358 protein-coding genes, 4 tRNA genes, 1 other RNA gene and 3 pseudogenes (2 of these 366 cut by a window edge) are annotated in these 461,373 nt (G+C 63.3%); 172 read left to right on the plus strand and 194 right to left on the minus strand.

Annotation, left to right across the window (positions count from 1 at the left end; genetic code table 11):
* The 4 genes from HRU71_02810 to HRU71_02825 form a co-directional block, all read right to left on the minus strand.
* A protein-coding gene (locus HRU71_02810) for a type IV pilus twitching motility protein PilT (GenBank protein ID QOJ02478.1) crosses the window boundary here: on the minus strand, positions 1-668 show its 5' portion. 475 nt of this gene lie to the left of the window's left edge; 668 of the gene's 1,143 nt are visible here — the first part of the coding sequence; it begins with the start codon at positions 666-668; the stop codon falls past the left edge of the window.
* 55 nt (positions 669-723) lie between these two features.
* Complete coding sequence (gene tadA / locus HRU71_02815) at positions 724-2,448, minus strand: Flp pilus assembly complex ATPase component TadA (protein QOJ02479.1); 1,725 nt, start codon at positions 2,446-2,448, stop codon at positions 724-726.
* A gap of 262 nt (positions 2,449-2,710) precedes the next feature.
* Positions 2,711-3,727 (minus strand): tRNA (adenosine(37)-N6)-threonylcarbamoyltransferase complex transferase subunit TsaD, encoded by a 1,017-nt coding sequence (tsaD, locus tag HRU71_02820; GenBank protein QOJ02480.1) that lies wholly within the window; start codon positions 3,725-3,727, stop codon positions 2,711-2,713.
* A gap of 24 nt (positions 3,728-3,751) precedes the next feature.
* Positions 3,752-5,155: a S41 family peptidase gene (locus HRU71_02825; GenBank protein ID QOJ02481.1), complete on the minus strand. Its 1,404-nt coding sequence runs from the start codon at positions 5,153-5,155 to the stop codon at positions 3,752-3,754.
* Positions 5,156-5,394: 239 nt separating this feature from the next.
* Between HRU71_02825 and HRU71_02830 the strand changes: the two genes are divergently transcribed.
* The 4 genes from HRU71_02830 to HRU71_02845 all read left to right on the plus strand — a co-directional run bounded on the left by HRU71_02830 (position 5,395) and on the right by HRU71_02845 (position 10,376).
* Positions 5,395-6,150, plus strand: a complete 756-nt coding sequence (locus HRU71_02830) for a hypothetical protein (GenBank protein ID QOJ02482.1) — start codon at positions 5,395-5,397, stop codon at positions 6,148-6,150.
* Positions 6,151-6,220: 70 nt separating this feature from the next.
* Positions 6,221-7,954, plus strand: a complete 1,734-nt coding sequence (locus tag HRU71_02835) for a glycosyltransferase family 39 protein (protein QOJ02483.1) — start codon at positions 6,221-6,223, stop codon at positions 7,952-7,954.
* 333 nt (positions 7,955-8,287) lie between these two features.
* Entirely contained in the window at positions 8,288-9,784 is a 1,497-nt protein-coding gene (locus HRU71_02840; protein ID QOJ02484.1) for a hypothetical protein, read from the plus strand.
* 295 nt (positions 9,785-10,079) lie between these two features.
* On the plus strand, positions 10,080-10,376 hold the full coding sequence (locus HRU71_02845) for an HU family DNA-binding protein (GenBank protein QOJ02485.1): 297 nt from the start codon (positions 10,080-10,082) through the stop codon (positions 10,374-10,376).
* Between the two features lie 134 nt (positions 10,377-10,510).
* Here the strand turns inward: HRU71_02845 and HRU71_02850 are convergent, their stop codons facing one another.
* The 7 genes from HRU71_02850 to HRU71_02880 form a co-directional block, all read right to left on the minus strand.
* Positions 10,511-11,098: a leucyl/phenylalanyl-tRNA--protein transferase gene (locus HRU71_02850; GenBank protein QOJ02486.1), complete on the minus strand. Its 588-nt coding sequence runs from the start codon at positions 11,096-11,098 to the stop codon at positions 10,511-10,513.
* A gap of 74 nt (positions 11,099-11,172) precedes the next feature.
* Positions 11,173-11,754, minus strand: coding sequence for a DinB family protein (locus HRU71_02855; protein QOJ04903.1), 582 nt, complete (start codon positions 11,752-11,754; stop codon positions 11,173-11,175).
* Between the two features lie 111 nt (positions 11,755-11,865).
* A complete protein-coding gene (locus tag HRU71_02860; GenBank protein QOJ02487.1) occupies positions 11,866-13,200 on the minus strand; it encodes a DNA polymerase in 1,335 nt (444 codons plus the stop codon).
* Between the two features lie 479 nt (positions 13,201-13,679).
* Entirely contained in the window at positions 13,680-14,489 is an 810-nt protein-coding gene (locus tag HRU71_02865; GenBank protein ID QOJ02488.1) for a class I SAM-dependent methyltransferase, read from the minus strand.
* 17 nt (positions 14,490-14,506) lie between these two features.
* Entirely contained in the window at positions 14,507-15,004 is a 498-nt protein-coding gene (locus tag HRU71_02870) for a DinB family protein (protein QOJ02489.1), read from the minus strand.
* Positions 15,001-16,053 (minus strand): DinB family protein, encoded by a 1,053-nt coding sequence (locus HRU71_02875; GenBank protein ID QOJ02490.1) that lies wholly within the window; start codon positions 16,051-16,053, stop codon positions 15,001-15,003. Before HRU71_02875 ends, HRU71_02870 begins: the two co-directional genes overlap by 4 nt.
* A gap of 127 nt (positions 16,054-16,180) precedes the next feature.
* Positions 16,181-17,983, minus strand: a complete 1,803-nt coding sequence (locus HRU71_02880; GenBank protein ID QOJ02491.1) for a glycosyltransferase family 39 protein — start codon at positions 17,981-17,983, stop codon at positions 16,181-16,183.
* A 133-nt stretch (positions 17,984-18,116) separates the two neighbouring features.
* Between HRU71_02880 and HRU71_02885 the strand changes: the two genes are divergently transcribed.
* The 9 genes from HRU71_02885 (at position 18,117) to HRU71_02925 (ending at position 29,099) form a co-directional block, all read left to right on the plus strand.
* Positions 18,117-20,975 (plus strand): hypothetical protein, encoded by a 2,859-nt coding sequence (locus tag HRU71_02885; protein ID QOJ02492.1) that lies wholly within the window; start codon positions 18,117-18,119, stop codon positions 20,973-20,975.
* 272 nt (positions 20,976-21,247) lie between these two features.
* Positions 21,248-22,612 carry a PQQ-binding-like beta-propeller repeat protein gene (locus HRU71_02890; protein ID QOJ02493.1) on the plus strand — a complete coding sequence of 455 codons (1,365 nt, stop codon included), beginning with the start codon at positions 21,248-21,250 and terminating at the stop codon, positions 22,610-22,612.
* 267 nt (positions 22,613-22,879) lie between these two features.
* Entirely contained in the window at positions 22,880-23,470 is a 591-nt protein-coding gene (locus HRU71_02895) for a hypothetical protein (protein ID QOJ02494.1), read from the plus strand.
* Complete coding sequence (locus HRU71_02900) at positions 23,467-25,809, plus strand: response regulator (GenBank protein ID QOJ02495.1); 2,343 nt, start codon at positions 23,467-23,469, stop codon at positions 25,807-25,809. The genes HRU71_02895 and HRU71_02900 overlap by 4 nt, the downstream gene beginning before the upstream one ends.
* 36 nt (positions 25,810-25,845) lie before the next feature.
* Positions 25,846-26,922 carry a tetratricopeptide repeat protein gene (locus tag HRU71_02905; GenBank protein ID QOJ02496.1) on the plus strand — a complete coding sequence of 359 codons (1,077 nt, stop codon included), beginning with the start codon at positions 25,846-25,848 and terminating at the stop codon, positions 26,920-26,922.
* Between the two features lie 52 nt (positions 26,923-26,974).
* Complete coding sequence (gene ndk, locus HRU71_02910; protein QOJ02497.1) at positions 26,975-27,445, plus strand: nucleoside-diphosphate kinase; 471 nt, start codon at positions 26,975-26,977, stop codon at positions 27,443-27,445.
* A gap of 6 nt (positions 27,446-27,451) precedes the next feature.
* Positions 27,452-27,652, plus strand: a complete 201-nt coding sequence (locus HRU71_02915; protein ID QOJ02498.1) for a hypothetical protein — start codon at positions 27,452-27,454, stop codon at positions 27,650-27,652.
* Positions 27,653-27,693: 41 nt separating this feature from the next.
* Complete coding sequence (gene sucD / locus HRU71_02920) at positions 27,694-28,587, plus strand: succinate--CoA ligase subunit alpha (protein ID QOJ02499.1); 894 nt, start codon at positions 27,694-27,696, stop codon at positions 28,585-28,587.
* Positions 28,588-28,652: 65 nt separating this feature from the next.
* Positions 28,653-29,099 carry a hypothetical protein gene (locus tag HRU71_02925; GenBank protein ID QOJ02500.1) on the plus strand — a complete coding sequence of 149 codons (447 nt, stop codon included), beginning with the start codon at positions 28,653-28,655 and terminating at the stop codon, positions 29,097-29,099.
* Between the two features lie 281 nt (positions 29,100-29,380).
* Here the strand turns inward: HRU71_02925 and HRU71_02930 are convergent, their stop codons facing one another.
* A complete protein-coding gene (locus tag HRU71_02930; GenBank protein ID QOJ02501.1) occupies positions 29,381-30,334 on the minus strand; it encodes a transporter in 954 nt (317 codons plus the stop codon).
* 72 nt (positions 30,335-30,406) lie between these two features.
* Here HRU71_02930 and HRU71_02935 point away from each other — a divergent pair, with 72 nt between their 5' ends.
* The 5 genes and pseudogenes from HRU71_02935 to HRU71_02955 all read left to right on the plus strand — a co-directional run bounded on the left by HRU71_02935 (position 30,407) and on the right by HRU71_02955 (position 35,928).
* Complete coding sequence (locus HRU71_02935; protein ID QOJ02502.1) at positions 30,407-31,888, plus strand: DUF2029 domain-containing protein; 1,482 nt, start codon at positions 30,407-30,409, stop codon at positions 31,886-31,888.
* A gap of 230 nt (positions 31,889-32,118) precedes the next feature.
* A pseudogene (locus HRU71_02940) lies at positions 32,119-32,789 on the plus strand (transposase).
* A gap of 192 nt (positions 32,790-32,981) precedes the next feature.
* Positions 32,982-34,133: a DNA adenine methylase gene (locus HRU71_02945; GenBank protein QOJ02503.1), complete on the plus strand. Its 1,152-nt coding sequence runs from the start codon at positions 32,982-32,984 to the stop codon at positions 34,131-34,133.
* Positions 34,134-34,163: 30 nt separating this feature from the next.
* On the plus strand, positions 34,164-34,844 hold the full coding sequence (locus tag HRU71_02950; GenBank protein ID QOJ02504.1) for a hypothetical protein: 681 nt from the start codon (positions 34,164-34,166) through the stop codon (positions 34,842-34,844).
* Between the two features lie 462 nt (positions 34,845-35,306).
* A pseudogene (locus HRU71_02955) lies at positions 35,307-35,928 on the plus strand (transposase).
* Positions 35,929-35,955: 27 nt separating this feature from the next.
* Here the strand turns inward: HRU71_02955 and HRU71_02960 are convergent.
* From HRU71_02960 to HRU71_03010, 11 genes are all read right to left on the minus strand, one after another.
* Complete coding sequence (locus tag HRU71_02960; GenBank protein ID QOJ02505.1) at positions 35,956-37,113, minus strand: hypothetical protein; 1,158 nt, start codon at positions 37,111-37,113, stop codon at positions 35,956-35,958.
* Positions 37,106-38,095: a site-specific DNA-methyltransferase gene (locus HRU71_02965; GenBank protein QOJ02506.1), complete on the minus strand. Its 990-nt coding sequence runs from the start codon at positions 38,093-38,095 to the stop codon at positions 37,106-37,108. The genes HRU71_02960 and HRU71_02965 overlap by 8 nt, the downstream gene beginning before the upstream one ends.
* Before the next feature lie 138 nt (positions 38,096-38,233).
* A complete protein-coding gene (locus tag HRU71_02970; protein QOJ02507.1) occupies positions 38,234-39,205 on the minus strand; it encodes a transposase in 972 nt (323 codons plus the stop codon).
* Positions 39,196-39,504 carry a helix-turn-helix domain-containing protein gene (locus HRU71_02975; protein QOJ02508.1) on the minus strand — a complete coding sequence of 103 codons (309 nt, stop codon included), beginning with the start codon at positions 39,502-39,504 and terminating at the stop codon, positions 39,196-39,198. Before HRU71_02975 ends, HRU71_02970 begins: the two co-directional genes overlap by 10 nt.
* A 147-nt stretch (positions 39,505-39,651) precedes the next feature.
* Positions 39,652-40,923 carry a hypothetical protein gene (locus tag HRU71_02980; protein ID QOJ02509.1) on the minus strand — a complete coding sequence of 424 codons (1,272 nt, stop codon included), beginning with the start codon at positions 40,921-40,923 and terminating at the stop codon, positions 39,652-39,654.
* 109 nt (positions 40,924-41,032) lie between these two features.
* A complete protein-coding gene (locus HRU71_02985; GenBank protein ID QOJ02510.1) occupies positions 41,033-41,617 on the minus strand; it encodes an IS3 family transposase in 585 nt (194 codons plus the stop codon).
* A 21-nt stretch (positions 41,618-41,638) separates the two neighbouring features.
* Positions 41,639-41,857: a hypothetical protein gene (locus tag HRU71_02990; protein ID QOJ02511.1), complete on the minus strand. Its 219-nt coding sequence runs from the start codon at positions 41,855-41,857 to the stop codon at positions 41,639-41,641.
* A gap of 1,417 nt (positions 41,858-43,274) precedes the next feature.
* Positions 43,275-43,811: a ParB N-terminal domain-containing protein gene (locus HRU71_02995; GenBank protein ID QOJ04904.1), complete on the minus strand. Its 537-nt coding sequence runs from the start codon at positions 43,809-43,811 to the stop codon at positions 43,275-43,277.
* 371 nt (positions 43,812-44,182) lie between these two features.
* A complete protein-coding gene (locus tag HRU71_03000; GenBank protein QOJ02512.1) occupies positions 44,183-44,845 on the minus strand; it encodes a PEP-CTERM sorting domain-containing protein in 663 nt (220 codons plus the stop codon).
* A 612-nt stretch (positions 44,846-45,457) separates the two neighbouring features.
* Positions 45,458-46,024 (minus strand): hypothetical protein, encoded by a 567-nt coding sequence (locus tag HRU71_03005; protein ID QOJ02513.1) that lies wholly within the window; start codon positions 46,022-46,024, stop codon positions 45,458-45,460.
* Positions 46,025-46,030: 6 nt separating this feature from the next.
* Positions 46,031-47,077 carry a hypothetical protein gene (locus HRU71_03010; protein QOJ02514.1) on the minus strand — a complete coding sequence of 349 codons (1,047 nt, stop codon included), beginning with the start codon at positions 47,075-47,077 and terminating at the stop codon, positions 46,031-46,033.
* Between the two features lie 764 nt (positions 47,078-47,841).
* On the opposite strand from HRU71_03010, the gene lexA reads away from it, so the two are divergent.
* Positions 47,842-48,519 carry a transcriptional repressor LexA gene (gene lexA / locus HRU71_03015; protein ID QOJ02515.1) on the plus strand — a complete coding sequence of 226 codons (678 nt, stop codon included), beginning with the start codon at positions 47,842-47,844 and terminating at the stop codon, positions 48,517-48,519.
* A gap of 88 nt (positions 48,520-48,607) precedes the next feature.
* Here lexA and HRU71_03020 read toward each other — a convergent pair whose 3' ends face one another.
* A complete protein-coding gene (locus tag HRU71_03020; protein ID QOJ02516.1) occupies positions 48,608-48,877 on the minus strand; it encodes a hypothetical protein in 270 nt (89 codons plus the stop codon).
* A 36-nt stretch (positions 48,878-48,913) separates the two neighbouring features.
* Entirely contained in the window at positions 48,914-49,477 is a 564-nt protein-coding gene (locus HRU71_03025) for a hydrolase (protein ID QOJ02517.1), read from the minus strand.
* Positions 49,478-49,698: 221 nt separating this feature from the next.
* On the opposite strand from HRU71_03025, the gene HRU71_03030 reads away from it, so the two are divergent.
* Positions 49,699-50,649, plus strand: coding sequence for a polysaccharide deacetylase family protein (locus HRU71_03030; protein QOJ02518.1), 951 nt, complete (start codon positions 49,699-49,701; stop codon positions 50,647-50,649).
* Here the strand turns inward: HRU71_03030 and HRU71_03035 are convergent.
* Positions 50,639-52,174: an NCS1 family nucleobase:cation symporter-1 gene (locus tag HRU71_03035; GenBank protein QOJ02519.1), complete on the minus strand. Its 1,536-nt coding sequence runs from the start codon at positions 52,172-52,174 to the stop codon at positions 50,639-50,641. The genes HRU71_03030 and HRU71_03035 overlap by 11 nt on opposite strands.
* A 55-nt stretch (positions 52,175-52,229) precedes the next feature.
* Entirely contained in the window at positions 52,230-53,351 is a 1,122-nt protein-coding gene (locus HRU71_03040) for a UDP-N-acetylglucosamine--N-acetylmuramyl-(pentapeptide) pyrophosphoryl-undecaprenol N-acetylglucosamine transferase (protein ID QOJ02520.1), read from the minus strand.
* A 427-nt stretch (positions 53,352-53,778) separates the two neighbouring features.
* Between HRU71_03040 and HRU71_03045 the strand changes: the two genes are divergently transcribed.
* Both HRU71_03045 and HRU71_03050 read left to right on the plus strand, forming a co-directional pair.
* Complete coding sequence (locus tag HRU71_03045; protein QOJ02521.1) at positions 53,779-54,084, plus strand: helix-turn-helix domain-containing protein; 306 nt, start codon at positions 53,779-53,781, stop codon at positions 54,082-54,084.
* Positions 54,075-55,046: a transposase gene (locus HRU71_03050; GenBank protein ID QOJ02522.1), complete on the plus strand. Its 972-nt coding sequence runs from the start codon at positions 54,075-54,077 to the stop codon at positions 55,044-55,046. The genes HRU71_03045 and HRU71_03050 overlap by 10 nt, the downstream gene beginning before the upstream one ends.
* Before the next feature lie 194 nt (positions 55,047-55,240).
* Here HRU71_03050 and HRU71_03055 read toward each other — a convergent pair whose 3' ends face one another.
* From HRU71_03055 to HRU71_03100, 10 genes are all read right to left on the minus strand, one after another.
* Positions 55,241-56,455 carry a cell division protein FtsW gene (locus tag HRU71_03055; GenBank protein QOJ02523.1) on the minus strand — a complete coding sequence of 405 codons (1,215 nt, stop codon included), beginning with the start codon at positions 56,453-56,455 and terminating at the stop codon, positions 55,241-55,243.
* Between the two features lie 90 nt (positions 56,456-56,545).
* Positions 56,546-57,676 (minus strand): phospho-N-acetylmuramoyl-pentapeptide-transferase, encoded by a 1,131-nt coding sequence (locus HRU71_03060; GenBank protein QOJ02524.1) that lies wholly within the window; start codon positions 57,674-57,676, stop codon positions 56,546-56,548.
* A gap of 96 nt (positions 57,677-57,772) precedes the next feature.
* Positions 57,773-59,173 carry a UDP-N-acetylmuramoyl-tripeptide--D-alanyl-D-alanine ligase gene (locus HRU71_03065; protein QOJ02525.1) on the minus strand — a complete coding sequence of 467 codons (1,401 nt, stop codon included), beginning with the start codon at positions 59,171-59,173 and terminating at the stop codon, positions 57,773-57,775.
* Positions 59,161-60,663, minus strand: a complete 1,503-nt coding sequence (locus tag HRU71_03070; GenBank protein ID QOJ02526.1) for a UDP-N-acetylmuramoyl-L-alanyl-D-glutamate--2,6-diaminopimelate ligase — start codon at positions 60,661-60,663, stop codon at positions 59,161-59,163. The genes HRU71_03065 and HRU71_03070 overlap by 13 nt, the downstream gene beginning before the upstream one ends.
* A gap of 177 nt (positions 60,664-60,840) precedes the next feature.
* Positions 60,841-62,595 carry a penicillin-binding protein 2 gene (locus HRU71_03075; GenBank protein ID QOJ02527.1) on the minus strand — a complete coding sequence of 585 codons (1,755 nt, stop codon included), beginning with the start codon at positions 62,593-62,595 and terminating at the stop codon, positions 60,841-60,843.
* Positions 62,596-62,663: 68 nt separating this feature from the next.
* Complete coding sequence (locus HRU71_03080) at positions 62,664-62,954, minus strand: hypothetical protein (GenBank protein QOJ02528.1); 291 nt, start codon at positions 62,952-62,954, stop codon at positions 62,664-62,666.
* A 52-nt stretch (positions 62,955-63,006) separates the two neighbouring features.
* Positions 63,007-64,257, minus strand: coding sequence for a LysM peptidoglycan-binding domain-containing protein (locus HRU71_03085; protein ID QOJ02529.1), 1,251 nt, complete (start codon positions 64,255-64,257; stop codon positions 63,007-63,009).
* Between the two features lie 116 nt (positions 64,258-64,373).
* Entirely contained in the window at positions 64,374-65,297 is a 924-nt protein-coding gene (gene rsmH / locus HRU71_03090; protein ID QOJ02530.1) for a 16S rRNA (cytosine(1402)-N(4))-methyltransferase RsmH, read from the minus strand.
* Entirely contained in the window at positions 65,294-66,910 is a 1,617-nt protein-coding gene (locus HRU71_03095) for a hypothetical protein (protein ID QOJ02531.1), read from the minus strand. The genes rsmH and HRU71_03095 overlap by 4 nt, the downstream gene beginning before the upstream one ends.
* Positions 66,911-66,930: 20 nt before the next feature.
* Positions 66,931-67,665: a glycosyltransferase family 2 protein gene (locus HRU71_03100; protein QOJ02532.1), complete on the minus strand. Its 735-nt coding sequence runs from the start codon at positions 67,663-67,665 to the stop codon at positions 66,931-66,933.
* A 228-nt stretch (positions 67,666-67,893) separates the two neighbouring features.
* Between HRU71_03100 and HRU71_03105 the strand changes: the two genes are divergently transcribed.
* Positions 67,894-68,763 (plus strand): tetratricopeptide repeat protein, encoded by an 870-nt coding sequence (locus HRU71_03105; protein ID QOJ02533.1) that lies wholly within the window; start codon positions 67,894-67,896, stop codon positions 68,761-68,763.
* Between the two features lie 41 nt (positions 68,764-68,804).
* Here the strand turns inward: HRU71_03105 and HRU71_03110 are convergent, their stop codons facing one another.
* The 3 genes from HRU71_03110 to HRU71_03120 form a co-directional block, all read right to left on the minus strand.
* Positions 68,805-70,223, minus strand: coding sequence for a hypothetical protein (locus HRU71_03110; GenBank protein QOJ02534.1), 1,419 nt, complete (start codon positions 70,221-70,223; stop codon positions 68,805-68,807).
* Between the two features lie 85 nt (positions 70,224-70,308).
* A complete protein-coding gene (locus HRU71_03115; GenBank protein ID QOJ04905.1) occupies positions 70,309-71,610 on the minus strand; it encodes a Glu/Leu/Phe/Val dehydrogenase in 1,302 nt (433 codons plus the stop codon).
* Between the two features lie 200 nt (positions 71,611-71,810).
* Complete coding sequence (locus HRU71_03120) at positions 71,811-73,115, minus strand: class I SAM-dependent rRNA methyltransferase (GenBank protein ID QOJ02535.1); 1,305 nt, start codon at positions 73,113-73,115, stop codon at positions 71,811-71,813.
* Between the two features lie 428 nt (positions 73,116-73,543).
* Here HRU71_03120 and HRU71_03125 point away from each other — a divergent pair, with 428 nt between their 5' ends.
* Positions 73,544-74,827 (plus strand): matrixin family metalloprotease, encoded by a 1,284-nt coding sequence (locus HRU71_03125; protein ID QOJ02536.1) that lies wholly within the window; start codon positions 73,544-73,546, stop codon positions 74,825-74,827.
* A gap of 37 nt (positions 74,828-74,864) precedes the next feature.
* Here HRU71_03125 and HRU71_03130 read toward each other — a convergent pair whose 3' ends face one another.
* Positions 74,865-75,734 carry a DUF554 domain-containing protein gene (locus tag HRU71_03130; GenBank protein ID QOJ02537.1) on the minus strand — a complete coding sequence of 290 codons (870 nt, stop codon included), beginning with the start codon at positions 75,732-75,734 and terminating at the stop codon, positions 74,865-74,867.
* 93 nt (positions 75,735-75,827) lie between these two features.
* On the opposite strand from HRU71_03130, the gene mutM reads away from it, so the two are divergent.
* A complete protein-coding gene (mutM, locus tag HRU71_03135) occupies positions 75,828-76,724 on the plus strand; it encodes a bifunctional DNA-formamidopyrimidine glycosylase/DNA-(apurinic or apyrimidinic site) lyase (GenBank protein QOJ02538.1) in 897 nt (298 codons plus the stop codon).
* A 163-nt stretch (positions 76,725-76,887) separates the two neighbouring features.
* On the opposite strand, the gene HRU71_03140 is transcribed toward mutM, so the two are convergent.
* Complete coding sequence (locus HRU71_03140; GenBank protein QOJ02539.1) at positions 76,888-77,826, minus strand: type II secretion system protein; 939 nt, start codon at positions 77,824-77,826, stop codon at positions 76,888-76,890.
* Positions 77,827-78,033: 207 nt separating this feature from the next.
* Complete coding sequence (locus HRU71_03145; GenBank protein ID QOJ02540.1) at positions 78,034-78,969, minus strand: type II secretion system protein; 936 nt, start codon at positions 78,967-78,969, stop codon at positions 78,034-78,036.
* A 479-nt stretch (positions 78,970-79,448) separates the two neighbouring features.
* Between HRU71_03145 and HRU71_03150 the strand changes: the two genes are divergently transcribed.
* Together HRU71_03150 and HRU71_03155 are read left to right on the plus strand one after the other, a co-directional pair.
* Positions 79,449-80,048 carry a hypothetical protein gene (locus HRU71_03150; GenBank protein QOJ02541.1) on the plus strand — a complete coding sequence of 200 codons (600 nt, stop codon included), beginning with the start codon at positions 79,449-79,451 and terminating at the stop codon, positions 80,046-80,048.
* 29 nt (positions 80,049-80,077) lie between these two features.
* Positions 80,078-82,126, plus strand: coding sequence for a glycogen debranching enzyme N-terminal domain-containing protein (locus HRU71_03155; protein ID QOJ02542.1), 2,049 nt, complete (start codon positions 80,078-80,080; stop codon positions 82,124-82,126).
* A gap of 39 nt (positions 82,127-82,165) precedes the next feature.
* Here the strand turns inward: HRU71_03155 and HRU71_03160 are convergent, their stop codons facing one another.
* Both HRU71_03160 and HRU71_03165 read right to left on the minus strand, forming a co-directional pair.
* Positions 82,166-83,737, minus strand: coding sequence for a DUF4139 domain-containing protein (locus HRU71_03160; protein QOJ02543.1), 1,572 nt, complete (start codon positions 83,735-83,737; stop codon positions 82,166-82,168).
* Positions 83,738-83,935: 198 nt separating this feature from the next.
* On the minus strand, positions 83,936-84,679 hold the full coding sequence (locus tag HRU71_03165) for a methyltransferase domain-containing protein (GenBank protein QOJ02544.1): 744 nt from the start codon (positions 84,677-84,679) through the stop codon (positions 83,936-83,938).
* Between the two features lie 211 nt (positions 84,680-84,890).
* Between HRU71_03165 and HRU71_03170 the strand changes: the two genes are divergently transcribed.
* On the plus strand, positions 84,891-85,073 hold the full coding sequence (locus HRU71_03170; GenBank protein ID QOJ02545.1) for a hypothetical protein: 183 nt from the start codon (positions 84,891-84,893) through the stop codon (positions 85,071-85,073).
* Here the strand turns inward: HRU71_03170 and HRU71_03175 are convergent.
* A complete protein-coding gene (locus HRU71_03175; GenBank protein QOJ02546.1) occupies positions 85,060-85,983 on the minus strand; it encodes a hypothetical protein in 924 nt (307 codons plus the stop codon). The genes HRU71_03170 and HRU71_03175 overlap by 14 nt on opposite strands.
* Before the next feature lie 657 nt (positions 85,984-86,640).
* Between HRU71_03175 and HRU71_03180 the strand changes: the two genes are divergently transcribed.
* The 4 genes from HRU71_03180 (at position 86,641) to HRU71_03195 (ending at position 90,248) form a co-directional block, all read left to right on the plus strand.
* Positions 86,641-87,510, plus strand: coding sequence for an isochorismatase family protein (locus tag HRU71_03180; protein QOJ02547.1), 870 nt, complete (start codon positions 86,641-86,643; stop codon positions 87,508-87,510).
* Positions 87,511-87,655: 145 nt separating this feature from the next.
* The gene (locus HRU71_03185; GenBank protein QOJ02548.1) at positions 87,656-87,949 is read left to right on the plus strand and encodes a 4Fe-4S dicluster domain-containing protein; all 294 of its coding nucleotides are present in this window, start codon (positions 87,656-87,658) and stop codon (positions 87,947-87,949) included.
* A gap of 113 nt (positions 87,950-88,062) precedes the next feature.
* Positions 88,063-88,368, plus strand: coding sequence for an antibiotic biosynthesis monooxygenase (locus HRU71_03190; GenBank protein ID QOJ02549.1), 306 nt, complete (start codon positions 88,063-88,065; stop codon positions 88,366-88,368).
* Between the two features lie 56 nt (positions 88,369-88,424).
* Positions 88,425-90,248 carry a carbon starvation protein A gene (locus HRU71_03195; protein QOJ02550.1) on the plus strand — a complete coding sequence of 608 codons (1,824 nt, stop codon included), beginning with the start codon at positions 88,425-88,427 and terminating at the stop codon, positions 90,246-90,248.
* An 8-nt stretch (positions 90,249-90,256) separates the two neighbouring features.
* Here the strand turns inward: HRU71_03195 and HRU71_03200 are convergent, their stop codons facing one another.
* Positions 90,257-92,632, minus strand: coding sequence for a right-handed parallel beta-helix repeat-containing protein (locus HRU71_03200; GenBank protein QOJ02551.1), 2,376 nt, complete (start codon positions 92,630-92,632; stop codon positions 90,257-90,259).
* Between the two features lie 103 nt (positions 92,633-92,735).
* On the opposite strand from HRU71_03200, the gene wecB (HRU71_03205) reads away from it, so the two are divergent.
* Together wecB (HRU71_03205) and HRU71_03210 are read left to right on the plus strand one after the other, a co-directional pair.
* Positions 92,736-93,848 carry a UDP-N-acetylglucosamine 2-epimerase (non-hydrolyzing) gene (gene wecB, locus HRU71_03205; GenBank protein ID QOJ02552.1) on the plus strand — a complete coding sequence of 371 codons (1,113 nt, stop codon included), beginning with the start codon at positions 92,736-92,738 and terminating at the stop codon, positions 93,846-93,848.
* A 15-nt stretch (positions 93,849-93,863) separates the two neighbouring features.
* Positions 93,864-94,946 (plus strand): glycosyltransferase family 4 protein, encoded by a 1,083-nt coding sequence (locus HRU71_03210; protein ID QOJ02553.1) that lies wholly within the window; start codon positions 93,864-93,866, stop codon positions 94,944-94,946.
* On the opposite strand, the gene wecB (HRU71_03215) is transcribed toward HRU71_03210, so the two are convergent.
* Both wecB (HRU71_03215) and HRU71_03220 read right to left on the minus strand, forming a co-directional pair.
* Positions 94,912-96,018 carry a UDP-N-acetylglucosamine 2-epimerase (non-hydrolyzing) gene (gene wecB, locus HRU71_03215; protein ID QOJ02554.1) on the minus strand — a complete coding sequence of 369 codons (1,107 nt, stop codon included), beginning with the start codon at positions 96,016-96,018 and terminating at the stop codon, positions 94,912-94,914. The genes HRU71_03210 and wecB (HRU71_03215) overlap by 35 nt on opposite strands.
* On the minus strand, positions 96,015-97,643 hold the full coding sequence (locus HRU71_03220) for a Gfo/Idh/MocA family oxidoreductase (GenBank protein QOJ02555.1): 1,629 nt from the start codon (positions 97,641-97,643) through the stop codon (positions 96,015-96,017). Before HRU71_03220 ends, wecB (HRU71_03215) begins: the two co-directional genes overlap by 4 nt.
* Positions 97,644-97,753: 110 nt before the next feature.
* Between HRU71_03220 and HRU71_03225 the strand changes: the two genes are divergently transcribed.
* The 24 genes from HRU71_03225 (at position 97,754) to HRU71_03340 (ending at position 126,395) form a co-directional block, all read left to right on the plus strand.
* Positions 97,754-98,518, plus strand: a complete 765-nt coding sequence (locus tag HRU71_03225) for an NTP transferase domain-containing protein (GenBank protein QOJ02556.1) — start codon at positions 97,754-97,756, stop codon at positions 98,516-98,518.
* Positions 98,519-98,602: 84 nt separating this feature from the next.
* Positions 98,603-99,427 (plus strand): ABC transporter permease, encoded by an 825-nt coding sequence (locus HRU71_03230; protein QOJ02557.1) that lies wholly within the window; start codon positions 98,603-98,605, stop codon positions 99,425-99,427.
* Between the two features lie 12 nt (positions 99,428-99,439).
* On the plus strand, positions 99,440-100,147 hold the full coding sequence (locus HRU71_03235) for a methyltransferase (GenBank protein QOJ02558.1): 708 nt from the start codon (positions 99,440-99,442) through the stop codon (positions 100,145-100,147).
* Positions 100,148-100,154: 7 nt separating this feature from the next.
* Positions 100,155-101,642, plus strand: a complete 1,488-nt coding sequence (locus tag HRU71_03240; protein ID QOJ02559.1) for an ABC transporter ATP-binding protein — start codon at positions 100,155-100,157, stop codon at positions 101,640-101,642.
* Positions 101,643-101,693: 51 nt separating this feature from the next.
* Complete coding sequence (locus tag HRU71_03245) at positions 101,694-102,269, plus strand: SIS domain-containing protein (protein QOJ02560.1); 576 nt, start codon at positions 101,694-101,696, stop codon at positions 102,267-102,269.
* Between the two features lie 2 nt (positions 102,270-102,271).
* Entirely contained in the window at positions 102,272-102,832 is a 561-nt protein-coding gene (locus tag HRU71_03250) for an HAD family hydrolase (GenBank protein QOJ02561.1), read from the plus strand.
* A gap of 212 nt (positions 102,833-103,044) precedes the next feature.
* On the plus strand, positions 103,045-103,848 hold the full coding sequence (locus tag HRU71_03255; GenBank protein ID QOJ02562.1) for a glycosyltransferase family 2 protein: 804 nt from the start codon (positions 103,045-103,047) through the stop codon (positions 103,846-103,848).
* A complete protein-coding gene (locus HRU71_03260) occupies positions 103,845-106,145 on the plus strand; it encodes a hypothetical protein (GenBank protein QOJ02563.1) in 2,301 nt (766 codons plus the stop codon). Before HRU71_03255 ends, HRU71_03260 begins: the two co-directional genes overlap by 4 nt.
* 4 nt (positions 106,146-106,149) lie before the next feature.
* Positions 106,150-106,950: a (Fe-S)-binding protein gene (locus tag HRU71_03265; GenBank protein QOJ02564.1), complete on the plus strand. Its 801-nt coding sequence runs from the start codon at positions 106,150-106,152 to the stop codon at positions 106,948-106,950.
* On the plus strand, positions 106,947-108,356 hold the full coding sequence (locus tag HRU71_03270) for a lactate utilization protein (protein QOJ02565.1): 1,410 nt from the start codon (positions 106,947-106,949) through the stop codon (positions 108,354-108,356). The genes HRU71_03265 and HRU71_03270 overlap by 4 nt, the downstream gene beginning before the upstream one ends.
* Complete coding sequence (locus HRU71_03275) at positions 108,346-108,993, plus strand: LUD domain-containing protein (protein QOJ02566.1); 648 nt, start codon at positions 108,346-108,348, stop codon at positions 108,991-108,993. Before HRU71_03270 ends, HRU71_03275 begins: the two co-directional genes overlap by 11 nt.
* Before the next feature lie 161 nt (positions 108,994-109,154).
* Entirely contained in the window at positions 109,155-109,994 is an 840-nt protein-coding gene (locus tag HRU71_03280; protein ID QOJ02567.1) for a glycosyltransferase, read from the plus strand.
* Positions 109,995-109,997: 3 nt separating this feature from the next.
* A complete protein-coding gene (locus HRU71_03285; protein QOJ02568.1) occupies positions 109,998-110,933 on the plus strand; it encodes an NAD(P)-dependent oxidoreductase in 936 nt (311 codons plus the stop codon).
* 36 nt (positions 110,934-110,969) lie between these two features.
* Positions 110,970-112,916 (plus strand): hypothetical protein, encoded by a 1,947-nt coding sequence (locus HRU71_03290; protein QOJ02569.1) that lies wholly within the window; start codon positions 110,970-110,972, stop codon positions 112,914-112,916.
* Positions 112,913-114,031, plus strand: a complete 1,119-nt coding sequence (locus HRU71_03295; GenBank protein QOJ02570.1) for a glycosyltransferase — start codon at positions 112,913-112,915, stop codon at positions 114,029-114,031. The genes HRU71_03290 and HRU71_03295 overlap by 4 nt, the downstream gene beginning before the upstream one ends.
* An 87-nt stretch (positions 114,032-114,118) precedes the next feature.
* The gene (locus HRU71_03300) at positions 114,119-115,015 is read left to right on the plus strand and encodes an NAD-dependent epimerase/dehydratase family protein (protein ID QOJ04906.1); all 897 of its coding nucleotides are present in this window, start codon (positions 114,119-114,121) and stop codon (positions 115,013-115,015) included.
* 41 nt (positions 115,016-115,056) lie between these two features.
* A complete protein-coding gene (locus HRU71_03305) occupies positions 115,057-115,839 on the plus strand; it encodes an NAD(P)-dependent oxidoreductase (protein QOJ02571.1) in 783 nt (260 codons plus the stop codon).
* 35 nt (positions 115,840-115,874) lie between these two features.
* A complete protein-coding gene (locus tag HRU71_03310; GenBank protein ID QOJ02572.1) occupies positions 115,875-116,858 on the plus strand; it encodes a GHMP kinase in 984 nt (327 codons plus the stop codon).
* The gene (locus HRU71_03315; GenBank protein QOJ02573.1) at positions 116,855-118,012 is read left to right on the plus strand and encodes a glycosyltransferase; all 1,158 of its coding nucleotides are present in this window, start codon (positions 116,855-116,857) and stop codon (positions 118,010-118,012) included. The genes HRU71_03310 and HRU71_03315 overlap by 4 nt, the downstream gene beginning before the upstream one ends.
* A complete protein-coding gene (locus HRU71_03320) occupies positions 118,009-118,917 on the plus strand; it encodes a UbiA family prenyltransferase (protein QOJ02574.1) in 909 nt (302 codons plus the stop codon). The genes HRU71_03315 and HRU71_03320 overlap by 4 nt, the downstream gene beginning before the upstream one ends.
* A gap of 706 nt (positions 118,918-119,623) precedes the next feature.
* The gene (locus HRU71_03325) at positions 119,624-120,184 is read left to right on the plus strand and encodes a PEP-CTERM sorting domain-containing protein (GenBank protein ID QOJ02575.1); all 561 of its coding nucleotides are present in this window, start codon (positions 119,624-119,626) and stop codon (positions 120,182-120,184) included.
* A 10-nt stretch (positions 120,185-120,194) separates the two neighbouring features.
* Positions 120,195-120,689, plus strand: coding sequence for a hypothetical protein (locus HRU71_03330; GenBank protein ID QOJ02576.1), 495 nt, complete (start codon positions 120,195-120,197; stop codon positions 120,687-120,689).
* A gap of 217 nt (positions 120,690-120,906) precedes the next feature.
* A complete protein-coding gene (gene secD / locus HRU71_03335; protein QOJ02577.1) occupies positions 120,907-125,070 on the plus strand; it encodes a protein translocase subunit SecD in 4,164 nt (1,387 codons plus the stop codon).
* A 116-nt stretch (positions 125,071-125,186) separates the two neighbouring features.
* A complete protein-coding gene (locus HRU71_03340) occupies positions 125,187-126,395 on the plus strand; it encodes a LysM peptidoglycan-binding domain-containing protein (protein ID QOJ02578.1) in 1,209 nt (402 codons plus the stop codon).
* Here HRU71_03340 and HRU71_03345 read toward each other — a convergent pair.
* Together HRU71_03345 and HRU71_03350 are read right to left on the minus strand one after the other, a co-directional pair.
* Complete coding sequence (locus HRU71_03345; GenBank protein QOJ02579.1) at positions 126,383-127,789, minus strand: hypothetical protein; 1,407 nt, start codon at positions 127,787-127,789, stop codon at positions 126,383-126,385. The genes HRU71_03340 and HRU71_03345 overlap by 13 nt on opposite strands.
* On the minus strand, positions 127,765-129,081 hold the full coding sequence (locus HRU71_03350) for a YkgJ family cysteine cluster protein (GenBank protein QOJ02580.1): 1,317 nt from the start codon (positions 129,079-129,081) through the stop codon (positions 127,765-127,767). Before HRU71_03350 ends, HRU71_03345 begins: the two co-directional genes overlap by 25 nt.
* Positions 129,082-129,369: 288 nt before the next feature.
* On the opposite strand from HRU71_03350, the gene murC reads away from it, so the two are divergent.
* From murC to HRU71_03375, 5 genes are all read left to right on the plus strand, one after another.
* Complete coding sequence (murC, locus tag HRU71_03355) at positions 129,370-130,854, plus strand: UDP-N-acetylmuramate--L-alanine ligase (protein QOJ02581.1); 1,485 nt, start codon at positions 129,370-129,372, stop codon at positions 130,852-130,854.
* Positions 130,829-131,794: a UDP-N-acetylmuramate dehydrogenase gene (gene murB / locus HRU71_03360; protein QOJ02582.1), complete on the plus strand. Its 966-nt coding sequence runs from the start codon at positions 130,829-130,831 to the stop codon at positions 131,792-131,794. Before murC ends, murB begins: the two co-directional genes overlap by 26 nt.
* 45 nt (positions 131,795-131,839) lie before the next feature.
* Complete coding sequence (locus HRU71_03365) at positions 131,840-132,820, plus strand: D-alanine--D-alanine ligase (protein ID QOJ02583.1); 981 nt, start codon at positions 131,840-131,842, stop codon at positions 132,818-132,820.
* 86 nt (positions 132,821-132,906) lie between these two features.
* Positions 132,907-133,899 carry a hypothetical protein gene (locus HRU71_03370; protein ID QOJ02584.1) on the plus strand — a complete coding sequence of 331 codons (993 nt, stop codon included), beginning with the start codon at positions 132,907-132,909 and terminating at the stop codon, positions 133,897-133,899.
* 123 nt (positions 133,900-134,022) lie between these two features.
* Entirely contained in the window at positions 134,023-134,892 is an 870-nt protein-coding gene (locus HRU71_03375) for a hypothetical protein (GenBank protein ID QOJ02585.1), read from the plus strand.
* A 26-nt stretch (positions 134,893-134,918) separates the two neighbouring features.
* Here the strand turns inward: HRU71_03375 and HRU71_03380 are convergent, their stop codons facing one another.
* On the minus strand, positions 134,919-138,521 hold the full coding sequence (locus HRU71_03380; GenBank protein QOJ02586.1) for a DNA polymerase III subunit alpha: 3,603 nt from the start codon (positions 138,519-138,521) through the stop codon (positions 134,919-134,921).
* A gap of 115 nt (positions 138,522-138,636) precedes the next feature.
* Positions 138,637-139,149, minus strand: a complete 513-nt coding sequence (locus tag HRU71_03385; GenBank protein QOJ02587.1) for an FxsA family protein — start codon at positions 139,147-139,149, stop codon at positions 138,637-138,639.
* Positions 139,150-139,495: 346 nt separating this feature from the next.
* On the opposite strand from HRU71_03385, the gene bamA reads away from it, so the two are divergent.
* The gene (gene bamA, locus HRU71_03390) at positions 139,496-141,877 is read left to right on the plus strand and encodes an outer membrane protein assembly factor BamA (GenBank protein ID QOJ02588.1); all 2,382 of its coding nucleotides are present in this window, start codon (positions 139,496-139,498) and stop codon (positions 141,875-141,877) included.
* Here bamA and HRU71_03395 read toward each other — a convergent pair.
* Positions 141,874-142,950 (minus strand): amidohydrolase family protein, encoded by a 1,077-nt coding sequence (locus HRU71_03395; GenBank protein QOJ02589.1) that lies wholly within the window; start codon positions 142,948-142,950, stop codon positions 141,874-141,876. The two genes, bamA and HRU71_03395, sit on opposite strands and share 4 nt — an antisense overlap.
* A 60-nt stretch (positions 142,951-143,010) precedes the next feature.
* Here HRU71_03395 and HRU71_03400 point away from each other — a divergent pair, with 60 nt between their 5' ends.
* Genes HRU71_03400 through HRU71_03410 form a run of 3 tightly spaced genes read left to right on the plus strand, consistent with a single transcriptional unit; the run spans position 143,011 to position 145,918 of the window.
* Positions 143,011-144,462: a GMC family oxidoreductase gene (locus HRU71_03400; GenBank protein ID QOJ02590.1), complete on the plus strand. Its 1,452-nt coding sequence runs from the start codon at positions 143,011-143,013 to the stop codon at positions 144,460-144,462.
* Positions 144,459-145,595 carry a pyridoxal-phosphate dependent enzyme gene (locus tag HRU71_03405; GenBank protein QOJ02591.1) on the plus strand — a complete coding sequence of 379 codons (1,137 nt, stop codon included), beginning with the start codon at positions 144,459-144,461 and terminating at the stop codon, positions 145,593-145,595. Before HRU71_03400 ends, HRU71_03405 begins: the two co-directional genes overlap by 4 nt.
* Before the next feature lie 5 nt (positions 145,596-145,600).
* Complete coding sequence (locus HRU71_03410) at positions 145,601-145,918, plus strand: cytoplasmic protein (protein QOJ02592.1); 318 nt, start codon at positions 145,601-145,603, stop codon at positions 145,916-145,918.
* A gap of 138 nt (positions 145,919-146,056) precedes the next feature.
* Here the strand turns inward: HRU71_03410 and HRU71_03415 are convergent, their stop codons facing one another.
* Positions 146,057-146,989: a hypothetical protein gene (locus HRU71_03415; protein ID QOJ02593.1), complete on the minus strand. Its 933-nt coding sequence runs from the start codon at positions 146,987-146,989 to the stop codon at positions 146,057-146,059.
* A gap of 473 nt (positions 146,990-147,462) precedes the next feature.
* On the opposite strand from HRU71_03415, the gene HRU71_03420 reads away from it, so the two are divergent.
* Positions 147,463-147,786 carry an HPF/RaiA family ribosome-associated protein gene (locus tag HRU71_03420; GenBank protein QOJ02594.1) on the plus strand — a complete coding sequence of 108 codons (324 nt, stop codon included), beginning with the start codon at positions 147,463-147,465 and terminating at the stop codon, positions 147,784-147,786.
* Between the two features lie 72 nt (positions 147,787-147,858).
* Here HRU71_03420 and HRU71_03425 read toward each other — a convergent pair whose 3' ends face one another.
* Positions 147,859-148,761, minus strand: a complete 903-nt coding sequence (locus HRU71_03425; GenBank protein QOJ02595.1) for a hypothetical protein — start codon at positions 148,759-148,761, stop codon at positions 147,859-147,861.
* Positions 148,762-148,818: 57 nt separating this feature from the next.
* Between HRU71_03425 and HRU71_03430 the strand changes: the two genes are divergently transcribed.
* Positions 148,819-148,980: a hypothetical protein gene (locus HRU71_03430; GenBank protein ID QOJ02596.1), complete on the plus strand. Its 162-nt coding sequence runs from the start codon at positions 148,819-148,821 to the stop codon at positions 148,978-148,980.
* Between the two features lie 51 nt (positions 148,981-149,031).
* Here the strand turns inward: HRU71_03430 and HRU71_03435 are convergent, their stop codons facing one another.
* Positions 149,032-149,349: a hypothetical protein gene (locus HRU71_03435; protein ID QOJ02597.1), complete on the minus strand. Its 318-nt coding sequence runs from the start codon at positions 149,347-149,349 to the stop codon at positions 149,032-149,034.
* An 800-nt stretch (positions 149,350-150,149) separates the two neighbouring features.
* On the opposite strand from HRU71_03435, the gene HRU71_03440 reads away from it, so the two are divergent.
* The gene (locus HRU71_03440; protein ID QOJ02598.1) at positions 150,150-150,989 is read left to right on the plus strand and encodes an enoyl-CoA hydratase/isomerase family protein; all 840 of its coding nucleotides are present in this window, start codon (positions 150,150-150,152) and stop codon (positions 150,987-150,989) included.
* Between the two features lie 50 nt (positions 150,990-151,039).
* Positions 151,040-152,425, plus strand: a complete 1,386-nt coding sequence (locus HRU71_03445) for a dipeptidase (protein QOJ02599.1) — start codon at positions 151,040-151,042, stop codon at positions 152,423-152,425.
* Here the strand turns inward: HRU71_03445 and HRU71_03450 are convergent, their stop codons facing one another.
* Positions 152,426-152,659, minus strand: a complete 234-nt coding sequence (locus HRU71_03450; protein QOJ02600.1) for a hypothetical protein — start codon at positions 152,657-152,659, stop codon at positions 152,426-152,428.
* On the opposite strand from HRU71_03450, the gene HRU71_03455 reads away from it, so the two are divergent.
* The 3 genes from HRU71_03455 (at position 152,658) to cls (ending at position 156,775) form a co-directional block, all read left to right on the plus strand.
* Complete coding sequence (locus HRU71_03455; protein QOJ02601.1) at positions 152,658-153,776, plus strand: hypothetical protein; 1,119 nt, start codon at positions 152,658-152,660, stop codon at positions 153,774-153,776. The genes HRU71_03450 and HRU71_03455 overlap by 2 nt on opposite strands.
* A 344-nt stretch (positions 153,777-154,120) precedes the next feature.
* Positions 154,121-155,248 carry an aminotransferase class V-fold PLP-dependent enzyme gene (locus HRU71_03460; protein ID QOJ02602.1) on the plus strand — a complete coding sequence of 376 codons (1,128 nt, stop codon included), beginning with the start codon at positions 154,121-154,123 and terminating at the stop codon, positions 155,246-155,248.
* Positions 155,249-155,326: 78 nt separating this feature from the next.
* Entirely contained in the window at positions 155,327-156,775 is a 1,449-nt protein-coding gene (cls, locus tag HRU71_03465; protein QOJ02603.1) for a cardiolipin synthase, read from the plus strand.
* A 119-nt stretch (positions 156,776-156,894) separates the two neighbouring features.
* On the opposite strand, the gene HRU71_03470 is transcribed toward cls, so the two are convergent.
* On the minus strand, positions 156,895-158,298 hold the full coding sequence (locus HRU71_03470; GenBank protein ID QOJ02604.1) for a PEP-CTERM sorting domain-containing protein: 1,404 nt from the start codon (positions 158,296-158,298) through the stop codon (positions 156,895-156,897).
* A gap of 324 nt (positions 158,299-158,622) precedes the next feature.
* Here HRU71_03470 and HRU71_03475 point away from each other — a divergent pair, with 324 nt between their 5' ends.
* Positions 158,623-160,389 (plus strand): acyl--CoA ligase, encoded by a 1,767-nt coding sequence (locus HRU71_03475; protein QOJ02605.1) that lies wholly within the window; start codon positions 158,623-158,625, stop codon positions 160,387-160,389.
* Positions 160,390-160,417: 28 nt separating this feature from the next.
* Positions 160,418-161,368, plus strand: a complete 951-nt coding sequence (locus HRU71_03480) for a fumarylacetoacetate hydrolase family protein (GenBank protein QOJ02606.1) — start codon at positions 160,418-160,420, stop codon at positions 161,366-161,368.
* A 10-nt stretch (positions 161,369-161,378) separates the two neighbouring features.
* Here HRU71_03480 and HRU71_03485 read toward each other — a convergent pair whose 3' ends face one another.
* From HRU71_03485 to gcvT, 16 genes are all read right to left on the minus strand, one after another.
* Positions 161,379-161,837: an N-acetyltransferase family protein gene (locus tag HRU71_03485; GenBank protein QOJ02607.1), complete on the minus strand. Its 459-nt coding sequence runs from the start codon at positions 161,835-161,837 to the stop codon at positions 161,379-161,381.
* Between the two features lie 112 nt (positions 161,838-161,949).
* On the minus strand, positions 161,950-164,148 hold the full coding sequence (locus HRU71_03490; GenBank protein QOJ02608.1) for a GreA/GreB family elongation factor: 2,199 nt from the start codon (positions 164,146-164,148) through the stop codon (positions 161,950-161,952).
* A 622-nt stretch (positions 164,149-164,770) separates the two neighbouring features.
* Positions 164,771-165,265 (minus strand): hypothetical protein, encoded by a 495-nt coding sequence (locus HRU71_03495; GenBank protein QOJ02609.1) that lies wholly within the window; start codon positions 165,263-165,265, stop codon positions 164,771-164,773.
* Positions 165,266-165,458: 193 nt separating this feature from the next.
* Positions 165,459-166,550: a glycosyltransferase family 4 protein gene (locus HRU71_03500; GenBank protein QOJ02610.1), complete on the minus strand. Its 1,092-nt coding sequence runs from the start codon at positions 166,548-166,550 to the stop codon at positions 165,459-165,461.
* Between the two features lie 76 nt (positions 166,551-166,626).
* Positions 166,627-173,415, minus strand: coding sequence for a hypothetical protein (locus tag HRU71_03505; protein QOJ02611.1), 6,789 nt, complete (start codon positions 173,413-173,415; stop codon positions 166,627-166,629).
* 173 nt (positions 173,416-173,588) lie between these two features.
* Positions 173,589-176,030: an FHA domain-containing protein gene (locus HRU71_03510; GenBank protein QOJ02612.1), complete on the minus strand. Its 2,442-nt coding sequence runs from the start codon at positions 176,028-176,030 to the stop codon at positions 173,589-173,591.
* A gap of 16 nt (positions 176,031-176,046) precedes the next feature.
* Entirely contained in the window at positions 176,047-176,295 is a 249-nt protein-coding gene (locus HRU71_03515) for a hypothetical protein (protein QOJ02613.1), read from the minus strand.
* A 168-nt stretch (positions 176,296-176,463) separates the two neighbouring features.
* Positions 176,464-177,165 carry a hypothetical protein gene (locus HRU71_03520; protein QOJ02614.1) on the minus strand — a complete coding sequence of 234 codons (702 nt, stop codon included), beginning with the start codon at positions 177,163-177,165 and terminating at the stop codon, positions 176,464-176,466.
* A gap of 139 nt (positions 177,166-177,304) precedes the next feature.
* A complete protein-coding gene (locus HRU71_03525) occupies positions 177,305-177,934 on the minus strand; it encodes an ATP-dependent Clp protease proteolytic subunit (GenBank protein ID QOJ04907.1) in 630 nt (209 codons plus the stop codon).
* Positions 177,935-177,981: 47 nt separating this feature from the next.
* Positions 177,982-178,605: an ATP-dependent Clp protease proteolytic subunit gene (locus HRU71_03530; protein ID QOJ04908.1), complete on the minus strand. Its 624-nt coding sequence runs from the start codon at positions 178,603-178,605 to the stop codon at positions 177,982-177,984.
* Between the two features lie 99 nt (positions 178,606-178,704).
* Positions 178,705-180,369: a trigger factor gene (tig, locus tag HRU71_03535; GenBank protein ID QOJ02615.1), complete on the minus strand. Its 1,665-nt coding sequence runs from the start codon at positions 180,367-180,369 to the stop codon at positions 178,705-178,707.
* 223 nt (positions 180,370-180,592) lie between these two features.
* Positions 180,593-180,664: transfer RNA gene (locus HRU71_03540), tRNA-Gly, on the minus strand.
* A 199-nt stretch (positions 180,665-180,863) separates the two neighbouring features.
* On the minus strand, positions 180,864-181,763 hold the full coding sequence (locus HRU71_03545; protein ID QOJ02616.1) for a PEP-CTERM sorting domain-containing protein: 900 nt from the start codon (positions 181,761-181,763) through the stop codon (positions 180,864-180,866).
* Positions 181,764-181,994: 231 nt separating this feature from the next.
* On the minus strand, positions 181,995-184,955 hold the full coding sequence (gcvP, locus tag HRU71_03550; GenBank protein QOJ02617.1) for an aminomethyl-transferring glycine dehydrogenase: 2,961 nt from the start codon (positions 184,953-184,955) through the stop codon (positions 181,995-181,997).
* Positions 184,956-185,111: 156 nt separating this feature from the next.
* The gene (gene gcvH, locus HRU71_03555; GenBank protein ID QOJ02618.1) at positions 185,112-185,489 is read right to left on the minus strand and encodes a glycine cleavage system protein GcvH; all 378 of its coding nucleotides are present in this window, start codon (positions 185,487-185,489) and stop codon (positions 185,112-185,114) included.
* A gap of 24 nt (positions 185,490-185,513) precedes the next feature.
* Complete coding sequence (gcvT, locus tag HRU71_03560; GenBank protein QOJ02619.1) at positions 185,514-186,602, minus strand: glycine cleavage system aminomethyltransferase GcvT; 1,089 nt, start codon at positions 186,600-186,602, stop codon at positions 185,514-185,516.
* Between the two features lie 159 nt (positions 186,603-186,761).
* Between gcvT and HRU71_03565 the strand changes: the two genes are divergently transcribed.
* Complete coding sequence (locus HRU71_03565) at positions 186,762-189,737, plus strand: class I SAM-dependent DNA methyltransferase (protein QOJ02620.1); 2,976 nt, start codon at positions 186,762-186,764, stop codon at positions 189,735-189,737.
* A 326-nt stretch (positions 189,738-190,063) separates the two neighbouring features.
* Here HRU71_03565 and HRU71_03570 read toward each other — a convergent pair whose 3' ends face one another.
* Entirely contained in the window at positions 190,064-190,444 is a 381-nt protein-coding gene (locus tag HRU71_03570) for an RNA-binding protein (protein QOJ02621.1), read from the minus strand.
* A gap of 365 nt (positions 190,445-190,809) precedes the next feature.
* On the opposite strand from HRU71_03570, the gene HRU71_03575 reads away from it, so the two are divergent.
* The 9 genes from HRU71_03575 to HRU71_03615 all read left to right on the plus strand — a co-directional run bounded on the left by HRU71_03575 (position 190,810) and on the right by HRU71_03615 (position 200,270).
* Positions 190,810-192,024, plus strand: coding sequence for a tetratricopeptide repeat protein (locus HRU71_03575; protein ID QOJ02622.1), 1,215 nt, complete (start codon positions 190,810-190,812; stop codon positions 192,022-192,024).
* 92 nt (positions 192,025-192,116) lie between these two features.
* Positions 192,117-192,305: a hypothetical protein gene (locus tag HRU71_03580; GenBank protein ID QOJ02623.1), complete on the plus strand. Its 189-nt coding sequence runs from the start codon at positions 192,117-192,119 to the stop codon at positions 192,303-192,305.
* Between the two features lie 36 nt (positions 192,306-192,341).
* Positions 192,342-192,620, plus strand: a complete 279-nt coding sequence (locus HRU71_03585; GenBank protein QOJ02624.1) for a TlpA family protein disulfide reductase — start codon at positions 192,342-192,344, stop codon at positions 192,618-192,620.
* Positions 192,621-192,727: 107 nt separating this feature from the next.
* Positions 192,728-193,591 (plus strand): pantoate--beta-alanine ligase, encoded by an 864-nt coding sequence (locus tag HRU71_03590; protein ID QOJ02625.1) that lies wholly within the window; start codon positions 192,728-192,730, stop codon positions 193,589-193,591.
* 47 nt (positions 193,592-193,638) lie between these two features.
* Positions 193,639-194,868 (plus strand): prolipoprotein diacylglyceryl transferase, encoded by a 1,230-nt coding sequence (locus HRU71_03595; protein QOJ02626.1) that lies wholly within the window; start codon positions 193,639-193,641, stop codon positions 194,866-194,868.
* 88 nt (positions 194,869-194,956) lie between these two features.
* Entirely contained in the window at positions 194,957-196,642 is a 1,686-nt protein-coding gene (locus HRU71_03600; protein ID QOJ02627.1) for a HEAT repeat domain-containing protein, read from the plus strand.
* A gap of 81 nt (positions 196,643-196,723) precedes the next feature.
* Positions 196,724-196,930, plus strand: a complete 207-nt coding sequence (locus HRU71_03605; GenBank protein ID QOJ02628.1) for a hypothetical protein — start codon at positions 196,724-196,726, stop codon at positions 196,928-196,930.
* Between the two features lie 50 nt (positions 196,931-196,980).
* Positions 196,981-198,573: a hypothetical protein gene (locus tag HRU71_03610; protein ID QOJ02629.1), complete on the plus strand. Its 1,593-nt coding sequence runs from the start codon at positions 196,981-196,983 to the stop codon at positions 198,571-198,573.
* Entirely contained in the window at positions 198,573-200,270 is a 1,698-nt protein-coding gene (locus HRU71_03615) for a hypothetical protein (protein ID QOJ02630.1), read from the plus strand. The genes HRU71_03610 and HRU71_03615 overlap by 1 nt, the downstream gene beginning before the upstream one ends.
* 199 nt (positions 200,271-200,469) lie before the next feature.
* Here the strand turns inward: HRU71_03615 and HRU71_03620 are convergent, their stop codons facing one another.
* Complete coding sequence (locus HRU71_03620; protein QOJ02631.1) at positions 200,470-201,129, minus strand: methyltransferase domain-containing protein; 660 nt, start codon at positions 201,127-201,129, stop codon at positions 200,470-200,472.
* A 253-nt stretch (positions 201,130-201,382) separates the two neighbouring features.
* Positions 201,383-201,456, minus strand: a tRNA-Val gene (locus HRU71_03625).
* A 168-nt stretch (positions 201,457-201,624) separates the two neighbouring features.
* Here HRU71_03625 and HRU71_03630 point away from each other — a divergent pair.
* The 6 genes from HRU71_03630 (at position 201,625) to HRU71_03655 (ending at position 206,841) form a co-directional block, all read left to right on the plus strand.
* Positions 201,625-201,697, plus strand: a tRNA-Lys gene (locus tag HRU71_03630).
* A 27-nt stretch (positions 201,698-201,724) separates the two neighbouring features.
* Entirely contained in the window at positions 201,725-202,909 is a 1,185-nt protein-coding gene (locus tag HRU71_03635) for an inositol-3-phosphate synthase (GenBank protein ID QOJ02632.1), read from the plus strand.
* A complete protein-coding gene (locus tag HRU71_03640) occupies positions 202,906-203,763 on the plus strand; it encodes a sugar phosphate isomerase/epimerase (GenBank protein ID QOJ02633.1) in 858 nt (285 codons plus the stop codon). Before HRU71_03635 ends, HRU71_03640 begins: the two co-directional genes overlap by 4 nt.
* Complete coding sequence (locus HRU71_03645) at positions 203,760-204,638, plus strand: UbiA family prenyltransferase (protein ID QOJ02634.1); 879 nt, start codon at positions 203,760-203,762, stop codon at positions 204,636-204,638. The genes HRU71_03640 and HRU71_03645 overlap by 4 nt, the downstream gene beginning before the upstream one ends.
* A 29-nt stretch (positions 204,639-204,667) precedes the next feature.
* Positions 204,668-205,519 (plus strand): sugar phosphate isomerase/epimerase, encoded by an 852-nt coding sequence (locus HRU71_03650; protein QOJ02635.1) that lies wholly within the window; start codon positions 204,668-204,670, stop codon positions 205,517-205,519.
* Positions 205,520-205,539: 20 nt separating this feature from the next.
* Positions 205,540-206,841, plus strand: a complete 1,302-nt coding sequence (locus HRU71_03655) for an alkaline phosphatase family protein (protein ID QOJ02636.1) — start codon at positions 205,540-205,542, stop codon at positions 206,839-206,841.
* Here the strand turns inward: HRU71_03655 and HRU71_03660 are convergent.
* Both HRU71_03660 and HRU71_03665 read right to left on the minus strand, forming a co-directional pair.
* Positions 206,838-207,638: a TatD family hydrolase gene (locus HRU71_03660; protein QOJ02637.1), complete on the minus strand. Its 801-nt coding sequence runs from the start codon at positions 207,636-207,638 to the stop codon at positions 206,838-206,840. The genes HRU71_03655 and HRU71_03660 overlap by 4 nt on opposite strands.
* Before the next feature lie 3 nt (positions 207,639-207,641).
* Positions 207,642-207,896 (minus strand): hypothetical protein, encoded by a 255-nt coding sequence (locus HRU71_03665; protein QOJ02638.1) that lies wholly within the window; start codon positions 207,894-207,896, stop codon positions 207,642-207,644.
* A gap of 102 nt (positions 207,897-207,998) precedes the next feature.
* Between HRU71_03665 and HRU71_03670 the strand changes: the two genes are divergently transcribed.
* Together HRU71_03670 and HRU71_03675 are read left to right on the plus strand one after the other, a co-directional pair.
* A complete protein-coding gene (locus HRU71_03670) occupies positions 207,999-209,384 on the plus strand; it encodes a cystathionine beta-synthase (protein QOJ02639.1) in 1,386 nt (461 codons plus the stop codon).
* A 105-nt stretch (positions 209,385-209,489) separates the two neighbouring features.
* Positions 209,490-210,662: a cystathionine gamma-synthase gene (locus tag HRU71_03675; GenBank protein ID QOJ02640.1), complete on the plus strand. Its 1,173-nt coding sequence runs from the start codon at positions 209,490-209,492 to the stop codon at positions 210,660-210,662.
* 141 nt (positions 210,663-210,803) lie between these two features.
* On the opposite strand, the gene HRU71_03680 is transcribed toward HRU71_03675, so the two are convergent.
* The 14 genes from HRU71_03680 to HRU71_03745 all read right to left on the minus strand — a co-directional run bounded on the left by HRU71_03680 (position 210,804) and on the right by HRU71_03745 (position 228,438).
* A complete protein-coding gene (locus HRU71_03680; protein ID QOJ02641.1) occupies positions 210,804-212,144 on the minus strand; it encodes a hypothetical protein in 1,341 nt (446 codons plus the stop codon).
* Positions 212,145-212,153: 9 nt separating this feature from the next.
* A complete protein-coding gene (locus HRU71_03685; GenBank protein QOJ04909.1) occupies positions 212,154-213,005 on the minus strand; it encodes an ATP-binding cassette domain-containing protein in 852 nt (283 codons plus the stop codon).
* A gap of 148 nt (positions 213,006-213,153) precedes the next feature.
* Positions 213,154-214,785 (minus strand): hypothetical protein, encoded by a 1,632-nt coding sequence (locus HRU71_03690; GenBank protein ID QOJ02642.1) that lies wholly within the window; start codon positions 214,783-214,785, stop codon positions 213,154-213,156.
* 125 nt (positions 214,786-214,910) lie between these two features.
* The gene (locus HRU71_03695; protein ID QOJ02643.1) at positions 214,911-215,861 is read right to left on the minus strand and encodes a type II secretion system F family protein; all 951 of its coding nucleotides are present in this window, start codon (positions 215,859-215,861) and stop codon (positions 214,911-214,913) included.
* A gap of 18 nt (positions 215,862-215,879) precedes the next feature.
* Entirely contained in the window at positions 215,880-216,893 is a 1,014-nt protein-coding gene (locus tag HRU71_03700) for a type II secretion system F family protein (protein ID QOJ02644.1), read from the minus strand.
* Positions 216,894-216,907: 14 nt separating this feature from the next.
* Positions 216,908-218,419 carry a CpaF family protein gene (locus HRU71_03705; GenBank protein QOJ02645.1) on the minus strand — a complete coding sequence of 504 codons (1,512 nt, stop codon included), beginning with the start codon at positions 218,417-218,419 and terminating at the stop codon, positions 216,908-216,910.
* A 224-nt stretch (positions 218,420-218,643) separates the two neighbouring features.
* Entirely contained in the window at positions 218,644-219,909 is a 1,266-nt protein-coding gene (locus HRU71_03710) for a response regulator (GenBank protein QOJ02646.1), read from the minus strand.
* A 270-nt stretch (positions 219,910-220,179) separates the two neighbouring features.
* Positions 220,180-222,192 (minus strand): VWA domain-containing protein, encoded by a 2,013-nt coding sequence (locus HRU71_03715; protein ID QOJ02647.1) that lies wholly within the window; start codon positions 222,190-222,192, stop codon positions 220,180-220,182.
* A gap of 246 nt (positions 222,193-222,438) precedes the next feature.
* Positions 222,439-224,217 carry a type II and III secretion system protein family protein gene (locus HRU71_03720; GenBank protein ID QOJ02648.1) on the minus strand — a complete coding sequence of 593 codons (1,779 nt, stop codon included), beginning with the start codon at positions 224,215-224,217 and terminating at the stop codon, positions 222,439-222,441.
* Positions 224,214-225,071, minus strand: coding sequence for a Flp pilus assembly protein CpaB (cpaB, locus tag HRU71_03725; protein ID QOJ02649.1), 858 nt, complete (start codon positions 225,069-225,071; stop codon positions 224,214-224,216). The genes HRU71_03720 and cpaB overlap by 4 nt, the downstream gene beginning before the upstream one ends.
* 226 nt (positions 225,072-225,297) lie before the next feature.
* A complete protein-coding gene (locus tag HRU71_03730) occupies positions 225,298-225,789 on the minus strand; it encodes a pilus assembly protein (GenBank protein QOJ02650.1) in 492 nt (163 codons plus the stop codon).
* Positions 225,786-226,340, minus strand: coding sequence for a prepilin peptidase (locus HRU71_03735; GenBank protein QOJ02651.1), 555 nt, complete (start codon positions 226,338-226,340; stop codon positions 225,786-225,788). The genes HRU71_03730 and HRU71_03735 overlap by 4 nt, the downstream gene beginning before the upstream one ends.
* Positions 226,341-226,547: 207 nt before the next feature.
* Positions 226,548-226,721 carry a Flp family type IVb pilin gene (locus HRU71_03740; GenBank protein QOJ02652.1) on the minus strand — a complete coding sequence of 58 codons (174 nt, stop codon included), beginning with the start codon at positions 226,719-226,721 and terminating at the stop codon, positions 226,548-226,550.
* A gap of 691 nt (positions 226,722-227,412) precedes the next feature.
* On the minus strand, positions 227,413-228,438 hold the full coding sequence (locus HRU71_03745) for a hypothetical protein (GenBank protein QOJ02653.1): 1,026 nt from the start codon (positions 228,436-228,438) through the stop codon (positions 227,413-227,415).
* Positions 228,439-229,201: 763 nt separating this feature from the next.
* Here HRU71_03745 and HRU71_03750 point away from each other — a divergent pair.
* From HRU71_03750 to HRU71_03760, 3 genes are all read left to right on the plus strand, one after another.
* Positions 229,202-229,645: a hypothetical protein gene (locus HRU71_03750; GenBank protein QOJ02654.1), complete on the plus strand. Its 444-nt coding sequence runs from the start codon at positions 229,202-229,204 to the stop codon at positions 229,643-229,645.
* A gap of 3 nt (positions 229,646-229,648) precedes the next feature.
* On the plus strand, positions 229,649-230,509 hold the full coding sequence (locus HRU71_03755; protein ID QOJ02655.1) for a tetratricopeptide repeat protein: 861 nt from the start codon (positions 229,649-229,651) through the stop codon (positions 230,507-230,509).
* Positions 230,510-230,577: 68 nt separating this feature from the next.
* The gene (locus tag HRU71_03760; GenBank protein QOJ02656.1) at positions 230,578-231,588 is read left to right on the plus strand and encodes a hypothetical protein; all 1,011 of its coding nucleotides are present in this window, start codon (positions 230,578-230,580) and stop codon (positions 231,586-231,588) included.
* A gap of 32 nt (positions 231,589-231,620) precedes the next feature.
* On the opposite strand, the gene HRU71_03765 is transcribed toward HRU71_03760, so the two are convergent.
* The gene (locus tag HRU71_03765) at positions 231,621-232,079 is read right to left on the minus strand and encodes a hypothetical protein (protein QOJ02657.1); all 459 of its coding nucleotides are present in this window, start codon (positions 232,077-232,079) and stop codon (positions 231,621-231,623) included.
* A 264-nt stretch (positions 232,080-232,343) separates the two neighbouring features.
* Here HRU71_03765 and nadB point away from each other — a divergent pair, with 264 nt between their 5' ends.
* Positions 232,344-233,999 carry an L-aspartate oxidase gene (gene nadB / locus HRU71_03770; protein QOJ02658.1) on the plus strand — a complete coding sequence of 552 codons (1,656 nt, stop codon included), beginning with the start codon at positions 232,344-232,346 and terminating at the stop codon, positions 233,997-233,999.
* Between the two features lie 206 nt (positions 234,000-234,205).
* Complete coding sequence (locus tag HRU71_03775) at positions 234,206-235,039, plus strand: MotA/TolQ/ExbB proton channel family protein (GenBank protein ID QOJ02659.1); 834 nt, start codon at positions 234,206-234,208, stop codon at positions 235,037-235,039.
* Here HRU71_03775 and HRU71_03780 read toward each other — a convergent pair.
* A complete protein-coding gene (locus HRU71_03780) occupies positions 235,036-235,851 on the minus strand; it encodes a zinc-dependent peptidase (GenBank protein ID QOJ02660.1) in 816 nt (271 codons plus the stop codon). The two genes, HRU71_03775 and HRU71_03780, sit on opposite strands and share 4 nt — an antisense overlap.
* A gap of 45 nt (positions 235,852-235,896) precedes the next feature.
* Between HRU71_03780 and HRU71_03785 the strand changes: the two genes are divergently transcribed.
* The 4 genes from HRU71_03785 (at position 235,897) to HRU71_03800 (ending at position 240,527) form a co-directional block, all read left to right on the plus strand.
* Positions 235,897-236,328, plus strand: a complete 432-nt coding sequence (locus HRU71_03785) for a MaoC family dehydratase (GenBank protein QOJ02661.1) — start codon at positions 235,897-235,899, stop codon at positions 236,326-236,328.
* Positions 236,329-236,753: 425 nt separating this feature from the next.
* Positions 236,754-238,436 carry an LTA synthase family protein gene (locus tag HRU71_03790; GenBank protein ID QOJ02662.1) on the plus strand — a complete coding sequence of 561 codons (1,683 nt, stop codon included), beginning with the start codon at positions 236,754-236,756 and terminating at the stop codon, positions 238,434-238,436.
* Positions 238,437-238,536: 100 nt separating this feature from the next.
* Positions 238,537-239,751 (plus strand): efflux RND transporter periplasmic adaptor subunit, encoded by a 1,215-nt coding sequence (locus HRU71_03795; GenBank protein QOJ02663.1) that lies wholly within the window; start codon positions 238,537-238,539, stop codon positions 239,749-239,751.
* Positions 239,752-239,753: 2 nt separating this feature from the next.
* Positions 239,754-240,527 carry an ABC transporter ATP-binding protein gene (locus HRU71_03800; GenBank protein ID QOJ02664.1) on the plus strand — a complete coding sequence of 258 codons (774 nt, stop codon included), beginning with the start codon at positions 239,754-239,756 and terminating at the stop codon, positions 240,525-240,527.
* A gap of 21 nt (positions 240,528-240,548) precedes the next feature.
* On the opposite strand, the gene HRU71_03805 is transcribed toward HRU71_03800, so the two are convergent.
* The 3 genes from HRU71_03805 to HRU71_03815 form a co-directional block, all read right to left on the minus strand.
* The gene (locus HRU71_03805) at positions 240,549-241,484 is read right to left on the minus strand and encodes a trypsin-like peptidase domain-containing protein (GenBank protein ID QOJ02665.1); all 936 of its coding nucleotides are present in this window, start codon (positions 241,482-241,484) and stop codon (positions 240,549-240,551) included.
* A 2-nt stretch (positions 241,485-241,486) separates the two neighbouring features.
* The gene (locus tag HRU71_03810) at positions 241,487-243,652 is read right to left on the minus strand and encodes a PDZ domain-containing protein (protein ID QOJ02666.1); all 2,166 of its coding nucleotides are present in this window, start codon (positions 243,650-243,652) and stop codon (positions 241,487-241,489) included.
* Between the two features lie 139 nt (positions 243,653-243,791).
* Positions 243,792-244,451, minus strand: a complete 660-nt coding sequence (locus HRU71_03815; protein QOJ02667.1) for a protein-L-isoaspartate(D-aspartate) O-methyltransferase — start codon at positions 244,449-244,451, stop codon at positions 243,792-243,794.
* A gap of 357 nt (positions 244,452-244,808) precedes the next feature.
* Here HRU71_03815 and HRU71_03820 point away from each other — a divergent pair, with 357 nt between their 5' ends.
* Entirely contained in the window at positions 244,809-245,462 is a 654-nt protein-coding gene (locus tag HRU71_03820) for a CAP domain-containing protein (protein ID QOJ02668.1), read from the plus strand.
* Positions 245,463-245,484: 22 nt separating this feature from the next.
* Here HRU71_03820 and HRU71_03825 read toward each other — a convergent pair whose 3' ends face one another.
* Positions 245,485-245,661 (minus strand): hypothetical protein, encoded by a 177-nt coding sequence (locus HRU71_03825; protein ID QOJ02669.1) that lies wholly within the window; start codon positions 245,659-245,661, stop codon positions 245,485-245,487.
* Between the two features lie 1,358 nt (positions 245,662-247,019).
* Here HRU71_03825 and HRU71_03830 point away from each other — a divergent pair.
* Positions 247,020-247,265 (plus strand): annotated as a pseudogene (locus tag HRU71_03830) (TIGR03016 family PEP-CTERM system-associated outer membrane protein).
* A gap of 196 nt (positions 247,266-247,461) precedes the next feature.
* On the opposite strand, the gene HRU71_03835 reads toward HRU71_03830, so the two are convergent.
* Positions 247,462-247,947, minus strand: a complete 486-nt coding sequence (locus tag HRU71_03835; protein ID QOJ02670.1) for a DUF1569 domain-containing protein — start codon at positions 247,945-247,947, stop codon at positions 247,462-247,464.
* Between the two features lie 239 nt (positions 247,948-248,186).
* Here HRU71_03835 and HRU71_03840 point away from each other — a divergent pair, with 239 nt between their 5' ends.
* A complete protein-coding gene (locus HRU71_03840; GenBank protein QOJ02671.1) occupies positions 248,187-248,975 on the plus strand; it encodes a PEP-CTERM sorting domain-containing protein in 789 nt (262 codons plus the stop codon).
* Positions 248,976-249,208: 233 nt separating this feature from the next.
* Here the strand turns inward: HRU71_03840 and HRU71_03845 are convergent, their stop codons facing one another.
* Both HRU71_03845 and HRU71_03850 read right to left on the minus strand, forming a co-directional pair.
* Complete coding sequence (locus HRU71_03845) at positions 249,209-249,886, minus strand: SdpI family protein (protein ID QOJ02672.1); 678 nt, start codon at positions 249,884-249,886, stop codon at positions 249,209-249,211.
* Positions 249,883-250,293, minus strand: a complete 411-nt coding sequence (locus HRU71_03850; GenBank protein QOJ02673.1) for a winged helix-turn-helix transcriptional regulator — start codon at positions 250,291-250,293, stop codon at positions 249,883-249,885. The genes HRU71_03845 and HRU71_03850 overlap by 4 nt, the downstream gene beginning before the upstream one ends.
* A 398-nt stretch (positions 250,294-250,691) precedes the next feature.
* Between HRU71_03850 and HRU71_03855 the strand changes: the two genes are divergently transcribed.
* Together HRU71_03855 and HRU71_03860 are read left to right on the plus strand one after the other, a co-directional pair.
* Positions 250,692-252,479, plus strand: coding sequence for a 30S ribosomal protein S1 (locus HRU71_03855; protein QOJ04910.1), 1,788 nt, complete (start codon positions 250,692-250,694; stop codon positions 252,477-252,479).
* Between the two features lie 286 nt (positions 252,480-252,765).
* The gene (locus HRU71_03860; protein QOJ02674.1) at positions 252,766-253,692 is read left to right on the plus strand and encodes a sigma-70 family RNA polymerase sigma factor; all 927 of its coding nucleotides are present in this window, start codon (positions 252,766-252,768) and stop codon (positions 253,690-253,692) included.
* A 24-nt stretch (positions 253,693-253,716) separates the two neighbouring features.
* On the opposite strand, the gene HRU71_03865 is transcribed toward HRU71_03860, so the two are convergent.
* From HRU71_03865 to HRU71_03915, 11 genes are all read right to left on the minus strand, one after another.
* A complete protein-coding gene (locus HRU71_03865) occupies positions 253,717-254,454 on the minus strand; it encodes an RluA family pseudouridine synthase (GenBank protein ID QOJ02675.1) in 738 nt (245 codons plus the stop codon).
* A gap of 107 nt (positions 254,455-254,561) precedes the next feature.
* The gene (locus tag HRU71_03870) at positions 254,562-255,983 is read right to left on the minus strand and encodes an O-antigen ligase family protein (protein QOJ02676.1); all 1,422 of its coding nucleotides are present in this window, start codon (positions 255,981-255,983) and stop codon (positions 254,562-254,564) included.
* A 10-nt stretch (positions 255,984-255,993) separates the two neighbouring features.
* A complete protein-coding gene (locus HRU71_03875; GenBank protein ID QOJ02677.1) occupies positions 255,994-257,346 on the minus strand; it encodes a glycosyltransferase family 4 protein in 1,353 nt (450 codons plus the stop codon).
* Between the two features lie 14 nt (positions 257,347-257,360).
* Complete coding sequence (locus tag HRU71_03880; protein QOJ02678.1) at positions 257,361-258,830, minus strand: glycosyltransferase; 1,470 nt, start codon at positions 258,828-258,830, stop codon at positions 257,361-257,363.
* Positions 258,827-259,915: a hypothetical protein gene (locus HRU71_03885; GenBank protein QOJ02679.1), complete on the minus strand. Its 1,089-nt coding sequence runs from the start codon at positions 259,913-259,915 to the stop codon at positions 258,827-258,829. The genes HRU71_03880 and HRU71_03885 overlap by 4 nt, the downstream gene beginning before the upstream one ends.
* Positions 259,915-260,919 (minus strand): polysaccharide deacetylase family protein, encoded by a 1,005-nt coding sequence (locus HRU71_03890; protein QOJ02680.1) that lies wholly within the window; start codon positions 260,917-260,919, stop codon positions 259,915-259,917. The genes HRU71_03885 and HRU71_03890 overlap by 1 nt, the downstream gene beginning before the upstream one ends.
* A 3-nt stretch (positions 260,920-260,922) precedes the next feature.
* Positions 260,923-262,434 carry a hypothetical protein gene (locus HRU71_03895; protein ID QOJ02681.1) on the minus strand — a complete coding sequence of 504 codons (1,512 nt, stop codon included), beginning with the start codon at positions 262,432-262,434 and terminating at the stop codon, positions 260,923-260,925.
* Between the two features lie 110 nt (positions 262,435-262,544).
* Positions 262,545-263,870, minus strand: a complete 1,326-nt coding sequence (locus HRU71_03900; protein QOJ02682.1) for a glycosyltransferase — start codon at positions 263,868-263,870, stop codon at positions 262,545-262,547.
* Between the two features lie 5 nt (positions 263,871-263,875).
* Positions 263,876-265,123 carry a FemAB family PEP-CTERM system-associated protein gene (locus tag HRU71_03905; protein QOJ02683.1) on the minus strand — a complete coding sequence of 416 codons (1,248 nt, stop codon included), beginning with the start codon at positions 265,121-265,123 and terminating at the stop codon, positions 263,876-263,878.
* Positions 265,124-265,851: 728 nt separating this feature from the next.
* Positions 265,852-267,549, minus strand: a complete 1,698-nt coding sequence (locus tag HRU71_03910; GenBank protein ID QOJ02684.1) for a hypothetical protein — start codon at positions 267,547-267,549, stop codon at positions 265,852-265,854.
* 71 nt (positions 267,550-267,620) lie between these two features.
* Complete coding sequence (locus HRU71_03915) at positions 267,621-268,439, minus strand: polysaccharide biosynthesis/export family protein (protein ID QOJ02685.1); 819 nt, start codon at positions 268,437-268,439, stop codon at positions 267,621-267,623.
* Positions 268,440-268,758: 319 nt separating this feature from the next.
* Between HRU71_03915 and HRU71_03920 the strand changes: the two genes are divergently transcribed.
* On the plus strand, positions 268,759-271,647 hold the full coding sequence (locus HRU71_03920) for an AAA family ATPase (GenBank protein QOJ02686.1): 2,889 nt from the start codon (positions 268,759-268,761) through the stop codon (positions 271,645-271,647).
* Positions 271,648-271,654: 7 nt separating this feature from the next.
* On the opposite strand, the gene HRU71_03925 is transcribed toward HRU71_03920, so the two are convergent.
* From HRU71_03925 to HRU71_03955, 7 genes are all read right to left on the minus strand, one after another.
* Positions 271,655-273,430 (minus strand): hypothetical protein, encoded by a 1,776-nt coding sequence (locus tag HRU71_03925; GenBank protein QOJ02687.1) that lies wholly within the window; start codon positions 273,428-273,430, stop codon positions 271,655-271,657.
* A gap of 152 nt (positions 273,431-273,582) precedes the next feature.
* Complete coding sequence (locus HRU71_03930; protein QOJ02688.1) at positions 273,583-274,005, minus strand: hypothetical protein; 423 nt, start codon at positions 274,003-274,005, stop codon at positions 273,583-273,585.
* A 200-nt stretch (positions 274,006-274,205) separates the two neighbouring features.
* Positions 274,206-274,778, minus strand: coding sequence for a response regulator (locus tag HRU71_03935; protein QOJ02689.1), 573 nt, complete (start codon positions 274,776-274,778; stop codon positions 274,206-274,208).
* Positions 274,779-275,065: 287 nt separating this feature from the next.
* The gene (locus tag HRU71_03940) at positions 275,066-277,297 is read right to left on the minus strand and encodes an HDOD domain-containing protein (protein QOJ02690.1); all 2,232 of its coding nucleotides are present in this window, start codon (positions 277,295-277,297) and stop codon (positions 275,066-275,068) included.
* A 23-nt stretch (positions 277,298-277,320) separates the two neighbouring features.
* A complete protein-coding gene (locus HRU71_03945) occupies positions 277,321-277,884 on the minus strand; it encodes a response regulator (protein ID QOJ04911.1) in 564 nt (187 codons plus the stop codon).
* 428 nt (positions 277,885-278,312) lie between these two features.
* A complete protein-coding gene (mnmG, locus tag HRU71_03950) occupies positions 278,313-280,340 on the minus strand; it encodes a tRNA uridine-5-carboxymethylaminomethyl(34) synthesis enzyme MnmG (GenBank protein ID QOJ02691.1) in 2,028 nt (675 codons plus the stop codon).
* Between the two features lie 258 nt (positions 280,341-280,598).
* Complete coding sequence (locus HRU71_03955) at positions 280,599-283,799, minus strand: FG-GAP repeat protein (protein QOJ02692.1); 3,201 nt, start codon at positions 283,797-283,799, stop codon at positions 280,599-280,601.
* Positions 283,800-284,299: 500 nt separating this feature from the next.
* On the opposite strand from HRU71_03955, the gene HRU71_03960 reads away from it, so the two are divergent.
* The gene (locus tag HRU71_03960) at positions 284,300-286,126 is read left to right on the plus strand and encodes a TIGR03960 family B12-binding radical SAM protein (protein ID QOJ02693.1); all 1,827 of its coding nucleotides are present in this window, start codon (positions 284,300-284,302) and stop codon (positions 286,124-286,126) included.
* Between the two features lie 3 nt (positions 286,127-286,129).
* Here the strand turns inward: HRU71_03960 and HRU71_03965 are convergent, their stop codons facing one another.
* Both HRU71_03965 and murA read right to left on the minus strand, forming a co-directional pair.
* Positions 286,130-286,984, minus strand: a complete 855-nt coding sequence (locus HRU71_03965) for a hypothetical protein (protein ID QOJ02694.1) — start codon at positions 286,982-286,984, stop codon at positions 286,130-286,132.
* Positions 286,981-288,246, minus strand: coding sequence for a UDP-N-acetylglucosamine 1-carboxyvinyltransferase (gene murA, locus HRU71_03970; GenBank protein ID QOJ02695.1), 1,266 nt, complete (start codon positions 288,244-288,246; stop codon positions 286,981-286,983). Before murA ends, HRU71_03965 begins: the two co-directional genes overlap by 4 nt.
* A gap of 233 nt (positions 288,247-288,479) precedes the next feature.
* Between murA and HRU71_03975 the strand changes: the two genes are divergently transcribed.
* The 3 genes from HRU71_03975 to HRU71_03985 all read left to right on the plus strand — a co-directional run bounded on the left by HRU71_03975 (position 288,480) and on the right by HRU71_03985 (position 292,499).
* On the plus strand, positions 288,480-290,429 hold the full coding sequence (locus tag HRU71_03975; GenBank protein QOJ02696.1) for a transketolase: 1,950 nt from the start codon (positions 288,480-288,482) through the stop codon (positions 290,427-290,429).
* A 63-nt stretch (positions 290,430-290,492) separates the two neighbouring features.
* A complete protein-coding gene (locus HRU71_03980; GenBank protein QOJ02697.1) occupies positions 290,493-291,062 on the plus strand; it encodes a hypothetical protein in 570 nt (189 codons plus the stop codon).
* Positions 291,063-291,311: 249 nt separating this feature from the next.
* Positions 291,312-292,499 carry a thrombospondin type 3 repeat-containing protein gene (locus HRU71_03985; protein ID QOJ02698.1) on the plus strand — a complete coding sequence of 396 codons (1,188 nt, stop codon included), beginning with the start codon at positions 291,312-291,314 and terminating at the stop codon, positions 292,497-292,499.
* Positions 292,500-292,562: 63 nt separating this feature from the next.
* On the opposite strand, the gene HRU71_03990 is transcribed toward HRU71_03985, so the two are convergent.
* The 4 genes from HRU71_03990 to wecB (HRU71_04005) all read right to left on the minus strand — a co-directional run bounded on the left by HRU71_03990 (position 292,563) and on the right by wecB (HRU71_04005) (position 298,174).
* A complete protein-coding gene (locus HRU71_03990) occupies positions 292,563-294,053 on the minus strand; it encodes a DUF1501 domain-containing protein (GenBank protein QOJ02699.1) in 1,491 nt (496 codons plus the stop codon).
* Positions 294,054-294,096: 43 nt separating this feature from the next.
* The gene (locus tag HRU71_03995; GenBank protein QOJ02700.1) at positions 294,097-295,662 is read right to left on the minus strand and encodes a DUF1800 domain-containing protein; all 1,566 of its coding nucleotides are present in this window, start codon (positions 295,660-295,662) and stop codon (positions 294,097-294,099) included.
* A 296-nt stretch (positions 295,663-295,958) separates the two neighbouring features.
* Positions 295,959-296,981: a GDP-mannose 4,6-dehydratase gene (gene gmd / locus HRU71_04000; protein ID QOJ02701.1), complete on the minus strand. Its 1,023-nt coding sequence runs from the start codon at positions 296,979-296,981 to the stop codon at positions 295,959-295,961.
* A 71-nt stretch (positions 296,982-297,052) separates the two neighbouring features.
* Positions 297,053-298,174: a UDP-N-acetylglucosamine 2-epimerase (non-hydrolyzing) gene (gene wecB / locus HRU71_04005; protein ID QOJ02702.1), complete on the minus strand. Its 1,122-nt coding sequence runs from the start codon at positions 298,172-298,174 to the stop codon at positions 297,053-297,055.
* A gap of 485 nt (positions 298,175-298,659) precedes the next feature.
* Between wecB (HRU71_04005) and HRU71_04010 the strand changes: the two genes are divergently transcribed.
* Both HRU71_04010 and HRU71_04015 read left to right on the plus strand, forming a co-directional pair.
* Positions 298,660-299,607, plus strand: a complete 948-nt coding sequence (locus HRU71_04010) for an exo-alpha-sialidase (GenBank protein QOJ02703.1) — start codon at positions 298,660-298,662, stop codon at positions 299,605-299,607.
* Positions 299,608-300,129: 522 nt separating this feature from the next.
* Positions 300,130-300,741 carry an HAD family hydrolase gene (locus tag HRU71_04015; GenBank protein ID QOJ02704.1) on the plus strand — a complete coding sequence of 204 codons (612 nt, stop codon included), beginning with the start codon at positions 300,130-300,132 and terminating at the stop codon, positions 300,739-300,741.
* 42 nt (positions 300,742-300,783) lie between these two features.
* On the opposite strand, the gene HRU71_04020 is transcribed toward HRU71_04015, so the two are convergent.
* Entirely contained in the window at positions 300,784-301,677 is an 894-nt protein-coding gene (locus tag HRU71_04020) for a dihydroorotate dehydrogenase electron transfer subunit (GenBank protein QOJ02705.1), read from the minus strand.
* Between the two features lie 562 nt (positions 301,678-302,239).
* Between HRU71_04020 and ffh the strand changes: the two genes are divergently transcribed.
* The 5 genes from ffh to aroA all read left to right on the plus strand — a co-directional run bounded on the left by ffh (position 302,240) and on the right by aroA (position 308,820).
* Positions 302,240-303,682 carry a signal recognition particle protein gene (ffh, locus tag HRU71_04025; protein QOJ02706.1) on the plus strand — a complete coding sequence of 481 codons (1,443 nt, stop codon included), beginning with the start codon at positions 302,240-302,242 and terminating at the stop codon, positions 303,680-303,682.
* A gap of 549 nt (positions 303,683-304,231) precedes the next feature.
* Positions 304,232-305,527, plus strand: coding sequence for a hypothetical protein (locus tag HRU71_04030; GenBank protein ID QOJ02707.1), 1,296 nt, complete (start codon positions 304,232-304,234; stop codon positions 305,525-305,527).
* Between the two features lie 132 nt (positions 305,528-305,659).
* Positions 305,660-306,922 (plus strand): hypothetical protein, encoded by a 1,263-nt coding sequence (locus HRU71_04035; protein QOJ02708.1) that lies wholly within the window; start codon positions 305,660-305,662, stop codon positions 306,920-306,922.
* Positions 306,923-306,926: 4 nt separating this feature from the next.
* The gene (locus HRU71_04040) at positions 306,927-307,457 is read left to right on the plus strand and encodes a hypothetical protein (protein ID QOJ02709.1); all 531 of its coding nucleotides are present in this window, start codon (positions 306,927-306,929) and stop codon (positions 307,455-307,457) included.
* Positions 307,458-307,512: 55 nt separating this feature from the next.
* Complete coding sequence (gene aroA / locus HRU71_04045; GenBank protein QOJ04912.1) at positions 307,513-308,820, plus strand: 3-phosphoshikimate 1-carboxyvinyltransferase; 1,308 nt, start codon at positions 307,513-307,515, stop codon at positions 308,818-308,820.
* A 254-nt stretch (positions 308,821-309,074) separates the two neighbouring features.
* On the opposite strand, the gene HRU71_04050 is transcribed toward aroA, so the two are convergent.
* Complete coding sequence (locus HRU71_04050) at positions 309,075-311,639, minus strand: HEAT repeat domain-containing protein (GenBank protein QOJ02710.1); 2,565 nt, start codon at positions 311,637-311,639, stop codon at positions 309,075-309,077.
* Between the two features lie 513 nt (positions 311,640-312,152).
* On the opposite strand from HRU71_04050, the gene HRU71_04055 reads away from it, so the two are divergent.
* Positions 312,153-313,415 (plus strand): hypothetical protein, encoded by a 1,263-nt coding sequence (locus HRU71_04055; GenBank protein QOJ02711.1) that lies wholly within the window; start codon positions 312,153-312,155, stop codon positions 313,413-313,415.
* Positions 313,416-313,431: 16 nt separating this feature from the next.
* Here the strand turns inward: HRU71_04055 and HRU71_04060 are convergent, their stop codons facing one another.
* The 4 genes from HRU71_04060 to HRU71_04075 all read right to left on the minus strand — a co-directional run bounded on the left by HRU71_04060 (position 313,432) and on the right by HRU71_04075 (position 316,181).
* Positions 313,432-314,457 carry a HupE/UreJ family protein gene (locus HRU71_04060; protein QOJ04913.1) on the minus strand — a complete coding sequence of 342 codons (1,026 nt, stop codon included), beginning with the start codon at positions 314,455-314,457 and terminating at the stop codon, positions 313,432-313,434.
* A 199-nt stretch (positions 314,458-314,656) separates the two neighbouring features.
* Positions 314,657-314,730 (minus strand) — tRNA-Arg (locus HRU71_04065).
* A gap of 101 nt (positions 314,731-314,831) precedes the next feature.
* Positions 314,832-315,473, minus strand: a complete 642-nt coding sequence (locus HRU71_04070; protein QOJ02712.1) for a hypothetical protein — start codon at positions 315,471-315,473, stop codon at positions 314,832-314,834.
* Between the two features lie 24 nt (positions 315,474-315,497).
* Positions 315,498-316,181: a hypothetical protein gene (locus HRU71_04075; GenBank protein ID QOJ02713.1), complete on the minus strand. Its 684-nt coding sequence runs from the start codon at positions 316,179-316,181 to the stop codon at positions 315,498-315,500.
* A gap of 576 nt (positions 316,182-316,757) precedes the next feature.
* On the opposite strand from HRU71_04075, the gene glmS reads away from it, so the two are divergent.
* Positions 316,758-318,584 (plus strand): glutamine--fructose-6-phosphate transaminase (isomerizing), encoded by a 1,827-nt coding sequence (glmS, locus tag HRU71_04080; protein ID QOJ02714.1) that lies wholly within the window; start codon positions 316,758-316,760, stop codon positions 318,582-318,584.
* 12 nt (positions 318,585-318,596) lie between these two features.
* Here the strand turns inward: glmS and HRU71_04085 are convergent, their stop codons facing one another.
* On the minus strand, positions 318,597-321,134 hold the full coding sequence (locus HRU71_04085; protein QOJ02715.1) for an FAD-dependent oxidoreductase: 2,538 nt from the start codon (positions 321,132-321,134) through the stop codon (positions 318,597-318,599).
* Between the two features lie 150 nt (positions 321,135-321,284).
* Positions 321,285-321,560 carry a winged helix-turn-helix transcriptional regulator gene (locus HRU71_04090; GenBank protein ID QOJ02716.1) on the minus strand — a complete coding sequence of 92 codons (276 nt, stop codon included), beginning with the start codon at positions 321,558-321,560 and terminating at the stop codon, positions 321,285-321,287.
* 271 nt (positions 321,561-321,831) lie between these two features.
* Between HRU71_04090 and HRU71_04095 the strand changes: the two genes are divergently transcribed.
* Both HRU71_04095 and thpR read left to right on the plus strand, forming a co-directional pair.
* Complete coding sequence (locus HRU71_04095; GenBank protein ID QOJ02717.1) at positions 321,832-322,737, plus strand: sugar kinase; 906 nt, start codon at positions 321,832-321,834, stop codon at positions 322,735-322,737.
* 61 nt (positions 322,738-322,798) lie between these two features.
* Positions 322,799-323,374 (plus strand): RNA 2',3'-cyclic phosphodiesterase, encoded by a 576-nt coding sequence (gene thpR, locus HRU71_04100; protein ID QOJ02718.1) that lies wholly within the window; start codon positions 322,799-322,801, stop codon positions 323,372-323,374.
* A gap of 106 nt (positions 323,375-323,480) precedes the next feature.
* On the opposite strand, the gene HRU71_04105 is transcribed toward thpR, so the two are convergent.
* From HRU71_04105 to ald, 8 genes are all read right to left on the minus strand, one after another.
* Positions 323,481-325,142 carry an RDD family protein gene (locus HRU71_04105; protein QOJ02719.1) on the minus strand — a complete coding sequence of 554 codons (1,662 nt, stop codon included), beginning with the start codon at positions 325,140-325,142 and terminating at the stop codon, positions 323,481-323,483.
* A gap of 69 nt (positions 325,143-325,211) precedes the next feature.
* Positions 325,212-326,126, minus strand: coding sequence for a hypothetical protein (locus tag HRU71_04110; protein ID QOJ02720.1), 915 nt, complete (start codon positions 326,124-326,126; stop codon positions 325,212-325,214).
* Positions 326,127-326,194: 68 nt separating this feature from the next.
* Complete coding sequence (locus HRU71_04115; GenBank protein ID QOJ02721.1) at positions 326,195-326,770, minus strand: hypothetical protein; 576 nt, start codon at positions 326,768-326,770, stop codon at positions 326,195-326,197.
* Complete coding sequence (coaD, locus tag HRU71_04120) at positions 326,767-327,297, minus strand: pantetheine-phosphate adenylyltransferase (GenBank protein ID QOJ02722.1); 531 nt, start codon at positions 327,295-327,297, stop codon at positions 326,767-326,769. Before coaD ends, HRU71_04115 begins: the two co-directional genes overlap by 4 nt.
* A gap of 152 nt (positions 327,298-327,449) precedes the next feature.
* Entirely contained in the window at positions 327,450-328,679 is a 1,230-nt protein-coding gene (locus tag HRU71_04125; protein ID QOJ02723.1) for an ABC transporter permease, read from the minus strand.
* A 6-nt stretch (positions 328,680-328,685) separates the two neighbouring features.
* The gene (locus HRU71_04130) at positions 328,686-329,438 is read right to left on the minus strand and encodes an ABC transporter ATP-binding protein (protein ID QOJ04914.1); all 753 of its coding nucleotides are present in this window, start codon (positions 329,436-329,438) and stop codon (positions 328,686-328,688) included.
* Between the two features lie 21 nt (positions 329,439-329,459).
* A complete protein-coding gene (locus HRU71_04135; GenBank protein QOJ02724.1) occupies positions 329,460-330,863 on the minus strand; it encodes a biotin/lipoyl-binding protein in 1,404 nt (467 codons plus the stop codon).
* Between the two features lie 109 nt (positions 330,864-330,972).
* On the minus strand, positions 330,973-332,079 hold the full coding sequence (gene ald / locus HRU71_04140) for an alanine dehydrogenase (GenBank protein QOJ02725.1): 1,107 nt from the start codon (positions 332,077-332,079) through the stop codon (positions 330,973-330,975).
* Between the two features lie 345 nt (positions 332,080-332,424).
* Between ald and HRU71_04145 the strand changes: the two genes are divergently transcribed.
* From HRU71_04145 to HRU71_04160, 4 genes are all read left to right on the plus strand, one after another.
* Positions 332,425-333,585: a PAS domain-containing protein gene (locus HRU71_04145; GenBank protein QOJ02726.1), complete on the plus strand. Its 1,161-nt coding sequence runs from the start codon at positions 332,425-332,427 to the stop codon at positions 333,583-333,585.
* A gap of 89 nt (positions 333,586-333,674) precedes the next feature.
* A complete protein-coding gene (locus HRU71_04150; protein ID QOJ02727.1) occupies positions 333,675-335,201 on the plus strand; it encodes a sigma-54-dependent Fis family transcriptional regulator in 1,527 nt (508 codons plus the stop codon).
* A 168-nt stretch (positions 335,202-335,369) separates the two neighbouring features.
* The gene (locus HRU71_04155; GenBank protein ID QOJ02728.1) at positions 335,370-335,951 is read left to right on the plus strand and encodes a FliM/FliN family flagellar motor switch protein; all 582 of its coding nucleotides are present in this window, start codon (positions 335,370-335,372) and stop codon (positions 335,949-335,951) included.
* A 65-nt stretch (positions 335,952-336,016) separates the two neighbouring features.
* Positions 336,017-336,964: a GDP-mannose 4,6-dehydratase gene (locus HRU71_04160; protein QOJ02729.1), complete on the plus strand. Its 948-nt coding sequence runs from the start codon at positions 336,017-336,019 to the stop codon at positions 336,962-336,964.
* On the opposite strand, the gene HRU71_04165 is transcribed toward HRU71_04160, so the two are convergent.
* Together HRU71_04165 and HRU71_04170 are read right to left on the minus strand one after the other, a co-directional pair.
* Entirely contained in the window at positions 336,931-339,945 is a 3,015-nt protein-coding gene (locus HRU71_04165) for an FAD-binding protein (GenBank protein QOJ02730.1), read from the minus strand. The genes HRU71_04160 and HRU71_04165 overlap by 34 nt on opposite strands.
* On the minus strand, positions 339,942-340,823 hold the full coding sequence (locus HRU71_04170; protein ID QOJ02731.1) for a class I SAM-dependent methyltransferase: 882 nt from the start codon (positions 340,821-340,823) through the stop codon (positions 339,942-339,944). Before HRU71_04170 ends, HRU71_04165 begins: the two co-directional genes overlap by 4 nt.
* Positions 340,824-340,964: 141 nt before the next feature.
* Here HRU71_04170 and HRU71_04175 point away from each other — a divergent pair, with 141 nt between their 5' ends.
* Positions 340,965-341,771, plus strand: a complete 807-nt coding sequence (locus HRU71_04175) for a polysaccharide deacetylase family protein (GenBank protein ID QOJ02732.1) — start codon at positions 340,965-340,967, stop codon at positions 341,769-341,771.
* Between the two features lie 66 nt (positions 341,772-341,837).
* Here the strand turns inward: HRU71_04175 and HRU71_04180 are convergent, their stop codons facing one another.
* Positions 341,838-342,719, minus strand: coding sequence for a PEP-CTERM sorting domain-containing protein (locus HRU71_04180; GenBank protein QOJ02733.1), 882 nt, complete (start codon positions 342,717-342,719; stop codon positions 341,838-341,840).
* A gap of 170 nt (positions 342,720-342,889) precedes the next feature.
* Positions 342,890-344,821: a tetratricopeptide repeat protein gene (locus HRU71_04185; protein QOJ02734.1), complete on the minus strand. Its 1,932-nt coding sequence runs from the start codon at positions 344,819-344,821 to the stop codon at positions 342,890-342,892.
* 143 nt (positions 344,822-344,964) lie between these two features.
* Between HRU71_04185 and uvrB the strand changes: the two genes are divergently transcribed.
* The 3 genes from uvrB (at position 344,965) to HRU71_04200 (ending at position 348,243) form a co-directional block, all read left to right on the plus strand.
* On the plus strand, positions 344,965-346,959 hold the full coding sequence (gene uvrB, locus HRU71_04190) for an excinuclease ABC subunit UvrB (GenBank protein ID QOJ02735.1): 1,995 nt from the start codon (positions 344,965-344,967) through the stop codon (positions 346,957-346,959).
* Between the two features lie 318 nt (positions 346,960-347,277).
* Positions 347,278-347,478, plus strand: coding sequence for a hypothetical protein (locus HRU71_04195; GenBank protein ID QOJ01966.1), 201 nt, complete (start codon positions 347,278-347,280; stop codon positions 347,476-347,478).
* Positions 347,479-347,544: 66 nt separating this feature from the next.
* Positions 347,545-348,243, plus strand: coding sequence for a biliverdin-producing heme oxygenase (locus tag HRU71_04200; protein QOJ02736.1), 699 nt, complete (start codon positions 347,545-347,547; stop codon positions 348,241-348,243).
* Positions 348,244-348,258: 15 nt separating this feature from the next.
* Here HRU71_04200 and proC read toward each other — a convergent pair whose 3' ends face one another.
* From proC to HRU71_04215, 3 genes are all read right to left on the minus strand, one after another.
* Positions 348,259-349,092 (minus strand): pyrroline-5-carboxylate reductase, encoded by an 834-nt coding sequence (gene proC / locus HRU71_04205; protein QOJ02737.1) that lies wholly within the window; start codon positions 349,090-349,092, stop codon positions 348,259-348,261.
* Between the two features lie 2 nt (positions 349,093-349,094).
* On the minus strand, positions 349,095-351,713 hold the full coding sequence (gene lon / locus HRU71_04210; GenBank protein ID QOJ02738.1) for an endopeptidase La: 2,619 nt from the start codon (positions 351,711-351,713) through the stop codon (positions 349,095-349,097).
* A 196-nt stretch (positions 351,714-351,909) separates the two neighbouring features.
* Positions 351,910-352,704 (minus strand): hypothetical protein, encoded by a 795-nt coding sequence (locus HRU71_04215; GenBank protein QOJ02739.1) that lies wholly within the window; start codon positions 352,702-352,704, stop codon positions 351,910-351,912.
* Positions 352,705-353,337: 633 nt separating this feature from the next.
* Here HRU71_04215 and ffs point away from each other — a divergent pair.
* From ffs to recR, 4 genes are all read left to right on the plus strand, one after another.
* Positions 353,338-353,436: signal recognition particle sRNA small type (gene ffs / locus HRU71_04220), an RNA gene on the plus strand.
* Between the two features lie 65 nt (positions 353,437-353,501).
* On the plus strand, positions 353,502-355,001 hold the full coding sequence (dnaX, locus tag HRU71_04225) for a DNA polymerase III subunit gamma/tau (GenBank protein ID QOJ02740.1): 1,500 nt from the start codon (positions 353,502-353,504) through the stop codon (positions 354,999-355,001).
* A gap of 30 nt (positions 355,002-355,031) precedes the next feature.
* Entirely contained in the window at positions 355,032-355,373 is a 342-nt protein-coding gene (locus tag HRU71_04230; protein ID QOJ02741.1) for a YbaB/EbfC family nucleoid-associated protein, read from the plus strand.
* Positions 355,351-355,995 carry a recombination protein RecR gene (gene recR, locus HRU71_04235; GenBank protein QOJ02742.1) on the plus strand — a complete coding sequence of 215 codons (645 nt, stop codon included), beginning with the start codon at positions 355,351-355,353 and terminating at the stop codon, positions 355,993-355,995. The genes HRU71_04230 and recR overlap by 23 nt, the downstream gene beginning before the upstream one ends.
* A gap of 9 nt (positions 355,996-356,004) precedes the next feature.
* Here recR and HRU71_04240 read toward each other — a convergent pair whose 3' ends face one another.
* Together HRU71_04240 and HRU71_04245 are read right to left on the minus strand one after the other, a co-directional pair.
* Positions 356,005-358,035, minus strand: a complete 2,031-nt coding sequence (locus tag HRU71_04240; protein QOJ02743.1) for a VWA domain-containing protein — start codon at positions 358,033-358,035, stop codon at positions 356,005-356,007.
* Positions 358,032-358,952 carry a DUF58 domain-containing protein gene (locus HRU71_04245; protein ID QOJ02744.1) on the minus strand — a complete coding sequence of 307 codons (921 nt, stop codon included), beginning with the start codon at positions 358,950-358,952 and terminating at the stop codon, positions 358,032-358,034. Before HRU71_04245 ends, HRU71_04240 begins: the two co-directional genes overlap by 4 nt.
* Before the next feature lie 243 nt (positions 358,953-359,195).
* Between HRU71_04245 and HRU71_04250 the strand changes: the two genes are divergently transcribed.
* Entirely contained in the window at positions 359,196-359,492 is a 297-nt protein-coding gene (locus HRU71_04250; GenBank protein QOJ02745.1) for an ATP-dependent Clp protease adaptor ClpS, read from the plus strand.
* Between the two features lie 10 nt (positions 359,493-359,502).
* Here the strand turns inward: HRU71_04250 and HRU71_04255 are convergent, their stop codons facing one another.
* The gene (locus tag HRU71_04255) at positions 359,503-360,963 is read right to left on the minus strand and encodes a PQQ-like beta-propeller repeat protein (protein ID QOJ02746.1); all 1,461 of its coding nucleotides are present in this window, start codon (positions 360,961-360,963) and stop codon (positions 359,503-359,505) included.
* A 219-nt stretch (positions 360,964-361,182) separates the two neighbouring features.
* Here HRU71_04255 and HRU71_04260 point away from each other — a divergent pair, with 219 nt between their 5' ends.
* Positions 361,183-361,437 carry a hypothetical protein gene (locus HRU71_04260; GenBank protein QOJ02747.1) on the plus strand — a complete coding sequence of 85 codons (255 nt, stop codon included), beginning with the start codon at positions 361,183-361,185 and terminating at the stop codon, positions 361,435-361,437.
* 125 nt (positions 361,438-361,562) lie between these two features.
* Here HRU71_04260 and HRU71_04265 read toward each other — a convergent pair whose 3' ends face one another.
* Together HRU71_04265 and HRU71_04270 are read right to left on the minus strand one after the other, a co-directional pair.
* The gene (locus HRU71_04265) at positions 361,563-362,135 is read right to left on the minus strand and encodes a hypothetical protein (GenBank protein ID QOJ02748.1); all 573 of its coding nucleotides are present in this window, start codon (positions 362,133-362,135) and stop codon (positions 361,563-361,565) included.
* A gap of 208 nt (positions 362,136-362,343) precedes the next feature.
* A complete protein-coding gene (locus tag HRU71_04270; GenBank protein ID QOJ02749.1) occupies positions 362,344-363,066 on the minus strand; it encodes a hypothetical protein in 723 nt (240 codons plus the stop codon).
* A gap of 188 nt (positions 363,067-363,254) precedes the next feature.
* Here HRU71_04270 and HRU71_04275 point away from each other — a divergent pair, with 188 nt between their 5' ends.
* Together HRU71_04275 and HRU71_04280 are read left to right on the plus strand one after the other, a co-directional pair.
* Positions 363,255-365,243 (plus strand): S9 family peptidase, encoded by a 1,989-nt coding sequence (locus HRU71_04275; GenBank protein ID QOJ02750.1) that lies wholly within the window; start codon positions 363,255-363,257, stop codon positions 365,241-365,243.
* A gap of 202 nt (positions 365,244-365,445) precedes the next feature.
* A complete protein-coding gene (locus HRU71_04280; protein QOJ02751.1) occupies positions 365,446-365,970 on the plus strand; it encodes a DUF1801 domain-containing protein in 525 nt (174 codons plus the stop codon).
* Positions 365,971-365,978: 8 nt separating this feature from the next.
* Here the strand turns inward: HRU71_04280 and HRU71_04285 are convergent, their stop codons facing one another.
* The 4 genes from HRU71_04285 to HRU71_04300 all read right to left on the minus strand — a co-directional run bounded on the left by HRU71_04285 (position 365,979) and on the right by HRU71_04300 (position 370,171).
* Positions 365,979-367,460 (minus strand): hypothetical protein, encoded by a 1,482-nt coding sequence (locus HRU71_04285; GenBank protein ID QOJ02752.1) that lies wholly within the window; start codon positions 367,458-367,460, stop codon positions 365,979-365,981.
* Positions 367,366-368,679, minus strand: a complete 1,314-nt coding sequence (locus HRU71_04290; protein ID QOJ02753.1) for an argininosuccinate synthase — start codon at positions 368,677-368,679, stop codon at positions 367,366-367,368. The genes HRU71_04285 and HRU71_04290 overlap by 95 nt, the downstream gene beginning before the upstream one ends.
* Positions 368,666-369,154 (minus strand): hypothetical protein, encoded by a 489-nt coding sequence (locus HRU71_04295; protein QOJ02754.1) that lies wholly within the window; start codon positions 369,152-369,154, stop codon positions 368,666-368,668. The genes HRU71_04290 and HRU71_04295 overlap by 14 nt, the downstream gene beginning before the upstream one ends.
* Positions 369,155-369,391: 237 nt before the next feature.
* On the minus strand, positions 369,392-370,171 hold the full coding sequence (locus tag HRU71_04300) for an MBL fold metallo-hydrolase (protein QOJ02755.1): 780 nt from the start codon (positions 370,169-370,171) through the stop codon (positions 369,392-369,394).
* A 99-nt stretch (positions 370,172-370,270) separates the two neighbouring features.
* Here HRU71_04300 and HRU71_04305 point away from each other — a divergent pair, with 99 nt between their 5' ends.
* The 3 genes from HRU71_04305 to HRU71_04315 all read left to right on the plus strand — a co-directional run bounded on the left by HRU71_04305 (position 370,271) and on the right by HRU71_04315 (position 374,792).
* Positions 370,271-371,299 carry a murein L,D-transpeptidase gene (locus HRU71_04305; protein QOJ02756.1) on the plus strand — a complete coding sequence of 343 codons (1,029 nt, stop codon included), beginning with the start codon at positions 370,271-370,273 and terminating at the stop codon, positions 371,297-371,299.
* A 12-nt stretch (positions 371,300-371,311) separates the two neighbouring features.
* Complete coding sequence (locus tag HRU71_04310; protein QOJ02757.1) at positions 371,312-372,943, plus strand: hypothetical protein; 1,632 nt, start codon at positions 371,312-371,314, stop codon at positions 372,941-372,943.
* A gap of 136 nt (positions 372,944-373,079) precedes the next feature.
* Positions 373,080-374,792: a VCBS repeat-containing protein gene (locus HRU71_04315; protein QOJ02758.1), complete on the plus strand. Its 1,713-nt coding sequence runs from the start codon at positions 373,080-373,082 to the stop codon at positions 374,790-374,792.
* Here the strand turns inward: HRU71_04315 and pip are convergent.
* The 11 genes from pip to HRU71_04370 all read right to left on the minus strand — a co-directional run bounded on the left by pip (position 374,769) and on the right by HRU71_04370 (position 389,476).
* Positions 374,769-375,800, minus strand: coding sequence for a prolyl aminopeptidase (gene pip / locus HRU71_04320; protein QOJ04915.1), 1,032 nt, complete (start codon positions 375,798-375,800; stop codon positions 374,769-374,771). The two genes, HRU71_04315 and pip, sit on opposite strands and share 24 nt — an antisense overlap.
* Positions 375,801-376,010: 210 nt before the next feature.
* Positions 376,011-376,721, minus strand: a complete 711-nt coding sequence (locus HRU71_04325) for a sugar transferase (protein ID QOJ02759.1) — start codon at positions 376,719-376,721, stop codon at positions 376,011-376,013.
* Positions 376,722-376,830: 109 nt separating this feature from the next.
* Complete coding sequence (locus HRU71_04330) at positions 376,831-377,643, minus strand: WecB/TagA/CpsF family glycosyltransferase (GenBank protein ID QOJ02760.1); 813 nt, start codon at positions 377,641-377,643, stop codon at positions 376,831-376,833.
* Entirely contained in the window at positions 377,618-378,829 is a 1,212-nt protein-coding gene (locus tag HRU71_04335) for a glycosyltransferase (GenBank protein QOJ02761.1), read from the minus strand. Before HRU71_04335 ends, HRU71_04330 begins: the two co-directional genes overlap by 26 nt.
* Before the next feature lie 187 nt (positions 378,830-379,016).
* Positions 379,017-381,227, minus strand: a complete 2,211-nt coding sequence (locus HRU71_04340; protein ID QOJ02762.1) for a glycosyltransferase — start codon at positions 381,225-381,227, stop codon at positions 379,017-379,019.
* A 34-nt stretch (positions 381,228-381,261) separates the two neighbouring features.
* Positions 381,262-383,004, minus strand: a complete 1,743-nt coding sequence (locus HRU71_04345) for a lipopolysaccharide biosynthesis protein (protein ID QOJ02763.1) — start codon at positions 383,002-383,004, stop codon at positions 381,262-381,264.
* Positions 383,001-384,572: an O-antigen ligase family protein gene (locus HRU71_04350; GenBank protein QOJ02764.1), complete on the minus strand. Its 1,572-nt coding sequence runs from the start codon at positions 384,570-384,572 to the stop codon at positions 383,001-383,003. The genes HRU71_04345 and HRU71_04350 overlap by 4 nt, the downstream gene beginning before the upstream one ends.
* A gap of 105 nt (positions 384,573-384,677) precedes the next feature.
* Positions 384,678-385,691 (minus strand): CpsD/CapB family tyrosine-protein kinase, encoded by a 1,014-nt coding sequence (locus HRU71_04355; GenBank protein QOJ02765.1) that lies wholly within the window; start codon positions 385,689-385,691, stop codon positions 384,678-384,680.
* Positions 385,692-385,825: 134 nt separating this feature from the next.
* Complete coding sequence (locus HRU71_04360) at positions 385,826-387,451, minus strand: hypothetical protein (protein ID QOJ02766.1); 1,626 nt, start codon at positions 387,449-387,451, stop codon at positions 385,826-385,828.
* Between the two features lie 93 nt (positions 387,452-387,544).
* Positions 387,545-388,675, minus strand: coding sequence for a polysaccharide biosynthesis/export family protein (locus tag HRU71_04365; protein QOJ02767.1), 1,131 nt, complete (start codon positions 388,673-388,675; stop codon positions 387,545-387,547).
* A gap of 84 nt (positions 388,676-388,759) precedes the next feature.
* Positions 388,760-389,476: an SPOR domain-containing protein gene (locus HRU71_04370; protein ID QOJ02768.1), complete on the minus strand. Its 717-nt coding sequence runs from the start codon at positions 389,474-389,476 to the stop codon at positions 388,760-388,762.
* Positions 389,477-389,996: 520 nt separating this feature from the next.
* Here HRU71_04370 and lptD point away from each other — a divergent pair.
* Positions 389,997-392,972 carry an LPS assembly protein LptD gene (gene lptD / locus HRU71_04375; GenBank protein QOJ02769.1) on the plus strand — a complete coding sequence of 992 codons (2,976 nt, stop codon included), beginning with the start codon at positions 389,997-389,999 and terminating at the stop codon, positions 392,970-392,972.
* Between the two features lie 271 nt (positions 392,973-393,243).
* Here the strand turns inward: lptD and HRU71_04380 are convergent, their stop codons facing one another.
* A complete protein-coding gene (locus HRU71_04380) occupies positions 393,244-394,095 on the minus strand; it encodes a DUF1460 domain-containing protein (protein QOJ02770.1) in 852 nt (283 codons plus the stop codon).
* Between the two features lie 204 nt (positions 394,096-394,299).
* On the opposite strand from HRU71_04380, the gene HRU71_04385 reads away from it, so the two are divergent.
* Positions 394,300-394,704: a hypothetical protein gene (locus HRU71_04385; GenBank protein ID QOJ02771.1), complete on the plus strand. Its 405-nt coding sequence runs from the start codon at positions 394,300-394,302 to the stop codon at positions 394,702-394,704.
* A 129-nt stretch (positions 394,705-394,833) separates the two neighbouring features.
* On the opposite strand, the gene ychF is transcribed toward HRU71_04385, so the two are convergent.
* Together ychF and HRU71_04395 are read right to left on the minus strand one after the other, a co-directional pair.
* Complete coding sequence (gene ychF, locus HRU71_04390) at positions 394,834-395,898, minus strand: redox-regulated ATPase YchF (protein ID QOJ02772.1); 1,065 nt, start codon at positions 395,896-395,898, stop codon at positions 394,834-394,836.
* A gap of 26 nt (positions 395,899-395,924) precedes the next feature.
* Positions 395,925-396,446, minus strand: a complete 522-nt coding sequence (locus HRU71_04395) for a hypothetical protein (protein QOJ02773.1) — start codon at positions 396,444-396,446, stop codon at positions 395,925-395,927.
* 143 nt (positions 396,447-396,589) lie between these two features.
* On the opposite strand from HRU71_04395, the gene selB reads away from it, so the two are divergent.
* The 6 genes from selB (at position 396,590) to HRU71_04425 (ending at position 405,071) form a co-directional block, all read left to right on the plus strand.
* Positions 396,590-398,557, plus strand: a complete 1,968-nt coding sequence (gene selB, locus HRU71_04400) for a selenocysteine-specific translation elongation factor (protein QOJ02774.1) — start codon at positions 396,590-396,592, stop codon at positions 398,555-398,557.
* Entirely contained in the window at positions 398,554-400,005 is a 1,452-nt protein-coding gene (locus tag HRU71_04405) for an L-seryl-tRNA(Sec) selenium transferase (protein ID QOJ02775.1), read from the plus strand. The genes selB and HRU71_04405 overlap by 4 nt, the downstream gene beginning before the upstream one ends.
* A gap of 2 nt (positions 400,006-400,007) precedes the next feature.
* On the plus strand, positions 400,008-401,201 hold the full coding sequence (locus HRU71_04410) for a cofactor-independent phosphoglycerate mutase (protein QOJ04916.1): 1,194 nt from the start codon (positions 400,008-400,010) through the stop codon (positions 401,199-401,201).
* A gap of 142 nt (positions 401,202-401,343) precedes the next feature.
* Entirely contained in the window at positions 401,344-402,828 is a 1,485-nt protein-coding gene (gene pyk, locus HRU71_04415) for a pyruvate kinase (protein ID QOJ02776.1), read from the plus strand.
* A gap of 189 nt (positions 402,829-403,017) precedes the next feature.
* The gene (locus HRU71_04420) at positions 403,018-404,214 is read left to right on the plus strand and encodes a glycosyltransferase family 4 protein (GenBank protein ID QOJ02777.1); all 1,197 of its coding nucleotides are present in this window, start codon (positions 403,018-403,020) and stop codon (positions 404,212-404,214) included.
* Entirely contained in the window at positions 404,211-405,071 is an 861-nt protein-coding gene (locus HRU71_04425) for an ABC transporter permease (protein ID QOJ02778.1), read from the plus strand. The genes HRU71_04420 and HRU71_04425 overlap by 4 nt, the downstream gene beginning before the upstream one ends.
* Before the next feature lie 204 nt (positions 405,072-405,275).
* On the opposite strand, the gene HRU71_04430 is transcribed toward HRU71_04425, so the two are convergent.
* Complete coding sequence (locus HRU71_04430; GenBank protein ID QOJ02779.1) at positions 405,276-406,019, minus strand: hypothetical protein; 744 nt, start codon at positions 406,017-406,019, stop codon at positions 405,276-405,278.
* Positions 406,020-406,038: 19 nt separating this feature from the next.
* Positions 406,039-407,712 carry a hypothetical protein gene (locus tag HRU71_04435; GenBank protein ID QOJ02780.1) on the minus strand — a complete coding sequence of 558 codons (1,674 nt, stop codon included), beginning with the start codon at positions 407,710-407,712 and terminating at the stop codon, positions 406,039-406,041.
* Between the two features lie 641 nt (positions 407,713-408,353).
* Here HRU71_04435 and HRU71_04440 point away from each other — a divergent pair.
* Genes HRU71_04440 through HRU71_04450 form a run of 3 tightly spaced genes read left to right on the plus strand, consistent with a single transcriptional unit; the run spans position 408,354 to position 411,400 of the window.
* Entirely contained in the window at positions 408,354-409,421 is a 1,068-nt protein-coding gene (locus HRU71_04440; protein QOJ02781.1) for a PA0069 family radical SAM protein, read from the plus strand.
* A gap of 33 nt (positions 409,422-409,454) precedes the next feature.
* The gene (locus tag HRU71_04445) at positions 409,455-410,942 is read left to right on the plus strand and encodes a carboxypeptidase M32 (GenBank protein ID QOJ02782.1); all 1,488 of its coding nucleotides are present in this window, start codon (positions 409,455-409,457) and stop codon (positions 410,940-410,942) included.
* A gap of 5 nt (positions 410,943-410,947) precedes the next feature.
* Positions 410,948-411,400, plus strand: coding sequence for a ClbS/DfsB family four-helix bundle protein (locus HRU71_04450; GenBank protein ID QOJ02783.1), 453 nt, complete (start codon positions 410,948-410,950; stop codon positions 411,398-411,400).
* An 18-nt stretch (positions 411,401-411,418) separates the two neighbouring features.
* On the opposite strand, the gene HRU71_04455 is transcribed toward HRU71_04450, so the two are convergent.
* Entirely contained in the window at positions 411,419-411,976 is a 558-nt protein-coding gene (locus HRU71_04455) for an SRPBCC family protein (GenBank protein ID QOJ02784.1), read from the minus strand.
* Positions 411,977-412,169: 193 nt separating this feature from the next.
* Here HRU71_04455 and mgtE point away from each other — a divergent pair, with 193 nt between their 5' ends.
* A complete protein-coding gene (gene mgtE, locus HRU71_04460) occupies positions 412,170-413,549 on the plus strand; it encodes a magnesium transporter (GenBank protein QOJ02785.1) in 1,380 nt (459 codons plus the stop codon).
* Between the two features lie 23 nt (positions 413,550-413,572).
* Here mgtE and HRU71_04465 read toward each other — a convergent pair whose 3' ends face one another.
* From HRU71_04465 to HRU71_04475, 3 genes are all read right to left on the minus strand, one after another.
* Entirely contained in the window at positions 413,573-414,139 is a 567-nt protein-coding gene (locus HRU71_04465; protein ID QOJ04917.1) for a DedA family protein, read from the minus strand.
* Positions 414,140-414,274: 135 nt separating this feature from the next.
* Complete coding sequence (locus HRU71_04470) at positions 414,275-414,523, minus strand: hypothetical protein (GenBank protein ID QOJ02786.1); 249 nt, start codon at positions 414,521-414,523, stop codon at positions 414,275-414,277.
* A gap of 14 nt (positions 414,524-414,537) precedes the next feature.
* Positions 414,538-415,107 (minus strand): 5-formyltetrahydrofolate cyclo-ligase, encoded by a 570-nt coding sequence (locus tag HRU71_04475; GenBank protein QOJ02787.1) that lies wholly within the window; start codon positions 415,105-415,107, stop codon positions 414,538-414,540.
* 154 nt (positions 415,108-415,261) lie between these two features.
* Between HRU71_04475 and HRU71_04480 the strand changes: the two genes are divergently transcribed.
* The 8 genes from HRU71_04480 to HRU71_04515 all read left to right on the plus strand — a co-directional run bounded on the left by HRU71_04480 (position 415,262) and on the right by HRU71_04515 (position 425,682).
* Positions 415,262-416,326: an undecaprenyl/decaprenyl-phosphate alpha-N-acetylglucosaminyl 1-phosphate transferase gene (locus HRU71_04480; protein ID QOJ02788.1), complete on the plus strand. Its 1,065-nt coding sequence runs from the start codon at positions 415,262-415,264 to the stop codon at positions 416,324-416,326.
* 4 nt (positions 416,327-416,330) lie between these two features.
* Entirely contained in the window at positions 416,331-418,706 is a 2,376-nt protein-coding gene (locus HRU71_04485) for an O-antigen ligase family protein (protein ID QOJ02789.1), read from the plus strand.
* A gap of 111 nt (positions 418,707-418,817) precedes the next feature.
* The gene (locus tag HRU71_04490; protein QOJ02790.1) at positions 418,818-420,314 is read left to right on the plus strand and encodes a hypothetical protein; all 1,497 of its coding nucleotides are present in this window, start codon (positions 418,818-418,820) and stop codon (positions 420,312-420,314) included.
* A 97-nt stretch (positions 420,315-420,411) separates the two neighbouring features.
* On the plus strand, positions 420,412-421,545 hold the full coding sequence (locus HRU71_04495) for an acyl-CoA/acyl-ACP dehydrogenase (protein ID QOJ02791.1): 1,134 nt from the start codon (positions 420,412-420,414) through the stop codon (positions 421,543-421,545).
* 31 nt (positions 421,546-421,576) lie between these two features.
* Positions 421,577-422,350: a two-component sensor histidine kinase gene (locus tag HRU71_04500; protein QOJ02792.1), complete on the plus strand. Its 774-nt coding sequence runs from the start codon at positions 421,577-421,579 to the stop codon at positions 422,348-422,350.
* Positions 422,351-422,366: 16 nt separating this feature from the next.
* Positions 422,367-423,143, plus strand: coding sequence for a TIGR00730 family Rossman fold protein (locus tag HRU71_04505; protein QOJ02793.1), 777 nt, complete (start codon positions 422,367-422,369; stop codon positions 423,141-423,143).
* Between the two features lie 109 nt (positions 423,144-423,252).
* Positions 423,253-425,049, plus strand: coding sequence for a serine/threonine protein kinase (locus tag HRU71_04510; protein QOJ02794.1), 1,797 nt, complete (start codon positions 423,253-423,255; stop codon positions 425,047-425,049).
* Positions 425,050-425,142: 93 nt separating this feature from the next.
* Entirely contained in the window at positions 425,143-425,682 is a 540-nt protein-coding gene (locus HRU71_04515) for a sigma-70 family RNA polymerase sigma factor (protein QOJ02795.1), read from the plus strand.
* Positions 425,683-425,836: 154 nt separating this feature from the next.
* Here the strand turns inward: HRU71_04515 and HRU71_04520 are convergent, their stop codons facing one another.
* Positions 425,837-427,456 carry a methylmalonyl-CoA mutase gene (locus tag HRU71_04520; GenBank protein ID QOJ02796.1) on the minus strand — a complete coding sequence of 540 codons (1,620 nt, stop codon included), beginning with the start codon at positions 427,454-427,456 and terminating at the stop codon, positions 425,837-425,839.
* 570 nt (positions 427,457-428,026) lie between these two features.
* Between HRU71_04520 and smc the strand changes: the two genes are divergently transcribed.
* Together smc and HRU71_04530 are read left to right on the plus strand one after the other, a co-directional pair.
* Positions 428,027-431,605, plus strand: coding sequence for a chromosome segregation protein SMC (gene smc, locus HRU71_04525; GenBank protein QOJ02797.1), 3,579 nt, complete (start codon positions 428,027-428,029; stop codon positions 431,603-431,605).
* 53 nt (positions 431,606-431,658) lie between these two features.
* Complete coding sequence (locus tag HRU71_04530) at positions 431,659-433,785, plus strand: chloride channel protein (GenBank protein ID QOJ02798.1); 2,127 nt, start codon at positions 431,659-431,661, stop codon at positions 433,783-433,785.
* 50 nt (positions 433,786-433,835) lie between these two features.
* Here HRU71_04530 and HRU71_04535 read toward each other — a convergent pair whose 3' ends face one another.
* Complete coding sequence (locus tag HRU71_04535; GenBank protein QOJ02799.1) at positions 433,836-435,896, minus strand: polysaccharide biosynthesis protein; 2,061 nt, start codon at positions 435,894-435,896, stop codon at positions 433,836-433,838.
* Positions 435,897-436,084: 188 nt separating this feature from the next.
* Positions 436,085-437,254, minus strand: a complete 1,170-nt coding sequence (locus HRU71_04540) for a hypothetical protein (GenBank protein QOJ02800.1) — start codon at positions 437,252-437,254, stop codon at positions 436,085-436,087.
* A gap of 148 nt (positions 437,255-437,402) precedes the next feature.
* Here HRU71_04540 and HRU71_04545 point away from each other — a divergent pair, with 148 nt between their 5' ends.
* Positions 437,403-438,989 carry a HAMP domain-containing histidine kinase gene (locus HRU71_04545; GenBank protein QOJ02801.1) on the plus strand — a complete coding sequence of 529 codons (1,587 nt, stop codon included), beginning with the start codon at positions 437,403-437,405 and terminating at the stop codon, positions 438,987-438,989.
* A 179-nt stretch (positions 438,990-439,168) separates the two neighbouring features.
* Here HRU71_04545 and HRU71_04550 read toward each other — a convergent pair whose 3' ends face one another.
* The 6 genes from HRU71_04550 to HRU71_04575 form a co-directional block, all read right to left on the minus strand.
* Positions 439,169-439,801, minus strand: a complete 633-nt coding sequence (locus HRU71_04550; protein ID QOJ02802.1) for a UbiX family flavin prenyltransferase — start codon at positions 439,799-439,801, stop codon at positions 439,169-439,171.
* A 52-nt stretch (positions 439,802-439,853) separates the two neighbouring features.
* Positions 439,854-441,761: an outer membrane protein assembly factor BamD gene (bamD, locus tag HRU71_04555; protein ID QOJ02803.1), complete on the minus strand. Its 1,908-nt coding sequence runs from the start codon at positions 441,759-441,761 to the stop codon at positions 439,854-439,856.
* A gap of 1 nt (position 441,762) precedes the next feature.
* Entirely contained in the window at positions 441,763-442,512 is a 750-nt protein-coding gene (gene ubiE / locus HRU71_04560; protein QOJ02804.1) for a bifunctional demethylmenaquinone methyltransferase/2-methoxy-6-polyprenyl-1,4-benzoquinol methylase UbiE, read from the minus strand.
* A gap of 73 nt (positions 442,513-442,585) precedes the next feature.
* The gene (locus HRU71_04565) at positions 442,586-443,224 is read right to left on the minus strand and encodes a hypothetical protein (protein QOJ02805.1); all 639 of its coding nucleotides are present in this window, start codon (positions 443,222-443,224) and stop codon (positions 442,586-442,588) included.
* A 19-nt stretch (positions 443,225-443,243) separates the two neighbouring features.
* Positions 443,244-444,836 carry a UbiD family decarboxylase gene (locus tag HRU71_04570; protein ID QOJ02806.1) on the minus strand — a complete coding sequence of 531 codons (1,593 nt, stop codon included), beginning with the start codon at positions 444,834-444,836 and terminating at the stop codon, positions 443,244-443,246.
* Positions 444,837-444,864: 28 nt separating this feature from the next.
* On the minus strand, positions 444,865-446,172 hold the full coding sequence (locus HRU71_04575) for a DEAD/DEAH box helicase (GenBank protein ID QOJ02807.1): 1,308 nt from the start codon (positions 446,170-446,172) through the stop codon (positions 444,865-444,867).
* Between the two features lie 203 nt (positions 446,173-446,375).
* On the opposite strand from HRU71_04575, the gene HRU71_04580 reads away from it, so the two are divergent.
* The 3 genes from HRU71_04580 to HRU71_04590 are packed head-to-tail and all read left to right on the plus strand — an operon-like array spanning position 446,376 to position 448,894.
* A complete protein-coding gene (locus tag HRU71_04580) occupies positions 446,376-446,759 on the plus strand; it encodes a hypothetical protein (protein ID QOJ02808.1) in 384 nt (127 codons plus the stop codon).
* Between the two features lie 30 nt (positions 446,760-446,789).
* Positions 446,790-447,407, plus strand: coding sequence for a hypothetical protein (locus HRU71_04585; GenBank protein QOJ02809.1), 618 nt, complete (start codon positions 446,790-446,792; stop codon positions 447,405-447,407).
* 29 nt (positions 447,408-447,436) lie between these two features.
* Positions 447,437-448,894 carry a hypothetical protein gene (locus HRU71_04590; GenBank protein ID QOJ02810.1) on the plus strand — a complete coding sequence of 486 codons (1,458 nt, stop codon included), beginning with the start codon at positions 447,437-447,439 and terminating at the stop codon, positions 448,892-448,894.
* 158 nt (positions 448,895-449,052) lie between these two features.
* On the opposite strand, the gene HRU71_04595 is transcribed toward HRU71_04590, so the two are convergent.
* The 6 genes from HRU71_04595 to HRU71_04620 all read right to left on the minus strand — a co-directional run bounded on the left by HRU71_04595 (position 449,053) and on the right by HRU71_04620 (position 457,345).
* Positions 449,053-450,045 (minus strand): alpha/beta hydrolase, encoded by a 993-nt coding sequence (locus HRU71_04595; protein QOJ02811.1) that lies wholly within the window; start codon positions 450,043-450,045, stop codon positions 449,053-449,055.
* Between the two features lie 87 nt (positions 450,046-450,132).
* Entirely contained in the window at positions 450,133-450,954 is an 822-nt protein-coding gene (locus HRU71_04600) for a deoxyribonuclease IV (protein QOJ04918.1), read from the minus strand.
* Between the two features lie 62 nt (positions 450,955-451,016).
* Positions 451,017-452,111, minus strand: coding sequence for a glutamine-hydrolyzing carbamoyl-phosphate synthase small subunit (gene carA, locus HRU71_04605; protein ID QOJ02812.1), 1,095 nt, complete (start codon positions 452,109-452,111; stop codon positions 451,017-451,019).
* 102 nt (positions 452,112-452,213) lie between these two features.
* Positions 452,214-452,693, minus strand: a complete 480-nt coding sequence (locus tag HRU71_04610; protein ID QOJ02813.1) for a nucleotidyltransferase — start codon at positions 452,691-452,693, stop codon at positions 452,214-452,216.
* Between the two features lie 198 nt (positions 452,694-452,891).
* Positions 452,892-456,470 (minus strand): carbamoyl-phosphate synthase large subunit, encoded by a 3,579-nt coding sequence (gene carB / locus HRU71_04615; protein ID QOJ02814.1) that lies wholly within the window; start codon positions 456,468-456,470, stop codon positions 452,892-452,894.
* Between the two features lie 224 nt (positions 456,471-456,694).
* On the minus strand, positions 456,695-457,345 hold the full coding sequence (locus HRU71_04620; GenBank protein ID QOJ02815.1) for a YdcF family protein: 651 nt from the start codon (positions 457,343-457,345) through the stop codon (positions 456,695-456,697).
* Between the two features lie 377 nt (positions 457,346-457,722).
* Here HRU71_04620 and HRU71_04625 point away from each other — a divergent pair, with 377 nt between their 5' ends.
* The 3 genes in view from HRU71_04625 to HRU71_04635 are tightly spaced (each overlapping or abutting the next) and all read left to right on the plus strand, a layout consistent with a single transcriptional unit that may run on beyond the window.
* Positions 457,723-458,751 carry a DUF3473 domain-containing protein gene (locus HRU71_04625; protein ID QOJ02816.1) on the plus strand — a complete coding sequence of 343 codons (1,029 nt, stop codon included), beginning with the start codon at positions 457,723-457,725 and terminating at the stop codon, positions 458,749-458,751.
* Positions 458,748-460,724, plus strand: coding sequence for a hypothetical protein (locus HRU71_04630; GenBank protein ID QOJ02817.1), 1,977 nt, complete (start codon positions 458,748-458,750; stop codon positions 460,722-460,724). Before HRU71_04625 ends, HRU71_04630 begins: the two co-directional genes overlap by 4 nt.
* A protein-coding gene (locus tag HRU71_04635; GenBank protein ID QOJ02818.1) for an HAD-IIIC family phosphatase crosses the window boundary here: on the plus strand, positions 460,714-461,373 show its 5' end (the start). 1,248 nt of this gene lie beyond the right edge of the window; only the first 660 of its 1,908 coding nucleotides appear in the window; its start codon is at positions 460,714-460,716; the stop codon falls past the right edge of the window. The genes HRU71_04630 and HRU71_04635 overlap by 11 nt, the downstream gene beginning before the upstream one ends.

Consider the following 461,373-nt stretch of genomic DNA (forward strand, 5'->3'; position numbering starts at 1 on the left):
GTTTCGGCGGCGAGGATGGCGTTGGAGATTGTTTCCAGATCGCGCATTTCACCGACGAGGATGACGTCCGGGTCCTGTCGCAGCACGCGGCGGAGCGCCTCGGCGAAGCTTGGCACGTCGTTCCCGACTTCGCGCTGGTTGATCAGGCTCTTCTTGTGCTGGTGGTAATACTCGATCGGGTCTTCAACCGTCACGATGTGGCGGTCCATTTCGTTGTTGATGTAATTCAACATGGACGCCAGCGTGGTCGTCTTGCCCGAACCCGTCGGACCGGTGACCAGAAACAGCCCGCGCGGCCGACGGCAGAGAGCGCGGCAGATGGGCGGCAGGCCGATTTCCTCAAACGACAGAAACCGGCTGGGGATCAGCCGCAGAACGATGGAGATGTTGCCTTTTTGCCGAAAGACCGCAACGCGGAAGCGGCCCGCATCGCCGAAGGCAAAGCCGAAGTCCGTCCCGCCCTCTTCCTGCAATTCCTGTTGATTGCGGTCGGGCGTGATGGACTTCATCAGGGCGACGCAGTCCTCCGGCTCCAGCACTTTCGTCTCAAGCTGGCGCAGGCGGCCGTGCAGACGGATCACCGGCGGTCGCCCGACGGAAATGTGAATGTCCGACCCGCCCTTTTTGATGCAGGTCTCCAACAAACGGTCAATGTGAATCGTTGCCATGGATGCCTACCGGGTCCGTCACCCGCGTTGATGCCTGTTTGCTAACTCAACCCTGTCAGACGCCACCGACTTCGTCCTGTGCGATGCGCAGAATTTCCTCGATGGAGGTCGCGCCGGCGAGAATCTTCCGCTGGCCGTCTTCCAGCAGCGTGCGCATGCCCGTGGCCTTGGCCGCGCGGCGTACCTGTGTGACCGAGGCCCGATTGAACGCCAGCTCACGCAGCTCGCTGTTCATGATGAGCATTTCAAAGATGCCGCGCCGGCCGCGGTAACCCGTGTTGTTGCATGCCGAGCAGCCGCCGGGACGATAGATCGTCTTGCCTTCAAGCTGCTCGGGCTTGAAGCCGCAGAGTTTGAGCTGAATGGGGTCCGGATTCGTATCGGGCTGGCGGCACTCTTTGCACAGAATGCGAACCAGGCGCTGGGCCATGATCGCCTGCACGCTGCTTGCGATCAGGAAGGGCTTGATGCCCATGTCGATCAGACGCGTCAGAGCGCTGGGCGCGTCGTTGGTGTGCAGCGTTGAGAACACGAGGTGTCCGGTCAGGGCCGCCTGCACGGCGATCTCACCGACCGACAGATCGCGGATTTCTCCGACCAGGATGATGTTCGGCGCCTGGCGCAGCATGGAGCGCAGAATCTTGTCGAAACCCAGCCCGATGTCCTCGCGCACCTGGCACTGGTTCATGCCGGGGAACACATACTCGACCGGATCCTCGGCGGTGATGATTTTCTTGTCGGGCCGGTTCAATTCCTGCAACGCGGCGTACAGCGTGGTCGTCTTGCCCGAACCCGTCGGACCGGTGACCAGGAACATGCCGTTGGGCCGGGAGATGATCTTCGTGAAACGCTCGTAGTCGTCGGCCTCAAAACCCAATTGCTGCACACCGACCGCGGCGGAATCGGGCCGCAGGATACGAAGCACGATCGACTCGCCGTGGACCGCCGGGCAGCAGCTCACGCGAAAGTCGATGTCCTTTCCGCCGATGCGCATCTTGATGCGTCCGTCCTGCGGCACGCGCTTCTCGGCAATATCGACACCGGCCATGATCTTCAAGCGGGTCGTCACGGCGTTTTGCAGGCGCTTCGGCACGTTCTCGCGCTCAAGACATACCCCGTCGATACGATAGCGCACGCGCACGCGATCACTCATCGGCTCGACGTGAATATCGCTCGCCCGGGTGCGCACCGCCTCGCTGATCATCATGTTGATGAGCTTGATGATCGGTGCGTCCGGGTCTTCCTCGGTCGCCGTCGACTTCTTGACGCCGCGCGCGTCCTGATCGAGCGAGGCATCGACCGAGGCGTCCATGCTGCGCGACAACTCATCCAGCGAACGCTCCGCGCCGGAGAGGTACTTTTCGATGTACGCCTTGATACGCGATTTGGGCGAGATGACCGGGATCACTTCGCTCACGCCCAGCCGAAACCGAAGCATGTCCAACGTGTCAAGATCGAGCGGATCGTGAATGATCACCTTCATGTGACCGTTCTCGCTCGCCAACGGCAGGATCAGGTTGTGCTTGCAGATCTTGTCCGGCACCAGGGCCAGCACTTCGGGCGGGATCAGTCCCTTGGTGATTTCGACGTACTCCAGGCCATGCTGGGTCGCGAGGGCTTTGTAAACGTCATCCTCGGAGGCGATTTCCAATTCGATCATCGCCTCGCCGATGCGCTTCTGGTTGTTGCTCGCGTACAGGGCGGCACGATCGGCGTCGTCGCGCGACACCAACCCCTGTTCCTGGAGAATCTCACCGAGCTTCTTGCGCTTCTTGGCCATGCGATTGTTTGCGCCGCATGCGGTCTGATTCGTCTTCCCTGACGCGGGGCAGCGTCCGCCCGCCGCGCTCATCCACCCATGAGCAACCTGCTTACGCCGCTCATTGTTGCGTCCGCTGGTTCCATGCTACCGGACAACGGACTGCCTCGCACCCCGGCCGCCCCGTGTCCCACTGGAAGGTCTTCGCCGCAGCCTCATTCGATTGTACGTTACCTCTTCCGTCGGATCAACCGCTTACACCGCTTGGCCGCCGCGCTTGCTGTCAGTCGCGGCGTGCCGACGCGGTCAGGCGGAAGTCGTCCCGTCGTCCGCGTTTCAGGAGCCGATGTCCCAGCGCCGCAATCATCGCCGCGTTGTCGGTGCAGTACGCCGGCGGCGTCACATGGAGCGTCACGCCGCGCTCCCGGCATCGCTGCTCCAGCCGGACACGAAGCATCGAATTCGCCGCCACGCCGCCGCCCACGAGCAGCGTACGCAGGCCAGTCCGCTCCAGGGCCTGCATCGAACGATCCACGAGCACGTCCACCGCCGCCGCCGAGAACGCCGCGCAAACGTCATTCACGTCCTGTTCGCTAATCCGCTCCAGCCCACCGAAGGTGCGGCCCGGGCCGTGGACGTGATACAAGACCGCCGTCTTCAAACCGCTGAACGAGAAATCCAGCCCGTCTCCCGGCATGGACCGCGGAAACCGCACGCGCTCCGGATCACCCAGCCGCGCTCGCCGATCCACCACCGGCCCGCCGGGATACCCCAGCTTGAGGATGCTCGCCACCTTGTCGAACGCCTCGCCCGCCGCATCATCCACCGTCGCGCCCAGCAGCGTGATGCGTTCCACGTCCTCCACCCGAAACAACGACGTATGTCCGCCCGATACGACCAACGAGACCGCCGGCCACGGATCGTGATCCGGCAAGATCGCCGCGCTGGTCGCATGCGCTTCGAGGTGGTCCACCCCGATGAGCGGCTTGCCCCAGGCCCACGCCAGCGCCTTGGCCGCCGTCACGCCGATCAACAGGCAGCCGATCAGCCCCGGTCGCGCCGTCACCGCGATGCCGTCGAGATCGGCCGGCGTCACGCCCGCCGCCGCAAGGGCTTCGCGAATCAAGGCGTCGAGTTGTTCAAGGTGGGCGCGCGACGCCAGCTCCGGCACGACGCCGCCATACTTGGCGTGGAGATCGTATTGCGTGGCGATCAGGTTTGATCGAACCTCGCGCCCGTCCGCCACGACGGCGGCGGCCGTTTCATCGCACGATGTTTCAATCCCCAGAATCATGCCCATCTCGGCGCGGCGCCCTCAATTGCGTCAGTTCGCTCCGGGCTGCGTCGTCGCGGGGCTTTCAGCCGGCACGCCGGAGGCCAGTCGCTCCAGCAACAATTCGTAACCCTTCTTCAATTGGAGGTCGGCTTCGAGCAGCCGCTTGCTCGCGGCAGCCGCGTCAACGGTTTCGGAGGTTGGCTGGGTCGCGGGCTGCGAGGCGGGCGGCACCAGTTCGCGCGTGACTTCGCGCCAGGCATCGACGCACTTCTTCCGCTGGCGATCCGACAGCACGACTTCCACGGTCGGCATCACGCCCCAGGCATCCTTCGAACCGGAGCGAAACGTGCGATCGATGCACTGCCCGCTCGGGAGAAAATAGTACGATGTCGTCAACTTGATCGCGCCGCAGTTGTTGTCCAGCTCCACGACCTCCTGCACGCTGCCCTTGCCGTAACTGCGCTCGCCGACCACGAGCGCTCGCCGATGATCACGCAGCGCCCCCGCCACGATCTCGGCCGCGCTCGCCGTCGAACCATTGATCAACACCACCATCGGAAAGGCCGGGTACGTCCCGTCGCGCATCGCGAACCACTGCTTGTCGTCCACGCGGCGGCCGCCGGTGCGCACGATCAGCCCCGCGTCCAGGAATCGGTCCGCCGTCTCGCGCGCGCTGTCCAGCAAGCCGCCCGTGTTATCACGCAAATCGAGAATCAGCCCACGCAACCCCTGCTGAAGCAGGCCCGCCATCACGCTGTCCAGCCGCTCGTCGACATCCTGCGTGAACTTGGTCAACCGAACATACGCTACGCGCTCAACCGGATCCAGTACGTAATTCCACCCCCCCGCACCCTGTCGGAGCCATCCGCGGATCGAATCCACATGAATCTCGGTGCGGCGAACCTTCATCACATGCGGCGGCTTCGCCACCGAGTCCGTCGGGCGAACGATTGTCAACTCCGCCTCCGTATCGGGCGGTCCGTTGAGCAGGTTGTTCACCGCATCCACCAGCGTCAACGCGTTGGCGGCATGGCCGTCGATGTGCGTGATGATGTCGCCCGGCAGAATGCCCGCCTGGGCCGCGGGCGAATTCGGGTCCCGGCTCAACACTTCCAGGCCCGCCGGCGTCAACCAGACATCGACGCCGATGCCGCCGAACACGCCGTCGGTCCGGCTGCGAAAGCGCTCGTATTCGGATTGGCTCAAGTAGATGGCGTGGGAATCATGAAGCTGCGCGACCATCGCGCGGAGGCCCGCATCGACCGCGGCGCGCACCAGTTCGTCGTCATCCGTCACGTTGACGTGGCGCTTGTGAATCTGCGCCCGCGCGTCGGCCAGCGGGCCGAACGCGCGATAGATCACGTCACGCTCGGCGATCTTCTGGGGAAGCTGCCACATCAGCAGCGTGATGACCGCAATCACCAGAATCCACGCGACATTTCGTTTGGGCATAGGTGTTCACGCCGGGCGGGCCTGCATCAAACCCGGCCAGTCATTCACGCAACGCACGCCGACCCGATTGGAACCGCCACGCCATTGTTCCACTGGTCAGACGGATCGTCAAGAAACAGGGTTCACGCGGGCACACCGAGGCGGCGTGTCCGCCACATGCGGCCCAGGTTGCCCGTGAGCAACCACGCCGGCATAATGGAAGCGTCTATGGGCGGCCCGCCGCTCGGGAGGATGGAGCCATGAGCGCAGCGTTCGGTGCCAATTGCGACGATTTTCATATCGCTTCGCGATTATTCCTCAAACTCGATCTGGCCCTGGAGCGCGAAACCGTGCTCCATTTTTTTGACAGCGTCAAGCGCGAGTTCCCCACGCTGCGCAAATTGCGCCGCCGGGAGGACGGCACCTTGCTGCTCGAAGAAGACGAATCCGTCGACGGCGCGCGACGCTGGCTGCGGCTCGACGAGTCCGCGCTGCGCCTGGGGCAGTTTAATCCCAACACGACCCACGACGCCGAGCACTTCGGGCAAGTCGTCCTGAAAATGGCCCCGTATCATCTGACCCTCGGCGAACTTGACTACGATCATCTCGAGGTCGTCTACGGCTTCGATCTGGAATTTCGCGGCAATCATGATCAGTTGATCGCCGACACCTTCTTCTCCGAAGGACCGCTCGCAGGTCTCGTCACCCAGGACGCCGCGGCGCAGGTGATCGACGCCCAGCCCTTTCTCGGCATCGCCATCAGCGAGAATTGCGATACGCAAGTCTACTTGGAAATCAAAAGTCGTACCTCGACCTACGAGGTGCGCACGCAGCAGTTCGAGCAGCAGCCACTGGGCGTCTTCCTCACCGTGCGAAAATACTGGGGGTTCACCGAGGGCGAATCGCTGCTTGACGTTCATCGACAGCTGACCCTGCGCGCCGAGGAATGGGTCAGCGAGAAAATCGTGCCGCTCGTGGTCAACCCCCTGGCCCAGGCCATTGCTTCGCAACCCTAGCCGTTTCCGGGTGACGATGGCGGACGCTCCTTCCCGTCGAACGTGCCTGATCTACGCTGCGATCGTCGCGATGGCTGCGATGCTGCTCGCGCGATCCTCCGCCGTCCGACTCGAAACCCTCTGGGATGAACAGGTCGATCACGACATCGCCGTCGCCTTGCGCGACGAACCGCTCCGCGGCGAATCCCCCGCGCTCGACGCCTCACAGACCCGCCTCCCGATGTACCTCTGCGCCGCGGCCATGAAGCTCACCGGCCGCTCGGATTTACAACTCTGTCGCGATGTCAGCCTCGTCCTCGGCGGCCTCACCATCGTCCTCTCGGCCGCGCTGGCGCATCTGCTCTTCGGCGGCTGGACCGCCCTGCTCGCGGCGACGTTGCTCGCAGCCTCGCCCTACTTTCTCTCCTTTTCGCGGATCGCCATGACCGAGGGAGACATCGCCTTTTCCTGCGCGGTGGTCGCCGCGCTGCTCGCCTACCTACACGACCTTCGCCATCCGACACCATCACGCTGGCTCCTCGCCGGTGTCCTGCTTGGACTTGCAATTGGCGCGAAGCTTTTCGCGATCTTTCTCGTCCCCGTCTTCGTCGTCCTGGCGACTTCCACCCGCGCACCCCGGCAATCATCGCCAAACCCCGGCGATTCCGCCTCGCCACGCACAATGGATCCCTGGCTGGCTGGATCCCTCGCGGCCGGCCTCGCCGCCTCGCTCTGTGCAGCCTTTCTCGCCGTGGGTTCGCGCGATCGAGCGGTCGCCGCCTGGAGCGTCGCCGCCGCCGCATGGCTGCTCGTTGCTGCAAATGCCTTATTTCGACGTCCGATGCTGCCGACGGCTCCGCTTGTCCGCCTCGTTGCGGCGATCATGCTTGCCGGGCTGACCTTTGGTGCGGTCATGCCCGTCCACCTGACCTCGCACGAAATCCTCCGTGAAATCGCCCGCAGAACACTTCGATGGGACAACACCGTCCCGCTGGCGCTCTGGAGCGATCACCTGCGACTTTACACCGGTATTGTCCTCATCAAGCTCTCCATCCCCTTCGGGCTGCTGACGGCGATCGCCCTGCCCTACGCAGCCTTTGTCGAGCGTTCCGACGGCCGCTGGCGCCCCTGCATCATCGCCATCATTTTCTACATCGTCTTGATCTGCTTCCTACCGCTGCGGCAGACGTTCTACCTCATGGGCGTATACCCGATGATGGTCGTTCTCACGGCCGCCTTCGCCGTCGAGCTGGTCCGCCGACTTAGGCAGCGCAGCACGACGGCATCGGCCCTTGCGGTGACCCTGTTCGGCGTGTGCCTCGTTCATCTTGGCTTCCGCGTCGCGACGGCTTATCCATACTTTCATCTGTATGGCTACGACCGCGTCGGAGATCGTTGGATGGGCCGCGAGGCACGCGGCTATCGCAATCTCATCCAGACGCCCAGCGACGGCGTGGAAGAACTGCTTCAATGGTGCGCCACGAATAACGCCGTTCGACCCACCGACCGCGTCGTAAGCTTCCTCTGGGAAGATCGCATCGTGCGAAAAACTCTCGAATCGCTGCCCCGATCAATTCAACTCACGCCCCGCGGGCTGACCGAAGAATCCGACAAGCTGCCCCCGCAACCCGATGTCCAGCACGCCGATTGGATCCTCCTGCACATTAACAATCGGCTGGGCTACGGCGATCGTCCACCTGACTGGCCCCCCGCCGCGCTGCTCGAAGCTCAATTCACGGTTGCCCATGCGGTTCGGCGCGGGCCGATCGAAGTGGCCTGGGTGTACGGTCGCCGGGATAAGCTTGAAAACACCCAAAAACCTTAGATGCGCACTGCGTAATTTCTAACAGACCCTTGATGGCCCTCTACGGTGCTGCGTGCAAAGGCTCGGAGCGGATCTCGGCCGGCTGCCCCCATTTCGGCTGATTCGGGCCGGTGCAGCCATGCACCGAAGCTCCCCCTTCGACGTGGCGGGCAGGCATATTTTCGGCCTTGCCGCGTAGACATGGACCTGCGATTCGTGGTATCCTTAACAATGCAAACCTCGTGGATCCCGCTGGAGGTGGGTGTTCCATTTAACCCGGGTAGCACGCGGACACATGGTCGTGCCCGCGAACATGGAGAGCGGCCCTTCAGCGCCGCCTGAGGGAGTGTCATTATGCAGTCATGTTGTAAACAGATGTGGGGTGGGCTGGTCGCCGTTGCGATCACGGTTTTGATTCTGACGCCTGACGATGTCTTCGCCCAGGGCTGCCCCGGATCGGGCCAGCAGTCCAACGGTCCGGATGTCATCGTCGGCACGCTCGGCCAGATTCAGAGCGGCCAGGAAATTACCAATTACACCGCCGACGGAACATACGATGCGCTGTCCGTCGGAACGACCTCCTGCAACCTGGGTAACGCACAGCTACGCTGGGATGCATCGCCCGCATTAACCCACCCCGTCATCGGGCAGAACCTGTTTCGTCTGAAAGCATTCAACGGCGCCTATCGCTTCGAGCAGATCGGCCAGAGCTGGCTCAAGCACGGTTTCGCTGCGCTTCAGCAAACCGCCTGCTGCTCGAACTGCCAACCATCCGGCACCAGCTCGCGGCTCGGGATCGGCTGCTCCGATCCGTACACCGCCAGCCGAAACGGCGGACAGAGCAGTGCCGGCCCCAAGTGGGCGGTCAACGCCACCACCGGCGCCCACACGCATCCGTCCAACGCGCCGGGTTTCTCCGGAAATGTGGCTCGACGACTGCGCGTCCGGCTTTCTGATCTCGAGGTCGCGACCGATCAGCTCGGACCGGTTCGCTTTTATGTTGAAGGGCAGTATGTCTCTCCGGATGATGCCGAGGCCGGCAACAAGAACAACAACGCCTCCTATCGCCAAGTCTCATACAACGGTAGTACGTTCGGTTATTTCGGATCAAACCCCAACACCGAAACCCAGCGCCAGCAGCCGGCCATCATGGCCTGGAAAGCGTTTGATCCCACCGTCACGATCACGAACGTGACGACGCCCGAAGACGCCAACGCCGACCCGGATCTGACCGTCGCGCGCGTCATCATCGGCGCACAGGCCACCGATCTGGGCGGCGGCATCTGGCACTACGAGTACGCGGTACACAACCTCAACTCCGATCGCTCGGTTTACTCGTTCAGCATCCCCGTCGATCCGGGCACGACCGTCACCAACATCGGCTTCCACGATGTCGAGTACAACGACGGCGACGGCGAAAGCTGGGTCAACCGCGACGGAACCGACTGGACTGGCGTCTTTTCCGGCGGATCGGTGACGTGGGCCTGTGCGCACACCTACGCCCAGAACCCCAACGCCAACGCCCTCCGCTGGGGCACGCTCTACAACTTCCGGTTCGACGCCAACGTCGCTCCGACTTCCGGCAACGCCACGCTGGTTCAGTTCAAGCCCGGTGCCCAGACGCTTCAGGCGTCCACCGTCGTGCCCAGCGTGCCGAGCTGTGCCTGCCCCGGTGACGTCAACGGCGATAGCAAGGTTGACGGCGGTGACATCGCCGATTTCACGCAAATGTACATCGGCGCGATGGGGGTCGGCTCCTGTGCGCAAACGGCCCCGCCAATCAGCGGCGCGCTGAACAGCGACGACGTTGATGAATTCGTCAATCTGCTGCTGGCCGGCAACGGCTGCTAAGGCAGATTCGCTTGCCGTGCTGAATCGGCGGCCCAGGGCCGGACGGATTCCGCGGCGGATCAACCCTGTGACGTTCAACCCAGGCCCGTGGTCTTCATCGACCGCGGGCCTTTTTTTGCGCCGGTCACGGTTGCCGACCAAGTCAATCGCAACGCCGCGCCGGACCGGGCTGAAGGGGTCGCGTCAATTTCTGCTATTTTTGCTTGTGAATTCCCCTGTTCGGGTTTAGGCTTGCGCCCACAGGGCCGCATGGTCGCGGCCTTTGACACCGCATTGCTACGTAAAAGGAGTCACGATGGCAAACGCAAAAAGCATGAGCAAGTCAGCCCTGATCAGCCACCTCGCCGAGAAGAACGAGATGACGCGCAAGCAGGTCATCGCCTTCATGGATTCGCTGGTGGACACGGCCTACAAGCAGGCCAAGAACAGCTTCACCCTGCCGGGCATCGGCAAGCTTGTCCTGGTCAACCGCAAGGCGCGGATGGGTCGCAACCCGGCCACCGGCGAGGCGATCAAGATCCCCGCTAAGAAAGTTGTCAAGTTTCGCGTGGCCAAGGCCGCCAAGGAAGCCATCCTCACCGGCAAGAAGTAACCGCCGATCGCACTCGGCGGCCTGCGCTCCGCGCGACAAACCCGCGCGCATCGCTCCGGCCGCACGAACGAATGAGATACGCCCGTCGAGATGCGATCCGCACCGGCGGGCGTTTTCCATGCGCGAGTGATCTTTCAATCCGTGAAACGTGCCGACGCGCGCAACGCTGCGCGCAGCAATTCCATGAACCGCGCGTGCGGAATCTCCACCGCCCCGAAACGCTCCAGGTGCGGCGTCAGATACTGAATGTCCAGCAACGTGAACCCCCGCGCCTTCATCCGATCCACCAGCGCCACCAGCGCCGCCTTGCTCGCGTCCCGCGCCCGATGAAACATGCTCTCGCCGAAGAACACGCCCCCCAACGCCACGCCATACAACCCGCCGCACAATTGCCCCTCGCGCCAGGCTTCCACGCTGTGCCCGTAGCCGCGATCAAACAGCTCGCAGTAGACCTCGACTATCCGCGGATTGATCCAGCTCCCCTCCTCGCGGGCCGCGCAACCGCGCATCACCTCTTCGAACGCCGTGTCAATGCGAATCTCATACCGACCGCTGCGAACCGTCTGCATTAGCGACTTCGACGGCCGAAACCGCTCCAACGGCAGGATCGCCCGCGGATCGGGACAGAACCACCCAATCCGCCCGCCCACGCCCATTGGGAAGATCCCCTGCGCATAGGTGGTCAGCAACAGATCCGCCGTTAGTTTCGGCCCGCGCGACATGTTGGCTCCATCATACCCTCATCGCCGATTTGCATGCAGAGACGTAAAGGTCCGTCGCACGCACCCCATGGTCCTCACTCCCCCCGCGCCGCCTTCGCCCGCCTTTGGCCATCGTCGTCCATCGCCGTCACCGGTGTCTGTAGGATCGTCAGGTATTGCCGCCACGGGCCAACTGCCGCGACGTATTGCGTCGCCATGCACTTGGCGATCTGGGCCATGTGATTCAGATCGTGCGCCACCCACGTCGCCAGCAGGTTTTCGAGCGTCACGCTGCCCAGCCGCGGGTGCGTGCCGCGCGCGGCAAGCTGCTCGGCCGTCGGCGCCATCGCCCGCAGCGCCGCGATGTTTTCCTTCCGCAATCGCTCAAACTCGTCCAGCAGTTGCGATAGCGACTTGCCGCGCGATTCCTCGAACTGGGCATATCGATCGTACGCATCGAACGGTCGCGCGGGGCCGTGCTCGAGAAGGATCCTCGCGCGGACGATCCAGTCGGTCCGCTCCCCGTGAATGAGATGGCCGATGACATCGTACGGCGTGAACGTGCCCTCGCCGTAGTTTGTGTGCGTCCACTCGCGACTCAAGCCGTCGAGCCAGGCGCGCAGGACGCGCGGAGTGCGCTGGAGGATTTCGAGGGCGTGGGAGAGGTCGTAGTTCATGGGCATGGCAAAAGCGCTCACCTGTGGTCAATGCCGATTGGGCTTGAATGGATTCCTGTTCTACCCCCTGGTGCACGTCTCACACTCTGTTCTCCGATGCGTCGTGTCCAATCAAATCTCAACGGACACGTCCGATCCGTTCCCTTCCTCCGCCTCCGGTTCATACCGCGCCGGCGGCGGGGGCGTCCAGACCGGAGCGGTGCGCCACGGATCGCCGTCATCACGATCCCAGTTCATCGCGTCGTGGATGTCCGGCACATTGGAAAATGCGATGCGCGTCGGCGCGGTATCGAGAAACTCGTGAATCGTCGCCATGTGCACCGCGTCGCGCCCGTACCGTCCGTTGATGCGATCCATCACATGCGAGAGCGCCACCCGCCGCTGCTGCTCCGCGAACAACGGCTGCGTCGCCGATCGATTCGACATCAGATCGCTCAAGGTCAACCCCACCTTGAACGGCTGACCGACCAACCGCCGCCGCGCCCACAGCGATAGGAACGCATCCAGCATCGAGCTGGTATCCTGGCACTGGTTCAGGTGCGTCCACCGATGCCAGCCGCCGCCGTGACGAAACGACACATGCACATCCAGCCGGCCCGCCCAGTATCCCAGCCGCCGCAGGCGCGCCGCGGCCTTGCACAGCAGGCGCATCAGCACACCCTGCGCGCCGAGCTCGGTGCGCAGCTTGGGCGGCAGCACATGAGAGTGGCCGACCGTTCGGCGTCGCGTCGGCGGCTCGGGAACATCGTGCCCGTGCAACGCGAGCCAGAAATTTCGCCCGACGATTCCGCCCCAGATGCGTTCTAGGTCATCGCTTGACAGAGCGCAGAGCTGCTGAACCGTCGTGATGCCGCGCCGGAGAAATCGGGGGAGCATCCGGCGGCCGATCCCGGGGAAATCCGACAACGCCAACGGGTAAAGTTTATACGGCAGATCGTGCGAGTCGATGAGCGTGAGGCCGTCCGGTTTTTTCATATCGCCGGCGACCTTGGCGAGAAACGCGTTCGGCGCGATGCCGATCGAACATCGCAGGAAATCGCCGGCCCGCTGACGAATGGCCTCCTTGATCTGTAAGCCCTTCTGCGTGGCGCGATCGGCGGAACGATCGGTGCTCGACAGATGACAGGCCATCTCGTCGATGGAAAGCACGCGATGAATCGGCACGCAGGAATCCACGGCGCCGAGAATGGCGAGATGAACATGGACATACAACTCGTGACGCGCCTCCACGAACACGATGCCGGGGCACATCCGCCGCGCCTCGAACACCGCCGTGCCGGTCTTCACCCCGAACGCCTTGGCTTCGTAGCTCGCGGCGATGCAGAACGTCGTCTCGGCGCGCAGCGGCACGACCGCGACGGGCCGGCCGCGCAACTCCGGCCGATACTGCTGCTCGACGGACGCGAAGTACGCGTTCATATCCACAAACAGAACTTTCAGTGACATGCCTGGCCTTTGTGTCCGGAGGGTCCGAATGACCGCCGCATGATACCCTAACATATACCTAACTTCAAGCGCAGGCAAAGCCTTCTCGCTTAATCCATGCGGCCCAAGCGCTTACAACGGTTCCAGCCGGCACGGGATCCGAGAAAGGCTCAAGGCTTCTCGCCCAGACCGCGACGAGTTGCTCAAGTCAATGCAACGATCTCAACCAATATATCCATTCCGAATAAACAGCCGGTTGTAATAGACAAGCCGGATTGAACGTCAACGACCGGATCGATTTCGAACCGGGGAGCACAAGGCCGCCTGGTCTTCGTCGATGCAGGGCGTGAGTTCATTCGGCGAAATGAAAGCAAGGCAATAAAAGCAGCCGGCCGCTTCGCATTCCCGTAGCAACGCCCGATGGGACGTGCACGGTTTGCGAGCGCCTTCCTTTTCGGCATTGAAACGATGAGTGACGCAGAAACGGCGCCTGGTAGAAATCAAACACGCCCAACGCGCAGATAAATCGGCGACCACACCGTGCGGCGCGCCGCGGCATTGCCCCATGCACGCGAAAGCTCATGGCGAACCAACTCCAACGGATCACTCCCCCGGTCCCGGCGGTACTTCTGCACGGCGGACCAGGATTCGATGTACGCGAGATACTCCATCAGCGTCCAATCGCTGCGACAGGCGAAAGGCGAATGCACACCATGACGATCGCAGATCGGATGGTCGCGTGGCGAGCTGCGTATCTCCGTAAACGGAAACGGAATCTTCTCCAGTCGGTCTTCCACGTATTGCCGGCGAGACTCCCAGCAGGACCCCACCACGTCGTAGCAGAACCGGTCAATGAGTTGATCGACTCGCCCATCGACCCGCGGCAGCGTGTAGCACCAGGCCGCAATGATGCCGCCGGGCCGGACCGCTCGGCGCACGTTGGCGTAGAACGCATCGAAGTTCATCCAGTGAATGGCCTGCGCGATCGTCACCAGATCGACGCTCGCGGGCTGGACCTTTCCGTTCGCAGCGACGAGGGCCGGGTCTTCGGCCGTCGCGACGTGATACATCACGCGCGGGTGCGGCGCGGCGTGCCTAAGCTGCTCGGCGCTGGCATCGGTGGCGATCACTCGCTCGAAGTGCGCCGCCAGCGCGACGGCCGCCTGCCCGTTGCCCGTGCCGACATCCCATGCGAGCGACCGCGCGGCGCACAGGCCCGCGAGATAGTCGAACAACTCCGGCGGATAGTGCGGCCGAGCCTGCGCATACAGCGCGGCGTGATGGGAGAACAGGTCGATGAATTCGGGCATTGAAGCAATGGCTCCGGTCACGAGACCGCCTTGCGCACGTGCGTCATGTAATCCAGCTCCACCAGGCCCGCGCCGAGGCGGCGGAGCATGTTGACCGCCTGTGCGCGATGATGCGTCGAATGCACGAAGCCCTGGATCAGCATGTCGCCGAACGTGGCGGAGAAGAGGCTGCCCTTCGAGTCGCGATAGCGCTGCTCGCGCGAAAGATCGGTGTCCGCGAGCGACGCAAGGAACGCACCGCGCGCTGCGCTGGTCGCGGCGAAGCCATCGCGCAGCGCCGCAACCGTGATCGTCGTTTCGTATGGCGGCCACGGCGTTTCCACCTCGCCCTTCCATCGCGCCAGCCAGACCGACTCGCCATCGAGAATGTGCTTGAGCGTCTTTCGCAGCGTGCCCATGCCGAGGTCGAACGGGGTATCGAGCTGCGCGGCGGTCAGCGGCTCACTTGCCCGGAGCAGCGCGGCATTGGCGAAATCGGAGTATTCAAACAACGGGGCAAACAAATCGACCGTCATGACCGGGCTCCTTCACCCGAGGACCGCTTCTCCATCAGCCACTTGATCACGTCCACTTCCGGCAGCGTTGCGCCGACGTGACGCAGCATGTTCACCAGCTGCGCTCGATGGTGCGCTCCGTGGTGCCATAATTGCAGCATCGACGGCCCCAGCGGGAAGGCAAACTCCTTGCCCGGCGCGGGCTGCGTGTGAACCATTCGATTCAAGTCGCCGTCGCCGAGCGAGGACAGGTACGCGTTCCGTGCGGCCGCGTGTTCGGCGTGCCGGCGCGGAAGGTCTGCGATGGCCAGGCTCGCGTCGAACTCCTTGAACTCGGGCTTCGTCCTGCCGATCCAATTCTCCAGCCACCATGTCTCCGCATAGAGTACGTGCAAGAGCGTCGCGCGGATGGTCTTCAGTCCCATGTCGAACTCGCGATCCAGCGCCGCGGCCGGGAGCTTGCAGGCCACCGCCAGCACGCGCTGCTGCGCCCAGTCGCCGTTGTCGAACAACTCGCGGATCATGGGCAGGCTCAAGCGCGGGCGATCGGCCTCGGACGGGTCGGCCTTGAGCGCCTTCATTTTCATGAACAGGTAGTCGATGCCGCGCGGGGGGAGTGTCGCGCCGACCCGCTTGAGCATGTTCAGCACTTGCGCCCGGTGGTGCACCCCATGGTGACAAACGTGCAGCATGAGTGGCGCGAGCGGCAACGTGTACGTCGTGTTGTCGCGGATGGTGGTGAACGTGATCTCGCGCGGCAGATCAGCGTCGCAGAGCGCCGCCAGAAACGCCTCGCGCTGGGCGCGCGTCTCGCGGCGCAGCGCCGTCAATTCGCCGATCGACCTCGCCGGGTCGAACTCGGCAAACGGCGGCTTGCCCCCCTGCCGCCAGCGGTCGAGCCAGACTTTCTCCGCGGCCCAGATATGGTGCAGCGTTTTGCGGATCGTGCCGCTGCCCATTTCGAAGACCTGATCGAGTTTCGCATCAGGCAACTCCGCCGCCGGCGCTGCGACGGCGTCCCACGCCCAGTCGTTGTACGCGAACAATTCGCGAAATGTTCCCAGTGACACAGTTTGCCCTCCTGGCGACTCGCCGCCGCGATCTTACGCCGGCCATTATGGCCCGGTTCGATCCGCGCAACAACCGGCCGCGGCGCACGCCGAGGGCGGCGCCCCGGTTGAAATAGGACGTGCGTCGTTATCGAAAGACCAATTCAATACGCAAAGGCTCATGCGACTCGAACGCGCCACGGCCCCATTGTGGCGCGGAAACAGCGTCACCGATCACGTCGTAGTCAATTCGCCGGCCCGCCTGATTCATCAGCAGCAATCCGATCGACGCGCCCAGCGCCGTCAGCTTCAGCCGACCCGGCCACCCCACAAACCATTTCGCCACATGCCGCAGCAGCAGCGTATCCAGCGCTGCGGCGACCAAGACGTAAAGCACCGGAAGGATCGATACGGCCTGACGGGCGTAGCCGAAGAACGCGGCCGCAATGACCAGCTTGTAGACGACAACCAATATCCAAACGCCGCCGCGCCGGCGCAGCAGGCAGATGCCCGCGCCGACCATCCCCAGACCCAGCACCGCCGTGCTCCAACCAGGCGGGATGTTGTCGGCGGCGAACTGATCGACTGGCCGCCGCGTGCCGACCAGACCCGCCGGCCAGTTCGTGAGCATCAGCCCATGCGTCCAGCCGGCAGCGAACAGCGATAGTTTGCTTGTTATCAGCCGCCGCGCCTCGCCCGGGCGCGTGAGGTTTTCCCACCCAACGCGATAGCCGTCCTGCACGAGGCGCAAATGGCGCGGATCGGCGAAGTTCAACGTGTCGGCCCCGCCCAGCGGCTCGGTGGAGAAGCCGCCGTCGCCGCCCGGGCGATTGGCCAGGGCAAAGGCCAGCGGCCCTTGCGCGCTGATAAAAACATACGGCGACAACGGCCGCGGCACGTAGCGCATTTGCTCCGAGAAGAACGCTTGCACAAACGGTTTGTCCACTTCCTCGCGCGACGCGGCACGGGCCTGTTCGCTGATGACGCGAAAACACGGTTCTCGCACAAACGCCGGCAAGTCTTCCAGGTACGCTTGTGCATCGGGGCGCCAGGCGACCGGCGCGCCGGGGTAATCGATTGGACCGGCGGTGGTTTCATTGAACCGCTGGATCGCGCGATACGCCCGCACATTCCACGGCAGCGGCGCAATCACAAAGATCGCGCCCATCAACGCCAATCGGTTGACAACGATCCAAGGCCCGACCCGCGCGCCGCTCGCTCTGTTCTCGCTCCGTGCGCTCACGACGCCGCGGCTTTGTGCCCCGGCCGCTTGGCTCGTTCCATCGCTTCTCCAGTGCCATGCCAGCCACGCACCCCAAAGAACCACCAACAACGTATGCTCGGCTCGAACAAGCGCCGCCAAGGCGTTCATCACCGCCCACACAACCAGGCGCCATCGGTTCGGTCTCGCGGCCACCGACCCGGTAAGGCCAACCAGGAAGATGAGCAGCAGCGTGTACGGCGCTTCATTGTTCAAGCTGGTCGATTGGATCGTCAGCGCAAACGACAGCGCCGACAGCAGCGCGGCGACGACTGCGATCCGCGCGTTGAACATGTCCCGCGCGACGAGGAACAGTCCTCCGCAAGACGCCGCACCCATCGCGCACCAAACCACCTTGAGCGCGATAAATCCCTGCCCGGTTGCCGGTCCCTCAAGCGAGCCCGGCCATAGAAAAGCCAGCGCGTAAGCCAGCCCTGGCGCGTGAATAGGCAGGTTCAGCTCAAACGGTTTGCCCGCCCGAATCGCCTGGGCATAGCGAATCCACAGCGGGGCATCGCCCTCGTAAAGAACGCTCTGCGGCCAGCTTCGGTCGGGTGTTGCGTACAGAAACGCGGCTCGTACCGCCAGCGCGACCAGGAAAATCGCTATGGACGCGGCAATTACGCCCCTTTGAGCGGCGTTCAGTTCACCTGGCGGATGTTCCGCGCTTTTATTTTTTTGGGCGTCCAAAGCTGCCCTCGTGCTGGTCTTCAGGCCCGAAAAACGGTACTATAGAGCCAAGGTGGAGTGGTTTGAAAAGCATTTGCGGCAACCCGATCCCGACGGCCGTCCGGTCGTCCTGACCCTCATTTGGAGTGGACTGATGATTTCTCGCAAACTCGCCGTCTTTGGATTGGCTTTCACACTGGGCTTGTGCGCGACGCACGTCGCCGCCGCACCGACCCTCGACGCCTTGAAGGCCGAAGCCGAAATCCGCAAGCTCGAGGCCAAGTCCCGGCTGGAGGTTGACCGTCCCGGTGTGGCGTTCTATGAAATGGAGCAGAAGGTCACGACGGCCTACGGCACGGCGATGAGCGAAGGCGCAGACGCCTTTCAATCCGCGGATCAGTTCGTGAACCGCTACGCCGGCCTGTTCGGCGTGGAGGCCGAGACGATCGTTGCCAAGAGCCTCGAAGAGGGCGGTCCGACGTTTGTGCCGCTGATGTACGACAAGGCCACGGACTCGTACAAGTTCACACTCGTGACCTACGAGCAGCAACGCGACGGCGTTCCGGTCTTTCACAGCGATTTCCGCGTTCTGGTGCGCAATGAGCCGGGGTTCCCGGTGGTGCTGGCGCGCTCGAGCATGCACCCGCTCGGCGACTTTGCCGTCCAGCGGGCCGGCGCGAATCCCGATCTGGCGCGCGAGTCGGCGCGCCGGAAATCGGCGCGGCTGACCAAGTTCAGCGACATGGAAGAAGTGATCTTCGCCGGCGAGGAAGAGCGCGACGCCGTCCCGACGCTGGCATACAGGTTCACGGCCGAGAGCGACGATCCGTTCAGCCCGCAGGGGTATGAGCGACATCTGTTCGTGGCCGATGCGATGACCGGCGTGATTCTCTATGAGGAGAACTGGGTCATCACCGAGGACGTTTCCGGCCAGGTGCAGGGCATCGCCACGGACCTCGTTGGTGCCGACATCTGCCTGCCGGAGAACCCGCAAGGGCTTCCCTACGCTCGCGTCAACATCACGCCCGGCGGTGCGAACGTCTACGCCGATGCGAACGGCAACTTCACAATTCCCAACGGCGGCGTCACGCCCGTCACCGTCGAATCCGGCGTACGCGGCCGGCGGTTCATCGTCACCGATCAGGCCGCCTCGACGCCGATCCTGTCGACCAACGTCACGCCGCCCGGCCCGGCCAACTTCCTGCACAATGCCGCCAACACCAACGAGTTCACTCGCGCCTCGGTCAACGCCTACCTTCAGGCCAACGTTGTGCGCGACATGGTACTCACCTACAACCCGGCCTACCCCACGATCGCCAACCAGGTCGACTTCCCAATCAACACAAACATCAACACGACCTGCAACGCTTTTTACAGCCCGCTGACCTCGATCAACTTTTACCGCTCCGGGGGCGGCTGCGCCAACACGGCCTTTGGCGACGTCGTCCATCACGAGTACGGTCACCACGTGGTCCAGACCGGCGGCAGCGGCCAAGGGGCCTACGGCGAGGGCATGGGCGATTGCATGGGTGTGATCATCACCGATCAGCCCGCCCTGGGCATCGGTTTTCAGAACAATTGCTCGACCGGCATTCGCAACGCCAACAACAACTGCAACTACCAAACAACCGGCTGCTCCAGTTGCGGCAGCGCCATTCACACTTGTGGACAGCTGATCTCCGGCTGCGTCTGGAACACGCGAAACGAACTGGCGATCACCAACCCCGGCACGTATCGCGACATCATCGGCTCGCTGACCATCAACAGTGTCCCGCTGCACACCGGCACAAGCATCACGCCGCAGATCACCATTGACTTCCTCACGCTCGACGACAATGACGCGAACCTGAACAACGGCACCCCGCACTACAACGAAATCGCCGCCGGTTTCGGTTCGCACAACATGCCGGCGCCCGTCCTGCCGGCGCTCTCCTTCAATTACCCGAATGGCCGCCCCACGCTCGTGCCACCGAACACGCCATATGTGATTGATGTCGTGGTACAACCGCTCACCGGCACGCCCCAACCGGGCACCGGAAAGCTCTTCTACCGAATCGGCGGCAGCGGCCCGTTCACCGAAGTCGCCATGACCCAGCACGCGCCCAACGAGTACGACGCCACGCTGCCGGCGACGCCTTGCCCGCAACTGATTCAGTACTACGTCTCGGCACAATCCACGACCCTGCAAACCGTCACCGACCCCTTCAACGCCCCGACCGGCGTCTATAGTGCCACATCGGCGTCATCTATCCAGAACGTCGTCGCTTACAATTTTGAGACCAACCCCGGCTGGACGGTCTCCTCCACCGCCACCGACGGCCAGTGGGACGCCGCACCCGGCATTCCGGTCAACTGCAATCGCGGCGATCCCCCCAGCGACTTTGACGGCTCCGGCCGATGCTGGCTGACGGACAACAGCGCCGCCAACTCCTGCAATTCCGACGTCGACGGCGGCGCCACGACGCTCACGTCGCAGAACTTCGACTTGAGCACGCTGTCCAGCCCGGTCGTCCGCTACGCCCGCTGGTATTCCAACCACACGGGTGGCGCCCCGCAGGCCGACACCTTCAACGTCGAGGTCTCCGACAACGGCGGCGGCAGCTGGTCCACGCTGGAGATCGTCGGGCCCTCCACCGCGTCGCCCAATCCCGAAGTCACCGGCGGCTGGTTCCTCAAGGAGTTCCGCCTCGCTGACCTCGCAAGCTTCAACGAAACCACGACCCAATTCCGTATCCGTTTCGTCGCGTCCGACGTCGGTACCGGAAGCGTCGTCGAAGCCGCCATCGACGCTTTCGCCATTGATGACTTCGTCTGCACCGTGCCCTGCGGCGCGGCCACGGGCGATCTCAACGGCGATACCTCGATCGACGGCCAGGACGTCTCGTCGTTTACGACCGCCCTGCTCGGTTCGCCGTCGCCCGCGCAAATCTGCGCCGGCGATTTCAACACCAGCAGCGCCCTCGACATTGGCGACATCGACGGCTTTGTGACCGCGCTGCTCACGCAGCCATAACACATCGCAACGTGTGCCGGGTCTGCTGTGCGGACCTGGTTCATGTGCGACGCTGGGCCAGCCCGACTGCCAACTCCTTTACAAAGGGAGAGTCGGGGTCAGGGCCAGCGCTCGGAGGAAAGCGATTCATAAAGCCTCGCCGCTCACACCCGGCGAGGCTTTTTTATGCAGATCGGACGAACGCACGCGAAAGACGGGCTGCGGGGCCTCGATTAGCATGATGCCCAGCCCGCGGTTGGATCGCGCGCCCGTTAACCCGGAGACCCGTCGCCATGTTCAGGTTGTTTCGATCCGTGCCGCTCGTGCTGGTGTTCATCGCATTCATGCAGGGGTTTGTGCAGGCCACAGAGAAGGACGCCGCGCGGTGGCCGCAGTTTCGCGGGCCGCTGGCGTGCGGCGTGGGCGAGGGGCAGACGACGCCGATCACCTGGGACGTGGCCCAGGGGACGAACATCGCGTGGAAAACGCCGATCGCCGGGCTGGGCTACTCCTCGCCGGTCATCTGGGACGACCGTCTGTTCATCACGACAGCCGTCAACACGGAGCTGGACAAGGTCGAAGTGAAGGTCGGCCTGTACGGCAACATTGAGTCACTGGACGAGCCGGAGTCGCACAGTTTTCGCGTGTTGTGTCTGGATCGCAGGACGGGCAAAGTTCTGTGGGACCAGGAGGCGTGCAAGGGCGTGCCCAGGATCAAGCGTCACGCCAAGAGCAGCCATGCGAATTCGACGCCGGCGACCGACGGGAAGCACGTCGTCGCGTTCTTCGGCAGCGAGGGGCTGTATTGCTACGACACGCGGGGCAAGCTGCTTTGGAAAAAGGACCTGGGACTGCTCGACTCGGGCTTTTACATGGTGCCCGATGCGCAATGGGGCTTCGCCAGCTCGCCGATCATCCATGACGGCCGCGTGATCGTTCAGTGCGACGTGCAGAAGAACTCGTTCCTCGCGGCACTGGACATCAAGACGGGTGACGAAGTGTGGATCACGCCGCGGAACGACGTGCCAACGTGGAGCACGCCGACGGTGGACGCGAGCGAAGGCCGCACGCAGATCATCGTGAACGGCTTCAAGCACATCGGCGGATACGATTTCACGACGGGCAAGGAGCTATGGCGGTTGCGCGGCGGCGGAGACATCCCCGTTCCGACGCCCGTGGTGTCGAACGGATTGGTATATATCACCAATGCACACGGGAGCATGGCGCCGGTGTACGCGATCAAGACGAGCGCGTCGGGGCGGATCCGGTTGGCCGCGTCGGGCACGAAGGACAAGCACGTCGCGTGGTGGAGCGATCGCACGGGCAATTACATGCAGACGCCTGTCGTCTATAACGGGCTGCTTTATTGCTGCCGCGACAACGGGGTGCTGACGTGTTTTGATGCCGCAACAGGAGAACAAAAGTACCGCGAGCGTCTGGAGAGCGGAACGGGCTTCACCGCGTCGGGCGTCGCGGCCGACGGCAAACTGTACTTCACCAGTGAAGAGGGCGAAGTCTTCGTCGTTCGAGCGGGGCCGACCTTCGAGCGCCTGGCGAAGAATGAGCTGGGCGAAGTCTGCATGGCGACCCCCGCCATCGCGGACCACACACTCTATTTCCGCACGAACGGGCACGTCCTCGCCGTGCGCGAGAAATGACCCATAAGGCCGCCGCGCGGTAACCCTCATATGGATTTCCTGCCACGTTTGCGACGCACAACGTCGAAAACCCGGCCATCGCGATGGGAAACCGCCCGCTTTTCGGACGCCCCATCCCTCCATTCTGTTACGTCAAAACGACCATTCGCCTAGCCGATATCGGCACATTGACGCATCGCGCCGCCGGGCCTCCGACGGCGACGGCATGCCTCTTGTCGCAACAGCGTCACTTGCGCAGCGGTCGCTCCTCGCACGGCCGAGGCAACCATGAAATCGTTCAGCCTGATATCCCTCTGGATCATCGCGATTGCCGCGGGGTACTTCGCGCTCGTGAACTACTCCACGACGCCCAAGCCGGAGCACGCGGCGTGCAAGCGTTGGCCGGCCGATACGCCATTGAGCCTCGATCCTCATCGCCCGACCCTGGTCATGTTCATTCACCCCAAATGCCCGTGCAGCATCGCCAGCCTCCGGATGTATGAACAGGCCGTGGGTGACCGCCCCGATGGGATGCGGGCTTGGTTCGTCTTCACGAAGCCTGCCAACGAGCCGGATTCGTGGTGCCATGGCGCAACGTGGGACATGGCGGCCGAGATTCCGCTATCCAAGCGATGGGTGGATGTTGACGGCCAACTCGCCGCGCTGTTCGGAGCGATCTGCTCGGGTGAGATTTACATCTACGGGTCCGAGGGTCGCTTGCTTTTCCACGGCGGCGCGACCGGCTCGCGCGGGCACGAAGGCGACTGCATCGGCACAGAGGCCATTCACGCCATCGCGCGAGGCCGACTGCCGAAACAGGATAACTCGCCCGTGTTCGGATGCCGACTCGTCCTTCCCCATGAGGTGATCCGCTCATGAACGTACCGATGACCTTGCCGATGACGAATGAAACAATTCGAGCGCGCGCCGCCGAATTGCACAAATCGTACCTGCATCGGACCTACGTACAGACCGACCGGCTTTTCATCGTTCTGATGGTTCTGCAATACGTCGCCAGCATCGTGCTGGCCTTCTCGGTCACGCCCCTCACGTGGGACGGCGCCACCAGCCGCCTGCATCCGCATGTGTTGGCGGCTCTGATCCTGGGGACGATTGTCGTCATCCCGCCGGTCTGGCTGGCTGCCACGCGGCCGGGCGAAACGCTGACGCGCCACATGATCGCAGCAACCCAGTTGATTCAATCCGGCCTGCTGATCCAATTCACCGGCGGACGAATCGAGACGCATTTCCACGTCTTCGGCTCGCTGGCGTTTCTGGCGTTTTATCGTGATTGGCGCGTGATCGTCACGGCATCAGTCGTCACCGCGCTGGATCACGTCATTCGCGGGTTCTGGTGGCCCTACTCGGTCTACGGCACAGCGGTCGCAGCGCCGTGGCGATCGCTCGAACACGCGTGGTGGGTCTTGTTCGCCGATGTTTTCTCGATCCGCCTGTGCCTGCGCAGCGTTCGGAACATGGCGCAAACGGCCTTGAGCACGGCCCAGTTGGAGTACGCCCACGGCGAGTTGCAAAGACTGCTGAAGGTGCGGACGGCACAACTCGCCAAGAGTGAGAACACGATTCGCGACCTCTGGCAGCAGGCGGCCGACGGGCTGGTCCTGGTTGACGCGTCCAATCGCATCGTGCACGTCAATCCGGCCGGTCTGCGCATCGTGGGTTACGCGTACGAGCAGTTGGTGGGGCAGTCGCTGGACGTGATCCTCGGAGCGTCGGAAGCGCGGCGCATCACGCAGCTCATCCGCTCCCTGGAAGAATCAAGCGCCCGGCAATCGTTTTCGGTCATTGAAGTCGCGCTGGTTCGCCGGGATTCGACAAGCCTGGATGTGGACATCAGTGGCGGACCGATTCACCTCGGTGACCAAACCATGATCGCATTGACGATGCGTGACATCACGCAGCGCAAGAAAGCCGAACGGGCCATGGCGGAACAGGCGCAGCAACTAAGACAGCTGAATGATGAATTAAAAGCCGCACAGCAGCAGGCCGACGCCGCCAATCGCGCCAAATCCGAATTCCTCGCCAACATGAGTCACGAAATCCGCACACCGATGACCGCCATTCTCGGTTTCGCGGATGAACTCGCCCAACCGGGGTTGACGCGAACCGAGCAGCTCGACACGATCCAGACGATCCGGCGTAACGGCGAACACCTGCTCGCGGTGATCAATGATATTCTGGACCTCTCAAAGATCGAACAGGACAGCCTGCCGATCGAGTACGGACGGCACAGCCCGGTGGAGCTGTTGAGCGAAGTCTCGTCCATGCTGCGCGTGCGCTTCGATGCCAAAGGTCTGGCACTCGACGCCGAGTTCATCGGGGAGATTCCCGAGACGATTGAGACGGACGCCATGCGGCTGCGACAGATTCTGATTAATCTCATCGGCAACGCCCTGAAGTTCACGGATTCCGGCGGGGTCCGCGTCGTCACAAAATGGCAGCGCAAGCCGGAGAACTTCATCCAGTTTGACATCATCGACTCGGGCATCGGCATGACCGAGCAGCAGATACGCGAACTGTTCAAGCCCTTCACCCAGGCCGACGCCTCCATCGCTCGCCGGTTCGGCGGGACCGGCCTCGGGCTATACATCGCGCGCAAACTGGCGAACCTGCTCGGTGGTGACGTGTACGTTGCATACAGCACGCCCGGCGTGGGAACGTGCATCCGTGCTTATGTTCGTTGCGGTTCGCTCGAGGGCGTCCCGATTCGCTCGGGGCACGAGCTGTGTGTGAATGTGGTTAAACCGTCCACCGAGGAGGTGGCGACCGCTCCGGAGAAACTTGATTGCAACATCCTGCTCGCGGAAGACGGTGAGGACAACCAGCGATTGATCCGCCACATCCTCGAACGAGCCGGCGCGACCGTCACCATCGTCGAAGATGGAAAAGCCGCCGTCCACAGCGCTCTGGCCGCCCGGCACCTTGGCAAACCATTTGATGTCATTCTCATGGACATGCAGATGCCGCTTATGGATGGCGCGTCCGCCGTGCGCCATCTGCGTCGTCAGCAATACACCGGTCCCGTCATTGCCCTCACCGCGCACGTCATGACCGGCGAGCGCGAACGCTGCCTGGCAGCCGGATGCGACGACTACGTCTCCAAGCCGATCCACCGACCGTCGCTCTTCAAGGCGATTCGCAAGGCCCTCGCGCGCCGACAGGCCGCGGTTTCGCCGGTTGAAGCGAGGAGTACCGCCTGAATTGACACGCCGCGGCCTGCGTTCGAGCATATCGGGGTGACCACGCGATGGATCATCCCGATTTCGCTTGCGGTTTTTGCCGTCATCTCCAGCGCCCTTTGGGTGTGGCTTTCCCTGACTCAACGACATGTTCTCGTTGAGCGCGTGATCCTCGATGAGCTGGACGCGCTGCACGCGCCGAGTCGAGCAGCCCCTCCAATCACCGCGGCAGCGCCGCCCGCGCCGTCGAAGGCCGATCGGATCCGGCCAACAGGATTGCGCGGTTCCTCGCCGCGACGCGCTGCCACGCCTTCGGTGAACTGGGGGGCACTGGCCGACCGAATGGACGAGCAATCGGTTCGTATGCGCCACCTCGCGCGCGATACATCCTACGCGCGGGCCGCGGCAGGATGGGCGCATCTCGACGCCGATCGGCCAGTGGCCGCACTCGCGGAATTTGATCGAGTCCTCGCCCGGCACACGGATGACGCCGGCGCGCTGAAGGGCCGCGCCGAAGCGCTTGCGCGACTTCGGAGATATGACGAAGCCGTCGCCTCGCTCCTGCGTGTCACGCGGTTGCAACCCAGCGACGCGGACGCGCGATACAACTGCGGCGCACTGCTCTATCGCCTTTCGCGGTTCATCGAGGCCTCGGAGCAGTTTCGAGACGTGGTCGCGCTGCGCCCCCATGACGCGCGCGCCTGGTTCAATCTCGCCGGGCTGGCCCAGCGCGACGGGCGGCTGACCGAAGCCCGCGACGCATGGATACGATTCACGACCTTGCAACCTGATGTTGCCGAAGGCTGGTTCAATCTCGGCCTCGTGCGCTTCGATCTGGACGATCCCATCGGGGCGCTGTTTGATTTCACCTGTGCGGCCGCGCTCGATCCGAGTGATCCCGACATGCGTCTGAATATAGCCGCGGCGTGGGAAACGCTGGGCGACCCCCAGGCCGCCCACGAATGGCTGGCCGGGCTCCGCGCCCTCCACCCGTGTGATCCGGTGATCGAGCAAGCCCTGAACGATCTCGAAAGGTCGCTTCTGCACGCGCCGGACGACGCCGCGATCGCGTCCCCGCCGATCGTGTTGCCCCAAAGGACCGCCGCCCTTCCCACCGATGGCACGCAGCCTTAGAATCCGAGCCTGTGAAAGTTGTAACAATCACCCCCAACGAGGTTAACGCACGGTGGAGAAAACACTTATCATCCTCAAGCCCGACGCCATCCAGCGCGGGCTGGCCGGACGGATCATCACGCGCTTCGAAGAAAAGGGCCTGCAAATCGCTGCGATGAAGGCGATGAAGGTTTCCAAGGATCTGGCGGAGAAACACTACGCCGTCCACAAGGGCAAGCCGTTCTATGATCGGCTGGTGCAATACATCACCAGCAGCCCGGTGATTGTCATGGTGTTGCAGGGCGTGAACGCCATCGCGATCAGTCGCAAGATGATGGGCGCGACGTTCGGCTCGAAGGCCGAACCGGGAACCATTCGCGGCGATTTCGGCGTCTCGAACAGTTTCAACATGATCCACGGATCGGACTCGCCGGAAGCAGCGGCGTTCGAGATCGGTCTGTACTTCAAGCCCGAAGACCTGTTGAGCTACGAGCGCGCGTCGGAGAAGTGGATTTACGACGTATCGGGCGGCGCGCCGGAGTAAGACCTCATGCAAGTACGATTCACCTGCCCGGCCTGCAAGCATTCGCACGTGCTCGACATGCCGGAGACGACGATTCACATGACTTGTTCGCGCACCGGCAAGGCCCTCGAGTTGGTCCTGGGATTGGGCGGCGAGGTCAAGTCGAAGATCATCGGCGCGACGGCTGAAACAGGCGCCGCCGCGGAAAGTCAAGCGGCTGAAGAATAGCCCGGCCCCGACTCGAAGGATTTCAACCCGGACACCCCACCATGAGCATCCTGGTCGATAAAAACACACGCGTCATCACGCACGGCATCACCGGCAAAGCCGGCGCCTTCCATACGAAGCAGTGCCTTGAATACGGCACGAAGATGGTCGGCGGCGTCACGCCCGGCAAGGGTGGCACCAAGAGCGAGCACGGCCTGCCGATCTTCGACACGGTGGAGAAGGCCGTGCGTGAGACCGGCGCGAACTGCTCGATGATCTTTGTCCCGCCGCCTGGCGCGGCCGACAGCGCCATGGAGGCGGCGGCCGCCGGCATCAAGCTGATCGTCCTGATCACCGAGGGCATTCCGGTGCAGGACATGATTCGCGCGCGCAAATTCATCGACGAATGCGGCGCGCGGCTGATCGGCCCCAACTGCCCCGGAATCATCACGCCGGGCCAGGCCAAGATCGGCATCATGCCGGGCTACATCCACAAACCCGCCGGCGACAGCGGCAAGGCCATCGGCCTCATCTCGCGCAGCGGCACGTTGACCTATGAGGCCGTCTGGCAATGCACGACGCGAAACATCGCGCAGACCACCTGCGTCGGCATCGGCGGCGACCCGGTCAAGGGGCTGAACTTCATCGAACTGCTTGAGTTGTTCGAGAAGGATGCCCGCACCGACGCGATCATCATGATCGGCGAGATCGGCGGCAACGACGAAGAAAACGCCGCCGCCTACATCAAGAAAAACGTCAAGAAGCCCGTGATTTCCTTCATCGCCGGTCGAACCGCTCCACCCGGCCGCCGTATGGGTCATGCCGGCGCGATTATCTCCGGCGGCCAGGGCACGGCCGATTCCAAAATCGCCGCACTCAAGGCCGCGGGCATTCACGTGGCGGATTCACCGGCCGACATCGGCGCCGTCACTGCGACCGCGCTGGGCCTGGCCTAAAGAGCCGATTGCGCAAGCGATCGAATTCTCCATCGCGGCGCATCGCCGCCAGCGAGCAACGCACCATGTCAGAGCAATTGGTCGGCAAAGTCCTCGCCATCGCCCTTCGGGACGCTGACAAGACCGTCATGCACGAAGTCGCCGACGCAACCGCTATCGAGAACGGCGGCCTCGTGGGCGACCCGCCATCCAGCCCGGACCGCGGCGTCACGCTCCTCGCCTCGGGCCAGTGGAAACTGGTCACCGATCAACTCGGCGCCAACCTGCCCTGGTGGACGCGGCGGGCAAACGTGTTGGTGGAAGCGGACTCGCTGGCGCATCTGATCGGCCGTCGCGTACAGATCGGCAACGTGGAATTGCTGGTCATCGCCGAGACGAAGCCGTGCGGACTAATGGACAAGCTGCACAACGGCTTGCGCGCCGCGCTCGCGCCGGACGTCCGAGCCGGAGTCTACGGCCGCGTCGTCAAGGCGGGGTCGTTCCGAATCGGCGATGCCGTGACGCTCGTCTGATCGCCCCGATCCATCGCTTCCCAAAGATCCGATCGTGCCGGCGATCGAGGACCAACGTGTGCCGTCGGACTGGTTCGATTGCTCGCGCAATCGGCTCCTTGCCGCTACGCCGCCGGGACGAAGATCGCCGTCAGGATGGCGGTGAGGATATCGAGTGGCACCTGAAAGATCGCCGTGAAAACGTTGACGAAAATTCCCTGAAACGACGTAAAGATCAGATCCAGTGCAAAGTTCATTCTTTGTCCTCGCTCATACCAAAGCGCCCTGCGCTTTGCTTCGTGTCAGAATCGAAACGACAATCCCACGCCCGTGAAAAAGTCATCGGCCTCGTGGTTCAGTCCGACGCCGCTGCGGATATCCAGCTGCACGTCGTCGGTGATCAGGAACGTAAACCCGCCGTTCGCGTAGTGCGCCGCATCGGTCCCGCGATCATTCGGATACAACCCGAAGTACTCCACGTACATCCCGACGCCTTCCGCCAGCGCGTAGCCTAGCGTGAGCGATGCCGCCGGCTGCACGAATCGCCCTCGCTCGCTCATCAGCACGGCCAGGTTCAGGTTGCCCGCCAGCGAAAGCCGCTCCGTCAGTTCGTACGCCCAGAGAAGCTTAACGCCCGGTTCCACGTCGCCCGCGGTCTTGTTGTCGCTGCCGGTCGGCACACCGAGTTCGGCGATCACGCTCAAGTCCGGGATCAGCCCGTCGGCATCGGTGATGTGATACTTCGTGCCGATTGACAGGTCCATCTCGCCATCCTGATGATCGATGGAGCGCACGCGCCGGCCGGCATCGTTCACCTCACCGAACATGCTCTCGGTCAGCGACATGCCCAGCCAAACCAAGCGCAGTTCGACATCCTTCACAACACCAACGCGCAGCAGATACTCCGGGAAGAGATGATCCGCCGATCGCACGCCATCGTCGTCGTTCGCCGTGAAGGTGTAGCCGCTTTCCAACTGCACGCGCCCGCGCGGCACTACGGCCGTCGCCTCGGTGAAATCCGGCCGGTCCGTCACGATCGGCCCATCGAACGGATCGGCTTCCAGCCCGAGGAAATTTCGCGACGGCGTCGCGGCTTGCTGCTCCGCCTGTTCGCGGCTGGACGCCCGCTCGGCCGGCGGCGCGGCGACCGGGCCGTCCGTTGCATCCTGCGCCGCCGCGCATACAGTGACGCAGAAGCTTGCCAGCGCGGCAAGGCCGAAAGCTCGAAACGTTCGCCGAAAAGTATCCGTTGCCATAATATGTAGCCAAGGCTACATCGGTGACCGGCGCCTGTCAAGCCTGCCCGTCACCGCCGGGAACCCCGTCCTATGCTGACCTCCGCTGACTACGCTCCGCTGCCGCCCCAGTCCGACCCCTATCAGAAAACGCTCCTGGGCCGATTCGACCGGCGATTTCTCGGCCTGCCGTACGTGCGCGTTGCCCTCGCGATCGGCCTGTTGGCCGCCCTGTTTATCCCCACGGTCCAGTTCTGCAAACGCATCCAGGAGATTGATACGAGCCTGTTCCGGGCGGAAGGCTCGCGCCATCGCACCGCCCTGGGGCGCTGGCTCCCCACGATGGAACTCGTCTTCCAGGGCAAGGACGCCGCAAATCCCTACGGCTACGGCCACTGGTTCCCGACGCCGCCGCCCGTGCTGCTGGCCGCCGCGCCGCTGGCCAAGCTCGGCTACTTCGGCGCGGGCGTCGTCTGGTCCATCGCGAAGCTCGTCGGGTTCTTCGGCGCGATGGCTTATTTCGTGACGGGTTTTCGCGTGACCGGCCGCACCGTGCCCGTCGGCGTGCTGCTGGTCGCCGCGGCATTCTCCATTCGGCCGGTCATCTCCGACATCCAGCACGGCAATCTCAATCTCTTCATGCTGATTTGGCTGGCCCTGGCATGGAGCTGCTTCGTGCGCGGGCGCGACGTGGCCGCGGGCGTGTTCGTCGCGCTGGCGATCGTGACGAAAGTCACACCAGGATTACTACTCGTCTATTTTCTCTACAAGCGGCAATGGCGGATCGTCGCAGCGACGCTCGTCGCGCTCGCCGTGCTGCTCCTGCTCCTGCCCGGCCTCGCGATTGGTTTCGATACGAACATCGAGTGGCTGCGCACCTGGTTCGACATGCTGGCCCGGCCATACGCGCTGGAAGGCTTCGCCACGATCGAGATCGCCAACCAGTCGCTCTACGGCACTCTCTTGCGCACCCTCGGCAATGCAGGAATCCTCTCCCTTGAACACATGCCCGCGCAGCGCGCGTTGCAAGCCGGCATGGAAGACATGGCTCGCCCCGCCACCGCCCTGGGCCGACTCCTTCGCCCGGCGATTTCGCTAAGCATCCTGCTCGCACTCGCGTGGCTCTGCCGGGCGAAACAAATGGCGACTTCCGGCTGCATCGATACGCCATCGCCCTCCAAGGGAGAGGGTTGGAATGAGGGTAAATCGTCTCACGCTTCTTCGCCAACCCGCGCACGCTCCAACCCGGCCCTGTGGCTGGAATTCGCCATCGTCCTCGTCGCCATGCTGCTCATGAGCGAGCGAACATGGAAGCATCACGCGACGACGCTCCCGCTTGTGTTTATCGCCGTCTGGTACGTTCTCGTCACCATCGATTGGACCAACCGATTCCGGGCCTGGTTCGTCGGCGGCCTGGTGGCACAGCTCTTCCTGCTCGTCGTCGGCAGCGAAGGGCTTCTCGGCGACGACGTCGCCGAAAAACTCCTCGACGGCGGCTTGTTCTGCTGGGGCCTCGTCCTGTGCGGCGTGCAGACGGGGATTCTGCTGCATCAGCTTCGATTGCGATGCGGATAGGAGGTTCGCCCACGCCACCCACGCTGCGATCTTGCCAAGCTGCGGGCGTGTCCGGGTCGCAGTCGCCTGCGTGCCATTGCTTGAAGCAGTGGCACCTACTCGCAGCTACCCTCGCGGTGGAAATTAAAAGGGATTAAAAGGGACATTCTGAATTATTGACGGGGGCTGAGGGATTAAAAGGGACATTCTGAATTATTGACGGGGGCTGGCTCTTCCGCTACAGTGCCTTCATGCCTCGAACTGCTCGCGCCTCGGTCGGCGGTGTTTGTTATCACGTGATCAATCGCGGCAACGGCCGCGCCCGTGTCTTTCACAAGGATCGGGATTTTCAGGCGTTTGTCGAGTTGTTCGCCCCGGCCTGCGAGCGGCTGCCGATGCGAATCTTGGCGTATTGTCTCCTTCCGAATCATTTTCACTGGTGCTCTGGCCGCGCCACGACGGCGATTTGTCGCGCTGGATGCAATGGCTGATGACCGCGCGCAGGTCCCGGCGCTATCACCAGAGCCACCACAGCAGCGGCCACGTCTGGCAGGGGCGATTCAAGGCGTTTCCGATTCAGCAGGACGGCCACTTGCTCGCGGTGCTGCGATACGTCGAGCGGAATCCGCTGCGGGCCGGATTGGTTCGCGCGGCGGAGAAGTGGCCGTGGTCGAGTTTAGCGGTTAGACTCAATAACATGGGGCCGGCGTGGCTGCATCGCGGGCCGGTCGATCGCCCGCGCGACTGGCTGGCGCGCGTGAATCGCCCGGAGTCGGCGGCGGAGTTGGAGGCGTTGCGACGGTGCATCCGGCGCGGATCGCCGTTCGGCGGCACGACCTGGACACAGCGCACCGCGTCGCGGCTGGGCCTGGAATCCAGCCTTCGCCCCCGCGGCCGCCCCAGAACGGAGACGGAAAAGTAGAATGTCCCCTTTAAAGCCAGCACGCGCTCTCCGGCGGTAGCGAAGTATGGCGGAAAAGATGCGGGCAAGATGGCCCACTACATGGTAAGATGGCTCAGCCGCCGGGGAGAGCCCGGTCCCTGGAGCGAAACGGCCAGCGCGACGGTGGGGGCGTAGAACGCCATCTTTCAGGTGCATGGAGACGAGCGAGCGATGAAGAGCCTTTCAGACCGGACGCTTTGGGACGACCTTGGAACGGGCGGGCCGATTGCGGAAAATGACCGGTTCCTCAAAGAACAACTCATTACGTACATTGGGAACAAACGCCGCCTTCTCCACACCATTGAACGGGCACTTCGGCGGGTGCGCAAGCGGCTCGGTAAAGACAAACTGCGTATTCTAGACGGGTTCGCCGGTTCTGGGGTCGTCTCCAGATTCTTCAAACAGTATGCCGATCTGCTGGTATCAAATGATCTGGAGCATTACGCGAAGGTCATTGCCGATTGCTACCTCGCCAACCGAAGCGCAATCGACTTCGACGCCCTGCGTGACCATCACCGTTTCGTCGCGCAAGCCGCCGAGACGCTCCCCGTGCGCGACGGCTTCATCCGGCGTTTGTACGCCCCGAAGCGCGATGACGCCATTGAACCCGGCGATCGGGTGTTCTACACCACCGACAACGCGATGCGGATTGACTCCATGCGGCATCGGCTCGATTCGGTCCCAGAGGAATACCGCGTGTTCCTACTCGCGCCGCTGCTGGCCGAAGCGTCGGTGCACAGCAACACGTCCGGCGTGTTCAAGGGATTCTACAAGAACGCGAACGGTGTCGGACAGTTTGGCGGAACCAATCGGGACGCCTTGACTCGCATTCTCGGAAAAATCGAATTGCCGTTCCCGATTTTCAGTCGGTTTGAATGCGACGTGGATGTGCGACAGGAAGATGCGAACAAGGTCGTTCGGGTGCTGCCTGAACTGGACGTGGCGTATTTCGATCCGCCCTACAACCAGCATCCGTACGGTTCAAACTACTTCATGCTGAATCTGATCGTCACCAATCAGGAACCATCCGAGGTCAGTCGGGTTTCTGGCATCGCACAGGGCTGGCAACGATCAAATTACAATAAAAGGTCAGAAGCCTTCAAAGCCCTTGCAGACCTCGTCGAGCACACGCTGGCGTCGCATCTATTGATCTCATACAATAGCGAAGGCTTCATCTCACGTGAGCAACTTGACTTGCTGTTGCGCAAGCATGGGCGTGTCGAGGTCATCGAGACGGTTTACAATGCATTCCGAGGCAGTCGAAACTTGAACGGCCGCTCCATCCACGTCAAGGAGCAGTTGTTCCTCGTCGAACGGCACTAACGCATGGCCAAGAAGGACCAACTTCGCGGATTGCGCACCGGCACGGTGATCAACGTCACCTCGAAAGCCCAGGAGAAGGACATTGAGCGCGCGCTGAAAAAAGTCGTCGAACGACTGCACAAGTTCGCACCGATCGCGCTGACCCACGACAAGGAATGGAAACTCGACGCGATTTGCTCACACTTAAGAAAGCACTTCCCTGACGTGGATTTCCATTGCCACTTCGACAGTAGCGCGATCCGCCCCGATGGCGGCATTCTCAGAATTGTCGCCAACGATGGCGAGCAGTTTCCGCTGCTGATTGCGGAGGTCAAGAACCAAGGGACGAACGATCTGCGGGCCAAGGAAGGTCTCCCGAAGCAGGCAAAGGGCAACGCCATTGAACGGCTCGGAAAGAACGTGATCGGTCTCCGAACCGCCTTGCGGAGTGAGACTATTTTTCCATTCGTCTGCTTCGGCTATGGCTGCGACTTCGCCGACGATTCGTCGATTCTTGATCGCGTCAGCACCATTGCCATGTTCGGCGAATTGAACAGGACCTACCTGCACGCGCTTGGCCCGAACGGAATCTTTGATCGTGGCAGTTTCTATTTCCGCGAGGGCGAATGGACCGTGGATGAGATGGCAGAGATTCTGTTCGATGTCGCCAAGCGAAGCGCGCAATACTACTTCTCGAAATACGGCGAGGAACGTTTTCTGCCCGAGAAGTGAAGGACTCTGGCGGCCGGCTCCTCGCGTCGCAGCAGCGACAGCACGGCCTCGGTTCGCTGCTCCACCGTCAGATTCGATTGTCTTCCCATCGTGTTCGTCCTGTCCCGTCCTGCCTCACGTCCGACCCAGCATTTTCCACCCCCCGGCCGCCCCTCACCCAAACGGGCGGTTGGGGGGTGGAAAATCCTCCAAAGTCTATCACGACCAGATTCCAAGGAACTGCGAACGATACACTGACAACATCATGGATCCAGCACTTGAATTTGAAAAACTTCCACCTGGCCGCCACCAAATCAATGATCCGTCCAACCCGAAACGTCAGCGAATCGTAGTCGTACCAGAAATTAGAAATCGAGGGAAATTAAAAGGGACATTCTGAATTATTGACGGGGGCTGGCTCTTCCGCTACAGTGCCTTCATGCCTCGAACTGCTCGCGCTCGGTCGGCGGTGTTTGTTATCACGTGATCAATCGCGGCAACGGCCGCGCCCGTGTCTTTCACAAGGATCGGGATTTTCAGGCGTTTGTCGAGTTGTTCGCCCCGGCCTGCGAGCGGCTGCCGATGCGAATCTTGGCGTATTGTCCTTCCGAATCATTTTCACCGGTGCTCTGGCCGCGCCACGACTGGCGATTTGTCGCGCTGGATGCAATGGCTGATGACCGCGCAGGTCCGGCGCTATCACCAGAGCCACCACAGCAGCGGCCACGTCTGGCAGGGGCGATTCAAGGCGTTTCCGATTCAGCAGGACGGCCACTTGCTCGCGGTGCTGCGATACGTCGAGCGGAATCCGCTGCGGGCCGGATTGGTTCGCGCGGCGGAGAAGTGGCCGTGGTCGAGTTTAGCGGTTAGACTCAATAACATGGGGCCGGCGTGGCTGCATCGCGGGCCGGTCGATCGCCCGCGCGACTGGCTGGCGCGCGTGAATCGCCCGGAGTCGGCGGCGGAGTTGGAGGCGTTGCGACGGTGCATCCGGCGCGGATCGCCGTTCGGCGGCACGACCTGGACACAGCGCACCGCGTCGCGGCTGGGCCTGGAATCCAGCCTTCGCCCCCGCGGCCGCCCCAGAACGGAGACGGAAAAGTAGAATGTCCCCTTTAAAGCCCAATTGACTTTAGATCCCGATCACTCGTCGTAGAAACTGCAACGCTTCTCCCTCATTGATTGCAGAATCGGGGCGGAGGATCAGCTCATTGATGGCCTCGCCTTCAAACTGCGTAACGCCGCGTGAATTCCTTCCGGACCAGTGCTTGAGCACAATCGTAGATTGCAGGAGCCGGTTCTGGAACATCGAGACCAATACAGTGTTCACGATCTTTCCCGGATCGACCCCTACAAAATAGAACATGAAGACTGAACGAGGGGTTGCCAAGAACGCGAGCATTTTGTCGAGGTTGTACGCCTTTGGATTCGAATTGAGGATCATGATCTTTGTTTTCACATCCGTTTCGGTATCAAATCCAGTGAAGGATCGGCGATAGTCACCAAGTGAGTTGTCCGTCTTGAAAGCAGGGATGCCCTTATCGCCTGCCCTCAATGCAATAACGAGCTTCTGCCGCATCGATTCGTCCTCGCCGGCGATGAGGTATTCGATGATCCTCCCCCGTACGTTGACATTCTCGATGAGCGCCGCAACTAATATTTCGGTCTTGAACTTTTCTACTTGAGCATCCAATTCGGCTTTGAGGGCTGCGCAATGATCTGACGCGATGAATAGCGCGGCGCGTCGTGGCGCGGCGAGAATCGTCGAAGTCGAGGCCTCGTTCACGCTGAACTTGCTTCCTGTTGGCGTGATATTGTTCGTTGCCTCGACTAGGCGAGCAAGATTCCCTTCGAATCCGATCGCTGAGTGTATGTCAAACAATCGACTGATATTCTCGGCAGAATTGCTGATTCCTTCGAATTCTCTGGCGATGTCTGATCCGTTGAAGCTACCCCTGATGTTATTTTCTCGGAGCTCTTGCGAGCTGTGGCTGATTTTCTTGAGGAAGGTTGTGTTGGCGAGCATGCAGTAATTTGTGGTCGGCGTAACCAAGCAGACGACAAATGGACGATCGTCATACTTCTGAAGCGCCGAGAGCGACAACACGGTGTTCCCGAAATTCGGGCCGCGCGATGAACTGAACCGAACGGCAAAGTCAGCACAGTAATAGACTGACCGATCTCTGGTTAGGTGAAACGCGTCGGCGACGGTGCGAGTCAGCCGTGCTTTGTCATTGATCCCATCCTTGGCCCTGATTAGGCCTACTAGCTTCTGGAGGCCGTCACTCATTGAAGAGTCCCTGTAGGCTTTCCGAGCACAATCTGTGGGCCTCGTTTAGTCGCTGCTCACCGGCCGTGTTTCTCTCCCAGAAGACTCCGTCAGAATACCCTTGAATACTTGGGGCAGTTTCTGCAAGCATGAGTCGTTTCAACGCCCAGCAGCAATAAGTCTTGTCAAGTTCAATGCCACAGAACCGACGACCGAGCTTCTTGGCGACGACGGCTGTTGTGCCACTTCCAAGAAATGGATCGAGTACAAAGTCTCCTGGCCGGGAGCTTGCTAGGATCAACTTTGCGATCAGCTTTTCGGGTTTTTGAGTGGGATGATCCGTATTCTCCGGCATGGACCAAAACGGAACTGTGATGTCGGACCAAATGTTTGAAGGATGGGTAAGCCGATAGTTGCCGCTCAATGTCTCTTCCCAATCCTTCGGTTCACCGTTTTCGGTGCGATAGGGCGCGATCACGCGCCTTTTCAGCTTCACGGAATCGACATCAAAATGATACTGTTCGCCGAGTGTGCAGAACCAAATGTCTTCGGTGTTGTTCTTCCAGTTTGCCTTGGCTCCGCGCCCTTTTTCTCTCTCCCACGTAATGCGATTCCGCACATGGAAGTGCTTGTCCAAGACGGGAAATAGGAGTGTAGAAGTTTGCCAATCGCTGCAAGCATAGACGGTCGCGGTTGGCTGAAGCATCGGCAGGATGGACGATACGATCTTGTCAAACCAGCGAGTGTATTCCTCGGATTCCTTTGATCGGAAAACGTGACCATTGTAGTTTTTGGTCAGATTGTATGGCGGATCAAGAATCACAAGGTCCGCAAAGGCCGCCGGGAGGAATTCGCAGGCCTCTTGAAAATCCTGATTGAGGACGCGATTGGTGATCGAATCAGTTTGGACGAAACTGGCAAGACGGAGTAGGTGAGGCGAAAGCTCGGCCAACTCGGCATCGCTACATGTGAGCGTTCGGTTTCGTGGCGCCCTGTCGTTCATGTGGCCGCTTCGCCTCCCACAACGATCTGTCCAAAGCCCCGGCTCCGCGGCTGGGGGAATCGACGGTGATTGTATCTGTCTTGGCTCACAGTTCAACTGGAATCTCGGGACGGTATTTTGTGAGAGACTTCGCGGCCGCTACGCCGCGGCTTGAGTCAGCTTGTCCAGCTTCTCCTTGGCGGCGCGGGCCCAGCCCTGCCAGCGTGGCAGGTGGGGCCTGACTTGGCCGGTGTACACCTCTTCCGGCGTCACCGGGTCGCCGCCCGGCTCGGGGATCAACGCCCAGTGCGGCCGGAGACGGTTGTAACGCTCGCGGAACTCGGCCAGGCACGATCGGGCGTGGGCCGGGTTGTCATACAGCCGCCAGTACACTTCCTCCTCCTTCAGGGTGCGGTGGAACCGCTCCAACAATCCCAGTTGCGTCGGTGTGCGATAGCGGATCCGCACCTGCCGGTAATCGTGCTTCGTGAACGCCACGAACCGCCGGGCGATGAAGCTCGAGCCATTGTCGGTCACCAGGAAGGGCGGCCTCTTCAGCGGTCCGCACAACCGCTCGGCCTCGGCCCGGGCGATGGCCAGCGCCTCGGTCGCGGACATCGCGCTGTAACTTGAGGTCAGATGCGCCGCCAGCAGATAGCGACTGTAGTAGTCGATCACGGTCACGGCATACCACCAGCCGAAGCCGGGAAGGTGCACGTAAGTCACGTCCATCTGCCACAACTCGTTCGGCCCGGCCGGCAGCAGCTCGAACAGCTTGGCCGCCTGGTACAGCTCCGCCGCACGCGCCTTGCGCTTCTGCAGCAGGCCGTGTGCTTTCATCAGCCGGTAACACTGTCGATTCGTGATAGTCAGGCCGGTGCGACGGCACATGACGGCGATCCGCTTGTAGCCGTACCAGGGGTTGGTCGTGGCCATGGCCACGACACCGCTTTCGATCGACGCCGGGATAGATCGGGCCGGCGGACCGGGACGCTTTCGCTCGGCCGCCGGCCGGTGATACCAGCTGGATGCTTGAATGCTCAACCATTGCAGCACGCTCGTCCGGCGTGACCGGGAGTGCTCCTGGAGTCCCTGATCCACCAGGTCGCGGGTCTCTTGCTTCAGGGGCACTGGCCCGAAAGCTTTTTTAAAATGCGGTTGGCGATGGTGATCTCGCCGATCACCTGGTCACGCTGTTCCAATTGCTTCTTCAACTCCGCCACCTCGCGCCGCGCCGGATCGGCCGGACCGCTGCCGCTGGTCAGGCCGGCCTTGCCGGCTTCCAGGAACAGGTCGCGGTAGCGATAGAGCGTTGGCTCGGCGATGCCGTAGCGCCGCGCGATCTTGGCGGCCGGCTCCTCCCGCCGCAGCAGCAGCGACAGCACGGCCTCGGTTCGCTGCTCCACCGTCAATCCCGATTGCCTTCCCATCGTGTTCGTCCTGTCCCGTCCTGCCTCACGTCCGACCCAGCATTTTCCACCCCCCGGCCGCCCCTCACCCAAACGGGCGGTTGGGGGGTGGAAAATCCTCCAAAGTCTATCACGACCAGATTCCAAGGAACTGCGAACGATACAAACTCACTGACGGTGTGGCGCTTCTGGCAACTCGTGCCGCAAGACAATGGTCGATGGAACGACAGGGTAATCGAGAACACAGCGGTACACGTCGAAGCGCCCCGCGTCCCAACCCAATTCATTGAGGACGTGTCCCACCAGTTTGGGGTACTTCGGAACTCTAGGCACATGCAATACCGAAGTGCCTCGTCCAAGATACGATGTTGGTTCACAAATGTCCAACTGGTCTCGCACTCTATTGGGCGATGGATAGAATGTCCGGCGGAGATTTTCGCCGTACACAATCGATTCAAAGTTGATTTCCCCAAACGTATCCTCACGGATCAACATATCGATGATGACGCTCTCCGTTGGAATGCAGATGTTTGCGCAATTCTCACCATAGTGATTGTGCATGTCGCGATAGCGCGCTGCCAAGCCTCGTACGGCATATGCCTCCACGAAGTCAATTGCAGCTGTGTCGCCGACACCGGATCCTGACAATTCGTAGTTGAGGAACCCTCGATCAGATTCGAGCATCTCGATTGATGGTATTGGATGAGTGCAAAACGATTCGAGGAGGAACAGGCCGTTGCAGGAATGTGAACTTGGTGATACAGCTTCGTAGGTAAAAATACGACGACCCTCCGTATCGTACTCGGAGCTCATCATCCGTGCGATGGTAAGCCGCCCACTGTCACAAAGCTTTCGCAAGCTCTTGAAAGCGTGAACAGAGACAAGATCAAGTTTGTTGGGGTCGTGGTTGCATGGTTGCACGATGCCACACTTGATGTAGGTGCGCACTTGAACCCCCCAAATGAAGCTGTTGCCGCGATAAGCCATGCGCCGATGCACCAAATCAACCGTTCGTCGGTCCGTTTTGGCGCACGCGGTCAACATCATCTCAAGCGACGTGCGGTCCCCCGCGTGAACTCGGACCAGCGTTTCAAAACCGCTGAAAGCATCAAGGGCACTTTCGATTGCCGATACAGGCGCGCCTACACCTTGCGCTGCACTCAGAAACATCTTGAACGCAGCCGCCCCCGGAACATACTGGGTCGCCGCAAAGGGATCAGTGCTTTGAACGACTTTCACGATACGCCAAGCCAGCTTTTTATCGATGTGTAGCTGGCGTGCCAGGGAAAAAGCTCGCCCATCATGTTCATGAATCGCATCAAGCACTTCCCCCAGTGACCCTTGGAGTTGCCGTAACGTGGCCTCGGCATCCTGAATAAACTTATTCATGGTTTCGGGCGATTTTACAGGGCTTAATACTGCATCGCTACGTTCGTCCACCCGTTGAGAAACCTCGCCGACCGGAGAAGCCTACAAAGAAGCATTCGGAATCCCGATCGGCACTACCGTAAAGTTCCCCACGTATAGTAGACACCGTGGTTAAGAGATTCTATGCCGCGGCTTCGTAGTCGGCCAGGCTTCGACAGCCCAGGCTCGAGTGCAGCCGCTGGCGATTGTAGAACGCCTCGATCGATCCAAAGATGGCCTGCCTGTGCGTGTCCGCACGCAGACAGGCCTTCCTGGCGTCACCCCGCGTGGCATACCGTGCCTCGTGGACCAGTTCTCGTTTGAGTGTTGCAGAGAAGCTCTCCATGACCGCATTGTCATAGACTTCGCCCCTGCGGCTCATGCTGCACACCATGCCATGTGCCGAGAGCATCAGCTGAAAGACCCCGCTGGCGTACTGGCTGCCACGATCCGAATGATGTATCAGCCCCTTCGGCGGGTTCCGCTGCGCAATCCCCATCGCCAACGCATCGATCACCAGATCGCGGGTCATCCGCTCACGAATCGACCAGCCCACGATGCGTCGCGAATACCGATCCAGCGTCGTGGCCAGATACAGCCAGCCTTTATCCGTGGGGATGTAGGTGATGTCGCTGACCCACACCTGGTTGGGCGCACTGCGCTCGAACTCGCGAGCCAACTTGTTCTCGGCCACGGGCAGGCCGTGCGATGAATCCGTCGTTTTCACCTTGTACTGGCTGCGACGGGGTCATGCTTTCAGGCCGTCCTGACGCATGATTTTCGCCACCGTGTTCACACAGCAGTTCACTCCGTTGGCCTTGATCGCCGCGTACCTGCCTGTGCGCTGCACGCAGACAGGGCGGTAGAGGGCGTTGACCGGAATGTCCAGGTCGGCCGCCACCTCGGGAACCGTCATCCCCGGCTGGGCGGCCAACTCAACGGCCTGTGACTTTGAAATCCTTGACATACCGTCTGCGGGCCTTTTCCTGACTCACGGAACACCTCCTGCGAGTTCCATTGTCTCGCTTCTGGGTGTCCACTAACAGTGGGGAACCTCAAAAAAACGAAGATTATGGGACATCACCCATCACCCTTCTGGCACGCATAAAGCTCAAATAATACTCGGTGCTTGACCCACTAATCATTGGACTCGACGTGCAGGAATAGTTCCAGAAAAATTGCTTGACATTCATCTCGGAATTTTGTTATGCTGGCAGCTGTCCTGTAGGTAGGGATTCCGACTTGCGGAGGGGTGCTTCGGTGAAACGGCGTCTTCATTCTTTGCTTTGTGGCAGGATTGAGTTCGCACCCGTGCCGTTTTGCCAAACTTGGAACAAGGAGCGATGAGATGTCCAAAACAATGGGCAATGGTCAAAGCGGGTCGGCGATGATCCGTTTGTGGGCTGTCGGGCTTGCATTCGCGAGTACAAGCGTGCCGGCGCACGCCGGGATATGGACCTTCACACATCTGACCGCACCTAATGCCACTCAATCTCAGGTTCGGGGTGTGTCCCCAGGCGTCGGGCAGCAGAGTGGGTACGTTCGCATCGGCAGCAACTGGAGAGCCAGCACATGGAACGGGTCCACCGCCACTTGGACTGACCTCCACCCCGCTGGTGCGACCCACTCCTTCGCCCACAAGACCGACGGCATCCAGCAGGTTGGCGACTTCTCCGCTACTGGAATTGTCGCGCACGCAGCGCTGTGGAGCGGCACTGCCGCGTCGTTTGTCGATCTGAATCCGGCCGGGGCGACCACTTCTTTCGCCTCGGATGTCGAGAACGGTATTCAGGTTGGACGGGCCAACGTCGGTGGCGTGTTCCAGGCAAGCGTGTGGAGCGGGTCGGCGGCGTCCTGGACCAGCCTGCACCCGAGCGGTGCAACCCGTTCGGCCTTGTTCACCATGGACAACGGGCAGTTCGCAGGCTTTGCTGAGTTCGGCGGACCTGGGCGAGCCAGCCTGTGGACCAGTGCGTCCCCGAGCTCGTTCGTCAATCTCGACCCAGGCATCGACCCAAGCTGGATCTCCGAAGTCTGGGGCATGCAGGGCGGGCAGCAGGTGGGTGACTACGGACCGTTGATCAACGGTTTTAGCGCGGCGTTGTGGACCGGTTCCGCGGCCTCGTACGTGAATTTGATGCCCGCCGGCGGCTTGGAGTCCAGCGCGTTCGCCGTTCACTCTGGATATCAGGTTGGCTATACGAACTTCGGTAGTGGAGCGGTCGCGGGCATTTGGAACGGGACTGCGGCGAGCTGGGAAGACCTGAGCGTCAATTTCCCGAGCTCATTTGGAATCCACGTCAGGTCCTTCGCACGCGATGTATGGACAGACGGGAACACGCTCTACGTGGCGGGGTACGGAGAGTTCTTCGACCTAAGTACGTTCACACAGACGCAGCAGGGATTCCTGATGACGCGGCCCATCCCCGAGCCGGGATCTGCCTTGATGATGGCGATCGCGGGAATCGCCGCGATCCCTCGTCGTCGCCGCGATCGCCGAGCAGCCACAGGTCGCCGGGCTGGGTGACCGCCGCATCCGGCGGCTCGGGTACGTCGTCGGGGTCGGTCAGCCCCGGCTTCACGCCGGGGTAGAGCAGCATGGCCAGCTCGTCGGCGTCGAATCCGAGCAGCGACCAGGTGATGCCGGCGTCCTTCAGCTCGGCCAGCTCGATCGGCAGCAGCTCCAGGTTCCACTCCGCCAGTTCGGCGGTCTTGTTGTCGGCGATGCGGTACGCGCGGACCTGATCCGGCGTCAGGTCCGTGGCGACGTGGACTGGAACCTCGGTCAACCCGAGCTTCTGCGCCGCCCGCCAGCGCGTGTGCCCGCAGACGATGACGCCGGCGGCGTCGACCACGATGGGCTGCCTGAACCCGAAGCGCCGAATCGACTCGGCGACGGCGTCGACCGCCGCGTCATTGATGCGGGGAGAATTAAAGGGGACATTCTACTTTTCTATCTCCCTGGGGCGGCCGGGGGCGAAGGCTGGAGTCAGGTCCAGCCGCGATGCGGAGCGGTGTCCAACTCGGGCCACCGACCGCGACGCGAGCAGTTCGTGGCAAGAAGTTACTTTTGCGGAGGTGACTTGACCCATCAATAATTCAGAATGTCCCCTTTAATCTCCGGCGGCGGGGGTATCACCGGAACGGGAAATGGGCGCGCACGAATGACCCATTGCAGATGCACGGGTGGGGCGTGCCTGACTCATAAGGTGCATGAGGAGAGAGTCGCGTGCGGGCGGCGCGGCGCAGCCGCGCCACCCGCAGGCATCGTTTGCGATCGTGCGTGTGGAGACTAGCGCCGACGCCGCAATCCCGCCATCAACCCGGCGGCCAGCAAGGTAAGCGTCGCTGGCTCGGGTATGATATTGAATTCCACGGCGTCCACGTAAGCCCGTTCGTTATCGGGAAGCTCTGCGTTTCTATAACCGACCTGCACGACAATCCAGCGCGTCCCCACAGGGATCGGATCAGTCGCGCTGATCAGTTGCCAAGTTTCCGCGTTGGGGTCCACGTCGTAGAGCCAATTCGTCGAGTTGATGGGGCTTCCCCAACCATTGGGGCCGTCAAAGTAAAACAGTGCGGGCCAAAAGATCTGGCCAGACAGGTAGGTGTTCACCCACGCCGACAAATCTGCCACGGCGCCGCCCGAATCGATCAGGGTCGCGAAGCTGCTCACGTCGACCGCCTGAAACGCCTGCGTGACGACCCCACCCTCGTCCTCCATGTACAGCATGTGCTGTAAATGAAACGGCGTCACACCCCGCTCGGCCGTGACTTCGCCGCCCCTTTCCGCGCCCCAGAACCCGGAGCTGAACGGCGGCCCGACTACGGCACCCAGACTGGGAAGCGGATCGATGCCGTTCTCGAAACTCCAGTCGGACAGCGGAGTGGCCCGCGCCGACGCGACGGAAAGAACAGCGAAGATCGAGCATGCGATCACGGACCACAACTTCACTTGCCTCATTTTCATTGTGACATTTCTCCCTGCGAATTGGTGGCGATCCTCCTCTCTCAAACGGCCCCGGCAGCGCCACCGCCTGCCGGGTCGCCTACCCGAAACACACCGGTGCCGGCACAACCGACCGGCGGCCGATCCTGAAGTGGGCGTGGTACTACCCAATGCGGAACATCGCAAGACCTTCTTTCTCCTCCGCAGAGTTGAAGACCGCGTATCAGAACCCCCGCGCCAAGCGGGGGGGGCAAAGGCCCGCTGTCAGACGCAACGGGTTCTGATGAAGCGAAAATATAACCTAGGGCCGTGTGCGAAGTCAAGACAATTTTCCGGAAATTAAAGGGAGCATTCCGAATTATTGACGGGAAATTAAAAGGAAATTAAAGGGGACATTCCGGGAAATTAAAGGGGACATTCCGAATTATTGATGGGGGCTGGCTATTCCGCCAGAGTGCCTTCATGCCTCGAACTGCTCGCACCTCGGTCGGCGGTGTTTGTTATCACGTGATCAATCGCGGCAACGGCCGCATCCCCGGCGCGTCGTGATACCAGGACACCTGCGCGGCATCCATCGAACCCATCTCCGTTCATTCCCAGTTCGCTGCTCCGACGGCCTCACCCCGTTCCATCGCGCGGTTTGCGGCGGATCGCGCCGGCTTTGAAAGGCTCGTCGGCCTGCGGCAGTTTGCGCTGGAGCTTCCATCGCTCGATGAACCAGTGCGGATCGCGGCGGTATTCGTCGATCACGCGCCAGGTGTAATGCTCGCCACACTCCGGGCATCGACGATTGTCTTGCAACCCCGTCAGGTTATAGCCGCAGTGAATGCAGAACGGCTCCTTGCGAGCCTTGATCGCCTTGCGGACGACGAAGCCCCCCAGCGACAGCAGAATCGCCCCGGCGAACAGCAACCCCTTCGCCCCCAGCACCAACAGCAGGCTGGCCATCGGCGGATAGAAAAACGCCCCTGCGATCACCAGCAGCATCACCGCCATCGGCACGGCCAGCACCCACCGCCAGCCGACGAAATGCAGCCCATCGCGCCAGCTCGGCCGCCACCATTGCACCGATTCCGGCGCCGCGCGCACGTCGCTGGGCGTCCCGACGACGGCCGGGGGCACCTGCGCCTCGAGCGGGCGAGCGTCCTCGAGGTCCGATTCATCGGGCGGCGATGTGTCAGGCATGTTAATTCAGTCCCTGCTTGGCCGCGGGGCGCCGCGCAGCGCCTCGGCAATGCACCGGGCGACGGCCTCATGCCCGCGCGGCGAAAGATGCGTCACGTCCAGGTGCGAATCACCCACTGCCATTAATGCAGCGTTCACGTCGATGATTTGCAGTCCCGACGCGCGAGCCAGCGCCATCGCCGTGCGGCCCATTTCACTGTGCTGGCGATCGGAGGGATCCATTTCATACCGCACCGGAATATAGACAAAATAGATTTTCGCGCCCAGCCGTATCGCGCATTGCGCGAGACCCGCCAGTTGCCGACCCAGCCACGCGTGTTCCGGCGACGTCTTATCCGCCACGGCGATCAGGCACCGCTCGTGCGACCGCGACCGGCGGCCGTACGCGAACGGCTCCAGGCACAAATTGACCAGCGCCGAGCGCTTTTGAAACTTGAGCATCAGGCCCGACAGGCCGCCCGGTTCCGCGCTGTGGGCACTGGGTCCGAAATGACGCTTGAGCACGTCAGCGTGGTAGGCCGGATTGGGGATCGAATCGGGCGGGAACTCCGGCAGCTTCTGATCGACTTGGATCGCGAACTGCTCCAGCGGCTCGTCCACGTCGTTCGGGCAGTAGCAGACAATGACGTCATCGGGTTGATACGTCGCGCCGCGCGTCTCAAGCCAGATGCGCTCGCTGTAAGTGTTGTACCCCCCCACGCCGGTGTTCATCACCTCGCATCCAGGCAGCATCGTCTCCAGCTTCGACGAGAAAACATCCTCAATGGGCACACCCAAACCAAACAAGACCGAGTCGCCGAGGCACAGAATGCGGCGGACGCCCGCTGGTTTGGGCCGCGCATGAATTCGATCACTTCGCATTCCTTCGGAATTGATGCGATACTCGGCGGGAGGCCCGCGATAAGTAAATGTGACGCTGGATGACGGCTTCAATTCATAAATGAGCGGGCCGCCGTCGGAAACAGGCTGCTGAATCGTCCGTAATCGAGCGAGCCAGTCCGGCTGGAGGCGGAGCGGACCGAATCCGGCGAGTCGGGCGGTTAGCTCCGCCAAGCCGGCCGCGAACAAACAGGCCAACGCGAAGGCCAGGAGCTTTGTTCGCCGGCGCACTCGCCGGTGTGGCGTCCGGGTGGTTTCAGTCTGCACGGATTAGGCCTCCGGCTCGGCTTCGAGCGTAAGTGCCGCAGGATCAGAACGATCCGATTCTACCATCCGCCATGCCGAACGCCCTCCCAATTTTGAGGCAAAAATTGATTTGGTTCCGGCCACAGAGTGCGACCGGAACCGCGTGAGAAAAAAACTTTCAATTCGGCTCGCGTTAGGGTTGACGTTCGGCCGAAGTTAGGATATGGTCACTCATACATTCGTCGGTCGCAAAGAATCGGAAGGCCAGCGCTGGCTACGTCGCCGAACGGCAGAGCTGGTGGATCGGCTGTTCAACCTGTTTTCGGCGGAGGCAGCCGCTGGGAACGCACGTGACGCGGTCGCGGTCGATACGCCGGCGTGCTGTTTTGGGCCGGGCGGTGATTTCCGCCGTACGTATAGCCCGCGGTTGCGCGTGGTGTCGGCGTCGGCTGGATCGGAGCAATCTGGCGAAGCGGCCATTGAGCAGGAGCGGCCGTTGACTCGACCCGGTCCGCATCCAGCTCGCTCGGTTGCGGCGCTGCGGTTACTGGCCGATCTCGACGCTGCGGCCGGCGCGGATGACGCGGCAGCGGAAGAGTTGCCGATTGCCGAGGCGGCTATCCTGCCGCCGGTACTGCTCGGCCCAGAAGGACTCAACGGTACGCCGTGGCCACGACGTACGGAGAAAGTAAATGCCCTCACGGACAAAAAAGAAACCCTCGGCAAGATCGACCGGCGGCGCAGCGCGTCGCGGTCGCTCCAAGCCAACCCGCCCCGCGACCCCTCGGCAGGCCGAAATCCTGACCTTCGTCCGGGACTTCACCCACAGGAATGGTTATTCCCCGACCTACGACGAGATCGCCGCCAAGTTCGGAATCTCAAAAGTCACCGTCTTCGAACACCTCACCGTCCTCGAAGAGCGCGGCCTGCTTCGACGGGAGCGCCACAAGGCTCGCTCTTTGGAATTGGCGGACCATCTGCAACTGCCGGATGAGCGGCCGAGTTGTCTAAAATTGCTGGGCCGCATCGCCGCCGGTTCTCCGATCGAGGCGATTGAAGACCCCGAGGTTATCGATCTCGAGCAGATGTTCTCGTCCGACCACGAGGTCTACGCACTCCAGGTTCGTGGCGACAGCATGATCGACGATCAAATCGCCGACGGGGACTACGTGGTCGTCGAGCGGCGAACCACGCCCTACAACGGCGAGATCGTCGTCGCTGTGACGTCCGATGGCGAGGCCACGCTCAAGCGTTTCTATCGTGAAAAAGGGCGCATCCGCCTTCAACCTGCCAACGAAAAGTACGAGCCGATTTTCGTCACCGACGTGGACATCCGCGGCGTGGTCATCGGCGTGATTCGCAAAACGTAACGATGCACGGCGCGCTGCCAAGGACAAGGAGCCGATTGCGCGCGCAATCGAAGCTGTGTCGCTGCGCCGGGCTGCTGAATCCCGCGACTCACCTCAATACCCAAACATAGGACAGCGCCGCCGCAACGGCCAGCACGATCGCCGGCCAGACGTACCGCCGCAGGCTGCGCTCACTCGAATAAACCGGCGTCACCCACCGGCCGCAGTGCGGGCATTTCACGGCGTCGGCAACCATCGCCCCGCCGCAGGCCGGGCACGCCGCTACGTCGAGATCATCGACCGTGTCGTCGTCGTCCATGTCCGCCGATTGCGGCTCGTCGCGGTCGTCGTCTTCGTCGTCAAGGTCGCGGTGAGTCATGATCGAATTGCCGGTGCGTCGGGTTTCCTGCGATGCTTACTTGACAAGCTTCAGGAACTCTTTGAACCGCGGATGGTCGCACCGCTCGATCAATTCGAACATGAGCGATTCCACGGTAGAGACGACGACCCCTGCGCTGCGCATCCGATCCAGCGCCATCTGATAGTCCACCAGTCGCCGCGAGCCGACGGCGTCCGTCGGAACGAACGGCACGTAATCCACGCGCAGAAGATCCAGCGCCGTTTGTTGAATACAGACGTGCGTCTCAACCCCACACAGAATCACGTGCTCCCGCTCGGTGGCCTGCAATGCCGCGCGAAAGCCCTCGTCCCGCCAGCAACTGCACGTCGACTTCTCCAGCGGTCCGGTCGCACCCGCCAGCGTCTCGGCCAGGCCTGCGTCGGTCGACCCCAGGCCGCGCGGGTACTGCTCGGTGAAGATCACGGGCACGTCCAGCAGCCGCGCCGTCTTCACCAGCACCGCCATGCGGGCGATCAGCGCGTCCGGCGGACTCGACGAAATCGCCGAGAGCATTTTCTCCTGCACATCGATCACAACGAGCACGGCCAGATCGGCTTCCAGCAGGTTGGCATGGGGCATCGTCGCATCCCTCCGGTCCGCGATTGTAGCGTCCCGCCGCTTGCCCGCGACCCGCCTGTCATGAGAAGATACCGGCAATCGTTGCGGCGCCGATGGTCGGATTTCAAGGAGATCGAGACCTGCCAGACTCACCCCGACTGACTCGGCGCCGGTATTGGCTCTTCGCCATTTCGGGCATCGCGTGCGCCGCACTAGCCGTACCGTGGGTGGCGCGCGTCTGGATGGAGTCGCGCGCGGCCGATGTCCCTCGCGCGGCCTGCCTTCTTTACCACCGGCTCGTCGACGAATCCGAGTTCGCGTCCCTCCCGCGCGATGAGCGGCTGTACTCCATCACGCCGCAACAATTCGAAACACAAATCGATGCGCTCCGGCGCGACGGCTGGCAGATCGCATCACTTCATGACGTGCTCGGCTTCGCGGTGCGGCCCGTCATTGTCCCCGACGTCGCCTCGCCCGAGAAGCGATTGCTCATCACCTTTGACGACGGGTGCGAATCCATCGCCACGCTGTTGCAGCCGATCCTGCGACGCCGCGGATGGCGCGCGACCCTCTTCATCACAACCGACCCGCTCGCGGAAGTCTTCCGCAATGGACTCGCCGCGCAACCGCGCATGAGCGATGCACAAATCCGCGATCTGGATCCAAACCTCTTCGACCTCGGCTCGCACGGTCGCACACATCGGCCGCTCAATCAACTCGATGACGCCGAACTGGATGCTGAATTGTGTGCGTCGCGGGCCGCCCTGGCCGCCTTGACCGGTCGCGCAATCACGTCGCTGGCGATCCCCGGCAATTGGTATGATGCTCGCGTGCTGGAACATGCCCGGCGCGCGGGCTACCAGGCGGTCTTCACGTCCGACGCCGGGACGATTCACGCGGGAGACGATTTGATTGGTTTACCGCGGCTCAACGTTCCTGGGTATTTTGCACCCGAGCAACTCGTGTCGCGCCTTTCGCCGAGTGCGATCGTGCAGCGGCGCATGATCGGCAAATGCCGCAGGGCCTTGGCTCCGATGTTTGCGGAGGAATGGGCCGAGAAGACTGCTTACATAATATGGCAGGCCGGCGGCTGGCCGGAGACGCTCGTCCCGCTGCTCGCGCACATCGGAATTGGAGCATTTGAGTTACAGCGCCATCGACGTCGCAGCGAGTCGATCACCGTTAAGCTCTAACGGAGTCACGCGTAAGAATCATAATCAGGCCATACACCGCGAACGATATGCCGAAGCTGATGAACCACGCATAGTGGTACAGGTCCATCCAGATCGGCGCGACCTTCAACGTGGTGACCGTCCCAACAAATCCCGGAATACACGGGGCGATTCCAGCGACGAGCGCGAGCAGTGCGACCGGATTGAATCCGCCGGCATACCAATAGGGGCCGGCGCGGTCATACAGCCCCTTCACATCGAGCTTCGCGCGGCGAATGAGATAATAATCCGCGATCAGCACGCCCCCCACCGCGCCCAACAGCGCCGAGTACGCAACCAGCCACTTGAAAATGTACCCCGTCGGATCGGCCACCAGCTTCCACGGCTGCATCACGATTCCAATGATGCCCGTAATCAGCCCGCCGGTACGGAACGAGATGCGCCGCGGCAACAGGTGCGCGAAATCATTGGCCGGGCTGACGACGTTCGCGGCGATGTTCGTCGCCAGCGTCGCGAGGCAGAGCGCGAACATGGCAATCACCAGCACGACGGGATTCCTGAACTTCGTCATCAGGACGACCGGGTCCCAGATCGCCTGATCGTGCGGCAGGTTGTAAATCACGAGCGTCGCGGACGTAACCGCCACGCCAATGAACGAATACAGCGCCATGGTCGGCGGCAGGCCGATCGCCTGGCCCACAACCTGGTCCCGCTGCGAGTAAGCGTAACGCGAGAAATCGGGAATATTCAGCGAAAGCGTCGCCCAGAAGCCGACGTTGGCGGTCAGCGCCGGAAAGAAGAACGTCCAAAACGCGCCTTCCTTTGGCTGCCCCGGCGCAAAGGCCGACGGTTCCGACAGCATCGGTCCGAACCCGCCCGCCTGTCGATAGGCCCACGCGAGCAGAATCAACCCCAGCACGATCAGCAACGGCGCCTTGATGTTCAGCAGGATGCGGATCGACTCGATCCCCCGGTAGATCACCCACATGTTGATCAGCCAGAAAAATAGAAAGCACGCGAGTTGTGCCGCGTTTATGTCAATCCCGGGCAGCCTGGCCAGATCGCTCCAACTCGTGAACCGCACCGCGAGAATCTGATAAATCGCCCAGCCGCCGATCCACGTCTGAATCCCGAACCAGCCGCACGCCACCAGCGCTCGCAGCAGCGCCGGCACGTTCGCACCGAGAATGCCGAACGACGGGCGGCAATACACCGGGAACGGAATGCCGTACTTCGTCCCCGCGTGCGCGTTGAGAATCATCGGGATCAACACGATCACATTCGCGAGGAAAATCGTCCCGACCGCCTGCCACCAGTTCATCCCCTCCGCGATCAGGCTCGACGCCAGCATGTACGTCGGCACACACGCCGCCATGGAGATCCACAGCGCCGCGATGTCCTTCGTGCCCCATTTGCGCTGCGCGACCGTCGTCGGCGCCAAGTCGGCCGAGTAATACGGCGAACGCAACAGGCTGCTCTGGTCGGCATATTCGACCAGCCCGCCGGTCGTCACGCGAACTTCCGCATCGCTGATGCTTTCTCGCATGGCGTCTCCAACTTGCGGCTTGTTCCCAAACGGCGAAAAGCTCGCCGGCCAAATGTCACGCTTCGCGGCCAGCCATCTCGAACAAGTACATCGCCATCGACTCGGCCGCGTCCTCGCGCGCCAGCGCCCGCGCCGCCTGCGCCATGCGCTTGCGACGATGCTCGGACTTCATCAAATCGCGGAGCACCGGGAGCAGGCGCTTTGCGTTGTCTTTCGGGTCGTTCGTGTCATCGATCATTTCCGCGGCCTTCGCATCCACCAGCACCCGGGCGTTGGCCGTCTGATGCTTGTGGCGATCGAACGGATAAGGCATGAGCACGCTGGGCAGACCCATCGCCGTGATTTCGGCCAGCGTTGACGCCCCCGCACGCGAGATGACCAGGTCGCACGCGGCCATGCACTCCGGCATGTGCTCGGTGAACACCAGCACCCGCGCATCGACGCCAGCCTGCTTGTACGCCTGCTTGCACGCTTCCAGATCGGCGCTGCCCGTCAGGTGAATCACCTGCCAGTTGTTCGCGACGGTCCAAAGCTCCATCAACTCCAGCGCCGCCATGTTCACCGAGTGCGCCCCCTGCGACGCCCCCGTGATCAAGATCGCCGGCCGCTCCGAATCCAGCTTGAGCGCGCGGCATCCCGCCTGCCGAGATATCTTCCCAAACCCCGGCCGGATCGGGCAGCCCGTCACCACCACCTCGCGCGCCTTGGGAAAGCGATCCTTGCTGTCCTCCCATTGCACAAACACCTTGTCCACCAGGCCCGACAACTTCTGATTCGCACGGCCCGGCACTGCGTCAGGATTGAAAATCGCCGTCGGCACGCCGAGCTTCGCCGCCGCTACGACCGCCGGTCCGGCGGCATAACCCCCCAGCCCCAGCACCATCGACGGCATTCGTTCTTCAAACCGCGCCCGCGCCGCGCGAACCGACTTGCGCCATGCCAGCAGGAACCCCGGCCATTTCAGCGGATTGCTCGGCCACGGCCGCACGACTTGCTTGACCAGTTCATAACCGCGCGACTTGGCCAGCTTGTGATCAATCTCGCGCGTCGTGCCGAAGATCGTCACGTCGAAGTTGGGTTGAAGCGTCTTGATGGCCTGCGCAACGGCCAGCCCGGGGTAGAGATGCCCACCGGTTCCCCCGCCGGCGATGACAAACCAGGGCTGTGACGTGCTCATGCCCGTAGTTTACGGTACAGAGCGGTGTTAGCTACACCCTCGTGAGCCCTATAGGGAATCCAAAAACCAGGTGCGATTAGGCTCGTGCTGGCTACACTGGTACTCAAGTGCAAGTCGCCGAGTCTTTCCGGGTTGCGCGATCAGTCCCTTGGTTTTGTCTCTCGATTTCTAATTTCTGGTACGACTACGATTCGCTGACGTTTCGGGTTGGACGGATCATTGATTTGGTGGCGGCCAGGTGGAAGTTTTTCAAATTCAAGTGCTGGATCCATGATGTTGTCAGTGTATCGTTCGCAGTTCCTTGGAATCTGGTTGTGATAGACTTTGGAGGATTTTCCACCCCCCAACCGCCCGTTTGGGTGAGGGGCGGCCGGGGGGTGGAAAATGCTGGGTCGGACGTGAGGCAGGACGGGACAGGACGAACACGATGGGAAGACAATCGAATCTGACGGTGGAGCAGCGAACCGAGGCCGTGCTGTCGCTGCTGCGACGCGAGGAGCCGGCCGCCAAGATCGCGCGGCGCTACGGCATCGCCGAGCCAACGCTCTATCGCTACCGCGACCTGTTCCTGGAAGCCGGCAAGGCCGGCCTGACCAGCGGCAGCGGTCCGGCCGATCCGGCGCGGCGCGAGGTGGCGGAGTTGAAGAAGCAATTGGAACAGCGTGACCAGGTGATCGGCGAGATCACCATCGCCAACCGCATTTTAAAAAAGCTTTCGGGCCAGTGCCCCTGAAGCAAGAGACCCGCGACCTGGTGGATCAGGGACTCCAGGAGCACTCCCGGTCACGCCGGACGAGCGTGCTGCAATGGTTGAGCATTCAAGCATCCAGCTGGTATCACCGGCCGGCGGCCGAGCGAAAGCGTCCCGGTCCGCCGGCCCGATCTATCCCGGCGTCGATCGAAAGCGGTGTCGTGACCATGGCCACGACCAACCCTTGGTACGGCTACAAGCGGATCGCCGTCATGTGCCGTCGCACCGGCCTGACTATCACGAATCGACAGTGTTACCGGCTGATGAAAGCACACGGCCTGCTGCAGAAGCGCAAGGCGCGTGCGGCGGAGCTGTACCAGGCGGCCAAGCTGTTCGAGCTGCTGCCGGCCGGGCCGAACGAGTTGTGGCAGATGGACGTGACTTACGTGCACCTTCCCGGCTTCGGCTGGTGGTATGCCGTGACCGTGATCGACTACTACAGTCGCTATCTGCTGGCGGCGCATCTGACCTCAAGTTACAGCGCGATGTCCGCGACCGAGGCGCTGGCCATCGCCCGGGCCGAGGCCGAGCGGTTGTGCGGACCGCTGAAGAGGCCGCCCTTCCTGGTGACCGACAATGGCTCGAGCTTCATCGCCCGGCGGTTCGTGGCGTTCACGAAGCACGATTACCGGCAGGTGCGGATCCGCTATCGCACACCGACGCAACTGGGATTGTTGGAGCGGTTCCACCGCACCCTGAAGGAGGAGGAAGTGTACTGGCGGCTGTATGACAACCCGGCCCACGCCCGATCGTGCCTGGCCGAGTTCCGCGAGCGTTACAACCGTCTCCGGCCGCACTGGGCGTTGATCCCCGAGCCGGGCGGCGACCCGGTGACGCCGGAAGAGGTGTACACCGGCCAAGTCAGGCCCCACCTGCCACGCTGGCAGGGCTGGGCCCGCGCCGCCAAGGAGAAGCTGGATCAATGGACCCAGACCGCGGCGTAGCGGTCTGAATGACTCTCACAAAAAACCGTCCGCAGATTCCAGTTGAACTGTGAGACAAGACAACACCTATTATACATCCACCGCAATTTGCGTAATCTAACAAGGGGGGGCACGTCAATAGGCAGAATCCCCGAATTGGAAATTTACATGACACGAAAATACTAAATCTAGACTTTTGAGTGCGCCGATTTGATTTACACTGCGGATGCCACTTCTGGAAAACCCGCATCTGATTTCAACCGCATGTCGAAACTGGACTTAAGGGAAGGGTTGCGATACCTCGCCGTGTTCGCCATGAGTCCAAGCAAGAAGCTGTAAAACAACACGCCGCTGCCCCCTGCCGACACGAGCGGCAGGCCAATCCCCTTGGTCGGCATCGACACCGTCACGACCGCGACATTCATCGCCGCCTGGAGGCCGATCAGAATCGTCACGCCGAACGCGATCAGCCGGCCGAAGGGCGTCGGGGCGATGGACACAGCCTTGCGCCCCTGCCAGATGAGCACGGCGAACAGGCCGATGACCGCCAGCCCGCCGATGATGCCCAGTTCTTCGCAAATCACCGAGAAGATGAAATCGCTTCGACCTTCGGGCAGGTAGCCGTATTTCTGAACGCCGCCTCCCAGGCCCAGCCCCCACCAGCCGCCCGACGCGATCGTGATCAGCGACTGCATCGGCTGATAGCTCTTGCCCTGCGCGTCCAGTTCGGGATTGCGAAACGCCAGCAGACGATCCATGCGATACTGCTCGGCCGTGAGAAGGTAAACCAGCCCGGCGACAATCGGAATCGCCAGCAGCCCGAGGTGCCACCATCGTGCCCCGGCCGCGAGGAGGATGCACCCGCCGACCGCGACGACGAGCGCCGCCGTGCCGAGGTCTTCCTTGCCGATGAGCGCGCCGACGATGGCGACGATAAAGAGCAGCGGCAGCAAACCAGTCCAGAACTTGCGAACGCGATCACCCATGCTGGCGCAGACACCCGACAGGAAAATGATGATGCCCACCTTGGCGACTTCCGAAGGCTGGAACCCCAGCCCAAGCGTGGATGGCCCGAGCGACAGCCACCGCCGCGCGCCGTTGCGCTCCTCACCGATGCCGGGAATCAACACCGCCACGAGAAGCCCAATCACGGCAACCAACAGAAACACCGATGGTTGCCACCACGTTCCGCGGCGAATCCGCCACGCTTCGTAGGGGCACAGACTGACCAGAAGCAGCGTGACCATGCCGATTCCGCTGAAGGCCGCCTGGCGAACCGCGGAGTTCTTGAGCGGGTCCTGCAAGATCGGCGGCGCGGTGAGGCTCGCCGACGCCGAAAAGACCATGACCATGCCGAGGGAAAGGAGCGCCGCGCCAACGATCGTGATCGTCGCGCTGCACGACGTGGGCTTGCTGTCGAGATTGAGCATGTGGGCATCCCTGCCGCGGGGCACGATTTACAATCGCCCCGATATGCAATCACACTGACGACGCTATCCTACCGCCGCCGGTCTGTCATGTCACCGCAACTTGGTCGTGGCCAGTGCGAAGGCCGCGAACAAAGCCGCCAGGAGCCAGAATCGCGTGACGACCTGCGTTTCCTTCCATCCGCCGAGTTGAAAATGATGGTGAATCGGGGCGACGCGGAAGATGCGTTTGCCGCCGGACAGCTTGAAGTATCCCACTTGAAGCATGACCGACAGCGCCTCGATCACAAACACACCGCCGACAATGAACAGCATCACTTCCTGACGAATCACGATCGCCACAAAACCGATCAGCCCGCCCAGCGGCAGCGAACCGGTGTCGCCCATGAACACCTGCGCCGGGTGGCAGTTGTACCAGAGGAACCCCAGGCACGCTCCCATCATCGCGCCGCACAGCACGGCCAACTCGCCCGCCTGCGGAATAAACGGAAACAGCAGATACTCCGCCACGCGTTCGTCCCCGACCGCCCACGATAGCAGCATGAACACGCAGCAGCACAGTGCGACGCAGCCGCTGGCGAGACCATCCATGCCGTCCGTCAAGTTGACGGCGTTGGACGTTCCCGCGACGACCAGCACCGTCATCGCGAGAAACGCCCACGACGGAAGAAGAAATCCGTATTCATATTCGCCCTTGAAGAAGGGCAGCGTGAGAATCCGATAGTGCTCGACTTCAAATTCGGCAAACGTCGCGCGACCGCGATCATAGATGAAGTACCCCAGCATCACGCCGAGGCCCACCTGAAAGAGAATCTTCTGGTAAAACTTCAACCCGTCGCGCGAGCCGCCCCGGGCCTTGTCACGCAGCTTGATCCAGTCGTCGATGAACCCCAGCGCCGTCAGCCAGACCAGGCAGATGAACGCCATGTGTATGTAGAATACTGTCAAATTAGCAAGCAGCGCCGTGCTCAATCCGACGGCTCCCACGATCAGCACGCCCCCCATCGTCGGCACGTTCTGCTTGTCCTTGGTCAGTTCGTTCAGCCCCGTGTGGTCAAAATCGGGGATGTCTCCGACCTTCAACCGAACCAGTTGCCGAATCACCCACGGCCCGACCAGCCAGACGATGAAGAACCCCACGAGAACCGCGCAAATACCCCGGAAAAGCGAATTCTGATACCCATAGTTGCCAGGGAAAAAGTAATTGAGAAGATGGTAAATCACGCGCGAAGGTCTCTCAATTGAATCCGTCTATATCGGCAGAAACCGCCTGCCGACTGCCGCCTTTCGCGCCAATTGCCCTCGCCATCGCTCGTGACGCTACGCCACCCCCGTCTTGGCCGCAGAACGCTTGTCCAGCCCCTCCAGCAGCCGCTCCATCCGCATGCCACGCGACCCCTTCAGCAGCACAATATCACCCGGCTCCAGCAGTTCGCGCAGCCGGCCTGACAACGCTTCAACCGTCGGAAAGGCATAGATCCGTTTGCTGGTTCCGGCGGACTTCGTTGCTCCATCCACCACCGCCCGCGCAAAGCCACCGACCGCAATGATCACCTTGGCGCTCGAACGCCCCGCCTCCAGACCCACCGACGCGTGACAGCGCTCCGATTCATCCCCCAGTTCTCGCATGTCGCCCAACACAAACACCCGCCGCCCAGCCGCAGGCCATTCATCCACCGCTTCAAACGCCGCCTTCATGCTCGTCGGGTTGGCGTTGTAAGCATCGTTGATGATGGTCAACTCACCCACTTGCATCGGCTCCAGCCGCATCTTCGCGGGCCGAACGGTTTCCAGCGCCGCCGCGATCTCCGCGTGCGTCATTTTCAAACGCAAACCGATCGCCACGGCCGCCAACGCGTTCACCACGTTGTGTCGACCGATCAGCGGCAGGCGATAGCCAAACTTCCCATTGACGCGAAAACGCATTCCTGCGCGATCCGCCGATAGCTCCGTCGCGCGAAGATCGGCCGATTCGGCGAAGCCGTATACCACGTGCGTACAGCGCTCCGGCAATTTGCTCGGCGCGAACGCCGCGGACTGTTCGCTCATGGCCAAGAACGCCCGGCCGCCCAGGTTCGCGACGATTGAGAATTCCTCGCTCGCCACGGCGTCCAGCGTTCCGAAAAACTCGAGATGTTCCTCGCCGATGCTCGTCACGACGGCGAGGTCGGGCTGCGCCATGCGCCCCAGCGCGGTGACCTCGCCCGGATGGTTCGTGCCGATTTCCACGACGACGTATTGATCCGCCGGTTCGACCGAGAGCAGCGTCAGCGGAACGCCGATCTGATTGTTGAAACTTCCCTGCGCCGCCTTGCCGCGGAGCTTGCTGCCCAGCACCGTTGCGATCAGATCTTTCGTCGTGGTTTTTCCATTGCTGCCGACGACCGCGATGACCTGCGCGGCGAATTGGCGACGATACCATGCGGCAAGCTTCCCCAGCGCCGCCGTCACATCCGGAACCTGAATGACGCGACCGCCGCGATGAAACTGGTCCGCCACGGCCGATAAGTCGCTCACCACCGCACAAGCCGCGCCGCGCGCCAGGACATTGTTCACAAACGCGTGACCGTCGTGGTTCTCGCCGCGCAGGGCGAAGAACAACCCGCCGATCACGTCGTGCCGTGAATCGGTCACGATCCGATGAACCGCCGGCACGGTCAAGTCGCCGAGCAGTCGCCCCGCCATGGCCGTGCAGATTTCCGGGATCGTCAATGCGCGCATGCCGCCATACGCCTCCGTGCCACCGCCTCGCGCGCCACTTCCACGTCGTCGAAGTGAATCTTCTGCGTGCCGAGGATCTGGTAATTCTCGTGCCCCTTGCCGGCGATGATCAACGCGTCGCCCGGCTCCAGTCGATTCACCGCATGATGAATGGCATCGCGCCGGTCGGCAATCGTCGTCCCGCGCTCGCGATCGGTGTTCGCGACGCCGCGCTCGATATCATGGAGTATCTTCAACGGGTCTTCCGTCCGTGGATTGTCGCTTGTTATCACATAACGATCCGCGCCCTGCGTGACCGCACGCGCCATGAGCGGCCGTTTGTACGGGTCGCGGTCGCCGCCACAACCAAAAACGCACCACAATCGCCCGCGCGTCAGCGGTCGAACCGCGCTTAGCACGTTTCGCAACGCGTCGTCGGTGTGGGCATAATCCACAAAAATCTCAAACCCCAACTCGCCCGTGTCCACGCGCTCCAGACGCCCCGGCACATTGCTCAACCGCGCGATGCCGTCAGCGATGACGTCCAACTCGAGGCCGAGCGAAAGCCCCGCGGCCGCGGCCGCCAGCGCGTTGAGAATGTTGTGCCGGCCGACCATCGGCGTGCGCACCGTCACCTGCCGCTCTTCGTACTCCAGCACAAACGTGCCACCGCTGATGTCCGCCTGCAAGACCCCGCCCCGCACGTCGGCGCGGCTGTCCAGCCCGAAGCGTAGCACGCGCCCCTTGCACGCCGCCGCCATGTGATCGCAGTTCGGATCGTGCGCGTTCAGCACCGCCGTCGCGTCGCGGTCCAGCAGCTCAAATAAACGCCGCTTGGCGTCGCGATAGTTCTCCAGCGTGCCGTGATAATCCAGGTGATCCTGCGTGAGGTTGGTAAAGACTGCTGTCGAGAACCGAATGCCGTCCGTCCGCCGCTGATCCAGCGCGTGGCTCGAGACCTCCATCACCGCGCTGTCGGCCCCGTGCCGCGCCGCCTCCACGAGATGTTGCGTCAGCGTGACGGCGTCCGGGGTGGTCAGCGCCGCGTCCAGTTTGCGCCCGACGAGATCGTACTCAATCGTCCCAAGCATCGCCGGGCGCCGCCCCGCACGCTGCAAGAGCGCGCGCACCATGAACGCAAACGTGCTCTTGCCGTTCGTGCCCGTTACCCCCACCACCGGAAACCGCCCCTGACCCTGAAGACGCCCCAGTCCGTAGAATCCCCGCGCCAACCGCGCCACGGCCAAACGCGCGTCCGGCACGCGAATGACCGGTACCGACAAAGGCCCCACGTCGGAATCGCGATCCGCGACCACCGCAACGGCGCCGCGTTTCACCGCGTCGGTCGCGTAGGCCGCGCCGTCTGACCTGGAACCGGACAACGCCACGAACACATGACCGGGTTGTGCCGAACGGCTGTCACTACAAACGCCCGTGATCCCAACCGATCCGAGACCATCCGGGCAGGCGCCGGCTCCGAGTTCTTCCGTGATCAGCGTCGCGAGGTTCATCCAGCGCCCCTTCAAAATCGCCGCCCAGGCTCGTGCTTCGTGCGGATGAACATTGTACCGTGCCCACGCGCCGCACAACTCACCGCAACCGGTTCGCCTAACCGCTGATGCGGCCACTGGTTGGACGAGAATCCCCCCGGCGGCAGTTCACGGACGCGCCGACCCGTCGCTCGAAATTCAGTCCCCGCCGACGCCGTCCGTCTCGGCAGACGCTACCGTCCGTCCGTCGGGACGATCCGGTGCGATCTGAAGATACGCCAGGGCATGCGCCAGAATCTCCCGCACAACCGGCGCGGCGACCGTGCCGCCGTAATATGCGATCGACTTCTTTGGCCGCGTCACCGCGACCATCACCACCAGTTGCGGGTCCTTCGTCGGCGCGCCGGCGATGAAGGAGCTGACGTACGCATCCGGCTCGTAACCCCCGCCGCCGCGCCGCGCGATCTGCGCCGTGCCGGTCTTGCCGAACACCGAATACTGCGCCAGTTTCGACTTCGTCCCCGTGCCGATCTCCACAACCTGGCAGAGGATTTTCTCCCGCATCGTCTTCGCCACGGATTCGCTCAACACGCGACGCTCCGGCGGCGGGTTTGAAAAGTCATTCAGCACACGCCCATCCGGCGCCAGCACCGCGCGAATCACATGCGGCTGAACCAGCATGCCGCCGTTGGCAAACACGCAGAACGCCCGCGCCAGTTGCAGCGGCGTCGTCCCGATCTCCTGCCCCATCGGAATGCTTGTTGTCGTAAAACTGTTCCACCGATTGAACGGCTGAAGGATGCCCGGGTCTTCGCCGACCAGATCAATGCCCGATTTGCTGCCGAAACCGTACGCGCGCATGTAACGATACAGCCGGTCATTGCCCAGCCGCTTGCCGATCTTGGCCATGCCGATGTTGCTCGACTTGATCAGCACCTCTTCGAACGACAACGCGCCGTAGGGGTGGTGATCGTGCAGCACGCGCGCGCCGTCCTGCCAGGTGCCGTTCTCACAATCGAACACTTCACCCAGCCGAACGATTTTCTCCTCCATCGCGGCCGCCGCGACGAACGGCTTGAACGTGCTGCCCGGCTCGTAAGGGTCGGTGATCGCGCGATTGCGATAGCGCACCGGTCCGTAGTCCAGGTAATGATTCGGGTCGAACCCCGGCGACGTCGCCATCGCGAGTATCGCTCCCGACTGCGCATGCATGACGATGCCGACGGCGCTTTCGGCCTTGTACTGCTCAATGCACCTGGCCAGCTCGCGCTCGGTCGTCGCCTGAATCTCCGCGTCGATCGTCAGCACGACGTGGAACCCGTCACGAGCCGGGCGGTAGCCGCCATCGGCCAGCCAGAACGCCTTGCGCCGCGCATCTCTTACAATTGTCTTCAAACCATCCTCCCCGCGCAGCCACGATTCGCACTGGTACTCCAGACCGCTTACCCCGACGCCGTCCGGCGAGACGAACCCCACCAGCGCCGCGGCCAATTGATTCATGGGGTACACGCGATACGGCTCGTCGAACAGACCAATCCCGTAGATGTTTGCATCGCGGATCATCTGCGCCTGCTCGTCGTCCACCCCGCGGCGGATCACCATGAAGCGATTACCTTCCCCCGCGTTCAGATCCGGCGCGATCTCCTCGGGCGAAACGCCGAGAATCTCCGCCACCGTCCGCGCCGCCGCGTCTTTGTCCTCGATCACTTTCGGATCCGCGAAGACGCTCTTTCGCAACATGGTGCCGGCGATCATGCGACCGCGACAATCAACGACCAGCCCTCGGCGGTGCTTCAGCGGAATGATGGATTGTTGCTGGCGCTCGGCCCGAGCCAGAAGCGCCGGGCCTTGATAGGCGTTGATGTAGACAAGTCGCCCGCCCAGCACGACGAATAAGACCAGCACGCCACCCAGCAGAATCTGCGAAACCGGATTGTTGGATTTCGACCGCAAGGCATCCGTTCCTTACCGGGTCTGATCCGGCGACACCACGTCCGATCCATCGTCGTGCGGGACGCGATCTAATCGCGCGGCGCGGGCAGTCCCCGATTGGCATCCTTCGCCGCGGCATCGGTCCGCGGCGGCAGCAAATTCAAACCGAGGTCCTTCGTCCGACGGCGGATCTCCTCCGGCCCTCGAAGCCGCGCCAGGTCCATCTCCTGGGACCAGAGCACATGTTCCAGCTCCGTCTGCTTCTGATGCAGCCGCTGAACGCGATTCGACGCCTTGGCGGTCTCGCCGCGGATCACCACGATCGCGATCCCCGTGGAGACCATCATCAGCAGAATCAACAACGACCGGCCGGTTGTCATCGCTCATGCACCCCGCGCGATCAGCTTGGTCACGCGGCTCCGAAGCCCTCGACTACGGCTCGTCGTCGCCGTGACCCCGGGCCGATTGGACGTTCAGCTCCGTCGAACCCGCCACCTTCGCCGGCACGCGAATCTTCATGCCCACCTTCAGCGAATGGCGGTTCTTCAGCAGATCCTGGTTGATATCCATCAACGTCTTAACGTATCGCTCCGCACCCAGCTCACGCCGCGCAATGCGGCTTAGCGTGTCGTTCTTCTGCACCTCGTACCAGCGATACGCCATCGGCTTGGACGTGCGCTCACCGCTCGTCTTCGCATCGGTTGCACGATCTTCTTTCCGGCGATCCGCCGATTCAACTGGCGGCCGCGACGACGCCAACTGAATCGACTCAATCTGACCGCGCTCACGGATCGGGACAGGAATGCGAAGCACCGAGTCCGGCGAAGCCGGCGCGGCGCGCGGCGTCGAGGGCGCTGCGCCGGCCACGGTGGTGCGCGGGGATTGCGCTGGTTCCGTTCCGCCGGATTTGACCGGCGCGGCGTCTTTGGTCAACACAAACTCCGGCGCCGGTTCAAACCCCTCGCCCAAATCAGGAATTTTTAAGGATGTCTTCGCTTTGACGCTTGCCCGGTCCTTCAAAACGTCCCGATTCGCCTCAAAAATCGCATCGACCCGCGCCGGGGTGGAGCGGCCGTAATACTTCGCCGCGATCTTGCCAAGACTCTCGCCCGGTTGAACTTCGTGATGCGTGCGAACTCGGATGCCGACTTGTTTCGCGATGCGATCCAGTTCATCCCTGGACGCCGTCGTCGAGGACGAACCCGCGGTCGGCGAAGCAGCGGAGTTCCCCGCCGCGATCGCGGGCGAGGCGACCGGCGGCGTCGCCGCCCCGTCGTTCCGCGCGATCCGCGTCGCCGTATCGACGAGCGTCTCCTGCACCATTGGATCGACCACGCGCGGCAGATTGAGACTGTTGACGAGTTCCGCCGGAAGCGCCTCCAGCGGTTCGTCGTCGCGCGGCGTCGCCTGCACAACCCGCTCTTCCTGAATCGGCGACATCACTGGAACGCGCGTCGTGCTCGGGCGCACGATCGGCGGCAACTGCGACTCCACCGGAACCCGACCCATGTCGCCCAGCGGATGGTCCGACGTGACGTTCGAGGACTTCTTGGATTGATCCATGAATGCGAACGCTGGCGCCTTGCTGTCGCGATGCGCCGTGCCGCGCTCGGATAAGATGATGGCGAACAAAACGATGAACGCCAAACCGACCAACAGGCCGATCTTGGTCTCTTTGGTCATGGAGCGCACCTCCGTGTGCAATGACTTCCGTAGCGAGCAGTCTAGTCCTTTACGTCCCGATTCTCAAGCCTCGTTCGCGCTCCTCCTCCACCCTCCCAACCGGCGGGTTGGCAACGTCACGATGGTCCGCCGCCTTCCACCCGCATGGCCACCCGCAGCTTCGCCGACCGGCTTCGAGGGTTGGCGGCCTGCTCCGCATCCGCAGCAGTCAACGGCTTCTTCGTCAGCACCTCATAACAACCAGCCGCCGACAGCGCCTTGAAGTTCTCCTTCACGGCCCGGTCTTCCATGCTGTGAAAACTAATCACAGCGATTCGTCCGCCAATCGCCAGGCACCTCGGCGCCGCGTCCAGCAACCGCCCCAGCGCCTGCATCTCACCATTCACGGCCATGCGCAACGCCATGAACGTCCGAGTCGCCGGGTGGATCCGGCTGCGATGCGAATCCGGGTCCTCCCCCACGGCCGAGGCAACCAACCGAGCGAGCTGGACCGTGCTGTTCAGCCGAATTTGCCGACGAACCTGACAAATCCGCTTTGCAATTCTTCGGCTGTGCCGTTCCTGCGCCTGCAAGTAAATTAGATCGGACAGCTCCCCCTCACCGAGTGTATTCACGAGATCGGCGGCGGTGGTCTTCTGTCGCCGGTCCAGCCGCATGTCCAGCGGCCCATCCAGGTCGAAACTCAACCCCCGCATCGGGTCGGAAATCTGGTTACTGCTGACCCCCAGATCAGCGAGAATCCCCACGACCGGCGCGAGCGATCTTCCTCCTTCTGACAAAACCGCCCCCAAATCGCCGAAATTGGCCTGAATCGACCGAAACCGATCACCGAATTCCGCCAGCCGCTCCCTCGCCGTGGTCAGGTTCGCCTCGTCCACGTCCAACCCAAGCACGCTTATCCGAGGGTTAGCGCGCAGGAGCAGGCCGGCATGGCCCCCCAGGCCGAGCGTGCAGTCCACAATCCAGCCGTCGGGCTGGTCATGAAAGAACCGCACGACTTCGTCGGCGAGAACCGGAACATGTCCTGGAGCATTGCTCATTTCCGTTGCGCCATTTCCACCGCGCGCGCCGCCAGCGCCCTCAACCGGTCAATCGTGTGCAAACCGACGAACCACTCACGATTCTGCGCGACGCGGTTGCTTTCGAGTTCTCGTTTCAGGCGATTCAAGGTCTGCGCCCCGAGGCCGTGCGCGCCGGAACCATCGACTTGACTGGATTTCATCAGCCCCAGGGCGCGGACCAACTCCTCATTCGTGCGATGGATGGCCTCGTATTGCGCGCGACGTTCGCTGCGCCGGCGCGGCGACTCGTCGCGAAGCCGAATCGAGGCATCAATCGCCCGTTGTCGCTCGTCAAGCAGGGCCGCTACCACGCGGGAGTTCGCGGAGAAATCATTCGACGCCCATCGCTGTGGATTGAATCGCCGATCGCGCCCTTCGCGATGGACGCGATCCAGATCAAGCGGGCTGACGTCAAACCGCGGCAACGGCAATCGAAGCGTCGCCGTCACGCAGCTGTAGCCCGGCGGTTCAATGCCGAACAATCGCCGAATCACATCGTCGGTGATCTGATCGTATTTCGCCCCGCCGATCCCGTGAATGAACACGTCGCACGCCAGGAGCCGCAAATACATCGTCAGTGCCAGCGCCCGCGGGCGCAAACGCCACCCCGCCGCCAGGTCACACAATGCCGCGCCGGGCTGCGTTCGCAACCGCCCGATTGGCACAGTGCCCAGTCGAAGCCCGTCGGCCCAAAGTGTGAGATCCCCTCCGGACGAGATGGAAACATACACGCGTTGCCGGGGCTGATCATCACCCACCGCCCACAACGGTGCCTCGACGCGCGATCCTTCAATCAACAAATCGGGAATCGGATGCTGCGTGCCCGCGATGCCGCGCCGGGCGCGATAGGCCGCCAGCGCCGCGTTGTATGCCTGCGCCGTCTGCGCCGCATGGCCGACCAGATGCCCGACGAAGCATGCGCCGCGCAGCGACGCCGACGCGCTGCATACGTTGAACTCATCGCTCACCAGTCGATAACTCGGCGAGTCGATGCCGGCGACCGCATCCATCGCCTCGATCCCGGCCCGCCAGCGCCGCGCATACGCCACCGGTCCGGACCCAATCGCTTCAAAGGACTTGATCCAACTCGAAAAGGCCGTTGCTTCGACCGCCCGCCAGGGCGCGGGGACGCGGTCGTGAAACGCCGTCCACGCCGTCGCGTCGTGCGCCGGCAGCGACTCGAATGCCCAGCTTGCCTGCGAATCCGCGAACGGCGCGATCGATCGCACCGAGACGAATCCCTCGTCCACCACCGGCCAGGCCAGCGCCGTGCGATGAACCGCATCGCTGTCAACCACCCAATATTCCGCTCGCCCGCCGAGGCGCGCAGCCAGCGCCGAAACCGCCGCGCTCTTGACCCAAACGCCGGGATGGATGAACCCGGGCTGGTGACCCGCCGCGACGATCAGCGGCCCCGATACATCGACTCCCGGCAGCTCGCTCGCCGGGATATCAAGTAATTTGTATGAAATCTTCGCCCGCGCGTCTCGATTGCGTGCCGCCACGTCCGTCAGGGCCTTGCCATCCGGCCAGACGAATACGTCGCCATCGCCGGCGGGTGCGGCCAGTGCGTCCATCTCGGTGGCAGTCATTCTGAAATGATAGGCGAAGGTCAGCGGCGCCGTCGGGCAGCGCAGGGCGTCTGTGGTGGAAACGGGCGGGCCATCTCCGCCTCGAACACTTCGAGATAATGCTGCAATCGCGCTTCCGGGTCATCGAGCAGACCGCCGAAATGCCGCGTCGGATCGTGATAAATCAGCGGCACCGGCAATTCACAAATCCGCAGACCGCGCCGCACCGCCTGCACCCAGAACTGAAGCGGAAACGCATACCCCGGTACGGTCAGGTCCAGGCTCGCCATCGCACAGACGCGATACGCCTTGAACCCGCAGAAGGCATCGGTCAGATTCAGGTCCAGCCGCTCGTTCAGAATCCGCGTGATCCGCCGGTTGATCGCTCGGCGGTCTTCCGGCGCGACCGTGTTACCCGCCATGTCGGCCAGATAGCGCGAACCGGAGACGATGTCCACGTCGTCCGCTGCCGCGCGACGGATAAACTCCGGAATCCCGGCCGGCTCGTGCTGCTCGTCGCAGTCGATGGTGATGATCCAGTCGTATCCGCGGCAGTCGGCAAACCGAAACGCGTCGATCAGGCTCTGGCCATACCCGCGATTCTCCGGGTGGCGGATGACCTGAATCCCCTCAAAACCGGCAAGAACTGCCGAGGTGCCGTCGGTGGAACCGTCATCGACGACCAGCACGTCGGTCGCGTACCGGCGAACTTCCTCCAGCACACCCGCGACGTATTCGGCTTCGTTATAGACGGGGATGGCGACGAGCGTTTGCATTCATGCCTCTTTCCAATGCTCGGTGCCGAGCATGGAAATGATAATTCACGCCGGAGCGAAGTCAAAACAAATGCGGGACCTCACAAGGAGGGTAATCGCCCTATCTCTCGGCGTATTCTCGGTTTGCACGTTTCGTTTGCCGATAATAACGAAGATCGCGCCGCCTCGATGACCGCGCACGCCTGCGCGCCGTCTGCCGCGCGATTCATGATACGGGCTGCTTCCGCGATGATCCTTGCCCTGATTCGATTGGCCCCCCATCGGCTCATCACGTTGCCGGCAATTGCCGGGTTACTCGTCGGCTGCGCAGCGACCAATCAGCGTCTGATGGAGCCGATTCATAAATCGACCGCATCCTGGGAACTCAAACGCGCCGAGGATCACGCTCAACGCGGACGCGACGACAGCGCGGCCGACGCGTTCCAGCGGGCGATCCGCCATGATCCGCGCTGCGCCGCCGCGCATGCCGGTCTGGCGCGCCTTCGCCTGCGACAGGGGGCGTTTGACCTTGCCGCCATGAGTTTCCGATCCGCCGTCAAGTACGATCCGCAACGCTTCGAGTACGCGATGGAACTGGCCGATTGCCTGCGTGCCGGCGCGGCGCAGCACGCCGACCCCCGCGCGCAACTGGCGGACGCCATCCGCGCGTACCAATACGCCGAATCGCTGGATCGCACGAGCTACGAGCCGTTGTTTGGCATCGGTGTTTGCTATCGGCTCCTGGGAGACGTCGATCGCGCACTGGACCATCTCCGCCGCGCAATCGCGCTGAATCCGGCAGCCATCGCGCCGCACATCGAAAAGGCGGCGGCGCACTTCGCGCGGAGCGAGTATCGCAACGCGCTGGCCGAGTATCGCCGTGTGCTGGAGATGGATCCGAACCATGTGGCGGCGCACAACGGCGCCGGGCGCGTGAATGCCGTGCTGGCCCGGGCGCGCGGCCCGCGCGGCGCGCTGGCCCGCGAACGTGCGGTCGCGCACTTTCGCCGATCGCTGGAACTCAAAACCGAGCAGGCCGAAATCCGCAACGCGCTGGCGGAGTTGGAGATGTACCGCTATCCCGGCGTGCAGGTCGTCCGCGAAGATCCGGAAGATTAATCGGCACGCTGGTGGACCGTGCCCGCTTTATGGCTCGCCCGTCACTGCCGAGCCCATCGCCTTCGGGCATTTCTGCGACGCAGACCGAGCAATCCCAGCGCCGTCACCGGTGCCATGCTTCCGCCCATTGTTCCACAGAGGCCGGCACCGCAATCGGCCGCTCCTCCGTCGCCGTTATCGTTGCCGTTGTCATTCCCGTTGTTGTTGTTATTGCCGTTCTCGTTTCCGTTGTTGTTCCCATTGTTGTTGCCGTTGTCCGGCGCGGGATTGTATCGCAATGCTCGCTCATTGAACCGATCGCCGGCATACAGCGCGCCGTTCGGCCCGCATGCAACGCCGCCGACGTCGAACAAGGTGCTCGCGCTGACGCCGCCGGGGTTGTTGGTGTTCCCGGAGAAATCAGCCTGACCGAATACGCGATCGGCCGTGCTGTCGTTCGCCGGATCGGTGAACTCCAGGATTCGATCGTTGATCGAATCGGCGACGTACAGATTGCCGCTCACCGGATCAACCGCCACGCTCACCGGTGTGTTCATCTTGGTCGCGCTGGTTCCGGAGGAGTCTGTCGCAAAATCCGGCTGCCCGTAGACGCGCGTCGCGTTCATGTTGGTCGTGATCGGCGGCACATAGCGCACAACGCGGTTGTTGCCCTGATCCGCCACGTACACGACGCCGTTCTCGTCAACCGTGACGCCTTCCGGGTTGTTCAGCGTGTTCGCCGCGGGCACCGGGTTGGCGTCATTCTGATTCCGCTCCTTGGATGTGAAATTCGGCTGGCCCAGCACGATGTCGGCCGTGGTGTCCGTCGTCGCCGGCGAGTTGTATACCAGCACCCGATGCAAATTCAGGTCGGCGAGATAAAGATTGTCGTTCGGATCGATGCCGACGCCGTCCGGATTGCCGAGGTTGTCGGCCGTCGGATTGACCGCCTGATCCTTCTTGGTGAAGTCGCCGCCTTGTCCGAAGACCTGCACCGCCGGCTCATTCGTCGCCAGGAACGGCGGGTCGTAGCGGAGGATGCGCTTGTTGCCCGAATCGGCGACGTACAGCCGACCGGCGGAATCCACGACCGCGCTGCGCGGACCGGAAAGCGTCAGCTCCGAAGGGTTCGCGTTGCCGCGATTCTCGTCGACGCTCGCGAAGTCCGGCTGGCCCAGCACGATGTCGGCCGCCTGGCCGTTCGTGAACGCCGCGGCATCGGGCCACGACAACACGCGATTGTTGCCCGTATCGCACACCCACAGCCGACCGCTGTTCTGATCCACCGTCAGGCCGCGGACGCCATTGAGCGTCGACGCAGACGGCGTGCCGCCCTGATTGCTCTGATTGCTGGTGAAGTTGTTCTGCCCGAGAACCGCGTCGGCAACGGTGTCTTCCGGCGCGGCGGCGGCGGAACCTGCCCACACGCAGAGGGTCAACGCGGACACACAGAGGGAACCAAACACAGTCCTGAATCGCATGAGAGGAACTCCTTGAAAGCGACGTTGCCGCGAGGTTGTTGTTTGACGCAGCGGCGGGGATGCAACGCTCGCCGGTGCCGGGAATTCAGGGGAAGATACCACGCTCTTTGTAAACCGTCTCCAGCGCTTGCAGCGCCACGACGTAGGCCGCCGTCCGCCAGTCGGTGTGGTGCTTCTTCGCCGTGTCGCGCACGCGGCGATAGGATCCGACAATCTTCTTCTTGAGCTTGCCGTCCACCTCCTCCAGATCCCAGAACTCGCTGCGTTTGTTCTGGAGCCACTCGAAGTAACTCACGATCACGCCGCCGCTGTTGCACAGAATATCCGGAATGATCTGAATCCCACGCTTCTGGAGAATCTCATCCCCGTCCGGATCGGTCGGCCCGTTCGCCCCCTCGGCCACCAGCTTGCAATCCAGCAGCCCGGCCGTCTCGCCGGTGATCTGATTCTCCATCGCGGCCGGAATAAAGATGTCGGTCTTGGTCCGCAGGAAGCCCTCGTGATCGATCACTTCGCCGCGCGCATACCCCCGCACGCCGCCGTTGGATCGCACGTAATCGGCGAGGTCTTCGACATCGAACCCGTTGCTGTTGGCGATCGCGCCGGTGTGGTCCTCCACGGCGACCAGTTTCGATTCGTGCGCCGCGAGCAGCCGCGCCGTCCACGAGCCGACGTTGCCGAAGCCCTGGACCGTGAACGTCGCACGCGAAAGCGGCAGATGATGATCCTTCGCCCATTCCTCAATGATGTAGACGACGCCTTGACCCGTCGCCTTGTCGCGACCCACGCTGCCGCCCGAAACGATCGGCTTGCCGGTGACCACGTGCGTGCAACGCTGACGCTCGTGCGGCGCGACCGTTGACAAATACGTATCGAGAAACCACGCCATGATCTGCGAATTGGTGTTCACATCGGGCGCGGGGATGTCGTACTCCGGACCGACGTTATCGCCCAGCGCATACACAAACCGCCGCGTGATGCGCTCGATTTCCGCCTGGCTGTAGCCCTTCGGGTCAAATGCGATGCCGCCCTTCGCGCCGCCATAGGGCAGATCCGATATCGCCGTCTTCCACGTCATCCACGCCGCCAGCGCTCGAACCTCGTCAATCTCCACCGACGGGTGATATCGCAAGCCGCCCTTGAACGGACCGCGCGCGTTGTTGTGCTGCACGCGATAACCCGTGAACACCTCGATGCTCCCGTTGTCCATGCGAACGGGAAAATGAACGATGATCTCGTTCGTGGACGTGGACAGAATCTTCCGGATATTCGCGTCCAGCTTCATCAAGTCCGCCGCCTTGTTGAACTGCTGGATCACCGTCGCATACAGGCCCGACGCCTTGCGCGCTTGGCCGTTTGTCGGTTTGGCCGGCGCGGCGGCCTGCATGGGTTTGTCTGTCACGCTGGTCCCCGTCTTGACCGTAGTCATCCACGAAACTCCGATGAGCATCCGCTTTCAACCGCCGGTACACCGGACGGCGAACGGAAGCGTAGCATTCTACCAGACTTCCGACCGCCGCAAAAACGCCGTACTTTCCTGGGAAAATCGGGTCAGGCCGACGACCTTCCCCCTTGGACCGCCCCGAACTAAAGCACCCGTACCCACGCCGCCTTCAGATACGCCGATTCGGGGCAGTTCGGCATCACCGGGTGATCCGCTCCCGGGCCGCTCCAATCCAGCCATTGAATCGACCGCTTCGCCGGCCGCGCCGCCCGCTCCACCGTCTCGCGGAACGTCGGCCGATCCACCAGCCCGCTGCAACTGCACGTCAGCAGGATGCCGCCGGGCGCGACGACCTGCATCGACAGGCCGTTCAGGTCGTAGTACTTGCGCAGGGCGTCGTCCAACTCCTCTCGCGAACGGGCCAGTTTCGGCGGATCGCATACAACAACGTCAAACTTTTTCCCATTGGCGATCAACTGACGCAGGTAGATGAACGCGTCGCTGTGGACGAGGTTAACCCGCGCGCTGTTGAGGTTCACGTTCTCCTTCGCGACGGCCAGCGCCGCTTCGTCGAGATCGACGCTCGTCACGTCGCGCGCGCCGCCCAGCACCCTGGCACACAATCCGAATGCCGCCGTGTAGCAGCAGAGGTCCAGCACGTTCGCATCGCGGCACAGCCGGGACAATTTAAGACGATTGTCGCGTTGATCGCAGAAGAACCCCGTCTTGTGCCCGCCTGTCATGTCCACGCGGTAGCGCACCCCGTGCTCGCGGATGATCGCGCTTGACCCGCCGCGCGACTCGCCCGTTGTCGCCGCCAGCGGCTTCAACTCGCCGCCGACCACTTCCACCGCCCGCGGCTCACCGACGCGGAAATCCTCCGCCATTTCCACGCCGCTGTCCGCCCGAAACACCACGCGCCACGATGCTCCCGCTCGACCCGGCCGATCCAGGCTCGCCGGCGCGCCCAGCGCCGCCGACAGCTCCCGCGCCAGCATCTCACGCTGCGCGTACATCCCACGTGAGAAAAACTCAAACACCAGCCAATCGGCATACCGCTCGGCGATCAGCCCGCTCAACCCGTCGCCCTCGGCATGGATCACACGATACGCGTCCGTCACGTCGTCCAGATTCAGCCGACGCCGCAAATCGACCGCTCGCGCAATCGCCCCCCGCCAGAATGCCTCGTCCGCCCGCTCCGCCCCGTACGTCAGCATCCGCAACGCGATCTGCGACCGCGGGTTGTACAACGCCTGGCCGAACAGCATGCCCGACTTGTCGTACACGTGCACGACCTCCCCCGGTCGCGCCCCCTCGTCCGCCGAGCGAATCATTCGCTTGAAAATGAACGGATGCCGCGTCACCGAGCGCAGCAACACCCACGGCCGCAGCATGGTCGCGGGCGACGGGACGACGGTTTTTTTTCGCGCGTCAAAGGAACCGGCCATCTCGTGACGCAGTTTAACACCAAACGACGCTTGCAGCGCTTCGGCGGAGTGCCCCATTCTCGCGAAGCAAAGACAGGGATTGACGGAAGCGAAAAAAGCGGTCCTTCGCGGCAGCGCAGGTTCTGGTGAGCTTGCAGGATGCTCCCTCGCAGAGTAGAACCGGTATCAGAGCTACTCCCCCTTGGGGGAGAGGTCGAGGGTGAGGGGGAAATGTGGTTCAAACGAAATGACTCACCCTCATCCCAACCCTCTCCCTGGAAGGGAGCGAGAGTTTTGAAACAGCTTGTAGTCTCATGGGGGCTCCTTCGTTGGCTGTCCAATCAAGGCAAAAAAAGAACGCACGTAAAGGGAACCGGATGAACACGTCATGGACTCGCGGCGGCGTCGTTTTCTCGATCATTCTGGCATGCGGTGGGACGGGATGTCCGATGACGATGCCGACAACCCCCGGACGCGATCCGCTTCCGCCGACCAGGGCTGCGGGCCTGCCCGAATCCGCCGCGCGGTGGCAGAAAACAAATCTGACTTTCTTCATTGCCAATTTCACCTCCAAGATTTCTCAAGACAAGCAGGTGCAGTTCACGACGGACGCCTTCGGCCGATGGAGCGCGGTGACGCCGCTCAATTTCACGCGGACCATGACGCGAGCCGGGGCCGACTTCATCGTCGGTTACGGCACGGGCGGGCATTGCGAGCTTTATGTTGAAAGCAGCCTGACGTGTTCGATGGACGCCGCGTTCGAGTCGACCACGCTTGGGCATGCATATTTCCCGGAAGGCCCCAATTCCGGGCACTGTCACATGAACGATGCGTTTGACTGGTCGGACGAGCGCTTGCTTTTCAGCACCCTGGTACATGAACTGGGACATGCGATCGGATTGCCCCATCTGCCGGAAAACAACGCGGTCATGTTCGCCAGCGATAACGGGCAAACCGGCAATCTCATGCAGGCCGACATCACGGCCGTGCAACAGCTCTACGGTTCGCGCGATGGAACCGTCAAACCGGCTCCGCGTACGCCACCGCCTGGCAACGACGCGAGCGCGAATCGCACGGCGCCGATTCCGACGCAACTCGATACGGACGGAGACGGGATCGACGACGCGACGGAACTGTACGTCTATGGAACCAATCCCCACATGACGGATTCCGACAACGACGGCGTCGACGATGGAATCGAGTGCGTCAACCGGCTTGACCCGACCAACAGCGATACGGATGGAGACGGCGCCAGCGACGGGGACGAGTTCAACGGGGACGGCAATGCGTTTCTGCCTGACCACGGCCTGTCGGGCGACGTCACGGCATTGGTCGGGAAGTATGCCGGCACGGACAGCGTGGGTTCACCCATCGAGTTCACGATTGCTGCGGACGGCGCTGTGACCGGGAAACTCTCGCTGACGCAATACGGATTCGATGAAGATTATGAGTTGATCGGCGCCGCAGGCAGCAGCGGCATGGTGATCCTGGTTTCTTACGACTATTTCTTCGAATACAAGGGAACCATCGTCGCAGCGGCGGTCAACAATGGAACGTTCAACACGGACCCCGGGGCCAACGGAACATGGACCGCAGCCAAGGTGCCGGGCAAACTCAAGCTGCCGGATATCGGCGCGAAGGCCTTCGACCAGGTCGAAGACGGATTCGGCGGCTACACCCTGAAGCCTCTTCGGCGGCCGGATATCGCGCTGTATGTGCCGGATCGGAATTGAGCATCGGCTCAATTCGCTATGAATCCCGTTGATGGCCTCACGGCCGCACCAGCAGCCCCGGCCCGAGCCGTTCAACAATCGCAATCACCACGGGCGGCAGGAAAATCGCCGGCAACATGTTGGCGACCGGGATGCGCCGAATTTCCAGCAGCATCAGCGCGGTCGCCAGCAGCAGCACGCCGCCGGTCACGTTCATCATCTGCATCGACAGCTCGTTCAGCCCGCCGGCCGTCACGCGGGCCAGCAGCGACAGGCCGCCCTGGAACACCAGCACGGTCACGACGCTCGCGGCCACGCCCGCCCCCAGCGATGCCGCCAGCGCCATCGAGCAGAACCCGTCGAGGAACGCCTTGATGTACAACAGGCTCGGATTGCCCTGCGCGCCGTTGGCGAGGCAGCCCAGCAGCGTCAGCGGGCCGACGCAGAAGATCACGCTGGCCGACAGAAACCCCTCTGCAAAGCGTGCCGCGCTTGTGTCACTTGAACCCTCTGCCGCGACATCCGTGCCCGGACCCGTCGCCACGCTTGGCGTGGTCGACGACCGCGCCGCCGATCCATCGCGCCGGCGATTGAAAAACCGCTCGTGAATCGCGCGGCCCAGCCCTTCGATTCGCTCCTGCAAGCGCAGGGCCGTCCCGAGAATCGACCCGACGATCAGCGAGCCGACCATCACCATGCCCAGCCGCGCGCCGTACGTCGGCACCCCCACACCATACCGCGACACGAGCTGCCCCATTCCCAGCACGGCCGCGTCGATACCCAGCGTCACGGTCACGAGGCCGAGGCAGTCGAGGATGATCCGCTGATAGCGCTCGGGAATCCGCGTTGAGAACGTCAGCCCGATGCCGCTGCCGACGGCAACGGTCACCGCGTTCACGATCGTCCCGCTGGTCGCTTCCCAAATCATGGCGGCAAACGCTAGCTGGCGGCCCGGCGGCGGTCAAATCGGCGCAAGCGGCATGGGGCTGTCGCGTCCGCCAGGACCTACAATGCACCCGCCATGCCCGAGCTTCCTGAAGTCGAAACGATCGTGCGCGATCTCGCCCGGCCCCTGACCGGCGCGACGATTGACCGGTTCGACCTGCGGCGACGCGACATGCTCCGCGCGGGGGAAAATCTACTGCGATCGCTGACCCGTGCACGCATCCTGCGCATCCTGCGTCAGGGCAAGCGGATTGTGATCGAGACGGTGCCCGCCGATTCGACGGACGCGAATCGACCGCTCGGGCCGTGCAGCGCAACGCGAATCGTGATTCACCTCGGCATGAGCGGGCGATTGAGCATGTCGCCGTCAGCCGCGCCGCTGGAGCCGCATACGCATGTGCGCGTGAGCCTGGGCGGACGAGAAGATGAACTGCGTTTTCGCGATCCGCGGCGATTTGGCGGCGTCTGGCTGTTCGGTGCGAAGGATGCGAAAGGCGCCGCGCCGGACGTCGGCGCGCTCGGGCCGGACGCGCTCACGATTTCGACGCCGAACCTAAAGGCGATCCTGCATACGCGCCGCCAGGTCAAAGCCGTGCTGCTCGACCAGCGGCGCATCGCCGGACTGGGCAACATCTATGCCGACGAGGCGCTCTTTCGCGCCGGCATCCACCCGCTCACGCCCGCGTCGCACCTGGACCCCGCGAAGATCGCGGAACTGGCCCGCGCGATTCGCGCCGTGTTGCAAGCAGCGCTAAGATTTGGCGGCACGACGCTGATCGACTATCGCCGGCCAGACGGGCAGGCAGGCTCCTACGCCGCGCACCACCGTGTTTACGGCCGCGAAGGGAAACCTTGCATGCGATGCGGTTCACGGATTGTGCGGATCGTCGCCGCGGGGCGATCGAGCCACGTGTGCCCGAAATGCCAGCCCCTTGTTCGCATGAACCGCCGCGCGGTACGGACTCGCAGTTGATGAGCTGCTCGCCATGCGCCCCGCTCGCGAGGACGTACCGAAGTAGAAGCGGTACGAGCCGTCCTATCAGGTGGCCGGAAAGAAAAAGGGCGTGCCGCCATGCGACACGCCCTTATTGATAAACATCAGGAGGGTTGTAACGGCATCGCCGTCGAGGCCGACCTTACGGCGTTGTCAGATTGCGATCCGTCGGCTTGATGTTCGGCTGCCAGATCGTGCCATCCAAACCGAACACAAAGCGCGTGTCGTAACGCCCGTACATGGCGTGCCCATCGGCAAATCCGGCAGAATAGGAGGAGAACTTGCGATGCCAGCCAAAGGTCGGAGGAGGCGAGTTGGATGAGATCGGTTCACCTTGAGGTCGGGCGCCGTAGGTTCGAGCGTACATGCCCTGCTCCTCCCACATGATGAATCGAGCCGCCCCGCCACCCACGAGGTGCTTGGCGATTCGGCCGGAAGCCGCGGCAAAATCCTCTGCCGTGTTCAAGATGCCGCTCCAATTCTCACCGTAATAGCCCTGCTTCCACCGCGTGTTGAAGGTGTAGCTGTTTCCGTTGGCCTGCCACGAACGATTCTGCTGCTCAAACTCGATATCCGAAGAGTCCGTGCCCACAATGGCTACGTCGTTACTGCGATCACTCGGGCACTGATAGGACTTGATAATGTCGCGGCCACGGTCGTTGGCGTTCATCAGGTCCGCCGTCGCGGTTCGATCCACGAACTTGTTCAGCGGTCGAATCTGCGCAGGATAGACCGATGCGTCCGACACGTCTCCGGGCTGGCCGGCCACCGTCGCGCGGAAGCCGCCGAAGACCCAGGGCGTCACCACGTTGAACGGCGGCGAGGGATTGTGCGTCGGGATTTGGTACCATGGATAACGACGATCATCCGTACTATCGTTATCGTACATGCTCATCGCCTTCAGAATTTCCCGCAGATTGGACAGACACTGCGCTTTGGCGCCTTCATTCTTCGCTTGGTTCAGCGCCGGAAGGATAATAGAGACCAACAGCGCAATGATCGCAATGACCACCAGAAGTTCAATCAGGGTGAACCCACACCGAGGACGAACCTTTCCCGAAATGACTACGGCTTGTGTCATGTGATTTCCTCCACAGAGATCAACCCGTTCAACGCGTACACCGTTATAGAACCGTTCCCTCGCGCCAGCACAGCGACTCGATCATTCGGTTTCGCGACGTTCGCCGATCGAATTTTCGTTCATTAAACAGAAAAAACGGGGACGAGCGGCCCGGGGCCATTCGTCCCCGTTTGAATATCAGGCGAATGAAGCCATTCCCGAACCTCCTTACGGAGTAGTCAGATTGCGATCCGTCGGCTTGATGTTCGGCTGCCAGATCGTGCCATCCAGGCCGTACACATAGCGCGTGTCAAAGAAGCCGTAGTTTGCGTGGCCATCCGCGAAGCCTGCCGAGTAGGAAGCAAACTTGCGGTGCCATCCGAACGACGGCGGCGGGTTCGCGGAAGATCGGGGTTCGCCCTGCGGCTTGGCGCCGTAGGTGCGAGCGTACATGCCCTGCTCGTTCCACATGATGAACCGGGCGGCCCCGCCACCTACGAGGTGCTTGGCGATGCGCGCGGCGGCGGCGGCGAAGTCTTCCGCCGTGTTGATGACGCCGTTCCAGTTCTCGCCGTAGTAGCCCTGCTTCCAGCGGGTGTTGAACGCGTAGCTGCTGCCGTTCACCTGCCAGGACGAAAACGACTGGTCGAACTCCGTGTCCGCCGCGTCGCCACCCGAGCCGACGGTCGCAACGTCGAAGCTGCGATCGCTCGGGCAAATGTAGCCCTTGATGATATCACGGCCGCGGTCATTCGCGTTCATCAGGTCGGCCGTCGCCGTGCGATCCATGAACTTGTTTAAGGGTCGAATCTGGGCGGGGTAAATCTGGCAATCCCAGGTGGCCGACGGGCCGGGATAAACGATCGGCGTCCGGAAGCCGCCGAACGTCCACGGCGTGATGCCGATCCCGCCGCCGGTAATCGGTGGATTGTGATAGGGGAATTGATACCACGGATAACGACGATCGTCGCCATTGTCGCCGTCGTACATCGTGATCGCCTTCAGAATTTCGCGAAGGTTGGCCATGCATTTGGCCTTGGAGCCTTCGTTCTTCGCTGATTGCAGCGCGGGCAGGAGAATCGAAACCATGAGCGCGATGATCGCAATGACGACCAGCAGCTCAATCAATGTAAAACCACCACGAGTTCGCAAGCGCTTGAACATGCGCCATTCCTCCAAGTTTTCAATCCATTGAACCCTCGGCGCGGACGCGCCGGCGGCTCCACCCAAGGGCAGGTCTACCATACCCTCTAACAAATACGATGCGCTATCCTAACAAATGCCGGTTCTAATTCTAAACAGAATTTTCACAGCTTGCCGCCTCTACTCACCCCTTTTCTGGTTTTGTCGAACGAACTTGGCCAATTCGGACTCTTCATCCAAACTGCAAACTGCGACCAAAAAGCCATAATATAATGTAAAATAAGCAGTTATGGCCATCGACGGCCTCTTCTGCTCGCGGTCCTCATATTGCGGTACCCCAGCGCGTCGTCTCGGGGGAATTTACGGCAGCCTTGCAGGAAACCGCCTGCCGCGCGCAAATCAGGTCGGACAAAGGCATCGGCAGAGGTTGTCTCGCCTCGTGCCGCGGGACATGCTTCGTCCCGAGCGACCTTGATACGATGTCCGATTCGACTTGTTCAATGCGTTTCACTTTCGCCTGCATCCGCTGCGGCTGCCTGCTCGAGGCACACGCCGGCATGTGCGGTGAGCAGGCGAGATGCCCGACCTGCGGAGGAGATTTCATCATTCCGCAGGTTGATCCACGCACCGGGATCGCCCTGGGAAGCGCCGCCCCCGCGGACGACGGGCAACTTCCAACGCCCATGCACGCTTACGCCGCGGCAGGTACGCGTGCGCCGAAGATAGAGCGCGACGAGACAGGTGAACCATACATCGTCTGCCCGCGGTGCCAACGGCACATGCCGATCGAAGCGAACCTCTGCACGATCTGCGGCATTCCTTTCACGATCGAGGGCGCCGCCACCGTCACCAAGACGACCTCGCCCCTCCAAATAATCTCGACCTGGGCGCTGACCACAGGAGTGCTTGCCCTCTTGAGTTCCTGCGTTCCCGCACTGGGCTTGCTTTCCATCGGTCTTGGATGCCTTGCCATCCGCCGAGCGCGGCGGCGATCCATTCCGGCTGCCGCAGCCGGCCTCCCGAAGGCGTGGGCGGGAATCATCCTCGGTAGTGTCTCGCTGGCGCTTTTTGCGTTATTCTGGTCGGGCTGGGTGTGGTAACCCATCACGCACTGCTCCAGGAGCCGGCCTTGTTCAGCGAATCAGCCATCGAGATTGATACCGCGACCTGTGGCAACCTCGCCGAATCGCGCCGGCTGGAATGGTTGGCGACGAATGGCTGCGGCGGCTATGCCATGGCCAGCGTCTGTCAGATGCTGACGCGCCGCTACCACGGACTGCTCGTTGCCGCGGTGGAGCCGCCGGTTGAACGGTTTGTGCTGCTGGCAAAACTCGATGCCACCGTCTCGATCGACGGCCTCACGTATGAATTGGCGACCAATGATTACCCCGAGGCCGTCGTGCCGCAGGGATTCAAACTCATGGAATCCTTCACGGCGAGTCCGTTTCCAAAATGGTGCTGGCGAGCGGGTAAAGCATTGATTGAGCAAACGCTGTGCATGGTCGAGGGCGAGGACACGACTTTTATTCGATACCGCCTGGTCGACGGCCCCCCCGCCATCACGCTCACGCTTCGCCCGCTCTGCACCAGCCGACACTTTCATAAACTCGCCCATCTGTCAGAATTGGGCTGGGCCACGGTCGAAGAAGAGCCGGATCGGCTTGTTTTTCACTGGGGCAACGGCCGGCCGGATTGGCAATTGTCCCACAACGGGACGTTCAAATCGCGCGCCGACTGGTATTACCAGTTCGTGCTGGATGAGGAGCGCGCGCGCGGCTACGACTGCACGCAAGACCTCTTCATGCCCGGCACGATCACGGCAACGTTGCGCCGTGGAGATGACACCGGCGTCGTTGTTTGCGCATCCACCCAGGATCGGCCGTGGCGACATGCACCGCGCGCGTTCGAACGCGCCGCCGCCCGGGATGCGGCGATTCAGGCAAACAGCCCGGACGATCCGCTGGCCCGCGCGCTGGCCCGGTCGGCGGCGGATTTCATTGTCGCGCGGGATGGCGATCTCAAGACGGTCATCGCGGGCTATCCGTGGTTCGGCGACTGGGGCCGCGATACGTTCATCTCGCTGCCCGGACTGTGCCTCGTCACCGGTCGCCATGCCGACGCCCGGGGCATTCTCGAAGCCTTCGCCCGATACGTTGATCAGGGCATGATCCCCAATCGCTTTCCCGATTTCGGTGAGCCACCGGCCTACAACACGGCCGACGCGTCGCTCTGGTACATCGCGGCCATCGAGCGGTATCTCTTGTACACCGGCGATTGGTCATTCGTAAAAGACCATTTGTTGCCGGTCATCGGCGCGATTCTCGAAGCGCACGAACGCGGCACGCGCCACGGCATCCGACTCGCGCAGGACGGCCTCCTTGCGGCGGGTGAACCCGGCTACGCGCTGACCTGGATGGACGCCAAGCTGCCCGATCGGGCGGTGACCCCGCGCATCGGCAAACCGGTCGAGATCAACGCGCTTTGGTTCAACGCGCTGGAAGCGGCCGCAGGCCTGTTCGAACGCGCGGGGCAGGCCAATCGCGCCGAATACTGGCGACGGCTGGCAAGCCAAGCGCGCGGTTCGTTTGCGACGCGATTCTGGAACGAGTCAAAGGGATACCTGAACGACGTGGTTGACCTCAACGGCAGCCCCGAGACGTTCGACGACGCGCTGCGGCCGAATCAATTGCTGGCCATCAGCCTGCCGCATCCGATCCTCGATCCGAACCGCTGGGCGGCTGTCGTTGACGTATGCGAAAAACAGTTGTGGACGCCAATGGGAATGCGGACGCTGGCGCCGGGCAGTTCCGGCTATCGGCCGCGGTACGAAGGCGATGTCGTCTCGCGCGACGAAGCCTACCACCAGGGCACCGCGTGGCCGTGGCTGCTGGGGCCGTTTGTTACGGCCTACATGCGAGCAAACGCCAGCCGGCCCGGCGCCGCGACCGATGCGCGCCGATTCCTCTCCGGCCTGGAAAGTCACCTTTCACAAGCCGGCATCGGCAGCATCAGCGAAGTAGCCGACGCCGAACCGCCCCATCGCCCCGGCGGCTGCCCGTGGCAGGCGTGGAGCGTGGCCGAACCGCTGCGGGCGCTGTGTGAGGACATTCTCAAGACGCACCCGCCCAGGACGCCCACCGGCAGCAGCGCCGCCAAGTCGCCGATAACCGTGCCATAAAATCGGCACGATCCCCCGGTTCGGCGCGGCGGGGCTTTCTCACCAGACGTACTTTACGCTGTACCTCACCGTCTTCTCGCCGTTCGCCGGCACCATCACCTCGAAGTGAATCGTTCGCGCGTCGATCTTCTCGAACGGGTCGCTCTTTTCGGTGATCTCCCATTCGCTCCAGCGGTAGAGCGTTTCCTTGATGATGACCTTCTGGGCTTCGGGCTTGTGATTGCGCAATTGAATCTTGAAACTCTCGTGCATCACCTTGCGGTCGGTGTTGATGCGGAAATCCGTCTGCGTCCGCTCGCCGACCACATCGAACGATTGGCCGAGCTTGACCAGCACCTTCTCATCCTTCGGCGTGTGATCGATCAGGTCTTCGCCGATGAACTCCAGCGTGCCGTCGGCGTCGTCCTGCTTGTACACACGCACCTTGCCGCGCGGCAGCGGCATGCCCAGGCGGCTCTTTTCGTCGTTGCGGAATCTCAAATAGACATCGACCTTCTTGTTGCTCTGGTTGCCAAACTGGCGATCCTGCTGTGGCGCCCCGAAATAGCCCCAGTGCGCCGCCTCGGGCAGACCATAATACACCAGCAGCTTCTCGATCGGCACGCCGCGGGCCGACGGGAAGAGCGTGATCTGCTGCGTGCCGTTCTGCGGGATATCCGTCATCCGCGGAAGCGTATACAGGTGATACTCAAAGAACGCCTTCTCCTCGAAGCCGGCTTCCTTCATCGACAAATCCACACTCACGCTCCTGGCCATCGCGTAGCGCATCTGATTCTGCGGCTGCACGCGCTGCACGTCGCCGGCGATCAGCTTGAGCTTCGCGTTCTTGTAGCCCGCGCCCGACACGTTGAGCAGCGAAACCCACGCCGCGAGATCCGCCAGCTTCTCGTTCGCGTCGATCACGAGGTTGTAATCCGCCCGCCACGTCATGCCGCTGGTCTGGTAAGTCGTGCGCACCGTTCGCTTGCCGCCGTTTTGCGAGCGCACCTTCCAGACAAGCGTCGGGCGCGAGATCAACCCGCCGGGCAATTCGCCAAGTTGAATCTGCTGCCCGCGGCCGGAAATCACGCGAAGTCCCGCGGGCGTGTTGAGCAACAGGCCGCCGCCCGCCGTCGAAAGCAGGGTGCCCGTCACGGTCTCTGTCTTATCACCCTGTGCCATGACGACGGCAATCTCGCGGTCGATGTACTTGTCCAGCACCTTGTCGGGGCTGGCCAGATCGAACTCGAAGTTCTGCTCGAGCACCGTCGCCGGATCCTGTGCGGACAGATCGGTGAAGCTCACCGTGGTCGGATCGATGAACTGCGCCACGTCGGTGAAGCGCAGCGCCGCCAGCCCCGCGGCAAGGTCCACCTCGCGCACTTCCTTCACCACGCCAAAGCCCGGCACCTGCGAGGCGAACTGCGCGTCGTACCCCGCGCGCTGCTGGCCGATGAACTGCTGCGGATCGAATCCCGCCGGATCGGCCGACGAGTACACCGTCACCGAGACCCCCGTCGGCACGTCCTCGGTGCCGAAGGCGGGGCGTCCGACGCTGACAAGAACGAGGCACATGATGATTGAGAAAGACGCGGAACGGTACGGTTGCGCGAGTCGATCAAATCGAGTCATGATGGATTCTCCCTGGGGTTCGTGTGCGGCATTGTAGCCGCCCGCACCCTTAGACGCGGCGGGATTGAAAGCGGTTCCCATGAATAAGGCGGTTCCCATGAATCCTGATAAAAAAAGCCCCGATCGCGCGAGCGATCGAGAAAGGAGCTACATCCTTCGATTGCTTGCGCAATCGGCCCTTGGGGATCGACCAGGAACTCACGCCACGCCGCAGGTGAGAAAGATGGGCACGAGCACGCCGGTCTTGCGCTGCTCGATCTCGTGGAACCCGGCGTCCTCAAAGTACTTCCGCATGAGGCTCCAGGGCGCGTGAAACACGCGAGCCTCCGGCGTGCTCTCGCCGCGCGTGATGAACACGTCGAACAACACCCAACCCACGATGTTGTCGCGAAACCCGTCCACGAGCATCAGCCGCCCGCCGGGCCGAAGCACCCGGCGCATCTCCCTGATCGCCGCGGCCTGGTGCGGGTAATGATGAAACGAATTGCTGCACGTCAGCACGTCGAACGACCCGTCCTCGAACGGCAAATGTTCCGCATCCCCGCGCACAAATTGCAGGCGGCTGTCGCCAACGGCCTCGGCCTTCTGTTGCGCCATGCGGCACATCGCCGAGGCGTAGTCCAGCCCGATGAGCCGCCGCGCAGGCAGGTCGCATCCGGCGATCATGGCGATCCACGTTCCGGTGCCACAGCCGATGTCCAGCACGTCGAAGGGGCGCGGGTCGTCGCGCCGCCAGCGCCACAGCTCCTGCATGAACATCCGATAAGAGGGCTGGAACAGCAATCGCTGCACAATGGACCGGTCGTACGAATGCGCCCAGGAATCAAACTGACTTCGCGCGCGATCTTTCACCGCGTGGCGCACGGTCGCTCCGTTGGCGGACTTCGGCGTTTGCGGCGGGGCTTCCGGCGGCGGCATCCGTTCCTCCAGATCGCGTCGCACCGAACCGGTGCTTCGCGCGCATTATGCCGTGCGATCGCGCGGAAGGATAGTCGCCGTCCGCGCGGCGCGATGATGGATTCGCACGAGACCCGATGGAGTTAAAGTCTCCCGTCGGCGCAGACCGATACGACTTTGCGGCTGAAAGCATCCGCCGCACGGAACGACCGAATTACTTCTCGCCGAAGTCCTTCGCACCCGGAGTTCACGGATCATGTCCAAGCGTGAACTGATCGAACGCATCATGCAGATCAATCACACGGCTCGGCGGGAGTTCCTCCTGGGCTTCACCGAGAACGAACTGGCTGATTACCTCCACCAGATCGAATCGCTTGGCGATCATCCGCTCGGCATCATCGAACCGGAGCCGGTCGGCGCCGCCGTCAACGCTTGCTGAATTTATCGAGATTCAGCTCGGCCCGGCGGACCACCTGCGACCGCTCGCCCGTTTCTCCGAACTCGCGCAAGATCGATTCCCACGCGCTCGTCGCCGCGTCCGTACGCCCTCCCATGAGGTGCGCGTCGGCCAGCCACCACAACGCCGTCATCCGCTCGAGGGAGCCGCTCTCGGCCCGACCCAGCGCCGCTTCGCACGCATCGCGAGACCCCGCATAGTCGTACCGTTGTTCCGCCAGCACCCGCGCTCGCCAGATATCGCAGGCCCACCGCTGCGACGCATCGCATTCCACCGACGACGAGGCCAGCGTCAACTGACGCAGGCACGAGTCGACGGTTTCCGCCGGAGCGACCGGCCCGGCCTCCAGCACGCGCAACATCGACGACACCGCGTCGCCGAACATCCGCGCGCCCGACACGCCACCCGGTGCGCCCGCCGGCAGGTTCCACATGGATTCCAACTCCTGCGCCGCGCGAATGGCTGCGTCCAGCTCGCGCCGATCTTCATACAGCAGATAGCAGGACTGCTCGCTGCCCGACCGGCCGGCCGGAACGTAGAGCATTTCCACGGCCGACGCCGCGGCCCTGGCTGACGCGCCGACAACGCGACAGGTGTATTCCCCCCGCGCATCGTCCGCGGCGACGTCAGCGCCGCTTTCAAAATAAAGTTGATAATACGCCCGCTGCGCGCCCAGTCCCTGCGTCCGCGCCAGTTCGCGACGCTGCTGCACCTGCTGCGGCGGCTCGGCGCTGCGCGGATCGGCAAGCGCCGGCAGCGCCGTGCCCGCCGGCGTCGTTGGCTCACGCGGCTGCGGCGCTGGTTCGCTTTGCAGCTGCGGCGAGGGGGGCGTGCTGGGCCGCACGACTCGGCGAGGCTCCTTCCACCAGCTTCGATCCCAGTTCCAGTCCATTCGACCGCAACCGGTCGACGCCGCCAACGCGCACAAGAGAGACCAGCGCGCGGCGTCGCGAGCGGTTCTAAGCGAGATTGCGAAATCGAACCGGTGTGTTTGGCGTAAGCGCTGGATGAACGTAATCAAGAACCGAATCCTCTGGTCGCCAGCGTCCCTTTATCCGTTGGCACAGACCCTGTCAACGAAGGGACTGGTGACCGCTACCCTTAACCGTCAAACGCCGCTCCGAAGGAGCGACGGATCGTCGCGCTGTTATCCAGCACACAGGGAGCCGGCCAATTTGTTCCGATTTTCACAGCTTTCGTGGCGCACGGTGTGTGCAGGCATGTGGAAATGGAGAGATTGTGCGCAAGAAGACACTTAACAGTTTTATAACAATCCAGGAGCGGTCCGATCATATTAAACCTTGGTTTGGCCGAAAGATGCCTCTCGCCTTTTGCCTGAATGCGGGGTAGGATCATGCGAGGTTAGGGGAAACAGGCGACCCATCTAAGGCGTTCGCATTTCAGTCGGTTCGGTAGCTGCTGCGCCTTTTCTCCTGACGACGATCGTCTGCGTCACGAGGAGCGCGGGTCCGCATTCGCGGATTCGCAAGGGGAGGCGGAGATGAACAGTATGACGCGCCGTCCACCGTTCCAGCGGATCCTGGTGGACATGAATACGCAATATGATTTCCTGTTGCCGCGCGGGACACTCCCTGTGAGCAATCGGGCGGACATCATTCCAAACATCCGCAAACTTATGAATTGGGGAAGAATAGAGCAAATCCCCATTCTATCCACGCTCGAATCTCACAGGGAAGGTGAAGTGCTGAAAGGCCTGCCGCCTTATTGCGTCGATAACTCCACCGGTCAGCGCAAGCTACCCTTCACGCTCATGGCCCGTCGGCTGGTTCTCTTCGGCGACAACACCCTCGATGTTCCGCTCGATCCGTTCCGCAAATATCAGCAACTCGTCTTCACCAAGCGCAATCGTGATTTTCTTACCAATCCCAAGGCCGACCGGCTCGTAAACTCCATCCGCACCGGCTACTTCGCCGTCTTCGGCGTCGTAACCGAGCACTGCGTGAAGGCCGCCGCGCTGGGTTTGATGGCCCGCCAGCATCGCGTCGTGGTCGTCACCGATGCCTGCGGGTATTGGAGCATTGACGATCACGAGCTTTCGCTGCGCCAGATCGAAGCCAAGGGTGCGATCCTCGTCACCACCGAGGAACTGATTTCCGGCGCGGCCGAGGAGCGCATCGCCGCCGCCCCGCGTTTGCGGCCCCTCTGTGAGGACGAACCTCCTCTGTACGCAGAACCGGTTGAGGATCGCAACGCCGGGCCGAGGCCTTCGGATCATGCGCCGCTTCGCCTGCCGGTGGTCAAGTCCGGCGTTGCGGCTTACCATGCCGACGGCAATGGTCATTCTGGCGTCGACGGTCAATCCGACAAGATCACAAGGCGCACCAAAGTACCCGGCAAGATCACGGCGGCCCGCTCCATTGCCCGCAAAGCAGCCAAGCTGCCGCGCGATCTTGCCTAGCCGGGTCATCCGTCCTATCTTTCATTCCGGCGGTCGAATCAGCGTTGCCGATCGGCACGCCGTGTGCTGCGACGTGACGTTCGGCTCGCGTTTGTGTATCACCTTAGATCAATGCGGAGGTCGTGCGCGGCCCCGATGAGAGACCATGGCCAAGAAACTCCCCAAACAACTCGCCGTCCTCGATGAGGACCTCTGCACCGGCTGCGACGCCTGCGTCACGGTCTGCCCGGTCGATTGCATCGACAAGATTCGTGATCCACGGCACCCCGGCTACGCGATGGGGGTTTGCACGATTGATTTGCAGGTGTGCATCGGCTGCAAGCTCTGCGCGCAGGTCTGCCCGTGGGACGTCATCACCATGGTGCCGACCGACCAGGTGCTGGCGCAGGAGAAGTTCCGCAATCTGCTGACCGACGAGTTGATCGCGACGGCAAAATAGACGCTTGACCCATTCCGGTGGAGCGCTTTATCCGAGCGGCGCCCGTCAGGGAGCGCCGGGCAGCACCAAGAATCGCCGTACCTTTCCATACGCCATAAGAGTCCCATCGAGACATGAGCCATCAATCCGCGAAACTCACCGTCATCGCCCGGTTCAAAGCCCGTCCCGGGAAGGAAGCGATCGTACGGCGGGAGCTGATGGCACTCGTCGCGCCGACGCGCATCGAGCCGGGCTGCATCAACTACGATTTGCACGTCGCCGCCGATGATCCGGCGACGTTTCTCTTTCACGAAAACTGGGAAAGCGAAGCCGATCTGGAGCGGCACCTGCAATCCGCCCATGTGCAGGCGTGGCGTGAGCGCTCCGTCGAACTGCTGGCCGAACCGGGAGAAATTACCCGCTGGTGGCAGGCCGGGTAGAATGACTGCGCCGCGCGCATCCGACTCGACCAGCGCGGCTCGGAGTCAGTGTCGCGATGCTCACGTTCACCATCGCCATCGGCAGTTTCACCCTTTACCTCATCGCCTATCACACCTACGGCCGCTGGCTGTCTCGCCGATTCTTCAAACTTGATCCGAATGCTCCGGTGCCCAGCCGCGAAATGGCGGACGGGCACGATTATGTTCCCACGCGAAAAGAAGTCCTGTTCGGCCATCATTTCACGAGCATTGCCGGCACGGGGCCGATCGTGGGTCCAGCGCTGGCGGTAATCTGGGGCTGGCTGCCGGCGCTGTTGTGGGTGCTGTTTGGGAGCATCTTTCTTGGGGCCGTACACGACCTGGGCACGCTGGTCGTCTCGATCCGTAATCGCGGGCAGACCATCGGGGAAATCGCCGGTCGGCTGATTAACCCGCGCGTGAAGATTCTCTTCCTGCTGCTGCTATTCATGGCGCTGACGATCGTGCTGGCGATCTTCGGGCTGGTGATCGCCAACATCTTCGCGATGTACTCCTCGAGCGTGCTGGCGGTTTGGATTGCCATGCCGGTGGCGGTCGGTGTGGGCTGGCTGGTCTACCAGCGCGGGTGGAGACCACGTGGTCCGGCGCTGCTGTCGCTGCTCATCATGGTGGTGGCGATCATCCTCGCGGGCGAATTCGCCGCATTCGATTTCGTCATCAAGCCGATCAACGTTGCGGGCTTCACGATTTCCCCCGTCGTCACCTGGACGATGTTTCTATTTGTCTATTGCTACCTCGCCAGCGTGCTGCCGGTCTGGCTGCTGCTGCAACCGCGCGATTACATCAACAGCTACCTGCTCGTGCTGGGGCTGGTGCTGCTGGTCGGCGGCATCGGAGCGGCCACATTCCTCACCCCCGGCGGCGTGCCGATGGTCGCGCCGGCCGTCCATCTTAACGTGCCCGACGCGCCGCCGATCCTGCCGTTTCTGTTCGTCACGGTCGCCTGCGGCGCGATCAGCGGCTTCCACTGCCTCGTCAGCAGCGGCACCAGCAGCAAACAAATCGCCTGCGAAACCGACGCCCAGTTCGTCGGCTACGGCTCGATGCTGACGGAGGGATTCCTCGCGGTACTGGTGATTCTGGCGTGCTGCGCGGGGTTGGGACTAAGCGTCAATGGTGGCGAGGTCGTCGCCGAGGCGGCCTGGCAATCGCGATACGCGTCCTGGACCGTCTCCGGCGGGCTGGCCAAGACCGTCTCCGCGTTCGTCGACGGCTCGGGCAATTTCATCACCGCGATGGGCATTCCGCGGCCGGTGGCGGTGGCGTTGATGGCCGTGCTGGTGGCGTCGTTCGCGGCGACCACGCTGGACACGGCGACGCGCTTGCAGCGATACGTGATTCAGGAACTGGCCGGCACGTTCAACGTCGCTCCGCTGCAGGGAAAGCACGGCGCGACGCTTTTCGCCGTCGGCACGGCCGCGCTCCTCGCCGCGGTGCCGCCGCCGGGCGAGACGTGGGCGACGGGCATGGGCAAGGGCGGCTTGACGCTGTGGCCCGTATTCGGCGCGGTGAATCAACTGCTGGCCGGGCTGGCGTTCATGGTGGTGGCGTTTTATCTGGCGCGGCGGAAGATGCCGACGTGGTTCATCACCGTCCCGGCCGTGGTGATGCTCGTCGTGCCCTTCTCGGCGACGATGTATCAATTGCTCAACCGCGTCGACGGCTGGTGGCCGAAGGGGCAGTATCACCTTGTCGCGGCCGGTATTGTCATTTGTCTATTACAAACCTGGATGGTGGCGGAGGGGCTGCGGCTCTGGCCAAAGGTGCGCGGCGTGTTGGAGCATCCGCTGCCGCCGATTCCGCGCAGGTTCCCGGTCACGCCGGAGGTAGAAGGGGCGTGAGTCGGCGATCAGCCCGGTTCAAGGAAGAACTGCAACTGCGCATGGCCGTCGATCTCGAAGTATTCGACCTGGATTTGATGCAGCGCGCCGGGTGAGTCAAACTCGGCCGTGTCTTCCGTCGGCACGTGCCAGGTCCAGTTGTCGATGACGCGGCGGTCGTCCACGTAAACGCGTACGCCGTCGTCGCTGATGGTGCGAAGCCGCCATTTGCCCGCGGGCAGATTCATGTGTGTCCGCGCGACCACGGCGAAGCGGTCACGGACGGTGCGCGGCTCGGATTGCGATCGCGCGGCGTCCTGTGCATCGCCTTTCGCGGCGCTGGCATTTTCGTCGGCTTCATCGATTGCCGCCGGCCCGCCGCCGCCCCAGGTGTAATCCAGCGACGGGTCATGATCGACGCGGAACGCCTCGCCGGCGATGATCTTTTTCCAATTGTCGTCGCCTTTGCGCGGGTCGGTCTCATCGGTCCATTCGTAGAATCGCGTCGTCCACGTGGCGAAGAGCAAGGTGCCGGAGAGCGGCAGCTTCACATCGCCGACGCGGACCTGCGTTGCGAAGTTCGCAGCGCGCGACGGGCCGGTGTTCGGCGGCGGCGGCGTGCTGATCACGATCGTGCCGGGTGTGCGGCCGCGCGGCGGCGTGACTTGCAGACTCGAATCGGACAGCGGCTCGATTTCAAACGTCGTCCCCGGCGGGCCGAGGACTTTCGCCGTCAGCGGCGACCAGCCGATGACGCGATCCGGCCAGACGAGCGGGCGAGAAAAATCGTACGGCCCCCAATTGGTGATGACGACATGCTCTTTGCCTTCGCAGATACCGGGCAGCGGCTTGAGCGGCTCAACGCCCATGCGATCGGGTATGTCGAACGCGACGACCGGCAGCTTCATGCCCTGCGCGAAATCCCAAAGCGCGCTGGATTGGGCAGCCATGGCGGCCAACCCGCAATCTTCGCTACGGATTCTTGTCGCAATCGCCAGCGCGAAATGCCGATCCTCGTCCGTCGCTGGCGCATTGACGTCGCTTCCTTCGATGTCCTGATCTTTCGCGCAGGCGTTAAACGTATTGTTCAGCAAGCGAACCCGGCGGGACTCGCGGGCGTAGACCGCCGTCCGACAATTGATGAAACGGTTGGAGACGAGCGATTCATCCGCCGACTCGCCGCCCTGCTCACGGCAGTAAGGCGAGGCGAGCAGGTCCTTATCGTCGTCCCACCAGAGCCAGACGCCGCGTTTGCATGCGTCAAACAGGTTCTCGATGATACGATTGCCACGGCCATGTTCGATGGAGATGCCGTTGTTGCACTCGCGCATCTCGTTGCCTGCGATGAGGGAATTGGTCGAATAGCCGCCCCAGATGCCGTGGTCGCAGTGGTTGAGCTTGTTGACCAGGAAGATGTTGCGATCGGAGAAGGTGGCTTCGATGCCGTTGGCGACGGCGTGGGAGAAATCGTTCATGTAGACGAGATTGCGGTTGCAGCCGCCGCGGCCGGTGCGCTGGGTGGTTTCGTGGCCGGCGTAGAGGAAGAATCCGTCGCCGCCGTGGGTGGCGGAGTTGTAGGCGAACACGTTGTCAGAGCATTGCTCGTACACAAGGATTCCGGTGGAATCCTGCCCGCGGGCGTAGACGCCGTGCGAGTAGCCGCGGATGCAGTAGTCAAAGCGGTTGGAGATGACCTTGCAGAAGCTGGACCGCCACAGGGCCAGGCCCCAGCCGGACATGAACGACATGTCGTTGCCGACGGCGGTCACACGATCGGATGAAACAATACAAATGCCGTTTTGTCCGTTGCGGGCGCGGCAGTTTCGAATTGTGGCGCCGGGGCAGCGGAGCAGATACATGCCCGCGCCGAAGCGAAGCCACTGGTTGTCATCGTTCTCGTGACCGAAGATCCAGTCGTCGATGTGCTCGCGCTGGGGGTTGCTCTTGAGCCGCTGGCGATAGTTGCCGGAGACGTCGCAGTTCTCGATTGTCAGGCCCGGTGCGTCTTCGGCGTAGATGGCGACCTTGAAGCCGCGCACGACGGCGTTGCGAATCGTCACGTTTTTCGCGCCGCGGACGACGATGCCGCGGCCGACGAACGAATCGGCCTGTTCGGGGTCGGGATTGCCCAGCAGCGTCGCGCCGCGCAGATCGAGCGTCTGCCCGTCGCGCGTGATGACGATTTCACCAGCATCGGTGGGCGCGGTTGCTTGAATCACGCGACCGGCTTGAGAGCAGCCGGCGATCAAGAGGATCGAACCGATTGACAGGGAGGCTACAACAGATCGCAAAAAGCTGATCGGCGGCGTGCGTTTCATGTCAGCAACCTCGGAATCGTGAAAATGACGGATCAACTGGCGAGCATGGCCGTCAAAGGCCGCGGCCATGCCACCCGTCACGGCCATGCCATCCTTACATCGTTCCTTGGCGAATATGCTTCATGGCGCTGAACGTCACTTGGCGGCGACTTTCACCATGCGTCGCGCGCCAGTATAGTCCCCTGCCGAGATGGAAACACAATCCTCCAAGCCACGGGTGTTATGCGTCATCGGGACGCGGCCCGAAGCCGTGAAGCTGATCCCCGTCGTGCAGGCGCTGCGTGCCGACGGCTGGGCCGATGTGCGCGTGATCGCGACGGCGCAGCACCGGGACCTGCTGGACCAGATTTTCAATTTCTTTGAGATCACGCCCGACGATGATTTGAACCTGATGCTGCCGAACCAGAGCCTGGCGGATTTGACCAGTCGAATGATCGTGTCGCTGGATGGGGTGCTGGCGCGCGAGATGCCGGACATCGTGCTGGCGCAGGGGGACACGACGACGGTGATGGTGACGGCGCTGTGCTGCTGTTACCGGCGGATTCCGTTCGGACACGTCGAGGCGGGTCTGCGAACCGGCGAGAAGTATTCGCCGTTCCCGGAGGAGATCAACCGCGTGCTGGCCAGCCATCTGGGTGACTTGCACTTCGCTCCGACCGAGAACGGGCGGCAGAATCTGTTGCGCGAAGGCATCCCGCCGGAGCGGATTCATGTCACCGGCAACACCGTGATCGACGCGCTGATGTGGGCGTCGAAGCGGCCGCTGCCCGGGGGGTTCGAGCCGCCGGCCGGGCGGAGGCTGATCCTCGTGACGGCGCATCGGCGGGAGAACTTCGGCGAGCCGTTGGAAGAAATCTGTCTCGCGCTGCGCGACATCGCCGCCGCGCGCGACGTGGAGATTCTCTACCCGGTGCACCCGAATCCGAATGTCGAATCGCTGGCTAATCGGCTGCTGAAGGGGCGCGAGCGGATTCGGCTCTGCAAGCCGCTGGACTATGCCGAGTTCATCGCGGCGATGAAGGCGTCGTATCTGATTCTCTCCGACAGCGGCGGCGTGCAGGAAGAGGCGCCCTCGCTCGGCAAGCCCGTGCTCGTGCTGCGCGACTGCACCGAGCGGCCGGAAGGCGTCGCCGCGGGGACGGCGGCGCTGGTCGGACCGCACCGCGATCGAATTGTACATCGCACGCTGGACCTGCTGGACAATCCCGGTGCGTACAGCGCGATGGCGAAAGCGCGGAACCCGTACGGCGATGGCCAATCGTCGCAGCGCATTGTCGCGGCGCTGAAGCAGTTTCTAGTGTGATCGATGCGCATCCTGATGCAGAATCGGCCGGACGCATACGAGCGGCCCGGCGGCGATACGATTCAGATGGATCGCACGATTCGCGCGCTGCGCGAGGCGGGGCATGAAGTCGATCTTTCGCTCGATGCGGAACCGGAGCAGGGCGGCGAGGCGTCCACCCCGGCATCCTCCGGCAAGGAAAGCCGCGGCCCTGTGTATTACAATCTTGTCTATTTATTCAACCTGACGACGCCGGCGTGGACGGTGCGGCAAGCGCGCCATGCGCTGCGCCTGGGGACGCCCTACGTCCTGTCAAGCGTGTATTGGGATCTGGAGGCGGCGGTCCCGTGGCGAGCGTATGAGTTTCCGCGAAATGTGGCTCGCGCGGTGCTGCCGCGAGTCGCGGTGCGCGCGTTGAAGGCGCTGCGCGACGGAGGAAGCGGGGAAAAATCGCTTCAGCGTGAGATCCTCGCCGGCGCGCGGTGCGTGTTTCCCAATTCGACGGCCGAGCGGGACCACTTGCTCGAGCGGTTTCCCGGAATCCCGCGTGAAAAGTTTCTCGTGGTGCTCAACGGCGTCGATCCTCCGGCGATGCAGGCGAGCGGCGCGGGCGGGTATTACCTGTGTGCCGGAACGATCGGCCCGCGAAAGAACCAGCTCAACCTGGTTCGCGCGTTTCGCCGGCTGGATCGCGAGCGGCTGCTCATCGTCGGCAACGCGGCGCACGGCTGCGAGCGCTATCTGAAAGCCGTTGTTCGCGCCGCGCCGCCGAACGTCGAGTTTCGCAGCGCCGTGCCGCACGCAGGAATGACCGCGCTGCTGGCGGAGGCGAAGGTTCTGGTGCAGCCGTCGTACATCGAGACGCCGGGGTTGAGCGCGCTGGAGGCGGCGGCGATGGGCGTGCCGATCGTGGTGAGCAACGTGCCGCCGGTGTACGCGTACTTCGGCGATCTGGGGTTCTATTGTGATCCGGACGATCCGGATTCGATTGTAGACGCGTGCCGCGAAGCGGGCAGGGCGGGCTTGCGGGACGGCAGCGGGTTTGCCGAGCAGCACGACTGGCGTCGGGTGCTCGCGCCGATGATCAAATGTGTGGAGGCGTCAGTTCGTTCCGGTTGATTTTCCCGGCGATGCGCTCCGCAGCCTTGCCGTCGGCGAATTCTGTTTCGATGCAAAAATGCCTCTCACGCAGCGCCGCGAGGCGCAGCTCGGTGAGGATGCGCTGCGTGTGCGCGCCCGTGAGAACATTCCAACCGCACTGTACCGTTTCGACCCATTCGGTTTCGTCGCGCAGCGTGATGCACGGCACCTTGAAAAAGCATGCTTCCTTCTGGATGCCGCCGCTATCGGTGAGGACAACCCGGGCCGCGCGTTGAAGCGCGATGCAGTCAAGGTAACCGAGCGGCTCGGTGAGGAGGAGGTGTTTCGCGGCGGCGAGGCGCGGGGCGAGGCCGGCCTGATCCAGCCGCGCGCGGGTGCGCGGATGAAGCGGCAGGACAACCGGCTCGCCCTGCTCAATCAATGCATCGAAAATCGCACCGAGTCTGGCGGGGTCATCCGTGTTCGACGCCCGGTGGATCGTGCAGAACAGAAACTGTTTCGCCGTGACGCCGAAACGCGCGAGAATCGCCGGCGTGAGTCCGCCGTGATCGAGTTTCAAGGCGGCTTCCTTCGCCACGTCGAACATCACGTCGCCGACGCAATGCAGACCGAACGTGATTCCCTCGGCACGCAGATTGTTCATCGCCGCCATGGTGGGGCAGAACAGCAGCGTCGAGACGCGATCGGTCAGGATGCGATTGATTTCCTCCGGCATGGCGCGGTTGAAGCTGCGCAGGCCTGCCTCGACGTGAGCGATCGGGATGTTCAGCTTGGCGGCGGCCATCGCACCGGCCAGCGTCGAATTGGTGTCACCGAAGACAACCACAATCTCCGGCCTCACGTCGAGCATGATTTTCTCAAGCCCCGCGAGCATCCGCGCGGTCTGCTCGGCGTGCGAGGCGGAGCCGACTTCCATTTCGTGATCGGGCCGGGGGATGTCCAGCCCCTCGAAGAACACCTGCGACATCTCGTAATCGTAGTGCTGGCCGGTGTGGACGAGGATTTCGGTATGGCGAAACCGCAGGGCGCGCGAGAGCGGCGCGGCCTTGATGAACTGCGGACGCGCTCCGACGACGGTAAGAATTTTCATTTCGGCTCCACCGGCGCGAGGCGTTTCTTGACGAGGCGATAGACGCGCCGGCATTTCTTGCAAACGCGGCGCGCAGCCGCCTTCGGCAGCGACTCGCCACACTCGCAGACCCAGCCGATTTGCTTTGCGGGGACGCCGGCCACCATGGCGTAATCGGGTACGTCTTTCGTCACTACCGCGCCGGCGGCGATGAACGCGTGACGGCCGATCGTGACGGGGCAGACAAGCGTTGCGTTGGCGCCGATGCTGGCGCCGTGCCGGACGAGTGTTTTCTGATACAGGTGCGAGGCGCGCTGGGGGTACTTGCTTCGCGGGCGAACGATGTTGGTGAACACCATCGACGGGCCGCAGAAGACGTAGTCCTCCAGCTCGACGCCCTCATAGATGGAAACGTTGTTTTGTATTTTGCAGTGATCGCCGATTCGGACATTCGGCCCGACGTTGACATTCTGCCCGATGGAGACGCCGCGGCCGATGGTCGCGCCGCTTTGAACATGCGAGAAATGCCAGATTTTTGTTCCCACGCCGAGCGTAACGCCGTCGTCGATGATGCTGGAGGGATGGACGTAATACGACGCGCTCGCATCACTCGTCGCGGCCGCCTGATGAACCGCATCGGGGGCCATGATCGGGCGTGATGACGACGGAACCGGCGCGGCCTCCAGGCGCTGCGTCGCGCGTTCGAGGATATCGAGCACTTCCACGGCTGATGCGCCGTTGGCGATATCGATGGCGCTTCCGTTCGCATGGCGCGGGTCAATCTGTTCGAGAAAATATTTCAATTCGCGCGTCAGCGGCATCTCGGCGGGGTAGTCCAGCCGCTCGGCGTCGGCGTCGCGGATGCGCAATTCGCCGGCGACGCGATCAACGCCCTTCCGGAAAAAGAGCACCTCGCGGTCCGTCGCGTGATCTTCAAATGTCAACATGCCCTTGTCACCGATGACAACCAGCCGCTGCTCCTTGAACGGATGCAACCAACTGACGAAAATGTGGCCGACGATGTTGCCAGGCCAGACGAGGGTCGTCATCGTCGTGTCGTGGATGCCCGGGGTGACAAAAACGCCGCCGTGTGAATCAACCTGAAGCGGCGGCTTGCCTACAAGGTATTGAAACACCGAAATGTCGTGCGGTGCGAAGCTCCAGAGGATGTTCTCCTCGGTGCGAACCGTGCCGAGATTCAGACGGTGGCTGTAGAGGTATTGCAGGCGGCCGATCGTGCCAGCCGAAATGACCTGTTTGATTCGCTCAATGGCGGGGTGAAAGAGCAGGACGTGACCAACCATGAGCCGGACGCGGGCTTGGTCTGCGAGTCGCACGAGTTCGCGAGCTTCGTCGGCGCGGAGCGTAAGCGGTTTCTCAACGAGAAGATGTTTGCGCGCGGCGATGATCTGCCGGGCGAGGTCAAAGTGCGTCTCGGCCGGCGTGGCGACGATGAACGCGTCGAAGGGTTGTTGGAGCGCGGCGGCGAGATTGTTGAACAATTCAACGCCCGGCCACGCTTGCGCGGCCGCCTGCTGTGCGAGCGGCGACGAATCGACGATGCCGCCCAATGCGCCCAGCTCGTGCAACGTGCGAATGTGATTTCGACCCCATCGGCCCGCGCCGACGACGCATACGTTGGGCATGGTGCGCGTCCCTGTGATGCTGTATCCAAGGGTCGAATCTACGGTTGCAATGCGAACGCGTCAAAGGTCGCATGGTTGCAACCGATTGCACGCTCGGCGACGATTCTTGAATGGAAGCCATCATTCTCGCAGGCGGGATCGGCAGTCGGCTGCAATCGGTCGTGGCGGAGGTTCCCAAGCCGATGGCGGATATCGCCGGCCGGCCGTTCCTGGAGTATCAGTTGGACTATCTCGCGTGGCATGGCGTGCCGCGCGTGGTGCTGGCGGTGAGCCACCTGCACGAGAAGATCAGCAGTCACTTCGGCGCGGCGTATGGAAGAGTGGAACTGGCGTACAGCATCGAGCGCGAGCGGCTCGGCACCGGCGGCGGCGTAATGCTGGCGATGGCGCAGGTCGACGGCGACGATTTTCTCGTACTCAACGGCGATTCGTTTTTTGACGCACCGTTGGCGGAGCTATTGCAGCGGCACCACGGATGTGAATCGCCGGTGCCGCGCGATTCAAGCGCTGCAACGGATCGCAGCCACACCGCCCCCCATGATCTGACCATCGCGTTGAAGCGCGTGCCGGATTGCAGTCGATTCGGCAGCGTTGAGACGGATGCAAGCGGTCGAATCATCTGTTGGCGCGAAAAAGGAATCGCCGGCCCGGGCGCGATCAATGCGGGGGTGTACGTCGTGCGCCGGGCGTTCATGGAGAGCCTGCCGCAGGCCGGCGCGTTCAGCCTCGAGCGCGACGTGATGGAGCGGGAGTTCTCGGCGCGGCGATTCTTGGCGGTCGAGAGCGACGGCTATTTCATCGACATCGGCGTGCCGGAGGAATACGCCCGAGCGCAGACGGAGCTGCCTCGCGTCGCGGCGAAATACCGGCGGTAGTTGAAAAGCAACGGAAAAAGCCGTTACATATCGCCCCGGCGTGATGGAGCCGGGGTCGATGCGGGCCAAGTCGAGGCGTGGTGAATGCGTTACGCGACCGAGTTTGGGAAGTTCCTGTCTGACACGTGGCGCAGCCGCTGGCTGCTCTATGAACTGACCAAAAACGATTTTCGCGGGCGGTATCTGGGCAGCGCGCTGGGCATCGTCTGGGCGCTGGTGCAGCCGATCGTGACGCTGCTGATCATGTGGTTCGTGTTCGCGGTGATTTTTCCCTCGTCGACGCAAACCAACGGTCGCCCGTTCGTGCTGTGGCTCATGGCGGGAATGATCCCGTGGTATTTCATCAGCGAGAGCCTGTCGGGCGGGACGAACTCCGTTGTGGAGAAGAGTTTCCTCGTCAGCAAGGTCGCTTTCCGCGTCAGCATATTGCCTATTGTAAAAATAGCATCGGCGATGGTCATTCACCTGTTCTTCTTCGCCATCATGGTGGCTGTGCTGATCGCCTATGGGCACCCGCCGGATCGCTATTACCTCCAGATCCCCTACTTCTGGTTCGCCACCGTCATTTTTCTGCTGGGCGTGTCGTGGATCACGGCCGCCATGACCGTGTTCTTCCGCGACGTGTCCTACGCCATCAGCGTCATGCTCCAGTTTCTGTTCTGGCTGACGCCGATCTTCTGGTCACCCGAGTTGATCGTGGAACGCGGGCATCCGCGCATCCTGCTGCTGCTGAAACTCAACCCGCTGCACTATCTCGTCGAGGGTTTTCGCGGCTGCGTCATCTATGAACGCTGGTTCTGGGAGCCGTACAAGAGCATGATTTACTTCTGGATTGTGACGGCGCTGCTCTTCGTGGGCGGCGCGGTCATCTTCCGGCGATTGCGACCGCACTTTGGTGATTTGTTGTAATTGAGGAACGGCATGTACGTTTACGCGCGGGTATCGGAAATCGACCAGTGGATTCTCTCCGGCGTCTGGAAAGCCGGATGGGAGGATCAGTACGGCTGGGAGTATCCGTGGACGTACCAGAAGGTGCTGGAATACGCGACGCCGGGGGCGCGGGTGCTGGATGTCGGCGCGGGCACGGGGCAGATGGCGCAAAAGCTCTTCGACGATGGGCCGAAGCTCGAAGTGCACATGATCGACACGAAAGAGGCGTTTGAGACGTCCGGCGCGTTCAAACCGCAGCTCGTCTACCACGAGGGGCTGGTCGGCATCGGTCACGCGCTCACGCCGCAGTATTTCGACCTTGTGTACAGCGTCTCGGTGCTGGAGCACATTTATGAAGCCGGCGGCGAAGCAGGGATGATGAGCGCGCTGGAAGACATGAAGAACCTGCTGCGCCCCGGCGGCGTGATGATTCACACGATGGATCTCGTCTTGGATCCGGAGGTCTATCGGCGCTGGATGGGTTTTTCCATCGAGCGGTTCATCACTGCGACCGGCATGGAAATATTGCCGAAGTACCTCGGCCCCGCGCCGACGCGCGAGGCGATGCTGCTGGACCCGGACCTGTACGTCGTCAGCCCCGAGCGGGCGCACGCGATGCGCTGGTGCGGCCGCAACGTGGGGCTGGGTTATTTCCGCCTCACCGGGATCGGTTTCATCCTGCGCAAGCCGGAGGCGTAGAGACGCGATGACCGCTGCCATGCCCACCGCCGAAGCAGTCCCCGCACCGTCCCCCGCCGTCGAGCCGCCGGTGATCGCAGTCAATGAATTGACAAAAGTCTATAAACTGTACGACCGCCCCACCGACCGCGTGCGCGAGGCCTTGAGCTTCGTCCGGCGGAGCTACCACACGGCGTTCAAGGCGGTCGACGGCGTGACGTTCGACGTGCGACGCGGCGAAGTCGTGGCCATCTTCGGCCACAACGGCAGCGGCAAGAGCACGCTGCTGAAACTCATCTCCGGCGTGCTGACGCCGACCAGCGGCACGCTCCAGGTGCGTGGGCGCATCTCGGCCCTGCTCGAACTGGGCGCGGGCTTCAATCCCGAACTAACCGGGCTCCAGAATGTTTATCTTTACGGTTCGATGATCGGCTACTCCCGCCCGCAGATGGAAAGCCGCCTTGATCAGATTCTCTCTTTTGCCGACATTGGCGATTTCATCAACCGCCCGGTGAAACTCTATTCCAGCGGCATGTTCTGCCGTCTCGCGTTCTCGACTTACATCCACGTCGATCCCGACGTACTGCTCGTAGACGAGGTGCTGGCCGTCGGCGACATTCGCTTTCAACTCAAGTGCCGCGACAAGCTGATGCAGCTCCGCGAGAGCGGCACGACCATCCTCTACGTCTCGCATTCCAACCCCGGTTTCGGCGACTGGGCGATCATCATGGATCACGGTCGCATCGTGGAACGCGGTCCGCTGGCGAACGTCTGGGCGACTTACCATCGCCTGATGACCGACCGCGACAACGCCCCGGCGGGTTCCGGCCGATCCAACAATGCGGAGGCATCAACTTCCGGCGCGGCCGGCGTGAAGACCGCCACGGTGCGAACGGACATCGTTACGTCCGAGGGCTTTGTGCGCGACGCCGAGGAGGCGAAGCGCTCCATCGCATACAACGAATCGAAGGAGTTTCTCGATCGCGTGGATTCAATTCGCTTTGGCACCGGCGAGGCGCGATTTGTGAACACCGAATTGCTCGACGACAACGACCAGCGCGTCACAACCGGCTCATGGGGCCAGCGGCTGCGCTATCGACTGCACATCCGCGTCGACAAGGACGTGCCGTTCCTGTCGGCCGGCTTCATGATTCGCAACGCCCTGGGGCATCATCTGCTGGGCGATGAGACGTGGTCGCAGCGCGTGCCGCTCGTGGACCTGCACGCCGGGGATCGGGTCGTGCTGGAGTTCGCGTTCCACCTGAACCTGGCGGCGGGTGAATACACCATCACGCCGGGATCGAGCTATCGCAACGTGGAGATGCCCGGCGAGGTGGCGTATTACGACTGGATCGATCACTGCGACACGATCGCGGTGACGCGGCATGGCCGACCGTTCCACGCGTGGTATTATGTTCCGACGCAGATCACCGGGCGGATCGACCGCGCGAGCGGCATCGCCCCGGAAAATGTGCAGGCGTCGGTTGAGAAATATGTGGCAATCTCGAAGTATTAACGGAGTGAGCTGGAGTTTCGCGGCGTGCGGCTTGAGCCACGGCAGCACAACATGGACGACTTGATTTCAAAACTAATCGCCGAACATCGCGCCGCCCTGGACCGCATGGACGCCGCGCGGCGGGGCGAGCTGCGCGACGCGGCGAAGCTGCTCATCGACTGCTTCAAGGCCGGCGGTGCAGTCTACATCTGCGGCAACGGTGGTTCGGCGGCCGACGCGCAGCACATCGCCGGGGAACTGACCGGCCGATACCTTCGAGAGCGCAAAGCCCTGAACTGCATCGCCCTGACGGTGAACACGAGCAATCTCACGGCCATCGGGAACGATTACGACTTCGAGCGCGTGTTCGCGCGGCAGGTTGAGGCGCACGGCCGCCGCGGCGACGTGCTCTGGGCAATCAGCACGAGCGGCCAAAGCGCGAACGTGCTGCGTGCGATTGAAGCGGCAAAGACGCAGGGCATGAACGTGCTGGGGTTCGCCGGCGCGTCCGGCGGATCGATGGCCGCGCTTTGCGACGTCTGTTATCGCGCGCCGTGCGAAACGACCTACGGGATCCAGCAGTTGCACGAGTTGGGCTATCACATCGTGTGCGATCTGGTCGAGCGTGCAATCGCGGATGGTAAGTAACCATGCCGGCCCGCGCCGTATTTCTCGATCGTGACAAGACGCTCATTGACGATCCGGGCTACCTCGATCATCCCGACGGCGTGCGATTGCTGCCCGGCGTCGCCGAAGGCCTGCGCCGATTGAAGGAGGCCGGCTATCGGCTCGTGGTCGTGACGAATCAGTCCGCGATCGCGCGCGGGAAAGTCACGATCGACCGGCTGGAGACCATTCATGCGGAGCTTCGGCGGCAGCTCACCGCCGCCGGCGTCGAACTCGACGCAATCTACTACTGCCCGTATCACCCCGACGGAACCGTGCCGCCCTATAACCGCGAGCACGAGGAGCGCAAACCCGCGCCGGGAATGCTGCTGCGCGCCGCACGAGAAATGGACCTCAACCTTTCCAAGTCCTGGATGGTGGGCGATCGGCTACGCGACATTCAGGCCGGCCGCCGCGCGGGGTGCAAGACGGTGCTCGTGCGCTCGGATTCGACCGAGCCGGCCAAGGAATTTGTCGGCGACGCGGAGCCCAATTTCGAGACTGACGGCCTGCTCGCCGCCGCGGAGATGATTCTGCACACATAGTCGCCCCCTTGTCCGAGCCGGGCCACTTATGGCCCGGAATCACCGCCGCATCCCCGCGGCGCCCGCGATGGCCAGGGCAGCGAATTGCAGGCAGGTGGCAAACGGTTAGAATACCGCCCTGAAGCGGTCGGTCGCCTTCACGGACGATGGCAGCCGGACCGCGTGCAGGCAGGCCTCGCGTGCATGGCGCGGCGCGCGCGGCGGAAGAATTCATGGAAGCATCCCAAGCGGTTATTCCCAACGAAATCGAACGCGGCCGATCCGGCCCGCCCGTCCTGTCGATCATCATCCCCGTGTTCAACGAGGTGAATACGGTCCGGCAGGTGATCGAGAAGGTGCGCGCGGTGCCCTTTCCCGATCCATTCGAGATTCTCGTCGTGAACGACGGCTCAACCGACGGCAGCGAGCAGGTGCTGCGTGAACTGCCGGCGTGGGAAGACGTGCGCGTGCTGCACCACGCGCGCAACGCAGGTAAGGGCGCGGCGGTGCAGACCGCCCTGCGCGAGATTCGCGGGCAGTACGTGGTCATTCAGGACGCCGACCTGGAGCTGAACCCGCACGATATGCTGCCGCTGTACGAGAAAGTGCGCGGCGGCGCGCCCGTCTGTTACGGCTCCCGCTTTATGGGGGACAATCGCCGTCTGCACGGTCGCTCGACTTACTGGGCCAATCGCATGTTGAACATGACCTGCAACCTGGTCAACGGCATTCGCCTGACGGACATGAACACGTGCTACAAGATGATGCGGGCCGATGTGGCGCGGCGGTTGCATCTCCAGAGCCGCGGCTTCGCGATGGAGCCGGAGATCACCACCAAGCTCGCGCGGCTCAAAGTTCCGATCGAAGAGCTGCCCATCAGCTACATCCCGCGTGAAAAATCCGAAGGCAAGAAGATTCGCGCGATGGACTTCTTCCGCTATCTCCGCGCGATGGGTCGATACCGGTTCTCCAGCTTTGACACGGGATCGGCCGATGTCCAGCCGCCCGCACAAGGCTCCTCTTCTCACCCAGCATGACCCAATACCTGACAAGCTTTCTGGGGTTCTGCTCGCTTGTTCAATTGTGTGTCCTGCCAGGCTACCTGGTTTGTCGCATCCTCCAACTGCGCGGCCGGCTCGAAACGCTGCTTTTCAGCTTTGCGCTTAGCCTGCTCATTAATCATGCGCTGGTGGTCGGGCTGGTGGTCGCCGGCGCGTATCGCCCGAGCGTTCTGTACGGCATTCTCGTGGGTGAGTTGACGCTCCTTGCGGCACTGGTCATTGCGCAGCGACGAGCGACGCCAAACGCCGATTCGTGTTCGTCCGATTCGCAACGGCCGGCGTTCGACTCGCCGCCGTTCTCGTTCTTCAAGCACACAGCCTGGATCACTATCGCCGTCTATATCTGGCTGGCCTGGCAGAACGTCGGCACGGTGTTCATGACCTGGGACGCGGTTGGCTCTTGGAACCCCTGGGGCGTCTGGTGGGCCAAGGGCAGCATCCCGCGCATCTGGGGCACGTATCCGCAACTCATCCCGACGAGTTATTCACTCACCTACGTGTTCATGGGCAACACCCAGGTGCAATTCTTCGCCAAGGGAATGCTCGGTCTGTTCCCGCTTGGCACGCTGCTGGCCATTTATGAACTGGGGCGGCGGCAACGCAGCGCCGGCATCCTGGCCGGCGTGACGCTTGCGGGCGTGCTGATGTACTTCGTCAACGTCGCCAAGCTGGAGAACATGATGTTCTCCGGCTATGCCGACGTGCCGGTGTCGTTCTTCGTGACGATGGCGTTTTATTGCGTGATCCGCGCGGGCGAAGAAGCCCAGCGCGAACGCTGCATCGGGCGCGGCGCGATGCAACTGATCTGGCTCGGCGCGATGATGTGCGTCGCGGCGTGTGTGACCAAGCAAACCGGCATGTACATGGCCGCCGTGTACCCGGTGCTGCTCTGGGGGCTGGTCCTTCGACCCGCGGGCGTGTCGATTCCGGAATCCGTCCGGCGGCTGTCAACGGCGTGCATGGTGATGGTCGCGCTCGCGGCACCGTGGTACGTGTATCAACGCCACATGATCGCCACTGGTCAGGCCCAGGACAACTGGGATGAGCTATTCACGAACCTGCACAAAGACCCGACGTATGCCGGCCGATTGCGGCACGGCATTCGCATGCTTCGCGGCGCGTTGCCATTCAACGACGCGCTCGGATGCCTCGCGGTGTTGCACGTCATTTCCATCATTCGCCGGAACACGCGATGGTTGTATCTGCTCGTCATCGCGCCGCTGACGGTGATTTGGGCCGTTGGATTCAGCTATAGCCTGCGAAATCTCGTGCTCGTGGTGCCGCTGATGGGGCTGTCAGCGGGTGTGGGGTTGGTGGAATTGCTCGGCGCGGCGGGGTGGTTGGCGGCGCGGCTGGCGGGTGCGGAACTGAATTGGGGCGGGGGTACCGTCATTCCGCTAAACGGCAAGCCGATTCCGATGGCTGCGGATTCGGGACCTGCGTGGGCGCGAGCGGGTGTGAAAATCGCGCTGTTGGTGATCGTCGTGGCAAGTTTCTCGCTACCGCGCGATAGGCTCCTGGAACGTCAGACAACGCTTCAACGGGAAGTCGGCGATCCATCGCTAAACAAGGTCCTTTACGAGTATCACGAGACTCGGCCGCTGCGAGGGCTGATCTCCACGCACTACGCCGCGTTGAACTATCTGCCGGGCTTTGAAAGCCGCGCGATCGGCCTCCCGATGGGCAGCTTCGAGACGTACGAAAAGCACCGGACCCGGCAGGACGTACATTACATCCTGATTCCTTCGTGGCTCGACCCGTCCTACAACCCGAAGATCGTCGAGGACGTTCGTCGCCGGATTGAGTCGAAAGAGTACAAGTGTATTTATGACAAGAACGCCTGGCTGTACGTCCGCAAGATGACGCCGACCGACTGGGAACTGGACGACGCGCTCACCCAGGCCGAGGCGCACGTCGCGGCCGAGCGGTTCGATGAGGTCGTCAGCGCCCTGTCCGGCAAGCCCCTGGCGGAGGCGGAATCCCCCGGCCGAGCCTACTACCTGCTCGCCTACGGCATGCACCACGGCTGGGATCGGTCGCGCGCCGGGCGCGAGCCGCCGACTGCCGCAGTGGATTACTACGCGCGCGCCATCGAACTGGGGATGCATGAGTTCTGGCCTCGGTATCAGCGCGGATTGCTGCTCGCGATGCTGGGTCGGCGTGAGGAAGCGATCCGTGACTTGGCTCGAGCCGTGGAGATCAATCCCCATCATGAGGGCGCGCGCGGCGCGCTGGCCGAGGTGCAGGCAGCGACCAGCAGAAAAGGAGTCTGACGCCATGGGCCGGTCTACCGACAGCCCGCACGGCGTTACGAATTCGATTGCGTCCCATTCCGCAGTCCCTCAACGGCGCGTGTCGCTCTTCGTCCCGTGCTACGTCGATCAGTTGTTCCCGCGCGTCGCGCAATCGACCGTCCTGCTGCTGGAGCGCCTCGGCGTCGCGTGCGAATACGACGAGCGGCAGACCTGCTGCGGCCAGCCCGCTTTCAACAGCGGCTACGCCGACGCTGCGCGGCGCGTGGCGGAGCATTTCGTCAGCATTTTTTCCGGCTGTGAGACAATCGTCGCGCCGGGCGGATCATGCGTGAGCATGGTTCGCAACCACTTCGCGCACGTTCTGGGGCGCGAAGAGCCGGTCACCCTGCGCGTGCGCGAGCTGTGCGAGTATCTTGTCAACGAGCTGGGTGCCCCGGATGTCGGCGCGAGCCTGCCTGGACGCGCGGCGCTGCACATGCCCTGCCACATGCTGCGCGATCTGGACGGCGCCAGCCCCGTGCGCGAAATTTTGTCCCGCGTGCGTGGATTGGAGATCGTCGATCTCCCGTGCGATACCTGGTGCTGCGGCTTCGGCGGAACGTTCAGCGTGAAGTACCCGGAGCTGTCGACGGCCATGTCCGAAACAAAACTACAACAGATGCGCGACGCCGGCGTGGATTACCTGATCTCCCCGGAATCGAGCTGCCTGATGCAGTTGGCAGGGGTGTTGCAGCGGTCGCAGGATCCAGCGCATCCGAGAGTTTCCCAGCGGGCCATCCGGCCGCTGCATGTGGCGGAAGTGCTGGCGGGTACGATCTCATGAATCACGCCGGTTTCGAAGCCACAAGCCGTGAGAAAGCCGCCGACCGCCGCCTGGCGATGCAGTTGCACGTCTCGACGGGCAATTCGCTGGCGAAGACGGCGGCGCTCATCGAGCAAACGCCGAATTGGCAGGCGTTACGCGCCCATGCGCGGCAGATCAAACTCCACACCCTTTCGCACCTGGATGAGTACGTGCAGCGGTTCGCGGCCGCCGCCGAGCGAAACGGCGCGACGGTGTCGTGGGCGGCGTCCGGCGACGACGCGTGCGCTCAAACGCTGGCGATTGCACGGCAGCACGGTGTGCAGCGCATCACCAAGGCCAAGTCGATGACCAGCGAGGAGATTGGTCTGAACGAAGCGCTGGAGACGGGCGGGCTGGAACCGATCGAGACGGACTTCGGTGAGATGATCTGCCAGCTTGCCCACGTCGCACCGAGCCATGTAACCGCGCCGATCATCGAATGGTCCATCGAAGAAGTCGCGCGGTTGCTGGCGCGCGTGGGTTATGTCGACGCGATTCCCCCCGAATTGCAGCCGAGCGGCGGCGCTCCTGATCGATCGGCGCGGTTGTCGGCGGCTGCGCGCCTTGTCGCCGCAGCGCGCGTTCGCCTGCGCGAGAAGTTCATGACCGCCGGCATGGGCATCAGCGGCGCGAACTTCGCCGTGGCCGATGCCGGCGCGCTCGTGCTCGTGGAGAACGAAGCCAACATTCGCCTGACGACGACGCTGCCGGGCGTTCACGTGGCCGTCGTCGGAATCGACAAGCTGATCCCGCGCATGCGCGACCTCGGCACGTTTCTGACGCTGCTGCCGATCGCCGCGACGGGTCAACGACAAACGTCTTATGTGACCCTCTTGCGCCGGCCGCTGGGCCGCCTGCACATCATTCTGCTCGACAACGGCCGCCTGAACGTGCTGGCCGATGCGCAGCACGTTGACCTGCTCTCGTGCATCCGATGCGGCGCGTGCATGAACGCCTGCCCGGTGTATCGCCACGTGTCGGGCCACGGGTACGAGGCGGTCTATCCCGGACCGATTGGCGCGGTCTTGATGCCGCACCTGCAACCGCGCGGCGCGTACGACGAGTTGCCCTTCGCCAGCAGCCTGTGTGGCGCCTGCACCGAAATCTGCCCCGTGGCGATTCCGCTGCACGAGCGACTGCTCGAATGGCGCGAGCGGGTCGTCGGCCGCGGCGAGCGATCGCGACTGGAGGCCGCCGCCTTCGCCGGTTGGACGTGGCTGATGACCCATCCGATGGTCTATCGCGCGGGGCGCCCTCCGGCAGCGTGGATGAACGCGATGGCTGGCTGGTTTGCCCCGGTGAGGCAGTGGGAGCAGTCGCGCGATTTGCCGCGCATCGCGGACGAGTCCTTCGCGCAATGGTGGAGGAAGCACCGTGAAGCCTGACGGTGGATTGCGTACGGCGGTAAATCAAATCGCGCGGATCACGGCGCGCATGGCGCGCGTGCCGCACCCCGGCGACGGCCCGCACAGAGATGTTGCGAGTGCGCCGGCAGAACTGGCGGCGCGATTCGCCGAGCGACTCGATTTCCTGCGCGCGCCCGGCGATGACGAACCCTCGGTCATCCGCGTCGCAACAACGCAGGACGCCATCGCATCCCTGGCTCGGTTGTGCGAACCGTTGCCGCGCCAAGAGATTCGACTGCCGGAGGATGCGGATGCTTCGCCGCGCGACTGGAAACTGGGAATCACGCCTGCGTGGGCGCTGGTCGCCGACACCGGATCAGTCGTGGTGGAGATTCCAAATGCAGCCGCCGCCTTCGCGTCGCTACTGGTGGAGCAGCACTGTGTTGTGGCCGGCGTCGATCAACTGGTTCCCGATCTCGCGGAGTTGTACCGGAGGCTGGACCCGACGACCACTGACGTGCCGGCACGGAATCTCGTGTGCATCACTGGTTGCAGCCGCACCGCGGACATCGAAAAGCTATTGGTCGTACCGGCGCACGGCCCGCGGCAGGTGCGCGTGGTGCTGTGCGATGAACCGGTAAACTGGCCAATCCTCCGCAATGCGATTGCCCCGTAAGAGCCGATGGCGCGCGTCTCGGACCCGCTGTAGCGGACAATAGCCGGACCGATGGTCATCGCGTACAATACCGGTGTGCGTTCGACTCGCGCAGACCGCAGCCTCGCCGGAACGGACTGTGGCGCTGGACGTCGCCCTCGCCCGGATGATCGCACCGATTGATGACCCCTTTGCGCATTTCCATCGTCACGCCCTGCCTGAATGACGCGCGATATATCGAAGAATGTCTGCACTCGATTCACGTTCAGGGCTATCCGAACCTTGAACACATCGTCATCGACGGCGGCTCGACCGACGGCAGCGTGGAAATCATCCGCCGGTATGCCGACCGGCTCGCGTATTGGATCAGCGAACCGGACGCAGGCCACGCCGACGCGCTGCACAAGGGCCTGGCCCGCGCGACCGGCGACGTGGTCACGTGGGTCTGCTCCAACGATCTGTTGCTCTCCGGCGCGCTGGAAAACGTCGCCGGGTTTTTCGCGGCGCACCCGGACTGCGAATGGGCCGTGGGGAATGGGCTGCTGATCGACGAGACCTCGCGGGTGACGGAGCGCGTCTGGGCAGTGCCGTTCACGGTGCGCAGCATTCAACTGTGGCAACTATGGGGCACCTGCCAGCCGGCGACGTTCATGCGGCGCCGGGCGCTGGAGCGCGTCGGCGGGATTGATCGCACCTTGAACGTCTGCGTGGACACGGACCTGTTCCTGCGCCTGGCGAAACTGGAAGTGCCCCTGCGGATTCCGCACTTCCTCGCCGCGTTAAGAATTCATTCAGACAGCCAATCGCAGCGCCATGCCGCGCGCGTACGCGAGACCGATGAGCGCATCAAGTCCGCGTCCGGCCGGCCGGTGTGGCCCGCGCAGTTGATGAAACTGGCCTATCGCTTCTACCATTGGCGCTATCGCGGCGTGCAGGTGTTGAATGAAACGCTGCGACGGCACAAGGCATACACCCTCGGCGCGTCCGTGTGGTCATCGCCGACGGAACAAGGGAGTCACTGACACGTGGAACGCATTCTGGTCACCGGTGGCGCGGGGTATCTCGGCTCGATCCTGACACCGACGCTGCTGCGCGAAGGATACAAGGTCACGGTACTCGACAATCTTGCTTTCGGGCAGACGCCGTTGCTGGATTGCTGCGCCGATCCGAACTTCACCTTCGTGCGCGGCGATGTCTGCAACCACGAGCAGGTCGGCCGCATGGTAGGCGATTTCGACGTGATCATCCCGCTGGCCGCCATCGTCGGCGCGCCGGCCTGCAAGGTGAACCCCGTCCTGTCACGGATGATCAATTACGACGCCATTCGCTTCATGGTGGACAAACTCTCTCCGCGGCAGCGCGTCCTCTTCCCCACAACCAACAGCGGTTACGGCGTCGGCGAGGCCGATGGATTCTGTACCGAGGAGACCCCGCTGCGACCGATCTCGCAATACGGGCGCGACAAAGTCGAAATTGAGAAGTATTTGCTTGACAAGGGCACAGCCGTGACGTTCCGCCTCGCGACGGTCTTCGGCATGTCCCCGCGGATGCGGCTGGACCTGCTGGTGAATGATTTCACGTTCCGCGCCTGGCGCGATCGGTTCATCGTCTTGTTTGAGGAACACTTCCGCCGAAACTTCATTCACATTCGCGACGTGGCGGCGGCGTTCCTGTTCGGCATAAAGAACTACGAGACGATGAAAGGGCGGCCGTTCAACGTCGGCTTGTCATCAGCGAACCTCACGAAGCGGCAATTGTGCGAAAAAATCCGCGAACAGGTGCCGGAGTTTCGCATCCTCTCGGACGCCATCGGTGAGGACCCGGACAAGCGCGATTACATCGTGAGCAACGAGCGGATCGAGAAACTGGGCTGGCGGCCGCGGCACTCGCTGGAAGACGGTATCCGCGAACTGCTTCGCGGGTTCCCGCTGCTGCGGCCGAATGCTTACGCGAACGTGTAGCAGGCAATCGCGCGGTTTTCTGCGCAGCAAGGAGCCATGGCACAACGGCGATTCATTCTGATCGATCATTCCATTCGCGGCTTCGGCGGTCATCATTACGAGTACGCCGTGCACGTGCTTGCCGCCGCGCGCGACGCGGGGTTTGAAACGATCCTCGCCGTGAATCGCGCTTTCACCGCCGACAGCGGACACGTTGAACCGTGGAAGATTGTACCGGTCTATGAGCACGGATTCTGGCGAAACATCGCCTCGCCGCCCAAGCACGCGATCCACAAGGACGGCTGGCGCCGCCGCTACTTCGAATGGAAGTTGCGCTTCAAACACGGCAAGTACGGCCAGATGCTGGCCATGATCCCGCTCTATCGGCAGTACTACACGCCCAGGACGATCCAGGCAGAAGCAAAGAGCAAACTCCAGCTCGTTTTCATGTTGCTCGGGCTGCTCCTTATCAAGTGGCCTTACAACGTGCTGGCGTCGACGGTGTATCTGCTCCGCGTCATCCTGGACCCGTTTGAGGAGTACTTGAAGCGCATTGGCGCAGCGATCTGGCACCTGATTCAGATGATCTTCTACCCGGTGCGCATTGTGCGGCATCTCAACCTGTTTGAACGCATCGCAAAACGGTCGTCAACCGCCTCGGAATTCTCACGCGACACCGCCGATCTCTTTCGCCGGATCGGCTTTCAAAAAGGCGACGTCGTCTTCATCCCCACCTTGTCGGATCACGACCTAAGCAGCTTGCAGAGCTTTCTGGCCAGTGAACCCGCCGCGCATCAGGCGAGCTGGCACCTGCTCTTCCGCCGGGATCTGCTGACGACTGACGACCGCAAGGCCGGCGCAACGTTGCCGTCGAACCCATCAGCGGTTCAAACCTTCCAGCGATTCCATCAGGCGGCGAACGGCACCGACGTGCGGTTCTACACCGACACCGACCGGCTCACGCACGAGTACAACGCGATGGGCACTTCGCGCTTCCGAACGCTGCCGATCCCGATCAATCCGCGCTTGACGGAGCAACTGAACCGCCACGGCGCTGCGCGGCCGCTCCGCATCGTCTACTGCGGCGATGCGCGGATGGAAAAAGGCTATCATCTTCTGCCGGATCTCGTACGCGACCTGCACCGCAACGGCCACGCCGACGACGTGGTTTTTCGCATCCAGAGCAACTTTGCCCATGCGCGACCGCAGGATGGAACGATCGAGCATCTCGCGCGGACCGAATTGCAGTTGTATCCCGCACGGCGCGTCGAAGTGATTCCGACGCCGCTGAACTCCGAGCAGTATCACGAACTGGTGGCTTCCGCGGACATCCTGCTCGTCTTGTACGACGCCGACAATTACTACGCGCGAAGCTCGGGCGTACTCGTGGAGGCGCTGGCGGCCGGCATTCCCGTTCTGACGCCGGCTGCGTCGTGGATGGGGCAACAAATCGCCGAGGCGACCTACGACTACTTGTCTGACCGGATTCGCCAGTCGAAACTCGTCGCGCGCGAGCAGTTGGGCAATGCGACACCGGGGGGCATGACGATCAAAAAGCCCTGGGATGCCACTGGAGTCTTTATTCGACTTCGACCGCCCACCGACGAATCACCGCAGGTCATTCTGGACATCGAGCAGCGCCGCAGCGGCGCGACGCGAGTCGTCGCTTCGAGCATGCTGCATCGCGTCGCGGGCCGAGCCGATTGCCTCGCATTATTCCGCCTCGATGCCGCCTCGGATGAGATTCAGTTGCGCCTCACCACGGCGGATCGACAAACCGAGCTTCCCATGCGCGGACTGGAGCTGGCTTTCACAAGCGATTCACCGGAGTCCCTCCACGGCGACGCCGCCGGGCGGACCTACCTGCCCGGGGAATCGATCTCCGATCATTTGAAACACCTGGTCGAGCACTACGAGCATTACCGGGATACCGCTCAGTCCTTTGCTCGAATCTGGAACGCCCGGCATTCGGCCGCGCGACTCGTGCAGGAGCTGGTGTCATGAAAGTGGCCTGCCTCTCCAACATCAGCATCGGCTACGGCACGCCGCAGATTGTGTACCTCACGCAATCGCTGGCCCGATACGCGGGTGACGCCCGACCCCTTCTGATCGAGAACGATCAGCCCGAGCGCCCGGCGCGCCACGGCCAGTACCCGGACCTCGACATTCGTCGCGTGCCTTCGCCGCACCATCCCTACTCTCGCCTCGGCGCGGTGCGCTATCTCAACACGGCCAGCGAGATGCTCGACGCGCATCAGCCGGATATCCTGATCCTGCCCAGTACGTACTGCCTGCCCGCGCTGTGGTTGATGAAGCACCGGCCGCGTTTCGTCATTTACTACGTACTCGAAATGCCCGATGCGTTCGGTTTCACGCGCGACGAGTTCCGATTGAACCTCTACTCGACGGACCGGATCGACCTCGCCATCTATCCCGAGCCGAACCGCGCGAAGATTCACATCGACACATTCGGCTTGCATCACGTGCCCGGACTGATCCTGTTCAACGCTCCCCCGCGAGACGATCTGCTACCGCTGCCATCTTCCGAACGCAACGGACGACTGCTTTATCAGGGGACGATTCACGAAAAACTCACGCGTGGCGACTTCTTTCTCGACGACGTCGTACAGGGATTGCCCATCGATCTTTACGGCATCGTTGACAGCCGCGACGACACGTTCCGCGACGGCATCATCAAGGGCCGTAAAGGCGTGCGCTACAAGGGATATGTCGACAACGTCGCGCTCCGCGCGCTGCGAAGGCATTACGCATTCAGCATTGTCTACTGGAACCCGATCAACGACAACCAGAAGTTCGCCTGTCCCAATAAGTTCTTTGAGTCCATCGCCGACGGGGTGCCGCCGATCAGCGCGCCGCATCCGCAATGCCGGATGCTGACGGAGCAATATCAGCTCGGTCTGGTCATGGACGACTGGTCGCAGGAGAGTTTCACCCGCTCGCTCGAACAGGCCGTGGAGCTGATCGGCACGCCGCGTTACGAGCGGATGGTACGCAATTGCCGCGAGGCGTTTGAACGCGAGTTGAACTGGGACACGCAATTTGAAAAGGTCGCGCGGATGCTGGATCGAATGCAGGAACGCAAACAAGGCGTTGCTTAAACCGTACGGCAAGGGAGCTTCGTGGGAGAATTCAACGTCAACAAGGTTCTGGTCACCGGCGCGAGCGGCTTTCTCGGCCGGCACCTCATGCCCGTGCTGCGTGCGCGCTACGGCGACCGCGCCGTCATCGGCGTCAGCAGCCGTGATTACGACCTGATGAATCCGGCCGCCTGTCGCGAGATGTTCGAGACACACCGACCCGATGTCTTCGTCCACCTCGCGGCTTATTCCGGCGGCATCGGCGCAAATCGCACCTACCCGGCCGACTTTTACTTTCGCAACACGATCCTGACCGCTCATGGGTTTCAATACGCGGCGGAGTTCAACGTCAAAAAGATGGTTTACCCCATGGGCGGCTGCTCGTACCCCGCCACGGCGCGCAGCCCCATCGACGAAGCGCAGATGTGGGAGGGTTATCCGCAGGCTGAAAGCGCCGGCTACTCCGCCGCCAAGAAAATGGGCCTCGTCGCGAGCCAGTCCTATCGCCAGCAATACGGATTGAAGACATCAGTAGTAATACCGGGCAACCTGTACGGCGAGTATGACAACTTCTCCCGGCTCGACTCGCACGTCGTGCCGGCCATGCTGCGACGCTACTACGAAGCGAAACTGGACGGCGCGCCGAAGGTCGTCATGTGGGGCAGCGGTCGGCCCACGCGGGACTTTGTCTACGCCGCCGACGTGGCCGCGGTGTTCCCTTTCTTCATCGAGGAATACGACTCAACCGAACCGGTCAACATCTCCAGCGGCACGACAACGTCGATCCGCGAACTGGCGGAGACGATCCGCACGATCACCGGCTACGACGGCCAGATCGAATGGGACATGACCAAACCCGACGGCCAGATGTTCAAGATTTTTGACGTGAGCCGATTGCACGGGCTGGGGCTGACGTGCGCGACGCCATTGGTCGAAGGCCTCCGCCGCACGTTTGCCTGGTTCAGTCGGCACTACGCGGATCAGTCCGATGGCATTCGACTCTGACGAGGCGCTCTCCTTTTTTTCGCGCGATGAGTGATTCAAGAATGATCGTATTCGTCCTGGGCGGCAGAGGTTTCGTCGGCAGCGCCTTCGTGCGATGGCTCACCGCGCGCGACATCGCGTGCGAGATCGTGTCGCGCGACAACTGGGACGCCTTCGCCGGCCGACGTTGTGACGTGCTGATCAACGCCGCCGGCAACTCTAAGAAGTTTCTCTCTGACCGTGATCCGGCGGCCGATTTCGACGCAACCGTGCGCGCGACCTTCGACTCACTGCACCGATTCAAGTTCGACCGTTATGTGCTGTGCTCCTCCTGCGACGTGTACGACGACTACGCCGATCCAGGCCGCACGCGCGAGGACGCCCCCATCGATCCCATGCGGCAAAGCCGCTATGGCTTTCACAAACAACTCGCCGAGCACCTCGTGCGATACGAAGCGAACCAACCGCTGATCATTCGTTTCGGCGGATTCGTCGGACCCGGTCTCAAGAAGAACCCCATCTTCGATATCCTGCGCGGCGGGCCGCTCTGGCTCCACCCTGACAGCCGGCTGCAATATCTTCACACCGACGAAGCCGCCAGAATTGTCTGGCAACTGGTCGAATCCGGTCGCTGGGGCGAGACGGTCAACGTCTGCGGAGACGGCGTCGTGCGACTCGCGGATGTCATCGCGCGCGTCGGCCAACCCGTGACCGTGCAGCCCGACAGCCCGACCGTGCATTACGAAATCAACATCGACAAGCTGCGCGGCTGGATGCCCGTGCCGCGTTCGGAACAGGCCGTCTTCGCCTTTGTCGACGCCGAAAAGCAACCGCCTCGCGGGTGACCGAATCGGCCGTATAATCCGGCCCGGGGTGACGCATGATACTCTGCAAGACGCCGCTTCGCGTGAGCTTCCTCGGAGGCGGCACGGATTTCCCTGAATACTATCGCGCGAACGGTGGCGGCGCGGTCCTCGGCACCGCGATCGACAAGTTCCTCTACCACTCGGTCATGCCGTTTCACTCGCGGCTGTTCGATTATTCGGTGCGCATCGCCTACCGCCGCGTCGAATGCGTTCAAAGCGTCGATCACATCGAACACGCTCCCTTCCGCGAAGTGCTGCGGCACGTCGGCATCCGTCGCGACGTGGAAATCAGCGTCACATCGGACCTGCCGTCGTTCTCCGGACTCGGCTCATCGTCCAGCTTTGTCGTCGGCCTGCTGAACGCGCTGCATGCCTTCGGCGGCAGAGCCGTCACCAAGCTGGACCTCGCGCAGCAGGCGATCCGAATCGAACGCGAAACGCTGCGCGAAGCCGTCGGCTGTCAGGACCAGGTCTTCGCCGCGTTCGGCGGGTGCAATCTCGTCGAGTTCACCGCGACGGACGACATCCTCGTTCACCGCATTCCCCTCAAGCGGGCACAGCTCGAAGAACTCGAGTCGATGCTGCTGATGTTTTACACCGGCATCGGACGCAAGGCCGTCGATCTGGAGGCGAAGAAAATCAGCAACATCGCAAAATTGACCGATCATCTGCGCGAAATGCGCCGGCTCGTGGATGAAGGCTATCGCGTCCTGACTGGCGGCGCGCCGCTCTCCGCGCTGGGCGGCCTGCTGGATCAAGCCTGGCGACTCAAAAAACAACTGGAGTCCGGCGTCAGCAACAGCGCGATCGACGGCATGTACGCCGCCGGTATGGAGGCCGGCGCCCTCGGCGGAAAAATCCTCGGCGCGGGCGGTGGCGGTTTCATGCTCTTCTGTGTCCCGCAGGAGCGACAGGCGGCCGTGCGCGCGGCCCTTGCGGCGCACTATGAGATTCCCATCGCCTTGAACGCCCCGGGCAGCCAGATCGTTCACGCGTGACGCATTCGGTTGACAAGTCGACTGGCATCATCGTCTCGCTCGCGGCGGTCGCGTGGGACTTTCCGCTCGTCGGCCGCACCCGCATGTTGCATGAAGCATGGCATCGTGCCGGACGCGAATCCATCTTTGTCGAGGCGCCGCATTCCTGGCGCGCCGCGATCCGACGCGCGCTGCGCGGTCCACCGCCCGCGCCAATTCCCGTCATCCGGCCCCGGCCTACCTGGCCCGCGCGGTTCTGGCATCAGCTCGGCGAGCCGCGCGTGCGCCGCGCGCTGCGACGCCGCGCTGATTCACTTCGACACCGGCTCGGTTCGCGGCTCGATTGGTCGCGCGCCACCGTCATCGTCGTCACGCCAGCTTGGCTGCCCTGGCTGGACGCCTTGCCCTTTGGCCGCGTTATTTATGACTGCATCGACGACCTCGCCGTCCACGCGCCGCACCCCGGACTGCGCCGAATGATCGAAGCATGGGAACGCGAATTGATCGTCCGTGCAGATGCCGCCGTCGTGACAGCTACGTCGCTGGGCGATCGGCTGCGAACCCAACGGCCGGACCTGCGCATCGAACTCATTCAAAACGCAGCGGACGTCGAGCGATTCCAGCGCCTCGCGGCTTCATCCCCGCGCCCCGCCGATTTGCCAACCGGTCGACCGATCCTCGGCTTTGTTGGAGCGCTTTTCGAATGGATCGACTTCGATCTGATCGAGCAAACCGCGCGGCGCGCGAGAGGCTGGCAGCTCGTCCTCATCGGACCAACCGATTCACCTGCGCGCCTGCGAGCGTTGCAAGAACTGCCCAACGTTACGTGGCTCGGTCCGCGCGACCCGCGCGAGGTGCCGGCCTACGTCGCAGCGTTCGACGCATGCTGGGCGCCGTTCCGGCCGATCGCCGTCTCGATGGCGGCCAATCCCGTCAAGCTTTACGAATACCTCGCGCTGGGCAAGCCAACCTTGACGACGGCCGTCGCTGACATGGCCCGTTTTGGCGAAACCATCGGTGTCGTCCACAATGTGGACGACGTAATGGAAGCCTTGCGCAGAGTTGACACCGAGTCGGCCGACTCAACCGAGAAGCGTCGACGTTTCGCCGCAGACAACGACTGGAATGCCCGGGCAGGTCAATACGCTTGTTTCATTGAGGCTTTGTCACGATGAGCGTTGTGCGAAATTTGCAAACCTGGGGCGAGATGGTGAAGTTCTCGCACTCCGTCTTCGCGCTGCCGTTTGCGCTGGTCGCCACCGTCATGGCAGGCCGAAACCTCCCTGCGGGTCACGCCTCGGCGGGCCAGTTCGCGCTGATCATTCTCTGCATGGTCGCGGCGCGAAGCTTCGCCATGACCTTCAATCGCATCGCCGATGCCGACTTCGACGCGCGCAACCCGCGCACCGCCTCGCGCCCGATCCCCACCGGCCGCATCTCGCGCCGCAGCGCGTGGATATTCCTCATCGCCTTCGCCTTGCTCTTTACCGCCGGCTGTTACGGCTTCCTGCACTCCTTCGGCAACCGCTGGCCGCTGATTCTCTCCCTCCCCACCCTCGCCGCGCTGGCGGGCTACTCCTACGCCAAGCGATTCACGCCGCTGGCACATTTCATCCTCGGAATGGCCATCTCCTTCGCCCCGGTTGCCGCCTGGATCGCCATTCACCCCGCCTCCCTCGGAAGCGGGCCGCCCTTTCTGCTCATGGCCGCCGTCATGAGCTGGATCACCGGCTTCGACATCATCTACGCTTGTCAGGATATTGACATCGACCGGCGCGAGCAGTTGAACTCCATCCCCGCCGCGCTCGGCATCGGCCCCGCCCTGCTCGTCTCGCGAGGCTGTCACGTCATGTGCATCGCCATGCTTGTCGGGTTCGGTCTCGTCTGCCACCTCGGCTGGATCTACTGGTCCGGCCTGGGCATCACCGCCGTCTTGCTCGCCGCCGAGCAGGCCGTCGTCCGCCCCAATGACCTCTCCCGAGTCAACCTCGCATTCTTCACACTCAACGGCTGCGTCAGCCTGCTCTTCGCCGCTGCGGCGATCACCGACATCCTCCTGACCACCCGTGCGACCGCCTGAAGCCCGCCATTAATCCGCCCCGCACGGGTGCCCCGTTCTTAGCGCATCGATGGGTAGGGTCGCGATGATGGGCCGGCAATTCCAGTTCTAGTTGTAGGGTGGGCACTGCCCACCGTTCAAGTTTATGGTGCGTCGAGTCGCAAATCCGCCGCGGCGGGGACGCCGGCCGCTACGGCTGACCACCGGCGACTGACCACTGCCTTCTGGCTCTCGGCTCATGGCACACGGCTCACAACTTCTGCCTGGCTAAAGGCTAACGGCTACTAGCTAATGGCTGATGGCAAATAGCTAAAAACCCCAGGAACAGCTAGAACTGGTTACAAAACTCCCCCCAAAATCGCTTGACGCGCCACGCATATTCTTTTGACACGCCCTCGGCACCTGTGTTACACTGCCGTCATCGCGGATCTGACCTTCCCCCTGCCTTTAGTCCACCTTGAGGAAACAAGGTCATGTGTATACGTGAGTCATTGTGGCCGGGCGCTTGCCGTCGTAATTGTTTATCAGTTGTTTTCGCACAGTTTCTATTGATGATCGGTTCTACATCATTTGCGATTGCGCAAATGAATGCATGGCACACGGCCGCGCCGCTCACATCAAATGCTTATGTCGATTCCAACGCTTCTCCCCCCATGGTATATTCGGGCCACTAAACTTGAGGTGCAATGGTGCCGCGGGCTCTTGTTCTTGGCTCATAACGACTCGCTTGAGAATAGTCAACGGAACAGCAATTCGCTATGACTTATGGCTGCGGGATGCAGAGGGCTCTGCAACCAGCTTAACTATCAGTCAAACATCAATCGCCGGATCGCCATTCTCGATCCCTCTTATCCTCACCGAGAACAACTCGGGGGGCTTCCTCTTGAGGATTCACGCAGAATCGTCGGCACAGGTTCCCGCAAACGAGAACGTTGGGCACTTCATGCACAGTTTCGTTTTGACCCAAACTATCGCGCAGACGAGCGGGACACAAAACATCATCGCCGCGTCTTATTATGGCTTCGAAGGAACCGGGCCGCTCACAGACCCCGGCTATGGCACACGATTCGCGTCGGTTGACAACAACCAACTGATTAGACATGTCTTCCTGTATCAAGAGTGGAACAATCCCGTCATTCGAATCACGAACACCCCCGAACCCACCACGGCCGCGATGCTCCTCGCCCTGGCGCTGCTGCTGCGACGGCGGCGCGTGAACCAACCCGCGAATCACGCCGTAAATCCGCCCTGCCACGGCAGTTGCCAGAAGGCGCCGTCCGGCATATAGTGGCCGGGCTATGAAGCAGGGAATTCACAGGCTTTGGATTCTCCTCCTGACCGTCCTGCCGTGGGCCGGCGTCTCGGCCGGTCCGGCGCTGGCGGCGGTGCAGGCCGATCTCGCGCGCGAGGCGGACCGCGCCGCGGCGGAGCAGGCTGCACGTCGGACTGCCGAGGCATCCTCGAACCGATTGCCATTCTCGTCCGGTGAGGAAGTTCTGTTTGGGAGGACGCATTCACCCGCGAAGGACGCGGCCGACAACAACGCTCCCGATTCGCATCGAACCACGGGCGAAGGTCGGTTCGTTTCCGCGCCGTCGGCCATCAAGCCCGGCGACAGCGATTCGAACGCCGGCATCGATCTGGCGCTGGCCGGCGGCGCTTCGGAATGCGATTCACTTGTGAAACTTGAGCGCGGCAACCTGTCCGCCGGCGCGCTGGTCGTCGCGGCGCTGCACTATCCCATCTATCAGGCGCAAGCGCCACCGCACGCGCCGGCCCTCTTGCAGGGCTGATCGACCACGGCGGCGTACTGCCCTTGGTTTGAATCGGGCAGTCGCCCAGTGGAACGTTCTAACGGACTCAACGGGCGCCGCCGATTCGGCAGCGTCGACTCCTTCTTTCGAAATCTGAAAACCAAACTGACTCCTGCCGCCTCCGTGTCGCATTGAACCGCACGGCGAGAACGAGCAACGAGTCATTCAAACGAGGCTGAAAACAAGGCGGAATCTCATGAACGAACGTGACATGTGGTGGAAGATCGTGGTGGTCGGATGTCTGTGCGCCCTGGGCTTTGCCAGCATCTGGCCGTTCGAGCAGAAAATGAAAATGGGCATCGACCTGTACGGCGGCTACAGCCTGCTGTACGAGATCGACGACACGGGCGTGGCGCCCGACGCGCGGCGCGAGTTGTCGGAGAAAGTCATGCGCGTCTTGCGCGAGCGCATCGACCCGCAGGGCGTGTTTAACCTCGTCTGGCGACCGGTCGGTCACAATCGGCTGGAGATTCAAATGCCGCGGCCCAGCGAGGACGTGCGCAAGGCCCGCCACGATTTCGAGGAGTTGCAGGAGCAGATTCAGGCGACAGCCCTGCGCCGCACCGACGTGCTCCGCGCGCTGGAGAAGCCCGCGGCCGACCGCCCGGCGCTGCTGGAAAAACTCGCGCGTGGTTTGGAAATTCGTAAACCGCTGATCGCCGCGTGCGCCACCGCCTACGACGCGTGGCAAACCATGAAGCGCGATTATGCAAAGCGCGAGGCCGAGGCGACAAGGGACAACCTCACGCGCGAACAGGTCATGGAAGCCGTGAAGAAGCCCGCGAACGAACGCAGCGCCGCGCTGGACGCCCTGGTCCGGGGTCTGCCGCAGCGCAAGGCGCTCCTCGAAACAGCCGCCAAGGCGTGGGAGGAATTTGACCAGGCCAAGTCCGCCGCCGGCGCGACGCCCCCCGTCGAAAAGACCGCCGAGCTGAACGCGAAGGAGACGGCCTTCCTCGACGCGGTGGCGAAGGTGATGGAGCTGAACGTCGATCCGAACAAGTTCGAGGACGGGCCGACGATCGACAAGGTGCTGAAGCTGGAGATGGAGTTCGACGCCGCGCTGGCCGCTCTGATGGCCACGAACCTCGACATTGGTCGCTTGCAGACGGTGCTTGATTCCAAACCCGGATCGAAGATTCGCGCCGAAGCGATGGCGCGGCTCACCCTGGACTATCCGCACATGACGGCCCAGATCGAAGGGCTGGTCAAGGCCAACGATCGCCTGAACACCAAGCGCAAGGGCGAAGGCCGGCTCGAAGATCCGGCCGATTTGCAGCGCATGCTCAAGGGCGCGGGCGTACTGGAGTTTCGCATCCTCGCGGCGGCCGACCCGCAGGACCCGCAGAAATTCGAGCCGTATCGCGAGTCGCTGCGGACGCGCGGGCCGCGCCGCGCGCCCGGCGAGGAGAACTACCAGTGGTTCGAGATTCAGGACCCGGTGGATTTTCTGAATATCAAGGACCGGATCAAGTTCGAACAGGAGTTCGAGCAGGTCAAGAACAACTACGGCGTGATCGTCGAGCGCTTCGGCGACAAGTATTACGTCCTGTCCCACATCACACCCGACCAATCCATGACGCACCGGGTCGGTGAGTCGCAATGGGCACTCACCGCGGCCCGCTTTACGCGCGATGATTTCAACCGTCCCGCCATCGGCTTCGAGCTGAACGAAGTTGGTGGTGACAAATTCGCCACACTCACGCGCATCAACAAGGGCCGCCAGCTTGCCATCTTCATCGACGACCAGTGCGTCTCCCACGCGACGATCGAAGCGGTGATTCGCACCAGCGGCATCATCCGCGGCAACTTCACGCCGCAGGAAGTGCAGGAGATGGTCCGCAAGCTCGATGCGGGCAGCCTCCCGCGCAAGCTCAAAGACCCGCCGATCTCCGTCCGTGCCATTGGCCCGTCACTTGGCGAAGCCAATCGTGCCGCCGGCCTCACGGCCGCGAAATGGGGCCTGATGGCCGTGGTCGTGTTCATGCTGGTCTACTACCGCTATGCGGGATCCGTGGCCCTCGTCGCCGTGGGAATGAACCTGCTGTTTACCTTGGCCGTCATGGCCATCATGGGCGCGACGCTCACCCTGCCCGGCATCGCCGGCCTCGTGCTCGCCCTGGGCATGTCCGTCGACGCCAACGTGCTGATCAACGAGCGCATCCGCGAGGAGCTTGAAAAAGGCACCGCCATGCGCATGGCCATCCGCCTCGGTTACGAGCGGGCCTTCAGCGCGATTCTCGACTCGAACCTTACCACGCTGCTCACCTGTCTCATTCTCTATGTGCTGGGCAGCGAAGAGATCAAGGGCTTCGGTCTCACGCTGGGCATCGGCGTGTTCATCAACCTGTTCACGGCTTACTTCGTCACCAAGATGTTCTTCGAGACCATGGTGATGCCGGTCATCCCGCGCGAAGTGACCCGGCTTCCGGGCCTCTTCGCAGCCGCCATCGCCGGCTTCGGCGGGCTGCTCTACGGCGCGGGTCATCTGTGGAATGCCCCCGAGCTGCGCGATCAATCGGTGCTGATGGGCTTCGGCAAAGCCGTGGCCTGGATGGCGCCGGGCGTGCTGCTGATCCTCGTGCTGATGTTCATCATGCGAGGCATTCACAATTCGTTCCAGAGCGGCGGACGTCCGAGGCTCCCGATGATGAACCTCATCGGCGTGCCGCGCATCAACTGGATCGGCCTGAAACCGGTGTTCTTCACGGCGTCGATCCTGATCACCATCGTCGGCCTGGGAGCGTTCTTCTCGCTTGGAGCCGATCGACTCTACGACATCGAGTTCCTCGGCGGAACGGCGGCGCAGATTGATCTGGTCAAGCCTGGCTCCCTCGATCAAACCGAGATCGCCAAGCGGCTGGAGCAATCGGCCGAGAAACTTCGCGGGTTCGCCGGTGCGATGGACAAGGCGACGGTCACGGCGGCCGGTGCGGATACGTTCACGGTGAACTGCCCCGGTGTGCCGGCGTTCCGGCTTGAGCCGGTCATCCGCGACGTGATGAAGGAGCAGCTAAGCGAAGTCGGACCGATTGCCTACAGCGATCCGGGGTCCGAATCGGTGAGCATCCGCACGCGAAGCGAGGCGAAGGTCGACGAGGCCGGCATGAAGGCGTTTGTCGTTGCGATGGCGGACCGCCTGCGGCGCAGCGCCGATTCGATCGGCCGGGCACAAGTGCAGAGCGTGCAGTCGGCCGAGCCGGGCGCGCCGCGCGGCGCGTCGTTTGAGATTGTGACGCTGGAGACGAACAAGGAACTGGTCGTCGGGGCGATCCTCGATTACATGAAGGACGACTTGAGCGTTCAGCAGGCCCTGACGTTCAACCTGATGGAGGACAAGTCATCGGGCAACGTGCCCTACTTCGCGGTGCGAAGCGAAAATGTGCGCGAGCTGAACCTGCCGATCGCGCCGGAAGAGGCGACGGAGATCGACCTGACCGGCTGGCGCGGCGGCGTGGCGATGATCCTCGACAAGGTCTCACCACCCCAGAAACTGGAGTCCCTTCAGAATCGTTTGCGTGCCATGCGGCTGCAACCGGGGTTTGAGTCGCACGGCTGGCGGCAATCGGCCGTGTTCGGATTGAAATCGGCGCCGGGGAGCGGCGACGCCTACGAGCGCGTCATGGTCGTCGTGGCCGATGAGAATTACCCCCTGCTCGATGAACAGGGCGGCCTGTCGTCGGCATGGGTGACCGATCTGGCCGAGCAGGAAGTGAAACTGATTCAGGACGCCTTGCAACGGCAAACGTCGCTAAGCCAGATCACGCAGTTCGACAAGCAGGTGTCGGGCGAGGCGCAAACAGACGCCTACATCGCCATCGCGTTGAGCTGGTTGATCATCATCCTTTACGTTTGGTTCCGATTCGGAAACGTGCGCTGGGGCATGGCGGCGGTCGTGGCGCTGATCCACGACATCTGCGTGGCCCTGGGCTTCATCGGGCTGGCGCACTACGCCGCCGCGACGCCCATCGGGCGGGCGCTCATGCTGGAGCCGTTCCGCATCGACCTGGCGATGGTGGCCGCCGTGATGACCATCATCGGGTACTCGGTTAACGACACGATCGTCATCTTCGACCGCATCCGCGAGAACCGCGGTCGGCTGAAGGACGTCACGCCGGATCTGGTGAATACGGCCATCAGCCAAACCCTGGGACGCACCCTCTTGACCGGAACGACGACCTTTGCGACGATCCTGATCATGTACATCTTCGGCGGACCGGGGATTCATGGCTTCAACTACGCCATGTTCATCGGTATCCTGACCGGAACGTACAGTTCGTTCGGCGTTGCGAGCCAGTTGCTCGTCAAACGCGGGCGCAGCAGCACGGACGTTTCAGCGTTGCGACCGGCAACGGCGTAGTGCCGGGACGGCTCGCCCGACGAGATATTCAAACCCGGCGGGTTTGCCGCCGGGGCGGCAGGGCGCGGTCGACGGGTCTTCGCGGACCCGTCGACCGGGTATCACGGAGGATCATCATGAGCACCGAAGCACGGATTGGGGTGGTGGCCGGCCTGTTCATCGTCGTCGTGACGAGCGTCTATTTCTTCTACGGCCAGTCCTCCAAGATGGACGACCTGCTGGTCACGTCCACCGGGGCCAAGGTCGCGCCGCCCAAGATTCCCGCCGCGGGCGATTCCCCCAAGCCTGCTGCCCCAGCGACCACGCCGCCGACCGCCCTGGCGAATCAGCAGACTCCGGCCGCGCCGCCGACCGGCGCTGCCGCCTTGCCGACGGCTCGCGATCATTCGATTCCGACCGTCGGCACGGAGCGTGTGGCGTCCGCGACTAATCCATTGAATGCGCCTGGGAGCACGCCGAGCGGTGTATCGAAACCGGCGGCAAACGACACCGGTCCGACCTTCGGTTTGGCGCGCGGTGCACCGCCGCGGATCGGCGGTGAGACGCCCGCGCCCGCCGCCGCCACAGGTGACGATCTCGCTCCCACCACGTGGGATCATCTGTCCCAATCGAAGGATAAGTCCGCCGAACGCATCGCGCCGGGTGGCAATTCCAGCCCAGCTTCCGAGGATTTGCCCGCGCTCGCGGTCGGTGGACCCGATCGCCGGCCCGACGCAAAACCGCTTTCCGCGGCCGGCCCCGATCAGACCCCGCCCCGCGACGCGGCCCATTCGCGTGCCGCCGACGCGCGACCCGCCGGAAAATCCACAAATGTCGATATAAAACCCGGCTCCGCGCCGTCAGCCTGGCCCAAGCAGCACAAAATCGTCTCCGGCGACACGCTCATCGGGCTGGCCTTTGCCTATTACGAGGACACATCCCGCGTGGATGCCATCCTCGCCGCCAACCCGCAGATCAAGAACCCTCGCGGCCTGAAGATCGGACAGGTCGTGACGATCCCCGCGCCAAGCGGCGAGCAAGCGCCACCGATTCGGACCGCCGCAGCGCCGCGCAGCGAATCGTCCGGACTCGTCACCCTGACCGGGCGAACGGCCACGCCGCATGAATCCGCCAAGACGGATTCGCCCGCCAAACCGGCCGCCGTCCGCACTTACATCGTGCTCGAAGGCGACACGTTCTACTCCATCGCCGCGAAGTTGTACGGCGACGGCAACAAGTGGCGAACGCTCTACGATGCTAATAAGTCAACCGTCAAGAATGACCCGAAACGCCTCCGCACTGGGATGACTCTGACGGTCCCGGCGCCCGACGCTCAACGACCCTGAACCCGACGTCGCGATAGCATCCACACCAGCAGCCCCGCGTTGACCAGCGCGAAGAACTCCCCGGTGCGCAGACCAAACCACGGACCGCTCGCCATGCGCCGCGACCATTCCGTGTACCACCCATCCGCTGGACCCGCCCACACCCAGCATTGATTCACCGTCACGCTCAACGCCAGCAGCCCCGCGCCGATCGCCCACGCTGCCGTCGGCCGCGCCGCCCAGAGCCACAGCGCCACGGCCGGGAAGAGGTACCGTTCGTGCATTTGCGTGGCGAGGACAAAGAACGCAAGCGGCAGGACGCACGCGGCCCAGTCGGTCCAATGCTCGAACGATTCGATGCCTTGGAGCGCCCGACGGGCACGGGAAAGCACATACACCCACACGCCCAGCACGGCGATCAGTCCAAGCGCACGCGGCGTCAGGCCTGCCAGCCACGCCGCGTCGTCCCGGGCATACACGCGAGCCAGTTGTGCCAGATCGGGCGCATCGAGCGGTCGTTGCAGGAACCACGCCGAAAACCCGTTGAGATGCGTGAAGGGATAAAACGTCGCCGCGCCAACCAATGCATCCCAGACGCCATCAAGGCGACTGCGAACCGGCCAAAGCAGTGCCACCGCGACCACAAACGATGCCGAAATGGCTCGCGCGATGGCCTGCCGATCGGTTCGCACAACGCGTACCAGCGCGACGAGCCAGATCGGCGCGATCATGGCGGCCTGCGGCTTGGTCAGAACCGCGGCGACCGCCATCGCCGCCATCCAGCCGATTCGCCCGCGCCGCGCCGCCTCCAGCGATGCCACCAGGATCAGCGACAGGATGCCGTCCATCTGCCCCCAGGCGGCGCTGTTGTGCCACACACACGGCAGCAATGCATACGCCGCGCCGGCCGAAGCCGCCCACGCGCCGCCCACGCGCCCCCACAGCAGGCTCACGAGCAGCATCGCCAGCGCCGCGTCGGCCAGCACCGACGGCAGCTTAAAGAAGAAATACGCCTGCCGGGCCTCGGGCGTGCCGTACGATAATCCGACTTCGCCGAATGTCTGAATAGACAGGCGGGACTCCGGCGTGGCAAACAAATCATGCACCCGGGCCACGCCCTTCAACAAATACAAGTACCCCGGCGGATAGTTCGAGATCCGCCGTCCGTCGGGTCGCTGGTCATACAAGGCCGCCGTGCCCAGCGCCGCGCCGCGATCGGCCCACATCACGAACTGCATCAAATCGCCGCCGAAGCCCGGCTGCGTCATCAGCGGCAGGCGGATCGCCAGCGCCGCCGCGAAGGCCGCGGCCATCGCCGATCGCGTCCAGCCGTCCGTTCGCATGCCCGATGCACCCGAGTTCGAACCGCCCGCCCTCTTGGAATCGGCCGTCACGGCTTCGCTCGTTGTGTCCATGTCCATTTCCGAAGCAGACGCAAGACGCCCCCCTCACGAGATAGATACATCAGTCTTAACTTTGCCGCACGCGAACCCAGTTCCGGCAGGCGACCGGCCGCACGATCCACGACACCGATCGCGCGCACAAAATCCTCCGCCTCGCACGACGATCGCCCTGCCGACGCCGCGAAGTATCGCCCCAGCCATCCTGCTACCGCAACGCTCAACCACAACGCCGCGACCCCGTCCAGCATCGGCCACCCGTAATATCCATGGCCGAACGCCCCACGACTGACAAGCCGTTGCCGGACATAACGCGTGGCGAGCTCCTCGCACTCCGCAGATTGGCTCGCGCCGGCGGCAGCCACCGCCTCGACCTCCGCATGCGTCACACGCCGCCCCCCCCGCACGACCCCTCCCAGTACCTCGTTGCACCCCTCCAAGTCCCGGACAAACCGCCTCGCGCGCCGGAGTTGATTCAGCCGAAATCGCCACGCCTTCCATCCACTCGTCCGCGCCTGGTGCAAGTCGAGATGTTCGCAATGTGCGAAGATCGCCTGGCGGAACAGCGCCGTCTGCCGGGCCGTCGGCTCGGCTGTCTCGTGAGACGGCGCGGCCCCTTCATCGTCCGTTTGTCCCGACGCAAGCAATCGCACCAACTCCACAAAACGCTCCTCGCGCACCGCATCAAGCCGCGCCGCTCGCAACGCGCTTACAAGCTGCCACGTATCCGTCAGTCGTCGCTCCAGTGGGATATCCCGATCCGCCAGCCGTGAATCCAGCACATCGATCAGCGCTGCCGCTTCCAGCTCGCTCGCCGCTCGGTCCGGACGCAGATACCACCGATCCGATCCGCCCGTCAGCAACTCCGGTTCAGTTGCTTCCAACGCGCCCGCTAACTGCGCGATCTCCACGCGGTGGCGCGCCAGCGGCCGGCCTGCATTGCGCGCCACCGACGGACAATCAAATCGAATCGGCGCACGCACGCGCCCGTCCTGTTTCTCAAGTGAGAACGGATACATGCGACAAGCAAGAGGCTTGGCGTCGGCCCCATGCTCGACATGGATGCGGCACCGCCCGTCACCTTGAAGAAAAACACACCCGCCGTCAGGACGATGGTTCAACACTCGCTCGCCGCGCAGGATGACGTACGGCTCGATCCCCAGCTTGGCACGCCATGACTGCTGATCGATCCGATCGCAATCAACCGGCGTGAGATGTACCACCAGTTCCCGGCAGCAGTTCGTGCAACCGTGGCAGTCGAACTTCTGCCCTGCGGCGTCCGTAATCAGCACCGTCAGCTTCGTCATGGCCGGCGGATTCTACGCGGTTCCGGACCGGCGCGAGGGTCCATTGCGGTGTAGAAACAGGGCCGAATTACCCGATACTACTGAATCCGGCCGATTTTGCGCGTCGGTTTGGCTTGCGGTTTCCGCCACGCGGCGAGTACCATTCCCCGCGACGCAGATCCGGGGCGCGGGCGGGGGCCTGTCGGGGTCGGGTCGTTCGCTGGGAGGCGGGGAGACATGCGAACGGAACTCACCGGCCGTCGCGCTGGACCCGCACGCTTGCAGGCTTCACACGGAGGTGAGCCGTTCATGTCCAGAATCATTCCCAAACAGGCAACATCCACTGCGCTGGGGACCGCGCATCCACCAGTAGATGCGCGAAGGTTTCGCACCGACCTGTCCCAGCACTGGAGCAGCCCCTACGCGGCGCGACGCATCCATCTGATCGGCATTGGCGGCAGCGGGATGCGCGGCCTCGCCGGGGTCTTGCTTCGCTGCGGCGCGAAGGTCAGCGGGTCGGACCGCACAGGGTTTTCCTCCCAGTCACGGCTGGAAGAACTGGGCGCGACGATCAGCATTGGCCAGGCGCCGATCAACGTGCCCACGGATTGCGATATTGTCGTGTACTCCGCGGCGATCAACGAAGACAACCCGGAGTTGCTCGAGGCCCGGCGGCGAAACATTCCGCTGCGCAAATATGCCGAAATGCTCGGCGAGGTCATGCGGCTGCGCACCGGCGTCGCCATCTCCGGCACGCACGGCAAGAGCACGACGACGGCGCTGACGACCTACCTCCTCCGCCAGGCGCGGCTTGATCCGACGTTTGTCGTCGGGGCCGAGGTGAAACAGCTTGAATCCAGCTCCGGCGTCGGCGACGGGCCGCACTTCGTTGTCGAGGCCTGCGAGTTCGATCGCTCATTCCTCAATCTCGCGCCAAAAATCGCCGCCATCCTCAACATCGAGGAGGACCATCTCGACTGCTTCCCGAATCTCGATGCCATCATTGAGGCGTTCAAGGCCTTCGCCTCGCTCGTACCGGAAGACGGCGTGATTCTCGCGAACGGCGAAGACCGCGCGGTCGCCAAGGCCGTCGAATCCACCCGCGCCCCGATAGAGACATTCGGCTTTTCCGAAGCCTGTACCTGGCGCGCCGTCAACATCGGCCAGACCCGCGGCCATTATCGATTCGACATTCGCCGCGACGGCCGATTTCTGCTGCACGCCCAACTGGATCGACTGCCCGGCCGGCACCAGATCGGCAACGCCCTCGTTGCCACGGCCCTTGCCACGCACGCCGGCGTCACCCCCGCGGCCATCGCCGATGCCCTGATGTCCTTTGCCGGGGCCGATCGGCGGCTGACCCATCGCGGCGAGGTCTCCGGCATTCTTCTGCTCGACGATTACGGTCACCATCCGACGGAGATTCAAGTCACGCTCCGCGCGGTCAAGGAGCAATGGCCCGATCGGAAACTCTGGCTGGTCTTCCAGCCGCATCAGCACTCGCGAACCCGATTCCTGCTCAACGATTTCGCGCGGAGCTTCGCCCTGGCGGATCACTTGCTCGTGCCGGATATTTACTTCGTGCGCGACAGCGCCGCCGAGCGCGACGCCATTTGCAGCGCCGACCTCGTGGCGCGCGTCAGTGCCTGTGGGCAGGACGCGAAATACCTGCCCAGCCACGCTGAAATCGTGGAACACATTGTCACTCACGCCGTCGCCGGGGACATCGTCCTGACCATGGGCGCCGGCGATGTCTGGAAGATCGCCGATGACCTTGTTCGCCGACTTGGCTGACATCTGCCGGCGCGACGAGCCGCTGGCCCCGCGCACCTGGTTCCGCATCGGCGGCCCGGCCGAGTACTTTCTCCTGCCGCGCACCGACGCGCAACTCGCGGCGATCATCCGAAGATGTCACGAATCGGGCACGCCACTGCGATTCCTCGGACTCGGCGCGAACGTGCTCGTCAGCGATCGCGGCGTCCGCGGCGCCGTCGTTCATCTTGGCGACGCGCACTTCAGCGCAATGGATTTTGACGCAGACGCGGCGATCGTCGGCGCCGGCGCCGACATGACCAGGCTCGTCCTCGCCACCGTGCGTGGCGGCCTGGCGGGACTGGAACAACTCGCCGGCATCCCCGGCTCCGTCGGCGGTGGCATCGCCATGAACTGCGGCGGCCGATACGGCGATATCTCGTCGGCGGTTCAATCCGTCACCGTCATCACGCCCCGCGGCGAGATCGTCGAGCGGTCGGCCTCGGAACTCGATTTCAGCTATCGCCATAGCGCGCTGGGGGACGACTGCGTGGTCCGCGTTCGCTTTGCCCTTCGGCGCGAGGATCCGGCCGAGCTGAACCGCCGCTTCCGCGAAATCTGGGATTACAAGAAGGCGACCCAGCCTCCGTTGGGCGACGCCAGCGTCGGCTGCATCTTCCGAAACCCGCCGGGCCAGTCAGCCGGGCTGCTGATCGACCGAGCGGGCCTCAAGGGCACGCGGATCGGCACCGCCTACGTCTCCGACCGCCATGCAAACTTCATTCTCTCCCGGTCTGGCGGGCGGGCGGCCGACGTGCTGGCCCTGATCGGCCAAATTCGCCGACGGGTTCGCGACCATGCGGGGATCATCCTGCAACCCGAAGTACGCATTTGGGCCGATGAAGAAGAGTACGAACAAGCCGATTGGAACAAGGCGGACCGGCCCGCCGCGCTGGCGCCCGCGCCGGCTGCCAACGCCTGACCGCGAAAACGCCGTTGGACGATGCACGACAAGGAGGTTAGCCCCGTGGCCATGACGCACACCCGGTTTGATGTGGAGCGGATCACCCGCGCCGCATCCCGGCAGAAACTCGCGATCACCGTGCTTTCCGGCGGTCCGTCGGGCGAGCGCGAAATCAGCCTGCAAAGCGGGCAGGCCGTCGCCGCCGCCCTGCAATCGCAGGGGCACAACGTTCACGTCGAAGACATCAGCGCCGACAACCTCGGCGCGCTGGCCCGCGCGGTGGATTGCGTGTTTGTCGCGCTGCACGGCACGTTTGGCGAAGACGGGCAAGTGCAGGAGATTCTCGAGCGACGCAACATCGCCTACACCGGCTCCGGCCCTGCCGCGTGCGCGCTGGCGATGGACAAGGCCGCGGCCAAGGAAGCTTTCAAGGGAGCCGGCGTACCGACCCCCCGCTATGCCGTGGCGACCGCGGCCAACTTGCGCGAGGCGCTGGCCGCATGGAGCCTGCCGGTCGTCGTCAAGCCCGTCAAAGAAGGCAGCAGTCTGCATTGCTACATCGTGCGCGAGTTCGATCAGCTTCGCCCCGCGGCGCAGCGTGTGATCGACGCTTACGGCAGCGCGCTCATTGAAGAGTTCATCCCCGGCAAAGAGATCACGGTCGGCATTCTGGGCGATCGCACCCTGCCGCCAATCGAAATTCGCACCAGGCGCGAGTTCTACGATTACAAGGCGAAATACCTCGACGACGACACGCAGTACCTGTTCGATATCGATCTGCCGCCGGCGCTCCTGCAACAGATTGCCGACCAGAGCCTCGCGGCGCATCACGCCCTGGGCTGTCGCGACTTCTCCCGGCTGGACTGGCGCGTCGATCCGTCGAGCGGCAAGGCGTTCTTGCTTGAGGCCAACGTCGTGCCCGGCCTGACCAACCATTCGCTCGTGCCCAAGGCCGCGTCGCAGGTCGGCATCACGATGGCCCAACTGTGCCAGTTCCTGATCGATTCGGCGATCAAGCGGCGTTTTGCCAAGCCGAATGGATGAAGACCTGGCGTCCGACCCGATCAATCTGCGGTGTTTGGCTCAAAACCGACGGTTCAAGGCTGATGGCATAGTTCAAGGCGAGCAACGTGGCCCCGCGAAAAGCAAAAAAGGAATCGTTTCTTCATCGCCTTGGCGCGGCCGTCGGTGAATGGCTGCTGCCTGCCGGCGGCCCTGCCGAGCGCCCGTGGCTTCGATACTCGGTGCGGGTCGCGACCGTGCTGGCGATCATCTTCGCCACGGGGTGGGGCTTCGCGAAAATGGAGCAGCGCGTGGTGTCGCTGGAGCGCTACCAGCAGCCACTCTATCTTGAGTGGGAGCTGCTGCCCGACTGGCTCCAACTGCCAGACAATCGACACATCCTCGATGCACTCGCACGAAGCGTCGACCTGGGCGAATGCGATCGCCAGCTCGACAGCGAACTGGCGTCGCGCATCGGCACAGCCCTGGCCCGGCCGTCCGTCGGCTGGGTGCGTGAAGTCGAGCGGGTGCGTGTGCGCAGCGACGGCATCGTCACGGTGCGCTGCCAGTTCCGCCGCCCGGCCGCATGGGTGCGTTACGGCAAATCGTGCTACCTCGTGGATGAACATCGCGTCCGTCTGCCGGGGCGCTACCAGTTCAACGACAGCAAGGGCAGCGGGTTGATCACCGTGCTGGGCACGCGAACCCCGCCGCCCGCCGTCGGACACGTCTGGGATGCCGCGGATCTTTCGGCCGGGGTCTTGTTGGTTGAATTGCTCAAGGATCGACCGTTTCGCCACCAGGTGACGGCGGTTTACGTTGATAACTACAACGGTCGAGAAGATGCGGCGAAGCCGTACATCGAGCTGGCAACGGATCGCAAAGACTCACGGGTCTGGTGGGGCCGTCCGCCGAATGAGGAATTCGGCCGCGAACCGACGGCGACGCAGAAGATCACGCTGCTGGAATCGCTCTATCGCCAGTGGGGCCGCATCGACATGAACCGGCCTTATGTAAGCGTTACAACCTGGCCCGACCGCGTCGCCATGCCCAAGCCCATGTCCGCGATTGACACGTCGGAGCCTGCCCGTCATCCGGGGATTCGCCTGTTGCGCGGGTAAGCCGGTGCGACCGAAATGCGTGACAAATCGCCGCGTTTCCCGTTCTCCGAGGTTGGTGGATGACGGGATTCACCGTATCCTGTGATGGACCGGAGCCGTGGCGCCGGCGCGAGAAATCGGAACATGACGCTTGACCAACCCATCGCATCCATCGCCCTGACCGATCCGACTTGGTTGAAGACCTTTCAGGAACTGCTGAAGTATTATCTGCCGCCGTTTGATCAGAACTCCCCCGCGCTGAACGTCGGCAGTCTCGTGGCCATTGTGACTGGCGTCTTTCTGACGTTTCGCTGCGCGCGGTACGAACGCGGCGTGGTCTGTGTTTTCGCCCTGTTTGCCGGGTCGTGGGCCGGGTACCGCGTCTCGCTGCTCGCCAACACGCCCGGTCCGATCTCCGCGGCCCTCGGCGCCGTCGTCCTGGCGGCCATCGCCTACCGAACGTATCGCTGGTGGCTGGCGGCCGGCTCGGTACTTGTGTTGTTCTCGATTGCCACGATGTTTCAACTGGGCCGCGGCGATCTGCAACGCTATCTCCCCGCGGCCGGCGAAAGCCGGTCAGCTCCGACAAACAGCGTGCAGCTAAGCTCGCCCGAGGATCAGGAGCGCAACCTGTACCCTGCGGCACAGGATCAACTGGCGAAGATCAAAGAGCGCGTCTGGGCGGAATTGAGCAATCTCGGCCCGCGAGGCTGGCTGCTGCCGGCCTTGGCGGCGATGGTCGGCGGAATCCTGGCCTTCTGGGCGCTGAAGACCTTCGCCGTCATCTGGATCGGCCTGGTGGGGGCCGCGATGGCCGTGATTGGTTTATCTACATTTGTCGGAGCACACTGGCCCGCGGTGCGCGATAACTTCATCAACCAGCCGCAGATCGTCGCCTACTCCGTCATGGGCCTGTGGCTGCTCGGTCTTGTGCTACAGGCGAAAGAGGCTCGTTTCCCCAAGCGAAAGCCCGCGTCCGGCGGCGGCGAGAAGCCCGCGCCGCGACCCGCCTAGCACGCCGGGCCGCACGTCCCTTTCGATCAGGCCTCCAGCGCCGCCTCATCATCAATCGGTTCGGGGAGGTCTGGGCTGTCCACGCCTGATGCACTGCGCGCCGCGGGAGCCGACGAACGTGATGCCTCGCGGTGTCGACGGCCCAGCACATCCACCACGCCGCCGGTCAGCGATTCCACGGCCGAGACGAACGCCGACGTCGGCAGCACCGACATGTCCGCGCCGCAGCGCACCATCGCGGTCATCGACGAGGAAGATCGCACCTCAAGGAACAGCGGCACCGGACCGCGGTGCTTTCGACACGCGTCACGCAGCTGTCCCAGCAGCGACCGATCCTCCGCTCGACTCCCCAGCCGCACAATCACCGACTCGGCCAGGCGATGCGGCGCCTCGTCCAGCGAGAGCACTTCCATCACTTTCACGTTGGGCGTCTCACGGCGCTTGTCGATCCGGCCGCGCAGAAAGACCAGTTTGTCCGGCGCGATCAGATCGCGATGACGTTCCAGCTCGTCGCCATAGACAATTGCCTCGATTGAACCGCTTAGGTCCTCGAATGCCAGCACCGCCAGCTTCGATCCGGCGTTGCGCCCGTTGCGTGTCACCGTGAACCGCAGGCGGCTGATCATCCCCCCCAGCACGACCTCCGCGCCGTCCTGCATGCCGGGGATGTGCGCGATGTCCGCCGTCGAAAAACTGCGCAAGTCCGCCGCGCGCTGCGCCAGCGGATGGCTCGTCACGTAAAAGCCCAGCACGCTCTTCTCGTGCGCGAGCATCTCCGCCTCGGACCACTCCGCGGTCGACAGCGCCGGTCGCGGCGCGGTGGATGACGAATCCGCCGTGAACGATCCAAACATGGTCATCTGACCGCTGGCGCGATCGCGCTGTGCCTCGGCGCCAACCTGCATGGCTTTGTCAAGCGATTCGATCAGCGCCTTGCGCATCGCGCCGGTCGTGTCAAACGATCCGGCCTTGATCAGCGCCTCGATCACGCCGCGATTGACGCACGTCAGATCCACGCGCTCGCAGAAGTCATAAATGCTCTCAAATCGCCCGCCCTTCTCCCGCGCGTCCACAACCGCCTGCACAGCCTTCACGCCGACGCCCTTGATCGCCGCCAGCCCGAATCGCAGGCACGCGCCGCTGCCCGCCGCACCCGGCAGCGGGGTGAAATCCGCGTTGCTGCTGTTGATGTCCGGCGGCTTCACGTCGATCCCCAAGCGCCGACACTCGTCGATGTACTCCACCACTTTGTCGGTGTCGCCCATTTCGTACGTCAGCAGCGCCGCCATGAACTCCAGCGGATAGTACGTCTTCACATACGCCGTCTGGAACGCCACCAGCGCGTAGCCCGTCGAGTGCGCCTTGTTGAAGGCATACTCGCCGAACGGCAGAATGTCGTTGAAAATCCTCTCGGCGGCCTGGCGCGGCACGCCGTGCGCCACCGCACCGGCTATGAACGGCTCGCGCTCGGCTTCGATCATCGCCGTCTTTTTCTTGCTGATCGCCTTGGCGAGTCGAAACGCGCGTTTACGCTCGATCTGGCCGAGCTGGTTCACCAATCGCGCGACCTGCTCCTGGTACACGATGATGCCGTAGGTCTCGGCCAGCACCTCGTCCATGATCGGGTGCGGGCTGGACCAGCGCTCGCCGTGCTTGCGCGAAATGTATTGCTCGATGTATTTCATCGGACCGGGGCGATAGAGCGCGTTGGCGGCGATGAGATCCTCAATGCGATTGGGCCGCATCTTCATCAGCACGTCGCGCATGCCGCCGGATTCAAACTGAAACACGCCGCGCGTGTGACCCTGCGCGAACAACTCATAGACCCGCGCATCCTTCAAATTCAGATTGCCCAAGTCAATCGTCACGCCGTGATTCTGCTGCACGAGCTTGCACGCCAGCGTCAACACGCTCAACGTCCGCAGACCGAGGAAGTCCATCTTCAACAGGCCCACGGCCTCGACCGTCGGCCCCTCGAACTGCGTCATGACTGCGTCGGTCTTGGTGTCCTTGTACAACGGCAGCAACCGATCCAGCGGCTCGTCGGCGATGACCACGCCGGCCGCATGGACCGACGGATGCCGCGCGAGGCCCTCAATTCGCCGGCCGATGTCAATCACCTTGCGCAGGGTCGGGTCGGAATCGTACAGCTTGCGCAGCTCCGGCTCCTGTTTCAGGGCCTTGTCGAGCGTCATTTTCAACTCTTCGGGCACGAGCTTGGCGACGCGGTCGGCCTCGGACAGCGGCACGCCCAAAACACGGCAGACGTCGCGAATCGCCGCGCGGGCCTTGAGCGTGCCGAAGGTGATGATCTGCGCGACGTGGCCGTACTTCTCGCGGACGTACCGAATGACTTCGTCACGTCCATCCTGACAGATGTCAATATCTATGTCGGGCATCTCGTCGCGGTCCGGATCCATGAACCGTTCGAAGTACAAACCGTAGCGCAACGGATCGGGCTGCGACAGATAGAGGCAGTACGCGACGACCGACGAGCAGCCGCTGCCGCGCGCTCCGCACGGGATGCCCCGGCCGCGCGCGTAATGCACGAAATCCCAGCAGATCAGAAAGTAGCTGGAGAACCCCTTGCTCTGAATGACGTTCAACTCATAGTCGATTCGCTCGCGCAGCTCGTCGCCGATCTCACCATAGCGCTCGGCCGCCCCTTCGTAGACGTGGCGGCGCAAGCAGGCCTCCGGCGATTCGCCGTCGGGCGGACGATAGACCGGCGTGTGCCGCGTCTTGAAATCCAGTTCCACGTTGCATCGTTCGGCGATCGCGACCGTGTTCGACATCGCCTCCGGCAAGCTCGGAAACAGCGCTGCCATGTCCGCCGGCGACTTCAGGAAAAACTGGTCCGACGGGAACTTGAACCGATCGGTGTCGGCCTGAAGCGCCCGCGTCGCGATGCAGCAAAGCACGTCGTGCGCCTCGACGTCCTCGTGCCGCAGGTAATGCACGTCGTTGGTGACGATCAGCCCCACGCCCTTGCGATTCGCGAGGTCGATCAACTCGGGGTTAATCAACCGCTGGTCGTCAATGCCGTGATCCTGCAACTCTATAAAAAATCGATCCGGCCCGAAGACCCGGAGATACCAATCGGCGATCTCCGCGGCCGCAGCGCGATTCCGCGCGAGGAGCGTCTGCGGAATCTCCGCCCCGAGGCAGGTGCTCGTGCAGATCAATCCCTCGCTGTGCGCTTCCAGCGTCTCGCGATCGATCCGTGGTTTGTAATAGAACCCCTCGGTGTAACCAATCGACGCCAGCCGCAGCAGGTTGCGATAACCCGTGATGTTCATCGCGAGCAGCAGGAGGTGATAATTCGGGTCGCGCCCATCGGACGATGACTTGTCGAGTCGGCTGCCCGGCGCGATGTAGGCCTCCATGCCGAGGATGGGCTTTACGCCGGCGGCCACGGCAGTTCTGTAAAACTCCACGACGCCGAACAGGTTGCCGTGGTCGGTGATGGCGACGGACGACATGCCGAGGCGTTTGGTCTGATCGATCAATTCATTGATGCGATTGGCGCCGTCGAGCAGGCTGTAATGCGTATGGACGTGCAGATGCGCGAACGGCACGGCGATTTGCGAAGCCGGCGCCTCGCCGGAGATGAGACCATCCGTGGACATGAGCGATGCGGCCTTCGAACGATTCGATCGACCCAATAACAGGCGACGCTGCGTATCCTACGCGCGGCGCGCGACGCTGCCAAGCGACGCCGCCCCGGCTGTGAAAATACGTTTGTCAATTCTTCGCGTCGTCGATCACGCGACTGGATACCACGCGCGGCGCAGCCGTCGAATCCATCTCCCGACGGCCCGAACTGCTTACCCAGGTCTGTGAAACCACTTCCTCGTCGCCTGCGCGAACCGTGTGAATCGTAACTTGACCAACGACCATGCGCCGAGTGAAATACCGCCGCAACGCGCCGCGAAACAGCCGACGCGTCAGGGGTATCAGCAGAAAAACACCGAGCAGGTCTGTCAAAAATCCCGGGGTCACCAGCAACGCCGCCGCCAACAAGATCAGCGCCCCATCGGCCAACTCGTCACCCGGCATCCGGCCACTTGCCAGTTCACCCTGAATCCGCGCCAGCGTTCGCAACCCCTGCCAACGGGCCAAGGTCGCCCCCACAAGCCCCGTGAGGATCACCACCCCTACGGTCAACCAGAAACCAAGCACGCCACCTATCCGGAGCAGCAATATCAGGTCCGCCAGCGGCAACCCGATGAACAGAATTAATAACCAACCCAGCAAGTCACTCCTCCCAGCCAATGAATAATCGCAACATTATGTTATAAATAACGTTACACACTATCCGCCTCGCTTGCCGCTTCACGATCTGTGATCGGCAGCCGTGCCGGACCGCTGGAGGCTAGGTCCAACCGGCCGAGCAGGCAACCCCATTTCGCCGTCTGGCCCGTTTTGTGGCGTTCTCCCGCACGCGGATCGGCCAAGCTCGCCGACAATACTGGTACGTCACGACGACCCGTCCGGCAACATTGAAATCACCCGCAGGTTGTTTGATGCACACCATCCGGCGGTTATATTTCGGCCACGCGGCGCAGGCTCTGTCGACGCCGCACCTTGCACAAGGGGCAGGATGACGCGCCAGACACGGATGTTCAGCCAAATCCCTCCTCGCCGGGCCGTCGCTGTTTTGACGCTCGGGTTGTTCGCCCTTGTTTCCATGATGGGCCTCCTGCAAATCGGACCGCAACCATCGCCGGAGACGATCCGCGCCGAGGGTCGCATCATCGATCGCGTCGAGTTTCAGGGACTTCGTACCGTCGACGAAGCCTACCTGCAAACCGTCATTCGCATTCAACCGGGCACGCCGTGGCGGCGCGAGGAAATCACCGCGGCCGTCGCGCGCCTCGCCGAGACTGGCAAGTTTGAAGGCAGCCCATACGCCGAGGCGCGCGAGGAAGACGGAAAGCTTGTCTGCGTGTTCGTCGTGCAGGAACGACCTTTCGTGACGGAAGTCACGATTCTGGGCAACGAAAAATTCAAGACCGACGAATTGATGAAGGACATCGATCTGTCCGTCGGCTCGCCGATCAGCGAGTTTCTGTTGAATCAGGCCAGGCAGGCCATCGAGCGCAAGTACCGCGAGGCGGGGTATTACCACGTGGCCGTCGAGGTGGATGAGGCGGCCTTGCGCGACGAACAGCGCGTGATCATTCGCATCGCCGAGGGGCCGCGCGTCAAAGTGCGGAAGATACTTTTCGAGGGCAACGCCAGCTTCACTCCACGCCGCCTTCGCGAGCAGATTGAAACCACGACGTACATCTGGCTGCTGCGCACCGGCGCGTTTGACGATGAGACGGCCCAGCGCGACGCCGCCGCACTGAAAAAGTTCTACGTCGACCGCGGATACTTGAACGCCCAGGTCGGGTATCGCATCGATCTGGCGCCGAATCAGAGTGATCTGACCGTCATCTTTCAAATCGATGAAGGACAGCAGCACCTGATCAAGTCGATCGAATACGTCGGCAACCATGTGTACGACAACGATCGCGTCGCCTCTATCATGTCACGCACGAACGTCGGCAGGCCGATCGACGCCGACGTTCTGAAGGAAGATCGAGAGAAACTCGTCGCCGCCTACGGGCAGGAAGGCTACATCTACGCCGAGGTGACGACGACGCACGTCTTCGATGAGGAGGACGGCTACGTCAACCTCACGATCGACGTGAAAGAGCGCGAGCAATACCGTTTCGGCCGAATCGAGATCCGCGGCAACCGCAACACGAAGGACAAAGTCATCCGCCGCGAGCTGCGATTCTTCCCCGAAGAGTTCTACAACACGACCGCCACGAAGGAGGCGGAAAATCGCCTCGTCGAATCGCGTCTCTTCAGCGAGGCGACGATCACGCCGCAGGGCGAGTTGCCCGGCGTGCGCGACGCACTCGTTGAAGTCGCCGAGGCCCAGACGACGACCGTGCTCTTCGGCGTCGGCGTCACCAGCAACAACGGCTTGGTCGGCTCGGTCACGATTGAGAACCGCAACTTCGACCTCTTCGACTGGCCGCGCACCGCGGGGCAGCTCTTCCGCGGACGGGCGTTCAAAGGCGCCGGGCAGACGCTTCGCCTGCAACTTGAGCCGGGCACCGAAGTCAGCCGCGGACGCATCGATTTCCGCGAACCCTATCTGCTCGACCAGGAAATCGGCCTGGGACTGGGCGCCTACGTCTTCGAGCGCGGCCGCGAGGAGTTCGACGAGGAACGTCTGGGGTTCTACACCAGCCTGGATCGTCGCTTCCGCGAGGGCATCCTGAAAGGCTGGGCGGCCGAGACTGCGTTCCGGTTCGAGTACATTGACATCAGCAGCATCGACTGGCTGGCGGCCGACGAGATCAAGGACGACGCCGGTGACAGTTGGCTGACCTCGATCAAGCCGAGCCTCGTGCGCGACACGACCGATAGTGCCTGGCTGCCGTCACGCGGCTATCGCTTCAAGACATCCTACGAACAGGCGGGCGCGATGGGCGGCGACTACAGCTTCGGCAAGCTCATGGTCGAACACGACCACTACTTCACGCTGCACAAGGACACGTTTGACCGCAAGCACATTCTGCATCTCGGCGCGACCGGCGGGCAGATCTTCGGCGATGCGCCGGTCTTCGAGCGGTTCTACGGCGGCGGCATCGGCTCGATCCGCGGCTTTGAGTTCCGAGGCATCAGCCCGCGCGCAGGTCTGCGAGATGACCGCATCGGTGGTGATTTCATGTTTGTCACGACGGCCGAATATTCGTTCCCCATCATGGGCAAGGTACTGCGCGGCGTGGCCTTTACCGACATGGGCACGGTCGAGGACGATTTCGGCATCTCGGATTGGCGGGCCAGCGTGGGCATCGGCGCCCGGCTGTACATCAAGTACTTCGGGCCGATCCCGCTGGCGTTCGATCTCGCCTTCCCCGTCTCCAAGAACAGCGACGACGACACGCAGGTCTTCAGCTTCTCGTTCGGCACGACGTTCTAGCCGATGCGGAGAATATCCGCCGCGCGGGTGAACACGGCCTCGTCAAAGCCCAGCGCGCGTTTCAATTGCAGGTCCTGCTCAATCCACGACGGCATGCGCCGAATCTCTCCCAGCCGCCGGCTGCTCACCATCCGCGCGAAAGGCCAGCGCATGACGGGAATCGGGAAATCGCTCCCCCACACCAGCTTCGCATGCAATTCGCGCCGCCGTGCGAATCGTCGCAGCCAGCTTGTTCGCCCGAAGGCCGCCAGCGCCGAGATATCCGCGTAGATCGGCGCGTCCCGGAATTCTCCGAGCAGCGCCTCCACGAACGCATCGCAAGCCCGGCGGCTGTGCCAGCGGAAGGACGGCGTGGCGACGTGCGCGACAATCGTCGTCGGCATGCGTCCCTCGGCTCGCAGATCGCGCAGCACGCCGAGCATCGGCAGCGCGCTTTCAAACTCCATGTGCTGGCGCGACAGCGACATCTCGCCACCGTAGTGAATCAGCATGGCGACCTTCAGCTCCGCCGCGCGGCGTAGAAACGCGATGGTTCGCTCGTCGGTCGCCGACATGTTCTGGTGAATCGGCAGCCATTTCACCAGCACCGTCCCGGCGCGAACGACCTCCTCCAGCGCCGCCAGCGCCCCGGGCCGATAGGGATGTATCGACGCACCAAAGAGGTACCGATCCGGCCGCGCCGCGCACATCGCCCGAACCAGCGAGTTGGACACATACAGGTCGCTGCCGTACTGCACACCCTTGTCGACCGGGCCGATCGCGCGGCCGGAGTCGTTGCGATACTCATCGAACGCAAGCAGAACAAGCCGATCGACGCCCGTCGCCTTCGAGAAGTGCTCTTGGTAGATCGCCTCGATTCGCGCGTCCAGCTCCGGACCGATCTGGAGGCGCGGGTCGATCTTCAACATGCGCTTCACGAAGAACCATGCGATGCGCTGAAGCAACCGGGGGGAGAAATAGCTGTCGTAGCCGGGGTGCGCCGCGGCGCCGTTCGATTCAAAATCGAAATGGGCGATGGCCGGATCGACGCGCCGAGCGCTGTAGCCGACATGACAATGGACGTCAATCACCATGAGCGACCCGTTGGACCGGCGGACTTTACGCAGGGCCGCCGGCGACTATAACACGGGTGCATGACGCGTAAAGACTGCGACGTCCTGATCATCGGCTCCGGGTTCGGTGGCAGCGTCTGCGCACTGCGAGCCGCGGAAGCGGGCTTGCGCGTGATCGTCCTGGAGCGCGGACCGCGTATCACCCCGGAGTTTCTCTCGGACGTTCAGACGGGGCGCAGGCAACCACTTCGCGGTGCGGGCAGCTACGGCCCGTTTGACGTGCAGCGTCCGGCCGGCCTGACCGCCGTGATGGGAAGCTGCGTCGGCGGCGGGTCGCACGTTTATACATCTGTAACGGTTCGCGCCCGCTCCGAGGCTTTCACCGAAGACTGGCCCACGTCGGTCTCATCGAACATGCTCGCGCGCCATTACGAACGCGCTGAAGCAATCATCGCGCCAAGTCCCATCCCGATTGATCTGCCGCGAACCGTCACGCTCGAATCCGCGGCCACCGCGATGCATCAACGCGTGGAGCGCCTCCCGCTGGCCGTGGATTGGCCGGCCGACCCGGCGTCCTTGCGCATCCCTCCGCCGTTTGAGAGCGTGCGTGTCGAAATCGCGGCGTGGCTTCGCGGCGGGCATGGCGTGCGCCGACGATCCCTGGATCGCACATACCTCGGCAGGGCTGAACTGCGCGGCGCGGACGTTCGCCCGCTGCACGAGGCCACGGTCATCGAACCTCACCGCGGGGGTTTCGCCGTGCATGGCCACCGCCTGGCTGCCGGACCGGAGGAGCGCTTTGCCATTCGCGCGGAGCGCGTGATCCTCGCGGCCGGAGCGCTGAACACCGTGCGGCTATTGTTGTCCTGCCGTGAGGTTCATCGAACGCTGCCGGCGATCGGCCCGGCACTTGGTGATCATTTTTATACAAATGGCGACGATGGCGCCGTGCTGCTGGGCGGACGCGTCCCCGCCGAGCGCGACGCCGGACCGCTCGTCACCGCCTGGCTGGACGGCTGGGAGCGTGACAAACGAATGCTGATGGACATCGGCCTGCTGCCGCCGCTCCCGTGGCTGGCGGCACGAGCGCTTCGCGCGTTCGCGAACAGCCCGTCACTCGACGCTACCGGTCGCAACACGTGGATCATCGGAGCAATGGGACTGGATCGCACGCCGCTGCGTCTGGCCCTGCGAAACAAGCGGTTGGTCTGCGACCGCCCCGCGACGCCGTCCTTGTTTGCTCGCCGCACACGCGATCGGCTGCAATCCCTCGCCGTTGCGCTGGGCGCGTCGCTGGTGCTGCCTCCCTCGGCCATTGCTTCGCCCGGCGCGATCACCGTCCACGCCATGGGGGGCGCGCGCATGGCCGACGACCCCGCAAGGGGTGTCACCGACGGCCTGGGGCGTGTCCACACCTATCCCGGCCTGTACGTTGCAGACGCTAGTCTGTTTAGTGGCCCCATCGGCGTAGCCCCATCGCTCACCGTCTCGGCGCTGGCCGAACACATCATGGAGCACTTGCTTCAAGCATGACCGCGCCGGACGACCATTTCGATTACCCGCTCTTTCAAGCATTTCCATCGCTGTTGCACGCGCTGCCTCGCGTGGCACTGGGTTCCTGGCCGACGCCCGTCACCGCATTGCCGCACTTTGCCCACTCCCACGGCCTGACCACGCTGCACGTCAAGCGTGAGGACCAGAGCCACGCGCTATGCGGCGGTAACAAGGTGCGAGGACTTGAACTGCTCCTGGCTGATGCAATAGCTCGCGGAGCAAAGACGCTCGTCACCATGGGCGCAACCGGCAGCCACCACGTCTGCCGCACCGCCTGGCACGCGGCTAAGCTCGGTCTTCGCACCGTGGCGCTGCTCGTGCCGCAACCGAGCGCCGAGTACGCCCGGCGCAATCTGCTGTGCGCTGTGAAAGTCGGCGCGGAGTTGTTTCCCGTTTCCTACGTCGCCGTCGCGCCAGCGCTGATTCGCGAGATGCTCCGCCCGCGCAATTGGCAGGCCTCACACCCCCCCTACTTCATCCCACCAGGCGGTACCAGCCCGCGCTCCTGCATCGGCCACGTCAATGCGATGTTCGAGCTGCGCGATCAAATCAACGCTGGCATCCTGCCCGAACCGGACTGTCTATTTGCCCCATTGGGCAGCCTCGGCACGGCCGCCGGCTTGCTGCTCGGCGCGCGGCTTGCCGGGTTTAAGACGCGCGTCGTCGGGGTGGCGGTGTCGTACCGCTGGTACTGCACGGCCGGACGCTGCGTGCGGATGGCGCTGCGCTGCCTGCGGTTCATGCGTCGATTCGACTCGTCGATTCCCGAAGTCGATCTCGGCGCGGGCGATCTCGATATCGTCCACTCGGCGCTGGGCGAGGGGTACGCGCTATTCACCGAGCGATCGATCGCGTTGGCGCGCGCGCTGCACCATCTCGACGGCATCCCGCTGGACGGAACCTACACCGCCAAGGCATTCGCGGGGATGATGGATTACATACTCGCACATCGGCTCGCGACGCGACGGCACCTGTTCTGGCAAACGTATCAACCTCTTTCGCCTGCATTGTGCGATCAGACCGCCGTGCTGCGGTTGTCGCCCGCGCTCCGCCGATTCGTGGAAGACGCTGTGCAGCCGCTGGACGAAATGCTGTACTATCCGCGCGAGTAACCGCCATGCCCGACGAATTCATCAGCGAGCCGATCACGCCGGACGCGGGAACCTTCGACACCGCCGCGATGGCGACCGGCGCGCCGGGCCTGCCGACCGGCTTCACCTGGCGAGAGGAGCATCACCACATCACCGAAGTACTCTCCACGTGGAAGGTCAGCGAGGCCGAAGACCACGCACGCGGCGAATTGTATTATCGCAAGCAGTTCTGGAAGGTGCGCACCGACCGCGGGCTGGTCGCGACGGTCTACGCGGTCCGCAAGGTCAAGCGCGGCGAGTCACCCCGCAAGCGATGGTGGCTGTACACCATTCACCACGATTAGCGTCAGCTTGCAAATCACGCGGACACGCGAACGCGAAAAAAGCCGACGGAATGCCATCCGCCGGCATCGGGGGGAGGTCGTACATCTCAAAGCGCGCACTCGAGTTCCTGGCGAAATCGAGTATCTCGCAAAATCGCATCATGCGCGGCGCGATCGGCGGCGAAGCAACGCCAGCGCCGGCAGCAGCAGCGCGGCCGTAGCCGGCTCGGGGACACGAAATGCCAGATCGACAATCTTCGCGCCGGGACCCGGATTGAGAAACGCGCTGTTGATTTCCGTAAACGTCACCGGGTCGAAAGCGTGGGTCTGGTTGCTGATGCCGTCGACGACATAGATGTTGCCGTCGAACGGGCTGATCTCGATGCCGTGAACGTTGCCCCAGCCGGTACCGGCGAACTGGCCGATCAAATTATACGACGTGTCGTAATGATAAACCTGATTGGTGCCCATGACGGTTACGAGCGGATCGCCGTTCGGCAGGAACTCGATGTCGTTGGTGCGGGCCTGGCCGCCCGGCTGCGACCACTGGTTGACCAGCGCGCCCGTGATCGCATCGACTTCTTTGACATAGCCGCTCATGAACGAGCAGATGTACAGGTTGCCGTTCGGGCCGATGCGCATGTCTGCGGGGCCGTCGACCGTGGTCACGACGCGGATGAACGCGCCGGTATTAGCGTCATATTCGCGGACATCATTTGTCGTCCAGCTCGTGATGTACACACCGCCGGTCGGAGCGTACAGGCCCGCCCATTGCGTACCGACGCCCGGGCCGCCGTTGTAGGTCTTGATGTACGCGCCGGTGACCGCGTCATACTCATCGACGCCACCATTGAAGTGACCGACCAGCATGCGATCGCCCGCGGCATTGAGCTTCACGCCGAGCTGACCCATGCCGTTGACGGATGGAGTAAAAGGCCCGGCATAGTTCCCGGTAACCGGGTCGTATTCACCCACGACGTTGAAAATATCGCTGGAAATGAACAAGCTCGCTGAAATCGGCCCGGCCGAAACCGGCGACGCGGCAAGCGCCACAACGCAGACAAAACCCATAAGCGAAACAAAACGAAGCATCACTTCCTCCCCCGATGAGCGTCCCATGGGGTTGGACTGGACCAGTTTCAACTTTCCCCGGAATTGCCCCCGCCATTACTTTAACCGAAATCGACGTTCGATTCCATCAATCCGGGCCGTGGAGTATTGGTAGCGATTGCGTTTCGATCCGAGCCCCGACCGTCAGGAAGCGGGTTTTGAGCGTCAGGTGATGCGAACCCGCTTGCCAACGCGCGCGGCTCTGTCCAAACGCTACCAGCACCGGCCGTGGTCTGCCGCGATTCGCCACTCACGAACAAACTACTTATCAACGCACTAGCGCCCGGCTCGGCACCCTGCCTGCATCGCCTTATAATCCTCTGCGGCGGGCCGGACCCCTGCCCATCGAGTGAGACGGCCTCCGTCGGGCAACCGGCTGCCGCAAAACTCAAAAACCGCGGCGGGCCGGCCGAAGTGCGGCCACTCGAGCCGCATCTGGAAGGAAAGGGCAAGCGATGACGTTGACGATTCTCGTACGCGGCGTCGAAGGCGGCGCGAAACTGAAGGAACTGGCGGACAAGAAATTCTCGAGCGGGCTGCGGCGTTTTGAGGCTGTCATCCGCAAGGCAACCGTGAAGCTGGAAGACGAAACCGGCCCGCGCAAACAGACGGTGGACAAGGTCTGCACGGTTGAATTGAAACTGGCCCGCGGCGGCGAACTGCGCGTGCGCGAAGTGGGCGACAATTTCACAGGCGTCATCAATACGGCCCTCGACCGCATCAAGGCCGCCTTAAGCCGCTCGGTCGGGCGGATGAAGCGGGGCGTTGGAGAAGGGTAAAGCGCGATTGCATGGTGCAAGCGGCACGTTGGACAAAAGCACGATCGAGGAACGCAGGCAATCAGGTCAATATCAGGGCGCCGGTTGCGACGTTGCAGGCGGGCGATGGGCCTGCGTTGATCGCAGAATGAGTCCCAATCGCGTCTTAAGCTCTTCAAAGATCGCGGCGACTTTGGGGTCGCGCTCGGATCGAAGCGACTCAATCTGCTCCTTGAGCCTCTCGGTTTGTTTAGGATCCTTCTGCGCGGTCGCATCGAATTGCGTCAATTGTTTTGTTAAGTCATCGATCCGAAACTTCCTGATGCGCGTCACCGCCTCGGCCCGCTTCTTGCAATCGGCAAGAATGCCGTAGGCGGCGTCTTTCTGATTGCCGTCGAGCGGGTCGAATCGCGTTTCGGCAGGACGGCTTGAGGGGGATGGGGTTCGCTTTCCCGCTTGTGATGGCCGTGGGTTGGAATGAAAGATAATCCAGCGTCGGACATAAGTAAGCCACAAGTCGGGATCCCATTCGACATCTTGCACGCCCAATCTGCCCGTCGCATCGGTTGCCCACCCCGGTAGGTACCGCCGATTGCGTTCGATCTCGCTTTGCCAATGCCGCAGGGGCTCCAAATCGTACTGATCCTTTTGCGCGTTGAACTCTTCTTCGCTGACAATCTTCCCACCGCCAATATAGCGCATGAATGACAGTGGCTGCTTCCCCGGGCGGGAATCAACCGCGCCGCGGACTTCGACGCCGACTGGTGCAAGCGAATCGACTCCATTGAACGCCTGGGGGTGCTCCGGCTTGTCAAACTCAACTCGAACACATGTCAAGATAAGCTTGCTTTCGCCGGTCTCTGCCTCAATCGACACCAGGTGAGGCCACCATTTGCCCTGGACAAGTCGGTACTGATTCAAGCCATGCCAGATCCGGCGGCGGCCCCCTGTCTCTGCCAGGCTGTATTGCTCGATCTCGCGTACGGCATGATCCATCGCCGGATCGATCACCCAAACGTACTCTAACGTGGGTCTATCCGGAGGATGGAAACCATGAACGACAAGTCGGCCGTCGTCTTCGACACGCTCGTCGAATCGATATTGCCCACTCGAGTAGTGTGCCAACAAGTCAGCGTCCGTTCGCAGCGACGGGCCGATGCCCGGTTCCAAGCCGATGATCAGCGGATTACAAAACCAGCCGGTCGCATGGCGTAACGGGACCCTATTGACCCATCCATGAGACCCAAGATGCTGATAGAATACTTTCTACTCGCGATCCGTTACAAAGCGAATCCCGCTCCAATCGCTCGGTGAGCCGAAACTGGGGCCGTCGGCGCGCGAAATCAGGCATTTACCGTCATCGTCGCCAAAGAAATCAATCAGCATTTCACCTTGCTTATCGATTCGCAGGTCATAGTTCCGAATGCGCGGCTTGTCGCGCGGGATGACGGTCGATTCTCGGTAAGTTGCCTTGAGCGTCTTGAACACCGATCGCGCAGTCAGCGCGCGAGCAAGTGAATCTGGGATGGCCTCATGCCGCTGGCACGAGTAAATGACCGACAGGAAGATAAAGCTTATCGTCACGGAGCAACTCATGAGTGATCTCCGCTACGTGCCGCCGCCATGCGCGACGGTGTTGCCCGGCAGATTGGAGTCAATTCACTGGAAACAATAACAGCATGGTTGCGTAGTTATCCAGTAGGCCTCTTCTTCGTCATCCGTGTAGTAGACACTCCAGCAAACCGGCAACCCGCCCCCTGCAAGGCAACCATCAAGAGGAATTGTCCCGCTGCATCGATTGTACCACCAACACTTCCCCGTGCCCCATTCAAAACAGCGGCCTGTGTTCGGGCAAGGAACCGGACTGCTTGAGTAGTAGACCATAGGTCCATCAAGCGGCCATGTTGCATAAAAGTTGTGGTCGCAATAATCCAAGTGCGGCTGATCGGGAAGGTTGATGATGCAAGTACATTCCTCTGATTCACCCTCTGTCCGTTCAGCGCATTGAAGTCCTATGAAATTCAAGGAGACGCAAAGAGAATTCGAGCCGCACGGCTGGGGTTCGCAATCCGCATTAGCTCGCTGTGCGCTCGTGCCAGGTTCGAAGGACAAGAGAGCGATGCATGCCACGGCGATTTCAAGTGAGGTCAAGAACCGTTGATTTACCATTGATCATCTCATTCATGATGAGAAACCACACCGCCTCATAAGGCATACTTCTTTTTTCCTTAATGCGGTCTTACCCCCCCCCAAATCCTTGTCAAGCGATAATTGCGCGGAGCGACGATACTGGATGAAATCGAACCCTACACCCGTTCAGGTACAATCGTTATCATTAGAATACCGACACCACGAGTCGTACTTTGCTTTCAGGAGGACTATCGTTGACGCCATATACGGGCAAACCCGCCGAGTCGTTCGGCTTCAAGCACATCAAGTATGAGAAAGCGCGGAACCGCGCCACGGTGACGTTTAACCGGCCTGCGGTACACAACGCCGTAAACGGGCCGATGCTCGTCGAGCTGATCGCCGCGTTTCAGGACGCCTCATGGGATGACGCCGTGCGTGTGCTCATCCTCACCGGCGCGGGCGACAAGGCATTCTGCACCGGGGCCGACGTGAAGGAGCAGGCCGAGGAGTTCATCGGCGAGCCCGGCAAATACTGGAAATGGATGGGCCTGTTCATCGAGGCGCACGAGAAGCTGCGCAACCTCGGCAAGCCGACGATCGCCCGGCTCAACGGCATGGTGGTCGGAGGCGGCAACGAGTTCAACATGTCCTGCGACCTGGCCATCGCGGCTGATGACATCATCATCCGACAGGTCGGCGCGGCCCGCGGCAGCGTCGCGGCGGCCGGGGCGACGCAGTTTCTCCCGCTCATCGTCGGCGACCGGCGGGCGCGCGAGATTCTCTTTCTCTGCGAAGAGATTCCCGCGAAGAAGGCGCTCGAGTGGGGCCTCGTGAATGAAGTCGTCCCGCGGGCGAAACTCGACGCGGCCGTCGATGCGATGGCGACGAAGCTCATCAACAAGCTGCCGGAGTGCATCCGCTACGCCAAGCAGCAGTTGAATTTCTGGCGCGATCTGTCGTGGCACACGACGATCGGCCACGCACGGGATTGGCTATCGATCCACAACATGGCGCCGGAAGTCGCCGAGGGGATGCGCGCGTTCGTGGAAAAGCGGCCGGTGGACTACGAGAAGGTGCGGCGCGAGATAAAATAGCGCTGCGGCGCGGAATCAATGGAGCGTGGATCAATTGAGGAGGGCCTCCCATGGTGGCGACGGCGACGATCGAGAAGGCGTTTGCATACCTGGAGCAGAACAAGTCCCGGTTCATGGATGAGTTGTTTGACTTTCTGCGGATCGAGAGCATCTCGGCGCAGAAGGAACACGAAGCCGACAATCGCACGTGCGCCGAGTGGGTGAAAAAACGCTTCGAGGCGGCTGGGCTGAAGGCCGACATCGAGCCGACGGCGGGCTGGCCGGCGGTCATCGCCATGGGCGAGCAGAAGCCGGGCCGGCCGACGCTGCTGTTCTACGGGCACTACGACGTGCAGCCCGAAGGAGATTTGAATCTCTGGCACACGGGGCCGTTCAAGCCGGTCGTGAAAGACGGCATGATCGTCTGCCGCGGATCGGCCGACGACAAGGGTCAGGTCTTCTGTGCGATGCTGGCGGCCGAGGCGTGGATGAAGACAGCCGGCTCATTGCCGGTGAACGTGAAGTTCTGCGTCGAGGGCGAGGAGGAAGTCGGCTCGCCGAATCTCGCGCCGATGATCCGCAAGAATCGTGAGCGGCTGGCGTGCGATTATGTGGTGATCCATGACACGGCGCAGGTGGGGCTGGGCAAGCCCGCGGTGACGGCGGCGACCAAGGGACTGGTCTATAAGGAAGTCATCGTCCGCGGCCCGAAGAAGGACCTCCACAGCGGCACGTTCGGAGGCGCGGTCGCCAACCCGGCCAACGTGCTCGCGGCGCTCATCGCGTCGTTTCACGATTCAGACGGCCGCGTGAATATCCCGGGCTTCTACGACAAGGTGAAGGAGATGTCGGCCGAGGAAGTGAAGATGATGGAGGGGCTGGGCCTGAAGGAATCCGATCTGCTGGCCGATCTGGGCAGCCCGAAGACCTGGGGCGAAAAGGGCTACAGCGTGACGTACCGCCGCTGGGCAAGGCCGACGCTGGACGTGAACGGCATCTACGGCGGGTATATGAAGGAAGGCTCCAGCACGATCATCCCGTCGTTCGCCGGCGCGAAGATTTCGATGCGCCTCGTTCCCGATCAGACCGGCGCGGAGATCGACAAGCTCTTCGAGGCGACGGTGAAGGCGCGGCTGCCCGACACGGTGACCTTCGAGATCAAGACGCACGCGAACTGTGATCCGTACCTGGCGGACGTGACCTCGCCGGGGATGAAGGCCGCGCGGCAGGCGGTGGCGATGGGCTTCGGCAAGGACGCGACGCTGATCCGCGAAGGCGGCAGCCTCCCCATTCTGCCCATGCTGAAGGAAGTGCTGGGTGCCGACAGCCTGATGATGGGTTACGCCCAGCCGAACTGCAACGCCCATTCGCCCAACGAGTTCTTCCACGTGAGCGATTTCGAGTCCGGCATGCGCGCATCCGCCGCGTTTCTAGGCTTGATGGGCACCAGCGCGTAGTTACAGGACGAAGTCGCGCCGCATCGGCAGATTCCGCGCGACGCACGGCGTTCTCTTCTTCCTGCAAGCGATCTCATACCGACGCACCGCAAGGCCGATATGTTCATCGGCGGCGGAGCCGTTGCGCAGTTTTTCGAACGAACAGCCGGTGTCGTTTTCGGAGAATCGACATTCGGCGCGGGTCAAGAGCTTGCCGCGCGGAGCGATTTCGTGCGGCGCGAGGCGTTCTCCCATGCGAAAGAATCGGGCAGCAATCGGACTCGTGGTGGTCATCGTTTCCTTGTGCGCGGCGTCCACGGCGCACGCCCAGTTTGGGAACATTCAACGGTTTCTGTTTCGCGGAGCAGAATACATCCTTGACCGCGATTTCATCTCCAGTCCCCAGGGCGGGCCGCTCTTTGACAACAACCTCTTTGAGCAACGCGTCGAATACAACCGCACCGGCGACGGCTACACCTACGAATCGTTCCGCTTCTTCGGTCCGGACAGCTTCGACAACCCCAATACGCTCGACCTCGGGCCGCTAAAAATTCAACTCGGCCGCGACCCAGCCATTGTGCAATCGCCACAGCCGGTCGGCATTCACGACCGCATCGGGTACACGACCCGGTTCATCCCCGAAGTGTTTTTCAGCTCGCAGACCGGCCAGCGTAACTTTGACATCTTCAGTGGGCAGACGTCGTTTATCCCCGTTCCGCTCAACTACACCGTCACATTCGATACCGGCGTGCAGAACATGGAATGGACCGGCAATGCCCTGATTAACGCCGACGCCAAGATCAACGCGTTGGGCTTTTACGACTTCCAGTTGCAGTTCGTGAACGTCGGCAACTACACCGCCGACGGCATCCTGATCCACGACGAGCAGGTCACCGATTTCGACTCCGGACCGGTCAACGTCAAGGGAAACCTCTTCATGGATGCCGTGGCCTCGTTGCTCCAATTCAATGGAAACGCCGCCACGGCTGTTCCCCCGCGCATCGCTTCGGCCGCATCGGGCAAGGGGAAAACAGTTGACGAACTTATGAAACAAGTCGAAGCCGGCGAGCCGATCACGGACGAGGAATTGACCTTCCTGGTCCAACAAATGTTTGTCACGGCGTTCCGGAATGATCCCATCGGATTCATCATGAACGGCCTGCCCGAAGTCGTCCCGGGCTTTGAAGGTCTCACGCTCGGCCTGACGCCGAGCAACGATCCCGCCGCCATGGAGGCCGCCGCACAAATCAGCCAGGGCCAAGGCGGCACGACTGCCGTTCCGGAGCCGGGCGTATTGGTGCTGCTGCTCGTTTCGGCGATGGGAGCCCAGGCGTTTCGTTCGTGGCGGGTTCGCTTCAAGCCTGCACTCTAACGAAGCACGTCGGAACGGCCCTCGCCGCGAACCGCAACGTACAGCAGAACCCAAGCGACCGAAAATCGAGAAGCACCACCCAGGCCCGCCGATGTCCGTCGACGGGCTTTTATTATATCGGCCTGTGTGACGTGTCCCCCGGAATAACCCGGCATTTCATCGAAGGCTGCGCATGATTTCGCCGGGCGCGGTGACGATTGAATAGACTTGGCCTCTGCGAGCGACCTAAGATAAAGAAACCTCGAGCACCGGCCTCCCGCAGCGATTGAATTCAACGCGGCCGGCTGGACGGGGGCGCGGGCCGGTGCGTCACAGCGCGGCCCGGAGGCGAGGGACTCATCGCGATGGAAATCGAAGCCTATCGCGCGCGGATGCCCATCTGCCGCGAATACAACTTCATGGACCATGCGGCAGTCGGCCCCGTGTCGGGTCCGGCGGCTGACGCGATGCGCGCCTACCTTGATGAGGCGCAACACCACGCTTGGGCGCGTGGCGGAATGTTGCCCGAGACGGCTCGCGTCCGCCAGAACGCGGCCAAACTTCTGAACTGCCATCCCGAAGAAGTCACGTTCGTCAAGAACACGTCCGAGGGCTTGGGTTACGTCGCCAACGGGCTGCAATTCTCCAAGGGCGACAACATCGTCACCACCGGAGTCGAGTTCCCCGCCAATATTTATCCGTGGATGAATCTCCGCTCACACGGCGTGCAGCTCAAGATGGTGCCGGAGGACAACGGCCGAATCCCGCTCGAACGCCTCGTCGAGCTAATCGATGATCGCACGCGCGTGGTCACCGTATCGGCCGTGCAATATGCCAGCGGGTTCCGCACCGATCTCGCGGCCCTGGGAACGATCTGCCAGCAGCGCGGGGTGTTGTTCTGCGTGGACGCCATTCAGGCGCTGGGTGTGCTGCCGCTCGACGTGCGCGCGATGAAGATCGACTTCTTAAGCGCCGACGGGCACAAGTGGTTGCTGGGTCCCGAGGGCGCGGGCGTATTTTACTGCCGCCACGAATTGCTGGGCCTGTTGCGGCCGTCAAGCGTCGGCTGGCTGAACGTGCGCAACGCGACCGCCTTCAACGATTATCGTCTGGAGTTCCGCGATGACGCGCGGCGATTCGACAACGGCAGTTACAATTTCGCCGGCATCTGGGGACTGGGGGCGTCGATCCAATGGCTGCTCGGCATTGGCATCGACAAAATCTGGCAGCGCGTCGAGATGCTGACCAATCGGCTGGCCGACGGCGTCCGCGAGAAGGGTTATCGCCTCGTCAGCTCGCGCCAAAGCGGTGAGAACAGCGGCATCGTCTGCTTTGTCTCGGCCAAGCACGATCATGCGAGAATCGTCAGCCACCTGCGGCAGGAATATCGCACGGTCATCTCCACGCGCGGCGGTCGCTTGCGCGTCAGCCCGCACTTTTACAACACCGAAGACGAAATCGACCAGTTGATCGAGCATCTCCCGGCGCACTGACCGCCCGACGCGCCTCCGCGATATACTTCGCTGATCGGCCGCGGAACGTCCGGCCCGCGCGCCAAAACGGGATCGCCCATGCCGTCGTTTGAATTCTGGACGCTCGTCTCGCTGGCGTCGTACGCCTGCGCCGTGGTCGCAATCATCGATATCCTCCTGAAGCGACGCGATCCGCGCGGCATGATCGCCTGGATTTTCGCCCTGATCTTTCTTCCCATTGTCGGCGTTGTCCTGTACGGGCTGATCGGCTACCCGCCGCTTTATCGAAAGGTCCGTCGCCGCGAGAAACGCAAACGCATCATTGCTGCGGCGCTGGCGGCTCGCTCAAAGGCGACCGTCGCCGCGCACCCGGCCGACACCGCCCTCGCCACCGACGCCGCGCAGCGCAGCCTCATGGCCATGGCCAGCGCAATCAGCGAAACCTCCCCCACGGTCGGCAACTCCGTGGAGGTTCATCACGAGGCCGAGAAAATGTTCGCTGCCCTGTTCGCAATGATCGAGTCGGCCCGATCGCACGTTCATCTCGAGTATTACATCTACGCCGACGACGAGACGGGCCGCTCGCTCGGTGACTTGCTCGCTCGAAAGGTGCGCGAGGGAGTCGAAGTGCGCCTCCTGCTTGATGCCGTCGGCTGCTGGAAGCTCTCGCGTGCGTTCGTGCGCGATCTGCAAGCGCGCGGCGTGCGGATCGCCTTTTTCCTCCCATGGGGCCTCACGACGCGGCGGCTGAACATCAACTGCCGCAATCACCGAAAACTCGTCGTCATCGACGGCACCCGCGCCGTCATCGGCAGTCACAACATCGCTGACGAATACCGCGGGCGCAAGGCACGTTTCGGCCCCTGGCGGGACACGACCCTCTGCATCCATGGACCGGCTGCCGCCCAGTTGCAGGAAATTTTCGCCGAGGACTGGCATTTCGCCACCCGTGAAAGCCTCCTCACCGAACGCTACTTTCCTCCGCTGGAACCGGCGGGCCGACAGGTCATGCAGATCATCCCGAGCGGTCCGGATCGCCGACCGCGCATCCTCGATCACCTGCTCTTCGCAGCCGTGTCCGATGCGCGGCACGGCGTGCTGCTGATCACGCCATACTTCGTGCCGGACAACGCCATGCTCCTCGCGCTGGAGTCAGCCGCCCTGCGCGGCGTGCGCGTGCGGCTCTTGCTCCCTTCCAAATCAGATCATTGGATGGTGCTCTGGGCCGGCCGCGCGACGTATCAGGAACTGCTCGATGCCGGCGTGGAGATTTACGAATACGACCGCGGCATGTTGCATTCCAAAGTCGTCGTCGTCGATCAGCGGTGGGCGATGGTCGGATCGGCCAACATGGACGTGCGAAGCTTTCGCATCAATTTTGAACTGACCAGCATCCTCTACGATGCCGACGCCGCTCGGCTGCTCGAAGCCGACTTCGATGCGCTGCTCGCGTCATCCCACCGCGTCCTGCCGGGCGAAATCGCCGCCTACAGCTTCGGCCAGCAACTGGCCCTCGGTGCCGCGCGCATGGCCACGCCTATTCTGTAGGCGCGCAACGCCCCGGCGCAGCGGTGCTGACTGATGGCTCAAAAAAAAGAGAGGGCACGCCTTGCGTGTCCTCTCTTGATAAAACTCTTCTCATTTCGCCTACCAGCTCGGCGACCGAATCAACGGCTCGACGACCGTCGGCGCGGGCGGAACAGCGCGAAGCCTATCGCCAGGGCCGCCAGCGTGGCCGGCTCGGGAACGGCGATTCGCAGGAAGGCATCACCCAGGGCCGTGCCTGCCCCGTTTCGCAGCGTCGCGAGGAAATACACCAGACCGCTGTCGGTCAGGTGCATGTCATTCGGCTGGAAGCTGGCCAGGAACACGTCGTCGTCAAAGAAGCCGTTGTTGTCATGGTCGATCGGATCGCCCTCGCGCATCAACACCGTCGTACCGTTATACACCATGACGGTGTCGATGTTCGGGTTGCCGATGTTGGTGTTGCCGGTGAGCAGCCAGTTGCCGAGGCGATCGCCGGTGAAGCCGCTGAAGATGTCGGCCCAGTTCTCACCGCCCGAAATGGGGTCGCCGCTCTTGGCAAGTAGCACACCGTTGCGTACGGCCCAGTCGTTGTCGGCCGGATCATCGCCGCGCGAGAACCAGTCGCCGTTGCTGACCATGCGCGTGAAGAAGATATCCGCCATGATCGGCGTGCCGGCGCCCGCAACCGGCGAACCCTCCTGAATCATGATCGTATCGTTCACGGCCAGAATCTTATCAATGGCGGTGTTGGGATTTTCGGTATCGCCTTCGGCGAACCAGAACGCGCCGTCGGGCGTGCCGCCGGCGTCGCTCAAGTCGAAGCTGTCCCAAATCTCCAAACCGATCGGCGTAACACCCGACTGCTTGAACGCCATGTTGTTCCGGAAGATCGCCGGGTAACGCGTGGTGTGCAGGTTCGTGATCGGCGTGTTGACGAACGAAACGCGCCCGTCGTCCAGCAGATACACCGAGTTCATCGAGTTCCCAAAGAGTTCGTCTCCGGTGGGGTTGGCCGGAACGTCAACCAGTCCCAGGGCCGGCATGCCCTGCTGAATGACAACCGTATGCACGCCGCCGACCACTTTGATGATCTTCTCGGCGTTGCCGGCCACGCCGCCCTTGGCGCGGCAACTGAAGGCGATGTTGCCCGCGGTGTCCCATGCGGCCGGTACCGGCGAATCAAAAAAATCGTACTGCTCGCCCGGCGCGCCGCCTTGGAGCGGCTGGCCGTCCTGCGCGAACATTGTTCCGCTCAAACCAGACCCCTTGACGAGAATCGAGTCATTTGTCGTCGCCTGCGTCGTGCGACCCTTCAGCATCCACTCCCCGCCATCGTGGCGGATCGAGAGGTCCTCCAGCGCAAGCCAATTCGTCGCCACCGGATTGCCCGCGCCGTCCAGCGCGCCGGGAACCGTCCCCGACGAATGCGTCGTGATCTCGGTATAGATGACTTCGGGGCCCACCGCCATCGCGACCGACCCGACGAAATTCAAGACCATCGCGACGCAGGTGCCGCGAACGAAAGCTGACGAAAATCCGAACATGGAAGCTTCTCCTTCCCGTACCTGCGACGTGCCTTGACACGCCGACCCTCTCGCCTCGCGGCGACCACCAGCCCCCGATCGGGACTTTGCCATTTTCTTATGATGTTAAGGTTAACGAATCTCGACTCGCAATGCAAGCTTTTCCGCACGAATCACACGGAATTCTTGAACCGATTCACGCCGGAACACCGCGCGTAAGTGCCTGTTGTAACATCTCTTTGCGATGACGCGACCTCGTAGCCGGGTAGGTAAAGTCAAAAACATCCTGGTTGCTCAATGCAAAATTGGTCGTTTCAATGGCGCACCCGAGGAGGATCCGAACTCATGTCGAACCATCCTGCGTCCCAGAAGCTGGAATCCTTCGACGCCGTCACCGCCAAGCTGATCGACGCCGCGCACCAATGCGAGCCGTTGCCCGCCATTGACGACAAATTGCCCTTTCGCAGCCTCGGCGAGATGTGGTATGCCCAGGGCACACAGCGCGTCGATCAGCCGTGGATGACCTATTACCCCTGTCAGACCGACGACGAGACGCCGAAAGCGTTCTCCTACGGCGCGTTCCTGTCACTGATCGAGCGCGTGGCGAAGGTACTCGCGAATCATTACGGCGTTCGGCCCGGCGGCAGCGTGGCGACGTTGACCATCAACGAGCCGATGACGGTGGCGATCTACTTCGCCGCCTGGCGGATCGGCGCGCGCGTCGTGCCGATCAATCCGAGTGAGTCCGACGATCGCGTCGGCTACATCGTCGGCAACAGCGACGCAACCGTGCTGATCGCCCACGCCACCGCGCGTAAGGACTTTTCCGGCGTCGAGAAGGCCATCGGCCCGAACGTCCGCCGCGCCATGTCCATCGACGGCGAGGGCGGCGCGGGCGGTGCCACGGCCAAGCCCGTCGCCGGCTGGGACGACTTCGCAGCGCTCGTCGCCTCCGTCAAGCCTTCGCCGATGGCCGAACCGCCGCCGCAAGTATCTTGGGACAGCGAGGCGCTGGTGGTCTATACGTCGGGCACGACGGGCAATCCCAAGGGCGTGGTGCTGACACAAAAGCAAATGTTCGCCGACGCGTGGGCGATCGCTCGCTGGCATCACATCACCCATCGTACCGTGATGATGAACGTGCTGCCGATCCACCATGTCAACGGCACCATCGTCACGCTGCTGACGCCCGCCTTCACCGGGGCGCACGTCGTGGTCAACCGGCGTTTCCGCAGCGGCGGCTTCTGGCGCAAGCTCGCCCGGCACTCCGTCGAAATCGTCAGCGTGGTGCCGACCTTGCTGCAATTCCTCATCGAGGCCGACGAGCCGTTCAAACCCGAAGACATCCCCGCATTTCGACACTTCATCTGCGGCGCGGGGCCGCTCTCCGTCGAGGTCGCACGCGACTTTCAGGAGAAGTTCGGCCTGCGCATCGTCCACGGCTACGGCCTGTCGGAGACCGTTTGCTATTCCTGCTTCCTGCCGGTCGATCTCGAGTGGGACGAGCACTGCGCCTGGATGTACGACCACGGCTTTCCGTCGATCGGCTGTCCGGTCGAGGTCAACGAGATGGCCATCCACGACGACCGCGGCCTGCCCGTGCCCGACGGCGTCAAGGGCGAGATCGTCATCCGCGGGCACAATGTGATGGTCGGGTATTTCAAGAACCCCGAAGCCAACGCGACGACGTTCAAGCACGGCTGGTTCCGCAGCGGCGACGAGGGCTTCCGCCGGCGCGGCAACGACGGGCGGGACTACTACTTCATCACCGGCCGGCTGAAGGAGCTGATCATTCGCGGCGGCGTGAACATTTCGCCGTTTGAAATAGACGAAGTGCTGACATCCATGCCCGGCGTGCGCGTGGGCCTTGCGGTCGGCTTCGACAATCGTTACTACGGCGAGGAGGTCGGCGCGTATGTGCAGGTCCAGCCGGGGCAGGTGGTGACACAAGAGGCGGTCATCGCGTACTGCCGCGGCAAGCTGCCGACGTCGAAGTGCCCGAAAGTGGTTCTATTCGGCGACGACATCCCGGTGACCAGCACGGGCAAATACCAGCGAGGCAAGCTCAAGCCGCTGTTCGAGAAGTGGAAGGATGTGCAGTTTAAGGATTAAACCTGACTAAAGGAAACAGGAAGACACAATGAAATTCTGCCAGTTCTATCGATCCGAGAAAGACCGCGCGGCGGATCTGCAACGCCGCGTGCCCGTCGACGCTCGTCTCGGTGCCCTGATCGGCGACAGAATCGTGGACATCACCGACCGCGCCGCCCAATGCGCCGACCTGCGCGATCCACAGTTCGCCGGCGTGCTCACCGCCGCCGTCGCGATGGCGCCGGAGTTTGAAGCCCTTCGGGGCGAGGTCCGCACGCTGTCGACCGATGGCGGTCTCATGCCGGAGGAAGTCTTTTTCGGCCCGTGCGTGTTGCGGCCGTCGCAGTTCTTGGACTTCTACGCCTTCGAGCAGCATGTGATGACCATGCGCAAGAAACGCGGCTTCGATTTCATCGTGCCCGAATGGTACGAAGTGCCCGCCTATTACAACTCCAATGCGACGAGCCTCATCGGCCACGGCATGACGGCGATTTTCCCCGCCGGCGAAGACAAGCTGGACTACGAGTGCGAAATGGCGTGCATCATCGGTCGGCCGATCCGCAACGCCACGCTGGAGACGGCGCGGTCGGCGATCGCGGGTTACGCGACGCTGAATGACCTGTCCGCTCGTGCACGACAGACGAAAGTGATGCCGATCAACATGGGGCCGAGCGCGGGCAAGGATTTCGGCAGCGCGCTGGGGCCGTACCTGGTGACGCCGGACGAGATTCCCGACCTGGGTGCGCTGGGGATGAGGGCGTTTGTGAATGGCGAGAAGTGGACCGACGGCCGCTATGGCACGGTGCAGCACTCGTTCGAGGCGATGATCGTGTTCGCCAGCGCGAGCCGGTGGCTGTATCCGGGGGACCTTCTCGGCAGCGGGACGGTCGGCGGCGGCTGTGGCGCGGAATTAGGCAAGTTTCTCAAACCCGGCGACACCGTGCGCGTGGAGATCGACACGCTGGGAACGGTGGAAAATCGGGTGGAACGGGACCGGTAGCCGAACGCCGCTAACGCAGCCCCATCTCCCACCATCCGACGTCGTGCCACCGGTCGAACTTCCAGCCCACTTCCCGGAAGGTGCCGACGTATTGGAACCCCACGGCTTCGTGCAATCGCACCGACGCCTCGTTTGGCAGCGTGATGCCGGCGACGACCCGGTGCATGCCCGCGGCGCGAAGCCGCTCGAAGAGCGCGAGGTACAGCGACCGACCAATCCCGCGGCCCTGATAGGCCGGCGCGATATAGATACCCGTCTCTACCGTGAATCGGTACGCAGCCCGGTCACGCCACGGACCGGCCTTGCAGTACCCCGCGAAAATGCCATCGACTTCCGCCGCCAGCCACGGCCCGCCGCGCAGACCTTGCTGCCAGTACGCGCGAAACGCCTCGTCCGTCGCCGGTTCGCAGGCGAAATGAATCGGCGTGTTGAGGATCACGTCGTTCGTGATCGCGTTGGCCGGCGCCACATCGGTATCATTGAAATCCCGAATGATCATCCCGCAGCCCCGGAAGCACGCCACGGATGCGAGCCTTACGACTGTTTGCCCGGATGGGTTCGACGTATCCCGACCACGCCGATCAATTTAAAACGCTTGCAACGGCCGCGATGGTAAACTCCCCAGTCGCCTGATCGGTCGCGATGCTTACGCGTTCACCGATCCGCTTGCCGAGCAGCGACCGCGCGAACGGGCTTTGATAAGAATACTCCTGCTTCGCCAGATCCGACTCATCCGCCCCGAGAATCGTCACAACCAGGGGCGACCCACCGGCCACCGGCTGCATCGTCACCCGATGGCCGATGCTGACGTGATCCGACGGAATATCGCCCGGCTCGAGCAATTTGGCCATCGCCAGTTCGCGGTTGAGCTTCGCCACCCGGGCCCGCAGCAGGTCGCGCTCTTCCAGAGCGAACTTGTATTCCGAGTTTTCGCTTAAATCACCGTGCGACGCCGCCTCGCCGATGGCCTTGGCGTTCTCGCGCATTTTCACGTTCACGATTTCGGTCAGTTCCTGTTCCTTCGCTTTCAGGCCGCGCCCGGTGAAATACAGCACGCTGTCATCCTCCCACAGCGCGACCTTCGGCTTGACGTACATGTTCGGGAACTTCGCGCGCAGGATGTTCGCCATATCGTCCTGCACGCTCGGACCAAGACCCTCGGCACGCTCGATCAATCGGCGCATCGCGACGGCCATCGCGTCGTCCATGGATTCCAGGCATTTGCGATATCGCGCGTAGTCCCGCGCCGAAAGCCCGGCCCGCACGCGCGCTCGCATCTCGTTCACCGATTGCCCCGCCGCTTTGCCCTCCGACACCCGCGCCGGACCGACCAGCCCCAGGATCAGAGTCAGCATTTCCGTCGCCGGCGGAAGCGGAAGCGCCGTCGAAACATCCGGTCCCTTCCACAACCACATCATCGCATCCGTGAATCGGCCCGGCTCGGCCAGCGCCCGCTCGGCGATGCCGACCAGCAGCGACCCGCGCCCGGCGCTCTCGATCTTTTTCGCAAGCACATCGCACTGCCCCGCCGGTGCATACAGTATCAACTCCGCCAGCAACTCCGGCCATCGATCCGTGAATGCCTGCTCCACGCAGGCCACCGCCAGCGCCCACAACCGGCTGTCCGTCACGTTCGCTACGATCCGAACCGGCTCGGCAGATTTAGACAACATGTCTAACGCCATGCCGTGCGCGTCGGTCGATACCGGCAACCCGTCCGCCGCCACGCGCTCAATCACCAGCGCCGTCGTAAATGCCTGCACCGGCTCTTTGTGCTTGAGAAAACGTTCGATCTGCCCCACCAACACCTTTTGCACACGCTCCAGAAACGCCGTGTCCGGCTGCGTCTTACGGCTGCGCGTCTCACGCAGATAGCCCTCCAGCAATTCCAACCACTCCCGTGGCGTCGTCGCCTTGGCAAACGCCCCCCACGTCTCTTCTTCCAACGTCTGGCCAACCGGATCGTAGATGAGAAACATCGGCGAGCGGCCTTCGATCCGCAGATGATGGCTCTTTTTCACCGCGTTGCGAAGCGAGGTCCACCAGTCCGACCACCGCTCGGCCGGTAGATGCCGCGGCACCAGCATCATTCTCAAATCATCGCGCGTGATCTTGTTGCGATGGCCACGAAGTATTCCCACCGCCAGCGCCGAAGGATCTTTCTCCGCCAGTTCCGCGATGCGCTCGGGCCGCAACTGCTGCAACACGCGGAAATCGTTCTCCTCCACGACGTCGTAATCGTCGAGCAATTCCGCCAACTCGATCGTCTGCGTGCGGCGGCCGGCTTGAATCGTCGCGCTGTCGCCGGAAAGGTCCAACTCCATTAGCTGGGCCGCGTACTCGTCACTGCGGTGTATCAGGTACGCCCCTTTGGACAGTCGAAGCCCGGTATCGAGGAAGCGCAACGCACGACGCACGGACTTGCCGGCCTTCAGTCCGGACTTGTCGATCCACTGCTCCAGATCGCAGCGATCCTTATAGGTCTGGCGGTACAACGCGAGAATTTCCTCTCGTAGGCTGTCACCGTCGGTCAGACGAACACACAACTCGCGCCCGATCTGCAACGCCGCTTCCGGCGGACGAGATTCCTTCACACTGGACAACCACGCCCACCCCAACGTATCCGCCAGCGGTGCCTGCCCCGCTTTCACAACCGTGTCGATCACCGGCAGCAAGCGCGTTCCGTCTGCCGAGGGTTCTTCAATGAGCGCCAGCCAGCTCTTTTCGAGATCCGCCCAGCGGCCGGCTTTGGCAAACGTCTGAAGTGCGTCGTAGTCCATGGTGAACGAAGGCTCCTTCTCCTGCTGATTGGAAGCCCTGCATTGTCACCGTGAACGGCCTCGATGTCGAGTCAGGACCGACGGGAGGTTCACTCGGCTCTAAAAAATAAGGAAACCCGCCGCGAAATCCGTTCCGGGCGGGCGCCTCCAACGCGCTGGTCAATCGGTTGAACTCGCCGAGGTCCGCCGAACGGCTTGGTTCGACATGCCGCAACAGGCCATCAACTCGGCGACATGCGGAGAAAACTCAACGTTCGGTTCCCCTCCGCCCGACTCAGCCAGACGCTGTAAGCGCGCGGACAGGGTTCGCAGGCCGACGATCGTTGTGCCGTCGACCTTCGCAACCGGCTGCCGATCCCTGGCGCCAATCGCTTCGCGAACCACTGCCAACGCTCGAACCAAATTCATGACGATGCTCGATGCCAATCGGGCGATTGATCGACCCACCGGCGCGCGGAAACGGCGCACCCATTTTTGTGCGTTCTGACTATTCCTGTTTCAAATCGCCCACTTCTTACCCGAAGCGACGGACGCGGAGAGAGGCCCTCATCCGGTCTCTCTCCGCGCCCTTGCCTCGAATCTACACCTCACCGGGCAGCACACGCCACCCACCGGTCAGGTTTTATCCCGATTCCGTTTCCGGATCGGGTTGCCGCCTCGTGCCAGACTCCGCCTTCAACGCCCTCTCGTAGTGCTCGTCGTACTGCTCAACAAAATCAATCATCTCCGCTTCGAAACTGCTCTTCGGTCGGATCTCCAGGTATGCCCCGGCACCGGTGATGACCACCTCACGCGGCATTCCGCTGTAACGCATCAACCGCTCAGGAACCACAATTCGACCCTGCGAATCCGGCTCCACGAACTCCGCCAGGGCGAAAAAATTGCGATTGAACATCGTGCTCGCCTGCGGCTGGAGCAGGTGCGGTCGCCGTTCGGCTGCTTGCCGCTCAAACTCTCGTTCCGTATAAAGTCGCAGACAGGTCTTCGGCTGACTGATCGTGAGATAGAACCCCTTGCCGTCACGCTCCGGGTTGAACCGGCTTCGATGCTTCGACGGGATGGCGAGGCGGTTCTTATCATCGATGTGGTGGTCAGCTGACCCGGTTAGGAAATACATGGTGTTTCCGTGGTGTTTGGGCCGGCGACCCACTTTTCACCACCGGAAGGGAATTATCACCACAATCCTCCACCGATTGCAAGACATTTCTTTGCTGATCTCCTAATTGTTTTTCGGAGAACGCGGAACCTCCGTAAAAACAGAAGTTTGTGATCAGTAAATTTTTTTATTCACAGACACGACAGAGCTGTACTTATCGGCCCATGGCCCGCTCATACAATGCAATCCACCGCTCGACTACCCGGGACAGATCGTGTTCACGGCGGACGTACTCCATTCCCGGACGGCGGATAGCCTGTTGTTCGGGATTTGTAAGGATATTTCGGGCGGCCGTGGTGAAGGCCTCGACATCCCCCGCCGGCGCGAGGAGGCCCCGCGCGCCGTTTCCAAGCAGTTCTTTACAGCTTTCAATATTGGATGCCACAACCGGGCATCCACATGCCAGCGCCTCCAGCACGACGTTCGGCGAGCCTTCGGTGCGCGAGCAGAGCAGCATCAGGTTCGCTGCCTTGAGCCAACCGATCACGTTCTCGCTCCAACCAAGCATCCGCACGCAATCGACTCGCTCGGTCGCATGGATGTATTCCGCGACGGCGCCGCGCCGCGGGCCGTCCCCAAGAATCACGCCATACGCTCCCAGCGCGTCGTGCAGGGCGCCCATTATATCTATAACTGTCTCGATCTGCTTCACCGGATCAAGACGCCCCGCCCAGACAACCAGCGGCGACGAATCCGGCAGGCCGAAACGCTCGCGATTCACCGGCGGCGTCCGCTCAATCGCTCGCAGGTCCAGCCCGTTGGGAACCACGACGACCTTTGCCGGATCCATGCCAAGATCGCAAATCACATGCCGCGCCACCGCCTGCGAGTTCACAGCATGCAAGGTTGATCCTCCACTCGTCAGCATCTCGCCCCACCGATGCCATCGCCGCTCGATCTCGATGGTCACCGTGGACGTGATGACCGGTCGAGGACGGTCCAACCTCCCCAACCAGCGTGCCGCGAGATTGGCGTGGAACAGCGACGCATGAACCAGATCCGGATCATGCCGCCGGACAACGCAGCGAAACGCCGCCAAGGCCTTCCAATCGCCGGCCCGTGTTGCGCCGCATGCGAACGTCGCTATGCCATGCCGTTCAAGGACTTCGTGCAGTTCCCCGCGGCCCGCAAGGCATCCGACGACCGGCCGATGACCGCGTTCCTGAAGCGCCATCGCCAGCCGCGCCATGCGCCACGGCAGCCCGCCGGGCTTCAGGTCGGTCGTCAGAATCAGCGGGCGTAACATGGTGTTCGTTGGAACGCGCGAGCGGTCCTTGCGCGAGACGGCCGGGGGCCTCGTGAGACGGCTCGCCGCCACCGCTTCAGCGCGACCGTGAATCGGGCGAGGCGGTTTGAGGCCGGCCGCTCAAGAGCAACATAGCCGACATCACCAGCGACGCGAGCAGGATGCCGATGGCGATCGCGACATCTTTCTTTTCCAAGTCGAACAGCGCCGGCATGACCGGGTCCATCGGCTGAAACTGAACGGCGCCCGCGGCAACGATCTGCCGAGAAGAACGGACGCGCTGAATCTCGTCCTCTGCTGCCGCGATTCGCTTCTCAATCGAGCCGATCTGGTCGCGCTTGCGTTCGATCGCGTCTTTCTGCGTCGCAACGGCCGCCATCTCATCCGCCGTCAGCGTCGCTGCGGAATCCACGCGCATGAACTCCTCGCTTAGAGACTGGTGTCGCGCGATTGCGGTCTCCACCGCCGCCTTCAACTCCGCGAGCCGCGCGGCGCGATGGGCCTCACGTTCCTTCGCCAACGCCGCGGCCACGACGCTGCGATGGTGTTCCTGCCGCTCACGAATCCGCGGCGCGAGGTCGTTCAGCGCGTTTCGCAGAGCCTTCAGCTCCACGTTGTAACGCGGGGCCACGTCGCGCGCCTGCACCGTCCAGCGATTCCGCGCGTCGAGGCTCTTGTGCGCCAGATTCGTCAATATGCTCTGGATGATCCGCCGCTTGGTCATCTCATTGCCGGCGGCGCCAATCTGCTCCGCCTTCTGCGCCGCGCCGCCGAATGACAACCGCGACGCAGCGTGGAAATCCCGAACCAGCGACTCGGCTTTCTGCTGATACTCGATCAACAGATGCGGATCCATGCCCTGCCTCCACGCGCTGACCTTCGGCATCAGCTCTTCCCAGCCGCTTACGAACGTCTTCGCTTGCTCCTGGTAGTCGGCCAGGTCCAGCGCGATCAGCTCCAGTTCCTTGCGGATCTCCTCGTCGCTCTGCGTCGAAACCTGCTTCTTCGTCTCGTCAACAAGTTCTTCGATGCTCGACATCAGTTCCGGAATCGATCGCCGCGCCTTGTCCATCGCTGAAACGAGCGACGTATGAAACTCCACCGCCTTGCTCTGCTGCTGTTGGAGCGCTTGATTCAACTCCTCATCGGACGATGCCGCCGCGGCGAGTTGCGCCTCGGTCGGAACAATCGGCGCCGTCGGGATCGGCGCCGACTCAAATGCGGCGAGCGCCGACTTGGCCGCGTCGATCTCTTTCTGTGCCGCGGCGATTTCGTCCTTGATGCGCGCCTTGGAGTGCTGGGCGTCGCTGACGCGCTTCAGCAACGGGTCGGCCGCGGCAGCCTTTTCCAACGACTCCAACTCGGCTCGCGCCTCGATCAATTCTGCTTTTAACGGCGCGATCCCGGCTTCCAGAGAACCAATGCGACGCTCGATTTCCTCCTGCGAATTGCCCAGCCTCCCCAGCGCCGCCGTGTATGCCTGCCCCACGGCATTCACCCAGGTCTGGGCCTTGTCCCGATCCGCCAGCGGCGCCTTGATTCGAACATCCACGCAATCACCGGTCGGCGCGTCGGCCACGAAGAACCGCTGATCGCGGTACAACGCCTTCAGATCCACCGACGCCAGGCGCGACGCTTCGTCGAAGACTTCGGGGCGTAGAATGTTCGCCGCATGCTCTCGGGCACTGGCTTGAATCCCCTGGCCCGCGCCGTCCAGCATGAATCGTCCGCGAACGACCACATCGCGCGACGGCGTATACAGGTACGCCATGGACGCCAAGCCGCCCAGGATCAATCCCACGGACGCCGCCCGGAAGAATCGCCGCCGCGGGGATGTTCTTGATGCAACCGACACCGGCAGCGTCTCGGGCTGCACCGCCGGAAGCGGCAATTCGTTCAATTCATCGCCGGTCACGAACTCCAAGTCGTGATCGTCGAACACCTGCCCGTCATCATTGAACGAATCAGACGCCGAATCGGCTGCGGACCCTGTGTGCTTCGCCTCCTCGCCGAGGGTGGACGCGGCGTGCGACTCCGCCGGCGTGTCGAACGAATCGTCATCGGCGAGAAATCGTACGATGTCTTCTTCTGATGCAGGATCCGCAGATGCCACGGCGCCGACGACGTCTTCTCGAATCGGCGTCCGACGGGATTGGTCAGCCCGGTCGGCTGCTCGAGCCGCCGCCTCGGCTGCGGCGCGCGTTGCCTCGCGACGCAGCGCAGCGCGCTCCTCGATCCATTGCGCCTCGCGCCGGCGGAACTCCTCCGCGTCACGCTGAATCCGCTCGCGCAGCGCTTCCAGCTCCGACTCCACCTCCGATCGCCGCCCCGTGAACTCGCTCTGCAACTGCGTTTGCCGCGCGCGATGTTCGGCTTCCAGCTCCTGGCGATGCCGCGCGGCCTGCGCGTCCAATTGCTCGCGCCGTTCCTTCAACTCCGTCTCAAGCAACTCCAGCCGGGTCTGGATGTCGCGCTCCACTTCCGCCAGGCGATTCTCACACCGTCGTTCTGTTTCTTCCTCGCGACGCCGCACTTCGGCCAGTCGATCCGCGATCGACGCGTCGAATCGCTCTCGCAATTCCTGCATCGCGCGCTCTTCCCGAGCGGCCGCCTCGGCTTCCAGCGATTCCACACGCGCCTGATAATCCGCTTCCAGTTGCCGCTCGCGATCGCGCAACTGGGATTCCAACTCCGCAACCTGCGATTCCGCCCCGCGCCGCGCACGCTCCAACGCCTCCTGACGCTCGGCGACCGCCGCCTCCAGTTCGTCCCGCTGACGCAACAGACCTTCGACTTCCTGTCGAACCTCCGCCGCCCTGCCTTCCACGGCGCGAGTGCGACGCTCAATCTCCTGCCTTGCCTCCGCCACTTCCGCCGCGACGGCCGACAGCGCTTCCTCGTGCGCCCGGAGCGCCTCTTCCTTTTGACGCAGCTCGCGCTCCTTCGCCTCCGCATCGCGCAGCAGCGCCGACAGCTTCTGACCGGATTCGCCGCGCCCATGAAGCTCCGCCCAGTCCTGACGCTGCCGACGAAGCTCCGCCAGCTGCCGCTTCAGATTCGCGCCGTACTGCTCCAGTTGCCGCGCGCGCTTCGCCAGGCGTTCTTCGCGATCGGCCAGCCGCCGGCGATGCTCGTCGTTCAGCCGCCTCGCCTCGACATCGGCCGCCTGCTGCTCTTCCAGCTCCTCACGGGCTCGCGTCAACCGCTGCTGCTCGGACGCGATGTGTTGATGCGAACGTTCAAGTTCCTCGCGCTCCTGGGTCAACCTCAAGCGCTCGCGCCGCGCGGCTTCCAATTCACCGTTCAATTCCTTCAGCCGGCTGTCCACCAGCGCCGCGTCTTCCGCGAGCCGCGCCTTGCGCAGCCGCATGCGATCCGCCTTGGCCACGAGCTGACGGCGAAGTTCCTCGGTCTCCTCGGTTGTGCGACGCAGCGCCGCCCGCGCCTGCTCCACTTCGGCCTGCGACGCCTTGAGCCGCGCCGTCTCCTCGGCCAGCAATCGCTCGCGATCGCGCGACGCCACGCGCTCGCGCTCCAGTTTCGCCCATTCACGCTCCAACTCGCGCTGCCGGGCGTCGACCTCCGCTCGCTGCGTCGCCAACTCACCGGCGCGGAGCGTGACGTCCTCGCGCTCCCGCTCCAGGGATGATTTCTCTTCCGCCAGGCGCGACCGCTCGGCACGCAGCGACTCCTGCGCCTCACGCAGCGCCTGCGATTGCTTCTCGACTTCCGACTTCTGCCTCTCCAGATCCGCCACGACGCTCTCACGCGCGTCCAGATCCGCCAGCCGACGCACATGGGTCTCACGCAGCGCTGCGATCTCGGCCTGCTGCGACTCGAGCGCTTTCTGCGCCGCGTGAACCGATTCCGATTCGCGGGCCAGCTCCCTGGATCGCAATTCCAGCGCCGCCTCGCGCGCGTCGAAATCCGCCGCCTTCCGATCCACCTCCAGCCGCGTCTTCTCGAACTCGGCCGCCTCCCGATCCAGCATCGCCTGCGCGTGATCCACCTCGCGCTGTTTCTTCTCGATCTCCGCCATTTGCGCTTCGAGGTCCAGTCGCTGCGCCTCGACCTCGCTCGCGCGGTGCTCCAGATCGACCAGCTTCTCACGCTCCTGCGCCAGTCGCCGGGCCTCGGCGTCCAGGTCACGATTGAGCGATTGAATCTCGTCCGTGCGAGCCTTCAGCGCGGCCTCGCGCGAATCCATTTCCGCGATGCGAGCCGTCAGCAATTCGCGCTCCTGCTCCAGGTCTGCCTCGCCCTTTCGAAGCGCCTCCAACTGGCGGTCGACGCGATCCTTCATCTCGCGGGCTGAACGCTCCGCGGATTCCGCATCAACCATGCGGCGATCAACCGCATGGCGAAGCTCGTCCAGCTCACGCCGGCGCGATTCCTGTTCCGCCTCCCGATCCTTGATGCGGTGCTCCCGCATCTCCAGGTCAAGTTGACGTTGCGAAAACTCCTGCTCGCCCTGCTCCAACGTCTCGGCACGCGACGCCAGCAACGCTTCACGCTGCTTGAACTCCGACTCGACCGCCGCAATCGATTGCTCCCGATGTGCGATCGCCTTCTCCCGATCTTCCAGCGTACGCAGGCGATACGCGATCTCGGCTTCGTGCCGCGCCACCGCCTCGGCCACGCGCTCCCGGATGATCGCTTCTTCCTTTTCGACCGCCTCGCGATGGCGGCGGATCTGCTCTTCCAATTCCGCCGCGCGGGACTTCTGCTGCTCGCTTTGCGCAACGCGAGCCTTTTCCAACGCTTCGGACTTGCTGCGGATCTCCGACTCCAGCCTCGCCACGGCCCGCTCGCGCTCCTCGATCTCCGCGCGACGCGCTGCCGACTGGCGATCCAGCTCCGCCAGCCTCGCGCTGATCGTCTGCTCCAGCTTGGTCTCGCGCTCGAACAACGACCGCTTCTGCTGTTCTAGTTCGGCCTGTTCCTCAGCCAGCCGACGGCGCACCTCGCCCACGCGCGCCTGCACCGTTTGCTCCAATTCGGCCTCACGCTTGGCCAGCGCCGCGGCCCGCGCTCGAACTTCGCCCTGTTCGTCCATCAGCTCGCGACGCAACTCGCTCACGCGGTGGTTGACCGCCTGCTCCAGTTGCGCCTCGCGCTTGATCAACTGATCCTGCTTCGCCGTCAGCTCCGCCTGCTGCTGCGCCAACTCGCGCTTCATCTCCGCGATCCGCGCCGCCGCCGTTTGTTCCACCTCGGCCTCGCGCTTCATCAGCGCGTCACGCTTCTTGTCCAGCTCCGCCTGCTTCTCAACCGTCTCGCGCTTCAGCTCCGCCAGCCGCGTGCTGACGTTCGCCTCCAGCTCCGCCTCGCGCTTGAACAGCAACCGCTTCTTGGCCTCCAGCGCCGCCTCGCGCGCCGCCATGTCGCGCTCCAGCTCCGCCAGCCGCGCCGCACGCTCCGCTTCGATACGATTCTCTCGCTCGTTCAGTCCGCGCTCCCGCGATTCCAGCTCCGCCTGTCGCGCTGTCAGCTCCTTCTTCGCCTCCGCGAATCGCGCCTGAACCTCCCGATCGGCCTCCGCAAGCCGACGCGCCGCCTCGCGCTCCGCCTCGTCCAGCTTCGCTCGCGCCCGCTGATCGAACGTCGCCTCGCGCTCACTCAACACGCGCTGCCGCGTCCCCAGCCGACCTTCCCAGCTCGAAGCCTCGCGCTTGATCTGCGCCACCCTCGCCTGGATCACTTCGTCCAGCTTCGCCTCGCGCTCCGCCAGTGACCGCTCCCGCTGCTCCAGCACCGCCTGCCTGGCCGCAAGCTGCGCCTTGGCCATCTGCTCCAGTTCTGCTCGGCGCTGGGCCAGCTCCGCCTTCGCCGTCTCGCGAAGCTGCGCCTCCAGTTGCTCCAGTTCTGCCGTCCGCCGGGAAAAATCCGCACGTTGCTGTTCCAGCTCCTCACGACGCCGCGCGCTGTCCGGCCCAGGCACCTGGCGCCGTGACTGCTCCGCCAACTCCGACGCCCGACGCTGCAATTGCGCGTGATACGCCTTCAACCGACTTCGCTCCGCCGCCAACGCCTGACGCAGCTTTCGAGCGCGCTCATCCAGCGCCTGCTGCGCCATCACGACGCGCTGACGCAGTGCCGCTGCGCGCTGGTCGATTTCTTCGCGCGAAAGCTCGCCCGGCGTTCCGGTAACGGTTCCGCTCTTCGAAGTTGCGTCGGTTTGAGCTCGGCTCGTTGAACTGCCTGGCGTGCGCTGCTGTTGCGTGATGGTCTGCCTCGCCTCGGCCAACTGCTCGCGCGCTTCCTGAAGCTCCTTTTGCAAGCGGCCCAACGCCTTCTCCGAAACACCCTCGTCCAGCAGCGCGTCATCCCCCCCCGACGCCCCCGACGACGCCTGCGCCGCCTGTCCCATCACAAAATCCCTGGGCATCGGTTTTCCCATGTTCAACGCCGTTCGAATGCGACCACCGACCGATCCGACCCCGTCGCCCACCTCGCCGGTTTGCTGCGATGCTACTTCCGACGCCGTGCCGACTTGTCGTTCGCGCGCGCGAAGCGTCGCTCCGGCATCCGGCCAGAGCGGCTTGGAATCTCTGGCTGCTCCGTCCCCCATCCCCCCCGAAGCCCCCCCGCCTTGCAATTGTACCCCCGTCTGCGACGAATGCGACGAGCCCCCTGCATCGCTCCCGCTGCCGTCGAAACCCGAACCCAGCGCCGCCAGTGCGGCCGCTTCATCCGAGTACTGATCCGCCCAACCCACGCCCGCCCCGAATCCATCCGCCACCGAGCGAAGGTGCTCCAGATCGCGGGTCAGGGCCGCCTCGACCGAAGCGGCCGCCGTCGCGAATTCCGCAGCGACATCCACAGGATCGCCCAGACTCGAACCCTCATCAGAAGGCGCACGCAATCCGAATTCGTGCGCCGCATCAGACGAAGCAGCGGCAGACTCCGGATAGCCTCGCTCCGTGTTGTCTTCGTGTGGTGGACTTGGGTTGTGCATGCTGGAACGACTCCGCCGTACCGTCGCATCAGATTCGAAGGGGCACCCATCCATGGGCTACCCCGAGCGTGTTGCTCGCGTCAGGAACCCTCTCCTTCCAAGGGAATCGGTTCCAGAGGTTTCTTTCCGTCGGGCGCAACTTGAACGCGCAACGAAGCGATTTTCTCGCTCAACCGCGCCTTCAACTCGCTGGGCCAGCGCGACCGCTGCGCGGCGTCGGTCGCACCGTTGATCGGACCGGTTTCAGGCGTCACCTGCGGTATCCCGCGGATGGCGTCCTGCAAGCCTTCGATCTCGCGCTGCAAATCGGAAAGTCGGCCGCGCTCCATCGCCGCCGAAACAGGAGTCTCGGCGCCGAATTCGTAAGTCTCGGCTGGGCCGGATTGAGCGTTCGAGGGCGTCGCCTCGATCTTCGGCGACGGGGCTGCAATCGAACGGACCGTCGCTTCATCGTCCAGCGGCGCGCCACCGGACAACGCATTCATCCACGAACTCAAGCCGCTCTGGCGGGATTGAATCTCGCGCTCGATCTCCGCCAAGCGCGCGTTGAGCACCTTTTCCAGCTCGCCGGCCGTGCGATCCAGTTCGAATCGCCCCGCTTCCTCAATCGCCAGGCGTTGTGCCCGAATCTCGCGCTCGCGCGCCTCCAGGGCCGATTGTTGCTTCGCCAATTGCTCCTCGATCTGTTGCCGCCGCTCGCGGGCCATCCGCGCCAGCTCCGCCGCGCGACGCTGCATCTCCGATTGGCGCATCTGCAACCGCAACCGCTCCGACTCCAGCGTCTGACGCAGCTCGGCGCGGCGCGACTCGAACTCATCACGCGTCGCAGCGAGATGCTGCGCCTCCGCAGCAAGCTCGGACTGACTCTGTTCGGCCTCGGCCAGGCTGCTGTTCACCGTCGCCTGCCTCGCCTCGACCTGCCGCAATCGATTCATCAGGGCTTCGTGCTCGCCCGCCAACGCCTGGTGCGCACGGCGAAGCGTCTGAACACGCTCGTCCAGTTCCTTGCGCCGCACGCGGTGTCGTTCCTCGGCGCGGACCAGATGGCTCCGCAGCCGCTCAATGTCAAATCGCAATGCCTCCAGCCGCGCGTCCGTCTCGTCCACCTCGGTTCGTTCGGCGCGAACCAGCGACGCCAGCTCCGCCGCCTGCGCTTCCAGCGAGTCGGCCGAGATCACGTTAAATGGCTGCGCCGCACCGGAGGCGCCCGGTGCCGTGCTCGACGCTCCTCCAAGCGCCTGCTCCGTCGCTACCGCGTTTCGCTCCGTGGCGTCGGCCGGCTCAAAGGTCCCGCCGAAGACGCGTTCCACCTCTCGGCGGTCGATCAGCGGCGGCACCGGCTCGGCGCGCTCCGAGGATTGGCTCGGGGCGATCGCGCCGGTCTGCGCCTGGAGCGCCTCACGCTTTTGCATCGCCGCTTCCAGCAGCTTGCGCGCCTTGCTCTGCAATTCGCTGTGATAACTGCTCAACCGCTCGCGCTCTTTCGAGAGGCCGTCCCACAGCTTCTTCGCACGCTCATCGAGTGCGTGCTGCGCGGCTGCCACGCGCGCCTTGAGTCGCTCGCTCTTTTCGTTGACGACCTTGAGCCGTGCCGACACAACGGCATCACTCGCATCCCCCGCGTCGACCGAACCGGCCGATTCGTCTCCCACGTCGGCGCCATGGATCGGCCCCGTTGCCGCGGCAATGGCCTCCGCGAATCCGGCTTCGTCCATCGTCTCACCCGGCGCCTTCCCTCCGCCCGCACCGGACAAGATCGAATCAGGCCACGGCGTATCGGCGTGCGACATCTGACTTAAAATTTCGGCGAGGCTGGTGATGCCTTCTGCACCACGCGGAACGTCGCTTTCCGCGACGGCGGATCGCTCGACTGCCGCCGAAATCGACGGTGCTGCGCAGGAAAATGACAACTCATACGGACCGATGCCGATCCGATCCCCATCGCTCAAATTCGACTGCCGCACATGCCGACCATTGCGACGAACGTTGAAACTTCCCACCAGATCCCGAAGCACCGGACCATTCGTCGTCCACGCGATCAATGCATGGCGCGGACCGATGGAAGGATCGGCCAGCACAACGTCGCACGCGGCGTCGCTCCCGATCAACAGCATCGGCTCACGATTGGACACTTCGCCTATGGTGCGATCGTCGCGCAACGAGAACGTCCCGTAAGCCGCGTTGCCTGCGTTCGACTCCGACAACTCGACGCAGAAGGAAAATGGACCGATCTTCAGGACCGCGCCGTCGGTCAACCGCTCGAAACGGATGCGACGATCGTTCACAATCGTTCCGCCGGCGCCACCCAGATCGCACGCATACGCCGCGGTTCCAATTCGCAGGATCGCGGTATGCGCCGCGTCGACCCGGCTGGATGAAAGACCGATTTCACAACCGTCACTCGACCCGATGATCGTCAAGTCTTGTTCAACGCCGCGAACTCCCGGGCGGACCGTTGGATCGGTGGAGACCAGGCGAATGCGAGATTCCGTGGCGGCACTGGGCGCTGGGCAGGTCTTCACGAGCGTTTCACCTCATTCACACGGATTTCAACAATCCATGCGCCATCTCCGGTTTTCCATTTCTGCGTCGCGCTCCTGCATCCGATTCTCGAACCGCAGATGAAGTGACGCCACGCACGATCTTGCCATCTTCGCTTGGCAACCTTTTCCGCTTCGGGCATCCTCCCTTGCGGATGCCGATAATATCAGCGCAAACCGCGACCAAACCAAGCTTTATCCCTGTTATCGGATCATTCATGCCTGTAACAATACTGGCGATTGCCACCCCCCACCTCCCTGCAAGCCACCGCTGGATGGCGAAATGGAGCGCGCTGTGCATTGACGAACAGCGCGACGGAAGGCCATTTAAGTTGGCAAATTCCCTGTTCTCGATGCTGAAAACCAGGTTTTCGACCTGGGGCCGACGAAACACTCGTGGATGGATTCCAATGCGTCAGCGGATGTCCGACGCCACGATAGCCTGCGCGGGCAGCGCCCTTTGGGTTTCGAATGAGCGGCCGGTGAGCAGGTCGGTAAAGACGACCACGGCGGTAACGGTCTGTCCGGCGGGCCTGCGAAACGCGGGCCCGAAGGGCAGACGCAAGGTGTAGTGTGAAGTCATGAAACGGCCGAACCAAAGGGGCTTGAGTTCATCCGCCGAATAGTCCATCCGGATCAGCGCCTGCTGGCCATCCGGAAGCGACAGATCGTAAAGGGCAACGCGGAGGGAACCGGCAGCCTTAAGCACGTCGTTCTCTGCGTCGTACAGGCGGAGGTACAGGACGATGCCGTCCGGAACTCCATCGTTGTTTTCGTCATAAGCGCCCGACAAGCGATCCAGGTCAATGCGATCGACTCGCACGAGCCGGTCGAATCGGGCGCGGTCATCCATGCCGCGCAAGCGTTGAATCTCCGCGGCCTGTTGCGCGAGCGCGGCGTCCTTCTCGGCGAGCGATCGTCCCTGGGCCGCGAGCTTGTCTTCAAGCTCCTGAATCTGGGTGATGTGCGCGTCGGTCCGGGTGTCGCAACCGAAACCGGCGAGCGCCAATCCGAAAGCGATCGCGCCGGCCAGGTGAGGGCGCATCCGGCAGGCACCGATCTTCGCGGCGCCACGCGGGCTGAAGCCCGCGGCTCGTTGATCGTCGAAATGAAGCATCAGACTCGCAACAAGCTGTTTCAAGACTCCCTCTCCCTGCCAGGGAGAGGGTTGGGTTGAGGGTGAATCATTTCGTTTGAACCACATTTCCGCCTCACCCGACCTCTCCCCCAGGGGGAAAGGGGGGGTGAAATCGATTCTAGTCCTCGTCGGAATTGGAGCGCCGCGCCATTTCGGGCTGGCGTTCGAGAATTTTGTCCACCAGACCGTACTCGGTCGCTTCCACCGGGTCGAGCCAAAGATTGCGGTCGCAGTCCTTCTCGATCTTCTTGATGTCGGCGCCGGTGTGCTTGCGGATGATGCCGTACAACACGTCGCGCAGGCGGAGAATCTCCTTCGCCTCGATGGACAGGTCCGTGGCGGCGCCTTGCATGACGCCGCCGATCAGCGGCTGATGCAGCAGCACGCGCGAATTGGGCAGGGCGTAGCGTTTGCCCTTGGCGCCACCGCACAGCAGGATCGCTCCCATGCTGGCCGACACGCCCACGCAGTAGGTGGCCACATCGCAGCGGAGGAACTGCATGGTGTCGTAAATCGCGAGACCGGCCGAAACGCTGCCGCCGGGGGAGTTCACATAAAAGTGGATGTCGGCCTGCGGATCCTCGTTCGAGAGGAACAGCATCTGCGCGACGATCACGTTCGCCACTTCGTCATCAATCGGCCCGCCGAGAAACACGACGCGGTCTTTCAGCAGCCGCGAGTAGATATCGTAGGACCGTTCGCCCCGGCCTGTCTTCTCGATGACAAACGGAATCAGGTTGTTGTTCATCGCCATCGTCGGCACTCCTTCGCTCGCGTGCGTTGCCTTCCGTTGCGCTACTTCTTCTCTTCCAGTTTCTTGCCAGGTGCATCGAGAATCTCATCGACGAGGCCCCACTTGACCGCCTCGGCCGGCTCGATGAATCGATCGCGCTCGGTCTCTTCTTCAATCTTTTCCGGCGTCATGCCGGTGTGCTTCGCCAGGATTTCATTGAGCTTGCGCTTGTCGCGCAGGATCTCTTCGGCCTGAATGCGGATGTCCTCGGCCTGACCGGTGATGCCGCCCCACGGCTGATGCAGCATGATCTTGCTGTTGGGCAGGGCAAAGCGCTTGCCCTTGGTGCCGGCCGTCAGGATGACCGCGCCGCCGCTGGCCGCCTGCCCGATCGAATACGTGGCGATGTCGCAAGTGAGGAATCGCATCGTGTCGTAAATGGCGAGGGTCTGATCGACCATGCCGCCGGGGCAGTTGATGTACAGGTGTATGTCCTGGTCCTTCTTGATGCTCTGAAGATAGAGCAATCGCATGATGACGAGGCTGGCCGTGCGATCGTTGATCGGCCCGGCGAGGAAGATGATGCGGTTCTCCAGGAGCATGTCCTCGATGGACATCTCGCGGATGCGCTGATAAGGCGCGCTCTGCGCAAAGGTGTCCGGCATGAGCCGCTGAATCATTCCCATCGCCGCGCTTCTGGTTCCATCCATGGTTTTGCCCTTCGTTCAATCAACCCGGACATGATGGCCGGGATCATAGTCGCCCCAAAATCAGAGACGGCTCGGCTATTTCTTCGACGGCGGTTTGCGCGGTGGCTTGGCCGCATCGCCGCCGGCTTCCTTCTTCTTTTCGGGCTTTGGAGCGGCGGCCTTGGCCTCTTTCTTGGCGGCCGGCGCCTTGTCGGACTTCTCGGCCGTTTCGGCCTTTTCTGCCTTCTCGGGCTTGGCCTTGGCTGCTTTCTCGGCCTTTTCGACCTTGCCCTTGATGTCCGGCTTGGTCTCCTTCACCACGGCATGCTTGATGACGTGGTCCAGGCACTTGTCATCGCGAATCTGGAGGTACAACGATTCAATGCCGTTGTTCTTCATCAGATCATCGCGCACCCGGTCAAATCGGCGGCCGTACATCTGGGCGATGGACGCGATCTGGGCGTTCAGCTCCTCCTCGGAGACTTCCAGTTCCAGTTTTTCGGCCATGTCTTCGAGGATGAAGTGCAGCTTCAATTCGTCGAGTGCCTCCGCCGCCGCGCTGGTGCGCAGCTCGTCGGCGTGCTTTTCGATTTCCTCCATTGGTACGCCCTGCCGCTGAAGATCGACGATGCGACGCAGGACGGCACGCTCCACCGTTCGCGAACTCAACCCTTCGGGGAGGTCCAGCTTGGTGTTGGCGAGCAGGTACTTCCGCGCCTGGCTGCGCATGCCGCGACGGATGGCGGTTGACAGTTCGCTCTCCATCTGGCGGCGGAGATGCTCGCGCAGGTCCTTCTCGGAATCGAAGCCGAAGCTCTCCAGGAAGGCCTTGTCCAGCGGGGGCAATTGCAGGCGCTTGATGTCGTTGATCTTGATCTCGAACTTCGCCTTCTTGCCGCGTGCGTCCTCCACGTCGTAGTCGTCGCCCAGCGTCCCTTCCAGCGTGCGCGAGTCGCCGACCTTCGCGCCCTTGATCGTCTCGCCGAAATCCTCGAACGCGACCGTTTCGATGCGCTGCGCCCGGGCCGCCAGGGTGATGTTTTCCTGCTTTTTGATTTCCTTCCCATCCACGGTGATGAGGAGATCGCATACGATGATGTCGTTCGACTCCACCTTGCCGTCCACCACCGGCGCGAAATGTCCGCGACGCGAACGCAGACGGTCGACCTGCTCGTTAAGGTCGTCCTCGGTGATCTCCACCTGCGGCTTCTCGATCTCCACGCCTTCGAGCTTCGGCAGCTCGAACGACGGTTTAACCTCGACCTCGCAGCGGAACTGGAGCGAACCCTCGGCCGGCAGCTTCATGCTCTGGAGGTAGGTCGTCATCTCGACAAGTTGCTCTTTCGCCTGTGGATCGCCCAGCTTGTCCTTCGGAATCGCCCAGATCAGCGGATCGCCGAGCACCTTCAGGTCCTGCTTTTCAATGGCGGCGAGATAGGCATTCGAAACGATGCGCGTCTGAACCTGCGCGCCGACTTCGCCGCCGAAACGCTTCTCGACCAGCCGCCGCGGCGCGCGACCACGCCGAAATCCCGGAACGATCGCCTCGCGCGTCAGCTCGCCGTATTCCTTGTCCAGCTCGCGATCGATCGCATCGCGCGGTACCGTGACCGTCAGACACTTCCGCAACACGCCGGCGTCGGCCACTCTCACGTCGATCGCCCTGGCCATCAGCGACTTGGGGTCCTGCTCCTCCTCGGCGTCATCCGCCGTCGCGCGGTCGCCTTCGGTCTGTGAACCGGTGATTCCCTTTGCCGCCATCGCACGCCTCCTGTCTGCCGGTCGACGGGCCGTTCGCCCGCGCGCCCGCGCAACAAAAAAAGCCGGTCAGGCGTTTGACGCCCGACCGACTCCTGGTGTCGATCTCCCCGGGGCACACGCATCCGCAGCCAACGCCTGACCAGGTGAAACGGTCGGTACCCTGCGGTGCTATCGTTTTTTCGACCGCCGAGCCGCGGCGCCAACACGACGGCGGATCAGCCAAAGCGGGTGATGAGATTCGAACTCACGACATTCACGTTGGCAACGTGACGCTCTACCACTGAGCTACACCCGCAATATCCTGGTTCGGGACTCCCAAACCGAGCACCTATTTGTAATTCGACCGCAACCGGTCGTCAAGTCGGATGCGGCGTGTGGTCCGGCCGATTGCTCACCCCGATTTCATCGGCCCATTCCGAACACGCCAAAAGAAAAAGGCCCGGTCGAAAAGACCAGGCCTTGAACGAATGAACCCCTCTTGGACTGCCGGCCGGCTATCGACGCCGGCGAACCAGAACGAACCCGGCAAGCACCGCCAGCAGGCTGGCGGTCGTCGGCTCGGGAATCACGTCGATGAATCGGCCGCCCCCCGCGTACACCTGGGTACTGGTGCCGGTTCCGACGTTGTACACATGCGCGCCAGCGCTGTTGGTCCACAGGATGTTGCCGTTGCCAAGCTGCTTAACGCCCCGGGCGCCCGACGCGGCGAAGCTGCCGAGGATCGTGCCGGTGTTCGGGTCAAGCCGGACAACCAGATTCGACGAGAACGCAGCCACGAGGATGTCCCCATTGGTCGCGTAGTCCATCTGCTCGGCGAAGTTCAGGCCGGTGCTGTTGTGAAACGCGCCGAGCGAATTGCCGCTCAAGTCATAGCGATGGATGTCATCGTTCGCGGAGTCGGACGAAACAAGCAGGCCGCCCTGGTGCGGCAGGACATGAAAGCCCGAACTCAACGGCGTCAGGAAGAAGCCCAGCTCATTTCCCGCGGTGTCATACATGCGGACCTGGCGACCGGGCGCGCCGTTAGCGGTGCCCGTGCTGGTCACATAGACCTTGCCGCCGAACTGGCCCATGCCGCGGACGTTGTCCAGGCCGGCCGTGCCGAGCTGCCCCAGCACGTTGCCGGCGAGATCGAAGCGAGAGACCCGATCACCGACTTGCTCGGAAACCCAGATTTCACTACCGACAAGCATGGCGTGAATGGGTGTGCCTCCCAGAAGCGGGAACACGTTCGTATTCACAACCGAACCGTCGTTGGCGTCGAACGTGACCAAGCGATTGTTGGTTGAGTCCGGCATCATCAGCAATTGCGCCTGCACGCTTGCGCTGCCAGACGAGAACACCGCCATGGCAATTGCGAGTACAAGCGACGTACCAATGCATTGCGTTTTCATGGCTCACCTTCTTTTCTCATCCAACCAACACGATTGGAGCTGCGCAGCCCTCGCACGCGTCCACGTGTCACCCTCATGTTAACGAAAAACATGGCAGTAAGTCAAGAATTCCAACCACGAACACACGGCAAATTCGCCGGCCATACCAGGCGATCTTCGAACTCCCCCCGACAAGCGAAACCGATGTAACTGCTTGTGCAGAGGCCGCTTACGGAAGATCCCGAAAAACGTCTACCCAGCAGATACCGGCGGACAGGTGCAGAATAGGTTCCGATCACCGTAGGCGTTGTCAATCCGCCCCACGGCCGGCCAGAACTTGTGATTCCGCACCCACGGCAGCGGGTAGGCAGCCTGCTCCCGCGGGTACGTGTGTGGCCAGTCGTCCCGTGCCACAGCCTCGGCAGTGTGGGGCGCGCCTTTGAGGGGGTTGTCGTCGCGCGGCATCGCGCCGTTTTCAATCGCTCGAATCTCCTCGCGGATGGCGATCATGGCTTCGCAGAAGCGATCGAGTTCTTGGCGTGATTCGCTCTCGGTCGGCTCGATCATGAGCGTGCCCGGAACGGGGAAGGACATCGTCGGGGCGTGGAAGCCGAAGTCGATCAGCCGCTTGGCGATGTCCTCGACCTTTACACCGGCCGTCTTCTCAAAGGGGCGGCAGTCGAGAATGAACTCGTGCGCCACGCGCCCGGTTCTGCCGCGATAAAGCACGGTGTAGTGCTTCTCCAATCGTCGTGCCATGTAATTGGCATTTAGAATGGCGACCTGCGTCGCGCGCGTCAGGCCCTCGCCGCCCATCGCGGCGATGTAGACCCACGAAATCGGCAGGATTGACGGACTGCCGTACGGAGCGGCCGCCACCGCGCCGATCGCCTTCTCGCCGGCGGAATCAGGCCGGAGGACCGGGTGCGAGGGAAGATACGGAGCGAGTGAGGCCGTGACGCAGATGGGTCCCATGCCGGGTCCGCCGCCGCCGTGAGGGATGCAGAACGTTTTGTGCAGGTTCAGATGGCAGACGTCGGCGCCGATATCGCCCGGACGGCAGAGGCCGACCTGGGCGTTCATGTTCGCGCCGTCCATGTAGACAAGACCACCATGCTGATGAACGATGTCGCAGATTTCACGGATGGCGGTTTCAAAGACGCCGTGCGTGGAGGGGTAAGTCACCATCAGGGCGCCGAGGCGATCCGTGTGCTCGGCGGCCTTGGCACGAAGGTTTTCCACGTCGATGTTGCCGGCGGCGTCACAGGCGACGGGCACCACGGTGAACCCGGCGACGACGGCGCTGGCGGGGTTGGTGCCGTGGGCCGACTCCGGTATAAGACAAACATCACGATTCACCTGCCCGCGCTCCCGGTGATAGGCTCGAATCACCAGCAGGCCGGTGTATTCGCCCTGGGAACCGGCGTTGGGCTGGAGCGAGACCTTGGCGAAGCCCGTGATCTCCGCCAGCCAGGCCTCAAGCTGTTCGAACAGTGCCTGATACCCGCGCCACTGATCCGCCGGGGCGAACGGATGCAAGGCGCCGAAGGCTGGCCACGTCACGGGGATCATCTCACACGTCGCGTTGAGCTTCATCGTGCAGGAGCCGAGCGGAATCATCGCGTGGGCCAGGGAGAGATCGCGGTTCTCCAGTCGCTTCATGTAACGCAGCATCTCGGTTTCGCTGTGATAGGAACAGAAGACGGGATGCGTCAGATAGGCCGACGTTCGTTGCGGCAATTCGGCGGATGTCGCTTTGTAAGGGGAGATCGCGCTGCCGCGCGCGGAGGATTTCGCCACCGATGCAAGGGCATCGACCAGGCGCGTGATATCGTCCTCCGTGGTCGCCTCGTCCAGCGAGATCGACACGTTGACCGCGCTGGTCGCGCGAAGGTTGATCCCGGCTTTCGCGGCGGCATCCACCAGCGTCGCGGGCGAGCCGGTGTAATAGCGCTGATCGTCGAGATGGATGGTGATCGTGTCGAAGAATCGGCTCGCCGGCAGGTAATAACCCAGCGCCGCAAGCTGCTCGCGCAAACGAGCGGCCATCCCGTGAATTCCATGGGCGATTCGCCGCAGCCCCGTCGGGCCGTGATAGACCGCGTACATGCTGGCCACGATCGCCAGCAGCGCCTGGGCCGTGCAGATGTTGCTCGTCGCTTTTTCACGGCGGATGTGCTGCTCGCGCGTTTGAATCGCCAGCCGATACGCCGGCCGGCCGTGGGCATCCTTCGAGACGCCGATGATGCGCCCGGGTATCAGACGTTTGTATTCATCTTTCGTCGCCAGAAACGCCGCGTGAGGCCCGCCCAGACCCATCGGCACGCCGAACCGTTGTGCCGACCCGACGGCGATGTCCGCCCCCCACTCGCCCGGCGGCTCGATGAGCGCACACGCCAGCAGGTCCGTCGCGGCCACGACCGGCACCCCGAACTCATGCGCCCACGCCGTCAGCCCGCGATAATCCTCGATTCGCCCGTCCGTTGTCGGATATTGCAGCAACAGCCCGAACAGGGACTTCATCCGGACCGCATCCTTCGACCGGAAAAAGTCGGCCGGATCGCCGGTGGCCACTTCAATCCCCAGCGGCTGCGCCCGGGTCTTCACCACCGCAATCGTCTGCGGGTGGCAATCCGCGGCGACAAAAAAGACATTCCGCTCTTGCGACTCGCCCACGATCGACCGGCACACGTGCATCGCCTCGGCGGCGGCCGTCGCCTCGTCCAGCAACGATGCATTGGCCAGCGGCAGGCCGGTGAGATCGGCGACCATCGTTTGAAAGTTCAGCAATGCTTCGAGGCGGCCCTGGGATATCTCCGCCTGATAGGGTGTGTATTGCGTGTACCAGCCGGGATTCTCAAGAATGTTGCGCAGGATGACCGGCGGCGTGATGCAATCGTAGTAACCCATGCCGATCATTGAACGCATCACGCGATTCTGCGCGGCGTGACCGGCCAATTCTCGAAGCACGTCGGCTTCGGTGCGCGATGGACCAATCGCGAGCGGCTTCTTCAGGCGAATGTCCGACGGCACGGTCTCGTCGCAAAGCGCCTCCAGCGACCCGCAGCCGACGACGGCGAGCATCTCCTCGATGTCGCGGTCACGCGGGCCGAGATGACGCGGAACAAATGTTGCGGCGGGATCAATTCGTTCGAGATCGTGCGAGCGCCCGCCAGATGCGGCCGGGCCGGTGGAACTGGACGACAAGGACATGGGTGCGGACTTCTCCCTCGCGGCCGGTTGCAGCCGCGGCGATGGGGATGTTCTAGTCATCCGAATATCGTCGGGCAACGGGAGAGAATTGGCAATGCAGGGCAGGCACGAGCCCCTGTTGCCAGGGATCGTGGGGCAATCCCCACGCCATAGCAATTACCCCAACTGCTTCTCGTAATCCCCCGCCGACAGCAGCGCCGCATGCTGGGCCGCGTCGGACACCTTCACCTTGATCATCCAGCCGCCGTCAAACGAATCGTTGTTCACCAGCTCCGGCGAATCGTTCAACTTTGTGTTGACTTCCGTCACCGTGCCGCTCACGCCAGCATACAAATCGCTCGTCGCCTTGACGCTCTCCACCTCGCCGAACGGCTTGCCCGCCGTCACCGTCGCGCCGACTTTCGGCAACGAAACGAAGGTGATATCGGTCAGTTCGTCGGCCGCGAACTTCGTAATACCGATCGTGCAGATGTCGCCCTCGAGCTTGTGCCACTCGTGGGAGGAAAGGTATCGTCGATCCGTTGGTACGCTCATGTTGCTCGCTCCGCTCCAGCTCCTTTAATTCGCCCGCTTGTAAAACGGCAGCGCCACGACCGTCGCCCCGATTCGCTCACCGCGCACATCGACGCACAGCGCCGCACCGCTCGACAGCGCCGCCGAATCGACGTACGCCATCGCGATGGATTTCTCCAGCGTCGGACTGAACGTGCCGCTCGTCACCTCGCCCGCTTCGGCTTCGCCCACCAGCACCCTGGACCCCTGCCGCGCGATGCGACGACCCTCCAGCACCAGCCCCGTCATCTTCCGGCGCGGCCCCTCGGCCGCAATCTTCCGAAGCGCCGCCGCCCCGATGAACTCCTTCTCCAAATCCACGCACCAGCCGCAACCCGCCGACAGCGGATCAATCTGCTCGTTCAACTCGTGCCCGTACAGCGGCATGCCCGCTTCGAGCCGAAGCGTGTCCCGCGCGCCCAGCCCAGCCGGCTTCACCGTCACGCGATCGACCCCGCCGTCCTTCGTCAGAAAGTCCCACGCCAGCACGCCCAGCCCCGATCCCAGCACGACCTCCAGCCCGTCCTCGCCGGTGTAGCCGCTGCGAAAGATGCTGTACTTCTGTCCCATGTACGATCCGCTGATGAACCCATAGCGACCCATGTCTTCTATCTTGAACGGCATGTGCTTCTTGAACAGGTCCATCGTCGCCGGGCCCTGCACCGCCAACATGACCGACGACGCCGTCTGATCGTCCAGCTTCACGTCCCGGCCGGCCAGGTGCTTCGTCAGATGCGCCACGATCTTCTCGCGATTGCCCGCGTTGCAAACCATCAGCCATTTGTCTTCATAACGCGAGACGATCACGTCGTCGAGAATCCCTCCCGCTTCGTTGCACACGTGGCTGTACCCGCTGCGCCCGACCTTGAGCTTCCCGACGTTCCGCGTGCAGACGTGTTGCAACACCGCCTCGGCGTCCTTGCCGGTCAGGTACAGCCGCCCCATGTGGGAGACGTCGAAGATGCTGCTGGCCGTACGGGTGTGAACATGCTCCTCGACGATGCCGCGATACATGACGGGCATCTCCCAGCCGCCGAAGTCGATCAGCCGCGCGCCGAGGGATTTGTGCGTCTCGTAAAGGGGGGTTCGTAACATCCGACCAGTTTAGGCAGCCGGTGAAAGGCTGGCAAGAAACGATAATCGCAGGCGATTCACAGTCTCACCATGGCTCTTTGAAGAACTCGGACCACAACTTCGTCACGCTTTCTTAGTACTCGCTGGGCACCTCGCATCCATGTTATAGTCTCGCCTCGTATGGGTCACGAAAAAGATCGAGAAGAACGCCTAGCCAAATTCGTCGAATACGCCAAGCTCCTCGAGGGTTACGAAAAGGGCGAGGCGCAAGTATTTCTTGATCGCCTTTTCAAGGCGTTTGGTCGCCACGGCATCGTTGAAGCCGGGGCGACCATGGAGAAGCGCGTCCGCAACGATACGGGCGGAACATCCTTTGCCGACCTTGTCTTCAAGCCCGTCGTCCTGATCGAAATGAAAAAACGCGGCGAGGACCTCTCCCGCCACCTCCAGCAAGCGCTCGACTACTGGTTTCGCCTCGTCCCCAATCGCCCGCGTTACGTCGTCCTGTGCAACTTCGACGAATTCCGCATTTACGACTTCGACGTTGATATCAACGAGCCGCAAGACAGCGTCACGCTTGACGAACTTCCCACGCGCTATGGTCCGCTTGCCTTTCTATTCCCCACCAACGAGCGACCGCTCTTCAAAGTGGACCGGCTGCATGTCACGCGCCAGGCGGCCGATCAGCTCGCCGCGGTCTACAACATTTTGGCCGCTCGCCGGAAAGTCTGCCCCGAAACGGCACAGCGGTTCATCCTTCAAATGTTGGTCGCGCTCTTCTCGGAGGATATCGGGCTGCTCCCCAAACACTTCGTCACCCGATTGCTCGAAGATTGCACCGACCCGCCCAAGGCGTTTGAACTCATCGGCGGCCTCTTTAATGCGATGAACAACCCCAGGAGCGCATCCGGCGGGCGATTCAAGGAAGTCCCCTATTTCAACGGTGGCATCTTCTCCAAGCCGGCCCCGATTGAATTGCAGCATGAAGAACTGTCGATACTCAAGAGCGCGGCGAGATACAACTGGGCGCATGTCTCCCCGGACATCTTCGGGACGATCTTCCAGCACTCGATGGGCGCCAAAGAGCGACACGCGCTCGGCGCGCACTACACCGCCCCCACCGACATCATGAAGATCGTCGGCCCGACCATCGTCCAGCCGTTCACCGAAGCGATTTCGCGTGCGAAGAATCCGAAGGAACTCGCTGCATTGCGCGGTAGGCTGCAATCCCTGCGCGTGCTCGACCCGGCTTGCGGCTCGGGCAACTTTCTCTATCTGGCCTACCGCGAGATGCGCCGGCTCGAAGTCGTCATCCTCACCAGGGAGAATCAACTCACCGGCGCGAAGGGGCAGACCGCACTTGGCGGGATCTCACCGAAGCAGTTCTTCGGGATGGACATCATCCCATTCGCCGTCGAATTGGCCAAAGTGACGCTCTCGCTCGCGCCCAAGCTGGCATCCGACGAACTGCACACCACTGAATCGACTCTGCCGCTTTTCAACCTCGATGCCAACATCCACTGCAAGGATGCTCTCATCAACGCCGACGGCAGCCGTGCAGACTGGCCCGCCGCCGACATCATCATCGGAAATCCGCCCTTCCTCGGAGCCAAGCGGCTCAAGCCCGAACGCGGCGCCGACTATGTCAACGCCGTGCGCAAGGCCTACCCCGAAGTCCCCGGCATGGCCGACTATTGCGTCTATTGGTTCCGCCGCGCACACGACCAACTCAAGCCCGCGTCGCCCGAGGACCCCTTCACCGGCCGCGCCGGACTCGTCGGCACGCAGAACATCCGTAACAACCAGTCGCGCGTCGGCGGGCTTGACCACATCGTCAAATCCGGCGTCATCGTCGAGGCCGTCGAGAACCAGCCGTGGTCAGGCGAAGCCAACGTGCATGTCTCCATCGCCAACTGGGTCAAGACCCCCTCTCCCTCGAAGGGAGAGGGCCGGGGTGAGGGTGGCAAGCCGAACGAATCGAAACTCCTCATCCCCTCGCCGCGCAAGCTCTGGCAGAAAGTCGATCCCAAGCTGCCCTCGTTCGAAGGCGATTCACCACGCGGCCACGCGAAAGTCGTGACATCCTGCAAGCGGCGTGGACAAAGAAAAGACAAGTCGTACGAACTGGCTTTCAGGAAGTGCCCGATCATCAACTCTGCACTGTCAGATTCTCCCGATGTTGCTAGCGCAAGAATATTGGATGTGAACGCACGCCCTCAACGATCCTTTCAGGGAGTCGTTCCAGGCTATAGCGGATTCGTCCTAACGCTTGCCGATCGAACTCGATGGTTATGTTTTTCAAAAGTGGTCCGCCCTTTCATGGTCGGCCGAGATATGTTGACAAACGGCATACCCAGCCGCGCGATCATCGATTTTGCCGACATGGATATGCTCGCAGCCCGATCTTTTGACAAGCCATTCGACTACATCGAGAAGAATGTACTCCCGAAAGTCCGCGAGACTGCCCAGAAGGCCTCCGATAGTGATAGTGATATGGCAAAAGCACGAGCCGATCATCTGGATCGATGGTGGCAATTCTGGAATGTCCGCATTGGAATGAGGCGAGCGTTCGAGCCCCTATCGAGATATCTTGCATGTGCTCGAGTCACCAAGCGACCAGTTTTCGTCTTTTGCCATGTGGAAATACTACCCGATGGTGCGCTTCAGACCTTCGCCTTCAACGACGACTATTCCTTCGGCATCTTGCAATCCAACGCCCATTGGGAATGGTTCGTCGCCAAGTGTTCGAAACTCAAAAGCGATTTTCGCTACACGCCTGAATCGGTCTTTGACACCTTCCCCTGGCCGCAGACGCCGACGATGAAGCAGGTGAACGATGTGGCCGCGGCCGGGCGGGAGATTCGCCGCATCCGCGCCGAGGCGTTGAAGAATATCAAGGGCGGCCTGCGCGCCCTCTACCGCTCGCTGGAACTGCCCGGCAGGAATCCGCTCAAGGATGCCCACGCCGCCCTCGACGCGGCCGTGCTGGAGGCCTACGGGTTCTCCGCCACGGGCGACATCCTCAAGCAATTGCTCGATCTGAACCTGTCCGTCGCCGCGAGGATTGAAAAGGGTGAGTCCGTCACATCGCCCGGCGTTCCGCCCTCGTACGGCGACCCCCGCCCGCTGATCACCGACGATTGCATCCAGCCGTAGCGTGGGAACAAAAAAAGCGGAGGCGCACTCATCGAGCGCGCCTCCGCTGAATGAACTTCAAACGTGTCGGCAGGTGAAAGCGCCGCGGCTGATTGACAGCGCACGTCACCCTCACCCCGGCCCTCTCCCTTGAAGGGAGAGGGAGTGCAATGCCAGACTGATATCCGCCACCGCACACCGATCCTCGCATGTCGTGAAAAGGCGACCGCTCGTGCTCGCGGAAGCACCCCAAAAAAACGGAAGCGCACCGAATCGATGCGCTTCCGTCGCAATTGCACAAACACGATTGAGCTGAATCGATCTGCCCGTCGTCGGCGCGCCGCGAATTACCACTCTCGTCCGCCGCCACCACCGCCGCCGCCGTAGCCGCCGCGACCGCCGCGCCCACCACCGCCGCCGCCACGACCGCCGCCGTAGCCGCCGCGACCACCGCCACCGTAGCCGCCGCCGCCGCGGTTCTCCTTCGGTCGCGCCTCGTTGACCGTCAGCGCCCGGCCGCCCTGCTGGGAACCGTTGAGCGCGTCGATCGCTGCCTGCGCCTCGGAGTCGTTGGACATTTCAACGAAGCCGAAGCCCTTGCTGCGACCGGTGTCGCGATCGCTGATGATCTGGGCGCTGGTGACCGAGCCGTGCGCCGAAAAGAGTTGTTCCAGTTCACCATCGGTCATCGAGAACGGAAGGTTGCCCACGTACAGTTTCTTCGCCATCTGAATTTCTGGCCTCCTGGCCATCGAACAAAAGACCCGCCCAATCAAATACTTTCCGGGCGGACAAGAAAGGGCCCGTGGTCACGGACCAGAGAGGCGGAGGCGTGCGACCGGGAAGCGGAACCATCTCCACAGAAGTGCGCGAACCCAACTCGAACGTCAAACCGACCGGTAGATAGCATACCCCGGACTGCGCCCGGCTGTAAATATGGGAATTCGTGGGCTTTTTCACATGGATGCCCGCCTTAACCTCGACCGGTCGAACGTGTCTGAACTGTGAAAGCAGGCGAAACCCCGGCCGCGCGCTGCATTCCAGACCAGGGATGGCTATTCTCCCCCGACCTTTAACCTCCAGGAGTTCATTCATGCCCAATGTTCCACTCCCGGCCCTGATGGCCCTGTCCGCGTTGATCGGGCTGACCGCATCGGCGGATGCCAAGGAGAAACAAATCGTGACCGTCTCGTACGTGGTCGGTCCGGAGAAGGGTCCGCCCGAGGGGATCACGACGGTGGCGGTGATCGACGCGGGGGTGTCGAGCATTGACGGGATCAAAGGCAACGCGCGCGAGCGGAAATGGGCGGGGATCGCTGCGGACCTGCTGGAGGCGATGTTGCAGGACGGCGCGGCGAAAGCGGCTTCATCGAGTCACAAGCTGACGGTCGTGCAGCGCCGCGCGACGAAGGCGATCCTCGATGAGCAGGACCTGCAACTGGTCGGCATCGTCGAGGGCGACGCCGCGGCGCGCGCGGGCAAGCTGCTTTCGGTGGACGGCCTCATCATGAGCCGGATCAACATCAACATCGACGTGCAGAAGCGCACCAGGTCGCAGATCGACTGGGGTCGAATGCTCGGCGGCGCGCTGGGCGGTCCGCCGCCGGCGCCGCGCGACGTGCGGTATCGTCGCGGTCCGGGTCCGTTTCGCGGGCGGCTGGGAGGAGGAGGCGGTCCCGGTCTTCCGACGCGCGAGATCGAGGAGATCAGCCGCAGCCTGACGGTGCAGTGTTCGTTCAGTTTGGTCGATGCGGTGACGGGCAAGAGCGTGCTGCACCATGCGCCGCCGGTGTTTCAAAAGACGGATAAGAAATCGCCGGATTTCTTTTTCGGTCAGTTCATTGAGGCGGGCGACCTCGATCCGGTGGATCACTTCATCGGTGAGCTGGTGGAGCGGGCGGCGCGGGATTTCGCCAGCCGACTGGTGCCGGTGACGGTGGAGCAGACTTATGAGATCATCGGGCGCGGCAAGTACGGCGAGCAGGCGGTGCGGGCCTTGCGCGGCGACAACTTCCGCGAGGCGATCGCTCTCTTTGAGAAGGAATACCAGAAGGAACCGGACGAACCGGACACGGTCTTCGCGCTGGCCGTGACGTGCGAGCTGGCAAACGAATACGAGCAGGCGCTGAAATGGTATCAGACGCTCGTATCAATGAAGGAAGCGGACGAGGATGACTTGCCGATGTACCTCGACGCGAAAAAGCGGCTGACGGCGCACATCGGGCGGATCCTTCGCAGCGCACCCAGGGAGATTCCGCCAAACGGCGAAACGGCATCGGGCGAAGAAAACCGGCAACCACAGCCGTGATGCGTGCGGCAGGCAATTGCCTGCCGCGGACTCGTACACCGGACCGAACGAAGGCTTGAATCCAACCCCATCGCGAAGGTAGGATTGGACGCATGAACATTCCACGAAGCTTGGCACTCGGTTCGCTGGTGGCGCTCGCGTCGCTGGCGAGTTGCTCCCAATCGACTAGTCCGATGAAGCAGGCGGCGGACTTCACGCTCGACAGCCTGGATGGCGGAAAAGTCTCGCTGTCTCAAAAGCGCGGCCAGGTGGTGCTGATCGGGTTCTGGGCGGTCAAGTGAGGGCCCTGCCGTGCGGAGGCTCCGCACTTCAAGGCGTTGCAGGATAAGTACGCATCGCGCGGGTTTACCATCCTGGCCGTCAATGCGTGGAATGAACCGAAAGACATGGTTCAGGAGTTCGCGAAAAAGAACAGCCTGAACTACCCCATCCTTCTCGACGGCAAACAGGTCTTCCGCGACGACTACGGCGGCAAGTCGATTCCGCACTCGTTCCTGCTTGACAAGCAGGGGCAGATTGTCTGGTCGCAGATCGGCTGGGGCGACGAGATGACGGAAGTACTGGAAAAAAAGATCGAGGAATTGCTGGCAAAATAATGCTTCCGGCGATCACTGCTCGTTTCCATTGAACGGATCACGTCCGCTCGCTCCGAGGGACTCCACCGAATCGCACGGAACACGTTGCGCTGTTATCCTGTTGCGCAATGCAAGTTGTACCCTCCGCCACCGCTCTTCGAGACGCCGTCGCCGCCGCACGCGCGGGCGGGCGCACGATCGGCTTCGTGCCGACCATGGGCGCGCTGCATGCCGGGCATGTCAGCCTGATCGATCGCTGCCGGGCCGATGGCTGCTTCACCGTCGTGAGCATCTTCGTGAATCCGACGCAGTTCGGGCCGAATGAAGACTTGAGTAGATATCCGCGGACGTACGAGGCCGATCGCGCGGCTTGTGAGCGCGCCGGGGTCGATGTCCTCTTCGCGCCAACCACCGATGAAATGTACCCCGCCGGTGAGCAGACGCGCGTGCGGCCGGGCAAGCTGGCCGATGCACTGTGTGGTCCGTTTCGACCGGGGCACTTCGAGGGCGTCTGCACGGTCGTCGCCAAGCTGCTCAACATCGTGCAACCCGATTTCGCCTATTTCGGGCAAAAGGACGCCCAGCAGGCACTGATCATCCGCCGCCTGGTGATCGACCTCGCCATGCCGGTGCGGATCGTAACGTGCCCGATCGTTCGAGATGCCGACGGTCTGGCGCTGTCCAGCCGAAACGCGATGCTGTCGCCCGCGGAGCGCGGGCAGGCGCTGGCATTGTATCGCGCGCTGTGTGCCGGGCGCGATGCGCTTCTCCGAGGCGAGGCATCCATCGGCCGAATCATCGCCGCCATGCGAAATACGGTGGTGCAATCCGCGGGGTCAGTCGTGATCGACTACTTGAGCCTCGTGGATCCTGAAACACTGGAGCCGATCACCCTGCCCTGCCGGCGTGTGCTGATCGCCGGAGCGATTCGTCTCGGCGGCGTGAGATTAATCGACAATCTCACCGTGGAAATCCCGCCGCCGACCCCATAGGATGCCTCGCGTGAGACCTCTAACGCCCTGAAACCCGCCGCGATTCCATGTATCCCACGCTCTTCAAGATTCCCTTCCTTCCCGACTGGCTGGCCGACGTCAAGAGTTACGGCGTCATGCTCATGGTCGCGTTCCTGACCGGCATCTGGATGGCGTGTCGGCGCGCGGATCGGTCGCAGGCCAACGCCGACACGGTGCTGAACATCGGCTTTCTCTCGCTGATCTGCGGCGTGGCCGGCGCGCGGATCATGTTTGTATGGCACTACTGGGATTCGCGCTTCGCGAACACCCCCAACCCGCTGGCGGCGGTGTTCGATCTGCGCTCCGGCGGGCTGGAGTTCTGGGGCGGGCCGCTGCTGGTGATTCCGGTTCTAATTATCTATCTGCGTCGTTTTGCGAAGGCGTCGGTCCGGTGGTACCTCGATATCACGGCCCCCTCGCTGGCGTGGGGTCTCGCGGTCACTCGGATCGGCTGCTTTTTGAATGGCTGCTGCTGGGGCGCGGCCTGCGTCGATCACACCGATCCGGCGCGCGAGCGGGCCGAGGTGCCGTGGGCGGTTCATTTCCCCTACGGCAGCCCGGCGATGGTGCAGCAATTCAAGTTCGGGCAACTGACGATTCCCAAGGAACTGATCACGGTGGATCGCGCGGGTGAATCGACGCCCTTCTACGTCGAGTACCTCAAGCTCGCCGCGGCGGACAACGGCAAGACCTACGCGGCCCTGAACGACCGCCTGACCGCTGCTCGTCAAGCGTTGGCGCGGCCCGAGATCGCGGCGGATCCAAACAAGCTCGCCCGGGCCAACGACGAAGTGCAGGCCGCGACCCGCGCCTTGCAGGACTTCACACAGTCCAACCCGATCGGCGCGGTCGAGCGCCACGCGCGGCGGTTTGGTCTCACGGCGGCCCAGCTCTGGGAGATGGCGCAGCATTATCATTCCAAGCCGGCGCATCCCACGCAACTGTACGAGACCATCTCGGCGTCGATTATCTGTCTCGTGTTAACGCTGCTTTTCTACTATCGCGAGCGGCACGGGATCGTGCTCGGATGGTTCCTGATGCTCTATTCCGTTTCGCGGATACTGAACGAGTCGATTCGTCAGGATAACCCGCTGGATTCGATGGGCCTGACGATTTCACAATTCATCAGCATCGGTACGTTCATCACCGGGTTGGCGTGGGTGGTGGTGGTGCACACGGCGTTCCCGAAGTTCAGCCCGCGGGCTGTGCCGTTTGTCTATCCCGCCGATCCTTCGCCGCAACCCGCGACGCGATGACTTTCTCGCATGTCGGTTTCTCCGCTTCGCGTGGTGTATAATCCGTTGCAATCGCCCCGCCGCCGTCGACTCCGCGAGCGAATTTGCCATGCTCCAACATCGCCGCCACATCCTGCACATCGCCGCGCTGATCGCCCTGTTCGGCGCCGCGCCGGCGACGTTGGCCGGCGATCCGCCGCGTAAGTCCAAACCCGCCCCACGAGAAAAACCGTCGAAGAAGCCGGCCCCCCAGCGGATGGATTTCAAGAACAACGTGCTGCCCGGCCAGCTCACGACCCACGAAGTGCGCCGTGCGACCCGCCGCTCGCGTCTGACGGGCAAGTCGCTTGAGACCTTCAGCTACGAACAGGTCGCGACGTGGACGCAGATCAACATGGCCGACCCGAAGCCTGCGACGGCGACGCTGTACCAGATGATGGCGGATGGGCCTGCCAAGGTGCTGGGCTACTTCAAGGACAACAAGCAATTGAAGAGCGCGCCCACGGCGGCGCGGTCGCTGCTTTCGCGTGGAAGCACGCGGCTGGAAAGCGCGGAAAAGTCAATGCGCGATAGCCCGGCCCTGGTCCCGCGCGTGGAAGGGCCGGAGCGTGCGATCCTGGAACTGGTGCTGGACGTCGCGCACTGGCCACCCAAACGGATCGAGGCAGGCCACAAGTGGGAACGCGATGTGAAGGCGCCCGATTTCACCGGGACGCAAACCTTTGAGTTCGTCGATCTGACGAAGGAAGGCGGAGAAACGCTGGCTCGGCTGACGATGTACGGCAGCGGGCGATTTTCCGGCGGGCTGGAACGCGAGTACGAGTTCGGGAAGGTGCAGGCGGTCATTCACTGGGCACGGCTCGATCAGCGGCTGGAGCGCATCGAGGCGCAGGCGTCTTGGCGGCGGCTGCGCGGCGACGTCCCGGTTGAGTACGACATGAAAATTCAAGTGAAGCTGCTCCACGCGCAGCGCCTGGCGGAATCGGTGCAGGAACGGCTCAAGCAGCAGGTGGAGGCGATCAATCTCGCGGCACGGGAGACGCAACTGGGCCATACGCGCGACGCGGCCAAACTGGTGGAAGGCTTCGTGCAGCAGTATCCCGACTCGCCGTGGATGCCGGTCATCGCCGATCTGCGCGCCAAGATTAAAGCACAGAACGACGCCCAGGCGCGCTTGAGCAACGCGGAGCTTCTCAAGTCGATCGGTACGCTTTTCCTCGAGCTGGAAGCCGCGAACGAAAAGGCCGACGACGATGCCCGAGAGAGCGCGGCAAACTTGCTCTCGGCGCTCGCGAACGACTACGGCCCGCGCCTGCGCAAACACGCGGAGTCCGCCGATGAGCAAACGCGCGGGCTGGCGATCTTCGCGCTGGCGTTTTCGGCGAAACCGGACGATTTCGCTTCGGTCGAAGACGCCTGCTCGGACTCCTCAACGCGCGTACGCACGCTGGCCATATCGGCCATTGCCGCGAGCGGCCGATCCGGCGTCCGCGCGGATTTGCTGCTCAAGCTGCTGGAGGACAAAACCGCCGGCGTCCGCGCCCGCGCGGCCGATGCGGTCACCGCCTGCATTCGGCGGGACGACCTCTCGGTTCAGTCGCTCGTCGAAGCGCTGGAAAAAATAATGATCCACGACGACACGCTCGCGGTACGGCGCAGCGCCATCCGCGCGATCGAAGCCATCGGCGGGCCGGGTGACATCCCGCGCCTGGAGCAAGCCCTCTCGCACGAACTGGACCGCGACAATCGCGCTGCAATTCAACGCGCCATCGAGCGGCTCCGTGCGCGCGGCTAGCGCCCTTGAAACTTGGTTCCGTTTTATAACCGCAGGTCGTCGCGCCGTTACGTTATATTCCCGTAGCGAGGAGCGCGAAGCATGTTTCTGCCCGTCACGTTCATCGTCCTGCTTATCGTGGCTGCGTGCCTGATCCTCGGAATCTGGCTGTTGCGGCAGGCTGCGCGCGATCGACCCCAACCCCCGCGGGGGACGGCCGTCATGCGATGGACGCGTTGCGTTGTTCGAAATGCGGACAAGTCGAACCAGTCGTCGCACAGTTCTGCGGTCATTGCGGCGCGCGGTTGACGTAGCGCCGTCTCGCGGGCATTCTCACGCGCGCCAGGAGGATTCGTATCATGACGGATTCCGGTTCTGAACCACGTTTTCCACGCCGACCTCTGCAACCGATGAACTTTCCGCGCAGCGGCGGAATCGTCGGTTTGCTGCTGTTGCTGGTTGTCGGCGTACTGGGGTTTTTCTGGATCGTCGTGCGCATCGAAGTGCCGGCGAATCACATCCTCGTGCTCGTGAACAAGACGGGCAAACTGCTGCCGCCGGAACTGCGCGACCAGTTCGGCGATCAGGTCGTGCTCTATCCCGAGTTGGTCAAGTCCATCGCCGAAAAAACCGGAAGCACCCCCGAGGCCGTTCGCGACGGTTACAAAGGCGTGCGGTTTGAAGTGCTTCCCGAAGGCCGGCACTGGTACAACCCGTTCAGTTACGAGCGGGTGGTTGTGCCGGCGATCCTCCTGAAACAGAATGAAGTCGGGGTGCTGATCCGCAAGTACGGCAAACCGCTGCCCTTTCCGAAGACCGTGGCGACCGAGCCGGACGAGCGCGGGCCGGTCGCTGAAACACTGGCGCCCGGGCGGCACAACATCAACCCCTTCGCGTACGAGCTGCAAACGTTCCCGGCGATTGCCATCCCCGAAGGCCACGCCGGCGTGGTGACGTTGTTAAGCGGAACGGATCCGGTCAAGAAGAACACGTTTGTAGTAGAACCGGGCGAAAAGGGTGTGCAGCGCGCCACCCTGCCGCCCGGCTTGGAATACATCAACCCGTACCTGAAACAGATCGACATCGTGGACGTGCGCAGCCAGAAGTGCGATATGGTCGGCGACGACGCGATTCACTTTCCCTCGTCGGACAGTTTCACCATCACCATCGAGGGCACGATCGAATGGGCGATTCGGCCCGATCACGTCGCCGAAGTCACCGTGGCCTACGGCGATAAGCGAGACATCCTCGACAAGATCATCCTGCCCAACGTGCGCAGCCTCGCCCGCATTCAGGGGTCCAAACTCCAGGCGCGCGAGTTCATCAGCGGCAAGTCGCGCGCCGCGTTCCAGGAACGCCTGTTGAGCGAGCTGAAGAGTGAATGCTGGAGCCAGGGAATCGACATCAAGTCGGCCCTCGTCCGCGACATCAAGCCCCCGGCCGAGATCGCCTCGCTCATCAGCCAGCGCGAACAGGCCGATCAGGAAATCGAACGCTACACCAACCAGATCGAGGAAGCCAAGGCCGAAGCGCGGCTCGTCGAACAACAGGAATTGCAGAATCAAAACAAGGCGCTCGGCGAGATGCGCACCCAGATCGTCACGCTGACCAAGGAAGCCGAGCAGCGCAAGAACGTCGCCGTGACCAGGGCCAATCGCGAGTTCTCCGTCGCCAAGCTGACCCTGGAAGCAGCCGAGAAAGAGGCGGCGGCGCTTCGCTCACGCGGCGAAGCCGAGGCCAACGTCATTCTGTTTGGCTTTCAGGCGCGGGCCGAGCCGCTCAAGGCGGCGGTCAACGCCTTCGGAGATGGCACGGCCTACGCCCAGCAGTTCTTTTATCAGAAGGTCGCACCGTCCATCCAAAGCATTCTGACCAATACCGACGGACCGTTCGCGGACATCTTCCGCAACTTTGAATCGAATCCGTCCGCCGCGAAGGGAGGCAACCGCTAATGGGAAACAAACTTCGCATTCTGATGGGGTCATTGCTCGTCCTGGGCGGCGTCATCACGGCCGTGTTCTGGTTCTCGTTCCGCATTTTCGTACCGCCGGACAAGTGCGCCGTTCTGATCCGAAAAATGGGCACGCCGCTGCCGGCCGGACAGATCGTCGCGACCGAGCCGGGCCAGAAGGGCATCGAGCTGGATGTGCTCGGCCCTGGTCGGCACTTCCGCGATTCGTTCCGCTACGAATGGGAGCTGAAAGATCTGACGGTCATCCCCGCGGGCGATCCGGCGTCCTGGGAATGGATTCACACGATCAGCTCGCGTGCCAAGCAGCGTATTCGCGGCGGGCAGTTCGTGCCGCAGGGCAAGTTTCCCATGATCGGCGTCGTCACGCGGCGCATCGGGCAAAAGCCGCCGCCGGGGCAACTGATCGTCAAGCGCGATTCGCCCTATGCCGGCATCCTCGAAGAAGTGCTTACCCCAGGCACCTACAAGATCAATCCGTACGCCTATGAAGTCGAGCTGCACCCGGCGACGGTGATCCCCGCGGGCTTCGTCGGCGTCGTGACCAATCTGTTCGGCAATGCGCCGGAAGAACGCGTGACGCAGATCCTCCCTGAACTGGACTCCAACGACACGACCGAATCCGCTGCATCCAGCCAACTGGTGAGCTTTGTCCGGCCGCTGGCCAACCCCGGCGAGCGCGGCACCTTGAAGGATGTCTTGCAGCCGGGCGTCTATTTCATCAATCCCAAGCTGCAAAAAGTGACGCTGATCGAGATCGGCTTCAATGAGTTCAGCACGACGAACGTCCCTGGCGAGCAGACGTATCAGATCTCGTTCCCGTCGGACACGGGGTTTCTCATTCGCGTCGGCGTCACGGTCGTCTGGGGCATCGACCCGCGCCACGCCGCGCAGATCATCAACGAGTTCGGCAACACCGACGGCGTAATCGACAAGGTCATCGAGCCGCAGCTGCGGTCGATCTGCCGGAACATCGGCTCGACCTACGCGGCGCGCGATTTCATCCAGGGCGAGAAGCGCGAGAAGTTCCAGCGCGACCTGAAAGACGAGTTGAAGCGCGTCTGTCGCGGGAAGAACATCGAAGTACTCCTGGCGCTGGTCCGGGAGATTGACGTGCAGCCGCCCGAGTTCATGACCGGCGGCGAGAACGCCGAGGACCTGAAGCGCACGATCCAGGAGAGTTACATCGCCAAGGAAAAACAGATCACCAAGGAGAAGCAGCGCGACGCGGCGACCGCCAAGGCCCAACTGGAGGAGTTCAAGAAGAAGGTCGATATCGCCCGCGAGACGATCCGCGCCGAAACGCGCATCGGCGTGGCGAACGTGCAGGCCGACGGTGAAAAACTGGCCGCCGAGATCGACGCCCAGGCGGCCCTGGAGGTCGCGACGATCCAGCAACAGGTCGCCCTGCTCGACGCGCAGCGTACGGAGATTCTGGGACGGGCCAGGGCCGACGTGGAGAAGTTCAAGAAGGCCGCCGAAGCCGAGGGCTACAAGCTGCTGGTCGGTGCGTTCGGCAGCGCGAAGGCGTACAATTTGTATACGTTCGCGGAGAACTTCCAGCCGAAATCGATCAAGCTCTTCTTCGCCGGCGAGGGCACGTTCTGGACCGACCTGTCGCGCTTCGAGGAACTCGGCGCCGCCAAGATCATGCAGGACGGGGCGAAGGCCAAACCCTAGCAACGCAATCGCAGGGTACGCAACGCACAAAGCCTGACGGATGAACGGGCCGACGCTGCATGCTGCAAGCCCGGAGTGCGAAACATCGGGCTTCCAGCAGCATCACTGCCTTAAAGCGAAAACCGGCGATGTTGAACTTTCCCGGATCCGCAAACGCCCGAAGCAGAATCAGGATGAGAAGCCGAAAGCCAAGCGCGAACTACGCCGGTCGCGAGAGGTGAGGCCGGGGGCGCGAGCAGTAGTAAACGCCGCCGGGCGGGACGTTCATCCAGACCATGCGGTAGTTCACGCTGTCAAACAGGCGGTGGTAAAAGCCCTTGAACAGCACCGGAGCCACCGTGATTTGAATGAACATGCCGTTGGGCGTCAGCGCCTCACGCAGCCATTGCCACAGCCGCACCGCGGCGCGCTTCGGCAGGCTGGGCGTCGGCAGGCCGCTTAATACGTAATCCACCTTGTGAATGCCCAGCTTGGCCAGCGGCTCGCGCACGCGTGTCGCGTCGCATTGCAGCAGGTTTGCCTCGGGAAACCGCCGCCGCAAGACCTCGCAGAAATCCCCGTCGTTTTCCACAGCCACGAAGCGATGATGTGGCCGCATGTTCTCGAGAATCTCCTGCGTCACCGGACCGGTGCCCGCGCCGAGTTCGACAATCGTCGCGGGTTTGCTCCAGTCGATCGGCCGAAGAACACCTGCGACGAGCGAAGGGCTGGACGGCACGGCCGATGAAATGGTCCGGCCCTTGGCGAGAAATTTTCGAAAGAACAAACCGAAGTCGGCGGCTTTGGCGCGGCGCTCGGAGAGCGTCGACGCGGCCATTTCAGGTTCGGCGACGTTGGCGTTCAACGGATCGTGGCTCACATAGGCTCCGTGAAGAAAAGTTGAGGATGCTTGCGTAATGCCGGATCTGGTCGGCGGTGCCGCTCACGGCGATTTCAACAGACTCCGTTCCATCGCGCGGGGCGATCAAGCGGACCGGCGCCCGGCGCGTTCGCACCGAGCCTCGGCCACCGCCATCCTCCGCCGACCGCTTCTCCCGCGTCGCGTTCGTCTCACCGCGCCGGTGCGAACGCGCCGCGTGTTGTCCTGTAGCGCCGCGCCGGCCGCCACAGACTGGGCGTTGCAGGACTTGAACCTGCGACCTCCTGCATGTCGAGCAGGCGCTCTAGCCAACTGAGCTAAACGCCCCAAGGCTGCGACGCACAATGCGCCAGCGAACCATTCAGGAATGGTTAAAGAGAACCCCGCGAATGTCAAGCGTAGGGTAATCAATACGTTACGCCCCAGCCGCCGCTTGACGCCTCGCCCTTTGGTCCTTATAAAGATGGGTCCGTGCGGCCCACGGGGCCGGCGATCGCGCGACTAGCTCAATTGGCAGAGCAGCTGACTCTTAATCAGCGGGTTCGGGGTTCAAGTCCCTGGTCGCGCAATGCCCCATACCTTCTGGAACGGCGCCTTGCCGACCGCCTCGGAAAAACTCGGCCTCTGGCTCGTTGGCGCATCCGGCAATGTCGCGACGACGGTCGCCGTCGGCCTCGCCGCGATGGTTTCGGGGCGTGCGCGCCCCATCGGACTTCTGACGGAGTCGCCGGCCTGCCGCGGCTTGCGGATGGTTCCTCTCGCTCGAATTGTTCTCGGCGGGCATGAAATCGCCCGGCGCACCCCGCTGCAAACCGCTCAAGAATTGTCCGGCCAAAGCGGATTATTCGGCGCGGACCTGCTGAAGGCCGTCGCCCCGGCGCTGCGCCAATATGGCCGCCGAATTCGTCCGGGCTACGACCCTAACCGATCGAAGCAACCATCGGCCGCAAGCGTGATCGCGCGACTTCGGCGAGACATCGAATCGTTTCAACGCGCGCAGCGTTTGGCGCGCGTCGTGGTGATTCACGTTGCGTCGGCCGAGGCGGCGTTCGATGCGCGCAAGCTGCCGCGCGAGTGGACCGCCTTTCAGGGGATGCTCACCCGACGATCGTCAGCCGTTCTGCCGTCCAGCGTGCTGTATGCGATCGCGGCGATCGAAGCCGGCGCGGCGTACGTCAATTTCACGCCGGCGGTCGGCGCGGACCTGCCGGCGATTCGCGCGTTCGCCGCGCAGCGCGGCGCGGCCATCATGGGGTCGGACGCCAAGACGGGCGAAAGCCTGCTGCGCTCCGTGCTTGCGCCGATGTTTTCAGACCGATGTCTCGATGTACGGAGCTGGACCGGAGCGAACCTGCTGGGCAACCGTGACGGCGCGAACCTGTCCGACGAGCGAATCAAGGCCGCCAAGCTCCGCTCGAAGGACGCGATCCTCGCATCGCTGCTGACGCCCCGCCCTGACACGCATACGGCGATTGAGTTTGTCGCATCGCTGCACGATTGGAAGACCGCGTGGAACCACGTCCACTTCGCCGGTTTTCTCGGCACGCCCATGACGCTGCAATTCACCTGGCAAGGGTGTGATTCGATTCTGGCCGCACCGCTGGTGATTGACCTGGCGCGGCTCACCGATCTGCATCGTCGCCGCGAAAAATCAGGTGTCATGACGCACCTCGCCTGTTTCTTCAAAGCGCCGATGGACGTGCGCGACCATCACTTCCATCGGCAGATGGCCGCCCTGCACGCCTACCTCGACGAGGCCCGCGCGGAGGCACGCCAATGACGCCGCGCCTCGCATACAGCGCGAATGCTTACCTGCGCTGCGACGTGCTGGAAGCGATCCGGCGCATCGCGGAGATCGGCTACCGCGGAATCGAATTGATGGCCGACGCGCCGCACCTGTGGCCGGCCGAGACAACGCCGCAAACCATCGACGCCGTGTGCGCGGCACTGGAGCGGCGCGGCCTGGCGATTTCCAACGTCAACGCGTTCATGATGAACCGCATCGGCGATCCGCGGCAGCCCTATTGGCATCCGAGCTGGCTCGAACCGAATCGCCAGTACCGCCAGGTGCGAATCGATCACACACTCGCGGCGCTGGCGCTGGCGCGCGACCTGGGCGCGCCGCACATCACCACCGAGCCGGGCGGCCCCAGGCCCGATGGAATGACCTGGCGCAGTGCGTTTCAGCTTTTTGTCGAGATGCTCAAGCCTGTCGTGGAGCGCGCCGAGCAGCTCGGCGTCCGGCTGCTGATCGAGCCGGAGCCGGGGCTGCTGATTGAGCGATGCGAGCAATACCTCGAACTGGCCGACCGGTTCAACTCCCCGGCACTGGGGTTGAATTTCGACGTCGGCCATGCATTCTGCGTGAACGAAGACCCGGCCGTTTGGATCCCGCGCATGCGCGAGCACACGGTTCACTATCACCTTGAAGACATCGCTGCGACGCGCGTGCATGAGCATCTTGTTCCCGGTCGCGGCGCGATCGATTTTCGCGCCGTGCTGGCCTCGATCGGACAGCAGTATTTCGACCGCGGCGGCTGGGCGACCGTTGAGTTGTATCCCTACGTCGATGATCCCGACGGCGCGGGCCGGTCCGCGCTCGCATTCCTCCGCGATGCGGCGGCCGACGCATGAGCAAGCTCCGCGCCTACGCCGAATTGGTGCGGCTGCCGAACCTGTTCACGGCGGCGGCCGACGTGCTGGCGGGCTACTGGCTCTACACGCGTGAGCTTTCAATGACGCCGGTGCTCGGGGCGCTGGTGTTTTCATCCATTTGTCTTTATGCGAGCGCCGTGGCCCTGAACGCGATCGTGGACGTGGAGACGGATCGCGGCGAACGCCCCGGTCGCCCGATCCCTTCGGGCCGATTGACGCTGCATGCCGCGCGACGATGCTTCGCATGGCTGGCGCTGCTGGGCCTCGCGGCGGCTGGGGTGGCGTCGATTCTCACGCGAACGCCGGTTTGCATCGCCTTTGCCGGTTTGATTTTCGTCGCCGGCGCCCTGTACAACCTCGGCGTGAAACACACGCCGCTCCGCGCGGCAAACATGGCGACGTGTCGCGGGCTGAATCTCGCGATGGGCATGTCCGGGCACGCCGCCATCGCCGGGTTGCCGCTGCTGGCACTCTTCACTTACGTCGCCGCAGTCACTCACTTCGGGCGCGACGAAGCGGAAACCGCGGCTCGAAGTCGCTTGCGCACCGGCGCCGCCGGCATCCTGATTGCTCTGCTGTGGCTCGGTTACTTCGCGGCTGAACGCATGATGGCGGATGCGACCGTGCTCGTGCTGTGGCTTGCCCTGATGATTCACGTCGGCCGCGTCGCGTTCCGCGCCATCAGGCGCCCCGTGGCCGCCAACGTGCAATACGCGATGGGCACGTTCATCCTTGCGATCATCCCGTTTGATGCGATCATGGTCTGCGCCGCGCACGGCTGGCGCGGCGGCGTGCCGTTCGCCGCGCTGCTGCTGGGAGCAGTCATCACCGCGCGCCGGGCGCGCCCCACCTAAGCGTCGATGAGTTCATGCACGATTACGCCATGGCTCCAATCCTCTCGTACAACACCAACGGTTTCGCGCACCATCGGCTGCCCGAAGCGATCAAAGTCCTCGCTGACATTGGATACCGTCACGTCGCGATCACGCTCGACATTCATTCGCTCGATCCCGCTGATCCGAATCTCGAAGCGCATGTCGCCGCCGTCCAAGACGCACTGGCGATGCACGAGATGACCTGCACGATCGAAACGGGCGGACGCTTTGTGCTGGACCCCCATCGCAAACACTGGCCCACGTTAATCAGTGCGGCCTCGCGCGATCGACAGCGGCGGATCGATTTCCTGCGCCGAGCCGTTGACGTGGCCCGTGCGCTGGACGCCGACGCCGTCAGCTTCTGGTCCGGCGCGATCGAACCCGGCGTGACCGTCGATTCGGCCTGGTCGCACCTCCGGGAGGGTTGCCGCGATCTACTGATCCATGCACGGAACCGCGCCGTGCACCTGGCCTTCGAACCGGAACCAGGCATGTTCATCGAGACCTGCGATCAGTTCACGAAGCTGGCCGACGAAATGGTGCCGATTTCCGGCGGCATCCCGCTTGGCCTGGCGCTCGATCTCGGCCATGTTCACTGCCTCGGCGACGGCGACGCGGCATCGCGAATCCGTCAATTCGCGGATCAACTTCGCGTCATCCACATCGAGGACATGCGAACCGGCCTGCACGAGCATCTCATGTTCGGCGAAGGCGAGATGGCGTTTCCACCCATCATCGCGGCGCTACGCGAAGTGGGCTACACTGGGCCGCTCGTCGTGGAGCTTAGCCGTCACGGTCACGACGCGGTCAACGCGGCGCGACGGGCGTTTGAGTTTCTGTCGCCCATGCTCACCGGATGACCGCTACGGGGAAACCTGCCATGCCTGAACAGACGGTAATCTTTGTGTCGATGCCCGGCCTGCGCCGCCGCGATCTGCAACACATGCCGCGGTTGAGCGCGATCGCGGGCGCCGTCGCCGATCTTGTGCCGACTTTCCCCTGCGTCACCTCACCCGTGCAGGCCAACATGCTCACCGGCCGAACGCCGCAAGAGCACGGCATCATCGGCAACGGCTTCTACCATCGCGACCGGCGGACCGTCGAACTATGGGTCGGCCGCAATGGATTCATCGAGGGACCGCAGCTCTGGGAAAGGCTCACCGCCGCGGGCGTCTCCAGTGCCGCATGGATGACGCAGAACATCAAGGACGCCGCCGCCGACTACATCGTCACCCCCGAGCCGATCCACCACCCCGACGGCCGAATGGATCTCTGGTGTTATTCCAAGCCTGACGGGCTGTATCAACGATTGTTCAATGACCTCGGCCATTTCCCGTTGATGAACTACTGGGGGCCGATGGCGAACATCAAATCGACCGAGTGGATCGTGAACGCGACCTTGTGGCTCATTCAACGCGAGCGGCCACAGTTCAATTCGATCTACGTTCCGCATCTGGACTACGCCGCGCAGAAATTCGGGCCGAACAGCTCGCAGGCGATCGCCGCCTGTGCCGAAGCCGACGGACAACTGGGGCGATTGTTTGACGGTCTGGCGGCCATCGGCGCAGCGGACCCGACGATCCTCGTGGCCGGCGAGTATGCGCTCACCGACGTGTCGCGCGTGATCTACCCGAATCGCGTGCTGCGCGACGCGGGCTTCGCGCGGATCGACGAGCGCGACGGCGCGGAACATCTCAACGTCGCCGAGAGCGTGGCCTTCGCCGTGGTCGATCATCAGTTCGCCCACCTTTACGTCGGCAAGCCGGAGGAGATCGACGCCGTTGCGGGATTGTTCGAGGGCATTGACGGCATCGCGAACGTGCTGATCGGTCGCGAGCGCGCCGCGTTTCACGTCGATCACCCTCGCAGCGGCGAGATCGTGTTGATCTGCGAGCCGGATACGTGGCTTGCGTATTACTGGTGGCACGATGATGCAAAGGCCCCGCCCTTCGCGCGGACGGTCGACATCCATGCCAAGCCGGGCTACGACCCCGTCGAGCTGTTCTTCGACCCGGCGACGAAGTCGATCCCGCTCGATGCCTCGCTGGTCAAAGGCTCGCACGGCGCGCCGGCCACGCGCCCGGACCAATTCGCGGCCATCATTTCCAATCGCCCGCTGCCTTCGACGAGCGAGACGATCCGCGATGTCGATGTGTGCCAACACCTCGAATCGATCGTCTAATCTGCGAACCGCCGGCACTGACGGAAAAATGCCAGCGGGTTATCATAGACAATCTTAGATATGTCCGCCGTGCCCCAGCCCCGCTGGCGCAGCTCCTGGATGAACCGCGGCACAGCCATCGGCTCGCTCGGGCCCCAGTCTCCGGCGGAATTCACCATCAGCCGCTCGCATCCGTACACTTCAATCATGTCCGCGGCGCGCGCGGGGGTGCACTTGGTCACCGGGTACAGCGTCATCCCCGCCCAGCAGCCGGCTTCCAGCGCATGGCGAATCGTGTGCTCCTCGACGTGATCAATGCACACGCGCTCGGGGCGAATCCGCGAATCGCCGCGGATCATGTCGAGAATCATCCGCGTGCCCTGATACTTGTCCTCCAGGTGCGGCGTGTGCACCAGCACCAGCTCATCATGCCGAGCCGCCAGGTCGAGCTGTTCGAGGAAGATTCGACACTCATTCGGCGTGTTCCTGTTCAGCCCGATTTCACCAATCCCCAGAACGCCCGGCCGATCCAGAAACGCGGGAATCTGCGCGATCACCTCGCGCGACAGCGTGACGTTCTCCGCTTCTTTCGCATTCATGCACAGCCAGCAGAAATGACGGATTCCATACTGCGCCGCCCGCTTCGGCTCCACCTCCGTCAGATGTCGAAAATAATCATGAAACGCCGCCGCGCTGCCGCGATCATACCCCGCCCAGAACGCCGGTTCGCTCACCGCCACGCAACCCGCCTGCGCCAGCCGCTCGTAATCGTCCGTCACGCGCGAGATCATGTGAATGTGTGGATCGATGTATTGCATCACCTAGCCCTGCACCTGCCACCCGGCCTCATACGGCCGCGAGAAGATCATCTGAACGCGCTCCGCGCGATCCGACCCATCGACCAGCAGTGCGGCGATCGCCTCGCGCGTTTTGACCAGCCGCGGATCCTTCCACACGCCTGCCGCGCCCTCACCACGCTCGATGCGATCCAGAATCGCCGCCAAATCCAGCAGCCGGCTTCGCGCCTCGTTGAAATGCCGCGTCAGCACCGCTTCGGCCGAACGATTCGCCGACATGTCTGCCTCCATCGATTTGATTCGCCTGCCATGATCCACCCTGTATAATCGAACCCGTTGTTTCTGGTTGCGTTACTCGTTTGCGCCCCTGGGAGGCCCCTCGTGCAGATTCTCAACTCCGTTCTCGAATGCGTCGGCCACACACCCATGGTGCGCCTGCGACGCGTCACCGCAGGCATCAAGTGTACCATCGCCGCGAAAGTCGAGTACTTCAACCCCGGCGGGTCCGTGAAGGATCGCCCCGCCCTGCTCATGCTCGAAGAAGCCGAGAAGGCCGGCAAGCTCAAGCCCGGCGGCACCATCATCGAACCAACCAGCGGCAACACCGGCGCGGCGCTGGCGATGGCCGCCGCCATCAAGGGGTATCGCTGCATCCTCGTCATGCCCGACAAGATGGCCCCGGAAAAGTTCGCCCTGCTGCGCGCCTACGGCGCCGAGACCGTCACCGTCCCGACCGTCGGCGCGAACAGCCCCGAGAGCTACTACAACGTCGCCAATCGCCTCACGCAGGAGATCCCCGGCGCGTTTCAGCCCAACCAGTTCGAGAACCCCAACAATCCCCAGGCTCATTACAACACCACCGGACCGGAAATCTGGGAGCAGACCGACGGCAAGATCGACTACTTCGTCGCCGGCGTCGGCACCGGCGGAACCATCTCCGGCACGGCGCGCTACCTCAAGGAAAAGAAGCCTTCGATCAAGATCATCGGCGCCGACCCGGAAGGCTCGATTTATACTCAAGGAAACATGCCAAAGGGCTACCTCGTCGAAGGCATCGGCGAGGATTTCGTCCCCAACACCGTCAACCTCAAGCTCGTCGATCAGGTCATCGCCGTCAGCGACAAAGACTCCTTCACCATGGCCCGCCGACTGGCCCGCGAGGAGGGTCTGCTCGTCGGCGGATCGTGCGGAACGGCCGTCTGCGCCGCGCTGAAGGTCGCCGCCGATCTCCCGGCCGACAAGCTTGTCGTCGTGCTGCTGCCCGACTCCGGCCGCGGCTATTTGAGCAAGATCTACAACGACGAATGGATGCAGAGCAAGGGATTCATCCCCCTGCCCGGCCACGGAATGACCGTCGGCGACGTGCTGGCATCCAAGGGTGACATCCCACCGCTTATCACCGTCAATCGAAAAGACCCGGTCGCCAAGGCCGTCGAGTTGATGCGCAAAAACGGCATCTCGCAGTTGCCGGTCGTCGGAGACGATGGTGACGTACTCGGTTCGATTCAGGAGATCACGCCCCTGCAACTGGTCTTCGATCACATCAACATCGCGACGAAGGCCGTCGGCGAAGTCATGGGCTCGGCCTTCCCCAAACTGGAGAAGAACGTCGAGATCGAAAAGGGCATCAAGGCGCTTTCGCTCGGCGCGTCGGCCATCATTGTCACCGACGATCACAAGCCGCTGGGCCTGCTGACCAAGACCGATTTCATCACGTACCTTTCCGGCGGACCGGAAGGCGTCGAAGCGGTCAAGGCAGCGAAATAGACTCGGGCCCGAGACGAGCTCCCGGGCGACGATCGAGGAACTGCCGGCTTTTTCACCGAAGCCCTGCCCGCTACAATCAGCCGGTCAACGCACGAAAGGACACCCATGAACTTCGCCACGCGCGCCATTCACGTCGGTCAGGAAGCCGAACCCGTCACCGGGGCCACCATCGTGCCCATCTTTCAGACTTCCACCTACACCCAGGACGGCATCGGCAAACACAAGGGTTACGAATACGCCCGCACCGGCAACCCGACGCGCACCGCACTCGAGTCCTGCCTTGCCTCCCTGGAAAACGCCAGGCACGGCCTCTGCTTCGCTTCCGGTCTCGCCGCCACCAACACCGTGATGAATCTCCTTTCGGCCGGCGATCACGTCATCTGCGCCGACGATGTCTATGGCGGAACGTATCGCCTGTTCGAACTCGTGTGGAAGCGCTACGGGCTCACGTTCTCCTGGGTCGACATGACCAATCCGGACAACGTCGCCAAGGCCGTGAAGCCCAACACGAAGATGATCTGGATGGAGACGCCGACCAACCCATTATTGAATATTGTCGATATTTCGGCGGTGGCCAAGATCGGCAAGCAGCACAAGCTCATCACCGTCGTGGACAACACCTTCGCCAGTCCGTATCTGCAACAACCGCTGGACATGGGGGCCGACGTGGTGGTTCACAGCACGACGAAGTACCTCGGCGGGCATTCCGACGTGGTCGGCGGCGCGACGCTGACGAGCAACGACGACCTCTACACACGTCTCAAATACCATCAGAACGCCGTCGGGGCCGTTCCGGGACCGCACGATTGCTGGCTCGTGCTGCGCGGCATCAAGACGCTGGCCGTGCGCATGGAGGCACATTGCGCCAACGCCGCGAAGATCGCCGCGTGGCTGGCGGCCAATCCCGCCGTCTCGCGAGTCATCTACCCCGGCCTGACGAATCACAAGCAGCACGCCCTGGCCAAGCGCCAGATGCGGGCCTTCGGCGGCATGGTCTCGTTCGAGCTAAAGGGCGGCGAGGCGGCCGCGCGGGCCGTCGCGGGCAAGACCAAGCTCTTCTCGCTGGCCGAGTCCCTCGGCGGCGTCGAGAGCCTCATCGGCCACCCGGCAACAATGACCCACGCCAGCATGCCCGTCGCCGAACGCGAAGCCCGCGGCCTGACCGGCGGATTGCTGCGGCTGTCGGTGGGAATTGAGGATGCGGATGATTTGATCGAGGATCTCAATCAAGCGTTCGCGGCCATTCGCGGCGCGTCGCCCGTGGCAGTCCACGCGTGATCTGCATCCGCGCGGCGGCTGCTCGTTCAGCGCGCGGAGGGTCCGCCGCAACGCAAGTCGCGGCCGGATCGGTCTTCGCCCGTTCGGCTGCTTCGAGCGGCGACGGCATCCCCTTTGCGTTGTTCCTCATTTTGCCATTTTTCAATTCGCGACGACGCCGAGTTGCTTCCACAGCTCATCTTCCGCCTTGCGGTAGCGCTGCTGCGTCTGCCGGAGATCGGCCTGGATGCGCAGCAATTCGGGATGATCCGACGGGATGTTGCCGTTGTTTAATTCCGCCAGCGCCTTGAGCTGCGCCGTCGCGTCGTCGACGCGCGTGGCCGCCTCGGCGAAGCTTCGGGCAGCGTCAAAGATCGCCTGCTGGCGAATTTCTGACTCTTTGGGCGCGTTGAAGATCCGCCACGGATGGCGCAGGACGTACTTGAACCCGCTCTTGAGGTGGTCCGAGGCTTCCTTGAGATTGATCAACATGCGGCTCAAATTGTCGCGATTGAGCACCACGACCTGACGCGTCGCGCCGGTCACTGCGTTGATGTCCTCCAGCGACGTATTCAGGCTCGTTCCGGCTTTCTTGAATTGCGCCATCAGCCCGTCGAGGTTCGCAGGGTCCATCTCGTCGGCGATATTCGCCGCCGTGCGCTCGACGTTCTTCATTGTATTGTTGATCGGTCCTTCATTGGTCTTGAGCACGCGGGCCATCGTGTCAAGGCCGTCGTTGATCGCGCCGATGGCAAGGTGAATCTTGCCCAGCAGCACGTCGGGCTTCTGCGACGCAAACTCGTTGCGCAGCGAACCCGTCGTGTCGTTGATGTTGTCCGCCACGCTGTGCAGCTTCGCCAGCAGCGTCGCCTTCTGTTCCGGTGTCAGCTCGCGCGCCAGCGACGCCGTCATGGCATTGACGTCACCCATCGATTTGAGCAGCTTGCCCATCAGCGTCGCCTCGTCCTCGCCGTTGAGCTGCGCCTTGACCAGGCCCAGCAGGCCCGACGGGTTCGACCCGTCGAACTCGCTCTGCAACCCCGAGAGAATCGCCGCGAACCCGCCCGGATCGGCCCCGCGGATCACTTCATTTTCCGGCAACGGATCAGACGCCTTGCCGAGGTCAATCTTGATGATTCCATCGCCCCCCAGCGGCGGACCCTCGGCGAAGACTTTGCAATCCTTGCGCGGCTCGATGAACGCGAGGATGTCCGCCTCCACCACCACGTCAAATGTCTTACGCGACGTGCTTCCCTCCACCACGACCGGCCCCGGCCCCTCGGCCAGCTTCGCGCTGCGCACCTTGCCCACGCGCTGCCCGCCGATGAACACGTCCGAACCGGGTACAAGCGTCGGCATCGCCGGAGACGACTCAAACCGCACCGTGATCCGCCGCATGTCGCCCGAGACCCCCTTGCTGATCCACAGGAGAATCGCAAACGCGGCAATCGCGACGGCGATCGTCACGATTCCAACTTTGTATGCGTTACGCTGTGCAGGCATGGTGGCGGTTTACTCCTCGTTTGCGACCAGCAGCTTCTCGTACTCCGTCATCCCGTCAGCGTCAGTCAGCGGGCCTTCGGTGTGACCGTTCAGGAACTGGCAAATCAAGCGATCGTCGGATGTCTTGAGGTCCGCAGGCGGGGTCTGGCGAAGCCGGTCAAACTCCTCCCTCGTCCCGATCCGCAGGACGCGGCCCTTGTCAAGCATGACCATGCGATCGGCGATGCGAAAGGCCGAGTCCATCTCGTGCGTGACGACGACGCTGGTGACTTGCAGCTTGCCCGACAGGTCCATGATCAACTCGTCTATCGCCGCGCTGGTGACCGGGTCCAATCCCGCTGACGGCTCGTCGTAAAAGAGAATCTCGGGGTCGAGCACGGTCGCCCGCGCTAGGCCCGCTCGTTTCTTCTGACCGCCCGATAGCATCGACGGCATCTTATCGCGGTGCGGCAGCATGTGAACCTGTTGCAGCTTGAGGGTCACGACGATGTCGATGACCGACTCCTCCACGTCGCTGTGCTCGCGCAGGGGCAGGGCGACGTTTTCCGCCAGGGTCATCGAATTGAAGAGCGCCCCGCTCTGAAACAGAATGCCGAACTTGCGGCGAATCCGGTTCAGCTCCCGCTCACCCATGCCGACAATATCCACCGGCTGCGGCATGTCCTTGGTCTTGTACGTGACGCTGCCTGCGTCGATGGGATACTCGCCAATGAGGCAGTTCAGCAGCGTGCTCTTCCCGCAGCCGCTGCCGCCCATGATGATGATCGTCTCGCCGCGATAGACGTCGAACGACACGTCGTCCAGAACGACCTGCCGACGGCCATTATTGTCAAACCACTTCCGCAGATTGCGGATGGAGATGACGACGTCCTGGTCAGCAGGCACGAATCTGCGATCCTCCGCCGGTGTTCGAGCGAGCAATCCCGCGCGATCATTCTAACTTGATCTATCATGGCCGCAAAAGGCCGTAGCCTTGCCACCCGGAACGACGCGAATCTGCAATCATCGCCTATCGAATCGGGGCGAATTGTCGGATCAGCAGTTCGGCCGTGGCGATGCCGTCCGCGGCGGCCGACATGATGCCGCCGGCGTAGCCCGCGCCCTCGCCGATGGGATACAGGCCGGGCACGGTCACGCTTTGGCGCGTCGCCTCGTCGCGAAGCACACGGAATGGCGCGCTGGCCCGCGATTCCGGTCCGGTGACCAATGCCTCCGGCCCCGCGAACCCCGGCATACGCCGATCAAGATCAGCCAGCGCTCGCGCGATCGCCGGAGCCGCGAAATCCGGCAACACGCGCCGCACGTCGCACCACCGCCCGCCCAGCGGATAGCTTGTCTCCAGCGCACCGTTCGACGCCCGCTCCGCGAGGTAGTCCGCCGCGCGCTGCGCCGGCACTTCGTAACTTCCGCCGGTCAACTCAAACGCCGTTGCCTCGTAGCGATGGACAAACTCGATTCCCAACAGCGGATCATTCCCAAACGCTTCGACCGGCACCGTCAGCACCAGCCCGCTGTTGGCGAAGCGCCCCGCTCGCGACGCGTTCGACGCGCCGTTCGTCGCGATGATTCCGGCGGTCTCATTCGTCGGAAGGATCGTCCCGCCCGGACACATGCAGAAGCTGTACACGTCGCCGGCTGCGTGCGACGTCCCCGCCGCGTTGCCCGCGCCCTTCGCCACGACGTGGTATTCCGCCGGCGGCAAGCGACGATGCCCGCATGCCGCACCGTACTGCCAGCGATCCACCAGCGCCTGCGGGTGCTCCACGCGCACGCCAAACTGAAACGGTTTGGCAATCACTTTCACCCCGCGCCGCACCAGCATCCGCAGCGTGTCGTGCGCCGAGTGGCCCACGCCCAGCAGCACCGCCGAGGCGGGAAGCGTCTGCCCGTTGACGATCACACCGATCGCGCCGCAGTCATCGATCACGAGATCATCAATCCGGCTGCCGAAGCGAATCTCGCCGCCGAGCGCCTCGATGGTGCGACGAATCCGCCAGCAAATCGTGGGTATCCAGTCGCTGCCCAGGTGCGGTCGCGCGTCGACCAGGATGTCTCGTTTTCCGCCGTGCTGCACGAACACGTCGAGAATCTCGCGCATGCGCGGGTCATTCACGCGCGTGTAGAGCTTGCCGTCGCTGTAGGCACCCGCGCCACCCTCGCCGTAGAGCAAGTTACTCTCCGGATCAAAGTCACGCTGCTTGTAAAACCGCACCATGATGTCGCGGTGCCGCGTGCGGACGGGCTGGCCGCGCTCCAGCACGATCGGCCGCAATCCAAACTTCGCCAGCCATAAAGCCGCGAACATGCCGGCCGGTCCGAACCCGACGACAACCGGCCGCTCGCGCATGAACGCACTACCATTGCGCAGCTCGGCGCGCAGCGGCGGACGCAGCTCGATGACATCCGCCCGGTGCAAGCCGCGCAGCACGCGCTTCTCTTCGCGCGGTCCGCCGGCCAGTGTTATTTCAACGTTGTAAACAAAGGACAGCCGAGTCTTCTCGCGCGCGTCGATCGCGCGGCGAACAATGGTGTAGTGCTTGATCGAGTCCGGCTTGATACGCAGCCGCCGGGCCGCCCGTTCGCGCAAGGCGTCGTCCGGCTCATCGAGCAACAGCGTCAGGTTGCGCACCAGCAGCGGCATGCGCGCGATTGTAGGCGATGAACGGCGCGGCGTCGTTGCGCAAACCGTGCCGATCGTGCATGCAATCGAATGGCAGCCGGAACCGCCGCGAGCGCGCGCTGCATCCGCTGCGTCCGGTACGCAACCTACTTCTTCAGCGCGCCGCTCTGGAAGGTGTGCATGATGTGGATCGCCGCCGGACCGGCCAGCACGACGAAAATCGCCGGAAAAATGAACAAAATCAGCGGAATGAGCAGCTTCACCGCCGTCTTCTGGGCGCGCTCTTCGGCCTTCTGGCGACGCTTGGTGCGAAGACTCTCGGCCTGATTGCGCAAAGCCTGGGCGATGCTCGTGCCGAGTTTTTCGGCCTGGGTGATCACCGCGACGAGCGCCCGCATCTCCTGCACGCCCGTGCGCTCGGCCATGCGCTGCAAGGCTTCACTGCGCGAGGTGCCCATTTGCGTCTCGATGGTGGCGATCTGCAATTCCTCCGCCAGCGCGCCATGAACGTGCTTCATTTCATCGCTGACGCGAAGCAGCGCCGCGTCGAGGCCAAGACCCGATTCTACCGCGACCACCATCAGGTCCAGGGAGTCCGGCATGCCGTTGCGAATCGCCTCGCCCCGCTTCTTGATCGCGTTGACGAGCCACAGGTTCGGCCCCATGAAGCCCAGCCCCAGTCCGAACACTCCGTAGTAGATCACCTGCGGCGACTCGGTCCCCAAGGCCGACGCGTACAAGAACGCCACCAGGCCCAGCGCACCGCCGACCAGTATTTTGCTCGCGAGGAACATCGTCACGACCGATTCGCGGCGGTAGCCCGCGTTGGCCAGTCTCGCCCGAAGGGTCGATTGCTCCTCCTCCGACTTCGGCATCATCGGGCGCGACAGAATCGGCGCCGCCATTTCCAGCATGCTCTTGTTGCCGGCGTTCTTGCGAGCGCGCTCTTTCGCGGTCGCGGCGTCATCTTCCCCCGTCAGGCCCATCGCACGCCGGCGCACCGACTCGGCCCGCTCCCCGCGACTGGGCAGCAGCGAGTAAATCACCAGCCCGATGGCCACCGCGACCAGAATGCCCAGCATCACCAGTTCCGACACGCAACCATCCTCCAACCGCTAAACCTTGATATTGACGATCTTCTGAATCAACGCCAGGCCCAGCACCTGGCTCACCCCCGCGCCGATCAGCATGTACTGACCCACTTCGTCGTCCAGCATGATCTGCGCGTAATCCGGGTTGATCACCAGCTCCAGCAGGAACACAAACACCGGCAGCGCCAGCAGCACGTAGCCCGACAAGCGCCCTTCAGCCGTCAGCGCCTTCACCGAGCCGAACAGCTTGATCCGGTCGCGGATGACGCTGCTGATGTTATCCAGCACCTCGGCGAGATCGCCGCCCGTCTGCCGCTGAATGAGTACGGCCGTCACGAAGAAGCGCACATCCATCAGCCCGACGCGGCGGGCCATGTCGCGCAAGGCGTCCTCGATCTTGATGCCGAGGTTCTGTTCGTGAAAGACGCGGGCGAATTCCGTGCCCACCGGATCGGGCAACTGCTGGCTGACCACCAGAATCGAGTTGGCCAGCGAGTGCCCCGCGCGCAGCGCCTGGCTCATCAGCTCAAATACGTCCGGCAACTGGTGCATGAACTTGTTCATCCGCATCTTGCGCAATATGAAAATCACCAGCAGCGGCAGCAGCAACAATCCCCCCGCCACCGAAAGCGCCACCCACTGCGCGGCCTCAAGGAAGTAGCAGCAGATATACCCCACGGATCCGAGACCCAGCAGGTTGACCATCACGGTCGTCGCCGGCCACGCGATGTTGGCCTGGTCCAGCCATTGCTGAAGCCGCGGAATGAAGGCCAATCCGGCGATGAACTGTCCAAACGGTGACTGCGCCTGGTGCATCCGGCGCATGATCGATTCCTTCGCCGCCACTTCATTTGCGGAATCGCCGAAGCCGCCCTCTTTCAACCGCTCCGCGACTTTCTTGACTTCCTTCTTGCGCAGATCGGCGACGAGATTGAAAATCGCGTAGGCCAGAAACGTGCAGCCGATCGGCGGCAGCGCGTACAGCACCACCTTGTCCATGATCGACGACGTATCAACAAATGCAATCAGCTGCGACACGCTTCAAACCTCTCTCACGTAGCATGCGGATCGGTGCTTAACACGCGCCGCTCGAAAATCGACGAATCCAGCTCCGCGCCGGAGTACTTGAGCCGATCCAGAAAACTCGGTCGCAACCCCGTCGCGATGAATCGCCCGTATGCCTTCCCCGATGCGTCGATGCCCAGCTGCTCGAACTTGAAAATCTCCTGCATCGTGACGGCGTCGCCTTCCATGCCCTGCACTTCGGCGATGGACATGATCTTGCGCGGCCCGCCGGTCAGACGCGCCGCGTTGATGACCAGATGCACGGCCGACGCGAACTGCTGGCGTATCGCTTTCACCGGCAGGTCAAAACCGGCCATCATGACCATCGTCTCCACGCGCTGAACGGCGTCGCGCACGCTGTTGGCGTGAATCGTCGTCATCGAGCCGTCGTGGCCGGTGTTCATGGCCTGAAGCATGTCCAGCGTTTCCGGCCCGCGGCATTCGCCGACCACGACGCGATCGGGCCGCATACGCAGCGCATTGATCAGCAAGTCACGAATCGCAATGCGTCCCTTGCCTTCGATGTTCGCGGGGCGCGACTCCAGACGCACGACGTGCGGCTGGCGCAGGCGCAGCTCGGCCGCGTCCTCGATGGTCACGATGCGGTCGGTTTCGGGAATGAACGACGACAGATTGTTGAGCAGCGTCGTCTTACCCGAGCCGGTGCCGCCGGCTACGATGATGTTCATGTGGGCGATGACGCAGGCGCGGAGGAAGTCCACCATTTCCTTCGTCACCGAGTTGAACTTCACGTAGTCATCCCACGTGATCGGATCGGCGCCGAATCGGCGAATCGACATGGACGGTCCGTCAATCGCGAGCGGCGGGATGACGGCGTTCACGCGCGAGCCGTCCTTCAACCGCGCATCCACCATCGGCGAAACTTCATCGCAGCGACGACCGACCGATGACACGATCTTGTCAATCACGTGCATCAGGTGCGCGTTGTCGCGAAACGTGATGTTCGTCAGTTGCAGGCGGCCCTTGCGCTCGATGTACACCTGCTTCGGACCGTTGATGAGGATATCGCTGACGTGTGGGTCCTTCAGGATCGTCTCGAGGGGCCCCAGCCCGAATGTCTCATCGAGGATTTCACCGACCAGCCGCTGCCGCTCGTTGAAGTTGAGCAGGGCGTCTTCCTGCTGGCACAGATCGGCTATGACCTGCTTGACTTCCTCGCGCACGTCCTCACCGGTGCGCTTCGACAACGCCGCGAGATCGAGTGTGTCCACCAGCTTCTTGTGGACCCGGGTCTTAATCTCGGCGAACTCGTCGGTTCGATCGCGCTCTTTCGGCTTGTTCGCCAGCGTCGAAATCGGCGCGGGGGCGGACGGTCGAAGCGCGGGGGCGGACGGTGACGCAGGCGCCGCAGCGCTGCTCGGAGCGGCCGATTCCGCCGGCGCGGTGGACGGCGGCGCGCTCGGAGCTGCCTGCGCGGACTTGTCCGTCTCCGGCTGCTTCGGGACTTTCAGAACGGGTATCTTGGCGCGTCCGAACATGCTTCCCCCGGTTCGACGACGAGACGATCAACTTTGATTCGCGCGGCGCTCCCCGCCCGCGCTAATCATCGCTTCTTTCTTCGGCTCGATTAAAAGGTACATTGCGTTCGATGGATGGGCCGGCGCAGGGTTCGCCGGTTTTCGGGCTTTGCTCACATCGATCCGTGTTCGCGCATTCTGGGACGAAGTGAAGAGGCGACGGCAGGCCGGCGTCGAGCCAGTGGTCAGGTCGCGGGAACGGCTGCGACGCCGGTGGGTGGCTTGGCGTCGCCCGTTGAGTTCACTGTGGAGGATCCGCCCGACCGCGCCTTGCTAAGCAGCTTGCCGAGGAAACCGCCGTTGGACTTGTTCGATTCGAGCGCGTCGGGGCAATGAATCTTCATGGCCAGCGCGCGAAGATCCTGCCGCACGCGGCTGCGATCCGAATCCTTCAGGATCGGCTGCCCCAGGTTGATCGCCGAGCTGACCGTCTTCCATTCGTCTACGATCGTCGAAAAGAACTTACGTCCGAGCGTCTGTTCCACCTGCGCCACGTCCAGGTGCGCGGAGTCCCGGCCAAGTCGATTGCAAATGAATTGGAGCCGGTCGGTATTGAACCCCTGGCTGGCCAGTTCCTGAATCATGCGATCGCTGTTGCGAACGCTCGTGACGAGGAGCTGAAGAATCAGCAGATTGAAATCCGCGGAATCGAGGACGGTCCGGCCGCCGGGATCATGCCTCGTGGGTCCATCGACGACCACGTACGCGCACAATTCCTGAAGACTGCTTAGAACGTTTGCGCAATGAGCGGCCGTGATGATTTCGGCATGAGCAAACGTATGCGGTCGCTGGAGCACGAGGACACCCGACTCGTGTTTGATCAGCGCTTTCATCACCATTTCCGGGTCGAGTTGCTCCGGCGTGGAGCAGAGATCGGCCACGGTGTATTGCCCGTGTAGGTCCAGGAGCGTCGCGCAGTGGCCGAATCGAAAATCCAGGTCCACCAGCGCGACCTTCTGCGTTGATCCGACCAGTTGCGCCAGCTCCACGGCCAGGTTGACGGCCACCGTGGTGCAGCCCACGCCGCCGGAACTTCCCATGATGCTGATGAGCTTGCCCGGCTGGCGGGTCTTGGGCTGGTTGACGACGATGCGCCCGACGGCCTCTCGAAATTCGTCGAGATTCAGCGGCTTGAGAAGGTATTCCTTGATGCCGGCGCGCATCGCACGGAGGACCACCGCCCCGTCGGACTGCGCGCTTAACGCAAAAACGGGAATCTCCAGATTGCATTCGCGAAGCTGCCGCACGCACTCCAGCACGAGCGCCGGCTGCGGGTCGAGATCGACGATCACCAAGTCGGCCGGAAACTGCGCCAGCGCGTGAGGCAACAGGCTCACCTCGTCGAGGTCCGCGACGATGCGAATCTCGGGCAGGGACGTGACGAGCCGGCGCAGCTCCGGCGCCTCGGCTTCGTTGGTTGTATACAAAATGACGCGTACGTTGTTCGCCATGGTCCCCATCGCGCCCACAGCGGTAAGTCGGGCCGTCCTTTCCCCCGCTGAAGCGATACCTTCTCTGCGAATCGCCCTGTCCTTATCGGCCGGTCGAAAGGACCAATTGAACTCCAGTGGCCTCGGCCCGCCGAGCTTTTGTGCGGCCCCATAAAGCGACGCGCCCGCCGGGTTGCGACGGGCGCGTCCGTGATACGTCCCAGTATGCTCGCGGCCCTCGTCGTTGTGACCGGTACGATCAGACGGGTCACCCTCGACGAGGACTCCGCGTCACTGAATTAAGCGGACCGGCCGCTTGCCGCCGAGTGTTTCGAAAATCTGCCGCAACTGGGCGACGTACACCGGTTGGTTGTTGTTCGCCGGATCGGGCGTCGAATCGGCGAAGAAGTAGTGATCCGGCGTGCTGGCCAAGTCGCTGCACAGATCGGAGTCGACGTCGCCGCCGACGCCCACGACGTACACCGTCATGCCCGCCGCCTTGGCCGCGTTGGCGCGGTCATAGCACCAACTGATCGCCGACGGCGCGTTGTTGCCGACGCTGTTGCCGGCGCTGTCAACGTTTGGCTTGCCGTCGGTCATCAGCACAATGACCTTTGCGGCGCTGGCACGTGCCCGCTCGCTGCTCAACTCCGCGATGCCCAGTTGCAGCCCCGCGCCGATGTTGGTGATCGACGTGAAATGCCCGGCCTGCATGCCGTTCAGATTGTTGGGAATCTGCTGAAGGACTTCGGCGAGCGTCTGCCCGGCCGATGGCGATTGCAGATCAACACGATGGTAGCCGTATTGTGCGAACGTCTCGAGCGACATGCGATCATCCGTATCCAGGTCCACGACCGTGTCCACCAGCGCTTGCACGGCGCCCTTCACGGAGTAGAGCGGCTCCTCCGGCGCGGAGGCCAGCTCCGGGCATTTCGAGTTGTTCGCCTGCTTCTCCAGTAGATAGTTTACAAAAGTCTTGATGCCATACCGGTAACGAAAGTTCGGATCGGTGTCCCGCATCTCCGACGAGTTGGTCATGTAATCCACGTACGCGTCCCAGCTTCCGCCGGCAAACGGGTACGAAACAACATGCGTCAGCTCGTTGTTGTCCACCTTGTTGTCCCCGTTGCCGGGACCGCCGTTGTACTTGCCGCCGGACTTCTTGCTCCTCCAGCCCGCCAGACCGAGCAGCACCTTGACCCGATTTCGGTAATACTGTGTCGTACCATCAAAGCTGCCGGAAAGCAGCGCCGAGCGCTCGTTCGCGCTGTACCCCGATTCGGTGATGTTCGCGATCACGTCCGCATCGGTGCACGTGGCGCTCCGAGGTATGTAATACAAACCCGGATCATCGACAGGCGTATAACTTCCCAGCGCGATGGCGTTTCCAAAGCCCGTCATCCATCCCCAGCGCGGGCCGCCGCATCCACCATTGGGCCCTGTGGGACTCGCCCCAGGACTGGGGTTGCCTCCCTGACTGTTCGGCGAACCAGGGCCGGTACCGGGCTGGTCGTTCACGTTTCCTGGATTGCCCGGCGGCTGCGGGTCGATGCCATTGCCGACACCGTTGTTGCCCTTTTCGCACGGCAACGACATCCACACCTGTTCAAGATTAATCTGAACGCCCGGCCGCGTACCGCTGCTCTCCGAGGCGAACTCCTTATAGTGCCGCAGTTCGCTGTCATCGTTCATCGATCCGGACAGGTCGATCACCACCGCGATATCACGCGGCACCACCATGGCCACGGCCGTCGCGCTCAAGTCGGCGCCCTCGACACCCAATGCCTGCCCGAACAGCATCGACACCGGACCATCGGCGACGCTCGCATCACGCCGAAGCGTGACCGAAACGGCATCGTAGGGCGTCTGGTTCGGATGGAACTCGTACCGGCCATTGTTCAACGTCGCCCGGCCGAACACGACATCCGATTCGACCAGGTCCGCACCCTGATGGGTGATCTGATTCAGCCCCGCGATGCGCGCCGCCTCGACCACCGCCTCCGTCGTCGCGTTTGGCGTACCAAGCTGCGACGCCGCCGCCAGCGCCGCCGCGTCCGCCGCGTTGCGAAGTTCCTGCTTGGCCGAGAACATCAGACCGGTATCGACGGCCAGCGCCGCCACGCCCAATCCGACGACTCCTCCGAAGAAGACGCCCGGCGTGATGACGCTGCCACGCCGCAGCTTTCGATTCCGTCGCTTCGCATTCAGGAACATGATCTCACCCTCCTGTTGACTGCTCCACACACCGCTGCCACCGACGCGCGGATCGGGCGCCCTGGTTTCGACGACCGATCTGTTTGGCATTTTCACCGCAGCCTCGATAAGCGGCCGGCGGCTGTATCAGGCATTCCACTGGATCTCGCGGAATGCCGCGTCTGGCGTGTCGTGCCGGGCGGCGCGAAAGGAATCGCCCTTCGCGCCGCGCGGCTTCGGTCGGTTGTGTCGATCTCGTTTTCGGACGGGCCGATCGCGCTTCGACTGCGGCGATCCACCCTGAAGACTACCATACGCGCACGCCCGAGGCGAAAAGATTTTTTCCCCGACGGGCCGTTACTCGTCCCCTTCCGACAGCCCCCACGGACCGACCAGCGCCAATTGCGAACTGGGCCAACCCGCGGATGCCTGCGGTCGCGATTTCACGTCAAAGTGCTCGCGCGGCACACCGTCCGGCTCCGGCCGCTCACGCGGAGTCCCTTCAAGCTGCTGCAACACGAACAATTCGAAATCGTTCGGATGCGTCATCAACTGGCCCGGCACGGGCGGAACCTGTTGCGGGTCCATCGGCTCGACCAGTTGCGGTGTCACAAGAATGACCAGCTCCGTGTTCGCGCGCTGATACTCGGTCGAACTGAACAGCGTGCCCAGCACCGGGATATCGCCCAGGCCGGGGATCTTCGACGCCAGCGCCTGCACGCGCTCGCTTAGCAATCCGCCCACTGCGAACGTCTGCCCGTTTCCACATTCGACCGTGCTCTCCACGCGCCGCGTCGTGAACGTGAACACCGGCAGACCGCCGACGACGCTCGCCCCCGGAATCGCGTCGCTGAACTCGGTCATCACGTGAATGCGCACCAACTGCCCTTCCATCACCGTGGGATTGAAGGCGAGCCGAACGCCGAACTCCTTGTATTCAATGGTCACCGCGCCCGCGACGGCGCCGCCCTGGGTCACGGGGATCGGCACTTCCCCCCCCGCCAGAAACGTCGCCGTCTGGCCGCTGATCGCCACGAGATTCGGCTCCGCCAGGACGCGCGAGAGGTTGTTCTCGCGCAGCGCGTTCAGGAAGAATTGCAGCTCCGCGCGGGGGAATCCAAACGTGATGTTCGTGTTTGGTCCGGTCTGCACCGGGTTGTACGCGTAGGTCAACTGGCCGCCCAGCGAATTCTTCACGACCATGTTGGTCACGCCGTTGTTGCTGATGTTCGTCGGATTGAGCTGACCCAGGTTGTTCGCGAGGAAGAAATCCCGCGTCCAGTCCGAGCCGCCGATCGCCCAGTTGATCCCGAGCTGGCGCATCGCCTCCTTGTTCACCTCGGCCACGACGACCCGCAGCATGACCTGCTGATTCCCCACGACGTTGAGATGATTCTGCACGGCCGACCCCTGCACCATCGTCGCCATTTCGCCGATGCGCTCGGCCGTCTCGGAATCGGGCACGTTGCCGGTCAGCACGATGTTGCCGTTGATGCTGCGCGGCGTGACTTCCGACTGCGGACTGATGTTCTTGATCATGCCCTCCAGCGGGAGCAGATCCAATTCGCAGGTAACGTGGAACGTTCGTTCTTCCGCCCCGGCACGCAACACGAGCTGCGTCGTACCGAACGATTTGCCCGCCACCACGATCTGCCGCGGAGACGTCAGCACGACGTCCGCCACCGTCGGATCGGCAATCTGAACGCTGTCCACGTTGACTTTCGTATTAATCAGCAGCGACGCATTCTTGCCGACCGTCAAATGCTCCACCTGCCGGCGCGATACGTTGATGGACTCGATCAGCGCATCACCCGACGACTCGGCGCCGCCGGACTGACCCGCCGCCGGCCGACGCGACGCATCCTGCACCGTTCGCACCGGTCCGGCCTGCGCCAGCACCACACGCTCGCGCGCGGCAGGCGCAACCGAAGACGATTCATCAACGGGCAACGAGAGCGGCCGGTTCGTAACGACCTGGCGCGAACCGCTTGGCGGCTCCTCACCGCGAACAAATGGGCCGGTCGCAAGGGCAATCAGCCCAATGGCCGCCAACTGCGTCGTCAATTGCTTCAGGGGCGACACCTTCCGTGGTGCATCAGGCCGGACCTGGTTCATTCCATCCGTGGATCGGTTCATTCGCGTTTCTCCGCGTAAGGCGCGCCGCCGGCACACGGGCCGCGGAGCGCGCCGCTTGCATCAAACTCATACCGCTGCACTTCCTGACCGCGAACCACGTCCACGACGTGATTCCGCGCCACCGCCACCTTGGCGGTCTCCGCCGGCGGCTGCTCGCGCGGCCCCGCGGACTTCTGGAACAACTTGGCCCAGAACGACTCGCTCGCTTCCTTTGCATCACCGCGCATCGCCAGCCGGATTCGCCCGCCGCTCGCCGTGTAGGCGTGCAGCACGCCAACCTGATCGGGCCGCACAAACAGCGTCACGCTCTTGGCCACCCGCACGGTCTTGCCATCCGTCCCGACTTCGCTCATCGACTGCCCCACCGCGCCGACCTCGATATCGGTCAGGATGATCTTGCTCACGCCGTCGCGCCCCATCGCTGACACGTCGACCCGCGACCCCGGCATGATGAAGCCCGACACCGCCGAGTCCTCGGTCACGCTCACGCTGACCGCGCGAAACCCCGGCGGAATAATCGCCCGCAGACCCGGCTCGGCGCCTGGCGGCGCCAGCATCGACGCCGTGATCGGCACGCCCGGTGCAACCGTCATCGCGGTCACGCGACCCACCAGCGCCTTGCGGTCCTTGTCCGTGAACGCGCCGCGCGGAACCAGTTTCGGCGACACCCGTACCGTCGACAGCATCCCCTCCGTAATGCGCGTCGCCACTTCGATCGGCTTGGCGCTCACGATCACCGCCGCTTCATCGCCGCCGGCGCCCTGCGCGCGCTGCACAAGGTCCACGCCCATCTTGATGGCGAAGAACCCAACGCCCAGCCCCAGCACCAACGGAATGATCGTTCGCGGTTTCATTGATCACATTCCTGCCGCCGCGCGAAACAACCGCCTCGCGCGCGTCCGGCCGCCGCGCCCGCCGCGGACATCCGTCCCCGGTGACGCAGCCTGGTTTGCTTGATTCGTTCCCTCTCAACTGACTTCGATCGGCTTCCGAATGAGCCGACCGGTTCGTGACGCACACGTCACCGGGTTTTCGTTCCCAATCGGCGCGCCCCGGTTGGGCACGCCGCCGTCAAGGAGATTACGGCCCGATGCCGCTGGCGCCGGCCTGATCGACCTCTTGCAGACCTTCGCGCCGCATCGTTGTTGACGACGATATCTGAAACGATCCGCCGCCCAGCAGGCTGCCAGTGAAGGATGCCCGCGAGAACGGAATCGACACGGTCACAGTCAGATCGGTGTCCGACGCACCAAGATCATCGATGTTTGAGGTGGTTGTGTAACCGCTCAAGTTGGCCGCCCCCATCGCCTCGTCCACCGCGTTTTGAACGTCCGACATCGTGCCGCCGGGAATCACCCCGGCCCGCGCGCCCTCGCGCGCCGCAAGCGTCACGGTCTGTTTGACCATGAAGGCGTAGCCGGCCTCCATCATGCCGAACATCGCCGTGATCATCAGCGGCGCGACGACCGCCGCCTCGACCACCGCGCTACCGCGACGCGCGAAACGCCGACCGCTTCGACCGGTTCGAGTACGCAGCTTCGGATTTTGCTTCTTCGGGTTTTGCTGCTTCATGGCACCCACCATCCCATCTGTTGAAACCAACACACACAAAAGGTCCCCACCGAGAGCGGAATCGCATACGGCATCACGCCGTTCACACCGCCCAGGCTCGCCACCGATCCGAAGTCACTCAACGCGCGACGCGCCGAGGTCAGCTTCCACATCACCGTTCCGACGTTCGCCGCCGTCGCCGACCACTGTCGTCGCATGACAATCGTCGCCAGTGCCATCAGGCCGCCCAGCAGGCCACCCGCCACCACGGCCCGCAGCGTCATCGCCGGACCCAGCCACGCCCCCAGCGCCGCCATGTACTTCACGTCACCTGCGCCCATCGCCCGGATCAACCACGGACCCAACAGCAACACCAGGCCCGTCGCCAAGCCCAGCATCGCCTGCGACAGCCCGTTCCAACCGCCGCTCATCATGCCGGCGGCCAGGCCGCCCATCGCCAGCGAACCCGTCAACCAGTTCGGAACGCGACGACGCCGGTAATCGCTCCAGCTGGCCAGGCACATGGCCGGAGCCAGTACCGCCATCGTCCACATCCCGTCGGAGAAACCCATTCAACGTGCTCCCACATCGCTCCGTCATCGTCCTGTCGGCGCTCGCCCCACCCGGTAAGCGTGTCAGGAATCTGTCATGCTTCGGGTCCGACACGCGCCGGGCGGATGGAGGATCCGACCCCCACCCGCCCGCGCAGCCTGTCGAACGATTCGCCCGTTCGGCCCGCGGCCTGCCCAGGCACCCGCCGCGAGCCGCGCCGCGATGCCTTACGGCATGGCGGCTTCGATGTCGGCGAACGTGCTGGACACCTTCGTGCCCAGCGCGCTGATCGCGCCCAGCGCGATCACGATGATCAACGCGAGCATGACCGCGTATTCCGTCGCGGTGGCGCCTTCCTCATCCCGAATGAAGGCCTTCAGACCGTTCAAAAACTTATTCATCTGACTGCTCCTTTCCTGTGGGGAACGGACGCTGTTCCCGTTTCTGGTCGCCCGGTCAGGCATCCTGCCCGACCGTGACCACTCCGAGGCTGCTCACACGAGTTTGCCTCGATCCTCGACAGCGTCCGTTGCCGTCGACTCCGGTATCGCAATCGTCGTGACGGCGCACACCCTGCGGCGTGATTCGCCTCGACGATGGCCGCTGTTGGAAGTGGGAGTCGCACCGCGGAGTAGAAACCCTCCGCGATGTTCAATGCCCCTGACCTCCCACCTCGGCGGCAGGAGGCCCTCGTTCGGCATGTCCGAGCAGGCTTTGCGCCATGCCTCGGTCTGCCTGCGTCTCGCGGATCAGCCGCGACGACCAAAGCAGAATCGGCCTCCGCCTGATTGCCAGCACTGACATCGGCGAACGGCAATTTCAAAATAAGAAACGGCCGCCCGCTAGGCAAATCCCCCGGCGAGAAAATCTGCAATTGGCGATAATAACTTCGTCCCATGGCATCCATGCCCGCCGCCTGTACTGATAAATACATATCGGTCGCCTCGCGGCGACGGACGCAGACTGTTATCCCGAACACGCACACGCGGTTCGATTGGCCGGGTTGCGAGTCAATTCCCAGGGGGATGCGGATTTCGCGCGTTGACGACGTGACAAAGCGGAAATCCACCGAAACGGAGGTTCAAGCGTGATCTAATCCGAGAGGCTGGAACCACTCATTCGCCAGCGCTGGTCGCCGTCGGCGCGCTCACTGAAACGGCCCTTCGGGTCGAAGGTTGCCCCCCACCATGCTTCGAAGCCTTCCAGCGCCGCGGCGGCGGACGCGCCGTCCAGATTCCGACTCCGCGCCAACCAATCGTTCAGGTACGATGGCCAGCGGCCCAGCCGAACGGTCTTGGTGTGCCAAGTCCCCCCGCGCAATATTTGCGCGGACGCGCGCGACTTCTTTCGTACGCCGATTCCCGGCGGCAAGGGATTCGGCTCCATCATTTGCGTGGGCGACGCGGGCGGTCGCTTCTTCGCCCAATTGCCAATGCCCCCGTCTTCCGCATCGGCGTCAAGCAATTCATCATCCAGCGCGAGAATCAGATCGCCACGAACCAATGGCGATTTCGGATTCAGACCGGATGGATCAATCAACCGCAGCGCCGTCGTGCCGGGCAGCACGCGCGGATCATCCTCCGTCCTCACTTTCTCATACTTGCACGCCGCCAGTTCGGCAGGATCAAACCCCGGCGAATTCCCTTCCCGCAGATAAAGGCCCTCCCCATCCCGAAGCAACCCCACGGTGCAGGGGGCGCCCGGCCTTCGACGGCCGATCTGTTCCGTGAAATTGGTGGCCTCGTACTCGCCAATCGAGGGCTTGCCGTCGAGCATGAGTATGATGTCGCCGCGACGAATGTCGCCAACGTCTGCCGCCGACCCTGTAAATACATCTGTAATCAGCAGACCCGTCCCCCAGACCGGAATTCGGGCGTCGTCGCTCGTGCGACCGGCGCGCCCCAGATGCGAGATTCCCAGGAACGCGCGGGGGGGCGCGACGTGGGTCGTGAGGTAGATTTCCAGCGCGATTTGTTTGATGCGGCGGCGCGTATCAAACCCCGCGGGAGATTCGAATAGCTGCTTGAGCGCGGGCAATGCCTGTTCGCCGGCATCCATCAATTGGGCCGCCGCCCGCTCACGTGTCCGATAGACGGGGCTGGACAGGTCGCGGATCAATCCACCAAGCTCGGCATCGGAAAGGGCTGGCTGGGGCGTCGAAGCGATCGGCGCTCGATCTGCCCTCTTACCAACGTCCGTCGATTGCGCTGCAACCATCCCAAAAGTGAACAGTATCGCGTTGCAGCAGGCCGCACCGATCACGCAGGCTCTCCGGACGTCCCCTGTGATGGAAGGCATGCAGCGCACCCCGTTCGGCTGGAATTATGGGAGGATTCTAGCCGAATGCTGACCGGGTCCAAGTAACGGACTATCTTCGGCCTCGGCAACGCCGAAACACCCCGGAAAGAAAGCCAAATTGGAGTCCCCGGTAAAAGCGACCGATGCAGGCGGAAGACCGCCCGCCGCGGCGGGTCCCGTGCTTTCCGGAGGGGAAACACGCCTGGCCGCAGAAGCCGCCATGATCGAGGTGCTTCCATGCGTATCGCATTCTGGCTTACATGCCTGACCTGTTTCTGCATCCTGCTGGCGGGCCATTGAGTCCGCGCTCCGCAGAATGCCTTGAATCGTCAAACCGCTGGTGCGATGACCTCGGCGGCCCCCTTTCCGCTATTGGTATTGCCCTTTCCTGATCGAAGTTGCCGATAAACAGGCAGGCGCGCCGCGCCGCGCGGCCGCATGTTTTGCGCGTGCGCTCATTTGCATCGCAGACTCGCAACGGTTCGCGAAGCGAGGATAATCTGTGCAACAACGAAACCGACTACTTGCCATTGCCTCGATTTCGGCCCTCTTGGGCGGGGGTTGCCAACCCCCGGTGGAACGCATGAACGCGCCGCCACAGGGCGAGTCGGAAACCAAAAACTCGCTTGCCGAAAGCTTTGCCTACCACGAGGACCAGGGCATGCTGGCGGACTTATCGCTTGCTGACCTGCACTTTGTGCCGCACTCGTCCGATCTGTCCGGCGTCGGCGTCGCCCGATTGGAGCGGTATGCGGAATTGCTCGCCTCGTCGGGCGGCACACTGAATTACACCACCAGCTCGCGCGATCCGGAATTGGTGACGGCACGGCTTGCCACGGCCAATGAGTTTCTCCGTCGCGCCGTGCCGGGCAGCAAGCCGGTCCAGGTCGTGCTGGGGCTTCCGCGCGGTCGCGGCATGGCTGCGAAGGAATCCATAGCGGGCAAGGGCGTCGCCAAGCAGCCCGAGACTCGCGAACGCGCCTACCGCCTGACAAACACCATGCAGGGCGGCGCTTCAGGAAAGTAAATCGTGAATTCTCGCTTCCATTGCACGATGCACATGCGACACGTTGCCGGTCCGATTGCACTGGGCGCCGCGCTGATGCTCGCCCCGCTCGGGTGTTCGCTTAATAAGCAGTCCTCTTCCTCGTCCGCCCTTCAGACCCAGAACATGGAGAAAGAGCGGACGCTCGCTCACGCCAAACAGGCTCCCACGCCGCGTATCAACCCGATGACTCACCTCGCCGCTGGCCGCATGCTCGAGGGCCAGGGCGACCCCAAAGGCGCGATCGAGCAATACGAGCGAGCCATCGCTGCAAGCCCGAAAATGGCCGCCGGATACAACCGGTTAGGCATGCTCTATCAAAAGCTCGGCCAATTCGCCCAAGCCGAGGCGGTCTTCCGCAACGGCATCGACGCCGTACCGGACTCGGCCGCCCTGCGAAACAACCGGGGATACAACTTCCTGCTGCAAAAGCGCTTCGCCGAAGCCGAGGAGCAATTCCTCATGGCCCTTTCGCTCGCGCCGCAGTTCAAGCGCGCCCGGATGAACCTCGGTATCGTGTACGCCCAGACCGGCCGGCTCGATCAGGGCCTGGCGCAATTCCAGATGGTCGTGAGCGAAGATGTGGCCCATTACAATCTCGCCGTGATTCGCCTTGCAGCCGGAGATCGCGAAAACGCGGAGCGTTCGTTTCGCCTGGCCCTCGGCGCGAACCCGAATCTGTCCCTCGCTCGGCAGCAGTTGGAAAAACTCGCACCTGCAACGGCTCTGACCGCCACGGGAGCGCCGCCTTCGCCGCCGGCACTGATTCAACCCCAGGCCACGGTGCCGCTCAACGGACCGGTCGCGGGAACCGGGGACGAAGAACCGCTCGACGAGCCGCAATGAGCTTGTCGATTTCACAAACACTGTTGGTCGCCGTTGCAATCACCGATAAGCCGGATATGGTTAGCCTCATGACTCGCATGTCTCATCGCGCCCAAACCACCGTTGCCCAGTGGGCGCGACGCTTCGCAAGATCCAGCGGTCGTTATTCGTTTCGCATTGCCCTCGTCGTCTTCTTCGGCGGATTCATCCTGTTCAATACCCGCTCGGCCGAGAACAAGACCAAGCTGGCCGCCGATCGGATGGCCATACCGCAGTCGTCCTACGCCTCACCGGCCATCGCCGAGAAGCCGCGCGTGTACGCATGGTTGTCGCCGCGCAACATGGCCAAGACCGCGCCGCTTTGCGAACGCATCGAGCCGCCGACCGGTTATGAGCGCCTGCGCACCGCTCACGGCAGCTTTGGCGACTGGCTTCGACACTTGCCGACTTGGCCGGCCGACACGCCCGTCACCACGGCCAAACGAAAGGTCGTGCTGAAGCCCGACGACAAGACGCTGGCCGCCGTCATCGCGTTGCAACCGGGCAGCGCTCGCGTGCTCGATGCGTCCAACATGCTGCTGCGATTGCGCGCCGAGTATCTCTGGGCAGGCGGCGTTCTGGACAACGTGCAGTTCCACTTCACGAGCGGACACGTGTCGAAATGGTCGGACTGGGCCGCGGGCAAACGCCCGGCGGTAAAGGGGCGCAAAGTGGATTTCCACGATGAGCGCCCGCCCGACGCCAGCCGCGACAGCTTTTGCAGCTACCTTGAAACGATCTTTCAGTTCTCGTCGCCCTACAGCATTCTTGACGACACGCGCCCGGTCGAAGACGGCTCCATCAGCCCCGGCGACATTTTTCTGAATCCCGCCCTCCGCAAAGGCTACGCCCTGATCGTCCTCGACGTCGCTCACGAAACCGGCAACGCCAGCGCGCCGGCCGTGCGCATTCTCCTCGGCACCGGCGGCACGCCTCCGCAGACGCTGCATGTGCTTCGCGCGGCCGACGGCTCGCCCTGGTTTGCCGTGTCGCAGTCGCACGGCGTGACCGTCCCGGGCCGGGGCGTGTTGCAATTCAAGCACCTGCGCCGGTGGAAGTAGCGCCCCCCTCGAAACGCCAAGTCCGGCATCAATTAATCAGAAGAATCCATCGTCCGTTCAGACTTTGGCAGGTACGGCCGCAGGATTCGGTTGAACTCCTCCGTGGAGATGAGAGCGTAACGCTGGATCAGCAACGCGAGATCCGTTCCTGATTGGCGATGCCGCAGCTCGATCGCCAGCGCGGCGTCCGGAAGGTAGTCCAGCACGTCGGGGTCGAAATCGTCCCGCAGTTTCAACTCGACGTCCTTCCACTCTGCATTGAAGCGGCCGTACGGTCCCAGTTCCATTCGCACGCCGCAAGGTCCGATTTCTATAAACGTCTTTTTCAGCCAGAACGCCAGCGCCAGCGATCGTATCCCGACGAGCGCGATCACCAGCAGACCCGCGCACGCGAGCACCAAAACGCTCCCAATCGCCACGGCCGTCGCCCGCTCGCGCAGCCAGAGCAATCGCCAGTCGTTCACCGGCAGCGCGACCGAAAGGCCCATCACGGAAACTGCGGCGAATCCCAACCAGCCCATTCCAATCAAGGCAGCGCGGACGCGATTCAACGGCCTGCGAAATACAATCTCGCCACGGTTCATTCCGTTCACCGTCTTGCCACCGATCCTGCTTTCGGAAATGGGTTGCCCCGTGGGAGTGTAATCGCGAACGGAAAATACCAAACAGCGTCAGGTCGCGATCGCGCGCTGGGTGGCTTGGCGTTTCGATTTATTGACTTCTCGACGATTCTACGTTCCTCCTACAATACCGGCATGAGCGATTCGTTCTGTCGCCGGCGGTATCTTATTAACTTCGACTCGCGCCGGCTGGGGCAGGTCTTCACCGACGTGCTCGTCATCGGCGGCGGTATCGCCGGGCTGCGCGCCGCCATTGCCGCGGCCGAATCCGCCGACGTGATCCTTCTTTCCAAGGATGCCCTGCCGGAATCCAACACCGCCTACGCACAGGGCGGCATCGCCGTCGTCAGCGACGCGGCCGACTCCTTCGACGCGCACGCTTCCGACACGCTCGAGGTCGGCTGCGGTATCGGCGATCCAGTCGCCGCGAAACGTCTCGCCGCTGAAGGACCCGCCTGTCTCAATGAGCTGATCGAATGGGGCGCGCGATTCGATCTCGAAAACGGCGCCGTCGCGCTCGGCATGGAGGGCGGTCACTCCGCGCGACGCATCGTTCACGCCCTCGGCGACGCCACCGGTCGCGAGCTTTCCCGCGCGCTGGCACGAACGCTCGCCCGGCAACCCCGCGCCCGCATCTTCGAAAACTGCTTCGTGATTGACCTGATCGTGCACGAGGGTCGCTGCCTCGGCGCGATCACGCATCACGCCAAGTACGGCTACCAGGCCATCTGGGCCGCGCGGACCATCCTCGCCACGGGCGGCGCGGGCATGCTCTTTCGCGAGACGACCAACCCGCCCTGCGCCACGGCCGACGGGCACGCCTGCGCCTTTCGCGCCGGTGCGAAAATGCGCGACATGGAGTTCATGCAGTTCCACCCGACCGCGCTGTACGTCGCCGGCGCGGCGCGCGCGCTCATCAGCGAGGCCGTCCGCGGCGAAGGCGCGTACCTCGTCGATCGCGATGGCAACCGGTTTATGCTCAAGGAGCATCCTGACGCCGAACTCGCCCCGCGCGACGTGGTCAGCCGCAGCATCATTCGGCACATCGCGGCGACGGGAGCAACCTGCGCCTACCTCGACGTGCGACACTTCCCGGCGGGCCGCTTCGCCGCGCGATTCCCCAATATCGCCAGGCTGTGCCATAACTTTGACATCGATCCGGCGCGCGACCTCATCCCCATCCGACCCGCAGCCCATTACATGATCGGCGGCGTCGCCGTCGACCACGACGGCCAATCCTCGGTCCCCGGCCTGCTCGCCTGCGGCGAGGCTGCAAGCACCTGCGTCCACGGCGCCAACCGGCTCGCCAGCAACTCCCTTCTGGAAGGACTGGTCTACGGAAAACACGTCGGCCGACTCGCCGGCGAGGAATCCGCCGCCAACGGCCGGCCCAACCGCCCAATCACTCTCACGCACGAAGCCGCCCCCAGCCCTCGCACCGAACTGGACGTGGCCGACGTCCGAAATAGTCTGCGCGCCGTCTGCTGGCGAAACGCCGGCATCGACCGCAACGCCGACCGGCTCGTCGAGACCCTCGAAATCATCGACTTCTGGGGCCGATACGTCATGGACAAGGTGCTCGATGATCGCGCCGGCTGGGAGACGCAGAATCTGCTCACCGTCGGCCGCCTCGTCGCGCAGGCCGCTCTCGCACGCGAAGAATCCCGCGGCGTGCATTACCGGAGCGACTTCCCAAAGACCGACGACGCGCGATTCCGCGGCCACGTCGTGCTGAATCAGACCATTGCCGGTATCGCCCAGGCCTTCGAACCGGTCGCCCAGGCACAATAGAACGCCAACGCGCTCCAAGAAGCCGATTGCGCATGTCGCAGCTCCGCCCAGGCGGGCAATCGCCGTCCTCCCGGATCCGATTTCTGGCGAAATCGGCTCATTCTGCAAACACACGCGCCACGCCTATTCGCGACAGATATGTAAACTTTCCCCGCGCGACGTCCGATTCATCCCCAGACCGAGAACGCGAAACCCGGGGCCTCGCCATGCGTACTGCATCCGCTCAATCCGCTTCCGACCTGCCGCGTGAAACCGATCCCAGCGCAACGCGACCGCAAGCGACCGGCGCCTGCGCCGCAACGGCCGCAGCCGGCATTCTTGGTTTCCTGTTTCTCTGGGGTCACGCCTTTTTTCGAACGGGCTTTGCGCCGCAGGCTTCGACCTTTGTCAGCGGGTACGCCGCCGCGCTGATCGTCGGCTCGCCGATTGTCATTCTGCTGGCGGTGTACGGCCCCGCAGGAATCCTCGATGCGTTCGCATGGATCGTCCGCTCGCCGCGCGCCAACGACCCGCGCGCCAATGAGCAGCGAGCCTACGAGCCGCGAGCCAACGAGCCGCGAGCTTCAGCTCGCGCGGCCGTTCAATCTTGCGAGAACGACTCTCTCGAGATCGCAACGCCACACGGGACGAATCCCGCAGCTCCTTGGCGTGAGCGCGACCCCTTCCCCAGGCAAGACATTGATTCAACCGCCGCCGAGGAAGCCGTCGTCTTCTTCCAAGTCGCCGCCGCGCTTTGCCTGGCTTTCGGATTTATCGCGACCGTCGTAGGATTGATTGTTTCGCTTGCCAACCTGCGCAACCCGTCGCAGCTTGGGCCGGGAGTCGCCGCGGCCCTGTTGAGCCAGATGTACGGCGTCTGCATCGCGGTAACGTGCCTCGCGCTCGCGACCTTCATCGCTCGCCGTCACGCGGCGATGGGGGCGATGAAACCCCTCGCCCGCCGCGCCGCCACCGCCGGCGGCCTCACCCTCATCGCCGGATCGCTCACCACGCTCATCGCGTTTGGGATCATGATGATCAGCATGCGGCCGGTGATCTAACTCCCCGTCCACATCGCCGGGTCTTGCTTGTAGAACTGCCGCAATTGCCCGTACAGCGCTCGGTGCAAACGCTGGAACCGCCTCGGCTGCTCGAAGAACTGCTCCGTCGCCACCGCAAAAAACTCCGCCGGGTCCTGCGCGCCATACGGATCGAGAAAGCTCCGCCGGCCCGCGCGGTCGGCCGCCACGAGGCTCTCGAACTCTGCGCGCATCACCCGCTGCCACGCCGGTAACTGGTCAGCCGACTCCAGCGGCGGCACGCCGTCGGCCTCGCCATCGAGCAGATCCAGCACATGCGCGAACTCATGATAGATCGTGTTGTGCCCGGCCATCAGGCCGCGCGCCGCCGGGTTGATATGATCCCAGCTCAACAGCACCGGTCCGCGCCGCCATGTCTGGCCGATGAAGTGATCGTGGATCACGATCCTGCGGCCGTCCGGCGCGATGCACTCGATCGACTCGCCGAAGTGCGACGGGAAGACGATGATTTCACGGGCGGTCGGGTACAGCCCGAGCCGCGACAGGCCCAGCAGCATGAGGCAGGCGTGCGCGGCGATATAGACTTTCATCTCATACGTGACGGTGAGATTCTGCGAGCCCCAGAATTCCTTCTCGGCGAGAAACTGCGCGATCAGCCGGTGCAGCCGATCGCGCTGTGGCGCCGGCAGCGCGGGGTAGAATGGCACAGCGCGGCGCAAGACGTCCAGCGCGGCGGCGTCCAGCTCCCCGCCCGCGCGCGGGGGTTGGCCGGCCGGAATCCCGCCCGCATCCGACGATGAACCCCGCAGCCATCGCATGATTCGCCGAAACATCGGACGGAGTTTACGAACGGTCACGCGGAGCGTCTAATACCGGTCATGACCCCGCGCACGCGCGAAACCTTGCAAGTCGGCGACAGCGGTTTGTTTGTCAAGACGATCACCGAGCGCGACATCTTTTCGTTCGCCGATGCGTCGGGCGATTTCAACCCGTTGCACATCGACGAAGAGTATGCGCGGCGCAGCAAGTTCGGCCGTCGCATCGCCCATGGCATTCTCACCGCGGGCATTATTTCGGCCGTGCTGGGCGGCGAGATTCCCGGCGTCGGCACCATCTTCGGCGAGCTTCACATTCGATTTCTCCAACCCGTGTTCATCGGCGACACCATCACCGCCACGGCGACCGTCATGGAGATCATTCATCCGAAACGCATTCGCCTGATGGTGGCGTGTACGAATCAGTCTGGCGAGGACGTAGCGATCGGCAACGCCATCGTGCGCCCGCCGGAGACGACGCGCATCCTTCTCTGACCATGCGAGTGGCGCGAAGATTTTGTGAACTTTTGATGATGACAGTATTGCCATTTGTAGTGTAGGATGCGGACCACAGGACGTGGCGAGGGTTCCAGGCCTGTCTCGCCCTGTGCAGGAGGCACTCGTTGGAGCACGGTTCGCCGCAACGTCCGTTCGCCGCACCTCCATCGTGCGGTGACGCTGCGCCGGTGCCCCTGAATCCGACTCCTGCAAGTACCGATGCGTCGGTGCGCGCGCCCGCGCTCCGACCCTCCTGGATTCGCCGCCTTGTAGGGCCACCGATTCGTATCATCCTGTATTGTTCTGTTACGGTACTCGCGACCGAGTCCATCGCGCGGAATTCACTCGTCACGCCGTTTCAGTGGGTGTGGCGCTATCCCGTCGAAGCCAGTCTGAATGCTGCCATAATACTGTCACTACTTATGATCGGATGGTTGCTGCTCGGACGGCTTCGGCTGGGAGCGATCCTGGCGATTGCCGTTGCCTTCTTCGTGGCGCTGGGCAGCGCCATCAAGGGGCAGACGCTTGGCGAGCCGCTGTTTCCTTGGGAGATTTTCCTCGCGAAACAAGTAACGCACCTGCCCGGTCTGTTCACCGATGCGGCGTCGCTCACAGTCTGGGAATGCGCGGCGCTGGCCATCCTGCTGGGAGTTTGCGCGTGGAGCGTCATCAAGCTGCCGAAGGGCCGAGCGAAGCTGCGATACCGGCTCGTGCCCGGTCTCGCTGCCGCAGCACTGCCGTATGCGATGGTCTTTCATAACGACACGACTTTGCGAAACTGGTACCGGCTTCTCCCATGGGATCAGCCGGAAAACTATCGCACCAACGGGCAACTCGTCGCCTTTGCGAGCAATACTCGCCTGTGTTTCGTCAAACGCCCCCCCGATTACAGCGCCCGACGCATCGCCGCATTGGCCGAGACCCTTCGCGCGCGGACCGCCGCTTCCGACGCGCTGCCGACCGGCACCAACGGCGATCCGCCTATCGCCTCATCCCAGACGTCGGCGTTGCGCCCCAACCTGATCGTCGTAATGAGCGAGGCATTCTGGGATCCGACGCTTCTGCCCGGCGTGAAAATTTCCCCGGACCCGCTCGCCAAACTCCGCGCGCGCAGCCCGGGCGGCAAGCTTCAGACGGCCGTCTCACCGTCGTTCGGCGGTCAGACGTCAAACGTTGAGTTCGAGTTCCTGACCGGCTTGAGCCTGACGCCGCTTCCGGCGGGGTCGAATCCGTACCAGCAGTACGTCATGCACGAGATCCCATCCCTGGCAGGGCTGCTGGGGCAGCGCGGCTACGACGCCGTGGCGATACACCCGTACTACAAGTGGTACTGGAACCGCGATCGCGTCTATCCCCTGCTGGGCTTCTCTCGGTTTATCGGGGAAGAAGACCTCGTCGAGCCGCAGCGCAAAAGCTCCTATGTCACCGATGCTTCGCTGATGCGCGATATCGCGTCGATTCTGAATCAGGCTAAGTCCGAGACGTTCGTCTTCGCCGTGACCATGCAGAATCACTGGCCCTATCTGGCCGGCGCCTATCCCGACGAGCCGCTTTCCATCCAGGCCGACATGCTCGAAGAGGAGGACCGCGACCTGCTGCTGCGGTACTCGCAGGGCGCGCACGAATCCGTCGCCGCTCTCGAATGGCTGATCGTCGACCTGGAGAAGCGCGAGCGCCCTTCGGTGCTGGTGTTCTTCGGCGATCACCTCCCGGTGCTGGGCAATCGCTTCGGCGTCTATCGCGCCACCGGCTTTCTCGATCCTGCGACCGAAAGCCTGACGCCGGTGGAACACTACCGAATCCGGCAGGTGCCGATCCTGATCTACGACACGCGCCGCGGCGCGATTGCCGTGCCCGAGTTGTCGGTCAAGTTTCTCGGCCCGCGCCTTCTCACTTTGCTTGGCGAACCGCTTCCGCCCTTTCACAGCTTCCTGAACGACCTGTCACACCAATGGCCCGTGCTGACCGGCATGTTTCAGATTGATGGCACCGGGCAGTTCAACCCGCGCCAACCGGACGAACAAGGAGAATGGCTGCGCGAGTATCGTCTGTTGCAGTACGACCTGCTCTTTGGAGGCCAGTATTGCCGCGACTCGTTGTTTTGAAGATTAGCCGACGGGGACGGATCGCCTTATAATTCCGGCGCTGAACAAACTGAATGACGCCGCGCGGAGCCGAAGGCAGCCGCGCAGGCACGGATTTCGAGTGAGTACAGGGAACCGGATGAAGACGCTGGGTTTATTGGCGGCGGTGGTCGTGATCGGTGCGGGGAGCTATTTCGGATACAGCCGGCTCGCCCGTGGCGACGGGGCTTCCGCCTTCATGACAAGAGAGATCGACCGGGGCGACGTCGTTCAGACCGTGTCCGCGACGGGAACCATCGAGCCGGTGACCAAGGTCATCGTCGGCTCGGAGGTTAGCGGAAAGATTCACCGCTGGTACACCGACTTCAACGCCGTGGTGAAGGAAGGCGATCTGCTCGCCGAGCTGGAGACCGACCGGTTTGTGACCGCGGTGCAACAGGCCGAAGCCGATCTGGCGCTGGCTCGCGCGCGCGAGGCGGAGGCGCTGGTACGCCACAAGGACGCGGCGCGCGAACGCGCCCGGATCGAGAAACTGGCCGAGGCCCAGAACGCCAGCGAAAACGAGTTGCTCGTGGCCATCGCGGCGGAGGAAGCCGCCCGCGCGGTCTGGCAAGGCGCGCAAGCCAGCGTGAAATCAGCCGAGGCAATCCTCGGCGCCGTGCAGGTGGACTTGGCGCGAACCAAGATTCGCTCGCCGATCGACGGCGTGGTGATCTCGCGCACGATCGACGTGGGGCAGACGGTGGCCGCGTCGCTCCAGGCGCCGGAGTTGTTCATCATTGCCAACGATCTCAAGCACATGCAGGTCAATGCGAACGTCGCCGAATCGGACATCGGTCTGATTCAGGAAGGTGGCCCGGCGATCTTCACGGTCGACGCCTACCCCAAGCGGACGTTCACCGGCAAGATCTCCCAGATCCGCTACAACGCGACAATTGTAGATGGCGTGGTCACGTACGTCACGCTGATCGAGGTTTTCAATGACGATCTCGCGTTGCGCCCCGGCATGACCGCCAACGTCACGTTCGAAGTTGCCAAGGCCGCCGGTGTGCTGCGTGTGCCCAACGCGGCCCTGCGGTTCGACCCGAACCCGCCCGCCCCGGGCACGGCCGGCATGGTCCGCGGCAGGATTGGTAAGCCGCGCGTCTACATCCCGGACCAGGGCGAGGCGAAACCCCTCGAAGTCGAAACCGGCTTGAGCGACGGGGTGTTCACCGAAGTACGAGGCGAAGGCATCAAGGAAGGCATGCTGGTGATCACCGATCGCGCCATGGGCGCGCGCGGCGGCAGCGCTCGGCCCGATCCGTCCCGTTCCATGCGGCCGCCGCGAGGGTAACCATGCCTGATGCGACTCCATCGCACCGTGCCGGCGGCGACGCGCTGATCCATACGCACGATGTACACAAGACTTATTACGTCGGCGACATTGCCGTGCCGGCGGTACGCGGCGTCAGCCTCGATGTCCCGCGCCACCAGTTCCTCGCCATCATGGGCCCCAGCGGATCGGGCAAATCCACGTTCATGCATCTGCTCGGCTGCCTGGATCGGCCTGACCGCGGAATGTACAAGCTTGATGGCGTCGATGTCGCCGATCTGTCCAAACGAGACCTGGCGGCGCTACGCAATCGCAAGATCGGTTTTGTGTTTCAGAGTTTCAATCTGCTCTCGCGCACAACCGTGCTGGACAACGTGGCCTTGCCCCTGACGTATCAGGGAGTATCCCGGCGGGAGCGCCGCCGCCTCGCGGCCGAAATGCTCGACCGCGTCGGACTGGCCGATCGCTCGCACCATCACACCAACCAGCTTTCCGGCGGGCAGCAGCAGCGCGTCGCCGTGGCCAGGGCGCTGGTCACGCGCCCGGTTCTGCTCCTTGCCGACGAACCCACCGGAAATCTCGACAGCCGCACGAGCGTCGAGATCATGGCACTCATGCAGGAACTGAATCGCGACACCGGCCTGACCATCGCCGTCGTCACGCACGAAATGGACATCGCCGCCCACGCCCAGCGCGTCGTGACCTTCCGCGACGGCGTGATTCACGGAGACGTCGTCATGCAGGAGGTCCGCGACGCCATCGCCGAGCATCGCGCCCTCGCTGCGACCCGCGCTTGATGGCGCGACGCCGGCAGATCGCTACTCGTCCTCGTCGTCGTCGTCATCGTTCGCCGGGCGCTTCGGCTGCGGCGCCGATTTGGCCTGAGACGCGTCAGCCTTGTCGTCGTCTTCATCGTCATCCGAGGCCGGCTTCTTCTTCGATTCGGATTTCCCCGCGGCCGATTCCTCCGCGTCGCCCTTGATCTCGCCGCGCTTGGCACGCTCCGTCGCCTTGACGACGTCTGCCGTCGGCAGGATCAGCCCCGAGCCGATGTCGCGACCCAGGCCGGCGAACGCGCCGAAGTTGCTTTCCAATTCCTCCGCATCCGGCAGTTGCAGCACAACAAACCCGACCACCTCGCCCTGCGCGGTGAACGCCGGCAGCCCCGGCTCCAGCGACGCGCCGCCGCCCGGAACGATCAGCTCGCGCGGTTTGGTTGTCTTGCCCGCGACGCGGAGCTGGCCCACCGTCACCGCGCGGTCGAAATACTTGCCCATGCGACGCAAAAACACGAGCGAATCCCCCACCTGCGGCTTGACCGACTTCCCAAGATCCAGGTATTCCAGCTTCTTCTTTGACGGCTCCTTCAGTTTCACCCATGCGAGGTCCAGCTCCGTATCCCGCGCCATGACCGTCGCAGGAAGTCCTTCCGTGTCGTCGCCGATCAGCACTTTCAAATCGGTCGGCCGCGCGTTGCCGAACTGTCGCATGAACCGCGGCGTGCCCAACTGGCTGCTCGACGCCAGGACCAGGCCGTCCGGCTCGATCATGACGCCCGTCGCCTCGGTTTCATTTTCGCGATCGCCGAATTGCCCTTCCATCTTCAGCACAAATTTGATCGTGACAAACGGTGCCGCGAACCTGGATGCCGCATCGCGAAGCATCGCGCCGTCGTCTGCTTGGGTCGCGGACGCGACCAGGGCCGTGCTGATCATTGCCATCACAACGGCACCGAATCCCATCTGATTTCGCATGGTTACTCCTCGTCCGACGGTTGAGTTGTGCCCGTTGCACCAACCCCGCCGGCGGGTTGACTGCTGGCCTCTTCGTCGACTTCTTTCAAAACCGGCTTCCACTCCGGTTCGATGTACAAAAACCGCGTCTGCACGCCGCGCAACACGACCATCACCACGCGCTTCGGTTGCGCCTTGGTGATCTCATCCATCACGCGGCGAAAACTCTTCAACCCCTTGATTTCCTGACCGGCGATCCGCTGAATCAAATCGTCCGACTCCAGACCGCCCAGCCCCGCCCAACCGGCCGACTCCACCTGCGTCACGATCACGCCCTTGATCGTCTCGTCCCAGCGGTTCTCGTCACGATCGAAGAACGTCACCTCGCGCACGGAAAACTCAAAGTCACGATTTTTCTCCTTGCGCGCCTCGTCCTGCGTCGGCCGAGTGCGCTCAAGCGTCACGGGAACGGTGACGACCTGCCCGTCGCGCAATATCGACAAATCCACCTTCTGATCAATCGTCAAGCGGCGAACCTGACGCGCGAACAGGCCCGCATCCTGCATGCCGCGCGGCCGCACGCGCGTTTCCCCCACTTTCAGGATAATGTCGCCCACGCGAAGGGGCGATTCCGCGGCGGCGGTCTTTGGATAGATGCGCGTGATGCGAAACCCCGTGCCTTCGGGATGCCCCAGTTTCTTGGCCAGCTTGTCCAGAACCGGCTGGGTCGCCACGCCGATCCATGCCTTGGGCACTTCGCGCGGCGGGTCCTCATCTTCCTCCGGCTTTGGTTTGATCAGCGTGAGTTGCCGCTTCCCTTCGCGATCAAACTCCACCAGCAGGTACTCCGGCAACGGATCGGATTTCATGATCGTCTTGTACGCATCCACCAGCTCGGCCAGCGAGTCCACCGGTTTGTCGTCAATGCGCAGTATCACATCGCCATAGGCGATCGACGGCTCGGCCAGCGCTGCCGGCCCGCCCGAACGCACGCTGCTGACAAACGCACCGCGCGTGCTTTCGAACTTGCGATCGCGCGCCAGCTTCTCGGTGATCTCCCGCACCGTCAGCCCCCACGAGCGAAGCGCCGTCTCCTCGCCGCGATCCTTTTGCAGCTTCTCCGTCACGATCACGGCTTCGCTCACGACGCCGCCGCGCTCGTACGACACGCGCAGCTCCGTGCCGATCGGGATATCCGCTAATCGCTTCATCAGCGGTGGAATCTCCTCGGAGAATCGCACCGTCACCGCTTCGCCGTTGAACCGCAGCATCACATCGCCGGCCTGAATCCCCGCCTTGTCCGCCGGACCGCCCTTGACGATGGAATTGACCAGCACGCCCTTTTCCAGCCCGGTCTTTTCGATGGACTTGAAGCTGACACCGATCCAGCTTCGCGCGACTTCGCCACGATCGATCAACTGCCGCGACACGTGCGCCGCCAGATTGCTCGGAATCGCGAAGCCGATGGAATTGCCGCCCAGCTCGTTGATGCCGATGATCTCGCCCTTGAGGTTCACGAGCGGACCGCCGCTGTTGCCGGGGTGAATCAGCGCGTCGTGCTGAATCCACCGCGTGAACAGACCCGTCCGCTGGCCGTCCTCCAGCTCCATCTCGCTGTCGTCGCTGCCGGTAAAGACGCGCTCGGTGTTCGACACGATGCCCAGCGTCACCGAGCGCGACAGCGCCAGCGGCGACCCCATCGCCATCACGTGGTCACCGACTTCGATCTCGTCCGAGTTTCCGAAACTCGCCGTCGGCAGCGGCGTGCCCGGGCTTTTCAATTTAGACAAATCAAGTTTTATTACCGCGAGGTCGGTCAGCGGATCCTCCCCGACCAGCGTCGCGGGGATCTCCTGCTTGTCGGCGAGCGTGCAGCGAAACCGCTTGCCCTGGCTCGTCACATGCTGGTTCGTGATCACGTGCCCCTCGGGCGAAATAATCGTGCCGCTGCCGACCGAGCGGCCCTTCTGCTCCTTGCCGTCCCAGTAATTCACGGTGACGACGTGGATGTTTACCAGCGCGGGGAAGACTTTGTCCCGCGCGGTCTGGATCGTCCTCTTCATGTCCTCGCGAAAGCGCGCTGCGCGATCATCGTCTTGCGGCCCTTCCTCCGCGCGCGACCACGCGCCTCCCGTCAACAGAAGCGCCGTCATCCAACCAGCCACCAACATGCTACGTGAAAACGACATCGCGCTTCCTTTCGTTTGATTGCCCGCAGAGGCGACCCCAACGTCCCGACCCACGGCATGCATTCGCGGTCGTAGTCTGATTGATTTCGTCCGCCCCGGCAAGCGAAGCGCGCCTCTCTCACAGGCTCCCCACCGCGAGTTACCCGCCATGAACCCATCCGGCCTCGGCAAATCCCGCTTCACCCACCAGTGGAACAAAAACGACAGGCAACAATGGCGTCTCCACGTTTCGGTGTGGCAGCTTGTCTATCGCTACGAGATGCTGCCGATCTGCCGGACCGATCGGAAGAACCATACGGCCTCCGACCGCGAGTTGTTCAAGCAGCGGCGAGACGATCGCCGGCGCGGCGGCGGTCACCAGGATGCGATCAAAGGGCGCCTTGTCCGGCCAGCCCAGCGTTCCATCGCCCACGCGCATCCGCACATTCCGTGCTTCCAGATCCGCCAGCCGAATCATCGCATGATGCGACAAGTCCGCGAGACGCTCTACGGTGAACACCTCGGCAGCCAGCCGCGCCAGAATCGCGGTCTGATACCCCGTGCCGGTTCCGATCTCCAGCACGCGATGGCCCGGTGCCACGCCAAGGCACTCGGTCATGTAAGCAACAATGTAAGGTTGCGAGATGGTTTGACCCGCTTCCGACGGCAAAGCCCGGTCCTCGTACGCCTGCTCGATCAGATGCGGCGCAACAAACGCCTCGCGCGAAACCGCCGCCATTGCCTCCAGCACGCGCGAATCGCGAATGCCACGCGCCACGAGTTGTTCCGCGATCATCGTGCGGCGGCGCCGTTCAGACATTGAATCGCCCCCGATTGAAAAAACCGCGGCGCTTTCTCGCGTTCCCGGCATGCTCCGCGACATGGCGGTGGCCACCCTGTTCAACTGTCCGGCCCTTCGCCGAAGTATAGCGCCCGGTTCCCCCGCCCTGCTGCCGCCTCCTTCTCGTAATTCCTTTTCGCAGATTGAATTACGAAATGCACGGCCTTTGAGTGAACAGCCTGCCCGCGCGACCGATAGAATAGGTATTGCCGGGTCCGTTTGCGGCCCGAGGCGGCGGGTACGAACCATTCGACCTGCCAAGCCGTTCAGGTGCTTGATGGCACGTACACGGGACCATGCCGCAAACAGGCGGTGTACGCAATCGGGCGAGACCACGTGATTCGATCTGCTTTCAATTTTCCGGTGCGACGGACTCTCTCGCTCGGCCTGCTTTTGCTGGCGACCGGTTGTGAGGACGGCGTGCTGCCACTCTCCCGATCCGAGATGAAGCCCGCGGCGACGGCCGCGCGCGCGCTCTTCCCCGGCTCCTGTGTCGATCCACCGGATGGCGCGCGATGGGCGAGCGCCATGCTCGACGCCATCAATCGCGAACGGGCCAAGCGCGATCTGCCGCCCCTGCGTCCGTCGAACGACCTGGAGCAGATTGCAGATTTCTACGCCTGTCGCCTGATCGACGGCGCATTCTTCAGCCACCGCGACCCCTTTGAAGGCTCGACCCTCGATGTCCGCGCGGCAAACTTTGGCTATGCCTTCTGGAAAGTCGGAGAGAACCTGGCCGCCGGGCAACCCAACGTTGATGCCGCCATGGCGGAACTCATGGCCTCGCCGCGGCATCGCGCGAACATCCTTGACCCGGCCTTTACCGAAATCGGCATCTCCGTGAAGGTCGGCGGCGATCTGGGAATTTACTGGGTGCAGGAGTTCGGCCGACCGGCCTCCGAATCACCCGACGCCGTCCCCCTCCTGGACGCAGCGGAGCACTCTCAAACCCCGACCTCGTCCGCGCCGACCTCAAAGCCCGGCGCGTAACCAGCGCGGCGGTTCGTTTCGATCAGAGATTGCAGCCGAAGATCGAGCCGATCACGTCACTCACCACCGGAGTCGGGCCGAAGTTAAAGATCTGCATGAAGAAATAGAACACATCCACCGTCAGTTGGAGCAAGCCGGCAAAAAAGTTGATCGGGGCGCAGACAATTCCCATTTGCGTATCGTCCTTTCGTCTTCGCAATCGCTTAACTCGCTGGAAGCGATAGAGTTAGCGACGGACCGCTTACTTTGTATCGGCAGCCGGCCAAGCCGTGTTTAGTCACGTGTTCTGAAACGAATTGAGGTCACGCCGGTATAAAATACTCGTGGGGGTCGCCTACAGAGGTCGCCCGCGCTTGGATTCCGCGCAAGCGTGCCGACGATAAAAGAGTTGTGCCCTACACGCTTGTGGAGTAACGAGTTATGCGCTCAAGACCCGCGTTCGCCGCTGCAATCATCCTGCTTACTTCCGTGCCCTTCGCACCCGGGCAGGAGCTTGCCTTCGTCACGTCGCAGATCGACGCGCGCCTCGATGCCGCCCGCCAGAATGCCCGCGAGCTCTTCACCAAGCTATTGACTTATCCGCCCGAAACCCAATCGGCCGCGCTCCAGCTCGCGCAACATCCCGAGGTGCTGGCGCAACTCGCCGCTGCTCCGAATGTTGAAGCCGCGGTCGCTTCGGCGCCGACCGCGCTGCAAGCCGCGGCACGCGAAGTCGTGCGGAACCCTGATCTGCTCAAGCAAATGAGTGGCCAGCTTCTCGGTGCCGCCCTGCTGGGGCAAGTCTATGCCGACCAGAAGCCCGCGATCGATCAGATCATCACCAGTCTTCATACGCGTCAGGCCGACGAGGCGGCCGAAGCGACGCGCGCGTGGGCAGCGCGGCTTCAACAGAACAAGCTCGCGTCACAGCAATATCAGCAGGTCGCCTCGCAACTCGGCACGCAGGCGGAACTGATGCGGCCGGGGCTGCCGAGCGAGCAACTGGTCAAGCACGCACTCGTGGAAGCGGACTCGTGCCCCGACCTGGCAAGCGAGATCGTCGACCAATGGGAGCGCGAGCGCAACCCGAGCGGTTTTCGCCAGGCGGTCGATCTCTGGTTCGCGACGAATCAGGAAGTGCTGCCGGGAGATTTCGTCGGCGACGCGAGCGAGCGCGCGAAGCTGCTCGCCGAGCACGCGAAGTTCGTGCGGGCGTATGACGCCTTTGTGAAGGAGTCGCCGGCCAACGCACGGGTCTCGAAGCTTGATTTCCTCGAGTCCAGCGCGGCGCAGTTTCCCATGTTGACACTCGTCTTGCAAGACAAGCTGTTCGCCATGGCGGAGATGATGGAGAGCAGTCGTCCGATGGGGAACCCGGTTGCGAAGCGCGGCGGCGGCGGTGGTTCGTCCAGTCGATCCGGGGGCGGCGGCTCACGATCCGGCATGTCGCGCAGTTCAGGCCCGATCAGCGCGGCATCGGGCGGAAGCGGCACGGGCTTCATGGGCGGCACCGCCCGCGGCGGACGCAACAGCCGCAACAACAGCCGAAACGGCAATCAAGGCTCCGGCTTCGGCCAGTCGGGCGGCGGGTTCGGCGGCGGCGGGTTCGGCGGCGGTGGGTTCGGCGGCGGCGGTTTCGGAAATTCCGGCGGGTTTGGCAATTCCGGCGGATTCGGCGGCGGCGGATTTGGAAGCTCCGGGGGCTTCGGCAACAGCGGCGGCGGATTTGGGTCCGGCAGCTCCGGCTTCGGCAACAGCGGAAATCGAAACTCGAACAGCCGATTCGGCTCCGGCGGCTCGTCGCGCAGTTCGACGGGCAGATAATTTCTACATTGCCGGCGAAGGCTTGGCGATCATCTGGTCAAGGCCATGTCTCTGGCGCTTCATCGAGAATCTACTCGCCCCTCTGGGAAATTAAGACTCTCATCAGAACCGGATCAATCCTGGGGAGCAGGTCACGAACGGGCCGCGCCGCGTGCGCCGCGCAATACGGCTGTCGAAAAACTCGCACATTTACAAATTACGGATGCAGGAAACTCAAATGCAACTCGGCGTGCCGCAGGTTCAGGCCGATCCGGTCTTCGTCGGTCATCGGACCCCACGCCGGACTGTCGTACTTCGCCGGTTCGCCGCGCTTCATGCGCTCGAAGGCCGCGCGCAGCCGAGCCGCGCCCTCCTCCGTGCTGATCACTTCGATGCCGAACGTCCCTCCCGGCACCTTCGGTATCTTCACCCCGGGCGTCATGCCCTTGCGCAAGATGCGCTTGCCGATCATCCGGAGAATCACCCGCACGAACCACGGCAGCTTGCCCAGCGGGAAACCTTCGTACGGATAGCTGGCCCACGCTGCCACGTGCCCAAGCGCCTGGCCGGCCGTCCAGTTGCCGGTGGTGCGCAGCGTGCCGGCCTTGTCGGCCGCAACAATGCGGTCGACATCAGCGAGGACTTCGTCAATCGTTCGGAATCGCAGTTTGCGGCGATCGACGACCGTTTTGGTTTGTATCATAGAGATTGTTTACCAAAATCCTGACCTGCTTGCATTTACCATCGCGGCAAATCATAGCTCTAAAAGAACTTACGCGCCAGCCTCCGAGTCGGATTTCCTGCGGATTTTACCTCGAAAAGCTTGATTCGCCCGGCAATTTTGAGTTACGATACCGTTATCATTACAATGAATGATGCCCGGGCGGCCATCAGCAATTGATGTCCACGGGCGCTACGAATCACTTTGGGAGGGATGAACCTATGCGAAATACACGAACCACACTGGCCCTCGCTGCGGCGCTCCTTGCGGTCACCGCAACCGGCGCCATGGCCCAGCCGCAACTGATCGCCGTCGATAGCAGTCGTGCGCTGTACGACATCGACATGAACACCGGCGCGAAGACGCTGCTCTGCACGGTTTCGTCGAACGCCGGAACGACCGGCGGACTGGCCTATGATCGCTTTAGCAACACGGTGTACTTGACGTCGACTTCACTCGATTCGGTGTACACGTTGGACATCAATACCTGCAATGCGACGCTCATCGGACCATACGGGGATTCGGCGGTCGTGATGCACGGCATCGAGTACGACGAAAGCACGGGCATTCTCTACGGCGCGTCGTCTCACAACGGCGGATTGTATAACATCAACAAAGTGACGGGGGCGGCGACGCTGATCGGCACATCAGGTCTGACGTCGTTTACGAACCTCGGCTATGACTCCGCCGCCGACGTCCTGTATGCGACCAACAGCGGGTCGGATAGTTTCTACACGATCAATCGGGCGACCGGCGCCGCCACGCTCATCGGCACGTTGAACGGGCCCACCAATCCGAACGGCTTGGCGTACGACTGGGACACCGACACGTTGTTCATGGTCGACAACAGCACCGACAATCTCTACAAGATCGACCGCGCGACGGGCCAGGCCAACCTCATCGGATCGACCGGCACCGGCAACCTGCTCGGCCTGATGTACATCCCCGAGCCGGCGACGTTGAGCCTGATGGCCATCGGACTGGTCGCGCTGACCCGGCGACGGCGCTGATCGACGTTCGCGGTTGATTCGGGCCGCATTCAAAAGGACCGCGACCGGGGCATAGACGACCCGGTTTGTAAGAGTGCTTCAAGAACCCGGAGCAACCTTCGCTCCGGGTTTTTTCATGCGCTGACGGCGCGGACAATGAGAAGCGATTGATGACGCGATGTCGTCATTCCCGCGAACGCGGGCCCCCCAAAGTTCGGTCGGCCGGTCTCATCGATCCACCGATTTCGCCGCGTTCACGCCTTGCTCGGCGAGTTCAGATCATCGCGCGATCCCAGTCGCCGGTACAGCATCAACGAGTAGAGCAGCGACCACGCCGCGAGGAACCCCACGCTGCTCATCATCACGATGAAACACACGAGGTCGTTCGCAAAGAATCCTGCCGCGGCAATCACAAGGCCCACGATGACCATGATCTTCGACCCGACGCGATGGGTGCGCTCCCAGACGACCTCGTTCGCCAGCGTCCACGGCGTACGGATACCCACATAGAAGTTCCGCCGTACCTTGCCCATGTAATTGCCCAGCACGGCAAGCATCAGGCCCAGGATGATCGAGAGCGTCGCCCCAATCTGCATCGTCCGCCCCGTCGCGCCGAGGACAAACACCGCGTGAATCGCCATGATCAGCGTCAGCACCGCGACGCAGATGCGACCATAGGTCACGCGAAATCGCATAAAATTCTCACGAAACGGTCCGAGCAGCGGCAGCCCCGCCAGAAGCGCCATCAATCCCGTCGCGATGATCGGCATCAGAAACGCCGCCACCCACCGCGGACCGTAGCCGTCGATTTCCCCCTTCAGGTTCCAGTGCGTCGGCGCCGGGTCGGGCATCGTGTTGTAGAACGCGCCGCCGAAGGCCGCGCCGGCAAAGATCATCCCGATCATCAACAGACATTGATTGCGCGATATCATGACCGTTTCTCCCGATGGTTCCTGTGTCGCTTGCGCGGACCGCGATGGCGCTCGTCCGACTCCGGCCGATTCGCCCCGGTCACTTCCTCCCGTCCGCGCCCCGTCGATCGACTCGAATCAGACGAGACGCCCTTGTTCTCGCCGTTGCTGAAGTGCTCCATGAAGAAGCGAATCAGATCGTCCACGACGCTCGTGTTCAGCGAGTACTCGATGAACTGACCCTGCCGGCGATCGGTGATCAGGTCGCCGGTCTTGAGCACCTTCAAGTGAAACGACAGCGCATTGGGAGCAATGCCCAGCCGCTCGGCCAGCTCGCCCGCGTTGCAAGGCCCGTTTCGCAGCGCGCGAAGAATCGCCCGCCGCGTCGGGTCCGCCAGGGCCTTGAAGCTTTCCTGGAAACCAAACATGAACCGTCCATCCAGCCGCCGCGACGGATCCTGATGGCTGGTTAACGCCACCGGCAATAGGGCCGACGCGCCGCAGCACACCAGCAATCGCCGGCCGCATATTTCAACATCTATTGAATTATAACGCCGGGCCGCCGGATTTCTCACGCCCGCCGGAACGCCCGCCCGAACGCGTTGTTTGCACACCCCTGCCCACGCCGATAGACTACGGGGCTTGGCTTGTCCTGCCCGGCCGGTTCCGGCGGTTGGTCCGCTGACGGAGATTGGGAGGAACTACCAGGGCGCGGGTCTTCACTGATCCGGGCCGCCCGGCCGCGCTGCCGACTCCCGGCGCGAGGCCAGCCGGGATGATTGCAACCAGAGAGTCTCCCTTCATGACGCACATCATCGACAACGAGATGCTCGCCCGGATCGACGTATCGGACGACGAGATCAATCAGCAACTCAAGGCGGCCTTCGGCGCCGATGCCAGCGCAGGCGCGATCGACGCGGCCTTGGGCACGGTCATCTCCGAATGCAAAGCCGAGTCGATCCTCAAGGGGAAGATCGTCGGCATCAGCGGCAACGAAGTCGTTGTCGACGTCGGCCTTAAGAGCGAGGGCTACGTTCCGCTCAACGAATGGGAAGATCCCTCCGAGATCGACGTGGGCGACGAGATCGAAGTCCTGCTCGAGCAGATGGAAGGCGACACGGGCGTCGTGCTGCTCTCGAAGCGCAAGGCCGATCGCATCCGCGGCTGGGAGCGAATCCTCCAGAACTGCAAGGAAGGGGACAAGGTCAGCGGCAAGTGCGTCCGCAAGATCAAGGGCGGCCTGCTGGTTGACATCGGCGTGCCCGTGTTCCTGCCGGCCAGCCAGATCGACACGCGTCGGCCTGGGGATGTCGGTGATTTCCTTGGCAAAACGATCGAAGCCGTCGTGCTCAAGATTGACACCGATCGGCGGAACATCGTCGTGTCGCGCCGCAAGCTGATCGAAGCCGAACGCGCCGAGTCGAAGAGCAAACTCATGGGCGACATCGAGGTCGGCCAGATCCGCGAGGGCACGGTCAAGAACATCGCCGAGTTCGGCGCCTTCATCGACCTGGGCGGAATCGACGGCCTGCTGCACATCACCGACATGAGCTGGGATCGCGTCGGGCATCCGAGCGAGCTGCTCAAGATCGACCAGAAGGTAAAGGTGAAAGTCCTCTCGATCGACCGGGAGAAGGAGAAAATCGCCCTCGGCCTCAAGCAGACCCAAGTCAACCCGTGGGACGAGGTCGAAGCGAAATACCCGGTCGGCAGCCGAGTGAAGGGCACGGTGGTGAACATCACCAACTACGGCGCGTTCATCAAGCTCGAGGGCGGCATCGAGGGCCTCGTTCACATCTCCGAGATGTCCTGGACCCGCCGCATCAGCCACCCCAGCGAGATGCTGACCGTCGGCCAGGAGATCGAGGTCGTCGTTCTCGATATCAACAAGAACAAGCAGGAAATCAGCCTCGGCGTCAAACAGACCGAGACCAACCCGTGGACGCGCGTGGCCGAGAAGTATCCGCCGAACACGGTCGTCACCGGCAAGGTGCGCAACCTGACCAACTACGGCGCCTTCATCGAGATCGAGGAAGGAATCGACGGCCTGTTGCACGTCTCCGACATGAGCTGGACCAAGAAGGTCAGCCATCCCAGCGAAATACTCAAGAAGGGCGACGACATCAAGTGCGTCGTCATCAGCGTCGATCAGGAGAAGCAGCGCATCGCCCTGGGCCTCAAGCAGCTCACCGAGGATCCGTGGCTGCACGCCGTCCCCGATCGCTATGTGCCGGGCATGATCGTCAAGGGCAAGGTGACGAAGATCACCAACTTCGGCGTGTTCGTGGAACTGGAGCAGGACCTCGAAGGTCTCCTGCACGTGTCGGAATTGACCGATCACCGCATCGACGACCCGCATCAGGAAGTCGAGATCGGCCAGGAGATCGAGGTCAAGATCCTCCGCGTCGATACGCAGGACCGCAAGATCGGTCTCTCGAAGAAGCGGGCCGATTGGGCCTCCGACGGCGGCGGCGAGGAGGGCAAGTCCGGCGGTGCTCCCAAGCAGCGCCGCGGCGGCCTGCACGGCAGCACCGGCGAGGAAACCACCGGCATCATCGACGGCACGGCCTTCCTTTCCGACGCGCAGAAGTCCGGCGAATCATCCAACGAATAAGCCGACCAACTCAATCACGCGCCTATACTCACCCGTCCCGGTTCGCTCGGGTTATGGGCGAACCGGTCATAGCCGGGTCCGCGCGGCTGGCCGCCGTCCGAAAAGCCGATCGAACCCGACCGGTTCAAGGACACAGGCCGGCGTCGAGCGTGCACTCCCGTGAGATTTGTCGAACCCGCTGGTCCAGCGCGCCGATAGAGCCGTCGTCCGAGCGGGTCGATTCGCGCGGAGCTTCGCATCATCCGACCCGAGTGCTCGGCTTGCCGGCCGGTCTGGTCGGTGGAAGATGTCCGGTCCGAGGACCGATTGCACGTGGGAGGCCGTTGTCATTCCGATCGAACCGGGACTGCATCAGTACCTCAAGCAGATTAACGACTCGCCGCTGCTCACGGCCGACGAGGAGAAGCAGCTCGCACGCGCTATCGCGCGCGGCATGGCGGCCTCGGCCAAGTTCGCGCGCGGCGAGCTGTCCCTCGCGGAAAAGGACCAGCTCGAAGCCGAGGGCAACGCGGCCCGTGAGCGCATGATCCGGTCCAATCTGCGGCTCGTCGTCAACATTGCCAAGGGCTATTCCAATCGGGGTCTGCCGCTCGCCGATTTGATCGAGGAAGGCAACCTGGGGCTGATGCGCGCCGTCGAAGGGTTCGATCCCGACATGGGCTCGCGCTTCAGCACCTACGCGAGCTGGTGGATCAAGCAGGCGATCAAGCGCGCGCTGATCAACGCCGTGCAGCCGGTGCACATTCCGGCGTACATGGTGGAGCTGATCGCCCGCTGGAAACAGGCCCACACCGAGTTGAACGAATCGCTTGGCCGCACACCGACGATGCAGGAAATCGCCGAACGGCTCGAGTTGCCGGAGCGGAAAGTCAAGATCATCAAGCGTGCGCTCAAGGCCTATGCGGCGCCGACGCAATCCGCCTCCTCCGACGGCGGCTTGCTCCTCTCCGAGATGCTCCCCGATGAAAAGACCGCCGAGCCGGGTGAGGAGTTGTTCGACGAATCGGAGATTCAGAAACTCCAGGAACTCGTCGCCAGCCTGGACAGCGATCGCGAGGCGATCATTCTCAAGCTGCGCTACGGCCTCGACGACACCGAGCCGATGACCCTCAAGGACATCGGTGCGAAGATCGGCCTGACGCGCGAGCGCGTTCGGCAGATTGAGGCCGAGGCCCTCAAGAAGCTGCACAGGATTCTGTCGGAAAGCCGCTGATCCGCAGCATCTTTCCCCTGCTTTTTACGACGGCGGAAATCTCAATCCCAGCCGCTTGCACTGCGCAAGAAAATCGGCCGGAACCGCGCACGACACGTTCATGCGCCGGCCATCCTCGGGATGAATGAACGACAGCGCCGCGGCATGAAGACACAACCGAACGGGCGGCGGCGACGCCGCGCCCTTGCCGCGCGATGCACCGTACATTTCATCTCCCAGCACCGGGTGGCCGAGTTCCGCCAGGTGCAGACGAATCTGGTGCAGGCGGCCGGTCTTGGGCATGGCTTCGATCAGCGACGCCTGCGGTTGTGAATCAAGCACCCGGTAGGCGGTGATCGCCTGCTTGCCGTCGCGCCGGGCCACCGCGCGTTTGCGCGTTCCGACGACCTCGGCGATGGGCAACTGGATGACGCCCTGCCGCGTTCGAGGCACTCCGGCCACGATCGCATAATAGGTTTTTTTCACCGCTCGCCGCTTGAACTGGTCCAGCAGATTCTCATACGCCCGCGTGCGCAGCGCGACCAGCACCAGGCCAGACGTTTCGCGGTCCAGCCGATGCAACAATCCCCATCCGCGGTCTTCGCCGAGATTCTGCAACGCGTTGCCGTAGCGCGCAAAAAGCCCGTTCAACAGGCTATCGCGTTCGTGCCCCTTACCGGGCTGCGTCACGATGCCCGCCGGCTTGTAGACCACGAGCAGGGCCGCGTCTTCATGCAGCACGTCGAACGGCACGCGTGAATTGGAGTAAACCGAAAAGGACATCGGCCGAATTCTAGCCGAATCGGAACGCGCACGCGCGAGGTTGACGTCCCAACGATCCGACTGCACACCAACTGGGCGCATTCACCCGGCTACGCGACTTGATTCCCTTATCGCATCATCGGCCGGCCTGATGCGAGCACACCGGGATGCCAGGCCGGTTGCGGTGATTCTGCCTCGCGCTCACGAGCAGGCGATGCGACGCTTGCTCCGGCGGCACGAAAACCAGCTTCGCGACGCAGTCTTCGCTCGCTCCACGAACGATGCACGGCGGCCTGAAGCGCCACACCCATGCCGATGATCGTTAACATCAGTTCAAGAAACTCCTCATTGTGGAAGAAACCGTGAACGCAGTACGCCACCATTCCCAGCAGCAACCCCCGCGACCAGAGGTAAGCCCATTTCAAATCGGGTGGCAGACGCCGCGACCAGCGCATGAAGCGCCAAAGACTGAACATGCTTCCCAGGATCAAGAGCAACCACATCGACACGCCCACAAGCCCCAGTTCAGCCGCTGCCTCCAGAAAGATGTTGTGCGCGGCCTTGCCGCTCCCACCGGCCGCCTTGCGCGCCGACTCAAAGTTGCCGAAGCCCACGCCAAGGATCGGCCGGCTGGCCAGCATGTCGCGTGCGGCGGTCCAGGTGACGAAGCGCGAGCTGGCGGACTTGTCCTCTCGGAAGTTGACGATCGATGCAACGCGGTTTCGCACCTCCGCCCCGGCGGCCAGATACACGATTCCAACAAACAGACAAACCGCTGCGATCGCGCGAAACCGATACTTGCTGCTCCACGCCATGCACCAGAGGACGACGGCGAGCGCGAGAAACCCGGCGCGGGAGCCCGATCCGAGGATCGCCAGACACGTCAAACCCGACGCCGCGGCAAACAACCATCGCCAGCGAAGCCTCGCCAGCGATTGCCCGAAGTAAAACAGCATCGGCAGCGCCATGACCGACGTCAACGCGAACAAGTTGTTATCGTACGTCTTGCCATAGACCTGGTGCGGACCCAGCAGTGCGACTTTCAGACCACCTTTGATGGCCCAGAATGCGGCGGACAGCGCCACCACGCCGTACAGAACTCGAAACCGCCTGGCCTCGGCGCACATCCCCGTCAGAATCGCGGTAACGATCAACACCTTGCACAAACTTCGGTACGCCGCAGAAGTCTCGGAAAGCGGATACTCCGACAGCGGGCGCGTCGCGCCGATGTAGGCGATCAGCAACCCCATCACCAGCAGCGGCCATGCCATTTCAAACAGCGGCGCGCGCTCTTGTACCGTCTTGAGCGCGATCACCTGGCCGTGCGCATCCTGCACCGGGCGAACGCTCTGCCGTTTGACGCCGATCGCCACCGCACCAATGACCAGCGGCAACCCGATCAGAAACGCATCCTGAAAATCCGGTTGCCAGCAAAGATATTTGGGCTGAAGGATGGACACCACGAGGTACGCGCAAAGGCCGAAGAACGGCCGCGTGAACACCAGGGGAATCATCGCGATCAGGATGCCGACGTAAATGGCAAAACGCATGGAATAGGCCTCACGTTGTACGCCATTGCAGGCGTTCGCGTGCGGCGGCGCCGCGTTCCGAATGCGTGCCTGGCAAAAGCCTGTCTTGATATCCCGACGCCCACGCCGCCGACGCGGAATTGTGATCGACCTGATTCCGGTCAGCACCGCGCACGACGCGCACGACGTGCGCCACGCGCTCCGCAAGTCGAACAAAACTCGCCTCGGCCGCGCGCCAGCAGAACGCCGCCACCGCTCGATCTCGCGCCGCCCGACCCAGCTCCGCGCGAAGCGGTTCGTTCACGGCGACCCGTCGGATGGCGTCGGCAAGCCTGCCAGGCGAATCCGCGTCCACCAGCAGCCCCGCACGACCGTTGTCGAGCAACTCGATATTCGCATTCTTTACACCGTGCCCGTCGGGCCGCAGCCCAATGCACGGCAAACCGCACGCCATCGCCTCCGCCAGCGCGTTGCCGAACGATTCGCCGATGGACGGAAACACGTACGCATCCGCCGCGTGCAGAACAGGCCGCACATCTCCCAACGCTCCAACAAAGCAAACGCGTCCTTCAATCCCGGTCCGACGCGTCCAATCCTCCAACGCCGGCCGTTGCGGTCCGTCCCCCGCGAGCAGCACGTTCACCGACAATCGATCAACCGAGCGAATTGCTTCCAGCAATCGCTCGACGCCCTTCTCCGCGGCCATGCGCCCGGTCCACGCCACCACGAAGGAGTCGTTCGGCACGCCAATCGCCGCACGCGCCGCCGCGCGCTGCGATTCCGTCGGCGGTTGAAACTCTACCGTGTCGACGCCCCCCACAATCGCGGTGAGTCGGGGACTGTCCAGTTCATAGGTTTGACGCGCTTGGCGCAGCGTTGTTTGGCTGTTGAACACCACGGCATCGGCGCACTGCATGGCGCGCCGTTCGCAATCGCGCTTGATCCAGCGATCAATTGTGAATGCCGCGATATTCCAGATTCGTCGTGCGCCGCCGCGGCGCTCCAGCAGCCGCACGGCGCCGGCCTCGTCATGCAGTAGCGTCGATCCGCCGCACACGAACACGCACGGCACCCCCGATCGGCAGGACTCCTGCGCGAGGACCGCTTCCGGCTGGCAAGTGATGAAAAGGTCGTGCGCCATCGCGCACCCGCGCACGATCCGGCTTGCCGTTGTTCGGCGGGCCAGGGCCTGAAGCGACCAGTGCGGCGCTGCGGCGTGACAAACGTCGGCTCGCAGAACGGGGAACTCTTTGATTCGCGCTTCGGCATCGGTGCGGTCGGCCTGCACGAGGAACGTCACGTCGTGACCGGCCTCGCGCAAGGCGCCGGCATATCGCAGGGCACGGCGGGAGAGTCCGCACGTGTTCGTGCGCAGCGTCGGCATGTGCCAAAGCACTCTCATCGCTTCGCCCCCCGGTCCTGTGTGCGGCTCGATTGCGACGCCGGCGCGCCTTCCGGATTGTGAGACCGCGTCCGCGTCAGTTCTCGCGCAGCGGCAGTCGCATTCATTCCGCTTCGATCCTTCACCGCCTCAAGCAGCGACGAGAATTGCATCGCGACCGCACGGCGCGTGAAGCGGTTGACAAACGTGGTATCACGCGGGGTCTGCAATTGCCCGGCGATGAAGCGCGATCGGCACGCCTCCAGCGCGCGGACGAGGTCATCGGCTGCCCCGCCGCCATGTAATACAAGTGTCGTATTACCGGCGGAACGCAGGATCCGCTCCAAATGCGTTCCCGCGTGGACAACCCCCAGCACGTGCCGCCCCGAGGCGAGATACTCAAACGTCTTCGATGGGATGCACAGCGCTCCCCCCGCGTTCGCCGGCGTCATGAGAAACAGCAAGTCAGCCCGGCGCATCGCATCCAGCGCCTCACCGTGCGACACATACCCGACGCGCTCCACAAAGCGCGAATCGTCCGGCTCAAACAACTGCTCCTGTTGACCCGACACGCTTCCAACGATTCGCCAGCGCACGCCCGGCTCGCTCGCCCCGGCGTTGACCCGTCGCAAGGCCGACAGCAGCAGGCCCACTGACTGGTCGCGATAGAACGAACCGACGCTGGTGATGCACAGTGACGTCGACCCGCCGGGTCTTGTAAGAGACGCCATCGACCCATCGCGGTTTGCACCGTGTTTCTCACATGATGCCTCGTCGTAGCCGTTCGGGATAACCTGAATCGCATGGCCTCTCCGGTGCCGCGCGAGCAGGTGATCTCTCAAGTCCTCGCACGTGACCACGACCGCCGCGGCGCGCGACACGATGTCGCGCTCCAGCGCAACCCATCGCTCATGCTCGGCGATGCTTCGCGGTTGATATGCAAAATTGTCCGTGATCGGGTCGCGCAGATCGGCGATCCAGGGAACCGCCAGCCGCCGCGCGATGCCCATCGCCGCCCGGTGAACCGAATGCGGCGGCGACGTGGAAATCACCGCGTCAAGCGGCGCGCTCCGCGCCAGCCGAACCGCCGCGCGAATCGCCGCTCCTGCCCACCACTGCTGCGGCTCGGCGCCGCACGAACGGCGCTGCCATCGATCCAGACGCCAGTAGATTCTATCCTCCACCCAGGTGCGCGGCCCGGCAACGGGAATCCATCGGGCCAGTTTCGCCGCCGCACCGCCGGAGTCCCACCCGAAGACGTCGTGCACCACCGGTCCCGGCAGCGCGCCGTCATGCTCCGCCAGCGTCTCATCGCGCAGCGGATGATGACGATGCCCGGCCCGCAGCACGTGCACGTCCCAGCCCAGCGCGCAGAGATGCCGTGCCAAAAACGCGGCACGCTGCACCCCGCTCCCACCCATCGGCGGGTAGTGATAACTCAACAGCAGCACGCGCCGCCGGCCGGGTTGCGAGGTTCGATCCGTCATACCACGTTGTTCCTCACGAATTCCCGCAACCGCCACGGAACCACGCTGTCCGCCGGCATATCCATCAAACGCGACAGGCCCCGCCGCACACGCCACGCCGCACGCCATCGGCTGTATGTCGCATCGCGCCGCGCGCCGGCGTCGCGGGACAGCCCGATCTGTTCCAGCGCGCGGACGATTCCGCGCTCGACCGCATCAATCGCCGGCGCCCAGCCCCACGGCTCATACCGGCACGGTGTACCCAGCGGATTCCACAGCGTCTCGTAGCGCTGCTGATTGGTCATGCGCAGTCCCGTCCAACGCCGCTCGTCACCGGTGCCCCACACAAAATGCGGACACGCGCACAAGCTCGCAAGATGCAGGCCACCCGTCGACGCCCCCGCCGCAAGCCGCGACGCCGACAACTGCTCGATGGCTTCGTCGAGCGTCGAAGCATAGCTCCCCACGCGAAGCCCGCGCCCGCGAAGCCGACCTGCCAGGTCCTCCCACCAAGCCGCCGGGAGATTGCGCTCCACCGCCGTACTGCGTGTCCGCGGCACCAGCAACACATCCAGCGTCACCGCGCGCGGCCGACGATACGACACAAACCGCTGATGCCGAACCGTCGCGGGCCAAAGCGCCCCTTGAAACCCCGGCATCAGCAGGTGCGCGCGGGATGATTCCCCTTTGCGCAATGCGTCAGCAATCTCTTGCTCGGCTGCTGTTTCACATGCTGCGACGCACCGCGACCGTACATAATCCGTCAGGCGATTGCCATCCAACGGCCGTCCATCGGCCGAAATGCGATGGTCCTCGCTCGCCTCGCCTGGCGCATCCGCCGTCTCCACTGGCACAAAGCGCACGTTGAGCGCTGCCGTGCCATGGTCATGCGAAGCTTCGCTCATTTCATACAAGGCCTGCCGACCCCGCGATACGCAGATCAGAACGCGCTGCCACGTGCCACGCGACACTTCCCAGCGCACGCGGCCCTGCCAGTTCATCAGCTCCCAGCCGAACTCTCCGATGTACGGCGCAACGACCAGCACGGGCGCCGAGCCGCCGGGAATCGATCGGTCGCCCAAAGTTGGTTCGAATCGATTCGGCATCACGCATGCCCCGGTTCAGCCGCATTGATCGGCCAGTCTTCCACCATCATTTCGAACTCCACCTGTGACCCAACGGGTGCGGGCTTGCGACTTAATTCGGTTGCCCGCGTGCGACCGGTCATATTGACGCGGCGGCGCGCATCGAGGATCGCGCGATGCCCCGTTTCGACGGCCAACTGCGCTGTGCGCGGCGTGTAGTGCCGCTTCAATCCGAACGGGTACGCCAGCGCAATCGGCGCTGCCCCGGTCCAGTCTCGCAGCAGATCGCGCGCCGTTTCCATCTCCGCACGCTGACTGGCTTCATCCAGTGCCGATAATATGACATGCCGGTGCGTATGGTTGCCGAACTCAAACAAATCCGGCTCGGCCCGGGCGATGTCCTCCGGTTCCAGATACGGCCGCAGCGCCGTCGCGATCTCGCGCCCGCTGCTTCCGACGCGGCGCACGACGTCTTCCAGCAAGTCAGGTAGATTCGCTTGAAAACATCGGCGCGCAAATGACTCCACCGATTCCGCCTCCCCGCGCGACCCCAATCCTGCCGCCGCCAGCGCCTGGGCCGCGCGCTGCCCGTGGCCGTTCGCGCAAAGCCATGCCAGCTTGTGCTGCCACAAGAGATCCTGATTCCCCACGACCCCCGTCACCGGAAAAATCGTCACCGGCACGCGCCGCCGAACCGTGATCGCACCCGCCGTGTGCAACGCGTCGGCAAAGCCGTCATCGAGCGTGATCGCCACGGCCCGGTGAACCGCCTCGCCGCGCTCCATCCGCGCGACGATGTCGCTCAAACGCATCGGCTCATAGTGCGCCAGCAGGTAGTCCAGGTGCCGCTCAAACTCGGCCGGCTCGTGTCGCAGTCCCGTTCCATCCGTGAAAACCGATGCACGCGCAGAGATGCTGTGATAGGCCAGGATGTGAATGCAGGTCTCATTTCGCCGGCGGCGCAGCTTCCGTACCACGCGGCCGGTCCAGGTCTCAAACGAAACGTCCTGCGCAAAGGTGGTCATGAATTACCTCCTCCCGATCCATGCTCGCCGCCCCACCGCGCGATTCAGCACGCCCGCGAGGCAGCCGGCTTGAAACTGCCGCGTCATCGTCATCAACCGCTCCGGTGCATGCTCCACCCGATCGGCCCCCGCCAGCCAGCGCGTGTACAGAACGCCGATGCCGCGGCTGATCGCCTCCACGTCATCGGGATCACACACGTGCGCTCCGGCCAGGCCTTCGAGCAGCCGCGCCGCTTCTCCGCCGGACGGCACCACCGCGAGAATCGGTCGCCCAATTCCTATGCACTCGTAGATTTTTGCCGTGCTGTCACCCTCGCCGCCCGCGGTCCGAGGCAGCAACACCACGTTGGCCGACGCGCCGGCCATCGCCTCCATCGCCTCGCGGTGCGGCTTCATCCCCAGATGCCGCACACGCCCGGCGTCCTCCGCGCGATCAAAGCGATCGGCGAACGGCCCCACGCGGCCCAGAAAATCAAATCGCGCATGCGACGCGCTGCCCGGCGTGCGATCCACGAACCGGCGAAATGCCGCGAGCACGGCATCCGGCCCGCGCTGACCGTACAGCGATCCGGCGTACAGCAGTTGAAACTCGCGGCGCGGGGCCGGCGAGACCTCCGGAAAATCGCTTGGATCGAAGCCGTTCTCGATCGTGACAAACTTCGGCGCCCAGCGGCCGTACCGCTCTGCGAATCGCCGCGTCATGTGATCATTTACGCTCACGACCGCCGCCGCGCGCCCGATCACCGCCGCCTCGGCCAGACGCGTCAGCCCCGCGCCGAATCGCGTCGTCCACTGCGGCCAGTGAACGTACTCCACCCACGGATCACGAAAATCGGCCACCCACGGCCGACGCAGGCGCGCCTGCACGTGCAGCGCGATCAAGTGATCGCTGAACGGCATTCCCGAAGAAAAAATCGCATCGAACGAATGTCGCCGATGAAGCGCGACCGCCATCCGGATCGCCTCGGAAAACCGCCAGATGCCGCGATCAGGAAACGCCAATCGTTGACCGATCGCCTGCATGCGCCACGCGAGCCAATCCGTGCACCGCTGTGCATCGCAGCCCACCAGCAAGCCGGGGATCCCGAGCAACGCGCCCAGGTCGCGGCTCCACCGACGCGGCCCGTCGTCCGCATCGAGACCCAGCCGATGCACTTCCACATCGGCCGGCACATCCTGAAGGCTCGCCAGATCGCAGGCGCGGCGCGCGTCCTCGGCAATGGGTTGGGGCTGGCGATGCGCACCAGTGAGTACAACGCTCTCCCAGCCCTGCTCGCAGAGATACTTCACGAACTTGCGGATGCGAATCGCTCCGACCGAAGCCACGGGCGGGAATCGACTGGCAATGACCAGTAGCTTTCGCGGGCACGCAGCGGCCTTTGCGCCTGCCGGTCGCTCGATGACCGGCGCAGCGATTTGGTGGCTCCGTTCCTTGGCCGATTTGCCGGGGTGCCGGCGCCGGAGCGGCGGTCCGCCAAAAATAAGTTTGTCGTCTTTTTCAAGCGGAGTGATCACCGGCGCTTCCTTGCGCGCGTGCGATGACGACCGGCGCGCACGGGCCAACCCGCCGCGTCCCATATCGCCGCACTCTAAGTTCTATCGAGACCGGTGATGGCAAACTGAAGTCAGATCGCCGCAGGAATGCGAGGCCGGGGGCGGCCGGGCTGCGCCGACGCGCGATGCGTCGTTATGGGACGGCCCGCGCCTTCTCCACATCCGCCGGATTCTCTCATTCCAGCATCCAGAAGCATGCCGCGCCAAGCGGTGTGAATCACGTCCAGATCATGATGCGCTCGCACGTACGCTTGGCCCGACTTGCCCACTCGATCACAGGCGTTGTCATCGCAAAGCAGTCGACCCACTTCCTCGGCGAATTCTGCCGTCGCGTCCGCCACCAGAATGCCCTCGCCGTTTCGGGCGTCGAGGCTCTCGCCCACCGCAGGCGTCGCCACGACTGGCCGCGCCGCCCCCATCGCCTCCAGCACCTTGTTCGGAAGCCCGCGCGAGATCCGCATCGGCGCAATCGCCACGCGCGACGCCAGCAGGTACGGCGTGATGCTCGGCACGTCCGCGATCACTTCGACGTCGTCGATGCCATGGAACTGGCGCAATCTACGCACCGGCGCACGACCGACAATTCGCAGCCGCGCCGACGGCGCCTGCCGCCGGACAATCGGCCAAACGTCCCGCACAAACCAACGCAGCCCGTCCACGTTCGGCTTGTAGTCCAATGCGCCGGTAAACGACACAATCGGTCGGCTCTGTGATGCCGACGGAGCCGATTCGATGATCGGCGCGGCGTTGGACAGCACGTGCAGATTCTTTCTCGCTCCGGCTTGATCCAGCACGCGCGCCTCGCGCCGGGTCACGACCGTTACCGCGTCAAACGCGTCCAGCCACGTCAGTTCGAGTTCCCGCAGACGACGACCCTCCCGCGCGTACACAGCTCGCAGCGGATTGGTCGTGCGGCCTCGGGCGGTCCCGCATGGACCCGGATCGCACAGGCCAGCGTAGCTTAGCCATTTCTCGCTGTCGGCATCGCACAGATCCAGCACGCGCCGCCGCCCGCGCGCGGCCAGCGCGAAGGGTGCCATCGCGCCGCCAAATGCATAGACCGCGTCGAACGGCGCGGCAGCGCTCCACGCCGCGATTTGTTCCCGTATGGTCCCGCTTGCGTAGGCCCCCAGCGTGACCGTGCCGCCGCGCAGTTGCTCCACCGCACCACGCATCAGCCCGATCAAAGCCCGGCGCGAAACGGCCAGCGAATCGACGCAGCAGGACGCGACCTGCGCAAAGTCTGCCCGCTCCTGTGCGCTCGACACGAAACTTGCGGCGTACACGTCGCACGAATCCGCCAACGCGGCAAACACCTGATGCGTCCGAATCTTGTCGCCCTTGTTCGGCGGAAACGGCGGTCGCGGTGACAGAAACAACACGCGCGGTCGTGCCATGCGGTTCACCCCGGAATCGACTTCGACAGCCATGCTCCCAGCGGCCGAGCCACCGCCAGCGGCAGGTATTTCCACGCTCGTCGCGCAAGTTGCCACTTCGTCGATCCAGCCGACAGATCAGGCGCCGTCCGCCCGGCCGGAACGTAAACCTGATACCCCAGCGGCTGCGGCTCAAAACCGCACAACCGCTTGAACTCATACGCGCCGCGATTGTCCACCCGGCTGCGCCCGAAGTCGTAAACCCGGCAGCCGTTCCGCACGGCCCATCGCATGGACGCGAGATACAGGTACTGGCTCACGCCATACAACGCGACGCGATCATCGAATCCCACGAAGTACGGCATGAACTCATCGCGATGCACAAATGAAACCAGCCCCGCGACGGGCCGACCGGCATACCGCACCATCTGCACGATCATGCCTGATCCAGCGTGCGCCGCCAGCGCGTGGAAAAACCGCTTCGGATAATTCACCGAGCCGAGCCGCCGCATCGAACGCGCGTACAGTTCCCATACCACATCGAGGTGATCCGCGCCGAACTCCGCTGATAGCTCATGTCGCTCGGTCGCCTTCCGCGCTGCGGCCCGGGCCTTGCGCGGGAGAAACGTCTCCAACTGCGACTCGCAACCCGGCAGGTCTCGACGAAACGTCGCATGATCGCTCATCACGGGAAGCGTGTTATCCAACGGCGTTCGCGAACGAAACTCAACCGAGCGAGCATTCATCTGATCCGCAAGGCGCTTCCCCGCGGCCAGCAGACATTCGGCCGCATCCGCATCGCTCGCCAGCACGCCCCCGTAGACGCCGTACGGGACGCTCACGAGGAGTCTGCCGGCAAGCCAGCTTTCAACTTTGAAGAGCGGGAGAACACCAGCCACCTCGCGTCCGCGCCGCGCCATGTAGTAGACCGCGCGATGGCCAAACGCATCTTCAACCGCACGCCGCCATGCCAGACTGTGAAAAACCGTCGCGTCGCGATGGGCGCGGACGTAAGCCGTGTACGCGGCTTCGTCGCCAGGTGCCAGCTCGTGGATGGAAACCGCCGGCTCGCCGCAGGCTCGGCCCCGCGACCGGCCATCGATCAGGCCGCGCGGTCCGCCGGATCGTACGCGTAACGCGCCGAGGGCATCCGACAGGCCGATGCGATGCAGCCGATCACGTTGAGCCGGTTCAATTGCAGCCAGCTCACCGACTGCCGCACCTGGTGCGCCGGGGTTTTGTGCATCCGAACAACCATGATGATTCCCGTGCATAGCGCACCAATCACGCCGACATCCGCCAGACGCTGTACCGGAGGTGTATCGACCAGGATGTAGTCGTATCTCTCGCGGATCTGCTCCATCGTTCGCGCAAGGGCCTTGGAATTGAGCAATTCCGCCACGCCGGATGGGTCGCCCGCGCGCCCCGCCGGCATCACCCAAAGATTCGGCAACGCCGTCTTAACCAGAACCTCTGAAAGGCTGCAACGGCCGATGAGCAGGTCCGCCAAACCCGGTGACGACGGGACGCCAAAGAGGCCGCCCAACACACCGCCGCGCAGATCGCCATCCATCGCAAGGACGCGCAAGTGCCGAATCTCTGCAAGGGTCACCGCGAGATTGGCCGTCGTGACGCTCTTGCCTTCGCGCGAAACGCTGCTGGTCACCGCGATGCAATTTCGTTCGCCGGGCTTTGTACGCGAGACCAGCCACGTTCGCGCAGCGCGATATTGCTCCGCGATCTGCGAACTTCGATCGGTCCACGCAACGACGCTGGGGTCCACTTGATTCGACCCCTTGGCGGGGGAACCCTCCGCGGTGAAACGGTTCGTCAGGATGGCCGGACGGTCGACCAGCTCATTCGGCGGGACCGGCTGCACGTCCGCCGCGCCGCTCGAACCCGCGGAGGCAGGTGCCGTCTCGGCGCGCTCCGCCTGGCGGATCGCGCGCTCCTGCTCGGCTTTCTTCAGTGCGTCTGCAATGCGTCCCATGGATCGCCCTTCTTAGTCGTCCGACACATTCGGCTCAAACACGATTTGAATCGCGCGATGCGGCTTCGCCTTGATCTCCACCAGCTTCGCGGGTTGCTCCAGGCTCAAGTACGCCGCCGTGCCGGTGCCGGCCAGCGCTGCCAACAGCAGAATCGCCAACGTCGGCATGGCCAGCATGTTCCAGGCAAGTCGGCGCTTGCGCTGCGCCCGCGTCACGATCAGATCAATGCTCTCAATCACTGGTACGCCAAGCGAACTGGAGAGATGCTTGACCGTGCGATACGAGTGATCCAGAAACTCCCGCGCCAGCACCGTCACCACGCCCGCCGCCAACGCAACCGCAAGGCATATCCCCACGACCAGCAACGCCGACGGATAAGTCGGCCGGCTGCTCTGCTCCACGTCGCGAATGGTCGCGAAGTGGATTGAACGCCCGCTGTGCTGGGCCGTGCGCATTTGTGCCACTGGCTTGACGCTATCCTGCCACGATTTTAACTCACCCTCAATGCGATCGGCTTTTTGCCGCAGCAGGTGGTACTCATCCCGGTGGCCGAGCACGTCGGCGCGACGGGACTCGACCTCGGCCGTCATGCGCTGTACGGTCTCGCGCCGGGCTCGCGTCGCCGCCAGCTTTCCGTCCAAGTCCGCCAGTTGCTGCTCGATGTGATCCAGCGCGGCCGGACCGGTGACGACATCGTCCTCCAGTTCGATTCGCTCGGGCGTTTGCGCCAATTCCGCCTCCATCGCTTCAATCGACGCGCGAAGCTGCACGACCGACGGATGCGCCTCGGTCATGCGCTTGGTCGTTCGCAACGTGGTCAGTTCCTGTCGCAGTTTCCCGAGCGACGCGACGAGTTCGGCGCGGCGAGGATTCGGCGCCGAGGAAAGCAGCGATGCGGGCGCAGCCGGCAACCCGCCCTTTTTCGCGGAACGGGCCTCTTCCAGGGCCTGACGATGATGCTCCAATTGCTCGCGCTGACGCTCCAGCGCCACGCGTTCCATCCCCAGCGCGGCCAACTCGGACTGATTCGGGTCCACGGTTGCCGGATCGATGCCGGGATATTGCAACTCCATCGCCGTCAACTTCGCGCGAACGTCTGACAACTCGGCGCGGGCGGATTCCACCTGCGCCTCCAGAAACCGCTGCGCATCGTCCAGAACCTGCGTCGTGCGCTGACGCGACTTCTCAAGATACACATCACGCAACATTGCGAGGATCGGCGACACCAGGGAGGGGTCTTCCATCGAAAGCGAGAGACTGACGACCTCCCGCGCCGACGACGACTCCTGCGATTTCACCGTCAAGCCTCGCGCCACCTCGTTCGCCAGACGCAACCGTGCAGCCTCGCCGGCCGGCGTCAGGCTGCCGTCGTCAAAGCGCGGCGCGGCGATCGGCAGGTCCAGTCCATCCAGCACCGTGAGCAGCGTCGCCTCGTCTTTCAGATCCGCCGCCAGGTGCGCCTTGATTTCGGTGTACGGCTCCTTCCAGGCCCGCCCCATCATGTTCGCCAGGACCGCATCGTTGTCGCGCCGCAGCACCGTCGTGGCCGTGTACTGCCGCGGCACATACAGCGACGCAGCAAAGGTCACCGCGCCGACCACGCAGAACGGCACATAGAAATGCCAGCGCCGCTCGCGGATGACGCGAAGCACCTCACCCACGGTGTGTCGAAGATCCGTCACGGAGTATTCGTCAAACTGATGTTGCATGGCTTGCCGACTTCCTTGTCTGCCCGCTTCGGCTCGTCGCGCTCGAATCCTGCTGCTGCTTCACGATCGCGCTACGGCGCCGCGGCGCTTACGACGCGCCCCGCGCCCAATCCCCCGCCCGAAACCATGACCGACTGGGACGCCTGTCCAAGCGGAAACGTCAGCTCGGCGATCGCAAGACCCAGTTTCCCCAGCGGCGTCGGCGGCACATAGATGATGTCGCCCTCCTGAAGCAGGAGGTTCTGATCCATCTTGCCGTCCTCGATCATGCGCTTGGCGTTGACGCAAACAATGCTGCGCTTGTCTTCATGCGGACTGGGCCGGATGACCGTGATCTTGTCCCGGGCCGCAATGAATCGCAGGCGAGCCTTGGCCAGCGCCGTGATCAGCGTGTCCCGCCCGGAATAAGGAAACGCACCGGGCTGCTCTACCTGGCCAAAGACGTAGTACTTCTTGCTCATCGCGTCGGCCAGCCGAACGTTGACCTGCGGCGATTCGTAGTACGTCGCCAGCAGGGATTCCAGCTTCTGGGCAATCTCCGCCGGCGTCAGACCCGCGACCTGCACGTCGCCCAGCAGGCGCAGCGAGATCTTGCCATCCTGGCGGATCGTTTGAATCTCACCATCGATTTCGGGCGATTGCGGAGAACTGATCTCAATCGAATCCGGCGGCTGGACGCGATATTCCGCCGCCGACACGTTCGCCTCCCAGTCGTGAATGAAGGCGTTGACCTCGCGGTCATTCGGCGTTGATGAACAGCCCGCTCCCGTCAGAATGCCCAGTGCGAATAAACCCGCCTGGGCGACGCGGCCCGATCGTTTGCACCGGATTCGGGAACAACTCGCTGTGCCATCGGGCGCGCCGATGCTTCGGTGTGTGTTGCCGTCCATGGCTCCTCGCTCGCTTCTCTCCCGCGGCCTTATCGGGTGAGTCCGGGATCAACTGAACTATCAAGCGGTCGAGATTCAGCCTTTTCGTTGAGTTCGAAGCGCCAACAGCGAGATCGTGAGGCGGCTCGGTCGGCAATTTTTGCGCGAGCATGTTTGCCGCCTCGATGAGCCAGGGCCGACGGGACAGCCGGGCAATGCGTCAAGCGCGCAAAGTTTCGATTCCGATAACACTTACAACGATTCGGCACTCGATCTCTGCCCGGACGCAGCGGCCGAACGAATCCCGCGCGAGGCCAATCCGCCGGGCCAGGAGCCACTCATGTATTGCGATTTTTTCGGTCTGTCGGTTCCGCCGTTCAACAACACGCCCGATCCGAAGTTCTTCTTCAACACGCCCGACCACGAAGAAGCGCTCGCGTCCCTGATCTATGCCGCGCACGAGCGCAAGGGCTTTGTCCTCGTGACCGGCGAAGTCGGCTCGGGCAAAACGCTCTTGAGCCGCATCGTCTTGTCGCGCTTTGAATCCAACATCCAGACGGCGACGATCACCAACTCGCGCGTGAGCGGGCGGGAGTTGCTTGCCGCGATCTGCCGCGAGTTTCGACTCCCGGTCGATGCGGGGGCCTCGGCGGCCGAACTTTCGCTGAAGCTCGAAGCCTTCCTGATGGAACAATATGCAAGCGACGGCATCGTGGTGGTCACGATCGACGAGGCCCAGAACCTCCCGCACGACGCCTTTGAGGAGCTTCGCCTGCTCGGCAACCTCGAGGCCGACGACGCGAAACTGCTCCAGGTTCTGATCCTGGGTCAGCCGGAATTGCAGGAAACCTTCCGGCGGCCTGACATGCGCCAGCTTCAGCAGCGGCTGTTTCGGACGTTCCACCTGCGGGCGATGTCTCGAGAATTGACGTTTGGATACATTCAGCATCGCCTGGAGATCGCGGGGCTGTCGGCCGGCCGCAGGCTGTTCGATGACGCGGCGCTCGAGGCGATCTATGCGCATTCGGAAGGCCTGCCACGACTGATCAATCAGATCGCCGACAACGCGCTGCTCGCCGCCTACGCCGACAGCGCCGCGATCGTCACCCGCGGCATCATCGAGGAAGTCGTCACCCAAATGCTGGCCCCGCCGCAGGTGGCCAGCGCCGCGCCGCGCGGCGCCCTGGCGCGACACGCAATGCAGTTTCCGCAGGACCCCGCACCGGAACCGCGGCCGATGCCGGCAACGACCTCGACGGCCGCGCCCGAAGCCTGGGCAACGAGCACACCGCCTCCGCAACTCGTCGCGATTCCGCCGATGCCGGCGCCATCCGCGCCGCCGCGCATCGATGCGCGACTCGAGGAGGAAATGCGTGCGCAACTCGCCCGGATGTCCGCCGCGTCGGCATCCGAGCAGGCCCGGATTGAGCACTTCCTTTCGGATCAGCAGCGCAAGTTCGCCGAGCTGGATCGCCAGATGCGTCAGACCCTGATGCGCTGGACCGAACAGCGCGACATCGGCGAACGCCGCCACAACGACGCCATCGCACAGCTCGACGAGCGCGCCCGCGCCATCGCCGAGCAGCTCGAGGAGCGCGCCCGCGCCATCGCCGCACAGGTCGATCACGTCTCACAGCGGGCCGAGTCGCGCACCGCCGACGCCGCGAAGACGCTTGAACAATTCATGGCGCAGATGCGCGCCAAAATGGACGAGACATTCGGCTACATCGAATCGCAGGCCCAGGCCACGCGCGACGACCTCCGCGCTGCCAACGAGAACCTCCGCACCGCGCACGAAGTGATGCAGCGTGCCCAGTCGGTGCAGCAGTCGCTTACGGGCAGCGGCAAGCAACTGGTCGAGCTGCACTCCAAAGCCGACGCCGCCCTGGCCCTTGGAGAGAAAGTCGTCGCGTCGATCAAATCACAAGGGCGACGCTCGGTGTCGGAAGTCCGTGCCTGCCTGCTTCAGATTCACCAGGCGGCCGATCGCATCCGTCGCGAGCTGCGCGAGGTCGGCGAGGAACTGCGCTTCACTTCGCAGAACGCTTCCGCCAACCTGGCCGATCACGAGCGCCGCATTGAAAACCAAAGCCGTCAGGCGCTGGAAGAGATCAACACGCTGGCGAACCGCGTGCAGGCCAGCGCCACGATTCTCCTCGAATGCGGCAACAACATTCGCGAAGAGTGCGACCGCCGCGCCGCGCAGATCGATGCCAAGCTCACCGAGGCGCGCCGCGTCGCCGACGCCCAGGCAACCCAGCTCGCCGAACGCGCCCAGGCCTACATCGAGGAAATGCGCGAACTGCACGCCGTCATTCTGCACGACGCCGAAGTTGCGCAAACCACGATCAACCAGGCCGCCGGCAAGTACGCCCTCGAATTGCGCGAGCCGGCGGATCGAGCCGTTCGCCTTGTTCAGGACTTTGAGGCGCAAACCTGTGCCCGCGCCGGCGAGCTGCTCCAGCGGGCACAGAAAGTCCACGATGACACGCACGCTTACCTTGCGGCCCCGCGCGAAGTCGTCGAAGCCGCCGCACGACAGACCGAAGTCCTCGCGAAACTGTCCCGTTCGGTTTCCAGCGTGATTCACAAGCTCGCGGACGCCGGTGGCGTGGCACACGATCGTTGCGAGAGGCTCGCCGAGCAAAACACCCTTGCCGACGAACGCATCCAGCTCATCCGCGCCCATTCGCAGCGTCTGGGCCAGCTGGTCGGCCTTGTGCGGCAAGCTTACGGATCCATCGACGCGCGCGTGCAGGGCCTGCGGTACGGGCTCGCCCAAGCCGATCAGTTTTTCCAGGCCCCGCCGCTGGAGCTTCCCGATTCCGACCGCCTGGCGCGCTCGACGACGGATGCGGAATCTGTCGATGTCGTGGCACGGATGGCCCCGGCGATTCCGACGCATCCGGAAAAATCAAATCGTGCCGAAAACAAGACATCCTCGCCTCGGTCTCACACGCCGCAGACGGCCCACGCTTTTCCAACGCAGACCAGGGCGACCGACTCTCCGGCACCGGCTTCCGTCAAGGGACCCGCCGCCTCCGGAGCGCCGGCGGCGCCTGCGAACTTTGCCAAAGGATCCCTGGGGGAACTGGTTCAGAAGAACCAGAAGCTTAACGCATGGCTCAAGGAAGTCCTCGGCGAAGCGCAAGCAGCCGCCGTTCAAGCCTTCCCCCAGCCCGATCGTGAGACCGCGGCACACGCCCCCCCGATAGCCAAGGCGTCGTAAGGCTCGTTCAGGCCGCGCCCGAGATTCCACTGGCGGCGGTCGATCGCCCGACCCCCACGGCCGGCAGAAAGTAATCGCGCGCGATCACGTCCCAGCTCATCTTCGCCGCCAATTCGTACCCTCGGCGAATAAACGCCGCTTTGTCCTCGCGGCTGCGCGGCAGTCGGCTCATCAACTCGCGCGCCACCTGCTCCGCCACGCGTGCGTCAAACGCCTCGCGCACGTCGCGCTTCAGGGCCAGGTACCCCTCGATCGTATCCTGCTCGGGACGATAAGCCGTGTAGTCCGCGATGATCACGTTCGGCGTGCCCTGCGGACCGGCGACACGCCGTACAAAGCCCGCGCAGCCGCACACGTTCGACATCACGCAGATGCAGCCGAACGACAGGGCCTCCAACTGGGCGATGCCGAACGGCTCGTAGATCGACTGCCCAAACTCGACGTCGCTGCCCTTGCGGATGTCCCAAAACGCCATGTCGGCGGGCATGCGGCTGCCGCAGCAGGCGCGATCAAACCCGAACTGGTTTATATAGACAACCTTACAATTCCGTCCGCGCGTGTTGAATGCCTGCACACCGGCGTAATACAACGCCTCGCCGCCCGTCAGGTCCGGCATCCCCTCGCGATGCGCCAGCGGCCAGTCCCACCAGCGCTCCATCTCCAGGATGTCCTCCGTCGGCCGCGGCCCGCCGATCTCCGTCGACAACACGAACAACACCGCCGTTTCGCCGCTCGCCTGCATCGCTCGATCAACGTGACGCATCACATTCAGATCGCGCCACAGGCCCTTGCTCGGCACCATCCGCGTCACGTGCGTGAAGATGTAGTCCGGTCGATATCCCAGCAGCGCCTCGGCGTAATCCTGCAATCGCCTCTTGCTCGCGTGCGATTCGCGCTCGGCGTTCTCATACGCCGGAATCCCGTTGTACACCAGTTGAATGTTCGAACGCGCCATCTCCGGAGAAAGGAACCGAAGTTCGCGCACGACATCATCCCCCACGGCCAGCGTCACATCCAGATGCCGGCTTGCCTCCACCAGCGCATGGCGGTAATACCCGCGCTGATCCCCGAACACGTCCGCCACGTATTTGCCTTCGCTCGCGCACTTCGCCAGCACGTTGTAGAACATCGTGTCGTGCCCCGGATGCTCCTCGACGATCCGGCGCGCCGTCGCCACTTCGTGCGCATGAAACGCCGTCCGAACCGACGCTCCTCCGCGCAGCTTCGCCGCCAGCGCCGTCGGCATCCCCATGAACTCGTGAGACACCACCACGCACGTCCCGTGCATCGCGCCCAATGCCCGCGCCGCCGCCAGCCCCGGCTCCGCCAGCCGAACGTATTGCTCATAATCCCAGCTTTGTTCGTACCGCACCGAGTCGATGCCGAACGACTCATAGAGCCGGTGCTTCAGCGCGTTCGTCTCCGCGGGATTCGCCCGGCTCACTTCAATCAGCACCACCTCCGGCCGCTCCTCCACGCCGGTCAGCGGATCGCGCAACAGGCGCCGGCCGTATACGATCTCCACATGATACCGCTGCTGAATCTGCCGAAACGCCTCGGCCAGCGGATGATTCGTGCGGCCGTCCAACGATGAGTAAAGCACCTCCCCTTCTGGCCCCAGCCGGTGTTCCGGGCGACCCTGCGTCGTGAAAAGCGGGCAGAGGAGGATCGTGCGATCCACAGTCTGGGCGTAGTCGCGCGAGGTGATCAACCCTTCGAGGACTGAACCAATACCGCCGATTTTGTGAACCGCTTCGTGCGAAACGTGAAGAATGCTCAACATGATGTGCTCCGCCCCCGGGATGAATGACCCGCGCTATTGTACGGCGGTGAATGCCACCTGCCATGCCACGCTACTTCATCGGCTCGCGAGGTGAAACAGCGATATGAACGAACGGTTTGGCCGTAAACGTGGGGAAACTGCGGTATTCTCGGCTAGGCGGTCACGTCGAGAACCTGGCCGATGCCGGGCGGCGAAATGAAGTCGACCTGCCGCACCGATCGCGGCGCTTCGACCACCGGCCATCGAAACGGCCAAAGACGCTTCCGGTCGCATCCTCCGACCGCCGAATGACACTGACCCATCTCGTCCTTGCGTGCCGCGTATGCGGCGTCGACATCCGCTGTCGATTGCGCACGCCGGCCCGCGAAGTAACTGTGCGGCCGATTGCTCGCATCGAACACGGCATCGCCCGCTCGCACACCGGGGTGAATCGCACTGGCGTCAAACTGCCGCCGCCATGCATACAAACCACCGGGCCACGGCGGCAGACCGTACCAATAACGCGGCAGACCGCCGCGAAGATCGGAAGAACTGGATATCGCCCCCACGCAACCCACCGGCATCGCTCCCCGCATGAAGAGAATGCAAGATGCGTTCCGAAAGTCGAATGGGAGGCCGCTGCAACGTGGGCGCGATAAGAACCACTCGCGCACTCCGGAATCGAGCCGGCGCGGATCAAGCCCGCATTCCGCGCAATTCGCCAGCGCGGTCGATGTTGATTTCAGTCAACGTTGAAGTTAATTTGAAACAACGCTCCGGTACCGCGGTGCGTCGTTCAGACGAGTTCGCCCGTCTTCTCGGGTTCGGAGCTTCCCGGACCGGACCCGACGACTTTCTCGGCCAGCCGGCGATAGGCCTGCACCAGATCGCGGCAGATCAGATCCACGCGATCGCGCAGCTCCTTGCGATCCTTCACCAACCGCGATGAGACCTTTCGCAGCCGATTGGCCCGCGACGTGTCCTGGCGGTGCTTGCGCCGCCGGTCGGCCGCACGACGAATCGCGTTGATCAGCCGCGGCAGGTCGAACGGCTTGACGAAAACATCCGCCGCGCCCAGACGCAGGGCGGTCAGAATCCGCTGCGCGTCCATCTCGTCATCAAGTAGAATGACCGGAGTCGCCGCATCGCCAGATTGGTCAGCCAGCATCGACAGACCGGTGCCGTCGGAAACGTGCTGGCTCGCGACGATGACATCAAACGCATTCGATTCGGCGAGTACCCCGGCCTGTTCCACGCGATCCGAAACCGTAAGATTGGCAGAAAGGCCGGTCATCAGCGCGTGCCCCAGCGTGACGACCAGATCCGCGTCCTCCGTGACGAGCAATACCTGAATATCCTGGCGATTCATCCGTGCCTCGCTTCCTTTCCCGCTTCCTGCTTCCTGCCCCCGGGCGCTTCTCGATTCATGACGCCCTGTCTGTCCGGCCCGATTTCACGTTCTGCATGCAATTCACGCGAGCCTATGTCGGCTTGATCCGGGTTCGACAATAGTGCCAGGCGGGACGTTTCAGCCGTGAGAGCGAGGGGAGGAGGAGAGAGGCCTACGCGACCCGCCCGGCCCGGATACCAAAACTCCATCGATCGCGCGGAACGCCCCGGTCCCCCTGATTACCGGTAAAATTATACGACTGTCTCTTACCCCCGACTCGCCGGACGCTTCGACGGCAGCCGAAGCTCCACGATCGTGCCCGCGCCGGGCACGCTGCGAATCCGAACGCTTCCGTCGCCGGACTGAATCCACCGCTGCACGCGCGCCAGACCCAGACCCCTTTTGCGCCCGGCCGGTCCGTGCGAAAAGAACGGGTCCATCGCCCGCGCCTGCACGTCCGGCGTCATGCCGCGACCGTTGTCAGCCACCTGCACGACGCCACACTCTTCGGCACAATCGCCAAACGCCTTGATGGTCACCCGGGGCGATTCGCCTTCCATCGCCGCCCACGCGTTATCGATCAGTTCGCCCAAGGCGCGCGTCAGAAGGTCCGGATCCCCGAACACCGCCGGCGTATCGGACGCGATCGAAACGGAACACGTACCAGCAGGAATCGAACGCGCTTCCAGCAGCGTTGACACCGTTTTCGACAGCCAAGCGCGCAGATCAATCGGCAGGAACCGAGCCACCGGCGGTTCCGCGAACTCCAGCAGGCTCGACACCAGTTCGCTCGCCGCGTGCGCCTGCCGCACGATCTGATCCAGCGCTTCTCGGTCCTCGGGAGTCGCGGCACGTCCGCGAAGCAGTTGCGCACGACCCGATATCACCGCCAGCGGATTGTTCAACTCGTGCGCCGCGCCGGCCGCCAGCGAGGCCAGCGAATCCACCGCCCGCGCTCGGATCACCTGTTCGCGCATCGCCACCAGTCGCCGGTTGACCTCGGCCATGTCGTCTCGCATCGCCGCGATGGCCGACTCCGATCGCGCCTGAACCAGGGCCATGGAAATCAGCGCCAGGAGCGGCCTCGACGTCGAACCGTTCGTGCCCCGATCATCGCGCGACGCCGCATTGACGGGCTTGTCCGCGCGACACGTCAGCACGCCGCCAATCGGCTCGTCGCCGTGACACAGCGGAAGATGCCAGAGCGGCCCTTCTCCCAGGTGCAGGCGAAACCGGGAGACCAGCATCCCCATCCGCCCGGCGTGCAGTTCCTGCCAATCGGTCTCGTCCATCGACTTTGCCGCCTCGTCCGGCCACGTTGACAGACCTCCGCCCATCAACGAGAGATCCATCACCCCGCGCTCGATCTGCATGCCGGTCGCCGCAAACTCCAGCCACGGACGATCCTCGCGTCGCGCATAGACAACAGACGCGTTCAAACCGTACCACGCACCCAGTGCCTTCGCTGCCTCCCCGCACACTTCCCGCAACAAGCAGCCGCGTCGAATCGACCCGGCGAAGTCGTGGATCGCCTTCAGACATGCCGCCTGCCGCGCCGCCATCCTGCGATTCGCTTCAAGTGCCTCACGCACGTCATCCGCGGCATTGGACGGCGTCGCTTCCGCTGGGCGAAAATCGACCCGCGCAGGTTCTTCGTCGGACCCTGCCAGCCATTGGCGAAGGGCGGCCGCCTCGTCGCGAACCGCCTCCAGCCAGCTCGCCAATTGCTCGCTTGTCAGCGTGCTGTCGCCGTAGCGCGCGAACTGCTCGACCCCCTGATCGACCAAGCGGTCATCGACTTTGTAACCCATGGCCACAGCCGCGGAATCGGCCCATTGCACGATCTGAACAGAACCATCCGGCGAGCAAGCCGCCGGCAGCGCTTCACCCGGCGTGTGATGCAGCCAAATGCACTCGGTCACGACGCGCGAAAGCGCCCATCGTTCCGCGAGACGCCGACCGGCCTGCGGATGATCCACGCCGAGCAATCGACGCTCGTGATTCGCGTTGTCAATCCCATGCAGGAAAACCTTGCGGGAATCGGAGATCGATGCCGCGCTGATGCCGTGTCGAGTAACGCGCGCGTACCCCTTCGGCATCACGCGAGCCAGGGCCGCCTTACCCAGATCATGAAGCAAGCCGCAGAGGAAAAGCTCGCCGGCTCGCGACGCCGAGACGCCTGCCGCGGCCGCCAGCCCCGTCGCCACCCCATGTACCCAGAAATCGACCCAATCAAACTCGGACGCTGCCGCATCAGGACGCGTCGCGGCTTTCGAAGTATCTGCACGGGTCCAATCGCACAGTGCCCGCGCCAGGCCCCAGCGCTTCGGCGCCTCGTTCGGCCCCGTGGCCGGCGGCTCGAACGGTTCGAGCCGCGACGGATGCCGTAACAGGCTTAGCAGTTCTGCCGGCGGTGGCGCGAGCGCATCAAGCAAGTCGTAGACTTGCTCGATCTGAATGGCCTGGGTTTCGTGCGCATCCCGCCGGTTCATTTCCATCCGTGTCCCACCGGCGCGGAGGATTACGCGCCGACCAGTTCGACCATGCGGTTGAGCAACTGCGTGATGTCAAACGGCTTCTTGACGAAATCATCCGCCCCCGCCGCTCGAAGCATCGCGATCTCGGCTTCGCGCGCGGCGCCGGAGACGATGATGATGCGCGTGCCTGCCAGCTCGGGATCGCTGCGAATCCGCTGACAGACGATATTCCCGTTAATATCCGGCAGCATGTAGTCCAGCAGCACGATGTCCGGGCGGAACTCCTTCGTCTGCGCCCCCGCGTCGAAACCATTATTCGCCGTGCGCACGTCGAACCGCCCGTCGCCGGCGAGAATCTCCGACATCATCGAAACAATCTCGGCGTCGTCATCCACAATCAACACGCGCTTCTTGCTCGCCGCGAGATTCTCCAGCGGGATGTGGTTCTCCCGCATGAACGCCAGCAACGACTCGCGCGGAATGCGCCGGAACTTCGACCCCGGCACGCGGAAGCCCTTGAGCCGACCGCTGTCGAAGCAGCGAATCACCGTCTGCTGGCTGATGCGGCAAATCTCGGCGACCTCGCCCGTCGTATAGACAGATTTCATATTTCTGCCCCGCTTCGCCGCTTCCAGCGCCTCGGCTACCGCCGCAGCACCGGCCGCTCCGGCATCCGTGCCGTCCCCGTCCAATGATTGGCTCAACATCTTACCTAGTTCCCCCAGATTAACAACCCCGCGCACTATCGGGCCGACCCCTTTGCGGCTTTATCAATACCGAAGATGAACTGATTCTGGGGCTTTGATGGCGAAATTTGCGGTGACTGGACCTTTCGGATGTGGCACTTGATGAAACCGTTCGCGCCGGCGTGCGCCGGCCCGCTCGAAGGCAGGCCGCTACGAGAATGCGACGCGAACGAAGTGGAGCCGCAGAATGATCCATAGGATGCGGGCACCCGCTGCGGCGGGTGAATCACAGGCGAGACGCCTGGGCCACCGGTGAATGCTCATCGCGGCTTCACTTAGAAAGGTTCGGATTACGCCTTGCTCTCGCGTCGGGCGGATTCCAGATGCAACAGCAGCACCGCGATATCGGCCGGGTTGATCCCGCTGATCCGCTGGGCCTGACCGATGCTGCGCGGGTTGATGCTGCTCAATCGCTCACGCGCTTCGAATCGAAGCTGACGGATCGTGTGATAATCCAGCCCGTCCGGTATCCGGCGCGACTCCATCTTTCGAAAGCGCTCGACCTCACGAAGTTGTCGCTTGACATACCCGCCGTACTTCGCCTCGATCGCGGCCGCTTCGAACGCTTCGTCCAGCAAGCGGCTGCTGACGCCGGCTACGTCTTCCGGCAGCGCCGGCAGCGTATCCGATCCGCTTCCGCCGACCTCGCTCCCAACTCCGGCGGAGCGCCACGCGCGCCAAGGCACGCGCTCGATCGATTCGCCATCCGTCCGCGCCAGCCAGCGCGACAACGGCACGCCGTCGATGATCGTCCGCTCGGCCCAGCTTTGAATCACCGCGATCGCGTCACGTTTGGCCGCAAAACGCGTCCATCGTGTGTCGTCCACGAGGCCGATCTCCCGCCCCAGCGCGGTCAGCCTTGCGTCGGCGTTGTCGCTCCGAAGCAGCAGGCGGTACTCTGCGCGCGACGTGAACATGCGATACGGCTCGATGACGCCGCGCGTCACCAGGTCGTCGATCATCACTCCGATGTACGCCTGGTCGCGCCGCAGCACCACCGGGTCGCGCCCCAGCACGCGCCGCGCCGCGTTGATCCCCGCAAGCAGCCCCTGCCCGGCCGCTTCTTCATAGCCGCTGGTGCCGTTAATCTGGCCCGCGAGGTACAACCCCCCGACGCACTTGGCCTGAAGCGTCGCGTCGATCTGATGCGGCGGCACGAAATCGTACTCGACCGCATACCCCCATTGAAGAATCCGCGCTTGTTCCAGCCCGCGAATCGACCGCACCACGCCCTCCTGCACATCCACCGGCAGCGACGTGCTGATGCCGTTGCAGTAGATGCGGTCGCTCTCGTAGCCCTCGGGTTCCAGAAATACCTGATGCCGATCCTTCTCGGCGAAGCGAACGACCTTGTCCTCGATGCTGGGACAATAACGCGGCCCGCGCGACTCGATCTGCCCGGTGTACATCGGCGCGCGGTGAAGGTTCGCCCGGATCAGGTCGTGTGCCGGGGCGCCGGTGTACGTGATCCAGCAAGACACCTGTCGCTGATCGATGCGATCCGTCAGAAACGAGAACGGTTCGGGCGGAACGTCGCCCGGCTGTTCCTCCAGCGCGGCGTAATCCACCGAATCCCGCGCGAGGCGCGGCGGCGTGCCCGTCTTCAATCGTCCCAGCTCCAGCCCCATCTCGCGCAAGCACGCGCTCAACCCCACCGCGCTGCCTTCGCCGATCCGCCCGCCCGCGGCCTTTTGTTCACCCGTGTGCATCAGCGCGCGGAGGAATGTTCCCGTCGTCACAATCACGCAGCGGCAGGCCAGAACGCGGCCATCGGTCAGGCGAACGCCACAAACCTGTTTCACCTTCACTGCCGGACCGCGCGCGCCGGTCAGAGCCGCGACCGCAACGGAGCGGGCTCGATCGGTCGACGAACAAGCCGGCCATTCACGACCCGTGATGAAGCCGCTGGAATCAGCAAGAGTCCTCGTTTCAATCCGCTCAATCGTCCCCTCGATGATCTCAAGATTCGGTGTGTGCGCGAGCAACTCCTGCACGGCGGCTGCATACAGGTCGCGGTCGCATTGCGCTCGCGGCGCCCACACGGCCGGCCCCTTGCGGCGGTTCAACATGCGGAACTGAATGCCCGCGCGATCGGTGGCAAGCCCCATCAGGCCGCCCAGCGCGTCGAGCTCTCGCACCATCTGCCCCTTGCCGATGCCGCCGATGGCCGGATTGCAACTCATGCGGCCGATGGCGTCGCGCTGCATGGTGACCATCGCCGTGGGGATGCCGAGCCGCGCCGCGGCCCAGGCGGCCTCCGCGCCGGCGTGACCACCGCCGATGACAATGATTTCAAAACGGCGTTCCATGGAAGGCATGATAAGCGATAAATCGCATCAGGCCTCGCCTGAAAACACTCCCTCTCCCTTGAAGGGAGAGAGCCGGGGTGAGGGTTGGTTTCGTCTTCGTGCGGCTTTTCCCCTCACCCAACCCTCTCCCCAAAGGGGAGAGGGCGTTTCAGACAAAACCTAAATAAATGGATCACGCGAAAAAGAGAAGCCGACGGATCGTCATCCGCCGGCTTCTGGAAATCAACCCACACGATTCTGGCGACGGACAACTGGCCGCTTGTTCGATCATCCGCCGGCGAGGTTGTTACTGCCTTGATTGTTGCCGTAGATGATGTAGACCTCGCCGGCCTCGTCGCGGCGCTGATTGGGCGATGAGGGATTCACGAAATCCGCCCGCATCGCCGCCACGCCGATGTCATCGAACCCGTCGCCGTCGATATCCCCCAGGCCGCCGACCGAATCAAGCGGGGCTTCGTCGATCGTGCCCTGCGCGAAGCGGCTGACGAACACGATGCCCGGCAACGGTGTCACGTTTCCGACCTTCACTCCCACCTGCGCGAGGTTGAAGCCCTGACCGCTGTTGTTGGTCAGGAACGTCGGCGAAGCATTGCCAAAGATCAGGTAAGCAACGCCCTTGCGGGCCACGCCGTTCACGACGCGCACCTCACCGGGACAGGCGATCAGCAGATCGCCGTAACCATCGCGGTTGAAATCACCGGCGCTGGCGATGCTGGCGCCGGCCATCGCGCCGGAATGGGCGCCGACAAATCGCACACCGGCCAGCGACGCCGTTCCGACCTGTTCCGGCGTGAAGCCGTTTTCACCGGTCAACGGGCGATTGCCGAAGATGATTCCGACGTATCCCGCGTCCGCCCCGACGACGGCGTGGTCATAGCTGGGGCTGGCAAACGCGACATCATCGCGTCCATCGCCGTTCACATCCTGGATCGCCGTCTGAATCGCACCGAAGCGATCTTCCGAATGGGATCCGCGAATTTCCAATCGCGGAGGTCCGATCGGCGCGCCGGGAGGCGGCGGATTGTCCGGATCCAGAACAGTCAACTGCGAATTGCCAAAGCCGCCCGAAGGCGTGAAGAGCACGTAGAAGACTCCGTTGTTGGTCAGGACCGGTCCGCCTGCGGTAATGCGTCGATCCGCACCCGGAGCACCCATCAGCACATCCGCAACACCATCCTGATTGAATTGCCCGGCCGTGCCGGCGTATCCCAGCTCATCCCCGGCGTCTGCGCCATACACGTTCACCCAGTTCGGCATCGGAATGGGTGCGCGACAGCAAATCGTAGGGTTCATTCCGACGCAACCGCCGCCCGGACATATCCCAAAGACTGGAAACGACAGAACCCCATCGAGCGTGAAACCATCCGCAATGAAGTTGCTCGGCTGGAAGATGACGATCTTCCCGCAACGATTCAGCGGCGTAACGATCGGCGGGACTCCCCCCGGAAGGCTGAATCCCGGCGACGAAATCACCAGCGAATTCAGGTTGGTATTGAAGAATGCCGGCAGAACACCGACCGTGCGGCCGTATTCATTGTCCTGGACGATCGGCGGTGCGTTTTCCCTATCGAGATAGGCTCCGCGAAGCCGCGCGCCGCGCGGGATGCTAGCCCCACCTTGGGCCACACCCTCGTCGTCCGCGATTCCTTCCGGATCAAACTGGCCTGCCGTCCCCGCATCCACAAACTGCGGGAAATTCGTTACAAGGTTGTTCGTTCCGTCGACCATGATGACCAAGCCGCCCAATGTCAAACCCAAGTCATCGTTGCTGTTCTGACTGCAATTCAAGGCATTCGGGAAACCGTCGTTGTAAGGGGTGTCGCACCCCCCCTCGACCGGATCGTCATCACCGTAGTCCCGTGCACCACCGACGTACGGCAACCCGAAGACAAGGTCATCGATGCCGTCCGCCGTGACGTCCAGCCGCGCGATCGACGTCAGACCGGCCGACGTGGTGAAAGGATGCGCTCCATCGGTGAGCGAACCGGGCACGGATGGGACGGGGATGCGGCCCAAGGGCATGCCGTAGGTTGTCCCCCGGAAGAACGAGCCGACGCTGTTGATGCTGATGATGCCGCCGAATCGTCCGATGTTGGCCGCGTTGTACGGTGTCGGCAGATAGTCCGGCGGCGTCGGAAAATCAATCGGTGTTCCATCGACACCGGGCACGTCCGGGATTCCGTTCCCGTTCGTATCAAGCGGGAACGGGAGTTTCGAACGGCCGAAGATCTGATAGGCCGCGCCGGACTGGAAGCGGTTTCGAGGGCTGGCAAATCGGCCCGCGATCAGGAAATCATCGACCCCATCGCCGTCAAGATCACCGGAGGTTCGCATGATCGAACCGAGATTCTCCCCGACGCTGAAGCCCTGGAACCGCGCCCCGGCCAAGGAGAAGCCCAGCGAGCCGACATCCACCAAGCCGCTCGCCAGCGATGAAATCGTGATCGAACCCGTCGCGTAGGCATGGGCCGTCACCACGCCGTCGGTGATCGTCGCACGCAGGAAGTATGGCTGCGTGCGGACCGGAATCTGCGCGAAGTCGATCGTGAAGCGGTATTCCTTGAACTCGCCGTCCTGCGGCGCGCCGGGGAACGGCAGCAAGCCGGGGACCGTCGGCGTGCCGAAGGTGCGTGGATTCGTGCGGATTTCAATGCTGTCGGCAGACTGAAGCTGCGCCAGATCCACCGGCGGTGCGGGATCGCCGTCAAACGTCGGATCGGTGTTCAGCCGCACGGCCGACGGCAGAATAATGATGTTGCTCGCGGGATCCAGGGGATCGCCGGGGTTGTTCACGTCGTCATTGGTCGGGATGCGATCCTTGTCCAGCAGCAGCGTGATCTTGACGTTGTTGCTGTCGGTATCAGCGTAGATGTACCGCACCGTGACTTCGTCCTGAACGGAGAGACCCAGGTTCGCCAGCGGTTCCAGAAACGTCAGCCGCGGCGGGCTGTTCAGCGGCTGCGACCCGCGCGGGGCGATGGAAATCACCGCGCCGTAGGCGACGCGCACCGGCTGGTTGCCCGTGCCGCTCAATGGATCAAAACTACCGTCGTCGATCTCGCCGAAGATCGTGTAAGCGCCGATCGGCACGTTGGTCGTGTCCCACTGCACGACGCCGCTGCCAAAGCCCGGGCCGATCTCAATTCCCTCGCTGATGGAGATCTGTTGTGCCGGCGTCGGGTTGGCTGACTGCGACGCGAAGATTCGCGCGACGCTGGCATCCTCCGCGTCGCTGCCGTTGAATTGAATGACGACCGGATCGCCCTGCTGCACGAAGTTGTTGCCGAAGTCGGTGACGACGTTCGTGATCTGCAAGCGCGGGGCGGTGTTGCCGCCGGTCGGCGTGGGGAATGGCGAGGCGTCCCCGCCCAGGAATGGGCAGGTCGAGCCGAGTGCGGCGATGGCCAGACAACACATCCAGAGCGAGGCGGACTTGAACAGGCGGAATGCTTGACGACGTAGAGACATTTGGGCCGATCCTCCCGGTCTGGCTCGAAACCTTGGCGTGCGCCCCCCGGCGTGTGGCAAGGCGGGTATGGTGGGACTACCTTGCAGCCATCCTATGGTATTCTGCGGCGCGGCCCGCGGTCAAGCCGAGGCGACTCGCAAACCCGTGTCACACAACTACTTTGCGCTCCAACAGATAGACGAACCGCGTTTCGCCCCCATAACCTCTGACCATCGGCTTGCGAGGAATGCCGACAACCGGTTCGGCAGGTCGTGAAAAAGCCGGCTGCGAACCGCTCCGGATATGTTGTAGGACGCTCCCACGTGTCTATAAGCGGCATCGCGGTGCGGAAAATCCGTCTTTCTCCGGTCAGCGGAATCACCCTGGTTGAAGGCATCTCTTGCCGGACAAGGCCCGCGTGGATCAATCACAAGATATTCGGACCGCTCCGCGCGGCAGTCGGTTAGAATGACCCGGCTGAAATCAGATTGGTACGTTCAACCGACGTCAGGACACCCACATGCTGGACCGGCGCATCAGTGATGAACTGCTTCCGTACGTGAAGCAACCCTCCCAATACATCGGTCGCGAGTTCAATCAACTCGTCCGCGACGGCGACTGGGACGCGGCGCAGGTGCGCGTCGTGGTCGGCTTCCCCGATGCCTACACGATCGGCATGTCGCACCTGGGATGCCAGATTCTCTACTGGCTTTGCAATCACACACCGGGCGTGTGCGCCGAGCGCGTCTACTGCCCCTGGACCGACGCCGAGCAGCTCATGCGCGACAAGCGTATTCCTCTCTTCACGTGGGACACTCGCCGGCCGGTCAGCGAAGCGGACCTCTTCGCGATCTCGCTTCAGTACGAGCTGGGGTTCACGGGTTTCCTGCAATTGCTCGATCTCGCGGGCATTCCGCTGCGCGCGGCCGAACGGGACGACCGTCACCCACTCGTCATCGTCGGCGGGCCGCAGGCGGACAATCCGGAGCCGGTGGCCGACTTCGTGGACCTCGTCGTCGTCGGCGATGGCGAAGGGGCGATGGCGGCCATTCTTGAATTATACAAAGAGCTTAAATCCAGCGGCGTGCGCCGGCGCGACATGATCGAGATCATGGCCCGGCGCTTCCCCTGGGCCTATGCCCCGAGCCTGTACGATGTGTCCTATCACGCCGACGGCACCATCGCCGGCGTGATTCCCCGAATCGCCGGCCTGCCCGCGCAGATCGAACGCTGCCAGACGCCCGATTTTGAAAACGCCCCCTTCCCCACGCGGCCGCTGGTCCCCTACGCCGAAGTGGTCCACGACCGCATGGCCGTGGAAGTCATGCGCGGCTGCCCGCAGCGATGCCGCTTCTGTCACGCCGGTTATACCAAGCGCCCCGTCGGCGTCCGAAGCGTCGAGAAGATTCTTTCGATTCTCGAAGAACAATACGCCGCGACCGGGCACGAGGAGATCGGCCTGTTGAGCCTTTCCACGGCTGACTACCCGCACCTGCGCGAGTTGTCGGCCCGCGTCAACGAGCGCTTCGCCGGACGTCACGTCAACATCTCCATGCCGTCGCTTCGCGTCGACAAGATGCTTCAGAACATCCCGTGGATGGCCAGCAGCGTGCGCAAGGGCGGGCTGACGATCGCCGTCGAAGCGGCGCGCGACACGCTCCGCGCCGCGATTCGCAAGAAAGTCACCGATGGCAACCTGATGGACGGCCTCGTCGAGGCGTACAAAGCCGGCTGGAACCGCATCAAGACCTATTTCATGGTCGGTTTCCCGGGTGAGACGCCGGACGATATCCGCGGGATTTACGAGCTGTCACGCGAGATGTCCGCCGCGCGAAAGCGCATCGGCAAGCCGCCCGCGTTCATCAACGCGAGCGTCGGCTGGCTTGTACCCAAGCCCTACACGCCATTCCAGTGGGCCGCGCAGCCTCGTATCGAATACTTCCAGGAAGCCCGGCGAATTCTCGCGGCGGCTGTTCACGCAGGCCGCACCAAGGCCGTACGCATCAGCACGCACGACGCGAAACGCTCGATTCTCGAAGCGGTGCTGTCGCGCGGAGACCGTCGGCTCTGCGCGGCGGTGGAACGGGCCTATCGACTCGGCGCGCGGTTCGACGGCTGGGACGAAGCGTTCGATTACGGCATCTGGCTGCGGGCGTTCGAGGCGACAGGCGTCGATCCCGATTGGTACGCCCACCGCGAGCGCGCGACCGACGAGATACTGCCGTGGGATCACATTCGATCCGGCCCGAAGCGCGATTATCTGCAAGATCAGTATTCCGACGTGTTCATCAAGACGGCGCAGCCCGCACCGGCGCCCGGCGTCCTGCCGCTGCCGATCCTGGCGTAGCGATCAATCAAACACGGTGTAGGTCACAGCCAGCGCGACGTTGGCCGCGAGCAGCATGGGAATGAGTGTCGCCACGACGGCACGACTGCGCGTTGTGCATTGATAATGCTCGATGCCGCACGAAACGACGAACACGTACCACAGCAACCCGACCGGCGGCAACAAGAACACGGCCGGAAGCACCGCGCTGCCGAATGCCACCGCGCGCACGGACTGATCCAGCTCGGAACCGGATTGCCCAAGCCCCCAGAGCACGGTTTGAATCAACGTGCCGAACAAGTAGTTCCAGCCGATCTGAATCAGCGGAATCGCAGCGAGCAGCACCAGGCCCTGGGGCATCGCCAGCCACGTGCCCACATCCGGCAGCCAGTTGATCAGCCCGGCCTTTCGGAAAAACGTGAACACGCCGGCGACCATGAACACCGCGATGTATGCGCACACGACCGAAAAGAGCGTCGCCCCGTGACCGCTGCTGGCAACCGACATCCGGAAGAACTCGCCGGGCTGGGTCGCGAGTCGCGTCAAGCCGTCGACAAAGGCGCGAGCCGTGCCCACGCGATCGCGCAGTTCCCACGGCGTGCCCTCGCGCGTCGGCTCGGCCACGGCATCTGGCGAAAGCGGGTGAACCATCAGATGCGCCGCATCGAGCGCCTCACCGCAACTGATGCAGGTGAATCGCCGCGGATACGGCAATCCGTCAAAATCCGTCCCGAGGTAGGGCTGATGACACGTGCGGCAGATGAAATGCACCGAGCGCGGCTTGAAGGCGTAGTCGGTCGTCTCGAACAGATGCCCGCACTCCGGACAACGATTGTCCGGCAGATCCCAAAGCAGGTAATTGCACTTGACGCAGTTCATTCCGGCAGCCGCTTGATGTCGGCCCCCAGCGCATTGAGCCGCTGCTCAAAGCGCTCGTAGCCGCGATCGATATGATACACGCGGGAGACCCGCGTTTGCCCCTTGGCCACCAGGCCCGCGAGGACCAGCGCCGCCGACGCACGCAGATCGCTCGCCATCACCGGCGCGCCGATCAGGTTCTTCACGCCCTCGACGATGACCGTCGGCCCTTCCTTGCGCAGCCGCGCCCCCATGCGGTTCAACTCCGCCACGTGCACAAATCGATCGGGGAAGATCTTCTCCGTGATGATGCTGTTCCCGTCGGCCAGGCACAGCAACACCATGATCTGCGCCTGCAAATCGGTCGGGAATCCCGGATACGGCTGGGTCGTGACGCTGACCGGCATCAGCCGGCGCGATGACGAAACCGTGACGCCGCCGGCATCGCGCTCGACGTTGACCCCGATCGCGCGCAGGCGATCCACAAAGGCGAGCAGATGATCCAGCCGGCAATTGGGTATCGTGACTTCGCCGTTGGTGACCGCGGCCGCCGTCATGATCGTGCCGGCTTCGATGCGGTCGGGAATGATGGTGTATTCGCAGCCGCGCAGCGACTTGACGCCCTCGATGGTGATGCGCGGGGTGCCGTGACCGGTGATGTGGGCGCCGCAGGCGTTGAGGTAGTTCGCCAGGTCGACGACTTCCGGCTCGCAGGCGGCGGATTCGATCACGGTCGTGCCATGTGCGAGGCAAGCGGCCATCATGACGTTGGCCGTGCCGAGCACCGTCGATCCGAACGGGCCTCCGAGAAACATCTCGGTGCCCTTGAGCTGCTTGGCTTTCAGGTGGATGTCGCCGCTGATCAACTCGACGTCGGCGCCGAGGGCCTGCAACCCCATGACGTGCAACTCGACCGGACGATCGCCGATGTTGCATCCGCCGGGCAGGCTGACCTGCGCCTGGCGACGCTTGGCCAGGAGCGGACCCATCACACAGACGCTGGCGCGCATCTTGCGCACCAGCTCATACTCGGCGTGACAATTCAGCTCGTCTTCCACCTTCAGGTGGATGTAGCCCTTCTCATCGCGCGAAACACTCACGCCCAGCCGCTCCAGCAGAACGGCGAGGTGCTTGATGTCTTCAAGATACGGAACGCCCTTCAGGACGGTCTCGCCCTCGGTCAGAATCGACGCCGCCATGATCGGCAGCGCGGCGTTTTTGGCGCCGTTGACCGAAGTGGTCCCTCGAAGGCGGTTGCCACCGGTGATCGCAAAGCAGTCCACGTCTTCACCCCTGACCGGAACGGTCGAACGCGCAGAGCCTCCATGCCTTTTCGCGGGCGAGGGAGGGGCAATCAGTTGAGTCATCATACCCAAGTCATCGGCAACGGTGAAGCCGTCGCAAAAGCCCCATCAGTCTCCTTGATCCGGTGTTGGCCACGCCGCGCCGACCGGTTACGCTACGCTCCGGTTCATTCGTCATACCACCTGTTGTCACCGCCTTTTCGGGAGCAGCAATGCCCTATTCCGAGCAGATTCACCACAAGGCCGTCGAACTCGGCAAAGACGTGATTCGCATGACCACCGCCGCCGGATCGGGCCACCCGTCCAGCGGCCTGTCGATCATTCACATCGTCACCGTTTTGATGCACGACGTGATGCGCTTCGCGCCCGATGATCCGTGGCATCCCGGAAACGATCGACTCGTCCTCTCGGAGGGGCACGCCGTGCCGGCAGTCTATGCCGCATACGCCGATCTAGGCGGACTGGTCGGAAAGCGCCGCGACGGCGCCAAGCCGCTCACCAAGACCGATCTGGCGAGCCTGCGCGAGGCCGACAGCGTTCTCGACGGACATCCAAATCCGGCCGAGGGGTTCCCATTCTTTGACGCCGCGACCGGTTCGCTCGGTCAGGGGCTAAGCGTTGCAGCAGGGCTGGCGCTGGCGGCAAAGCTCGACCGAATCGACAAGCAAATTTACTGCCTGATCGGCGACGGCGAATCCCGCGAGGGGCAGATATGGGAAGCCATGGACATGATCGCCGAGCGCAAGCTCACGAGTGTCGTGGCCATCTTTAATTGCAATGGCCAGGGTCAGGCAGATTATGTGTCCACGCAGCAATCCGCCGATTGCATCGCCGCCAAGTGCAAGGCCTTCGGCTGGCAGGTCGCCGTCATCGACGGCCACGATCCGCAGGCAATCAAGTCAGCCCTGACAACCGGCTGGCCCCGTTCCGCGCCATTGGCGATTGTCGCCAAAACACAGAAAGGCTGGGGCTGCCCGTCGCTGGCCGACAAGTCCAATCACGGCAAGCCCGTCGCGGCGAACAAACTCGATGCCGCGCTGGCCGAACTGGACGCCACGGCGGCTAAACTGGGGGCGACGTCGGCCGGCCGCTTCGAGTGCGCGCCCGGCAAGCCGCTCTCCGCCACGCGCGTCGAAGCACGAGCCATCGCACCGATCAAGTTTGAAGCCGCGATGGAGGCCGCAGGCCTGATGGACGCCGTTCGCAAGAACGCGATCGCGACGCGCCGGGCCTACGGCGCGGCCCTGGCGGCGCTGGGCGACGCGGACAAACGGATCGTGGCACTGGACGGCGACGTGAGCAATTCGACATTTGCAGATATTTTCGCGAAACGGCACGGCGACCGGTTCGTGGAGTGCAAGATCGCCGAGCAGAACATGATATCGGCCGCTGCCGGCATGGCTGCCGCGGGGTACATCCCCTTCGCCAGTTCGTTCGCCAAGTTCCTCGCGCGCGCCTACGACCAGATCGAGATGGCGCAAATCTCCCGCGCCAACATCAAACTCGCCGGGTCGCATGCCGGAATCTCTCTCGCAGCCGACGGCCCGAGCCAGATGAGTCTGCACGACGTCGCTTACTTCCGCTGCGCCTCGCAGACCGACAACGGTCAGGGCCGCCCCGCCTGCGTTGTGTTTCATCCGTCCGATGCCGTCAGCGCATTCCACTGCACCTGGCTCATGGCCAATCACGTCGGCATGTGCTACTTGCGCACGCACCGGCCCGACGTGCCGCTGCTTTACGCGCCCGAGACGCATTTCGAACTCGGCGGCTCGCATCTCCTGGCCGAGGGCAACGCGCTCGCAATTGTGTCGGCCGGATACATGGTGCATGTGTGCAAGCAGGCGGTGGAAATGCTCGCCGCGGCTGGAACGAAGTGCACGCTGATCGACGCCTATTCCTTCCCGCTTAACGCATCGCCTGTGCTGGCGGCTGCCCGCAAAGCCGGCGGACACCTTCTCTGCGTGGAAGACAACTACCTCGGCGGCTTGGCGGGCGCGCTGGCCGAAGCGGCGGCCAACTCCGATGGCGACGGCGTCCGGGTCCATGCCATGACCGTCACGCGAATCCCCAAGAGCGCGAAATCGACGGAAGACATCCTCGCCCGCGCGGGGCTTTCGGCTCGCCACATTGCCGACCGAGCAAAGTCGATCATCATCCACTAAGATGACCCGTGCGTTGCGCAGCTGGCGAGCGGCAGCAACGCGAATCCCTCCGCGGAGAATCCCATGAAAGCGATCGCCCTGCTCCTGGCCGGCTGCATCGCCGGTTCGGTTGCCCTGCTTGACGATGCGCCGAAGTCAACGAAAAACAGCGCTGCCCACACCACGGCCGAATCGGACAACCCATTGAAGCCGCTCGGTATGATGACCGGCCGCTGGGTGCGGACACAGGGCAAGGATTGGCTGGAGGAGACCTGGTCCGCGCCGCAAGGCGACTGCATGATGGGCATGTTTCGGTGGATGCAGGATGGCCGCCTGTGGATGATGGAACTGATGACGATCACCGTCGAGGACGGCAGGCCTGTTTTCTACATTCGTCATTTTGATCGCCAGGCGCATGCATGGGAGGAGAAGGACGCGCCGCTGCGCTATCCGCTGAAGTCCCTGAACGAACACGAAGCCGTCTTCGAGGACCTCGAGCGGGAATTCCCGCAACGGTTTGCCTTCCGGCGACCGGACAAGGGTCGCTTCATCGTCCGATTCGAGGGAATGAAGAACGGCAAGCGATCCGGTTCGCAATTTGATTACACCGCCGCCGATCCGGTGGACATGGTAAAGAAGCCGGCCGTGCCCTAAGGCACGGGTTCTCAAACCAGCGCGGCCCATAATGCGCGCGGCACTTTCCCGCCCGGCGGGCGCGCTCGGATCGAGACTACCCGGATTTCTTGAAGCAACAGGCCCAAAACGGTAAGATCGATAGAATCAAAACGCGGCTTCCCCGGGGGTCTCGCCGCCACGGCGGTTCACGCACCGCATATGGCATGACCGCTTTCATACGAACCCCGTCACGGATGGCTGCCCGGATCCGGTCAAAGGCGAATGGACATGCGTACCGCTCGATTATTCATCCTGCTTTGCCTGATCGGATGCGGACCCGCATTCAGCCAGGCACAAACCCTGTATTCCACAGCCTTCGACGGGCCTCCGTTTGTCGATGGGAGCCTGCCCGGTCAGGACGGCTGGATCAGCACCAATTCCCCGGAGACGCCCGGCCTGGCGATCGTGCAGAGCGCGTTCAACTTCAGCCCGCCACGATCCGTCCGCATCGACGCCGCGCTGACCACGTTGTCAAACTGGTGGTGGAAACCGCTGGATCACGCTGTGCATGCGTCGGCCGCGGCGATCCAGATTGATTTTCGTCTTTACATCGATCGAAACGCCGGCAGCCCCAGCACGCTTTGGGGCATAGACGTGTATGACGGCTCGCTGCCATTTACCCGCCGCGTGACGGCCGTGGCGGTGAACGCCTCCAATGAACTGCTGGTCTGGGACAATTTGAATTTTGTCAATACGAGTGTTTTGGTGACCCCCAACCACTGGAACGAGTTTCGCGTGTTTCTGAATTACGCGACGGGCCAGCGAAACGTTGCGGTCTATTTTAACGGCGTCCGCGTCGCCTATCGCCAGGCCTTCGGCCAGGGGGCCAACGACCTTCTCGCCGACGTCGACTTCTACCATGTCGATGCCGGCGGGAACGATCGCGCCTACTTCGACGATTTCTCGGTCCAAGCGCTGGCAGACGCCGATGGTGACGGCCTCCCCGACAATCAAGATGCCTGTCCGAATACCCAGGCCGGCGATCTGATCGACCCCAACGGCTGCTCCACGCTCGATGACGATGGCGATGGCGTATTGAACGACGCGGACAACTGCCCCCAGACGCCCGCGTGCGCCGTCGCGGACAGCGCCGGCTGCCCGTTCGACTCCGACGGCGACAGCGTCATGAACGGATGCGACAACTGCGACACGGTCCCCAACGGTCCGAACGAAGACAATCAGGCCGACGCCGACGGCGACGGGCGCGGCGATGCCTGCGATGTCTGCCCGTTCCGGCGGCCCGGCGACACCACCGGCGACGAGATCGTGGACGGCCGAGACGCCCAATTGTTCGTGCGAATCCTCACCGGCGGAATGGGCACGCCCGATGAGACCTGCGCCTGCGATGTGAACGAAGATACCCTTGTCAGCGAAGCCGATATTCCGGGCTTCGTGACCTTGCTGCTCAATCAGTAGGCGCGGAACGAGCCACCCCCACGGCGGACCGGTGAGGCACTCGTGCTGACGGACCGACCGGTCCTACATCCCCAGAACTTTGTCGGTGAATTGTTGAATGTCGCGGCCGTCGATCTGGCCGTCGGCGTTGAGATCGGCGCGCATGACATCGCAGCCCGGCGATTCCGCCTGCTGTTTGTCGCGGTCGATCAATGCTCCGACAAACGGCGAAACATCATCCACGTTGACCGCGCCGTCGCAGTTCAGGTCGCCGGCGGTCGCCTGGCATTGCGCCGTGACGCCCTCGAACTTCGGCGTGTAATCCGGAAAGACAAACGACAAATTGGGATTGCCCAGGCGATGCTGGACGATTTCGGCCAGCACATCGCGGTAGTCAATCGTCACGGCGAGGTCCAGCCCCTCAAAAAGCTGCTCGGGCTGGAGACCCGGCCAGTGGCTCAACACGCGACCGCCGGTGATGTTGCCGCCGATGACGAACATGACGCCGCCATGGCCGTGATCCGTGCCCAGGCCGCCATTCTCTTGAAGGCGCCGGCCGAACTCGGTCTGTACGATGATGGTTACGTTGCGCCCGTTGCCGGCGTAGATGTCGGCATGGAACGCCGCCAGCGCGGACGCCAACGTCGCCATGCTGTTCGCCATGCCGCCCTGGACCGAACCCTGCGAGACGTGCGTGTCCCAACTGTTGAGATTGTCGACCGCGATCGCCTCGACGCCGACCTCGGCCTTGATGAGCGCGGCCGTTGATCGCAGCGACAGCCCCAGCGTGCTGTTCGGATACACCGCACCGCCGGCCGGCTGATAACCGTTGAAGTTGATGGAATTGAGCAGATCAATCGTCTGCTGCGAGGTGATGGCGCTGGTTTGCAGCGGCTCGCCGACGCCGGCGTACATCTGCTCGAGGACTGCTTTTCGCGCCGCGAGCGTCCCCGCGTCGCCGCCCAGACCGTATTGTTCCGGCTTGGGCACGGAGATTGATTTCGGCCCGCCGACCAGAGACTGTTGCAGGCCGTAGTTCACGCCCACGCCGCGCAGGATCGAACCCGGCACCATCGGCGGAATGCTCGCCAAATGGCGACCGATCCACCCCGACCCCAGCGTGATGTCGGCCGGCTTGCCGACTTCGGCGAAACGCTGCATGTCAAAGTGCGAACGCGAAGTGTCGTTAATGCCGCAGGCGTGAATCACGAGCAGATGCCCCGCCTGATAGGCCGGCATCAGCGGCTCAAGGACCTTCGGAAATCCAAAAAACCCATCCAAGTCGATCGCCGCCATCGGATGCCCGCTGTCGGGGCGCGGGATCGCAAGAGTCGGCCGGCGCAGGTAGTACTCGTCCTCACCGATCGGCGGGCAAAGCGACAGACCATCGGCCCCGCCTCGCAGAAAAATGTAAACAAGCACATCGCGCGTCGAACAGAAATCGTCGGCCAGCGCCACGCGCGGCAGCCACGCCGGGGCGGACGCCGCCAGCGCGGTTCCTCCTGCGGCCGCCATGAACTGGCGCCGCGTCAGTTGCAGGTATTCGCTGCATCCCTGGCAGTCCGCGTGGCTCATTCCAGCACCTCTTTACCCCAAATCTGCCGCACCATGGATCGAATCATTCCCATTGGAACGATGGCGATGCCACCGCCAACCCCACGGCTTCGCGCTGCCGCGCCGGCGAGGTTGGATCCACCGCCAAGTAGTCACGCACCAAGGTCTTTTCCGTGGCGGTCATGCCGTATGGGAACAACCGCGACTCGATGCGATCGGCCATGCTGTCGGCTGACGACGCACCACTCATGAAGACGCTGATATCAAAGTTGACCTGGAACATTCCAAACGACCCCAGCGTGGAGGCAAAGGCCCAGCGAGGGGTGAGGAGGTTGGCCCAGAAATCCAACGATTCCGGAAAACCATCCGGCGGACCCCAATGGAAGGGCTGGTGCCCGCAGTCGGACATCAGGTTTCGCAATTGCGTCGTCCAGCCTTGGGGGAAGTCCACCACGTCGGCACCGGTCGCGCGAAACGCAGAGGTAAACAAATTAAACGGTCGCTTCAGCTTGGGAGGCGCCGATTGCGGATCGATGCTGTTGAACAGCGTGCGAAGCATGGCCTTGATGTCGCCGCCGGTCGCGGTGTAGGTTTGCGCCACGCTGTTGACCAAGCTGACCGGCGGGTTGTAGTCGTAAAACCGCCGGCAGAGCTTCCTGGACACGAACTGCGCGGTGCTCGGGTGATTCGCGAGAATATCGAGCACGATCTGGCCGTCGTTCATGCCTCCACCCGCGGGAATGGTGTACCCCAGAACGGTCTTGGGACCGTTGTCGTGCTTGTGCGGGTAGTACAAGAACGTCAATGCGTTGCTGGTCCCGTCGGCGCCGTTGGTGCCCCAGCCGGTGAAGCAGCGAGCGACTTCCATCACGTCCTGCTGCGTATAACCGCCGTCCACGCCGAGCGTGTGCAATTCCAGCAACTCGCGGGCGTAGTTCTCGTTGATCGACCACCAGGCATTCTCGAAATTGTTCAAATAAAGCAGCATCGGCACGCTGCGGGCGCTGGCGTTCAGCATGTCGGGAAACTTGCCCAGGGCATGCGGCATCACCACGTCCCGCACGTCCACGTATCGCAGCCAGGCGTTCATTTCGTTCGTGATGCTGATGTGAAAATGGTCGGTCCAGAACTCCACCATCTTCTGATACAACTGTCGCTTACTGTGCACCGAGCGGATAAAGGTCGATTCCACCACCTGGTGGATGATGTAGCTCGGCATCGAAATCGAATACAGCTGCGCCGGCGTCAGCCGAAGATACAAGTAAGGAATCAAACGCTGCGTCAGGGCCGAATCGTCAATGGCCGCGTGGTTGAGCTGATACTCCAGGTAGCCGTGGTATCCCAGTTGATCCGCCCGCGTCTGCTCGGCCTGCGTCCAGCCATACGTCAGCCGGTTTATCAACCAGCGCGTCGCGCTCGTCGAGGGCGCCGCCTGCGCCGCCCGCTGCGCCAGCGTCGAAGCCATCAACGCGCCGAAGAGCAGCTTGCGACGGGAGAGAAAATCAGCCTCCGGTTCCCTTGGGCGACCGGCGCTCTTTGACCGCGACACCGCCGCTTCAGTCGACGCATCGCCCAGAACCTCGGCCCAGGAAATGCCCGCCTGCTCCGCCATCCATTGAGCCAACCTCATGGACGCACCCTCTCTCTCCGCACGAACCACTCGTCACGAGTCTCGACGCGGCTCCTCCGGTGGCCGTGTCTCCAACAAAATCCTACCCCGGCACCGGGCTTCGTCCCCGATTCTACCAGATTACAAGGGTCCGGACAATCGCGACGCGACCGCGATTCGAACCCCCCGCAAAATCCGTGAATTTGCGATATTTGATTGCTGGATTTTCGGAGCAGGGAAGAGCGGGCCGGACCGCCCCCGGGGATCGGAACGGTTCTATTTTTATGCCCAGAACGACGCTTCGGCGCCTGCTCGCCCTACGGGGACTGGTTCTTCAGGCGATGCGCAGCCAGAACCCCCTCTTCTTTCGCCAGCGCCCAATCGTGATCCGTCATCATCCGGACAAGCGAGGAGAAGCCGATCCGCGGCCGCCAGCCGAGAACACGCCGGGCTTTCGATGCATCGCCCTGAAGCGCGTCCACCTCGGTCGGTCGCCGGTACCGGTCATCAATCTCTACAAATTGCTTCCAATCAAGACCAACGTGACAAAACGCCGCCTCGGCGAACTCCGCCACGCTGTGCGTCTCGCCCGTCGCGATCACATAATCATCCGGCGCGTCCTGCTGCAACATCCGCCACATCGCCTCGACGTAATCGCCGGCAAACCCCCAATCTCGACGAGCGTCGATGTTGCCGAGATACAACTTGCTTTGCAGGCCTTCTTTGATTCGCGTGGCGGCTCGCGTGATCTTTCGCGTGACGAAGGTCTCGCCGCGCCGCGGGCTTTCGTGGTTGAAAAGAATCCCATTGCACGCGAACATTCCGTACGCCTCGCGATAGTTGACGACCTGCCAGTAGCTGAAGACCTTGCCGCAGGCATACGGACTGCGCGGGCGAAACGGCGTCGATTCGCTTTGCGGCGGAGGCGAAGACCCGAACATCTCGCTGCTCGACGCCTGATAAAACCGCGCCGGCACCCGCGTATCGCGGATCGCCTCCAACAGCATCAGCGTGCCGATCGCTCCGGTCTCGACCGTATACACCGGTTGATCAAAACTCACGCGCACATGCGATTGCGCCGCCAGGTTGTAGACCTCGTCCGGGCCGACCGCCGTCAGCACCCGGCGCAGGCTGGAGCCGTCCAGCAGATCGCCATGATGCAAAAACAACCGCGCGTTCTTGTCGTGCGGGTCGCGATAGAGGTGATCAATCCGCCCGGTGTTGAAGCTGCTCGACCGGCGGATCAGCCCGTGGACTTCGTAGCCCTTGTCGAGCAGCAGCTCGGCGAGGTAGCTGCCGTCCTGCCCGGTGATGCCCGTGATGAGCGCCTTTTTGGACATCTTCCTTCGCCTCCGGGTTCACCCGCGGGAGTTCGGCTCCATGGCGATCATATGGGGACACCCACCCGATATCAGTGGTTCGGCGACGCACCTTCTCGTTTGTGCAATTCCAGGAAGACTTCCGCGATCCGCAGGGCGGCTTTGCCATCCCAGAGCGGCGGCTTGCGGCCTATTCCGCGACCGGCCCCCTGCTGCGCGCGATAGCCCGCCAGTATCCGGGCGGGTTCCGGACCGACTAGCTTATTCGTCCCGTCGCTGATGGTCGACGGGCGTTCGGTATTCTCGCGAAGCGTCAGGCACGGCACGTCCAGAATCGTTGTCTCTTCCTGCACGCCGCCCGAATCCGTCAGCACGATCGCCGCCTCGGCCATCAGCTTGAGAAAATCAAGATAGCCCAGCGGCTCGGGCGTCACGAAGTTGGCAATCTGCGCCACCTTCGGATCCAACCCCATCGCCGCGATGTTCTTTCGCGTTCGTGGGTGCATGGGAAAAATAATCGGCATGTCACGCGCGATCGTCGCCAGCGCATCCAGTATCCCGCCCAGCGTTTTCGCGTCGTCGACATTACTCGGACGGTGCAGCGTGACCACCGCGTAGCCGTCGGGCCGCAGCCCGAACGTCTCCAGCACGTTCGACAGATCCGCCCGCGCACGATTCTTCAGCAGCGTGTCAATCATGACGTTGCCGACAAAACGCACCTTCTCGTCGGGCACGCCCTCGCGCCGCAAATTCTCCACGCCGCTTGGATCGCTCACCAGCAGCAGATCGGAGATCGCGTCCGTCAGAATCCGGTTGATCTCCTCCGGCATCGTCCGGTCAAAGCTCCGCAAGCCCGCCTCGACGTGGGCCAGCTTCACACCCAGCTTTACCGCCACCAGCCCGCAGGCAATCGTGCTGTTCACGTCGCCCACGACGACCACCCAGTCCGGCGCGTGTTCCAACAATACTGGCTCGAATCGCCGCATGATCTCGGCCGTCTGAACCGCGTGGCTGCCCGACCCGACCTCCAGATTCACATCCGGTTTGGGGATGCCCAGATCCCGGAAAAACAAGTCGCTCATCCGTTCGTCGTAGTGCTGTCCGGTATGGACCAGGATCGGCGTGATGCGCCCGGTCGCACCAAACGCCTCCACCAACGGCGCGATCTTCATAAAGTTCGGCCGCGCTCCACAGATGCACATGACTTTCAACATTTCGCAAACCAGATTAAACGCGACCGGTCACGCCATGGCAGGGACGGCGAATCGCGGGGAATGTACCTAAGGACGCTCCCTGTTTTGATCTTGATTTTACGTCCCGTGGCACGGATGGCGTTTCGGGGCGTGGTCCACCGCTCCAACACTGCGCTGGGATTCATCGGCTTGCCATCGTATCTTGTCTACCCCGCACCAACCAATTGGCAGCCGCCATGCCCCATAACAACATCACCTCCGCATGCATTGTTTGCAATCAGCTCCGGGCTTCAGGCGGTAGCCGACGGAGACCCGCACGACGACGGCGGAATGCACGCGGTCGGTTCCACGTGCGATGCGTTCCGCGACGCGTGTTTCTGGTGGCACTGATTCTCATTGCGCTCTGCGGATGCGGTCTTCAGGATTGGTTCGCCCTGTTGTCCTGCCCTGCGGACTTGCCGCCTGCACCCCAAGCGGACGATTCACTTCCGCCTGAATTCACGAGAGTGAGCGTTCCGTCGTCTCCAGAGGGCGGCTTGCCGTTTCCCTACAACCACACAGCATCCATCGTCGAAGCGTCCAACGGCGTACTTCTTGTCGCCTGGGGCGCGGGTTCCTACGAGCTGGCCCCCGACACACGAATCGTCGCCTCGCGCCGCGCAGCCGGTAGCAGCCAATGGTCCGCACCAGTGACTCTCGCCGACAAGCCCGGCTTCGCCGACGCCAATTGCGTCCTCTTTCTCGACGACGTCGGCATGCTCCATCTGTACTACGTCGAAATGTTCGGCGACAACTTCTGCCTTGGCCGTACCATGCAGATCGATTCCACCGACGCCGGAGCAACCTGGAGTACGCCGCGCCCCTTGCTCGATGCCTTCTGCATCCTGCTCCGCAACCGACCCATCATCACCGCCGGCGGCATCTGGATCCTCCCCGCCTATGAACAGGCCGTCTATCAGTCGCAGTTCTGGCGAAGCGCCGACCGCGGCGCGTCCTGGCAACCTTCCGGCAAGCTCTTCTCGGTCCCGCTCAACCTCCAGCCGGCGGTGGCCCAACTGGCCGACGGATCGCTTTTTGCACTCCTGCGAAACGGCTCCAAGACGGGCACCCTGCTGGACGCTCGCGGCGACGCCTGCGGAATCGCCTGGGCGGTGCGCGAACGCGACGACCTGCCAAATCCAAACAGCGGGGTCGAGCTGATCCGTTTGCTCACCGGTGAATTGCTGGCCTTTTACAACGACAGCGCGACGCAGCGCACGCCGCTGGTCGCCGCCTTATCCACCGACGGCGGCGAATCGTGGTCTTCGCCGAAGATCATCGCAGATGGTCCGCCGCAGCGCTCCTATCCCAGCGCGATCCAATCCGCCGACGGCCGCATCCACGTCGTGTATTCGGCGAATCTGACGCACATCGAGCACGTGACGTTCACGCGCGCGTGGCTGTTGCAGCCATAGGATCGGCGCACGGCGATTTTCATGTTGACGTACAGCCCGCGCGAGACGATGTCGCGCAAGCGTCGCGAAGGATTGTTCCATCGGAGGATTTGCATCGAATGGGAGAATGGGAGGAATGCGTGAACGAGCGAAGCGCATAAAAAATGGAAGGTGCCGCCGTGGCAGGAGCACCTTCCATGCATTCGTCGGTCTTCATCGCTGTGAAGACCCGGGTGTCGCAAGATCGCGTCGAAGCGATTCGATCACGTCCGCGAAATTACCCGCGGGTGGAAGCGTTACTTCCGACCCTTCTTCTTGGTGGCTTTCTTCTTGGTGGCGCTCTTCTTCTTGCGTTTAGCCATTAGCGTCACCTCCTTTCTTTTCGCAAAGTCTAGAGTGACCCAAAACTTTGTCAACAAAAAAGTTTGGTCGCTCGTCATTTCTTTTTTCGGCGCGCCGCGGTCAAATACATGAGTGCATCCGACTGTTTCACCTCCCGACGCACCCCCTCGCGCGTGCATTTTCGATCTCGATGGCACCCTCGTGGACTCGCTACCGGACATTCACCACGCGCTGATGCAAGCGCTTCGCGCGATGAATCTGCCTCCTGTGACCCGCGAACAGACGCGCGGCTGGATCGGCGACGGACTGCCCGCGTTGTGTCGACGCGCTGTACCGCAACTCGACGAATCCGCGCTGGAGACGTTCATCCATCACGCGCGAACACACTATGCGGCACACGTTGTCGACCATACGCGACCATTCCCCAACATCATGCAAATGCTTGACTTACTGAAGGCAGAAAACGTGCCGTGCGCGGTCCTGACCAACAAACCGCACGCACTGGCCGTCGAAACGGTTCGCCGGCTTGGGATGATGCCGTACGTCATCGACGTGTGCGGCTATCGGCGAGAAGAAGAAAAAAAACCCGACCCGCGCGCGGCATTGCGGATCGCGCTGAACATGGGAATGCCGCCGGCGTACGTCGCGCTCGTGGGGGATTCCGTCGCCGACCTTCGCACCGCGCGAAACGCCGGAATGATTTCCGTCGCCGTCACCTGGGGATACCAGAATTGCGACCTGCTGCGCGCCGAATCACCCGATTTTTTTCTGGAAGACCCCCTCGATCTGCCCCGCCGAATCCTGAAAAAATAAATTTTCCCGCCCGGAAGGAACGACACCGAACCTTCGCGCCGCTCACCGAGACCAGATCACCGCCGATGCATCGAACACCGGACCCTCTCGGCAACACAGCGCGTAGCGCCAGCCATCAGTGCTCGCGCCGTCGCGCACCGGCACGACGCACGACTGACACGTCGCCATGCCGCACCCCATCACGCGCTCCATCGCCACCTCGCACGCGACGCCGCGCGCTGCGCAACGCTCCGCCACCGCGCGCAACATCGGCTCCGGTCCGCACGCGTACACCCGCGCCGCGCGGCCCGCGCAGGCGTCCAGTTGAATCCCCAGTGCGTCCGTCACGCGACCGCGCAGACCACACGATCCATCGTCGGTCGTGATCGCCGCCCGAATGCCCAAACCGGCGAATTCCTTAATACATTCGCTCATTTTTCCATCCCGGGCTGGCTCGGCACACAACGCGACTGCCAGCAGATCACGCGATTGCGCGCCGTAGATGAACGATGGTTCGATTCCCGCGCGACACAGCGTCTCGGCAAGCCAGCGGATCGGCGGCAATCCCACGCCGCCCGCCACCAAAATCGGTATTTCGTCGTTTATAGTAATAGAAAACGGCCGTCCCAGCGGACCCAGAATGTTTACGGTGTCACCGCGACGCCGCCCCGCCAACCACGCCGTCCCCGGGCCAACGACTCTTCCAAGAATGTCTATTTCAACGCTCCGCACGCCCCGCCGAAGCCCGCCGACGCTGAACGGCCGCCGAAGCATCGCCTGGCCGTCCGCCAACGACTGCACCGAATCGCGGCAGAGAATCTGCACGAACTGCCCCGGCAGCGCATCCGGAAATGCCGCCGCTGCCAGAGTAAGCTCAAAATGTTCGCGACATGGGGTGCGAACGCCGGCAACCGTCGTATCCAGGATCACAGGCTGCGAATCACATGCGTGTTTCACTCGCGCAACCCATTGAAATCAATAAACTTACTTGTCGGAAAACAAAAAACCTCCGGATCGAAACACCGTGTTCCGATCCGGAGGAGCGCCACGGCTAAGAAAGCCGTTATCCGTAGCGGTTAGCTGCAAACCAAAGGCCCTTCATCCCCCACTCTCACCGACGGGAAACTTAACCGTTTGGCGGAGCGGTGTCAACGGGATTACTCGGAGCGATGAAACAGCATAAGCTTATTCAAAATATGACGTTGCGCGAGACATGGCGTTCTGCGGTGCTTGTCTTGCTCATCGTCATTCCAGCCTCCAAATCATACGCCGTTCAACCGCCGAAAGTTCCATCGACGCGAGATGATAATCGGGTTTACAAGCACGCCGCAGATTTTGCGCAAGGTTATTCAGGACGGACGATTACGATATAATCGATGGATTCCGGCAATGTTTGGACAAATCGGTGCGACTTTGCCCTGATTTTCCAGCCCGTTGTTCGCTTCGCTTGAAGCATGCCAAACGCAGCCGTATCTTCCATCCGCCTTCACTGTCCTTATCCAAAGAGGCGAACCACCCCATGTTTGACGCCCTGACCGATCGGTTCAACGACGTCTTCCGCCGTCTTCGCGGCCGCGGACGAATCACCGAAGAAAACGTCCGCGAAGTCATGCGCGACGTGCGCACCGCCCTGCTCGAGGCCGACGTTCATCTCGATGTCGTCAAGAAATTCATCCAGGAAGTCACCGACAAGGCCATCGGTTCGGAAGTCATCGGAACGCTGCACCCCGAGCAGGTGATGGTGAAGATCGTCCACGATGAATTGATCGGCCTCATGGGTCCGGTCGATTCTCGCATTCCGTGGGTCGCCTCGCCGCCGACGATCATCATGATGGCGGGCTTGCAGGGTTCAGGCAAAACCACCACCTGCGCCAAGCTGGCAAAGTATTGCCAGGACCGTGGCAAGAAGCCGATGCTCGTCGCGGCCGATCTGAAGCGTCCGGCGGCCATCGATCAGCTTGAAGTACTCGGACAGCAGTTGGGCGTACCCGTCTACGCGGAGCGCGATCACCAGAACCCCATGAAAGTCTGCCGCAACGGCGTCGCCGCGGCGCAGAAGCAGCTACTCGATGTGGTCATCCTCGACACGGCCGGCCGGCTCGCCATCGACGATGAGCTGATGACCGAGCTGTCGAACGTGGCAAACACCGTTTCGCCGCACCAGATTTACCTGGTGCTGGACGCCATGACCGGTCAGGACGCCGTCAGCACGGCCCGGCATTTCAACGAACGGCTGGAGCTGGACGGCGTCATTCTCACCAAGTTCGATTCGGACACGCGCGGCGGCGCGATTCTGTCGGTCAAGAGCATCGTGCAGAAGCCGGTGAAGTTCATCGGCGTGGGCGAGAAGCTCGATCGGTTGGAGGAGTTTCACCCGGATCGGATGGCCAGCCGCATCCTGGGCATGGGCGATATCGTTTCGCTCGTCGAGCAGACGCAGCGGCAGGTGGACGCCGAAGAGGCGGCTCGCATCGAAGAGAAGATGAAGAAAGGGAACCTTTCGCTGGACGATTTCATCGGCCAGATGGAAAAGGTGATGAGCGGCCGATCGCTGAAAGACCTGCTGAAGATGATTCCCGGCGTGGGGAGCATGATGCGCGAAACGGAGATGCAGATCGACGAAGGCGAGATCGCGCGCATGAAGGCGATCGTGAAGTCGATGACGCCGAAGGAGCGGAGCAATCCGAAGCTGATCGACGCGTCGCGGCGGCGGCGGATCGCGCGTGGCAGCGGCACGGACACCGAGGACGTGAGCGGCCTGTGCAAGCAGTTTCTCCAGATGCGCGACATGATGAAGCACATGGCGGGCATGTCGATGCTGGACCGGATGAAGTTCGGCTCGCAATTCGCGCAGCTGTCGATGGCGGGCGGGAAGATGCCGAGCTTCAAAGCGCCGAGCCGGCCGAAGTATCAGCCGAGCAAGAAGGACAAGCGGCGGGATCGCAAGCGGAAGAGTCGATAGGCTCGAGTAAAGACTTCCGTTCGCGCGAAATTCCAGCTTTGGCCTGTGTCAACAGCGATTATCAGGAAATGTGCGTCGAAGCGGGCCACGGGAATGCTCACATGGTGCATGGACCATTGTCGGCCGTAGCCTCAAAAGTGGGTCTCTGAATTTCGGACTCCGACCGGGCGTTTCCAGCCGGAAGGCAGGCTTTAGAGTGAGATATGACAATATCGGACGGTACCCTGCTACATACGAAGTATACGGAGTCACCAATTCCAATCGCTACTGATGTCAAACATCATCGCAGACACTCCAAACCAGGTTCGGATAACGAATGCGGAAGTCACCCTGGAGAATAAAATGGATCGCCGGATAAAACGTCGCCCATCGGCTCCAACGTCCCAAAGATTAACAAGTTATTCGATTTCGGCGCTCTGCAAATCTTGACCGGACAGAAGGTTTCGATTATAAAAGGGGAGTAAGTTAGGGAGAGGCTTCAGGCATGACCCGCGCTGCATTCACCGCGCAGCGGGCACGTCTAAAGAGGCAATCGAAACACAACCGTGTATGCACTTAACTGGGGAGGACGGAAAGCATGAACAGGACGAAGCAACTTTTGCATCGTTTGGGTTGCTCGCGACGGCGCTGGCGGTGTTTGTCGCGTGCAATTCCATCACCGGTCTGAACAGCAATCCGACGGGCGGGACGAACAATGAAGTTCTTCCCGCTTCCGAGGGTCGCCAGAACGCCGCGCTGATGATTGACAACGGTCCCGGCAAGCTGGTCTTCGTCGACCTGCTCCAGTACGACCCGTCCGATCTGTTGCAGCAGCGCTGTGCGCCGCTCGGCGCGCCGGGTGTCAATCCGTGGCGCAGCCGCTTCGGCGGACCGATCGTTCTAAACCTGTTCAAGAACAACGTCATCGGTTCGAGCATTCAGGGCATCGCCAGCGAATACGATGAGCTGATCAACATCGGCGAGACCGGTTTCTGCCTCGGCGTACGCTCGCCGGCCGCGTCGGTCATCGATCCGAACTTCTCACACGTCGAGTTCAACATTCGCGCGGTCAACCCGTTCGCGTTTGGTCATGCCCCCGGCTTTGACTACGTGAACACAGTCGACGGCAACCAGGCGTTCTATCCGTCGAACGACGAGAACCCCGGCCCGGTGCCCGGCTTCCCGGACAACCGCTCGCTGATCAACGTCGCCGGCGGCGACGTGGCCATCGCGATCCGCGGTCTGGATTTCTTTGGCATCGGTGCCAAGCAGACGTTTGCCACGATGAACTTCCTCGGCCCCACTGGCTGGGTGTTGTTCTTCCGCGACAACGCCTTCCAGAGCGGTCGCTTCTACAACTTGCAGGGTGCTCGCAAGGGCGCCCCGCGAGCCTTTGAAGACACACCGCCGTCAGGTGACGAAGGCTTCTTTGAGTCGGCCCAGGTCAACGGTGATAACTTCGATGCGAACAGCACGAACGCGGTCACGTTCCCGCCGCCGGCCTTCTTCTTCGGTGCCTGCCCCGGCCCGGCTCATCCGGCCGATTACCCCAAGGCCTACTCTTTCGCCGACTGGTCGAACATCAACGAAGCAGGCGCTCCGGCCGTCGGCCAGGGTGGATTTGTTCTCGTGATTCGCCGCCAGGCGTTCTTCGGCAAGGGCGTCGTGGTGAATCCGAACGTTCCGGGTCCGGCCTCGGCGCCGATCGATCCGCTGAACGATACAATCACGCCTCCCGGCTCGGGCTACAACGAGCCGGCGATTCCGGCCATCACCGGTCCGGACGAGGATGCCCTCCTTCCGACCACGCCGGGCGTGCATGAGATCGGCTTCTCGGTGTTCTTCATCCACTCGGCCGCTCCGTAATAACCGGCCCGCCGAGTAGTTCGTGCAGTCATTACGGGGCGTGTCGGAGAAATCCGGCGCGCCCCGACACTTTTTTGACGGTCGGCTCTCGCCTACAATAAGGGGAGGAGCATGAGGGGAGAGAGTAATTCCATGAGAGGCAACCGCATCATCGTCTGCGCACTGGGGCTGTGCGCGCTGGGTCTGCCGCTGGCCGGCAGTTGCAACACCGCCGTTCAGGAAGTCGCCAACGACCTCCCCGCGGCCGACCCGTTGCCGGCAGACACGCTTCCGCCCGAACCGTTGCCCGCGTCGGAGTCGCGCCAGAATGCCGCACGGCTCGTCGACAGCAGCTTCGGCAAACAGATTACCGTCGAATTGTTGCAGTACACCGGCGCCGGCACGCAGCAGCGATGCCGCCCGCTCGGCGGCCCGGGTGTTCAGCCGTGGCCCAGCACCTGGGGAGGACCGGTCACGCTGCAAGTCATGAAGAACAACGTCATCGGCGCCAGCGCGCAAGGCATCGCCAGTGAATACGACCACTTGCGCGTCGTCAACGAGACGGGCTACTGCCTCGGCATGCGCTCGCCGGCTGCCTCGGCCGGCGATCCGCATTTCTCGCTGGTCGAGTTCAATCTGCGTGCGGTCAATCCCTGGGCATATGGCCACGCCCCGCCATTTGATTACGTGAACACCGTCGACGGCAATCAGGCGTTTTATCCATCGAATGACAACCTCGTCGACCGGCGAAGCCTTATTAATGTGAACGGCGGTGACGTGGCGATCCTCGTCGTCGGGTTGGATTTTGTCGGCAATCCGACGAATACAACTGCCTTCATGAACTTCCTCGGCCCCACCGGTTGGGTGCTCTTTTTCCGCGATAATGCTTTTCAAAGCGGTCGTTTCTACAACCTGGTCGGCGCGCTCAAGGGCGGACCGCGGGCCTTTGAAGACACACCGCCGTCAGGTGACGAAGGCTTCTTTGAGTCGGCCCAGGTCAACGGCGATCTCTTCGACGCGAACAGCGCGCCCGCCAGCGATGTGCTCGGCCCGCCCGACTTCGTCGTCGGCCCCTGCCCCGGCCCGGCGGATCCGAATCCCTATCCGAAGGCTTATGCCTTCATGGATCTCTCGAACTTCAGCGAGTTCCTCGGCGCCGGCCCCGGCCAGGGCGGTTTTCTGCTTGTGATTCGTCGGCAGGCGTTTAATAACAAGGGCGTCGTGATCAATCCCAACGTTCCCGGACCGGCACCCATGACGATCAACCCGCTGACCGACACGATGACGCCACCGGGATCGGGCTACAACGAACCGGCCATTCCGGCCATTACCGCACCGGCGGAGGACAACTTCCTCCCCGCGCAACCCGGCGTACACGAGATCGGCTTCTCGGTCTTTTTCACGCATGGATTCTGATGCCATGAGTCGGGGGACTCACCAGTCGCAGCACACGTTGCGCCGCCGATTCGTACTCGGCATCGCGCTCGCCGTGACCATTGCGTCTGGCTGCAACCTGCTCGGCAACCTGCCGGGCGGCTCGAACAACAACAATAACAACAGCAATCCGCCGATCATCGATGCCGACAACAACCCCCAGCAGGCCGCCAACCCGCCGGCGACCGACATCAACGGCATCTGGCGGTTCGCCGGAAGCGGGGCCCTCTCCAGCGCGTGCGTGACGATTGTCGACCGCAAAATCTCGGTCTACGACGTGGACTGCGATTCCACGCCTGCGACCATTCTCAACACCCCGGTCGGGTACATCGGCGGCTCGGATGTCACGCAGGGCCTGGCCATCTCGCTCGCGGCCGACGGCAGCGCCAGCCGCTACGCCATTCTCACGTTTTACCTGGTCGTCACGGATGCCGACACGCTGACGGGTGTTGCGGCCCAGAGCGTCTATCCCGACGACGTGACCACGTCGCACAACGTCGTCTGGCAGCGCCAATAGCTTCGGACGGGTGCATCGCTCGCCGACGGCGAACGCGCGTGATAGCATGACGCGCATGCCGCCCGTCGATCCTACCGACATTCTGATTCGGCCGGTTCAACAGCCGGTCGATCGAACGGTCCGCCTGCCGGGCAGCAAGAGCCTGACCAATCGCGCTCTGTTGGCGGCGGCGCTTGCGCGGGGCGAATCGACTCTTCACGGCATTCTCCTCGCCGACGATACCCGGCTCATGATCGGCGCACTGGAAGCGCTCGGCTTGGCCGTGGCGGTCGATCCGCATGGCGGCGATGAGCACCCCTGGGCGCGCGTCGCAGGCCGGGGCGGCTACTTTCCAAACACCGACGCGAGTCTTTATTGCGGCAACGCGGGAACGGTGATTCGCTTTCTCACGGCGGCTTGCGCGGCGGCGCAGGGCGACTTCCGCCTCGACGGCAGCGCGCGCATGCGGCAGCGTCCGCTCGGCGATCTGGTCTCCGCCTTGATCGATCTCGGCGCGTCGATCAATTATGAGCAACAAGCCGGATTCTGCCCGCTTCACGTACACGGTCGCGGCCTTCGCGGAGGCCCGGTGACGCTTCACAATCCTCAATCGAGCCAGTTTGTTTCGGCGATTCTGCTCGCGGCCCCGCGCGCCGTGCGCGACGTGCTGATTGAGATCACCGGCGACCTGCCCAGCCGGCCCTACGTGGCGATGACCCTGCACGTCATGGAAGCATTCGGCGTCGGCGTCGTGGCCGAGCAGGATCGGCGATTCATCGTTCCGGAAGGCCAGACCTATCGCGCCTGCGACTACAGGATCGAGCCGGACGCCAGCGCGGCGTCGTATTTCTTCGCGGCGGCCGCACTGACCGGTGGACGAGTAACGGTCGAGGGCTTGGGGCGTTCCAGCCTGCAAGGCGACACCCAATTCGTGTGCGTGCTGGAATCCATGGGGTGCCGCATCGAGCAGGACGAACATCAGACAACGGTATTCGGCCCGCCCGCCGGCGATTTGCGCGGGGTTGACGTCGATCTGGGCGACCTGCCGGACACCGCGCCGACGCTGGCGGTGCTGGCGGCCTTTGCCGCCGGCCCGACGCGCATTCGCAACGTGTCAAATCTGCGGATCAAGGAGTCGGATCGGCTGGCGGCGCTGGCGACCGAACTGGGGCGCATGAACGTGGCGACCGAGCTTCGCCCGGACGGGATCGTCATTCAGCCCGACGGGATTCCCCATGCAGCGCGCATCACAACGTATGACGATCATCGAATCGCGATGAGTTTCGCGCTGGCGGGGCTGCGGCTGGATGGGATGGTGATCGCCGAGCCCGGTTGCGTCGCGAAGACGTTCCCGGGGTTCTTCGACGCGTGGGCAAAGCTGTAAAAAACAGCGACGCATCGAGCAACGAGCGGCTACCCTACCGGTATGGTTTCGGACGGTTTTTCGACCCGTCCTGCGCACACAAGGGTGCTCGAGTCGGGCTGCCGGCATTTCCCGCAGGCGACCGGCTTAGCGCATCGTCGCTCAATGCGTCCAATGAAAGATAGCCTACGAAAGGCCGGTCGGCAAGTAAAATCGAGTCGGCGATCAACGCGGCAATTGCCACCCGTCCGGAAATGGAACGCACCCAGCGCCAATCACATGCGCTCGGCCGGGGCCGCGCCACTCTCTGTTTGACGTGCGAGCATTCGAAGCTCACTCAACGCGGCCGCGCGCTGTTCGTCGTCGGCCGACGCATCCAGCCCTTTCCATTGCGGGACGAGCTTGCGTGCGAGAGTGATAAGCCGCTGTTCGCCCGACGCGGTCGGCGCGCGAAGATCGGGTCGATCGGCCGAACCCGCTTTACGCGGTTCCAGCAACGAGACGAGAGGAGGGATGACCGGCTCCGGTCCGAAGCCGATGATCCGTGCCTCGCTCTCGCCATCCAGAAGATAATCCGCAAGCAAGTCCTGGATGATCCCGGCGCGGCGGGTGATCGCATGCAAGCGAATGGCCGCGGCCTGGGGCGCCTTTCCGGCATCGTTCAACATGGACGCCGCCGCATCAAGCAGGCTCATCGCGGCGTTGAAACCCTGTGCATCGGTCGCTTGGTCCGCGCGCTTCTGTGCCTCATTCAATACAACTTCCGTAAACGCTGCGGTCACGTTCGTGGCACCACCCTCAATGCGTCGCGCCAATTGAAGCGACCTCTCAATCGCCGTGCCGTCTTCCATCGCCGCAAGCCGAGCCGACAGCGCCCGGGCCAGCAGCGCGACGGCGTCGGCCGGATCCGACAGGACACGCAGCGCCGCAGCCTGCTCAAGACTGGTCGCCGCTCCGACATGATCACCCAATTGCGCCAGGCCTTCCGCCAATTGAAAAAGCAGCTCAAAGCGCTGCGGTGCGGGCAGGCTCTCGAATCGTGCTTCGACCACCCGAATCGATCGCAAAAGATCGACGCAACGCTGCTGATCGACTTTGTCGCCGGTGCGGTCGAATTCCTCGGCCAGGCGCAATACGTCCTGCGCAGGAATCCGCTCACTGACCGCCAGGTACGCTCGCCACGCCTGCTCGCGCACCCCCGCGTCGGACTCGCTCCGGGTATACAAATGGGGGGTCAGCGCCGCCAAATCTTCCAATCGCCGTCCGCATTTGCCCAGCGTCTCGACCGCCGCCTGGCGAATCTCCATTTCTTGTGCCTTGAGCAGCCCGCGCGCGTCGTCCGCCGAAGCCACATCCCCGAATGCAGCCAGTCCCGAGATCGCGGCGCGACGAATGCGAAGGCTCTCCGACGAAGCCATCGCGCGCCGAAACTCCACTCGGAACGTCTCGTCACCGATCCGCGCCATCGCCTGAATGAACTTCTCGCGAACGTCCTCCTCCACCGGACGCAGACGACCGTAGCGATCCAGCATCGCCGTCACAATCGCATCGACCGGCGGGCCTGCATCCGCTCGTTTCCGAGCCAGATTCCCCAACGCCAACGCCGCCTCCCCGACGACCACCGACGCGTCGTCGTTCAGCCGCGCGATCAGCGCCGGCACCGCCGCCGGATCATCCAGCCGCCCCAGCGCCCCCACCTGGGCAACCCGCACATCGGGCACGGTTTCCGCCATGAGCGCATCGAGCAAGCGATTCAACGCGCCGGCCAGACGCAGCTCCCCGGCGATCGTCGCGGCCTTCAGGCGCACCGGTGCATCCGCGTCTCCGAGCAATTCCACGACGCGGGACTTCGCATCGGCGTTGATGTCTTTGCGATCGGTGATCAGATCATTGATCAGGTCCAATCCGAGGCTGCGAACGGCGGGCAAATCATCCCGCAAAAACGACAACAAGCGCTCCGCGCGTTCCCCTTCCACCGTCATCAGGTAGACCTCGCGCGATAACTGCACGACGCGACGATTCAAGTCGGCTCGAACCGTTTGCAGCCGGCGAACCTGTTCGCGCCGCGCCTCGTTCACACGCCACAACCATTGCGTGCCCGTCAGGGTCGAGTGGCGACCCCACCACGTCAGCGCCGTCGCCGTGGAATCATGCTTCACGCCAGTCGCCGCCGAAAATGCGTTGAGCGCCGCCGCCTGAATCGTCGGGCTGGTTCCTTCCAGCATGGTCGCCAGCGCCGCCACCGCGCGGATGTCGTCTCCCGCTTCGCCCAGCGCCGCGATCGCCGCCAGCCGACGCTCCAGCGCCACGTCGGCATCGCTCGCCAGCGGCCGCAACCGCTCCACCGAGAGCGCGGTGTCAAAGCGACGCAGCGCCCGAGTCAAGGCTTCCGACATGCCGGGCGACTTGTCGCCCAGACAGGCGATCAACGCATCCAGCAATACCACCGGCGGATTCTCACGACCGGCGATTGCTTCGCACACCGCCATGCGCGCGGGCAGGCGTGTCGGACTGTTGGTTCGCAGAACATCGACCAGGCGGGCGACGGCATCGGGACTGCCCAGCTCAAGCAATTTCGTCGCGCCCAGCCGACGCGCCTGGGCCGTGTTGTCGCCGATGATCAATTCGTAGTGGTCGGTAATGTCTTGCTGAAGCGACGACGAGGAGAGTGACGCAGCACCGTCTGACGGTCGACTGGTTGACGGCTGACTCGCAGCCTGATTTGCATAAGCCGAGGAGATCATCCACCCGGCGCAGACCAGCAGGATACCCCCTGCGCGGCGGTTCAATCGGAACCATCGCCGGGGCATCCGCAAGTTGGATTTAAGCTTTCGCATCATGAAATTTCGACCGGTTCCCGTGTGATCGGGGGAGATTGTCCGTAAACCCGAAAGCGAAAGCGCCCCTTGGACGGCCTCGTGTATGTTCAGACATGCCTGACCCGCGGCGCGGATTTCCTCTTTGCATCTTAGCGGTACACGGGCTAACTGATCTTCATATTTTGTGCGGGTTTGCAAAAAATTTGACGTGGGGCTTTTGTCCTCGTCGAAGCCCGGCAAGGCTCGCCCCGGCGTCGGACAATCGCGCCTACTGGGTACGACTTCTCCATCCTGCGACCGAAAGGCCGATATGGTCGATTTAATTTATGCATGGCGCCGCCGCAAAAGCTGCCGGCTTGAAGCTTTTCCGCTGTTTCGCCACGTTGACGCCAATCGACATTAAAGCCTTGTCCGGTAGAAACCTATACAATCCCGGCGGGTGCAACCCTGGCGGAGGCAGGCCGTAGAATGGTAGGATTCCGACGGAGCCGCCTTCCCCCTTGCATGCGGCCCGGCACTTCGAGAATGAGTGACATGACCGACCGATCCCGATTCGTTTCAAGCGTACTCCCTTCGACCGTCGCCCCGTTGAAAGCGCGGCGGCTGTTTACATCGTTGTTGGCGCTGGCCCTTGCCTTGTCCGGCGCATCGGTGACATCGGCCCAGAATCCGGATCAGCCGGTTCGGGACGTCAAGCCGACGGCGCAGTCGCATCCGAACAATCCCGAATTGTGGGATGTACAGGCGATGATGGAAGACGCCGTCAAGCAGATCGCGCGGCGGTACAACCTGAACGACGCGCAGGAGAACTACACACGCCTGCTGTTGGTGAAGAACACGACGGCCTTTCTGGAGAAGTATGAGAAGGACATTCGCGAGTTGCTGAAGGAGTCCATCGACCTGCGTTTGGGAATCATCAAGGGCAACGCGGACATCTACAAGCGTTGGGCCGAGCGGGCCGCGCCGATTTACGAAGCAGCCAAGGTCGCCATTCTTGACGGCAACATGGAATGGCGAAACGTCCTGAACGACGAGCAGAAGAAGACGCACGATCTCGATCTGTCCCTGATGAAGTCCCAATTTGAGCAGGTCTCACGCACGCTGGAGACCTGGAAGGGCGGCGGCGGGCCGACCGGTGCGCTGGCCAAGGTTGCCAACGACGCGGCGCGGAAGGAGCTGGGCCAGCCTCAAACCGCGGTTCATCTGAATCCCGAAGACCAGTGGCTGGCTTACGTCAACAAGTTCATTGCGACGTACCAACTGGACGAGAAGCAGTCCATCGCGGCCCGCGAGAAGATCCACAGGGAGATGCGAGCCGAAGCGGAGAAATACCGCGAGAAACAAAAGAAAGAGTTCGACAAGATCAACGAGGTCCTGAAGACCGACGCCAGGAAGATCAAGCCGCGCGAGCTGATGCAGCGCCGGCAAGAACTCGAGCAGCCGATCCGCGATCTCTTCGTCGAAATGCACAAGCGCCTGATGCAGCTTGCCAACACCAACCAGATCGCATCGGCCGATGCGCAGATGAAACAGCAGTTGGAAGCGTTGTACCGCACGCTGGCCGGCCCGATCCAGCCGAATCGAGATGGAAAAGCCGAGCCGGATGGCAAGATCGGGCCGGTTCAGAAGGACGGCAAAAGCGCGGACAGCGAAAAGGAAGACGGCAAATCAGACACGCTGAATAAATCGGGCCAGCCCGCATCGAAGGCCACGCCGGTCGGGGCGACCGACACGCCGACGCCTGCACAGGCCGAGTCCAAGCCCGCGCCCGAGCCGACTTCGAAGCCGCACGACTGACTTTCTTGACGTTTGCTTACATCACGCGCTGCACCGTCCAGAACAAGCCGGTTGCGGCAATCAGGCACGACGCGGGAACGACCACGCGGCGGCGGTACCACTCGGCCCTGCGGCACCATCCGACCACCATGAACGCCAGCGCAATGACGGCAAGCTGGCCCAGTTCGACTCCGGCATTGAAACTCACCAAGGCCGTGGCAAAACGCCCGTCGGGCAGGCCCAGTTCGGAAAGCACCCCCGCAAAACCCAGGCCGTGCAACAGCCCGAAACCGAAGACCACCGCAGGCCGCCATACATGCAGCCGCGTCGTGCAGACGTTCTCGATGGCAACGTAAGCGATCGACAGCGCGATGAGCGGCTCCACGATGGCGGAAGACAGACGCACCACATCGAGCATGGACAGCGCCAGCGTCAGCGTGTGCGCCACCGTAAAAGCCGAAACCTGCCACAGCAGCGGCCGCCAGCGCGTACTCAATAAGAACAATCCCACGACAAACAGGATGTGATCCAAGCCCAGCGGCAGGATGTGCTCGAAACCCAGCACCAGGTATTGCCACGCGATCGCGCTGCGCGAGGCCGGCGCCGGCGCTGCGCGCAGGTCGATCGGCTTGCTGCCCGCTCCCGGCTCGATGATCTCGTGCGAGCGGCCGCCCGAGTCGCGCCCCACTTGCAGAACAATCGTGCCGAACGAGCGCGAGGCCCAGAAGTCGAACGTCGTGGCGCCGGCGGGCACCCTCCCGGTCAGTGCAATAATCGTCTCCACGCGCGAAGCGTGGCTGCCGTCGTCCGACGACTGGCCCGCTTGAGTCGTCGCCTGGCTCGTCGGTCGCGCGATCGGCAGGCCCGAGGGGACGAAGGCAATCTCCGGTTCAACGCGATGCCCGTCGAAGCGTATGCGCACGCGCCGGCCCAGCAGATCGCGCAGGTCTTTTTCGCGTTCCGCGCGCTGCGCGGGAGGCATCGCGCGCAGCGCCTTCAGATCCGACTCCGTGATGTGTTCAGGCCGTACGCCAATGAGGTAGGCGTCCACGTCGTAACGCATGCGGACTTCGTAAGTTCCGCCGGCGCGGAACGTCACCTCGACCTCGGTGAGGTTCACGTCGTGTGCCCAGGCGACGGAGCATCCCAGCGCGACCACGATGCCCGCAGCCAACCCAACGCCGGAACAAGCCCAAAGGCCGCGCCTGCTCGGATGAAACGGAATTGCCATAAGGGGGCGGTCACACCATTACGGGGAAAACCGCGCCCGGAGGGAGTCGAACCCCCAACCGCCGGATCCGAAGTCCGGTGCTCTATCCAATTGAGCTACAGGCGCATGGACGCTCGCCAGGCGAAGCAACCTGAAGCTAATGGAAATCGCTCCATTCGGCAAGGCGGCCGCCCTGCCGTGCATGCGCTCGCTCCGGGGTGCGACAGTTAATTGCGCCGCGCCGTGGCAACCGGCTTGCCGTCCAGATAGGCCACCTTGCAGAAAAAGCAGGAATCATTCGCGAGGATCGCGAGCGCACAGGTCTCGCACCGGCGCGAGGCCTCGTCGGCCGTGAGCATCAATTCGAATCCGCGCCGTGCCCCAAGAAAATCCGCACGGTTTTCGAAGATCGTGTTCCCCACAACGCCCCGCTTGCAGACATCGCACCAGTGGGTCGGCCCGGAAGCGTCCCGGCAGGCAGGGCACCGATGATCCGCGGCGATGACGACACGGCCTCGCGCCAGGTGATACGTGAGCCGCGAGAAGTAGGCCATGCCGTCGACCCAGCCGATTCGACATTTGTCGCAGAAGCCGCCGGTGCGAATGGCCTCGACGCAACCGGGGCAGGTGAACGCCCGGAGGTTCAATTCGTGCCCGTGGGCGTCGAGGGCATCAAAGAGCAGACGGGACTGGATCGGCACGCCGGCGACGAAGCCGACGTTGCGTGCGTCGCACCAACGGTTTTTCGTGACGGCCTCGGCGCAGACGTCGGCCCCGCGCGGCGCGTGCTCTTCGCATCCCGAAAAAGACACCGCCACCGCCACGAACGTACCTAGCAGCGCAGCACGGCGGAGTCGAATCAAAGCCATCTGGTTATGCTAGTCCCGTCTAATTCAGAGAAGATCGTTGACAAAGGCGGCAATGTCGCCGGCCAGCGTGCCGGTGCAATACTCGGCGCAGGCAACGTTGTCGCCGCCGATCGGCGTGCCTGTCTTGACGCGAACAAATCCGGCGATATCGCCGCCGTCCAGTCCGCCGCTGCCGTTCACGTCGCCGAGCATGGAGCAGCCGAGGTTGATCGAGCCGGTCGCGCCGGCGAAGTTGGTCGGCGTATTGCAGGCCACCACCAACCCGGCGTTGAGCGAGTGGACGCCATCGGTCGGAACGCTGGCAAAGGTCAGCGTGTCATACACGGCGTACTTCACGAAATCGCCGCCAGTGTTGAAGAACGGAACGCTGCCGGCCGGAATGATGTAATTGGGGGTCGGGAAGCCCGGCAGCGCCGCGCAATCCGGCGTGGCGATGAGCAGGTGTCGGTTGGCCGTGGTCGGCGGAATGGTGAAACCCGAAAACGTGTACGAACGAGTGCTGCTGGTCAGCAACTGCCCGTTGACGCCCGTCTCAAAGTTTCCACCGCAACACTCGCGCAGTTCGATGAACTGAATGTTCCCCGCAGCGTTGCTGAAGACTTCGTTGACCCGCCAGGTGTGCGCACCGGCCAGTACCGGCAACGTCAGGGCCGGCGTCAAAATCACCGAAACGATGAACAGACGTGAAAACCGGATTCCGCGATTCATGCCCGCACCTTCCGTGAACTAGACGTGAGTCGATCAAATCGGCATCAACCCTCACCGCCCCGCCGGTTTACTGTACCGAAAGCTGCCGCGGCGTATCAAGCTCCACGTTGGTAGTTCTCCTTGAAAATCGAGATCCGTCGAACGTCGCCTTCGATCTGATTCACACGATCCGTGGCTCATTGCACATCCGACGTGTGTTATGACCCGTTCGCTTTGATCTCGTCGCCTCAATCTGGATGTCTTTCTGGGGAATTCGCCCTACCATAACCGCCTCGAGAAGCAATTTGGGAATTGGTCGCCAAAGCTCCGAAGTCATTGACTGGCCGACTGGATCGTTCCGGGGTCGCTTTTACGCAGCCCGAAGGAAGCCGGAGGGGCACGGCTGATAATTCTTGACCCCAGCAGGAGTTACATGACTAATCGGCAGGATTCAACTAATTCGAAGTAGTGTGCATCCATCGGGAACCCCACCCGACCGATGAACGTAACATCGGTGCTTACAATGAGGTAAGATGTCCGAGGGTTCGGTCGCCTGACCGGCCGCCGAACCGATCTTGCGAGGGAGCCTGACCACGAATGTGCGGAATTGTCGCCTACACCGGTTATCGCGAAGCGCGCCCCATCATCATGGAGGGGCTTAAGCGGCTGGAATATCGAGGGTATGACTCGGCCGGCATCGTCGTGCTGAACGACAACGGCTTGGTCGTGAAGAAGTCTGCCGGCCGGATCAAGGTGCTTGAGTCGCTGATTTCGACCGAGCAGCTGGTGGGCACGTGCGGCATGGCGCACACGCGGTGGGCGACGCATGGCGCGCCGACGGACCTGAACGCGCACCCCCATGTGGATGCCTCGGGTCGCATCGCGTTGATTCACAACGGCGTGATTGAGAATTTTCAGGCGCTGCGCACCTATCTCGAAACGCGTGGTGTGCAGTTCCGCAGCGACACCGATACCGAAGTGCTCGTGCAACTGGTCGGCCATTTTTATGACGGCGATCTGGAGATTGCGGTGCGCACGGCCCTGCGCGAGGTGCGCGGCACATACGGCATCGCCGTCATGAGCAGTCAGGAACCGGGCAAGATCGTCGCGGCGCGCAAGGGCAGCCCGCTGATCATCGGCATCGGCGACGGCGAGTTCGTCGTCGCCTCGGACGCGGCGGCCATCGTCCAGCATATGACGCAAGTAGTCTATTTGTCGGACGGTGAAATGGCCGTCGTGACCGACGACGGGTTCCGCACGACGACGCTCGACAACGTGCCGGTCTCCAAGGAAGTCAGCGAGTTGGAGATGTCGCTCGAGGACATCGAACTGGGCGGCCATGAGCATTTCATGCTCAAGGAGATTTTCGAGCAGCCCAGCGCGCTGGAAGACTGCATGCGCGGCCGGGTCAGCACGGCTGATGAGCGACTGCACCTGGGCGGTCTTGCGGGGCTGACCCGCGAACTGGCCAGCGTTCGGCGGATCGTCCTGACCGGCTGCGGGACGGCGTGGCACGCGGGGCTGGTGGGCGAGTTTCTCTTTGAGGACATGTCGCGCATCCCGACCGAGGTCGAATACGCGTCGGAGTTTCGCTATCGCAACCCGGTTGTCGAGCCGGGCACCGTGGTGATCGCCATCAGCCAGTCGGGCGAGACCGCCGACACGCTCGCGGCCCTTCGCGAGGCCAAGGAAAAGGGCGCGATTGCTCTGGGGGTCGTGAACACCGTCGGCTCGACCATCGCGCGCGAAACCGACGCCGGCGTTTATCTGCACGTCGGCCCGGAAATCGGCGTGGCCAGCACAAAGGCCTATCTTGGCCAGGTGCTGGTGCTGACCATGATGGCGCTGATGCTGGGCCGGCGGCGGCACTTGTCACAGCCGATGCTCATGGATTATTTGCGAGCGCTGGAATCGCTGCCGGGCAAGATTCGTCGAATCACCGAACAAAGCGACGCCATCCGCGAGGTCGTGGATCGCTTCAAGGACAAGGAAAACTGGCTCTTCCTCGGCCGGGGCTGCAACTATCCCACGGCGCTGGAAGGCGCGCTGAAGCTGAAGGAAATCTCCTACATTCACGCCGAGGGCATGCCGGCCGCCGAGATGAAGCACGGCCCCATCGCCCTCATCACCGAAGACATGCCCGTCGTGTTCATCGCGACGAAGAACAGCCAATACGAAAAAGTCATCACCAACATCGAGGAAGTGCGAGCGCGAAAAGGCCGCGTGATCGCCGTCGCCACCGAAGGCGACACCGAAATCTCCCGCCTCGCCGAGCACGTTTTCTACGTGCCCGACGTGCCGGAACTGCTCCAGCCGATCGTCTGCGTCGTGCCGTTGCAACTGCTGGCCTATCACGCGGCCGTCCTGCGCGGTTGCGACGTGGACAAACCGCGAAACCTCGCCAAGAGCGTGACGGTGGAGTAACGCGCAGCCCCTTCAAATGAACAGGTTCACGTTCGCGGTGGCGGCCGCATCGAGGTACGCTCCGACGCCGCCGATCTCGACGCCGTCGATCAGCTCCTCGCGGCCGATTCCCATCACGTCCATCGACATGCTGCACGCGACGAATCGCACGCCCTGTCGCCGGGCGGTCCTCATCAACTCCTGAAGCGGCGCGACGTGTTTGCGCTGCATGGTGCGGCGCATCATGGCTGTGCCCAGCCCGGCCATGTGCATTTTCGACAGGGCCAGCTTGTCCGGCCCACGCGGCATCATCCAGCCGAACATCCGATCCATGAACGCCTTGGTCGTGGCGGGCGGGTCGCTTCGTCGCAGCACGTTCAGCCCCCAGAAGGTGAAAAAGAGCGTCACGGACTGGCCCATCGACGCCGCGCCGTTGGCGATGATGAAGGCCGCCATCACGCGATCCAGATCACCCGAGAAAACGACAATCGTCTTATTCTGGGCGGCGGACGCCGGACGAACGGCCTGCTTCGGCGAATCAACCGGTGCCGATGCCCGGTCCGACGCGTGCTTGCGAATCAGGGCGACGTAGTGGCCGTTCTCCCGGTGTACGTCGATCAACTCGTGCCCGGATTGGCGACACCACGCAGGCACATCGGAGACAAAGCCCGGATCGCTGGCTCGCACCTTGAGCACGGCCCCCTCGCCAAGCGATGCGAGTTGATCGCAAATCGCCACGATCGGCCCGGGGCACTGCTGGCCGCGCACATCCAGTTCCGCCGCGGCGACGGCCGGGCCATCGACCTTCGGAGCGAAGGCAGCCGTACCGGCGCTGCCGACGGGTTCGGAATGGAGCGCGCCCGCGCCGCACGGCGCGGGTCCGCTGCACGAAACCGGCGCATTCGATTCGCCCGGCGCTGCGTTCGTTTCAACCGGCTGGAACATGGACCACGTTCGGTACCCACCGGAGAGATTGCGGGCATCGAAGCCCAGTTGCTTCAGGATCCGGGCAGCGGTGTAGCCGCGCTGTCCCACCGCGCAATACGTGACGATCGGCCGATCGTTGGGCAATTCGCCCAGCCGGTCGCGCAGTTCGTCAATGGGCACAAGGATCGAACCGGGGATGGCGCCCGCGGCGTGCTCGGCGGCCGTGCGCACGTCCAGCCAGACCGCTCCATCTTTCGGCGCGTCGTCAACATGGCACGTCGCAACGTCCCCGCGCAACACGTTCGCCGCGATGAAGCCAGCCATGTTGATCGGGTCTTTCGCCGCGCCGAACTGGGGCGCATAGGCCAGTTCCATTTCCTCGAGGTCGTATACGGTCATTCGCGCCTGCAACGCGGCGGCCAGCACGTCGATCCGCTTGTCGACGCCCTCTCCCCCGACGATCTGCGCTCCCAGGACGCGACCGTCGTCCGGCGCGAACAACAGCTTGATCGACATCTGTTGCGCGCCGGGGAAGTACCCGACGTGGTGCGCCGGGTGCAAATAGACTTTCCGATAGGGTCGGCCGGCTCGCTTCAGTGATTTTTCGCTCGCGCCGGTCATGGCCGCAACACGATCGAACACACGCACGATGCTTGTTCCCTGCGAGCCGCGATACCAGCTCGCGCGGCCGAAGATGTGATCCGCCGCGATGCGACCCTGACGATTCGCAGGACCGGCCAGCGGAATAAGCGTGTCGGCGCCCGTGACCCAGTCTTTCACAACAACTGAATCACCGACGGCGTAAATGTCCGGGTCGCTGGTCTGCATGTGCTCATTGACCACGACGCCGCCGCGCTCGCCAAGGGCGAGCCCGGCGTCTTTGGCCAGCGCGGATTCCGGTCGCACCCCAATCGCCAACACGGCCAAATCGGCGGTCAGCGTTTGGCCGCTCTTGAGTTGCGCGCGGACCCGACCGCCGGCGTCTCCGAAGGATTCGACGGCGTCGGAAAGGTGCAGCCGAACGCCGTTCTGCACCAGCGCGCGAGCGACGGGCTGGGTCATCTCGCGATCCATCGGCGGCATGATCTGATCGAGGAGTTCCACGAGATCAACCTGCAACCCGCGGCGGCGGAGGTTCTCCGCCATTTCCAACCCGATGAAGCCTCCACCAATGACAAGGGCGACCGCAGCGCCCTGTGCGGCGGTGACGATTCGGTCCATGTCGGGGATGTTCCGCAGGGTGAAGATTCTCGGGTGGTCAATCCCCGGCAAGGGTGGTCGCAGCGGCGCGGCGCCGGTGGAGAGAATAAGTTTGTCGTAGGGCTCGTCGTAGGTTCGGTTCTCATCCAGCGCGCGGACGGTCACTGTTTTCGCCGCCCGGTTGATCGCGACGACTTCCGACCGGACGCGCACGTCGAGGCGATGGCGGCTGCGGAGGGATTCGGGCGTCTGAAGCACGAGTTTGCTGCGGTCGGCGATTTCGCCGCCGACGTGATAGGGCAGCCCGCAATTCGCAAACGAGACGAACGGGCCGCGCTCGAAAACGACGATCTCCGCGGACTCGCTCAAGCGTCGTGCTCGCGCTGCCGCCGTGGCACCTCCGGCGACCCCGCCGACTATGACGATTTTCAGATTTTCGCTCATGGCCTGATCTCCCTGTTGATGCCTCGTTTCCATTTCTGACAACGCCGCATCGGTACGCATGTGCTGCATGGCGGCTGCCGAACCGGTGAACAATCTCGCCGGTTGAATGGCGTTTCCTGACCATTCAGCCTCCCGATGTTGCGGTGGTTCTCATTCCATCTCGTGTTCGCGGATGCACTGGATCACGTTTCGCGCGCTGGGGTTGGCAATCTCGTAAAAGACCTCCCGCCCCGTCCGCCTCGCTCGAAGCAATCCATGGACGCGCATCAGGTTCAGATGCTGACTGCACGCCGCCTGCGGAATCTTCAGCCGGTCAGCCAGCCCCCCCACCGTCAACTCGAGCCCGTCGAGCAACTCGACGATTTTGAGCCGATGGGGATGCGCCAGGACCCGCAAGGCCGCGGCGACCCGCTCCAGCGTTTCCATGGGGATTCCCGAGCGTGCGGTGGTTCTAGATCTCATATCATTAATATATCACAATATTTTGATTTGTCAAGCGCGGGCTCGCGCTCCCTTCCGCACACTCGCCGAATCGACCGCCCCGCTCTACCATGGAGCGCGTCCCCTTACCCGGGGGTGCGTGAATCCACACGATCCCCCGGGGGAACCCCGCTCCCCGCCGTTCGGAGTGGACGGCGCGATGGAAACCGGATGGAAATGCTCGTAAACAAGAATCGTTCAGGAGTCCCGCTGCACCATGTCCCTGCTCGTCACCGGCACGATCGGTATCGATACCGTTGAAACCCCGCACGGAAAGGCCGCCGACGTCCTCGGCGGATCGGCTGTTTATTTTTCCTTCGCGGCAAGCCTGTTGTCGTCTGTCCGCCTCGTCGGCGCGGTCGGCGACGATTTCCCGGATGCGTTTCGGGCGATGTTCGCAGGCAAACCGATCGACACGTCCGGCCTGGAGACGCGTGCCGGCTCGAAGACGTTTCGCTGGGCCGGCAAGTACGTCGGCGACATGAACAGCGCGCAGACGCTTCGCACCGATCTGAACATCGTCGCCGAGGCGCCGCCGAAGATTCCCGAGGCGTTTCGCGATTCAAAGTTTGTCTTTCTCGCCAACACGCACCCGGCTGTGCAGCGCGAGTTCGTCACGCAGCTTCGCAATCCCGAGCTGATCGTCTGCGACACGATGAACCTCTGGATCGACACGGCGCGGGACGACCTGCTCAAGACCTTCCAGTGTGTGCACGGTGTCATTTTCAACGATGGCGAGGCCCGCCTGCTGACCGGCAAGACGAGCCTGCTCGAGGCCGGTCGCGAGGTTCTCGCCATGGGGCCGAGGCTGGTGGTGATTAAGAAGGGCGAACACGGTGCCGTCGCGATGACGCGCGACGATCTGATCGTCCTGCCGGCCTACCCGACGGACCGCGTGAAAGATCCGACCGGCGCGGGCGATAGTTTCGCCGGCGGGCTGATGGGTTACCTGGCTTCCACTGGTCGCACCGATCATGCCGCGCTGAAGTCCGCCATGGCGCATGGCGCCTGCGCGGCGTCGATCACGATCGAGGCCTTTTCGCTCGATGCGATCCGCGCTGCCACGCCCGCCGAGTTGAAGCAGCGGCTGGAGCGCCTGCGGAAGATGCTCACGATCGAATAGCGCGGCCCATTTGCTCGCACCCGGCCCGCCCGCGCGCGGGTTTGTACAAGACCACCCAACCATGCGTGCATTCGTCGCCATCGATCTGGACGAGCCGATCCGCCGCAAAGTAGCCGCGTTGCAGGATGCGCTGCGCCGCCGCGCGGGGAAACTCTCGTGGGTCGCGCCGGATCATCTGCACCTGACAATCAAGTTCCTCGGCGAGATCGAAGCGAGCCATGCGACGACACTTTGCGCTGCGCTGAATCGGATCGCAGCGCGGGCGGAACCCTTCGATATCCTGCTTCGCGGGGTGGGGGTGTTTCCGCCGCGCGGGCTGGCACGCGTGCTCTGGGTGGGAGTCGAGCCGGTCATCACCCAGACGATGGATCCGCTGCTGGGGCTTCATCGCGCGTGCGAAGACGAACTCGCCGAACTGGGATTCGCGCGAGAGAGCCGACCCTTCAGCCCGCATCTGACGCTTGCTCGAAATAAGACATCCATCGATCGCGACCTGCGCCGCAGCCTCGAACAGGCGGCGGACTTTCTCGCCGGTCCGCAGCGCGTCAGCGCGATCACGTTCTACGAATCGCAGTTGCGGTCGAACGGGCCGACCCATCGCTCGATTTCGACGCATCGCCTGGCGGCGGCGCTCTGAACGCCGAACACGCACGGTGTCCGCTCACCGGCACTCGGAGCGGTGAATGCGAACTCGTGGCTGCATTGCGCGCCGGTTTCGGCGAATCGCGGTCGACCGCCGGACGTCAGTCCTGATCCGGATTATCGGTTGGCGGAGGCGATTCGACCGCGGGCGGCGCCGGTTCGATCACCACCGTCCGCGCCAGCAAATCCCCCATGCGCTGCCGATTGCGCGACACGATCACGATGGTCATCAGCGTGATCATCAATCCCGGCATCCCCATCGCCACCATCAGTGACCGCTCCGCGTTGCGCACGACGCAGGCCCCGAGGCTCGGCCGGCCCCCGTCCGCAGCAGCCACGCGACAGCCGAAGATCGCCTTGCCGGGCGTCGTGGCGATCGTGGCCTCGAAGATCAGGCACCACAGCCCGTACAGCCCGATTGCGACATACTGCTCAATTCGGATGGACGCCCACACTTCCGCAAGCTGTTCATTGGTCACCTGCGGGTACATCTGGAGAAACTGCGGGTCCAGTTTCGGAAACCACCACGGCAAGGTAATGAGATAGGCCGGCAGCAGATCGAACACCGTCGCGAACACGCGCCGCCAGACCGCCGCCAGCACGAAACCCGGCGGCAGAACAACCGGCAGAGACACATCGGACCGCCGCCACCACATCACAATGGTCAGGACTGCCAGCAGGCTGGCCATCACCAGCGAATCGCGCCATTGCTGTTCCAGCGCCGGGCTGCCGCTGACCAGCGTTAACGGCGCAAAGCGCACCAACGGCGTCTGGCCCAGCTCGCCCAGCCCGAACTCCACAACACCGTCCGCACGGACGCGCGCGATGCCGACTTGTTTTCGCACGATCGCCGCGCTGCATCGCTCAACCTCGACGCGCAGCACATCCTCCCCGGCTCGCAGGGGTCCGGCGTCGGTCCATGCCTCATCGCGCCGCATGAACAGGTGCAGCGTCGCCGCTTCGCTCGATTCCCCGCGCGCCACGATCAGCCCCGGCCCCTCGGCCGTCGCGCCGCTCCATGCCTGGAGAAAATCCTCACACGTCAACGCCGCGACCGGCTTGCTCCACATGTTGCGAACGCGCTCGGAATGAAGCACCTTCGCCCCGTCGCCCCAGAAAAGGTGAATCCGCCCACCGTAACCAGTAATCCAGACGCGCCGCGCCAGCGCCGCCTCGACCGGACCTTGCATCCGACGCCAGCGACCGCGCCGCAGCTCCAGCACGGCCATTCCCTCCACGGCGACTGGCTCGGTCGCGGGAGATTCAATCGCCTGATCCAATTCATCGGCGTCGTCCTCTGAATCAACGGACGGAGCGGTAGTTGGCGTCAACAAATCCTCTCCGCGAATCGCAGCGTACACCGCCGGCTCGGTCGCGTCGGCCCCCCAGGCCAGCGGGCTGATCGCCGACTGTTCCTTCCAACTCGCGCCGGGAGACCATGCACGGTTGGCGTAATAATCTCCCGTCGTCAGATCGGAGAACATCGTGTGAAGCGCTCGCACATCGGCTGCCGTGTGCAGGACACTTCCGACAACCGGCTGAAGAAATGAGTTTTGCACCGGTCGGGCATCCGCCGGCGCCGAACCGCCAACCTGCCACATCTGAACCGTCGGGAGTTTGTCTCCCTGCATTCGGCCTTCGGCAACGACCCAGACCGCATCGTCGCCGCCCGCAACCCAGACGCGCGCGCCCTTCCACGGCTCCTGCGCGACCGCAATATCGACGCCGCACCACGCCGCGCCACATGCCAACGCGAGGACCATCAAACAACGCCGGCGAATCCTTCCGGGAGATCGAGTCATAGCGGGATTATTGGGAGGATTGGCCACCGGTCAATCCGACGGCCCGGAGGTCGGTGGGGATGATCGGGATTCACATGACGCGTCGATCTGCTCAATGGTTGCCACGCCGGCCGGAAGCGTTTCGCGAATCGGCCGCTCAAACGCGCGCGGATGGACTTTCTCGTTCGGCATGGGCTGCCAGCCCTCGACGCGAAGCGTGAAATGCGCATTCTCCCGCGGCCAAAGCACATTCACCCGATGCGGAAGCATCGGCCCGCGGTCCCACGCCGCGCGGTAGTCATCCAGCCGCGCGCTGACGGCGATCCGCCCCAGCGCATCGCGAAAAACGACCTGCCGCACCATGAACGGTTCGACGCGTTCGACCCAGTATTCGCGATCCACGAGCCACGGCTCGCCGGCGGAGCCGTCGCCCGGACCGCGGCGCACATATTGCAATTTGTCATAATTCGGCCCCCACGTGCGGATCGGGCCGAGAAGGTTCGTGTCATCCGGCAGTCCGGGCCGCAACACCGCCGCCAGTTGATCGGGCCGCACCGGCAACTCGCCCGCGCACGGCTTCCCCGCATGCGCATGTCGCCCCCAGCGCATCCGATGCAGTTCGGGTTCGATCCAGAGCCAGTAGTCCTCGACGTTTGAACCGATGCCCATCACCGGATCGCCCAGCGTCGGCCGCAGATCAATTCGTAAATCCCGCGGTGGGCGATACAGCAGCGTTCCTTCCAAATTGTAACTGCGGCGCACGTCACGCTCGTCGGGGAACTCCGCGTACACACTGATCGATGGCGACCACAGCGCGCCGTCCAGCTTCGACCCGTTTGCTCGAATCACACGCTCGATCTCCGCGGTCTCCCGCGCGATCGGCTCCGCAACCGACCCCGAGATGCCGGGCTCGGTCCGTGGAAAACACCCCGCCGCACCCAGCGCAATCAGCCACATGGCGGTCACGGCGATACCCCATCGCCTTCGTCGCAGAAATGGATGTCGGGCAGGCCTGTTCAAAGGATGGGCACGCGTCAGGGGTTTGCGGAGTCGATCGCGTTGGATTCCGTCGCCGCCCCGTCCGTCGGCGAATCGAGCATAGCATCCTCGCCGGCGAACGATTCGGACTGGCCCGCGAGGAGGAGGCTCAATTCGGCCGTCAGCTCGGAAATCTGGGCATCGTCGAGAGACGGGTTCAGCACCCGGTGGAGTGATCGGTCGCGCATCAGGCGCATCTCCCAAACCTCCTCGCCGTCCTCGCGAATCGTCCGCTCGTATTTGAGCACGCGTTTGCGCAGCAGCATCAGCGCCAGGACGAATCGGAATCGGCGGCGCAACGGGTCTTCCGTTCCGGCCAGGCGTTCGAAGAACGCCACCAGGGCTTCGGTGTCTACAAAAGTCTTCTTCTGCGCTTCCTTCAAGGGCAGCCGCGTCTTGAAGTGACAGAGCGAGCCATCGGGCGGACCCGTCCACGCGTCGGCGCTGTAATCGCGCCGCTCGAAGCCCTGCGGACCTTCCAGCAGCGCGGAATAAAACACTTCGCCGGGCAGAATCTCCCGCCCGGTCACGAAACACCGCCCGCCCGCCCTGGCTACGTCGAACTCCGTCATGTGCCCTCGCTCGGCCGGCTCTTCTGATCCATCAGTTTTTCCTGCATCCGCTTCACCACCGACGGCGGCACCAGCCGATCGAGGTGCCCCCGCTCCAGCCCGCCCATTTCGCAGATCTGGCGTATCAGCGTGCTGCTGATCAACGCCGTCTGGTCCGTCGTGAACAGGAACACCGTCTCCACGTCGCCGGCGATCATGTTGACGTTCGCCTGGCGCAGCTCGCTGCGAAGATCATCGCCATCGCGAATCCCTTTCACGATGAAATCCGCCCCGCGCCGACGCACAAAATCCATCGTCAATCCCGGGTACGACTCGACCTCCACGTCCTTCCAATCCGCCAGCAGCTCGCGGAGCATGTCCACGCGCTCCTGCTCGTTGAACAGCGGCTCCTTTTCAGGGTTCCGACCCACCATCACAATCGTCTTCTCAAAAATCCGGCGACTGCGGCGAATGATATCAATGTGACCATAGGTCGGCGGATCGAAGGTGCCGGCGAAGACTGCGGTTTTCCCTTTTACCTGTTTCATGAAAGAACCATCAGCCGGGGGCCGTGTGACATACGTCTCAAGGGTGTCGGAAAAATTGCACTCCGGGACATCGCGGCAATCGGTTTCTCGAATCCGCCTGTTGCCCTCTTGCACTCGCGCATCCGCATTCTACGTTCCCCGTTCGCCATTCGCTACTCATATCGCAACGCTTCCACCGGATCCAGCCGAGAGGCCTTCCACGCCGGGTAGATGCCGCTGATGATCCCCACCACGGTCGCCATGCCCAGCGCCATCAGCACGGCGCCGCTTGTCGTGATCGTCTCCATCACGCGCGTGATCTTCTCGATCGTTCGCGCCAGGCCCCAGCCCGTCAGCACGCCGGCCGCTCCGCCCAGCAGCGAAACGATGCTCGCTTCCACGAGGAACTGGTTCAGCACGTCGCCGCGTTGCGCGCCCATCGCCATCCGCACGCCGATCTCCCGAGTTCGCTCCGTGACCGCCACCAGCATGATGTTCATGATGCCGATGCCGCCGACCACGAGGCTGATCCCCGCGATCGACCACAGCACCACGCCGGCGATGATCTGAAACTGCGCGAACTGCGTCACGAACTCGCGCTGCGCCTGCACCTGGAAATCGTCCTGCTGGCCCGCTCGAATCTTGTGACGCTGACGCAGCACGCGCTTGATCTGATCCTTGGCGCGTTCGATGTCCTGGTCGGACGGCGACAACGCCTCCGCCAGAATCGCGTGAACCGATTTCAATCCATAAAGCTTTTCCATCGCCGCCGTGATCGGCACGATGACCTGCTGGTCCACGTCGGTGAAAGCGACGTTGCCTTTCTCCTCCATCACGCCGACCACGGTGAACGTGCGCGTCCCCAGCAGACCGGAGATCTTCACCTTTTCGTCAATCGCCGGACGCCCGCCGAACAGCTCCTTCTTCACCTTGGACCCCAGCACAACGACCGCCGCGCCGCCCTGCACGTCCGTACGCGTGAAAAACGAGCCTTCGGACACCTTGTGGTTATTGATGTCGGGGTAAATCTCGCTCGCGCCCAGGACCGACGCGGTGGTATTCTTCGAGAGAAACTTGATCGTGGAACTGCTCGTCACCTGCGGCATCACCATGCCGACGGCGCCGCACTCCTTGTCTATCGCGAGGGCGTCTTCGTACTTGATCGAATCAAACGTGCCGACCATGCGACCGGAACGCCGCTGCACCGCCGCTCCGACGAAAATCTTATTCGACCCCATCGAGGCGAAACCGCTCTCCATCCGAGCGCCCATCCCCTTGAGGATCGCCATCGCCGCGACCACCGCCGCCACCCCGATGATGACGCCGAGCGTCGCGAGGATGCTGCGCAGCGGATGAATCCACAGGCTGCGCAAGGCCATCATCACGATGCGGAAGAAGAACATCGCCCGTTACACTCCAATCGGCCGCGCCGTCGGCGGCGAGCGTTCCGGCTCGCGCGGTTCCACCGAAAGCAACTCGCTTCGAAACGTCGAATCCACCGCGCGATCTTCCAGCTTCTTGCCGTCCTTCATCCGCACGACGCGCTGCGCCTGCACCGCCACCGACATCTCGTGCGTCACAAGGATGATCGTCACGCCCGAACGATTCAACTCGTGAAAGATATCCATGATCTGCCGACCGGTGCGGCTGTCGAGATTTCCCGTCGGCTCGTCGGCCAGCAGAATCTTCGGCTCGTTCACGATGGCCCGCGCGATCGCAACCCGCTGCCGCTCACCGCCCGACAACTCGGACGGCGTGTGGTGCGCGCGGCCTGCCAGCCCGACGCGCTCCAGGGCCTTCAGCGACGGCTCGCGCGTGCGCGTGCGCCGCGCGTAAAACAGCGGCACCGCGACGTTGTCCACGGCGCTGGTGCGCTGAATGAGATTGAACGTCTGAAACACGAACCCGATCTTGCTGTTTCGCACGATCGCCAGTTGCCGGTCGGTCATGTGGCTGACCAGATCGCCATCGAGCCAGTACTCCCCCGCGGTCGGGCGATCCAGACAGCCCAGCAGGTGCATGAGCGTGCTCTTGCCGCTGCCCGAGGCCCCGGTGATGGAGATCATCTCGCCGGCGAATACGTCGAGATCGACGCCGTCCAGCGCGCGGACGATCGTCGTGCCCATTTGATAGTGCTTGGCCAGCGCGCGAATCTGAATCAGCGGTTTGCTCATGCCGCGCCGTCACCCCTGCTGCTGGGCTTTTTCGCGCTCCGTCTTCACCGGACGCTTCACCCAGACCGGGTCGCCGGCCTTGATGCCCGAAACGATCTCCGTGAACGTGCCGTCGGTCTTGCCGATCTTCACAGGCACTTTCTTCTCGTCCCAGCGCGCACGCGAGTTGGGCCGCCACGGAATGTACACGTAGCAATCCCGCCCTTCGCTCACCAGCGCCTCGTTCTTGACCAGCACGACGTCTTCCAGCTTGTCCGTCGTGAACGACAAATCCGCTTGAAGCCCGTGGAGCTTTTCAAGGTCTTTCCCCACCAGCCGCACCCGCACGTTGAACGCCAGCGCGTTGTTGATCTTCTGGGTCTCGGGGTCGATCAGTTCGATCACGCCCTGAAACTCCTCGGATCGATACGCTTCCACCGTCACCGACACGATCCGATTCGTCATCGTCTCGACGACTTCCTTCGCTCGCGCCTCGTATTCCTCCGGCGTCAGTTTGGTCGTCGTGCCCGGTCTCGCGTAGTCCGGTGCGATCTCGCGGATCGCTCCGATGTCCGCCTCGTCCACCTGCGCGATCACAAACATCGCGCTCACGTCCGCCAGCACCATCAGCGGCGTGCCGCCGGTGAAACTCTGCGTGCCGCTCTGGATCGCCTCGCCTTCCTTCACCTGGATCGAATAAACCATGCCGGCGGTCTTGGCTTTGACCACCGTCTCATCCAGCCGCAACTGCGCCTCGTCCAGCGCTTTTTGTGCGGCGCGAAGCGTCGCCTCGGCCTGCACCACGTCCTGTTGCGCGCTTTCGAGAAGGATTCGCTCGTTGTTCTTCGCCTGCTGCAAGCGCGTCTTGGCCATCTCCAGTGCGGCCTTGGCTTTCTCAAACGATGACTTGGTCTGCACCACTTCCACGTCGCCGGCGACGTTTTCCTTCTGATACCCCTGCATCTTCCGCCACTGGAATTCCGCCTGATCGTACGTCGCCTGCGCGTCGACTACCTGCGCCTGCGCCAACATGGTTTGAAGCGGAAGGTCCAGTTTCTGGTTTTCATAGGCGATCTTGGCCTTGTCGTGCGCCGATCGCGCCCGGTCCAAATCGGCCTGCCGCGCCTCCACGTTGCGCTTCTCGTCCACCGGATCCAACTGTATCAGCACATCGCCCGCTTTGACCATCTGGCCTTCGACCACGGGGATGTCCTGCACGATGCCGCCGGCCTTGCTTTTGATGGTGATCAGCCGCCGCGCCTCGACGGTGCCCGTCGCCGTCACGGGAATCACGAGGCTCCCCTTGGTCGCCGGTTCCTGCTGTCCGTCCAGCGCCGAAATCGACAGCGACATGTTCGACAGGCTCACGGCGCCGACGATCATCACAATCACCGCAACCGAAATCGCTACAATTGTCCACTTCTTGGCGCTCATCGTGTTAAGCCATGGGCAATAAACTGCCGCGGGCCGCGAGCGTCGGACATCCAGCCCGCAGCACGCCTGCTCGCCACCGCCTCCACCCCCAAGTCCAACGCCTTGCCTCTCACGCCTTGTACGGCCGGTGTTCCATCTCGAACACCTTCGCCACCGCCTCGTTCGTCACGTAACCCCGATAGACATCGACCCCCTCGGCCAATCCCGGGTCGGCGGCCGTGGCGGCCTTATACCCCATGTTAGCCAGTCGCAGCGTATACGGCAGCGTCGCGTTGGTCAGGGCCAGCGTACTGGTGCGACCGACCGCGCCAGGCATGTTCGCGACGCCGTAATGCACGACGCCGTCGACGATGTACGTCGGATCGGCGTGCGTCGTCGGGCGGATCGTCTCACAGCATCCACCCTGATCGACGCCGACATCGACGATGACCGCGCCGGGCTTCATCAGCTTCAGATAGTCCCGCGGGACCAGCACCGGGCACTTCGCGCCGGGAATCAGCACGGCGCCGATCACCAGATCGGCCTGCGCGATGTGTTCGCGAATGCGCGCCGCGTCGCTGAAAACCAGTTGCACGTTCGCGGGCATCACGTCCGACAGATAGCGCAGCCGCTCCAGGTTGACATCCATCAGCACAACATGCGCTCCCAGGCCCGCCGCGACCTTGGCTGCATTCGTCCCGACGATGCCCGCGCCCAGAATCAGCACGGTCGCGGGTTCCACCCCCGGCACGCCGCCCAGCAGAATGCCGCGGCCCATCATCGGCCGCTCGAGATACTTCGCACCCTCCTGAACGCTCATCTTCCCCGCGACTTCGCTCATCGGCGTCAGGAGCGGCAGACGACCCTGCCGATCGCGAACGGTTTCGTATGCGATGGCCACGCATTTGCTGGCGACGATCCCCTCGGTCAGCTCTCGATCCGCCGCGAAATGGAAATACGTAAAGCAAACTTGACCTTCGCGGAGCATTTTGCATTCAACGGGCTGCGGCTCCTTCACCTTCACGATCATGTCCGCCTTCGCGAACACCTCCGACGCCGTCTTGACCAGCTTCGCACCGGCCGCCTCGTATTCGCTGTCCAGAAAACCCGAACCGGTTCCCGCATCGTGCTCGACCAGCACCGTGTGACCCGCCCGCACCAATTCCCCCGCACCCGCCGGGATGATCCCCACTCGATACTCGTCCGGCTTAATCTCTTTCACCGTTCCGACAATCATTTGAAATGCTCCAACAGAGACGGACGCACCGTGCAAGGCAACTATGCCCGGCCTCGGCTTCTCCCAAGCCTTTCCAACGCCGTTTTGCGGCGTTTTACGGGCTGTCCATGCTAGGGCCGGCAGGCCAGCCCTGCAACGCGGCGAAATCGGCACCGGCAGGTGACAACGTCCGATATCTGCGCCACACACGTTCCGCGTTGCCGAAACTCAACACCATACCTGAAGCCGCTCTCCGCCGTGCCGATACTCAAATGGCTGTTGCGAACTGCTCCGGGGACTTTGCTCACCAACCCTGTTGCCCGAGCGCATCGCAACCTGTTGCGAATCGAGGACAAGCCTGAACCCATGGCGCGAACCCATACCAGCACGGCGCCCCATGCGCCTTCCGCCGGTGAGACAGCGCTGCTGGCGATCGACGCTCTGCCGGCGGGCGTCGTCGTCTTCGACCGCACGCTGCAAGTCGTCCATCGAAACGAGACCGCGCGGCGCCTGCTGCCGGATCTTCCAAGCGTCCCCGAACTGCTGTCCCGGATGGCGAGCCAAAGCAGCTACGAAGAGTGGCGCACCGAACTGCGTCGCGTGGTCGATCAGCGCCGACCGCGACGGATGGACCTCACCGTCGCCGGCGAGGACGGCTCCCAATCCGTGTACCAGATTGATTTGCTCTCGCTGCGTCCGCTCGATCGGAGCGGGGCGGGAGCGGGCGGCGTCTTATGCGTCGAAGACGTCACGTCGCGCGCGACGCTGGAGCGGCGGCTCGCGGTGTCCGAACGTCTGGCCGCCGTCGGCAAACTGGCGGCGCGGGTCGCACACGAACTGAACAATCCGCTCGACGGGGTGATGCGCTACATCAACCTGGCGATTCGGCGCCTGGAGCAGATGGCGCCGGCTCGCGGGCAGCCGCTGGATGCTTCGTTGCGCCGCTATCTTGAAAACGCGCAAGCCGGCACGGCGAGAATGAGCGAAATCATTCTCGGCCTGCTGGAGTTTTACCGCAGCGCCCCGCCGGCCTTCGAGCAGGCGACGGTCAACAAGATCGTCGAGGACGCCGTCACCGCCATGGAGGCTCGCGCCCACGATTCCAAGGTGACTGTTGTCTGTCATTTTCATCCGACCGATACGCCCGTCGTGCGCGGCAGCAGCATCTTTCAGGTGTTCTGCAACCTCATCAAGAACGCCATCGACGCCATGCCCGACGGCGGGACGCTCACCATCACCACGCGAATCGACGGCCGCGACGAGGCCGCCCGCTGCGTTGTCACGTTTTGCGACACCGGCTTGGGCCTGCCCGAAGACGTGCAGAAGATCTTCGAGCCGTTCTTCACGACCAAGGCGCCCGGCAAGGGCACGGGACTGGGGCTGGCTGTTTGCCGCGAGTTGATCGAGAAATGCGGTGGAACGATTGAAGCGCGGCGCGGCAATCCGCGCGGCGCGGAGATGATCGTTTCCATCCCGGTGCATGATCCGCGCCGGGCAAGCCGGAGCCTGTCGCCCCGGTCAACGTGAGTTGATCCTGATCGCTCGCGCGGTCGGTGGAAGAAATACCGCTTCGATTGCTTGCGCAATCGGCTTTTTGTAGCAGGGAGAACGACGCCATGACCAAGGCACCGGCGACCACAAAACCCCCAACGACCGCCACGACGGACGCACCATCGGCTGCGCCAGGCACCGGAGATCGCGTACTCATTGTCGATGATGATCGGCTGATCGGCGAATCCCTTGGCGATTTCCTCCAGCTGGAGTCTTACAAAGTGGACGTGGTCGAGTCGGTGGACGCCGCCGTGCTCAAACTCGCCGGCCAGCCCTACAGCGTGGTCATCACCGACGTGAACATGCCCAGGGCCGACGGCTTCGAACTGCTGCGCATCATCCGAGACCGCTATCCCGATATCGTGACCATCGTCATCACCGGCTACGGCACGATCGAATCGGCCGTCGAAGCGATCAAGATGGGTGCATACGACTACCTGACCAAGCCGCTGTCCGACGACGAGATTCGCCTCGTTGTGCAACGAGCCGTGCGGCAGCAGTCGCTGCTGCGCGAGAATCGCACGCTGAAGCAGCAGCTCGAGCTGCGCTACGGGCTGGAGAACGTCGTCGGCCACGATTACAAGATGCTCAAGCTGTTTGATCTCATAGAAAGCGTCGCCGAAAGCCGCACGACCGTGCTGATCACCGGCGAGTCGGGCACGGGCAAGAGCCTGATCGCGCGGGCGATTCACCACCGCTCCGACCGGCGCGACAAGCCTTTCATTGAGGTCTCGTGCGGCGCGATCCCCGAAGGGCTGCTTGAATCCGAGTTGTTCGGCCACGCCAGGGGTGCGTTCACCGGCGCGACGGCCGACAAGGAGGGCAAGTTCAAAGCGGCTGAAGGCGGCACGATTTTTCTCGATGAGATCAATTCCGCCTCGCCCGCGCTCCAGGTCAAGCTCCTGCGCGTGCTTCAGGAGCGGCGTTACGAGCCGGTCGGTTCGAATAAGACGATGAACGCGGACGTGCGCGTCATTCTGGCGTCCAACGTCGATCTCAAGCGCGAAGTCGAGGCGGGCCGGTTCCGCCAGGACTTGTATTATCGCGTCAACGTGTTGTCACTTCACGTTCCGCCGCTGGTGGAGCGGCTGGGCGACATCGAACTGCTGGCGCAGCATTTCCTCGCCAAGCATCGCACCGAGTTGAAGAAGGAAATCGTCGGCCTGTCGCCCGAAGCGCTCACGACCCTGCAACGCTATCACTGGCCCGGCAACGTGCGCGAGCTGGAAAATGCACTGGAGCGGGCCGTGGTCCTGTGCCGCGGCAAATTCATCCAACCCGAAGACCTGCCGCCCACCCTCGTTGAGGAAGCATCGCTGAAGACGCCGGCCGCTGCCGAGAATGCCCCCTCCGGCGTCTTGGCGTCGGGTCAGGCAACGCCATCGGGCAAATGGTTCACGATCCACCGGTTTACGCCGATGTCGCTCAAGGATGCGATGGAGGAGCCGGAGCGGCAGATTCTCGAAGCCGCGCTGAAGCTCAACCGCTGGAATCGTCAGACGACCGCAGAAATGCTCCAGATCAACCGCACGACGTTGTACAAGAAGATGAAGCACTACGGTCTGGAGTACGACCCGGATCAGCACAGTTAGGCGGCTCATCGCGCAATTCCCGCTCGGATTCGGCACCGACAAGCGATCAGGCCATGCGTGCCGTCAAGTCGGCGCGAAGCGGGGTCGATAAATCCTGATACCGCGCGGACGCGGTGCACCCGGCGCGGTCGGCGAGTTTTGCGCCCCGGTGACCGCCGAGCGCGGAGAATGGCCGCGGCGGAATTCATGCTAAGTCAAACAGAACTGGATACGGCCCTGAACGACGCCCAGGCGGCGGTGGAAACCCTCGCCAACGACGTGTCGTCGACGCTGGAGCCGGCGCTGAAGCCACAATCCACCGCGCCGACCGAGGCGGAAGCATCCGTCCCGGTTCCAGCAACGGCATCGACGGCGTCCGATCCTGGTAACGCTCCGAGCGACTCCTCGCCGAAGGCTCCCTCCAGCGATGAACCGGCTTCGATGCCTTCTCCCTCCACGACCGCTGGGACGACGCCGCGCCCCGCCCCCCCGGCGCTGGTGCTTTCGCCGAAGCTCAATCGTGTTTTGAAACTCCGCGTCCCCGTGGTCGTGCGATTGGCGCAGCGCCCGATTCGCCTGGCCGAGATTCTGAAGCTGACGCCGGGAAATATTCTGGAATTCGAACGCACCGTGGACAGCGAACTGGATCTGATGGTCAACAATCAGGTGATCGGATCGGGCAAAGCCGTTAAAGTCAACGAGCGATTCGGCCTGCGCATCCAATCGGTCGGCGATCCGCGCCAACGGTTGCGGCAGTTGACGAGCGGCTAGAATGCCCACACCCGGCCCCGAACGACGCTCGGCGTCGCACCACGCCGGAGCATGAGTCCCGAATCATGAACATCCTTGTGACTGGAGCGGCCGGCTTCATCGGCTATCACTTATCGCGTCGCTTCGCGTTGGCGGGGCATCGTGTTCTCGGCGTGGACAACCTGGTGACCGGCAGCGAAGCGAACGTGCGAGCGCTCCAGGCGCTGCCCGGTTTCGAATTCATCCGTCATGACATCGAGGAGCCGCTGGAGCTGCCCGGTGCCATTGACCGCATCTTCAATTTCGCCTGCCCGGCCAGTCCGGCGGACTTCGACACCAAGGCGATTGAGATCATGCTCACGTGCAGCATCGGCGTGAAAAATCTGCTCGATCTGGCGCGCGCGAAACACGCATTGTTTCTGCAAGCGTCCACCAGCGAATGCTACGGCGACCCGCCGCCGGAGCATCATCCGCAGAAGGAAACGTATCGCGGAAACGTCAACACGCTCGGGCCCCGCGCGCCCTACGACGAGGGCAAACGCTTCGCCGAAGCCATGACCATGGCCTATCATCGCCTGTACGGCCTGCACACCCGCATCGTGCGCATCTTCAATACCTATGGTCCGCACATGCGCGCCGACGACGGCCGCGCCCTGCCGAACTTCATTCGACAGGCCCTCACGGGGCAGCCGCTGACGATCCACGGCGACGGCTTGCAGACGCGATCGTTCTGTTACGTCGATGACCTCGTGGAAGCGATCTGTCGCACGGCAGACAGCGATGTGATCGACCCGATCAACATCGGAAACGATGCGGAGATCACGATCCGGGAGGCGGCCCAGGCCGTCATCGAATTGAGCGGGAGCCAGAGCCAGTTGATCTTTACGGATCGCCCGATGAACGATCCCGAGCGTCGTCGGCCGGACTTGTCCCGCGCCCGCGAGGTGCTGGGCTGGCAGCCATCGATGCCGTGGCGCGAGGGCTTCAAGCGGACGATTGACTATTTTCGAGCGACGATGTCGCAGGGGGGTTGATCGGCGATCTGTTCCGCGATGATCTCGATCAGATGAACGGGCCGACGGTCCGTGTGGTGTGCGATTTGTTCGCGGCAGGAGAAGCCCGAAACCGCCACGCGTGCTCCATCGCTCCCCCGGACGGCAGGGAACAATCGCTGCTCGCCGATCGCGCGGGCAACGTCGTAATGCTCTACTTCGTGACCAAAAGAGCCGGCCATGCCGCAACAGCCGCTGGGAATCTCCGCCGCGTCGCACACCGCGCCGAGCGCCGCCATCGCGGCGGTTGAGCCGGGCATCGCCTTTTGGTGGCAGTGGGCGTGATACAGGATGCGCGGACGCTCGGCAGGAGCGAGCCTTCGCAAAGCATCGGAACGCCGCGACAGAAACGACTCGATCATCATGGCGTGCCTCGCCACCTGCCGCGCCGCGCTTGAGCGCAGCAATTGGGGGGCTTCGTCGCCGAAGGTGAGAATGCAACTCGGCTCGGTGCCGACGATCGGTACGCCCAACTCGGCAAACGGCGCGAGCAATGCGATGTTTCGCTCGGCAAGCTGCGACGCCTCGTGCAACAGGCCCTTGCTGATCGCCGGTCGTCCGCAGCACACGTTGTCAACAACACGCACGCGGCATCCGAGCGCTTCCAGCACGCGCACCGCCGCGACGCCGACCTGCGGGGCGTAGTAATTCGTCCACGTATCGACGAAATAGACAACCTCGCCGCCATCTGCAACCCGTGCATCCGACTCGCCCCGCCAAGGTCCGCCTCGCCCCGCCCGTCGACGCCACCAGGCGCGAAAGGTCTGTTTCGCCAGCCTCGGTGGGGCGATACGCCGGTCGAATCCGATGAATCGTTCCATTGCCGCACGCGTCAAGCGCGACTGCATCACGGCATTCGCAAAACCCGGCGCAACGCTCATCCACTTTGACAAGCTAGGCATCGCCGCAACGGCCCGGCTGCGCCACGGCACGCCGACGTGCTCATTCCGCCGACGGAGCCACTCGGCCTTCAGCTTCGCCATATCGACACCCGTCGGACATTCCGTCTTGCACGCCTTGCACGAGAGGCACAGGTCCATCACCTCGTCCAGCGCGGGATCGTCCAGCCCGTGCAACAATCCGTGATCGCCCAGCGCCAATCGCAAGGCATTGGCCCGGCCGCGGGTCGTGTCGCGCTCGTCGCCGGTCGCCATGTACGACGGACACATCGTGCCGACGAGGCGCGAACGACACTGGCCGACGCCGCTGCACATCTCGGCGAGTCCCGCCATGCCGCCGTGCGCTGAAAAGTCCAACACGGTCAACTCAACCGGGCGATGCGCGACATGACCGCGCGCCGGCCCGTCCGCACCCTCGCCGGACGCCTCGTCCTCGACCGGCCGCCAGCGCAGGTTGTCGGCCATGCCCAGCGGCGAGACGATCTTGCCGGGATTAAGAATGTTGCCGGGATCGAACGCCGCCTTCACCCGCGCGAACGCGCCCACCAGGGCCGGACCGAACATCCGCTCCAGCCAGCAGCTTCGCACGAGGCCGTCGCCATGTTCGCCGGTGAAGGCGCCGCCGAACTCCAGCGTCAGCGCGCTGATGCGATCGGCCACGCGCACCATCCGACGCACGTCGGACAGCCGCCGCAGGTTCAGCACCGGCTTGACGTGCAGGCAACCGACGCTGGCGTGGGCGTAGTAGCTGCATTCCTCGACGCCTTCTTCGCGCAATACGACCATGAACCGGGCGATGAAATCCCGCAGCCGTGCCGGATCAACGGCACAATCATCCACGAAATCGTACGGCTGTCGCTCGCCCGGCCGCGACATCAGCAGCCCCAGGCCCGCCTTGCGCAGGTTCCACACGCCGGCTTGATGCGCCGCGTCAATCACCACGGGCCATGCATAACCCATGCCGCGCCGGCGCAGATCGCCTGCCACGCCTTGCAACCGCTCATTCAGCCGCTCCACCGATTCATCGTAGAGTTCAATCACCAGGATGCCGCGCGGGTCGCCCTCGATCAGTCGATCGCGCGCCGCGCCGTGCCGGCTCTCGCGTGCGGCATCGAGGATCAGCTTGTCAATCAACTCGACCGCCGCGGGGCCGTGTTCAAGGCAGACCGGCGTCGCCGCCAGCGAATCCAGCAAATCAGAAAAATGCGCGACGACGAGACCTCGGCACGCCGGCAACGGCGTCAGCTTCAGCACCGCAGCCGTCACCACCGCCAGCGTCCCCTCGCTGCCGCAGAGGATCGTCTCGACGTTGACGCGCTCGCCATCGGTTCGCAGCCGGTCCAGCGCGTAGCCGCCGTTGCGACGCATCACCTTGGGGTAGCGCGCGGCGATCTCCGATGCGAACTCATTTGCAATGCCTGACAGAGACCGCTCCGCGTCGTCCGCCAGCCGCGACGGGGGGATCGGTCCGCGCGTTCGCTCCAATTCCGCCAGCGCCGCAGCCTCGCCCCAGCGCGCCACCGAACCATCCGACAGGACAGCTTCCAGCGCGAGGACGTGATCCACCGTTCGCCCCACCAGCACCGAATGCGCCCCGCAGGAGTTGTTCGCGATCATCCCACCCAGCGTCGCACGGCTGCTCGTCGCCACGTCCGGCGCGACGTGCAGCCCCATCGGCGCCAGCGCGGCGTTCAACTCATCGAGCACCACGCCCGGCTCGACGATCGCCATCCGCCTCGCTGCATCCATCGCGACAATTCGATTCAGATACCGCGAACAATCGAGTTGAATGCCGACGTTGACGGCACCGCCGGCCAGACCTGTTCCCGCGCCGCGCGCGGTGATCGGCGCGCCGTGCCGCGCGCCGGCGCGAAGCGTCTCGCAGACGTCTTCGACGGATCGGGGCAGCACCACGCCCGCCGGCGTCATTTGATAAATACTCGCGTCGGTCGAATACAACGCGCGCGACAGGCGGTCCGCCCGCACGTCTCCGCGAATGCGCCCGGAGAGTTCATTCAAAGCATCGACGGATCGCTGGAAGATGGCTTTCACCGCGTCGCTCATCGATCGGCCTCGGCGACGATCTCATCGGCGCGCGGCCCGCGACCGTGCAGCGCCGACATCCAACTGGCAATCAATCGCGATCGCGCGATCCATTCGGTCAACCGGCTACCCCGCCGGGTCCGCAGAAGCGCGTTGGCCGAATGCCGCCAGCGCGAGGAACGCCGCCGCCAGGAGAGACGCACGCGATGAAACCCAGCGCGATCCAGCAGCGCCGTCATCGTTTCCGGTGTCAGATGCGTGTAGTGACGAGGCAAATCCCATCCCTGCCAGTACGGCCCGAATCGCAGCGACGCGGCCGATGCCGCGTTGTGCTCGGAAACAATGAGCCGCCCGCCCGGCGCGAGCAATTCTCGAACCGCGCGCAGCGTCGCCAGCGGGTCGGGCAGACAGCCGATCACTCCGAGCATCACCGCGACCTCAAACGGACCGGTGACGTTTGCGCCAGGCAATACGCCCTGCACGACTTCCAATCCGGCCGATCGCGCAGCCGCCACCGCCGCGGGCGAAGGCTCCACGCCGACGCATCGCCAACCCCGGTCGCGCATGCGGGCCAGATATCCGCCGCTGCCGCAACCCACGTCCAACAACCGTCCGCCGCCGAACGGCGTGACGCGATCCCATGGATCGCGCAGTCGCCTGCGGCGGTGCGCGCCGGCCGCCGCATGCGCGGAGTAAGAGCTTGGATAATGCCGGCGCACGCCGTCGATCGGAGCCGCCGGGTGCGTAAACAACAGCGTGCAGAACGCACAGCGGACGACCTCCCATTGACCTGGCGTCTCGTAGACGGTGTCGCGCCCGGTAAACATCACCGCTGCTCCGGTCGCGCCGCAGAGCGGACAGGCGCGCGGAAGTTCCAGCGACGGGTTCGCGGGATCCATCGCGCCGACTGCCACAGGCTCTGGCGTGGGGTACACCATGCGGCGCTATTGTGTCGTTGTCGGCGGACGCGGTCTACAATTCCATCGCGGAAATGCCTCGCACGATTCTGAAACCGCCGTACCGCGCCGCGGGAGCGTCTCTTGGGTGCCATGTCTCGCTGGTTCGAAAAACGCCGTCGACGCCTGACGGCCTTCGTTGGGTCGCGGCTGCACAGCCTGCCCGCGCCGGCCGAGCCGACTTGCTGCTTGTTGTGCGATTTCGAGGGGCACTTTGCGGGCGAGGCGGGAGCAGCGTTCGCCGATCGTGGGACGGATCGCTTACTCACGCTGCTGGATTCGCTCGGGCTGCGGATTACGTTCAACGTCGTCGCCGACTTGTGCCGCTCGCACCCAAAACGTGTCGCGCGGATTCGCGATGCCGGCCATGAGATCGCCTGTCACGGTCACCGTCACGAGCGCCCCCGCGATCTGCCTCGAACGAACCTCGACAACATGCTGCAAGACGCCCTCGACTGCTTTGCGGAGCTTGGCGTGCGACCGATCGGCTTCCGCTCACCGGAATCGGCCTGGAGCGTGCCGCTGCTGCCTGCGCTGGCGCGACATGGCTTTCGCTGGAACGCGGAGCGCGACCCGGCGATAGGGCCCTATCGGATTTCGCGCGGGCTGATTCGCTTTCCCGTGCGAACCGACGATTGGGATCTCACTGATCTTGCCGCATCAAGCGACACGGCGAGCAGGATTCGCTTGCTGCTGGACAAATGGACCTTGCATGCGCGGAGTGGCGTTCACGGGAGCGGCCTGTTGCTCATCGGGGTGCATGAATGGGTTTTCGGTTTGCGTGACGGCTACGACGATGCGCTCGGAGACTGGATCGCACACTGCCGGCGCGACGGCTGGCAGTTTCACACGATAGGCGACGTCGCCGAGGGTTTGAGAGAGACACGGTAAAAAGAAAACCGGCCCCCGAAATCGGGAGCCGGCTTGGAAAACTCGCTTCAATGTTGCGGCAACGCCTTACTTGCGGCGGCGGGCGATCAGGCCCAGCGCGCCCAAGCCGAGCAGAGCCAGCGAGGTCGGCTCCGGAACCGGCGTGCCTTCGACTTCGATCATGAACGAAGCCGGCGGATTCGGCGGGTTCGCAGTGCTGAACAGGAACGCGCCTTCGGGATTGGGCTGGCCAGTCATGTTCGGGTCATGCTGCCAGAAGACGTTCGCATTGGCAGATGCACCGCTGGTGATGCGCCAGCCATTATTGGCGTCGCCATTGCTGAACCGCATGCCAATCAGGAAGGTCTTGAACCCCGTGATAAGCGTGTCGTTCAACGGCACGTTCGACATCCCGGCGATCGGGTTGACGCCGTCACCGCACGTGACAAGCGACGTCACAGACGTTGCACCATTGGCGGGCAAAGCAACCGTGCAAATGCTGTTGTACGGAATATCCAGCTCGGTATCGGGAGCAATGGGACCAGTCGATGCAGTCGCCCAGAAGAGATCGACTGTGACGGCCGGCGCGTTTGCAAGCCGACGAACACCGACGGTCACGCGGCTGACCGACAACGCCGTATTGGCACCCATCGTCGCATTGGGAACCGGGACGTCATCAAAAGCCACGCGGAGCGGATCGGCTGGCGTGAGGGTACCTGCCGACGCCGGGTTGTAGCGGAAGCCGGTCTCCGTCATTCGGCTGTACACGACCGACGCGCCCTCCACCGAACCATTTGCCGGCATCAGCGCGAACGGCGAGTTAGCCGATTGAATGGTATCAGGAACCACATCCGCGCTCGCGACAGAGACCGTCGCCAACAAAGCGACCGCAACGAGACATATGCTGATGTTCTTAGAAGCCACGTTTTCCTCTCCCTTGCGCCCTCCTTGGGCGCAGCGACACGGCACAATTCGTGCTTGGGGTAGCTACAGCTTCCCCACACGAACAAACAACAGATTAACTTAAATGGACATGTTTTGTCAATATCCGAAGGGTCGAGAGGCAGCAAATTTCTCGATTCTGCCTGGTCAGCACCAAGTGTGTCTTCCACTTAGGAATGGGCATTCTTCGGCCGGAATTATCTTGCCGACTCCACCCATTTACGCTCGTATTCTCCTGCCCTTGCAAGGTCCCCCCTCTCTAAGAACAGAACGGACAGGTATTTACATCCAATTCGATAGTAGTTAAGCGTTTCGAGACCCATTATCCGGACCCGGGACGGCTCCACGACCTTTTCTTCCAGCTTCTTAATCGCCTCGGCATAGCTGTCCCCGGCGGCAAGGCGCTGGCCGGCGCGCTCCGCCACAAAGGCCTTGGCAAAGTGCGCAAACGGATCATCCGGGGAGGCGCTAGCGAGGGACGAAGCGAGCGATTCCGCGGCGACGAGATCGTTCAGATTGAGAAGTCGCTGAACCAGGGCGCATTGAATCGCGACATCGCGGGAGGCGGGGTCCGCAGCCGCGCGTAAGACCTTCAGCGCCTCATCCGGCTGCTGAAGGTTAACAAGACATTTTGATAAATTCATAGCGCAGCGCGCGTTGCCGGGGAGCCGGTCCAACGCGCGGCGGAAGTGCTCGGCGGCTGCCGCCCAATTCTTCTCCTGCATTCGGATCGCGCCGATGTTGTTGTGTGCGTTCCACGAATGAGGGTCCAGTTGCAGCGCTCGTTGCCAGAGCGACTCGGAAGATCGCCAGACGCCGCATTGTCGCCACGTCGCCCCCATGAGCAGCAGGATCGCCAGCGACGACGCCGCGCCCTGAATGCGCCAACGCAGGCGTGAACGGCGCCGACCAAGCCAGCTCGCTCCCAATAGGACCGCCAGGGGAATCGTCGCTACATACGAATACCGATCCGCCGTCAGCGCCAGGTTGGACGAAACCAATCCCAGCGTCGGAGAAATGATGATTGCGTATACAATGAGCGAAACTGAAATCGCCGGCTTTCGCACAGCCAGTACGGCGGCTCCCGTCGCGATGATCGCAACGGCAGCGGCCGAAAGGACAAATCGCGGCGCGAATGGATCAAACGGGATCGGCACCTCATAGACCGGACCAAGCCCGACGGGCCAAATCGTCTTTTCCAGGTAGAACCAAAGCGCATGAAACGTCTTGGCCAACCGCTCCGTCCAGGGTTGGGGTTCGCTGGAGATGATTCCATAGGCCGATTGAAGCCGATAGGAATAACGCCCCAGGACAAACGCCACCGCCGCAAAGGGAACCTTCTCCGCGAGTCGGCTTGCGAATACGGCCAAGCGGTCGCGCGGCGAGCATTCCGTCGCCGTCAGCCTTCGCAACGGATATGCATCCAGGACAAGCAACCCGAGCGGCCAAGTCAGCCCCCACACCTTTGCGAGCATTGACGCGATGTAAAACCCCAGCGCGGCTAGGTACCAGCGGGCGCGGTTTTCTCGGTTCGTTGCATAGCGCAGGTAGGCGCTGGTGCAAACCAGCAGAAAGAAAAGCGACACGACGTCCCGGCGCTCGGTGATCCAGGCAACGGACTCCACGCGGAGGGGATGAACCGCGAAGATCAGCGCGGCCAGTACGGCGCCTTGTGTCAATCGTTTCGTTGTGTTTTGGGCATCAGCGGTTTCGGGATCCAGCGCTGGGCACTGCGCAAGCTGGAGGATGCGGCGCGACAGGAAAAAGAGCAGGACGGCGTTCGCGGCGTGCCACACGATACTCGTCAGATGATAGCCGAGCGGGTTCATGCCCCAGATGCAATAGTCCAGCCCGAGCGTCATCCAAGTCAGGGGTTGGTAATGCGCGAGGAGGGCATGGGTAAACATCCATTTCAATTGGGGAATTCCCAGGCCCCGGTAGTTCGGGTTCTCGGTGAACAGGAAGTTGTCATCCCAATTGAGGAACTCGCCCCGCAGCGCGGGCAGAAATGCGAACACCGTCACAATGGCAATACCAACCGCGAAGATCGCGCTCCGGCGTCGCCCGCGTGCAATCGCCCCGCGGGAACCATCAATCAGATCGGGGGGGCGCAAGTTGACCTGCTGCATCCCCCGATCATACAAAGCCGGCCCCCTTGCTCAATGCGCGCCATTCCTGCCTTTGTGCGTCGACGAGGCGCGACCGCCTCGCGCGCATCCTTCAGCCAATCGAGCTATCATGAGAGGATCGAACAAGGTGCGAGTACCCACCCGTGAGTCAATTTGAAATCGTCTCGCCATTCCAACCCGCCGGGGACCAGCCGCGGGCGATCCAGCAGATTGTGGGCGGTTTCGCCGCCGGCAAGCGCTTCCAGACGCTTATGGGCGTCACCGGGTCGGGCAAGACCTTCACCATGGCGCACGTCATCGCGGCGATGGGCAAACCCACGCTGGTCATCTCGCACAACAAGACGCTGGCGGCCCAGCTTTACGAAGAGTTCGCCGAGCTATTCCCCCAAAACGCCGTCGAGTACTTCGTCAGTTTCTACGACTATTACCAGCCCGAGGCCTACATCCCCGCGCGTGATATTTACATCGAGAAAGACTCGTCGCGCAACGACGAGCTGGATCGTCTGCGGCTCTCGGCCACCAGCGCGGTCGTGAGCCGCCGCGACACGATTATTGTGGCCAGCGTCTCCTGCATCTTCGGACTCGGGTCGCCCGACGAATACAAGGCCAGCGTCATCCACATCGCGGTCGGCCAGAACCATCCCCGCGACGAGTTGCTCAAGAAGTTCGTCAACCTGCAATACGAACGCAACGATCTGGAGCTGAAACGTAAAGCCTTCCGCGTGCGCGGCGACGTGATCGAACTGCACCCGGCCTACGAGGAGATTGCCTACCGCGTCGAAATGTTCGGCGACGAGATCGAGCGGCTCGCCACGATCAACCCGCTCACCGGCAAGGTGCTCCAGACGCACGATCAGTTGTACATCTACCCCGCGGTGCATTACGTCATGCCGCAGGATCGCATCGAGGCGGCCGTCGCGGGGATCCGCCAGGAACTCGATGAGAGGCTGAACTACTTTCGCCAGCAGGGCAAACTCCTGGAGGCGCAGCGATTGGCGGCGCGAACGAAGTACGATCTCGAAATGATTCAGGAAGTCGGCTACTGCTCGGGGATCGAGAATTACTCGCGGCATCTCGTAGGCAGCCCGCCGGGCGCGAAGCCCTACACGCTGGTGGATTACTTCCCCGGCGATTTTCTGCTGATCGTGGACGAGTCGCACGCGACGATTCCGCAGATCGGCGCCATGTACAACGGCGACCGGGCGCGGAAGGAAGTGCTCGTGGAGCATGGGTTCCGCCTGCCCAGCGCGCTGGACAATCGCCCGATGCGGTTCGAGGAGTTCGAGAACATGTGGGGGCAGGTCTTGTTTGTGTCCGCGACGCCGGGACCGTATGAATTGAAGAAGTGCGGCGGCGAGGTCGTGGAGCAGGTGATCCGGCCGACGGGGCTGCTCGATCCCGTCATCACGGTGAAGCCCGCGCGTGGACAGGTGCCCGATTTGTTGCACCAGATTCAGGCGCGGGCGGCTCGCGGCGAACGCACCTTGGTGACGACGCTCACCAAGCGCCTCGCCGAAGACCTCGCGGGCTACGTGCAGCAAACGGGCATCAAGGGCGCGTATCTGCATAGCGAGATCGACACGATCGAGCGGCTGATCATCCTGCGCGAGCTGCGCGACGGCAAATACGACGTGCTCATCGGCGTGAACCTGCTGCGCGAGGGGTTGGACCTGCCCGAAGTCTCGCTCGTGGCGATTCTCGACGCCGACAAGGAGGGCTTCCTGCGCAGCGCGACGAGCCTGATCCAGACCATCGGCCGCGCGGCGCGCAACGTGAACGCCGAGGTGTTTCTGTACGCAGACAAGGTGACGGCTGCGATGCAGCAGGCGATCGACGAGACGACGCGGCGGCGAGCGCTGCAGGAAGAATACAACCGTCAACACGGTATCACGCCGGAGACGATCAAGAAAGCCATCCGCCGCGGGCTGGAGGATCAGATCGCCGCGCGGAAGCGTGCCCGCGACGCCATCCACGCCCCGGAAGACGAGTTTGAGCTGACCGAGAGCATCGCGGAGCTGGAACGGCAGATGCTGGAGGCGGCGGAATCGCTGGAGTTCGAGCGCGCGGCCTCGCTGCGCGATCGGATCAAGAAACTTCGCGAGGTTCCGGCGCTTACGATTCCACCTCGCAAGGCGTGAATTCTATTGCTACAAACTGTTTCAAAACTCCCTCTCACTTCCATGGAGAGGGTTGGGGGAGGGTTAATCATTCCGTTCGAACCACATTTCCCCCTCACCCCACCTCTCCCCCAAGGGAGGAGAGGAATTTTGAAATCGGTTAGCTTCACACTATCCGTTCGAATCATAACCTGTTCAATACCAGTTACTTATGTGACAAAAAAAGCGCCGAAAATTCTCGACGGAGCCACTTGCGACGGGACAATTGCGTCTTAGAATGGTCATTAATTGAGATTGAGTCTCAATTTCGTTTGGCACGACTCCACGGAAGACTCTACGATGCCCTCCATCATGCCGAAACCCGCTTCACACCCTTCGCCCGAACTGGCCGCGGCGCCGGACAACCAGACCGGGTTCTGGATTCGCGCACGTCGCTGGACCGCGCGGTTGGGCATGGCGGGGTTCCTGTTCTTTCTTGTCAAGGGTCTGCTCTGGCTGGCCATTCCAGCCATCCTTGCGAAGAAGGCCCTGGAGAATTGAATCGCCCCTCGACGGCGTATGAAGCCGATTGAGTCGCCTGACTTTTTATGAGAGGATCGAACGCCCATGCAGATTGATGAGTCAACCGTCGCCGCTCCAGCCGACATCATGGACGCGTTGCGCACCGGCACGCAGAAACTCCACGATCAGACCGAATCCGGTGCGTTCAACGATGCCCTGCTCAAAGGCAAACTGCCGCTGGACTCGTACGTCGACATGCTCGGCCAGCTCCTGCTGGTTCACCGTGCGCTGGAGCGCCGATTGCGCGAGCACCGCGCCGCCCATCCGGTCATCGGCCGCGTTCTGCGCGAGCACTATCTCCAGGAGCCGTACCTGCTGGATGATCTCGCATATTTTGGTCGCAACCCGGAACAGATCGAGCCCCTGCCGTCGGTTCGGGCCTTTGAGGCGCAGCTCGACCGCGCCGCGCAACAGAATCCAGCCGCGCTCCTGGGCTATCTTTATGTTCTGGAAGGCAGCAACAACGGCGGGCGGTTTATTGCGCGGGCGGTGCGGCGGGTTTATAACCTGCCCGAGACGCACGGCACGCGCTATCTCGACCCCTACGGCGAGCGACAGAAGGCGTACTGGCAGGAGTTCAAGGCGGACATGCGATCCGTGGAATTCTCCGACGCCGACCGCGCCGCCATCCTCGAAGCGGCCAACCAGATGTTCGTCGCCGTGATGCGCCTGCACGTCGAGCTGTATGCGCCGATCGCCGCGACGAAGCCCTCCGGCGGCAAATGCCCGTTTCACCACGGATGAAGCGCGGGGCGCGCTTCATCCATCCGCGAGCTTGCCCAGTTCCTGGCTGCGCCGATACGCCGCCAGCACCGCCTGCGTGACGTGCTCGGCGACGTTGCAATCCGTTAATTTGTTCATTGCGGCCTGGGTGGTGCCGCCGGGACTGGTCACGGCGGCGCGCAGTTCGGCGGGTGAGGCATCGGCTTGCAGCAGCATCGCACCCGCTCCGACGCAGGCATGCGCCGCCAGCACCTGGGCCGCCTCGGGCTTCAGCCCCGCCGCGACGCCGCCCTTCATCATCATCTCGACAAAATAATAAAAATACGCCGGCCCGCTGCCCGCGACGGCCGTCACGGCGTTCATCAGATCCTCGCGCTCGACTTCCACGCATACGCCGCCGGCGTTGAAAAAATGCCGAGCCTCCTCGATGTCGTCATCGGTCGCCGCTTCGCCGCGAAACAGACCCGTCACGCCGCGGCCCAATCCGAAGGGCAGGTTGGGCATCGCGCGAACGACGCGCACCTGCGGACCACCCAGCACCGACGCGATCCGAGCCGTTGACTGCCCCGCCATCACGCTGATGAACAACTGATCCGCTGAAACAACCGGACGGATCGAGACCGCCGCATCGGCGAATCGCTGCGGCGTCACGCTCAACATGACCAGCCGAGAATCTTTCACGGCAGCGGCATTGTTCGCCGCGACGACGACGCCGCGCGGCATCGGATGGGCAGCCAGATTCTTCGACGGCGTCACGATGATGCGATCGGGCTGAAGGTAGCCTGACTCAATCAGCCGGCGGACGATCACGCCGGCGATGTGCCCCGTCCCGATGACGCCAAGTGCATACTTGTGAGGCGATGCCGACACGACTACCTCCACGCTCGCGCAGCACCGGGATGACCGGTGCGACCCTCGCCGCGCGTGGGAACGCGCCTGCGCACGGGAACGGCGAGCGCCGACGCCGTACGACTTCGTTTTGACGGTGCGGCGCCCGGCTTGGCGGCGCGGTTTGCCGGGACAGCGACGCGCTTGGATCGCGCCGCCTGGCGCTTGCGCGCCGCGGATTTGGCTGGTTGCTTCTTCCCGTCGGCTTTCTGCTCCGATCCCGCTCCCGCTGCTTCCGCGGGGCGGACCGGCTTTTCCAGAGACGCGCGCAGCACCTCGTCCACCGATTTCACCGCGACGAATCGAATGTGCTTGCGAATCTCGGCGGGTATCTCCACGAGATCGCGCTTGTTGCGCTCGGGAATGATGACGGTCTTGATGCCGGCCTGGTGCGCCGCGAGGGCCTTCTCCTTCAATCCGCCGATCGGCAGCACCAGCCCGCGCAAGGTCACTTCGCCCGTCATGGCCACATCGCTTCGGCAGGGCCGCTGCGTCAGCAACGAGACCAGCGCCGTGAACATGGCAACGCCGGCCGACGGACCGTCCTTCGGAATCGCCCCGGCCGGGACGTGCACGTGCAGGTCGATCTTGGTCAGTCGCTCCGGCGAGATACCGTACTTTTTGGCGCTCGCGCGGACAATGCTGTAGGCGGCCTGGACGCTTTCCTTCATGACGTCACCGATTTGGCCGGTCAGTTGGAAGCCGCCCTTGCCGGGCATGGCGGTGGCTTCGACAAAAAGGATTTCGCCGCCCAGCGGTGTCCAGGCAAGGCCGGTCACGACGCCGGGCGTGCTGGTGCGCAGGGCCACGTCGCGTTCGAACTTGATCGGCCCGAGGTAGGCGCCCAGCGCCTTGGGTGTGATGAAGAATGGGCCGCGCGCGTTTCGCGCGATCTTTGCCGCCACGCCGCGACAGATGGTTCCGATCTCGCGTTCGAGGTTGCGCACGCCTGCCTCGGCGGTGTACGACTCGATGATCGTCCGCAGGGCAGCGGTGCTGAAGTGAATCTGCCTGGCGGTCAGGCCGTTCTCATCGCGGCGCCGCGGGACGAGGTATTTCTTCGCGATGTGCAGTTTGTCGAGTTGCGTGTAACCGGGGATCGCGATGACTTCCATTCGATCGCGCAGCGGCGGCGGCACGGCGTCGATGTAGTTCGCGGTGCAGATGAACATGACGCGCGACAGGTCGAACGGCACGCCGAGGTAGTGATCCTGAAACGTCGAGTTCTGGGCCGGATCGAGGACTTCCAGCAAGGCCGACGACGGATCGCCGCGGAAATCGCTGCCGATCTTGTCCACTTCGTCGATCATGAAGACGGGATTGTTCGCGCCGGCCTTGCGAATCTCCTGAATGATGCGCCCGGGGATTGATCCGATGTAGGTGCGCCGATGGCCGCGGATGTCGGCCTCGTCGCGCACGCCGCCGACCGACATGCGGATGAATTTCCGGCCGATCGCGCGGGCGATGGACTGGCCGAGCGACGTCTTGCCGACGCCCGGCGGCCCGATGAAACAGAGGATGGGTCCGCGGCCCTCGGGTTTGAGTTTGCGCACCGCGAGGAACTCGAGAATGCGCCGCTTGACCTTCTCCAGCCCGTAATGATCTTCGTTCAGCACGCGCTCGGCCTTGGCGATGTCGAGGCGGTCCGTCGTCGAGACGGCCCAGGGCATTTCACACAACCAGTGCAGGTAGTCGACGCCGCCGCTGTACTCGGGCGAGCCTTGCGGCATGCGTTCGAGGCGTGACAGCTCGCGCTGGGCCTCCTTCTCGACCTCGGGCGGCATCTTCGCTTCGCTGATCGCCTTGCGAAGCTCGACCAGCTCGGCCTCGCGCCCGTCGGTCTCGCCGAGTTCCTTGCGGATCGCGCGGAGCTGTTCCTGAAGGAAGTACTCGCGCTGCGTCTTGTCGATCTCGTTCTTGACCTGCGTCTGAATCTTGGCGGACAGTTCAAGGATTTCGAGCTGGTTGGCCAGCGCCTGGTTGATCTTGAGCAGGCGCAGGCGCACGTCGAACGTCTCAAGCAGTTCCTGTTTCTCGACCAGCCCTAGTGACAGGTTCGCGGCAAGAAAATCCGCCAGCGAGCTGGGCTTCTCGATGTTGTTGAGAATCGCGATGGCGTCATCGGGCACGCCGGGCGTCATCTCGATCACCCGCGCCGCCTGCTTGCGGGCCGTCTCGATCAACGCGCCAATCTCCGTGGACTGCGAGAAGGTGTCCTCGCGCGTGTGCGTAACGGCCTTCAGGTATGGCTCGGTCTGGACCATCCGCTCGATGCCGAATCGCATCAGGGCGTGGACGATGATCGACTGGTTCCCCTCGCTAAGGTTGAGCACCTTGAGAATCGAGACAACCGTTCCGACGCGGTACAAGTCGTCCAGCCCTGGGTCCTCGACGGACGCGTCGCGCTGCGCGACGACCCCGAGCACCTTGCCGGCTTCCAGCACGTCGGCCACGAGTTTCTTCGATTTGGGGCGGCCGATCGTCAACGGAGCAATCGTGCCCGGAAAGACAACGGTATCACGGATCGGCAAAATGGGAATCGTATCGGGGATGACGATTTCCGCGTCCGTCGAAAGGTTGTCCGAAGCGGTTCGAGGAGCCACGATCGGGGGGGGCGCGCTCAACGGGGACGGCGATGTTGTGGGATCCTCGCCGAGATCTGCATCATCGAGGGCGTCGTCGGGGTTCACGATGGGATCCTCGCGAATGACCGGCCCGCAGCGCCATCCATCCGAACAGCGAGCGCTGTACGTCCCCCATATCGGTTATCCCAGAGTCTATTCCTCTCAAAATGAAGGGTCAAATAACCTGCGCGAAAAGAGTATTCCACTCGGCCCGGTGTGGAGGTTGCGCGGGGGACCTCACGAGAAGCGTCCCATCAAAGCGCGCAACAGCCATTGCCTTGAGTAGCGGAGCGAATGCCTCGCCGATGGTCACGCCGCGCCAAATCACCGAGCGCGCGCGGTGCGCCAACGCACCGAGTCGTTCGGATGCCGGCGCAACCGTCGCCTCGTCCGCTTCAATCCCCGCACCGACCCAGGGCGAGTTCACCTGATCAAAAAACCATCGGGACTCGCTGGGCGAATGACAAACCCCGTGCGGTGAGACCATCACTACGATCTCAATGGCCCGGCGCTGCGCCTCGAACCGCGCCGCGGCAAGGGCTTCCAGGGCCGCCCGGATTGCATCGTCACCGGGCAACGGTGATGTTCCCACACCGATCGGCACGACGGCTGGCAAGACAAGTTGCCTTGCTCCGAGCCATTGGGCGCGCTCCAGCGCGGTCGACAAGAGACCGGATGACGCCCCCGAGTGATGCACCAGACCGCCCGGCTCGTTGCGGGGCAAGGTCAGCCATTCCAACGCGGTCGCTCCCGACAGGACCACGGCAGCAATGCTGACGCCTTTCGCCAAGGCCGACTTCGCCGTGGCAACGCACTCCGATTCGCCGGATTCGAGCGAGATGGCCGCACCGCCCACACCCGGCTGATTCACATGCATCGCGACGATGTTGTAGCCGCGCTGCGCCGCCAGGTCGACCGTTAGATCAAACTCCTGTGCAGGTGAATCAAGCGTAATAATGGGCTTTGCCACGGCGTCGAATCCTCGAAACGCCGGCTACCCTATCGACGGCTTTGCGCGGAGGCAACGGCCGTGTGAACCAACTTGGCCTTTTGCAGATCAAGGTATGCGGCAGGACGGAGATTCCGACCGCCGTGGTTCATCGCACAGGAGTTGATCAGGCAGGCTTCCGGAACTTCACTGGCACGCCAGGGTCCTGCACGGATGATTCGCGGTTCGTATTCGCCGGATCGGCCTCGTAAATTGCCGCACATTGGCGGCAGCGATAGCGCCGACCTTTCATGGAGCGCGGCAGCACAGCGGGGTGGTTACACTGCGGACAGGTTACGTAGAGCGGCACAGCGGGAACTCCCTTCGGCTCGGCAGAAATGACGGCAGCTTCCTTCACGGCAACGGCATCCGCGCGCCCCGGCCGCCTCGCCACGACCCGGCGTCGTTTACAGCAGATGAGACCTTGCGAACCACCCCGACCCTGTCAGAATGGTTAACGTTGACATTCAAGGAGTATTTCGCCGTTGGCAGCAGAATATTTTGTATAGGCTTAGCGTGTGGCGCGATTCTCGGACGCCGGATGTCGCTATGGTTTCCTGTCGTACGCCCCTATAATTCGCCCTGCCTCCGACCGCGCCGGGCGATTTCAGGTGCGGCCTGGTCTCATGCAATGAGATGTCGTGGACAACGGGTCAGGCTGGAAACAGAGCAGCCCATCTGCTACAGCCATGTGCCGTGAGTCGCTGGGCCGCACCTGAAGTCGCTCGCATCGCCCGGGGGATCGCGCAGGAATCGCATCGGAAACCAGGGAAGGACGCATGTCATACACGGTGCTGGCGAGAAAATTCCGCAGCCAGACCTTTGACGAGGTCGTTGGGCAGGAGTCCGTCGTTCAGACGCTTCGCAATGCGATCGCGCAAGGGCGCGTTCATCACGGCTACCTGTTCACCGGGACACGCGGCGTCGGCAAGACCTCGATGGCGCGGATTCTCGCCAAGAGTCTGAACTGCCACGCGGCCGACGGGCCGACGGTGACGCCCTGCGGGGCGTGCGATTCGTGCCTGAACGTGGCGCGCGGCGAAGACGTGGACGTGGTGGAGATCGACGCGGCAAGTAATACGGGCGTCGATAATATTCGCGAGCTGCGGTCCAACGCCGTGTATCGCCCGGCGCGCAGCCGATTCAAGATTTACATCATCGACGAGGTTCACATGCTTAGCACGGGCGCCTTCAACGCCCTGCTCAAGACGCTGGAAGAGCCGCCGAGTCATGTGAAGTTCATCCTCGCCACGACCGAAGTGCAGAAAGTGCCCGCGACGATTTTGAGCCGCGTGCAGCGCTTTGATTTCCGCCCCATCGCACCGCTCGACATCGCCGCGCAGCTCAAACACATCTGCGGCGCCGAGGGCGTCACGGTCGAAGACGCGGCGCTGCGCCGACTCGCGCGACTGGCCAACGGTTCCATGCGCGATGCCCTGTCGCTGCTCGATCAGGCCCTTTCGATGACCACCGGCTCGCTCACGGCCGACGGCTTGGCCGAGTTGTTCCCCGCGGCGCACGACGAGCTGGCGGCCGAGTTGATCGACAAGCTGGCCGATGGCGACGCAGCCGGCGCGTTGACCGTGCTGGATCGTTCGTTGAGCGGCGGGCAGGCGCTGGACACGTGGTGCTCGATGCTGATCGGGCAATTGCGCGATCTGATGATCGTGCGCGTCTGTGGTCCGGAGACCGACTTGGCCGACGTGCCGCAGGTGTTGATTGAGCGGATCGCGAAACAATCGGCACGGTTCGATGCCGGAGCGTTTGTATACATGATTACCGTACTCGAGGAGCTTCGCCGCAGCGTGAAGTCCAGCGGCAGCGGTCGAGCACTGGTGGAAGCCGCGGTGGTCCGGCTCTGCGACGCGGCGAAGTTCTCGTCCATCGAATCGCTGCTGGAGCGCGTCGAAGCGGCCGCAGGGGGCAACGCCGCTTCATCCTCCGCGCCAAGCTCATCGCCACCTCGAACCGTATCAAGCGCGCCGGCATCGCCGCGGCCCGCGCCGGCCGCATCCGGTTTCAGTACTCCCGCAGCCGCGCCGCGAACGGCGCCGTCGGGGCGACCCGCTCCTTCCGGCCAGCCGGCTTCGAAGCCCTCCGCCGCGGCGCCGCAGCCGATCGCGCCGCCGCGCCGCCTGACGCAGGCCGAGCTTCGCGCTGCGCAATCCGACCCGACCGTTCGCAGCGCGCTGGAGCTTTTCGGTGGGCAGGTGGTGGATGTGAAACAGGGACCCTCCGGCGGCCCCGCGGAATCGAGCGGGGCGCCCGTCGAAGACTAACGACGTTATCAACCCGTTCAAGGAGATCGCATGTTCGGACAACTCGGCAACATCGCCGGCATGATGAAGCAGGCGAAGGAACTTCAGGGGAAGATGAAGGAGATGCAGGAGTCCATCGCCGCGTCGCGCTACACGGCCGACAGCGGCGCGGGCGCGGTCACGGCGACCGTGACCGGCAAGCTGGAACTGATCGACGTGAAGATCAATCCTGAAACGGCCAAGTCCGGCGATGTGGAGATGCTCGAAGACCTGGTGAAATCGGCCGTTGCGGCGGCGCAGCGCAAGGCGGCCGAGGGCGTGCGTGCGGAGATGGCCAAGCTCACCGGCGGTCTGAACCTGCCGGGGCTGGATGGATTGCTGGGCGGGGCCTAATCCGAGGAATCTGGACACCGTGCCCGATCCACTTCCATCATCGCTTGCCCGCCTGATGGCCGAGTTTGAGAAGCTCCCCGGCATCGGGCCGCGCAGCGCCGAGCGGCTGGCGTTTCATATCCTCAAATCCGAAAAGGACGCGGCCCTGGGGCTCGCGTCGGCCATTCGCGAGGTGAAGGAAAACGTCCGTCACTGCCGCATCTGCTACAACCTTACCGAAGCCGACCCGTGCCCGATCTGCACCGATGCGAAGCGCGACGCGTCGATCGTGTTTGTGGTCGAGCAGCCCAAGGACGTGCTGCTGCTGGAGGCGACGGGGCTGGTGCGCGGGGTGTACCACGTGCTGCTGGGTCACATCTCGGCGCTGGACGGCATCGAGCCGGGCGATCTGACGATTGACGCATTGGTGGCACGCGTGAAAAAAGGCGGCGTGAAGGAGATCGTGCTGGCGACCAATCCGACGATGGAGGGCGAAGGCACGGGCCTGCACATCAAGAGCGTGTTGGCTTCCACCGGTGTGCAGATCACGCGTCTGGCCCGCGGCCTGCCCCGCGGCTCGCAGATTGAATACGCCAACCGCGCGATTCTTCAGGACGCCATTGAAGGTCGAAACGCGTTCTGACGCCGCCGTTCACACCATCACCCGCCGGTTGTAAACCCACCATTCCAGCAACAGGAATGCCATCGCCGTCGCGACCGCGTATGGCCAGAGCGGCTGGTTGATCTTGATCGCGCCGCTGAACGACGCGACGTTTTGGCCGCCGAGTTCAAAGGCATCGTTCGGGGCAATGTGGGACTCCGCCGGGTCGAGCAGATTCACCGCGAACGGCTCGATCGTCCGCGCGGTGTCGTCATACGTCACGCGATAGAGACCCGTGTCGGAAGTTCGCGCGTAACTGGCCGTTCCGCGATCGGCGACGGGAACTTCGTCGATCTGTCCGTCGGGCCGCAGCACGCGCGCGGTCGTCGCGCCGGGCGGGACGGTCAGTGTGAGCGTTGCGCCGGGCTGAATCATGCGGCTGGTCTCGACCGTCTCGCCGCCGGCGAGATAACCCAGCGAGTTGAAGACAAACACGGGAAACGCGTACGAAATGAGCAAGTCCGATTCCAGCACGTCGAACGTCGTGATGACGTAGCGGTGGCCCGGGTCGGTGAGCATGACCATGATCGGCGAGGACTCGCCCTCGATCAGCGACTGCGCGTGGCCCGGCAGTTTCAGCTTGTGCCATTTCGAGACGAACATCGCTTCGTAGTTGACGTTGCGAATCAGCGGGTGCGCTTCGTTGGCGTACACGATCGGCGTGCCGGGGACTTCCTCGCCGCGCGCGACGCCCTCGATTTTCGGCAGCCCGCCGAGAAAGAGATAATTCCCCGGCGGCAGGCGGTCGGTGTCGTGGTTGTCGAGGATCACGAGGTCGTACGCGGATCGCCCCTCGGCGGTCAGCTTCGCTTCTTCGATCGCCTCGTAGCGTGCCGGCGTCAGCGTATCGACCTGCTGGATGTCGAAGCTCCGCACCGCCCGCGTGACGTAATACTCCACCGGTCTGCGATCGGTCACGAGCAGCACACGCAGTTCGCGCGGCGGATCGATCGGCGCGACCACGCGATTGTCCACCATCAGCGCATCGGTGCGATGTATCTTCACTTCGATCGTGCCGGCCTGCTCGTGCTCCATCTCGAAAAGAACGTTTCGCGCGTCGGGCAGGCGGTCGTCGCGCGACGCCGCCGAATCCCCTGCGCCGCCACCCGCGACCGAACCGCCCTTCCGGCTCAATTCGGCGGGACCCAGCGTCACTTCCTGCACGGCTCCCGGCCCGGTCAGCAGCTTGCCGTCGAGGCTTAATGAGACATCTGTCGTCACTTGCGACGAGCCGAAATTCTGAACCCGCGCGAAGACCGACAGCACCCCCGGCCGGTCGATCTCCCGGCGAATGTCGAACGCGACGATGCCCACGTTGTCGACCGCTGCGCCGATTCGATAGAACCGCATCGTCCCCCGCGTCACGAACGGCTCTTGCGCGTCGGCGATGCGACCATCGCTGAACAATTCCAAATCGGCCGCCCCCTGCTGCGCGGCTTCGGGCGCGGCCACGCCCGGCGCGTCGATCTGGTTGCTCGAATACGCGACGGCCAATTGCAACGCCTCGCCGATGCGGCTCGGCCCGTCGACCGGCTCGATGCGCTCGATGGATCGGGCAAGGCGGCGCTTGTCGTCGGTGAAGCCACAGACAATTTCGGGCTTGTCGGAAAAGGCGATGACCATCGCGCGCGATTCGCTCGGCAACTCTCGAATGAAATCCAGCGCCGCCTCTCGCGCAGCATCCATGCGCGTTGCGTCGGCCGATTCCTTCGTCTTCATGCTGGCCGATCGGTCGACGAGCAGCACGATGAGCTTCCCCGGCCGGCGCATGAACCGCGCGACCGGATCAGCGATGGCGAACAGCAGCGCCGCCAGTACGATCAGTTGCAGAAGCAGCAGAAGATTGCGGCGGAGTTTTTGAAACGGCGCGTTGACCTGAAGGTCCTGCACGGCCTTCTTCCACAGCAGCGTGGACGAGACCTTGCGCTCCTGCCGGCGCAGTTTGAGAAAGTACAGCAATAGCAGCAGCGGCACCGCGATGCCGCCGACGATGGCCGCCGTCATCCACGATAGCAGGCTCACTTGACCAGCCCCCGGTGTCGCAGATAGGTAAGAACGAGCGTTTCGAACGAGCTGTCGGACCGCGCGAGGTAATAGACCACGCCGCGCTGGCTGCCATACGCGCGGATTGCCTCGCAGTACGCCTGGAGATTGGCCTTGTAACGATCCATCAGCGGTTTACTGACGGTGATCTCCGCCACGTCGCCATCCTCGCAGTCCACGAGTTTGAGATCGCCCGTCAGGTCCGGCTCCATCTCCTGCGGGCTTAACACCTGTAACGCATAAATGTCCATCTGCCGACCGACGAGATAACGCAGCGCCTCCGCATACCCGCCCTTGTCGAGGAAATCCGAGATCAACAGACAGACGCCCTTGGTTGTATGACGCAGGGCGAACTGTTTCGCCGCCGCCGCCAGGTGGCTCCTGCCGCCCACCGGCGCATCGTCCAGAAAACGCACCATCTGCCCCGCCATCCGTCGGCCGCGAAGCCCCGCCAGATGTCCGAAGACGGAGTCGTTGTACAAATAGAGGTTGACGCGATTGTGGTTGCAAAGGCCGATGTAGGCGAGGGCGGCCGCGACCCGCTTGGCGTAGCGCGCCTTGGCCGGCTCACCGGTCTGCATCGAGCCGGACAAATCAAGCAGAACCGAGACAGACAGCTCTTCCTCTTCGAGGAACAACTTGAGAAACAGGCGGTCAAGCCGGGCGTAGATGTTCCAGTCGATATGGCGGATGTCATCGCCGATGACGTAATTGCGATAATCGGCGAACTCGGCGGATTCGCCCTTCCGCTTGCTGCGGCGTTCGCCCTTCATGCGGCTGGCGTGGATGCGGCGCGAGACGATTTCAAGCTGCTCGAGCCGGGCCATGAAATCCTGCGTCAGCAGTTGACGATCATTCGCCGCGGTCTGCAAGGTCGGCTTGGGAGCAACGGCCATGGGGGTGTTTTCCCTATCTGTGGGATCCGACGCCTCACGCGGTCCATCATACGGTCGAGCGCGAGGCGGTCCAACGAACGGTCTCCCATGGCAGCGCGAAGCTACTGCGCGGCGCACCGGCGCAGGAAGTCCTCAAAACGCTTGCAAGGATGCCCTGTTTTCCGATACAATCCAAGTGGTTCTGTGGTCGCATGTGAAGGAGCACGGCGTATGTCGCAGAAAGATTCTTTTGCGGATGATTCCATGAATCAGGGTACCGTCGCCACCGCCCCAGCCCAGGCGCCTGCCAAACCGGACGCCAAGCAGCTTCCGCCCTATCGGGTGCTGCTGCACAATGACGACGAGAACACCATCGAGGAGGTCGTCGAAAGCATCCTCATGCTGACCCCCTTGCGCCATGCCGATGCCGTGATGAAGACATTCGAGGCGCACGAGACCGGCGTGGCCCTGCTGCTGGTCACCCATCGCGAGCGCGCGGAGCTGTACGTCGAGCAGTTTCGCTCACGCCGGCTTTCGGTCACCATCGAGCCGGCGGACTAAACGCGCCCCGTTATTTCTCCGCGATGCAGTACAGGTGCGAGCGACCGCGCAGGAACAGCTCGTTCCCGACGGCCACCGGCGATGCATCGAAGCCGTCGTCGAGCTTGTTCGTCGCCAGGACGTTCAACTGCGGGCCGTCCTTCAGCACGATCGTCGTGCCGTTTCGCCCGGCTACGTACACCCGACCATCGGCCGCGAGCAGTGACGCGTAAACGCCGTCGATGCCGGTGAGCCGCTGTTTTTCGTAAACCGGCTCGCCGGTCTTTTTGTCGATGCAGGAAATCAGCGGGCGATTGTTGTCGATGAAGTACAGGTGCTTGCCGCAAGTGACGGCCGATGGGACGTACGGCGTGTCGCGTTCGTACTTCCACGCGATGGCCGGCGAGTCGGTGATGTCGCCCTTGGCGCCGGCGTAGCGGATGGCCAGTGCGGCCGCTCCGCGAAAGCCGCTGATGCAGTAGAGCAGATCGCCGTCGATCATCGGCGAGGGGATGGTGTTGGCGGTCATGCCGCCGCAGCGCCAGATTTCCTTGCCGGTCTTCAGGTCGTAGGCACAGATGTGGTTCTGCGCCACGGCGACGACCTGCGCCTTGCCGCCGACATCGATCACCAGCGGCGTGCACCAGGACGTGTGCTCGTCGCGCGCGACGCGCCAAATTTCCTCACCCGTCTTTTTATTGAACGCAGCGATGAAGTCGTCGCCCTCGTGGTCCCACTGCACCACGATCGTATCGCCGTGCAGCGCCGGCGAGCTGCCCTCACCGAACTGGTTGCGCGTCTGCATCTTGCCCAGGTCCTTGCTCCACTTCAGCGTGCCGTCCATCGTGAGGCAGTGCAGCCCGCGCGAGCCGAAGAATGCGTAAAGGTGCTCGCCGTCGGTCACCGGCGAGTTCGATGCCTGCGTCGCGTCGGTGTGGCCCGACTCGTGCGGCTTTTCTTCCTTCACCGTCCTGGTCCAGATCGTCTTGCCGGTCTTGCGATCCAGCGCAAGTACCTCAAACCGATAGGTGTTCTTGGGAGCCTCCTGCCCGCGGCCAAAGCCGCCGCCACGTCTTCCACCGGGTCGCCGTGGACGCGGCTGATCGGGCTGTGCATCCATGACTTCCATCGACGAATCATGATGCGGCGCGGGCATCGGCGACAGGCCGCCCTCCTCTTCTCCGCCATCCGGACCGCCGCCGCCATCTTTCATCTCAATCGCCGTTTGAACATACACGCGATCGCCCCAGACAATCGGCGTCGCGTGGCCCTTGCCGGGAATCTCCATCTTCCAGCGGATGTTCTTCTCCTCGCTCCACTCCACAGGAGGTTTTGCTTTCGGCGCCACGCCGCTGTTATGCGGCCCGCGCCACGCCGGCCAGTTCTTCTCCGCTTCGGCGGACGGTCCCGCGGCCCAGGCGGGGACCGCGACCGCGAACATCACCAGTCCCGCGAGCGACGCCTTCGATCGATCAATTGTGTTGAATTGCATGGCACACCTCCGACGCGGAATGTACCCGTATTTTCCGGCTCTCGCCAGCAGGATTAGAATGCGCCGCGGAATGCAACGCAGCGCGGTTCGGCGCGCGGCAGTAACATGCGGGCACCGCGAGACAACGGCACCATGAAACGAGAAGCACGCATCACTCGACTGGCTACTTTGGTTGCCGTTGCATCACTGATTGGTTGCGCGGGGGTCTTGTACCGCCACATGGCGCCGCGGAAGCATTTGTCGCCGGATGGCCGATATGTTCTGACCACCTTTGTCGAGCGCGACCCGGCCCGCGCGCTGCACTATCTATGTGTCGGCCTGCGCGTGACCGATGCGAGCGGCGGCGTCGTGTGGGAACATCGCACTCGCACGCCGGCGCGGGAGCCGTACAAGAGCGGCTGGGATGAATCCTCTCGCCGGGTCTGGCTGGCGAGCGGCAATCGACGCGATGAGTTCGATCCGTTCACAAAGTAATGACTCGCTTCGTGCATGACAATTGGGCGCGGCCAACATCATTTTGTTCCTGTCGATGAAAAAAGCCCCCGGCAGGATGGCCGAGGGCTTCTGTGGACTGAAACTGCATTGGGTTTATCGACTCGTCACCGCCTCCAGCGAAGCGGCGTGAGGGGCAACCGCGCCGGCGTGCTGCGCGAGAACGTGTTCGCGCGAACCGTGCCGAACCGATCGGTGCTGCCGCCGGCCGTCGAGCCGGCCGTCGCGTTGAGCCGATTGTTCGAGGCGAATCCCCCGGCCGACGCGGTCCGCTGGAGCGGCCCCTGTGCCACGCTGAAACCGCCGCTGCTGGCGACCTGGCCGTTGAAGCCGATCGTGATGTTCAGGTTGCTGGCCACGGCAGCGGGCAGGAACCGCGAAGCGACAGCGTTGCTGGCCGAGAACGTGATGCCGTTCTGATCGACGCCGACCGCCACGCCGCGGGCCACGTTTACATTTCCGGTGCGCGTCTGCGTCTGCACGTAGCCGCGACCGTCGCCGTTGTAGCCCGCCGTCGCCGCGGCGGTACCGAGGTTCGAGGCCGTCGCGCTGGAGGAGGCCTCGCCGGCGCGAGCCGTCGAAGCGAGGAGCATCAGGCTCATCGCGGAAGCTGCGCCCAGCACAACCAACTTGTGAAGCCGGCTGGTTTCGAGTTTCAGGGTGGCGGTTGCAGAGGTCATGGCACATTTTCCTTTCAAGGTCGGCCCGATGGCACTCATCGGGCGTCATCTGTTAGATGTCTGAACGACGTCATGGTTAGTGGAAGCTCCAGGGTCTCGTTCGCTCGACCCGGGCGAGATGCCCGTACCACCTTCTTGAGCCTTGTTCCGGCCGGCCGCCGTCGCTTCACCTGCGCGGCGACGACCGGCCCGGAGTCATTTCTCGCGGTCATCGGCCGCGTGCGTCAACCTTGACCGCCTCCGACAGACTGCGGCCGAAGTGTGTCGCCCGGCTGATCGCCGTCACGTTCGCCCGGCTGGCCCGGCCGCGACCGCTCATGCTGACGCCGAGGCTGTTGGACTGTGCCGAGCTGAAGAACCGCGAACCGGCCACGGCGCGAACGTTGCTATCGGCCCGGCCGCCGAACGTATCGGCGACCGAATCGCTGACTGCCGTCGCCCGGCCGCCGAAGGCGCCGTCGCTCTCGGCATGGCTGTCGCTCGTGGCGACACCGAATCGACTAAGCGACAGCGAACTCGAGCGGCTGTCGGCGACCGCATTGAAGCGCGAGTCGGCGTCGGCGCGGCTGTTGCTGATCGACACGCCGCGAATCGCCGCCGCGTTCGAGTCGCTGTAGGCGACGGCCCGGCCGCCGAGGACGCCTCGCGCATTCGCAGCGGAGTTCGAAACCGCCAGGCCGCCGTCGGCAATCGCATTGGCATTGCTGACCGCCAGCCCCCGGCCGATTCCAACAGCCCGCGAGTCGGCGATGGCGCGGCCTCCGTTGGTGGCCGCGGCGGTGGCGTAAGCGTTGCCGTTTCCGACGCCGACGGCGGTTGCGCTGGCGGACCCGCCGTTGGAGGAGATGCTGGTGGCGACGACCTCGCCGGCGCGGGCCATGGAGACCATCGCAAGGCAGGTGACGATTGAGAGCAGCTTCGTTCGCATCATGGGACTCGCTCCTTTCATATCAGAGCCGTGTGGAGATACCTTGTTCGGACCCGCTCGATCGAAGCTTCGTGTGGGTTCCTTCGCTAGACACCTGTCGGGCCGCCGGGTTGGCGCAGTTGCCGGGAAACCGGCGGGCGGCGACAATAAGCGGCCGAGCCAACCAATTACTTGTTACGAGGAAATTCACCATGCGTACCTATCGTTTGGGATTGAGCGGTGTCGTCGCGGCGTGGGTCGTGTTGAGCAGCCTGGCCGGCGCGGGATTATCGGCGCGGGCCGAGGAGCGCGCGGGCAAGACGGACGTCGCCCGGCGCGAAGTCGGCGAAGTCATTCTCGAAAACGTGCCCGAGATTCCGGCCGCCCTGCGCGATCGCATGAATCAGTATCTGAACATGCGCGCCGCAGGCATTCTTGATTTCGAGGAATCGACCGGCGCGATTCTCATCTCGACGCGCTTCGGCAACACCGACCAATTGCACATCGTCGATCACCCGCTGGGCGCGCGGCGACAGATCACCTTCTTCGATGAACCGGTGCGCAGCGGCGCCTTCGTGCCGGGCAGCAAGGGCCGCAAGCTGTTCTACCTGATGGACAAGGGCGGTTCGGAGTATAACCAGATCTACCTGCTCAACCTCGACGACGGCACCAGCCGCATGCTGACTGACGGCAAAAGCCGCAACGAAGCGCTGACCGTCTCGCACGACGGCTCGCGCATCGCGTTCGCCAGTTCGCTCCGCAACGGTAAAGATACGGACATCTACCTCGCCGATGCCCCCGACTACAAGCCGCGTCTGGCGATCGAGGCGACCGGCGCGTACTACCCCGTCAGCTTCAGCCCCGACGCCAAACAGCTCTCGTTCATCGAATACATCTCCGAGAAGGTCGCCTACATCCACGTCATGGATACCGCGACCGGCAAGGCCAAACCAATCAGCAGCCGGGATGAGAAGTTCGCCTACGGTGGCGGAGCTTTCTCGGCCGACGGCAAGCATCTCTTTTTCACGTCCGATCGCGGAGGACAGTTCCACGTGCTCTACCGCCGTGACCTCGCCTCCGGCGCGGACACCGCCATCACAACGAACCTGCCGTGGGATGTCGAAGGAATCGAAGTCTCTCCGGCCGGCAATTACATCGCCTTCACCGCCAACGAGGACGGCCAGTCGCGGCTCTACCTGATGCGTCCGGATTCATCGGGCTACGAGCCGGTCCCGGCGTTGCCGATGGGCGTGCTGGGCGGGCTGAAATTCTCAAATGACGGCAAGCGGCTGGGCTTGAGTCTTCAAACGCCGACCGGACCGTCGGACGTTCACGTCTATACGCCGGCCGACGGAAAACTGACCCGCTGGACGCAGAGCGAACTGGGCGGGCTGAACACCGACCGATTCATCACGCCGCAGCGCATCGCGTTCCCCACGTTTGATCAGGTCGACGGCAAGCAGCGAATGATCCCCGCGTATTACTACCGGCCGCGCGGCAAGGGGCCGTTCCCGGTCATCATCAACATCCACGGCGGGCCGGAGGCGCAGGAGCGTGCGACGTTCAAGGGCATCGCGCAGTACTGGGCCAGCGAGTCGAACATCGCCGTGATCGTGCCGAACGTTCGCGGCTCGACCGGCTACGGGCGGGACTACCACATGCTGGACGACGGCTTCAAGCGCGAAGACAGCGTCAAGGACATCGGCGCGCTGCTGGATTGGATCGGCAAGCAGGAGGAGCTGGATGCGAAGCGCGTCGCGGTGTACGGCGGGTCGTACGGAGGGTACATGGTGCTGGCGTGTCTGACGCATTACCCCGAACGCATCAAGGCCGGCGTGGACATCGTCGGCATCGCGAACTTCGTGACGTTCCTCGAGAAGACGGCGCCCTATCGGCGCGACCTGCGCCGCGTGGAATACGGCGATGAGAGCGACCCGAAGATGCGTGAGTTCCTGACGAAGATCAGCCCGCTCAACAACGCCGACAAGATCACCAGCGCGCTGTACGTGCAGCACGGCGCCAACGACCCGCGCGTGCCGGCTTATGAAGCCGAGCAGATCGTCAAGACGATGCGTGAAAAGGGCCGCACCGTCTGGTACATGCTGGCCAAGGACGAGGGGCACGGCTTCGCGAAGAAAGCCAATCGCGATCTGGCGCTGCTCTCGGCGGTGATGTTTTTGGATGAGCAGTTGAAGAATTAAGGAACAACGTTTACGAGCGAACCAGGCGGCATCGGATCGATCAAGATCAGCGAGCCGCGAGCTTCAGCTCGCGCGGTGATGACAAGCGTTTGAGCGTTCATGCACGGCCGATTTGCCGCGCGGGCTGAAGCCCGCGGCTCGTTGTGTCGGCAGTTTGACGTCGTTCGTCATGGCCATTTGTCGTAACCCAGGAGCCGGTTTCATGCAGAGCAAAGCACAATCCGTCAAGGAATATCTCGCGGAGCTTCCCTCCGACCGCCGCGCCGCCATCGAAGCCGTGCGACAGGTTATTCTCAAGAACCTCAAGGGCGGCTACGAGGAAGGCATGACCTACGGAATGATCGGCTATTACGTGCCGCACAGCCTTTATCCCGCGGGATATCACTGCAACCCGAAGTTGCCGCTGCCGTTTGCGGGACTCGCTTCGCAGAAGCAGCACATGTCGCTCTACCTGATGAGCATGTACGACTGCTCGGACGGCGTTGACGAATTTCGAAAGGCCTGGGCCAAGACGGGCAAGAAGCTCGACATGGGCAAGTGCTGCATCCGCTTCAAGAAGCTCGAGGATCTCGCGCTGGATCTGATCGGCAAATCCATCGCCAACATGCCGGTCAAGAAATGGATCGAATACTACGAAACGTCGCTGCGTGATCATCGCAAGAAGAAGCCGACCGCCAAAACCTCGCCCGCGGCCAAGCGAAAAACGAAAGCCACGCGCGCCAAATAGAGGCCGACTCATCCCGACGCCGAGTCCGCGCTGCGGCGACGGAGCATTTCCTCCGCCACGCGGCGCGTTTCAGCCGGCGCCGCGCTGCCGATCGTTTGATAGGACTGAATCGCGGCAAGCGGGTCAAACTGCTTAGAACTGGTTTCAAAACTCCTCTCCCCCTTGGGGGAGAGATTGGGTGAGGGGGAAAAGTGGTTCAAATGAAATGATTCACCCTCACCCCGACCCTCTCCCTGAAAGGGAGAGGGGGTTTTGAAACAGCTTGTAGAGCCATCGGAAGGCTGACTTGAATTGCCTGGTGATTGCCCCGTGCCGTTTCGCACCTGCGTCGCGACGGCATGGTGCGCTTCGCGCAACGGCACGCCGTCGCGCACGAGCTGCTCCATGCGAAGCGTCGCGAAGATGTCCCCCACATTCATCGACGCCGCCAGCCGCGACGCGTCGAAGTCCATCCCCTCGACAAACGCATGGAGCAACTCACATAAGAAAAACGCCTTGCCCGTCGCATCGCGCACGATCGGCTTGATGCACTGCAAGTCCCGGTTGTAGCCCGATGGCAATCCCTTGAGCAGCAACAGCGCGTGGTGGTGCGCGGCCGGAAGCGCCGCCGCTTCGCCGCGCAGCAGCTCCATCGCATCGGGATTGAGCTTATTCGGCATCATCGAGGAGCCGGTGGCGAACGCCGGCGGGTAGCGTGTCCATCGCAGCGGCGACTGCGAAAAAAGAATGAGGTCCGCCGCGAACGATTGGAAATGCAGCGCCGTCTGCGCCGCCAGCGCCAGCCATTCCACGCATTCATCGCGCGTTGACGTGTCGTAGAGCGCATTGAGCGACGGCTGCTCGAAGCCCAGTTCGCGCGCGAGGATGGCTCGATCGATCGCAATGGATGATCCTGCCACGGCCCCCGCCCCCAGCGGGCAGCGCTGCCTCCATTGAGACACCTGAAACGCCGCCGACGCCGCAAGACGATCCAGTGCCACCGCGTATCGAAGCGCCCAGAACCCCGCGCTGCCCGGCGCGGCGAACTGCGTGTGCGTCATCATCGGCATCGGCAGATCGGCCCATTCCTTCGCCCGCCGCGCCAACAGCGCGACCAACTCGCCGAGCTTCGCGCCGAACCGCTCACCCGCATCAATCACGAACATCCGCAGCAGCGTCGCCACCTGATCGTTGCGCGACCGGGCCGTGTGGATTTTCCGTCCTGCTTCGCCGGCGGCTTCGGTGAGCTTCGCCTCAATCCACGTGTGCAGGTCTTCTGCGGGCGAATCCGGGCACGGCGCACCGAGAAATTGCTGTTCCAACGCCTCCAGCGCGCCGCGCAGGCTCGCCGATTCGTCGGCTGACAGAACCGACGCCGCGGTGAGCGCCTTCGCACTGGCTCGCTGCAAGCGAAGCTCAAACGGCAGCAGGAACCAGTCGTCGCGCAGGCTGGTGTTCACCTGGGCGAAGGTCGGATGCAGCGGTGTGTCTTGTTTCCACAGCGTGGACATTCCCCGCCTCCGGTGCGGATCGTCCGACGGCCGTGAGCCAGGCCAGCCGGATGAATCCGTCGGCATCTTTATGGGAAAAGGTGCTTTGTTCAAACGTGGCGAGGCGCTGGCTGAAGATGGCCTGCGGCGCGTCGATCTTCGCGACGTACGGCGAATGCGAAAGATCGACGGTGACTGCGCCGGTCAGATGCGCCATGACCGCGTCGGCCGCGCGCTCCAGCACGACGCGCTGGTCGGAGAAATACTCTCCGCGATAGATCGTCGCCCCATAATCGCGCCCCAGCGCGGCGTAATGATCGTACAGCGGCTTGTTCAGGCAGGTGCGCGCGAGCGCGTCGGCGGCGGTGTGCAGCAGCTTGGCCGCGGGGTTGATATACAGCCCGCGCGACTTGATGCCCGTAAAGCGATTCTCGATCACGAGGTCCCACGCCCACGGCGCCGCGCGGTGGCGGTGATTCAGCGTTGTGACCAGTTCACTCATCTCCATCGCCGCGCCGTCCAGCGCGAGGGGCACGCCCTTGTGGAACGTGATGGTCGTCCTGCCGGCTGCGTGCGGAACGGAACACGCAGCCGAGACGCCGCCGGCAAAGCGCGATGCGACCGCCGCGAGCACCTCGTCCACGTCCACGTCGGCCGCCGGGTCCTCCAGCGCGCCGCCCTCGACCGACAGATGCCAGAGATTCTCGTCCATGCTGTACGTCTTGGTCAGTTCGAAATCGTCCTCGATGCCGTGCGCGCGGATGTAGTCGATCAGGTCCCTGCGGCCGGACAGGTCCCAGATTTTCCACGGTGCGACCACGGGCATTTCCGGAGCAAGCGAGCGATAGGCGAACTCGAAGCGAATCTGATCGTTGCCCTTGCCGGTCGCGCCATGGGCCAGTGTCGCACCGCCCAGCTCGCGCGCCCGGCGGACCTGTTCCAGCGCGATGAACGGCCGAGCCAGCGCCGTGCCGAGCCGGTAGGTTCCCTCGTACGTTGCCGCCAAACCGGCCGCGTATGGCAGGATCGCGCGGCACATCAGCGGTCGGGCGTCACGCGCGACGGCCGTCTTCGCGCCGAGACGAAGAGCCTTTTCACACAGGGCTGTGACGTCTTCCTCCTGGCCGACATCGACCAGCACGGTGTGCACGTCGTAGCCCTGCTCGCGCAGCCAGACGACGATGGCGGTGGTATCCAGCCCGCCGGAGTAAGCCAGGACGCAGTTCTTACGATCGCTCATTCTTGTCTCCAAACCACTTTTCCAGTCGGCGCAGGGCGACGGTCTGCGACCGCCGATTCGCCGTGGCGAGAAAAATCGTGTCATCCCCCGCGACGCTGGCGACAATCGCCGGCTCGCGGGCCTGATCAATGGCAACGCCGATGGCTTGTGCCATCCCCGTCGTGGTGCGCAGGACGATTAGGTGCGGCCCGCAGACGGTGAACCGTTGCACGGCGGCCGCCATCGACGTCGGGTTCCCGCGCGTCGGCTCCAGCACCGGTCGACGATGCGCAGCGGCTGCCTCGGAAGCCGGCAGTTCGTACCGACCGGCCACTTTTCGCACGCCCAGTTCGCGCAGATCTCGGCTCAAGGTCGATTGATCGACGACCAGCCCGCGGCCACGCAGGGCCTTGCGCAGGTCGGCCTGGGTCCGGGCCTGCCCGGCCCGCACGAGCCGCCGCAATTCCGCGTGTCGCCGCGCCTTCGTCGCGTCCATTCCGGGATTATACATATTATGTCACAGTTTGCAACATAAAATGCAGTACGTTTTTTCCGCTGCTTGGCGGGTTGGGTAACAGCAAAAAGAGGTCAGAGCCGGCTCGTGTCGAGCCGGTATTCGGGAATAAACCCCTCTCGCGGCGAGCGAGAAATGTTCCGTGTTTTTCGGAGCAATTGCTTCAATTCACCGGGCCGAAACGGTCCGGCTCTGATCGACCGTCGCGATCGCACGGCCCTACAACACGGAAATGACTTGCCCGTCATACGCCAGCGCCATGCCTGCCGGGAGCGTGCGATTGGTCTCTTCGTGCCCCAGTTCGTGGGCGATGTGCGTGAAATACGTCTGCCGTGCGCCGATGCGCCGGGCGTGGTCCACGGCCTGCTCCAAATTAAAGTGCGTCGGATGGGGCCGATGGCGCAGGGCATCGAGAATCAAAAGGTCCAGCCCTTCCAGCAGCGGCCACGACGCCGCCGGAATCTCGCTCACGTCCGTGCAATAGGCGAAGTCGCCGACGCGATACCCCAGCACGGGCAATCTTCCGTGCAGGAGCGGAATCGGCGTCACCGTCACGCCGGCTGCTTCGAACGGCCCATCGATCGCATGCAGCGTCAGCCGCGGCTTGGCGCTGGGGTAGTCCGGCTCGTCTTCGAAAACGTACGCGAACATGGCGCGGAGCCGTTCGAGCGTCGCGGGCTGGCCGAAACAGGGAAGTTCGGCCTGCTGGAGCCAGTTAAATCGACGTATGTCGTCAAGCCCGGCGAGGTGATCGATATGATGATGCGTGAACAGCACGGCATCGACCCGGCGGACATCGTTTGCCAAACATTGCAATCGCAGCTCCGGCGACGTATCGACCAGCAGGTGCGCATCGCCACGGCGGATCAGGATGCTCGGTCGCGTTCGCTGGTCGCGCGGGTCGGCCGAGGTGCAGACGGCGCAGTCGCAGGCGATCATCGGGACGCCGTGCGACGTGCCGGAGCCAAGCACGTGAACCGTGAGGGGCTGGTCGCTCATTTCGGGGCGATTATAGCGGGCTTTCGCGGTCCGACGGGGCACCCCAACCGGACGCAGGAGGCCGCCGCGCAGGACTGCCGATAGACCTTCATGCGCGGAATGTCCTTCAGATTGATGCGCTGCTTCGTGCTCGTGCTGTCGCTCACAACGCTGACGGCGCACGGTTCACAATACGCGAAGCGCGAACGGCCCGCTCAACCTGCTCGCGGGACTGCGCCTGAACGTTCAGCGCCAATCGGCGCGAAAGGCGCGGCCAGTGACGACGTCGTGCTGGCGCTTCAGGTCGCGCTGGACCGCTCCGGGTTCTCGCCCGGCGTGATCGACGGGGCGTTCGGCGGCAAGACGAGAATCGCGATCGAAGCTTTCCAGCGCTTCGCCGGACTGCCTGCAACCGGCTCCCCCGACGCCGCGACGGTGGAAAGGCTTCGTGTGGCCGATCGACCCGCGTTGCAGACCTATGAAGTGACCGCGTGGGACCTGTCGCAGATCAAGCCCCCGCCCCATCGCTGGGAGGAAAAGGCCAAAGCCTCGCTACTCGGCTACTCCTCGGCGCTGGAGATGCTCGCCGAGCGCGGCCATTGCTCGCAGGCGCTGGTCCGGCGACTCAATCCCGGCATGCGATTTGAGCGGCTCGCGCCCGGGGCGCGCGTCATGCTGCCAAACGTGAACGAGCCGGCGGAGGTGCGCCGCGCGACATTCATCGAGATCGACCTCGCTCGCAAGATCGTCTTCGCGCTCGATGCCCGCGGCAACGTCGTCGGCCTGTTTCATTGCTCCATCGCCAAGGACAAGGCCAAACGACCGCGCGGTCAGGCCAACGTTGTCACGGTCAACCGCAATCCCGAGTACCTGTTCGACCCCGCGATGTGGCCCGAAGTCAAAGACGTGAAACGCAAGCTGCTCATCCCCGCCGGGCCGAACAACCCCGTCGGCCTCTGCTGGATCGGCCTTTCACTCCGCGGATACGGCATGCACGGCACGCCCGAGCCGGAGCTGATCGGCAAGACCGGCTCGCACGGCTGCTTCCGCCTCGCAAACTGGGACGCGATTCGGCTTGGGAAGATGGTGCGGGTCGGCACGCCGGTTCGGTTCAGCCAGCAATCCGATCGGTTGGCCGCGTCGCGTTAGAATCCTCGGCCGGTGGCACGTACTGAATCACATTCCGATCGCGCCGATCGCGGCACAGGCCGATGGGCATATCTGATCGTCGTTGCCTGCACGCTCTGGCACATTTGGGCCGCCGGGCATTACACCGTCTTCGACGACGAAGCCTTCAGTTGCCGGCGATACACACTACCGATGCGCGAGATGCTCGTCGCGCTGTGGCATGGGGCCGAGCCGGACCCGCCGTTGTATTACATAGCGCAGAATCTTTGCGTGCGAGCGTTGGGCGTGGGGCCGCTGGAGCTGCGCGCTGTGTCGATCACGCTCTTCGCAGCGGGCCTGTTGATGATCCGCGCGGCGGCGGCGGCGTGGTTTGATCGAACGACTGCACTGGCCGCCATGGTGATTTGCGCATTGCACCCGGCGCATCTGATGCTGGGCTTCGCGGCGCGGTGGTACAGCGCGATGTTTCTGGCGGTCGCATGGTTGATGTGGGCGACGGCGACGCTGCGCGGCGATCCGCGCAGCGCGAGCGAAGCGGTTCTTTCAAAGCCACAAAGCGAACGCATCGGGTGGCGGGTTTTGCATTGGTCGCTGGCCGCCGCAACGGTCTGCTACATCAATTACTTCGGTCCGGTCTTGGTGGGCCTGTTCTGGCTGGTCGGCATTGGCGCCAATCCACGGAAAAGTGGTCGCTGGCTCATTGCAATCCTGGTGGCAATGCTGCTCTACGCACCGTGGGCACCGGCCTTCTGGCGGCAACTCATGAGTTTCCCCGACATCTCCGGCGGGTGGCGCAGCGCCGCCGCCACCGCCGCCCGTACTGCCATGGCCCTGACAACGGGCAGCGTCGCTTCGGTGCAAGCCTGGTGGGTCTGGGGACCGATGGCGATGTTCGCTGCCTGCGCAGTCGCACTGCTCGTTCGTTATCGTCGCTCGGCTGGCGGAATCGCGCTGGTCGTCCTCGGTTGCATCGCCGCCGGGGCCGCCTCGCGCACCATGCTCGATAAGTACGTTCTCTCCTTCAGCGGCATCACCGGTGTCCTGATCGCGTCACTCCTCCGCCGAGGTCTCGCGGAGCCTGCGCGCGATCGGCGGCTTGCTGCCACCATCGCCACGACCGCGCTGGCAAGTGCGTGGATCGGCTGCGGCGTCAACCTCGCGCGCGGGCAGCACCTCGCCAGTCTGCGCTGGCATGACCCCTTCGCGAAAGTCGTGCAGGATCTGCTCCACGACCGCACCGCGCCGCCCGCGGATCAGTGGGTCATGAGTCACCCCTCTGCGTGGTATTACTTCGGCCTCGAATCGATGCGATCGCGCGCGGTCGCCGACGATGCCATTCGAGTGGATCCCACTGCCTGGCGGCGGCTCGCGGTGCCGGGAGAAACTATGGACATGACAAGGGTACCCTTGACTGCTGAAGCCATGCTCCCGCGTCTGGCGCTGGAATCGCCTGATCGAATCCTCACGATCGAAGCGGCCGACTTCGCGGATTCGCCATCCTGGAAGAACCTCCAGGAGACCCTGGAAGCCGGCTATTTCGTGGAACGGGAGCGGACCTGGCTGGAAGATCATGATAGCGCGCTCAAAGACCGGATCGATCCACGATTTCACCATCCCCGATGGCGGATCACGGTTCGATTCTGGCGGCGGATTCCCTCCTCCTGACCAAGGGCGGCGCGGCCAAACACTCCATCTCGATTGAGTCACCGGGACGGAATCGGGTATAATCAAAACTCTGACGGATCGAACATGCCTGCCAACCGGTCAACCCGGAATGGCGAGAGGGGAAAATCGCGTGAACATGCTTCGAGTTGCTGCGACGTTGACGGTTTTATTCTGCGCGTTGACAGGCGCCTCACCGGCCGTGGCGCAAATGTTCGTCGAGTCCAGCACGACGCGTTTTCCGCAGCCGGACCCGAACGAATACACCAATCAATGCACCCTCGGCGATATCGACGGCGACGGCGATCTGGACATTGTCTGGGCCAATGGCGGCAACTTCAGCTCCGCCGGCACGAACCAGCTCGCGCGCATTTACATCAATGATGGCACGGGGGTCTTCACCGATCAGAGCGTCGCTCGCGGCGCGGCCAGCGGCCTCTTTCGCGGCGTCGAACTGGGCGACGTCGACAACGACGGCGATCTCGACGTGGTCCTCGCGGAGGATTTCAACCGGCAGCCGAACCTGCTCATCAACAACGGCAGCGGCTTCTTCACCGACGAATCCGCCACGCGATTGCCCGCCACAACCCTCGGCAGCAGCCGAGCGCAGTTCGCCGACATCGACAACGACGGTGATCTCGACCTGTATTTCACGAACGGCGGCGCGAGCCGATGGGGTTCAGGCCAGAACCGCATTTATGTCAACAACGGCGCGGGCGTCTTCACCGACGAAACCGCGACGCGCCATCCTGCGGCGGTGCTGGCCGAGCCGCAGGATGCCATCTTCGGCGATATTGACGGCGACTACGACCTCGACGTGCGGACCGCGAGCACGGGAAGCAACGCGAGCCGGCTTTATCGCAATAACGGAGCGGGCATTTACAGCACCGTCGCGGGCATTCCGGCTGACGCGAACTGCTACTCCTACGACTTCGGCGACATCGACGGCGACGATGATCTCGACCTGCTCGGCGCGAACGCATCCAGCTCCGGCAATAATTCCGAACTCATGCTGCGCAACGACTCCGGCGGTACCGTTTTCACCAACGTCAGCGCCAATCTCGTCCCCAATCCGACGGTCGACGACAACGATAGCAAGTTCTTCGACTATGACAACGACGGCGATCTCGATCTGATCGTCGCGCGGCTGGGCGGCACGGCCGAGCGAATCTACAACAACAACGGCAGCGGCGTGTTCACCGAAGTCACCGGCCTGATCACCGCCATCAGCGATTCGACGCTCGACTTGAAAGTCGGCGACGTGAATGGTGACGGCCGATTGGACATCGTCACGGCCCAGGGCGAGTCGGGCAGCTTCCGCAATCGCCTGTACATCAACACGACCGGCCCGGTGGACACGCGCGCGCCGCGCATCGTCGCCACCGAGTCGATTCCCGACAACAGCAACGTCACGTCGCCGTTCGTGGTGCGTGCCGCGATTCTCGATGACATGTCGTCGGATCGAAACTTCTTCGACCGAGGCATCACGTTGAACTACTCCATCGACGCCGGGCCGGTCCAGCAAGTCGCCGCGCGTCACAGCGGCGGGCAGGTCTACCGCGCGGTCATTCCGCCCGTCGGGTGCGGCGGCGTGGTCTCGTACTTCTTCACGGCGCGCGACTTCGCCAACAATCTCGGCACAGGCCCCACCAGGATGTTCACCGTCACCCCCACGCTCATGCCCGGCGACCTCGACGCCGACGGCGACGTCGACCACGTCGACGGCCAGATCCTCGCCAACGTGCTGATCGGGCTGGACTCCGACCCCGGTCACATCTGCCGGGCCGACCTCAACGGCGACACGTTGCGCGACGGGCAGGACGTGATCTCATTCGTCGCGCGAATCCCCTGACGACTGCGTGGCGACCGGCTGGCTTGCCGCTTTGAGTTCCATGCGTTTTTCGGCCGTGTCCGCGATCAGAGCCTGTATTGATTTGATTCCTTCGATCAGGGCGGAACGCATCGGCGGCGCCGAGCCGCTGTGGCCTGCTGCTTCGACCAGCACCAGTCGCGCTCCGGGGATCGCTTTCATCAAGCGCCACGCCGCGATGGGCGGGCAGATCACGTCGTATCGCCCGTGGCAAATAACTGTTGGAATGCCGGAGAGTTTCGGCGCGTCCGCGAGTAGCTGCCCCTCCTTCAAGAAGCAGTTGTTCGCCATGTAATGATTCTCGATCAGCGAGAAAGCGTACACGTCTTCAGCATCGAGGATTTCCTGCACCTCTGCGTCGCTGGTGACCAGCGCCGCGAGCTTGGTCTCATACGCCGCCCACGCGCGGGCCGCCTTGTCGCGCGTCGCTTTGTCTTTGCTCTGGAGCAGTTCGAGAAACTGGACCGGGTACGTCTTCTCATCCGGCCTGGGCACGATGGATTTGAGCTGCTCGAACACCTCGGGGTAATACTGCGCGACGCCGCCGTGATAGAAATGATCGATCTCCTCGCGCGTGGCGGTGAAGATGCCGCGCAGCACGAGGGAGCTGACGTGTTTCGGGTATTTTTCGGCGTAGGCCAGCGCCAGCGTCGAACCCCACGAACCGCCAAAGAGCTGCACGCGCGGCAGACGCAGCGCGAGGCGCAAGCGCTCGATGTCATCCACGAGCGCCTGCGTGTTGTTGTCGCGCAACTCGGCGTGGGGTTTGCTCTTCCCCGCACCGCGCTGATCGTGCAGGATGATGAAGTATCGCTTCGGATCGTGAAAGCGGCGCATGTTCGGCCCGCAGCCGCCGCCGGGACCGCCGTGCAGGACCATGACGGGGATGCCGCGCGGATTGCCGCATAATTCATAGTAGATTTCGTGGATGTCCGAGACTTTCAGGTACCCCGTCTGAAACGGCTCGATCGGCGGGTAGTAATCCTGCAAGGACTCGCCGGGCACCTGGGCCAATGCGTTCGGAGAGGCCGAAAGCAAGCCGATCCATGCCGCGGTCAACAGGAACGCAACGGCAGTCGGATCCGAAAGGAATCGACGATTCAAACGACGCGAGGATTTCATGCAGCGCATGTTGCGCGGAGAGCCGCAATCCTGCAACGGCAGCAAAAGGCTTACGACGGCTAACGTGCTTCCCGTTGATTAGTACGCTCCCCGGCCGCTCAACACGGCGGGAATCGTCTTGAAGAGGATTTGCAGGTCCAGCGCCAGCGACCGATTGCGGATGTACCAGACATCCAGCGCCAGCCATTCCTCGTAAGGAATTTCCGTCCGCCCGCTGACCTGCCACAGACACGTGATGCCCGGTTTCACGCTCAAACGCAACCGCTGGTCGGCCGTGTCGGTGCGGACCTCGTCCAGCGGCAGGGGCCGCGGGCCGACGAGGCTCATGTCGCCGCGGAGGACGTTGAGGAATTGCGGAAGCTCGTCGATGCTCGTGCGCCGCAGCCATCGGCCGACGGTCGTCACGCGCGGGTCGTTTCTCATCTTGAAACACGGACCGGTCGGCAGGCTGTTCAGCCGGCGAAACAGCTCTTTGTCGTCGTCCGCGCCGTTGTACATGGTGCGGAGCTTGTACATGGTGAAAGGCACATGCCCCCGGCCGGCGCGCGGCTGCTTGAAAAAGACCGGCCCGCGCGAAGTGAGCTTGATCGCCACCGCCGCCGCGAGCAAGATCGGCGCCGCCAGCACCAGCGCGATGCATGAGATCGCCACGTCAAGCATGCGCGATACGACCGCATAGCCGCGGTTCGCGCGCGACGCAGACGGCGCCAGCATCGATGGCAATGCCACGCGCCCGTCGGCTCGTTCGAGCACGGAAATCGCGACGGCGGTAGACTTGATCGCGGACATGCTTCCCCTTCCCCGAACCGCGACGACGCCGGGCCGCCGCGGTCATGCAGTGCGATCGTATATCAACGGCGGCATCGGCACGCCGCCCCCGCGGCGCGCGTCTCCCATATCATACCATTTGACCCGTTCGGATTCCTACCCCCCCGTCCTTGACCCCGCGCCGGCCAATGGCCCATTTCAACGTCCGAAACACAAAAACGGGGTTCCCCGCCAGATACCGCCGCCACTTTCCGATCGGGTCCATCAGAAGTCGGTACAGCCATTCACCGCCCATTCGACACAACCATGCCGGTCCGCGCCGCTCCACACCCGCGTAGTAGTCGAACAACGCTCCCACGCACCACTTCACCGGCGCTGTCAGCTTGTGTCCATGTTCGGCCAGCCACAACTCCTGTCGCGGGCTGGACATGCCCACGAATACAATATCGGGCCTTGTCGAATTGATGGACTCGATGACTGTGCCGGACTCGGCCAGATCGAAATGACCGTGGTGCGTCCCGGCGATGCGAAGCGCCGGGTGCGCTCGGGTCAGTGCCTCGGCTGCTTTGTCCGCCACTCCGGGTTGGCTGCCGAGCAGAAAAATCGAAACGCCCGCTTCCGCGCACGCCGACGCCATGAGCGGAAAGTAATCCGCCGCCGTCATGCGCTCGGGCAGCCGCGCACGGCTCCAGCGGCTGGCCCAGACGAGCGAAGCACCATCGGCATACAGCAGGTCGCAGCTGGAAAGCACCCGGCGGAATCGTTCATCGCGCCAGGCGAGGTTCATCGTGTGCGCGTTCGCGTAGCAAGCCGTGGTGGGCACTCCGGCTTTGGCGCGCGCGACGGCCGTCGCCGCGAGCGATGCGATGTCCAGCGGCGCGAGCGGCATGTCCAGCACGTCCACCGCCGGCGGCAATTCAATGTACCGCGACCAATCGGTCACTCGCCTTCCTCCACGGCTTCAGAAGCCGTGTGTAGAGCGCCTCGTACCGACCCACGACATCCCGCGCGTGGAAGCGACGCTGCATCGTCGCCTGCGCCGCGCGACCCAGCCGCGCCGCAAAGGTCGTATCGTGCAACACGCGACCCAGCGCGTGGGCCAGCAAGTGCGGACGATTCGGCTCGACCAGCAAGCCGTCGTGTTCATCGGTCAGGGCTTCAGGAATCCCGCCGACGCGCGTCGCGACGATCGGACGAGCCATCGCCATCGCCTCCAGCAGCACGTTCGGCATGCCCTCGGACTTGCTCGGCAGGCAAACCACGTCGGCCGCAACAATCGCCGACCAGACGTCGCGTGTAAACCCGGCAAGCTTCACGACCTCCTCGACCTGCCGTTCGAGAATGCGACTTTGGAGCGCTTCGCGATCCGGACCTTCACCCAGGACGATCACACGCACATCAGGATGCGTATCGCGCAGCACCGACGCGGCGTCGATCAGCGTATCGATCCCTTTCTCATAGCTAAGCCGCGCCAGGGTGAGGATGACTTTTTCATCGCCGCAGCAGCCCCAGCTTGCACGGGCGATTCCCGCCGCGCGAACATCGACCGACGCCGGCGGTTCCACGCCGGTGTGAATCACCGTGACGTGGTCGGCTTTCATCCCGTGCCGCGCCACGCAATCGGCCTTCACGGCCTCCGATACGGCGATGGCGTGCGTGGGAAGTCGCGCGCACGCCGCGTCGATCAGCCAATCGCTGCGGCGCCGCTTCTCGCGGCGATAATCCCCCATCGCGTAAACGGTTGACAACACGACTGGAACACCTGCCAGCCGCGCGCCCACCGCGCCGTAGATATCGGCGCGAAGCAGATGGGTGTGAACAATGTCCGGCTTGAGGCGGGCGATCAGCCGCTGCGCGCGAAACATGGCGCGAGGGTCCAGCTCCCTCGGCACGCCGAGGTCGAACGTCTGGACGCCCAGCGCCTCAAGCTGCGCCTGCATCGGGCCGCCGCCGTAGAAACAAGCGGCCGACATCTGAAACCTGCGCCGATCCAGGTGCCGCGCGATTTGCAGCAGCCATTTCGTGTCGGTCTTGATGGCGAACGTGGAAACGAGGTGGAGCAGACGAACCGGCTCGTCCGTCGAGGCCAGCGCGGTTGCGGAATATGCGTTTGTATGCATTCCAAGCATGGGATACCCATCCAAACCGCGAGGCACACTGATGCGAGCGGAACCCTCGGCGCACCGCGTGCCGCGTCCGCTCGATTCAGCCTACGATACAACGCTTCACCGTGCGCACGGCAGGCCGCGCGTACGCTGCATCAATGGGATTATCGTAACCTGTGATCGGACGTGGGCCTATTGCGCGGGCCGGTTTTCAAACGGCACTCGGAGCGGCTCGGATCGCCCGCCTTGTCGATGACCTTTTCCGCGGCCCGCGCGCCGCGACGACGGCAAACAAGTCCGAAAAAGCCCCGGCCATGTGTTCGACGCCGAACTCGTGAACCACCCGCCGCCGCGCGGTCTCGACAATCCGATGACGCAGGTCGGCATCGGTCGCCAGGCGTTCCACCGCCAGCGCCAATCCCTCCGGATCGGCCGGGCGCGTCAGCAATCCGGTCTGCTCGTGGACCAGAAACTCACCGAGGCAGCCGACGTTGGGTGCGACGAACGGCACGCCGCACACCGCCGCCTCCAGCATGCTGACGCTGAAGCACTCGATCTCGCTGCACAGGCACGCCACGTCCAGCCCCGGCAGCAGATCGGGCACGTCGTGCCGCGCGCCAAGCAACCGCAGCCGCTCGTGATCCAGCCCCGAGGCCTCGGCGGCTGCCAGGACCGCGTCGCGGTTCGGTCCGTCGCCGATGATGAAAAATCGCATGTTCGGGAAACGCCCCGCCAGCGTTCGCGCCGCGCGAATGAAGGCATCGTGTCGCTTTTCCGCGCGCAGGTTCGCGACGATCCCCACGGAAAATTGATCGTCCGCGAGCCGCAGCGCGCGCCGAGCCGCGCTGCGCGACCGGCCAATGAAGGCGTCCAATTCAATCGCGTTGCGAATCACGGCGATTCGCCCGGCTGGGACTTTCTCATGGCGAATCATCGCATGGCGCTGTCGTTCACCCAGCGCCACGAACACGTCCACAAACCGGTACAACGCGCGATTGGCCGTCTCGAAGTGCTGATGCCCGGCGCGCGGGAACCAGTGCGACCAGACGACCACGGGCGTGCGACGCGTCGCCGCGGCCACGGTGGACCAGAACATCCGATCGCCGCCGCTGTGCGCCACCGTGACGAGGTCGATGGCCTCGTCTCGCAGCAGCCGTCGAAGCCGGGGAATGACCGCTACATCCGTCTTGTGATGGAGCAATTGCTCGTGGACCAAGATACCCCGTGCGCGAAGGTCGGCGGCGAGCGGGCCGGCATCCTTCAGGCAGGCAATCACCGGTTGCACGCCGCGCGCGGGCAAATGCTTCGCCAGCGACGCCAGCATCAGCTCCGCGCCGCCGGGTTCGAGCCGATTGGTGACAAACAACACACGCAGAGGTCGATCGATCGCCCCGGTGCGATCCCTCGCGCCGATCGACGCAGGCCCATTGAGCAATACGCCGGATGTACGACGAAGCTCGTCCCCGCGCAGCGCCGGTTGCGGCTCACGCGTCAAAGACGACCGATGGCGGATGCGCTCGGCCGCGAACGCGCGCACGCCCTCGATCATCCCCCGCAGCTCCAGCCAGTGCTCGCGGCGCGTCAGCCCCCAGGCCGCATGCATGATGGCGATCACCAACAGGCTCCACACAATCAGCGCCCAGCGCCCCGGCGACATGCGGCAAGTCCTGGTGAGGATGTACAGGTAATTTCGGCTCGTCATGAAGCCGAATCGGTGCGGGTCGCCCCGGCCCCCGGTCTCGCGCCGATGGACGACGTTCGTCTGAATCGCCTCCAGCAGCCAATGGCGCGGCGCAAGGCGATAGCCCATCTCGCGGTCTTCGCCCAGCGCGTACTGCGTGAGCGACTCATCAAAGGGATTCGCCAGCACCACGTCACGCCGCAACGCCATCGCCGCGCCCGACAAATGCGCCAGAGGTCGAACGCGATGCGGCTCCCACGCCAGCATCGCAGGCGGCGCGCCGCGCGCGGCGGAATTCACGTCCGGCCGCACGCGCCACCAGCCCGCGATGCGATAGCCAAGCTGCCAGATTCGGGCAGCGCGTCCTTGAAGACGCGGCTCTTCGAGGACCGGCGAAACGGCTGCGACGCGCGGGTCCGCCATGATCGCCGCGATTTCCTGCACGAAATTCGCCGCACAGGTCACGTCGTCGTCGAGGTAAATCAACACGTCGGCCGTCGCCCGCTGCGCGGCAACGTTGCGCGACCGCGTCAATCCGGGTTCGTGCTTGCGATGGTAGATGAACCCGATATGGTGATGCGCGGCATCACGCGCGAGGTCGCCTCGTGCGACGTCGTCCATGCGGCCGTCGTCAAGGATCAGCAATTCATCGGGCTTGCGCGATTGCGACCAGACCGATGCGAGCGTTTCGCGAAGCGCTTCGGGCCGATCCTTCGTACAGATGACAATCGCGATTCGCACGTCGCCGCCCCCGGCCCCCTCTCGCGGCCTCAAATCAGGTTCGCCCGTTTCGCCATCGCCCCATCGCGCGCAACGGCGGCACATGGCGAAGCGACTCGAGAATGTAGCCGTTGATTCGCTGACGCTCGTCCGCGGAAAAGACCAGCTCCGTCTTCCACGCGACCAGCAGCACCAGCACGGTCCCCACGGTCAGCAGGAGCGGACTTAGCGCCAGCAGGCAGGCCGCCCCCAGAACGATAAACGTGCCCCGGTCCAGTCTCGTGCACTCGGCTTGAATCAACCAGACACAGAGTGCCAGCGATGTGGCAATCGCCAGGACGCCGCACCAGGCGGCGCTGTCCAGACCGCGCGGCCCGCTGAATCCGGTCGTAAAAAACCATGACGCATGGCCCGCGGCCCATTGCCACCCCGCCGTACGCATCACGCGCGCTTGGTGAGGCCCCGCCAGCCAGAACGCATACAACACGTTCGCGGCCACACCGGCCGCCCACGGCCAGAACATGTGCCGCGTCTTCTCAATCAGGTGGAAATGAATGGGCAGGAACGCGAGATACGCCCCCATCAGGAAGAACAACAGGTGAATCGGGAGAATCGCCGCGCCGTCGGCGTACTCGACGCGAAACATCAGAATGATATAGTCCTTCGCCAGGGCCAGCATCGCGCAAAACACGAACAACGCCAGGCCCGTCCCGCGGAACGCCAGCGACAACTGCCGCTGCGCCGCCTCGCGACCGCGATTCTCCCAGGTCTTCGTCACGATCGTCATGACCACGGTCACCACCGCCACCGCACCGATCAGGACAAATTGCCCGATCTGGCGCACGGCGTTGAAGACGGCGACCGCCTCCTGCCCCTGAATCTTGTTAAGGTACCACGCCGGATAGTAGACCAGCACCTGCCAGGTGATGCCGGCGAGCGTCGTCCAGACGCTGAACTTGAGCAATCGCCGGGCAAAGCCGCCTTCCTCCGTCAGCTCGTGCTGCCCGTGCCAGCGCCCGATCGTGCGGACAAAACCGAACCCGAACCACGTGATCGGCAGCGCCAGCGAAATGCCGTACACCGCCGTCAGCGTGAAGGCGCTAAGGTGACCCGTGACGATGGCCACGATGCTCAACGCGAGAAAGAGCAATCCGTGTGCCATTTCCATGACCGATAGGGCCGTGAACATGCGCAAGCCCTTGAACACGGCCAGGAGATAGAAATAGACAATCAGCAGAGCCGTCACGACGGCAGACAGGCGAGCCAGTTCCGGCGCGTCGGCCGAGAACAGCCGCCGCACTTCCGGATCGGTGAACTGGGCGTAGAAAAAGTCGCCCAGCGGCTGCGCGAAGATACAGATGACGCCGACGCTGATCATCGTGATCGCACCGAGCAGTAGAAACGATTTGCGCACGAACGCCAGGAGCGTGCCCTGCTTCTCGTGCTGGGGGACGTACCGCGTGACTGCTTCATTCAGTCCGAGACTGCACAGCGGCGTCATGACGTTCATCACCGCGAGGATCATCGTCAGCAGACCGAACTGCTGCTGCGTCATGAACCAGGTCAGCAGGATGATGCGAAAAAAGTTGATCAGCCGGAAAGCAACGGTCGCCGGCAGATACAACCCCATCGCCTGGTGCAGCGGCGAGTTGGAGAACATGCCCGTCGGCGCGCCGTGAGACGTCTGGCCCAGGGACTCTCCGCCGGCGTCGCCGTTCAGTGGTTCGTGCGCCATCGCCGGCGGAGCCGCTTCCGCCGCCGCATCACCCTGTCTCGAAATGTGCAGCACGGCTTTCACCGCCGCCCTCCTCGCGCAGCGGGCGCGGCGCCGGCGATCAGACCGTTTGGCCGCGGCGGCACACGAGGCCTGCCTGCGGACCGGGCGCGAGCGGCCGGGTCACTGGAACGCCGCAGGGGTGACGGGGAGAGCAATTCATTCAGCGCGACGGGCACGGCGCTAAGGCCGAAGAAAAGACTATTGGCGAAGGGGTTGTCGCTGGTCTCGCGGAAAGTGCCGTCGATGAAATACGCCATCGCGAGAATCCAGTACAACACGAGCAGGTCCGGCCCGATCAGGCGCGGACTGGTACGCGGCAGCTTGCGGTAAAGCTGAATGCTGAACCGCACGAGCGCGATCACGGTGAGCAGATAAAGCGTGATGCCGACGATGCCCGTTTCAGCGAGGATCGAGAGCATGTTGTTGTGTTCAAGGGCGGTCGTTCCGAAGGCGTAAAACGGGCTGGACGGATCGCGTGCGAAGTTCGGCGCATGATCGCGAAAATGCCCGAAGCCGACGCCGAAGAACGGATGCTCCTTCACGATTTCCCAGGTCATCTGCGCCAGACCGATGCGCAGAAGGATCGGCTCGGTGTCGGTCAGACCGCCCTTGCTGCGGTCGTCCGTCATGAAATTCCCCATGTTCACAACGCCGATCACGAGAACCAGCGCGATCAGCAGCGACACAATAATGACACGGGTGGCCCGGCGCTGCGAGTACATCGCCCAGATCATCAGGCACAGCACGAAGCTCAACCACACCGAGCGCGTGTACGTCCAGAAAATCGGCGGTAGCATCGCCGCGTTCAGCAGCAGCAGCCACCACCGCCCGACGCTGCGATGGTTGCGCGCCAGCACCAGGTTGTTAAAAAAGCAATAGCACAGCGCCAGCCCCATCGCGGGCGACAGCACGAACGGCCCACGCACACGGCCGAAGTGAATACCGATGCTCGGGTCGGAAATGAACCGGGGAAAGATCAGGGCGTTGAGCTTGAAGCGCTCGCACCAGCCCGTAAAAGTCAAATAGACCGAGAGAATCACGAAAAAAATCGCCAGGCGCCGAAAGTCCCGCTCGTTGCGAAAAGCGTGCAGAACCAGGCCGAACACAACGAACGGAAAGATGTAGCCGCCGATGAGGCGATAGTGGACGGTGACGACCGAGCGCGTCTCAAATCCGGAGACCAGCGCCGAAGCGAAGAAGTACGTCGCCAGCGCCAGCATGTACCCGCTGACCGGCCAGGCATGGCGCACCGGCACGCGCCCCAGCGCGATCATCGCCAGGAGCAGCAAGGCGAGGACGACCAGCCCGATACGCGGAATCGTCAGCGCGAAAAAGAGCGGCACCGAGACGCGCCAGAACTCCTCATGCAGCGCGATCAGCGTGACAAACCAGATCAGCACCGCCACGAGCAGATCGCCCTTGACGGCGTAAAACAGCAGCGCGGTCAACCCGCCCAGCGCCGACCAGAAAATCAAGACGCTTACCGAATCCGTCGCGAGCGTGGCAGAGAAGGCGATCCCCGCCGCGATCAGCAGCAGGATACCCAGCGACAGCAGCAGTGGCGTTCGTTGCGCAGTGAGTGATGCCAAGGCTGATCCATCCCCGCGGCCGCCGCTGAACCTGCCTCGCACCGGCGCGACCGCGTCGCAACTGGCGTCCGCTCGTTGCGAACCGCCTGATCCTCTCCGGTGCCGCTAGGTGAACTGATAAACCAGCCCCGGAATCGGATCGGTCCGCTGATTCAGCACAAGGCCCAGGCAACGCACCCCGGCGAGGTCCAGCCGCTTTTTGGCCTCGGCCGCTGTTTCACGCGGCGTGTCGCCGGCTTTGACGACCAGCACCGCGCCATCGACCAGCAGACCCAGCACCTGCGGGTCGGGATACGTCTTGGCGTTGGCGACATCGAGGATGACGTGATCAAACCGCTGCCGCAGTTGCGCGATCAGGCTCTGGGTCTGGCGGCTCTTGAGCAGGCCGAGCGGGTGCTCCGAAACCGGACCGCCGGCGATGACATACAGCTTGTGCCCGTTCCGCACGTCGACCGTCTGAATCGCGGCGTCCAGCGTCGCGCGACCGTTCAGAACGTCCGTCAATCCCGGCGACTCACGCAGGCCCATCAGCGAGGCGACTTGCGGATGGCGCACGTTGAAATCAACGAGACAAACGCGCAATTCCTTGTCCGCCTCGGCGCCGGTCAGGGCCAGGCCCACCGCGATCTGCGTCGCGCCTTCGCCCGCGCGTGCGCCCATGACAATCACCGACTTGGGCGGCGACTCATCGACGGCGAAGAAGATGTTGCCCCAAAGCTGGCCCAGCTCGGCTTCGGACTTCTCGCGCAGCTTGCACTTGGCAGCCACGGACGGACCGCCGATCGCGGGACGCGATGGCGCCGGCGATTCCTTCGCCGGAGAAGTCGCCGTTTTCTCATCGAGGAACTCGGCCTGCGGCGGGGAAAACGCCAGATCGTCCAGATCGGACGTCGAGGTCGGACCGCCGTTTATTCTACGAATGTCTTCAATCGCCTCGTCGATCTTCTCAACCTCGTCCGTCCAGTCCAGCTCGACCACGTCCTCGTCCGATTCGCGCGGAAGTTCCGGCGGATTCTTCGAGGAAGCCGGCGGCGGCCAGATCTGCTCCGGCTGCGGGGGCGGCTCGCGCTCCCCTTCGCGTCGTTTCTTCGGATCGGGTTGATCGGGCAACTGCGCCACGAAGCAAATCTCCCTCAACTGCCATTCTAGCTCGACGAAAGCCTTCCGTTAAGCGTTATCGGCGTTTCCCGGCCGCGTATTTCGTTTCAGAAGCGCATTTCGAGACGGCGATTTCTGCGCTGCACCGCACCGCCCTACGCCGGAACCACCAGCCGCCGCCCGCGTTTCTTCACCGTGCCCAGCACCGGCACACCCAGGTACCGCTCGGCCTCGACGGTCGAACGCACCGTGTGATCAAAGTGATCGGCCAGGAAGGCCAGCGCGATCCCCAGCAGCAGCGACACCAGGCCCGCCACGATCGTGTAAATCATCGTCTGCGGCGAGATGGGCTTGTCGGGATCGGGCATGGATGCCTCATCCAGAATGCTGATGTTCACCGGTTCACGCGAAAGCAACCGCGTCGCCATGGCATAGACGCGCTCCTGCTCCAATCGCTCGCGATGCTTCTGGGCGACTTCAAACTCGTTCTTCAGACGGGCATACTCCGCCAGCTTCGCCTGGACCTCGGCCCGCTCCTGGGCCACCTCTTTGACCAGCCCTTCGTTCAGTTTCTTCTGCGCTTCGCGGGCCTGAATGCTCGATTCCAGCCCCTTGCTGTACGCCACGATGCCGGCCAGCGCGTGCCGCTTCGTGCTGCTGACCTGGTACTTCAGGTACCGCACATCGCGACTGTCCTCCGTGAACTGCCCCTCGGCCTTGGCCAGCCGCGCCATCAGCATCGTCAGGTTCTTGGCAGTCTCGACGAACAGGACGTTGTCATACAGCAGCGAGGCCGGCACAGCCGCCATCGCCGCTTCGATCTGTTCGTCGGTCATCTTCTCGATGCCGCCCGGTTCGAAGCACGCCGCCGGCAGTTTCTCTTTGAACACCTGCAACAGCGACCGCTCCCGCGCGAGGTCCACGCTTAAGCCCGCGTCGCTCTCACGAATCTTGGTGTAAAGCACCTGAACGCCGTGTTCGGTTCCCGAACGCAGCAACTGCTCGAGCACGCCGACGTCGGCGGCGTTCTCCTGGATGAAATCGTGATACGCCTGCTCGCGCGCCTTGTATTCCTTGTCATAGCTCGCCACCACTTCCGTCATCAGCCGCTCGGCCGGCTCGTTCAGCGCCTGTTGCAGCTCCTGATAGCGAACGAGGTACATGTCCGCCAACGCGCTCGCCGCCCGGTAGGCGTTCTGGAACGACGCGGGATCATCGCGATCGGCCGGGTAGTCCACTTTGATGGTGAACGTCTCGGTCATGCCGACCTGCTCGCCACCGGGGGTTTCGAGCTTGACGGCTTTTTGAAAGTCGATGAACGCAGCCTGATCTTCTTGAAGTAATTTGTCAACTTTTGGCTGGACCTTCTCGCCGTTCAGGAACACCATGGCGCCACGAAGCGCCTCCACCACCTTGCCATCCGGCTGTTTTTCCGCCTCGCGCCAGGCGCGGCGGTGCATCTCCCATTGCTCATAGAGCCGGGGGTTCTCGGCGAGCACCTTGGTCCGCGCCAGCACCAGATCCGACATCACGATCTGCTGCTGGGCCTTGACGAAAACTTCGAGCGTGCGCTCGGGCGAGTCAAGGCTCAACGGGTTCTTGTTCATCGGCCGCTTGTAGACCAGGCTGACCTGGCTGCGGTACTTCAGCGGGAACCAGTGCTGACAGCCGTACCAGGTGCCGCCCGCGCCCACAATGAAGATGACGAGGATCTTGCCCCAGTGCTCGAAGAGAATCCGGAGGATTTCCCGAAGCGATCGTGTTCCGTAGGCCGTGCTCATACGCTTCCCATCTCAAACATGACGTCGGCGCCGGGCCGGCCTCGTCGGGCGGCCCAGACGCCGGGAATGTCACAAACTTGTCATCCTCCGCCGTTACGGGCCGATCTGGCCGCCGATGTTCGGCGGACCGACCTGCCGCGTCTTGAACGACGTCGGGTCGGCGCGGATCTCATACCCGAAGTTCATGCCCACCACGCCGCTGTAGGGCACGACCGACCGGATGCCGCGCGTAAAGACCATGTCGATCCAGTCGTTCATCTCCGCCAGTCCGGTGCGCGGCACATAGATAATATCGCCATCAGCAAGGTACAAGTCATGACGGAACTTGCTGCCGTTTGGCAACAATCCTTCCGGCGACGCCTTCTTCGCGTTCAGCACTTCGGCAAGATTGAACAGGATCGCCTGCGGAATCGGCAGATATTGCCGACGCACGAGGAGGATCTTCGTCTGGTCCGCCCGAACCGACGGACCGCCCATGTGAATCAGCGCCTGCGTGATCGTCATCGGCGCGTGTGCCGTGATCATGCCCGGACCGTACACTTCACCCATCACGTAAATGCGCGTCGGCGCGAACTCCAGGGTCTGCACCGTCGTCTCCACTTCCTGCAAATCGTTCTCGACGTATAGCTGATCCAGAATCTTCTTGGCCTGGTGCACCGTCTTGCCCGCCACCAGCACCTCCCCGATGTACGGCAGGTCGATCGTGCCGTCCGGCTTCACCGGAACCAAACGCGACTGACCGCGCGGGGCCGTGGTGATCGCCTTTTTCAACTCGACGATCTTCACGTTCGCCGCTTTCACCGCCACCGTCACTTCCGGTTCGCGGATGTAGCGCGCGTACGCCTGGCGAAGCTGCTCCTCCAGCTCCGTTGCCGTGCGACCGGCTGCCCGAATCTGACCAATCAGCTTCAATCGAATCGAGCCGTCGGCCTGGACCGTTCGCTCCTGATCGAGTTGCTCCTGGTAGGGGAACTCGACATTCACAATGTCCTCGATCTTCAGCTCATAGGGTTTGTCCGAAACGATGTTCTTGACCTGGTAAATGATTTCCAGCACGTCGCCCGGCTGAAGCCGATAGGGCGGCCGGTCGAGCAATTGCTCGGGCAGACCGGTCCCGCCGACGAACGGCTGGTACAGCTCCGGCGGTTCGGCCGGCGCTGCATCCGGAATCTTGTGATCGGTTCGAGAACAGCCCCCCAGGGCCGCGATCGTTGCGATCGTCATGAGTACGACTTGTCGCATTGCATTGGCCATTGTTCGCTACTCCGTTTCTTAACGCCTCCGCCGGCAGGGTCCGCACCGTGAACCCTACTGTGGCACGATCACCGCGCCGGGAGCGTGTTGCTTGACTTTCCCCAGCGCTTCCTGCGCCTGGCTCAACCTCAAATACTGTCCGACGTACACCATGTGCAGCGTCTCGCCGTCACGCTGCCGCTTCTCGGTTCGAGCAGAATGGCCCGCGGAGCGCAATTTCTGCGCCTGCTTCGATGCCGTGTCAGCGTCGCGATACGCACCGCACTGAATCGAAAAAAAATCGCCGGGCCAAGCCAGCATTCGCTGTGTCTGATCGGTAATGGAACTGCCGGGATACCCTCGGACGACCGCGCCCCACTGCTCGCGTGCGTTTTTCCATTCACCCAATTGCGCCAGGCAGACGCCGTAGCGGAATCGCGCCAGGTCGTAAGGAGGTCGCTCGGGCAGATTGCGAAGCGCCAGCCGGAAATGCTCGGATGCCTTCTTTGCGTCACCCGCTTCAAAGGCCAGTTCGCCCGCCGTTGCGTGCGCCCGGGCGATCAGATCGCTGTTCTTTGAAAGCGCCAGACAGCGCTCGATGTCGGACTGCGCCGCGCCGCGATGGCCGCGATAGGCCAGGCACTGCGCACGAAGGTAGTACGCCTCGGCGGTTTCGAGAACGGAAGGATAAGCCTGAATCACTTCATCCAGCATGGACTTGGCCGAATCGTACCGGCCCGAGCGGAATTCTTTCTCCGCCTGAACCATCTGCGTCTTCGCGTGCGGCGGCAATTCGACGCATCCGATCACGCCAGGCAACAAAGCTGCACAAATCACCCAGCGAGGACGCAGCCGGCAAACCGCGCGCGCTTGCGGGGATCGCAATTGCAGCCGCACCGGCCGTGAGCGGGAATTAGACGTCCAGACCAGACCGTTCACACGCGCTCCATCGCATGGCTCCCCGCCCTCGCGGTTCGGGAAGCGCTTCGGCGAAATCCGTTTCCGGCGCAGGGTACGGACCATGCGCACGTCATCCTTATCGGTGCCCTGCCGTCGCGCTTTAGCTCTGGTTGCGGTCGGGCCGTCGGAACGACGAGTCATCCCGGCAATGATGCAAGTCGATCGGAACGTGGTGTTGAGTTGTTGTTCCCGGCTCATGCCTCACGGCTCTTCGCATTCAATCACAAATCCATGTCCTATCGGACTTTGACACTGATGGCCCCGGGCCTATAATGCCCGCCGAACGGATGGGAGCTGGTTGCGGCGCGCGACGACGCTCCGGAGTCCGACACCTGCACGGCGGACCTGGCAAATGCAACGGACTGTGCTTGCCCTCATCGCGGCTACCGCCATCCTCCACGCCCATCCCCCGGTCGTTTCCGGCCAAGCCACCGCGCCGCCCGACCTCGCCGAGATTCAACCAGTCATCCCGCCCGGCATTAGCGATTTCAACCTCGAGATCACCGGTCGTCTGGCCTACACCTGGGACAGCGCCGACGGCGAACACGTCACGGAAGTGCTTGGCGATTTCGTCGCGAACATGGGCGGCACGCGGTTGAGCAGCAAGGATGCCGTCATCTGGTTTCGCAACGCGAAATGGCAGGGCAAGCCGTACATCGATCTGGAGATTTTTCTTTGGCAGGACGCCGAAGTGATCCAGCCGGCCGGCACGCGTGAGTCCGGTCCGGCGTTGCTGGTGACGCTCCGCACGTTCGGGCGGCTCGTCCTGAACTCCGCAGCGCACGCCGCGCAGTCCGATGAAGACGGCGAGCTATATAAGGAAGCCCGCAAGGCGCGGCGATTGCTGGACATGGCGCCCGCACCGGCGGCTGAATCGGCTGATTCGCCGGTCAGCGTCACGTCGAAGTCCGCCGCCCTGGCGCGCTTCGCCAAGCCGAAGCCCATCAAGGCGATCAACTTCACGGCGCAAAGCCTCACGTCGCAGGTCATTGACGGGCAGAACGTTGTCATCGCGCAGGAGGATGTCTTCGTTTCGCAAGGCGCGGCGTCGCAAAGCGGCGAGTACGTTGAGCTTCGCGCGAATGCGGCCGTGCTTTATCTCAAGCGCGAGCAGGTCGGCAACGCGATTCCCGGATTGATCGGCGGAGAATCGCGCAAGCCGGCGCGCAGCAGCGCGGCCTCGCAGCCGACGGAGGGCGGTCCGCCGCGCGTCAGCGGGGACGCGCGCGATCAGACCGACGCGGCGGCGCTCGAGGCGTTTGTGTCGGCGGTTTACTTGGAGGGCGATGTCGTGCTGGCGCGCGGGGATCGCATGATTCGCGCGCCGCGTTTGTATTACGATTTCGACGCCGATCGCGCCTTGATCCTCGATGCCGTCACGCGGGCCGTCGAGCCGACGCGCAATCTGCCCATTTACGTTCGGGCGCAGGAGATCCGCCAGCTCTCTTCGACGGAATACGAAGCAAACAAGGCGCAGTTCACCACGAGCGAGTTTCATACGCCGCACGTGGCCATCGGCGCGGACCGGATCTATCTACAGGACAAGACGCCGCGCAACGAGTCCGGCGACGTCGTCGGCGTGCAGGCCGGCGCCTACAAAGCGTACAACACGACGCTCAACCTTGAAGGCATCCCGATTGCGTACTGGCCGTTTGCCGCCGGCGATTTCTCTACCGATCGCCAGGCGTTTCGCTCGGCCAAGATCGGCTACAACGGCGACTTCGGGTGGACTGCCGAAACGCGCTGGTCGCTGTTCAACCTGATGGGCCTGACCCCGCCGCCGGGGTTCGATGCGACCCTCAAGCTCGACTACTTCACCGATCGCGGCCCGGCGGTCGGCATCGACTCCGACTACCAGAACGACGACTACTACGGTCTGTTGCGTACGTACTACATCAACGACGGCGGCTCGGACGAACTCGGCCCGGAGCGGAGCGGCCCGCCGGATCACGAGAACCGCGGGCGTGCCACGTGGCGACATCGCCAGTTTCTGCCAAAGGACTGGGAGCTGACGCTCGAAGCGTCGTACATCAGTGACGACAATTTCATGGAGCAGTACGAGCGCAACGAATGGGAGAACGGCAAGGAACAGGAGACGCTCGCTTACCTGCTCAAGCGGCAGGACAACTGGCAATTCAGCACGCTGCTCAACTACCGCATCAACGAGTTTCTGACCCAGACCGAGCACATGCCGGACAACGTGTTCAGCCTGATCGGCGAGCCGCTGGGTGAGATCGCGACCTTGTACAGCGAATCGCGCGTCGGTCTGGTGCGCTATCGGCCCGACGATCGCCGCTATTTCGACGGGCAAAACCGCGACGACAACACCGGTCGCACCGGCACGGTCGTACGGGGCGATACGCGTGAGGAATTGCAGTTCCCGATGCCCGATCTCGGCCCGGTCAAGCTCACGCCGTACCTGACCGGTCGCGTCGGCGGCTACGACGACGGCCCCAGCGGAGACGACCCGGACAACGAGAGCGGCAGCATCGGCCGCGTGTTTGGCGCGTATGGCGTGCGCGGCAACATGCTGATGAGCAAGTCGGACGACTCGATCGAATCGGAGTTCTTCGACCTGCATCGACTGCGACATGTGATCAAGCCGGACTTCGCAGTCTGGAACGCACATGGGAACCGCGCGCCGCTGGAGATGACGCCGTTCGATTCCGGCGTGGAAGACATCGACGATTTCGGCGGCGGCACGCTCGGCCTGCGCCAACGCTTGCAGACCAGGCGTGGCGGTCCGGGCAAATGGCGCACGGTCGACTGGATCGTCTTCGACGTGGAGGCGGGTTTCTTCAGCGACGCCCAGAAAAACGAGGACACGCATGGCGACTACATCCTCGCGCGGCCGGAAGACAGCATCTCCTCCAACTTCATCGCGACGAACTTCCAGTACCGCATCAGCGATTCGACCGTAGTGGTGTACGATGGCGTCTATGACACCAACCGGGGCAACATGGGCAACTCAAACATCAGCCTGGCCGTCGAACGCGAGCCGCGAATGGCCTACTTCGTCGGCTGGCGCTACATCCACGACACCAACAACAGCCTCGTCGGGGGCGGGTTCAATTACAAGCTAAGCGAGAAACACACCGTCGGCCTGCGCGAGTTCTACGATGTGGAAGAAGGCCGCAACTACTCGACCGAGTTGATCTACATCCGCAAGTGGCCGCGGTGGTACACAGCGGTAGCGTTGGACGTGGACAAGGCGATCGACGACGTGGGCATCAACTTCTCGATCTGGCCGGAAGGCGCCCCGCGCCTGGGCCTCGGCTCGAAGCGCTACACGGGCTTGGCGGATTCGGTGGGCATCCGTCCAAGGTAAGCAATGCGGCCGCTTATTGCTCCGCCGATTCCATGCGTTCCGCCGGATCGGATGGCGAGGCACTTGGCGCGTTCGCGCCGTGCGGACCGCAGCAGCGGCGAAACACCATCTGCCTGCTCCTCCCACGGCCTCCCGAGGGTGGAACCATCTCAAAGGGTCGTGTGTCTGGTGACCGGCGGAACAGGTTTGCCCGCGGCAAACCCGGAGAAACCCGTTGACGGAAACAGCCGGGCGTCTCATTCAGCGCGAAACACGACATCGATCGCGCAGGTCAACGTGCGCGAAGCGCCTTCACCCCCACGATGGTCGGATGCCGCTTGAGGTAATCCATCAGCGGCAGCTCCTGCACAGCCGGCTCGCCGGAATGCAGCAGCATCACGGTGCCGTTCGCGTCGTGCGTGATGAGGCCCAGGTGGCCGACGAAGGGCGATTTCTCGTTCTTGACAAACTCGATGACGTCGGCGTCCGCCAGAACCGGCAACACCCGCTCGAGCGATGCGACCGGTATGTATTCGTCCGACCACTGCTGGACTGGAGCGTCCGTATTCAATCCGTACTTCTCAAAAAAAGTTCTGCGATTGATTGTCAGCTTATAAGCACGCACGCTTGCGCCACCCAATGCCGCCGTTGTACTTTCAAACAGCCACGCGTTGTTCACGTTCCAATCCGCCTCGGTGAAGTGATTGCGCGTGAGCAGGCCGATCCTGCCCTCGCGATAGCGAATCCGCCGCAAGGTGTCGAGGAACTCCGCTTTGTCGCGCGACAGGGCCATGGCCCACGTTTGCTCGACAAACGTCACGCAATCGCTCGCCGTCAGGCAATAAAGTGGATCGGGATCGTATGGTTCGGCGCCGCCCTCGCCCAGCGGACCGAGTTTGTAGGGCTGGCCGATCGTTCGGCGGGCGATTTCCACGACGCGCCGGCGCAGGTCCGGCTCGCGCGCGTGTAAATCGCGCAGATACGCTTCGAGGTCGGCATCTGTGAACTGCCAGAGCGGCTTATCGCCGTAGACGGGCAGCGCATCGGGGCCTGGCGGCCGACACCTGACGTTCAAAACAGACGTCAGTAGAATCGCCAGCACAAGTGCCTGACGGGGCGATCTCGAAAAAATGCGAAGGTCCATCACGACACAGCTCAACGGCACGGCGACACACAAGCCCTTTTGCAACAGCGACTTATGGCTGCTCGGCCGATAACACCGTTCGCCCGGCCGCTCGGTAATTTCACAGAGTAACTTAACTTGCCCGCATTTCCAGCCGACCAGCACGGCAACAGGCCCCGGTACTGGACCAGGGGCCGACGCAAGACTCTTGTGAGGACAGGACACATGACTTTTACGAAGAGCAACAAGTCGGCCTTCAAGGCCCAGATCGTCCGAAAGCAGAAGGCGTTCAACCGACTGGTCAAGCGGTTCAAGGCCTGCACGAACCCGACCGAGCGACGGTTCATCAAGAACGAAGCCGCTCGAATCTGCAAGTGGCTGGTCAAGTACGCCCGGCAGTGGAAGAAGTTCGGTTTCGGTGGGAACACGTGGATCTGCAAGAACTTCAAGATGGGTCGCTTCACGAGCGTCAAGACCGCGACGCGCCGCGCCCGGAAGAGCTACGCTCGCAAGAGCTATGCCCGCAAGTCGCGCCGCAACGTCTCAAAGCGCAGCCGCGTCAGCAAGAGCTGGGCGAAGCGCCGGACGACCCGCACGCGCAACACGCGCCGCTCGCGCGTGGCGTGGTAACTCGCAATCAACGCTCGCCATCGCCCGGCCGGCCCAGCGTCGGCCGGCGATGATGAGCACAGGCTGAATGGCACCGGGCCTCGGCGAACTCCCGCTCGAGGCTCGGTGTCTATTGACGCGCAACGCGGATCAGACGTTGAATCGGAAGTTGATGATATCGCCGTCGAGCACGACGTAGTGCTTGGGTTCGAGCCGCACCTTGTTGGCGGCCTTGACGCCTTTCATGTCCTTGTGGGCCTCGAAGTCGGCGTAAGAAACCGTCTCGGCACGAATAAACCCGCGTTGAATGTCGCTGTGAATCTTCCCGGCGGCGTCGACCGCCGTCGTGCCCTTGGTGATCGTCCAGGCTCGGACTTCATCCTCGCCACAGGTGAGAAACGAAATCAACCCGACGGCGTCATAACACGCGCGGATCAGCCTCGCCTGGGCCGGCTCGGCGATGCCCAGGTCCGCGAGAAACGCGGCGCGATCGGCCGGCTCCAACTGCGACACTTCCATTTCAATCTCGGCCGCCAGGGCGATCGTCGCGCGGGCGTGCGGATGCTCAAAGGGCGGCGGGTTGCCGACCTCGGCCTCGCCGACGTTGACGACGACGATGACCGGCTTGAGCGTAAGAAACCCGAAGCTGGCGGCGATGCCGCGCTCCTCGTCGTTGTGAATGGCGCTGGAGACGGGTGACTCGCTTTCCAAGGCCTCGCGCACGCGCTTCATCATGGCCAGCTCGCGCAGCTCCGCGTCGCGCGTCTTGGTCGGCTTCTGCACGCTCTTTTCGAGTTTTTCGATTCGATTCGTCACCTGCTCCAAGTCGGCGAAGATCAGCTCGGCGTGCAACTCGTCCACGTCGGCGCGAGGATCGACCCGGCCGCGATAGGACGCAACGTTCGGCGATTCGTAACCGCGCACGACGGCCACGATGCCATCGCACTTGCGGACGCTTTGCATGGCCTTGCGAAACTCCGCCACGCCTCCGGCATCGGCGAGGGAGAAACCTGGAATATCCAGGAACTCGAGGTGCGCCGGCGTGTATTTCTTGGGCTTGTAAACCTCGGCGAGGTAGTCCAAACGCTTGTCGGGGACCGGCACGGATGCGAGGCGCTCGGCCGGCGCGTGACCGGTGTCATACGGCTGGCCCGTGATCGCGGAGAAAAGCGTTGACTTGCCCGATTGCATCGGGCCGATGAGAGCAAACTTCATGGTGCGTACTCGGTGCGAGAAACTCGTCAGGGGGTGTCGTCGCGCTCGGCGGATTTCACGATTTCGTTCAGCGAGGCATCCGCCAACCAGAGAATTTTCACTTGCTGCCCGTCGTACATCAGCACGTTCCGACAAGCCCGCGGGATCGACGCATGGGGCGTTGCACAGACCGCCATGGGAACCGGCTCGCCCGCGATCGGCGCGGTGTGCCAGTTGCGAACAATGAGATTGTAATGCTGCGAGGTGATCATTTCGCCGCCGGGCGGCGGGAGCCGCCGCCATTCCTCCTCGAGCAGCTCCCTGGGCAGCTTCGCCAAGTCGCGCCGGAGTGCTTCACGAAAGTAAGCCCTCATCGATTGCTCGCATACGTGTTGATGCTGCTGACCCCGCTGCCAGAGGATGATGAGCACGATGCCGGCCATGCCCAGCGCGAGCCACGCCATGCGCCGCCAGAACACCATCTTGCGTCGCAGGCTCCTCGCCTCTGACACCATGTCCATCGAATCGCTCTTCAACCCGCCTGCATTCGCAGGACCGGACTCCGTCATGCGCGTGCTCACTGAACGATGAAGCAATCCCGGATCGAACCACCCGTCCGCTCGTCGTCCGGACAAGTCTAACACCCCCACCGCTCCCCGCATACCTGCCTACCCCCCCCGCGAATTCCTTCGGCTGCGGCTACGATATGGCCATGTCTGCCGCTTCCCCACCGCTTGGTCTCCACACTCGCCGTACCGGGTGCATTCTTGGCACGGCGGGCCATATCGACCATGGCAAGTCGTCGCTCGTGCAAGCGCTGACCGGGACCAATCCGGACCGGTTGCCGGAGGAGCAGGCGCGCGGCATGACGATCGAGTTGGGCTTCGCACAGTTGAGCTTGTCACGGGATGACGGCGCGGCGTGTCCCATGTCGGTCGGCATCGTCGATGTCCCCGGACACGAACGGTTTGTCCGCACGATGGTCGCCGGGGCGACGGGCATCGACTTGGCGATGCTGGTGGTCGCGGCGGACGACGGGGTCATGCCGCAGACGCGCGAGCACGTGGAGATTCTTGATCTGCTGGGCATCGTGCGCGGCGTGATCGCGATCACGAAAGCCGACCTCGTCCGGGAGGATCGAATCGAGATCGTCCGCGAACAGATCGCCAAGCTGGTATCGGGGCTGCCGCTGGCGGAGTGGCCGGTCGTGGTGGTATCGGCACGCAGCGGACGGGGTCTGGATGCGATTCGCCGGACAATTGCCGAGCTCGCGGGCGAGTTGCCGGATCGCTCCGCGGGAGATGTATTCCGTCTGGCGATTGATCGCGTGTTCGCCGTTCATGGCCGGGGCACGGTCGTGACGGGATCGGTGTTGTGCGGTCAGGCAACGACGCAGTCGACGCTGGAACTGCTGCCGGCCCGCGTCACCTGCCGAGTACGCGAGTTGCAGAGCCACGGCACCGCGGCGACGCGAGTCGGGGGCGGACAGCGGGCGGCGCTCAACCTGACCGGCATTGATCGCGAGCCGATCGAGCGCGGCATGGAGCTGGCGACGCCGGGTTATCTCACACCGACGCGGTACGTGGACGCGCGCGTGCGATTGCTGCGTCGCGGCGAGCGGTCCTTTCGCTCGCACCAACGCGTTCGCGTCTGCATGGGCACATGCGAAACGCTGGCCATGCTCGTTGTGATCGGCGCACGAGAAATCGAACCCGGCGGCGACGCCCTTGTGCAACTGCGGTTCGCCGATCCGGTCGTCTGCGCCCACGGTCAGCGTTTCATCCTCCGCAATGAGACGGCCCAAGTTACACTCGGCGGCGGCGCGGTCATCCGGCCGGTTTCACAGCGATTACGACGCGCCCAGCCGGATGTCGCGGCGTCTCTGGAGCGCTCCGAGTCAGCCGATGCGCAGGTTCGCCTCGAAGAGGCGTTGCGGGTCGCGGGATTCGAATCGGCCACGCCGGCCGGACTCGCCTGCGCGGCGAGCTGCATGATCGGCGAGGTGTCGCCGATGCTGAACGCCCTGCGTGATCGCGGCGTGCTCGTTCGCGTCACGCCGGCGTGCGAAGTGCATCGTGACGCGATGGCGGCACTGGAGAATCGCGCAATGGCCATGCTGTCCCGGCATCATGCCGCGAATCCGGCGCAGCCCGGTCTCTTGCGCGATCGATTCGTCACCTGGCTGGAGAAGCGGTCCGGCGCGGGCATCGGCCGAGCCGTCGCCGCGCGGCTCGAACAGACCGGGCGCATCGTGGCGCGCGGTCCGTACGTCGCCGATCGGGCGTTTCAAGGCGCGGCGTCGGCGGAGGACGCGGCGCGGTTGGAGCGAATCGTGGAGGAGATCACGGCAGCGGGATTCGATCCTCCGGTTTGGTCGTCGCTTCGCGCTCTGACAGGCGTTTCCAGACCGCGCAACCGGGCGTTGGAGGAGCTCGCGCGGTGCGACGCGCGGCTTGTGCTTATGGCACCCCAGCAATTCATTGCCGCCTCGGTGTTGGCGCGGTTCGAGAAGGCGGTGCGCGAGCTTGGCGCGGGCGGCCGGCGTTTCACGCTGGCGCAGGTTCGCGATGCGCTGGGGTTGTCGCGCCGGGTGGTGCAACCGGTGCTGGAACATCTGGATCGCGCGCGCGTGACGCGGCGCGTGGGCGATGAGCGTGTGCTGGTCGAGGGCGAGCAATGAGCAAACACCAACGCAGCCGGCCGAATGCGCTGCGCGAACTGCCCTCCATGACGGCGCTTCTCAAGGCGGCCTCGGAGCGTGGCGACTTGAAACAGGCATCTCGCCGCGTTCTGACCGATGCACTGCGCGACGCGCTCGATGCCGTGCGGCATCGGATCGCGAGTGTATCCGTTGACCGCGATTCCCCCGGCGCCACCGCGGGCGGAACATGGATCGAGTCCATTCTCGCTGACGCCGCGGCGCGACTGGCCGCACGGCGCACCCCGCGGCTGGCGCGCGTCATCAACGCCACGGGCATCATCCTGCACACCGGACTGGGGCGAAGCGCGCTCGGTGACGCCGCTGTGCAACGACTGACCGAGGCGGCGGGCTACTGCAACGTGGAAGTCGACCTCGATTCGGGCGAGCGCGGCCGGCGGGGGCTGTACGCCGAGCAATTGCTTCGCGAATTAACCGGTGCCGAGGCGGCACTGATCGTCAACAACAACGCCGCCGCGACGATGCTCGTGCTGCACGGATTGGCGCGCGGGCGTGAGGTCATCGTCTCGCGCGGCCAGCTCATCGAGATCGGCGGTTCGTTTCGGCTGCCCGAGGTCATGTCGGCCGGCGGAGCGATCCTGCGCGAGGTGGGCACCACGAACAAGACGCACCTTCGGGATTATGAAACAGCCATCGTCGAGCGAACCGCCCTGCTGATGCACGTCCACACGAGTAACTACCGAGTCGTCGGGTTCTCCGAATGCCCGGCGGCGGCGGAGCTGGCGGCGCTGGCGCACGCGCGCGGGTTGGTCTTCTTTGACGATCTCGGCAGCGGCGCGCTGATCGACGACGACCTGTGGCGGCTGGCGAATGAACCCACCGCGACGGCCAGCCTGCGCGCCGGTGCCGATGTGGCGGCATTCAGTGGCGACAAGCTGCTCGGCGGTCCGCAATGCGGTATCCTGCTGGGCAAATCGAGCATCATCGACAAGCTGCGTCAAAGCCCGATGGCAAGAGCCTTGCGTGTGGACAAGCTGACGCTGGCTGCGCTGGAGGCGACGCTGGAGCTGTATCTCGATCCCGCGCGGGCACGGAGCGAGATTCCCACGCTGGCCCGGCTAACCGAAACGATTGAGTCCGTCGAAGCGCGTGCGCGACGACTTTGCGATGCCCTGCACGCGGCACTGGGTGCGAGACTCGGCCGCGATGCGTTCACCGCGCAGCGCGATGACAGCTTCGCCGGCGGCGGCTCGTTGCCGGCTTGGCCGCTGCCGACGGCCGTCGTCTGCTGGGCACCGCCGAATGATCGGCCGGTCGATGCGTGGTCGCGGCGGTTGCGGCTGGGTTCGCCGCCGGTGCTGGCACGCGTACAGGGGGATCGTGTATTGTTCGACCTTCGCACGGTGCGTGAGGCCGAGCAGGCGGAGATTGTGACGGCGGTGGCGAGTGCGCTGGCGTCCGGTGAGTGACGATGACCAAATACGCCATCATTCTTCCAGACGGCGCGGCCGATGAGCCGGTCCCGGCGCTGGGGGATCGAACGCCGCTGGAGGCGGCCGATCTCCCGTTCATGGATTCGGTCGTCAGCATGGGCCGCATCGGCGTGGTTCGGACTGTGCCCGATGGTTTCACGCCGGGAAGTGATGTCGCGACGATGTCACTTCTGGGCTACGATCCCGCGAAGCATTACACCGGTCGTGCCCCGATCGAAGCCGTGGCGAGGAACATCCCGATCCATCAGGACGACGTGGTCTTCCGCTGCAACTTGGTGAACCTCACCAACGGCGAGATGACGGACTTCACCGCCGGGCATATTTCGTCGGTGGAGGCGGCCGGGCTGATGAAGGATCTCGATGCGGCCTTTGTGCGCGAAGGCGTGCGATTCCATCCCGGCGTGTCGTATCGCAACCTCATGACGATCCGCGATCCAAGTGCGATCGACGTCGCCTGCATGCCGCCGCACGACATTCCAAACGAGCCGGTCGATCAGTACCAGCCGCGCGGTGGCGCGGCCCGGCGCATCCGCGACATCATGCTGCGCGCGTCGAAGATCGTCGCGGAACACGACATCAATCACGTCCGAACCGACCTGGGCGAAGTCCCGGCCAACGCGATCTGGCTCTGGGGGCAGGGCGTCGTGCCGATCATGCCGAGATTTCGACAGCGATACGGCGTTCGCGGTTCGGCCATCGCGGCCGTTGATCTCATCCGCGGGCTGGCCAAACTGCTGGGCTGGCCGATCATCGACGTACCGGGCGCGACGGGTTACATCGACACGGATTACGCCGCGAAAGGCCAGGCCGCCGTCACGGCGCTGGATGAATACGATCTCGTCGCCGTTCACATCGAGGCGCCCGACGAAGCCGGTCACCTGGGCAGCGCAGAAGAAAAAGTGAAGGCCCTTGAGCAGATCGACCGGCTCATCGTCGGTCCGGTGCTCGACAAATTGCGATTGTTCGACAAATGGCGCATTCTCATCGCGCCCGACCATCCCACGCCCGTCGGCCGCCGCACGCACACCGACACCCCTCCGCCCTTCTGCATGGCCGGCGCGGACCTGCCGCGCCTGCTTTCGTTTGACGCATTTACGGAATCGACGGCCGTCCGCAGTGATCTGCGCATTGACCCGGGGCATGAATTGATGGAGTATTTCCTGCGTACGTAGGCGAGCAGAGATCCGTGGTCAGTAGGTTGCGGTTTGTGGTGAGTGAACCGTTTTGGGTCTTTCAATTCAGCTGGCGAGCTTGCTCGCCGCGGACCGTGCTGCCCCGACCAGACGGCAGCGAGAATCTCGGAAAGCATCATCCATGACCTCCGTCGATGCACGAAGCACCGCGCCACGTATCTCCACCAAGATCATCGCCACCATCGGCCCGGCGTCGCAGTCGCCCGAATCGCTCCGCGCGCTGGCCCTGGCCGGCGTCGATGTCTTTCGATTGAACTTCTCCCACGGCACACTCGAACAACACGCGCAAGTCTTCGAGCGCATCCGCGCGATCAATCGCGAACTGGGCACGCACAAGGCCGTGATGGCGGATCTGTGCGGCCCGAAGATTCGCGTCGATCCCGTCGAGGATGACAGCTTTGTCATTGCCGTCGGCGACACGCTGGACATCGTCGGAGGGCACGTCGTCGGCAACCGCACCCGCGTCAGCACCAATCGCCCTGAAATCGTCCGCGAGGTTCAGGAGGGCCATCGCGTGCTGATCGACGATGGAAACGTGCGTCTGCGCGTCAGCCGTGTGCTGGAAGACCGCCTGCAATGCGTCTGCGAAGTCGGCGGGGCCATCTCCACGCGCAAGGGCATCAACCTGCCGGACAGCATGCTGCAAATGTCGGCGCTCACGCAAAAGGACCGCGAGGATCTTGCCTGGGCCGTGCAGCACGGCGTGGATTACGTCGCGATGTCGTTTGTACGCACCGCCGATGATTTGCAGGAGCTTCGCGCGCTGCTTCCGCAGACGCCCGACGCCCCGCGTATCGTCGCGAAGATTGAAACGGTGCAGGCGATCCGCCACCTGACGAACATCATCGACGAAGCGGATGTCGTCCTCGTGGCGCGCGGGGACCTCGGCGTCGAAATGGACCTGGCCCGCGTGCCGCTGCTGCAAAAGCAGATCACGCGCCTTTGCGCCCTGGCCGCACGGCCCGTCATCATCGCCACGCAGATGCTTCAATCCATGGTCGAGTCGCCCACCGCCACCCGCGCCGAAGTCAGCGACGTCGCCAACGCCATTCTTGACAAGGCCGACGCGATCATGCTCTCGGCCGAAACATCCGTCGGCGAGTTTCCGGTCGACGCGGTCAACATGATGGTGCGCATCGCCGTCGAGACCGAGGGTTACGTCGCGCTGCAGCTTCGATCCGATCAGGACGAAGCCACCGACGCCGTCAGCCGCGTCGCTACGGCCGTCGCGCACGGCGCGAGCCTGCTGGCGCGTCAGCTCGATGCCCGGCTTGTGGCGGTGTGGACGCAAAGCGGCAACACGGCGCGCCTGCTTAGCAAAACGCGCATGCCCGCGCCGATCATCGGCCTGTCGCCCAATGAATTCGTCTGTCGCCGCATGGCGCTGTACTACGGCGTGACGCCGGTCTGCCTGAAGCGCGAGGAACGCATCCTCGCCATGCTGCGCGACGTGGACGACGCGCTCATCGAGAAGCGACTTGCCAGGCCGGGTGATCTCGCCATCGTCATCGCCGGCACCCACCTCAACGACGTCGGCGCGACCAATGCCCTGCTGATTCACCTCGTCAGCACGGCCGATCAGGGCCTGCCCCGCTTCACCGGCTGAACCGGCCGATTCCGCCGAAGCCCCGCACTGCAATCCTTGCGCGGATCAACGCGCGCCCGGCGTTTCGTCGATGAATAAAGGGGCCTGTGGCGTACGTTCGAGATGCGGCGAGCAAGCTCGCCGGCGAAATGCAACCAGCGCCCGACTCACGGAACACGGCTTTTAACGACTCGCTTCAGGCAGTGCGTCATGTCACTCATTACTGTATGCCATCCGATCCATCGCTGGGCCGTCGGCGGGACCGAGCGGCAGCTCGCGACGATTCTGCGGCACCTGCCTGCTGATCGCTTCCGGCACATTGTGTTGACGCGCAACGGCGGGGTCATGCCGCCGCTTCCATCGAACGTGCGATCGATTGATCTGGCGCGTCCCCAAACCGACCCGCGATTCGCCGACGCACTGACCGAACAACTGATCGCGCATCGCGTGGACATCCTGCATCTGCGAGGCCTCTCCATGCTGCTCGACGGACTGGTGGCGGCCGAACGTGCGGGAGACATCGCAGTGGTACTGGGGTTTCACGGGTTTGAAACGGCCGAGGACGATTTGCCCGCGCTGCGCAAACCGGCGCTGGGTCGCGCGGCGCTCCGGTGCGACGCGCGCTGGGCGGTCAGCAAGTCCGCGGCACGCAGCATTGAGCGGAGCCTGCGTCTGCCGATGGGCTGCTTCGTCGCCAAGCCGAACGGCGTGGACGTGCACCGCTTCGCGCCGGCATCGGATCGCGCGGCGATTCGCGCGAGGCTGGGCCTGACCTCGGATCAACAAATCATCCTCTGCGTCGGGAACTACAAACCGGTCAAGGGCCAGGACGTGCTGCTGGACGCCGCGGCGATGCTACCGGCCGGCTGGACTAAAAAAACAATTTTTGTATTTATTGGCCGCGATGACCTGAACGGCGAATTGCAGCGCCGCGCAGCAGCCCTTTCGCAGCCGAACTTCGTCGCACGCTTCAGCACGGATTGCGATGACCCGTTGCCGTGGTACCAGGCGGCGGATTTGTTCGTGTTGCCGTCGCGCTGGGAGGGGCTGTCCAACGCGCTGCTGGAGGCGATGGCGTGCGAACTGCCCGTGATCGCCGCGCAAATCGGCGGCAACGTCGACGCGATCGAGCATGAGCGCAACGGCCTGTTCGTGCCGCCCGATGACGCCGGCGCGCTGGTTGTTGCTATCAAAAGACTGCTGACCGATCCGGCCAAGGCCGATTCGATGGGCCGCGCCGCCCGTGTGCGCGTCACCGAGTGCTTTGACCAGCAAACCGCCGTCGCCCGCTACGCATCCGGCTACGAAGCGCTCGCGCGAAAACTCCGCGCACGCCGCGCCGCTGCCCGGTCCACGTTGAACTTCTCGCATGACCCCGCCCTGGCTGACCTGGAGACGCATCCGTGACGATCCTGACCGCCCTGCGACCCGAACGCCCCGCCGCGTCCACCGGCCGGCTCGCCGCCCTGTGGCGCTATCGCGAACTCATGGGCATGCTGGCCTGGCGCGATATCCGCGTGCGCTACAAGCACTCGCTGCTCGGTGCGGCCTGGGCCGTCCTGCCGCCCGTTCTGATGATGGGTATTTTTACATTCGTATTTGGCACCGTCTCGGCCATCGACCCGCGCGGGCTGACCGGCCATGCCGGCCTGCCCTACTCGCTCTTCGCCCTCGCCGGTCTCGTCCCCTGGACCTTCTTTGCCAACGCCCTGACCGCGGCCACCGGTTCGCTCGTCGTCAACCGGCAGCTTGTGACGAAAATCTATTTCCCGCGCGAGGTCTTCCCCCTCGCCGCCATTCTTAGCGCCGCCGTGGACTTCCTCATCGCACTAACCGTCCTCGCCGCCTACGCCGCCTACCTGCACCTCACCGGCGCGTGGCAGCTCAACCTCTCCGCCGCGCTGCTGGCCCTGCCCGTGGTGCTGCTCGTGATGCTCTGTTTCATGATCGGCCTCGCCCTGCTGCTGGCCATGGCCAACCTCTTCTTCCGCGACGTAGCGTTTCTCTTCCGCTCCGTCATTCAGCTTTGGATGTTCGTTACCTGCGTCGTCTATCAGCTCGACGCGACGGCCGGATGGAAACGCGCCGTGATCCAGCTCAACCCCATGACGCCGATCATCCGCGGCCTGCGCGATTGCCTGCTCATGGGCCGCTGGCCCTTTGACGCCCCCTTCGCTCTCGCCGCCGCGATCAGCCTCGCGACGCTCGCCGTCGGCTGGACCTGGTTCGGCCGCCGCGAGGCCCGATTCGCCGAATGTATTTGAAATCCATCCGGGACGGGTGCCCCATCCTCGCGGAGCGAAGGTGGGGTCACGATGATGGAAAAACAGAGTCGTAGGGCGCGTCTCCGCCTCGGCGGATCTGTGACTCGACGCACCACGAGAAATGGGTTCCGCCGCATCACTGCGGCGGCTCGGACCTGCACGAGCCGGCTCCTTGACGGTTGCGGCGCGGTTCAAGCGCGCGGTTCAAGCGCGGCGACGTTGATCGCGCTGGTGGGAGCGATCGCGCGGCCGCCGGCGGCGCAACATCACCGCCGGGGCGAGGAGCAGCGCGGCGGTGGCGGGCTCGGGGACGTAGTTGATGTGAATGACCGGATTGGGCCATTCGCCACCGAAGATCTGGAAGCCGGGATTCGCGCCGAAGGCGACGGCACGGCGGTTGTTGAAGGGGGGTTGGACACCAGGCTCGAAACCACCGAATCCCTCGGAGCCGGCGCGCAGCTGCGTCAGCGTGCCGGGGGCAATACCGGCCTGCGTCGTCAATACGTAACTGTGCAGGTTGTAGATGGTCGGCCCAGCCGGGATCGGGCTTCCGCCCTGCGGCAAACCAACAATGAGCGATGACAGCACGCCGTCGGGGCGGTTCTCAACTGGGGGCAGAACATGATTGGTGAATGGCGAACCGACGACACTTGTCTCTGACAAGCTCAACTGCGTGGCCGCCCCGGCCGGATCGCGTATCCAGAGCGAATAGCCCGTGAGCGTGCCGTCGTCGATTCGCGCGCGGGTTGTAATGCGCCACTTGCACTCATTGACCGTCGCGTCGCAGCGTAGGAACAAGGATGTGCCGGTTGTTCCCTGTTGGTCAATGAACGAGTTTGGAGTCAACGGATCGGCGCGTTGCCAGGCGACAACGCCAGCATGACTCAATTGAAACGCATTTGTTCCGAAGGCAAGAAAGGTGGCGCAAAGCCAAGTGTTCTTGTACATGTCAACTCCCCTTTCCTGTTCAAGGCGCAGTCGTAAACGAGCGTACAGCACTGTATGTAAAGTGCCCGCAACTATCTCGCGATACGACTTGCCAGTAATAGGTGGTGCCGCTCTGCAAGCCAGAAATTTCGAACTCACTATCGGGCGTGCAGCATTGACTCGGTGTGGAGCAACAGGGGTTTTGGATGCACTGCGAACTAAGTGGCGGCGGATCGGTTGTTCCGATCGCAATTAAATAGCAATCCGTCTCATCGCTTTCATCCCACGTCAGCGTGACGGTGGTCGGGACGCCGGTGGCCTGGTGCAGCGGATAGAGTAAGGTCGGCGTACCGGGTATGCCGTCGTTCGTTGGAAGATTATCAGGGAACACGACATTGCTCGGCGAGTTGCCGGTGATGAGCTGCGCCGCACGAAGCGCTTGGTCGTACGAGTCCAATGCCGGGTTGGACAGCGGCAATCGACATCCCGCGTTCGCCAGCACATGCCCCTCGACCTCTTCAACATCAAGTATTGTGTCCGAAGGCATGTCCCACGCACCATCCTTTTTCAGACTGGTCGCCAGATTTGTGTAGATTGCGGTTGGCGGACTCGTCTGGCTGACCGTCATGTCCCATTGATTACCTGTGTAGGTCAACTCGTACTCACCAGCAGTGACATTGAACCGTAGGTACAAGTTGCCGCTGATATGCAGGGTGTTATCGCCAGTGCTAAGGACGAGCAGCGGCGAGTTAGAATTCGGCGTGTAGGGATTCTCTGTCTCGACGGCTCGAATCGGATCTTCAAAAAAACCGCTCCGCGAGAGATACAAATTCGGCGTCTGGAAATGGTTCTTGATGATGTTCATCTTGGGACCGTTCGTCCCATCGCCCGACCAGATTTCCAGCGCCCGGCGGCTGATGGAAACGACGTTATTGAAGAAGTCAACCCGGCCCGGGCCGGTGAACACCAGCTGGCGCTCCAGCGTGTTGGTAATCAGATTGCGGCAGTAGGTCAGCCGTTCGTGCTCATGGGCAGGGCCGTGGGCGGAGCCGATGCCGGCGCGGGAATAGCCGATGGCACCGCCGCCGATGATGCAGTTCTGAACCGTAACGCGACAGAGTTTGCCGCTGACCGAGATATTGTCGTCGCGCGAAGCGCCGATCGAGCAGTGATCGACGATGATATCGTTGCAGCCGGTTTGGTCGCCCCAGATATTCAGTGAACGACCGCAGTGGTACCGGAGATTCTCCGGGTCCAATACGCCGGAACGGAATCGCATGTACCGCAGGACGACGTTGTCGCAGTCCTTGATGCGAAACTCGTCGCCGATGATGGTCGGGCCGATCCCGGTGGCGTATTCACCGGTGATCTTGACGTACGATTGGTTGTCCATGCTTAACATGGACTTCAATTTGATCTCGCCGTTGACCAGCACCTTGATGTTCCGCGGGCCGGTCAATTGTTCGATGGCGTAGCGAAGCGTGTGCTGAATGGGCGTCTCAACGCCCGGAAGATAATCCCCTGGGTGGGTCACCTCATACCACGTGTTCGGATTGTAATTCTGCGGCGGATTGTGAAACGCGTACTTGGCCCAGCCCATGGCGCCTTCAAAGACCGGCGTGCCTTCAGTTGGAACTATTCCGCACGGTGGATGCCCGTACGGCGGCTCCGTATTGCCGCCCGGCGGCGGGTCTTCAGCGACCGTGGATCGCATGGTCAGCGCGCAGAGCATGAGAGAGAGAGAGAGAGAGAGAGAGAGAGAGAGAGAGAGAGAGAGAGAGAGAACGGCTGCGGGTCGTAGCGAACTGCGCCGGTCCATTGGTCTGGCCTCCTGCGTCAAGCGACGCGCCAACGGCATCCCATCAGCCGCCCGATTGCCCGGTGGGCGGCCCGTCCGGCCCCACGATGACGGCAGTGTAACACAGGTGCCGAAGGCGTGTCAAGGGAATTTTTCGGACTTTCTGCGGTTTGCCCTAAACCCTGTGCCCGTCGCCAGTAACCGTTCGCCGGCAGGCAGCCATGTGCCAGGAGCCGTTCGCCTTCTGACAGCAAGAAGCCATGAGCCGTAAGCGATAAGCCAGAAGGATTGGGCCAGTAGAATTTGGACGATGGCCGAGTGCAGCGCCGTAGGTTGCGTCCTCGATGCGCCGAGAGAAAGCATGGTCTCGGCTTGGTTTGATTCCGCCGCATGACTGCGGCGGCTCGGACGGGCACGGACCCGCTCCCTCACCCTTGATTTTGCTTCGCAACGTCAAGTGCAGACGGTCGCGGCCCGGATCGAAACGCAAACGCTACCATTACCCGTTACCCAAGCCCGGTTGACTCCCTAACATATACCTAATAGACTCCGCCGCCATGGCCCTGCGGCGCGTCTCCAATCCACCGAATCCGTTCATCTCCGAGGCGCGGGAGTGGCTCGAGTGCGAGCCGCCCGATGCGAAGGTCGAAATCTACGAAGAACACGCCAAGTCCATACTTTCCGAGAACGACAGCCCCGATATCCCTTTCCGCTGGTCGATCAATCCCTATCGCGGCTGCCATCACGCCTGCGCTTATTGCTACGCTCGGCCGACGCACGAGTATCTCGGCTACGGCGCGGGGACGGATTTCGATACGAAAATCGTTGCGAAGGTCAATGCGGCCGAACTTCTTCGCAAGGCGTTTGAGAAGAAAAGCTGGCAGGGCGAATCGATCTGCTTCTCCGGCGTGACCGACTGCTATCAGCCGCAAGAAGCGGTTTACAAGCTCACGCGCAGCTGCCTCGAGGTCTGCCTCGCCTGTCGCAACCCCGCGACGATCATTACCAAGAGCTTTCTCGTAATTCGCGATGCGTCGTTGCTGGCGGAGTTGAACCGCGCCGCCCGGGCGAACGTGTTCATGAGCGTCGCCTTCGCCGACGACGAAACGGCGCGGCTGATCGAGCCGGGCGCGCCGCCGCCTTCGCGCCGGTTCGAAGCGATCCGGCAGCTTGCGGCCTCGGGTTTGCGCGTCGGCGTGTTGTGTGCGCCGATCATTCCGGGATTGAACGACACGCAGATGCCGGAAGTGCTCCGGCTGGCGGCGGAGGCCGGCGCGAAGTCGGCGGGGTACACGGCGCTGCGGCTTCCGGGAAGCGTCGCGCCCGTGTTTCTCGAACGCATCCGGTCGGCGATGCCCCTGCGTGCGCAGCGCGTGGAGAACCGCATTCGCGAGATGCGCGGCGGCGGATTGAATGACCCCCGCTTCGGCAATCGCATGCGCGGCAGCGGTACATACTGGCAGGGCATCCGGCAATTGTTCAATGTCTGCGCGGTGAAGTACGGCCTGAAGCCGGTGAAGCGAATCGCGATGCAGAACCTCCGCGAGCACACCGCCAGTGCGAACGCCAGCAGGGACAACACAAACGCCGGGCGGACGATACAATTGCGGTTGTTTGATGAGTGACCCCAGCTTCGCATTGCATCGGGAACCCCGTCCATGTCCTATACGGAATTGATCGCCGCCGTGAAAGAAGCCAACATCCTGTCTTCCATCGAGGGGTTGCTCGACTGGGACAGCGAGACCGTCATGCCCGAGAAGGGCCTGCCCGCGCGGGCCGAGCAGCTTTCACTGATGGCCGCGCTGGCGCATCAGCGGCGGACCGATCCGCGCATCGGGGAATGGCTCGGCCAATTGGAAGGCAAAGATGCGGACGAATCGCAGGCCGCGAACCTGCGTGAGATACGCCGCGGGTACGACCGCGCGGTGAAGCTACCCGCCGAGCTGATTCGCAAGATCGCACACGCCTCGACGCTTGCGAAGGACGCGTGGGGCAAGGCGCGCGCCGAGAAAAACTTTACCGCCTTCGCCCCGCACCTGTCGACCCTGCTGGACCTCAAGCGGCAGGTCGCCGACGCGATCGGCTACGCCGCCGAGCCGTACGATGCACTGCTGGATGAGTACGAACCGGGCATGACCACCGCGCAGGTGGCCGATGTGTTCGGCGCGCTGCGCGGCCCGCTGTCTGATTTCGTCAAGCGTCTGCAAAACGCGCCGAAGCGGCCGGACCCGGCGGTGCTGCATCGCCGATTCGACCGTGCGGCGCAGGAAAAGTTCGCCCGCCGGATGGCCGAAGTGGTCGGGTTCGATTTCACGGCCGGCCGGCTGGATGTCTCCAAGCATCCGTTCTGTTCGGGCAGCTACCCCGGCGATATTCGATTGACGACGCGCTACTACGAGGACTTTTTCTCGCCCAGCGTATTCGGTGTGTTGCATGAGTCCGGTCACGGGCTGTACGAACAAGGATTGCCTGTTGACCACGCTTTTACGCCGCTGGGCCAGCCGGTCAGCCTTGGCATTCATGAATCGCAATCGCGCCTCTGGGAGAACTTCGTCGGGCGCAGCCGAGGATTCTGGGAAAAGTTTTACAACGAAGCCCAGACTGCGTTTGCCGAATCGCTGCGCGACGTGAGCCTGGATCAATTCCATGCGGCGATCAACGTCGTTCAGCCGTCATGCATCCGCGTCGAAGCCGACGAGGTGACGTACAACCTGCACATCATTGTACGATTCGAGATGGAGCGTGCGATGATCGGCGGCAAGCTGGCGGTGAAAGACGTGCCGGAAGCGTGGAACGCTCGCATGAAGGAGTTCCTCGGCATCACGCCGCCTGACGATGCGCTGGGCTGCTTGCAGGACATCCACTGGTCCATGGGCGCGTTCGGGTACTTCCCGACCTACGCATTGGGCAATCTCTACGCCGCGCAGTTCTTCGACGCCGCGAAGAAAGCCATCCCCGATCTGCCGGACCAGATTCGCGCCGGTCGGCTTCGCCCGTTGCTCGACTGGCTGCGCGAGACCATTCATCGCCATGGCCAGCGTTATCGCGCGGCCGACCTCGTGCAGCGTGTCACGGGCAAACCGCCGTCGATTGAACCGTTCCTTGCGTACGTGCGTGAGAAGTTCTCCCCCATTTATGGATTGTGAGTCTTATGGATCTCAAAGCCGCCCTGTTGCAGAACATCGACAAGCGCTTCCAGCAATTCCGCGAGGCGTTCGGACGGTTCGATGACGCGTCGGCCGAGCGCGAGATGGTCGGCCCGAAGTGGAACGTGCGTGATCTCGCGGGGCATCTGGCGCATTGGACAGCCGAAGGCGCGGCGCAGATTCCATCGCTGGCGGCCGGCAAGCCCATGCCCGATTACGATCTCGAAAAGGTGAACGAAGAGGTGTATCGCAGGAATCGGCGCATGTCGTTCGTCATGCTGCTGCCGCAGCTTCGCGCGGCGGAGGAGCGGTTTCTGGCAGCGGTGAAGGCCGTGCCCGATGCGATGCTGATCGATTCGCCGGTGCGCGAGTGGATCGGTTTCACCGGCGCGGGGCACTATGAGAAACACTGGGAGGGGTTGAAGGCGGCGGTGGAGCGAATGAAGAACAGCACGTAGCAAATGGCGTAACATGAATTACGGTGCAGTCGGCGTTACCTCCTCACTGAACTTGCCGCCCAGCGATTTCAGATACGACTCCAGCGATGACGTGTAACCGAACACGAATCGCGCCAGAGACCGGAAGATCGGATTGTAAATCTCTCCTTCCTCCGTGATCGTCACACGGCTGCCCTCGGCCGCCGGTTCGATCTCAAAAACCCACCGCCCGCCGAACGGCAGGTTCTCGTCGGCAATGCGCGTCACCAGTCGCGTGGGCCGCGCGGCCTCGATCCGCTCCAGCATCATCGGCCCGTTGCTGCCGTCCTCCGTCCAAACGGGCCGGCCATCGCGGTCCGGCTCGCGGCGAACCGACTTCAAGTCCTTGCGCCAACTCGCGGCCTGCTCGAAATCCGCGATCACATCCCAAACAACGTCGGGCTTCTGGCGTAGTGTTATTCGCCGGGCCGCGACGTGCCCCTGCGGCAGCATCAGCCCGATCCCCGCGATCAGCAACACCAGCCCCGCCAGACCTCCCACGCCAACGAGCAGCCATTGCCACATCGGTCGCCTCTTCTTGTTCGCAGCCGTCGTCATCGTACACCGACCTCGCTCGGCCCGCCGAAATGTCTCGTCGCCCTAGCCTGAATCAGTGTAACGCCCGACTAGATTGATTGCATTGGACTGTTATAGTTGCCCGCGCGGGCGATTCCGACGTTACAATCCCCGATTCAACCGCGTCGGCGTCGCCCCGTTTTGGGCGGGCCGCGAATTCCTGACAGGTGTCGCGATGCTCGGTGAACTGCTGCGACCGGAAATCGAAGAGATGCTCGCCGCCCGGCACTTTGCAGGCCTGCGCGAGGCGCTCGCCGACCTGCCGCCGGCCGACATCGCTGATCTCTTCGCCGATCTGCCGCCGGAGCAGGTCGCCGTGCTCTTTCGCATCCTGCCGCGCGCCCAGGCGACGGACGTCTTTGAGTACCTTCCGGTTGACGTGCAAGAGAGCACGCTGCGCGCCATGGGCCAGGAGGACGTCGCCGCGGTCCTGAACGAGATGGACCCCGACGATCGCACGGCCCTGCTCGAAGAAATGCCCGGCGAGGCGGCCCAGCGGCTCATCAACCTGCTCTCGCCCGAAGAGCGGCGAATCGCCTCCAAGCTGCTTGGCTATCCCGAGGAATCCATCGGCCGGCGCATGACGCCCGATTACGTCGCCGTGCGCGCGGACTGGACGATCTCGCACGTTTTCTCGCACCTGCGCCAGGTCGGCAAGGACAAAGAGACGCTCAACGTTGTTTTTGTCACGGACGAGCGCGGGCGGTTGATCGACGACATTGCCCTGCGCCAGCTGGTCCTCGCCGATCCGAACGATCTGGTGAAGGACATCATGGACGGGCACTTTCCGTTCCTGCGCGCCTACGACGATCAGGAAGAAGCGGTGCGTACGTTCAAAAAGTATGACCGCAGCGTGCTGCCTGTCGTGGACAGTTCGAACATCCTCGTGGGCATCGTGACGGTTGACGACGTGCTGGACGTCGCCGAGCAGGAAGAAACCGAAGACGTTCAGAAGATGGCCGCGGTCCAGGCACTGGATGAGCCGTACCTCGCGACGCCGTTTACCGTGATGGTCCGCAAGCGGGCCGGTTGGCTGCTGGCGCTGTTCGCCGGCGAGCTGTTGACGGCGACGGCGATGGGCTATTTCGAGCATGAGATCGCTCGAGCCGTGGTGCTGGCACTGTTCGTGCCGCTCATCATCAGCAGCGGAGGCAATGCCGGTTCACAGGGGGCGTCGTTGATCATCCGCGCGATGGCGCTGGGCGAGGTCACGCTCGGCGACTGGTGGCGGATCATGCGGCGCGAGGTCATGTCCGGCCTGGCGCTCGGCTCGATTCTGGGCATTGTGGCATTTGTGCGCATCGCGCTGTGGCCGTGGCGCGTCTCGATGTATGGCGAGCATTATCTGATTGTCGCCTTTGCCGTGGGAACCAGTCTCGTCGGCGTGGTGATGTGGGGGACGCTTTCGGGTTCGATGCTGCCGCTCATCATGCGGCGGCTCGGATTTGACCCGGCCGTGTCCTCGGCGCCGTTCGTGGCGACGCTTGTCGACGTGACGGGGCTGGTGATCTACTTCCTGACGGCCAAAGTGATCCTGACCGGGACGCTGCTGTAAGCCGGGGCAACAACGGCGACCTGTCAGTAATATCGGATCAGCGCGAAGCCGCCAATCAGCAACACCATGAAGGCAATGCAGAGAAGATTGAAGTACTTGTCGATGAACTGGCGGATCGGCTCGCCGAATCGCCGCAGCAGCCACGCCACAATGAAGAACCGCATCCCGCGACCGACGAAGGACACCGCCGCGAAGGCGAGAACGTTCATGTGAAACGCCCCCGAGGCGATCGTAAACACCTTGTACGGGATCGGTGTGAAGGCCGCGGCGAAGACAATCCAGAAATCGTAGGCCTGGTACCAGTCCGTCACTTTCGCGTAGTGCTTCTCGGCGTGATAGAACGCGATGATCTTCTGACCGACCGTATCCATCAGCGTCAGCCCGATGGCATACCCAGCCAAGCCGCCCAGCACACTGGCGACGGTGCAGTTCAGGGCGAGGCGAAACCAGCGCGTCCGGGCACCGAGCACCAGCGCGATGAGCAGCACATCCGGCGGAATTGGGAAGAAACTGGACTCGGCAAACGCCAGCAGGAAGAGTGCCACCGCCCCATGCGGCGTGTGCGCCCAGTGCAACACCCAATCATACATTCGCCGGTGAAGGCCGGGTTTACCGGTGACCGGTGATGAAGCAGCTTGGTCATTCATGGGCGGGAATGCTAGCGGGTATTCGCCGCCCCCGCGAGTGCGAAATGAGCAAGCAGGTTGTTGAACATTCTCGCGGAATCAACCCACGCGGCCGTCGCGGTCCAGATCCTCGCCCATTCGATTTTCGAGTCGAAGGATGAGTTCCCGCAGTAGCGTCTGCGTGCGGTTCAACTCGTTCTCCAGCCAGCGCACGCGCGATTCGAGATTCTCCGCGTGTTCACGCTGATTGCTGATCTGACTTTGCTGTAAGAGGTCCCAGAAGAAGCCCATTTTCCATACCTCCCCAGCCTTGATTGCTGCTTGCGTCTTTCGTGACCAGCCAATCATGTCAACACGGTGACTTACGGATCGAACCGCCGCACCTTCACATCGGTAACCAGCATATGAACCTTCTGATCCAGCGGACCAGCGGGGATCGAATCGACGACCTGTTCCTCGAGCGCAAAACCGCAGGCGATTCCGCGAAACTCCGCCTTGCCCAGAAAGCGATCGTAGAAACCACGACCACGGCCCAGCCGATTGCCGAACGGATCAAACCCCAACCCCGGCACGATCACCAGGTCGATCTGTTGCACAGGAATGATCTGGCCGCTGATCGGCTCGCGCACGCCGAGCTGATTGTTCGCGGCGACTTCGGTGTCCAGATCGCGAATCTCCATTGGGATCATCTGGCGGCTTTCCCAGCTCACCTGCGGGGCGACGACGCGCTTGCCGTCCTGCCAGGCCTGAAGCACGATGGGCGTTGTGTCGGCCTCCTGCGGCAGCGACAAATAGATCATGATCGTCTCGCAGCGGCGGTATTCCGGCTCGGCGAGCAACAACCGCGCGGCGGCGCGCGAGCGCGAGACCATGTCGTCCGGCGAAATGGCCGCCAAGACCGCCCGCAGCCTGGATCGAAGTTCCTTCTTCACCCGGTCCTCGCGAAGGGTTGCGTTCCCGTTAGAGAATATGGACTGGGCTGATCCGTTTCAATAGCATGGCCAACCGCAGCGGGAGAACCCCGCACGCATGCCGTACCCAGTGTGATTTGTGAGCCTGAAATCCACTTTACCGATTGCGACATTCGTGACCGGCGCGCTGCTTAGCGCTGCCGGAACGGCGATCGTGCTACGATGGTCCACGCGTCGCGGATTTGTCGATGTCCCGGGCGGGCACAAGGGCCATGCGCGACCGGTCGCGCTGGGCGGCGGCGCGGCCATCACGCTCGCGGCCGTGCTGCCGATGCTCGGCGCGATCGCCGCGGCGAACTTGTTTGCCTCCGGCGCTGCGCCGGACTGGATGCCCGATTCGATTCGCATACACCTTGGCGGAATGGTGACCAAGACGCCGTTGGCGATCGCGCTGGCCGGCACGACCGCGTTCATCTGCGTCGTCGGCCTGATTGACGACCGCCGCGCGCTGCGGCCGCTGACGAAACTGATCGCACAAGTGGCCGCCGCCGCCGCGCTGGTACTTGGTTTCAACCTCCGCTTGCTTTCCGATCTGGGCTACGCCCCGTCGACGCTGCTGTCGATCCTCTGGATCGTCACGCTGATGAACTCGTTCAACTTTCTCGACAACATGGACGGCCTCGCCGCAGGCGTTGCGATGATCGCAGCGAGCGTGTTCGCCAGCACGGCCATGCGCGCAGGGCAGGTCTTCGTGCCCGCGTGCTGTTTGCTTCTGGCTGGCGCGCTGGCGGGATTCCTGCCGTTCAACGTTCACCCCGCCCGCGTCTTCATGGGCGACGCCGGCAGCATGGTGATCGGCCTGCTCATCGGCGTGCTGACGATTCTTACGACGTTCGCCGACCCGGCGCAGGGCCAGACCCCGGTCGGTGTACTCGCGCCGCTGGTGGTCATGGCGGTGCCGCTTTATGACACGGCGAGCGTCATCTGGATTCGCTGGCGCAGCGGCAGCCCGATCTGGGCCGGTGATCGTCGGCACTTCTCGCACCGCCTCGTGCGCCGCGGCATGCCGGTGCGCCAGGCCGTTGCGGTCATCTGGCTGGCCACGCTGGTCACATCGCTCCCCGCGCTGATGCTGCCGCGCGCGAGCTGGCCGCTGGCGTGGGGCATCCTGTTGCAAACGCTGCTCGTGGTCGCGCTGGTCGCCCTGCTGGAGAGCGCCGGCGGCGACGGATCGGATTAGAGCGATGGCCGGACCGATCGCGCGATTCATCGACCACGCCGTCCTGCTCGTCCTCCTCACGCTCATCCCGCTGCGCGCCGTCGCCGGTGAGACGCACTCGTTTGAAACGCCACGTTTGCTGCGCGGCCTCACTTCGTTCGGCCCATCGCCGGCGACCACGTTTGCAATCGCGGCAATCATCGTCGCGTGCGCCGGATGGGTGTTCGCCTCGGGCGCGTGGCGCGGCCGGCGAATGCGTACGACCGGGCTGGAGGCGGGCGGGCTGATGCTGTTCGTCGCGTCGAACATCGCATTTGTTCGCGCGGGCCAGAAGCATTTGGCATTGATCGGCGCGTCCGATTTTCTCACCATCGTGCTGTATGCGATCACGCTTCGGCAGTTGCTGACGTCGCGCTGGCACCTCCGGCTGGGGCTGGCCGTCGTCATGGCGACCGCGGGAATGCTCGTCGCCAAGGCGTGCTACCAGAAATGGATCGAATGGCCGGCGACGATCACGTATTACGAGGAACACCGCGAGGAATTGCTCGGCAGCGCACCTCCCTCAAGTGCGGCGACGGCGCCCAACGCCCCCCCCTCGACAAACCAGGCAATCGCACTTTCCGACGACGCCTCCGTCCAGCGCCGCGAGGGGTTGATTCATGATTACGAGGCCCGCCTGCGGTCCGGCGCGATGACCGGCTACTTTGCCCATCCCAACATCCTCGGAAGCTGTATGGCCATGCTGACGCTTTGCTGCGCCGGCATCGCGTTCACACGATGGCGCGGCGGTCGACGCGGCGCCGCGATCGCGCCGATCTTCCTCGCTCTGGCATGCGCTGGCGTTCTGCTGGGCACGCAATCCAAAGGCGCCAGCGTCGCCTGCGCAGCAACGGCGTGCTTCCTGGGAACTTGCCTCATCCTGCGCAAACTCAAACAAGCCCGGCATCCAGACCGACCAGATGTTTCGCGGGATGCCGGCGCAACGGCTCGCATCCTTCGCCGCACACTCGTCATCGGCTGGATTCTCGCGGCCATGGGCGCAGCGAGCCTCTTCGCAATGCTCCGCGCCGATCCCGGTTTAATGGGTCTTTCGATGCGCTATCGCGCGATGTACTGGGAAGGCGCGATGGCGATGGTGGACGACGTGGGTGTGTGGGGACTCGGGCCGGACAATTTCGGGCGGCACTTCACGCGCTACAAGCCCGTCGCCTGCCCGGAGGAAGTGGACGATCCGCACAACTGGCTGATTAAGTCATTCGTAGAGCATGGATGGCTCGGCGCGGCCGGCCTGCTCGCCCTGTTCATCGGCGGGTCGTTGAAGCTCACCACGGTCCCCTCTCCCTCCCAGGGAGAGGGGTGGGGTGAGGGTGATCCGCGCGCCGCACGCGAACAGTCCGTCGTCCTGAACCTCGCCGTGGTCCTCGCCCTGTTCGCAATCGCATGGGTCGCGCTCATCGCGGGCGCACCGTCGGATTTTACGCTCGTCACGCTTGCACTGGGCCTCGCGCCCTTCGCGCTTTTCTTCGTCGCCGGCGCGATCGAACGCGCGGACACAACGCGCTTTGAAGACAATGACCTGCCCCTGCTTGCCGCCGGCCTGGGCGCAGGGCTGGTCGCCTTCCTTGTGCACGCCTTCATCGACCTCGCGCTCTTCATGCCCGGTGCGGCCACGATGTTCTTCGCCGTCGCGGCGATCGCGCTGGCGGCGCGCGATGCGAAGAACCACATCGACGAGGCAATTGATGATTCCGATCGCCCGGCCGCACGGAAGCTCGACCGTGAGCAGACGCGTCGCCATCGACTGGCGCTTCCTGCCGGCGCGTCGATGGTCATCGTCGCCGCCTGCTTGCTTGCAGAGTCGTATTTGTGTCACCACTATGCGTATTTTCTGGAATGGAGCCGCCAAGACCCCGGGCGCGGGGCGTACGGCTATCGGGAGGCAGCAACGTATTACGCGCTCGACGGCACGGCGGTCGAAGAGATGCTCGATACGCTGTCGCCGCGGATCGCCTCGCGGACCGACGCCGACGAGGTGCTGAAACTGACGGACGAGCTGGAGCGCCGCGACCCGTTCAACGCCGCCGTGTGGCACCATCGCATGGCGGCCTATTCCGCTCGATTCGCCCTCGGTGGCGATCTCGCCGATCTGCGACAGGCTGTGGCGATGCAGCAGAAAAGCATCGAGACGTATCCCACGTCGCCGCTGCGCTGGCTGGCCCTGGGCGATCTGCTCGAGCGGCTGGCAAGCCAGTCTCGCGACCCGGCGGACCGACGCGCCGCAGCCGACGCGCTCCAGCGGGCGCTCGATCTCGACGCGCAACGAATCTACGTCTCGAAACCGAATCGCCTGTCCGCGGATTTCCTGCAATCCATACGCGAGCGAATTGGCAGGCTGCGGTGATTTCGGCGATGCTCGGCGTCTCCCTGGCGATCGCGGCTTGGACGTGACGCGATTCCTCGGCGCAGATGCACCAGATGCCACGCTTCTTGAACCGCGTTAAAATGACCGGCCATGACAACCACGGGAGTCAATCCGGCCGATCGCGCCGGAGAGCGATTGCATCCGTCAAACGCTCCCCCGGCACGGCACGATCTCGGCGCGACCAGCGCACACGCCTGCCCGCGCCCGTTGCCGATACCGCACGGTCCCACGCCGGATCATCAGCCGCTCAACGCCGCCGACCGTCTCATGCTCGTCGGGCATGACGGCATGCGCTCGATCGACCACGCGGGCTTTCAGTGTCAATCGCATCTCTGGCTCGCGGGGCGCGTCGACGTGCCGGCGCTGCGAGGGGCGCTGGAGACGCTCCATCAACACTACCCAGTCATGACGGCACGGCTGGAGAAATACCCATCGACTCCGTCGTCGCTCGGTCGCACGCCGCCTTCCACCGGGCCGCGCTGGGTGTTTCAAAACAATACATCAGTCGAGTTTAACGAGGTGACCCTCGACGCCGCCGACGAGGCCGCCGTGCGGCGCTACGCCGAGCGCCGGTTTGACGAGCCGCTCGACCTGCCGCGGATGAACCCGATCGGTTTTCACCTGTTGCACCTGCCCGACGGGCGCGATGTCTTCCTGCTGCGCTGGTCGCATGTGCTGATGGACGGCAAGGCGCCGGAACTGGTCGTGCACGAACTCAATCGGCGGTTCGAAGACCCCGGCCTGCCCGCCCCGCCACCGCCCGACGGCGACGAAATGCAGGCGCACCTCGCCAAGTTCGATCGCACCGTTCGCCGCAAGGCCGCCGCGCGCGTCATACGCAGTCACCTTCGCCTGCCGGTCAGGCCGCTCACGCTCGTACCGCCCGATGCGCCCGACTGGGTCACCGGTCCGTTTCGCATGATCGTCCGCACGCTCGATGTCGGCGCGACGGAGCAGTTCGTCGCGCGCGTGAAACGGCTGTGCGGGTTCAACAACCTGGCGCCGGCCGTCCTCGCGAGCGTCTTTCGCGCGTGCCTGCAACACACGCCGCGCCGCGTCAAGCGGCGATCCCTTCTTCAAACAGACGTTCCGCTCAATCTGCGCCCCCCCGGTTCGACGCAACCGTTGTTTCGCAACTTCATGGCGTTTATCTCGCTGGGCGCGCGCGTGCGCGACCTGGGCCGACGCGACGATCTCACGCAGCAGCTCAACGTGCAGATGCGCGAGCAGCTTCGCCGCGGCATCGACCTGGGCAACCTGCAAATGATGTCGTTCATGAGTCGCTACGACCGGATGCTGGCCAGACACATCAAGACGCACATGCAGAAATCCCCCATGGCCCTGGGATTCGGCTTTCTCGGTCCGGCATTCGGGGGCATGGAGGCGTTCTGCGGCGTGCCGGTCGAGCGGTTTTACACGCTCAATTCCGCGCTCGCACCGCCGGGCATCACGCTCCAGGTGAACCTGCACCGCGGGCGGCTGAACTTCGCCCTCACCTACGTCGGAGACGCCGTGCCCGACTCGCTGGCGCAGGCGTTTCTTGATACCATGATCGCGGATTTGCAGGATGAACGGGCGTCGCGTTGATGCGGCGCGGTTCGTGTGATCAGCGAAGCCCCCTGCATGGGCGCGGAGCTTTGCCGCAATATTCGTTCGCACGAAAGCTCAATGAGGAACACGCACCATGGAATTCGCACTCTCCGAATCGCAAAAAACCATCCGCGCCGAGGCCATCGAGTTCGCAAAGACGCAACTCACCACCGGCGAAGTCAATCCCATCTTTGACAAGGACGGCTGGAAGAAGTGCGCCGCCTTCGGTGCGATGGGCGTGACGGTGCCCACCGACTTCGGCGGCCGCGGCCAGTTGCTCGACGAGTTCGTCGCCATGATGGAGGGCCTGGGCTACGCCAGCCGCCGAATGGGCTTGCTCACGGCGATCGGCGCGCACGTCTTCGGCGTCGTGGAGCCGCTCAACGTCGCCGGAACCGACGAGCAGAAGAAAAAGTACCTGCGAAAGCTCACGACCGGGGAATGGGTCGGCGCGCACAGCGTCACCGAGCCGCAAGCTGGCAGCGATCTCGGCGGGCTGACCACGCTGGCCGTGCGTCAGGGCGATTACTACATCATCAACGGGAAGAAACGCTACACAACCTGCGGCGCGGGGGCGGATTTGCATGTCGTGTACGCGCGGATGGACGACCCGACGCGCTATCGGTTGAGCTGCTTCCTGCTCGAGCCGGGCACGCCAGGGATGACCGTGCGGCCGCTGCCGGCGATCGGTCTGGCCGGGTCGGGTCTGTCAGAAGTGACCTACGAAAACGTGCGCGTGCCGGCGTACAACCTGCTGGGCAAGGAGGGCGCGGGCAGCACGCTGTTCCAGGGGTCGATCGAGCGCGAGCGGGCGTGCATCTTCGGTGCGGCGCTGGGCAGCATGGCGCGGGAGATCGAGCTGGCCGTCGCCTACGCCAACCAGCGCGAGGTGGCTGGCAAGAAGATCGGCCAGCATCAGGCGATCAGCCACCGCATCGCGGACATGAAGGTGCGCCTGGAGGCGAGCCGGCTGTTGCTGTATCACGTGACGGCGCTGAAAAGCAAGGGCAAGCGCGCGCCGGTGGAGGCGGCCATCGCCAAACTCTTCGTCAGCGAATCGTTCATGCAGAACAGCATCGACCTGATCCGCATTCACGGCGGCAACGGATTCGTGAATGAGGGCGGCGTCGAGAGTTACCTGCGCGATTCGCTGGGCGGCATCATTTACAGCGGCACGAACGACATCCAGCGAAACATCATCGCAGCGAACCTCGGTCTGCGTTTCTGAATCGTGCGATGCGGCTTCCTCGGCAGGCGCCATGACGACCGACCGACCTCAACCTGCTCGAACCGACGAAGCCCACCTGCTGGCCCGTCAACTGGTGGAATTGTCCGCGCTGACTGGCGGGCTGGCGCACGAGATTCGCAACCCGCTCTCGACGCTGAAGGTGAATCTCCAGTTGCTCGACGAAGACTGGGCCAAGCTGGAAACGATCGACCGGCCCGATCCGCGCGAGGCGCAGGACGTGGCCCGCCGCAGCCGCCGGCGCATCGCCAGCCTTGTGCAGGAGACGCACCGCCTCGAGCGCATCCTCGCTGATTTTCTTCAGTTCGTCGGCAAACGCGAGCTTCGGCTCGCCGACGCCGACCTGAATACACTTGTCTCTGAAATGGCCGATTTCTATGCGCCGCAGGCCCGGGCGCACGGCATCGCGCTGGAACTGCACTGCACGGCGAACGCCCTGCCGTGCCGCGTCGACGCGCAAGCCATCAAGCAGGCGCTCCTCAACCTGCTCATCAACGCGCAACAGGCCATGCCCGGCGGCGGACGCATCACGCTCTCCACGGCGCGCGACGACGACGGCCACGTCCGAATCGACGTGGAAGACACCGGTCCGGGCATCGACCCCGCCGAGCAAGAGGATGTGTTCCGAGCGTACTACTCGACCAAGAAGGGCGGCACCGGGCTGGGGCTGGCGATGGCCCGGCGCATCGCGCACGAACATGGCGGTGACATTACTTTGGCATCCACGCCCGGCTGCGGCGCGCGATTCTCCATCCGCCTGCCCGGCCGCGGCGGCAGGCACGACTGACCGCGCGAGGAAAATCATGACCAGCAACCACCGGCTCTATCGCGATCCAGCCCATGAAACCTGGCGAGTCTTCCGCATCATGTCGGAGTTCGTCGACGGATTCGAGACCATGAGCCAGATCGGGCAGGCCGTCAGCGTGTTCGGATCGGCCCGGCTCGGCCCCAACACGCAGGAATACCAGTCCGCGGAGCGCCTGGCGCGCAAGCTCGTCGAGCGGGGCTTCGCGATCATCACCGGCGGCGGCCCGGGCATCATGGAAGCGGCCAACAAGGGCGCGTTTCAGGCCGGCGGCGTCAGCGTCGGATTGAACATCACGCTGCCGCACGAGCAGGAGGCCAACCCGTATCAGACGATCAGCATGGAGTTCAATCATTTCTTCGCGCGAAAGGTGATGTTCGTGAAATACGCGATGGGGCTTGTGTGTTTTCCCGGCGGCTTCGGGACGCTGGACGAGTTCTTCGAGGCCATGACGCTGATCCAGACGGAGAAATCGCCGCGGTTCCCGGTGGTCCTGATCGGCTCGGAGTTCTGGACGCCGCTCCAGGCGTTCATGCGCGATACATTGCTGAATCGCTATCAGGCCATTTCGCCCGCGGACCTCGATCTGTTCATCATCACCGACGACCTCGACGCCGCCGCCGATCATCTGCGGGCGACCGTGGATCAGTGTTTCGGCGACTTGCGCCCGCCCACGGTTTCCGAAGAAATCGCGATGCCGCGCGAGAAACAAATCACCGGCGAAGGGATGCGTTTCGGACGCAGCCCGCGCCGCGCCCCCCTGCAATACGAATAACCGCGGTCGATTCGACGTTTGTTTTCCACGTGGCACGGCGATAAAATAAGCCATCGCGACTGCGCGGAGGCCAATCCTTCGCGCCGTGCAGCTCGGCCGGTGGCCTGCCATGACCTGTCCAGTATCCGACCAGCAATTGTTCAGTTGGATCGACCGCAACGCGGACGAGCTGGAAGCCCACCTCGCCACCTGCGACGAATGTCGCGCCAAATCGCAGAACATGCTCTCGCTGATCCGCGACGTCTCCCGCGCCCCGGCCGACGCGCCGGCTCACTGGCCCAGCCGAATTCGCGACTACACCATCCATCGCATGATCGGCCGCGGCGGGCAGGGCTGGGTCTTTGAGGCCCAGCAGGAATCACCCCGCCGGCTCGTCGCACTCAAAATCGTCCGCGGCGACGCCTTCCCCACCGAGGAGGACGGCCGCCGGCTGCACCGCGAGGCCCAGACGCTGGCGCGCCTGCGACATCCCGGCATCGCGGCGGTGTACGAGGCCGGCCGCACGGAGGATGGTCGACAATTCTTCGCGATGGAGCTGGTCCAGGGCGTCCCGCTCATCGACTATGCTCGAAACCACGATCTCTCGCTCGAGCGGCGGCTGGCGCTCTTCCAAAAAGTCTGCGAAGCGCTTGAGTATGCTCACCAGCGCGGCGTGATCCATCGCGACCTGAAACCGTCCAATATCCTTGTCGAAGAGGGCGACCAGCCCAAGCTTGTGGATTTCGGCCTGGCCCGCGCCGCGGCGACCGAGGCCGATCGCCACGTTGTCACCACGCTCATGGACGGCGGCGGCATCATGGGGACGTTGCCGTACATCAGCCCGGAACAGGCGCGGGGCGACGCCACGGATATCGACGCGCGGAGTGATCTGTATTCCCTCGGGGTCATTCTCTACGAGTTGCTCACCGACAAACTCCCCTATTCCTTGAAGCTCGATTCGCCCCATGTCGCGATTCAAACAATCTGCGAGCAGACGCCGACGCGTCCCAGCCATCACAATCGCCGGCTTCCGCCCGAGTTGGACATCATCACGCTCAAAGCGCTGGAGAAAGAGCCGACCCAGCGCTACGACTCCGTCGCCGACCTCGCGCACGACATCGGCCTGTTTCTCGACGGCAAGCCGATCATGGCGCGCCGCCCCAGCCTGGCCTATCGCGCGCGAAAGCTCGTCGCACGCAACAAGCTCACGACATTCCTGATCGCCACGATTCTGCTGCTCGCCGGCGGGTCGGCCGCATGGATTCGCGTACTGTACGAACGTGCCGCGGAGCAGACCCTATCCTTCGCGCAGCCGCTGACGGCCTGGGAAATTCAGGAACGCCGCCGGCAGCTCGAGCGCTCCGATCCGCAGGCCGCCATCAGCCGCATCAACGCGGCCGAACTGCTTCGAGGTCTCGGCGCGTTCGAAGAGGCCGAGTCGATCTGTCGCAAGGTGATTGACGCCCAGGGTGAGGCGGGCGCCGAATCGCGCGAAGCGCTCTACGCCAAAGTCATGCTCGGCCGCGTGCTCATGGATCGCGGCAGCCCCGGCGAGGCGCAGCCCATCCTGCGGGACGCGTTGCGCTTGCTGACAAAAAATCACAAGGACCAGAAAAAAGAAATCGCCAGCGCCCGCGCAGCGCTGGGGCAATGCCTGTCGCGACTGGGCTTCTACCCCGAGGCCGCTGGATACCTCGAGATGGCTTATCCCACCATCGTCGAGACGTTCGGCCCGCGCGACGCGCGGACACGAGAAGTGATTCAGGCGATGATCGATCTCTACGACGGTTGGGGGATGCCGGACAAAGCCGCCGAATACCGCCTGCTTCGTCAGCGGATCGCCGCCCCCGCGCCCGCTCCGGAGCAAGACACGACGGGGACGCCCTCCGCCCATCAGAACCGACTCCCCGCGGGCGCCCGGCCCTGACCCCTCACGAGCAACCCGATGAGTCAATCCACGCCGCCGCTGCCTGATGCGCCCACGCCAAATCGCGGCGCTTCCGCGTCAAACCCACCGGACATGTCGCACAGCGTTCTCACGCGATTGCGAAGCGGCGATCCCGACGCGGGTCGACTTCTCGATGAACTCTACCGTCCGGCGATGCTGCGTTTCTGCCTCGGCTACCTGCACGACCCGATGGAATCCGAGGATGCCGTGCAGGAAATCTTCTGGCGCGTGCTGCGGTCCGACGCCCTGCCCGACAACTTCCGCCCGTGGTTGTACAAGATTGCGCGCAATCACTGCGTCGCCGTGCTGCGCGAACGCAAACGCCACCACGCCGACCGCAACCCCCTGCCGACCGAATCCATCCCGCTCGATCAGAGCGGTTACCTGACGCGCCTGGTGCGCGCCGAAGCACAGCACCGCCTCGCCGCTTTGCTGGCACAACTCTCGCCCGAGGAAAACGAACTGCTTCGCCTGCGCTACACCGAGGGCCTCTCACGCAAAGACGTCGCGGAGGTGATGGACGAGCCGGAAACGACCATCAAATCGCGACTGTTTGAGGCGATTGAGAAGCTCCGCAAACTTGCGGGGGCAAGTGAAACGTCAAGTCGTTGACCCGCCGACATCCCGTATCCTGATGGGCTCACCACACCGCGCCATCCGGAACGCGGAACTCGATTGAATGCAACGGCCCTCGCCTCATGCTGGGGTGCTGTCCACTCCCTCACGGTCGCGGAGCGGATCCTGCGTTATCCCTCAAGCCCGGGACTTAGAACACCTGCCCCGTATCGAACCGCCCCAGCGACGCTTCGAGCGCCTGCATCATCTCTCCCACCGTCGCGTACGCCTTCGCTCCGGCGATCAGCGATTCCATCACATTCACCCCCGCCCGCGCGTCGTCGGTGATGCGCTTCAACGCCGCCTTCACCATCGCGTCGTTGCGGCCGGCCTTCATCTTCTTCAAGTCGGCGATGACCTCGCGCTCCACCGCGTCGGGAATCTTCAGCATGTCGATCCGTGGGCCGTCGTCGTCGGTGTAGTCCGTCACGCCCACCAGCTTCTTGTCGCCGCGTTCAACCGCTGCGCTGTAGCGGTAGGCCGCGTCGGCGATTTCGCGCCGCACGTACCCGTTTTCAATCGCTGCGATCATGCCGCCCATCTCCTCGATGTGCTCGATGTACTCGCGGGCCTCGGCCTCCAACTGATTGGTCAGGGCCTCGACGAAGTAACTTCCACCCAGCGGATCGACCACGTTCGTCACGCCCGTCTCGCAGGCCAGCACCTGCTGCGTCCGAAGCGCCAGCGTCACGGCGTGCTCGGTCGGCAGACACACCGTCTCGTCCATGCTGTTCGTGTGCAGGCTCTGGCAGCCGCCCAGCACCGCCGCCATCGCCTGATACGCCACGCGCATCAGGTTCACGTGCGGCTGCTTGGAATACAGGCTGCATCCGGCCGTTTGTGCGTGGAAGCGCAGCCACATCGACCGCTCGTTCTTCGCGCCGAATCGCTCCTTCATGTACCACGCCCACAGCCGCCGGGCCGCGCGGAACTTGGCGATCTCCTCGAAAAAGTCATTGTGGCTGTTGAAGAAGAAACTCAACCGCGGCGCGAACGAATCTATATCCATGCCGCGATCGACGCACGCCTGCGCGTATGCCAAACCATCGCCGAGGGTAAAAGCCAGTTCCTGTCCGGCTGTCGATCCGGCCTCGCGGATGTGATAGCCGCTGATGCTCACCGGGTTGTACTGCGGCAGTTCTTTCTGGCAGAACTCGATTGTGTCCACCACAAGCCGCACGCTCTCTGCCGGCGGGAAGACAAACTCATTCTGCGCGTGGAACTCCTTGAGAATATCGTTCTGGCAGGTGCCGCGCAAACTCTTGCGGGGCACGCCCTGCTTGTCGGCCGTGGCAACGTAGAAGGCGATGAGAATCGCGGCCGGGGCGTTGATGGTCATCGAGACGCTGACGCCGCCCAGATCGATGCCGCCGAACAGCACTTCGTAATCGGCCAGCGAGGAGACGGCCACGCCGCATCGTCCGACCTCGCCGAGCGAAAGGGGATCATCCGCGTCACGGCCCATGAGGGTTGGCAAATCGAACGCGGTCGAAAGACCCGTCTGGCCGCGCGAGAGGAGAAACTTGAACCGCTCGTTGGTCTGGCGCGCGCTGCCAAAACCGGCGAACTGCCGCATGGTCCACAGCTTGCCGCGGTACATGTCGGGGTGCACGCCGCGCGTGAAGGGATACTGCCCCGGATCGCCCAGGTGCGTTTCGTAATCCACTTCGGCGATGTCCTCCGGTCGATAGACCGTCTGCAAGCGTCTGCCCGACATGGTCGTGTGCGGGCCGATCTCACCGGGATGGATATCAGTTTGTGATGGTCTCATCAAATGATCCTCAAGAAAGCAGAACATTGTAACGGCGTCTCGAATTGATGAAAACAGGAGAGGCAATAGCGGCCCACCAAATCAGAAACGACATCCAGTGCTGATCCGTCGTATTCCGGCTGATCGTAATACGCCAGGCGTTCTTCCGCCCACAAACGGGACGATGACATTCAGCCTCGCGCGGAGAGACGGCTTGCCGAGTGGAACCCTTCGTGACAGGGCCCAACTTTCCCGCCCCGTCTCGCAAGGGGCGACGAAGCTCAAGAGAAATGAATGAAGCCATGCTTGACGCCTAAAACACCCTGCCCCCCCCCCGGCTTATCGGGGCCGGTCACCCGGTGCCTGCCATCGGCATTGAGACCCGTGCGGTTCGGAAGTAACGCATTGGCAACAGGTTCGGGCGTCTGGTAGAATGCTCGTTTCGCCCGGCGCCCATCGCAGCCGGGGATCAGACAATCAATCTGGGGCGGGTGGGCAGGAGGCCCGAAGGCGCGACGGCGAACGACTCGATCCGCCAGCGCGCCATGCAACACGAACCGGCCACGGCAGCAGGGAGGCTAGGCTTTATTCATGATTCTCAAGCGACTGACGGCGACGGGCTTCAAGAGCTTCGCGGATAAGACTGAATTCGATTTCGGCGGTGGCATCACCTGCATCGTCGGGCCGAACGGCTGCGGCAAGTCCAACGTCGTCGACGCCATCAAATGGGTGCTCGGCGAGCAATCCGCCAAGAGCCTGCGCGGCAAGCAGATGATGGATGTCATCTTCAACGGTTCGGGCACGCGCAAGAGCCTCGGCATGGCCCAGGTGGATCTCACGTTCGACAATTCCGACGGGCGCCTGCCGACGGATCAGACCGAGGTGACCGTCTCGCGCCGGCTTTATCGCAGTGGTGAGAGCGAGTACTTGTTGAACAAGCAGGTGTGCCGTCTGAAGGACATCCGCGAGTTGTTTCTTGATACGGGCATCGGCGTCGATGCGTACAGCGTGATCGAGCAGGGTCGCGTCGACGTGCTGCTTCAGGCGAATCCGACCGAGCGGCGGCTGATCTTCGAAGAGGCCGCGGGCATCAGCAAGTACAAGGTGCGCAAAAAGGAGGCGCAGCGCCGGCTCGAGCGCGTGAATCAGAACCTGCTCCGCGTGCAGGACATCGTCGAAGAAGTCGAAAAGCGTCTGCGAAGCGTGAAACTGGCCGCCGGCAAGGCCCGGAACTACCAGGCATACGTCCAGGAATTACGCGAACTTCGCAGCCGATACGCCCTGGCGGAGTATCACCGCCTGCGCGAGGGGCGCGATACCGCGGAGCGAGAGTCGACCCAACTATCCGACCACGCGACCCGGTTGCGAACCGACCTGTCGAACAACGAAGCCCGCAGCAGCGAGGCCAACGTCAGCATCGTCGATCTCGAACGGGCCATTTCGCTCACCGAGAATCGCCTGCTGACGGCCACGTCGCAGATCACCGCGCAGGAGGAACGCATCGCGGCCGCCGAGCGCCGCATCGCCGATCAGAAGGAGCTTCTCGCGCGCTCCCAGGAGCGGCTGGGCGGTTTCGATGGACAAGTAACCTCGCTGGACAGCCGCCTCGCCGAGCAGGATGCGGTCATCCAGCGGATTGAGACGGAACTTGCGGCGGTCCACGAAGAACTCTCTCGCCTGGCCGATCAGGACCGCACCTGCGCTCACGAGACGAACGAAACGAGCACGCGGCTGGAGGACGAAAAGGCGGGCATCATCGACCTGCTGCGCCGCACCAGCCAGTTGCACAACGAGATCCAGGGGCTGGATCTACAACACGAATCGCTCGCGCGACAGAAATCGCAACTCGACGAGCGCGATGCGGTTCTCGCGACCGAGCTGGCCGAGGCGATGGGTCGCCAGCAATCACACCGCGCGCGGCTCGGCGAGATCGATGCCCTGATCGCCGATCAAACGGCAAAACTGAACGAGACGAAAGAAAAGGCCGACGCCGCGGCCAGCCACCGCGTGCAACTGATCGACCAGCTCGCGGCAGCGAAGGAATACCGCAGCGGCCTGGAGAGCCGGCGGCAGTTACTGGCCGAGCAGGATCGCAAGCACGAGGGCTTGCTCGCCGGCGCGCGGGAGATCCTCGAACGGCGCGACGGCGATGAATCGGGTCGCACGTTCTGTTACGTGCGCGGCGCGGTCGGCGAGTTGTTCGAGGCCGACGTGGCCCACGCCGGACTGGTCGAAGCGGTTCTCGGCAATTACGAAAAGTATCTGGTTGTCACGCAGCGCGAATCACTGCTCGCCGACCGCGACACGCTCGCCGATCTGTCCGGTCCGGTGCGGGCCTTCTCGCTGGACTGTGTGCCGCCGCTGGTGAACGGACCGGACCTGTCGAGCCAGGAGGGCTTCGTCGCAAAATTGATCGACTGGGTTCGCTTCCCGGAAGACTGCGCCCAACTTGCGCGGTACCTGCTGGGCCGAACCTATGTCGTGGAAAGCATCGACGTGGCCCGGCGGTTGGCGGCGATCGACCCGGTCGCAGCGCGATTCGTGACGGTCGAGGGCATCGTGTGGGAGCCGGATGGCCGCGTGGGAATCGGTCCGCTCGGCGTGGGGTCGGGCCTCATCAGCCGGCGCAGCGAATTGCGCGAGCTGGCCAAGGAACTGACGGGGGTCGAGGAGCGCATCGCATCACTTTCGGAGCAGCTCCGCACCAGCGAGAGCGAGGTCAGCCATCTCGAACAGGTGCAACAGAGCCTGCGTACGGCGATCTACGAGGCGAATACGCAACGCGTCGAATCCGCTGCGAATCTCGCGGCGGTGGATGAGACGGTACGGCAATTGTCGGACGAGCGGCCGCTGATCGCGCGCGAAGTGGCGGTGCTGGTCGATCAACTCGGCGAGATGCGGACCCGGCAGGAGGCCAGCCGCCAGTCGCTGACGCAGCTTGAAACCCGAAGCAGCGAAAGCGAGCGAATGGTCGAGCAATTGACCGCGGCGCTGGCCGAGTTGCAGGCGCGGCGGCAGCAGATCGGCGAAGCGATCACGGCGGCCAAGGTGCGCAGCGGCGAGTTGACGCAACAGCGCGCAGCGGCGAACGAAAGCGCTCGGGAGCTACAGGCGGCACGCGTGCAGTTGCTGACCGAGCGGGACCAGGCCGCGCGCGACGTCGTGGAGGCGCAGGAGCGCATCAAGCAATCGCAAGAGCAGATGGCCGCCGCGAAAGCGGCGCTTGACGAGCATCGCACGCAGCACGCGGCGCTTTCGCGCGAGGCGGCCGAGCTTCGCACGAATCGCGACGATCTGCGCAGCGAGGTCGAGCAACTGGCCATCGACGCCCGACGGCTGCGGAGCGATCTGGAATCCGTGGAAGCCCAGTTGCATGAGAAGCAACTGAAACTCCAGGAGCTGCGTGTGCGACTGGAGGATCTCGTCGGCCGCATTCAGGAGGAATTGCACGTTGATCTGGAGGCGCAGTACGCCGGCTACACGCCCCAGGACGACGAAGACTGGCCCGCGGTCGAAGCGAAAATCGAGGAGCTGCGGCAAAAGATCGAACGCCTCGGCAGCGTCAATCTCGACGCGATCGACGAACAGGGCCAGCTCGAGACGCGCCTGGAGTTCCTGACGGGCCAACTGACCGATCTGCGCACGAGCGAAAAGCAACTGCTGGAACTGATCGACCGGCTCAACGTCGAGTCGCAGCAGCGCTTCATCGACACGTTCAAGGGCGTGGCCGAGCATTTCTCCGCGCTCTTCAAGAAGCTCTTCGGCGGCGGCAGAGCCGAGTTGCTGCTCCTGGACGAGGCCGACGTGCTGGAGTGCGGCATCGAAATCGTAGCCCGCCCGCCGGGCAAGGAGCCGCAGAGCATCAGCCTGCTCTCCGGCGGCGAGAAGACCATGACCGCCATCGCCCTGCTGATGGCTGTGTTCCGCCATCGCCCGTCGCCGTTTGTGCTGCTTGACGAAGTCGACGCGGCCCTGGACGAGGCCAACAACGTGCGCTTCAACCACGTCGTGGAGGAGTTTTCGAAGCTCTCGCAGTTCATCGTCATCACGCACTCGAAGCGCACGATGAGCATCGCCGACACCATGTACGGCGTCACGATGCAGGAGGCGGGCGTCTCCAAGCGCGTGAGCGTCCGCTTCGACGACGAGCAGCAGAAAGCGTCGGCGTAATCTGCGCGATTCCTGGCAGCGCGTTTGGTCTATCATTGTGTATCATTGGCTTTATGCCCCTCCCGCGTATTAACGCCTTATGGTCGCGCTTTCGACAGCCCCTCCCCAAGCCCGCCGCCCGCTGGAGCAGGCTCTTCGCGCTCGGCGTGCTGGTCGGTGTGCTCGGTGGGCTGGCCGCCGCGGCCTTTGAATGGTCGCTCCACCATGCGACGCTTTTCCTGATCGGCCGCGTCACGCATCTCGGCTCGCCAGAAGTCTTGCGATTCGATTGGCGCGTCCTTGTTCTGCCGGCGGTCGGCGGCATGATCTCCGGTCTGCTTGTCAAATGGTTCTGCCCCCAGAGCGCTCGCGGTCACGGCACCGACGCCCTCATCCGCGCGTTTCACCATCATCAGGGCGTCCTTCCCCTTCGCGGACCGGCTGTGAAGGCCGTCGCAAACGTCGCCGTGCTTTCCTGCGGCGGATCGACCGGCCCCGAAGGTCCCAACGCGGCACTGGGCGCTTCCATCGGTTCGGCCGTTGGCGTCGTCTTCCGGCTCGCACCGCGCGAGCGCCGGGCGATGCTGATCGCCGGTTGCGCGGCCGCCGTCGGCGCGATCTTCCGATGCCCCCTGGGCGGCGCGCTATTTGCTACAAGCGTCTTATATCAGGAGGAAGAGTTCGAGTCCGACGCGATCGTGCCGTCGTTTGTCGCCTCCGTGCTGGGGTACTCCGTCTTCATGACGCTGTGGGGCGGCCTGGGGCAGCCGGAGTACCTGATTCGCGGCGCCGATCAACTCGCTTTCGGCTCGATTCAGGACCTGCTCGCATACGCCGCCCTCGGCCCGCTTTGCGGACTGGGCGCGATTCTCTTCACGCGCACCCTGCGGCTCGTTGAAGACACCATCATGCCGCGCGTGCGACTCCCGCTCTGGATCACCCCCGCCGTCGGCGGTCTCGCCACCGGCACGATCGCTTGCGTCTTTCCGCAGGTCATGGACGGCCGCTACGCCTTCATCCAGGGCGCGGTGGACGGCATGACCAAGACCGACGTCAGCGCCGGCGCCTGGGCCGGTCTGCTCGCGCTGATCATCGTCTTCAAATGCCTTGCGACGGCGACCACGGTCGGCAGCGGCGGATCGGGCGGCGCACTGGGGCCTTCCGTCTTTCTTGGAGGCGTGATCGGCGCGTTTCTCGGCGCGATGATCGACGCGATCGATCCGGGCATGATGGGGTCAAGCTCCGGACTGCGCCCCGCGCTGGTCGCCGTCGGCATGGGCGGCGTCCTCGCGGCCACCATGCGCACCCCGCTGGCGAGCATCGTCATGGTTACGGAAATGACCGGCGGATTCGGGCTGATCGTGCCGCTGATGCTGGTGTGTGTCAGCGCCTACGTCATCGGCCGCAAATGGGGTTTGAGCCGCGAGCAGGTGCGGACGAGCGTGCAATCGCCGGCCCACGCGGGCGACGCCATCGTGCGATTGCTTGAGTCGTGGCGCGTGGACGAAATCATGGACCGCGTCTGGCCCGAGACGATTTCTCCCGGCGCGACCCTGCGCGAGATAGTCAGCAGACTGACGCCCGGCACACGCCCGGTCTTCGCCGTCGCCGAAGGCGGCGAACTGCTCGGATTGATCTCAACGACCGACATCCAGCGCATCATGAATGAACCCGCCCTGGCCGAAGCGATCATCGCCGCGGACATGATGACGCGGCGGTTGGTCACCGTGCAGGCCGATGATGACGTTTATTCGTCACTCGATGCGTTTCGCCGGAGCGACCACGATGTCTTGCCGGTGTTGACCGCGCCCCCCGAGCGGCGATGGATCGGCATGTTGAGCCGCCGGCGCGTGCTCGAAGCCGTGCGCGATCACATGGCCGGCGTGCAACGACTGATGTTTCGCGAGCATGCCGGACTTCGCACAATGGAGGAGGATGCGCGATTGGAACAACTCGGTCTGGGAATCGCTCCGGCCCGTCGCGATCTCGTGCAACGCCTCACCGTCCCGTCCGACGCCGTCGGCCGATCTCTCCGCGAGACCGACTTCCGCCGCGCGCACGGCGCGCAGGTCATCGCCATCGAACAGCCCGACGGCTCGCTCCAGTGCCCACCCAACCTCGATGCTCCGCTTGAGGCGGATCAGCGGCTGCTGGTCGTCACCGCAGACGGCGGCGTACGCCGGGACTCCGAGAAAGGATGAATTCACCCGGCCATGTGCACGACGCCGCGGCGCTGTCGAAGAAAAACGAACTAAGAACCCGCGGTGCGCGGCAACCGATTCTCACCGGCCGGCAACAGGTCGGCGGGAGCCGGTCTCACCGAGGCGCCGCCCGACATCTCGACGCCGGGGCCGGGCTGGTACTCAACGACGATCTCCGCGAGCTGACGTCGCAGTTGCTCGTGCGTCAGATCATCGGCTGTTCGGATGAGGTCTTCCATCAGCCGGCAGACGCGCGGCCAGTCCTCGCGGCGGTTGCGCCAGACGTAGATCTTCTCGTGCCGCGTTTTGACCATGTCCTCGCCCTGAACGCTCAACTCCTCGTAGAGTTTCTCGCCGGGACGCACGCCCGTGAAAACTATCTCGATGTCCTCACCGGGACGCAGACCGCTCAACGTGATCATCTCGCGCGCCAGGTCCACAATCTTCACCGGCTCGCCCATGTCCAGCACGAAAATGTCGCCATCGTTGCCCATCACGCCGGCCTGCAACACCAACTGCGTCGCCTCGGGGATGGTCATGAAGTAACGCGTCATCGCCGGATCCGTCACCGTCACCGGCCCGCCCGCCGCGATCTGGCGCTGGAAAATCGGCACCACGCTCCCGCTTGAACCGAGCACGTTGCCGAACCGCACCGTGATGAATTGCGTGCCCGCCGCCGAGGCCGGACGCGTTCCCCCCGCCGTCGCAAGTTGCTGGATGTACATCTCCGCCACGCGCTTCGTGCAACCCATCACGCTCGTCGGATTCACCGCCTTGTCCGTCGAGATCATCACGAACCGCTGCACCTTGTGACGCAATGCCGCATCCGCCACCGTGCGCGTGCCCAGCACGTTGTTCTTGATCGCCTCGCCGACGTTGAGCTCCATCAGCGGCACGTGCTTGTGCGCCGCGGCATGGAACACCACCGCCGGTCGCTCCGTCGCGAACACCGTTTCCACCCGCCGTGCGTCGCAAATGTCCGCCACGTAGCACACACGCGGCACGCCGGGGGCCAACGCCTGCAACTCCCGGTCGATCTCAAACAGATTGTTCTCCGCCTGCTCCACCAGGATCAGCCGCGCTGGTCCGAATCGAAGCAACTGCCGGCAGACTTCCGAGCCGATCGAGCCCCCGGCCCCCGTCACCAGCACACGCTGCCCACGCAGCGATTCGCGAATCTGCGCCTCGTCCAGCTCGACCTGCTCGCGCCCGAGCAGGTCCTTGATGTCCACGTCGCGAATCTGCGAAAACGTGACCCGCCCCTCGATGACCTGCTCCATGCCGGGAATCGTGCGAAATCGAACGTTCAGACCCTGCAACGCCTCCACGATCTGGCGGAGCCGTTTCTGCGGTGCACCGGGGATCGCCAGCAGGATTTCCTCGATCTGCTCCTGCTTGCAGACATCGCGCACCCGCTCGATCGATCCCAGCACCGGCACGCCGTGAATCTGCGTCCCGTGCTTGGAAGGATCGTCATCCAGGAACCCCACCACGCGATACCGCTCCACCGGCATTCGAAGCATCTCGCGCAGCAACGCCTCGCCGGTATCCCCCGCACCGACGATCAAACACCGCCGAAACCCGGCGCTGGCCACCGGGCGAATCTCTTCGTGATACAACCGCACTGCCAGCCGCGCCCCGCAGATCGCCGCGATTGTCGTGCCCCAGTCCAGAATGAACATCGACGGCGGAAACTGCGTTGGTACGAGCTTGCCATCGGGACTGATGACCTGATCCAGGAACATGCTGCTCCCGAACTTCTGCAAGTGGATGTTCTCCGCCAGATAAAAAACCACCACGAATCCGAAGGTACTGATATTCGTCGCCTTCACGACGGCCAGCATGTCACGCATTCCCACGTACCGCCAGGAGCCGCGAAAAAGCTTGAGCCAGCCGAACACCGCCATCTTGATGATCACGACGATCGGCAACAGGGGGAGATAAAACGGGCTGAACCACAAGTACAGATTCTTGAAATTGAAGTACAGCCCAAAGGCGCAGAACAGCGCCGCCGCGAACAACACGCCATGCAGCCCGGCGGAAATCAACCCGCGATGACGCGAAATCAGACGCCGAAGGAACGGCTGGCCAGGCTTCACAGTATTTGTCATGTCAGCCGGAGGATCCCACGAGCAGCCGGTGTGCCGGAGAAGCACAACGCGGTCGAACCCCGCAACATATGCTACCTCATTTCTCGGCCCAGGGGGAAGGAGAAATGAGCTTCACCGCTCCGCCTCGTAGCACTTCCGATAAGCGGGAGGTTGGCGCAGAGACGATGGCGCTGCAATACACGAGGGGGTCAATTGCCGGTGGACCCTGCGGGCGCCGTCGGCGGCAGCGAGGAAGGGACCGCCGGTATCGAGGAATTCTTTTCCGCCGAACCAGCCTCCTGCAGCGCTTTACGATACCGGGCCGCGACTTTGACCAAATCCGGATCTTCGAGCTTTTCCAGCCCTTCCGCGGCGGACAGCGCCGTGCTTTGGTCGCCATACAGAAACGCCGTGTACGAGAGAATCACGGCGGAATAGGCCCGATCATTCACCGCAGCGCAGAACGTACTGGCGCTGTCAAAAACATCGCGATAGTAATTGGGATCCTTGAAAAACCGGTCCTTATCGAATCGAAGATCGTCCGCCGTTCGAACGCGCAGGATCCCATCGCGAATACTGGAGTAAGTTCGCGCGTAGTCCCTGTTCAGAAACGAAACAATCCCAATCGCGAAATAGGGCTTGGCTTCGTCACGGGTCGCATCGCGATACAACTCAAAATGACTTCGCGCGTTGAGCAACGCGCTGCTGGACTTTGCGGAGTCGAGCGGGTCATACGAATAGGAATAACTCAACCCCGTTTCGTAGGCCTCCTGGGCTCGTCGCTTCAGACGCTCCTCCAGATAATCCTGATACGTCGGACGCACGGCCCGCTCCAGCTTCCCATCGGCCGACTCGCGAAAGCCCTCACGATACAAAGAGGGCTTCGTATCCAGGAATGCCCCGGTGGTATCAGGCTGTGAGTTGGGAACCTTGATCCCGGCTGATTCGAGCGGCGCGGTTTCCATGAGCCGCTCGTTGACCTCGCCGACGCGCGGCGGGCGCGAGATGGTTTCGCGCCGTTCCAGCGTAAACCCACGACTTTCCGTCAGGCGGATCGCCATCCTGGAACGCGGAAGGATCAGGCTCTGACGATCGAGTATCTCGCGCATCGGACTTGGTTTGTAGTACCCTCGATACCGATCCGCTGCCCGACTCGTCAGGCCATCAAAATCGCGCAACACGTCAACCCGCGTCTTCATGCCGCTGTAACCCCCGTTAGGCCCGACCGCAGGCATGTATCGCGGAGTCTGAACCAGTCCCCCGGCTCGATAGTTGTTCCTTCTTGTCCCGCCCGCGCGCTGCTCATGCTGCGCCGAGGCCGAATGCGGCCACGCAGCCAACACCGCAATGGCAATCACCCAGCGCATCATAAGAGGCATCTCATGTATCCAGGGCAAGGTGGAAAACATACGTTATCATATCGGCCGCTGAAGCATTGGTCAATCGCGCAGAATATGCGGGACTCACCTAACCCGCTCATTCATAATACGATACGGCCAGCGCGATGTTCGTAACGATGCAGGGTTTATGTCTCGAATTTCCGTCCTTTCGGTCTCGCTCGCTTCCAAGTGCCGGATGCTCTTCGGCCTCGCGGTGCTGATGATAATCGCGTCGGCGCTGCTGGTCCCGTGGTTGCGGATGCGGGATTTGGTGCATGAAAAGAACCTCACGCTCGCGCGCCAAGCCGCGCGGCTCGCCCTGGCTCGCTTTGAGCCGGGCAGCGGCAACTGGGAGTACAAGCAACGCCTGCTCAAAACGTGGTGGCCGGCCGGCAGCGTCAAGCATGGTATTCGCTGCCCCGTTCCGCGGCTGATTCCGCTAGCCGATCCGGCCGATCCACAACCACCGCCCGGTTGCGATCCGGACGTGGCCGGCGCCATCCGCGCGTTGGCGGCCGATCGATCACTCACGGAAGTGCAGCTCCCGATTGAGACCATCAGCGGAAACCTCCTGTACCGGGTCGTGCTGCCTGTCCGGTCCGTCGGCACGCGTTACCCCGCCGGAACCCTCGTCGGCGTGGTCGACGCCGAGTACCCCGCCGGCAATGCGCGGGTCGATTTGTGGATCAACCTGGGGCTGATCCTGATGGCCGGCGCGCTGGCGGGGATGCTGGCGGTGCTGGTGTTTTACCTGATCGTGCAGAAGCTCATCCTTTCCCCGGTTCGGCAGCTCACGCGCGTCGCCGACGGCGTCTCGCAGGGCGATCACAGCATTCGCAGCGCCATCGCGACCGGTGACGAATTCGAAGAACTGGCCCGCGCCTTCAACGGCATGCTGGGCCACCTCCAGGCTTCCGAGAACGAACTCCGCACCATCAATCGCAGCCTCGACACGCGCCTGGGCGAAGTCGCCGAACGCAACGTCGCGCTTTTTGAGGCCAACAAGATCAAGAGCCAGTTCCTCGCCAACGTCAGCCACGAATTGCGCACTCCGCTGACTTCGATCATCGGCTTCGCCGAACTGCTCCGCGAAGCGGCCAGCACCGAGGGCGGTCGGACCTTGCGCTACGCCGAGAACATCATGTCCAGCGGGCGCATGCTGCTGGGAATCATCAACGACCTGCTGGATCTGGCCAAGATCGAGGCGGGCAAGCTGGAGCTGCATCTCGCGACGATTGATCTGACCGAGCTGGGCAACAACCTGATCGACTTCATGCGCCCGCTGGCCGACAAGAAGAACCTGAAGCTGGCCGGGCGTTTTGAACCGGATCTTCCGGCGATCACGTCCGACGCGGGGCGCCTTCAGCAGATTCTATACAACTTACTATCCAACGCCGTGAAATTCACGCCGGATCACAAGTCCATCGAGCTCGAGATCGCCCGCGACGGCGACGCCCGCGTGCGATTGAGCGTTCACGATCAGGGAATCGGAATCCCCGAGTCCGAACTGCCGCGGGTGTTCGAAAAGTTCTGGCAGATCGACGACTCCATGACGCGCGAACACAGCGGCACGGGCCTGGGGCTGGCCATCAGCCGGGAGCTGGCTCATATTCTCGGCGGCGACATCAGCGTGGTCAGCAAAGAGGGCGAAGGCTCGACGTTCACCGTGATCTTGCCCATCACGCCGCCTTCGGAACTGGTCACGACACGCCTCCACGCCGTGCCGCTGACGTAGCGCCGCGAGCCGTCATCCAGTCCCACATCACTAAAAGCTGTTTCAAAACCCCCTCTCCCTTTCAGAGAGAGGGTCGGGGTGAGGGTGAATCCTTTCGGTTGAACTACTGTTCCCCCTCACCCAACCTCTCCCCCAAGGGGGAGAGGAGTTTTGAAACCAGTTCTAGACGGTTGGATGTTTCAAGTTATTGAGTCACGAGGCAGGGCATCGCCGGCTTCGGCATCGTTGCGAATGGACGGATCCCAGCGCGTGTTCAGCGTGTGCGGGACGCCAACCAAATCGCACAATTTACCCACCACGAAATCCACCACGTCCTGAACGGTCTGCGGCAGCATGTAAAACCCCGGACACGCCGGGCACAGAATGCCTCCGGCACGGGAGATTCGCAGCATGTTCTCCAGCTCGATCTGCGACACCGGCATCTCGCGCGGCACCAGGATCAACCGGCGCGATTCCTTCAGATGCACCGCCGCCGCGCGCGAAATCAGATTCGCACCCGTGCCCGACGCGACGTCGCCCAGTGTGTTGCTGCTGCACGGACAAATGATCATCGCGTCGGTCAGAAAACTTCCCGACGCGATCCGCGCCCCGATGTCGCGGTACGAATAACTCACAAATCGGTCCGCCAGCTCCCGCCCCACCAGCGCCTCGGGCGTCGGCTGCGCGATGCCCATCTCGTCCGCGAAAAGCTGGCGGCCGTGTGGCGACACAATGAAGTGCACCTCGGCGCCACCCCGCGCGAGACACTGCATCAGCCGGCGTGCATAGGGCGCCCCGCTTGCTCCCGTAACCGCCAGAACAATTCGCTTCATCGTGATCAATGCCTCGCTGCCTGCGTGGAACGCGACGCCGCGCCAAGCGCCGTCAGCGACTCGACGCGTCTTCCGATCCTTCGGCGACCGACAACGTCGCCAGTCGAGCCGCGGCCTCCTGTGCCCAGCAACTGTTCGGATGCGTGCGCGACAGGTCATCATAGCGCGCTCGCGCTTCATCCGTAATGTTGTCGTCTTCCAGCACCTCGGCGAGGCAGAACATCGCCTGGGCCGCCGACGGGCGATTGGCCAATTGGGAAACCAGCACGCGAAATCGATCAATCCGCCGGCTGATCGCGGCTTCCTGCATCGTCAGCCGGATTCGGGCGAAGTCCGCGGTGATCGATTCGGGGAAATGTGCAATCAGCGCCCGAAGATTCGAAGCGTAGGCCGGGTCCGTCTCATCCAGCCACAGCAGAAGCTGAACCGGATGGACGGTGCGTTCGGCATCCTTTGGAACGGCAACGAACAGCTCCTGGAACGAGCGCGGTGCATCCCCCTGGCACGCCTCGATCAGCTCGCGAAGCCGTCGAGCCTGAAGCACCAGCGCCGGGACATCCAGCCCAAGCCCGGCGGTCGGATCGGTCCGTTGAAAAACAAAGTTGCGGGCATCCGGAGGAGGCGTGCGCGGCTGCGTCGTGGCGCGAGCCAGATCGAAACGCAGCAGGAGCGTGTTCAGGAGATTCAAGGCGTCCGTGAGCTTTCCCTCCCGCGTCTGGAGGATCGCGAGTTTGTACAACGCCATCGCAACGAGGCTGCTCGATGGAAACTGCTGCCGGATCGTTTCCCACGTGGCCAACGATGCCAGACCAGGGCTGTCGTTTCGATATTCGATCCGCTGATTCTGCACGAGGCTGGAACGAATGAGCCGATGATCCTGCGCCTGCCCCTTGAGGAAGAGCACATTCGCCACGTAGCGTGACTGGGGAAAATCACGAATAAACCGATCGCAGGCATCGATCGCCCGGAGTCGATCGGTCTCGGCGTCCACGAGTGCGCGATCGACGTAGCGGTCGAACAGATGCCGGGACAATTCGGCGAAGGACGTGTCCTGCGCTTCGCTCCAGCTTCGCGCCGCCTCGCGTTCGGCCATCATGCCCGCATCAAGCTTGGCGAACATGGCGTGGCCCGTCGGGCCGATGCTCACTTCGAGCACACGGTAAGACAATTCATCGCGGCCGACCTGCGTATGAAACAAGAACACGGGAATGGCGAACAGCGCCGTGAGCAGCGGCGGGATGCCGCCGGGACGGTAGTTGATGAGTCGGGCGATGAGCAGCGCCACGGCGCAGATGACGCAGGAACTCAACAGCGCCAGGACCCACGGGGCATACATGAGCGCCTGATTCTGGAAGGACCGCGTGGACGCCGTCGAAGGCTGCCACGATGCCGAAACAAAATAGATGGCGATCGGCACGAGGCCGATCAGCGCCGACGCGTAGCGGAACGTGAAACGAAACGCCGGCAGCACCGAAAGAATGCACCCCAGCAGGACCGTCAGCCCGAGCCACGGCATGGCCGCGAGAAAGATCACCATCGCGCACAACACAATCGCCGATGGCAGGCGATAGAGAATCGTCACGAGAATGGGAATCGACGTGAGCGACGCGAAGAGCAGCCCCATGATCACGGCGTGAATGGGCACATCGCGGACGTTGATCGGATGCGAGAGAAAATCAGCCAGCGTGATCTGATTCTGCCCGGTCGGCATGAATGAACGGGCCATCAAGTCGGCGTACTGATCGTAGGTCCACGGCAACGGCGCCCCGGTGCGCAGCCAGAACGCGAACGAGCACAACCCGGCGAAAAGCAGCCAAAGCAGGAACAGCATGATGATCGCGCGGCGGCGATATTTCGGCGCCGTGCGCGACCAGACATCGACGATGGCAACCGGATCGGTCTGCGGCGGCACAATCAGGTCGGATTCGTTGCGAGGCGAGTTGTCCGCCACGGCTTCCATCTCAAGCCTTTCGAGCCAGGTAAACGGTGACAATGCCGGCGGTCATCCGGCGCGTGACGCACGATGCAAAACCGGCGTCCGCCAGCGCGCGGCGCAGCGCCGGCTCATCGAGAAACGTCTCCACCGATTGAGGCAGGTAATCGTACGCGCCGGTTCGGTCACCGCTGATCCAAGTCGCCAGGCGCGGGAGAATGCTGCGGAAATACAGCCGGTACATCCCCGCCGCCAGTGGAAACGACGGAATGGAGAACTCGAGGATCACCACGCGACCGCCGGACCTCAACACGCGATGAAATTCACCCAGCCCGCCGGCGAGATTCTGAAAATTGCGAATGCCGAAGGCGCAGCTCACCACATCAAACGACGCATCGGCAAACGGCAGCGCCGTGCCGTCTGCACGGCACCATTGCGCGCGAGCAACAGGCCGCGCCGCCGCGAGCGCCAGCATCGGCGCCGAGAAGTCCGAGCCGACCACCAGCGCCGGGCCGGCCTTGGCGAACGCCCGCGCGAAGTCCCCCGTGCCGCACGCCACATCCAGCACGCGATCGGACGATTGCAACGCGGCCATCGCCACCGCTCGACGCCGCCACGACGCATCCCGCCCCAGCGACAGCCAGCGATTGACGCGCTCATACGTCGGTGCGATCGCATCGAACATCGCTCGCACACGCATCGCCTTGTCGGGCTGACGATGCGGATCGGCCAGACGCGATTGGTCCCACACCACGCTGTTGCTCGGTCCGGCCGCCATGATCGGCGTATTCTAGCGGCATTCGCGCGATGTGTAGACGACGCGCCGAAAGACGTTGCCGGGCGGCACGGCGTCAGAAGAAGATGAACAGCGTAGCGATTCCCGTCATCACGACTCCCACAATGAGCGCGACATCGCTCGGCGTCCAGCCCATCAGGTCCTGAAGAAACCCGGACCAGATGAGCGTGGGCAGCAGCGCAAGGACCATCAAACCGCCCTGAAACGAGACAAGCGACCGCCCCGCGCCAAGGTGAAGAATGTTCACCGCCAAAATGCTGATGACCGTCAGCCCCACGCCGACCAGGAACCGCGCCCGCTCCCACTGGGGCAGCATCCTTAATCGGGTGAATCGGCCAAGGGATTTCTCATCGGCCGAACGTCGCGCGTCGATCAGTGTGAACGGCTCGCCGCATTCCGGGCAGCGCCGTGTCGTGAGACCAGTCAGGTTGTAGTCGCAGTTGGGGCAGACATGGGGCGGTTGCGCGGGGACGGGCGTATCAGCAGCCATGACCGGCTGCTCGACGTTCCCGAAGCTGCGGGGCGCGGCGTTGCTCGGTTCGCCCGCAAGCGGGGCCAGTTCAAACGGCGGGTCATGATGGTCCGCCGCGGTTTTGTTCTCTCCGGCGCGGCCGCTCGACGCACCGGCTACATCGAGCGATTGCAACTCGATCGGCGGGTTCCGCCGCGGTCGAAGAGGATCCGTCGGTTTCATGACGCATCTCGCGACGTGTTTACAGCAGGCCGTACTCCGCCCATCGGCCTTCGACCAGTCGCACGATCTCCGTCGGCATGGTCATCGGCCGGGGCCAGTCACGAACGATGCCTTCGCCGGGAATCTTGCGCGTGGCGTCGATGCCCATTTTACTCCCGGCGCCGCAATACGGCGCGGCGTGATCGAGAATGTCCATCGGCCCATCGACAATGAACGTATCGCGGCGCGGGTCCACGTGCGCGCCGACGGCGAACATCACGGCTTGCTCGTCGTGCACATCCACGTCCTCGTCTACGATGACGATGAACTTGCTGAACATCATCTGCCCCGCGCCCCAGATGCTGCTGGCGACCTTCCGCGCCTGAAGCGGGTACTCCTTGCGAATCCGCACGAAGCAAAAATTGTGAAACGCGCCCCACCGCGGAAGATTGTAGTCCACCACGTCGGGGATCAGCATCTGAAGCAGCGGCAGGAACACGCGCTCCGTCGCCTTGCCCATGTAATAATCTTCCATCGGCGGGTAGCCGACGATCGTCGTCGGATAGATCGGCCGCTCGCGATGGGTGATGGCGGTCACGCGGATCGTCGGAAACGAATCGGCGAGGCTGTAGAAGCCGGTGTGATCGCCGAAGGGGCCTTCTCGTGCCGTTTCAGTGGCACTGACGAACCCCTCAATCACGATTTCCGCGTTGGCGGGGACGTCGAGCGGGAGGGTCTTCGCCGGGACCATCGGGATGCCGCCGTCGTTGAGAAATCCCGCGAACATCAGCTCGCTGATCCCCGGCGGCAGCGGACAGGTCGCCGCGTAGGGCAGCACGCTCTCGCCGCCCAGCACGATGGCCACGGGCATGTCGCGCCCCTGCGCCGCCCACAGGCGATGGTGCCGTGCGCCGTCGTGATGCATGTGACAATGGAAGATGGCGCTGCGCGGGCCGGTGACTTGTATACGATACATTCCGATGTTCGGCTCGGAGCCGTCGGGCCTGGTCGTGTAAACGCCGGCGAAGGTGATGTATCGGCCGAGGGGAAAGCTCCGACCGTCCTGCGTTTCGACGCCATGGCGTTGCGGCGCGTTGGGCGTCTTGCCCACGATCACCTCCTCGTCCGCCCCGCCGTCGTGCGGCCAGCACTTGATGATCGGTAGTGCCAGCAGATCGGCATCATCGGTGCGCACGATCTCCTGACACATCCCTCGCTTCACGCGCTTCGGCGCGTAGCCGGCAATTTTCGCCAGTTCCGGCAGCATCTTGATCTTTTCAACCAGCGTCGCCGGCGGCTCGGGCCTGGCCAGCTTTTGCACCCGCGCCGCGAGCGATTCAAAATCCTCGCAGCCCAGCGCCATCCGCATCCGCGCATAACTGCCGAACAGGTTGATCGCCAGCGGAATCGTGCTGCCGCGCACGCGCTCGAAGAGCAGCCCCACGCCCCCATCGCCGCCGTGAACCGGGTCCGTGCGCGGCGCCCCCGCCAGGCCCTCCGGACTGGGCGATTTGCTCACGCGATCCGCAATGGCGGAGATTTCCAGCTCGGGATCCACTTCAACGCGAACCCGGCGAAGTTGCCGCGCCGATTCCAACGCTGCGATGAACTCCTGAAGATTGGAAAACGCCAAGGCGGAACTCCTCGCGGCGCCGTGGCGATCAGCGCCGACGTCGGCGCGAGATCGGGAACTTGCCGCCCAGGTTGGGAACCGGGGCACGAGCGGCCGGCGCGGCGCTCGCGGCGGTGGCCGTCTGGAACGAAGCGGGAATTTCATACGCGCGGCGCCCGCCGGTCGGTTCGGCCGATTCACCGCGCGGCGGCGGGGTCGGCGTGAACCCCTCCACTTCGAGTTTTTCGATCTGCCGATTGATGAGCATCTCGATCTCGGTCAGTTCGGCGCCTTGCTCGCGCGTGACCAGCGTAATGGCCTTGCCGGTGCTTCCCATGCGTGCCGTGCGGCCGATCCGATGGACGTACACTTGAATGTCCTGCGGCAGATCGTAGTTGATGATGTGCGTGATCTGATGCACGTCGATGCCGCGGGCGGCCAGGTCGGTCGCCACGAGCACGGGAATCTGGTGCTTGCGGAACCGCTCCATGATGCGCTCGCGCTTCTGCTGCACCAAGTCGCCGTGGATCTCCTTGGCCTCGATGCCGATCGAGAAGAGCCGCTTGGTCAGCTTCCGCGCGCCGTGCTTGGTGTTCGTGAAGATGATCGCCAGCTTGGGCTGCTCTTTCTGGAGCAGCAGCTTGAGAAGTTGAAACTTGTCCCACGGTTCGACCGTGCAGTAGTACTGTTGAACCGCGTCAACCGTCAGATCGTCCTTGGAGACGTTGACCTCGACCGGATCGTTCATGTACTGCTTCGCGAGGCGCTTGACTTCTTCATCCAGCGTCGCGGAAACAAAAATCGTCTGGTGCGGATGCGTCACGCGGCCGAGGATTTTGCGGATGTCGTCGCGGAATCCGATATCCAGCATGCGGTCCACTTCGTCCAGCACCACGAAGCGCAGCGTGTCCAGCTTCAGCGCGCCGCGATTCAACACATCCATCACCCGGCCCGGCGTCCCCACGACCACGTGCGGCTTGCGACCCAGCTGGTGCAACTGCTCTTTCATGCCGGTGCCGCCATAGACCGGCACACAATGCAAGTCGCGGTATTTGGCGATGCGACGGAACTCACCGACGACCTGCGCGGCCAGCTCGCGCGTCGGCGTCAGGACCATCATCTGGAGCCGGCCGGAAGGATCGATCATCTGAAGCGTCGGCATGCCGAAGGTCGCGGTCTTGCCGGTGCCGGTGCGCGCCTGCCCGAGCACGTCTCGACCGGAGAGCACGAGCGGCACGACCTCCTTCTGGATCGGCGAGGGTTCCTTGAAATCCATGTCAGCCAGCGCGCGGAGAATCGGCGCTTCCAGACCCAGTTCGGCGAATGCTTTGGGAAGTTCGACGTGGCGTTGCATCATGAGGCTTGGACAGGTCCTTCTGAACGGCTGGTCTTCTGGGCACGTTTCATGTTTGTTTACGGACTGTATCATAGCTGCAAGAGTGGTTTTCGTACAGAGGGGTGCGGCACAACGCTCCCATTGCTTGGATTCGCGGGCGATTGCCCGTGACCCGCTGACCGCAGCCCCATGCCTGCCTATGGTTGATTGAGGGGGAATCAATCATGCAGCCAACCGGCACTCCGCGCCCACGGAACCAACCACACGCTGAATCGGTCGTTCGGGATTCGTCCAGTGCGGCCGATCCGGACTCGCCTTCACCCGACCAGGTCAACCGAGACATCTTCCGCGAGATGATCCGCAGGCTTATTGAAGACAATCAGCTTGACCGCAAGACCCAGCGCGAGGTGATTGACTTCGCGCGGCACCTCGCAATCGATGCGTCCGAGGCAGCCGCAATGATTACCGTGGCACAGCGCGAGGCAGGCCTCGCCTGCGATCCGACGCCCAAGCAGGCGATGGATGCGGCGACGCGCAGCGTAACGGGTGTGGCGATCATCGTGCTGCTGCTCAATGCTGTTTGGTTCTGGTACATCCTGGGGAATTGACGAGCGCGCCGCGATTGCCGCGAACGGCGATTGCGTCTATTCTGGTCCGGCATGTGGCGGGAATACACGCGCGAATCGCCTCCTCGCAAGGGACTGGCACTGGCGGCGAGCGCCGCGGCACTCGCGGGAACCGTGGCCATGGCCTACGCGCTCACCAATCTCCGCACGTCGCCTCTGGAGGCCACGCGCCGGATTCATCCCCCCTACTGGCCGATTTCGTTTGAATTGCCCGAGTCGTGGGTTCGCCGATCCCTGGATGTAACCTTCCTCGAGCCGGAGCCATCCGACGATCTCATCGGGCGAATCACGTTTGAAGATCGCCGCCGCGGCAGCGAGGTCGTCGCGCGGGCCACCATCCTGTTCACGATGCTCGAACCGGGCGAGACGGTGGAGGACTTCATCGGTTCGCTGCCCGACGACGCCGCATCCGTACCCGGCAGCGTTCGGATCGGACCATGGATTGGATCGCCGATTCGCTTCGATGACCCGGAGGCCCGTGGACTTCGCGCTGCCGCCGCGGTCTCTCCGGAAGGTCTGGCGATCGCGGTCATCTGCGAGCATGCGCATGCGACCACGTCGGCCGATCGCCTGCTTGAGCGAATTGCCGCATCGATTCGCGCGGAGACGTGGTATTTGCCGCGATTTTGACACCTGGAAAGGCGTTCACGACGTTGATCATGTCCACGCTCGTTGTTGTCGTCAGTTTGACGTATTCGGTCCTGGCCCAGTCGCCCGCGTCGCAACCCGTGGATCGCGCCGGAGATGCGGTCGCGCCCGCGCGATCGGCCGCGTTGATCCCCGGCCTGGAAGAACCCTACATCGATGGAACGTACGGTTTCTCGATCCAACCGCCCCCCGGCTGGCAGATCGTCCCGCTGCGCAAGCAGGATAAGAATGACCTCGTGTTGCTTCGGATGTTGCAAATCCTGCCCGATGGCCGCTTCAGCGAGATCTCGGTGCGGCAAACGTCGCTCCCGCAACGCCAGCCGATGAACGAGCTGCTCAAGCAGCGCGCGGGCGAGCTGGAGCTTCAATTCTCCAACGCCAAGATTCATTCCCAGCAGGCGCAGCCGATCGCCGGCCGCCCCGGCGGATGTCTGACGGCCTCCTACTGGCGGGAAAATCGCGAGCACCTGCGCATCGAGGCGCTGGTCGACGCCGGGCGCAGACAATACATTCGTCTGATCTGGGTCAGCCCGCTGGAGATGCGCGCCGAGGGCGAGGCCCTGTTCGCACGCGTGGTCGCCTCGTTTCAACTGCTGCGCGACCAAGTCACCGAGCAGGAGCTTCAAACCGCCCTGCACGCCGGCCAGGAATGGCTGGAGGCCATCACCGCGAAGCGATTGCACGCCGCCCTGCTCGCCGACGAGTTGTTGCGCATCGCCCACGCCGGCAAGACCATCGGCTTCATCCGCGTCCAGCAGGTCGCCGAGCCGTTTGAAAAGCGGGAAGGCGTGCGCGTCCGCGAACGCGGCTGGACCTTCGAGCCGGACGGCCGCATCCGCCGGATTCAAAACTCCATGTTCTTAAGCGACGATTTGAAACACGAGCGCTGGCGAACGAGCATCACCACGCTCGTTCCCCGCCGGAGCGACGCTCTGCAAACGCTGGAGGTCCTGCTGGAAGAAGGTCTGCGCACCGATCGGTATCTGCTTTCCAACCAATGCTACGACCTCCTCGCCCCGGCCGTGGAGAACCCGTCGCTCACGCTTCCCAAGACGTATCTGTCTCGCGCCCTGGTTCGCATGATGCCGCGGCTCGTCGGCGACCTGTCCAAAACCCAGCGACTGGGGTTTACCTATTTCGATCATCGCAAGGCCGATCTGGTTCTGCGGGTCGTGGATTTTCGCGGACCGGTTGATTCGATCCCCGACGGCGCGATTCTCTCGGGTGGATCGCGCGTCTTTCAGATCGACGAGCGCGAGGGGCTGGCGTCCAACCCGTCGGAGCTGTTCGTCGATGAGAAGGGCCGAACCGTCCTCGCCCGTGTCGGAAAACTGACACTCACTCCGACAACCGAGAAAGAGATGGAAGAACTGTTTCTGTCGCGCGTCACCGCCGCCGAAGCCACCATGACGGAGCTGGAAGCCCAAGCCAACGAAGCCATGCAGGGGCGATTCGGTCGAAAGCCGTAAGAACAGTGGTCAGTGGCCGGTTGGCAGTGGTTTGCGAAAGTTGAGCAGGAGCTCCCCTCTGCCTACCTGGGGAGAGGAGCTTTGAAACCGGCTCACGAGCTTCAAGCGTAGGGCACGTCCTCGACGCACGACCCCCATCGCCGCCGATCCGTCTGATCTCAACCGCCGCCGGAGACGGTCAAGCCCGCCGCCTGTTCCGGCGTGATGAGACCCAACTCCAGCAGCGTCGCGCGTACTTCTTCGTCCAGAATCGCCAGGTATTGCTGCGTAAACGCCTCGTCGCGCAGCACGATGCTGGTGAGCCACGCGTTGATGATGTTTCGATAGAGACCCGGATCAAAAAACTGCGCCGTGGCGTGCTCGCCCTCGACGATGAAGAAATGCTTCGGCGAAGGCGCCGCGCGATACAGCGCCATCGCCCCCTCAAACGGCGCGACGTTGTCCGCCAACGAATGCACGAACAACTTCGGCTCCGTTGCCTGTGCGATCCAGCGAACCGTGTCGAAATCCTCCGTCGAACTTAACGCCGCCACCACGTTGCCGATCCCGAACAGATCGTTGCCGATCCCATGGCTGTCGGTCCACTGGGTGGTGATCTCCCAGATGTTCACCGTGCCGTCCATGACGATGGCCGCTAGATCGAACTCCGCCGCCATGCGAATCAGAACCGGCGCGCCGAGGCTGATCCCCAGACCCGCCACGACCGAATCATTCTCCGTCGCGTGCTTGAACACCGCCCGCGAGCTGGTGATCAGACCGTCGAACGTCGCCGAGCCGCCGCTCTCCCCGAAACCTTGGTAGTCATACAGGATGACATCCCACCCGAAATCCACGAAGAATTGCAGGCCGACGGTGTAGCGACCCTTGTTGGCGTCGTTGCCGGGCACCACGACAATCGTGCCGAGCTTCGTCTCCGAGGTCGTCGGCACACGCCAGGCGCTGATAGGCGTGCCATGCTCGTCGGTCAGCGTCAGCGTCTCATAGGTGAAGCCGAACTCCTCCGGCGTGCGGCGAATCTCCTTCGACGGCCGCAGCACGAGCGATTGCAGCGTGTCGCCGCAGCCGCAAACACCGGCAGCAATAAAGAGCGCTGACCACGTGAACCTCCACTTGGGGAACAGGCGAAGCCGACGCGTCGAAGATCGCAACATGTTTGGAATTTCCTCCATGAACGAGGCAGGTTGGTCGGCGATTCTAGACCCGCGAATCCGGGATGGCAACGAGAACGCGCGCCGCGTCTACTGGCGCGCGATCCGCCTCATCGCCGCCTGATCCACCGCCAGCCATTCGCGCCCCTTTTCGTCTTCGCCGTGTTCGGTCTCCAGAATGCGCGGCGCGTGCGCCAGGCGCGGATCGCGCAGGATCAGCTCAAAACCGCGCCGCCCCAGTTTGCCCAGGCCGATGTGCTCGTGTCGATCTCGCCGGCTACCCAGGTCCATGACCGAGTCATTTGTATGGATGCAGTGCACGCGCGGCAACCCGAACGCGCGATCCGCCTCGGCGATCATCCGCTCGTAATCCGATGCGTCGCGCAGATCGTACCCCGCCGCGAACAAATGGCACGTATCCAGACACACCGCCAGCCGCTCGGGCGATTTCACGCCGTCGATGATCCGACCCAGTTCATTTAACTCGCGCCCGATCGTGCTGCCCTGTCCGGCCGTGTCTTCCAGTCCGATCCGCGTCTTGAAGCCGCGCGTCCGCACGTGGATTTCGTCGATTGATTGCGAGGTTCTCGCGATGCCGGCGTCCAGCCCCTCGCCGAGGTGCGCCCCGGGATGCACCACGAGCAGTTCTACCCCCAGCGCCTCGCAGCGCGTCAATTCATCCGTCATCGCATCGATGCTCTTGGCGAGATTCACCGGGTCCGGCGCAGCCAGATTGATGAGATAACTCGCATGCGCCGTGACCGGACCGATGCCGGTTCGTTTTCGCGCCTCACGGAACAATCGCACCTGCTCCTCCGAAAGCGGCGCGGCCTTCCACTGCCGCTGATTTTTGACAAATATCTGGATGCAGTCGAAGCCCAGCCGCACCGCCTCGTCGAACGCGAGGTGCATCCCGCCGGCAACGGAGAGGTGCGCGCCGATTTTGTGAGCAGTTGAACTGTCCGACTTGGATTTCACTTCCGCATCATCGCGATGAACTGGTTGAACAGATACTGCGAATCATGCGGGCCGGGGGCGGCTTCGGGGTGATACTGCACGGCGAAGACGCGCAAGGCGTCGTGCGCGAAACCTTCCAGACTCTGGTCATACAGATTCGTGTGCGTCACGCGGGCACCAATGGCTTCGAGGCTCGGCACGTCCACGGCAAAGCCGTGGTTCTGGCTGGTGATCTCCACGCGGCCGGTGTCGTGGTTCAGCACGGGATGATTCGCGCCGTGATGGCCGAACTTGAGCTTGTAAGTCTTCGCGCCGAGGGCGAGGCTTAGCAACTGGTGGCCGAGACAAATGCCGAAAATCGGCTGCTTGCCGATGAGTTTCTTCAGGTTATCAATCGCCTCGGTCACCGTCTCCGGGTCGCCCGGCCCGTTGCCGGCGAGGATGCCGTGCGGCTTGCGCTTGAGGATCGCCTCGGCGCTCATCGTCGGCGGCACGACGTGCACCGTGCAGCCCGCGCCGGTCAGGCTCCGCAGAATGTTGTGCTTGATGCCGCAGTCCAGCGCCACGACGCGCAGATCGGCCGTGTGTCCGTTCTCCGGCGACCAGACCGTCTCGCCGTCGGGCATCACGCGGCGCACGAGATTCTGCCCGGCCATCAGCGGGATGTCCCTCGCGCGGCGGACCAGATCGGCCGGGTCGGAAATCTCCGTCGTGATGACGCCGCGCAGCGCGCCGCGCTCGCGCAAACGCCTGGTCAGCGCGCGCGTGTCGATGCCGGTCAGGCCGATGATGTTCGCACTTTTAAGAAATGCGTCGAGATCGCCCGTCGCGCGCTGGTTGCTGTAGACCCGCGAGAGCTCCTTCACGACAAAGCCCGACAGGAATTGCCCGCGCGATTCGAGATCGTCCAGATTCACGCCGTAGTTGCCGATCTGCGGCGCGGTCATCGTCACAATCTGCCCGCAATACGACGGATCGGTCAGAATCTCCTGGTAGCCCGACATGGCCGTGTTGAAGACGACCTCGCCCGCGGCCGTGCCCGCCGCGCCGAACGATCGCCCGGCGAACACGGTGCCGTCTTCAAGTCCGAGATAGCAGTTGGGTCGGTTCATTGTCTATTTGTCACATGTCCGCCGGGCACTACCCGATTGATGCTTCTCAACGAGCCGGAAAGGATGCTTCGGTCGGTGCCTGCCGTAGTTCACCGGTTCCTGCTATTGCTCAAGCTGTTTCACGTCGTTCAGATCCTTTTCGCGACCAGCGGCTCGCTTGTTGGCGATGAGATCGTCCCGACCGATGATCTGCACGGGTACGCCATCGATCATGACACTCACCCGGCGAGCGTAGCACTCTGCAAACTCAACGCCGGAGATGCGATTGATTACCTCAATTCGAACTGGCGGCACGCCCATCCGGACCACCCGGCCCGGTGTCTGGAACAACTCGGCCGTCACGCCGGCACCGGAGAATCCAAACTTTGCCAGGACGGCCAAGGCTCTCTGTATGTTGGCCGCATCGACGGCGATCCAGATATCCAAGTCCCCGGTCGGTCGCGGGTAGCCGTAGTAACTGACGGCATAGCCACCGACCAGGAGATACTCAACTTTCTCCGAGTTGAGCAACGCTAAGAACTCTCTGAAGTCGGGCGGTAGCCGCGTTTCCATAAGCCATCCGGCGAAGGTATTCCAATGCACGAAGCCGCTCGTCCGGCGATTTGCCACGCCAGTAAAGCCCCTCGTCATCCTGCTCGTCAAGCGACACGACCGAGAACGCTGTACGGTCCAGGCGGTACGAGTTTTCGATGGTGTCCGCAGAATCGTCCATGTTGCACCCGCGTCATTGTATCAGCCCTCGTGCGCGATGCGAGGGAACCGCCTCGATAAGCGACTTCCCTACCTTATCCCCGCCGCGTAGTCCTGCAGCGCCCGCACGCGAAGCGCCTCCTTCGGCCCCATGCCCTTCATCGCGCGGATGGCCGCCACGGCCGCTTGCGCGCCGGAGATCGTCGTGATGAGGGGCAGGTTTCGCGCCACGGCCGCCGCGCGCCAGCGGCCCTCCTCCCACGCCGCGCCATAGTGGACAGGCGTATTAATCAGCAGGTCCATCACGCCGTGATTGATCAGATCGAGCAGGAAGCCCTCCGGCGCGCCGGCCCGCTTGGAAACCACGACGCTGTGAATGCCCGCCTCCTTCAGTGCGGCGTGCGTCCCCACCGTCGCGAACAACTTGAAGCCCAGTTCGACCAGTTCCCGCGCGATCGGCACGATGCGCGGCTTGTCAGGATCGTTCACGCTGACCAGCGCGTTGCCCGACGTCGGCAGCGACAACCGCGTGGCGATGGCCGCCTTGGCGAAGGCCAGTCCGAACGTGTCGTCGATCCCCATCACCTCGCCGGTGCTGCGCATCTCCGGCCCCAGCACGGCATCGACCCCGGGAAACTTGTTGAACGGAAACACCGGCGCCTTGATCGACGTCATCACCGGGCGCACGCGCCGCCCGACGCCGCGCTCCCACAACTGGTCGCGCAAGTTGCCGCCGAGCATGACGGCCGTCGCCACCTTCGCCCACGGCACGCCGGTCGCCTTGCTGACGAAGGGAACGGTGCGCGAGGCACGGGGGTTCACTTCCAGCACATAAACCTTGCCCTGGGCGATGGCGAACTGCACATTCATCAGGCCGCAGACGCCCAGTCTCCGGGCGAGCAGTTGCGTCTGACGCTCGATCTCGCGAATGAGTTCACCGGAGAGCGAGTGCGGCGGAATGGCGCACGAACTGTCGCCGCTGTGAATGCCGGCCTGCTCGATGTGCTCCATGATGCCGCAGACGACGCAATCGCCGTTGGGGTCGCCGGGCGTGCGGAAGTCGGCCACGGCGTCAACGTCGATCTCGGTGGCGTCGAGCAGAAACTTGTCGATGAGTACGGGGTGGCCCGCGCTGCCGCCGTGCGAGGGGTTGGCCCGATCCGTCGCCTCGAACGCGCGATGCACGTATCGAATCAAATCGTCTTCGTTGTTGCAAAGCTCCATTGCACGACCGCCCAGCACATAGCTCGGGCGGATCAGCACGGGATAGCCGAGGCGCGCGGCAATCTCGCGCGCTTCGGTCGCGCTCCGCGCGATGCCGTTGGCGGGCTGAAGCAATCCCAGTTCGTTGAGGATTTTTTGAAACTCGTCGCGGTCCTCGGCGAGGTGAATCGATTCGGGCGGCGTGCCGATGATCGGCGCGCCGGCGCGCTTCAAGCCTTCCGCGAGATTCAGCGGCGTCTGCCCGCCGAACTGCACGATCACCCCGCGAATCTGCCCCTGCGCCGCGATCGCCCGCAGCACGCGCGTCACGTCTTCCAAGGTCAGCGGTTCAAAGAACAGCACGTCCGATGTGTCGTAGTCGGTACTCACCGTCTCGGGATTGCTGTTCACCATCACCGCGCGATAACCCAGCCGCTTGACCTCCATCGCCGCATGAACACAGCAATAGTCGAACTCGATCCCTTGACCGATGCGATTCGGCCCGCCGCCCAGCACAACGACATGCGGCTGCGGCTGAATCTTCAGCTCGTCTTCCACCCCATGCACCACGCGGCCGTCCTGAACGCGCATCAGCGGCTCTTCATGCGTCGAGTAGTAATACGGCGTCGCCGCTTCGAACTCCGCCGCGCAGGTGTCCACCAGTTTGTAACAACTGCCGTCGTCAGCAGGCCGGTGGATTTCCTTCGGCATCACCATCGCCGGCATCTGAAGCGCCTGCGCCAACTGCGCCCCGCTGTAACCCAGCAGCCGCCCGCGTCGCAGCAACTCCGCGCCAAGGCCCACTCCGCCATGTTGCGCCGCCGCGCGCACCTGATCGGCGTGCGATAGAATCTCCTCCTCGAACTCCACCAGCTCACGCCACTGATCCAGAAACCACCGATCAATCCGCGTCAGCTCGTGAACCTGATCGACCGTCCATCCCATCTTGAACGCATAGCGGATGTAGTACGGCCGACCCTGGCACGGTTTTTCCAGTTTGTCGCGCAACGCCCGCGCGTCGATCGGCCAGCTTGTCGCCGTCGATTCGTCCACGTCCGGTGGTGCTTCGCCCAGCCGGCTCCCGCCGACCATGATCCCCTCTCCCGCGCCACCGGAGTCCGACGCGGAGGTGTCTTCGCGCTGACTCATCGAGCGATACGCGCCCGCTTCACCTCCGGCGTGCCGCTTGTGCGCCGCCGACAGCCACCGATCGTTGCGATCCAGCCCGTAGCCCGGCCGTTGAATCTCCATGCTGCGGACGCACTTCTGGAACGCTTCCTTAAACGTGCGGCCGATCGCCATGGCCTCGCCGACGCTCTTCATCTGCGTCGTGAGCGTCTCATCGGCCTCGGGGAACTTCTCGAACGTCCAGCGCGGAATTTTCACCACGCAATAGTCGATCACCGGCTCGAAACTCGCCGGTGTGTTCCGCGTGATGTCGTTGGGAATCTCGTCAAGCGTATAACCCACCGCCAGCTTCGCGGCGACTTTCGCGATCGGGTAGCCCGTCGCCTTGCTGGCCAGCGCCGACGAACGCGACACGCGCGGGTTCATCTCGATGACGCATTGCCGGCCGGACTTCGGATCGACGGCGAATTGCACGTTGCTGCCGCCGGTGTCGACGCCGATCTCACGCATGATCGCCTTGGCCGCGTCGCGCATTTTCTGATATTCCCGGTCGGTCAGCGTCTGCGCCGGGGCGACGGTGATCGAATCGCCCGTGTGAACCCCCATCGGATCGATGTTTTCGATCGAGCAGACGATCACCACGTTGTCCTTGCGGTCGCGGATGACCTCCAGCTCGTATTCCTTCCAGCCGTACAGCGATTCTTCAATGAGCACTTCGCTGATCCGCGATGCCTTGATGCCGCGCGCCGCGATCGTCTCGAACTCCTCCATCGTGCGGCAGAACCCGCCGCCCTCGCCGCCGAGCGTGTAGGCCGGGCGAATGCAGCAGGGCAGGCCGATGCGCGCCAGCACCTCGCGCGCCTCGTCCATGTTGTGCGCCGTATCGCTCTTGGGAACATCCAGCCCGATGCGGATCATCGCCTGCTTGAAGGCCGTGCGATCCTCGGCCTTGGCGATGGCCGCGGGGGAGGCGCCGATCAGCTCAACGCCGTGTTTCTCCAGGATGCCGAGTTCGTGGCACTCCATGGCGCAGTTCAGACCCGTCTGCCCGCCCAGCGTCGGCAACAGGGCATCGACCGGCTGGCCGCGCGCCGCCTCGGCCGCCAGAATCTTGTCGACAAACGCCGACGTGATCGGCTCGATGTAGGTGCGATCGGCGAACTCCGGATCGGTCATGATCGTCGCCGGATTGGAGTTGATGAGCACGACGCGGTAGCCCTCGGCGCGCAGCGCCTTGCACGCCTGCGTGCCCGAGTAGTCGAACTCGCACCCCTGCCCGATCACAATCGGCCCCGAGCCGATGAGCATGATCGTCTTGATGTCTTCCCGCTTGGGCATCTGGCTTCGAACCCTCTCCCTGATCCGATCCGGGGCGACCCCCGCCTGGCTCGCGCGTCGAAGACCACGCAGCCCGACCATTGTAACGCATGATCTGATCGGGTGTTAGACGAGAAAGACCGCAGAAAACGCGGGGCGGCTTCGTCGGTCCGTGAGGCATCCCGCCGACGAAACGTACGACAAGGGCAATCTGGTAAATCCAGCTCAACGGCCGGATGGCGCGTTCACACCCACCCGCGCGCCCAATACTCCACCCACGCCGCGCATTCATAAATCACCTCCGGCAGCACGCGCAGGCGCGTCTTGACCGCCTGCGGCGCGCGCCGCACGCGCGTCCAGCGCGGCTCGCGAAAGATCAGCCTTCGATAGCCCGCCTTCTCAAACACGGCCAGGCTCCGCGCCATGTGCATGAAGTTTGTCACGACGATGCACCGCGCCGTCGCCGGGTCCAGCGTTGTCGCCTGTTGAATCCCACGCGGGTGGTCGGCCGTCGTCCATGAGAGGCGATCCACGACGATGCGTTCGGGCGGCACGCCCCAGTGGATCGCCAATTGTCTCATTTCCTCCGCGGCTTCGTCGTGATTGCTCACGACCACCGTCGGCGCGTAGCCCTCTTTCCACAGTTCGGCCGCCTCCAGCACGCGGTACGGGTCGCCGCCCAGCACGAGGATGTAGTCGGATTTGTCCAGTTCGCCCTGGCGGTCGAACTTGAGGTAAGTCACATCCAGCAGCGGCGTGAAAAGCAGCACCGCGAAGAAAAACCCCAGCGCCGCCAGCAGGCGCACGCCCCAATACAGCACGCGCCGCCGGCGCGAACGGCGCGGCGATTTGCCCTTGGCCTGGCCCATCCCCTGCGACGCCGTCGGCATCGCCAAGTGATCTCGTGCTACCTTTGGATCGGCGGGCGGTGTTCTCGATGGGTTCGGTTGCATGGGCACTTTCTCGCACGTCCGCGAATCGTTCGGCTGCGAATCGTAGCCGAAAGGGACCTGCCGCCAACCTGCGGGCGCGCCGAGGCGAACGATCGATGTGGGCAATCCGTAAGCAGGTACACCGGGATCGGCGGCAGCGCCGTTCCGCGGCTGTCCGAGTATGTTCTACGCGTCAAGCGGTCGCGACGATCGCCCGAAGAGCATGATCCCGTGGCGATTCGTTCGTGGTTGTTGCTACAATCCGATAATTGAACGGAGATTTCGCTCCGTGATGCCGAGCGACGCTTCAGCACCGCCAGCCGCTCCAGAGCCGAACGACCATGATCGACGTGAACACCCATCATCGCAGCCCCGGCAACCAAGCCGCAACCGCGGGACCGATTCACGCGCTCACGATCGACGTCGAGGACTATCACAACGTCATTGCGCGGGACTGGCTCGGCCGTGACGGGCCGCCAACCGAAGCGGTGGTGCGCAACACCGAACGATTGCTTCAACATTTCGCGGATCACGGCGTGCGCGCGACGATGTTCGTGCTGGGCGAGGTGGCCGAGACGTTCCCCGAGCTGGTGCGGCGGATGGCCGGCGCAGGGCACGAGATCGGCGTGCACGGGTATTATCACCGGCAGGTGTTCAAGCTGACGCCGGAGAGTTTCCGTGCGGAGGTCGAGCCGGCGCGGAAGCGGCTGCAAGACCTGACGGGGCAGCCGGTGCTCGGGCATCGCGCGCCGGCCTTTTCCATCATGCCGGCGACGCAGTGGGCGCTGGAGGTGCTGACGGAGGTCGGCTTTGAATATGACAGCAGTATTTTTCCGATCCGCGGGCGGCGGTACGGCTGGCCGGGGTTTCGCTTCGACATCCATCGCCTGACGTTGCCGTCGGGCCGGACGATCATCGAAGCGCCGCTCTCAACCGTCACGGTTCTGGGCCGCGCGATGCCGGTCTGCGGCGGCGGCTACCTTCGACACTTTCCCGCCGCGGTCACGAGATGGGCCATGCGCCGCGTCGGCGCGGTGCGCCCGGCCATTCTTTACACGCATCCGTACGAAATCGAATTGCCGCTGCCGCCGCTGGACACGCGGCACCTCGCGCCGGCCGCCGCGCGGCGTGCGCGCCTGTTTCACTGGTTGCAGCGACGCAATCGGCAAACCGTGGAGCGCAAGATCGTCGCCCTGCTTAAACAATTCTCCTTCGCGCCGCTTGGCGAAGTCATCCATCGCGTGCTTGGCAGTGATGAGGTCGGCGCGCTTGTCGCGCCCGGCGCCTCATGCGACAATTCCGCGACGAATCCGGCGGGGTCGGCTCCCGCTCGATCCGTGGCCCATCCTGTTGCGGAGCGAGTCCCGTGATCACACACGCCGGCGACGATTCTCGCGCGGACCTCCTGCCGGCAACCGGCGCCGACGGTCAAACGCGCCGCGCCGATCCGCGCTTGAGCACCGTGCTGATCACCAACGGCAACTTGCTTTCCATGCTGTCGCTGGGTGATTGGCTGTACCACCACGGGCATCACCTCAAGGCCGTCGTCATCACGACGAAGCTGCCCTCGACCAAATCGAACCTGACCGGCTTGTGGAAGATGTACCTCCGAAGCGGGTTCAGCTACACCTATTTCAAGCTGAACACGAATCGCTTTCTTCCGTCGCGGCTGGCGGCGCGCGGGCTTCCGACAACCATCCCGCAACTGATCCGGCTTTACCGGTTGCCGACGGACATCATTTACGCCGACAACGTCAACGACGCCGACGTGATTCGGCGCATTCGATCCTATGAGCCGAGCGTGCTGTTGAGTTTCAGCGCAACAAGCCGGTTCTCCGACGCGCTGATCGAGGTGCCCTCGCGCGTCGCGCTGAACATTCACTACGCCCTGCTGCCCGAGTACGCCGGCCTGTCGCCGTATTACTGGTACGTGCATCACCGTGAGACGGTCGCCGGCATCACCATGCACGTCATTCACTCGAAGCTGGACGCCGGGCCGATCATCTGCCAGGAGCGATTCGACGCGCAGGGCATCACGTCGGTCACCGGCCTGCTCATTCGGCAGATGGAGCTGGTCTCGCCCGTGCTGTGCCGCTATTACGACGGAGACCTGCATGAGGACCGCGCGACGCCGCAAAACCTCACCAGGCGAACCTATTACCGCCATCCCACGCGGCAGCAGGTCTGGGACTTCAAGCACCGCCGATTGCAGTTCACCACGCAGCAGGACGTGAATCGTGTCATTGAAATGGCACGATTCTGCCGCGATCGCGCCCCGCAGGCCGTTGCCGATAACTTTCAACGCCGCGCTCGGCTCTGCACGCCAGCCGATCTGCGCTCCAGCCTTGCCGAGGGCGACGCTTCCGCACCGCCGAATGCCAGGCAGGACATCGCCCAGATCGCGCGATCGTGGTACGTCCCACCCAAAGTGCCGCGCCGCGATACGTTCCTGGTCTACTCACTCGACTTCGTTCTGGCGACGCTTCAGGGATGCATCGCCGAACCGCAGCGCGTCCGCCGCACCGCGCCGTGGCTCACCGTCGGCGTCATCGTGCGCTCGCTCATGGCGATCATGCAGATCGTCATCATGGGACTGGCGTGGGTGCCAATCCTCAATTGGTTTGTCGAAATCGCCGCGCGCACCTTCACCCGTAACGCCGCCGGCTTCTTCCTGCGAAGCTGTTACTGGAAGGCCCGGCTCAAGCGGCTCGGGGTCGATACCATCATCGACCAGGGCGTGGAAATCTGGGGGCCGGCCAACGTCTGCATCGGCTCCCACGCTCACATCGACACCAATGTGCGACTCGCCGCCGGCGAACGCCGCCACCGGCAACACGGCTACATCGTCGTCGGCGATCACGTCCACCTCGGACCCGGTGTCCACATCGCCGGACGCGGTGGCGTCGAAATCCGTGATTTTGTCGGCATCATGGCCAACGCGCACCTGTACAGCGCCACCGGCGTCATCGAGCGACCCCAGGATCCCGGCCAGCTCATCAGCATGTCGCACATGGCCCCGCACGATCAGCAATACGTGTACGAAGCGCCGATTCTCATTGATGATTTCGCCTTTGTCGGCATGATGACGCGCATCATGCCCGGCGTGAAGATCGGCTATGGCGCGATCGTCCACGCGAATTGCGAAGTGACCCAGGATGTTCCGCCATTCGCCAACATCGGCGCCGTGCCGCGCGGCCGCCAGATCGGCTGGCGACGCCCGCGCCGGCGCAGCCCGCATTTGAACGGAAACGGCGAAGCCCCTGCGACGGGCGCGAAGCCCACGCCGCGCTCGACGGAAACGCCGTCGTTCGATTCGTTGGGGGGTTCCGATCTTGCCCGCTGAATCGTCCGCACGCCCCGGCCCACAATCCGATGGCGATCCGCGCGTCGCCGCCGCGAGCCTGTTTGATCGGCTTGGTCGCGCGCCGAGCATCGCACAAGTGGCCGCCGCGCTGCGCGAGCTTCAACCCCAGCGCGCGGTGATCGCGCCGGTGCGTCAGAAAATCGCGCTCGTTGGCACCTTCACGCTGGACGTACTCCGCGCCGCGATCGACCTCCAAGCGCTTCGCGCCGGAATCAACGCCGACTTGTTCTTCGCGCCGTTCGGCCAAGTGGACCAGCAACTCCTCGACCCCGCCTCGGATCTGTATCGTTTCAAGCCGGACACGGTCTTCGTCGCCGCGCGGCTGATGGACAGCGCCCCGGCCCTTTACCACGCATTCAACAGCCTCTCGTCGCGCGACGCCGACGCGCTCGTCGACGATTCCATCACACGCCTTGTTTCCGCATTGGCGGCCTTCCGCTCGCGCAATTCGGCGCGTCTGCTTGCACACAACTGGGAACTCCCCGTGCGGCCGGCACTGGGCATTGCCGACGCCGCGGCCCCCTTTTCGCAAGCGGACTTGATTCGCCGCGCGAATGAACGGCTTCGCGAAGCGATTGCCCGCTTGCCGGACGCCTACGTCATGGACTACGACGCGCTGATCGCTCGG

Source organism: Planctomycetia bacterium, assembly GCA_015200345.1.
Lineage (GTDB): Bacteria > Planctomycetota > Phycisphaerae > UBA1845 > UTPLA1 > PLA3.

Excerpts from the sequence above, each read along its gene's own strand:
- tadA (QOJ02479.1), bottom strand. The coding sequence starts at position 2,448 with ATGGCCAAGAAGCGCAAGAAGCTCGGTGAGATTCTCCAGGAACAGGGG.
- tsaD (QOJ02480.1), bottom strand. The coding sequence starts at position 3,727 with ATGGGCATGATTCTGGGGATTGAAACATCGTGCGATGAAACGGCCGCC.
- HRU71_02825 (QOJ02481.1), bottom strand. The coding sequence starts at position 5,155 with ATGCCCAAACGAAATGTCGCGTGGATTCTGGTGATTGCGGTCATCACG.
- HRU71_02830 (QOJ02482.1), top strand. The coding sequence starts at position 5,395 with ATGAGCGCAGCGTTCGGTGCCAATTGCGACGATTTTCATATCGCTTCG.
- HRU71_02835 (QOJ02483.1), top strand. The coding sequence starts at position 6,221 with ATGGCTGCGATGCTGCTCGCGCGATCCTCCGCCGTCCGACTCGAAACC.
- HRU71_02840 (QOJ02484.1), top strand. The coding sequence starts at position 8,288 with ATGCAGTCATGTTGTAAACAGATGTGGGGTGGGCTGGTCGCCGTTGCG.
- HRU71_02845 (QOJ02485.1), top strand. The coding sequence starts at position 10,080 with ATGGCAAACGCAAAAAGCATGAGCAAGTCAGCCCTGATCAGCCACCTC.
- HRU71_02850 (QOJ02486.1), bottom strand. The coding sequence starts at position 11,098 with ATGTCGCGCGGGCCGAAACTAACGGCGGATCTGTTGCTGACCACCTAT.
- HRU71_02855 (QOJ04903.1), bottom strand. The coding sequence starts at position 11,754 with ATGAACTACGACCTCTCCCACGCCCTCGAAATCCTCCAGCGCACTCCG.
- HRU71_02860 (QOJ02487.1), bottom strand. The coding sequence starts at position 13,200 with ATGTCACTGAAAGTTCTGTTTGTGGATATGAACGCGTACTTCGCGTCC.
- HRU71_02865 (QOJ02488.1), bottom strand. The coding sequence starts at position 14,489 with ATGCCCGAATTCATCGACCTGTTCTCCCATCACGCCGCGCTGTATGCG.
- HRU71_02870 (QOJ02489.1), bottom strand. The coding sequence starts at position 15,004 with ATGACGGTCGATTTGTTTGCCCCGTTGTTTGAATACTCCGATTTCGCC.
- HRU71_02885 (QOJ02492.1), top strand. The coding sequence starts at position 18,117 with ATGATTTCTCGCAAACTCGCCGTCTTTGGATTGGCTTTCACACTGGGC.
- HRU71_02890 (QOJ02493.1), top strand. The coding sequence starts at position 21,248 with ATGTTCAGGTTGTTTCGATCCGTGCCGCTCGTGCTGGTGTTCATCGCA.
- HRU71_02895 (QOJ02494.1), top strand. The coding sequence starts at position 22,880 with ATGAAATCGTTCAGCCTGATATCCCTCTGGATCATCGCGATTGCCGCG.
- HRU71_02900 (QOJ02495.1), top strand. The coding sequence starts at position 23,467 with ATGAACGTACCGATGACCTTGCCGATGACGAATGAAACAATTCGAGCG.
- HRU71_02915 (QOJ02498.1), top strand. The coding sequence starts at position 27,452 with ATGCAAGTACGATTCACCTGCCCGGCCTGCAAGCATTCGCACGTGCTC.
- sucD (QOJ02499.1), top strand. The coding sequence starts at position 27,694 with ATGAGCATCCTGGTCGATAAAAACACACGCGTCATCACGCACGGCATC.
- HRU71_02925 (QOJ02500.1), top strand. The coding sequence starts at position 28,653 with ATGTCAGAGCAATTGGTCGGCAAAGTCCTCGCCATCGCCCTTCGGGAC.
- HRU71_02930 (QOJ02501.1), bottom strand. The coding sequence starts at position 30,334 with ATGGCAACGGATACTTTTCGGCGAACGTTTCGAGCTTTCGGCCTTGCC.
- HRU71_02935 (QOJ02502.1), top strand. The coding sequence starts at position 30,407 with ATGCTGACCTCCGCTGACTACGCTCCGCTGCCGCCCCAGTCCGACCCC.
- HRU71_02945 (QOJ02503.1), top strand. The coding sequence starts at position 32,982 with ATGAAGAGCCTTTCAGACCGGACGCTTTGGGACGACCTTGGAACGGGC.
- HRU71_02960 (QOJ02505.1), bottom strand. The coding sequence starts at position 37,113 with ATGAGTGACGGCCTCCAGAAGCTAGTAGGCCTAATCAGGGCCAAGGAT.
- HRU71_02965 (QOJ02506.1), bottom strand. The coding sequence starts at position 38,095 with ATGAACGACAGGGCGCCACGAAACCGAACGCTCACATGTAGCGATGCC.
- HRU71_02975 (QOJ02508.1), bottom strand. The coding sequence starts at position 39,504 with ATGGGAAGGCAATCGGGATTGACGGTGGAGCAGCGAACCGAGGCCGTG.
- HRU71_02990 (QOJ02511.1), bottom strand. The coding sequence starts at position 41,857 with ATGTCAAGGATTTCAAAGTCACAGGCCGTTGAGTTGGCCGCCCAGCCG.
- HRU71_03005 (QOJ02513.1), bottom strand. The coding sequence starts at position 46,024 with ATGCCTGACACATCGCCGCCCGATGAATCGGACCTCGAGGACGCTCGC.
- lexA (QOJ02515.1), top strand. The coding sequence starts at position 47,842 with ATGCCCTCACGGACAAAAAAGAAACCCTCGGCAAGATCGACCGGCGGC.
- HRU71_03020 (QOJ02516.1), bottom strand. The coding sequence starts at position 48,877 with ATGACTCACCGCGACCTTGACGACGAAGACGACGACCGCGACGAGCCG.
- HRU71_03025 (QOJ02517.1), bottom strand. The coding sequence starts at position 49,477 with ATGCCCCATGCCAACCTGCTGGAAGCCGATCTGGCCGTGCTCGTTGTG.
- HRU71_03030 (QOJ02518.1), top strand. The coding sequence starts at position 49,699 with ATGGAGTCGCGCGCGGCCGATGTCCCTCGCGCGGCCTGCCTTCTTTAC.
- HRU71_03035 (QOJ02519.1), bottom strand. The coding sequence starts at position 52,174 with ATGCGAGAAAGCATCAGCGATGCGGAAGTTCGCGTGACGACCGGCGGG.
- HRU71_03040 (QOJ02520.1), bottom strand. The coding sequence starts at position 53,351 with ATGAGCACGTCACAGCCCTGGTTTGTCATCGCCGGCGGGGGAACCGGT.
- HRU71_03045 (QOJ02521.1), top strand. The coding sequence starts at position 53,779 with ATGGGAAGACAATCGAATCTGACGGTGGAGCAGCGAACCGAGGCCGTG.
- HRU71_03055 (QOJ02523.1), bottom strand. The coding sequence starts at position 56,455 with ATGCTCAATCTCGACAGCAAGCCCACGTCGTGCAGCGCGACGATCACG.
- HRU71_03065 (QOJ02525.1), bottom strand. The coding sequence starts at position 59,173 with ATGCGCGCATTGACGATCCCGGAAATCTGCACGGCCATGGCGGGGCGA.
- HRU71_03070 (QOJ02526.1), bottom strand. The coding sequence starts at position 60,663 with ATGAACCTCGCGACGCTGATCACGGAAGAACTCGGAGCCGGCGCCTGC.
- HRU71_03080 (QOJ02528.1), bottom strand. The coding sequence starts at position 62,954 with ATGACAACCGGCCGGTCGTTGTTGATTCTGCTGATGATGGTCTCCACG.
- HRU71_03085 (QOJ02529.1), bottom strand. The coding sequence starts at position 64,257 with ATGACCAAAGAGACCAAGATCGGCCTGTTGGTCGGTTTGGCGTTCATC.
- rsmH (QOJ02530.1), bottom strand. The coding sequence starts at position 65,297 with ATGAGCAATGCTCCAGGACATGTTCCGGTTCTCGCCGACGAAGTCGTG.
- HRU71_03095 (QOJ02531.1), bottom strand. The coding sequence starts at position 66,910 with ATGACTGCCACCGAGATGGACGCACTGGCCGCACCCGCCGGCGATGGC.
- HRU71_03100 (QOJ02532.1), bottom strand. The coding sequence starts at position 67,665 with ATGCAAACGCTCGTCGCCATCCCCGTCTATAACGAAGCCGAATACGTC.
- HRU71_03105 (QOJ02533.1), top strand. The coding sequence starts at position 67,894 with ATGATCCTTGCCCTGATTCGATTGGCCCCCCATCGGCTCATCACGTTG.
- HRU71_03110 (QOJ02534.1), bottom strand. The coding sequence starts at position 70,223 with ATGCGATTCAGGACTGTGTTTGGTTCCCTCTGTGTGTCCGCGTTGACC.
- HRU71_03115 (QOJ04905.1), bottom strand. The coding sequence starts at position 71,610 with ATGCAGGCCGCCGCGCCGGCCAAACCGACAAACGGCCAAGCGCGCAAG.
- HRU71_03120 (QOJ02535.1), bottom strand. The coding sequence starts at position 73,115 with ATGGCCGGTTCCTTTGACGCGCGAAAAAAAACCGTCGTCCCGTCGCCC.
- HRU71_03125 (QOJ02536.1), top strand. The coding sequence starts at position 73,544 with ATGACGATGCCGACAACCCCCGGACGCGATCCGCTTCCGCCGACCAGG.
- HRU71_03130 (QOJ02537.1), bottom strand. The coding sequence starts at position 75,734 with ATGATTTGGGAAGCGACCAGCGGGACGATCGTGAACGCGGTGACCGTT.
- mutM (QOJ02538.1), top strand. The coding sequence starts at position 75,828 with ATGCCCGAGCTTCCTGAAGTCGAAACGATCGTGCGCGATCTCGCCCGG.
- HRU71_03140 (QOJ02539.1), bottom strand. The coding sequence starts at position 77,826 with ATGACACAAGCCGTAGTCATTTCGGGAAAGGTTCGTCCTCGGTGTGGG.
- HRU71_03145 (QOJ02540.1), bottom strand. The coding sequence starts at position 78,969 with ATGTTCAAGCGCTTGCGAACTCGTGGTGGTTTTACATTGATTGAGCTG.
- HRU71_03150 (QOJ02541.1), top strand. The coding sequence starts at position 79,449 with ATGCGTTTCACTTTCGCCTGCATCCGCTGCGGCTGCCTGCTCGAGGCA.
- HRU71_03160 (QOJ02543.1), bottom strand. The coding sequence starts at position 83,737 with ATGACTCGATTTGATCGACTCGCGCAACCGTACCGTTCCGCGTCTTTC.
- HRU71_03170 (QOJ02545.1), top strand. The coding sequence starts at position 84,891 with ATGTCCAAGCGTGAACTGATCGAACGCATCATGCAGATCAATCACACG.
- HRU71_03175 (QOJ02546.1), bottom strand. The coding sequence starts at position 85,983 with ATGGACTGGAACTGGGATCGAAGCTGGTGGAAGGAGCCTCGCCGAGTC.
- HRU71_03180 (QOJ02547.1), top strand. The coding sequence starts at position 86,641 with ATGAATACGCAATATGATTTCCTGTTGCCGCGCGGGACACTCCCTGTG.
- HRU71_03185 (QOJ02548.1), top strand. The coding sequence starts at position 87,656 with ATGGCCAAGAAACTCCCCAAACAACTCGCCGTCCTCGATGAGGACCTC.
- HRU71_03190 (QOJ02549.1), top strand. The coding sequence starts at position 88,063 with ATGAGCCATCAATCCGCGAAACTCACCGTCATCGCCCGGTTCAAAGCC.
- HRU71_03195 (QOJ02550.1), top strand. The coding sequence starts at position 88,425 with ATGCTCACGTTCACCATCGCCATCGGCAGTTTCACCCTTTACCTCATC.
- HRU71_03200 (QOJ02551.1), bottom strand. The coding sequence starts at position 92,632 with ATGGCCGTGACGGGTGGCATGGCCGCGGCCTTTGACGGCCATGCTCGC.
- wecB (QOJ02552.1), top strand. The coding sequence starts at position 92,736 with ATGGAAACACAATCCTCCAAGCCACGGGTGTTATGCGTCATCGGGACG.
- HRU71_03210 (QOJ02553.1), top strand. The coding sequence starts at position 93,864 with ATGCAGAATCGGCCGGACGCATACGAGCGGCCCGGCGGCGATACGATT.
- wecB (QOJ02554.1), bottom strand. The coding sequence starts at position 96,018 with ATGAAAATTCTTACCGTCGTCGGAGCGCGTCCGCAGTTCATCAAGGCC.
- HRU71_03220 (QOJ02555.1), bottom strand. The coding sequence starts at position 97,643 with ATGCCCAACGTATGCGTCGTCGGCGCGGGCCGATGGGGTCGAAATCAC.
- HRU71_03225 (QOJ02556.1), top strand. The coding sequence starts at position 97,754 with ATGGAAGCCATCATTCTCGCAGGCGGGATCGGCAGTCGGCTGCAATCG.
- HRU71_03230 (QOJ02557.1), top strand. The coding sequence starts at position 98,603 with ATGCGTTACGCGACCGAGTTTGGGAAGTTCCTGTCTGACACGTGGCGC.
- HRU71_03235 (QOJ02558.1), top strand. The coding sequence starts at position 99,440 with ATGTACGTTTACGCGCGGGTATCGGAAATCGACCAGTGGATTCTCTCC.
- HRU71_03240 (QOJ02559.1), top strand. The coding sequence starts at position 100,155 with ATGACCGCTGCCATGCCCACCGCCGAAGCAGTCCCCGCACCGTCCCCC.
- HRU71_03245 (QOJ02560.1), top strand. The coding sequence starts at position 101,694 with ATGGACGACTTGATTTCAAAACTAATCGCCGAACATCGCGCCGCCCTG.
- HRU71_03250 (QOJ02561.1), top strand. The coding sequence starts at position 102,272 with ATGCCGGCCCGCGCCGTATTTCTCGATCGTGACAAGACGCTCATTGAC.
- HRU71_03255 (QOJ02562.1), top strand. The coding sequence starts at position 103,045 with ATGGAAGCATCCCAAGCGGTTATTCCCAACGAAATCGAACGCGGCCGA.
- HRU71_03260 (QOJ02563.1), top strand. The coding sequence starts at position 103,845 with ATGACCCAATACCTGACAAGCTTTCTGGGGTTCTGCTCGCTTGTTCAA.
- HRU71_03265 (QOJ02564.1), top strand. The coding sequence starts at position 106,150 with ATGGGCCGGTCTACCGACAGCCCGCACGGCGTTACGAATTCGATTGCG.
- HRU71_03270 (QOJ02565.1), top strand. The coding sequence starts at position 106,947 with ATGAATCACGCCGGTTTCGAAGCCACAAGCCGTGAGAAAGCCGCCGAC.
- HRU71_03280 (QOJ02567.1), top strand. The coding sequence starts at position 109,155 with ATGACCCCTTTGCGCATTTCCATCGTCACGCCCTGCCTGAATGACGCG.
- HRU71_03290 (QOJ02569.1), top strand. The coding sequence starts at position 110,970 with ATGGCACAACGGCGATTCATTCTGATCGATCATTCCATTCGCGGCTTC.
- HRU71_03295 (QOJ02570.1), top strand. The coding sequence starts at position 112,913 with ATGAAAGTGGCCTGCCTCTCCAACATCAGCATCGGCTACGGCACGCCG.
- HRU71_03300 (QOJ04906.1), top strand. The coding sequence starts at position 114,119 with ATGCCCGTGCTGCGTGCGCGCTACGGCGACCGCGCCGTCATCGGCGTC.
- HRU71_03305 (QOJ02571.1), top strand. The coding sequence starts at position 115,057 with ATGATCGTATTCGTCCTGGGCGGCAGAGGTTTCGTCGGCAGCGCCTTC.
- HRU71_03310 (QOJ02572.1), top strand. The coding sequence starts at position 115,875 with ATGATACTCTGCAAGACGCCGCTTCGCGTGAGCTTCCTCGGAGGCGGC.
- HRU71_03320 (QOJ02574.1), top strand. The coding sequence starts at position 118,009 with ATGAGCGTTGTGCGAAATTTGCAAACCTGGGGCGAGATGGTGAAGTTC.
- HRU71_03330 (QOJ02576.1), top strand. The coding sequence starts at position 120,195 with ATGAAGCAGGGAATTCACAGGCTTTGGATTCTCCTCCTGACCGTCCTG.
- secD (QOJ02577.1), top strand. The coding sequence starts at position 120,907 with ATGAACGAACGTGACATGTGGTGGAAGATCGTGGTGGTCGGATGTCTG.
- HRU71_03340 (QOJ02578.1), top strand. The coding sequence starts at position 125,187 with ATGAGCACCGAAGCACGGATTGGGGTGGTGGCCGGCCTGTTCATCGTC.
- HRU71_03345 (QOJ02579.1), bottom strand. The coding sequence starts at position 127,789 with ATGGACACAACGAGCGAAGCCGTGACGGCCGATTCCAAGAGGGCGGGC.
- HRU71_03350 (QOJ02580.1), bottom strand. The coding sequence starts at position 129,081 with ATGACGAAGCTGACGGTGCTGATTACGGACGCCGCAGGGCAGAAGTTC.
- murC (QOJ02581.1), top strand. The coding sequence starts at position 129,370 with ATGTCCAGAATCATTCCCAAACAGGCAACATCCACTGCGCTGGGGACC.
- murB (QOJ02582.1), top strand. The coding sequence starts at position 130,829 with ATGACCTTGTTCGCCGACTTGGCTGACATCTGCCGGCGCGACGAGCCG.
- HRU71_03375 (QOJ02585.1), top strand. The coding sequence starts at position 134,023 with ATGACGCTTGACCAACCCATCGCATCCATCGCCCTGACCGATCCGACT.
- HRU71_03380 (QOJ02586.1), bottom strand. The coding sequence starts at position 138,521 with ATGTCCACGGATGGTCTCATCTCCGGCGAGGCGCCGGCTTCGCAAATC.
- bamA (QOJ02588.1), top strand. The coding sequence starts at position 139,496 with ATGACGCGCCAGACACGGATGTTCAGCCAAATCCCTCCTCGCCGGGCC.
- HRU71_03395 (QOJ02589.1), bottom strand. The coding sequence starts at position 142,950 with ATGGTGATTGACGTCCATTGTCATGTCGGCTACAGCGCTCGGCGCGTC.
- HRU71_03400 (QOJ02590.1), top strand. The coding sequence starts at position 143,011 with ATGACGCGTAAAGACTGCGACGTCCTGATCATCGGCTCCGGGTTCGGT.
- HRU71_03405 (QOJ02591.1), top strand. The coding sequence starts at position 144,459 with ATGACCGCGCCGGACGACCATTTCGATTACCCGCTCTTTCAAGCATTT.
- HRU71_03410 (QOJ02592.1), top strand. The coding sequence starts at position 145,601 with ATGCCCGACGAATTCATCAGCGAGCCGATCACGCCGGACGCGGGAACC.
- HRU71_03415 (QOJ02593.1), bottom strand. The coding sequence starts at position 146,989 with ATGCTTCGTTTTGTTTCGCTTATGGGTTTTGTCTGCGTTGTGGCGCTT.
- HRU71_03420 (QOJ02594.1), top strand. The coding sequence starts at position 147,463 with ATGACGTTGACGATTCTCGTACGCGGCGTCGAAGGCGGCGCGAAACTG.
- HRU71_03425 (QOJ02595.1), bottom strand. The coding sequence starts at position 148,761 with ATGGATCATGCCGTACGCGAGATCGAGCAATACAGCCTGGCAGAGACA.
- HRU71_03430 (QOJ02596.1), top strand. The coding sequence starts at position 148,819 with ATGAACGACAAGTCGGCCGTCGTCTTCGACACGCTCGTCGAATCGATA.
- HRU71_03445 (QOJ02599.1), top strand. The coding sequence starts at position 151,040 with ATGGTGGCGACGGCGACGATCGAGAAGGCGTTTGCATACCTGGAGCAG.
- HRU71_03455 (QOJ02601.1), top strand. The coding sequence starts at position 152,658 with ATGCGAAAGAATCGGGCAGCAATCGGACTCGTGGTGGTCATCGTTTCC.
- HRU71_03450 (QOJ02600.1), bottom strand. The coding sequence starts at position 152,659 with ATGGGAGAACGCCTCGCGCCGCACGAAATCGCTCCGCGCGGCAAGCTC.
- HRU71_03460 (QOJ02602.1), top strand. The coding sequence starts at position 154,121 with ATGGAAATCGAAGCCTATCGCGCGCGGATGCCCATCTGCCGCGAATAC.
- cls (QOJ02603.1), top strand. The coding sequence starts at position 155,327 with ATGCCGTCGTTTGAATTCTGGACGCTCGTCTCGCTGGCGTCGTACGCC.
- HRU71_03470 (QOJ02604.1), bottom strand. The coding sequence starts at position 158,298 with ATGTTCGGATTTTCGTCAGCTTTCGTTCGCGGCACCTGCGTCGCGATG.
- HRU71_03475 (QOJ02605.1), top strand. The coding sequence starts at position 158,623 with ATGTCGAACCATCCTGCGTCCCAGAAGCTGGAATCCTTCGACGCCGTC.
- HRU71_03480 (QOJ02606.1), top strand. The coding sequence starts at position 160,418 with ATGAAATTCTGCCAGTTCTATCGATCCGAGAAAGACCGCGCGGCGGAT.
- HRU71_03490 (QOJ02608.1), bottom strand. The coding sequence starts at position 164,148 with ATGGACTACGACGCACTTCAGACGTTTGCCAAAGCCGGCCGCTGGGCG.
- HRU71_03495 (QOJ02609.1), bottom strand. The coding sequence starts at position 165,265 with ATGTATTTCCTAACCGGGTCAGCTGACCACCACATCGATGATAAGAAC.
- HRU71_03500 (QOJ02610.1), bottom strand. The coding sequence starts at position 166,550 with ATGTTACGCCCGCTGATTCTGACGACCGACCTGAAGCCCGGCGGGCTG.
- HRU71_03520 (QOJ02614.1), bottom strand. The coding sequence starts at position 177,165 with ATGCTTCATTTCGACGATCAACGAGCCGCGGGCTTCAGCCCGCGTGGC.
- HRU71_03525 (QOJ04907.1), bottom strand. The coding sequence starts at position 177,934 with ATGAACAACAACCTGATTCCGTTTGTCATCGAGAAGACAGGCCGGGGC.
- HRU71_03530 (QOJ04908.1), bottom strand. The coding sequence starts at position 178,605 with ATGGGAATGATTCAGCGGCTCATGCCGGACACCTTTGCGCAGAGCGCG.
- tig (QOJ02615.1), bottom strand. The coding sequence starts at position 180,369 with ATGGCGGCAAAGGGAATCACCGGTTCACAGACCGAAGGCGACCGCGCG.
- HRU71_03545 (QOJ02616.1), bottom strand. The coding sequence starts at position 181,763 with ATGAAAACGCAATGCATTGGTACGTCGCTTGTACTCGCAATTGCCATG.
- gcvP (QOJ02617.1), bottom strand. The coding sequence starts at position 184,955 with ATGTCCTTGTCGTCCAGTTCCACCGGCCCGGCCGCATCTGGCGGGCGC.
- gcvH (QOJ02618.1), bottom strand. The coding sequence starts at position 185,489 with ATGAGCGTACCAACGGATCGACGATACCTTTCCTCCCACGAGTGGCAC.
- gcvT (QOJ02619.1), bottom strand. The coding sequence starts at position 186,602 with ATGTTACGAACCCCCCTTTACGAGACGCACAAATCCCTCGGCGCGCGG.
- HRU71_03565 (QOJ02620.1), top strand. The coding sequence starts at position 186,762 with ATGGGTCACGAAAAAGATCGAGAAGAACGCCTAGCCAAATTCGTCGAA.
- HRU71_03570 (QOJ02621.1), bottom strand. The coding sequence starts at position 190,444 with ATGGCGAAGAAACTGTACGTGGGCAACCTTCCGTTCTCGATGACCGAT.
- HRU71_03575 (QOJ02622.1), top strand. The coding sequence starts at position 190,810 with ATGCCCAATGTTCCACTCCCGGCCCTGATGGCCCTGTCCGCGTTGATC.
- HRU71_03580 (QOJ02623.1), top strand. The coding sequence starts at position 192,117 with ATGAACATTCCACGAAGCTTGGCACTCGGTTCGCTGGTGGCGCTCGCG.
- HRU71_03590 (QOJ02625.1), top strand. The coding sequence starts at position 192,728 with ATGCAAGTTGTACCCTCCGCCACCGCTCTTCGAGACGCCGTCGCCGCC.
- HRU71_03595 (QOJ02626.1), top strand. The coding sequence starts at position 193,639 with ATGTATCCCACGCTCTTCAAGATTCCCTTCCTTCCCGACTGGCTGGCC.
- HRU71_03600 (QOJ02627.1), top strand. The coding sequence starts at position 194,957 with ATGCTCCAACATCGCCGCCACATCCTGCACATCGCCGCGCTGATCGCC.
- HRU71_03605 (QOJ02628.1), top strand. The coding sequence starts at position 196,724 with ATGTTTCTGCCCGTCACGTTCATCGTCCTGCTTATCGTGGCTGCGTGC.
- HRU71_03610 (QOJ02629.1), top strand. The coding sequence starts at position 196,981 with ATGACGGATTCCGGTTCTGAACCACGTTTTCCACGCCGACCTCTGCAA.
- HRU71_03615 (QOJ02630.1), top strand. The coding sequence starts at position 198,573 with ATGGGAAACAAACTTCGCATTCTGATGGGGTCATTGCTCGTCCTGGGC.
- HRU71_03640 (QOJ02633.1), top strand. The coding sequence starts at position 202,906 with ATGACGCCGCGCCTCGCATACAGCGCGAATGCTTACCTGCGCTGCGAC.
- HRU71_03645 (QOJ02634.1), top strand. The coding sequence starts at position 203,760 with ATGAGCAAGCTCCGCGCCTACGCCGAATTGGTGCGGCTGCCGAACCTG.
- HRU71_03650 (QOJ02635.1), top strand. The coding sequence starts at position 204,668 with ATGGCTCCAATCCTCTCGTACAACACCAACGGTTTCGCGCACCATCGG.
- HRU71_03655 (QOJ02636.1), top strand. The coding sequence starts at position 205,540 with ATGCCTGAACAGACGGTAATCTTTGTGTCGATGCCCGGCCTGCGCCGC.
- HRU71_03660 (QOJ02637.1), bottom strand. The coding sequence starts at position 207,638 with ATGCAATACATCGATCCACACATTCACATGATCTCGCGCGTGACGGAC.
- HRU71_03665 (QOJ02638.1), bottom strand. The coding sequence starts at position 207,896 with ATGTCGGCGAATCGTTCGGCCGAAGCGGTGCTGACGCGGCATTTCAAC.
- HRU71_03675 (QOJ02640.1), top strand. The coding sequence starts at position 209,490 with ATGAACTTCGCCACGCGCGCCATTCACGTCGGTCAGGAAGCCGAACCC.
- HRU71_03680 (QOJ02641.1), bottom strand. The coding sequence starts at position 212,144 with ATGCCTGCACAGCGTAACGCATACAAAGTTGGAATCGTGACGATCGCC.
- HRU71_03690 (QOJ02642.1), bottom strand. The coding sequence starts at position 214,785 with ATGCCGCTGCTGGTGCGCAACCTGACGCTGTTGCTCGATGAGCCGGAC.
- HRU71_03705 (QOJ02645.1), bottom strand. The coding sequence starts at position 218,419 with ATGTTCGGACGCGCCAAGATACCCGTTCTGAAAGTCCCGAAGCAGCCG.
- HRU71_03710 (QOJ02646.1), bottom strand. The coding sequence starts at position 219,909 with ATGGCGAACAACGTACGCGTCATTTTGTATACAACCAACGAAGCCGAG.
- HRU71_03715 (QOJ02647.1), bottom strand. The coding sequence starts at position 222,192 with ATGCCAAACAGATCGGTCGTCGAAACCAGGGCGCCCGATCCGCGCGTC.
- HRU71_03720 (QOJ02648.1), bottom strand. The coding sequence starts at position 224,217 with ATGAACCGATCCACGGATGGAATGAACCAGGTCCGGCCTGATGCACCA.
- cpaB (QOJ02649.1), bottom strand. The coding sequence starts at position 225,071 with ATGAAACCGCGAACGATCATTCCGTTGGTGCTGGGGCTGGGCGTTGGG.
- HRU71_03730 (QOJ02650.1), bottom strand. The coding sequence starts at position 225,789 with ATGAAGCAGCAAAACCCGAAGAAGCAAAATCCGAAGCTGCGTACTCGA.
- HRU71_03735 (QOJ02651.1), bottom strand. The coding sequence starts at position 226,340 with ATGGGTTTCTCCGACGGGATGTGGACGATGGCGGTACTGGCTCCGGCC.
- HRU71_03740 (QOJ02652.1), bottom strand. The coding sequence starts at position 226,721 with ATGAATAAGTTTTTGAACGGTCTGAAGGCCTTCATTCGGGATGAGGAA.
- HRU71_03750 (QOJ02654.1), top strand. The coding sequence starts at position 229,202 with ATGAACGCGCCGCCACAGGGCGAGTCGGAAACCAAAAACTCGCTTGCC.
- HRU71_03760 (QOJ02656.1), top strand. The coding sequence starts at position 230,578 with ATGACTCGCATGTCTCATCGCGCCCAAACCACCGTTGCCCAGTGGGCG.
- nadB (QOJ02658.1), top strand. The coding sequence starts at position 232,344 with ATGAGCGATTCGTTCTGTCGCCGGCGGTATCTTATTAACTTCGACTCG.
- HRU71_03775 (QOJ02659.1), top strand. The coding sequence starts at position 234,206 with ATGCGTACTGCATCCGCTCAATCCGCTTCCGACCTGCCGCGTGAAACC.
- HRU71_03780 (QOJ02660.1), bottom strand. The coding sequence starts at position 235,851 with ATGTTTCGGCGAATCATGCGATGGCTGCGGGGTTCATCGTCGGATGCG.
- HRU71_03785 (QOJ02661.1), top strand. The coding sequence starts at position 235,897 with ATGACCCCGCGCACGCGCGAAACCTTGCAAGTCGGCGACAGCGGTTTG.
- HRU71_03790 (QOJ02662.1), top strand. The coding sequence starts at position 236,754 with ATGATCGGATGGTTGCTGCTCGGACGGCTTCGGCTGGGAGCGATCCTG.
- HRU71_03800 (QOJ02664.1), top strand. The coding sequence starts at position 239,754 with ATGCCTGATGCGACTCCATCGCACCGTGCCGGCGGCGACGCGCTGATC.
- HRU71_03805 (QOJ02665.1), bottom strand. The coding sequence starts at position 241,484 with ATGCGAAATCAGATGGGATTCGGTGCCGTTGTGATGGCAATGATCAGC.
- HRU71_03810 (QOJ02666.1), bottom strand. The coding sequence starts at position 243,652 with ATGTCGTTTTCACGTAGCATGTTGGTGGCTGGTTGGATGACGGCGCTT.
- HRU71_03815 (QOJ02667.1), bottom strand. The coding sequence starts at position 244,451 with ATGTCTGAACGGCGCCGCCGCACGATGATCGCGGAACAACTCGTGGCG.
- HRU71_03835 (QOJ02670.1), bottom strand. The coding sequence starts at position 247,947 with ATGATACAAACCAAAACGGTCGTCGATCGCCGCAAACTGCGATTCCGA.
- HRU71_03840 (QOJ02671.1), top strand. The coding sequence starts at position 248,187 with ATGCGAAATACACGAACCACACTGGCCCTCGCTGCGGCGCTCCTTGCG.
- HRU71_03845 (QOJ02672.1), bottom strand. The coding sequence starts at position 249,886 with ATGATATCGCGCAATCAATGTCTGTTGATGATCGGGATGATCTTTGCC.
- HRU71_03850 (QOJ02673.1), bottom strand. The coding sequence starts at position 250,293 with ATGTTTGGTTTCCAGGAAAGCTTCAAGGCCCTGGCGGACCCGACGCGG.
- HRU71_03855 (QOJ04910.1), top strand. The coding sequence starts at position 250,692 with ATGCTCGCCCGGATCGACGTATCGGACGACGAGATCAATCAGCAACTC.
- HRU71_03860 (QOJ02674.1), top strand. The coding sequence starts at position 252,766 with ATGTCCGGTCCGAGGACCGATTGCACGTGGGAGGCCGTTGTCATTCCG.
- HRU71_03865 (QOJ02675.1), bottom strand. The coding sequence starts at position 254,454 with ATGTCCTTTTCGGTTTACTCCAATTCACGCGTGCCGTTCGACGTGCTG.
- HRU71_03870 (QOJ02676.1), bottom strand. The coding sequence starts at position 255,983 with ATGCGTTTTGCCATTTACGTCGGCATCCTGATCGCGATGATTCCCCTG.
- HRU71_03875 (QOJ02677.1), bottom strand. The coding sequence starts at position 257,346 with ATGCCGACGCTGCGCACGAACACGTGCGGACTCTCCCGCCGTGCCCTG.
- HRU71_03880 (QOJ02678.1), bottom strand. The coding sequence starts at position 258,830 with ATGACGGATCGAACCTCGCAACCCGGCCGGCGGCGCGTGCTGCTGTTG.
- HRU71_03885 (QOJ02679.1), bottom strand. The coding sequence starts at position 259,915 with ATGCCGAATCGATTCGAACCAACTTTGGGCGACCGATCGATTCCCGGC.
- HRU71_03890 (QOJ02680.1), bottom strand. The coding sequence starts at position 260,919 with ATGACCACCTTTGCGCAGGACGTTTCGTTTGAGACCTGGACCGGCCGC.
- HRU71_03900 (QOJ02682.1), bottom strand. The coding sequence starts at position 263,870 with ATGGCACGACCGCGCGTGTTGTTTCTGTCACCGCGACCGCCGTTTCCG.
- HRU71_03905 (QOJ02683.1), bottom strand. The coding sequence starts at position 265,123 with ATGCACGGGAATCATCATGGTTGTTCGGATGCACAAAACCCCGGCGCA.
- HRU71_03910 (QOJ02684.1), bottom strand. The coding sequence starts at position 267,549 with ATGCAACATCAGTTTGACGAATACTCCGTGACGGATCTTCGACACACC.
- HRU71_03915 (QOJ02685.1), bottom strand. The coding sequence starts at position 268,439 with ATGGACGGCAACACACACCGAAGCATCGGCGCGCCCGATGGCACAGCG.
- HRU71_03920 (QOJ02686.1), top strand. The coding sequence starts at position 268,759 with ATGTATTGCGATTTTTTCGGTCTGTCGGTTCCGCCGTTCAACAACACG.
- HRU71_03925 (QOJ02687.1), bottom strand. The coding sequence starts at position 273,430 with ATGTTGAGCATTCTTCACGTTTCGCACGAAGCGGTTCACAAAATCGGC.
- HRU71_03930 (QOJ02688.1), bottom strand. The coding sequence starts at position 274,005 with ATGCGGGGAGCGATGCCGGTGGGTTGCGTGGGGGCGATATCCAGTTCT.
- HRU71_03935 (QOJ02689.1), bottom strand. The coding sequence starts at position 274,778 with ATGAATCGCCAGGATATTCAGGTATTGCTCGTCACGGAGGACGCGGAT.
- HRU71_03940 (QOJ02690.1), bottom strand. The coding sequence starts at position 277,297 with ATGGAAATGAACCGGCGGGATGCGCACGAAACCCAGGCCATTCAGATC.
- HRU71_03945 (QOJ04911.1), bottom strand. The coding sequence starts at position 277,884 with ATGAAATCTGTCTATACGACGGGCGAGGTCGCCGAGATTTGCCGCATC.
- mnmG (QOJ02691.1), bottom strand. The coding sequence starts at position 280,340 with ATGCCTTCCATGGAACGCCGTTTTGAAATCATTGTCATCGGCGGTGGT.
- HRU71_03955 (QOJ02692.1), bottom strand. The coding sequence starts at position 283,799 with ATGTCTCTACGTCGTCAAGCATTCCGCCTGTTCAAGTCCGCCTCGCTC.
- HRU71_03960 (QOJ02693.1), top strand. The coding sequence starts at position 284,300 with ATGCTGGACCGGCGCATCAGTGATGAACTGCTTCCGTACGTGAAGCAA.
- HRU71_03965 (QOJ02694.1), bottom strand. The coding sequence starts at position 286,984 with ATGAACTGCGTCAAGTGCAATTACCTGCTTTGGGATCTGCCGGACAAT.
- HRU71_03975 (QOJ02696.1), top strand. The coding sequence starts at position 288,480 with ATGCCCTATTCCGAGCAGATTCACCACAAGGCCGTCGAACTCGGCAAA.
- HRU71_03980 (QOJ02697.1), top strand. The coding sequence starts at position 290,493 with ATGAAAGCGATCGCCCTGCTCCTGGCCGGCTGCATCGCCGGTTCGGTT.
- HRU71_03985 (QOJ02698.1), top strand. The coding sequence starts at position 291,312 with ATGCGTACCGCTCGATTATTCATCCTGCTTTGCCTGATCGGATGCGGA.
- HRU71_03990 (QOJ02699.1), bottom strand. The coding sequence starts at position 294,053 with ATGAGCCACGCGGACTGCCAGGGATGCAGCGAATACCTGCAACTGACG.
- HRU71_03995 (QOJ02700.1), bottom strand. The coding sequence starts at position 295,662 with ATGAGGTTGGCTCAATGGATGGCGGAGCAGGCGGGCATTTCCTGGGCC.
- gmd (QOJ02701.1), bottom strand. The coding sequence starts at position 296,981 with ATGTCCAAAAAGGCGCTCATCACGGGCATCACCGGGCAGGACGGCAGC.
- wecB (QOJ02702.1), bottom strand. The coding sequence starts at position 298,174 with ATGTTGAAAGTCATGTGCATCTGTGGAGCGCGGCCGAACTTTATGAAG.
- ffh (QOJ02706.1), top strand. The coding sequence starts at position 302,240 with ATGTTTGACGCCCTGACCGATCGGTTCAACGACGTCTTCCGCCGTCTT.
- HRU71_04030 (QOJ02707.1), top strand. The coding sequence starts at position 304,232 with ATGCACTTAACTGGGGAGGACGGAAAGCATGAACAGGACGAAGCAACT.
- HRU71_04035 (QOJ02708.1), top strand. The coding sequence starts at position 305,660 with ATGAGAGGCAACCGCATCATCGTCTGCGCACTGGGGCTGTGCGCGCTG.
- HRU71_04040 (QOJ02709.1), top strand. The coding sequence starts at position 306,927 with ATGAGTCGGGGGACTCACCAGTCGCAGCACACGTTGCGCCGCCGATTC.
- aroA (QOJ04912.1), top strand. The coding sequence starts at position 307,513 with ATGCCGCCCGTCGATCCTACCGACATTCTGATTCGGCCGGTTCAACAG.
- HRU71_04050 (QOJ02710.1), bottom strand. The coding sequence starts at position 311,639 with ATGATGCGAAAGCTTAAATCCAACTTGCGGATGCCCCGGCGATGGTTC.
- HRU71_04055 (QOJ02711.1), top strand. The coding sequence starts at position 312,153 with ATGACCGACCGATCCCGATTCGTTTCAAGCGTACTCCCTTCGACCGTC.
- HRU71_04060 (QOJ04913.1), bottom strand. The coding sequence starts at position 314,457 with ATGCGTTACGACGTGGACGCCTACCTCATTGGCGTACGGCCTGAACAC.
- HRU71_04070 (QOJ02712.1), bottom strand. The coding sequence starts at position 315,473 with ATGGCTTTGATTCGACTCCGCCGTGCTGCGCTGCTAGGTACGTTCGTG.
- HRU71_04075 (QOJ02713.1), bottom strand. The coding sequence starts at position 316,181 with ATGAATCGCGGAATCCGGTTTTCACGTCTGTTCATCGTTTCGGTGATT.
- glmS (QOJ02714.1), top strand. The coding sequence starts at position 316,758 with ATGTGCGGAATTGTCGCCTACACCGGTTATCGCGAAGCGCGCCCCATC.
- HRU71_04085 (QOJ02715.1), bottom strand. The coding sequence starts at position 321,134 with ATGAGCGAAAATCTGAAAATCGTCATAGTCGGCGGGGTCGCCGGAGGT.
- HRU71_04090 (QOJ02716.1), bottom strand. The coding sequence starts at position 321,560 with ATGGAAACGCTGGAGCGGGTCGCCGCGGCCTTGCGGGTCCTGGCGCAT.
- HRU71_04095 (QOJ02717.1), top strand. The coding sequence starts at position 321,832 with ATGTCCCTGCTCGTCACCGGCACGATCGGTATCGATACCGTTGAAACC.
- thpR (QOJ02718.1), top strand. The coding sequence starts at position 322,799 with ATGCGTGCATTCGTCGCCATCGATCTGGACGAGCCGATCCGCCGCAAA.
- HRU71_04105 (QOJ02719.1), bottom strand. The coding sequence starts at position 325,142 with ATGGTCCTCGCGTTGGCATGTGGCGCGGCGTGGTGCGGCGTCGATATT.
- HRU71_04115 (QOJ02721.1), bottom strand. The coding sequence starts at position 326,770 with ATGACGGAGTTCGACGTAGCCAGGGCGGGCGGGCGGTGTTTCGTGACC.
- coaD (QOJ02722.1), bottom strand. The coding sequence starts at position 327,297 with ATGAAACAGGTAAAAGGGAAAACCGCAGTCTTCGCCGGCACCTTCGAT.
- HRU71_04125 (QOJ02723.1), bottom strand. The coding sequence starts at position 328,679 with ATGTTCTTCTTCCGCATCGTGATGATGGCCTTGCGCAGCCTGTGGATT.
- HRU71_04135 (QOJ02724.1), bottom strand. The coding sequence starts at position 330,863 with ATGAGCGCCAAGAAGTGGACAATTGTAGCGATTTCGGTTGCGGTGATT.
- ald (QOJ02725.1), bottom strand. The coding sequence starts at position 332,079 with ATGATTGTCGGAACGGTGAAAGAGATTAAGCCGGACGAGTATCGAGTG.
- HRU71_04145 (QOJ02726.1), top strand. The coding sequence starts at position 332,425 with ATGGCGCGAACCCATACCAGCACGGCGCCCCATGCGCCTTCCGCCGGT.
- HRU71_04150 (QOJ02727.1), top strand. The coding sequence starts at position 333,675 with ATGACCAAGGCACCGGCGACCACAAAACCCCCAACGACCGCCACGACG.
- HRU71_04155 (QOJ02728.1), top strand. The coding sequence starts at position 335,370 with ATGGCCGCGGCGGAATTCATGCTAAGTCAAACAGAACTGGATACGGCC.
- HRU71_04160 (QOJ02729.1), top strand. The coding sequence starts at position 336,017 with ATGAACATCCTTGTGACTGGAGCGGCCGGCTTCATCGGCTATCACTTA.
- HRU71_04165 (QOJ02730.1), bottom strand. The coding sequence starts at position 339,945 with ATGAGCGACGCGGTGAAAGCCATCTTCCAGCGATCCGTCGATGCTTTG.
- HRU71_04170 (QOJ02731.1), bottom strand. The coding sequence starts at position 340,823 with ATGGATCCCGCGAACCCGTCGCTGGAACTTCCGCGCGCCTGTCCGCTC.
- HRU71_04185 (QOJ02734.1), bottom strand. The coding sequence starts at position 344,821 with ATGCAGCAGGTCAACTTGCGCCCCCCCGATCTGATTGATGGTTCCCGC.
- HRU71_04195 (QOJ01966.1), top strand. The coding sequence starts at position 347,278 with ATGCCCTCCATCATGCCGAAACCCGCTTCACACCCTTCGCCCGAACTG.
- HRU71_04200 (QOJ02736.1), top strand. The coding sequence starts at position 347,545 with ATGCAGATTGATGAGTCAACCGTCGCCGCTCCAGCCGACATCATGGAC.
- dnaX (QOJ02740.1), top strand. The coding sequence starts at position 353,502 with ATGTCATACACGGTGCTGGCGAGAAAATTCCGCAGCCAGACCTTTGAC.
- HRU71_04230 (QOJ02741.1), top strand. The coding sequence starts at position 355,032 with ATGTTCGGACAACTCGGCAACATCGCCGGCATGATGAAGCAGGCGAAG.
- recR (QOJ02742.1), top strand. The coding sequence starts at position 355,351 with ATGGATTGCTGGGCGGGGCCTAATCCGAGGAATCTGGACACCGTGCCC.
- HRU71_04245 (QOJ02744.1), bottom strand. The coding sequence starts at position 358,952 with ATGGCCGTTGCTCCCAAGCCGACCTTGCAGACCGCGGCGAATGATCGT.
- HRU71_04250 (QOJ02745.1), top strand. The coding sequence starts at position 359,196 with ATGAATCAGGGTACCGTCGCCACCGCCCCAGCCCAGGCGCCTGCCAAA.
- HRU71_04255 (QOJ02746.1), bottom strand. The coding sequence starts at position 360,963 with ATGCAATTCAACACAATTGATCGATCGAAGGCGTCGCTCGCGGGACTG.
- HRU71_04260 (QOJ02747.1), top strand. The coding sequence starts at position 361,183 with ATGGCGCCGCGGAAGCATTTGTCGCCGGATGGCCGATATGTTCTGACC.
- HRU71_04265 (QOJ02748.1), bottom strand. The coding sequence starts at position 362,135 with ATGACCTCTGCAACCGCCACCCTGAAACTCGAAACCAGCCGGCTTCAC.
- HRU71_04270 (QOJ02749.1), bottom strand. The coding sequence starts at position 363,066 with ATGATGCGAACGAAGCTGCTCTCAATCGTCACCTGCCTTGCGATGGTC.
- HRU71_04275 (QOJ02750.1), top strand. The coding sequence starts at position 363,255 with ATGCGTACCTATCGTTTGGGATTGAGCGGTGTCGTCGCGGCGTGGGTC.
- HRU71_04280 (QOJ02751.1), top strand. The coding sequence starts at position 365,446 with ATGCAGAGCAAAGCACAATCCGTCAAGGAATATCTCGCGGAGCTTCCC.
- HRU71_04285 (QOJ02752.1), bottom strand. The coding sequence starts at position 367,460 with ATGTCCACGCTGTGGAAACAAGACACACCGCTGCATCCGACCTTCGCC.
- HRU71_04290 (QOJ02753.1), bottom strand. The coding sequence starts at position 368,679 with ATGAGCGATCGTAAGAACTGCGTCCTGGCTTACTCCGGCGGGCTGGAT.
- HRU71_04295 (QOJ02754.1), bottom strand. The coding sequence starts at position 369,154 with ATGGACGCGACGAAGGCGCGGCGACACGCGGAATTGCGGCGGCTCGTG.
- HRU71_04300 (QOJ02755.1), bottom strand. The coding sequence starts at position 370,171 with ATGAGCGACCAGCCCCTCACGGTTCACGTGCTTGGCTCCGGCACGTCG.
- HRU71_04305 (QOJ02756.1), top strand. The coding sequence starts at position 370,271 with ATGTCCTTCAGATTGATGCGCTGCTTCGTGCTCGTGCTGTCGCTCACA.
- HRU71_04315 (QOJ02758.1), top strand. The coding sequence starts at position 373,080 with ATGCTTCGAGTTGCTGCGACGTTGACGGTTTTATTCTGCGCGTTGACA.
- HRU71_04325 (QOJ02759.1), bottom strand. The coding sequence starts at position 376,721 with ATGTCCGCGATCAAGTCTACCGCCGTCGCGATTTCCGTGCTCGAACGA.
- HRU71_04335 (QOJ02761.1), bottom strand. The coding sequence starts at position 378,829 with ATGCTTGGAATGCATACAAACGCATATTCCGCAACCGCGCTGGCCTCG.
- HRU71_04360 (QOJ02766.1), bottom strand. The coding sequence starts at position 387,451 with ATGAGCACGGCCTACGGAACACGATCGCTTCGGGAAATCCTCCGGATT.
- HRU71_04365 (QOJ02767.1), bottom strand. The coding sequence starts at position 388,675 with ATGACGATCGCAACGATCGCGGCCCTGGGGGGCTGTTCTCGAACCGAT.
- lptD (QOJ02769.1), top strand. The coding sequence starts at position 389,997 with ATGCAACGGACTGTGCTTGCCCTCATCGCGGCTACCGCCATCCTCCAC.
- HRU71_04380 (QOJ02770.1), bottom strand. The coding sequence starts at position 394,095 with ATGGACCTTCGCATTTTTTCGAGATCGCCCCGTCAGGCACTTGTGCTG.
- HRU71_04385 (QOJ02771.1), top strand. The coding sequence starts at position 394,300 with ATGACTTTTACGAAGAGCAACAAGTCGGCCTTCAAGGCCCAGATCGTC.
- ychF (QOJ02772.1), bottom strand. The coding sequence starts at position 395,898 with ATGAAGTTTGCTCTCATCGGCCCGATGCAATCGGGCAAGTCAACGCTT.
- HRU71_04395 (QOJ02773.1), bottom strand. The coding sequence starts at position 396,446 with ATGACGGAGTCCGGTCCTGCGAATGCAGGCGGGTTGAAGAGCGATTCG.
- selB (QOJ02774.1), top strand. The coding sequence starts at position 396,590 with ATGTCTGCCGCTTCCCCACCGCTTGGTCTCCACACTCGCCGTACCGGG.
- HRU71_04405 (QOJ02775.1), top strand. The coding sequence starts at position 398,554 with ATGAGCAAACACCAACGCAGCCGGCCGAATGCGCTGCGCGAACTGCCC.
- HRU71_04410 (QOJ04916.1), top strand. The coding sequence starts at position 400,008 with ATGACCAAATACGCCATCATTCTTCCAGACGGCGCGGCCGATGAGCCG.
- pyk (QOJ02776.1), top strand. The coding sequence starts at position 401,344 with ATGACCTCCGTCGATGCACGAAGCACCGCGCCACGTATCTCCACCAAG.
- HRU71_04420 (QOJ02777.1), top strand. The coding sequence starts at position 403,018 with ATGTCACTCATTACTGTATGCCATCCGATCCATCGCTGGGCCGTCGGC.
- HRU71_04430 (QOJ02779.1), bottom strand. The coding sequence starts at position 406,019 with ATGTACAAGAACACTTGGCTTTGCGCCACCTTTCTTGCCTTCGGAACA.
- HRU71_04435 (QOJ02780.1), bottom strand. The coding sequence starts at position 407,712 with ATGCGATCCACGGTCGCTGAAGACCCGCCGCCGGGCGGCAATACGGAG.
- HRU71_04440 (QOJ02781.1), top strand. The coding sequence starts at position 408,354 with ATGGCCCTGCGGCGCGTCTCCAATCCACCGAATCCGTTCATCTCCGAG.
- HRU71_04445 (QOJ02782.1), top strand. The coding sequence starts at position 409,455 with ATGTCCTATACGGAATTGATCGCCGCCGTGAAAGAAGCCAACATCCTG.
- HRU71_04450 (QOJ02783.1), top strand. The coding sequence starts at position 410,948 with ATGGATCTCAAAGCCGCCCTGTTGCAGAACATCGACAAGCGCTTCCAG.
- HRU71_04455 (QOJ02784.1), bottom strand. The coding sequence starts at position 411,976 with ATGACGACGGCTGCGAACAAGAAGAGGCGACCGATGTGGCAATGGCTG.
- mgtE (QOJ02785.1), top strand. The coding sequence starts at position 412,170 with ATGCTCGGTGAACTGCTGCGACCGGAAATCGAAGAGATGCTCGCCGCC.
- HRU71_04465 (QOJ04917.1), bottom strand. The coding sequence starts at position 414,139 with ATGTATGATTGGGTGTTGCACTGGGCGCACACGCCGCATGGGGCGGTG.
- HRU71_04470 (QOJ02786.1), bottom strand. The coding sequence starts at position 414,523 with ATGATTGGCTGGTCACGAAAGACGCAAGCAGCAATCAAGGCTGGGGAG.
- HRU71_04485 (QOJ02789.1), top strand. The coding sequence starts at position 416,331 with ATGGCCGGACCGATCGCGCGATTCATCGACCACGCCGTCCTGCTCGTC.
- HRU71_04490 (QOJ02790.1), top strand. The coding sequence starts at position 418,818 with ATGACAACCACGGGAGTCAATCCGGCCGATCGCGCCGGAGAGCGATTG.
- HRU71_04495 (QOJ02791.1), top strand. The coding sequence starts at position 420,412 with ATGGAATTCGCACTCTCCGAATCGCAAAAAACCATCCGCGCCGAGGCC.
- HRU71_04500 (QOJ02792.1), top strand. The coding sequence starts at position 421,577 with ATGACGACCGACCGACCTCAACCTGCTCGAACCGACGAAGCCCACCTG.
- HRU71_04505 (QOJ02793.1), top strand. The coding sequence starts at position 422,367 with ATGACCAGCAACCACCGGCTCTATCGCGATCCAGCCCATGAAACCTGG.
- HRU71_04510 (QOJ02794.1), top strand. The coding sequence starts at position 423,253 with ATGACCTGTCCAGTATCCGACCAGCAATTGTTCAGTTGGATCGACCGC.
- HRU71_04515 (QOJ02795.1), top strand. The coding sequence starts at position 425,143 with ATGTCGCACAGCGTTCTCACGCGATTGCGAAGCGGCGATCCCGACGCG.
- HRU71_04520 (QOJ02796.1), bottom strand. The coding sequence starts at position 427,456 with ATGAGACCATCACAAACTGATATCCATCCCGGTGAGATCGGCCCGCAC.
- smc (QOJ02797.1), top strand. The coding sequence starts at position 428,027 with ATGATTCTCAAGCGACTGACGGCGACGGGCTTCAAGAGCTTCGCGGAT.
- HRU71_04530 (QOJ02798.1), top strand. The coding sequence starts at position 431,659 with ATGCCCCTCCCGCGTATTAACGCCTTATGGTCGCGCTTTCGACAGCCC.
- HRU71_04535 (QOJ02799.1), bottom strand. The coding sequence starts at position 435,896 with ATGACAAATACTGTGAAGCCTGGCCAGCCGTTCCTTCGGCGTCTGATT.
- HRU71_04540 (QOJ02800.1), bottom strand. The coding sequence starts at position 437,254 with ATGCCTCTTATGATGCGCTGGGTGATTGCCATTGCGGTGTTGGCTGCG.
- HRU71_04545 (QOJ02801.1), top strand. The coding sequence starts at position 437,403 with ATGTCTCGAATTTCCGTCCTTTCGGTCTCGCTCGCTTCCAAGTGCCGG.
- HRU71_04550 (QOJ02802.1), bottom strand. The coding sequence starts at position 439,801 with ATGAAGCGAATTGTTCTGGCGGTTACGGGAGCAAGCGGGGCGCCCTAT.
- bamD (QOJ02803.1), bottom strand. The coding sequence starts at position 441,761 with ATGGAAGCCGTGGCGGACAACTCGCCTCGCAACGAATCCGACCTGATT.
- ubiE (QOJ02804.1), bottom strand. The coding sequence starts at position 442,512 with ATGGCGGCCGGACCGAGCAACAGCGTGGTGTGGGACCAATCGCGTCTG.
- HRU71_04565 (QOJ02805.1), bottom strand. The coding sequence starts at position 443,224 with ATGAAACCGACGGATCCTCTTCGACCGCGGCGGAACCCGCCGATCGAG.
- HRU71_04575 (QOJ02807.1), bottom strand. The coding sequence starts at position 446,172 with ATGATGCAACGCCACGTCGAACTTCCCAAAGCATTCGCCGAACTGGGT.
- HRU71_04580 (QOJ02808.1), top strand. The coding sequence starts at position 446,376 with ATGCAGCCAACCGGCACTCCGCGCCCACGGAACCAACCACACGCTGAA.
- HRU71_04590 (QOJ02810.1), top strand. The coding sequence starts at position 447,437 with ATGTCCACGCTCGTTGTTGTCGTCAGTTTGACGTATTCGGTCCTGGCC.
- HRU71_04595 (QOJ02811.1), bottom strand. The coding sequence starts at position 450,045 with ATGTTGCGATCTTCGACGCGTCGGCTTCGCCTGTTCCCCAAGTGGAGG.
- HRU71_04600 (QOJ04918.1), bottom strand. The coding sequence starts at position 450,954 with ATGCACCTCGCGTTCGACGAGGCGGTGCGGCTGGGCTTCGACTGCATC.
- carA (QOJ02812.1), bottom strand. The coding sequence starts at position 452,111 with ATGAACCGACCCAACTGCTATCTCGGACTTGAAGACGGCACCGTGTTC.
- carB (QOJ02814.1), bottom strand. The coding sequence starts at position 456,470 with ATGCCCAAGCGGGAAGACATCAAGACGATCATGCTCATCGGCTCGGGG.
- HRU71_04625 (QOJ02816.1), top strand. The coding sequence starts at position 457,723 with ATGATCGACGTGAACACCCATCATCGCAGCCCCGGCAACCAAGCCGCA.